Source organism: Nonomuraea dietziae (assembly GCF_014195505.1).
Lineage (GTDB): Bacteria > Actinomycetota > Actinomycetes > Streptosporangiales > Streptosporangiaceae > Nonomuraea > Nonomuraea roseola.
Genome location: NZ_JACIBV010000002.1, coordinates 504367 through 916789 on the forward strand (window position 1 = coordinate 504367; position 412423 = coordinate 916789).

Sequence of the window (412423 nt, forward strand, 5' to 3'; positions counted from 1 at the left end):
CCGGCGGGAGCGGCCGTCTGTCGCCCTCGAAGGCGAGCCGCACCGGCAGCGCGGAGGATGCGACGAGCTCGCCGACCCTGTCGAGCCCCGGCATCGGCGACCTGCCAGCTTGCTCGCCGTCGGCGTGACGCAACACCCCGAGCAGCCCCTTCATCTCGGACACCGCCTCACGGCTGGCCGTGCGGATGACGCCCAGGGCCGCGCGCGCCTCGGGCGGCCCGCCTGCGCGCTCGACGGCCTCGGCCGCGACGGCGGCCTGCAGCGCGATGAGCGAGATCGTGTGCGAGGTGACGTCGTGCAGCTCCCTCGCGATCTTGAGTCGTTCGTCGCGGGCGCGCCTGCGCGCCTCCTCCTCGCGGGTGCGCTCCAGCTCGGCGATGTAGCCGCGCCTGGCCCTCGACGCCTCGGCCAGCTGCCCGGTCAGCGCCACGACCAGCGCCCAGACCAGCAGCGCGCCCAGGTTGCCCGCGTCGTAGGCGAGCATGGCCCCCGCCGCGGGGAAGGCGACGAGGAAGGCGGCGCCCGCCCAGCCCTCGCGCCTGCGGCCCTCCGCGATGGCCGTGAACATCGCGATCAGAGCGGGGACGGCCCACAGCGCGTAGGCGTAGCCGAGGGCGAGCACCACGGCAGCGGCCAGGCAGCAGACCGCCACGCTCACCTCCGGCCTGCCACGCAGCCAGGCCAGGCCGAGCGCGGTGGCGCCCAGCAACGCGTAGCCGAGCGCGTCGAGCGGGCGGGCGCCGTGCTGGTTGCCCTGAGCCATGATCGTGGAGATGACGACGACGACGGCCGCGCAGGGGACGAGGACGTATCTGGTCACATCGCCAACGTAGGCCGCCTCCTCCGTCGGGGGCATCCACCCCATGCGGTATTCACGCCTTCATGACGCCTACGTCGAGCACGCCTGAACGGCCGTCCAGCATGGCGCGCCGAGCCTGCCGTACCGCCTCGAGGACGTTGCCCGCGGCGCTCGGGGAGTCCTCGACGCTCATGCGGAGCTCGATCTCCATCGTGGTGCCGCCGAACGCCTCGCCCTCCAGCCTGATGTAGGCGATCTTCCTGTCGGCCAGGAAGGGGATGTACTCGGCGCCGACGTGGACGTTGCCCTCGGCCGACATGCCCTTGGCCTTGGTCGCCTTCTTGCCCGCCATCCTGGCGGGGTCGCGCATGGCCCTGAAGTCCATGTTGCCGCCGGCATTGAGCTGGTAGGTGTCGCGTAGCCGTACCCCTGCTCTGGTCAGGGTGTCAACGAGCGCGCGGTGCACGAGCGTCGAGCCGAACTGGCTCTTGAGGTCGTCGCCCACCAGCGGCAGTCCCGCCGCCTCGAACCTGCCCGCCCATTCGGCCGAGCGGGCCAGGACCGCGGGCATGCAGTTGACGAACGCGCAGCCGGCCAGCAGCGCGGCCTCGGCGTACAGCTCGGTGGTCCGCTGGTGCCCGACCGGCAGGAAGCTGACCAGGACGTGCGTGCCGGTGGCGCGCAGCCGCTCGGCGACCGCCTGGGGGGTGGCCGAGCCTCTGGCGTCCTCCAGGTCGCCGAAGTCCTCGCCGAGAACGCCCTCCTCCACGGGCACTCCCAGGTGCGGCACCTCGGCGAAGACGGCGGCGTTGTTGGGCGCGGCCCAGATCGCCTCGGACAGGTCCTTGCCGATCTTCGCGGGCGTGACGTCGAAGGCGGCGGTGAAGACCACGTCGCCCACGGCGAAGCCCGCGCTGTCGGGGTAGTCGCTGCCCCTGTAGAACTTCACACCCTGCACCAGCGAGGAGGCGCAGTTGCCCACGCCGACGAGACCCACATGTACTTTGCTCATGATTGGTACATCTTGCACAGGTCCGCGACCGACTGCCGCATCAGGTCGCGCAGCTCGGCCGGGGCCAGCACCTCGACGCTCGCGCCCATCCGCAGCAGCAGCCAGCTGGCGTGCCTGACCGACTCGATGGGCACGGTCACCGTCCGCCACCCGTCGGGGTCGGGCTCCGACATCGGCACGGGCATGCTGAGGGTGTACTCCAGCAGGCTCTCCGCGCCTGGCTCGAATCTGATGACGGCCTCGGCGGTGTACATCTTCTGCCTGAAGTCCTTGGCGTAGGCCTGCCAGAACTCCGCCAGCTCGAAGCCGGGCGGCCGCTCGAAGCGGCCCTGCAGGGTCTCCATCGCCAGGATGCGCGAGACGCGGTAGGTGCGCGGGTCGCCGCCGGGCGGGGCGGCGACCATGTACCACGAGCCGCCCTTGAGGACCAGCCCGTACGGATGGATCACCCTGTCCACCTCCTGGCGCCCCCACCGCCGGTACCTCATGCGCAGCGGACGCTGGTCCCACACCGCCTCGGCCACCTCGGCCAGGTGCGGCACGTCGTCGGCGCCCCGGTACCAGCCAGGCACGTCGAGGTGGAAGCGCTCGCGCATCATGGTCGCCTGGGAGCGCGGCTCGGGCGGCAGGGCGGCCAGCAGCTTCAGCTCGGCGTTGGCGGCCACCTCCCCGAGGCCCAGCTCGGCCGCGGGTCCTGGCATCCCGGCCAGGAACAGCGAGGAGGCCTCGGCGGCGGTGAGCCCGTTGAGCCTGGTGCGGTAGCCGTCGAGCAGCTGGTAGCCGCCCGCCGGGCCGCGGTCGGCGTAGACCGGCACACCGGAGGAGGACAGTGCCTCGACGTCGCGGTAGACGGTCCTGACCGACACCTCGAGCTCCTCGGCCAGCTCGGTGGCGGTCATACGGCCGCGCGTCTGGAGCAGCAGCAGGAGGGAGAGCAGACGGCTGGCGCGCATGTCCCCATTGTGTCCTCAGGAAAAAGAGGTTGAGCCTCACCTAACGGGAGCCTCTAGCGTCCTCGGCATGAAGTTCACCGTTCACGACACCTTCTCCGCGATGGCCGACCTGCTGGAGCGTCCTCTCGAGGAGCGCCCCGCCCTGCTGACGGCGATGCTGGCGCCCATGCGGGCCTCCATCCCCATGCCGGGCGACAGCGTCGACCTGCATCACATGGGCTCGGGCTTCCGCGTCGACCGCGAGGACGGGCGCTACCTGCCCGCCGTGCGAGACCTCGTCGACAGGGACGTCAAGGGCCGCATCGAGCGGGCGCTGGCCGACGCCGCCGACCGCCTCAGCGGCTTCGACGGCCCCGACCACCTGAACGTGATGTTCGTTCTCGGCGACCCCGACGACGACTACCTCATGGACGCCGCGGGCGGCTACTACGGCATGGGCTCCTACGGCGACTGGCTCTACGTCATCGCCTGGCCCCGCGAGGACGTCATCGACAGGATCGCGCACTGCGCCGTGCACGAGTTCCACCACAACGTCCGCTTCCGCAACGTCGAGTGGAACCCCGAGACCGTCACCGTCGGCGAACACGTCGTCGCCGAGGGCCTGGCCGAGGCGTTCGTCCGCGAGATGGCGGGCCCGGAGGCGATGGGCCCGTGGACGACCCGCCCGCTCGCCGACGAGGTCTTCGCCAGGATCGAAGCCGATCTCGACCTGGCCGGCATGCAGAACACGCCCGCGTACGTGCTCGGCGACTCGGCGATGAGCAGGTTCGGCCAGGAGCCGCGCGGCATCTCCGACATGGCGGGCTACCCCGCGGGCCTGCGCCTGGTCGAGGCGCACCTGGAGGCCACCGGCATGTCGGCGACGGAGTGCACCGCGCTGCCCGCCGAGGAGATCCTCAAGGCCTGGCGGGCGCGGTCCCGGTAGGCAGGCTCATCCCGGGAGCTGGGGTGCGGGTTCATCCGGGCGCGGGTTCATCGGTTTCATCCGGGGGCGACGAAGCCCGACTCGTAGGCGGCGATGACGGCCTGGGTGCGGTCGCGGGCGTCGAGCTTGGCCAGCACGTTGCCGACGTGGGTCTTGACCGTCTCCTGGCTGACCACCAGCTCGGCGGCGATCTCCCCGTTGGAAAGACCCCTGGCCATCAGACGCAGCACGTCGCCCTCGCGCCCCGTGAGCCTGCCGATGCCGGGCACCTGCGCCGTGTGACTGCGCGTGGCCGCCAGCGCGCGGATCGCGGCGGGGAACAGCAGCGCCTCGCCCGCGGCCACCACCCGCACGGCTCGCACCAGGTCGTCGGGCTTGGTGCGCTTCAGCAGGAAGCCGCTCGCCCCCGCTCTCAGCGCGTCGTAGACGTAGTCGTCGTTCTCGAACGTCGTCACGACGAGCACCTTGGGCGGGTCGTCGAGCGCGACCAGCTGCCTGGTGGCCTGGATGCCGTCGACGCGCGGCATCCTGACGTCCATCAGCACCACGTCGGGACGCTGCGCGCGCACCACGGGGACGACCTCGGCGCCGTCGGCCGCCTCGCCGACGACGCTCAGGTCCGGTTCGGAGTCGACGATGATCCGCAGGCCGGTGCGGATGAGGGCCTCGTCGTCGGCGATCACGACCTTGAGCATCACACCCCCGACCGTAGCGGCAGCCGCACCGACACCTGCCACTCGCCCGCCTCCACGGGGCCGGCGTGCAGCGTGCCGCGCAGCAGCCCGACCCGCTCCCTCATGCCGGCGACGCCTCTGCCGCCGCCGTGCCCTCCGGCGCCCGCGGCGTTGGTGACCTCGATGCTCAGCTGGTCCTCCCGCACGGCGGCGGCCAGCCGTACGGTGCCGTGGCCGTGCTTGATGGCGTTGGTCAGCGCCTCCTGGACGATCCTGTATGCCTCCCTCGAGATCACCGCGGGCACCGCCGAAAGGTCACCCACCTCGCGCGTGACGTCGGCGCCCGAGGTGCGGATCAGCTCGTCGAGGTCGGCGAGGGTCGCCTGCGGCGCCCTGGCCTGCGGATCCTCCCTCAGGACGCCCAGCACGTGGTCGAGGTCCTCCAGCGCGGCCCTGGCCGACTGCTCGATGGCCTCCAGCGCGATCCTGGCGGTCGCGGGGTCGCGGTCGAGCACCCTGCCGGCCGCCGCGGCCTGCAGGGTGACCACGCTCAGCGCGTGACCGACGGAGTCGTGCAGTTCGCGGGCCAGCCTGTTGCGCTCGGCGAGCGTGCGGGCCTGCTCCTCGGCGAGGGCGAGCCGGTCGGAGGGCGAGGGGCCGAGCAGCACGGGCGCCAGCCTGGCCAGCAGCGCGCCCGCCCCCTGGACCAGCGCCACCAGCAGGACCAGGAAGGCGAGCCCGCCCAGCGGCCACCAGCCGAGCGGGGTGCCCTGGCCGAGGATGCCGAACCTGTCACCGGTGAAGGGCACGGCCATCGACCACACCACGAACGGCACGATCGCCAGCGTGACGCCGCTGACGACCCCGCCCACACCCAGGTGCAGCGTGAACCACGCCGCCATGCGCCTCCGCTCGGCCCAGGTGCGGGCGCGGCGGGGCAGCGGGTCGATCCGCACGCCGAGCAGCCCCTCGGCCGCCGACACCTCGAAGGCGCGCAGCGGCAGGAACAGACCCGTCAGCGCCACCACGGGCAGCACCGCGACGAAGACCAGCACGTCGATGGGGAGGAGCAGGTCGGCGCCCACTCTGCCGACCGTGCCGCTGACCAGTACCCCGAGCATCATGTACGGCATCAGCAGCGCCCCACCGAGGACGAGGCAGGCCCATCTGCGGGCGACAAGGGTCCATCTCACAGAAGCCATTCTATGTCGACGTTTATTCACTCCGAGCGAAATGCGCTTGTGGTGAAATCTGCTCACGGAGAAAGTCACGACCAATTCGAGGCGCATCTGGATAACGTCGCATTAGTACCGAGAGAAAGGCGCACACATGACGGAGGCCACTCGCACCGCCTGGCCGGAACAGCTGGGCCAGCGCTTGTTGAAGGAGCGCATTGTCGTTCTCGGCCAGGAGGTCGACGACGAGATATGCAATCGGCTGTGCGGTGAGCTGCTTTTGCTGGCGGCCGAGGACCCACACCGCGACATCACTCTTTACATCAATTCCCCCGGCGGATCGGTGTCCGCGGGGATGGCGCTCTACGACATGATGCAGTTCGTTCCCTGCGACGTTTCGACCGTCGCGATGGGCTTCGCCGCGTCCATGGGTCAGTTCCTGCTCAGCGGCGGCACGCGGGGCAAGCGCTACGCCCTCCCGCACGCCAGGATCGTCATGCACCAGCCGCTCGGCGGCATCGGCGGCACCGCCACCGACATCCAGATCCAGGCCGAGAACATGATCTACACCAAGCGGCTGATGGCCGAACTCATCGCGCAGCACACCGGGCAGCCGCTCGAGCGCATCCAGGCCGACTCCGACAGGGACCGCTGGTTCACCGCGCAGGAGGCCAAGGAGTACGGGTTCGTCGACCATGTCGTCGCCCACGCCGACGGGGTGGTCCAGCGATGAACGCCAGGTACGTGCTGCCCTCCTTCGTCGAGCGCACCAGCTACGGCGTGAAGGAGATGAACCCCTACAACAAGCTGTTCGAGGACCGCATCGTCTTCATCGGCACACCGATCGACGACACCTCGGCCAACGACGTGATGGCGCAGCTGCTCACCCTGGAGAGCCTCGACCCCGACCGCGACATCCAGCTCTACATCAACTCTCCTGGCGGCTCGTTCACCGCGATGACGGCCATCTACGACACGATGCAGTTCGTCAGGCCCGAGATCCAGACGGTGTGCATCGGTGAGGCCAGTTCGGCCGCCGCGGTGCTGCTTGCCGCGGGCACGCCGGGCAAGCGGGCCGCGCTCCCGCACGCGCGCATCCTGCTCCACCAGCCCGCCACCGAGGGGAGCAGGGGCCAGTCGAGCGACCTGGAGATCCACGCGCGCGAGATCCTTCGTATGCGCGACCAGCAGGAGGAGATCCTGGCCAAGCACACGGGGCGGCCGGCCGCGGAGGTCAGGAAGGACATCGAGCGCGACCGGTTCATGACGGCCGAGCAGGCCCGCACGTACCGGTTGATCGACGACGTGTTCGCCAGCAGGAAGCGACCGCTGGCCGCCGCCCACTGAGCGACCCCCTTCCCCGCACCTCCCATGACGGGGGCGCCCGCAGGTCACGGTGGGCGCCCTCTCCGGTCCCCGCGCGACGATGGGCCGCGCGGGGACCGGCTCCCCGCCGGCCCACACCGCGCCCACCCGCCACCCCACCCACCCCGCGCACCCCAGGCCCGCGCACATCCCCGAAGGCACCCACCCCAGGGGCGTATCACGAAATATCGGCCTATACCCTGCTGAGGGATTGGACGGGTCGCTGCGGGGAGTGCCGGGGTGTCGCTGGAACAGGTCGTCGTACTGCTGGCGGCGGCCGCGGGAGCGGGCTGGATCGACGCCGTCGTGGGCGGCGGCGGTCTGCTGCAGCTGCCCGCCCTCATGGTCGCGGGCGTGCCGACCATCCAGGCCATCGCCACCAACAAGCTGTCGTCCGTCTTCGGCACCGCCTCGGCGGCCGTCACCTACGCCCGCACCACCAAGCTCGACCCGCAGGTGGCCGTCCCCGCGGGGGTGCTCGCCGTCCTGTGCTCGGGGCTCGGCGCCTCCGCCGCCGCGGCGATCTCCTCCGAGGTTCTGCGCCCGCTGGTGATGGTCATCCTGCTGGGCGTGGCCGCCTTCGTGACCCTGCGCCCCTCCTTCGGCGCTCTCCCCCGGGCGCACCTGCGCACTCGGGCGCGAGTGGGGGCGGCGATCCTGGTCTCGGGGGTGCTGATCGCCTTCTACGACGGCATCATGGGCCCCGGCACCGGCACCTTCCTGATCATCGCGTTCACCACGATCCTCGGCCTCGACTTCGTCCACGCCTCGGCCACCTCGAAGATCATCAACACCGGCACCAACCTCGGCGCGCTGCTGGTCTTCGGCTACCAGGGGCACATCCTGTGGGCGCTCGGCCTCGGCATGGCGGTCTGCAACATCGCGGGCGCCCAGCTCGGCGCGAGGATGGCGCTCAGGCGCGGCACCGGCTTCGTCCGCGTCGTACTGCTGTGCGTCGTGGTGGCGATGGTGGCCAGGCTCGGCTGGCAGCAGTTCGGCTGACACCCGGCCGCCCGGCGTCACGGCCTAGATGTACTGCCCAGGGACGTTGGTCAACCTGGTGATGGGTGGTTTGCCGCCGGTAGCGGTGTGGGGCCGGTGGTGATTGTAGTGATGGAGCCAAGCCGGTAGGGCTTTGCGGCGTGCTCGTTCTGAGGTGTAGAAGCGCCCCAGGGCCCAGCCGTCTGCCAGGGTGCGGTGGAAGCGTTCGACTTTGCCGTTGGTCTGAGGGCGGTAGGGGCGGGTCTTCTTGGGCCGGATGCCGAGTTCGGCGCACGCATCACGCCAGGCGTGGGATTTGTAGGCCGATCCGTTGTCGCTGAGCACCCGCTGGATGGTGACACCGCGTTCGGCGAACCAGGCAACGGCGTTGCGCAGGACGTCGATCGCGGTGGCGGCTCTCTCATCGTCACGGATTTCGGCGTAGGCAACGCGTGAGTGGTCATCGACGACGGTGTGCACGAAGGCGGTGCCGATGCGGGGCTCATAGCGGGTGTTGCGGGCGCCGGTGCGGCGAGCGGTGGCCTCTCGGTTGCGCTCGCCTTGGACTCTGCCGAGGTAGCGCCAGCCGCCGCCATCGGGGATGTTGCCGAGTTTCTTGACGTCGACGTGCAGCATCGCGCCGGGCCGGTCGTGCTCGTAGCGTCTGATCGCCTCGCCGGTGGCGCGGTCGATGTGTGAGAGCCGGTTGATCCGGCACCTGCTCAGGACGGCGTGCACGGTCGAGGCCGGCATGCCGAGCCGCCCGGCGATCTGGACCGGGCCCAGACGCTGCTTCCATCGCAGGTGCACGATCTTGCGCACTACCGGCTGCGGCGTCCTGGACGGGCTGCGGTGTGGCCTGGAGGACCGATCGGCCATCGCGGCCGCACCGTGCTGGGCGTAACGACCGGCCCACCGCTTGGCGGTCGGCCAGGACACGTCATAACGCTCCGCGGCTCTGGCGATCGGCCAGCCGTCATCGACGATCAAGCGCGCCAGCCGAAGACGTGCGCGAGGAGTCAAAGCGGCATTAGCGTGGGACACGAAGGCCTCCTGTTGGCGGAGCGGTTCCTAGACAGCTCCACTCCACAACCGGAGGCCTTCGTCATCGCAGATTCAGACCATGTCGTCACACAATCTCAACCAACCTGCCTGGGCAGTACACCTAGATCGGGTTGCCCTCGTCGGTGTCCTCGCCGGGCGACTGTCCTGGCGTGCTCCTGCCCGTCTCCCCCGGCGACGGGGAGGGCTGGGGCTCCTGCGGCTCGGGTGAGGCGGGCACCGGCGGCGGGCTCGGCACGTACTGCGTGGGCGGCATCGGCCGCGGCATCGGGGCGCTGTCGTCCTCGCCGCCGAACAGCAGAAGGGCGATCACCGCGCCGAGCAGCACGAGCAGCGCCAGCACCGCGCCGGCGACGAGCACTCTGGTCCTCGTCTCGGTCAGCGGGGGCCTGGGCCGCGGCGGCGCCGGCAGCGCGGGTGCCCTGTCGGCCAGCCAGTACGGCACGAAGTCGGGCCCGTGCGCCTCGCCGATCAGCGTGCCGCCCACCATGACGGGCTCGAGGAAGCGCTCGGCGCCCGGCCGTCCAGGCGTGTAGGGCACCGCCACCCACGGCGCGTCGCCCAGCTCCGCGGCCACGACGGGAGGCCCGTCGAGCGTGGTGGTCCTGCCTCTGGCCCGCGCCATCCAGCCCCTGACCCCCGAGGAGGAGCGGATGGCCGTGACGAACCGTTCGCGGGCCGAGGGGTCGAGCGCCGCGCCCCTGGTGAGCAGCGCGATGGACACCGCCCTGCCGTCGGGCCCCTGTCCGAGGTAGACAAGCCCCGCCGGCACCGTGGACAGGCGAGCCTGCACGGCGAACCCCCCGAGCCTTGGCGGGTCACCGTACTGGAGCGGAGCGGCCATGCGAGTCATCCAAGCAGGTATACCCGGCGCGGCGGGTCGTGCACCCATAAGCCTTGTTTGGTGGAATAGCACACATGAGCGCTGCCGAAGAGCTGTCGACAGGTACGGACGCGGCCGTGCTGCGTCAGACCCTTGAGGAGGTCCGGCGCGTCATCGTCGGACAGGAGCACATGGTGGAGCGGCTGGTGGTCGCGCTCCTGGCGCGCGGCCACTGCCTGCTGGAGGGTGTGCCCGGCGTGGCGAAGACGCTGGCCGCCTCGACGCTCGCCACGGTGGTGGGCGGCACGTTCGCCCGCATCCAATTCACCCCCGACCTGGTGCCGAGCGACATCGTCGGCACCCGCGTCTACCATCCCTCCAGCGAGCAGTTCGACGTCGAGCTCGGCCCGGTCTTCGTCAACTTCCTGCTCGCCGACGAGATCAACCGCGCCCCCGCCAAGGTGCAGTCCGCCCTGCTGGAGGTCATGGCCGAGCGCCAGGTCACGCTGGCGGGCGTCACCCACCCGCTGCCCAAGCCCTTCATCGTGCTGGCCACCCAGAACCCGATCGAGTCCGAGGGCGTCTACCCGCTGCCCGAGGTGCAGCGCGACCGCTTCCTGTTCAGGGTCAGGGTGCCGCACCCGACCGCGCAGGAGGAGCTGGAGATCCTGCACAGGATGAGCGTCACGCCTCCGGTGCCCGAGCCGATCCTCGACCCCGAGCGGCTGATGGCCCTGCAGCGGCAGGCCGAGCAGGTCTCGGTGCACCAGCTGGTCGCCGACTACGTGGTGCGCCTGGTGATGTCCACCCGCTCCCCCGCCGAGTACGGCATGCCCGACCTGGCCGACACGATCGAGATCGGCGTGAGCCCCCGCGCCACGCTCGGCCTGGTCGCGGCGGGAAGGGCGCTCGCGGTGCTGCGCGGGCGCGACTACCTGCTGCCCGACGACGTGCGCGACGTGGCCGTCGACGTGATGGGGCACCGGCTGATGCTCACCTTCGACGCGCTGGCCGACGGCGTCGATCCCGAGAACGTGGTCAGGCAGGTCCTGCACTCCGTACCGCCGCCGCTCGTCGTCTGGAACCAGGGCCGATGACCAACCAGGCCGAGCAGGCGCTGCGCAGGCTCGAGCTGACGATCAGCCGCAGGCTCGACGGCCTGATGCACGGCCAGCACCAGGGCCTGCTGCCCGGCCCCGGCAGCGAGGCGGGCGACAGCAGGGTGTACGTGCCCGGCGAGGACGACGTGCGGCGGATGGACTGGGCGGTGACCGCGCGCACGACGGTCCCGCACGTGCGCGACCTGGTCTCCGACAGGGAGCTGGAGACCTGGGCGCTGGCCGATCTCTCGCCGAGCATGGACTTCGGCACCACCGACACCGACAAGCGCGACCTGGTGGTCTCGGCGATCGGCGCGATCGGCTTCCTGACCAGCAGGATGGGCGACCGCTTCGGCGCGCTGGTGCTGCACGACGACGCGCTGCACAGGATGCCAGCGAGGACGGGCAGGCCCGCGCTGTACGGCCTGCTGCACTCGCTGCTCGACGCCCCGAGGGGGCGGCCCGTGCAGGACGCCCCCGACCTGGCCGAGGGAATCGACGTGCTGGCCGCCATGCGCAGACGGCACGGGCTGCGGGTGGTGGTCTCCGACTTCCTCGAGGCGCGGCCGAGCCTCGACCCCGGCGCGGAGCGGGCGTGGGAGCGGCCGATCAGGCGCCTGGCGGCGCGCCACCAGGTGCTGGCCGTCGAGGTGATGGACCCCCGCGAACTGGAGCTTCCCGACGTCGGCACGGTGGCGTTCACCGACCCTGAGACTGGGCACGTAAGCGAGGTACACCTTTCGCCGCGGGTACGCGCCGCCTACGCAGAGGCGGCGGCCCTGCAGCGGGAGGGCACCCGGGCCGCACTGCGCAGGGCCGGGGTGGCCCACCTGGTGCTGCGCACCGACAGGGACTGGGTGTTCGACATCGCGCAGTTCGCGCTACGCCAGCGGCGCATGGCGCACCTGGCACACCGGAGGGCTGGAACGTGAGCGAGGAAGCCGACCAGGGACAGGAGAGTCCGTGACGTTCTTGGCGCCGGGATATCTGTGGCTGTTCGCGCTCGTGGCGCTGGTGGTCGCGGCCTACGTGGTGGCGCAGTTCAGGCGGCGCCGCTACACCGTGCGCTTCACCAACCTGGCCCTGCTGAACATGGTCGCCCCCCACGGCCCCGGCTGGCGGCGCCACCTCGCGCCCCTGCTGTTCCTGGTGATGATGAGCCTGCTGGTCATCGGCGCGGCCAGGCCCGCCGACCAGGTGCGCGTCCCGCGCGACCGGGCCACCATCATGGTCGCGCTCGACGTGTCGCTGTCGATGGACGCCGACGACGTGCCGCCCAGCAGGATCGCCGCGGCCAGGATCGCGGCGCAGACGTTCGTGCGCGGCCTGCCCGAACGCTTCAACGTCGGCCTCGTCTCCTTCGCCCGCTCCGCCAACGTGGTCATCTCCCCCACCACCGACAGGCAGGCGGTCGTCACCGCGCTCGGCAACCTCAACACCCGTCCCGGCACCGCCATAGGCGAGGCGGTCTTCAACTCCCTCGACTCCATCCGCTCCTTCGACCAGCGCGCGGTCACCGACCCGCCGCCCGCCGCCATCGTGCTGCTGTCCGACGGGGACAACACCTCAGGGCGCTCGGTGAGCGAGGCCGTCGACGCCGCCAAGCAGGCGAGGGTGCCCGTCTCGACCATCGCGTACGGCACGCAGGAGGGCACCGTCATGATCGACGGGCGCCCGGTGACCGTGCCGGTGAACAAGGCGACCCTGCAGACGCTGTCGGAGGGCACCTCCGGCCGCGCCTACGCCGCCGAGTCGGGCAACGAGCTGCGCCAGGTCTATGAGCAGATCGGCACGTCGCTGGGGTTCAAGACCGTGAGCCAGGAGATCAGCCAGTACTTCATCATCGCGGCGATCGTCGCAGGGCTGCTCGTCGCGGCGGCGGCCATCCTGCTCGGCCACCGCATCCCCTAAGCTTTTCGCACGTGGCCCACTATTTCGAGGAGCAGCCCCAGGCTGCGAGCAGACCGTCGAGCGTCGACCTGGTCCTGCCCGACCTGCACCTGAGGCTCGAGACCGACAGGGGCGTCTTCTCCCCCGAAAGGATCGACCTCGGCACCCGTGTCCTGCTGGAGAGCGTGCCCACGCCTCCCCAGGAGGGCCACCTGCTCGACCTGGGCTGTGGCTACGGCCCCATCGCGCTGACCATGGCCTCGCGCGCCCCCTCGGCCACCGTGTGGGCCGTCGACGTCAACAGGCGCTCGCTCGAGCTGACCGAGCGCAACGCCAGGGCCGCCGCCCTCGACAGGGTCAGACCCGCGCACGTCGACGAGGTTCCCGAGGACGTGCGGTTCGCCGCGATCTGGTCCAACCCGGCGATCCGCATCGGCAAGCAGGCCATGCACGAGATGCTGACCCGCTGGCTGACCAGGCTGACCCCCGAAGGGGTGGCCTACCTCGTGGTGCAGAAGCACCTCGGCTCCGACTCCCTGCAGCGCTGGCTGTCCGACCAGGGCTGGCAGGCCACCCGCGAGGCCTCCCGCGCCGCGTACCGAATCCTGAAGGTGACCCGATGAGAAAGCAACTGCGCCCGACCGACGTCAAGCGGCTCAACCGCACCTGGCGCAGGAGCACGGGCAACCGGCTCTCGATGATCGTGGAGTCGGTGACGGGTCCCTTCAACGTGGGCTCCATCTTCCGCAGCGCGGCCGCCTTCGGCGTCGACCAGATCTGGCTGGCGGGCAACGCCACGCCGCCGACCAACCCCAAGGCGGCCAAGGTGGCGCTCGGCACCGACAGGCTCGTGGCGTGGAAGGAGGCCGTCCCCGTGCTCGACGCGGTGCGCGAGGCCAGGGACGACGGCTACACGGTGATCGCGATCGAGCTCACCGGCGAGGCCCAGCCCCTCCACCGCACCAACCTCGATCGCGACGTGTGCCTGGTGGTCGGCAGCGAGGACCACGGCTGCTCCCCCGCTCTGCTGGAGGCCGCCGACCTGGCCGCCTACATCCCGCAGGTCGGGCGGGTCGGCTCGTTCAACGTCGGTGTGGCGGCGGCCATCGCGCTGTCGGAGACGCGACGTCAGGAATGGAGTAAATTGCCCGAGTCGTAACCACGCCGACATGACGCGCCGAGCTCACAAGCGGCATACTCGCCGTGTGCTCAGCCGTCGTTTCGCCTTCCTCGACCATCCTGGCCCGCTGGCCTTCGCTCACCGCGGTGGAGCCCTGGAGGGGCACGAGAACACCGCCGCGGCCTTCGAGCGGGCGGTGCGGTTGGGCTACGAGTACCTCGAGACCGACGCGCACGCGACCTCCGACGGCGTGCTGCTGGCCTTCCACGACCACACGCTCGACAGGGTCACCGACCGCAGGGGCAGGATCGCCGAGCTGCCCTACAGCGCCGTCAGGCAGGCCCGCATCGGCGGCGCCGACGAGATCCCGCTGATGGAGGACCTCCTCGGCTCCTTCCCCTCGGCGAAGTTCAACATCGACGTCAAGGAGGCGGGCGCGATCAGGCCGCTGGCCGAGATGGTCAGGCGCACCAACGCCTACGACCGGATCTGCCTGACCTCCTTCTCCGACGAGCGCCTGACCAGGGCGCGCGCGGCCATGGGCCGGGAGGTCTGCTCGGCGCTCGGCCCTCGCGGCGTCGCCTCCCTGCGCGCGGCCGCCGCCACCTCGGGCTACGGCCGCGTGCTGACCAGGCTGGTGCGCTCGGGCGTGCCCTGCGCGCAGGTGCCGGTCGGCTTTCGCGGGCTGCGGGTCACCACCCGCGCCCTGGTGCGTACGGCGCACGCCCTCGGCATGCAGGTCCACGTGTGGACCATCAACGACACCCTGCGCATGGACTACCTGCTCGACCTCGGGGTCGACGGCATCATGACCGACAACATCTCCGGCCTGCGCGACGTCCTCGACCGGCGCGGCCTCTGGCATCCCGGCCAGCTCGCAGCCTAGGAGCCCTCCCTTGGCAGTTCCCACCCCCCCTGCCGTCTTCGACGACTCCCCCACCGAGCGCCGCCGTGAGCAGCGCGGCTGGTACTGGTACGACTGGGCCAACTCGGCCTTCCCGACCACGGTGCTCACGGTCTTCCTGGGGCCCTACCTCACCGACGTCGCCGAGGCGGCGGCGGCCGGCGCTCCCTACGTGGACGTGCTCGGCTTCGACGTGCGGCCGAGCGCCTACTACTCCTTCGTGGTCGGCGTGGCGGCGGTGCTGCAGATCGTGCTGATGCCGATCGCGGGAGCGCTGGCCGACCACACGGGGCGCAAGAAGGAGCTCATGGGCTTCTTCGCCATGCTCGGCGCGGCGGCGACGGTGTGCTTCTGGTTCGCGGGCGACGGGCGCTACCTGCTGGGCGGCGCGCTGTTCCTGGTCGCCAACATCGGGTTCGCGTGCGCGTTCGTCATCTACAACTCCTTCCTGCCCGAGATCGCCTCCCCCTCCGAGCGCGACAGGGTCTCCGGCATGGGGTGGGGGTTCGGCTACCTCGGCGGCGGGTTGCTGCTGGCCGTCCACCTGGTGCTGTTCCTGCGGGCCGAGTCGTTCGGCATCGACTCGGGCACCGCCGCGCGCATCGCGCTCAGCTCGGCGGGGCTGTGGTGGGGCGGGTTCACGATCATCCCGCTGCTGCGGCTGCGCAACAGGCGCGGCCTGGCCGCCCGCGGCGAGAGCGCGGGCCAGGCGGTGGCGGGCAGCTTCAGGCAGCTCGGCAGGACCGCCATGGAGCTGCGCCGCTACCCGCTCACGCTGGCCTTCCTGGTGGCCTACCTGCTCTACAACGACGGCGTGCAGACCGTGATCTCCTTCTCGGCCACCTTCGCCGACAAGGAGCTTGAGCTCTCCCAGACCGTGCAGATCGGCGCGATCCTCATGGTGCAGTTCGTCGCCTTCGGCGGCGCGCTGCTGCTGAGCAGGATGGCCAGGACCTTCGGCGCCAAGCGGGTGGTGCTGGCGGCGCTGGTGGCGTGGACGGGCGTCGTGTGCGTGGCCTACTTCCTGCCCAAGGGGTCGGCGACGGCCTTCTTCGCCCTGGGGTTCGCGATCGCGATCGTCATGGGCGGCACCCAGGCGCTGTCGCGTTCGCTGTTCTCGCACGTGATCCCGCGCGGCAAGGAGGCCGAGTACTACAGCCTCTACGAGATCAGCGACAAGGGCTCGACGTTCCTGGGCTCCTTCACGCTCGGCATGGCGCTGCAGCTGACCGACAGCTACCGGCTGGGCATCATCTCGCTGATCGTCTTCTTCGTGCTCGGAGGGGCGCTGCTGGCGGCCGTCAATCTGCCCAAGGCGATCCGCGCGGCAGGCAACGAGGTGCCCGAACGCCTGTGATGGCATGCTGAGAGGATGGAAGGGCCGGAGCTGAGCATCCGCTTCGACGCCGACCTGTGGCTGTTCCTGGCGCCACGGCACCGGCGCGAGCGCGTGCCCGTGGCCTACGACGGCACCTCCTCGCTCGGCCACGTGGTCGAGTCACTCGGTGTCCCGCTGCCCGAGGTCGGCATGCTCGTCGTCGACGGCAGGCCGGTGCCGCCCTCCCATCGGCCGCGCGACGGCGACGTCGTCGGGGTGTTGCCGGCGGCGCGGCCGCAGGCGCTGCCGATCGCACCGCCGCGCTTCCTCCTCGACGTGCATCTCGGCACGCTGGCCAGGCGGCTGCGCCTGCTCGGCGTGGACACGGCCTATCACAACGACCGTGACGACGACGCCCTGGTCAGGTGGGCCAACGCCGAGCGGAGGCTGCTGCTGACCAGAGACCGCGGCCTGCTGCGCCGCAGGGCGCTGTGGCTCGGCGCCTACGTGCGAGGGGAGCGCGCCGACGAGCAGCTCGCCGACGTGCTCGACCGGTTCGCCCCGCCGCTGGCGCCATGGACCAGATGCACGGCGTGCAACGGCAAGCTGTCGCCCGTCGACAAGGCGGACGTCGAAGCCCTGCTCGAGCCCGGCACCCGCCACAGCTACGACGTCTTCGCGCGCTGCGCGGCGTGCGGCCGTGTCTACTGGCGCGGCGCCCATGCCCACCGCCTCGAGCACATCGTGGCCGCGGCCGTACGGCCCGCGCGTCGCGGGTGAGCGGGGTCAGCTTTCCCGGGGCGCCGCCAGCACCATGGTGCCGGGGCCCTGGGCTGCGCCGGGTCCCCCGACGACGGTGATGGTGTCGGCGTCGGCCTCCCCGCCGCAGTGCGGGCAGGTCACGACGGGCGTGAACAGCTGCCCGCAGGAGTGCACCAGCAGCGCGGGAGGGCCGCCGGGCGGGGTCGACCACTTGTCGCCCCACGCCATCAGCGTGATCAGCGCGGGCACGATCTCGCGCCCCGCCTCTGCCAGGTGGTACTCGTAGCGGACCGGCCGCTCCTGGTAGGGCCTGCGCTCGACCACCCCGGCCTCGACCAGCCGTTCAAGCCTTGCGGTCAGCAGGTTGCGGGAGATCCCGAGATCCTGCGCCAGTTCGTCGAACCTGCGCACGCCCAGGAACAGGTCGCGAAGGATCAGCGGTGTCCACGGCTCGCCGATCACCCCCACCGCCTGAGCGATCGAGCAGTGCATCTCCCCGAACCTGTTCATGACCCCAGCATAGTCAGTTGTTAAAGTGAACTCGAAGCGTTCCACGCCTCTCCGCACGCAGGCCACAATGAGAGCATGCCGCTGAAGGTCCTTCTCGCCGAGGACATGCAGATCCTGCGCGAGGCCCTGGCCGAACTGCTCTCCCAGGAGGACGACCTCGAGGTGGTGGCGAGCGTCTCGGCCGGCGACGAGATCGTGCCCGCGGCACTGGCGTGGCTGCCCGACGTCGCGGTCATCGACATCGACCTGCCGTCACTCGACGGCATCAGCGCCGCCGCGCTGCTGCGTGAGCGGCTGCCCTCGTGCCGCTCGCTGATCCTCACCGCGCTCAACCGTCCGGGCCAGGTACGGCGGGCGCTGGCCGCAGGGGTGCAGGGCTTCCTGCCCAAGGACGTGAAGCCAGGCGAGCTGGCGGCGGCCATCAGGACGGTCGCGGCGGGAGGGCGGGTGATCGACGCCGCGCTGGCGCTGTCGGCGCTGGAGGCCGGAGAGAGCCCGCTCACGCCGCGCGAGAGCGAGGTGCTACGGATGTCGGCCACGGGGGCACAGCCGGCCGAGATCGCCGAGCGGCTGTTCCTGAGCTACGGCACGGTTCGCAACTACCTCACCACGGCCGTCGTGAAACTGGGCGCCCGCAACAGGGTCGACGCCATCCGCATCGCCACGGAGTCCGGCTGGCTGTGACGGCGCCGTCGGGAACTCCGCGACCAGCTCGAACCAGCCCCTCTCGTCCACACCCGCCCTGAGGCCGCCGCGGGCCCGTTCGGCCAGCCCCGCCAGGCCGCTCCCGCTTCGCGCGCTGCCCTCCGCCCGTCCGCCGCCCGCCGCCACGCCGTCGTTGGCGACGCGCAGCCGTACCCGCCCGGGGGTGGAGGTGATCTCGATCTCGCAGTGCCGCGCGCGGCTGTGCCTGAGCACGTTGGTCACGCCCTCCCTCAGCGCCGTCGCCACCACGCTGTCCACCTCGGGAGCGAGGAGTGCGGGCGCGACGGTCACCTCCGCCCGCACTCCCACCACGGCCAGCGTGGCCAGGACGGCCGGCAGTTCCTCCTCCAGCGACAGCCGTACCTGATCGCCCGTCACGGAGGCGAGCTCCAGGCGCGCCCGCTCGACCAGCGGCGTCAGCGCCGCGGCCTGCGCGGCGGCCCGCTCGGGGTCGGAGTCCTTGAGCCGCGCCGCCAGCTCCCCCCTCAGCACCACGGCCGACAGGCTGAAGCCCAGCACGTCGTGCAGGTCGCGGGCGAGCCTGTCGCGCTCCCTGGAGACCGCGTTCCTCGCCAGCTCGCGCCTGGCCGCCTCCAGCGCCGTCACGAGGCCGCTCAACCGGCTCAGGCCGTACACGAACAGGGCCACGGCGAGGGTGGCGAAGATCGCGTAGAGGACGGTGGGCAGGTCCCGGTAGGTCAGCCCGATCGGGGGCACCTGGGCGGCCAGGAAGACGGCGGCGAGGGCCCACGAGCGCGGCGGGCGGACGGTGAGCAGGATGCGGCCCGCGAGGAAGCCCGCCATGCCGACCCACCACTCGGGCGAGAACGGCGCCAGCGCCGCCATCAGGACGACGAGGACGGCCAGTGTCCCCAAGGTGGGCGGGCGCAGGTGCAGCACGACGATCACCACCAGGGCTGCGCCTGTGAGGACGAGCAGGGGCGGGCTCAGCCCCGCGTACGCGAGCAGGTTCAGCTCGGTGATGAACGCGTAGACGGACAGGACGACCACCAGGACGAGCCGCGCCACTCCCGGCGACTCCACGGGGACCGGCGCGTCCGCCCCCTCGCGCACGGGCGCGCGGACCACCGACAGCGTCCTTCTGGCCAGCTCGACCGCGCCGTCGAGGTCGGCGTTCCTGACCAGGAAGCCGATGGCCGTCAGATCGTCGTGCAGGCGACGTCCCAGGTCCCTGTGGACGCGGTCACGCTCGGCCGCCAGCGCCTGCACGGCCAGGTCGTTCCTGGCGGCGTGGAGCCGCTCGACCGTCGCGGCGAGCGAGGCCAGGCCGAAGACCACCAGGCCGTTGTCGACGGTCACCGACACGTACCACAGCGCGATCAGCGGCCCGGCGCCCGCCACGAGCCCGATCAGCCCGCCCGAGGCGGCCATCAGCGCGGCCAGCGGCCGGCCGAACCTGGGCGGCAGGGCGAGCAGGACGGTCGCCGCCCCGATCCACAGCGAGGGCGCGAAGGCGTGGCCGAAGACGAGGAAGGCCAGGTAGCAGAGCGCCACCTGCGCTGCCACCAGCCAGTACGGCACGCCGCGCCAGGCCGCGACGAGGACCGCGAGCATGAGGGCCTGGACGCCGGCCATCCGCGCGATGTCCGGCCAGGCGACGCCCTCCGTCCACGCGCCGGTGACCCTGACGCACCACAGAAGGGCGAGCACCGTCCAGAGGAGGGCGCGCGCCAGGCGCGGCTGGAGATCGTCCATCCACCCCCCTATGAAAAATGCATATCAACGGGGTGATTCTGGCACTTCTCCGACGCGGACTCGCTCCGCGATCCTGTGAGCACCCACCTCCTCTCGAGAGCACCGCTCTTGACATCAACGCTCTCGCCAGAGAGCATTGCTCACACACAAGAGCAACGATCCCCCTTGGAGTGCTCCCCCGTGAAGCTCACCCCCGCGACCTACGCCGTGACCGGCCTGCTCTTCCTCGTCTATCCCGCCGTCCGTCCTTCCGGTGACGACGCCGCGGCGATCTCCTCCACCGCCTGGGTCCTCGGTCACCTGGCCGCGATGATCGGTTTCGTCCTGCTCGGTCTGGCCGCTCTCGGCGTCCACCAGCTGCTGAAGGACCCGCTGTCCCTGAGCGCCGCCGTGGTGACCTGGATCGGCGCGGGCCTGACACTCCCTTACTACGGAGCGGAGGACTTCGGCCTGAACGTCATCGCCGAGCGGGCCCTGCGCGACGGCACGCCCGAGCTGATGGAGCTGGCGGGCGAGTTCCGCTACGACGCGCTGGCGGCCGCGATGTTCGCGATCGGCCTCGGACTGCTGGGCATCGGCGCGATCATGACCGCGGTCGCCGTCTGGCGCTCAGGCACCGTCTCCAGGTGGAGCGCCGTGCCGCTGGCGGTGGGGTTCGCCCTGTTCATCCCGCAGTTCTTCGCGCCCCTCTACGGCCTGCGCGTCGCCCATGGCGCGCTGATCGCGATCGGCGGGCTGTGGCTGGCCTTCGCCCTGGCCCGGACCCACCTCGCCACCCGCGCCGAGGCCGGGGGCAAGGTCACCGTCACCGCCTGAGACACCCCCAGGGTCCACCGAGGCGTCATGACGGTCCGGGACTGAACCCCGAAAACAGGGGCAGGCGAGGCATCCCACCGTTACGACCCAGAAAGGGTGAATCCCCCATGGCAGGTCAGGCCAACTCCAGAGACGTCGTCCAGCGCCCCGACGGCAGCTGGGCGGTCACCAGGCCGGACGGCGAACGGGCGCTGTTCACAGCGGAGACCCAGGCGGAGGCGGTCAAGCGGGCCAGCGAGCTCCTGCAGCGCGACGGCGGCGGCGAGCTGCGCGTCCACGGCACCGACGGCAAGGTCCGCGACCAGCGGACGATCGCCCCCGGCAACGACCCTGTGCCGCCCAAGGGCTGACAGGTGTAAGGAAGCGGCTCCGCCGGCGCTCGGACGAGCGCCGGCGGAGCCGCTTCGCGTGGGTCAGTCGTCGTCGCCGTCGTTGTCGCCCGTGTTCACCACGTCAGGACGGTCGTCCCCGTCGTCGTCGCCGTCGCCTCCGCAGCCCGTGACCAACCCGGTCAGCGCCGCCAGCGCCGCCACGCCGAGCGCCACTCTCCGCCTGCCTCGCGTGAACATCGCCACCCCTCCCGTACGTCTTCCGTCAGAACGCCTCTCTCCTGTCCCGTCCTGGACGGATCTAACGGGCTGGGCGAGCCGCGCGAGGGCGCACGAGTTCTCAGGAGGGCGGGAAAACAGGGGCGCGAGACCCGAATCGGCCCTGCTCGACAGGGGTGTGCGCGGGGGCTCGTGGGCCAGGAACACCACCGGCGTGAGCTCTCATCGCAAAAAGCGCGATTGGATCACGCCTTGGGTGGGAATCCACTCACGGTATCAAGCGTTAGACACCGTGGGAGACAGACCCCCCACGATGGGGGCCCTGTAGGAGGCTATTAAACATGGGCGAGCGCGCACTTCGTGGCACCAGGCTCGGGGCAACCAGCTACGAGAACGACCGTAACACGGATCTGGCCCCGCGCCAGGAGGTGTCTTACACCTGTTCGAAGGGGCATCGCTTCGAGGTTCCGCTTGCAGCCGAGGCAGAGATCCCCGCTACGTGGGAGTGCCGCATGTGCGGCGCGACCGCGGTTCGCGTGGACGGTGAGCTGCCGGAGGCCAAGAAGGCGAAGCCCCCGCGGACGCACTGGGACATGCTGCTCGAGCGGCGGTCCATCGAGGACCTGGAAGAGGTGCTCAACGAGAGGCTGGCGATCCTTCGCGCACAGCGACGCAAGAGCGCCTGACCTCCACACGGTGACGCTGGAGCGCCCCGGACCTGCCCGGTCCGGGGCGTTTTGCGTTGCCTCGGGGCGAGACGTCACGCGCGCCTCGGGGCGCAACCGTGAGGAGGCCGCGAGGAGGCTCAGTCCTCGCGCAGGACCTCGCCGTGCACCACCTTGCTGGTGCCCGGCGCGGGCGCCGCACCGGCGTCGTCGGCGCGCTGGAAGGGCACCCCGAGATGCGCGTACGGCGAAGCCGCCGCCATCGCCTTGACCCGCTTGGCGAAGAACCACGATCCCAGCCGGCGCATGAACGGCCGCGTGAACGGCAGCACGCACGCGAAGCCGAGGATGTCGGTGACGAAGCCAGGGGTCAGCAGCAGCGCGCCGCCCACCAGGATGAGCCCGCCGTCGGCCAGCTCCCTGTCGGGCATCCTGCCGGTCTGCAGGGCACTCTGCAGGCTGCGCCAAGCCCTGCGGCCCTCGCGGCGGACGATCCAGGCGCCGAGCAGGCTGTCGGCGAGCAGCAGCCCGACCGTGGCCCAGCCTCCGATCACCGAGCCGACCTGGATGAGCAGCCAGATCTCCAGGACGGGGACGACCAGGAAGGCCAGAAAGAGCAGGAGCCGGACCATCGTTTTCCTCATTCGCGCAGGCGGACCGCATTGCCAAAGATAACAACGCCCGGCGGGGCTCGGACGTTCCTAGCCCCTGCGGCGGCGCAGCCTGGAGGGCAGCCCCGTGACGCCCCACACGCTCACCCGCCAGAGCGCCTCGGAGATGACCTTCCTGCTCATCTTGCTGGCCCCGTGGGCCCGCTCGACGAAGGTGATCGGCACCTCGGTCACGCGCAGCCCGTGCCTGGTGGTGCGCAGCGTGAGGTCGACCTGGAAGCAGTAGCCCTGTGACTCGACGTTGGCCAGCCCGATCTTCTCCAGGGCGGCCGCGCGGTAGACGCGGAATCCCGCGGTGGCGTCGCGGACGGGCAGCCCGAGCATCAGCCGGGTGTAGACGTTGGCGCCGCGCGAGAGGAACTGGCGGTGGGCGGGCCAGTTGACGATCTTGCCGCCCGGCACCCAGCGCGAGCCGATGACCAGGTCGGCTCCCTCGGACAGCGCGTCGAGCAGCTTGGGCAGTTCCTCGGGCTGGTGCGAGCCGTCGGCGTCCATCTCCACCAGGACGTCGAAGCCCTCGGCCATGCCCCAGCGGAAGGCGGCGATGTAGGCGGCGCCCAGCCCCTCCTTGCCCGGCCTGTGCAGCACGTGGACGTGGTCGTCGGCGGCGGCCAGCGAGTCGGCGAGCTCGCCCGTGCCGTCGGGGCTGTTGTCGTCGGCGATCAGCAGGTGCGCGCCCGGCAGGGCCTTGCGGACCCGCTCGGTGATCAGCGGCAGGTTCTGCCGCTCGTTGTAGGTGGGGACGACGACGAGGACCCGGCCGAGCGTGTGCTCCATCATCGGTTCGCTCCCCTGCGACGCCACACGGCCGCGCCGATCGCGGCCACTCCCAACACCATCAAAGCCCACTCCGGCGCCGCGCCCAGTCGCGTGGCGATCGTCGTCCGGGTGCGCACCGGGACCTGAACCACGTTCATGTCGGCGACGCGCTCCTTTGTCTGCCAGGCGACCCTACCTTCTGGCGTGACATAGGCGGAGATCCCCGTTGTCGCGGCGGTGACGACCGCCCTGTTGTGCTCGACGGCCCGCAGCTGCGACATGGCCAGCTGCTGCGGGGGCAGGTTCGACAGCGCGTAGGTGGCGTTGTTGGTCTGCACGACCAGCGGCGTGCCGCCCGCGCGGACGGCCTGCCGGACGACCCAGTCGAAGGCCACCTCGTAGCAGTTGACCGCGCCGATGGTGACCGGCCCCATGCGGAGGGCGCCCGGCTTGTCGCCCGCCACCGACTGCCTGCCGACCAGGTTGGCCCGCTCGAACAGGGCCAGGAAGATCTCCTTGAACGGGGTGTACTCGCCGAAGGGCACCAGCTGCTGCTTGTCGTAGTAGGCGCCGGGGCCGGTGACCGGGTCCCACACCAGGCTGCGGGTGGCGCGGTTGGCCTCGCCGATCGCCACCACCGCGCCGACCAGCGTGGGCACCCCGACGTCCTTGACGGAGTCGTCGATGATCTGCCTGGCGGTCGCGTCGCGGTAGGGGTCGATGTCGGTGGAGTTCTCGGGGAGCACCACCAGGTCGGGCTTGGGCAGCGTGCCCTCGCGGGCGGCCTTGGCCAGCGCGTGGGTGCCGTTGGCGTGGTTGCGCAGCACGATCGCGGGCTCGTCGCCCAGCGCGTACATCCCCTCCCCCGGCACGTCGCCCTGCACGATGCCGACGTTGACCGTCCTGCCCTCGTCGCCGGGTCGCGGGATGGCGAAGGTCAGCAGCGGCAGCGCCAGCGCGAGCGCCAGCGGCACGAGCCTGCGCGGCCGCAGCACGGCGCAGGCGACCAGCGCCCCGCACAGGGTGACGGCGAAGGAGACCAGCGGCACGCCGCCGAGCGCGGCGTAGCCGGTGAACAGGCTCTCGCCCTGGCTGAAGGCCACCCTGGCCCAGGGGAAGCCGCCGACGGGGAACAGGCCGCGCGCCCACTCCATGGCCACCCACAGCGCGCCGAACCACAGCGGCCAGGCGGGCAACGTGAACACCAGAGCGGCCAGAGCGGCCATGGCGGCGTAGAAGAGGCTTTCGACGGCGACCAGGGCCAGCCAGGCGTCCACGCCGATCGGGCGGACCCAGGCCAGCGCGGGCAGCAGGAAGACGAGGGCGGCGAGGTAGCCGAGCCAGGCGGCGCGGCGGGGGCGCGTGCCGTACAGGCTGAGGACGATCAGGGTGATGCCGGCAGGCGCGCACAGCCACCAGCCGAGCGGCGGGAAGGCGAGAAACAGCAGCAGCCCGCCGGCGACGGCCGCGGCGGACCTGGCCCACAGCCGCCCGCCTGACGCGCCGACCGGCGCGGGGGGCGGCGTCACGGCGCCCTGCTTCTCCTGCACCACGGCCGGGGTTCTCCTCGCGATCAGCTGCTGCTTGCGGAAACGCTACCGCCCGAGGTGGCCGACCCCCAAAGGGCACACGCTGGCGGGGTGATCCCTTGGCAGACGGAGGCCAGGGGATCACCCGCTAGCGGTGTGATCCGAGCGCACGGGAGCGGGAAGAGGGCCCGGAAACCCTTCGGACCGGATCCGTCTCGTCGGCGGCGAGCGCGGAGTTCCGTTGTCTACTGGGCGACCGGGCCCGTCCCGGGTCCAACCCCCCGCCCGGTTGGGGTGCCCCGACTCGACGGACCGACGGCCCTGCACCTGGCTGTATGGACGAAGTCACGCTCCGTCACGGACGCAGGATCCGACGATGTCAGAGACGGCCAACCGGCCAAGTCCCGTGCTGGACTGGGCAGCAAACTACCGACTCCAACTCAGATGTCAACCGTGTCCCGATCAGCGGAAACCTCAAGTTTTCGCAGGTAGGACATGCTCGGCGAGGCCAGTCTAATGCCCTAACTCCCCGCGAGTCCGCCCAGTGACTCGGGCAGCTCCATATCATGGACGACGCCCAGTCGCTGGGTGGCCCGGGTGAGCGCCACGTAGAGATCGCTCGCGCCGCGCGGCGACTGCTCGAGGATCATGGCTGGCTCGGCGACGATCACCGAGTCGAACTCCAGCCCCTTCGCCTCGGCGACGCCGAGCACCGCGACGGAGGCCTCGAGCACGCCTCGTCCCGTGACGCCGCCGATCTGGTCGGCGAGCTTGTCGAGCAGCACGTCGGGCCCGAGGACGGCGACCCGCCCGCCGTGCTCGGTCTCCCTCAGCACCAGCTCGGGCAGCCGGTCCAGCGGCGCGGCCCACGGCACCGCGCCGCTCTCGCGCACCGAGGTGGGGGCCTGGAGCGCGGGGTCGATGGAGGCCAGCACCCGCTGCGCCAGCTCCATCAGCTCGACCGGGGTGCGGTAGTTGATGGTGAGGGTCTCCTCGCGCCAGCGCCCCGCCACGTAGGGGTCGAGCGCCTGCCCCCATGAGCGGGCGCCGGCGCTGGAGCCGGTCTGGGCGATGTCGCCGACGATCGTCATGGACCTGGTCGGGCAGCGCCTCATCACCGCCCGCCACGCCATGGGCGACAGCTCCTGCGCCTCGTCGACGATCACGTGGCCGAAGGCCCACGTGCGGTCGGCCGCGGCCCTCTCCGCCGTCGTCAGGTACGGCTGGTCGCCGCGCTGCCGCTCGGCGAGGCGTTCGGCGTCCATGATGTCCGACAGGCCCGTCAGCTCCAGCACCTCGCGGGCGTAGGCGAGCTCCGACTCCTTCTCCCGCTCCTCCGCGGCGCGGGCGGCGGCCAGCTCCTCCTCCGCCTGCATCGCGGTGGCCCTCAGCACCTGCTCGTCGATGTCGCCGAGCAGCTCGGCGGCCTCGTCCAGCAGCGGCACGTCGGCCTCCGTCCACTCGGTGGACGTGCGCAGCAGCAGGGCGCGCTCCTCGCGGCTGAGGTTGCCCGCCGCGTAGTCGAGACGCTCGGGCGAGCCGTACAGGCCGATCAGCAGCCGCTGCGGCGTCAGGTAGGGCCACAGCCTGTTGAGCGCGCTCTTGACGACCGGCTCGGTGCGCAACTCCTCGCGCAGGTCGGCGAGCTCGTCGTCGTCGATGAGGCCTTTGCCGAGCTTCTTGGCCAGCTGCCTGGCCAGGGCGTTGAGCAGGGAGCGCACGAAGACCGAGCGCGCCTGGTTGTGGCTGCGCCTCGAGCGGGCGGCCTTGTTCTTGGCGTTCTCCATCATCGAGCGGTCGATGGTGAGCCGCTGGCGGCCGAGCGGGAGCTCGATCGGCTGGCGCGGCACCCGCTGCCTGTCCCTCACCGCTCGCGCGATCACCTCCACCATGCGCACGTCGCCCTTGATCGCGGCGACCTCGGGGCGGTCCCTGCGGGTGGCGCTGACGCCCGGGTAGAGCTCGCCCACCGTGGACAGCATGACGTCGGTCTCGCCGAGCGAGGGCAGGACCTGCTCGATGTAGCGCAGGAAGGTGAGCCCGGGGCCGAGGATGAGCACGCCGCGGCGCTCGAGCCGCTCCCTGTGGGTGTAGAGGAGATAGGCGGCGCGGTGCAGGGCGACGACGGTCTTGCCGGTGCCGGGACCGCCCTGGACCACCAGCACGCCGTTGAGGTCGGCGCGGATGACGCGGTCCTGTTCCGACTGGATGGTCGCCACGATGTCGCGCATCCTGCCGGTGCGCTTCTCGTCGAGGGCGGCCAGCAGCGCGGCCTCGCCGTTCAGCGTGGCCCTGTCGTCGTCGCTGAGCCCGTCGAGGTCGAGCAGGTCGTCGTCGACGCCGATCACCTCGCGGCCGCGCGTCTGCAGGTGGCGGCGGCGGGTGACCCCCATGGGGGCGGTCGGCGTGGCGCGGTAGAAGGGCTGGGCGACGGGCGCGCGCCAGTCGATCAGCAGCCTGTCCTGCTCGTCGTCGCTCAGGCCAAGCTTGCCGATGTAGAGTCGGCCCTCCTCGGTGTGGTCGAGGCGGCCGAAGACCAGGCCGCGCTCGACGGCCCACAACCTGGCCAGCCTGGCGGCGTACATGCCGGCGAAGGAGTCGCGCTCGGACCTGTTCTGCTGTGTGCCGACCGCGCCGGCGGCCAGCACCTCCTTGAGCTGCTTCTGCGTGCGCTCGCGCAGCACGTCGAGCCGCTCGTAGAGCCGGGAGACGTAGCGTTGCTCTCTGGCCAGCTCGGTTTGACGAGCCTCCGTCGAACCGTTAGTGTTGGTAGTAATGGGACGCTCCGGGCCTTTCTGACTGTTGTGGCAACAAATCGCAACCTTATCAGGTCCGTCGAGCCGCTGACATCACGTCTTCATTTCACCGCTTGACTCTATGGCGCTTTGCCGTCCATTGTGAGTTAGGAAAGTTTCCTAACTCAGTGGGAGTCACGAGTGAACGGTCCGGTTCCTGGAACACCCAGCCTGCTGCGCGCGATCAACGACCGCGCCGCTCTGCAGGTGCTGCTGGACCGGGGGCCGCTGACCCGGCCCGAGATCGGCACTCTCACCGGGCTGTCCAAGCCCACGGCCTCGCAGCTGCTGTCCAGGCTGCAGGAGGCGGGTCTCGTGGTGCTCGACGGCATCAGGGAGGGTCTGCCCGGCCGTACGGCCGAGCTCTACCGGATCAACCCCGACGCCGCCTACGTCGCCGCGCTCGACGTCACCCCCGGCCGTATCGAGGCGTGCGTCGCCGACATCACCGGTCAGGTCGTCGGCACGTACACCCTGCCCACCTCCCGCCGCCCCAGCGACGGGCTGATCGACAGGCTGCGCGGCGCCCTGGACGGCGCGGGCTCGCCAGGCCCGCTGCGCAGGGTGGTGATCGGCGTGCAGGCCGCGATCGACCCCACGACGGGCCGCCTCGGCTACGCCACGGCCAAGGACATGCCCGGCTGGCAGATCCCCAACCTCGTGCCCACGCTGAGCGAGGGGCTCGGCGTGGCCGTCGACGTCGAGAACAACGTCAACCTCGTGGCGGTGGCCGAGCAGGCCCACGGCGCCGCCCGCGACCACCAGGACTTCGTCCTGCTGTGGGCCGACGAGGGCATCGGCTCGGCCGTCGTCCTCGGCGGGCGCATGCACCGCGGCGCGACGGGCGGCGCGGGCGAGGTCGGCTACATGCCCACCCCTGGCGCGCCGACCGCGCGCGAGGCGGGTCTCTACGCCAACCACGGCTACCAGGCGCTCACCGGCGGCCCCGCCGTGCTCAAGCTGCTGCGCTCGTACGGCGTGCGCGGCACCGACTTCCGCCAGGCCGTCGCCGCCGCCGTGCGAACCGCGGCGGGCAGCGGCAAGAAGGCCGACGACGCCCGCGCGGGCCTGCGCGACATCGCCGCCAGGATCGCCGTGGGCCTCGCCGCCATCACCTCCGTGCTCGACCCCGGCCTCGTCGTGCTCACCGGCGGCATCGTGCTGTCCGGCGGCGAGAGCCTGCGCGAGCTCATCGAGCACGAACTCCACGCGCTCACCATCCCCAGGCCGCACGTGCGGCTGTCGACCGTCGAGGGCAACCCGGTGCTGGCCGGCGCCCTCGACCTCGCCCTCGACGCCGTCCGTGAAGAGGTCTTCAGCTCCACCGTCCCCACCGCTTAGATTGCAGGAGGCACCCCCGTGCGTTTCGTCCCCCTTGCGGTCGCAGGACTCACCGTTCTTGCGCTGACCGCGTGTACGGCGGGCAAGGAGGCGCCGCCCTCGCTCGGCGCCCAGCCCAAGCCCTCGGGCTCGGCCTCGCAGGCCCTGCCCGCCGCCACCATCGAGCTCTGGCACGGCTTCCAGACCGACGCCGAGGTCAAGGCCTTCGAGGAGGCGATCGCGGGCTTCAACAAGAAGTTCCCGCAGATCACCGTCAAGACCACCAAGGCCGTCCAGGACGACCAGATCACCCAGGCCATCCGCAGCGGCAAGGCGCCCGACGTGGCGGCCTCCTTCACCACCGACAACGTCGCGCTGTGGTGCAAGACGGGAGCGTTCCAAGACCTCACGGCGGTCGTCAAGCAGGACGGCATCGACCTGTCGGTGCTGCCTGCGGCCTCGCGCTCCTACACCGAGTTCGAGGGCAAGCGCTGCATGATGCCGCTGCTGGCCGACGCCTACGGCATGTTCTACAACAAGGCCCTGATGAAGGGGAACGAGCCGCCCAAGACGCTCTCGGAGCTGACCAGGCTGACCAAGGAGCTGACGGTCAGGGACCCCGACGGCACGATCAAGGTGGCCGGCTTCATCTCCAGCTTCCAGTACTACGAGAACTCCCCCTCCCACCTGGCCCCCATGGTCGGCGCCAAGTGGTACAACGACGACGGCACCTCCGCCATCGGCTCCGACCCCGCCTGGAAGCAGCTGCTGACCTGGCAGAAGGAGCTCGTCGACTGGTACGGCTACGCCAACCTAGAGAAGTTCCGCCGCAGCCTCGGCGACGAGTGGGGCTCGGCGCACCCGTTCTTCAAGGGCAAGGTCGCGATGATCGTCGACGGCGAGTGGCGCAACGCCATGATCGCCAACGACTCCAAGGCCAAGTCGCTCGACTACGGCACCGCCCCGCTGCCCGTCGCCGACGACAAGCCCGACCTGTACGGCAGCGGCTTCACCGCGGGCACCGTCATCGGCGTGCCGAAGGGCGCCAAGAACCCGCAGCACGCGTGGGAGCTGATCAAGCACCTGACCACCGACACCGACAGCCTGGTGACGCTGTCCAACGCACTGCGCAACGTGCCCACCACCAAGGCGGCGATGGAGTCTCCCCGGCTGGCCGCCGACGCCAACTTCAAGACCTTCCTCGACATCTTCGCCCACCCGAAGACGAGCACGCTGCCCGCGTCGGTCAACAGCGTCTTCAACCAGGACTCCCTCTCGACCTTCCTGGTCACCTGGGAGAAGGGCGCGGTCAAGGACCTCGACGCGGGGCTGAAGGGCGTCGACAAGCGCATCAACGACAAGCTGAAGCTGTCGGGCGGATGAGAGCCAGGCCGAAGCGGCGGGAGGGCCTGCGGGCCCTCCTGTGGCTCTCCCCGTGGATAGCGGGTTTCTCGATCTTCTTCGCCTACCCGCTGGCGTCGACCGTCTACTTCTCCTTCACCAACTACAACATGTTCACGCTGGAGTTCGTCGGCCTGGACAACTGGCGCTACCTGCTGCAGGACGACCGGGTCTGGGTCTCGGCCAAGAACACCCTGTGGCTGGTGGTCTTCATGGTGCCCGCGCAGGTGGTCTTCTCCATCGGCGTCGCGCAGCTGCTCACCAAGCTGAAGACGGGGGTGGGATTCTTCCGCACCCTGTTCTACCTGCCGACGCTGGTGCCGATGGTGGCGGGGACCGTCGCCTTCGTCTTCCTGCTCAACCCGGTGGGCCCGGTCAACCAGATCCTGTCGTGGGTCGGGATCGCGGGTCCCGACTGGTTCGGCGACCCCTCGTGGTCCAAGCCGAGCCTGACCGCGCTGGCGGTGTGGGGCTGCGGCAACACCATGGTGATCTTCCTGGCGGCCCTGCTCGACGTGCCCAAGCACATGTACGAGGCCGCGGCCATCGACGGCGCGGGAGCGTGGCGGCAGTTCAGGAGCATCACGCTGCCGACCATCGCGCCGGTGCTGATGTTCTCCCTTGTCACGGCCGTCATCTACGCGCTGCAGTACTTCACGCAGGCGATGATCGCCTCCAGGGTCGCCTCTGGCGCCACCGACTCGGCGGGCAGCTCCTTCACCCCCGGCTATCCGGAGGGGTCGCTGCTCACGCTGCCGCAGTGGTTCTTCCACGCCGCCTTCCGCGACTCCAACATGGGCTACGGCTCGGTACTGGCGCTGCTGCTGTTCGCCACCTCGATGATCTTCACGCTGATCCTGCTCCGCCAGTTCCGCAAGGCCGAGGAGGTCCACTCTTGAGCACCACGCTGACCGCGCCCCGCCGCTCCAGGGCGCTGCCCGCGCCCGCCACGGGGGCGAGACGGCGCAGGGTCCTGCACTGGATCGCCACCCACGCCATCGCGGTGGCGCTGGCGATCATGTTCGCCGGGCCCGTGGTCCTGGTCGGGCTGACCGCGCTGATGACCGACGAGCAGGCGCTGACCACCAACTTGTGGCCCGAGTCGTGGAACTGGTCGAACTTCGCCGACGTCTTCGCGAAGTCGCACCTGCTGACCTGGACGCTGAACACGCTGATGTACGCGGGGCTCGGCACGCTGTTCATGCTCGTCTCGTCGATCCCCGTCGCGTACGCGCTGGCGAGGTTCCGCTTCAGGGGGCGCAAGCTGGCCTTCCTGCTGGTCATCACGACGATGATGCTGCCGCCCCAGGTCGTCGCGGTGCCGATCTATCTGATCTGGGCCAGGTTCGGGCTCACCGAGACGCTGTGGCCGCTCATCCTGCCCATGCTGCTGGGCGACGCGTTCTCGATCTTCCTGCTCCGCCAGTTCCTGCTGACCATCCCGCGTGAGTACACCGACGCGGCCAGGGTCGACGGGTGCTCCGACTTCAGGACCCTGGTCAGGGTGATCCTGCCCATGGCCAGGCCGGCGATCGCCGCGGTGGCGCTGTTCCAGTTCTTCTACTGCTGGAACGACTACTACGGCCCGCTGCTCTACACCTGGATCAACCAGGACAACTGGACGCTCTCGCTGGGCCTGTCGACGTTCAAGGCCTTCCACAGCGTCCAGTGGAACCTCACCATGGCGGCCACCCTGCTGGTGACCGCACCGGTGATCATCGTGTTCTTCTTCGCCCAGAGAGTCTTCATCGAGGGCGTCACGTTGACAGGAGTAAAAGGTTGAAACTCGCCGTTGTCGGGGGCGGCTCGACGTACACGCCCGAGCTGATCGACGGGTTCGCGCGCCTGAGGGACGAGCTGCCGCTCACCGAGATCGCGCTGGTGGATCCGGACCGTTCCCGCCTGGAGCTGGTGGCGGGCCTCTCGCGCAGGATGCTGGCCCGCGCGGGGCACGGCGCGAAGGTCGTCGCCACCACCTCCGTGCAGGAGGGCGTGGAGGGCGCGCAGGCGGTGCTGTTCCAGCTCAGAGTGGGCGGGCAGGCCGCGCGCAACGTGGACGAGACGCTACCGACGCAGTGCGGGTGCGTCGGGCAGGAGACCACGGGCGCGGGCGGCCTGGCCAAGGCGCTGCGGACCGTCCCCGTGGTGCTGGGGCTGGCAGAGAAGGTGCGCAGGCACGCGCCTGAGGCGTGGATCGTGGACTTCACCAACCCGGTCGGCATCGTGACCCGCGCCCTGCTCGACGCGGGGCACAGGGCGATCGGGCTGTGCAACGTGGCCATCGGCTTCCAGCGCCGCTTCGCCGGGCACCTGGGGGTCGAACCCTCGCGCGTCTCGCTCGGCCACGTCGGGCTCAACCACCTGACGTGGGAGCGCTCCGTCGCCGTCGACGGAGTGGACGTGCTGCCCCAGCTGCTCGCCGAGCACGGCCGGGCGATCGCCGACGACATCGGGTTGCCTCTCGAGCTGGTGACCAGGCTCGGCGTGGTGCCGTCGTACTACCTGCGCTACTTCTACGCCCACGACCTGGTGGTCGAGGAGCAGCGGGCCAAGCCGTCGCGCGCGGCGGAGGTGGCGGCGATGGAGGCCGAGCTGCTGAAGCTGTACGCCGACCCTGCCGTCGACACCAAGCCCGCGCTGCTGGAGAAGCGGGGCGGCGCGTTCTACTCCGAGGCCGCGGTCGCGCTCATCGCCTCTCTGCTCGGCGACAGGGGCGACACCCAGGTGGTGAACGTGCGCAACGCGGGCACGCTGCCGTTCCTGCCCGACGAGGCGGTCATCGAGGTGCCCGCCGTCGTGGGGTCGGCGGGAGCCGCGCCGCTGCCGGTGCCCGCCGTGGAGCCGCTGTACGCGGGCCTGATCGCGAACGTGTCGGCCTACGAGAGCCTGGCCCTCGAGGCGGCCGTGCAGGGCGGGGCCGACAGGGTACGCAACGCGCTGCTGGCGCACCCGCTGATCGGCCAGGAGGCCGTCGCGGGCGAGCTGACGCGCCTGCTGCTCGAGGCCAACAGGGCGCACCTGCCGTGGGTGGTGTCGGCGTGAGGACCGTGCTCGCGGTCGACGGCGGCAACAGCAAGACCGACGTGGCGCTGGTGGCCGAGGACGGCACCGTCCTCGCCACCGGCCGCGGAGGAGGTTTCCTGCCGCAGAGCGCGGGCGTGTCGGCGGCCGCCGACGTCGTGGAGGAGGCGGTACGGCAGGCGCTCGGCCCCCTGGCGCGGGCCATCGGCACCACGCCCGCCGCGCCGTACGGTGACCTGCTGTCGGCCTACCTGGCCGGCGCGGACCTGCCGAGGGAGGAGGAGGCGCTGCGCGAGGAGTTCACCGCACGCGGCTTCGCCTCCGACGTCGTGGTGGGCAACGACACCTTCGCGCTGCTGCGCGCGGGCGCGTCGGGCCCCTGGGGCGTGGCGGTGGTGTGCGGGGCGGGGGTCAACGCCGTCGGGGTCTCCCCCAGCGGCCGGGTGGCCAGGTTCCCCGCGCTCGGCAAGGTCAGCGGCGACTGGGGCGGCGGGCTCGGCCTGGCCGAGGAGGCGCTCTGGCACGCCGTCAGGGCCGAGGACGGCAGAGGCGGCCCCACCGCCCTCGCCGCGCTGGTCACCGAGCACTTCGGCACCGCCACCGTCGAGGAGGTCTCGCTCGCCCTGCACTTCGGCGAGCTGGACCAGTCGAGCCTGCACGGCCTCACCCCCAGGCTGTTCGAGGTGGCCGCGGCGGGGGATCCGATCGCCAGGTCGCTGGTGGAGCGGATGGCCGAGGAGATCGTGCTGCTGGCGGAGGTCTGCCTGCGCCGTCTGGAGCTGCTGGAGACGCCGACGGAGGTGGTGCTCGGCGGCGGCGTGCTGCGCGCCCGCGACCCGCTGCTGAGCGAGCTGCTCGACCAGCGGTTCACGGCGCGGGCGCCGCAGGCCAAGGTGGTCGTGGCCGACCTTCCGCCGATCGCGGGGGCCGCGCTCAACGGCCTGGACAGGATCGGCGCCGACGAGGAGGCCAAGGCCCGCCTGCGCGGGCACTTCGGCGACCTGCTCTGACCTCTTCTCCAGCAAGCCATCTCCAGCAGACCAGGAGTCGGAGTGAAGCCGCCAGGGCCACCGGGCGCGCCGCGCGGGCGGGACGGCGGGGCACCACCGCCGCCCCGCCCTCGCGGTCTCAGCCGTCGCCCAGCTCGGGAGGGCGGTGTTCGTACGGCGTGCTCAGCACCACGGTCGTGCGGGTGGAGACGTTCGCCGAGGCGCGGATGTGCTGCAGCAGCTCCTCCAGCGCGAGGGGCGAGGCGACGCGCACCTTCAGGATGTAGCTCTCGTCACCCGCCACGCTGTGGCAGGCCTCGATCGCGCTCAGGTGGGCCAGCCGTTCCGGCGCGTCGTCGGGGGCGGCGGGGTCGATCGGCTTGATGGAGACGAAGGCGGTCAGCGGCAGCCCGACGGCGTCGTGGTCGACGAGCGCGGCATAGCCGCGCACGACCCCGCGCTTCTCCAGGCGGCGCACCCGCTGGTGCACAGCGGAGACCGAAAGGCCCGTCTCCCTGGCCAGGTCGGTGAAGCTCATCCGGCCGTCCTTGGCCAGCAGCGTGACGATCCTGCGGTCGATCTCCTCCATCCGGTCAACGGTAGCGGCAGATGGTCACGAGGTGGTCCCGACCGGCTGTGCCCTCAGCTTCATCGCGTGCTCGACGAGCTGGATGAGCACCTCGCGGCTGGAGTCGCGCTTACGGGCGTCGCAGAGCACGAGCGGGATCGACGGGTCGAGGCCCAGCGCGAGCCGCACCTCGTCCAGCTCGTAGACGGGCGAGCCCTCGAAGCAGTTGACGGCGACCACGAACGGCGTGCCGCGCCGTTCGAAGTAGTCGACGGAGGGGAAGCAGTCGGCCAGGCGGCGGGTGTCGGCCAGGATCACCGCGCCGAGCGCGCCGAGCGCCAGCTCGTCCCACACGAACCAGAAGCGCTCCTGCCCGGGCGTGCCGAACAGGTAGAGCATGTAGTCGTCGCCCATGGTGATGCGGCCGAAGTCCATGGCGACGGTCGTCGTGCGCTTGGCCTCCACGCCGGAGATGTCGTCGACCCCGGTGGACCGGTCGGTCAGCGTCTCCTCGGTGCGCAGCGGCCGCGTCTCGGAGACCGAGCCGACCATGGTCGTCTTGCCCGCGCCGAACCCGCCGGCGATGAGGATCTTGATGGCGGTCGGCAGCCGCCGCCGATCAGAGCGACCGAAGACCATCGAGCACCGCCCTGTACATCTTCTCGTCTTGCATGTCCACCTCGGGTTGGGGATCCTGCACGGTGACGAACCCCTGGTCGAACAGGTCGCCCAGCAGGACACGAATCGTGCCTGCGGGAAGGTCGAGTCGGGCGGCGATCTCCGCCACGGAGATCGGCTCGCGGCAGAGCCTGGCGATCGACAGGTGCTCGGGGTCCAGGCCCGCCTCAGGGCCCGGCGGACCGCCCACGGCGACGGCCAGCGAGATCAGGTCGAAGGAGCCCCTGACGGGTTCGGTACGGCCGCGCGTCACCACGTACGGCCTGACGATCTCCGGATCGACCCATTCCTCGTGCGTCATCGCTTGGCCTCGTTGCGCGCGGGAGAGGTGAGGTACTGGCCGACCCTGGCCACCAGCATGGCCATCTCGTAGGCGACCAGGCCGATGTCGGCGTCCTGCAGGCACAGGACCGCCAGGCAGGCTCCCTCGCCCGCGACCGTCACGATGAGGTAGCGGGACTTCCACTCCACGACCGTCTGGCGTACCGCTCCGCCGCCGACGTGCTCGCTGACGCCTCTGGCCAGGCTCTGCAGGCCGGAGGCGACCGCGGACAGGTGCTCGCCGTCGGTTCTGTCGAGCTCCTTGGACGAGGCCATGAGCAGGCCGTCGGAGGAGAGCACGATCGCGTGCTCCACCTCCCTGATGCGGCCTGCCAGGTCGTCAAGGAGCCAGGTCAGGTCGGTTGAAGAGCCAGATCTCACGCCTCCCCCTCGGTCAGCTTGGCCGCCTGCGCCCTGCCCAGGCGGGTACCCGACTGGAACGAATCCATGATCGCGCGGATCTCCTCAGGTGAGCGCTCGTCTTCGTCCTGTTCCCGCGCCGGCGCGGCGTCGTCCGTCTTCAGCCCTGGCGCCAGACTGGCCTGCGGCACGCGGACCGGCAGGCCCGAGGGGGTGAAGGCGGGGATGGCCGGCTCGTCCTGCCCGCTCTCCGGCGCTCCCGTCGCAGCGGACTGGCCGCCGTGGGCGGCCACCTCGTCCTGGACGCGCGCGCTCGCCGGCGCCGCCGCCGGCACGCGCGTCTCGGGAGCTTCCGCCCCGGCTGCGTGTCCGACGGGCAGCGGTGCCTTGGCCACCCCCGCGGCCGGCCCGTTCAGAGGCGCCGTCCCGCCGCTCCCCCACCCGTCGTTCGCGGGCCCGTCGTTCACAGCCGCGTCGAGCGCCGGCCTGTCGCGCACCGGGCCGTCGCTCAGCGGGCCGTCGCTCAGCGGGCCGTCGCTCAGCGGGCCCGCGCTCAGCGGGCCCGCGCCGACCGCCAGGTCCCGTGGCCCCTCGGCCACCGGACGCGCGGGCCGCCCGGTCGCGGGCGGCGGACGCAGCGCGGTGGCCGGCGGCGGCCGGAGCGCCGTGGCCGTGGCGCCCCATGCAGTGCCAGGAGCGGTGCCAGGAGCGGCGCCGAACGCGGTCCTGGGCGCCGGGATGGCGGGAACGCCGTCCCGGTCCTGCTCGGCCTCGGGCTCGGGCGCGGTGCCGATCAGTTCGCGCGGTACGAGGACGACCACCGTGGTCCCGCCGTACTGCGAGGCCTTCAACTGGACCTGGATCTGGTGCCGTTCGGCCAGCCTGGCGACCACGTAGAGGCCGAGCCGGGCGGTGCCCGTGCGCCTGAACCCGGGCGGCTCGGCGATGCGCGCGTTGGCGGCCTGGAGCTCCTCGGGCGTCATGCCGAGGCCCCGGTCCTCGATCTCGAAGACGTACCCGTTGGCCACGACCTGCCCGCCGACCTGCACCATCGTGTAGGGCGGGGAGAAGGAGACGGCGTTCTCGATCAGCTCGGCCAGCAGGTGGACGACGTCGCCGACGGCCTTGCCCGCCAGCGTCGCCTCGCCCGTGAGCAGCAGCTGGACGCGGGTGTAGTCCTCCACCTCGGCCAGCGCGCCGCGCACCACGTCGATCATGGGCACCGACCTGCGCCACGTACGGCCCGGCGAGGAGCCCGACAGCACGATGAGGTTCTCGGCGTTGCGCCGCATGCGGGTGGCCAGGTGGTCGAGCCTGAACAGGTCGCGCAGTTCCTCGGGCTCGCTCGCGCGGCGCTCCATCACGTCGAGGACGGTGAGCTGCCTGTGCACCAGGCCCTGGGTCCTGCGGGCGAGGCTGAGCAGGATGTCGCTGACGCTGCGGCGCAGCTCGGCCTGCTCGACCGCGACCCTGACGGCGCTCTCCTGGACGGAGTTGAAGGCCCGGCTCACCGCGCCGATCTCGTCGTCGCCGAACGTGAGCGGCGGCGCCTCGACGGCCACGTCGACCTCCTCTCCCCTGCCGATGCGCTCCACCACGCGCGGCAGCCGCTCGTCCGACAGCTCGCGCGCGGCGTCGCGCACCTTCTTGAGCTGGGCGAGGACGGCCCTGGTCGTGGTCACGGACAGCACGATCGAGGCGATGACAGCGAGGAGGCCGAGGCCGCCCACCAGCAGGAGCCTGATGATCACGCCGGCCGCGACGGGCGTGGCCCGCTCGACGAGGCCGTCACGGCCCTTGTGCACGGTGCTGTCGAGCCCGGCCATGACCGGGTCGACGGCGCCCCTCCACTGCTCGGGTCCCGGCGGGGCGCCGCCCTGGACGAGCCGGTCCTCCAGCTGGCGCAAACGCGTGAAGGCGGCGCCGCCGACGAGTTCGTCGTAGCGCTGCCTGTCGGCCTGGGGCAGCTCGTTCGCCGCCTCGGCCCTGGCGAAGCGCTGGGCACCGACGATCAGCGCGAACTGGCCGCGCTCGGCCCCGGTCAGCGCGCCGGCCGCCAGCGCGCCCGCGATCAGCGCGTCCTCCTGCGAGAGGATCTCGGTCGCCCTGCTCATCTCGGCGAAGGTCCTGGCGTCCTTGGCGATTGGCTCGTCGCCGACTCCGGCGAGCGCGTCGCGGGCCCGGTAGATCGAGTCGATGACCTCGGTGTAGGTGGTGGCGGCGCGGACCCGATCGACCTTCCCCGCGTCGATCGAGACACGCGCCGCCTTCAGCCCCTCGATGCGCCTGAACACCTGCCGCAGGCGCAGGTCGAGGGTGTCGGAGGCGGCCAGGCCCACGCTGGTGGACCCGGCCTGGTCGGTGAAGGCGTGCGCCGCGGCGTCGGTCCTGGCCCGCTGGACGCGCAGCGCCTCCTTCGCGCCGGCGCCCCGCTGTCCCAGGTGGACCAGCGACAGGCGGCGCTCCTGCTGGAGCTGGACCGTCAGCGCGTCACCCGGGTCGGCGACACCGCGGTTGAGCGTGGCGGCCCGGAGCAGGTCGGCGCCCTCACCAAGGGTCACCCACGCCGCGAACGCCCAGAGCGCGGTCAGGCAGAGGAGCAGAGCCGTGACCTTGGTCCGTAACCGCGAGTTACGCAAGCGCATGTGCACACCTGAGGAAGTCTTTCATCACAGGACAATCACGGACCCTTGCGCCCCATCATTCCGGACACCCTAGCAACGCCACATTCTTCACTCAATACACAACAAACAGTAAATGTCGCTTTTGCCGGATTTAATGACATTTAGCGGAGGCGCTGATTCATGATCGTATCAGGATGGACACTCTCTGGTCGCATTCCGCGAGATGCAGCGAGGCGAGGACGGCCGCGCGCACCACCGCGCGAGGGCTGTAGAGATCCTTGTCGTGCCAGAGCGCGGGCTGGCTGTCGAGGTCGGCCCCGCGCAGGAACCGGTAGCCCTCGGCCGCCGCCCGTGCCAGGCGGGGATCGTCGCCCGCCCTGGTCAGCAACAGGGTCTGCAGCGCGTAGGCGCTCTCCTCCGGCGTGCCCTCCCATCTGCCCCACGAGCCGTCCGGCCGCTGCGTGTCCAGCACCCAGGCGACCGCCCTGCGCACCGACCCCGCGTTTTCCGGGCTGCCGTAATCGTCGAGGGCCAGCGCGCAGCTCGCGGTCGCGTAGTACGGCGAGGCGTGCCAGCGGTCGTCCCACGCCCCGTCGGCCCGCTGCCTGCTCGCCAGCCAGCCACCCAGGCGCGCCATCACGGGGCGGTAACGATCGCCCGCGGCGGGACGGCGCTCCACGTATTTGCCGAGGGCGTCGAGCACGTGCGCGTTGACGGTCGGCGAGTGGCCGTCCTCGCCCTGCCAGGTGCAGAAGTGGGTGCCGAGGTCGAAGGCGAGCAGGCTGCCCGGCTCGTGCGGGGCCCCCAGCATGGCCAGCGCGTAGAGGGCGACCGAGGTGGTGTCGGCGTCGGCCGGCAGTCCGGCGCCCGCGGGCGTTCCCGCGGGGCCGATCGCCGCGCGCAGGTCGGCGATCATCTCGGGCGGGACGTCCAGCTCGATGCCCGCTCTGGCCAGCCAGCTCAGCACCCAGCCCCGCTCGAACACCGTGATCGGCAGGCCCACGGGCACCGGGCCGCCGTGCCTCCTGGCCACCGCCTCCAGATGGAGCCTCGCCGCCGCGGCCCCGAGCGTCGTCTCGCCCGCGCCGCTTGCCTCGGCCGTGAGGTCGGCGTGCACGGGTCCGTCCTGGATCGCGGCGAGCCAGGCGGCGGTCGCGGCGGGTGAGGCGCCGACGGTGCCGATCGGGGTGGGACGGACGGCGTGCGCGCCCCTGGCGGCCGGGCCGGCGATCTCCAGGGCGTGAAGCAGCTTCTCGGGCAGTTTCGCGCCGGAGGCGATCCAGCCCCGCACCGCCTCCAGCCTGGAGTGGTCCATCCCCTGGGGCAGCGGGAGCGGCGCGCCCAGCCCTGTCAGGTGCTCGTTGATCAGCGAGACGAGGAAGGGGACGATGAGCTCGACGGCGGGCATGTCGGGCAGCGGGTGGCCGGCGCCGAGCCGTACGGGGAGGATCTCCAGGCCGCGCAGGACCGCGGCGGACAGGTCCGCGCGCGGGCCGGTCGGGGTGTCGAACGCGCCGGAGGTGCGGCGGCACTCGGACATCAGCGCCTCGACCGCGCTGAGCGTGGGCACGAGGTCGTAGCCGTCGGGCGGGCCCCAGGCGCCGTCGGGCCGCTGGGTGCGCAGCAGGTAGTCGACCCTTTCGGCGTGGCCGGTGAGCCACGGCACCAGCGTGACGAGGCGGCCCGTCTCGTAGACCGAGGCGGTCACCTGGCCCCACGGCCTGGCCATCAGCCCGTCGACCAGCTCTCGTGCCGCCGAGGCGATGTCGTTCACAGCTCTCTCCAGGTGTCGGCGATGCCGTGGAAGCCGATGGTGAAGCCGATCTGCCGCTCCGGGCGGAGCGCGGTGCGCGGAGAGGTGCTCCTGAGGCGCTTGGCGGTGAACTGCGGCCGCGGCGCCTTGCCGCTGTCGCGCCGGGCCGGGCCGCCGGCGTGGATGCCGTCGCCGGACAGCGGAATCATCGGATCCCAGAACGTACCCTCACGTAGGTGGTTCGCCTGGCTGGCGCCCAGGACGTGCCGCCCATGGGTGGCGAGGAAGGGGCGCAAGGGGCCGAGACTAAGCTTGACGTGTGCGCCTCCGGCCTCGGATCCGGCCTGTTCGAGCGCCTTGACGGGGTGGCGGGCGGGTCCGGCGAGAGCGAGGCAGAAGGGCAGCGTACGGACCCGACCGGTCGACATTTACTCCTACTTCACAAACTTCATGATGGTTCGCGTGGAGTATCACATGATCGGCTGTTACTGATCAAGGTTGGGGATTGGTGGTTGTTTATGGTGACTTGCCGGTTCAACGGAGGATCGTCAGCTGACTTCGCGTCGATTCATCGGAGGATCGATGCCTGACATCGGCTTTCCCGCCGGCGCGCTCGCCAGGTGCAGGCGGCTGCTCGAGCCGGCGATGCGCGCGACCGTGGCCGATCTGCATCCCTGGACCGAGCGGATGGCCGCCTTCACGCTCGGCTGGTCCGACATCGACGGCACACCCGTCGAGGCCGACACCGGCAAGGGGCTGCGGCCCGCCCTCGCGATGCTGTGCGCCGAGGCCGCGGGTGGCTCGTTCGAGTCGGCGCTCCCCGGCGCGGTCGCGGTGGAGCTGGTGCACGTCTTCTCGCTCGTGCACGACGACATCATCGACAGCGACGAGCGGCGCAGGCACCGGCCCGCGGTGTGGAAGGCCTACGGGGTCGGGCCCGCCGTCCTGGCCGGTGACGCGCTGCTGGCCCTGGCCGTCAGGTCCGCGGCCAGTGGCCCGCACGCCGCCGCGGCCGCGAGTCTGCTGTCGTCGGCGCTGGTCGAGCTGGTGCACGGCCAGACGCTGGACATGGCCTTCGAGGAGCGGCCGTGGACGGGCCCCGAGGCGGTGACGGTGGCCGAGTACACCTCGATGGCAGCCGACAAGACCGGCTCCCTGATCGGCTGCGCCGCCGCCCTCGGCGTGACGTTCGCCGGCGCGCCTGCCGGCCTCGCCACCCGGATGTACGGCATGGGCCGCGACCTCGGCCTGGCCTTCCAGATGGTGGACGACGTGCTCGGCATCTGGGGGGATCCTGCGCGCACGGGCAAGCCGGTCTTCGGCGACCTGCGCCGGCGCAAGAAGACCCTCCCCGTGCTGGCCGCCCTGGCCCCCTCCGGGCCGCGATCCTCCGGCTCCGCCGGGACCTCCGCGAGCCGCGAACTGGCGCTCCTGCTCTCCTCGGGGGCCGAGGACGAGGACGCCGTACGGCTGGCCGCCGACCTCATCGAGAAGGAGGGCGGCCGCGACCGGGCCCTGTCCATGGCCGCCGACCACGCCTCGCGCGCCCTCGACACGCTCGACGCCGCCTTCCCCGAGGCCCGCGACCTGCGCGCGCTGATCACCTCACTTCTGGATCGCACCCACTGACCCGGACACCGAGACCTCCGCGCGTTGATCGCCTCACGCCTGGATCGCACCCACTGACCCAGAGCCCAGGCCCTCGCCCCGGCAAGGCTCCGCGGCGGCTCCTGAACCTTCCCGTCGGGAGGCGACCGAGCACCGCGGATCCCCCGCCCCGGACGATCGACCCGGTCGGGCCCCTGGCTTGGCCTGCTTGACTCACCCCGAGGGAGCGAACCGTGGCGATCCGGTGGACTCTGACGATCGACTGCGCCCACCCGGCGAAGCCGGCGGAGTTCTGGGCGCCGGCGTGGGGATGCAAGGACGGTCTGAGCAGGCTCGCCGCTCCTACGCGGGAGCCTCGGCGAGGGCGGCCAGCACCTGCTCGCCGTACTTGGCCAGCTTGCTCTCCCCCACCCCCGACACCCCCGCCAGCTCCCCCAGCGTTCTCGGGCGTCTGGCCGCGATCTCCCGCAGCGTCGCGTCGTGGAAGATGACGTAGGCGGGCACCCCCTGCTCCTTGGCCGTCGCCCCCCGCCACGAGCGCAGCAGCTCGAACACCGGCTGCGCCTCCGCGGGCAGCTCGGCCACCGCCGCCTGCCTGGCGGACTTCGCCGGCCTGTCGGCCTTCTTGGCCACCGGGTCGTGCCTCAGCATCACCGGGCGCTCTCCCCTCAGCACCCCTGCGCTCGCCTCGGTGAGCACCAGCGTGCCGTAGTCGCCCTCCACCGCCAGCAGCCCCATGGCGAGCAGTTGCCGCACCACCCCGCGCCACTGCGTGTCGCGCAGTTCCGTGCCGACGCCGAACACCGTCAGCGAGGCGTGGTCGAACTGCAGCACCTTCTCGGTCTGCCTGCCGAGCAGGATGTCGATCAGCTGTCCCGCGCCGAAGCGCTGCCCCCGCTCACGTTGCAGGCGCAGCACGGTCGACAACAGCTTCTGCGCGGCGACCGTGCCGTCCCAGGTCTCCGGTGGGTTGAGGCAGGTGTCGCAGTTTCCGCAGGGCGCGCCCTCCTGCCCGAAGTAGGCCAGCAGCCGCACCCTGCGGCACGAGGCCGTCTCGCACAGCGCGAGCATCGCCTCCAGGTGCGCGGCCTGGCGCCGCCGGTGGGCGTCGTCGCCCTCGGAGGTGTCGATCATGCGGCGCTGCTGCACGACGTCCTGCAGGCCGTAAGCGAGCCACGCGGTGGCCGGCTGCCCGTCGCGCCCCGCCCTGCCGGTCTCCTGGTAGTAGCCCTCCACGGACTTGGGCAGGTCGAGGTGAGCGACGAAGCGCACGTCGGGCTTGTCGATGCCCATGCCGAAGGCGATCGTGGCCACCATGACCATGCCGTCCTCGCGCAGGAAGCGGGCCTGGTGCGCGGCGCGCGTGCGGGCGTCGAGACCCGCGTGGTACGGCAGCGCCCCCACGCCGTTCTCCTGCAGGAACGCGGCGACCTTCTCCACCGAGGCGCGCGAGAGGCAGTAGACGATGCCCGCCTCCCCCTCGTGCTCGGTGCGGATCAGTCGCAGCAGCTGCCGCTTCGGCTCGTTCTTCGGCTCGATGCGGTACTGGATGTTGGGCCTGTCGAAGCTGGCCACGAAGTGCCGCGCCCGCTCGAGGCCCAGCCTGGCGGTGATCTCCTTGTGCGTCTCGGGGGTGGCGGTGGCGGTCAGCGCGATGCGCGGAACCTCGGGCCAGCGCTCGTGCAGCGTGGACAGGGTGAGGTAGTCGGGCCTGAAGTCGTGGCCCCACTGCGCCACGCAGTGCGCCTCGTCGATGGCGAACAGCGAGATCGCCCCTCTGGCCAGCAGGCGCAGCGTCTGCTCCGACCGCAGCCGCTCGGGGGCGAGGTAGAGCAGGTCGAGCTCGCCCGAGACGAACGCCTCCTCGACCGCGGCCCGCTCGCCCTGCTCCTGCGTGGAGTTGAGGAAGCCGGCCCTGACGCCCGCGGTGGTCAGGGCGTCGACCTGGTCCTGCATGAGCGCGATCAGCGGTGAGATCACCACGCCCGTGCCCTGCCGTACCAGAGCGGGGATCTGGTAGCACAGGGACTTGCCGCCGCCTGTCGGCATGAGCACCAGCGCGTCGCCGCCCGCGACGACGTGGTCGATGATCTCCTGCTGCCCCTCCCTGAAGGAGTCGTAGCCGAAGACGCGCCGCAGCACGTCGCTTGCCTGGGGACCGCGCTCGGGGGAAGTCACCGGGCCATGCTAGGAGAGGCCGCCGACGAAATCCGCCGCCGCGCGAGACTCGGGCCGCCCGTCGAGGCGCGCGGCCGGGCTAGAGCGCGGCGTCGTAGCGCTCGCGCGCCCTTTCCACCTCGCCGAGATGGGTGTCGGACCAGTCGACGAGCGTGTGGAAGACGGGCAGCAGGGTGCGGGCCAGCGGGGTCATCTCGTACTCCACCCTGGGCGGCATCTCGGCGTGGTAGGTGCGCCCGACCAGTCCGTCGCGCTCCATCTGGCGCAGCCGCTGGGCCAGCACTTTGGGGGTGATCGCGGGGACCAGCCGCTGCAGCTCGGTGAAGCGGGTGCGGCCGTGGTGGGCGAGGGTCCAGAGCACCTGCGTCGTCCACTTGCCGAACACCAGCTCGGCCACCGGCGTCACAGGGCAGGGATCGAAGGTCATTACTATCTCCTTGGTAACTACTATCCTCAGGATAGTAACGTGGCAGACATGATCACACTCACCCGCCGTCGGGGGCCCCGCCCCGCCACCCGCCCTGCCACGCCCCACCAGCAGCTCGACCAGACCGCGCCCGCGCCGCTGCAGGAGGAGCTGTGGCTGAGGATGGCCGGCCTGCCGGGCGTGCGCACCGGCCGCAGCGGCATCTCGCTGCCCGACACCCGTGCCCTGCACCTGCCTGAGGCGTCGGGGCCCGCGAACGCGTACCTCATCGGCGCCGAGTTCGCTCACCTGCACGGCGCGCGCGACGGCAGCCTGCACCTCACGCTGCCGGGGGCCGAAGCGGGCCACGCGATCGAGCACGGCTGGGCCGAGCCGCACCCTCTCGCGGGCACGGGCCTGATCCCGCCCACGATCGTCATGGTGTACGGCCCGCGCGACCGCGAGGAGCTGGAGGTCGTCTGGAGCCTCGTCGAGACCTCCTACGCCTACGCCACGGCCTGGCTCAGAAGCGGTAGCGAAGAATCCGCCCCACGTCCCTGAGCCTGGGGATGCGCGCGAGCACCCACATCTGCGCCCTGCCCACCGCGGGCAGCAGTTCCAGGCCCGGCATGTCGACGCTGCGCAGCGCGTCGAGGCAGACCAGCCCCTCGTGCCACCCCTCGATCACCCGGGGGTCGTCGACGCCCCAGTGGAGCGTCGACCCCGAGTTGCGGACGGCGGGCACCAGCTTCTGCATCCTGATGCCCATCGAGCCGTAGACGTCGAACAGCAGCTGCCCGCCGGGGAAGCGGCCGGTGATGCGCTGGACGAGCCGCCTGCCCTCCTCCTCCCGCAGGTACATCGACAGCCCCTCGAAGACCGCCACGACCGGACGGTCCGCGGGCACCTGCGCGAGCCACTCCTCGCCGGTCACCGAGGCGCCGATCTGCCGGTAGTCGCCCTCGGGGACCGGCAGGAGGCGCTCGCGCAGCGCGACCACCTCTGGATAGTCGACGTCGACCCACCGGACGGTGGCTGGCCTGGCGAGCCGGTGCGGCCGGGTGTCGAGGCCGCAGGCCAGATGCAGCACGGTCGACTCTGGCTGGGCGGTCATGAACTCCACGATCCAGTCGTCGAGCTGCCTGGCGCGCAGCGCCACCCCCGCCGCCGTCGTCGCGGTCATTCCCGTTCTGCGGAAGTCGTAGTCGATCCGCCGCATCACCCTGACGGCCTCCCGGTCACCCAGGATGGGCCTGCGGGCGCGGGTGTCGAGCGCCTTGCCGTACAGGGTGGCGAGCAGGGTCTCCTGCGCGCCGGTGAGGGTGATCTTCTGGCGGTCCGTCATCCTCGTGACGCTACTCCTCGCGACGCCGCCGCACGAGAAGGAGTGATCAGCCGCCGGAGCCGCCCGAGGCGACCACCTGAGCCAGGCTCCTGGCCTGCTCGACCACCCGGCTGCCGCCCTTGCGCGCCGCCAGTTCGGCGAGGCCCTCCAGGTCGGCGCTCGCCCCCGACAGCGTGGCCGCTCTCACCGCGACCGCCAGCAGGTCGCCCAGCCCCGGCGCGGGCCTGTGCCCCTGGCGCGGCAGGATCGGCGGAAGGGCCGCGGCGAGGACCGACCACACCTCGGCGTGCGCTCCGGCCATCACCACCTCCTCCAGCACGGCGGTGACCCGGTTGAGCTTGAGCAGGCCGGCCTGGAGCAGGCTCGCGACGGCCGCCCCGAGGTCGGCGGCCGGCAGCTGCCCGCGCGCGGCCAGCGTGATCAGCGCGTCGCCGGCGGCCGCCCGCTGCCGGCGGCGTTCGTGCCCCATCCCGACGGCGATCACGCCCGCGGTGGCGGCTCCGAGCGGGCCTTCACCGTGCACGAGGGCCGCGAGCACCTCGGTATCGCCGGAGGTGGGCAGGTACTCGAGCAGGTGCGCGGCGAGGACCTCCCGGTGCGAGGGCATGATCGACGGCCACCACTCCAGGTCGTGCGCGTACCCCGGATAGCCGGTCGTCCGCTCCAGGGCCCAGAGCTCGCTCAGCGGCTCGGTCAGCGGCGCGGGCAGGGTCGTCGCCGGCTCGAGCCTGGCGTGCGCCTCCACCACCTCCTCCATGAGGGAGGAGTAGGGGCTCCGCCTGCGCACCGGCTCCACCGCCCAGCCCACCACCGGGTCGGGCAGCCCGCCGTCGCGCAGCCAGGGCCGCCAGCACCGCGCCCGCCCGCGAGGTCAGCCGCCCCGCCCGTACGGCGAGCGCGGGCTCGCTCCGCCTGGGCAGCCGCAGCAGCGCCTGGAGGAAGTCGGCCTCGAGCGGCTCGGCTCCGTCGAGCAGCTCCATGCGCGTCACGAGGGTCTCGGCGTCGACGTGCCCGGTCGGCGCGGTCGGCGCGGCCAGCAGCACGGGCACCGTCGCTCCGGCCTCGAGCCGTTCGATGATCTCGTGGAAGCGTCGCCGGACGAAGAGCGTGAGCGGGGGCTCGGCGAAGTGGCGCTCGCCGGTCAACCGCGTGGTGATGGCCCTGCTGTGGTCGGGCGAGACGACCGCCAGCGCGCATCGCGCCAGGAGCACGCCATGGTTCTCGGCCAGTCCGTAGAAGTGGCCGTCGGCGTCGAGCGGTCGCCACCAGCGGCTCTCCAGCCACGGCCGCAGCGCCCGCGCGACGGCCACGCGGTCGCGATGGCTGAGCTCGACCAGCGCGGCGAGGGCCCGCTCGAACTGCGCGGGCGCGGCCGGTTCGGCCTCCAGCCACACCGCAAGCTCCGCCGCCGAGGCGATGGGCGGCGGCAGGCCGGGCAGGTCGCGCGCCATGAGGACGGCCACGGCCAGAGGCTCGGCGGGCGCGGCTGCCACCTCGCCGAACGCCGCCGCGATGCGCCCGCGCGGCCCGTCGGGCAGCAGCCCGGCTTCCTGCCGGACCGCCTCACGCGCCGGCTCGCCCGCGTGCGGAGCCAGGGCGACCGCCAGCCGTACCGCCCTGTCGCGAAGGGCGGGCGTGTCCTGGCCGAAGACGGTCGCCAGCGCGGGCAGCGCGCCTTCGGCCCTGGACGGCGCGGCCTCGGCGATCCACCGCAGCCCGGCCGTGACGTGCTTCTTCTCCGCCCTGAACGTCAGCGCCTGGACCGCCTCGGCCCACAGCTCGTCGTCGACAGCGCCCGCCGCGTCGGCCCGCCGCAGCTCCTCCGCCATGAGCTCCACCAGGAGCGCGGGGGCGGAGGGCAGCAGCCTGACGAAGTCGAGCACCGGGATCTCGGCCACCTCGGCGCCCAGCCGGCGCCACAGCGTCACGAAGGGCGCGAGCTCGCCGCCCTCGCCTCCCGCCATGAACCTGCTCGCGCAGCCCTCGAGGAGCGTCCGCCTGCTGACCCTGCCCGCCGCGGCGAGCTCGGCGAGCTCGTCGATCACGGTTGTGGAGCGGCCGTTCTCCCAGGCGAGCGCCTCGGCCACCCCTTGCGCGTGGAAGAGCCTGGGAACCATCTGGTCGAGCAGCGGATCCTGGGCCAGGTCGTGAGCCTCGCCCGTCTGTCGTCGTTCGGTCAGCCGCCATGCCCAGCCGGCGACGAACGCGTCGCTGTCGGGGACGTCGACGCCCGTCTCCAGCACCAGCGCCGCGGCCAGCTCCCAGCCCTCGCCGCTCCTCGGCCACGCTCGGCGGGTGAGCGGGCGTAACCGCCGCACCAGCCGGACCGCCAGCTCCTCACGCCATTTCACCGGCCGGTCCTCGATCAGCGAGAGGATCCTGGCGGCGTCGGTCTCCGGCGCGGACACGTCGCGCAGCTCCCGCCGGTTCAGCCAGGCCGCGACCTGCGCCACCCCACCCAGGCAGGCCGCGCCCGCCAACCGGAACCCGGCCGCCCTGTCGCGCACCTCCCAGCGGGCCTCCCAGCCCTGGCCCACACGACCGGCCAGATAGGCGGGCAGTTGCACGGCCACCGCCCGCCTGCCCACCTCGCCGAAGCCTCGGAGCAGCTCCACCAGGTCCTTGTTGTCGCCGGCCTCGATGCGCTCGACGACCTCCTGCCACGGATTCATGTCGAGGACCCTACGGAGGGCCCCCGACAATCTTGGGCGCGTGTGCGTCCCACCGCGGCCAGGCCCGCGGCCATGCAGGTCAACGGGATGGCAGGGACGACGTAGCGGACGTCGAACCCGGTCAGGAACGGCGGTGCCAGAACCAGCGCCGCGGCCGCCAGGCCCGGCAGCAGGGCGTCGGGTCGCCGCCGCACCGACGCCAGGACGACGGCGCCCCCGAGCAGCGCGACCAGCAGCGGGAAGGGCAGGTATCCGAAGCGCTGGTAGACGCGCAGCCACCCCGCGTAGGGCTCGGTGATCCTCGTGGCCGCCGGGCCGCCCTCGTAGGCCTCCGCCACCGCCCTGGTGGACTGCTTCAGCGGTCGCTCCTCGACAGGGAACCAGTAGGGATTCGCCTTCGTCATCGACGCCGACCTGGCCCTGGTGCGTTCCCAGCGCAGCAGCCGGCCCAGGTCACCTCCCCCTGCGGCCAGGTAGTCGAAGGGCTGGGCCATGATGGCGGCGCGGGCGAACCGCCCCGCCAGCGCGTTCCTGTCGCGTGGCGTACCGGCCGGCGGGGAGGCCGCTCCCCACATCCAGAAGGCGGGCGCGGGCCGGGCGGCCACCGGCGTCGTGGGACAGAGCCGCGCCAGCCCCGGTTCCGGCCGTATCACCGAGCAGTCGGCGAAGGTCATGGTGCGCGCCCAGAGGAAGAGCCCATCGGCCCGGGTCAGCCCGAACGTGCCGCTCGTGCCGTACATCCAGGTGGCGTACGCCACCAGCGGCAGCGCCCCCGCGAGCACCAGCCCGGCCAGGGGCCGCCATCCGGTACGGCGCAGCAGCGCGAACACCACGGCCAGCACCAGCACGGCCACGCCGACGGTCCTGGTGATCGCCCCCAGCCCGAGCAGCGCCCCACCGACGCCCGCCGACAGCGGCGTGACGGCCCGGCGCGACAGCGCCATCACCCCCGCCGTGACCAGGACGGTGAAAAGCGCGTCGGCCATGATCATGTGTTCGAGGAGGATCAGGAACTCGTCGTACAGCAGGGGCATGGTCACGACCGTCGCGCCCCACCCCGGCAGGCCGCGCCGGCACAGCAGGACGTACACCGCGACCGCCAGGCCCACACCGAGGACGTGCTGGACCACGGTGACGAGGGCGAGGCTGTGCCCCGGCGCCAGCGCGGCGAGGAGCAGGGAGTACCCGAGGGGCCGGAACGTTCCAGGGACAGGGTCGGCCGCCGCTCTGAGGTAGGAGAAGGAGTCCGCCCAGAACCACAGCGCGGGCTGGTAGCCGGCCATCGCGAGGGCTCGCAGGACGACGGCTGGGATCAGCGCCAGCAGGAACGCGCGATGGCGGTTCGCGGGCAGCACAGAACCAGGCGATGGCACGTGCACGAGGAGACTCCTAGGAGATGGCCAGCCGGGGGTTCCCCGTGCCGACGTGGTCGTCTCCTTGCTTTCACCACATGTCCGCGAAAAGGTTCACAGCGGCCGGTGAGGGAGAGCCTCTCCCTCTGGTCCCGGTGTGCGTCCGTAATCCCGTTGCCGGGGGTCGGGCGGGTTCGGCACGCTGAGCGCCATGAGCATCCCCTACCGGCAGATCCGAGCCGCTTACACCGAGGAGTCCATCACCGTCTACCAGGCCTACGATCCGGCCGTCGCCGCTCCCGCGGTGGCCGCGCAGCGGTTCGTCCCGCCGTTCAAGCGCGGGCGCATGACCTGGATCAAACCGTCGTTCCTGTGGATGATGTACCGCTGCGGCTACGCCACCAAGGAGGGCCAGGGCCGCGTGCTGGCGATCGAGCTGACCCGCGAGGGGTTCGAGTGGGCGCTGGCGCACTCCTGCCTGTCGGACAGGCGGGACATGCCGGTCCGCGTCCAGTGGGATCCCGAACGCGACCCCCGCCACAACGCGCTGCCGTACCGGTCGATCCAGATCGGCCTGTCGGGAGAGGCCGTCGACCGCTACGTCGGCGAGTGGACGCTGTCGATCACCGACCTGACCGAGCAGGACCGCGGCCTGCACGCGGCGCTGCGCGCAGGCCGCGACCTGACCGCCCTGCTGCCGGCCGAGCGTCCCTACCCGCTGCCGAGGGAGCTGGCGGAGGTCATCGGCGCGACTCGGGAGTGAGGGCGCGGCTGATGACCAGGCGCTGGATCTGGTTGGTGCCCTCCACGATCTGCAGCACCTTCGCCTCGCGCATGTAGCGCTCGACGGGGAAGTCCTCGACGTAGCCGTAGCCGCCGAGCACCTGCACCGCGTCCGTGGTGACCTTCATGCACATGTCGGTGGCGAACAGCTTCGCCATGGCGGCCTTCGTGCCGTACGGCCTGCCCGCGTCGCGCAGCCGCGCGGCCTCCAGGTACAGGGCGCGGGCGGCGGCGATCTGCGTGGCCATGTCGGCCAGCATGAAGCCGATGCCCTGGAAGTCGATGATCCGCGAGCCGAACTGGCGCCGCTCCCCCGCGTAGGCGACGGCGGCGTCGAAGGCGGCCTGGGCCACGCCGACCGCGCACGCCGCGATGCCGAGCCGTCCGCCGTCGAGCGCGGCCATGGCGATGCGGAAGCCCTCACCCTCGGCGCCGACCAGCGCGGACTGCGGGAGCCGTACCGAGTCGAAGCGGACCTGCGTCGTCGGAGACGAGCGCATGCCCATCTTGTGCTCGGGCACGCCGTAGGTGAGCCCTTCCAGCCCTGACGGCACGCGCAGGCAGGAGATCCCGCGGGCGCCCTTGTCCCCGGTGCGGGCCATGAGCATGTAGAAGTCGGCCACCCCGCCATGGGTGATCCACGCCTTGACGCCGTCGACGGTGTAACCGTCGGGGCCCGCGACGGCGCGGGTGGTGAGCGCGGCGGCGTCGGAGCCCGAGGCGGGCTCCGACAGGCAGTAGGCGCCGAGCAGCTCGCCGCCGACCATGTCGGGCAGCAGCTCGGCGCGCTGCTCGTCGGAGCCGAAGGCGGCCACGGGGAAGCACGACAGCGTGTGCACCGACAGGCCGAGGCCGACGGCCAGCCAACCGGCCGCCAGCTCCTCCACGACCTGCAGGTAGACCTCGTACGGCTGGTCGGCGCCGCCGTACTCGGAGGGGTACGGCAGGCCGAGCAGCCCCGTGGCGCCGAGGGTGGTGAAGACCTCGCGCGGGAAGCGCCCCGCGGACTCGTCGCCCGCGGCGCGCGGCGCGACCTCCTTGGCGATCAGGTCTCGGGTCAGGTCGATCAGGTCGTGCGCCTCGGGGGTGGGCAGGGCACGCTCAACGGTCATCGCGACACGCTCCAGGAATGTGGCTCGGGGTCTCCGATGTCCCGATTGTGCCAGGCCCCCCACCGGCCGGTTCCACCTCGGCCCGCGCTGTCACCCGGCCCTAGACGATCACCAGCTCGCGCGTGGTGTTGTTCAGGCGCTCGCCGCCGTCCTGCGTGCACACCAGGATGTCCTCGATCCTGGCCCCGTGCCGCCCCTGCAGGTAGATGCCAGGCTCGACCGAGAACGCGAAGCCCGGCTCCATCACCTCGGTGTTGCCCGCCACGATGTACGGCTCCTCGTGCGTCTCGATGCCGATGCCGTGGCCCGTCCTGTGGATGAAGTGCTCGCCGTACCCCGCCTCGGCGATCACCGTGCGGGCCGCCGCGTCGATCGACTCGCACGTCACGCCGGGCCGTACGGCCTCGCACGCGGCGTCCTGGGCGCGCCTGAGCACCTCGTAGTAGGCGGCGAAGTCGGCAGGCGGCTCGCCCACGCAGTAGGTGCGGGTGGAGTCGGAGCAGTAGCCGTTGTGCAGCTGCCCGCCGATGTCGACGACGACGGGCTCGCCCGCCTGGATGACCCTGTCGGAGACCTCGTGGTGCGGGCTGGCGCCGTTCGGGCCGGAGGCGACGATGACGAAGTCGACGGTGGAGTGCCCCGCGGCGAGGATGGCGTCGTGGATGTCCTTGCCGACCTCGCGCTCGGTGCGCCCGGCCTTGAGGAACCGGGGCACCTGCCGGTGCACCGAGTCGATCGCCTCCCCTGCCTCGCGCAGCGCGGCGACCTCGTCAGGCGACTTGCGCATGCGCAGCTCGCGCAGCACGGAGCCGGCCAGCACCTGCTCGGCGCCCGGCATGGCGGCCCTGAAGCGGAGTGAGGCCATCGCCCACATGCGGTCGGCCAGGCCCACCTTGGCGACGGAGCCCAGCCGGCTCGCGACCACGCCGTAGGGGTCGTCGGTCTCGTCCCAGGCGACGAAGTCGAGGCCGAGGCGCGCGGCCGGTGAGGCCTGCGCCGCAGGCAGCTCCAGACGTGGCACCATCATGAAGGACTCGCCATGGGCGGGCACCACCAGGCAGGTCAGCCGCTCGAGCGGCAGCGCCTCGTACCCGCTCACGTAGCGCAGGTCGGGGCCTGGCGTGAGCAGCAGGGCGTCGAGCCCCGCCTTGGCGGTGGCCTCCTGGGCGGCGGCGAGGCGGGAAACGGGATACAGATCTTCGGACGTCACAAGGGCCAATCTACCCTCGTCAAATTCCCCGAAAAGTCTCACAACACGCAAGCCGCCGCTACACTCTGTAGAAGGACGATCACATAACGTGGGGCAATTGTCCCGTTCCAGTGCATACGAGAAGTGAGCCCCTTATGGTCGGCGTCGTGGGCGGCCCTCAGGCACCCCTTCCCTCCAGTGACGACCGGCGGCCCGGCGGGCCGATGACGGCCGCCGAGCTCCTGCAGCAGCTCACCGACCAGCTACGGCGGCGCGAGTCCGCCGAGACGCTGTCCGTCCAGCTGGGCCATGCCCAGCGGCTGGGCAACATGGGCTGGGCCCAGTGGAACCTGCGCACGGGCGAGGCCGTCTGGTCCGACCACGTGTACGTGATCTTCGGCAGAGACCCCTCGGCGGGGCCTGTCGGCCTGTCCGAGCTGGCCGACCACGTCGAGCCCGCCGACCTCTCCACGCTCGACCAGCTGCTCTGGGCGGTCGGCGAGGGCGTCGAGCCCGTGCACGCGGAGTTCAGGATCAGGAGGGGCGGCGAGGTGCGCAACCTGCGCGTCGTGCTCGAACCCCTCGTCGGGGCCGGTGAGACCACCGGCGTGCACGGGGTCGTCCAGGACATCACCGGACGGCGCAGGGCCGAGCGCATCATGTCCGAGTCGCGCCGCCAGCTCATCGAGGCGCGCGAGAGGGCGGCCGAGGAGCGCAACGTGATGATCGCGCTGCGCGAGGCCATCCTGCCCGAGCCCGTCGGCTGCCTCGACCTGCCGCGCACCCGCGTGGCGGTGCGCTACGTGCCCGCGGAGAAGGCGGCCAACCTGGGCGGCGACTGGTTCGAGGCGGCGGGGCTGCCCGACGGCAGGGTGCTGCTGGCCATCGGCGACGTCTCCGGGCACGGCCTGCCCGCGATCGCGCACATGGCCCAGCTGCGCCACGCCCTCATCGGGCTGACCATGACGGGACAGGCCGCCGACCAGCTGCTGTCGTGGCTGAACGAGCTGGTGATGCACCGCCTGCACGACACCACGGCCACCGCTCTGATCGGCCATCTCGACACCACGACCAACGTCTTCACCTGGGGGCAGGCCGGCCACCTCGCGCCGATCCTGGTCAGGGACGGCACGGCCAAGCAGCTCGACTCGCCGCGAGGGGTGCTGCTCGGGGCGGTGGGCGAGCAGCCGTACGAACTGGCCAGCATCGAGCTGCGCCCCGACGACCTGCTGCTGCTGTTCACCGACGGGCTGGTGGAGCGGCGCACCCGCGACCTCGACGAAGGGCTCGCCCTCGCCCTGTCGGCCGCCCGCGAGCTGCCGGTCTACGACCTCGACTCGGGCCTCGACCGGCTGGTGGCCAGCATCGGAGGGCCCAACCCGGAGGACGACGCCTGCCTGCTGGCCGTCGGCATCCTCGACCTCTAGCGACCCGTTCCCCGCGCCGAGGCCCGAAACTGTCGCCGGGTGGTGCGACGATGGGGGCGTGCTGATGCTTCTCGACACCCCGTCGCTCTACTTCCGCGCCTTCTACGGCATCCCGGAGTCGATGACGGCGCCCGACGGCATGCCCGTCAACGCGGTGCGCGGCCTCATCGACATGATCGCCACGCTGGTGCGCCAGCACTCCCCCACGGAGCTCGTGGCCACCATGGACGCCGACTGGCGGCCCGCCTTCCGCGTGGCGGCGATCCCCACCTACAAGGCGCACAGGGTCGCCTTCGGGCACACCGAGGAGGTGCCCGACACCCTGGTGCCGCAGATCCCGGTCATCGAGCAGGTGCTCGACGCGGTCGGCATCGCCCGCCTGCAGTCCGACGGCTACGAGGCCGACGACGTCATCGGCACCCTCACCCACCAGGCCCGCGGCGCGGTCGACATCGTGACAGGCGACCGCGACCTGTTCCAGCTCGTCGACGACTCCCGCCCGGTGCGGGTCCTCTACACCGCTCGCGGGGTGCGCAACCTGCAGCTGGTCGACGAGGCCTTCGTCACCGAGAAGTACGGCATCCCCGGGCGCGGCTACGCCGACTTCGCCACCCTTCGCGGCGACCCGAGCGACGGCCTGCCGGGCGTCGCGGGCGTCGGCGAGAAGACCGCCGCCTCCCTGATCACCAGGTTCGGCTCCCTCGAGGCGATCCTCGCCGCGCTCGACGCGGGCCAGAACGACGGCTTCCCCGCCGGGTCGCGCACCAAGCTGGCCGCCGCCCGCGACTACCTGCGGGTCGCGCCCGCCGTCGTCAAGGTCGCCGACTCCGCGCCGCTGCCCTCCGCCGACCTCACCCTGCCCGCCAAGCCACGCGACCCCGAGGCCCTGGTGCGGCTGGCCGACCGCTACGGCCTCGACTCCCCGCTCAACCGCCTGCTGGACGTCCTGACCGGCCGCTAAAGCTCTTTATCCGCTGCCGACGTGCTCTCCCTGACGGTCAGCACCGGCGTCGGCGTCCTGACGTTCACCGGCGTGGCGGGGTCGGCGATCGCGCCGAGCAGCGTTTCGGCCACCCGCCTGCCCAGCGCGAACGTGTCGCGCGACAGCGCGGTCAGCGACGGGTGCACGATCTGGGTCAGCACCGAGTCGTCGAAGGCCACGATCGACAGCTCGTCCGGCACGCTCACCCGCATCTCGGCCGCCACGCCCAGACCCGCCACCGCCATCAGGTCGCTGTCGTAGACGATCGCCGTCGGCCGCTGCTTGCGCGACAGCAGCGCCCTGGTGGCGGCGGCGCCCTGCGCGTCGCTGAAGTCGGTCGGCACCGACACCACCTCCCGCAGGGAGAGCCTGCGGGCCGAGTCGCGAAGCGCCCTGACCCGCCGCTGGGTGTGGCGGAAGGCGGGCAGCCCCGACACGTGGGCGATCCTGGTGTGGCCGAGCGCGGCCAGGTAGTCGGCGATCGACAGCATCGCCTGCCTGTCGTCGGCCCAGACACTGGACAGCGAGCCGTGCGGTCCCGGCCCTCCGAGCACGACGGCCGGCACGCCGAGCTCCTCGATCACCTCGATACGCGGGTCGCGCACCTGCAGGTCGACCAGGATGAAGCCGTCGACGCGCCCCTCCGAGGCCCAGCGTCTGTAGACCTCGATCTCGGCGGCGGTGTCCTCCACGACCAGCAGGTGCAGCGCGACCGCGCCGGCCGACAGCCCCGCCTGCAGGCCCGACAGCAGGTGGGCGAAGAAGGGCTCCACGCCGATCGTCCTGGCGGGCCTCGCGATCACCAGCCCCGCCGCCTCGGCCCGCGCCCCGCCCAGCGCCCTGGCGGCGCTGTGCGGGCGCCACTTCATCTCCTCGGCGACCTTCAGGACGCGCGCCCTGGTCTCCTCGCTCACGCCGGGGCGGCCGTTGAGCGCGAAGGACACCGCGCCCTTGGAAACGCCGACCCTGGCGGCGATGTCGGCAATCGTCGGTCGCCCCACGGCTCCCCCTCCTCTTGGGCGGGAGTCTACCGATGGAGCGGTTTAGCCGCCCGGTCTTCGGCGGCGTCGAAGGGGGCACCGCAGGGTGTCAGGGGATAAGTTGACCGGGTGACCACGAACATCCGAGTGTCCGGAGATGTCCACCCGCGGCTGGCCGACGGATTCGAGCGGATCAGGCGCGAGATCAAGCTGCCCGAGGTGTTCCCGCAGGCCGTCCTGCGGGAGGCCGAGCAGGTGGCGCAGAGCCCCGCGAGGACGGCCAGGCAGGACCACACGGCGCTGCCGTTCGTCACCATCGACCCGCCCGGCTCCATGGACCTGGACCAGGCCCTGTTCATCGAGGCACTGGGCGCGGGCTACCGCGTGTGGTACGCCATCGCCGACGTCGGCGCCTTCGTCAGACCGGGCGGCGCGCTCGACGCGGAGGCCCGCACCAGGGGTGAGACGGTCTACCTGCCCGACGGCAAGGTGCCGCTGCACCCGCAGGTGCTGTCGGAGGGCGCCGCCAGCCTGCTGCCCGGCGTGACCAGGCCCGTCGCGCTGTGGCGGATCGACCTCGACGCCGAGGGCCGCACGGTCGGCGTGGACGTGCAGCGCTCGCTGGTACGCAGCCGCGAGCGGCTCGACTACGACTACGTGCAGGCCGCCGTCGACACCGGCACCGCCGACGGCACGCTCAAGCTGCTGGCCGAGGTCGGCCGGTTGCGGCTGGAGCTGGAGAGGGAGCGCGGCGGCGTCACGCTGCCCACGCCCGAGCAGGAGGTCGTCCGCGACGACGACGGCTACCGGCTGGAGTACCGGGTGCCGCTGCCCTCCGAGGCGTGGAACGCGCAGATCTCCCTGCTGACCGGCATGGCGGCCGCCTCGATGATGCTCGACGCGGAGATCGGCGTGCTGAGGGTGCTGCCGAGCCCGCAGCCCGGCGACCTGGCCAAGGTGCGCAGGGTCGCCGCCGCTCTGGAGGTGCCGTGGCCCGAAGGCGCCTCCTACGGCGACGTCGTGCACGGGCTGGATCCCAAGAACCCCGCCCAGGCGGCGTTCCTGAACGAGTCGAAGATCCTGCTGCGCGGCTCCGGCTATCTGTCCTTCAACGGCGAGCCGCCCGCGATGGCCGAGCACTCGGCGGTGGCCGCGCCGTACGCGCACGTCACCGCGCCGCTGCGGCGCCTGGTCGACCGCTACGCCACCGAGACGTGCCTGGCGATCGCCGCGGGCGAGCCGGTGCCCGGCGACATCCAGGCGGGGCTGATGGACCTTCCCGAGATCATGTCTTCCACCGGACGCCGCGCGGGGGCCGTCGAGCGGGCCTCGGTCGACCTCGTGGAGGCGTTCGTGCTGCGCGACAGGATCGGCCATGACTTCGACGCGGTCGTGATCGACACCGACGAGCGCCGCCAGGGCGGTCAGGTGCAGCTCACCGACCCCGCCGTCATCGCCAGGTGCGACGGCTCGCCGCTGCCGCTGGGCCAGCGCGTCCGCGTCAGGCTCACCCAGGCCGATCCCGGCACCCGGGAGGTCCGCTTCGCCCTCGCCCTCGCCTGACCCGCCGCCCGAGGCGTGGTCTGCGCCGCCGTCTGAGGCGCCGTCTGAGGCGCCGTCTGAGGCGCCGTCTGAGGCGCCGTCTGAGGCGCCGTCTGAGGCGCCGTCGCCCCTTCCTGGAGCCGGGGCGACGGCGTGAGAACCGGGGTTAGGCTGGCCGTCATGATTCTCCGCCATGTGACCATCGACTGTGCCAACCCCTACGAGCTCGGGACGTTCTGGAGCACCGTGACCGGCTGGCCGCTGTCCGGCGAGGACGCGCCCGGCGACCCCGAGGTGCTCGTCGAGGCCCCCTCGCCCCTGCCCGGCATGCTGTTCATCAGGGTGCCCGAGGGCAAGACGGTGAAGAACCGCATCCACTTCGACTGGATGCCGACCGAGCGCACGCGCGACGAGGAGGTCGAGCGCGTCATCGGCTTGGGCGCGAAGCTGTATGAGGACCACCGCACCGCCGAGGGCCTCGGCTGGGTGACGCTGCTCGACCCCGAGGGCAACGAGTTCTGCGTCGAGCGGAGCAAGGGCGAGCGCGGTCTCTAGCTAGCGCGGTCTCTAGCGAGCCGGTCCGGGCGGTGGACGGCCGGAAGCCGCGCGCGAAGCCGGGGGAACCTCACGCGCGGCCCGTCCGATGTCCGATGGCCTAGGTCACTTCTTGAGCGGGCTCCAGCCCGCGCCGACGCCCATGAGGTGGAGAGCGACGCAGAGCAGACCGGCGGTGCCGAGGGTGGTGACGGTGAGCAGGCCGCCGACCGCCACACCGGCGATCTCGAAGACGAGGGCGAGCACGAACAGCAGGGCAGCGATCAGAGCGAACATCCCAACCTCCAGGCGGGGGATACCTTCCGACATGGGGATTTCCGCTGTGATCACCCAGGAAACTGGCCTGAAGGTGACGTTGAGTGAACCTCCTACCACAACACCTTGACCGCCCGGTCAGCCACCGTTGTGTTCATCCTGTACGGCCAGGCCGGGTCGAGGCCACCGGGGTCACCGGTGGCCGCCCCTCCATCACGCCACCCCAGCAGGACTCCGGCCCCCGCCGTCACGTCAGGGTCGTCAAGCGAGTCCCCCGGCACCCGGCAGAGTCTCCTCCGCTACGGCGAAGCCTGGCCGAGGCCACCGGGGTCACCGGTGACCGTCCCTCCATCACGCCACCCCAGCAGGCCTTCCGGCCCCGCCGTCACGTCAGGCTCGTCAGGCGAGTGCCTCGGCTCCCGGCAGAGTCTCCTCCGCCGGACTCCAGATGCCCCGCCGTCACTCGCGATCGTCAGGTGAATCGCCTGGTCTCCTCTGGCGGGCTCACGACAGGGAGGAGTAGGCGACGACGCCTCGGCGCATGGCGTCCATGGCCTTGGTGGCGGTCTGCTTGACCTTGCTGCCGGGAGGCGCGGCGTTGCCGACCTGCCCCAGCAGGTCCATCAGCTGCTTGACCCAGCGCACGAAGTCGCCCGCCGCCAGCTCGTTGCCGTTGATGCCGTCCGAGAGCACCGCGTCGAGGGTGTGGCCCTTCGTCCAGCGGAAGGCCGCCCAGGCGAACCCGAGATCGGGCTCGCGGATGATGGACAGCCCGTTGTCCTTCTCGATGCCCTCCAGCTCGCCCCACAGCCTGACCATCGCCGTGAGCGCGTCCTGGGCGCGCCCCGCAGGGATCTTGGGCCGCCTGGCGTCGTCGGCCTGGCGCGACTCGAACACCAGCGCCGAGACGCACGCGGCCAGCTCGGCGGCGTCGAGCTCCTCCCACAGCCCCGTCCTGAGGCACTCGGCCGTCAGCAGGTCGAGCTCGGTGTAGAGGCGGCCGAGGCGGCGGCCCTCCGTGGTGACGTTCTCGTCCTCGAGGTAGCCGAGCTGCTCGAGGACCGCGCAGATGCGGTCGAAGGTGCGGGAGATGACGTGCGAGCGGCCCTCGACGCGACGGCGCAGCCCCTCGGTCTCGCGCAGCAGCTTGTAGTAGCGCTCGGCCCAGCGCGCGTGGTCCTCGCGGTCGGCGCAGCCGTGGCAGGGATGCTGGCGGATGAGCCGCCGCAACTCGATGATCTCCTCGTCCTCGACCGCGTGGTCACGGGCGCGCGGCGGCTTGCCGAGGTCGCGATCGCCGATCTTGGCCAGCAGCGTGGAGACGAGGTTGGCGCGCTCCTTCGGCGCGCGGGCGTTGAAGTTGCGCGGGATGCGGATCTTGTCGAGCGGCTCGACCGGCACGGGGAAGTCGGCGGGGTCGAGCTTCTTGACCTGCTTGCCGATGGTCAGCACGAGCGGGTTGGGCCCGTGACCTCGCGGGTTGAGACCGGGGTCGAGCACGATCGCCAGGCCCGCCCGCCGTCCGCCGGGCACGCGGATGACGTCGCCCGGCTTCAGCGCCTCGAGCGAGCGCACCGCCGCGGCCCTGCGCGCGCTCCCGCGCTGCTTGGCCAGCTCGGTCTCGCGGTCGGACAGGCGGCGGCGCAGCGCCGCGTACTCGGGGAAGTCGCCGAGATGGCAGTGCATCGCCTCGTGGTAGCCCTCGAGCGCCTCCTCGTGCTTGCGCAGCTGCTTGGCGATGCCGACCACCGCCCTGTCGGCCTGGAACTGCGCGAAGGAGGCCTCGAGGAGGGTTTTGGCGCGCTCGCGGCCGAACTGGCCGACCAGGTTGACGGCCATGTTGTAGGAGGGCTGGAAGCTGGAGCGCAGCGGGTAGGTGCGGGTGCCCGCCAGACCCGCCACCGAGATGGGGTCCATGCCGGGCTGCCAGACGACGACCGCGTGGCCCTCGACGTCGATGCCGCGCCGCCCTGCCCGCCCTGTGAGCTGGGTGTACTCGCCCGGGGTGAGGTCGGCGTGGGTCTCGCCGTTCCACTTGTCGAGCTTTTCGATGACCACGCTGCGCGCGGGCATGTTGATGCCCAGCGCGAGGGTCTCGGTGGCGAAGACGGCCTTGACCAGGCTGCGGGTGAACAGCTCCTCCACGACCTCCTTGAAGGCCGGCAGCATGCCCGCGTGGTGGGCGGCCAGGCCGCGTTCCAGGCAGTCGCGCCACTCCAGGAAGCCGAGCACGGTGAGGTCCTCGTCCGGCAGGTGGGCGGTGCGCTCGTCGACGATCTGGCGGATCTCGTGGCTCTCGCGCTCGGTGGTGAGCCTGATGCCCGCGAACAGGCACTGCATGACGGCCGCGTCGCAGCCCGCGCGGGAGAAGATGAAGGTGATCGCGGGCAGCAGGCCCTCGGAGTCGAGCTTGTCGATGATCACGGCCCTGTCGGGCGTGCGGAAGCGCTGCGGCCTGCCGTACCCTCTCCTGCCCCTGCCGCCTGCCAGCCGCTCCTCGTCGCGCGTCAGGCGCAGCAGGGTGGGGTTGATCCTGGAGAGGTTGTCGCCCTCCTCGGTGGAGAACAGGTCGTAGACGCGGTTGCCGACCATCATGTGCTGCCACAGCGGCACCGGCCGGTGCTCGTCGACGATCACGGTGGTGTCGCCGCGCACCTCGCCGAGCCACTGGCCGAACTCCTCGGCGTTGCTCACCGTGGCCGACAGCGCCGCCAGGCGCACCGACTCGGGCAGGTGGATGATGACCTCTTCCCACACCGCGCCGCGGAAGCGGTCGGCCAGGTAGTGGACCTCGTCCATCACCACGAAGCCCAGCCCCGCCAGGGTCGCCGAGCCGGCGTAGAGCATGTTGCGCAGCACCTCGGTGGTCATGACCACCACGGGAGCGTCACCGTTGACGCTGTTGTCGCCGGTGAGCAGGCCGACCTTGGCGGTGCCGTACCGCTTGACCAGGTCGTTGTACTTCTGGTTGGACAGCGCCTTGATGGGGGTGGTGTAGAAACACTTCTGCCCCTGCTCAAGGGCCAGATGGACGGCGAACTCGCCTACCACCGTCTTGCCCGAGCCCGTGGGCGCCGCCACCAGAACGCCGTCGCCCGCCTCCAGCGCCCTGCACGCGTCGAGCTGGAAGTCGTCCAGCTCGAACTCGTAGTGCCCCCGAAACGATCGAAGTGCGGCGCCGTCGTCCCCGTGCTTGTCACGGAAGGCCGCGTAGCGTTCCGCTGGCGTTGTCATACCCGCCAGCCTACCGAAACCGCCATTCCGGTCAGGCCAGGTAGCCGCCAGGCCCGCGTTCGAGCACGCCGGAACCCCGCTCGGCGCTCTTCGCCGGCCGCCCCTGCGCTGGGCCCGGGACGCCCGTCGCGGCGGCGGGCGTCCCGGGCAAGCGCCTTTACATTGTAGATCAGAGGCCGATCATCCGCAGGATCGGCGTCCCCAGAGACCCCAGCCAGGTGCACAGCGCGGCGAGCGGCTCGCGCAGCGCCGTCCCCGCCCCCGCGACCGCTCCGACGGCCTGCGCGATGCTCGTCAGTCGCCCCGCGATGGCCTGCCTGTCCGGAGCGGGGCTCTCCAGCTCGGCCCTGACGGCCTCGGCCTGCGCCGCCTGGACCGCCATCCCCGCCCCCCGCAACGCCTCGGCCAGCCGGGCCGCCCAGTCGGCGGGCTGCCCGCCCACGAAGGCCTGCTGGCCGCCGTGGATCGTCTGGTCGCCCGCGACGTTGTTGATGTTGCCCTGCTGCGAACCGATGTTGAAGACCACTGCTACCTCCGTAGGGCGGGCGCGTTCCATGAGTGCCTCGGATCCACGTCGACCTTGCGCGCCCGCGCCGCCGCGACGATCTGCATGATCAGCCCGATCCAGAACAGAATGTTGCCGACGAAGCCCACGCCGAAGGCGACGAGCCCGATCGGCGCCCCGAGACCCACGTCGGGCCCGAACGGGAAATCCCTCGGCATCTGCCCGCTGCCGAACGAGCTCTGGAAGTCCCCCATCCCTCTGAGCAGGAAGTAGGCGTAGACGGCGGCCCCGCCGAACATCATCAGCACGCCCAGCCAGAACACCGCCCTGGCCTTGCTGCGGTAGGCGGCCACCTGACGCAGGAAGCTGTCGCGCCGTTCGATGTAGTGGTTGTACTGGTCGCCCGCCACGTTGTTGAGCTGGTGGGCCGCCTGGCTGCCGACGTGGTAGGCGACGGCTCTCGGCATGGCGGCCGTATGACCGCGCTCACCCGCGCCCGTGTCGTCCTCGTAGCGGGCGTGCACGGTGCCGAGCCGTACGACCTCTCCGTCACGCAGCCGTCTCGGCCTGGAGACCCGCTCCCGCTCGACCATCGTGCCGTTGCGGGAGCCGAGGTCCTCGATGGTGACGCCGCCGCCCCCGACGGGCACGACGGCGGCGTGCGCGGCGCTGAGGTGCGGGTCCTCCAGGCGCAGATCCGCCGCGGAACCGCGGCCGATCACCTGCCGCCGCTCCCCGACGGGCAGGACGGTCCCCTCCAGTCCGGGGGGATGGATGACGATCAGGCGAGGCATGCGTCCATGGTGAGCCGACCGGCAGGACAGCGCCTGAGTAGCCCACTACTCAAATCAGGACGCGCAGCGCTCCCGGCGAGACGGCGCAGGTCAGGGGTAGGGGGCCGATCCGCTCACCGTCGGCGTAGGCGACCACGTCGGGCGCCTCCAGCGTGACGGTCCTCGCCCTCACCATGGTGACCGCCGGGTGGGCGCCGTGCCCGCCCCTGTAGACGCGCGGGAATGAGCGGACGAACGCGCCCTTGCCGACCGCGCCGAGGATCGTCACGTCCAGCAGACCGTCGTCGGGCTCGGCGGTGGGGCAGATCCGCATGCCGGCGCCGTACGAGCGGGTGTTGCCGACCGCCACCAGCATCGCCTCCTGCTCGACCACCCGGCCGTCCAGGGTGATCCTGAAGGGGATGGGCCTGAAGTCGCGCAGCTCGCCGGCCGCGGCCAGCAGGTACCTGGCCATGCCGGGCGGCCAGGTGAGCGCGTTGGCGCGCTCGTTGACCCTGGAGTCGAAGCCGCAGCACACCACGCTCGCGAACCACTCGTCGGGGCCGACACGGGCGGCGTCGATGGCGCGCGCCTTACCACGCAGGATCGTCTTGACGGGGTCGCGGCCCGTCAGGCCGAGCGCGGCGGCGAAGTCGTTGCCGGTGCCCGCGGGGATGATGCCCAGCGGCACCTCGCCTCCGGCCACCGCCTGGAGGGCCAGATGGACCAGGCCGTCGCCGCCGAAGGCCACCAGGGCGTCGGGGCGCTCGGCCACCGCGGTGCAGGCTCTGTCCAGGGCGTCGGCAGGGCCGTCGCCGACGATCACGCTGACCTCGGCCCCGCCCTGGCGCAACCGGCGCACCAGCGGCGCGAGCAGGCGCAGCGTCCTGCCGCCCCTGGCGGCGGGGTTGACTAAGAGGGCCAGGTCCACCCGTCAGTCGTCCAGCTTGAGCGGGGCCGCCTCGTCGTCGGACAGCAGCGCGTCGGGATCCTGTGGCCTGCGCTTCTCGCGCAGGTAGATGACGGTCTCGGCCAGGAAGTAGAGGATCACCATCGGCGCGGCAAGCGCCATCATCGTGACCGGGTCTCCGCCGGGCGTGATGACGGCCCCGAAGACGAACATCAGGAACACGACGGTGCGGCGGTGTTTCTTCACCGTGGCGTGCGACAGCACCCCGATGACGTTGAGGAAGACCAGCATCAGCGGCAGCTCGAACGAGACCCCGAAGATCACCAGCATGATCAGCACGTAGTCGAGGTACTCGTTGATCTGGATGGCGGCGACGGTGTCGGCCGGCATGAAGCCCAGCAGGATCGCCAGGCTGGTGTCCATGATGATGTAGGCGAGCGCGGCGCCACCGAGGAACAGCGGGATCGCGATGGCCAGGAAGGCGACGCTGTACCGCTTCTCGTTGCGGTAGAGCGCGGGAGTGACGAACGCCCAGATCTGGTAGAGCCAGACGGGCGAGGACACCAGGATGCCCACCATCGCCGAGACCTTCAGCGTGGTGAAGAACGACTGGAAGATACCGCCCGCGACCAGCGTGCACTGGTTGGGACGCCACTGCTGGGCCGCGCCGGTTTCGCAGAAGGGCTCCTTGAGGAAGGCCCAGACGGGATCGAAGACGAAGAACCCGACGACGGTGCCGACGACCAGCGCGAGGAGCGCGATGACAAGCCTGTTGCGCAGCTCGCGCAGATGCTCCATGAGGGGCATGCGCCCCTCATCGTCGACGGTGGCCTTGGTCGGCCGTTTGAGCAGCGCCATTCAGCGGTCCCTGGAGAGGTGGGGTGTGAGTCAGGCGTTCTTGTTGGCCGAGGCCTGCGCGCGCAGCTTCGCGGCCTGCTCCTCGAGCTGGCGGGCCTGCTCCTCGGGCGAGGGGGCGGCGGCGGCCAGCGGCTGGGCGGGCTGAGGCTGCGACTGGGCGGGCGCGGGCTGGGCGGCCTGCGTCGCGCTGTACTCGTCGTCCTCCTCGCGCAGCTTGGTGGTCTCGGCCTTGAAGATGCGCAGTGACTTGCCCACGCCCCTCGCCATCTCCGGCAGCTTCTTGGCCCCGAACAGCAGGACCAGCACGCAGGCGATGATCAGCAGCTCAGGCACTCCGAGGTTTGGCATGAAACATCCTTATTGAGCGAGGTGCAATCTCACCGACGATCGTACGCTGCCGGAAGCCCAGACTCATCCCCTCGGCTCCCTTTCGCCCCATTTCGGAGGCGCAATGTTTGCTCACTGGACGCAATCCGGGCGCTGGCCCGCCGTACTTCGTCGCTCAGCCGCCTGGCCTCGGTCAACACCCTGGCCGTCGCGAACCCCAGAACGGCAAGGCCGGCCACGCCCAGCGCGACCGCGACGTAGATCCAGCTCATGACGCCTGAGCGTACAGCGCCAGCGCCCGCTCGGCCTCCTGCTGCACTTTGGCCGCCATGGCCTGCGGCGAGACGATCCTGCCGGTGTCGCCCAGGCGCAGCAGCAGCTTGAGCGTCCAGTCGTCGTCACGGGCGCGCAGCGTGATGCGCATGCGCCCCTCCCCCAGCTCCTCGACCTGCTCGTAGGGGTAGTACTCGGCCACCCACCGCCCCGCGGCCGTCACCTCCAGCACGACCAGCTCGTCGGTGGGCGAGGGCCTGAAGACGCCCTGGGTGACGTCGATCGGCTCGGCGCCGGCGGGCGGGTCGGCGGGCACGTCGAGCACCTCGACCGTCAGCATCCTGTCGAGCCTGAACAGCCGCATCGCCTCGGCCCTGTAGCACCAGCCCTCCAGGTAGGTGCGGCCGTCGGCCATGACCAGGCGGGTCGGGTCGACCTCGCGGGGCGTCACCTCGTCGCGACCGGGCACGTAGTAGCGCAGCGAGAGCCTGCGCCTGCCGGTCAGCGCCTCGCGCACCCTGGCGGCCGCGTCGGGGGCCGACTCCACGTCGACGGCGAACTGGCTGCTGACGGCCGCCGCGCCCTCGCCCGCCGCCTGCTCCAGCTTGGCCACCACGCGGGGCAGCGCGTCGCCGTGGGCGAACTCGGCCAGCTCGGGGGTGGCCGCCAGCATCCGCAGCGCCACCAGCAGCGCGCTGGCCTCGTCGATGCCGAGGCGCAGCGGGCGGGCGATGGTGTCGGCGTTGTCGATGATGATCTCGCCGCCGTCCCACGAGACGTCGATCAGGTCGCCGGGGGTGTGCCCCGGCAGCCCGCACATCCACACCAGCTGCAGGTCGTCGATGAGCTGCTTCTCGCTCAGCCCGAACACCGCGGCCACCTCGTCGACCTGCGCCCCGGGGTGGGACATCAGGTACGGCACCAGCGCCAGCAGCCTCGGCAGCCGATCCGCCGTCGAACTCATGCCAGCGCCCCCTTCAGTCGTGCGATCACGGCCTCCCTCGCGTCGGGCGGCCCCACCACCCTCACGTCGGCGCCCAGGCTGGCGATCCATCCCGCCAGCCGCTCGGGGTCGGCGAAGACCAGCTCCACCGTGTCCCATCCCTCGCGCCCCTCGCGTACGGCCCGCGCGACCTGCCGCAGCCCCTCGCACGCGCCCTGCCGTACCTCGAGGACGGCGGTGCGCTCCTGCATCGCCTCCTCGGGGAAGCCGACCATCTCCCGCAGGTCGACCCCTTCGGGCACCTCGACCACCCCTGGCCTGCCGACCGGGGCGACCTGCCCCGTGATGCGGCTGAGCCTGAAGACGCGGGGGGGCCCTGCCTGTCGCGGTCGAAGCCGGCCACGTACCACTTGCCCCTGCGGCTGATGACGCCCCACGGCTCGACCGTGCGCGTGCGCACCGACTCGCCCGCGGCGGGGCGGTAGTCGAACCTGACGACGCGCCTGTCGCGCACCGCCTCCCACAGCGCGGGGAAGGAGGGGTCGCGCGTGTCGACGCGCAGCTCCAGCGCCTCGCCGGGCCCCGCGTCGGTGGCGACGCCGCCCGCGCGCAGCTTCAGCAGCGCCCCGCTGGCCGCCTCGGCCAGGCTGGCGCGCTGCCACACCTGCGCGGCCAGGCCGAGCACGGCCGCCTCGTCGGGCTCCAGCGTGATCTCCGGCAGCTCGTAGGCCTCGCGCTGGATGCGGTAGCCGGGCTCGTCCTCCCACGGGTCGCGGTGGACCTCGATGGGGATGCCGATCTCGCGCAGCTCGTTCTTGTCGCGCTCGAACATCCGCTGGAAGGCCTCGTCGCCGTCGCGGTCGTAGCCGGGCACGGCCTGGCGGATCTGCTCGGCCGACAGCGGCCGGCGCGTCGCGAGCAGGCAGATCACAAGATTGAGCAACCGCTCTGTCTTACGGCGCGACATCTGCCCTTCTCCTCACTCGTTCGACGCTACCCTGCCTCCGTGATCAGATGGCGCAAGGGCGAGGTTGTCCGGATCCGGCGCGAGTGGCCGGGAGCTGTGGAGCTCGAGGTCACCGTCCCCGAGGGGACCTGCAGGGCGCTGGCCTATCCCCCACTGGTGGGGCGTCCTGAACCGGGTGACGAGGTGCTGCTCAACACGACCGCACTCGCGATGGGTCTCGGTACGGGAGGTTACGCCATGGTGGTGGCCGTCCCGAACAGATTGCCGGAAGATCCTGAAGGTCCGGGCCACCTGGTGAAGGCACGCTACACCCCGATGCAGGCCACCGTGCTCGGCGCGGACGAGCAGGACTCCCCCTTCCACGAGCTGTTGCGCGAGGCCGACTCCCTCGACGGGATGCCCGTCGTGGTGGCCGACCTGCACTCGGCGCTGCCGCCGATCCTGTGCGGGATGCGGCCGAGACCCAGGGTCGCCTACGTGATGCTCGACGGCGGCGCGCTTCCCGCCTGGTTCTCCATGGCCTGCGCGAAACTGCGCGAGATCGGCTGGCTGGCCGGCGTGGTCACCGTGGGCCAGTCCTTCGGCGGAGACGTGGAGGCCGTCACCACCCACACCGGCCTGCTGGCCACCAGGCACGTGCTGGAGGCCGACGTGGCGATCGTCACGCAGGGCCCCGGCAACCTCGGCACCGGCACCAGGTGGGGCTTTTCGGGGGTGTCGGCGGGCGAGGCGGTCAACGCCGCGGCCGTGCTGGGCGGCCGCCCGGTCGCGGCGCTGCGGATCAGCGAGGGGGACAGACGCGAGCGGCACATCGGCGTCTCGCACCACTCGCTGACCGCCTACGGCAGGGTGGCGCTCACGCCCGCCCAGGTGGTCGTGCCGGAGCTGCCGGGCGAGTTCGGCGAGCGGGTGCGCGACCAGGCCGAGCTGCTGGCCGTACGGCACGAGCTGGTCTCCGTGCCCGTGGACGGGCTGTACGAGGCGCTGCTCGACTCGCCTGTCAAGCTGTCGACGATGGGTCGGGGGCTCGAGGAGGACCTGGCCTACTTCCTGGCCTCGGCGGCGGCAGGACGGCACGCGATCACACTTCTGGACTAGAGCCGGGATCCTCCCGAGGAGTGACGACACGGCGCCTCCGTGCGGGGATCGTGGGGTGATGAAGCGAACTCGTGTCGCACTGCTCACGATCCTGGCGCTGGCCCTGACCGCCTGCGGGGCGGGCGGCGCCGTCTCCGGCGGCGACCGGCCGACCGCCCGGCCCGGTGATCAGCACAGCGGCGCTCACAGTGGCCTGCACGGGACCCCGGAGACGGCACCCGCCACCGCGCCGCTGCGCGGCGGCGAGCGGTTCGTCACGCTGACGATGCCCAAGCCCTACACGCCCGACCCGCCCAACGGCGGCACGGACGAATACCGCTGCTTCCTCATCGACCCCGGCCTGAAGGACGGCGACACCTTCCTGACCGGCACCCAGTTCGCCGCGCAGAACGGCGACGTGGTGCACCACGCCATCCTGTTCAGGGTGGACGCCGACAAGGTGGCGGACGTGCGCGCCCACGACGCCGAGGAGCCTGGCGAGGGCTGGGGCTGCTTCGGCGACGCGGGGGTGGGCGAGGCCGACTGGATCGGCCACTGGGCGCCCGGCACCAGCGAGATCCTGCTCGATCCGAAGCTCGGCTACCCGATGGCCGCCGGCAGCGCGCTGATCATGCAGGTGCACTACAGCACGCTGGCCATCGGCGACCGTCCAGCGGGCGACGACCAGTCGAGTGTCAGGCTGCGCCTCACCACCGGCAAGCTGACGCCGCTGCGCACCGAGCTGTTCATGGCCCCCATCGAGCTGCCGTGCACGGCGGAGGAGAAGGGCGCGCTGTGCGAGCGCGAGGCCGCCATCGCCGACGTGAGCAGGCGCTTCAGCCTGGACGCCAAGGAGCAGACCACCGCACTGGTGAAGTGGTGTTCGGGAGGCGAACCCGCACCGGGACCCACCCAGCACTGCGACATGCCGGTCCAGGAGCCCGCCACGCTGCACGCCCTGGCGGGCCACATGCACCTGCTGGGCCGCTCCATCAAGGTGGAGCTGAACCCCGGCAAACCAGGCGCGCGGACCCTGCTCGACGTGCCGCGCTACGACTTCGACAACCAGGCGCTGCAGCCGCTGGCCGAGCCTGTCACCGTCAGACCCGGCGACACGATCCGCACCACCTGCACCCACGACGCCTCGCTGCGCGCCCAGCTGCCGCTGCTGCGCGACCTGCCGCCGCGCTACGTGGTCTGGGGCGAGGGCACCCAGGACGAGATGTGCCTGGGCATCGTGGTGGCCTCATGAGAAACGTGCGACACCGGCCGCCATCGCGGTGACCGGCCATCACAACGGTTGCATGGCGGCTGGTGAGCACGTTTCTCGTGAGCAGTAGAAGTCCTTGAAGGTGAACGCCTCGGGGCCGGGCCCCTCGGCCCTGAGGCGCTCAAGGCGCGCCATGCCTTCGGCCAGCGAGGGGATCGTCCCCTCGGGGACCCACCACATCACGCTGTAGGGGTCGGCGATGCGCAGGAACCACTCCCTGCGCCGCCTGAGCACGGCCATGTGCGGGCTCTTGTAGACGAAGTTCCAGAGCGTCTCGCGCGACTCCCACACCGAGAAGTTGATCACCAGGTGGTCGCCGTACTCGTGCTGGACGGTGGCGGTCGGGTCGCTCTCGCTCTCCTTCAACCGCCACACGAAACCGGGCGCGGCGTCGGACAGCAGGTTGACGGGTTCGAGGTTGGCGACGAAGTCGGCCAGTTCGGGGGTGTCGAGGGGGGCGCGCAGGTGCGCGATGTTCAGCTGGGCGAGATGCATGACCCCTACTATGTCAATTCTCATTGGTTTTAGAAAGGGCGACGCAGCATTCTCCTGGCCGCGGATCGAGTCTGGCGCGCCCCGGATCCTGGCCGAGGCCCTCGAGCAGGCCCTGGCACAGCGCCAGATTCATCGAGCACACCAGCAGCGGCTGCCGCTCGGCCAGCGCATGGAAGGGGCAGTTACGCTGCCTGACCTCACCCTCCTCCGCGTAGGGCTCGTAACCGCGCTCACGCAGCACCTCCACCGCGTCGGCCTCGCGCCCCGCCGCCAGCCTGCGTCCCATCCCGCGCGCGGCCTCCTCCGCCTGCTCCTCGCCCCCCAGCAGGTCGACGACCTCGGCCAGCACCGAGGCCAGCGAGCCGTAGTCGCGAGGAGGCAGGCTCACCGACAGCTCCGCGCGCGCCCTGCGATAGACCTTCGCAGGACGGCCGCTGCCCGGCCCCTTGCGCTCCTGCGCCCTGAACCCGGCCTCCAGCAGCCCCGCCTCGACCAGCTTGTCGAGGTGGTGGGCGGCCAGAGTCCTGGACACCCCGGCGGCCGCCGCCGCCTCGCCGCGCCCCACCTCGCCGCCGCTGGCCGACACGAACGCGTACAGGCTGCGTCGGACAGGGTCGTTCAGCTGGGCCAGGGCCTCGAGGTCGCTCACAGCGGGGAGTCTACGAGCCCCTAGTAGGCGGCCAGCACGTCCACGACGAACACCAGGGTGTCGGTCGCCGTGATGCCGAACTGCGGATGGCCCGTCGCGCCGTAGCCGTGGGAGGGCGGCACGATCATCAGCACCCTGCTGCCCGTCGGGACGCCCACGAGCGCGCGGTCCCAGCCCTTGATGACGCTGCCCTCGCCGATCTTGAACGCCTTGGGCTGGCCCGACTTCCAGGTGGAGTCGAAGACCCTCCTGGAGCCCCACACCGCGCCCTCGTGCTGGGTGACGAGCAGCTGCCCCGCCCTGGTCTTCGGCCCCTCGCCGCGCGCGAGCACCTTCGCCGCGAACGCGCGGGGCGCGGCGCCGGCGGGGATGACCAGCTTCGGACGGCCCGCGCCGCTCACCCTGACCCCGCCCAGCGCGCCGATGCCCGAGGCGTGGGCGTCCTTGGCGTGGGCGCCGAGGATGTCGATCACGTAGAACAGGTCGTCGTCCGGGCCGATGCCCTGCGGCGGGTTGGCGCCGAAGCCGTCCTTGGGCGGGATCGCGGCGATCACCCTGCTGCCCACGGCCCGGCCCTGCAGGGCTTTGTCCAGCCCGGGCAGCAGCCGGCCGACGGGGAAGGCGGCGGGTGTGCCGCGGTTGAAGCTGGAGTCGACCAGGCGGTTCTCCCTGCCGTCCCAGATGTGCGCGGTGTACTGCACGATCGCCACGTCGTCCTTGCCCAGCTTCGCGCCCTTGCCCGCGGTGAGCTGGTCGATCTGCAGCTCGGCAGAGGGCTTGCCGTCGGGGAAGACGATGGTCGGCTTCGCCCCGAACTGCCCGCCCACTTTGAGGTCGAGGTCGTCGCCCGCGGAGGCGCCCGTACACGCGGTCAGCAGCGCCAGCGGCACCAGCAGCAGAAGCAGGCGCATGGACGTCCTCCCTGAGACACACCCCGTCGGACACGAATGGCCCGGCGGCAGAGACTCTGCCACCGGGCCACCGGTCTATCAGATTTCGTGTCAGTAGGCGCCCAGAACGTCCACCACGAAGACGAGCGTGCTGCTGGCGGGGATGGTGCCGGAGTCCTTGTCGCCGTAGCCGAGGTTCGGCGGGATCACCAGCAGCAGGCGGCTGCCGACCTTGGCGCCCTCGAGCGCCTGGTCCCAGCCCTTGATGACCTGGCCGGTGCCGACGCCCTGCAGGGTGAACGGATCCTTGCCCCAGCTGGAGTCGAACTGCTTGTCGCTGCCCCAGAGCTTGCCGGTGTAGTGGACGACGACCGACTGGTTCTTCTTGATGGCCGGGCCCGTGCCCTCGATGACCGTCTTGTTGATCAGCTTGGCCGGCGGCTTGTCGGAGGTCTTGGTCGTCAGCACCGGCGCGGCGTCGCCGCCGGGGTTGGTCAGCTTCACGCTCTTGACCTTGACGTCCTTGGCCTCACCCTGGGCGGCCTTGGGCAGCGTGGAGACCAGGTCGAAGACGAAGACCCTCGGCTTGGAGGTGTCGACGCCGTTCTGCTTGGCCTGGGCCAGCTCCTGCTCGGTGTAGCTGTCGTTGGCCACCACGGTCATGAACCGGCCGCCGAGCTTGGTCTTGCCGAAGCCGTCGATCATCACCTTCGGCATGTTGTCGTTGACGGTGATCGGCTCGGTCTTCTTGGTGTCGTAGGTGGAGCCCTCGAGCGTGTTCTGCTTGCCGTCCCAGCTCCACACGGACAGGTTCACGAACACGGTGTCACCCTTGGCGACGCCGGCGCCCGTGCCGGGGCTCAGCACCTCCATCGACGACTTCTTGGCGGGATCGCCGGCGGGGAAGGTCACCGTGGGCTTGGCACCCACGTTCCCTGTGACCTTCAGCCCCGACGCCGCGGCGGACGTGTCACTGGCGGGCTGCGTGCCGCACGCTGCGGCGAAGATCAAAGGCACTGCTGCAAGTACGGCCAGGCGGCGGCGCATGGAGTTCCCTCAAGGAAGTCGGACAGGTTCGCGTCACCCTACCCGACCCCCGTGTACGACCTTGATAAGTAACTGGTAAACGCTCCCTACATTCCGGCGATGAGCTTGTCCACCCTCTCGTCGACGCTGCGGAACGGGTCCTTGCACAGCACGGTGCGCTGCGCCTGGTCGTTGAGCTTGAGGTGCACCCAGTCGACGGTGAAGTCGCGCCGCTTCTCCTGCGCCTTGCGGATGAACTCCCCTCGCAGCCGCGCCCTGGTGGTCTGCGGCGGCACCGACTTGGCCTCGAAGATCTTCAGGTCGGAGGCCACCCGCTCGACCGCGCCGCGCTTCTGCAGCAGGTAGTACAGGCCCCGCCGCCTGTGCACGTCGTGGTAGGCCAGGTCGAGCTGGGCCACGCGAGGGCTCGACAGCGGCAGGTCGTACTTCTTGCGGTAGCGCTCGATGAGCTGGTACTTCGTCACCCAGTCGATCTCGCGGGAGACGAGGTCGAGGTTGCCGGTCTCGACCGCGCGCAGGGTGCGCTCCCACAGCTCCAGCACCCTGCGGGCGATGGCGTCGCCACCGCGCCTGTCGACGAAGTCCTTGGCCTTGGTGAGGTACTCCTGCTGGATCTCCAGCGAGGAGGCCTCGCGCCCGTTGGCCAGGCGCACCCTGCGGCGTCCCGTCATGTCGTGGGAGACCTCGCGGATGGCCCTGATCGGGTTCTCCAGCGACAGGTCGCGCATCACCGTGCCCGCCTCGATCATGCGCAGCACCAGGTCGGTGGCGCCGACCTTGAGCAGCATGGTCGCCTCGCTCATGTTGGAGTCGCCGACGATGACGTGCAGCCTGCGGAAGCGCTCGGCGTCGGCGTGCGGCTCATCGCGCGTGTTGATGATGGGCCTGGACCTGGTCGTGGCGCTGGAGACGCCCTCCCAGATGTGCTCGGCCCGCTGGGAGACGCAGTAGACGGCGCCGCGCGGCGTCTGCAGCACCTTGCCCGCGCCGCAGATGATCTGCCTGGTGACCAGGAACGGGATCAGCACGTCGGCCAGGCGGCCGAACTCACCGTGTCTGCCGACCAGATAGTTCTCGTGACAGCCGTAGGAGTTGCCGGCCGAGTCGGTGTTGTTCTTGAACAGGTAGATGTCACCCGCGATGCCCTCTTCGCGCAGCCGCTTCTCGGCGTCGACGAGCAGGCCCTCAAGGATGCGCTCGCCCGCCTTGTCGTGGGTGACGAGCTCGATGACGTTGTCACACTCTGGTGTTGCGTACTCGGGGTGGCTGCCCACGTCGAGGTAGAGACGCGCGCCGTTGCGGAGGAAGACATTGCTCGATCGGCCCCAGGAGACGACCCGGCGGAACAGGTAACGAGCGACCTCGTCAGGCGACAGCCTGCGCTGCCCCCTGAACGTGCAGGTCACGCCGTACTCGTTCTCCAGCCCGAAGATGCGACGATCCATCACCTCACACTAGTTCCCCGAAATGGCCAGCGGGAGAGATCTTCGCGTGTTTCGGTTTTCTTTCGATTACTGAGCGCGTTGCCTGACACGAGACTCGAACCTGTCGAGCTCGGCGGCGAAGGCCCGCCTGAGCAGCGGCGCGGCAAGCATCCGCAGCCCACGCCGCCGGGTCGCGCCCGCGCGGCCGAGCAGCGTGCCGCCCTCGACGGGGACGGCCGCGAGCCCGAACACGCTGGTGCGGCTCTGCATCCAGCACCAGCCGGGACGCAGCACGGCCGCGAAACTCGCGCACAGGCCCGCCCTGCCCAGAGCGACCACCTCCAGCCTGTCGCCCTGGCCCGGGGTGACCCTGAGCGTCTTGACGCTGGGCTGGTAGCGCGGCAGCTCGCCCTCCAGGTCGGCGGCGACGGCCCACACCTCCTCGAACGGCGCGGCGATCACGCGCTCCACCACCACGCAGCCGGGGGTCGCGGCCGCCATGACACGCAGGCGCCGCACCGGATCCAGATCGTCGTTCACAGCCATGTTCACTGCCATGCCTTTCTGAATCCGAGCCGCGCCCTGTGCAGGCGGGACTTCACCGTGCCCCTGGGCAGGCCGAGCACCGCGGCCGCCTGCTCCTCGTCGAGCCCTTCCAGGTCGCGCAGGACCAGCACCGCCCGGTGCTCGGGGGACAGCCGCGCCAGCACGTCGCGCACCTCGACCGACAGCTCGCCGCCGTCCCTGGCGGCCCGCTCCCCCGCCGCCTCGCGCCCTGGCGGGTTCCTCTTGGCCATCCGCACGGCCTCGCGCACCGCGATCGCCCGCACCCAGCCGCGCAGCGCCGCGGGCTCCCGCACCCCCGCCAGATGGCGGAAGACCGCGATCAGCGTCTCCTGCGCCGCGTCGGGTCCGTGCTGCGGCGCGATCGCGCCACAGATCTTGAAGACGTACGGCGACAGCTCGTCCAGCACGTCGTTCATCGCCATCGTGTCGCCGCCCTGGGCGGCCCTCAGCAGCTCGGGATCTACCACTGGCGCTCCCGGCCCCTGCGGCGCCCCACGCGGGGCCGTAACGGCCGTGCGGCGCGCGTCACTGTCCTCATACCTGCCAAGAGTGGCAGGCGGGCAGATCGGTTCCCTCCTGTGAGGAGCGTCACAAGCGGGAACGCCCTGGCTCCGCGCGGCCTCCTTGGTGGACATGAAGCGACAGACAAGAGCGCGCGCCGCCTACGCGGCGGCCACCGTCCTGGCCGTGGACGCCGCCGCCCACCTCTACTGGACGACGGGCGCCATCTGGCCCGCCCCCGACGTCAGGACCCTGTCCCTGGCGGTGCTCAACATGGAGGTGCCTTTCACGCCCCGCGTGCTGCTCCCCCTGGCCGCCGCCCTCCTGACCGCCTCCGCGGCCCTGATCACCACCACCAGACTCGGCGCCCTCGGGGCGGGGGTGGGCGGCGTCGCCAGCGTCGGAGACCGCAGCGTCGCCGCGAAGGGAGACGACGCGAACGGACACAGCGCGAACGGACACAGCAGGGTCGGGAACGGCGGCGTCGGCGGCCTTGGTGGCGCCGGAGGTACCGAAGTCGGCGCTGGTGACGCCGGAGCCGACGGCGCTGGCGGTGACGGGGTCGGCGCCCTTAGAGTCCCCGACGTCGACGGCGGCGACGGTCGCGGCCACGGTGGTGCCGATCGCGGCCCCGGTGGTGCCGATCGCCAAGCCGGTGGTGCCGATCGCGAAGCCGGTGGTGTCAGAGCCGGCGACCTCGCCGGCACCGCACTCAGCGGCGCCAGAGGCAGCGGCACCGCAGTCCGCCCTGTCGGCAGCCGTCACGGTTGGGGGGCGCGGCGCATGCCGGGCCTCATGGTGGCGCGTGTGGTGCGGCTGGTGACCGGGGTGCTGGCGCTCGGCGTGCTGGCGCGTGCCGTGCTCGGTCTGGTGTGGACGCTTGGATTCGGCGTGCAGACCTCAACGCCGTTCTACTGGCTCAATGCCCTGCTGTACACGCCGCTGTGCCTGGCGCTGTTCGTGGCCGTCGTCGTGGCTCGCGGGACCGCCGCCCCCGCGGACGGTCCCGCGCGCGATCACGGAGTGAAGATCTCCTGAACCTTCACGATCTCGCCCTTGTGGACCGTGATGAGCGAGGCCCGCTGGCCCACCTTCGCTCGCTTGATCAGCGTGCTCCTCGAGCAACTCTTGTTGCCCAGGCCGGTCCTGCGGTCGACCGTCATGCCCACGCCCGACCCGCTGCAGCCCGAGGCGCTGAGGAAGACCACCTTCTTGGCGATCGGCGAGGCGTAGGCGGTCACGTCGCCCTCGGGAGGACCGACGAAGTAGCCCTCGGTGTGCTTGTCCCGCTTCCACTTGATCGGCTCGTACTCGGCGCTGCCGTCGCCCCGCACAGCCGTGATCCAGCCGCGCAGGATGCCGTTGCGGCGCGAGTGGAGACCCTTGGTGAAGTCATGGCCGGGGTCGGCCTGAAAGGTCGTCCCGAAGATCTGGGGCGCCTTGTACTTCGGGATCGCCCCGGCCTCCGCGTGGGCGGCCAGGCCGCCGGTGAGGGCCAGGGAGCAGGCGAGCGCGGCTACGCCGGTCGCGAGGGTTCTCGTCTTCACACGCTCTTTGATCCACAACCTGGAGCTCCGGTTCGCGCGCGATCACGTGATCCCGGTCACATCCATCGAGAGTGCGGGGCACGTGACGGTGAGCGATGAAGTCGACCCGATCCCCTGCCGTCGGCCGGCGATGTGCGGGGACGACCTCGCGGCGGTAACCGAGGCCGACAGGTGCGCGAAGACGATGCGCCAGCCGGAGCTAGTGCGGGGGCGATGTCACCGTAGGACCGCGAACGGTGCTCGGCAGTCTCACCGGAGAGCCGCGAGCCAGGGCCGGGCCGGAACCGGCGGGGAGCCGGGCATGCGGGCGACCTCACCGCAGAGCCGCAAGGGGGTGCCCGGGGAGCCCTACCGAGGGCCGGGGCTGGAGGCGGGGGAAATGCGAGCGACCTCACCGCAGAACCGCGAGCCGTGGTCCGGAAATCCCACCGTAGGGCCGCAGCCGGATCCGGCGGCATGCGAGCAACCAGACCGCAGAACCGCGAGCCGGTGTCCGGGTGCCTTACCGCAGAACCGCGAGACGATACCCGGCAGTCCCACCGTAGGGCCGGGTGCTCCGACCACTCTGGGGCGGCGCGCGGGCGGCCTGGCCGCAGGCGGGCCAGTGGGGGGCGGTGCGATGTGACGGCGAGGGCCGGAGTCGCGCTGGAGGAGCGTGAAAGACGGACGGCCACCGGGTGACCCCGGTGGCCGTAGCATCGCCTGCCGTACAGACTGATGCCCTCTGCGGGCCGGTACATGCGCCCGCCGGGCTGGTGGGTTATTCGGTGCCGTCGCCGGCGCCGGGCGCCGGGGCGGTGGGCGGGCTGTCCTCGTCCTCGGAGGCCGCCGGCGCCTGAGCGGCCGGGAGGAGGCGCTCCAGCCGGGGACCCGCCAGGCGCTGGAACTTGCGGTGCTCGCGGTTGCGGTCGAGGACCGCCACCTCCAACTGGTTGGCGGGCGGGCGCTCGCCGCCCGGCTCGGTCAGCGCCGCCAGCGCCACCTCCAGCGCCTCGGCCAGCGTCATCCCCTCGCGGTAGCGCTCCTTCAACCGGGTCGCCACCGCCTCGGCCTGGCCGCCCATCGCCGCGAAGCCGTGCTCGTCGAAGACCGAGCCGTCGAAGGTGAGCCGGTAGATGGCGTCGCCGTCGGCGGTGTCGCCCACCTCGGCCACCACGACCTCGACCTCGAGGGACTTGATCGACTCGGTGAAGATGCGGCCGAGGTTGGAGGCGTAGAGGTTGGCCAGCCCCCTGCCCGTCACGTCGGTGCGGTCGTAGGTGTAGCCGTTGATGTCGGCGTAGCGGATGCCGCCGAGCCGCAGCTCCTCGAACTCGTTGTAGCGGCCCACCGCGGCGAAGCCGATCCTGTCGTAGATCTCGCTCACCTTGTGCAGCGCCCTCGAGGGGTTCGGGGCGACGAACAGGATGCCGTCGACGTACTGCAGCACCACCACGCTGCGGCCGCGCGCGATGCCCTTGCGCGCGTAGTCGGCCTTGTCGCGCATGATCTGCTCGGGCGATGCATATCCAAAAGGCATGGACACTTCGGCAGGTCCTTTCTAGCGCAGCGGGGCGATGGGGCCGTCGGGGGAGATCATGCGGTCCTCGAGCATCCGCTGGACCACGCCAGCGACCTGCTCGTCGCTCAGGCGGCGGAAGCCTTCGGCGTCGATGACGGAGACGATCGGCCAGATCTTCCTCGTCACGTCGGGGCCGCCGGTGGCCGAGTCGTCGTCCGCGGCGTCGTACAGCGCCTGGATCACCGTCGTCACGATGTCGTCGGCGGAGGCGTTCTCCCTGTAGAGCTTCTTCAGCGAGCCCCTGGCGAAGATCGAGCCCGAGCCGATCGCGTCGAACTTGTCGCGCTCGTACGGCCCGCCCGCGACGTCGTAGCTGAAGATCCGCCCGCTGTCGCGCTCGGGGTCGTAGGCGGCGAACAGCGGCACGACCACCAGGCCCTGCATCGCCATCGCGAGGTTGCCGCGGATCATCGTCGCCAGCCGGTTGGCCTTGCCGGCCACCGACAGCGTGCGGCCCTCCATCTTCTCGTAGTGCTCCAGCTCCACCCGGTAGAGCCTGGCCATCTCGATGCCCGTGCTGGCCGTGCCCGCGATGCCCATGCAGGAGTAGTCGTCGGTCCTGAAGACCTTCTCTATGTCCCGCTGCGAGATCACGTTCCCCGACGTCGCCCTGCGGTCGCCCGCCATCACCACACCGCCGGCGCAGGTGGCGGCCACGATCGTGGTCGCGTGCGGCACCTGGTCCCCGACCGGCGTCGCCAGCGCCTCGCCGCGCGCCGGCAGTAGGTCAGGAGCGTGCCTGCCGACGAACTCGGAGAACGAGGAATTTCCGTTGTTCACGAAGAGCTGGCTCATCAAGCCGGCGGGCAGATCCCTGTGCTGTGCCACGCGACTCCCTCCAAAACCTCAGTGTCCTTAGGGCGACCCTACTCATGTTGTGCTGGTGCATGCACTTCCCACGATCAGCTGAGCGCGAACCATTTCCGCGCCAAGTGAGCGACCGAATTGCCGATATGTCGTGACACGCTCCTCGGGGCGATTCCGCCCGCTCCCCCGCCGAGCTGCGATGATCGTCCGCGCCCGTCCATACTGGACACCATGCGGGACTGGGTGCTCCACCTCGACCTCGACGCCTTCATGGCGGCGGTGGAGATCCTGCGCAACCCCGAGCTGCGTGGCCGTCCCGTCGTCGTCGGCGGCAACGGCGACCCCACCACCCCTCGCACCGTCGTCGCCACCGCCTCCTACGAGGCCCGCGAGTACGGCGTGCACTCCGGCCTGCCCATGCGCACAGCCCTCAGACGCTGCCCTGACGCCGTCTACCTCCCCATCGACCTGCCCGCCTACGAGGCCGCCAGCGCCGCCGTCATGACCCTCCTGCACACCTTCCCCGTCACCGTCGAGGTGTGGGGCCTCGACGAGGCCTTCCTCGGCGCCCGCACCGACGACCCCGAGGCTCTCGCCCACGACATCCAGCGCGCCGTCACCCACAAGACCGGGCTCACCTGCTCGATCGGCATCGGCGACAACAAGCACCAGGCCAAGCTCGCCGCCCAGTTCGAGAAGCCCTCGGGCGTCTCCCGCCTCACCACCGACACCTGGCCCCACGTCATGGGAGAACGTCCGACCACGGCCCTGTGGGGCATCGGCGCCAAGACCGGCAAGAAGCTCGCCGACCTCGGCCTGCACACCGTCGCCCAGCTCGCCGCCGCCGACCCCGCCGAGCTCGCGGCCCGCTTCGGCCCGACCAACGGCCCCTGGCTGCGCTACCTGGCGCTCGGCAAGGGCGAGAGCACCGTCACCACCACCCCGTGGGTGCCCCGCGGCCACAGCCACGAGACCACCTTCACCCAGGACCTCACCGACCCAGCCGCGATGCGCGCCCACGTCGCCGCCATGGCCGTACGGCTCGCGGCCGAAACCGAAGGACGGCCTGTCGTCCGCGTCACGGTGAAGGTCCGCTCGGCCCCGTTCACGACCCACACCCGTCAGGCCAAGCTGCCCGAACCCACCCACGACGCCACCACCATCGAACAGGCCGCCCTCGCCGTCTTCGACCGCTTCGACCACGGCCGGCCCGTCCGCCTGCTCGGCGTCTCGGTGGAGTACGGCTAGAGCGCCCCCCTGGAGTCCGCGTGGCGCGCCAGCAGGTCTCCACAGAACGACCGGATGGCGCGGTTGACCACCGTCGGCTTCTCCCACGGCATGAAGTGCCCCGCCCCCCGCACCCAGAACGGCCCCACGACCTGCGGATAGGCGATCGCGCACCGCTCCTCGACGTGCTCGCCGAGCGTCACCTGGTCCGGCCCCACGAGCACCAGCGTGGGCTGCTGGACCGGCCTGTCGGTCATCTCGGGAGCCGACATGGGACGCGCGCCCATCACCACCTCGTAGTCGGCGAAGGAGGCCCGCAACCGGTCCGCGTCGCCGTACGGCTCGGTCAGCACCTCGAGATCGGCCTCACTGAACGCGCCGGGCGGGCACCACATCCGATGGCCGAAGAACTCACCGATGTAACGGCGCCGCCGCTCGGGGGTGTCCAACTCGGCGACCAGCTCGTCGGCGTGCAGGCCCTGGCGGCGCTGATAGTCGTAGACGGCCGGCTTGGGCGTGCCCGGCGGGATCCCGGCCGCGGCGAACGCCTCGGGAAGATCGGGCATCGAGTCGTCGAGCACCACCAGCCTGTCGACCCTGCCCGGGTGACGCGTCGCCAGATCGATGGCGATCATCGCACCGAGATCGTGCCCCGCGACCACCGCCCGCTCCCAGCCGAAGGCGTCCATGAGGCCGGTCAGATCGGCGTTGAAGGCCGCGAAGTCGTAGAAGCCGTCAGGAGCGAAATCGGAGTCGCCGTAACCGCGCAGGTCAGGGGCGGCGACATCGAAGCCCGCCGCCGCGAGCTCCTCGATGTTGTGCGACCAGATGAGGCTCGTACAGGGAAAGCCGTGCACCAGCAACAGCGGCACGCCACCGTGGCCGCCACGACGAACCGCCAACCGGTGACCTTCACTGACGGTGACGAACTCGGGAGGAATGACCATGGCACATGGTCGCACGGGCCACCGGCGTCACCGTCCACCGGGACAGCCCGGCGCGGGCAACGGCGGAACCCGGCCAGTGAACCACCCGGCCGACGACCCCGATCACCTACACGAGCGACGCCCGCGACAGGAACTCAGACCACCGCGCATCCTCCTGGCGCGCCAGCTCGGCCAGCTCGTCCTCCCCCAACTCCCACTCGACGAAGGTCGCCTCCAGATACGAGATCGCCCTCCGCACGACCCCCGCGTCATCCCTGAACTGCCCGATCCCCGTATTGCACGGCAGACACAACGCATACCGCACATCACCCGAACGATGACAGTGATCCACGTGCTCGGGCGGACGATCCCAGCAGACGGCGCACAGGCCATGCTGAGCGCCGATCATCCTCTCCACGTCCTCGTGCCGCATCCGGTACCGCTGCGACAGGTGATACGTCCTGGTCGGCGCCACGGGTCCACTCCGCTGCTCCGGCAGGATCACATAGTCCGGCCACAGCACGACGCCGTCGAGATAGTGGGCGGCCACCTCCATGAGCACGACATCGTCCATGAAGTGACCCAGCGCGTTGTTGCAGTTGAAGCAGAGAACGCCCCGCACGAGACCGCTCGTGTGGCAGTGGTCGACGTGCGTGCCGGGCACCACCCTGCAGATGGCGCAGAGCCCGCCCTGCTGGGCGAGCATCCGCTCGAAGTCGTCCTCAGTTATGCCATAGCGGTACTTGAGCAGATAGTTCCGCTCACTACCGTGATTCTTGATCTTGATCTCACGCATGGCCTGCGTGTGACACGGCTTGCAGTACGCGGCCAGCCCGGACTTCTCCGATCGGTTCCGCCCGAACTCCGCCACGTCTTTGATCTGGTCACACCGCGGGCACCGCTTATGCCCCTCAGGCACCTCGACACGCTTGCGCACGGTCTTGCCTTGCTCCGCCCTGCGCTTGCGGTAGCTCTGGGTGGACTTCACCCGGAAGCAGGCCTTGCAGTACCGCGCACGCCCGTCGGCCATGCGCTTGTTGAGCCCGAACTCGGAGAGCGCCTTGGTCTCTCCACAATCCGGACACCACTTAGCCCCACCCGGCGTTTCCACCCGATCCGACACCTTTCATCTGTCCGTTTTGCCCTACTCTCCGCCCTTTTGGACGTAGCTGCGCACGAACTCCTCTGCGTTCTCTTCGAGAACTTCGTCGATTTCGTCCAGGATCGCGTCGACGTCGTCGGTCAGCTTCTCCTGCCGCTCCTGCACATCGCCGCCTGCCGAGGCCTCGGTCTCCTCGACCTCGTTCTCGCGACGACCGGTCTGCTTCTGACCGCCGGTGTCCCTGTTCGCCATGATCAACCTCCGCTTGGGGGACTGCCTCTACTGGATATCTTCCCCGAACCGACCGACATTGCGCGCCTGATGCCCCGCGATCTTCAGCGGCTTGACTGGATAGCGCTCCTATCCAATACTGGAGCCCCATCCCACAGGAGGTCCCGAATGTCCCCTTCGACCCTGAGCACCGCGGGTGTGTTGCTCATCACAGTCCCGGGCGTCGCCTACGGCGGCGTCACGCTGCTGACCTACCTCATGCGCAACGTCCCCGGGTACAACGACAACCCGGTCCGCCGAGGCCTCTGGAGGGCGGGGCACGCCCACGCGGGCGTGCTGGTGCTGTTCAGCCTGGTCGCCCTGCTGTACATCGACGCGTCGCCGCTGACGGACGGGGTGAAGACGCTGGTGCGCACGCTGATCGTCGCGGCGCCGATCCTGATGCCGCTGGGCTTCTTCCTGTCGGTGGTCCGTCCGAGTGACACGAAGCCGAGCCGGCTGATCTGGCTCACCTTCGCGGGCGGCCTCTCTCTGGCTGCGGGGACGCTGACGCTGGGCGTCTCGCTGCTCTAGCGGGCACGCCGCCTCGCGGGGACGCGCAGGACGCGCGCGCCCGCGAGGAGAGGGCTTCGGCTAGTCGCCGCCGGTCAGGGCCGCCACGAGCTCGCCGGCGGTGCGGCAGCGGTCGAACAGTTCGCCGACGTGGGCCTTGGTGCCGCGTAGCGGTTCGAGGGTCGGCACCCGCTGCAGGGACTCGCGTCCGGGGATGTCGAAGATGACGGAGTCCCAGGAGGCGGCCGCGACCGACTCGCTGTACTGGCGCAGGCAGCGGCCGCGGAAGTAGGCGCGGGTGTCGGTGGGCGGGTTCTCGACGGCGCGCTGCACCTGTTCCTCGGTGACCAGGCGCTGCATGCGTCCGCGGGCGACCAGGCGGTTGTAGAGGCCGCGGTCGGGCCTGATGTCGGAGTACTGCAGGTCGACCAGTTGCAGGCGCGGGTGGGACCATGCGAGGCCGTCGCGGGTGCGGTAGCCCTCGAGGAGTTCGAGCTTGGCGACCCAGTCGAGTTCGCGGGAGAGCTGCATGGGGTCTTCGGCCAGGCGGGTGAGGACGGACTCCCAGCGGTCGAGGATGTCCTTGTTCATCTCCTCGGTGGCGGTGCCGCGCTCCTCGACGTACTTGCGGGCCTGCTCGAGGTATTCCATCTGCAGCTGGATGGCGGTGAGCTTGCGTCCGTCGCGCATCGGGATCTCGTAGCGGCAGGTGGGGTCGTGGGAGACCGCGCGCAGCGCCTGGACGGGGTTGTCGACGGCCAGGTCGCGGGTGAGGAAGTTGTCCTCGATCATGGCAAGGACGAGGGCGGTGGTCCCGAGCTTCAGGTAGGTCGAGATCTCCGACATGTTGGCGTCGCCGATGATCACGTGCAGGCGGCGGTATTTCTCGGGGTCGGCGTGCGGCTCGTCGCGGGTGTTGATGATGGGCCGCTTGAGCGTGGTCTCCAGACCCACCTCGACCTCGAAGAAGTCGGCTCGCTGGCTGATCTGGAAGCCTTCGCCGCGGGAGTCCTGGCCGATGCCGACCTTGCCGGCGCCTACCACGACCTGGCGCGAGACGAAGAAGGGGGTCAGGTGTCTGACGATGTCGGCGAAGGGCGTGGCTCGGCGCATGAGGTAGTTCTCGTGGCAGCCGTAGGAGGCGCCCTTGGCGTCGGTGTTGTTCTTGTAGAGCTGGATGGGCGCGTTGGTGGGGATGGCCGAGGCGCGCACTGCGGCGTCGTACATCACCCGCTCGCCTGCTTTGTCCCAGATGACGGCCGCGCGAGGGTTGGTGCACTCGGGCGTGGAGTATTCGGGATGGGCGTGGTCGACGTAGAGGCGCGCTCCGTTGGTGAGGATGACGTTGGCCAGGCCGAGGTCCTCGTCGGTCAGCTGGCTGGGGTCGGCGACCTCGCGGGCCAGATCGAAGCCCCTGGCATCACGAAGGGGGTTCTCCTCCTCGAAGTCCCACCGCGCTCTGCGCGCCCTGGCGGCCGAGGCGGCCAGGTAGGCGTTCACGACCTGTGAGGAGGTCACCATCGCGTTGGCGCCTGGCTGGCCGGGTACGGAGATGCCGTACTCGGTCTCGATGCCCATCACCCGACGCACCGTCATGCGCACCCTCTGTTCGTCCGGGTCTGTCTGTCCGCCGTTTATATGCCCGAGCCTATGCCCTTCACCGTCCCTGAGGGTCACAGAGTTATGGCACCGACGCCTTTTCAGCCTGTACGGCGGGCATTGGCGTGCTTTGCGGTGAGCGGCGAGGCCGAAGGAGTCGCTGAAGAGGTCGTTCGGCACAGGAATAGACAAGATACGACAAGACCAGGGTCACAAGCGTGGCGATCAGGCCGATGATCCAGGCGGGCATCGTGCCGACCAGCGGCGGGATCAGGGCCACGGCGACGACGCTGTGGAAGAGGTAGAGCGGGTAGGTGGTCCCGCCGAGTGCGGTCAGCGTGGGCGAGGACGGCATTCTGAGGTAGCTCAGGGCGACCATGGCCATGACGGCGAAGATCAGCGTGATGGTGAAGACCACGCCGAAGTTCGTGACGGGCATGGCCTTGGCGCCGGCCGCTGTGACGCGTTTGGCCACACGGACGAGGGCGGAGTCCACCGACAGCACCCATGAGGCGGCGAACAGCAGCCAGGGCAGCCAGGCCGAGCCGAACCGGTGGATGAGGTACAGCGCCATGCCGGCGATGAAGTATCCGGCGTAGCCGGGCATGACGATCTGCGCGACGGCCTCGTGGCGGAAGAGGGCGACGTGGTCGCCGAGGAAGTGCACGGGGAGGGCGGCGGCCAGCCAGAGGCCCATGAAGGCCAGGACCCGCCCGTAGGTGACGCCTGCGATGACCAGGATGGAGATCAGCAGGTAGAAGCGCAGTTCGGCCCAGAGCGACCAGTAGACGCCGCTGGCGTCCTGCACGCCGAACAGCCGCTGGAACATGGTGGCGTTGATCGCGTACTCGCCCGCCGACAGCTTCGGGTCCAGGGGTTTGGCGGCCAGCACGCCGTACACGACGGCCACGGCGGCGAGGCTCATCCAGTAGGCGGGGTAGAGCCGTACGAACCTGGACCAGGCGAACGCCCCGAGTCCCCTTCCCCAGATCGTCATGAGGATGACGAAGCCGCTGATCACGAAGAACAGTTCGACGCCGAGGATGCCGAGCCCGGCCACGGGCGCCAGCCAGGGGAACAGTGTGGCGGGTCGTTGGCCCCATACGGAGGCGAAGGCGACGAAGAAGTGGAAGGCGAGGACGGCCATGGCCGCGATGAAGCGGAGCAGGTCGAGCTCCGCGAGCCGCCCGGTTCCCTGTGGCCGTCCGGTGCTCTTCCGTCGTTTGTGCACGCCCTTTTGACGGGTTCTGTTGCGGTTGGGTTCCGTGAGGCTGGTGAGACTTTGCCGTTTCGAGGTTTCACTTTGCGTCAGCTGTGGATAACTGAGCGTGTCGAAGTCCTCCGGAACGGATGGGTGAGGGAATGACGGACGACCAGCTCAGCCTTGGCACAGCGGCGGCACGGAACCTGGCGACGACGACCAAGTCGGTGCCGCAGATGCAGGAGATCACCTCGCGGCACCTGCTGCGGGTCCTGCCGTGGGTCCAGGCGATCGGCGGGGTCTATCGGGTCAACCGCCGGCTCACGTACGCGCTGGGCGACGGGCGGGTGACCTTCACCTCGACGGGCGCGGATGTGCGGGTCATCCCCGGCGAGCTGGCCGAGCTGCCCGCGCTGCGCGGGTTCGAGGACCAGGACGCGCTGGCCGCGCTGTCGAGCCGTTTCTCCCAGCGGGAGGTGGCCCAGGGTGAGGTGATCGTCGAGGCGGGGCGGCCGCGCGACGAGGTGGTGCTCATCGCGCACGGCAAGGTGGCCAAGGTGGCGCAGGGCGCCTATGACAACGAGAGCGTGCTGGGGGTGCTCGCCGACGGCGACTACCTGGGCGAGCAGGTTCTGCTGGGGCAGGACGGCGAGTGGGAGTACTCGGCCAGGGCGGTGACGGCCTGCACGGTGCTGACGATGCCCGCGCACGCCTTCCGGGAGGTGGTCAACTCCTCCGCGTCGTTGCGGGCGCACCTCGACAGCGCCTCGAGCCCCGCCGACCGGGCGCAGAACGATCACGGCGAGGCCGCGATCGCGCTGGCCGCCGGCCATGTGGGTGAGGCCAGGCTGCCAGGCACGTTCGTCGACTACGAGCTGAGGCCGCGGCAGTACGAGCTGAGCGTGGCCCAGACGATCCTGCGTGTCCACTCCAGGGTCGCCGATCTCTACAACGAGCCGATGAACCAGACCGAGCAGCAGCTGCGTCTGACGATCGAGGCGCTGAGGGAGCGGCAGGAGGACGAGCTGGTCAACAACAGGGAGTTCGGCCTGCTGCACAACGCCGACCTGAAGCAGCGCATCCATACCCGCTCGGGCCCTCCGACCCCCGACGACCTCGACGAGCTGCTGGCCAAGGTGTGGAAGGATCCCGCGGTCATCCTGGCGCACCCGAAGGCGATCGCGGCCTTCGCCCGCGAGTGCAACGCCAGGGGTCTCTACCCGTCCAACACCGAGTACGGCGGGCAGAGCGTGCCTGCCTGGCGGGGCATCCCCGTGCTGCCCTGCAACAAGATCCCGGTCAGCGACAAGGGCGTCACCTCGATGATGGCGATGCGTCTGGGCGAGGCCAACCAGGGTGTGATCGGCCTGAACCGCGTCGGCCTGCCCGACGAGTACCAGCCGGGTCTGTCGGTGCGCTTCATGGGCATCAACGACCAGGCGGTCATCTCCTACCTGGTGACCACCTACTACTCGGCCGCGGTGCTCGTGCCGGACGCGCTGGGCATCCTGGAAAGCGTCGAAGTCGGTTGATGGGCCCCTTCGAGCTCCCCGACTTCTACCTCCCGTATCCGGCCAGGCTCAACCCGCACGTCGAGAGCGCCCGTGTCCACACCAAGGAGTGGGCGCGGGAGATGGGCATGCTGGACGACCCGGAGATCTGGGAGGAGCGCAGGTTCGACGGCATGGACTACGGGCTGCTGTGCGCCTACACCCATCCCGAGTGCGACGCCGCCGAACTCGACCTGGTCACCGACTGGTACGTCTGGGTCTTCTACTTCGACGACCACTTCCTCGAGACGTTCAAGCGGACCCGCGACGTGGTGGGCGGCCAGGCCTATCTCGACAGGCTCGACCTGTTCATGACCGACGATCCGCCCGAGCCGGTCAATGCGGTGGAGCGCGGGCTGAAGGATCTGTGGGCCCGTACGGTTCCCGGCATGTCGCGGCTGTGGCGCGAGCGGTTCACCAGGACCACCCACGAGCTGATGCAGGAGTCGATGTGGGAGCTGTTCCACATCGAGGACGGCCAGGTGTCCAATCCGATCGAGTACATCGAGGAGCGGCGCAAGGTCGGCGGCGCTCCGTGGTCGGCCTGCCTGGTGGAGCACGCCGTGGGGGTGGAGGTGCCGGAGAGGGTGGTCGGCAGCCGCCCGATCAGGGTGCTGACGGAGACCTTCGCCGACGCGGTGCACCTGCGCAACGACCTGTTCTCCTACCAGCGGGAGGTGGAGGAGGAGGGCGAGCTGTCCAACTGCGTGCTGGTCGTGGAGCGCTTCCTCGGCTGCGACACCCAGAAGGCGGCCGAGATCACCAACGATCTGCTGACCTCGCGCCTGCACGTCTTCGAGCACACGACCTTCACCGAGCTGCCCGTGCTGTTCGTGGAGTACGCGCTGCCGCCGCACGAGCAGGAGGCGGTGCTGCGCTACGCGCGGGGCCTGCAGGACTGGCAGTCGGGTGGGCACGAGTGGCACATGCGCTCCAACCGCTACATGAACGGCGGCGGGCGCACGGGCTTCCACGTCTCGCCCCGGCATGTCATGGGTCCCGGCGGGCTGCGTAACCACGCCCACGTCCCGCACCGGAAGGTGGGCCACCTGCCGCTGCCGGAGATCTTCATGCCGTTCCAGGTGCGGGAGAACCCGCACCTGGCCGAGGCGCGCAGGGCGACTCTCGACTACGCGGAGGCGATGGGCTTCTACACGATGGTGTGGGACAGGGACAGCCATGACGGCTACGACCTGGCGCTGTGCGCGGCCGGCATCGACCCCGACGCGAGCCTGGAGGAGCTCGTCCTGGCCACCGACTGGCTGAGCTGGGGCACCTACGGCGACGACTACCTGCCGGTGGTCTTCGGCCGCTCCCGCGACTTCCTGGGGGCCAAGGCGTTCAACCGCCGCCTGTCGGAGTTCATGCCGCTCGATCTGGTCGTGACCGCCGTCGCGGCCAACCCCGTGGAACGCGGCCTGGCCGACCTGTGGCTCCGTACGGCGGGGCCGATGTCGGCCGAGGGCAGGGCCGAGTTCAGGGCGGGGGTGGAGGCGATGACCGCCAGCTGGGTCTGGGAGCTGGCCAACCACATCCAGAACAGGGTCCCCGATCCCGTCGACTACGTGGAGATGCGGCGCAAGACGTTCGGTTCGGACATGACGATGGCTCTGGCACGGCTGGCGCCCGGGCGGACGATCCCCTCCGAGGTGTGGGGGTCGCGGCCGATGACGGCGATGGTCGCCGCGGCCAACGACTACTGCTGCATGCTCAACGACCTGTTCTCCTACCAGAAGGAGATCGAGTACGAGGGCGAGCTGCACAACATGGTGCTGGTCGTGCAGACGTTCTTCGACTGTGACCTGCCGAGGGCGGCCGAGCTGGTCGGCTCGCTGATGACGGCCAGGATGCGGCAGTTCCAGAAGGTGGCGGAGCTCGACCTGCCCGCCCTGCTCGACGACATGGACGCCGACGCGCGGCTGCGCGCGTCGGTGGCCGACTACGTCGCCGAGCTGGGCGACTGGATGGCCGCCATCCTGCGCTGGCACAGGGAGTGCAGGCGTTATGACGAGGCGACGCTGAAGGGCGCCCGCTGGGTGCCCGGCCCGACGGGGCTCGGCACCGCCGGCACGAGGATCGGCACGCTGCTCGGGAGGACCGCCTCGTGACCGCGCTGAGCCTGAGCACGGCGGCCGCCAGGAATCTGGCGACCACCACCAAGTCCGTGCCGTTCATGCAGGAGATCACCCCTCGGCATCTGCTGCGGGTGCTGCCGTGGGTGGAGGTGACAGGTGGCGCCTACCGCGTCAACCGGCGCCTCACCTACCAGGTCGGCGACGGCAGGGTGAGCTTCACCTCGACGGGCGCCGACGTCAGGGTGATCCCGGGTGAGTTGTGCGAGCTGCCCGCGCTGCGGGGCTTCGACGACGCCGAGGCGCTGGCGGAGCTCGCCGGGCTGTTCGAGCAGCGCGAGTACGAGCCGGACCAGGTCGTCGCCGAGCAGGGCCGTCCCGTCGAGGAGGTGCTGCTGGTCGCGCACGGCAAGCTGGAGAAGTCGGCGCGCGGCGCCTACGACGGCTCGGCCGGGCTCGGGCGGCTGGCCGACGGCGACCACGTGGGTGACGCGCTGCTGACCGGCGCCTCCCCCTCGTGGGCGTTCACCGTCCGGGCCCTCACCGCCTGCACCGTCCTGGCGTTGCCTGCGCCTGCCCTGCGGGCGCTGCTGGACCGCTCCCCCGCCCTGCGTGCCCATCTGACGCCTTCGGCAGCGCCGAAGCCGCAGAACAGGTACGGCGAGGCGGAGGTGGCGCTGGCGGCGGGTCACGTGGGCGAGGCCAGGCTGCCCGGCACGTTCGTCGACTACGACCTGTCGCCGCGCGTGTACGAGCTGAGCGTGGCTCAGACGATCCTGCGGGTGCACACCAGGGTCGCCGACCTCTACAGCGACCCGATGGACCAGGTGGAGCAGCAGCTGCGGCTGACCGTCCACGCCCTGCGCGAGAGGCAGGAGCACGAGCTGGTCAACAACAGGGAGTTCGGCCTGCTGCACAACGCCGATCTCAGGCAGCGCGTCCACACCCGTTCGGGGCCTCCCACCCCTGACGACCTGGACGAGCTGCTGTCCAGACGCAGGAAGACGCACTGCTTGCTGGCCCATCCCCTGGCGATCGCCGCGTTCGGCCGCGAGTGCAACGCACGAGGGCTCTATCCGGCGGTGACCGAGGTGCAGGGGGGCAGGGTGATCGCCTGGCGGGGCGTGCCGCTGCTACCGTGCGACAAGATCCCGGTCTCCGGAAGGGGGCTGACCTCGATCATGGCCATGCGCCTGGGTCAGGACGACCAAGGGGTGATCGGGTTGCGTCGCACGGGGCTGTCCGACGAGCGCGAGCCGGGCCTGTCGGTGCGCTTCACCGGGATCTCCGACCAGGCGATCATCTCCTACCTGGTCACCGCCTACCATTCGGCGGCCGTCCTGGTCCCCGACGCGCTCGGGCTGCTGGAGAGCGTCGAGGTGGGCTAGCCGCAGGACCAGCGGCCCCTGAGCTCCTCCGCCGGGGGCCGCGAGAGACGGTGGGCGACAGAGCCCGCAGGGAGGGCGCGAGCGCACGCCGCGCCCTCCCCCGTGGCGTGAGAGGCGTCGCCGACCAGGATCTGTTCCATCGGCGAGGGCCATGCCCACGCAGCCGACAGCGCGGGAGATGGTGACCGACAGCCCGCTCGGCCCGATGGACCCAACCCCATAACCGACAGCACGAGAGGCGGCGACCGACAGCCCGCTCGGCTCCCGTCCACGTAGCCGACAGCGCGGGAGTGGTCTCCTCCCTCGGAGGCGGTCACGGTGGAGGGGCCTCGCCCACGGCCTCGTGCTGCCGTGCGCTCAGGCGAGCGGCTTGTCGAGCTGGTGGTGGTCTCGCCGATCTCGCTGCACCTCAGTCGCAGGGGCCGGCCCCGGCAGCGGGTAGGCCACGGCGACGGGCGTGCCGCTGTCCCAAGATCTTCAGCACCAACGCCCTGGCGGCGGCAGGAGAGGTGGGCCGTGGCGACGCCGAGCCTTTGACCGGCACGTGGGGCGGTCTGGAGCGCCGTCTGGCCGAGCGCCCTTGAGCCGTCCCGTCAGGAGGTTCGGTGGTGGCCGACGTCGTGTTCCGCGTGGGCGCGTTGACGGCTTCCGGCTTGCGGCTGATGCCGGCCGGGGGCGCGTGTGGTGTCGGCGCGACGGGCTGCCCGGGCGCCGCGCGCCGAAGGTACGCCGCTCCCGGAGCTCGGGGTGTGGCCTGGCCGGCCCTGACGTCGAAAGGGCCGCTCCCCTCTCGGGAGGCGGCCCTTTCGACCAGAAGGACTACAGGTACTGGCCGGTGTTCGCGACGGTGTCGATCGAACGCCCTGCCTCGGTGCCCGTCTTGCCGGAGACCAGCGTGCGGATGTAGACGATCCGCTCGCCCTTCTTGCCGGAGATGCGGGCCCAGTCATCGGGGTTGGTGGTGTTGGGCAGGTCCTCGTTCTCGGAGAACTCGTCCACGCAGGCAGCCAGCAGGTGCTGCACCCGCAGGCCCTTCTGCCCGGTCTCGAGGAACTGCTTGATGGCCATCTTCTTGCCCCGGTCGACGATGTTCTGGATCATCGCGCCGGAGTTGAAGTCCTTGAAGTAGAGGACTTCCTTGTCGCCGTTGGCGTAGGTCACCTCGAGGAAGCGGTTCTCTTCGCTCTCGGAGTACATGCGCTCGACGACGCTCTGGATCATGCCGTGGATGGTCGACTCGCGGGAGTCGGAGTGCTCCGAGAGGTCATCGGGGTGCAGCGGGAGCTCGGAGATGAGGTACTTGGAGAAGATGTCCTTCGCCGCCTCGGCGTCGGGCCGCTCGATCTTGATCTTGACGTCCAGGCGGCCGGGCCGCAGGATCGCCGGGTCGATCATGTCCTCGCGGTTGGAGGCGCCGATGACGATGACGTTCTCCAGGCCCTCAACGCCGTCGATCTCCGACAGCAGCTGCGGGACGATGGTGTTCTCGACGTCGGAGGAGACGCCGGAGCCTCGGGTACGGAAGATCGAGTCCATCTCGTCGAAGAACACGATCACCGGGGTGCCCTCTGAGGCCTTCTCACGCGCTCGCTGGAAAACCAGGCGGATGTGCCGCTCGGTCTCGCCGACGTACTTGTTGAGAAGCTCGGGGCCCTTGATGTTGAGGAAGAAGCTCTTGCCCGACTGCCCTGTCTTCTCCGCGACCTGCTTGGCCAGGGAGTTGGCGACGGCCTTGGCGATGAGCGTCTTGCCGCAACCGGGCGGGCCGTACAGCAGCACACCCTTGGGCGGACGGAGCTTGTGCTCGCGGAACAGGTCGGCGTGCAGGTAGGGCAGCTCGATGGCGTCCCTGATCTGCTCGATCTGCCGCATGAGGCCACCGATCTCCTCGTAGGAGATGTCGGGGACCTCTTCGAGCACGAGCTCTTCGACTTCGGACTTGGGGATGCGCTCGTAGACGTAGCCGGAGCGGGACTCCAGCAGGAGTGAGTCGCCCGCGCGGATCGGCTGTCCGACCAGCGACTCCGCCAGGCGCACGACGCGCTCCTCGTCGGCGTGGGAGATGACCAGGGCGCGCTGCCCGTCTTCGAGCAGCTCCTTGAGCATCACGATCTCGCCGACCTCTTCGTAGCCGAGCGCCTCGACCACGTTGAGCGCCTCGTTGAGCATGACCTCCTGGCCACGCCTGAGTGCTTCGACGTCGACCGCGGGACTGACGTTGACCCGCAGTTTGCGGCCTCCGGTGAAGACCTCCACCGTGCCGTCTTCCCTGGCCTCGAGGAAGACGCCGAAGCCGGATGGCGGCTGGGCCAGCCGGTCGACTTCCTCCTTGAGGGCGACGATCTGGTCTCTGGCCTCCTTGAGTGTGGCGACCAGCCGTTCGTTCTGGCTGGTGACCGCCGCAAGGTTGGCCTGCGCCTCATGGAGACGCTCTTCGAGGACTCTGGCCTGACGGGGTGACTCGGCCAGCTTCCGCCTCAGCGCGGTGATCTCCTCCTGCAGGAAGGAGACCTGTGTTGAAAGATCAGCGACCTCCCGTTCGCGCTGCGCGGCTCGAGCCTCAGCATCATCGCGAGCTGCCACGCCCCGTCACCTCCTTCCCAGTCGAGGGCGACTACTAAGGACCTTACCTATCTCGGGCCCCTCCGTAACCTGGCCGGGCAGTGTTCGTCGAGTGACATTCAGTATTCGGCTATTTATCCCTATTGCAGCGTTTAGTACATGCAGCATATGAACACGGCGATCTGTTCCCGTGTCACGCACCAAGGCACCGCCGTGGCCAAATTGTCATAGTTCTTCGGTGGTTCCCTTCGGTCGTCTGCGCCTTGGCGGGGGCGTGACGCCGTCCGCCATGCGGCGGGCGCTGACGAGGAACCCGGTGTGCCCGATCATCCGGTGGTCAGGCCGTACGGCGAGTCCCTCGACATGCCAGTCGCGAACCAGGGTCTCCCACGCGTGGGGCTCGGTGAAACTCCCATGCTCGCGAAGGGCCTCGACAGTCTTGGACATCTGCGTGGTCGTGGCCACGTAGACGCAGATCACGCCGCCAGGCGTGAGAGCCTTGGCGGCCGACTCGACACACTCCCACGGGGCCAGCATGTCGAGGATGATCCGGTCGACGTCGCCCTCGTCGATGGAGTCGTTCAGGTCGCCGACGACCAGGCGCCAGCTGTCCATCTCCCCGCCGAAGAACTTCTCGACGTTCTTCTTGGCGACGTCGGCGAACTCCTGGCGCCGCTCGTAGGAGATGACCTTGCCCTCGGCGCCCACCGCGCGCAGCAGGAAGCAGGTCAGCGCGCCCGAGCCGACCCCCGCCTCGATGACGCGGGCGCCGGGGAAGATGTCGGCCATGCCGACGATCTGGGCGGCGTCCTTGGGGTAGATCACGGCCGCGCCGCGCGGCATCGACAGCGTGTAGTCCTGCAGCAGGTGCCTGAAGGCGAGGTACTGCGTGCCGTTGGCCGAGCGGACCACCGAGCCCTCGGGCTGGCCGATCAGGTCGCTGTGCGGGATCGCGCCCTTGTGCGTGTGGAAGACCCCGTCCTCCTTCAGCGTGATCGTGTGACGCTTGTTCTTGGGGTCGGTGAGCTGCACCTGATCCCCCACCTGGAACGGCCCGTGCCTGCGAAAACCCATGGAGATGAGGATAGGGCGAATCGCACACTCGAACGGCCCGTCACAACCCCCTGTATTCGGGTCCCTCTGGACCGTAACATCGCCACGTGCCGACACGCTGGCCCTTCGCCGGTCGCATCGAGGAGACCGACCGGCTGCTGACGCTGATGAACGATCCCGCCGTCCGCGGGGTCGCGATCGTGGGCGCGGCGGGCGTGGGAAAGAGCAGGCTGGCGGTGGAGGTGGTGAGCTCCCTGCGCTCGCGCGGCCGCACGGCCGTCCACGCCATCGCCTCCATGGCCGCCCGCGAGCTGCCCTTCGGGACCCTGGCCCACCTGCTGCCCGCCGCGCTGCCCCAGGGCGCCAACCCGCTGAAGTGGATCTCCGAGACGCTCGTCGGGACCGAGCGGCGCCCGCTGATGCTGATCGACGACGCCCATCTGCTCGATCCGGGGTCGGCGGCGGTGCTGCAGCACATGGCGCAGGACGACGCCGCCCAGCTGCTCCTCACCCTGCGCAGCGGCGAGCCGGTGCCCGACGCGGTGGTCTCTCTGTGGAAGGACCTCGGGCTGGCCAGGATGGAGCTGACCCCGCTGAGCCTGCGCGACGTGGGGCGCATCCTGGCCGCCGTGCTCGGCGATCCGGTGGAGTCGGCCAGCGTGGCCAGGCTGCACAGGCTCGCCCAGGGCAACGCGCTCTTCCTTCGCGAGCTGGTGGCCGGCGCGCTCGACGCGGGTGCGCTGGTGCGGGTGCAGGGGCTGTGGCGCCTGGAGTCCGCGCCGCCCGTCGCTCCCGCGCTGGCCGACCTGGTCGCCGCCCGCATCGGCCGCCTTGAGCTCCTGGAGGAGGAGGCGCTGGAGTACATCGCGCTGGGCGAGCCGCTCGGCGCGCAGCTGCTGGCCGGCCTGGTTCCCGCCGCCACCGTCGAGTCGCTGGAGGCCAAGGACCTCATCAGGGTCCTGGTGGACGGCAGGCGCACGCTGGTGCGCCTGGCACACCCCCTGTACGGCGAGGCGATCAGGGCCGGCAGTCCCCTGCTGCGCACCAGGCGCCGCTACCGCCAGCTGGCCGAGGCGCTCGAAGCGGCAGGGGCACGGCGGCGCGACGACGTGGTGAGGCTGGCGGTGTGGCGTCTGGAGAGCGGCGCCGTCAAGGACCCCGCCCCGCTGCTGTCGGGCTGCGCGATCGCGTGGGCGGCGCACGACGCCACCCTGGCCACGCGCCTGGGCTGGGCGGCGCTGAAGGCGGGCGGCGGGGCGAGGGCGGCCATCCTGCTGTCGGACGTGCTGTCGTTCTCGGAGGCGTTCACCGACTCCGAGGCCGCGCTGACCTCGGTGTGGAACGAGCCATGCGGGCCCGACCTGCGGGCGCAGCTGGCCATGCAACGCGCGTGGAACCTCAACTTCGGGCTGCGCCGTCCTGCCGAGGCCGACGCCGTGCTCGACGCCGCCGAGGCGATGCTCGACGATCCGTCGCTGCGCCAGCTCGTGGAGGCCATGCGGCTGAACCTGCGCGTCCTGCGCGGCGAGGTGCACGAGTGCGCGCGCATCGCCTACGAGATGCTGGAGGGCGAGCACCTGTCGGTGGTCGGCGAGGCGATGGCCCTGGGCATCACCGCCTACGGGCTTCCGTACACGGGCAGGTGCGACGAGGCCAGGCGGATGTTCCTCAGGGCCAGGGCGGTCGAGGCCTCCTGGCACGACGCGGCGCCCTCGGAGGTGCTCAAGCTTATCGCCGGCAACTACCTGTCCGAGCTGCTGTCGGGCGACCTCGACGCGGCCGGGCGGGCGGTCCTGCAAGGGCAGGAGGTGCTGGGCGACGACAGCGCGCTGCGGCTGTTCAGGCGCATCTTCCTGCAGTGGCACGGCGAGATCGCCAGGATGCGGGGCAGGCTGGCTGAGGCGGCGCGCGTCACCAAGGAGGCCACCACGCTGGCCGGCGCCGGGCACTTCACCGCGCTCGCGGTGGCCGAGCTGGCCCACTGCACGGCGCTGCTCGGTGACCAGGCCGGCGCCCGCGCGCTGCTGGCGGAGGCGGAGCGGGACCGCACCGAGGTGCTCTACCTGCTGCAGACCTCCATCGACTCGGCGCAGCGCTGGGTGACGGCGATGGGCGGACGGCTGCCGCGCGCCGTGCAGCTGGCGCTGGAGCACGCCGCCCGCGCCCGCTCTCATGACCTGCTGGGCATCGAGCTGGTCGCCCTGCACGACGCGGTGCGCTTCGGCGCGGCCCGGAGGGTGGTGTCCAGGCTGGTGGAGGTCGCCAGCCGCCACGACGGCGTGCTCGCCACCGTCTACGCCGCGCACGCCATGGCCGCCGCCTCGGGCGACGGCGAGGAACTCGACCGGGTGGCGGGCTCCTACCGGCAGCTGGGGATGATCCTGCACGCCGCCGAGGCCTACGCGCAGGCCTCGGCCGCCCACCGCGCCAGGGGCCGCCCCCAGCAGGGCAGGACCTCCGCCGCCAGGGCGTCGGCGTGCGCCGCCGCCTGTGGCGACCCGCGCACCCCCGCCTTGGCGCGCCTGCAGGGGCCCGCGCTGACCCCGCGTGAGAGGGAGATCGCCAGGCTCGCGGCGGCCGGCCTGGCCAGCAAGGAGATCGCGGCCCGGCTGGTGCTGTCGATCAGGACCGTCGACAACCACCTGCAGTCGGTCTACGGCAAGCTCGGCGTCAACGGCAGAACGGAGCTGACCGAGCTGCTCGACACCGATTCGCCGCCAGAGGAGGAGGATTGATAGCAATGGACCATGTTGCCGCGTGAAGTGATCTCCGTCGGTTCGCTGATCCTGCGCCCCCCGTCGCGTGACGACCTCGGCGCGATCGTGCGGGCCTCCTCCGACGCCGAGACCGCCAGGTTCCTCTACCTGCTGCCCGTGCCGTACACGAGCAAGGACGCCGAAAGCTATCTGGAGTTGGCCGAGCGGCGCTGGGCCGAGGGTGGCGCGGAGTTCAGCGTCGTCGACGCGGCCACCGGCCGCTACCTCGGCGCTGTGGGCCTGCGCGCCACCGGCGGGCACGGCGCGCACGAGATCGGCTACCGGGTGGCCGAGTGGGCCAGGGGCAGGGGCGTGGCCACCGCGGCCGCCAGGGCGGTGAGCGAGTGGGCCTTCGACAAGGGCGTTCGCCGCATCGAGCTGCGCGCCGAGGTGGAGAACCTGGCCAGCCTGCGCGTCGCCTACGCCGCCGGGTACCTCCAGGAGGGCATCGAAAGGGAGCGGCGGCGCACCAGGGACGGCAGGCCCGCCGACTTCGTGGCCTTCGCGAGGCTGGCCGCCGACCCTGGTGAGGCGGTGCCGCGCTACCTGCCCCTCCTCGACGCCGAAGGGCTGTCGGACGGCGTGGTGCGGCTGGCGCCTGTGACGCTCGCCGACGCCCCCGACTTCCACCGCCTGCTGAGTGCGCCGAGCATCACGCGGTGGATGATGGCCCCGCCCTCCACGATCGAGAGCACAGAGCGCCGCTGCCGCTACACCGGCTACTGGTGGCTGTCGGGCCAGCGGGTGGAGCTCGCCGTACGCGACGCGGCCACCGACGCCTTCGCCGGCCACATCCAGCTCGCGCAGATCGCGCCGCTGATCGACCAGGCCATGCTCGGTTACTCGCTGCTGCCCGCCTTCCGCGGCAAGGGGTACATGTCGCGGGCGGTGCGGCTGCTGGTCGACTGGGCGTTCGCGAACACCGCGCTGCACAGGATCGTGGCCGGCACCGACGTGACCAACGAGGCCTCCCAGATGGTGCTGGAGCGGGCGGGTTTCAGCAGGGAGGCAGTGCACCGGGAGCTGTTCCCGCGCCCTGACGGCACGCGGGGGGACGATGTCGAGTGGCTGCTCCTTCGTCCCCATGAAGGCTGAGAAATCCGGATTTCCGGTTGAGGGGTGGTCAAGGGCGGGATTGAGAGTGATACTCCGAGTCGCCGCCCGTTGACACTCCGCCGATCGCCGGCGAACCTTCCAGCAGGGGATGATGAATGACCAGCGACTGCGTCAAGGAGCTCATCGAGTCGTTCTCCCACATGGCGCCCGACGAGTTGCTGGATTTGGTCGTCAGGTGCGCGGCCGCGGTGGGCGGCACGCCGTACGCGGGGTTCGTGGAGGTCGACCCCCTGCAGGTACGCGCCCGCCTCTCGCACGTGCTGATCCCGCAGGACGACCGGCTGGACGTGCGGGCGTGGCTGAAGGAGTCGGACGTGCTCAAGGAGCTGGCGGTCAGCTCAGGCCCCGTCCTGGTGGCGCGGGACCCGTCCATGGGCGCGCCCGGCTTCCTTTCGGTCCCCGTGCCGCTGGCCACGCGGGACCTGGCCCACCTGTGGGTGGCGGGAGGGCGCTTCACCGACAGGGAGGAGCACCTGCTCGGCAGGCTCGCCCTCGCCTGCGGGCGGGCGCTCGAGGCCTCCAGGGGGCTCGAGGCGGCCGCCCGCATGCTGCGCTCCGTCCACGCGTTCACCGTCTGAGCGCGCCGCGGCCCGCGGCGGCGCGACCTCACGGCCCAGGGGCCGGGCCGGGCCGGATCGGGTCGGGTCGGGTCGTCAGTCGGCCGCGGCGTTCAGCGCGTCGCGCAGGATGGCGGAGACCTGGGCGACGAGGGCGTCGACGTCCAGCCTGGCGCGCAGGTCGAGGTCGGCGGTGACCTCCGAACCGATCCGCAGCTTGAGCGCCACGTCGCTGCCCCTGGACCGCAGCCAGAACTCCACGGTTCTGGTCAGGGCTGCGGCCTGGGCCGCCGTCTCGACCTCGATCCGCAGCGCGGGCGGCTCGCCTCCCATCCGCCCCTGCCCGGGAGCGCGATGCTCCAGCCGCATCCTGCCCCGCAGCGCGTCGGCGTCGCGCAGCCACTCCTCCAGCGAGGCGACCTCGTCGAAGGACCCCTCGAAGACGACCTCGGTCATGTCCTCACCTCACGATCGGGGCGGTCCTGGCCCTGGTCAGGCGGATCAGGTCGGCAGGGTCGAGTTCGAGTTCGAGCCCGTGGCGGCCGCTGGAGACGAAGACGCTCGACGCGGCGGCCGAGCTCTCCTCCAGCACCGACGGCAGGTACGGCAGCGCCAGCGGGCTGACGACGTCGGCGGCGAACGTCTCGCCGATGCGCACGACGTCGGCCAGGGCAGCGACCCTGGCGCGGGTGGCGCCGAAGGCGCGGGCCAGGGCGCGCTCGTCGATCACGCCCTCGACGGGCGCGATGGCCACGACGGCGTGTTCGCCGAGATAGAGGATGACGGCCTTGAGCAGGCGCATGGGTGAGATCCCGAGTTCGTCGGCGACCGCCGCCCTTGATTTCGTCCTGGCCGGATCGTGGGGATAAGGATGGACCCTGAACGCCACCTGAGATTTACGGAGAATCCGGATAGCCGGGGTCTCTTGCACGACATTACGGATATTTGATGATTTGTCGGTGCCGCGCCGTACGCGAAAGCGGTGGTATTTCCCGGAGATAACGTAAACGTAGTCGACGAACGCCTCCGCCAGCTCCACCGCGTCCTCCGCCTCGGACTTGCCCAGGGGACGCGGGCCGAGGTGGGCCGCCTCGTTGCCGAGCTCGCGCAGCTCCTCGGCCCAGCTCAGCAGCCAGCCCTCGATCAGCCCGCCGCGCCGTAGCTCGCGCAGGGCGTGGAAGAGCGTGCGCCCCGTGACCCCGTGGTCGGCGCAGACCGCCTCCAGCAGCCGCCGGACGTGCAGGACGGCAGAGGCGGGCGAGCCCGAGCGCACCCCCGCGCGGGCCGCCGTGAGCTCCCTGCGCACCACGGGCGGCACCTCGGCGGCGATGGGCCTGCCGTCCTGCGGCCACAGCACGGTGGCGGGTCTGGCCGGCAGGTCGTCGGGGTCGCGATCGTCGAATTCCTGCGCCGATTCCAGCAGCAGCGCCTGCCCGCAGCTCTGGCACAGCGCCAGCCAATAGGGACGCAATCGCTCGGGCAGAAAAACCCTGTGTAATCCGTCAGGTTCGCGTGCGACAGTAGGGCGGACACAACTCGGACAATCAACATCGAATTTCGCACCCCATCGCGCCACAAAAGGACGATAAGGGATGATGAAATTGGCCACAAGGGCGTAATGGGAGGGGCCCATGAAACGCTGGCCGTTCGCGGGCCGCAGGCAGGAGCTCGAGGACCTGGTGCGTCTGGCCAGGGATCCGACGGCCCAGGGCGTCGTCATCGCGGGCCCCGCAGGGGTGGGCAAGTCGCGCCTGGCAGGCGAGGTGCTCACGCACTTCCACGCCGCCAAGGTGACGCTCGTGCCGGTCAGGGCGACCAAGGCCGCCAGCTCCATCCCCAACGGCGCGCTCGCCGACCTCATCCCCCGACAGCACCCTCCACACCTGGTCAACACCTTACGGTGGGCCGCCGACGAGCTGCTCGCCCACGCGAGGGGACGCGTGCTCGTGCTGGCCGTGGACGACGCGCATCTGCTCGACAGCCACTCCGCCGAGGTGATCGCCTCACTGGTCAGGGCCGGGCAGGCGCGGCTGGTCGCCACCCTGCGCACCGGCGAGCCGACTCCCGACGCGGTGACGCTTCTGTGGCGCGAAGGCCATGTGCGCAGGTACGACACCGACCCGCTCAGCGACCTCGACGTCGCCGCCGTGCTCACCGCCGCCCTGGGCGCCCAGCCCGACGACGCCACGGTGCGCAGGCTCGGCGAGGTGACGGAGGGGAACGCGCTGTTCCTGTACGAGGTGGTGCAGGCGGCCATGGCCTCGGGCGCGCTGTCGCCCATTCACGGCATGTGGAAGCTGACGGGCGACCCGCCGCTGGCGCCGCGCCTGGTCGACCTGATCCACGAGCGGATCGGCGCGCTGTCGCCCGAGCTGAAGGAGGTGCTGGAGTACACCGCGCTGGCCGAGCCGATCGGCGCCCGCACGCTCAGCTCCCTCACCTCCGAACGGGCCCTGCTGGAGGCGGAGGAGCGCGGCCTGGTCAGGGTCCGCGTCGACAGGCGGCGTGAGATCGCCCGCCTCGGCCACCCCCTCTACGGCGAGGTGGCCCGTGAGCGCCTGCCCGAGCTGCGCCGCCGCCGCAGGCACGCCGACCTGGTCGCCGCGCTGGAGTCCACGGGCCTGCACCGCAGGGAGGACCCGCTCAGGGTGACGGTGTGGCGCCTGGCGGGAGGACTCGGCGCCGCGCCCCGCCCGCTGCTGGAGGCCTCCCGTCTGGCCTGGTCGGCCCACGACTACCCGCTGGCCATCCGCCTCGGCGAGGCCGCCCTCGAGGGCGGCGGCGTGTCGGCCTCGCTGCAGCTGGCCACGCTGCTCGACTACGCCCAGCAGCCCGACAGGGCGAGGGCCGTGCTGGAGGCCACCCCCGAGCCCGAGGACGAGCCGACGAGGGCGCGGCTGGTCCTCGCCCAGGCCAGCAACCTGGCCTGGGGCATGGACCGTCTCGGCGACGCGCTCGACCTGCTGTCGAGCGCCGAGAAGGAGCTCAAGGCCGCGCCGCCGCGCCGCCAGGTCACCGTCCAGCGGCTGGGGCTGACCGCCTCGGCCGCCAGGCCCTCCGAGGCGCTCCGCCTCAGCGCCGACCTGCTCGCCCACGACCTCGGCCCTGCCCAGCGCGCCCAGGTGCTCAGCTCCCGCGCGCTGTCGCTCTGCTACGCCGGACGCACCGGCGAGGCGGTCACGCTGGTCCACGAGGCGCTGCGGGACGCCGCGGCCTGGCGCGACGAGCTGCCCGCCCTGATCTCGCCGCTGCACTCCACGTGGGCGATGTGCGGGTACTTCTCCGGCGACCTGGCCGTCATGGACCAGGCCATCGCCTCCATGCGCGCCGCGCTGGCGGGCCAGCGCGGCTGGTCGCGCGGCGAGGGCAGCCTCGCCCTCGCCCGCGGCAACGCCGCCACCCTGCGCGGGCAGCTGGGCGCGGCGCTGCTGGTCCTGCACGCTCCCGCCAACCACGAGACGGCGCTGACCGTGGGCGGCTGCATGGCCGCCTACGCCGCCACCCAGGCGCTGCGCGGCGAGGCGTCCGCCGCCCGCGACACCCTCCGGGCGGCGCTGGCCCGCAACCGCGCCACCTGGACCGCCTTCATGCGCTGGGTCGCCCTCACCCGCGTGTGGGTCGCCGCCGCGGAGGGCGAGACCGACAGGGCCGTCGAGCTGGCGCTCGCGGCCGCCGCCGACTGCCGTGAGAGCGGACTGGCCGCCTTCGAGGCCGTCGCCCTCCACGACGTGGTACGGCTCGGCGCCCCCGCCGCCGCGCTCGCCAGGCTGACGGAGCTGGCCTCCTCGCACGAGGGTCCGCGCGTACGGCTGGCGGCACGGCACGCGGCGGCTCTGGCGGGCGGCGACCCCGAGGGGTTGTTGGGCGTGGCGGAGGGCTTCGACGCCCTGGGGATGCGCCTGCACGCCGCCGAGGCCGCCGCCCATGCCGCCGCGGTACTGCGTCGCACCAGGGGCGAGAAGGCGGCCAGGGCGGCGACGACGGAGGCGTGGTCGCTGGCTGGAGCGTGCCAAGGGCCGGACACTCCGGCGCTGCGCGGCCTGGCGGCGCCCGACCTGACCGACAGGGAGTTGCAGGTGGCGCAGCTGACGGCGGCGGGGCACTCGCACAGGGAGATCGCCCAGCGCCTGGGCATCGCGATGCGGACGGCGATGAACCATCGCAACCAGGCCTACTGGAAGCTGGGGGTGAACAGCCCCGCCGAGCTGGCCAAGGCCCTGAACCGCTTCCACTGACCGCCCCGTCACCGCCCGCCGGACCAGGCCCGCGGAAACCATGCGCGGCCACACGAAGGACCCGGAGCGTCAAGGATGCGGACGCGCCGACGAAGGCGGGCGAACCGACGAGGAAGGCGCGGAGCGGCGGGGAAGCCGGGCGCGCGCCTGCGGGCGGCGCGCGCCGGGGTCAGCGGGCGGCTGTCAGTTCCAAGCCGTCAGTCCCAAGCCGTCAGTCGCATGCCGTCAGTCGCAGGCCGTCAGTCGCGGGCCGTCAGTTGCGGTGGGATTCGTAGCGCATCGTGCGGGAGACGCCGATGCGGACCGTCGTTCCTGGCGCGATCGTGACGGGCTCGTTCGGCGGGATGTCGTAGAAGTTGGGGTCACCCGGCGGCTGGATCTGGGTGCCGTTGACCGAGCCGAGGTCGACCAGGTTGACGTCCCAGCCCTCCAGGGCGACCCGCAGGTGGCGGCGGGAGACCGAGCCGTCGGGGCTGGTGACCTTGGCGGGCCTGGCGTTGCCGCCCGCGACCTCGGGGGCGCGCTCGGGGTCACGGCCCAGCAGGTAGTCGCTGTCGAGGGGCAGCGAGGTGCCGTCGTCGAGCAGCAGCGCGCCGAGCGAGGGGCGCGGCCCCTTGTACGGCACCAGCGTGCGCTGCACGAGCTCGATCCCGCAGATCACGCAGTACGGCGAGCGGGGGTCGTTGAAGTGGTCGTTCTTGCAGTCGACGCCGAAGACCATCGGCCTGCCGTCGGCGTCGGTCTGCTGCTCGCCCTGCTGCTCCTGCGGCGGGGGCCCGAAGTCGGGGTGCTCGTCGTAGGAGGGCGCTCCCGCGGGCGGCATCGGGCCTGGGGGCGGGCCGAGCGGCGGCATCGGACCGGAGTGGGGGCCGGGCGGGCCCTGCATGGGCGGCGGGCCCTGGTGCATCGGCGGGGCGGGCTCGGGATGCGGTTCGGGCATCGGTGGCTGGCCGAACGGCGCCTGCGGACCTGAGGGCGCGCCCATCGGGTAGGGGGCCATGGGCGGCGGGGTCGAATGCGCGGGCGGGGGCGGCGGGGGCTGCTCGTGGACCGGCTGGTGAGCATCCTGCCTGGACGGCTCGGGCCCCGAGGGCTCATGCCTGGACGGCTCGTGCCTGGACGGGTCCTGCCTCGGCGGCCCGGGGAGCAGATCGGGCTCGAAGTGGAGGCCCGTGGCGGGCAGCTCGCTGGTCTCCAGCGGCCTGACCTGGGGCCTGGCGGGCGGCTGCGCGTTCTCGTCGACCTCGCCGTGGACGCCGCCGCCGAGGACCACGCCGGCGTCGAGGCGGACGACGGGGTGGGCCTCTCCCGCGTCGGGCAGGCGCAGCTCGACCCGCTGCACGGGGCCGGGGATGAGGCGGTCGGTCCAGGTCAGGGAGTCGCGGCCGGACAGCCGGGTCTCGCCGTCGTCGGTGACGACCACGGCCGAGGCGGAGCCGCTGACGAGCACGGCCATGCCTCCAGCGGCGGGCCCTGCGACGGCGCAGGCCACGGGCTCGCCCGACATCGAGCGGAACAGCACCTGGGCGGCGCGGCGGGCCAGCGCGAGGCCGTCCGCCCCTGACTCGGCGCTCTCGCGCAGCGTCTCGAGCAGCTCTCCGCCCGTGCCTTCGGCCGTGTCGCAGACCAGCAGCAGCCCGCCCATGTGGGCGACCAGCCCGTTGCCCGGCAGCGGACGCACCACCCCGAAGCCCTGCTCAGCCACAGAACTCTCCCCTCCATGGAAAACGCCGGTCAACCGCCAGCCATACGCATACCCAGACCTGGAGGAACAGTATCGGCCTGAGCCGCTCGCCTCGAAACCTTGGTACCTGATCAGTGGTCAGAACATTAGCCCGAGGAGGCCGTTTAGACGAGTCGTCAGACGCCGCTGAAGACCCTGTTGACGTCGGCGGTGGCCAGCACGCCGTAGACCTCGCCGCCCTTTTCGACCAGCAGGTACTCGCCCGACGGCGCGTCGCGCATGGCGTCGATCAGCGACTCGCCCACCAGGTCGGCGGGCAGCACCATGGAGGGCTCGAGCGCGCGCGACAGCGAGCCGGCGTTGACCCACGGCCTGCGGTGCTCGGGGGTGGCCTGGACGGCGGCCTCGTTGACGATGGCGAGCGGGCGTCCGTCGTGGTCGACGACCACCATGGCGCCCGCGTGGGCCTCGGCCGCCTTGCGCAGCGCCTCCGACAGCGGGGTCTCGGCGGTGACGGGGATGGCGCGGCGGGCCAGGGCGCGGGCGTTGGCCTGCGGGAGCCTGGCGCGCACGCGGGCCACGCGCAGCGACTGGGTGGCGCCGAACCAGATGAAGGCGCCGAGGACCGCTCCCCACAGCAGGCTCAGCTCCTGCTGGGGCTGGCCGCCGAACCAGTAGAGCAGCAGGGGGCCGACGATGAGCACGGCGCCGAGCACCCTGCCTGCCCAGGCCGCGGCGATGGTGCCGGTGCCGGGGCTGCGGGTCGCCTTCCACACGCCCGCCCTCAGCATGCGGCCGCCGTCGAGCGGAAGGCCCGGCAGCAGGTTGAAGAGACCGACGATGAGGTTGGCCACCCACAGCCACCAGACCATCATCTCGGGGATGCCGCCGCCGTCGACCAGGAAGAGGTCGGCCACCAGGCCGATGCCGGCCAGAAGGAGCGAGACCAGCGGGCCCACCGCGGCCACCATGAACTCGCGGCCGGGCGTCTGCGGCTCCTTCTCGATCTCCGAGACGCCGCCGAGGAGGTAGAGGGTGATGCGCCGCACCGGCAGGCCGTACATCTTGGCCAGGACGCTGTGGGCCAGCTCGTGCAGCAGCACGGACACGTAGAGCAGCACGGCGTAGGCGAAGGCGACGCCGTAGACGGCAGGCTCCGACAGCTCGGGCAGCTGACCGCGAACCTGGTCGCTGAACATGAAGGTGATGATGGCCGCCACGATGAACCAGGTCCACGACACGTAGACAGGGATCCCGAAGGGCCTGCCCATCCGGATACCGGAGAACTCCTGACGCGGACTCTCGGTGCTCACCCATCACTCCTTCGTCCAGGGGACTGCCTTGATGCTACTCGGCGTGCCCATTCTGTCGGCGCCTTGACCTACAGTGCGGTGCATGACGTTGACCGAACCCGTGATCATCGGGGCCCTCTCCCCTTCGCGGGCGGGTGACTTCATGACGTGCCCGCTGCTCTACCGCTTCCGCGTGATCGACAGGATTCCCGAGAAGCCGTCGGCGGCGGCGGTGCGCGGCACGGTGGTCCACGCGGTGCTGGAGCGGCTCTACGACCTGCCCGCGCCCCGGCGTTCGGTCGAGGCGGCGCTCGAGCTGCTCGAGCCGCAGTGGGACAGGCTGCTCGGCGAGGAGCCCGCCTACGCGCAGATGTTCGCCGACGAGGCCGAGCAGCGCGAATGGCTGGGGCAGGCCCGTTCGATGCTCGAACGTTACTTCACGCTGGAGGATCCGACCCGGCTGGAGCCCGCAGAGCGCGAGCTCTATGTGGAGGCGGTCCTCGACAGCGGCCTGATGCTGCGCGGCTACATCGACAGGCTCGACGTGGCGCCCAGCGGCGAGGTCAGGGTGGTCGACTACAAGACCGGCAGCGCGCCCGGGCCCGACTTCGAGGCCAAGGCGCTGTTCCAGATGAAGTTCTACGCCCTGGTGCTGTGGCGGCTGCGCGGGGCGATCCCCAGGCTGCTGCAGCTGGTCTACCTGGGCGGCGGCGGCGAGGTGCTGCGCTACGCGCCCGACGAGGCCGACCTTCGGGCCACCGAGCGCAAGGTGCAGGCGCTGTGGGCGGCGATCGAGCGGGCGCTGGAGACGGGCGAGTGGCGGGCCAGGCCGTCCAGGCTGTGCGACTGGTGCGATCACCAGGCGCTGTGCCCCGAGTACGGCGGCACTCCCCCGCCGGTGCCCGCCAGGCAGCCGGGCGACACGGTCAGAAGCAGCAGGCGGACGGCCACGGACGAGCTCTGAAGTCCTCCCAAAGGAGGAGGATTCCCGCTCTCACCTGGTCATACATTGAAGCGGTGCGCACCGACCGAGCCTTGCTCCGCGACTCGCTCTTCGCCGCGGCCCTGGCCGCTGCCTCGGTGGCGCTGTCGGCCGCCGGCGGTCACGGCGGCCCGGGTGAGGCCGCGCTGCTCGTGCTGGCGTGCGCGCCGGTGGCCGCGCGCAGGCGCCGGCCGCTGGCGGCGCTCTGTCTCGCGCAGCTGCCCATCGTGCTGCTCGGCGCGCTCGACAGCGATCCAGGCCTGGCCGGCCTCGCTGGGCTGATCCTGCTCTACACGGTGGCCGCGCACAGGGGGCTGGCGATCGCGCTGGCGGGGCTGTCGGTGGCGACCATCGGGTACTTCACCTCCGCCTCGCTGTCGGCCTCGTCGATGATGTGGACCTCCCACGCGCTGACGACGCTGGTGGGCGTGGCGGTGTGGGGAACCGGCAGGAGCGTACGGCTGCGCCGGGCCTACCTCGAGGAGCTGAAGGACCGCGCCGCGAGGCTGGAGCGGGCGAGGGACGCCGACACGCGCGCGGCCAGGGCCGAGGAGCGCTCCCGCATCGCCAGGGAGCTGCACGACGTGGTGGCTCATCACGTGAGCGTGATGACCGTGCAGGCCGCGGCGGCCAGGAAGGTGCTCACGGCAAATCCCGACCTGGCCGGCGAGGCGCTGACGGCGATCGAGGAGACCGGCAGGATGGCGATGAACGAGATGCGCAACATCGTCGGCGTGCTGCGCACCGACTCCCCCTCGGGTCCTCCCGAGCGCGGCCCGCAGCCCGGCCTGCGCGACCTGCCCGCGCTGGTCGATCAGATGCGCGAGGCGGGCCTGCCGATCGAGCTGGAGGTCGAGGGCGCGAGCGCGGTGCCGGCGGGCCTCGACCTGGCCGCCTACCGCCTGGTCCAGGAGGGGTTGACCAACAGCCTGCGCCACGCGGGCCCCGGCGCCCGCGCCAGGGTCTCGGTACGGCAGGCGCCCCGCGAGCTCACCCTTCTCGTGGAGGACGACGGCAAGGGGTCGAGCGCCGAGCAGGCCGACAGGACGGGGCACGGATTGGTCGGGATTCGCGAGAGAGTGGCCCTCTATGGTGGAATCCTGAGGGTCGGTCCGCGCAGTGGGGGCGGTTTCGAGGTGCGGGCGACTTTCCCGCTGAAGGACGGATGATGACGATCAGGGTGCTGCTGGTGGACGACCAGCCACTGCTGCGCACGGGGTTCCGCCTGATCCTCGAGGCCGAGCCCGACATCGCGGTGGTGGGCCAGGCGGGTGACGGGAAGGGCGCGCTCGAACAGGCGCGGGCGCTGCTGCCGGACGTGATCCTGATGGACATCAGAATGCCGGGCGTCGACGGGATCGAGGCGACGCGCAGGATCGTGCGCGAGGCCGCGGCGGGCGCGCACGTGCCGAAGGTGCTGGTGCTGACCACGTTCGACCTCGACGAGTACATCGTCGAGGCGCTGCGCTCGGGGGCCTCGGGCTTCCTGCTGAAGGACGTGCCGCCTGACGAGCTGGTGCAGGCGATCAGGGTGGTGGCGGCGGGCGACGCGATCGTGGCGCCCAGCGTCACCAGGCGGCTGCTCGACAGGTTCGCGGCCAAGCTGCCATCGGCCTACCAGCAGACGACCCCTGCGCGGCTCGACAGGCTGACCGAGCGCGAGCTCGAGGTGCTCAAGCTGATCGCCAAGGGGATGTCCAACGCGGAGATCGCGGCCAAGCTGGTGGTGAGCGAGACGACGGTCAAGACGCACGTCGGCAACGTGCTGACCAAGCTGGGCCTGCGCGACCGCGTCCAGGCGGTCGTCCTGGCCTACGAGAGCGGGCTCAGCACCCCCGGCGCCCTCTCCTGAGCCGTCCCGGCGAGCACGCAGATCGACGCACTAGGGGCGGGCGCGCACGATCCTCGCCGGCTCTTGCGAGGGCACACGATCTTCGCCGGCCTTCCCGGCGAGCACGCACGATCGACGCCGGCACTACCGGCGGGCGCGCACGATCCTCGCCGGCTCTTCGGCGGGCACCACGATCGACGCCGGCTCATCCTGCGAGGGCGCACGATCTCACCCATGAGGTCTTCACTCACGAGATCTTTACCCACGAGGTGGGGGCCGCTCCGTGGCCGGGGTGGGCTCGAGCCGGCTGTGCGGTACGGATCGAGGCCACCCCGGCCACGGGGCGCCGACGGTCAGGCGGTGATGGTCTCGGGCGCGGGGGTGACGGTGGGCGCGTTCTCGGGGAAGTGACAGGCGACGCGGTGCCCGCTGGCCAGCTGCTCGAGGGGCGGTTCGACCGTCTTGCAGATCTCCTGCGCCTTCCAGCACCTGGTGTGGAAGCGGCAGGCCGGCGGCGGGTTGATCGGGCTCGGGACGTCGCCGTGCAGCCGGATGCGCTCGCGTTCGGCGCGGGCCCTTCGGGTCGGGCACCGGCACCGCCGACAGCAGCGCGTTGGTGTAGGGGTGCATCGGCGAGGTGTAGAGCGACTTGCGGTCGGCGATCTCGACGATCTTGCCGAGGTACATGACCGCGACCCTGTCGCTGATGTGCCGCACCACCGACAGGTCGTGCGCGATCACCACATAGGTGAGGTCGAGCTCGTTCTGCAGGTCCTCCAGCAGGTTGACCACCTGCGCCTGGATGGAGACGTCGAGCGCCGAGACGGGCTCGTCGGCGATGATGAGCTTCGGCTTCAGCGCCAGGGTGCGGGCGATGCCGATGCGCTGGCGCTGCCCGCCGGAGAACTCGTGCGGGTAGCGGTTGTAGTGCTCGGGGTTGAGCCCGACCAGCTCCAGGATGTCCTGGACCGCCTTCTTGGTGCCCTGCTCGGTCTTGATCCCCTGGATGCGGAACGGCGCGCCGACGATGGCGCCGACCGTGTGACGGGGGTTGAGCGAGGAGTAGGGGTCCTGGAAGATCATCTGCATGTCGCGGCGGAGCGGGCGCAGCCGTCCCTGCGGCATGTGGGTGATGTCCTGACCCTCGAAGACGATCTTGCCGCCGGTGGGCTCGAGGAGCCTGGTCACCAGCCGTCCGGTGGTGGACTTGCCGCAGCCGGACTCGCCGACCAGGCCGAGGGTCTCGCCCTTGAGCACCTCGAAGTCGATCCCGTCGACCGCCTTGACCGCGCCGACCTGCCGCCTCAGCAGCCCCTTGTGGATGGGGAAGTGCATGCGCAGGTCCTGCACGGACAGCAGCGTCTCGCTCATGTGGTCTCCAGCATCGGCTTGATCTCGCTCTCCCACAGCCGCCTGCGCTCCTCAGGGGCCATGTGGCACCTGACGAGGTGGCCTGGGCTCGTCTTGAGCAGCTCGGGAACCTCGGTTTCGGCCCGTCCCTCGGTGCGCTCGGCGTAGGGGCAGCGGGGGTGGAAGGCGCAGCCCGGCGGGACGTTGATGAGGGAGGGGGGTGATCCCTTGATGGGCAGCAGCCGCTCGGTGCGCTCCCTGTCAAGACGCGGCATCGAGCCGAGCAGGCCCCAGGTGTAGGGGTGTTCGGGGTCGTAGAACACCGTCTCCGCGGCGCCGTACTCGACGCACTTGCCGCCGTACATCACCAGGATGTCGTCCGACAGCTCGGCCACCACGCCGAGGTCGTGGGTGATGACGATCAGCGCGGAGTTGAACTCGCGCTGCAGGTCGCGCATCAGGTCGAGGATCTGCGCCTGGACCGTGACGTCGAGCGCGGTGGTGGGCTCGTCGGCGATGAGCAGTTCGGGGTCGCACGACAGGGCCATGGCGATCATGGCGCGCTGGCGCATGCCGCCGGAGAACTGGTGCGGGTAGTCGTCGACACGGCTGGTGGGCTCGGGGATGCCGACCCTGCCCAGCATGTCGATCGCGTGCTTGCGCGCCACCTTCTTGGTGACGTCGTGGTGGATGCGGTAGGCCTCGATGATCTGGTCGCCGACCGTGTAGTAGGGGTGCATGGCCGACAGCGGATCCTGGAAGATCATCGCCATCTTCTTGCCGCGCAGGCGCCGCACGTGGTCGGCCGAGGCGCCGATGAGCTCCTCGCCGTCGAGCCAGATCTCGCCTGACATCCGTGCCCTGCCGCCCTTGTGCAGGCCGAGGATGCCGAGGCTGGTGACGCTCTTGCCGGAGCCCGACTCGCCGACGATGCCGAGTGTCTTGCCGCGTTCGAGCGAGAACGTCAGGCCGTCGACGGACCTGACCAGTCCGTCGTCGGTCGGGAAGTGGATGCGCAGGTCCTTGACGTCGAGGAAAGCGGTCATGCGAGCCTCACTCTCGGGTCGACCACAGCGTAGAGGAGGTCCACGACCAGGTTGGCCACCACCACGAACAGCGCGGCGAGCAGCGTGACGCCCATGACGGCGGGCAGGTCGTTGTTCTTGATGGCGTCGACCGCGTACTTGCCGAGGCCGTTCAGTGAGAACGTCGACTCGGTGAGGACGGCGCCGCCCATCAGCAGGCCGAAGTCGAGGCCGAAGACGGTGACGATGGGGGTCAGGGCGGCGCGCAGCCCGTGCTTGACCACGACGCCGCGCTCGACCAGTCCCTTGGCCCGGGCGGTGCGGATGTAGTCCTCGCCCATCGTCTCCAGCATGCCTGCTCGGGTGAGCCTGGCGTAGGTGGCGGCGAACAGCAGGGCCAGGGTGATCCATGGCAGGAGCAGGTTGTAGGCCCACTGCAGCGGATCGATGGTGACGTCCACCCACGCGCCGCCGGGGGCGGTCCAGCCGAGGCCGTAGCTGAAGATGGACAGGGAGATCATGCCGGTGAAGAAGATCGGCAGCGACACTCCGGCCAGGGCGATGCCCATGGCGGACCTGTCGAAGAAGCTGCCGCGCCGCAGCGCCGACAGCACGCCGGTCGCCACGCCGCCGACCAGCCACAGCACGGCCGCGCCGATGCCGAGCGACAGCGTCACGCGCGAGCGGTCCATCAGGTTGGGCCACACGGGCTGCTGGGTGATGAAGGAGTAGCCGAAGCAGGGCGCCGGGCAGTGATCCACGCCCGCGCCGGTATCGTACTCCGTTCCCGCCACGATTCCCTTCAGGAAGCGCCCGTACTGCACCGCCACGGGATCGTAGAACCCGAGCCGCTCGGCTACCAGCCTGATGGTGTCCATGCTGGCACCGCGGCCGACGTATCGGGCGGCGAACGCCTCAGGGGTGGCGCCGGCCAGACGCGGCACCAAGAAGAAGATCGCGAAGGTGACGATGCTCACGATGAGCAGCATCGCCAAAGCGCCGATCACGCGCCTGATGATGTATGTGACCACAGTGCCCGGCTCCGGTCCCCGGCCGGACTCGCCGACCGGGGACCTCTGCCTTCACCCGCCTATCTAGGTGTGGATCGACTTACTGCTGGACGCCCACGCCGACGTAGTCGTACATCTGCTGGGAGTCGCTGATGAACAGGTTGGTCAGGCCCTTGCCGCGCATGTACAGCGCCTTGCTGGCCACGCTGGGCATGACGACGGCCTGGTCGATGACCATGTGGTCGATCTGCGACCACATGTCGGCGCGCTTGGCGGCGTCGGGCTCCGCCTTGATCTGGTCGATCATCTTGTCGACCTCGGGAATCTTCACGCTGAGGTTGTAGTTACCGGCGTCACGGATGTCCCGGCTGTCGGTGATGGCCTGCATGAAGCCGTAGGTGTCGGGGTAGTCCGAGCCCCAGCCGTTGATCGCCAGGCCGATCTTGTTCTCCTTGACGTAGGAGGGCTTGCCGGCGTACAGGGCGAAGTAGTCGTCCTGCGGGTACGGCTTGAGCGTCAGCTTGATGCCGACGCGGGCCAGCGACTGCTGCAGCGACTCGGCAGCGGCCTTCTCCTTGGTCCGCTCGGTGCGGTAGGCGATGTTGGTCTCGAAGCCGTTGGGCTGGCCGCACTTGGCGAGGGCCGCCTTGGCCTTCTCCACGTCGCCCTTGTCGCCCTCGGACTTGTACAGGTCGATCGGCTTGTAACCGGCCATCGACGGGGGGATCAGCGAGGTGGTGATGACGCCGCCGGTCTCGCCGCCGTAGGCGCGGTAGAGGCTGTTGCGGTCGGCGGCGAAGGCGATGGCCCTGCGGCACTCCACGTTGTCCAACGGGGCGACGTCGGGGATGATCGAGGTGTACCAGGTGCGCTGCTGGACCGGGTTGTCGGTGCGGGCCTTCAGCGCCGGGTCCGGCAGGACCTTCGGCAGGGCGGCGTTGCCGATGCCGAGGCCGTCGACGGCGATGTGGACGTCACCGGAGATCAGCCGGTTGTCGACGTCGTCGGCGTTGACGCCGGTCTGCACCTCGATGCGGTCGGGCAGGGCGGGGCGGTTGGGGTCGGTGGCCGGGTCCCACTGGTCGTTGCGGACCAGGGTGAAGCCCTTGCCGATCTCGTTCTTCTCGAACTTGTAGGGGCCCGTCGAGATGACGTGCTCCTGGTACTTGGTGCCGGTGTCCTTGTCCTTGGGGACAGGCATCGTCATCGGCATCTGCATGATGTAGTCGAACAGACCGAACGGTTCCTTCAGGTGGAAGATGATCGTCTGGTCGTCCGGGGTCTCGACGGCGGAGGAGAAGTCGGCGTCCTTCGACTTGTAGGCGCCCTTGTAACCCTTCGGCCAGTCGAGCAGCGCGTTGAGGTAGGTCGGCCCGTTCGGGTGGATCTCCTTGTCGAACTGGCGCGCCACCGCGTAGGCGACGTCCTTGGAGGTCACCTCGGTGCCGTCCTCGAACTTCACGCCCTTGCGCAGCTTGTAGGTCCACGTCTTGGCGTCGTCGCTGGCCTTGCCGACGCTCTCGGCGAGGTCGGGGACCAGGGTGTTGCCGTCGGTGCCGGGGGCGGCCTTGAACATCAGCAGCGCGCGCCCGTACAGGCGGGCGAAGTTGAGCGAGTAGCCGTAGTAGGTGTTGCCGGGGTCGAGGCTGTCCCAGTCGGCCGTGTTGGCCATCTTGAGAGTGCCGCCCTTCTTGTCAGAAGGGTTGTAGATCTTGCCGACCGCGGCGTCGGCGACTTCCGTGCCGCCCGCCGTCGCGCCCGTGGCCGCCGGAGCGCTCTGGCCCTGACCGGGGGTCTGGGTCGGCGAGCCCGCGCAGGCCGCCAGCGCCATGGCCAGGGTCAGCCCGGCCGCGGCTGTCGTAAGAGCGGATTTTCTTCTCAAGGTGTCGCACCCCTTCGGGTTGGAAGCAGGGTTAAGGAAGTCCGAGAGGTCAGCGGTTGCCACGCGGGTCGAGTGCGTCTCGCAGGCCGTCGCCGAACAGGTTGAAGGCAAGCACGGTGATGAAGATCGCCAGGCCCGGGAAGATCATGAAGTGCGGGATCGTGTAGAACCTGGCCGCGTCCGACAGCATGCCGCCCCACGTGGGGGTCGGCGGGCGCACGCCCACGCCGAGGAACGACAGCGCCGCCTCGAACAGGATGTTCGAGGGGATCAGCAGGGTGGCGTAGATCAGGATCGGCGCGATCAGGTTGGGCAGGAGCTCGCGGAAGATGATGTACGGCCCGCGGGCCCCCAGGCTCTTGGCCGCGTCGACGAACTCGCGCTCACGCAGTGACAGTGTCTGGCCCCGGATGATGCGGCCCAGGTAGGGCCAGTTGAAGAATCCGATGATGAAGATCAGCAGTGTCACGCGGAGCGTGTCGCCCGACAGCCCGAACGCCTGGTCGGGGACGACTCCGGCGAGCGCGAGGGCGAAGACCAGGAGCGGGAAGGCGAGGAAGACGTCCATCGCCCTGCCGATCAGGGTGTCGACCCAGCCGCCGAAGTAGCCGGCGATGACGCCGAGGGTCGTGCCGATGACCACCGACAGCAGAGTGGCGAGGAAGGCGATCAGCAGCGAGATGCGCGCCCCGTAGACCACCCGGCTGAAGATGTCGCGGCCGTTGACCGGCTCGACGCCGAACAGGAACTCCGAGGTGATGCCGCCCCACGGACCGATGGGGGCCTGGGTGCCGATGTCGGTCAGTTCCTCGTGGTACTCCAGCGGATCGTGTCCGAACCAGCTCACCAGCAGCGGCGCGAAGATCGCCACCAGCATGAGAAAGATGATCACGATGGCGCCTGCCATGGCGACGCGGTCTCTCCTGAGCCGCCGCCACGCGATCTGGCCCAGCGAGCGGCCCTCGATCGCCTTGGCGTCGCTCCCGGCCACCACCGCTTCGGGAGCGGCCTGGCTGGCCGACTCCGGCACGTCGAGCGGTGCGGTCATGCGCCCTCCTCTGTCCTGACCTTCCAGGAGGCGGGCACGACCATAGTTGTGCGCATCTTGTTCCTGCCCCCTGGGTTAGACGGCGTCGTCCAATCAGGCACCGGCCCGGTCTGGACTCACGCCCGTACTTGCCGGGACCGTCCGTCACGGTCCCAGGAGGCAGGATCTATGGCCTGAGCTGCGCTGACTAGTCCCCACGCGCGCTATGTGGCTCAACTGTGATTGTCGCGAAACGCATTCGTATCGATCTTGGTCCGAATGTCTACAGCCCGTTCCGGTTGGGTCTCGGAACTGTGACATTGCACAGCGTATCTCGCTAGCTGATGCCGCGCCGCTTGAGGATGTCCTCGATGTCGGAGAAATCATCGTCGTTCGTCTTGGGCTTCTGCTGAGCGATGGCAGGTTTTGCGGCGGGCGCCGTCCGCCCCGGCTTCTTCTCGGCCGCGGGACGGGCGGGGGCGGCCGAGGCCTCCTGCGCGGCGGGCGCGGCCGCCGACAGCCTCCTGGCCCTGATGACGCCCGAGACCATGAACAGCACCACCGACACTCCAGCCAGCGCCACGCCGGCCCAGGTGAGCGGGTTGAAGACCAGGCTGGTCACGAAGGACACGGCGGTGGAGCCGATCGTCCACAGCGCGTTGAGCGCGCCGGTGAGGTAGGCGGCCATCGGCAGCAGTGACCAGGCCACCAGCCGCATGGCCGCCACCGCTCCCCTGCGGCGCAGCAACAGGAAGCTGAACACCAGGCCCACGCCCGTCGCGCCTGCGCACAACGGCAACCACGCGATGCTATTGAATCCGCTCATTACGGCCGCCCCTCGTCTCGCTGACCTCTCCATCCTGGCACGCGAAAGGCCCGCCGCCGCTCCTCCCTGAGGAGGGATCTCCCCCTAGGGGATGGTTTCTCCGGTGGAGGCGTGGCGCGCGGGCCGGGCGGTGACGCTACGGCTCACGCCGAGGCGGGAGGCACCAGGGCGCGCAGCCGGGCCACGTCGACCTCGGTGAGCGAGGACACCACCAGGCGGCCGGCGGCCGGCTCGATGGGCAGCAGGCTCGGCACGGCGACCACGGCGCACCCCGCGGCGGTGCCGGCGGCCACGCCGTTGGGAGAGTCCTCCAGCACCACGCAGCGCACGGGCTCGACGCCCAGGAGGGCGGCGGCGGTCAGGTAGGGCTCGGGGTCGGGCTTGGTGCGGCTCACGTCGTCGGCCGTGACGATCACGTCGAAGTGCTCGCGGCCGACCGCCGCCAGCACCGACTCGGCGATCTCCTTGAGCGAGGAGGTCACCAGGGCGATCGGGACGCCCTCCGCGCGCAGGTCGCCGAGCAGCTCGAGCGCGCCCGGCATGGTCTGGACCCCGCCGGCCAGCTCGGCCACCATGCCGTCGATCATCCAGCCGCGCAGGACCTCCGGCGCGACCGAGGAGCCCGACACGGCCAGCATGTAGTCGACGGTGCGTTCCATGGAACCGCCGACGAGGTGGGTCTGGTGCTCGGGGGTCCAGACGCCCCCGAGCACCTTCATCACCTCGGTCTCGATCTTCAGCCACACCTTCTCGGTGTCGACCAGCAAGCCGTCCATGTCGAAGAAGGCCGCGTCCACTTTCCCCCCGGAGCTATCGGATTTCGGACTACTACCGTAGGACGTGGGGGGCTGATCATGGCCATCGACCCGGCGGGACGGCGCGCCGGGGCCGGTCAGACGTTGAAGTACTTCGCCTCCGGGTGGTGGGCCACCAGCGCGGAGGTGGCCTGCTCGGGGTGGAGCTGGAACTCCTCCGACAGCGTGACGTCGATGCGCTCGGGGTCGAGCAGCTGGAACAGCTGCACCTGGTCCTCGAGGTTGGGGCAGGCGGGGTAGCCGAAGGAGTAGCGGCAGCCCTGGATGTTGACCTTGAGCATGTCGTCGAGGGACTCCTGGCCGCCGATGCGCCACTCCGAACGGACCCTGGCGTGCCAGTACTCTGCCAGGGCCTCGGTCAGCTGCACCGACAGGCCGTGCAGCTCCAGGTAGTCGCGGTAGGCGTCCTTGGCGAACAGCTCCGCCGTGGCCTCGGAGATCTTGCCGCCCATGGTGGCGATCTGGAAGCCGACGACGTCGACCTCGCCGGAGTCTTTGGGGCGGAAGAAGTCCGACAGGCACAGGTGCCTGTCGCGGCGCTGGCGAGGGAAGGTGAAGCGGGTGCGCTCGTCGCCCTTGTCGTCGAGGATGATCAGCGAGTCGCCGTCGCTGACGCAGGGGAAGTAGCCGTAGACGACGGCCGCCTCCAGCAGTCCCTCCGTCTGCATCCGCTCGAGCCACATGCGCAGCCTGGGCCTGCCCTCGGTCTCGACGAGCTCCTCGTAGCCCGGGCCCTCGCCGCCCCTGGTGGGCTTGAGGCCCCACTGGCCGAGGAACAGCGCCCGCTCGTCGAGGAAGGAGGCGTAGTCGTTGAGCGAGATGCCCTTGACGATGCGGTCGCCGGTGAAGGGCGCGACCGGGATCGGGTTGTCGACGGCCACGTCGGAGCGGGCGGGCAGGTCCTCGACCGCCGTGCGGGTGAGGGTGGCGCCCGCCTTGACGCGGCGCTCGCGCAGGGCGGGCAGCGGGGAGCCCTCCCGCTTGTGCGCCATGAAGGCGTCCATCAGGCGCAGGCCCTCGAAGGCGTCGCGGGCGTAGCGGACCTCGCCGTCGAACAGCTCGGCGAGGTCCTGCTCGACGTAGGCGCGGGTCAGGGCGGCGCCGCCGAGCAGCACGGGGTAGCGCTGGGCGATGCCCCTGGAGTTCATCTCCTCCAGGTTCTCCTTCATGACCACCGTCGACTTCACCAGCAGGCCCGACATGCCGATGACGTCGGCGTTCTTCTGCTCGGCGGTCTCGAGGATGGCGGTGACCGGCTGCTTGATGCCGAGGTTGACGACCTCGTAGCCGTTGTTGGACAGGATGATGTCGACGAGGTTCTTGCCGATGTCGTGGACGTCGCCCTTGACGGTGGCCAGCACGATGCGGCCCTTGGTCTCGCCCTCGAGCCTGTCCATGTGCGGCTCGAGGTAGGCGACGGCCGTCTTCATGACCTCGGCCGACTGCAGCACGAACGGCAGCTGCATCTGGCCGGAGCCGAACAGCTCGCCGACCGTCTTCATGCCGTCGAGCAGCACGTCGTTGATGATCTCCAGCGCGGGGCGCTGGGCGAGGGCGTCGTCGAGGTCGGCCTCGAGGCCCTTGCGCTCGCCGTCGATGATGCGCCGCTTGAGCCGCTCCCACAGCGGCAGCGCGGCCAGCTCCTCGGCCTTGCCCGCCCGCATCTTGGCGACGTCGACGCCCTCGAACAGGTCGATGAAGCGCTGCAGCGGGTCGTAGCCCTCGCGGCGGCGGTCGTAGACCATGTCGAGCGCGACCTGGCGCTGCTCGTCGGGGATGCGCGACATCGGCAGGATCTTGGAGGCGTGCACGATCGCGGAGTCGAGCCCCGCGTTGACGCACTCGTTGAGGAAGACCGAGTTGAGCACCATGCGCGCGGCGGGGTTGATGCCGAAGGAGATGTTGGACAGGCCCAGCGTGGTCTGCACCTCGGGGTAGCGGCGCTTGAGCTCGCGGATGCCCTCGATGGTCTCCAGGCCGTCCTTGCGCGACTCCTCCATGCCGGTGGCGATGGTGAAGGTCAGGCAGTCGACGATGATGTCGGAGACCTGCATGCCCCAGTTGGCGACCAGGTCGTCGATGGTCTCGGAGGCGATGCGGACCTTCTCCGCGGCGGTGCGGGCCTGGCCGTTCTCGTCGATGCACATCACGACCACGGCCGCGCCGTGCTCGCGCACGGCGGTCATGGTCTTGTGGAAGCGCGAGTCGGGGCCCCTGCCGTCCTCGTAGTTGACCGAGTTGACGACCGCGCGGCCGCCCAGCATCTCCAGGCCCGCCTTGAGCACCTCGGACTCGGTGGAGTCGAGCATGATCGGCAGGGTGGAGGCGGTGGCCAGGCGGAAGGCCAGCTCCTTCATGTCGGCCACGCCGTCGCGGCCGACGTAGTCGACGCACAGGTCGAGCATGTGGGCGCCGTCGCGGGCCTGGTCGCGGGCGGTCTCGATGCAGTCGTCCCATCGGCCCTCGAGCATCGCCTCACGGAAGGCCTTGGAGCCGTTGGTGTTGCAGCGCTCGCCGATGGCCAGGTAGGAGGTGTCCTGCCGGAACGGGACGGTCTGGTAGAGGGAGGAGGCGCCGGGCTCGGGGTGCGCCCTGCGCGCGGCGGGCTGCTTGCCCCGCACGCGCTCGACCACCTGGCGCAGGTGCTCGGGGGTGGTGCCGCAGCAGCCGCCGACCAGGGACAGGCCGTAGTCGCGGGCGAAGCTCTCGTGCGCGTCGGCCAGCTCGCCCGGCGAGAGCGGGTAGTAGGCGCCGTCGGAGGTGAGGACGGGCAGGCCCGCGTTCGGCATGCACGACAGGCGAAGGCGCGAGTGGCGCGCCAGGTAGCGCAGGTGCTCGCTCATCTCGGTGGGCCCGGTGGCGCAGTTGAGGCCGACCAGGTCGACGCCGAGGGGCTCGATCGCGGTGAGCGCGGCGCCGATCTCGGAGCCGAGCAGCATGGCGCCGTTGGTCTCGATGGTGACCTGGGCGATGATCGGCACGTCGCGCCCCCCGGCCTCGATGGCCCGCTTGGCGCCGACGATGGCGGCCTTGACCTGGAGCAGGTCCTGGCAGGTCTCGATGATCAGCGCGTCGGCGCCGCCGGCGATCAGGCCCGCCGCGTTGTCGCGGTAGGCGTCGCGCAGCGTGGCGAAGGGCAGGTGGCCGAGCGTGGGCAGCTTGGTGCCAGGGCCCATCGAGCCGAGCACGAAGCGCGGGTGCTCGGGCGTGGACCAGTGGTCGGCGCGCTCGCGGGCCAGGCGCGCGCCCGCCTCGGAGTACTCGTAGACCTTCTCGGAGATGTCGTACTCGCCCAGCGCCGAGAGGTTGGCGCCGAAGGTGTTGGTCTCCACGCAGTCGACGCCGACCGCGAAGTACGCGTCGTGGACGCCGCTGACAATGTCGGGCCTGGTGACGTTGAGCACCTCGTTACAGCCCTCGTAGCCCTCGAAGTCGTCGAGGGTGGGGTCGTAGGACTGCAGCATCGTCCCCATCGCCCCGTCGGCGACCATCACGCGCTGGGAGAGGACTTCGCGGAAAGACGGGGAGGCGTTCATGCGGTCAAGCTTAACGGGCGCTACCCTGTCGGCAATTGACGCCGCGTCCAATTGGGATCCCCTCATGGCCTACCGCACCGTGCTCGTCGGCACCGACGGCTCCGCCTCCTCCTTCCGCGCCGTGTCCGCCGCCGCCTCTCTGGCCGCCGCCACCGGCGCCACCCTCGTCCTGGCCTGCGCCTATCTGCCCATGCGCGAGAGCAGCAGGGCCGCCGCCGCCGACGCGCTCGGCGACCTGGCCTACAAGGTCAGTGGATCGACCCCAGCCGACGACGCGCTGCGCGCGGCCAGGGAGCACGCGGTGGCGGCGGGCGCCTCGCAGATCGTGCTGGCCGCCGAGGAGGGCGACGCGGTGGACGCGCTGGTCAAGCTGGCCGGCACGCACCGCGCCGACCTGCTCGTGGTCGGCAACAGAGGGCTCAACAGCCTGGCGGGACGGCTGCTCGGGTCGGTGCCCTCCAGCGTCACCCACCGGGCCACCTGCGACGTCCTGGTCGTGCACACCACCTCGGGAAAGTGAGCCGCCCCTGAGTCACGCACGCCCCTCCGCCTCCAGGTCAGCGCGTGGCGGGCGGCGACACCCGCCGGACGGCCCCGCGAATTACGCCCGTGGAGATCAGTGACGTAGAGCCCTCCCCACCGCATAGGCTTAGGCGTTGAGAACAGCGAGAGGAGGCGGCGCGTGATCGAGCTCGAAGGGCTCCCCGAGCTCGTCGATCCGGTGCTCATCGCCGCGTTCGAAGGGTGGAACGACGCCGGTGAGGCGTCCAGTGGCGTGATCGCCCACCTGGAGAACGAATGGAAGGCCGAGCCGCTGATCGCGCTGGACCCGGAGGACTACTACGACTTCCAGGTCACGCGCCCCATCGTGGAGATGGGTGACGGGCTGACCCGCTCGATCGTCTGGCCGACGACCAGGCTCTCGCTGGCCCGCCCGCCCGGTCTCGAGCGCGACGTGGTGCTGCTGCGCGGCATCGAGCCGAACATGCGCTGGCGCGGCTTCTGCGACGAGCTCGTGGGCATCGCCCACGAGCTGGGCATCGAGCTGACGGTGATGCTGGGCGCGCTGCTCAACGACTCTCCGCACACCCGTCCCGTGCCGATCGTCGGATCGGCGACCGACGACGGGCTGGCCCGCTCCATCAACCTCGAGCTGACCCGCTACGAGGGGCCGACCGGCATCGTCGGGGTGCTGCAGCACGCCTTCGGCGCCGCGGGGCTGCGCGCGATCTCGCTGTGGGCCTCGGTGCCGCACTACGTGGCCCAGCCGCCCAACCCGAAGGCGACGCTGGCGTTGCTGCGCAGGGTCGAGGACGTGCTGGAGATCCCCGTGCCGCTGGGCGACCTCGTGGAGGAGTCGCGCGCCTGGGAGAACGGCGTGGACGAGCTCGCCTCGCAGGACAGCGAGGTGGCCGAGTACGTCAAGGAGCTCGAGGAGCGCAAGGACGCCGCCGAGCTGCCCGAGGCCTCGGGCGACGCGATCGCCGCCGAGTTCGAGCGCTACCTGAGGCGCAGGGACACCGACACCGGAGACCAGTGAGACCCGCCCGCCTTCCGCGCCCTTGACCACTCGTCGCGGCCGGAACGGGCGTGGCGACTGACAGGGAAGTCTCAGGAGTTGTTCTCTCCCATTTCCGTGATTTCGGGTAATAATCGGTGCCTCGCATGTTCCGGCGGTATTTCGTCCGTAGCTGGAACGCCAACCCGCATGAATGACATGACCAGGAGAAACACAGCTCTGTCACTTCACTGAATATCGGCACGGCCACGTTGAACCTATCCAGGTGACTGCGCACGTTAGGGCAACCATGGCTACTTCCCATGTGGACCCGCACCAGAGAAGTCAGGAGACCAGGCGGCGCGTGCTCGAGATGGCGCTGTCGCTGAGGGAGGAGCGCGGCGGAGGCCCTGTCGACCTCTTCCTCGCGCTGCTCCAGGACCGCCTTCCGCTCTGGCTGCGTATCTTGCACAACCTGTCCCACCTCGTGGGAAAGGGACAGGTGAGCGACAACCTGCTCCCCATCGCACGGGCGGGCATCGATTACTACCTGGAGGTCCAGTCGGCGGCGCTGCCCGCCTTCACCTCCCCCGCGGTCACGGTCCGCTTCCGCGAGGCCGTCCGCGACACCGGTCTCGGCCCGATGGCCGAGATCCTTCCGCTGGCGGGCTATCTCGAGGCCGAGCAGCGGCTCGGCAGGGTGGCGCCGTCAGTCGATCCCGTGGGCAGCGCGCGGCTGCTGCTCGCCGGATGTTTCCAGCACGCCTACTACGAGATGTTCGTCGGCGCGGACGCGGGCCCCTCCAGGGACGCCGGCGCCGAGGAGATCATCAAGGGGCTGCGGCTGGAGCCCGCCGCCTGATCGTGCCTGGCCCACACCAGGGCGGCGAGGTCTGGGTCGGCGCCGATCGGTTCGGTGACCAGGTCGGCGCCGGCGTTCGACAGCCTGTCGTGGAAGAAGCCTGGCGCCAGCAGGTAGGAGGCGAGCGCGACACGAGGGGCTGGGCCGTGCCGCATGCGGTCCAGCGCCTCCCCCACCGTCGGCTCCCCTCCCGTGGCGAAGGCGGCGGTGACGGGACGCGACAGCCGTACGGCCAGCAGTCTGGCGGCGGCGCGCACGTCGGCGAGGGCGGCGGGGTCGGAGGAGCCCGCGGCGCCGAGGATGACCGCGTCGGCCGGGCGCAGACCCGCTCGGGCGAGCCTGCGGGCCAGGGCGTGGGTGAGCAGCGGGTCAGGACCGAGCGGCCTGGCGACGGCGGCGTCCGGCCTGGCGCGCGCCACGACGTCCGGCAGGTCGATGTGGACGTGGTAGCCGCCGGCCAGCAGCAGCGGCACGACGGTGACCGGGCCCGGCAGCCAGGCCAGGACGTCGGCCAGCAGCGGCTTGCTGATCTCGAGGTAGGCCAGCTCGACCCGCCGTCCCGGCCGCAGGCCGCGCACCATCGCGGCCAGCCTGGCCAGCGTCTCCTCCCCCGCCGCGCTCCTGGTCCCGTGCGCGGCGATGACCAGCGTGCCCCGCGCGGAGGCCGTCACAGGCCTTCTCCGCGGTGGGTGGCCAGCCGGTAGCCGCGCTTGACCACGGTCTCGACGATGCCTGCGGGTCCGAGCGCCCTGCGCAGCCTGGTGACGGCCATCTCGACCGCGTGCTCGGCCGATTCACGCGAGGAGCCGCCCGGCAGCACGGTCCGCAGCTCCGAACGGGGCACCACGTGCCCCGGCTTGTCGGCAAGGCGCTTCAGCACGGCCATCGGCGCGGGCGGCAGCGGCTTGAGCTCGCCGTCCACGGCGACGGCGTGGCCGCGGATCTCCAGCTCGTGACCTCCCGCCACGAGCCTGGTCACGCTGTGCGCCGGCAGGTGCCTGGCGAGGGTCCTGGCCAGGGCGCCGAGCCTGGAGCGCTCCGGCTGGAGCACCGGCACGCCCTTGGCCACCAGCGGCTGCGCGGTCACCGGGCCCACGCACGCGGCGACGACCCTTCCGCCGAAGGCGGCGAGCAGCGCGTCCTCGAGCCCGTCGGCGCGGGCGGCGCCGAGCATCGCCAGGACGGCGGGCGCGCTGGTGAAGGCCACCGCGTCGACGCCGCCCGCGATGGACTGGGTGACCAGGCGGCGCAGCGGCGAGGTGTCGCGGTAGGGCAGCCAGCGGTAGACGGGCACCTCGATGACGTCGGCGCCCGCCTCGCGCAGCTCGGCGACGAAGCCGGTCAGCGGCTCGCCGTGCAGCTGCACGGCGATGCGGCGGCCGCGCAGGTCCTGGGCGAGCAGGTGCTGCTTGACCTCCTCGCAGGATTCCGTGGCGGGGGTCCAGTGGTCGTTGAGACCGGCCGCGCGCACCGCCCCCCTGGCCTTGGGGCCCCTGGTGAGGAGCCTGGCGCGGGTCAGGTGGTCCGACAGCTCCGCCGACAGCCCCCAGCCCTCGGCCGCGGCCATCCAGCCGCGGAAGCCGACGCCGGTCGTGACGACGACGTCGTCGACGGGCGCCTCCAGGCTGCGGCGGGTGGCGGCGAGCAGGTCGGTGTCCTCGGCCAGCGGCACGAGCCTGATCGCCGGAGCGCTGACCACGCGGGCGCCGCGCCTTTCCAGCAGCGCGCAGAACTCCTCGCGCCGCCTGGTCGCGGTCACCCCGATGGTGAACCCGGCCAGCGCGTCGGGCGCGGTCTCAGGGGATCCCGCCTCCTCCGCCGCCGGGGCGATCAAAGCCCCACCTCCACTCTGCCGTCGGTCACCCTGGTCGGGTAGGTGGCCACGCTCACCGAGGGGTCGTCCAGGCACTCCCCCGTGACCAGCGAGAAGACCTGCTTGTGCATGGGCGAGGCGACCGTGGGCTCCTCACCCCTGCTGCCGACGATGCCGCGGGAGAGCACGTTGGCGCCGGTGAAGGGGTCGAGGTTGGCGATGGCGTGGACGTCGCCGTCGAAGGTGCGGAACAGGGCCACCTGGTGGCCTTCCACCAGCGCGCACGCCCCCCGCTCCGGCAGCAGGGCGGTGTAGGCGCAGACGGCGACCCAGACGCGGGCGGGCAGTTCGGCGACTGTCATCTGTGGTGCTCCTTTGCGATCAGGCGGGCGAGCCGAGGCGGTCGAGGGGGATCAGCACGGGTTTGATCTGGTCGCGCTCGGTCTCGAAGACGATCGAGGGGTCGGGGACACCCGGCGCGTTGACGAAGCTGACGAACCTGCTGAGCTTGTCGGGGTCCTCGATGGTGGCGCGCCACTCGTCGACGTAGGTGGCCACGTGCCGCTCCATCTGCTCCTCCAGCGAGGCGCAGATGCCGAGGGAGTCGTCCACGATCACCGACCTGAGGTAGTCGAGGCCGCCGTCCAGCGACTCCACCCACGCGGCGGTGCGCTGCAGCCGGTCGGCGGTGCGGATGTAGAACATCAGGAACCTGTCGATGATCCTGATGAGCTCGTCGGTGGGGACGTCGGAGACCAGCAGGTCGGCGTGGCGGGGCTTGAAGCCGCCGTTGCCTCCCACGTAGAGGTTCCAGCCCTGCTCGGTGGCGATGATGCCGAAGTCCTTGGAGCGGGCCTCCGCGCACTCGCGGGCGCAGCCCGACACCGCCGACTTGAGCTTGTGCGGGGAGCGCAGTCCTCGGTAGCGCAGTTCCAGGGCGATGGCCAGGCCGACGGAGTCCTGCACGCCGTAGCGGCACCAGGTGGAGCCGACGCAGGACTTCACCGTGCGCAGCGCCTTGCCGTACGCGTGGCCCGACTCGAAGCCCGCGTCGACCAGGCGCTTCCAGATCTGCGGCAGCTGCTCGACGCGGGCGCCGAACAGGTCGATCCGCTGACCTCCGGTGATCTTGGTGTAGAGGCCGAAGTCGCGGGCCACCTCGCCGACGACGATGAGCTTCTCCGGGGTGATCTCGCCGCCTGGGACGCGCGGGACGACGGAGTAGGTGCCGTTCTTCTGGATGTTGGCCAGGAAGTGGTCGTTGGTGTCCTGCAGCGCGGCCCGCTCGCCGTCCAGCACGTGGCCGTTGTGCAGGGAGGCGAGGATGGAGGCGACGGCCGGCTTGCAGATGTCGCAGCCCCTGCCCCTGCCGCACATGGCGATCAGCTCGGAGAAGGTCGTGACGCCGCGCACGCGGACGATGTCGAACAGCTCGGCCCTGCTGTGGTCGAAGTGCTCGCACAGGGCCTTGGACAGCTCGACGCCCGACTTCTCCAGCAGCTGCTTCAGCATCGGCACGCACGAGCCGCAGGTGGTGCCCGCGCGGGTGCAGGCCTTGAGCCCGGGAACGTCGCAGACGCCGTCGCAGATCGCCTCGCGCACCGCGCCGGCCGTGACGTTGTTGCAGGAGCAGACCTGGGCGTCGTCCGGCAGGTCGAGAGCGGCCGCCGAGCCGGTGAACAGCAGGTCGGAGGGGGAGGCGGGCAGCGGCTTGCCGACGAAGGGCTTCAGCGTGGTGTACGGCGCCGCGTCGCCCACGCAGATCCCGCCAAGCAGCGTCCGCGCGTCGTCGGAGATGAACAGCTTCTTGTAGACGCCGCCCACGGGGTCCATGTAGGTGACGTCGAGCGCGCCCTCCATCGCGCCGAACTGAGCCACCTCGACACCGAGCAGCTTGAGCTTGGCCGACATGTCCGCGCCGTGGAAGGCGGCCGAGCCGCCGAGCATCCGGTCGACGGCCACCTCGGCCTGGGTGAAGCAGGGGCCGACCAGGCCGTAGACCATGCCGCCGACCAGCGCGCACTCGCCCACCGCGTAGATCGAGGGGTCGGCGGTGCGCATGCCCTCGTCGACGACGATCCCGCCGCGCGCGCCGACCTCGAGGCCGCAGTCCCTGGCCAGCTCGTCGCGGGGCTTGATGCCGGCCGAGAAGACGACCACGGAGGCGTCGATCACGCCGCCGTCGCTGAGCACCACCCTGTCCGGCTCGATCGAGGCCAGTGAGACGCCCGCGTGCACGCTCAGCCCGAGGTTGGAGATGTGCCCCTTGAGCACCGAGCCGCCGCCCTCGTCCACCTGACGCGGCATCAGCCACGGGCTGAGCTCCACGATGTGGGTGTCGAGGCCGAGCCCGCGCAGCGCGTCGGCGGCCTCGAGGCCGAGCAGCCCGCCGCCGACGACCACGCCCCGCGCGGCTCCCGAGGCGGCCTGCCTGATGCGCTCCAGATCGTCGATCGTGCGGTAGACGAAGGCGCCGGAGGCGCCGGGCACGGGCGGCACGAACGGCGCGGAGCCCGTCGCCAGCACCAGGGTGTCGTACGGCTCGGCGTGCCCGTCCTCGGTCGTGACGACCTTCGCCGCCCTGTCGATCCCGGTGACCCTGGACGACAGCCGCGTCACCACACCCGGCAGCTCGGGATACTCCAGCTCCTCCAGGGTGACGCCCTGCAGGTAGGAGGTGAGCGCCACCCTGTCGTAGGCGGGCAGCGGCTCCTCGCCGAACACGGTGACGTGCCCGTCGAACCCCCTGCTGAGCAGGGTCTCGACCAGCCGGTGCGCCGTCGGGCCGTAGCCCACCACGACAAGCCTGTTCACGCGGAAACCCCCTCTTGCTCGCACAGCCAGCCGACGATGCCCTCGACGGCGTCGCGGCAGGTGCCGCAGCCCGTCGTGGCCCTGGTCGCGGCGGCCACCGCTGTCACGTCTCGCGCGCCGGACTCCCAGCACGCCCTGATCTGGCCCTTGGTCACGTTGTTGCACTGGCAGACCTTGGCCGAGTCCGGCATCCTGACCGGGCTGTCGGCCACCGCCGCTCCCCCGGCGCCGGGGAAGAGCAGCCCCGCCCTGTCACCGGGCAGCGGCCCTCCCCTGTCGAAGAGCTGGGTGAGGGTTCCCACGGCGGCGCTCTCGCCCAGCAGGATCGCGCCCACCAGGCGGCCCTCGCGGATGACGAGCTTGCGGTAGGTGCCGCGCGCCCTGTGGCTGAAGCGCACCACCTCCGCGTGCTCCTCGGTCAGGTGGGTCTCGCCCATCGCGGCCAGCTCCACGCTCTTGGCCTTGAGCCTGGTGACCATGCGCGAGCCGCGGTAGCGGGCGTCCTTGGCCGTGCCCGTGATCACGTCGGCCACCACGGCGGCCTGCTCCCACGCGGGCGCGACCAGGCCGTAGACGACGCCGTCGTGCTCGGCGCACTCGCCGATCGCGAAGACCGCGGGGTCGTCGGTGCGCAGCTCGTCGTCCACGACGACACCGCGGCGCACCTCCAGGCCCGCCTGGGCGGCCAGCTCGGTCTCCGGCCGCACGCCACAGGCCAGCACCACGAGGTCGCCTTCGACCAGCGTGCCGTCGGCCAGCCTGACGCCCTCGGGCAGCACCTCGGCCGCGCTCACGCCGGTGCGGATCTCCACGCCGAGGCCGGCGAGGGTCTCGCCGAGCACCAGCCCCGCCTCGGCGTCGAGCTGGCGCTCCATGAGGTGGCCCGCCAGGTGCAGCAGCGTGACCGGCAGGCCGCGGCCCGCCAGGCCGCGCGCGGCCTCGATGCCGAGCAGCCCGCCGCCGACCACGACCGCCCTGGAGCTGGTACGGCTGGCGGCCAGGATCTCCTGGCAGTCGTCGAGGGTGCGGAAGGGGATGGCCCGCTCGACGCCGGGGATCGGCGGGACGACCGCGCTGCTGCCCGTGGCCAGCACCAGCACGTCGTACGGCACGCGCCGGCCGTCCTCGGCGATCACCGTTCTGGTCTCCCTGTCGATCTGGACGACGGGGGTGCCGAGGACCGCCTCGACGCCGTGCTCGCCGTACCAGGAGGGATCCAGCAGGCGTACCTGGTCGGGCCCCGAGCTCCCGGCCAGGACGTTCGACAGCAGCACCCTGTTGTAGGGCTGCCAGGTCTCCGCGCCGAACACGGTGACCCTGATCTCCTTGTCGCGGGCGCGCACCTCGCTGACCAGGCGCGCTCCCGCCATGCCGTTGCCGATCACGATGAGCCTCATGCGACCTTCTCCAGTCTGACCGCGCACACCTTGAACTCCGGCATCCGTGAGGTCGGGTCGAGTGCGGGATTGGTGAGGCGGTTGGCGCCCTCCCAGTGGAAGGGCATGAAAACGGTGTCGGATCTGATGGCTTCGCTGATCCTGGCCACTCCCTCGGTGGCGCCCCTGCGGCTGCTGACGCGCACGAGATCGCCCGCGCCGATGCTCAGGTGCTCGGCGAGGTCGGGGTGGAGCTCGACGAACGGCTCGGGCGAGGCCTCGACCAGCGGGGCGATCCTGCGGGTCTGCGCCCCCGACTGGTAGTGGGCCAGGACCCTGCCGGTGGTGAGGTAGACGGGGAAGTCGGCGTCGGCCTCCTCCGCGGCCGCCCTGTGCGTGACGGGCACGAACCTGGCCAGGCCGTCGGGGGTGTGGAAGCGGTCGAGGAACATGCGCGGCGTGCCGGGGTGCTCCGGGGTGGGGCAGGGCCAGAACAGGCCGTCGCGCTCGTAGGTGATGCCCGAGTAGTCGGCCGTGCCGCCCTGCGAGGCGCGGCGCAGCTCGTCGAAGACCTCGCGCGGCTCGGCGGGCCAGGTGTGGCCCATCCGCAGCGCGAGCTCCTGGATGATCTCCAGGTCGGAGCGCACGCCCTCGGGCGGCTCGACGGCCTTGCGCCGCAGCTGGACCCTGCCCTCCAGGTTGGTCATGGTGCCGTTCTCCTCGGCCCACTGCGTGCTCGGCAGCACCACGTCGGCCAGGCGCGCGGTCTCGCTCAGCACGAAGTCGACGACGACCAGCAGGTCGAGGCTCTTCAGCCGCTCGGTGACGTGCGCGGACCTGGGCGCGGAGACCACCGGGTTCGAGCCGAAGACCAGCAGCGCCTTGGGCCCCTCGGCGGTGCCGAGCGCGTCGAGCAGTTCGTAGGCCGAGCGGCCGGGGCCTGGCAGCGTGCCGGGCTCGACGCCCCAGACGGCCGCGACGTGCGCGCGGGCCGCAGGGTCGTCGATCTTGCGGTAGCCGGGCAGCTGGTCGGCCTTCTGGCCGTGCTCCCTGCCGCCCTGCCCGTTGCCCTGGCCCGTCACGCACCCGTAGCCGGAGCCCGGCGTGCCGGGCAGGCCGAGGGCGAGGGCGAGATTGATGAACGCGGTGACGGTGTCGGTGCCTTTGGCGTGCTGCTCGGCCCCCCTGCCCGTCAACAACACCGCTTTATTAGCATTTTTCAGCATTTGTACGGCTTGGCGGATGGCGGCCACCGGAACTCCCGTGACCCGCTCGACCCTTTCTGGCCACCATTCCGACACCGAAATTCGAACCGCTTCAAAACCGGACGTGCGACGCGCGATGTATTCGCTGTCGAGAGCCCCCTCGGAGATCGCCACGTGCAGCAGGCCGAGCGCGAGCGCGAGGTCCGTCCCCGGCGTCGGCTGCAGGTGCAGCGCGGCCAGCTTGGCGGTCGCGGTGCGCCTGGGGTCGATGACGATCAGGTCGGGCCGCGTGAGGTGCCTGACGATCGGCGGCATGGTCTCGGCCACGTTCCCGCCCGCCAGGAGCACCACGTCGGCCGCCGCCAGGTCGGTCAGCGGAAAGGGCATCCCCCTGTCGGCGCCGAAGGCCCTGACCGAGGCGGCCGCCGCCGACGACATGCAGAAGCGGCCGTTGTAGTCGATCTGGCTGGTGCCGAGCGCGACCCTGGCGAACTTGCCCAGCTGGTAGGCCTTCTCGTTGGTCAGCCCTCCGCCGCCGAACACGGCCACGCCGTCGGGACCGTGTTCGGAGCGCACCGCGCCCAGGCGGGAGGCCACGTGGTCGAGCGCCTGCTCCCAGGTGGCAGGACGGCCGTGCAGCAGCGGCGTGGTCAGCCGGTCCGGGCTCGACAGGAGCTCGGCGGCGGTCCAGCCCTTCTGGCACAGCGCGTCGGTGGCCTCGACCGTGACCCGCTCCCCCACGGTCAGCGACATGCCGCACTGCAGCGCGCAGTACGGGCAATGGGTGAGCGTAGGAGAAGTCACGCGATCGATGGTGCTTTTGGGCCGTTTCACACCGGGGTCCCTTCTGTTACTAACGTGCTAACAGCGGCTCACCGCGCCAGTGAGAAGTTTCAGACGCGGGCGTGGGCGAGGCTGGGGAGCCTGGCGACGCCGACCGTGCGCGTGTAGCACCACCAGGTGACGGCGAAGCAGGCGGCGTAGAACAGGCCGAAGGCGACGAAGGCGGCGGCGGGGCTGCCGGTCGCCGCGAAGGACATGCCGAAGCCACGGTTGATGAGGAAGCCGCCGAACGCGCCGATGGCCGAGATGATGCCGATCGCGGCGGAGGCCTGGCGCTTGCCGTACAGGAGGGCCTGTTCGCCGGTGCCGAACTGCTCGGCGGCCTTGGCCTGGAAGATGGCCGGGATCATGCGGTAGGTCGAGCCGTTGCCGATGCCGGCGGTGACGAACAGGGTCTGGAAGGCCAGGAAGAACAGCCAGAAGCTGCCAGAGGCGCTGGCCAGCCAGACCAGGACGACGCCCGCGCCCATCGCGGCGAAGTTCCAGAGCGTGACGGGCGCGCCGCCAAGGCGGTCGGACAGCCAGCCGCCGACCGGCCTGATGAGCGAGCCGAGCAGCGGGCCGACGAAGGCGACCGCCGCCCACGCCGAGCCGGGGAACAGGCTCTTGGCCAGCAGGGGGAAGGCGGTGGAGTAGCCGATGAACGAGCCGAAGGTGCCGATGTAGAGGAAGGACATCACCCACGTCTGCGCCTTGCCCGCCACCGCCCACTGCTCCCGGGGGCTGGCCTTGGCGCTGGCCAGGTTGTCCATGAAGAACCAGGCGCAGGCGGCGGCCACCACGACGAACGGCACCCAGAACCAGCCGGCGGCGGCCAGGCCGAACGCGCCGATCACCAGCGGCATGACCAGCTGCACGGAGCTGACGCCGATGTTGCCGCCCGCCGCGTTCAGGCCGAGCGCCGAGCCCTGCTTGTGCTGGGGGTAGAAGTAGGTGATGTTGGCCATGCTGGAGGCGAAGTTGCCGCCGCCGAAGCCCGCCGTCGCCGCGATCACCAGGAACACCCAGTACGGCGTGCCCGGATCGCTGACCGCGACGCCGAGCAGCACCGCGGGGATGAGCAGCAGCAGCGCGCTCACCACGGTGAAGGTGCGCCCGCCGAACCTCGCGGGGCCGAAGGTGTAGGGGATCCGCAGCGCGGAGCCGATCAGGTTGGGCAGCGCCACCAGCCAGAACAGCTGGTCGGTGGTGAAGTCGAAGGCGCCCATCTTGGCCGCGACGATGCTCCACAGCGTCCAGACGGTGAAGCCCACGTGCTCGGCCAGGATGGAGAAGGCCAGGTTGCGCCTGGCCACCCGCTTGCCGTCCCGCTCCCAGAATGCGGGGTCGTCAGGGTGCCAGTCGGCGATCCAGCGCGCCATCGTTCCTCCTACGGTTCGGGGATCTCGACCGTAGGAAGGGCGGGTTACGCACCTTGACGATGTGTGACGGTGCGCCGGTTACATGTCACTCACCGCCGTAACAATCAATGCATGTGTTTCACCTGCGCAACACGGCGTTAACACCGCGCCAGGGTGCGCCCCCGGCATCGGCGGGCGGACGCTCCCCTCCTCGGTCGAGCCGCCCTTCGGTCAGGACCGGGACGGCGCCGTCGTCGCCGAGGTCATGGCGCAGGCGCCACATGTGGCTGTTGCCGCGGTGCGCCCGCGCTCGGCCGCCGCCCTCGCCCACTCCTCACCCTCGGCCCTGTGAGCAGCGCGAAAGAGCGGCGGAACAGATCGTGTACTCCGATCGCGCCTTTTCCCTCGACCGGGCCCGCCGGGCGATCCACCGGTTCGTGTTCGTTCGCGGGGCGAGCGACGGTTCGTCCCGCGCCGCAATGGGAATCGTTTCCTGGACGACGACAACGTTCTCGGGGAGTTGCCGTGGCCGTGCAGCGCATCCGCGCTTTCGACGATCCTGTGCTGCGCGCCGTCGCGCGGCCGGTGACCGCGTTCGACAAGGAGCTTCGCGGCCTGGTCAAGTCGCTGACGCTCACGATGCGCCAGGGCGCGGGACGCGCCGGGCTCGCCGCCCCGCAGCTCGGGGTGCAGGCCAGGGTGGTCGTCTTCGACTACGACGGCAGGGCGGGACACCTGGTCAACCCGCGGCTGGAGCTGTCGGAGCGCACGATCGTGGCCGACGAGGCGTGCCTGTCGGCGCCTGGCCTGTGGTGGCCGCTGGAGCGTTCCTTCGGGGTCACCGCGCGCGGTCGCGACATGTACGGCAAGCCAGTGACGGTCAGGGCCATCGGGACACTGGCCAGGGTGCTGCAGCACGAGGTGGACCATCTCGACGGCGTGCTGTTCGTCGACCGTCTGGCCGACGACGAGCGCGACCGCTTCATGGAGATGGCTCGCTGATCCTGCCCTGGTGCTCGGCCCTGGTCAGGCCCGCTCGACGATGAGGCGGGCCAGGTCGACGACCGTGGCCCTGCGGCGGGCCAGCGACCTGGCCGCGTCGGGCTCGTCGAGGACGAGCCTGCGCAGCTGCGGCACCGAGAAGTTCCACTGCACCAGCCCCAGCACCGTGAACAGCAGGTCCTGGGCGGCGGTCCTCGACTCCACGCCACCTGCCACCAGCGCGGTCGTGTGACCCTCGTAGGTCTCGCGCCGCTCCTCCTCGCCGAGGGGCGCCTTCGGCGCGGGCCACGACAGCGCGGGCGACCAGGCCGTCGCCGAGCACGGCGCCACGCTGCCGCTCGGCAGGTTCGGCACGCCTGAGGAGGCGGCCTCGGCGGCGCTGTTCGTGATGGCCAACGCCTACGTGACGGGCACCGTGCTCACCGTGGACGGCGGCGCGAGCCTGGCCTGACCGAAAACCGGATGCGCGCAGGCCAAAGGTGCCTCTAGCCTGGCAGACATGTCTACGCCCCGGATCTCTTAGCTCGGACACCCGCCTTCGTACCACCCGTGTGTCCAAGAGCTTATCCGGAGCGTTACCTCATGATTACCTTTCGTGATGTCGACGTGCGCGTCGGCGCGCGTCTGCTGCTGTCCGGCATCACCGCCCACATCGCCCCCGGCGACCGTGTCGGCCTGGTCGGCCGCAACGGCGCGGGCAAGACCACGCTGATGCGGATCCTGGCGGGGCAGGGCAGGCCCGCCGCGGGAACCGTCGTCCGCACGGGCCCCGTCGGCTACCTCCCCCAGGATCCTTCGGCCGCCGACCCCTCGCTCACCGTCACCGACCGCATCCTGTCGGCCCGCGGCATGGACGAGGCCGTCCGCGCCCTGCGCGCCGCCGAACTCGCCCTCGCCGAGCTCCCCGCGGACTCGGCCATGGCCCGTTACGTCAGGGCCGAGGCGGAGTTCCAGGCCCGAGGCGGATACGCCGCCGAGGCCGAGGCGGCGAGGGTCGCGGCGGGCCTCGGCCTGCCCGACCGGCTGCTGGCCCAGCCGCTCGGCACCCTCTCGGGCGGCCAGCGGCGGCGCGTCGAGCTGGCCAGGGTTCTGTTCGCGGAGCGGGGCACGCTGCTGCTGGACGAGCCCACCAACCACCTCGACGGCGACTCCATCGCGTGGCTGCGCTCCTTCCTCGCCTCCTACCAGGGCGGCCTGGTGGTCATCAGCCACGACACCGACCTGCTGGCCGACGTGGTCAACAGGGTATGGCGGCTGGACGCCGAGCTGGCGGCGATGGAGGTGCACAACACCGACTGGAAGACCTACCTCGCCGACAGCGGGGCCGCCGAGCGTCGCAGGGTACGGCAGCGGGCCGCCGCCGAGCGCAAGGCCGCCGCGCTGCGCGCCCAGGCCGACAGGATGCGGTCCAACGTGGCCACGGCCGTACGCGCTCGCGACATGGCACGCCGCGCCGACCGGATGCTGGCGGGGGTCGAGCCCGCCCGCCGTACCGAGAAGGTCGCCAGGATCCGGCTGCCCGAGCCTGCGCCGAGCGGACGCGTCCCGCTGGGCGCGGTCAGCCTCGGCAAGTCCTACGGGAGCCTGGAGGTCCTGACCGGCGTGGACCTGGCCGTCGACAGGGGCGCGCGGCTCGTGGTGCTCGGCCTGAACGGCGCGGGCAAGACCACGCTGCTGAAGATCCTCGCGGGACGGCTCGCGCCCGACTCCGGCAGGGTGGTGCACGGTCACGGCCTGCGGCTCGGCTACTTCGCCCAGGAGCACGACACGCTCGACCCTGCCCGAACCGTCGGGCAGAACCTGGCCTTGGCCGCGCCGGGGCTGAGCGACGGCGAAGCCCGCAACATCCTCGGCTCGTTCCTGTTCGGCGGCGACGACGTCGACAAGCCCGCCGGGGTGCTGTCGGGCGGCGAGAAGACGCGGCTGGCGCTGGCGGGTCTGGTCAGCTCGGGGGCGAACGTGCTGCTGCTCGACGAGCCGACCAACAACCTCGACCCGGCTTCGCGGGCGGAGGTGCTGAGGGCGGTGGGCGCGTACAAGGGGGCGGTGGTGATGGTCACGCACGACGAGGAGGCGGTCGAGGCGCTGCGGCCCGAGCGGGTGCTGGTGCTGCCCGACGGCGTCGAGGACCTCTGGAACGAGGGCTACGCGGACCTGATCAGCCTGGCGTGACGGGCTCGGCCCACCGGCGCCGGGCCCGCAACGCCGGACCCGGCGCTCGGCGATCGCCGAGCCGCCGCGGCGGGACGGCGTGCGTCCCTGACCCGGCCGGTCTGGTCGGGTCAGGCGCGGAATGCCGATCAATTGCGTGGATGACCAGACATTAACCTAACGCAACTGGTCAATCACCCTCAGTTGCGGGATGGTGTTCGCGTTCTGATCAACCTGCCCAGGAGGCACCATGCTGCTTGCTCGCCACCTACTGGCCGGCGTCGCCGTCGCCGTCGTGAGCGCGTCCACCGTCCTGCCCGCCGCGGCCGCCACGGCCGCCGCCCACCTGCCCGCCCCCGACACCCTCACCCACGACGCCCCCGTCTGCCTGGACGCCACCAAGTCCCGCACCAACGGCACCAAGGTCCAGCTGTGGCAATGCGTCGGCAACGCCAACCAGAGATTCGTGATCGACAACGGCCTGATCAAGGTCGAGGACACCGCCGGCACCGCCACCCCCATGTGCCTGGACGCCACCAAGTCCCGCACCAACGGCGCCCAGGTCCAGCTGTGGCAATGCGTCAGCAACACCAACCAGCTCTGGGTCATCAGGAGAGGAGAGATCGTCATCAAGGACACCATCGACACCGCCAGCCCGATGTGCCTGGACGTCGGCAACTCCCGCGCCAACGGCACCAAGGTCCGCCTGTGGAAGTGCATGAACAACGCCAACCAGAAGTTCGTCATCTACGACGGCAAGATCAAGCTCCAGGACACCCTGGCCTGACCGCCGGCCACGCCGGACACACCAAGGGCCGCGACCCGGGCTCACCCGCCCGGTCCCGGCCCTCCCCCCTCCACTGAACGCGGCCTGCTCGTGCGGGACGTGGCCACGAGCCTTGCAGGCCGGCCGCAGCGCTTCGGCGATGTAGCCGGCCGGCGGAAGATCTCGTTCACGGGGCACAGGCGACGACGAGCGGGATTTTTGGCACGAAACCCACGATGAGGGGTGTTCCGGCCACTGTTCCGGGCGGGCGGCGTCGCCCAGACTGCTTTCCATGACCGACGCACCCACCGGCCGTACGGCCGCCTTCCATATCCTCGCCACCGGCTACACCACCTCCACCGGACCCGGCGTGGCCGCGACCGTCTCCTACGTCACCGAGGGCGACCTCAGGATCGTGGTGGATCCCGGCATGGTCGCGAGCCAGTCGGTGATCACCGACGCGCTCGCCGACCTCGGCCTCAAGACGGACGACATCACCGACGTGGTCCTCAGCCACCACCACCCCGACAACATCCTCAACGTCGGCCTGTTCGGCCAGGCACGCATCCACGACCACAAGGCGATCTACCAGGGCCACCACTGGACCAGCAGGGACGCCGAAGGGTACGAGTTCTCCCCGTCGCTCAGGCTGATCGCCACCCCCGGCCACAGCGCCGAGGACATCACCCTGCTGGCCGGCACCGCCGAGGGCGTCGTGGCCTTCGCCGGCGACCTGTGGTGGCGGGCCGACGGCCCCGCCGACGACCCGGTCACCATCGACCGCGACGTCCTGCGGGCCGGCAGGGAGCGCGTGCTGGCCGTCGCCGACGTCATCGTCCCCGGCCACGGCGCGCCCTTCACCCCGACGGCGGCCACTCCCCGCTGACGCTCCGCCACGCCAGGGTCAGGGGCTGGACCGAGATCTTCGGCCATCGCCGTACTGCGTCAACCGTTCACGGTGCGTCTGGCGGCGTAGGCCTGTCGCCACTCCTCGGCCGCCTGGATCATGGCCTGGCCGACGTGCTCGAAGAAGTGGCCGATGTCCTGCATGCGGACACCGGCGGGGGTGGTCGCGCCGAGGACCTGCGCGCCTTGGCGGGCGATGTCGGCCAGCATGGCGTTCTGGCGGGCGCTGGCCATCCAGCCGCGCAACCAGGCGTCGGCGTCGATGACGTACCGGTCGCGCCGCCGGCGGGGGTCGCGTTCGCGCCTGATGAGCTCCTGCTGTTCGAGCTCGCCGACGGCCTTGGAGATGGAGGCGGGGCTGACCTGGAGGCGCTGGACGAGCTCGGCGGCGGTCAGGCTGCCGCCGTCGGTGACGTACAGGCAGGTGAGCACCCGGGCCGTCATCCGCGGCAGACCCGTGCCGACCATCATCGCGGTGAACTGCTCCTCCAGTTCGTGGACGGCCTCGGGGTCGCGCCCGTGTGAGTCGGTGACGGCCGGAGGGGCCGGGGCCGGCTTGCGGCGGCGAGTACGCCCCTGGGTCGCCCGCTGCGCCTGGTCGGCGCGGTAGCCGCCGGCGCCGCCGTTGCGGGCCACCTCCCGGGTGATGGTGGAGATGGGCCTGTCCAGACGGCCGGCGATCTCGGTGTAGGTGAGTCCTTCCGCCAGCCCCTCGGCGATCTGCTGCCGGTCCTGGTGGGTCAGTCTGCCTCCGGGCATCGGTCCTGCCTCCGTCTCACGTCCTCTGGTGTGGCCAGTATTGCGTTCGCCAACACTCCATTGCAAACGGCTCGGATCTTGATTTGCATTCGCCTTCATCGCCATTGCAAAACGCTGTGCAGTTGACCTGGCATATTGCCCGTTTATCTACTTTCTAGATTGACGAATCACTGAAAGCAAGTTAGCTTTTAGTGATTCGCAAACAAGCGATGCGATCGGGGCCGCCCCCTTCCCGTCGCCGTGATCGGAGCCCCCTCATGACTTCCTTCCTCACCCCCGTGCGCACCTGGCACCGTCCGCTGGTGGTCTGCGCGCTGCTCATGCTGGGCCTCGTGCCGGCCGCCGGCGTCGGGCTCGCGGTGGACGACCGGACCCTGCTCGGCGAGTCGGTGTGGGTCAAGCCGTTGAAGTTCGGCTTCGCCTTCGCCCTCTACAGCGGCACGCTGGCGTGGCTGCTGACCAAGCTGCGCAAGGGAGGACGCCTGGGGTGGTGGGTCGGCACCGTCTTCGCGCTGGCCGCGATCGTTGAGGTCGCCACCATCACCGTCCAGGCGGCGCGCGGCACCATCAGTCACTTCAACGCCAACCAGAACGATCCGGTCACCCTGGCCCTGGTCCCCGTCCTCACCTACGGCGTGATGATCATCCTCATCGCCCAGCTGATCATCGCGGTGGTCGTACTGATCCAGCGCACCGGCGGAGCGGCCCTGAACAGGGCGATCCGCGCCGGGCTCGGGCTGGCCACCTTCGGCATGCTCGTGCCGATCTACTGGATGGTCGCCGAGATCAACCCGCGTACGGTGACCGACGCCAACGGCGAGCCCGTGCAGATGTACCAAGGGCACGGCATCGGCGACCCCGACGGCAACGGCATGCCCCTCACCGGCTGGAGCGTGAGCGGCGGCGACTTCCGGGTCCCGCACTTCTTCGCCCTGCACGGCATCCAGGTGCTCCTCCTGCTCGCCGCCGCCCTGGCCGTCCTCGCCGGCAGGCACGCCTGGCTGCGCGAGGAGAAGGTCCGCGCCCGCCTGGTCGGCGCCGCGGCCCTCGGCTACACCGGGCTGGTCGCGACCGTGACCTGGCAGGCAGGGCGTGGGCAGTCCCTCATCCACCCGGACATGGCGACCCTGACCACCGCCGCCGCGGTGCTGCTGGTCACGGCGGCGGCCACCGCATGGGTGATCGTCACCGCCCGACGCGTCGCCGTCGCACCGCTCCCGGCCGTGCAGTCCCACCGCTAGATCACCTGAAACCGCCCGACCTTCTCACATCCACTCAATGGAGGCATCAACATGACCAAGCCCCTCTCCCTGCTCCTCGCCGCGGTGACGGCGGCGGGGACCGCCATGACGGCCCCCGCGGCCTCCGCTGCCCCCGCCCCCGGCCATCTCGAGGTGCGACGCGTTCTTGACAGCGCCGTGGCCAAGAGCGGCGCTCCCGGCATCGTCGCCGACATCCGCGACGGCCGCGGCAGGTGGTTCGGTGCGGCAGGCGTGTCCGACACCAGGACCGGCCGCAAGCGCCAGCCGCACGAGCGCTTCCGCGTCGGCAGCGCCACCAAGGCCTTCACCGCGGTCGTGGTCCTGCAACTGGCCGCCGAAGGCAGGCTGAGCCTGGACGACACCGTGGACAGGTGGCTGCCCGGCCTGGTCCGAGGCGGCGGCTACGACGGCACCAAGATCACCATCCGGCAGTTGCTCAACCACACCAGCGGCATCTACAACTACGGCAACGACGAGGAGTTCTTCGCCAGGGGCAAGGGCGAGGCCTGGTTCGAGCACCGCTACGACACCTACACCCCCGAGCAGCTGGTGAAGATCGGTCTGGCACATCCGCCCTACTTCCAGCCGGGCAAGGGCTTCGGCTACTCCAACACCAACTACTTCCTGGCCGCCATGATCGTCGAGAAGGCGACCGGCAACACGTACGGCGAGGAGCTCACGCGGCGGATCATCCGCCCGCTGGGGTTGACCGGAACCTACCTGCCCGGCGACGAGGCGAAGATCCGCGGCTCGCACCCCCGGCACTACTCCACGCTGTTCTCCCAGGACGCCAACCCCAAGATCCACGATGCGACCGAGATGAACCAGTCCTTCGCCTGGGCCGCAGGCGGCGTCGTCTCCACCACCGGCGATCTCCACCGCTTCGTCGGAGCGCTCCTGACCGGAGGCCTGCTGCCGCCCGCCCAGCAGAAGGAGATGTTCACCACCGTCGCCACCGAGGGCGGCCCGCCGTGGATCCCCTTCACCCGCTACGGTCTCGGCCTGTTCTCCCAGAAGCTGTCGTGCGACGTGACGGTCTGGGGCATCGGCGGGGCGACCTACGGCTCGTGGGTGTACGCCATGGGCTCCCGCGACGGCAAGCACCTGCTGGTCAGCCACGTCAACGGCGACTGGAACGGCCTGAGCGTCTTCGGCGACATGCTGTCGGCCGAGTTCTGCCCGGCCACGCCCCGATGACCGCGACCACGCCGTAGCACCCGGGGGCGGCCCAGCGCCTCCACGCACGACGCGGGCGGCTACGACGGCAGCGGGCCCTCGGGCGGTGACGGGGCGGCGGCGGTTCATGACGGGACGAGGCCGTGCCCGCCCGGTTGGCCTCGGGCGATGATGTCTGCCGAGGCGGAGGTCGCCTCCAGCGTGCACGGATACGGCCTTCGGCCGGGCCGCCCCGCCCGCCCGGGCGAGGGGGCACGCGAGCCGAGCCCCGGGGCGAAGGCCCCGGGGCTGCGGTGATTGCCTGTCAGGAGGCCAGCGGCAGGAGGGTGCGGCGTTCGGTGGGGGTGGTGCCACCCCATACGCCGTCCGTCTGCCTGGTGGCCAGTGCGTAGTCGAGGCAGGGCTGCCTGACGGGGCAGCCGACGCAGATGGACTTGGCGCGTTCGACCTGCGCGTGTCCCGCGCCCTCGAGCGAGATGGGAAAGAAGATTTCTGGGTCCTCGTCCAGGCAGGCGGCCCGGCGCGAGCGGTCGAGGATGAACATAGGGTTCCAGACCTGGTCAGATGGCGTCGTGCGCACCCTCGGTACCCGGAGATTCACCAAGCAAACTGTCCCAATCGGCAATAAATCTGGCTATTCCGTACCGAGCGAGGGCCGCCTGACGAGCCGCTTTGCCGTACTGGCTCGCGAGGGAGGGGTCGGAGACGAACGCGGACAGCGCCTCGACCAGCACAGGGAGCTTGGTCGACAGGACGCCGGCGTCGGCGGGAACGGCCTCGACGGCCTCGGTGGCGGCCAGCGCCACGACGGGCATGCCGAGCATCATCGCCTCGATGAGCGAGAGGCCGAGCGAGGTCCAGCGGTAGGGGTGCAGGTAGGCGCGGCGCCGGGCCAGCTCGGCGTGCAGCTCGGCCTGGGAGAGGTCGTAGGCGGGGTACGGCAGGCCGTCCGCCTTCATCCCGAACAGGTCGATCGGCACCTCGAAGGCGGGCAGCAGGTCGGTGCCCGCCACGCGCGTCCTGCGGATCGGCTCGTTGATGACGACGCCCGCGCGCGGCAGCTCGCCGGTGTAGAGATGCCCCGGATCGACGACGCCGTGCTCGATCACGCGGACGGGAGCCGTCCCGTTGTCCCAGAACAGGGCATTGAAGTGGGTGACGTGGACCACCGGGATCGCCGACTGGCCCGCCAGCGGATGCCGGGTGGCCGGCGGGTCGCCCCTCGGCGTGTTGTGCTCGACGTAGATGCCCGGCACTGATCTGCCGAGCCAGGAGCGGGCCAGCTCGATCTCGTGCGGGCGCTGGTAGACGACCACGTCGACGTGCTCGTCGCGCAGCCGGTCGAAGGGCACCTCCCTGACCGAGGAGGGCCAGTCGAAGGTGGTGGCCCTGCCGCGCCCGTCGGGCCCCCTGCCGGGGACGAGCGGGACGAGGTAGGTGTGCCGCCCCTGGACGAACGAGGTGGTCCATGAGCCGTGAACGTGCCAGAGCAGGATGTTCATGCGCACACCCACTCGACGGCCTCGCGCAGGTCGTGGGCGACCTCGGGGGCGGCCGCGATCTCGCTGGGCAGCGTGCGCGGGGTGGGCACGAGGATGGCCCTGGCCCCTGCGGCCCTCGCGGCCTGCACGTCCCTGCCGATGTCTCCGATGACCACGCAGTCGGCGGGCTCGACGCCGAGCGTGCCCGCCGCGCGCAGCACCAGCCCGGGCTCCGGCTTGCGGCACACGCATCCGTCGTCCTCGCCGTGGACGCAGATGGCCCACGCGTCGAAGGGACCGAGCAGCTCCTCGACGCGCTCGTTGACCTGGTGCAGCTCGTCGGGCGTGATCAGCCCCCTGGCCACGCCTGACTGGTTGGTCACCACGGCCACCGGGATCCGGCGGTCGCGCAGCGTCCTCAGCGCCTCCAGAGCACCCGGCATGGGCTCCACGAGCTTCGGGTCGTTGTTGTACGGCACGTCTCTGATCAGCGTGTCGTCGCGGTCGAAGAGCACCGCCGCGGTCGGTCGACGAGAGAGCATGTTCCGCCGCTGCCCCGTCTACGTTGTGTTTAACAAGCGCTTCTCTCGGTAGCGGTTCTCCCGGGGGAGGAAGTTCATGAGATTTCTGGGGATAAACGCGGTGTTCCACGACCCCGCTGCGGCCCTTGTGGTCGACGGCGAGATTGTCGCGGCCGCCGAAGAGGAGCGGTTCAGCCGCCGAAAGCACGGCAAGAGGCCGGTGCCGTTCTCCGCGTGGGAGCTGCCCGAGCTGGCCGCCGCCTGGTGCCTTGCCGAGGCCGGCCTGCGGCCGGAGGACCTGGACGCGGTCGCCTACTCCTACGATCCGGCGCTGGTGCGGGAGGAGCACGCGGCGCCGTGGGAGGACCTGCGCACCACCTACGCGACCAGGGCGCCCAGCTTCCTGGCCACCGCCCTGCCGGGGCTCGACCCGGCTCAGGTGCGGTTCGTGCCGCACCACGTGGCGCACGCGGCCTCGGCGGGGCTGGCCGCGCCGTACGAGGAGTGCGCGGTGCTGGTGTGCGACGGCAGGGGCGAGGCCGTCTCGCACCTGGCGGGCCACTACAGAGACGGCGAGCTGACCACGCTGGCGGCCCAGGAGCTTCCGCACTCGCTCGGCCTGATGTACGAGGACGTGACCGAGCACCTGGGCTTCCTGCGCTCCAGCGACGAGTACAAGGTGATGGCGCTGGCCTCCTACGGCACGCCTCGCCACCTGGACGTGCTCAGGGAGCTGGTCACCACGACGGGCGACGGCGGGTTCAGGATCGAGCCGATCGACTGGGGCGGCTTCGCCAAGCGCCTGGACAGGGGCGAGACCTGGACGGCCGACCACGCCGACCTTGCCGCGAGCGTGCAGGCGCGGCTGGAGGAGGTGCTGCTGGAGCTGGCGTTCTGGCTGCACGAGCGCACCGGCGCGCGGCGCCTGGCGATGGCCGGGGGTGTCGCGCTGAACTGCGTCGCCAACACCCGGCTGGTGGCCGAGGGTCCCTTCGAGGACGTCTGGGTGCAGCCCGCCGCGGGGGACTCGGGCACCGCGCTGGGGGGCGCGCTGCACCTGTCCCAGGCCCACGGCGAGCCCGTGGCGCCCATGCGCGGCGCCGACCTGGGCAGGAGGTGGAGCGAAGGGGAGCTGGCCGCGTGGCTGGACGTGGCGCGCGTGCCGTACTCGCGGCCCGAGGATCTGGCCGGCGAGGTGGCGCGGGCGCTGAACGACGACCTGATCGTGGCCTGGTTCCAGGGCCGCAGCGAGTACGGCCCGCGAGCGCTGGGCCACCGCTCGCTGCTCGCGCACCCCGGTTTCGCCCGCAACACCGAGCGGCTCAACGACGTCAAGGGGCGTGAGCAGTTCCGCCCGATCGCGCCGATGGTGCTGGAGTCGCGGGCGGCGGAGATCTTCGGCAGGGGGCCCATGCCCTCGCCGTACATGCTGTTCGTCCACGACGTGCGGCCCGAGTGGCGCGATCGCATCCCGGCCGTGGTGCACGTGGACGGCACGGCCAGGATCCAGACGGTCTCGCAGGAGAAGGACCCGCTGCTGGCCGCCACGCTGGCCAGGTTCGAGGAGCTGTCGGGGCTGCCGGTGGTCGTGAACACCAGCCTCAACACGGCGGGCAGGCCGATGGTCGACTCACCGCGCGACGCGCTGGAGTGCTTCGGCTCCTCGCCGGTGGACGTGCTCGTGATCGGGCCGTTCGTGGTGAGGAGGGCGGCGACATGATCACCGTGGTGATCCCGACGATCGGGCGGTCCTCGCTGCGGAAGGCCATCCCCGAGGGGGTGCCCGTCATCGTGGTCGAGGACACCGGGCGCAAGGGGCCCGCGGCGGCGAGGAACGCGGGGTGGCGCGCGGCCGAGACGCCGTGGGTGGTCTTCCTCGACGACGACGTGGTGCCCGGCGAGGGCTGGCTGGAGGCGCTCACCAAGGACCTGGAGAGCCTGCCGGAGGACGTGGCGGGCAGCCAGGGCCGCATCGAGGTGCCGCTGCCGCGCGACCGTCGTCCGACCGACGCGGAGAGGAACACCGCGGGGCTCGCCGACGCGGAGTGGATCACCGCGGACATGGCCTACAGGCGGGCCGCGCTGGAGAAGGTCGGGGGCTTCGACGAGCGTTTCCCCCGCGCCTACAGGGAGGACGCCGACCTCGCGTTGAGGATGCGCAAGGCGGGGTTCAGGCTGGTCAGGGGCGAGCGGGTGACCCGGCATCCGGTGCGTGACGACGGGTTCTGGGCCAGCGTGCGCTTCCAGAGGGGCAACGCCGACGACGCGCTGATGCGCCGCGTCCACGGGCCCGAGTGGAGGTCGCTCATCGGGGCGGGCGGACTGCTGCCCCGGCACGCGGCGACGACCGCGCTGGGCCTCACGGCGCTCGCCCTCGCGGCCGCCCGCGCGCTGTCCTGCGCGGACGACCGCGGGGGCCGGGGGCTTCGAGGCGGGCGCGGCCTCCGGGGAGCCGGGGCGGGCGGCGTGTGGGTGATGGGGATCGCCGCGGCCGGATGGGCGTGGCTCACCGCGACGTTCGCGTGGGAGCGCATCGCGCCAGGCCCTCGCACGCCGGGCGAGGTGGCCAGGATGGTGGTCACCAGCGTCGCCATCCCGCCTGCCGCCTGCCTGCACCGGCTGCGCGGCGAGCTGCGGGTGCGCCGGTGAGCGGCACCGTCCTGGTGGCCAGGCCGGACAGCGCGGGAGACGTCCTGCTCGCGGGTCCCGCCATCCGTGCCGTCCGGGCGCAGGCCGAGGAGGTCGTGCTGCTGGCCGGGCCGCTGGGCCGCGCGGCCGCGGAGCTCCTGCCCTGCGTGGACCGCGTGATCGAATGGCGGACACCGTGGATCGACGCCGATCCGCCTCCCGTCACGGGTGAGCACGTCGCCAGGCTCATGGCGCAGCTCCCCGAGGCGGAGGAGGCGCTGATCCTGACCTCCTTCCACCAGTCGGCGCTGCCGCTCGCGCTGCTGCTGCGGCTCAGGGGCGTCGGGCGGATCACGGCCATCAGCAACGACTATCCCGGCTCCCTGCTCGACGTCAGGGTGCGGGTGGACGAGAGCAGGCATCTGCCCGAGGCCGAGCGGATGCTGGCCGTCGCGCGCGCCGCCGGCTACGAGCCGAGCGACGACGGCAGGCTGGCCGTCAGGACGCCGCCCGCCAGTCTGGTGGGGCCGCCGGGCTACGTCGTCGTCCATCCGGGAACCACCGCTCCCGCCCGCGCCTGGCCGCCCGAGCGGCACAGGGAGGCGGTCGAGGCGCTGACGGCCGAGGGCTTCCAGGTCGTCGTCACGGGGACGGGCGGCGAGAAGGCGCTGACGGCCGCGGTCGCCGGGCGCCACGGCGTCGACCTGGGCGGCATGACCAACCTGGCCGAGCTGTCCGGGGTCCTGAACGAGGCCTGCGCGCTCGTCTCGGGCAACACCGGGCCCGCGCACCTGGCCGCGGCGGTCGGCACGCCGGTGGTCAGCCTCTTCTCCCCCGTCGTGCCCGCCGGGCGCTGGGCGCCCTACGGCGTGCCGTACGTGCTGCTGGGCGACCAGCAGGCCGCGTGCAAGGACTCAAGAGCGCGTCTGTGTCCTGTCAGAGGCCATCCGTGCCTGTCGACGGTGACGGCCGAGCAGGTCGTCAAAGCAGTGAGGGAGCTGGTCCCGTGAGAATCGACCTCATATCGGAGCACGCAGATCCGCTGGCCGCGATCGGGGGCGCCGACTCCGGCGGGCAGAACGTCCACGTCGCCGCCCTGGCCACCGCGCTGGCCCAACGGGGTCACGACGTGGTCGTGCACACCAGGAGGAGCGCGCCCGGCCAGCCGCGCAGCGTGCCGCTCGCCGACGGGGCGCGGGTGGAGTACATCACCGCGGGGCCGGCCGCGCCGGTGCCGAAGGACGAGCTGCCGCCGTACATGCCCGCCTTCGCCGACGAGCTGGCGCGCCGCTGGGCGGTGCGCCCACCCGACGTGGCGCACGCGCACTTCTGGATGAGCGGCAGGGCGGCGCTGCTGGCCGCGCGCGGCCTTCCGGTGGTGCAGACCTTCCACGCGCTCGGCACGGTCAAGCGGCGCTGGCAGGGCAGGGCCGACACCAGCCCGCCGGGGCGGATCGCGGTGGAGACGCAGATCGGCAGGCGGGCCGCGGCGGTCGTGGCCACCTGTGCCGACGAGGTGACCGAGCTGCGCGCGATGGGCGTGCCCGACCATCGGGTCTCCATCGTGCCGTGCGGCGTCGATCTCGGCCACTTCACCCCCCAAGGCCCGAAGGCGCGGAAGGGCGCGGCCATGCGGGTGCTGAGCATCGGCAGGCTGGTCCCGCGCAAGGGCGTGGACACCGTCCTGCGCGCGCTGCGCGAACTGCCGGAGGCCGAGCTGGTCATCGCGGGAGGGGAGGCCGGGGATCCCGAGGCGGTCAGGCTGGCCGAGCTGGCCGCCGCCTACGGCCTGGCCGACAGGGTCAAGGTGATCGGCAGCGTGCCCCGCGAGCGGGTGCCCGCGCTGATGCGGTCGGCGGACGTGCTGGTGAGCGTCCCATGGTACGAGCCGTTCGGCATGGTGCCGCTCGAGGCGATGGCGTGCGGCGTGCCGGTGATCGCCTCCGCCGTCGGCGGCCACCTGGACACGGTGGCGGGCTGCGGCGTCCTGGTGCCGCCGCGCCGTCCGCAGGCGCTCGCCCGCGCCCTGCGCGACCTGCTGGACAACCCCGCGCGACGGGCCCAGCTCGGCGAGGCGGGGGCCAGAAAGGCCAGACAGATGTACGGCTGGCCGCACGTGGCCGAGCAGACCGAGGCCGTCTACCAGAGCGTGCTGGAGGGCCGGATGGGGAGGGCGACATGCACAGGCACCTGAGCAGGCTGAGTGTCGCGATCGCGCTGACCGCGGACCAGACGCCCGTCGTCGAGGCGTGGGGGCGCAAGCTCGCGGGCGTCCTGCAGGGCGGCGGCAGGCTGCTGGCCTGCGGCAACGGCGGCTCGGCCGCCGAGGCCCAGCACCTGACGGCCGAGCTGGTCGGCAGGTTCAGAGCCGAGCGGCGGCCGTTCGCCGCGATCCCGCTGCACGCCGACACCTCCTCGATGACGGCGATCGCCAACGACTTCGGCGCCGAGGAGGTCTACGCCCGGCAGGTGTGGGCGCACGGCCGCGAGGGCGACGTCCTGATCTGCCTGTCCACCAGCGGTTCCAGCGCCAACGTGCTGGCCGCGGCGCGGGCGGCGGGCGAGCGGGGGCTGACCACGTGGGCGATGACGGGGCGCGCCCCGAACCCGCTGGCCGCGATCAGCGACGAGGTCGTGGCGGTGCCGGAGGACGACACCTGCACCGTCCAGGAGGTGCACCTGGCGATGATCCACATGCTCTGCGACTCGATCGAGGAGGCATGCGCGTGAACGGGGGACCACTGGTCGTCATCGGCGACTCGCTGCTGGACGTGGACATCGAGGGCGTGGCCGACCGGCTCGCGCCCGACGCGCCCGTCCCCGTCGTCGACGTGGAGGAGGAACGCCTGCGCCCCGGCGGCGCGGGCCTCGCGGCGCTGCTGGCCGCCCGTGACGGCGCCGACGTGGTGCTGGTCACCGCGCTCGGCGACGATCCGCAGGGGCGGGTGCTGCGGGCGCTGCTGAACGGCCATCTCGAGGTCGTGCCGCTGCCGCTGCGCGGCTCGACCGTCCGCAAGACCAGGATCAGGGCGAGGGGCCAGACGCTGGTGCGGATGGACACCGGCGACGGGCGCGCCGTGACCAGGGCGACCGAGGCCGCCCTGCGGGCGGTGCGCGGGGCGGGCACCGTGCTCGTCTCCGACTACGGCAGGGGCGTCACGGGGGGCGCTCGCGAGCTGCTCAGCGGGATCGGCGTGCCGATCGTGTGGGATCCGCACCCGAGAGGCGTCACGCCGGTGCCCGGCTGCGCGCTGGTGACGCCGAGCGAGTCGGAGGCCATGCAGATGTGCGGGCAGCCGTACGTCGGGCCCGACCAGGCCGCCAGGCAGCTGACCAGGACGCTGCGCGCCGAGGCCGTCGCGGTGACGCTGGGCGCCCAGGGCGCCACCCTGGCGCACGCGGGTGGCCACTACAGGAGGATCCCGCCGCCCACGCTCACCTCCGGCCACGACGTGTGCGGCGCCGGAGACAGGTTCGCGGGGGCATCGGCGCTCGCCCTGCGCGACGGCCTGCCGGTGGAGGACGCGGTCGCCGTCGGCGTCGGCGAGGCCTCCAGGTTCGTGGAGAGCGGCGGCGCGGCGGCGATCAGGCTGCGCGGCCACGAACTGGCCAAGGAGATGGGCGACAGGCCGCGCACCCCGATGGAGGTCGCCGAGCTGGTCAGATCGAGCGGGGGACGGCTCATCGCCACCGGCGGGTGTTTCGACCTGCTGCACGCAGGGCACGTGAGCCTCCTGCGCAGGGCCAGGGCCCTGGGCGACGCGCTGATCGTGTGCGTCAACTCCGACGCCTCGGCCAAGCGGCTCAAGGGCCCCGGCAGGCCGGTGGTCGGCCAGCGCGACAGGGTGGAGGTGCTGCGCGCCCTGGGCTGCGTCGACGCCGTCATGGTGTTCGAGGAGGACACCCCCGACGCCGTCATCGAAAGGCTGCGCCCCCACGTGTGGGTGAAGGGCGGCGACTACTCGGGGCGCGAACTGCCCGAGGCCGGATCTCTGGAGCGGATAGGCGCGGAGACCGTCGTGCTGGCCAGCGTGCCTGGACGGTCCACGACCGGGCTGATCGCCGCCGTACAGGAAGCCTGAGAGGGAGAGGACGATGCTGGGGAACATTCTGATCACAGGAGGCTCGTCGGGTCTCGGTCTGGCCACCGCCGAGGCGGTCGCCAAGGCCGGAGGGCGCCCGCTGGTGGTGGACGTGCGCCCGTCGCACTCCTTCGACGAGGTCATCGCCGACCTGGCCGAACGGGAGCAGGCCGAGCAGGCGGTACGGGAGCTGGCCGAGCGGGCGGGAGGGCTCGACGGGGTCGTCACGGCGGCGGGCATCGACGCGTGCGGAAGGCTGAGCGAGGTGCCCGCCGACGACTGGGAGCGCGTCATCAGGGTCAACCTCATGGGCACGGCCTCGGTCGTCAGGGCGGCGCTGCCGTACCTGACGGAGTCGAGGGGGCGGGTGGTGACCTGCGCCTCGACGCTCGGGCTTCGCGCCGTCAGCGACGCCACCGCCTACTGCGCCGCCAAGTTCGGTGTGGTCGGCTTCACCAGGGCGCTGGCCGCCGAGCTCGCCGGGCAGGTGGGCGTCACGATGCTGGTGCCCGGCGGGATGTCGACGCACTTCTTCGACGACAGGCCCGAGCAGTACAAGCCGGGCCCCGACGCCAAGCTCAACAGGCCCGAGGACGTGGCGCAGACCATCGTGTTCGCGCTCTCGCAGCCGCCCGGCTGCGAGGTGCGCGAGCTCGTGGTCTGCCCTTCGACGGAGACCTCGTGGCCCTAGAGGTCCTGGCCCTGCGCGGGCTCGGGCTCGGCGACCTGCTCACCGCGGTGCCCGCGCTGCGGGCGCTGCGGCGGGCCTACCCCCGGCACCGGCTCGTGCTGGCGGGACCCTCGGCGCTGGCTCCGCTGCTGCCCGTCGACGAGGTGATCGAGGTGCGGGGCCCCGGCCCCGTCCCGCGCACGAGGCCGCAGGTCGCGGTCAACCTGCACGGCAGGGGCCCGCAGAGCACCGAGGCGCTGCTGGCCACCGAGCCCGGCACGCTGCTGACCCACGGGATCGGCGGCCCGCCGTGGCGCGACGACGTGCACGAGGTGCGCCGCTGGTGCGACCTGCTGGAGTGGCACGGCCTGCCGGCCGACCCCGACGACCTCTACCTCGGGGAGGGCGACCGCGGCGGGCCCGTGGTCGTCCACCCCGGCGCCGCATACCCGTCGAGGAGGTGGCCGCCCGAGCGCTACGCCATGGTGGTCGCCTACCTCAGGGGCAGGGGGCACGAGGTGGTCGTCACCGGCAGCGCCGCCGAGTGGGAACTCGCCGTACGGGTGGCAGGGCTCAGCGGCGCGAGGGTGCTGGCGGGCAGGACCGACCTGAAGGCGCTGGCCGCGCTGGTCCGAGACGCGCGCCTGGTGATCTGCGGCGACACCGGCCTCGCGCACCTGGCCAGCGCCTACCGCACGCCGTCCGTCCTGCTGTTCGGCCCCGTCTCCCCCGCGCTGTGGGGGCCGCCGAAGCAGGGACCGCACACCGTGATCTGGAAGGGCGCCACAGGGGATCCGCACGGGCAGAGCCCGGATCCCGGACTGCTGAGCATCAACGTCGACGAAGTGATCGAGGCGATTTCGCTATGAGAGCTGTGGTGACGGGAGGGGCCGGGTTCCTCGGTTCCTACCTCTGCGAGAAGCTGCTGGAGAGGGGGGCGGAGGTCATCTGCATGGACAGCTTCCTCACCGGCTCCCCCCGCAACCTGGAACATCTGCTGGGCAGGCCGGGCCTCGAGATCATCGAGTGCGACCTGACCGGCTTCGTGCACGTGCCCGGCGAGGTGGACCTCGTGCTGCACTTCGCCTCGGCCGCCTCCCCCGCCGACTACCTCAGACATCCCATCGAGACACTCAAGGTCGGCAGCCTCGGCACGCTGCACGCGCTCGGGCTGGCCAAGGAGAAGCGCTCCAGGTTCGTCCTGGCCTCCACCAGCGAGGTCTACGGCGACCCACTCGAACACCCGCAGCGCGAGACCTACTGGGGCAACGTCAATCCCGTCGGCCCGCGCAGCGTCTACGACGAGGCCAAGCGCTTCGCCGAGTCGCTGACCACCGCCTACCGCAACGCGCACGGCACCGACACCGGCATCGTGCGCATCTTCAACACCTACGGCCCGCGCATGCGCCCCTTCGACGGCAGGGCCATCCCGACCTTCATCAGGCAGGCCCTGTCGAACGAGCCGCTGACGGTCACGGGCGACGGACGCCAGACCCGCTCCATCTGCTACGTCGAGGACACCGTGGAAGGCGTGCTGCGCATGGCCGACAGCCACTTCCCAGGGCCGGTCAACATCGGCAACCCCGACGAGCTGACCATGATCGAGCTCGCCGAGCTGATCCGGGAGCTGGCGGGCTCCTCCTCGCCCATCGAGTTCATCGGCAGGCCCGTCGACGACCCCAAGGTCCGCAGACCGGACACCACGCTGGCCGCCGCCGAGCTGGGCTGGGCGGCCAAGGTCGGGGCCGAGGACGGGCTGCGCCGTACCGTCGAGTGGTTCTCACAGCTCGATGCGCTTGAGGGGTTCGGTGGCGGGGCCCTGGAGGATCGAACCGTCCAGCGCGAAGCGTGAGCCGTGGCAGGGACACTCCCAGGTCCGCTCGGCGTCGTTGAAGGCGACCACGCAGCCCATGTGGCTGCACAGCGCCGACACCGCGTGGACCTGGCCCTCGACGTCGCGGTAGGCCGCGCAGCGCTCCCCCGCCACCTTCACCACGGCCGCCTGGCCCGGCAGGAGCCCTTCGAGGTCGTCGCGCCCGCCTGTGCCGAAACGGTCGCCGACGAAGTGCGCGGCGACCGAGGCCTGGGCCTTCAGCAGCGGGCCCGCCTCGCGCACCGGATGCACCCTGCGCGGGTCGTACAGCCCCGCCCACGGCCGGTCCTTGCCTGAGATCAGCGCTGCGAGCAGCAGTCCCGCCATGACGCCGTTGCTCATACCCCACCCGCCGAAGCCGGTGGCGACGTAGGCGTGGCGGGCCCCCACGTGCAGCGGTCCCACGAAGGGCAGGCCGTCTGTGGTGTCGTTGTCCTGCGCGGCCCACCGGTAGCGGGGCTCGACGCCGAACCGCTCGCTCATCCACTCACCCAGCCGCTCCAGGCGGGCTCCCACCGAGCCCTCGCCCGGCCGGTACTTCTCGCCCGTCACCAGCAGCAGGCGCCGCCCGTCCTCGAGGGGAGCGGTCCTGACCGAGCGGGTGCCCTGCTCGGTGGTGATGAACGTGCCGCGCGGGTCGGCCGCCGCCTCGATCGGCGCGGCGACGACCAGCTCGCGGCGCGGCGTCATGCGGGCGAACAGCAGCGCCCTGTCGAAGACCGGGTAGTGGGTGGCGACCACCACGTCGTCCGCGGTCACGACGAGCCCGTCGGCGGTGGTCACCTTGCCGGAGTCGAGCCGTACGGCGCGGGTGTGCTCGTAGATCTGCGCGCCGCTCGCGGTCATCGCCTCGGCCAGCCCGAGCAGGTACTTGCGGGGGTGGAACTGGGCCTGGCCGCGCACCCGCACGGCGCCCACGATCGGGTACGGCAGCGCCGTCTCGGTGACGAACTCGGCCGGCAGCCCCGCCCGCCTGGCGGCCTCCACCTCGGCTCTGATCTGCTCGAGTCCCTCGGTGGTCTCGGTGTAGGTGTGGGCGGCGGCGCGCTCGAACTCGCACTCCAGGTCGAGCTCGGCGGCGGTGCGGGCCACGTGCTCGACGGCCTCGAGCTGGGAGCGCGCGTACAGCTCGCCGTCGCCCGCGCTCAGGCTGGAGTAGATGAGCGTGTGCAGCGCCGACAGCTTGGCCGTGGTGTGCCCGGTGACCCCTGCGGCGATGCGCCCTGCCTCCAGCACGGCGACCGAGCGGCCCGCCTTGGTCAGCTCCCACGCCGTGCTGAGACCGGCGATCCCGCCGCCGAGCACGGCGACGTCCACGCGGACGTCGCTGCTCAGCGGCGGGCGCGACGGCTGGGCCGTCCCGTCCATCCAGTACGACCCTGTGGTGTGCGCCATCGTGGTCAGTCGGTGGTGAGGGCGTCGAGCAGGTCGCCGACCGTGGCGTCCGGCAACGCCCTGGCCACCTCGGCCAGCGCGACGATGCCGACGAGCCTGTGCCCGTCGATGACAGGCAGGCGACGGACCTTGTGCGTGGCCATGGTGCGCAGGATCTCCCTGGCGTCATGGTCGGCGCCTATCGTGACGGCCTCGCCCTGGGCGAGCTCGCCGGCCAGGCAGGACTTGGGGTCCTTGCCCTTGGCGAGCACCTTCACCACGATGTCCCTGTCGGTGAGCATGCCCTTGAGCTTGTCGTCGGAGCCGCAGATGGGCAGGGAGCCGACGTCGAGCCTGGCCATCTTCTCCGCGGCCTCGCTGACCGACTCGTCGACGTTCACGCACTCGACGTTGGGGGTCATGATCTCTCTTGCGGTGGTCATCGTCTGTCTCCTTTCGTCGTGCGCCCGCTGCCCACGGCGGGCCGCCCGAAACGAGACGATGACGCGATGATGACGCCGCGCCGGTGAGATCGCGCTAGAGCGCCACTCCGAGCAGCGCGTCGGCCACATCACGGACCAGGCCGGGAGCCGACGTGTCGGAACCTCCCTGCGCCAGCGCCTCGGCAGCCCAGGCGTCGATCACGGCCAGGGCGCCGGGGGCGTCGAGGTCGTCCGACATCCGCGCCCGCACCCGCGCCAGCACGTCGTCCGCGGCCGGGCCTGACGGCAGCGCGACCGCCGCGCGCCAGCGCTCGAGCCGGGCCTCGGCCTCCTGGAGCTGGTCGCCGGTGTACTCCCAGTCGGTGCGGTAGTGGTGGGCCAGCAGCACGAGCCTGACGGCCATCGGGTCGTGCTCGGCGCGCAGCCTGGAGACGAAGACCAGGTTGCCGCGCGACTTGGACATCTTCTCGCCGTCGAGCGCCACCATGCCTGCGTGGGAGTAGAACTTGGCGAACGGCCACTCGCCGCCGGCGGCGTAGCCTTCGGAGGCGCCGCACTCGTGGTGAGGGAAGATCAGGTCGGAGCCGCCGCCCGCGACGTCGAACCCGGCGCCGAGGTTGGCCAGCGCGATGGCGGTGCACTCGATGTGCCAGCCGGGCCTGCCCTGCCCGAGCGGGGAGGGCCAGGACGGCTCGCCAGGACGCTCGGCCCGCCACAGCAGCCAGTCGAGCGGGTCGCGCTTGCCCTCGCGGTCGGGGTCGCCGCCGCGCTCGCCGAACAGCGCCAGCATCTCCTCGCGCCCGTAGCCGGACACCTCGCCGAACTTGGGCGCGTCGGCGACGCTGAAGTAGACGTCGCCGTCGACGGAGTAGGTCAGCCCCTTGGCCGACAGGCTCTCGATCAGCTCCGACACCTGGTCGATGACCTCGGTCACGCCGACGTACTCGCGCGGGGGCAGCACGCGCAGCGCGCTCATGTCGGTGCGGAACAGCTCGATCTCGCGCTCGGCCAGGGCCCGCCAGTCAAGGCCCGTCTGCGCGGCCCGCTCGAGCAGCGGGTCGTCGACGTCGGTGGCGTTCTGGGTGAAATGCACCTCGTGGCCGTTGTCACGCCACACCCTGCCCACGAGGTCGAAGGCGAGATAGGTGTTGGCGTGGCCCAGATGCGTGGCGTCGTAGGGGGTGATCCCGCACACGTACATGGTGGCGGTCGGCCCCGGCTCGGTGCGCCTGACCTGGCGCGCGGCTGTGTCGTACAGGTTCAGGGGTACGGCGGCGCCGGGCAGGTTGGGAACACTGGGGGCAGACCACGATCGCATGCTTTGACCTTATCCGTCTCGGGAAACACCACGATCAACGCGGGGCACGGCCACCGCATTCCAGCTGGTGAGGTCGGAGAAGTCATAGCCCACGCGTTCGCCGCCGAGGGTCAGCAGGGTGGCCGACAGCGAGGCGTGGCGTCGGCCGTCGGGCAGGTCGTGGCGGACCGTCGCCCTGCCGACCAGCTCGTGCCAGTCAGTGGCCGCGTCGAACAGCGGAGCGAGGTTCCTGGAGTCGGCGCCGAGGCCGCCGTTGACGATGACGCTGGTGCCCTCGGGAACCGGCGAGGCGGTCAGGTGCAGGCCGTCCCACGACCACAGGCGCGCGCCCGCCCCTTCGGCGAGCACGAGGTGGAAGGGGTCGTAGCGGGTGAGGTCCACCTCGGGCAGCGCGCCCGCCACCACCGCGCGCAGCGGCAGCTCGCCCCGTGAGACCTTGGTGCGCTCGTCGGCCGCCCTGCCCCTGCCGTTGAGCAGGGCCGCCGCGCGCCCGGCCGAGGGCAGGACGGCCAGCCACGTGCCGCCCGCCTTGAGGTCGCGCCCGCCGACGACGCCCGGGTAGTCGGGCCAGTGCTCGCCGGGGCCCTCCCACGGCCTGTCGGCGAACTCGTCGCGGACGCCCAGCAGGGTCAGCGGCTCGCCGGTCCTGACGATCACGGTGCACATGTCTAGATCGGGGGCCAGGGGACCGCGGGCCAGTCCTCCGACGGGTAGGGGTGGACACCGGTGTCGAGCAGCCGCCTGACGCGGGTCCAGGTCGCCTCGACCTCGGCGAGGCTGAGCAGCTCGCGCAGGCGGCGGCCCAGCGCGCCCGACTCCAGCTCGCGCTCCAGCTTGGCCAGCACGCCGACGGCCTCGCGCGGCAGCGGCTTGCCCCTCCACTGCCACAGCACCGTGCGCAGCTTGTCGTCGGCGGAGAAGCAGACGCCGTGGTCGACGCCGTAGATGGTGGCGCCGTCGGGCAGGGGCAGCAGATGACCGCCCTTGCGGTCGGCGTTGTTGACGATCGCGTCGAAGACGGCCATCTTCCGCAGCGCGGGGTGCCGGCTGCGGATCAGCGACATCAGGTCGATCTCCTGGTCGGTGTCGATCCACAGCTGGCACATGCCGGGGCCGAAGGGCCCCTCGCGATAGACCGTGGGCGGCACGATCTGCCAGCCGGTCGCCCTGGAGACCTCGTAGGCGGCCACCTCGCGGGCGGCCAGCGTGCCGTCGGGGAAGTCCCACAACGGCCGCTCGCCGCGCACCGGCTTGTAGACGCACGCCGCCGAGCGGCCGGCGAGCGTGACGCCGCAGTAGAGGGTCATGTTCGTCGCCTCGACCAGGCGGCCCGCCACCTCCAGTCGTCCGTCCCTGAGCAACCTGAGGGCGGCTTCCTCGTCATAACGGAGGTCTTCCAGCTCACTCTCCGGCACACTCACGAAGCGACCTCACCTCCGCGGTAGCCGTTCAGGCGCACGCAGATGTGCCCGTCGGCGTCGAGTGGCTGACCACACAGCGGGCAGGGTGGACGGCCCGCCGCCACGATCTCCAGGGCGCGCTGGGAGAAGGCCCGTGCGGCGCCCGGGCTGATGTGCACCCGCAACATGGACGGCTCGGGCGCCTCGAGGTCCTCCTCGTCGGTGATCTCCTGGGCCTCGATCACCACCTGCGACCTGTCGGGGTCCCACGCCAGGGCCATGGTGCCGACCCTGAAGTCCTCGGTGAGCGGCTGCTCGAGCGGGCCGTTGTCGGCCAGGTCGGCGGGCGCGACGGCAGGAACGTGAGCGGTGCCCCCGCTGCGTCTCAGCACCTCGTCGAGCAGCTCCTCGAGCTTGCCCGCCAGGGCGGCGACCTGCAGCTTCTCCAGTGCGACCGTGGTCAGCCTGCCTGCGGCCCGCGCCTGCAGGAAGAAGATCCGTGCCCCCGGCTGCCCCAAGGCACCGGCCACGAACCTTTCTGGTGGGTCGTAGTCGAAGACCGGCATAGCCCGACCTTACGTGGTCCCGGGTCCGCCGCCGACGGCGGCATCGCTCCCGGTGATGTTTTCTCCCCCGTCTTTCTCCTCCGAACCCTCGGGAAGCCGCAATTCCCCCACATCGTTAAGCCTGAGGACAAAGGGGCGTAGGGGGGTGTATCGAATGATCGTCACAGAGGCTGGATCAGCTGTTATGCGCTGAAACTGATCGAGGTGGAGCCCCAGAGCGTCGGCCACGACGGCCTTGATCACGTCTCCGTGCGTGCACACCAGGTAGACGCTTTTCTCCCCCAGGCGCAGGTTCCAGTCCCTGAGGGCGGCCACCGCGCGGTGCTGCATGTCGGCCATCGCCTCGCCGCCGGGGAAGACCGCCGCGCTCGGGTGCGCCTGGACGACGGGCCACAGCGGCTCCTTGGTCAGCTCGCTCAGCGGGCGCCCCGTCCACTCGCCGTAGCCGCACTCGCCGAACCGCTCGTCGGTCCCGATCTCGAGCCCCCTGTCCAGCGCGACCGCCTGGGCGGTCTCCTGGCAGCGTTCGAGCGGGCTGGAGACGATCGCGTCCAGCCTCACCTGCGCCAGCCGTACGGCCAGCGCCTTGGCCTGCGCCTGCCCCGCCTCGTTGAGGTGGACGCCGGGGGTCCAGCCGGCCAGCACCGGACCCGTCATAGCGGTGAGGCCGTGTCTGGCCAGGAGGACGGTCGTCATGACGACAAGTCTTGCAGGCGTCGATCACATTTCTTTGCCTGGGCGGACGGTAGCCTGGCCAGATCCTTGGCCGTGATCGACAGACGGGAGCGCCTGAGCTTCATGGAACAACGCTATGTCGGTCGGAGCGGCCTTTCGGTGTCCCGGCTCGGTCTCGGCACGATGACATGGGGCAGGGACACCGACGCCGAGGACGCGGCCGCCCAGCTGCGCACCTTCGTCGAGGCCGGGGGCAACCTGATCGACACGGCCGACGTCTACACGGGCGGCGACGCCGAGCGGCTGCTCGGAAGGCTGCTCAGAGACTCCGTGCCGCGCTCGGAGGTGGTCGTCTCCACCAAGGCCGTGCTGACTCCCGCGGCGCGGCGGCCGCGCGACGCCTCCAGGCGTCACCTCATCGCCGCCATCGACGCCTCGCTGACCAGGCTCGGCGTCGACTACGTCGACCTGTGGCAGCTGCACACCTACGACGCCGAGGTGCCGCTGGAGGAGACGCTCGCCGCGCTCGACGCCATCGTCGCCTCCGGGCGGGCGGTCTACGCGGGCGTGTGCGACTACACCGGGTGGCAGCTGGCCGCCGCCGCGGTCGCCCAGCGGGCGGTGCCAGGCCGCATCCCGATCACCGCCGCGCAGGTGGAGTACTCCCTGCTGGCGCGCGACGCCGAGCGCGACGTGCTGCCGGCCGCCGAGCACGTCGGGGCGGGCGTGCTGGCCTATTCGCCGCTCGGGCGGGGGGTGCTGACGGGCAAGTACCGCACCGGCATCCCCGCCGACTCCCGCGCGGCCACGCCGCACTTCGCCGACTTCGTCCGTCCCTACCTCGACGAGCGCAGCCGCAGGGTGGTCGAGTCGGTCACCACCGCCGCCGAGGGGCTCGGGGTCTCGCCGCTGTCGGTGGCCCTGTCATGGGTGCGCGACCAGCACGGCGTCGCCTCCGCGATCGTCGGCGCCCGCACCCACGCGCAGCTCGGCGGCATCCTCACCGCCGAGGACGTGGTGCTGCCCCGCGAGATCCGCGAGGCGCTGGACGACGTCTCCTCTGTCGACTGACGGCCGCCTGGCGTGCGCCGTGACGATCAGTCTGAGTAGGCTTGCTTCCCTCCGCCGCCCCGGCCGACAGGGACAGAACGAGAGTCACCCTCGCGTATCACTAGTCGATATCGAATCGTAACTTTGCGTGGAAATCGGCTACGACTCCACCAAGCTGGCCACGGGCGGATCGACACAGGAGGGGATAGATGGGCGTTGGGCGCCGCAGGACGGCGGTCTCAGTCGGCCTCCTCGCGTTCGCGCTGGCGGCGCTCCCGCTGGGCGCGGGGGCGGCGACGGCCGAGCTGCGCGACTGCGAGCGAGGCGGCGGGCTGCTGTCCGGCGTGACCAACGGGGTGTGCGAGCTGGTCGACGGGGTGACCGACACGGTCGACGGCGTCACCGGCGACTCCCTGGGCCCCGTGACCGATGGCGTCGACAAGGCCACGGGAACGGTCCTCGGCACCGTGGGCGAGGTCGCCCCTACGGGCAGGCCCGCCCCCTCCCCCACCTCGAAGGCCGCCGACGAGCCGCCTCCCCCGTCGAGCGACGACGGTGGCGGCGATCGCGACGGCGGCGGGCTGGTCTCCAGCACGCTCGAGGACGTCTGCCTGCCGGTCCTCGCGTGCGAGGGGCAGGGGGTGCTCGGCTCCGTGACGGAGCCGGGACGGCCCGGGCCGAGCCCGTCGGGTTCGCCCAGCGCCACGGGCACGCCCACGCCGTCCCCCACGGCCACGCCGTCCAGGCGGCCCAGGCACCAGGGGATCCTGCCCACCGAGGCGCCGACCCCGCCCGTCACCAGGCCCCACATGGAGAGCACCGACCCGGTCGTCGCCGACGAGCCCGCGCCCGTCGATCCCGACGATCCCCGGGTGGAGCTGCTCTGGCCGGGCCCGTTCTCCGAGAAGCTGTCCGACCAGATCGGCGGCCAGGTCGTACGGCCCAGCGAGCCCGACTCCGACGTGCTGGGCACCGCGCTGACGGCCGTGCTGCTGGCCTCGGCGGTCCTGGCCGCGCGGGTGTCGCAGCAGCGGCGCAGGCGCGAGGAGCACGGCGAGTCGATGCCGTTCGAGCCCATCCGCGTCGGAGGCAGGCACCGCCTGGCCTGAACTCGGCCGAGGCGGCGCCCGCGGGAGGGCAGGTCAGTGATCGGCCGCCGCGCGCTCCCTGGCCAGCCGCTCCTCGCCCGACAGCGTGTTGAGCGGCTTCTCCTTGATGAACAGCACCGCCACCAGCGCGAGCGCGGTCAGCGGCACGCCGATGAGGAACAGGTCGGCGGTGGCCGTGGCGTACACGTCCTGGATGACCCGCACCACTGGGGCCGGCAGCGTGGAGATGTCGGGAACCGTCTGGCCCTCGCCGCCCGAGCCGCCCGCCATGGGGCCGAGCTTCTCCGTCATGAGCGTGGTGATCTTGTTGGCAAGCACCGCGCCGAGGGCGCTGACACCGACCGCGCCGCCCATGCTGCGGAAGAAGGACAGCATCGAGGTGGTGACGCCGAGGTCGTGGGCGGGCACGTCGTTCTGCGCGGCCAGCACCAGGTTCTGCATGAGCATGCCGACGCCGATGCCCAGCACGGCCATGTACACCGACAGCAGCAGCGTGCTGGTCTGGCCGTCGATGGTGCTGAGCAGCCCCATGCCCGCCAGCATCACGACGCCGCCGGCCACCAGGAAGCCCTTCCACCTGCCCCACTTGGTGATGAGCTGACCGGCGACCGTGGAGGAGACCAGCAGGCCGAAGACCATGGGCAGGCTCATCAGGCCGGCGACCGTCGGCGACTTGCCGAGCGCGATCTGGAAGTACTGCGACAGGAACACCGTGCCGCCGAACATCGCCACGCCGACCAGCACGCTGGCGATGGTGGCGAGGGCGACCGTGCGGTTCCTGAACAGCGTCAGCGGGATGATGGGCTCGGCCGCCTTCGACTCCACCCACACCGCCAGCGCGAGGACGACGACACCGCCGCCCGCCAGGCCCACGCTCCACCATGAGACCCACTCGAACTGGCTGCCCGCCAGCGACGACCACACCAGCAGCGTGCAGACGCCCAGCGTGATGAGGAAGGCGCCGAGATAGTCGACCTTGACCTGCTTGCGCACCACCGGCAGGTGCAGCGTGCGCTGCAGCAGGACGATGGCCACGAGCGTGAAGGGCACGCCGATCAGGAAGCACCAGCGCCAGCCGAGCCACGAGGTGTCGACGAGCAGCCCGCCGATGAGCGGCCCCGCCACGGTTCCGACGCCGAAGACGGCGCCGAAGATGCCGGCGTAGCGGCCCAGCTCGCGCGGCGGGATCATGGCCGCCATCACGACCATGGACAGCGCGGTCATGCCGCCCGCGCCGATGCCCTGGACGACGCGGCTGACGATGAGGATCTCCACGTTGGGCGTGAGGCCCGCGATCAGGGAGCCCACCACGAACAGCCCGAGTGACAGCTGGATGAGCAGCTTCTTGCTGTAGAGGTCGGCCATCTTGCCCCACAGCGGCACGGTGGCCGTCATCGCCAGGAGCTCGGAGGTGACGATCCAGGTGTAGACGGTCTGCGAGCCCTGCAGGTCGGTGATGATGCGCGGCAGGGCGTTGGCCACGACCGTCGAGGCCAGGATGGACACGAACATGCCCACCATCAGCCCGGACAGCGCCTGGAGTACCTTTCTCCTCGAGGTGGGCCCTGCGGGCGCGGCCGGGGATTCTGGCTGCGCGCTGGTGGTTGTCATGCTTCCTCAATTTTCTCTGGCGGTGGCCGGTTCACGGCGCGGTTCGGCCGCGCGACCGCCGCCGGGCGGTTCGGGTGGAGATCGGGCCCGCTTCGGGCGAGCCGGTTTTCAAGGGGGCCGGCTCGGACGGTCCGGTTCTCGGAGAGCCGGACGCGGAACGGGCCGGGGGTTTCAGATGGGCTGGTTTCAGGTGGGCCGGCTCTCAGGCGGGCGGGTTAGGGTCGGGCAGCCCCTCGGCCACCTGCGAGAAGACCTCGTCGACCAGGCCCGCCAGCGGGATGTCGACCGTGCTCCAGCGCAGCACCGCCACTCTGAAGGCGGTGAGCGCCACGGCGGTGACGAGCTCGGCGTGCGCCGTGCCCGAGGGACCTTCGGGAAGCCGCCCCGCCACGGCCGCGACCAGCCGCCGCTCGGCCTCGGCCCCTCCGGAGAACAGCTTGAGCAGCAGCGAGGGGTTCTGCTCGAACACCTTCAGCCTGAGCAGCCACTCCTCGCGCCGCTCCTGGACGCGCTCGGCCTCGTCGAGCAGCACCAGGCGCAGCGCGGCCAGCGCGGACATCTCGGCGGGCACCCGGGCCAGCCGTTCGATCAGCTCCGCCTCCGCCCTCGGGCTCCTGCCGAGCAGCGCGTCCTCTTTGGAGGGGAAGTAGTTGAAGAACGTGCGGGAGGAGACATCGACCGCTTCGGCGATGTCCTCGACCGTGACACCGGCCAGGCCCCGCTCGGCGACCAGCGTGAGAGCGGCGCGCTCGAGAGCGGCCCGGGTCTCGAGCTTCTTCCTGTCTCTGCGCCCGAGCTCTTCTGTGCTGTCCACGATGGTCACAACATCAAGATTACGGATGAAATTTCAGACTCTGCAACATTTCATCCTCTGAAGTGCCGCACTTCACACCGCAGCGGGCATGACGAAGCCCCCCGCGCAGGCAGCGCAGGGGGCTCGAGAGCGTGTGTGACCTAGACGCCCATCGCGTGGACGCCGCCGTCGACGTGGACGATCTCGCCCGTGGTGGCGGGGAACCAGTCGGACATCAGCGCGACGCACGCCTTGGCCGCCACCTCGGTGTCGGAGAGGTCCCAGCCCAGGGGCGCCTTCTCCGGCCAGGCCTCCTCGAACTCCTTGAAGCCGGGGATGGACTTGGCCGCCATCGTGCGCAGCGGCCCCGCCGCGACCAGGTTGACCCTGATGCCCTGCTTGCCCAGGTCGCGGGCGAGGTAGCGGTTGGCTGACTCGAGGCCCGCCTTGGCCACGCCCATCCAGTCGTAGACGGGCCAGGCCTTGGTGGCGTCGAAATCGAGGCCGACGACCGAGCCGCCCTCCTTCATCAGCGGCAGGCAGGCCACCGCCAGCGACTTGTAGGAGAAGGTGGAGATGTGCAGGGCGGTGGCGACGTCCTCCCACGTGGTGTTGAGGAAGTTGCCGCCGAGCGCGGTCTGCGGAGCGAAGCCGATGGAGTGGACGACGCCGTCGAGGCCGTCGACGTGCTCGCCGACGCGGGCGGCCAGGGTGTCGAGGTGCTCGGTGTTCTGCACGTCGAGCTCGATCACCGGCGGCGTCTGCGGCAGCCGCTTGGCGATGCGCTCGACCAGCGACAGGCGGCCGAAGCCGGTCAGCACGACCGTGGCGCCCTGCTCCTGGGCCAGCTTGGCCACGGAGAAGGCGATGGAGGCGTCGGTGAGGACTCCGGTGACCAGGATGCGCTTGCCTTCGAGGATTCCCATGCTTCAGTGCCCCATTCCCAGACCGCCGTCGACGGGGATCACGGCCCCTGTGATGTAGGAGGCGTCGTCGCTGGCGAGGAAGCGCACGACGCGCGCGATCTCCGCGGGGACGGCCTGCCGGCCCAGCGGGATGTTCTTGACGATCGCCTCGGAGTCGAGCTCGGCGGTCATGTCGGTCTTGACGAAGCCGGGGGCGACGACGTTGACGGTGATGCCGCGCGAGCCGTACTCGCGGGCGAGGGAGCGGCCGAAGCCGACCAGGCCGGCCTTGGAGGCGGCGTAGTTGGACTGCCCGGCCTGGCCGCTGAGGCCGACGACGGAGGAGATGAGGATGATGCGGCCGCGCTTGAGCTTCATCATGGGCCTGATCGCGCGCTTGGCGACCCGGTAGGCGCCGGTGAGGTTGGCGTCGATGACGTCGGTGAAGGTCTCCTCCTTCATCATCGCCAGCAGGGTGTCCTTGGTGATGCCCGCGTTGGAGACGAGCACCTCGACGGGGCCCTGCTCGGCCTCCACCTTGGCGAAGGCGGCCTCGACGTCGTCGGAGCTGGTCACGTCGCAGCGGACGCCGAACAATCCCTCGGGCGGCTCCCCCGATCGGTAGGTGACGGCGACGTTGTCGCCTGCCGCGGCCAGTTCGCGGGCGATCGCGAGGCCGATGCCGCGATTGCCTCCGGTGACGAGTACAGAGCGTGCCATGAGACCTGACGCTATCTCCTACCCGCCGGTATCCCCTTGTCCGGGACGTACAAGATCACAGGGCTAGGATCGTTGACATGCGCCAGATCGATCCCGATTTCCTCGCCCTGCCGCTCAGGCAGCTCGCGGACGCAGCCCTTCAGCGCGCCCGCGACCTCGGCGCCTCGCATGCCGACTTCCGGCTGGAGCGGGTGCGAGCCGAGTCTCTCGCTCTCTACGACGCCAGGCTCGAAGGAGCCATGGACGCCGACGACCTCGGCTATGCCGTACGGGTGGTCAAGAACGGCACCTGGGGCTTCGCCGCGGGCCTCGTGCTCACCCCCGAGGCCGCCGCGGAGGTGGCCGCGCAGGCCGTCAAGGTCGCGGAGGTGAGCGCCCCGATCAACAGGGAGCCCATCGAGCTGGCGCCCGAGCCCGTGCACGGCGAGGTCAGCTGGGTCTCCGCCTACGAGATCGACCCCTTCTCCGTGCCGCAGAAGGAGAAGGTGGCGCTGCTGGCCGACTGGTCGGCGGGGCTGCTGAAGGGCGCCGACCACGTCAGCGCGCGGCTCCTGCAGGTGAAGGAGCAGAAGTTCTACGCCGACACCGCCGGCACCGTCACCACCCAGCAGCGTGTCAGGGTGCACCCCGAGCTGAACGCGATGAAGGCCGGCCCCAGCGGGTTCGACGACATGTCCACGATCGCGCCGCCGGTCGGCAGGGGCTACGAGTACCTGACGAACGGCCACTACGACTGGCAGGGCGAGCTGGCCCAGCTGCCCGAGCTGCTGGCCGAGAAGCTGGCCGCGCCCTCGGTCGAGGCGGGCGACTACGACCTGGTGATCCACCCCTCCAACCTGTGGCTGACGATCCACGAGTCGATCGGCCACGCCACCGAGCTCGACAGGGCGCTCGGCTATGAGGCGGCCTACGCGGGCACCAGCTTCGCCACCTTCGACCAGCTCGGCACGCTCGTCTACGGCTCGCCCGTCATGAACGTCGTCGGTGACCGCACCGTCGAGCACGGCCTGTCCACGATCGGCTACGACGACGAGGGCGTGGCCACCCGCGAGTTCGACATCGTCAAGGACGGCATCCTGGTCGGCTACCAGCTCGACCGCAGGATGGCGCTGATGAAGGGCCTCGGCGCCAGCAACGGCTGCGCCTTCGCCGACTCGCCAGGCCACATGCCGATCCAGCGGATGGCCAACGTCTCGCTGAAGCCCGCCCCCGGCGGCCCCTCCACCGAGGAGCTGATCGGCGGCGTGGAGCGCGGCCTCTACATCGTCGGCGACAAGAGCTGGTCGATCGACATGCAGCGCTACAACTTCCAGTTCACCGGGCAGCGGGCGTTCAGGATCGAGAACGGCGCGCTCGCCGGCCAGGTGCGCGACTTCGCCTACCAGGCGACCACGACCGACTTCTGGGGCTCGATGGAGGCCGTGGGCGGCCCCGAGACCTACGTGCTCGGTGGCGCCTTCAACTGCGGCAAGGGCCAGCCCGGCCAGGTCGCCCCTGTCAGCCACGGCTGCCCCTCGGCGCTGTTCCGCGGCGTCAGGATCCTCAACACCGTGCAGGAGGGTGGAAAGTGACATCTCCTCAGGAAATGGTCGAGAGGGCGCTCGAGCTCTCCCAGGCCGACGACTGCGTCGTCATCGTGGACGAGGGCTCGACGGCCAACCTGCGCTTCGCGGGCAACACGCTCACCACCAACGGCGTCGCCAGGTCGGCGCAGCTGACCGTGATCTCGATCGTGGGCGCGGGCGTCGGCGTGGTGTCCCGCGCGGCCGTCAGGCCCGAGCAGCTGCCCGAGGTGGTCGCCGCGGCCGACGCGGCGGCGCGCGAGGCGCAGCCGGCCGAGGACGTCAGGCCCCTGGTGGAGGGGGCGGGCTCGAGCGCCAACTGGGTCGAGCCCGTGCTGCCCACCTCGATCGGGGTCTTCGGCGACTTCGCCCCCGCTCTCGGTGAGACGTTCGCCGCCGCGGAGGCGGGCGGCAGGAAGCTGTACGGCTTCGCCGAGCACACGCTGACCTCCACCTTCGTCGGCTCGTCGAGGGGCCTGCGGCTGCGCCACGACCAGCCGACGGGGCGTCTCGAGCTCAACGCCAAGTCCGCCGACCTCAAGCGCTCGGCCTGGGCGGGTGTGGCCACCCGCGACTTCTCCGACGTCGACGTGGCCGCGCTCGACTCCTCGCTGGCCCAGCGCCTCGAGTGGGCCAAGAACCGGGTCGACCTGCCGGCCGGCCGCTACGAGACGCTGCTGCCGCCGAGCGCGGTCGCCGACCTGATGATCTACATGCTGTGGTCGAGCGGCGCGCGTGACGCGCTCGACGGCCGCACGGTCTTCTCCAAGCCGGGCGGCGGCACCCGCGTCGGCGAGCGCCTCGCCCAGCTGCCCGTCACGCTGAGCAGCGACCCCGCCGCCCCCGGCATCGAGTGCGCGCCGTTCGTGACCGCCCACGCGCCCAGCCGCCGCAGCTCGGTCTTCGACAACGGCCTGCCGCTGGCGGCGACCGACTGGGTGAAGGACGGCACGCTGACCGCCCTCATGCAGACCCGCCACTCGGCCGAGCTGAGCGGTCTGCCCGTGACGCCGTCGATCGACAACCTGATCATGCGGGGCGGCGAGGGCGGCAGGTCGCTGGAGGAGATGATCGCCTCCACCGAGCGCGGACTGCTGGTGACCTGCCTGTGGTACATCCGCGAGGTCGACCCGCAGACGCTCCTGCTGACCGGCCTGACCCGCGACGGGGTCTACCTGGTCGAGCACGGCGAGGTGGTCGGCGAGGTCAACAACTTCAGGTTCAACGAGAGCCCGGTCGACCTGCTGGGCCGCCTGAGCGAGGTCGGGGCCGCCCAGCAGACGCTGCCGCGCGAGTGGAACGACTACTTCACCCGCACGATCATGCCGCCGGTCAGGGTGCCCGACTTCAACATGTCGACGGTCAGCCAGGCCAACTGATCCGCCTCTCGCGGTGCGCCGCCTGCCCTGGCGCGATCACAGGGTCAGGCGGTGCACCCGGTTCCACCGCTTGGCCGTCACCAGCCTGGCGGTGCCCTTGTTGAGGTCGTAGACGATCGACCAGCGGGTGTGGCCCTGGGCCACGCTCTTCAGCAGGTCGAGCCCGTCGGCCTTCGAGTCGACCGTCGCGGTGAGTCGCCTGTGGCGGTCGTCGGGGGTGCCGCTGACGACGCTCCAGTTGGTCAGGACGCGGTCGTCGCGGACATGCATTCTGCCCTCGCCGTACTCCACGACGGCCGACGCGCCGCTCTTGTCGGCGAGCAGGTAGTGCACCTGGGGTCCGCCGGCGAAGTCGACGTTGTAGGTGCGCATCAGCGCCAGCGCCTCCTTGACCGTGGCCGCCCTGTCCAGCAGGACCCGGATGATCCGCACGCTGCTCACCGTGGGCCTGCCCTTCATCGGGGCGGGCAGCTCGGCGGTCGGGGTGGCGGCCAGGCCGACGGCCAGGCCCTTCTCGTTCATGCCGTCGAAGGGAGCCAGCACCGCGTGCCCGAGCCTTCGCCGCTCGACCGGGTCGCCGAGGTCGGCGGGGCCGGTCTTGCCGAGCACGTAGTAGGCGTCGGCCACCGACAGGGAGGCGTAGCCGTCCGGCGGGTCGGCGCGCACGACGATGGCGGGATTGTCGTCCCAGTCGAAGTTGCGGCCGAACTCGGCGCCCCTGTGGAACAGCGAGCAGGCCCACCCCTCGGCCTTCCTGCCGAGTTCGTCCTCGGTCAGCGGCGCCTCGACGTCGTAGCCGCCGTGGAAGGTCATCTCGTACATCGGCAGGTCGTCAAGCCGCCTCATGCTCGCGCTGGTGCGAGCGACCTCGTCGGCGCTCTGCCGCAGCACCGGCGCGGAGGTGGCCTTCACGGGAGCCGCCTTCCCTGTCACGGCCTGGCCCGCCCTCTCCTGTCCCGCCGTGCCGGCGGCCGAACAGGCGGTCGCCAGCGGTACGGCCAGCGCCAGCGCCGCGAGCAGCGAGGCGGTGGAGCGTAGCGCCCGTAAGGCCGGTGTCATCAAGTGGTCCCTTCGCCGAGCTGGCAGCCCCCTTCATATCAGAGTGTGCCGCGCGGGCCCGGCGAAGTCACGTCCGGCGCGAAACGGTGAAGAAGATCAGGCGTCCTCGAGCCTGAAGCCCACCTTCATCCCCACCTGGTAGTGGGCCACCTCGCCCTGTTCGATGTGGCCCCTGATCTCCGTGACCTCGAACCAGTCGAGGTGCCGCAGCGTCTGCGCGGCCCTGCGGATGCCGTTGCGGACGGCGTCGTCGAGGCTCTCCGCCGACGTGCCGACTATCTCGGTCACCCGGTACGTACGATCCGACATAGCTCTTCCTCCCTTACCCGAAAGCCATGATCGCATGACCTGCCGCGCCGTCCAGGGGCGCCGTCGCACCCGTGCCGTCCGAGGTCTACGGTGGAAGACGTGAAGGGTTTGCGGCGCGAGCGGGACGTCCACCGGGTGACCGACGCCCGGCCGTCTCTCAGCGCGGACATCAACCGCAGGGAAAAGATCTACCTCATCCAGATGGGCATCCGCACGATCTGCCTGATCCTGGCCGTCGTGGTGCCGGTGCCCTGGCCGTTCAGGCTGCTGTTCATCGCGGGAGCCATCTTTTTGCCATACATAGCCGTAATCGGTGCCAATGAGCGAGGCAAGGATGCCCCGCCTCCGACCTTTTCCAGCCCCGCGCCTGACCAACAGGAGATTCCACTCCACCGACGCGAGATCGGGTCGTGACTAAGTCTTGACGCATCCCATGGGTTGTAGGTGTACGCTTTAGCCAAGCGCTCCGGTCCCCCGTCGGAGTGCTGGTGCCGGCGTTCCGGGCCCCCGTCGGAACGCCGATGAAGCGAAGCCGGGTGGTTTGCCCCCGTAACCACCCGGCTTCGCCCTTTTCTCAGTCATTTTGTTTCCGACTGTTCGGTCGGATAGGCGTGCTTTCCCGAAATCGTTTGCTCGGGTTCACAGCAAACCTTCAGGTTTGACCGCGATCATCAGCCGTCGGTCAAGGTCTCTGTCGTGGCCCGTTCCCAGTTGCGGGCCAGCGTCGTGATGCGCTCGACGGCGTCCTCGGGCGCGGTGCCCGACCCCTGGGCCAGCCCGAGCAGGTAGGCGGTCAGCGGCGCGGCGGGCCTGGCGACGCCGTGGGCGACCTCCTTGGTCAGTTCGAGGATGAGGTCCCTGTCGACGGAGGCGGGATCGACGCCCAGCTCCTTGCAGGCCAGCGCGGTCCATTCGCTCAGCACGTTCATGTGTGGTGTGGCGAGCGCTCGCCCGCCTCGGGCCCTGAGCTCACGCCACCCCTCCTTTCGGGCGGTCGGTGCGGGTCGTCGCCGGTCTGCGTGAGGCTCCGCAGATCGTCCATTGTGTCGCAGTCGAGCCAGGGCGTGCCGGGCAGGCGCAGCCGTACGGGGTCGAGGGGGGCGAGCAGGCCGTGCAGGGAGCGGCCCTCGTAGTCCTCCAGCGCCGCGCGCAGCGCGGCGGTCCGCCACACCCCCGCCAGCCACTGCTCACGCCCGCCGTCATCGAGCAGGACGGCCCCGGCGGCCCGCTCCGGCGTGTCGGCGGCGTCGAGGAGCGCGATGACGTGCTCGGGCAGCAGCAGCGGCAGGTCGCCGGCCAGCAGCGCCATCCAGGGCGCCGCCGCCATGGCCAGCCCCGCGCGCAGCGCGGGAACGGGGCCGCCGCCGGGCGGGTCCTCGCGGGTGAAGAGCGCCCCCGGCAGGTCGCGCGGCGGGCCGACGACGACCAGGCGTTCCGCGTGGGGAACGGCGGCCGCCACCCGCTCCACCAGGCTCCTGCCGCCGACCAGCAGGCCGGGCTTGTCCCTGCCGCCCATCCGGGTGGCCGCCCCGCCGGCGAGGATGATCGCGTCATGCCGCATGTGTCACACGCTACGACGTTCACGGGCGGATCACCCACCCCCTCCGACGTTGGACGGCGCCCTCGTCCAGCGCGGCCCGACCGGCGGGAGGCTGCGTCAGGTGAAGGCGGCGTGGCCGGTCAGCGCCTTGCCCAGGACGAGCGCGTGGATCTCCGAGGTGCCCTCGTAGGTGAGCACCGACTCCAGGTTCACCGCATGCCTGATCACCGGGTACTCCAGAGTGATGCCGCTGGCGCCCAGGATGGTCCTGCAGGTCCTGGCGATCTCCAGGGCCTCGCGCACGTTGTTGAGCTTGCCCGCGCTGACCTGCTCGGGTGTGATCGTGCCCGCCTCCTTCAACCTGCCCAGGTGGACGGCCAGCAGCAGCCCCTTGCCCAGCTCGAGGGCCATGTCGGCGAGCTTGTCCTGGGTGAGCTGGAAGGAGGCGAGGGGCCTGCCGAACACCTCGCGCTCGCCCGCGTAGGCGATCGCGGTCTCCAGGCAGTCGAGCGCCGCGCCCATCGCGCCGAACACGATGCCGAACCTGGCCTCGTTCAGGCAGCGCAGCGGTCCCGACAGACCGAGGGCGCCCGGCAGGACGGCCTCCTGCGACAGCCGTACGGAGTCGAGGACCAGCTCGCTGGTCACGGAGGCGCGCAGGGAGACCTTGTGCTTGAGGTCCGTGGCGGTGAAGCCGGGCGTGCCCGCCGGAACGAGGAAGCCGCGGATGCCCTCCTCGGTCTGCGCCCACACCACGGCCACGTCGGAGACCGAGCCGTTGGTGATCCACATCTTGGTGCCGTTCAGCACCCAGTCGCCTCCCTCGCGCTTGGCGCTGGTGCGCATGCCGGCCGGATCGGAGCCGAAGTCGGGCTCGGTGAGGCCGAAGCAGCCGATCCGCTCGCCGGCGGCCATGGCGGGCAGCCACTCGTTCTTCTGCTCCTCGCTGCCGTAGCGCCAGATGGCGTACATGGCCAGCGAGCCCTGCACCGAGACCAGGCTGCGCAGGCCCGAGTCGGCGGCCTCCAGCTCCAGGCAGGCCAGGCCGTAGGAGACCGCGCCCAGGCCCGCGCAGCCGTAGCCCTCCAGGTGCATCCCGAGCACGCCCAGCTCGCCGAACCTGCGAGCCAGCTCCCTGGCGGGGATCTGGCCCTCCTCGAACCAGGTGGTGAGGTTGGGGCGCAGCTCGCGGTCGCACACGCGGCGGACGGCGCTCCTGATCTCGCGCTCCTCCTCGGTCAGGAGCCCGTCGACGGCGAACAGGGTGGTGGGGTGCATGGGTCGAACCCTCCGGCTAGATTGGATCCAATATTGAATATCCAACATGACACAGCCTAGGGTGCGTTGACTATGGAGAGTCTTGGCGGCCTGCTGGTGGCCGACTTCAGCAGGGTGCTGGCGGGGCCCTACGCGACGATGCTGCTGGCCGACCTGGGCGCGGACGTGGTGAAGATCGAGCGGCCCGACGGCGGCGACGACACGCGGGCCTGGGGCCCGCCGTACGCCGACGGGCAGGCGACCTACTTCCTCGGCGTCAACCGCAACAAGCGCTCGATAGCCCTCGACCTGCGTGACGCCGGCGACCTGGAGGTGGCCAGGGCGCTGGTCGCCCGCGCCGACGTGCTGGTGGAGAACTTCAGGCCGGGCACGATGGAGCGGCTGGGGCTCGGCTACGAGCAGGTGAGCGCGGCCAACCCCGGGCTCGTCTACTGCTCGGTGACCGGGTTCGGCGCGGGCAAGGGCGCCGAACTGCCCGGCTACGACCTGGTGGTGCAGGCGGTGGGCGGGCTCATGAGCGTGACGGGCGAGCCCTCGGGGCCGGGGACCAAGACGGGCGTGGCCCTGGTCGACGTGATCACCGGGCTGCACGCCGCGCTCGGCGTGCTCGCCGCCCTCCGCCACCGCGACGCGACGGGGCGAGGACAGCGCGTGGAGGTGTCCCTGCTGACCTCGCTGCTGTCGGCGCTGGCCAACCACGCCTCCGCCTTCGCCGCGGCGGGGGTGGTGCCGCGGGCGATGGGCAACAGGCACCCCAGCATCGTGCCGTACGAGGTCTTCGAGGCCGCCGACCGGCAGATCGTGATCGCGGCGGGCAACGACAGGCAGTTCCGCGCCCTGTGCGAGGTGCTGGACAGGCAGGACCTGGCCGCCGATCCCCGCTACACGACGAACGCGGGCAGGGTCGCCGACCGGCTGACGCTGGTGCCCGAGCTGTCGCGGACGCTGGCCACCGCGTCGGCCGACACGTGGTTCGCCGCACTCACCTCGGCGGGGGTCCCCTGCGGGCCGATCAACGACGTGGCGGGGGCCTTCGCGCTGGCCTCGTCGCTGGGCTTCGAGCCCGTGGTGGACGGCCAGGTGGCCAACCCCATCGCGATGGGTCGCACGCCCGCCTCCTACCGGCTGCCGCCTCCTGGCCTCGGACAGGACGCCGCATGGGTCCGTGAGATATTGGGGCGATGAGCTCGGTCGAAGAACGGCGCAGGCCGCCCACGGCGCAGCAGTTCGTGCTCGCCGAGCTCCGCAGGGCGATCACCACGGGCAGGCTGCGTCCAGGCAGCCCGATCAGGCAGGACGCCCTGGCGGAGGAGTTCGACGTCAGCAGGGTGCCGCTGCGCGAGGCGCTGAAGACGCTCCACGGCGAGGGCCTGGTCACCTACCAGGCGCACCGCGGCTACTTCGTGGAGACGCTGTCTCTCGACGACCTGCTCGAGGTCTACCGCATCCGCGAACTGCTGGAGGAGGAGGCGGTACGCAAGGCCGTCCAGCGGCTCGGCGAGGACGATCTGCTGCGGCTCGAGCGGGCGCAGGCGGAGGTCGAGCGCTTCGCCGCGACGGGCCAGGTGCAGGAGATGGCCGGCGCGAACAGGGTCTTCCACATGACGCTGTTCGAGTGCTCAGGGATGCCGCGTCTGGTCCGGCTGATCAGGACCCTGTGGGACTCCACCGACGCCTACCGCTCGCTCTACTACGGCGAGGGCGGCAACAGGGAGCGCGTCGTGGCCGAGCATCGGGGCGTGCTCGACGCGCTGCGGCGGGGCGCCGCCGACGAGGTGGTCAGCAGGCTGGACGAGCACCGCGCCCACGCGGTCGCGGCCCTGTCCACCGTCCTCACCCCCTGACCCGCCTCTGCCCTTCGCGGCCCTGGCGTGGTCGCTCCTCGACTCCTCGATCATGAGCGCGTCGGCGAGGGCCCGCCCCAGCCTTGCGCCCTCCGCGGACCGCGCGGGAGCCCCGAATCGGGAATCCCTCCGCGCCCGGCGTGTTGCACGAGAGGTGACAAAGCTGTCGATCCTCGACCGATCCCTCGTCAGACAGGGACACGACCCCGCGCGGGCACTGCGCGACACCGTCACGTTCGCCAGGCAGGCCGAGGCGCTCGGCTACCACCGGTTCTGGGTGTCGGAGCATCACGCGGTGCCCGGCGTGGCCGGCTCGGCGCCCACCGTGCTGGCCTCGGCCGTGGCGGCGGCGACCTCGCGGATCAGGGTGGGCACGGGCGGCGTCATGCTGCCCAACCACCGGCCGCTGGTGGTGGCCGAGCAGTTCGGCGTCCTCGACGCGCTCTACCCCGGGCGGATCGACATGGGCCTGGGCAGGTCCGTCGGCTTCACCGGCGGCATCAGGCGCGCGCTGGGCCACGACAAGCAGGACGCGGAGAACTTCGCCGAGCAGATCGAGGAGCTGCTCGACTACTTCACCAGGGGCAGGGACGGCGTGCACGCCATGCCCGCCGAAGGCAGGAAGGTGCCCGCCTTCGTCCTGGCGATCGGATCGGGCGCGGACGTCGCCGCCGAACTCGGACTCCCCCTCGTGATCGGCGGAGGCAGGGCCGAGGAGGGCGCCAGGCGCTACAGGGAGCGGGTGAAGGGCACGCCGTACGTGATCGTGGCGGCCAACATCGCCGTCGGCGAGGACGCGCACCTGCTGCAACTGCCGGAGGCCTGGGCCACCGCCCACTCACGCACGCGCGGCGTCTTCCCGCCGCTGCGCTCCCCGGAGGAGATCCTGTCGATGGAGCTGACCGAGCGCGAGCGCACCTACCTCGACGAGGCGCTGCGGGGACAGATTCACGGCACCGAGGAGCAGGTGGCGCGGCGACTGCACGAGCTGGTGGAGCGGACCGGCGCCGACGAGGTGCTGGTGACGATGAACACCTACGACCTCGACCGGCGCCTGGACTCCTACCGGCGGCTGATCAGCCTCCGATAGCCGACATCGGCCTGGAGGGCTGCAGGAAGGACGGGTCGTCGATGCCGTGCCCTGCCCGCTTGCCGCGCACCGCGGCGATCCAGCGCTCGGCCAGCTCCTCGTCGCCCGCCCCTGCGCGCAGCGCGGCCTTGAGGTCGGACTCCTCCCTGGCGAACAGGCAGTTGCGGATCTGGCCGTCGGCGGTCAGCCGTACCCGGTCGCAGGCTCCGCAGAACGGACGGGTCACCGAGCCGATGACGCCCACCCGCGCGGGGCCGCCGTCGACGAGGAAGCGCTCGGCGGGCGCGCTGCCGCGCTCCTCCAGATCGTCGGCGCACAGGTCGACCTCGGTCTGCAGCAGCGTGAGGATCTCGTCGGCGGTCACCATGTCGGCGCGGTTCCAGCCGTGCTGGGCGTCGAGCGGCATCTGCTCGATGAAGCGCAGCTCGTAGCCTCGCTCGAGGCAGAAGCGCAACAGCGGCACCGCCTCGTGGTCGTTGATGCCGCGCATCAGCACCGCGTTGACCTTGACGGGACGCAGCCCCGCCCGGTCGGCGGCCTCCAGCCCCGCGACGACGTCCTCGAACCTGTCGCGGTGGGCCAGGCGCTTGAACGTCTCGCGGTCAAGGGTGTCGAGGGAGACGTTGACCCGGTCGAGACCGGCCTCGGCCAGCGCGCCCGCCAGCTTGGCCAGGCCGATGCCGTTGGTGGTGAGCGACACCTGCGGCTTGGGGCGCAGCGCGGCCGTACGGGCCACGATGTCGACCAGCTCCCTGCGCAGCAGCGGCTCGCCGCCGGTGTAACGCACCTCGGTGATGCCCAGACGCTCGACGCCGATCGTGACCAGCCTGACGATCTCGTCGGCGGTCAGCAGCTGGGCGTTGGGCAGCCAGTCGAGCCCTTCGGGCGGCATGCAGTAGGTGCAGCGCAGGTTGCACTTGTCGGTGAGTGACACCCGAAGGTCGGTCGCCACCCTGCCGAAGGAGTCCTTCAGCACAGGCAGGTCACCTCCTAGCTTTCCGAGGGGAACATCAGTTCAGCCTATTCCATCCCCCCGACAACGGACCGAGCCCCCGCCGCTCGACTCCCGCGGGCCACCAGGAGGCGAAATCCCCTGGCGATAAAATGGATGGGATTTCCTTCCTGGTCCCGCCAGACTGATCAACAACCAGTAAGGAGATTCCTCACATGCCGCCGAACCAGCCCGCACCGAACCTGCTGTCGTGGGCCAGCGAGATCGACGAAGGCGCGATCACGCAGGCCGCCCGTGCCGCGCGCCTGCCATTCGTTTCCGGCCACGTCGCTCTCATGCCCGACGCGCATGTCGGCATCGGCGCAACAGTCGGCTCGGTCATTCCGACCGAGGGCGCGATCATTCCCGCGGCCGTGGGCGTCGACATCGGCTGCGGCATGGTCGCCACGGAGACCACCCTCACCGCCGCCGACCTTCCCGACAGCCTGGCCGCGTTGATGCCCATGGTGGAGCACCGCATCCCGGCCGGCGTCGGCAAGGGCCACGCCGACCCCTCGATGGATCGCGCCCTGGGCGAGCTCGGGCTCCCCCACACCGACCTGAACCCCAAGCTGACGAAGAAGGTGTCCGACCAGTTCGGCACCCTCGGCTCCGGCAACCACTTCGTGGAGGTCTGCCTCGACGAGCGCGACAGGGTCTGGACGGTGCTGCACTCAGGTTCGCGCGGCATCGGCAACCAGCTGGCCACGATGCACATCGTGGGCGCCAAGAAGCTGATGAAGAAGCAGGCGATCGGGCTCGAGGACCCCGACCTGGCCTACCTGGTCCAGAGCACGCCCGAGTTCACCGCCTACATCGAGGACATGCTGTGGGCCCAGCGCTACGCCATGGCCTCGCGCGCCCGGATGGACAAGGTCCTGATCAACGCGCTGTTCCGGGTCGTCGGCAAGGGCCAGCGGGTCCGCACCATCAACTGCCATCACAACTTTACCCAGCAGGAGACCCACTACGGCAAGTCTCTCTGGATCACCCGCAAGGGAGCCATCAAGGCCGACACGGGCGACGAGGGAGTGATCCCCGGTTCGATGGGCACGCGCTCGTACATCGTGCGCGGCCGGGGGAACCCCGAGTCGTACAACTCCTGCTCTCACGGTGCGGGCCGCCGGATGTCGCGCACCAAGGCGAAGCGGGAGCTGTCCGCGGCCTCCCTGACCCAGGCGATGAGCGGCCGTGTCTGGAACCAGGACCGCGCGGCCGCCCTGGTGGACGAGCACCCCGAGGCGTACAAGTCCATCGACCAGGTCATGGCCGACCAGAAGGATCTGGTGGAGGTCCAGCACACCTTGCGCCAGATCTTCAACTACAAGGGCTGATGTCATGGAGGCTCGCGCCCGAGCGGCGGGGGCCTCCACCACGCGCGATCCCCGGCTCTGTGGAGGGTGTCGGCCATGCTGCCCCTGCAGCTGGCCACGACCTTCTGACCGCCGGGTGCCAAGCCCCTTCGGGAACCATCCGGGACTCCCGTGCCTCTAAACGTTCATGTACTTAAAGAAGATCATCGCCATCGTCGCCGCCTGCGCCGCCGTCTCCGTCGCGGCGCCTGTCCACGCTGGCACGCCGCTGCCCAAGGGGTTTCTGCTGGGAGAGCAGGCGGTGGCCGACGACGAGGCCGAGGACGAGGGCCCCCACGACTACGAGGACTACTGGGGCGTCGACAACAGGCTGAAGCAGCCGTTCGCCGTCCCGCCGTGCTCCACCAGCGTCCTGCCAGGCCTCGCGGCCTGGCCGAAGATCGGCCTGAAGGGGCGCCTGGCCGCCAGGAACGTCCAGCACAGCACCCAGGAGTTCGTTCACAGCGTCGAGCAGGTGATCCTGTACTCCTCCGCCAAGAACGCCGAACGGGCGATGCGGGAGTTCAAGGCCGGCTGGGAGCGCTGCCGCAAGGGCCGCAAGAACGCGCAGGGCGACGTCTTCCGCCGCAGCCTGACCGGCACCGCCCTCGGCGACCAGGCGTGGAAGAGCAGGGGGACCTCCACAGGGGTCGACCAGGACGACGCCGCGGTGATCGTCCGCCGCGCCAACGCGGTGATCGTGTACCTGCACCCGCGGGACGGCAAGCCGTCGCCCAAGGACTTCCCCCCGCTGGTCGCCTCCGCCAGGACGATGCTGGCGAAGATCTGCCAGGTCGCGGCCTGCGGCTGACGCCGCAACCCGCGAGGTCGTCATCCGCGCGCACCTTCTGGGAGCTAGCCCAGGCGAGCGAGCTCCTCGCCGGTCAGGGTGAGGTCGGCGGCGGCCACCGAGTCCAGGATGCTCTCGGGGCGGCTGGCGCCCGGGATCGGGATCACCACGCGGCTGCGGGCCAGCTCCCACGCCAGGCACACCCGCTGCGGCGACACCCCCCGCTCGGCGGCCACCTCGTTGAACACCGCGTGCGCGTCGCCGAGCCGGGCGGCCGACGTGATGCCGCCCAGCGGCGACCACGGCAGGAACGCGACGCCGAGCTCCTCGCAGACGTCGATCTCCTGCTCGCTGCTGCGGAAACGGGGAGAGTACTCGTTCTGCACGCTGGCCAGCCGTCCGCCGAGGATGTCGTGGGCCTGCCTGATCTGGGCGGGGTCGGCGTTGGAGATGCCCGCCAGCCTGATCTTCCCCTCGTCGAGCAGCTCGCGCAGCGCCCCGATGCTCTCCTCGTACGGCACCGCCGGGTCCGGCCTGTGGTGCTGGTAGAGCCCGATGGCCTCGACGCCCAGTGCCTTCAACGACCTCTCGCAGGCCCTTCGCAGGTAGTCGCGGCTGCCGTCCAGGCCCCAGCCGTCGCCGCCGGTCCTGGTGTGGCCGCCCTTGGTCGCCACGAGGACCGTGTCGCGGTCGCCGCTCCACAGCTCCAGCGCCCGCGCCACGAGCCGCTCGTTGTGGCCCGTCTCGGCGGTGGTGGGCGCGTAGGCGTCGGCGGTGTCGATCAGGGTGACCCCCGCGTCGAGCGCGGCGTGGATCGTCCTGATCGAGCGCCCCTCGTCGGGCATGTGGCCGGCCACGGACATCGGCATGGCGCCCAGGCCGATGGCGCTGACGGACAGGTCGGCGATCAGTCGAGTCTTCATGCGGCACATCCTGGCCGATGGAGTTCACTCCAGGTCAAGCGCGCCACAGGGGAAAGGCCCCGATCCAGGTGGATCGGGGCCTTTCGTGGTGGTGCTAGTGACGGATGACCTTCACCCAGTCGGTGGCCTCGGTCGGCCTGAGGTACCAGGCGCCCTCGAACACCGCCCGCCACGTGCCGGAGGTCCAGGCCCGCTCCCTGGTGGAGAAGTACCCGTCGCGGTGGGTGCGGACGGTCTCGACGTGCTCCCAGCCGCGCGAGCCGTCGGCCTTGAACAGGATCACGATGCTCTTGCCGGCCAGTCGCTTCCAGCCGCCCGCCCGCTTGCAGTGGTCGGCGTGGGTGACCACGACGAAGCCGTCGATGTAGTCCTGCTCGCACTCGACGGAGAGCTTGCCTCTGATCGAGATGCCGCGTCCCTCCCATGCGGGCTCGGGGCCGACGTCGAGCGACAGCCTGGTGTGGCCGCCGTCCCAGTCGGGGTCGTGCCCCGGGTCCGCGGAGGCGGGCGCCGCCGTGGCGAGCACCGAGACGCCCAGCGCGGCGGCCGCTGCGCCGGCGGCCAGTCGTCGCATCATGTGGAACTTCCTCTCCCCGTGGGTGACGCGCTCGGGACAGAGTGCGTCAATACCAATGACGCGTAAAGGTAAAGGAAAGTTGGCGCAAAACCGGTAACGATCAGATAAAGGACGGTTTAGCTACGGGTTCCGGCCTGCTCCGCGGCGTAGCTGTCGTTTCCTGCGTAGTGCACCTTCCACTGGCCGTGCATCCTGCCGTCCACGCGCCGCTCGAAGCGTCCGGTGGCGGCGGTGTCCACGGTGGCCACCTGCTGCCACTCCTCGGTCTCGGTGCGCCGATAGGAGATCTCCAGCCGCTGCTTGCCGAAGGGCGCGAAGTCGGCGTACCCGTTGGGGTCCACCCGCCTCAAGGTGCCGCTCAGCCGGACGGCCTTGGCTCCGCGCACCCTGTCGATCTCCAGATCGCCGAGTTTGGTCTCGTGACGGAGGTTGAAGGTGTGGTGCTCGGTGACCGTGCTGCCGTCCTCGGCCTTGGCGGTCGCGGTGATCGTCCAGACGCCCGAGGGGTAGAAGCGGGTCAGTCCCTGTGACGGCATGAAGCGCCAGGTCTCCCAGCCGTCGCCGACCCGCTGCGGCTGCACGCCCGGCGTGGCGAGCTCCTCGGGCGCGACCGGCAGCTGCACGGCGGGCTGACCCATGGGCGCGGGCGGCGCCTGGGGCTTGAGGGCCGACACCGCGGCCGGCGTACCGGCGGGACGGCCAGGAGCGAGCGGCGCAGGAGCGACGGCGGGACGGCCAGACGTACCCGGCGCAGGAGCCGGCGCAGGAGCGACCGCAGGACGGCCAGACGTACCCGGCGCAGGAGCCACCGCAGGACGGCCAGACGTAGCCGGCGCAGGAGCCACCGCAGGACGGCCAGACGTAGCCGGCGCAGGAGCCACCGCAGGACGACCGGGAGTAGCCGGTGCCGCAGGACGGCCGGATGCCGATGCCGCAGGACGGCCGGATGCCTGCGCCGCAGGACGGCCGGATGCCTGCGCCGCAGGACGGCCGGATGCCGGTGCCTTCACGGCAGGGGTGAGCGCCACCGACGGCGACGGCCGCAGGGCGGGCGTGAGCGCTGGGGCCGGGGTGGTCCCAGGCGAGGGCAGGGCCTCGGGAACGGGCCCGAAGGTCGGGCCGCCGTCGATCGGCTTCTTTCCGGGTACGGGCTTCGGCGGGGCGCCGGGTTCGACCTTGACCGACACCCCGTTCTTTGCCGCGCCCTTCGCCACGACGTCGATCACGAGCTTCACCGAGCCACGTGCCCCCACCACGGGTTCGGCGGGCCTCACCGTGATCTCTTTGATTGCGAGGGTGGCGGGAGCGTCGACCAGCACGGGACCGGTCAGTGCTCCCGCCACCAGCGACGCGAGTAGAACTGTCTTGGTCATGTGCAGGACGGTAGGAACCGTCCGGCAATGGCAGGGGGCGAGACACACGCCCCTGTTGGTAAAGGTGTCAACCGGTGTAGAGCTCCTCGATCACTTCCGCGTACTTCGCGTGGATGACCCTGCGCTTGAGCTTCAGGCTGGGCGTGAGCTCGGAGGTCTCGGCCGTCCACTCCGCGGGCAGCAGCGCCCATCGCTTGACCTGCTGCACCCTGGCCAGTTTCGCGTTGGCCGTCTCGACGGCCGCCTCGACGGCCTTGAGCACGTCGGGGTGTCCGACCAGCTCGGCCATCGAGGTGTAGGCGATGCCCTGCGCCTGGGCCCAGCCCGGCGCGATCTCCCCGTCGAGGGTGAGGATCGCCACGGGGAAGGGCCTGTTGTCGCCGTAGGCGAGCGCCTGGCCGATGAGCGGGTGCTCCTTCAGGTAGTTCTCGATCGCCGCAGGCGAGATGTTCTCGCCGCCCGCGGTGATGATGAGCTCCTTCTTGCGGTCGACGACCCGGTAGAAGCCGTCGTCGTCGACGGTGCCGATGTCGCCGGTGTGCAGCCAGCCGTCGGCGTCGATCAGCTCCTCGGCCGCCCTGCCGAGGTAGCCGCTGGTGTTGAGCGGGCTTCGGGTGAGGATCTCGCCGTCCTCGCCCAGGCGCACCTCGACGCCGGGCTCGGGCCTGCCGACCGAGCCGAGCTTGTAGACGGCGGGGCTGTTGGCGGTGAACGCGCCGGTCGTCTCGGTCATGCCGTAGACGTCGATGACCCTGAGGCCGAGCCCTGCGAAGAAGCCGCGCACCTCGTCGGGCAGCGGGGGCCGCGCCCGTGGCCGTCCACTCGGCACGGTCGAAGCCGATCATGCCGCGGACGATGGACAGCAGCGCGGCGTCGGCGGCCTCGTAGGCGGCCTGGATCTCGGGGGTGACGGTGTGGCCGTACTGGCCCGCCTCGATGTAGGCGCGCCCCGCCGCCATGGCCTGCCTGACCTGCTCCTGCTGCTCCTCGGGCTGGGTGGACAGCAGCGCCTGGAGCTTGGCCATCATCTTCTCCCAGACCCGCGGCACGCCGAAGAACATCATCGGCCGCACCTGCCCGAGCGCGGCGCCGAGGTTGGCCAGGTCGGTGCAGAAGTGCACGTGGGAGACCTTGGTCAGCGGCAGGTAGAGGCTGAGGACGCGCTCGGCGATGTGGGCGTAGGTCAGGTAGGAGATCTGCGTGCCCTGCGTGGGCAGCGCGGTCATGCGGTCGGTGGCCGCGCACTCGTAGAAGGCGTTGGCGTGGGTCAGCGGCACGCCCTTCGGCATGCCGGTGGTTCCCGAGGTGTAGAGCACGGTGAGCACGTCGCCCGGCGTGACCGCCCGCCAGCGCTCCTCGACGGCGGAGTGGCCCTCGGCCAGCCTGGCCCTGCCGAGTTCGAGGAAGTCGGCCCAGCTCATGAAGAGCTCGCCGGTCGGCGTGCCGTCGAGCACGATGATCTTGCGCAGGCCGGGCACCTCGCCCAGCACCGGGTCCCACCTGGCCAGGTCCGCCGCGCCACCGAGCACCGCGTACCTGGCGCCCACGTCGTTGGCGACGTAGGAGATCTGGTCGGGGGCGAAGGTGGAGTAGACCGAGCACGGCATGCCGCCCGCGTGCACCGCGCCGAGGTCGGCGAGCACGTGCTCGCTGCGGTTGACCATCATCAGCGCCACGGCGTCGCCCGGCTCCATGCCCAGCGCCATGAAGCCGGCGGCGATCTCGAGCACCCGCTGCCTGGCCTGGCCGTAGGTCAGCGTGCTCCATCCGCCCTCGGCCGGATCGGAGTAGGCGGGCGAGTCGGGATAGCGCTCGACGATCTGCCTGAGCTGCTCACATACCGTCCGGCCGGCGATCTCCCGCAGGATCTCGGCCTGTACCTCAAGGACATCGGCCATAGCGCGCCCTCCACGTCAGTGCTCACTTGCACGAGTGGGATGCATCGCACCACACGCGTCGAGCCCCGACAAGCCCTGGGCAGGGGACAAGAACACCTCATGACGTAGAGTAGTTGATCACATACGTAACATGTCGTCGGGGGGCGGGATGAAGGCGGAGGAAAAGACGTTTTTCGGGCATCCGTGGGGGCTGGCCACGCTGTTCGGCACGGAGATGTGGGAGCGGTTCAGCTTCTACGGCATGCGGGCCGTCCTGGCCGCCTTCCTCATGGCTCCCGCCGTCCGCAACGGTCTCGGCCTTCCGGAGGCCACGGCCTTCGCGATCGTGGGCGTCTACCAGGGCATGGTCTACCTGACGGCGCTGCCGGGCGGCTGGCTGGCCGACCGGGTGCTCGGCGCCCGCAGGGCGGTTCTGCTGGGCGGAGTCATCATCATGTCCGGCCACATCAGCATGGCGATCCCGGTGCGCAGCCCGGTCTTCGTCTACCTGGGCCTGCTGCTCATCGTCTCCGGCACGGGACTGCTCAAGCCCAACGTCTCCGGCATGGTCGGCTACCTCTACAGGGAAGACCAGGACGCCAGGCGCGACTCGGGCTTCTCGCTGTTCTACATGGGCATCAACATCGGCGCGCTGGCCGGCATCAGCCTGACGCCCGTGCTGGCCGGCGACAGGAACTGGCACCTGGCCTTCGGCTCGGCCGCGGTCGGCATGGCGCTGGGCCTGATCTGGTACACGCTGGGCAAGCGCAGCCTGCACGGCGCGGGCGAGCGGGTGCCGCAGCCGCTGTCGGCCGAGGAGCGGCGCGGGGCCGTCAAGTGGGTGCTCGTCGGGCTGGTCACGCTCGCGGTGCTGGCCGCGCTGCTGGCCGTGACCGGCCTGTTCACCGAGGACGGCGTCACCTGGACGGTGACCGCGATCATCGCGCTCATCACGATCTTCTACCTGTCGTACATCATGCACGGCGGGCACGGCATCACCCCGCTGGAGCGGCGCAGGTTCGGCGCCTACATCTACCTGTTCTTCGCCGCCGTCATCTTCTGGATGATCTTCGACCTGGCTCCAGGACCCGTGACGGACTTCGCGATGAAGAGCGTGGACCTGACCTTCTTCGGCTTCACCATCCCCGCGGGCTGGACGCAGAATTTCAACTCGTTGTTCGTCATCGTCTTCTCCCCCGTCTTCGCCGCGATCTGGCTGACCAGATGGGGCAGCAGGGTGAGCGCCCCGTTGAAGTTCACCTTCGCGCTGTTCATGGCGGGCCTGAGCTTCGTCGTGCTGGCCACCGCCGCCAACGTCGCCTCAGGCGGGGTCAGGGTGTCCATCCTGTGGTTGATGGTGATGTACCTCATGCAGACCGTCGGCGAGCTGACGCTCAGCCCCGTGGGCCTGTCGGTCTCCACCAAGCTCGCCCCCCACCACTTCAAGGGCCAGATCCTGGGCGTGTGGTTCCTGGCCGCGGCGCTGGGCGACGCGATCGGCGGCCAGACCTACCGGCTGACCGGCTTCCTGTCGCTCACGCAGTACTACCTGGTGCTCGGCGGCGTGGCGCTGGCGGCGGGCCTGATCCTGCTGATGTTCGTGCGCAGGCTGAAGGCGCTCATGGGGGACGAGGACGTGGCCCCCGGCCAGGCACTGACACACTGATCGTCGTGTCGGAACTGCTCGATCTCGCCGGAATCCTCGTCTTCGCCCTGTCAGGCGCCCTCATGGGCGTGCGCAAACGCCTCGACGTGGTGGGCATGGCGGTGCTGGCCTCGATGACCGCGCTCGGCGGCGGCATCATGCGCGACCTGATACTCAACGTGCCGCCGGCCGCCTTCCAGAGCCTGGGTTACGTGCTGGTGCCCATCGGGGCCACGGCGATCGTCTTCTTCTGGCACCCGCAGGTCGCCCGCATCATGCCGCTCCTGCTCGTCCTCGACGCCGCGGGCCCTCGGCCTGTTCTGCGCGGTCGGCACGGAGAAGGCGCTGCTGTACGACCTGTCGCCGCTGCACGCGGCCCTGCTCGGTGTGACCACCGCCGTCGGAGGGGGCGTGCTGCGCGACATGCTGGCGGGCGAGATCCCGACACTGCTCTACGACCGCCAGCTCTACGCCGTGCCCGCGATGCTCGGCTCGGCGGCGATGGCCGCCTTCTTCGAGCTCGGCCTGCACGGCTGGCCCGCCGTGCTGGCCTCCGCCGTCCTGGCCTTCGGGCTGCGCATCCTGGCCATGAAGTACGGCTGGCGCGCCCCGCTGGCCAGCGGGGTCACACCATCCGAATGAGCGGGTCGGCCGGGCGCGAGCCGACGGGGCCGGTGGCGCGGGCCTCGGCGAGACGGGCCACCGCCTCGGTGATGACCTGGGGCGACTGGGTGAAGGGCAGGCGGAGGTAGCCCTCGAGAGTGCCGCTCACGCCGAACCATGGACCAGGCGCGAGCCGTACGCCGTGGTAGGCGGCGGCCTCGGCGAGGGGGGTGGCGCCTTCGCCCGCCAGCCGTACCCACAGGGTGCCGCCGCCGCGCGGCACGGTGAAGGACCACTCGGGCAGGTGCTCGCGCAGCGCCGCCACCAGCGCCGACCTGGAGGCGGTGAGGGAGCGGCGGCGCTCGGCACGGGTCTCCTCGATGCGGTCGAAGAGCCTGGCGACGACGAGCTGGTCGAGCACGGGGCTGGCGATGTCGACGGCCGAGCGGTGCACGGCCAGGCCGCGCGCCAGCGCCGCGGTCGTGCGGATCCAGCCGATGCGCAGCCCGCCCCACCACAGCTTGGAGGCCGAGCCGATGGTGATCACTCTGCTGTCGGTGTCGAAGGCGGCCATCGGCGCCGCCTCGTTCGGCGCGTCGATCCCGAGCTCGGTCCAGGTCTCGTCGACCAGCAGCGTGGTGCCTGCGCGCCTGGCCATGCCGACGACGGCGGCGCGGGTGGCGTTGTCCATCAACGCGCCCGTGGGGTTCTGGAAGTCGGGCATGAGGTAGGCCAGCCGGGGGGCCGACTGGCGCATGGCGCCCGCCATCAGGTCCGGCTGCCAGCCTTCCGCCGTGATGCCGACCGGCACGATGCGCGCGCCGCGGTGGCGGGCGGCGTCGATGGCGTGCGGGTAGGTGGGCGACTCGACGACGACGGGGTCGCCAGGCGTGAGCAGCAGGCTCATGACGAGCTGCAGGGCGTGCTGGGAGCCCGTCGTGACCAGGATCTGCTCGGGGCGCGTGGCCAGGCCCCTCGCGGTGTAGTGGGCCGCGACGCGCTCGCGCAGCGCGGGCAGGCCCATCGGGTCGTAGCCGGTGCCCATGCCGTATCTCGGCAGGTCCTCCATGGCGCCCGCCACCGCCTCGGTCAGCATCGTGGTGGCGGGAGGGGCGGCGCAGTGCATCTGGAGCAGGCCGTCGTCGTCGACCGACAGCCACGGGTTGTCGGCGCACACCGAGGGGTCGGGCAGCGCGGTCCAGCTGCCCGACCCCTGGCGGCTGTCGAGGTAGCCCTGCTCGCGCAGCAGGTCGTAGGCGGCCGTGACCGTCGTGCGGCTGACGCCGAGCTCCTGCGCCAGGTGCCGCTCGGCGGGCATGCGCATCCGCACGGGCACGCTGCCGTCGCGCACCAGCCCCCGCACGCCCTGGGCCAGCGCCCGGTAGAACGGGCGGGCCGAGCGGTCGGTGTCGAGGAGCCGGCCGAGCTGCTGCGCCGACAGGTGACGTTCAGACATAAGGCCACTTTCGCTGATTGGCCCTTTTGATGCAAACCACTGGCCTGGATGATGGGAGGCATTATGAGTGAGATTTCCCTTCCGTCCCTTGGTTCGCTGCCCTCCCGCCTCCTCCGCCTGTACGGCGGCCTGGCCCTGTACGGCACCGGCATCGGCCTTCAGGTGGAGTCGGCCCTGGGCAACGACCCGTGGGACGTCTTCCACCAGGGCCTGGCCGTCAGGACCGGCCTGTCGATCGGCACCTGGATCATCCTGGTGGGCGCGCTGGTCATGCTGCTGTGGATCCCGCTGCGGCAGAAGCCGGGCATCGGCACCATCAGCAACATCATCTTCCTTGGCCTGTTCGCCGACGCCGCCATCTACCTGCTGCCCAGCCCTGGCCACTGGACGGTGGCGTGGGCATACCTGCTGTCGGCCATCGTCGCGGTCGCGCTGGCCACCGTCCTCTACATCGGCGCGGGCATGGGTCCAGGCCCACGCGACGGCGTCATGACTGGCCTGATCAGGCTGGGCCTGTCCGTGCGGCTGGCCCGCTTCCTCATCGAGATCTCTGTCGTGGCGATCGGCTGGCTGCTCGGCGGCACGGTCGGCGTCGGCACGCTGCTCTTCGCCGTGGCGATCGGCCCGATCACGCAGGTGTTCACCCGCTGGTTCCCTCTGCCGGCCCAGCACTGACGGCTCTTCGGGCGTTCGCGGGGGCGGTTGGACCTAGTACCGTCTGGTGCATGCGGATCGAGGACTACGCCCTCATCGGGGACATGCAGTCGGCGGCGCTGGTGGGCCGCGACGGTTCGATCGACTGGCTCTGCCTGCCGAGGTTCGACTCGCCGTCGTGCTTCGCCGCGCTGCTCGGCAGCGAGCGCAACGGCCACTGGTGGCTCGGCCCCACCGGCCGGCCGATGGCCGACAGACGCCGCTACAGGGACGAGACGCTCATCCTGGAGAGCGAGTACGACACCCCCACGGGCACCGTCCGCGTGATCGACTTCATGCCGCCGCGCGACCGCAACCCCGACGTGGTCCGCATCGTCGAGGGGGTGTCGGGCACGGTGGAGATGTCCACCGTGATCAGGATCCGCTTCGACTACGGCAGGATCGTGCCGTGGGTGCGCCGCACCAACGGCCACCTGCAGGCCGTCGGCGGCCCCGACTCCATCTGGCTGCACTCCCCCGTGCCGCTCAAGGGCGGCGACTACGCCCACCGCGCCACCTTCCACGTCAAGGAGGGCGAGCGGGTCGCCTTCGTCTTCACCTGGCATCCCTCGCACGAGCCGATGCCCAGGCTGATCTCCGCCGAGGACCACCTCGTCCAGACCGAGGAGCTGTGGGCCGAGTGGGTGGAGCAGTGCACCTACAAGGGGCCGTGGCGCGAGGCCGTGGTCCGCTCGCTCATCACGCTGAAGGCCCTCACCTACGCCCCGACCGGCGGCATCGTGGCCGCTCCGACGACGTCACTGCCCGAGGACCTGGGCGGGGTGCGCAACTGGGACTACCGCTTCTGCTGGCTGCGTGATGCCACCATGACGCTCGACGCCCTCATCGGCGCGGGCTACCTCGACGAGGCCGCCGCCTGGCGCACCTGGCTGCTGCGGGCCATCGCGGGCAGGCCACAGGACCTGCAGATCATGTACGGCGTGGCCGGCGAGCGCCGCCTGCCCGAGATGGAGCTCGGCTGGCTGGCGGGCTACGAGGACTCCCGTCCCGTGCGCATCGGCAACGGCGCGGTCGAGCAGCTGCAGCTCGACGTCTACGGCGAGGTCATGAACTGCCTCTACCTCGCGCGCACCTCCGGCCTGGCCCCCGACGACAGGGCGTGGTCCATCGGGCGCGAGCTGCTCGACTACGTGGAGGACCACTGGGACGAGCCCGACGAGGGCCTGTGGGAGGTGCGCGGTCCCCGCAGGCACTTCACGCACTCCAAGGTGATGTGCTGGGTGGCGATCGACAGGGCGATCAGGCAGGTCGAGAACTTCGGCCGCACGGGGCCCGTCGAGCGGTGGAAGGCGCTGCGCGCGCAGATCCACGCCGAGATCTGCGACAAGGGCTACGACCCGGTCCGCAACACCTTCACCCAGTCCTACGGCTCGGCCGAGCTCGACGCCTCCTTGCTGCTGATCCCGATCGTGGGCTTCCTGCCGGTGGACGATCCGAGGGTGCGCGGCACGGTGAGCGCGATCGAGAACGAGCTGCTGTCCGACGGCTTCGTGCTGCGTTATCCCGTCGCCGCCGACAACGACGTCGACGGCCTGCCTGGAGGTGAGGGCGCCTTCCTGGCCTGCAGCTTCTGGCTGGTGGAGGTGATGGCCATGCAGGGCAGGAAGGACGAGGCGTGCGAGCTGTTCGACAGGCTCCTGACGCTGCGCAACGACGTGGGACTGCTGGCGGAGGAGTACGACCCCCGCTACGGCCGCCTGGTCGGCAACTTCCCCCAGGCCTTCTCCCACGTGCCCCTCGTCCACGCCGCCCGCGCACTGTCGTAGCCGCCGGGCCTCCCGAGGGAGCTAGGCGGCCAGGCGGGCCAGCACCCTCGCGAACTCGGGAGGCGGGGCGACGACCAGGCGGGCCTGGCCGTCCTGAATCACGATGTCGGCCCTGATCAGGGTCAGCCTGCCCTCGTGCCACCAGTAGACCTGCTGGCTGAGGCCCGCCGCGCGCTCGGCGTGCACGCGCATGCGCTCGATGGCGCGCACCACCCCGATGCCGTCGACGGGGTAGACCACCAGCGTCGCGGGGTCGGGCAGGATGACCAGCATGCCGTCCTCCGGCACGGAGACGTACTGCGAGAGCCAGCGCAGGTGCGCGGCGGCCGCCACGGTACGGCCCGACAGCCGCCAGGCCTGCAGCCCCGACAGGTCGAGGGAGGAGATGGCGAGCCGCTCGTCCTCGCGCACGTTGGCCAGCGCCAGGTCGAGGGCCTGGCCGGAGGGGATGGGCCAGCAACCGGCCTCCTCGGGGCGCACGAAACGGGCCCCGACCGTCAGCAGCTCGACCAGGTCGCCGTTGAGCGAGCGCCCCACCACCCTGGTGAGGTCCTCGACCGCGTCGACCGACTCCACCCTGGTGCGCAGCAGCGGCTTCACCTGGTCGAGATCGCACACGTCGAGCAGGTCGTCTGCTGCCGCGACGGCGTTGGCCAGGTGCTCGGAGACCAGCACGGGCCAGTCCTCGCGGGAACGGCGGCCCGCCTCCCTGCGCAGACCCGCCAGGCGGACCAGGATCTCTCTGCCGCCGCCGAGTGTCAGCGAGCCGCCGTCGCGGGCGAAGACGCAGGTGTAGCCGAGCGAGTCGGCCACCAGCGACAGGAGTGAGTCCAGGTCGACGTCCTCGACGGATCTCCGGGAGGGCTCCCGGTCACGCCTGAAGAACTTCACGCGTCACGCCCTCCGCAAATCGTCGGTTATCTCCCTCTCCGTCTCTCTACATTGCCTGCTCCGAGCCGCCAAGCCGACCAGACAGGGAGCACGATTCGGTATCGATAACACCAAGCGCCCCAAGCCACACCGACCACTGTGGCGTGCCGTGTCCCACCGGCAACCCCGCGATGACAGGTACGTCGAGCGGCAGGAGCCGCTCGGCGAGCACGGGCAGCGGGTCGCCGCAATCCACCCAGGAGCCGAGTGCGATGCCGCGCACACCGTCGAAGACGCCCGACTGCAGCAACTGGGTCAGCATCCGGTCGATCCGGTAGGGATGCTCGGCGATGTCCTCCAGGAGAACGAGCCTGCCGGCGAAGGAGGGCTGGTGCCTGGTGCCGCACAGCGAGGCGAGCAGCGACAGGTTGCCTCCTGCCAGGACCCCTTCGGCCCTGCCCTCCCTCAGCACCGTGTCGCCGGTGACGGGCGGCGCCTGGCCGAACAGCGCGGCCTGGAGGTTGTCCCAGGTGACAGGGTCGGTGACGGCGTCGCATGCGGGCATCGGGCCGTGCAAGGTGGGCAGGCCGAGCTCCGTGGCGACGACGTGGTGCAGGGCGGTGATGTCGCTGGAGCCGAGCAGGACCTTGGGCCCCGCCTCGCGCATCGCCGCCCAGTCGAGCAGGTCGAGCAGCCTGGCCGCGCCGTACCCGCCTCTGGAGCAGAAGACCGCCGAGACCGCCGGGTCGCACCAGGCGGCCTGCAGGTCGGCGGCGCGATCGGCGTCGGAGCCCGCCAGGAAGCCCTCCCGGTCGAGGACGTGCTCGCCGAGCACGACCTTCAGCCCCAGGCCCTCCAGCAGCCGCACGCCCCTGGCGAGCAGGGTCGCGTTGGCCGGGCCCGAGGGCGAGACGATCGCGACCGTGTCACCCGCGCGCATCGATCAGCTCCCTCACCAGGGCGGGCAGCGCCTCGCCGATCGGCCTGTCGATCACCAGGTCGGCGAACGCGTCGTAGGGAGTGGACTGGGCGTTGATGACGACGAGCGCGGCGCCCGCGTCCAGCGCCTCGCCGCACAGCCCGGCGGCCGGCTGGACGGTGAGCGAGGTGCCCACGGCCAGGAACAGGTCGCACTCGCGGGCGGCGGTGACCGCCTCGCGCAGCACCTCCTCCTTCAGCGACTGTCCGAAGGAGATCGTGTTGGCCTTCTGGATGCCGCCGCAGCGCAGGCAGGGCGGGTCGGGCTCCTGCCTGTCGAGCACCTCCCGCATGGGCGTGAGGAGCCCGCACGACAGGCACACCACCTCGAAGATCGTGCCGTGCAGCTCGATCACGCGGGTGGAGCCGGCCTTCTGGTGCAGGCCGTCGATGTTCTGGGTGACGAGCGAGCGCAGCAGCCCCGAGCGCTCCAGCAGCACGAGCGCGCGGTGGCCCGCGTTGGGCTCGGCGCTCCAGGCGGGATGGTCTCTGCGGGCCTGCCACGCCCTGCGCCGGACCTGCGGATCGGCCAGGTAGCTGTCGATGCTGACCATGGCCTGGGCGGCGGGATCCTTGGTCCACACGCCCTGGGGCCCTCTGAAGTCGGGGATTCCCGAATCGGTGCTGATGCCCGCTCCTGTGAGCACGGTGACCGATGTGGGCGGGGCCGGTTCGTTCACCTCGCAAACGGTGTCACACTTGCATCTCGTATGCGACCTCCGCCCCACATTCTCGTGGTCAACGGCATCAAGGTCCGCAGGCCGGTGTTCCTGCTCGGTGCTCCGCACTCCGGCGCGGACCTGCTCGCGCGTGCCCTCAAACGCTCCCCCGGCTTCCACCTGACCATGGGCCGCCAGTCGGTCGCGCACGTGGTGCACGCCTTCGCCCGCCGTCCCTCCATCGCGCGCAGTTCGGGCGCGGTGCGGGTGATGCGCGACTCTCTGGCCGAGTCGTGGCAGGTGCTGCCCGGATCGTGCGGTCACTGCCCGCTGCCCTGCAGGCAGGCCGGCGGCGTGACAGGCAGCGGTCCCTGCGTCTCCACCGCCGCGGTCACGCGCTTCGGCGACGCCAGCCCCGACCTGCTCTACAGCGCCGAGGTGCTGCTGCAGGCCTTCCCCGACGCGCGCTTCGTGCAGCTGATCCGCGACGGCCGCGACGTCACCGCCGACATGGTCAACGACCCCGACTGCCTGTCGTGGTTCAAGCCGTCGATGCTGAGCGACGACACCGAGTTCCCCAACGCCTTCCTGGGGGTCAACCGCGACGAGCACCGCGACAGGTGGAAGAGCATGCCGACGGCGGGCAAGTGCGCGCTGCGCTGGCGCAGCGCGGTGCGGCTGAGCGCGACCCTGCGCAGGGACCTGCCCGCCGACCAGCTGCTCACGCTGCGCTACGAGGACCTGGCGCTCTCCCCCGTCGAGGCCCTCGCCTCGCTGTCGAGCTTCCTGGAGACCCGCGTCTCCAGGGTCTTCATGTACGGCACGCGCGTCCCCGAGGTCGGCTCGTGGCGCACACGCCTGCGCTCGGCCGACAGGGAGCTGGTGGAGAAGGTGGCCCGCGAGGAGCTCACCCGGCTGGGCTACCAGTGAGGCGCCGCGTTCGTCACTGCTGGCTGAACTGGGTGCGGTAGAGCTCGGCGTAGGGACCGCCGCGCGCCAGAAGGTCCTCGTGGCGGCCGCGCTCGGCGACCCTGCCGTCCTGGACGACGAGGATCTCGTCGGCCTCTCTGATCGTCGAGAGCCGGTGCGCGATGACCAGCGAGGTGCGCCCGGCCAGCGCCGTCTTCAGCGCCTGCTGGACGGCGGCCTCCGACTCGGAGTCGAGGTGGGCCGTGGCCTCGTCGAGCACGACCACGCTCGGCGCCTTCAACAGCAGCCTGGCCAGGGCGAGCCGCTGCTTCTCCCCGCCCGACAGGCGGTAGCCGCGGTCGCCGACGACGGTCTCGAGCTGCTCGGGCAGCCCCTCGACCAGGTCGGCGATCTGCGCGGCGCGCAGGGCGTCCCAGATCTCCTCGTCGGTGGCCTCCGGCCTGGCGTAGCGGAGGTTGGCGCCGATGGTGTCGTGGAAGAGGTGGGCGTCCTGCATGACCACGCCCACGGTGTCGCGGAGGGAGGCCAGCGTGGCGTCGCGCACGTCGAGCCCGTTGAGGCGCACCGCGCCCTCGTCCACGTCGTAGAGGCGGGAGACCAGCGAGGTGATCGTGGTCTTGCCCGCGCCCGAGGGGCCGACCAGCGCGATGAGTCTGCCAGGAGCGGCGGTGAAGGCGACACCCTTGAGCACGGGGTGTGAGGGGCCGGTGTCCTGCCTGGCCACCGACTCGAGCGAGGCCAGCGAGACCTCCTCGGCCGCGGGGTAGCGGAAGTGGACGTCGTCGAACTCGATCGTCACGGGGCCCGGCGGCACGGCCCTGGCGCCCGGCTTGTCCGCGACCATCGGCTCGAGGTCGAGCACCTCGAAGACGCGGTCGAAGCTGACCAGGGCGGTCATCACGTCGACGTGCACGTTCGACAGCGAGGTGAGCGGGCCGTAGAGCCGCATCAGCAGCGCGGCCAGCGCCACCAGCGTGCCGAGCTCGAAGAAGCCGTCGACGGCCAGGACGCCGCCGATGCCGTAGACCAGGGCGGTGGCCAGCGCGGCGACCAGGCCGAGCGCGACCCTGAACACGGTGCCGTACATGCCCACGATGACGCCGACGTCGCGGACCCTCGCGGCCCTGCCGCCGAAGTTCGTCGCCTCCTCCTCCGGCCTGCCGTACAGCTTGGCGACCATCGCGCCCGCCACGTTGAATCGCTCGGTCATCACCGAGCTCATCTCGGCGTCGAGCTGCATCTGCTCGCGGGTCAGGACGGACATCCGCCTGCCCACCCACTTGGCGGGCAGCACGAAGACCGGCAGCAGGACCAGGGCGGCCAGGGTGACCTGCCACGACAGCACCAGCATGGCGCCGAGCACCAGCACCAGGCTGATGACGTTGGAGACGACCGACGACAGCGTGCTGGTCAGCGCCCGCTGCGCGCCGATGACGTCGGTGTTGAGCCTGGAGACCAGCGCGCCGGTCTGGGCGCGCATGAAGAAGGCCACCGGCATGCGCTGCACGTGGTCGAAGACCTCGGTGCGCAGGTTGTAGATGAGGCCCTCGCCGATGCGCGAGGAGAACCACCGCTGCGCCAGCGTCAGGCCCGCGTCGACGGCGGCGAGGACGGCGATGGCCACCGCCAGCCCGATGACCACCCCTGGCCGCTTGGGCAGGATGCCGTTGTCGATGATGGCCTTCATCAGCAGCGGGTTGGCGACCACGATGACCGCGCCCGCGACCACCAGCACGAGGAAGGCGGTGATCTGCCTGCCGAAGGGCTTGGCGTAGCTCGCGATCCGCCTGACCGTGCCGGGACGCAGCCGCTGCTGCATGACCGAGTCGTCACGTCGCAGCGACCGCATCGTCTGGGGCCCGAAGCCCCCGCCCATCATCGCCATCTGCCATCACAGCGTCGTGCGAGCCGCCGCGATTCCCGCGTCAGCTCAGCGCGAACAGAGCCTTGATCCTGGCGGCCTGCTCGACCCTCTCGGCCGCCGTCTGCTCCTCCAGGGTGCGCCCCCTCGCGCCCTGGAGCAGTCGCTTGGTCGCCGTCGCCGCGTCGCGGTTGGTCGAAAGCAGCTCGGCCGCCTTGTCGCGCACGGCCTGGGTCAGCTCTGCGCCGCTGACGACGCGTTCGGCCAGTCCGATCCTGAACGCCTCCTGCGCGTCCACGAACCTGGCCGTCAGGCAGATGTCGATCGCCTTGGCCGTTCCGACCAGATCGACAAGGGGTTTGGTCCCTGTCAGGTCCGGCACGAGCCCCAGTGCGGGCTCCTTCATGCAGAACTTGACGTCGTCGGCCACGATCCTCAGGTCACAGGCCAGCGCCAGCTGGAACCCGGCGCCGATGGCGTGACCATGAACCGCGGCGATGGAGACGATCTCCGGACGGCGCAACCACAGAAATCCCTGCTGGGCCTGCTCGATCCGCTGCTCGAACGAGACGTTGTCGAGTTGTGCCACCGAGCTGAACGAGCCCTGTCCTGGCACCCCCTCGGGTGTGAACATCCGCAGGTCGATCCCTGCCGAGAAGGACGGTCCCTCACCTTGCACCACGACGATACGAACCTGCTCAGGCAGGTCGTCACCGATTCGAGCCAGAGCCGACCAGGTAGCGAACGTCTGGGCGTTCCGCTTCTCCGGCCGATCCAGCGTGATCGTCGCGATCTCACCGTCCACCTCGTAGCGCAGTCCTGCCTCCTTGATGGAGACGTCCTCCGCACTCCCCCCAAGCACCGCTTCCGCCATCGCTCACTCCCGCCGTCGCTGGTCCGTCGCGCCCGAGCCTACCGAATTCCCTAGAACGAGGTTCTAGTAGGGCTCGGGCGCGACGGCACGCTGACTGGAGACGAGCGGCTGCGGTCGCGCGTTTCCGAGGCGGCCCTCAGCGCTTGGACTTGCCTCGGGTGGCCCCGCCGCGCCCGCGCAGAGTCACGCCGGACTCGCTCAGGATGCGGTGGATGAACCCGTACGACCGGCCGGTAGAAGCGGCCAGGGCGCGGATGCTCTCACCCGCGGCGTAGCGCTTCTTGAGATCGCCGGCCAGTTTCTCACGGTCGGCCCCGGTCACCCGGGTACCTTTCTTCAGAGTCTCGGCCACGAGTACCTCCTGTAGTGCCAGACTTCCGCAGCGTTACTCCGCCATGATCAGTCATTTCAGCGGGATCGGCTACCTACTCCAGGGGAAAAGATCCCTACCCGCTCAAATTAAGATCAGGCAAGTGCCACAAGATCGGAAAATTCAGCGCTCCAAGCGTCTTCAGTTCCGTCAGGTAGCAAGATCACCCTATCGGGTTGCAGAGCCTCAACTGCACCCTCGTCGTGCGTAACCAGCACGATCGCCCCAGAATAGGACCTTAGCGCCGAAAGAACCTGCTCTCTACTGACCGGGTCGAGGTTGTTCGTGGGCTCGTCGAGCAGCAGGACGTTGGCGCTCGACAGCACCAGGATCGCCAGCGCCAGCCGGGTTTTCTCGCCGCCGGACAGCACGCCCGCGGGCTTGTCGACGTCGTCGCCGGTGAACAGGAACGAGCCGAGCACCTTGCGCAGCTCGGTGTCGGTGAACGTTCCTCCCGCCGACCGCATGTTCTCCAGCAGCGTGCGGTCGGCGTCGAGGAGCTCGTGCTCCTGCGCGTAGTAGCCGACCTTGAGTCCGTGGCCTGGCCTGATCTGGCCGGTGTCGGGCTGCTCCACCCCTGCCAGCAGACGCAGCAGCGTGGTCTTGCCCGCGCCGTTCAGGCCGAGGATGACGACCCTGCTGCCCCTGTCGACGGCCATGCTGACGTCGGTGAAGATCTCCAGCGAGCCGTAGGACTTCGACAGCTCGTCGGCCATCAGGGGCGTCTTGCCGCAGGGCAGCGGCTCGGGGAAGCGCAGCTTGGCGACCTTGTCGCCCTTGCGCACCTCCTCGGTGCCGGTCAGCAGCCTGTTGGCGCGGCGCATCATGTCCTGGGCGGCCTTGGCCTTGGTGGCCTTGGCCCGCATCTTGTCGGCCTGCGCCAACAGGGCGCCCGCCTGCTTCTCCGCGTTGGCCCGCTCGCGCTTGCGGCGCTTCTCGTCGGTCTCGCGCTGGGCCAGATAGGCCTTCCAGCCGACGTTGTAGATATCGATCACACTGCGGTTGGCGTCGAGGTGAAGGACCTTGTTGACCGTCGCTTCAAGAAGACCAACATCGTGGCTGATGATCACCAAGCCACCCTGATGTGATCGCAAAAAATCACGAAGCCACCCAATTGAGTCGGCATCGAGGTGGTTTGTCGGCTCGTCCAGAAGGAGAGTTTCTGCCCCACTGAAGAGAATTCGCGCCAATTCCACCCTTCTGCGCTGACCGCCGGAGAGCGTTTCCAGCGGCTGCTTGAGCACGCGGTCGGGCAGGCCGAGGCTGGAGGCGATCGAGGCCGCCTCGGACTCGGCCGCGTAGCCGCCGAGGACGTGCATCTGGTCCTCGAGCCTGCCGTAGCGCTTGACCGCCTTGTCGCGCACCTTCGGGTCGTCGCTCGTCATGCCGAGCTCGGCCTCGTGGAGCTTGCGCAGCACCTCGTCGAGGCCGCGGGCCGACAGGATGCGGTCGCGCGCGAGCACCTGCAGGTCGCCCTGGCGGGGGTCCTGGGGGAGGTAGCCGACGCTGCCCGAGGTGGTGACCGATCCGGCGGCGGGCATCCCCTCACCGGCCAGGACCTTGGTGAGGGTCGTCTTGCCCGCGCCGTTGCGGCCGACCAGGCCGATCTTGTCTCCTGGGTTGACCCTGAACGACGCGTTCTCGATGAGCAGGCGCGAGCCCGCGCGCAGCTCGATGTCACTGGCGATGATCATGTTGGAAAGGACACTCCCGGGATAGGGATGACGGTCATGGCGGCGTGGGGGCCGGTCAGTCGGGAGTGTGCATGGGGATCAGTGTACGGGCAGGGGCACGCCTCCTCCTCTGCATAACGGACGGGCCGGGCCTGTGCTTCCCCCGGTCACAGGTGCCCGCCGATCAGCGCCAGGTTCTGGATGGCCGCCAGGCCGTACTGCGCGGCGTCGTTGGTGGAGACGAAGGGCGCCTCCAGCACGGGGGCGGGCACGCCGGGGCCGTCGACGAGCGTGGCGCTCCAGTCGTCCTGGCGTTGCAGGGCGTTGGTGTTGAGCTGGTCGCCCTCGTCGAGGCGGAACCTGCGCCAGGCCCACGCGGCCAGCTCGGCGTCGCCGGTGCGGGCCGCCGCGTAGGCGGTCAGCCGGCTGTGCGCCTGCACCAGCGACACACCGCTCAGCGCCTGGCCGAGCTCGGCCTCCTGCACGTCGGCGGGGGCGAGATAGAGCCTGCAGTAGTCGAGCCAGGCCCGCTCGAAGCCGGGGACGCCCAGGTCGAGGGCGATGAGCTCCGCGCACATCTCGGGCAGCCCGAAGACCGCCGACAGGTGCGAGAGGGTGACAGGGGCCTGCCTGGAGGTGTCGAACCGTCCGGTGGCGAGGTCGAGCATGGCCTGTCCGTGCAGGAAGCCGTGCGGCAGCGCGCCGATGTCGGCCATCGTGCCCAGGAGGCGGTCCCTGGCCCGCTCGTCGCCGTGCCGCTCCCACCTGGTCAGCCACGCGGCGGCCAGGGCGCCCCAGTCGGCGCCGAGCCCGACCGACAGCGCCGAGGGATCGGGGGTGTAGACGTCGTCGCGCACCTTGCGCAGCGGGTCGATCGCGACGAAGGTCTCCTCGGGCGCGGCCAGCTCGTCCAGCAGGTCGCCGGTGCGCTCGTCGGCGGTCAGGTAGAAGTAGAAGCGGCGGTAGGCGGCGTTGGAGATGCGCAGCTGCTTGCACGAGCAGCCCCAGTGCTGCACGTTGTGCCTGGTGCCCAGGCCCTTCCACCTGCCGAGGTGGTAGACGTCCACCTCTCCCGTGTGACGGGTCATGGACTCGGCGAAGCGGAAGACGTCGGCCCTGCCGGTGCGCAGGTACTGGTACCACAGCCACAGGTCGGGCGAGAGCTCGGAGTTGTCCCACGCGTAGCCGCCGACGTCGTAACGCCAGGTGTGCCTGTCGGCGTCGTAGGTGTGCATGACGTCGCCGTAGTCCCAGAACCCGTACCACCTGCGCTGCTCGCGCTCGCGCGCGTAGTGCTCGAACAGCAGGTCCAGGCGTTGCTCGATCTCGGCGCGGGCGGCGTTCGACCGGTCGGGCAGGCTCCAGTCGCCGAAGACGCCCGCCCGCAGGATCCGCTCGGGGGAGGCGGCCAGCAGCCCTGGAGAGTTGAGCGCGGTGGCGTGCTCGGCCAGCTCCTCGGCGCGGGGGGTGGCCTCGTAGGCCGTGAGCGTGAGCTCGTGGGTGCGGGCGACGCCGCGGGCGTCGCCGAAGCCCGGCTCGTAGTCCTCGTAGGTGATCTCCAGGCCCTCCAGCTGCTCGGCGAAGGTGTCCTGGCCCATGCCGTCGTGGTAGAAGCGCAGGTCCATGGGGGGCGCGGACGGTGACCACAGCCACACCGTCGCCGTGGCCAGCTCGGTGGCCGCGTCCCTCACGTCGATGCGGGTGGGGTGCAGCCGCCAGAAGTCGCGCAGACCGAAGCCCAGGCCGCCGCTCACGCCGCCGACGTAGCCGTAGCCCTGCGCGCGGGTGCCCGAGGGGATCGTCACCCACGCGTGGCCGGGGGCGGTGCGTTTGCGCAGGGTGAAGCCGTCGGCGCTGGACTGGTCCAGGGTGTAGTCGTTCCACGCGGGGATCAGGTGCAGCCGATCGGCCACCTCGGGGTTGCCGATCGGCCCGCAGGCGCGGCCCTCGACCTGCGCCTGCCGTACGGCGGGGCCGGGGTCGCGGCGCAGGCCCGTGAGCCCGCGCACGGCCTCGGTGAGGAAGCCGCTCTCCCCCGCCAGCCGCACGTGACGGTCGTGGAGCTCGTCGCGCATGACCACGTCGGCGCGCAGCCCGAGCCCGGCCAGGAAGTCGCGCTCCGGGTCGCCGTCCCAGACGAAGGTGTGGACGACGCGCACGTCGCAGGCGCCGGCGTAGAAGTACAGGCGGACGGTGAACGGCAGCCAGTCGCCGTGGCGGCCCTCCAGCCGCAGCACCGCCCTGACCGGCCCCTCCTGCTCCACCACGACCCGCTGGACGAGGCCCTTCGCCTGCCGGCGGACGCGCGAGCCGTCCTCGTCGGGGCTGTCCTGGCGCAGGCTCACCAGGCGCACGTCGCGCGCCAGCTCGCGGCCGCCGAGGCGGATCGAGCTGATCAGCGTGCCGCCCGTCTCGGCCACCGTCCACTCGCGCTCGCCGGTGGCGACCCGCACCAGGCCGCTCTGCCTGGTCACGGTCACGGGCCGCTCCGGCGCGGCGGGCTCGCCGCCCGCCAGCAGATCGTAGGAGCCCGCCGGTACGGCCTGCGGCCCGATCGCGTGGGCCGACCACTTGACCGAGCCGTCGGGCCAGGTGGCGGTCACCCAGCTCTGCACCGGGGTGCCGTCGGCCATGGCGAAGGTCTCGTGGGAGCCGACGGCGCCGCGCGGCCAGGGCACCCCCCAGGTCACGCCCTGTCTCCTCGGCTCCTCCAGCCAGTGCAGCGGCGTCGGCGTCGTCATGGAAGCTCCCTCGCCACGATCGCGGCCACAGCGTCGGCGCCGCGGAAGTTGAAGTGGGTGTCGTCGCTGATCCCGCCGGGGTAGAGCGGATGCTCGCCCGGTCCGAACCAGGTGAACAGCGACCTGGACCCCTCGGGGCCGAGCCGCTCGTAGAGCTCGGTGGTGGCCCGCGTGAGGTCGACGAGCCGCACGTCCTCCCACCCGGCCAGCTCGCGCACCTGGCGGGGCAGGTCGCCGTGGGTGGGCACGAGGCGCTCCCCCTCGAACCTGCGCCGCTGCACGGGAGTGCACAGGATCGGGTTCGCGCCCGTGGCGCGGGCCTCCTCGACGAACACCCGCAGGTTCTCCTGGTAGGTGATCGCCGGATCCTTCTGGTCGTTGTGGCCGAACTGGATCACGACGAGGTCGCCTGGTCCCGCCTCACGCAGCAGCGCCGCCCACAGCCCCTCGGCCCGATGGCTCACCGTGGTCGCGCCGCCCTTGGCGAAGTTGCGCACGGGGCTCGAGACGAACGCGCCGAGCTGCGCGCCCCAGCCCGACATCGGCGCCTCCCACGCGGGGCAGGAGGCCACCGTCGAGTCGCCGGCCAGCAGGATCGCCACTACTCCTTCACCGACCCGATCAGCACACCCTTGGCGAAGTGCTTCTGCAGGAACGGGTAGAAGAACAGGATCGGCAGGGTGGCGATGACGACGACCGCGAACTTCAGGCCCTCCACGGGGAAGAAGACCGAGTCGAGCGATGCCAGGGCGTTCTCGGCGTTGGCGCTGGTGAGCTGCCTGACGATCACCTGGAGCGTCCACTTGCTGTTGTCGTCGATGTAGAGCAGCGGCGACATGTAGTCGTTCCAGATGCCCACCGCGTAGAACAGCGAGAACGTCGCGATGATGGGCTTCGACAGCGGCAGCACGATCTTGAAGAAGACGCCCATCTCGTTGCAGCCGTCGATGCGCGCCGCCTCCTCCAGCGCCTGCGGAAGCTCCTGGAAGAAGCTCTTGACGATGATCAGGTAGAACGGGTTGATCGCCAGCGGCAGGATCAGCGCCCAGTAGCTGTTGAGCAGTCCGAGGTCGCGCACCACCAGGTAGGTGGGGATCATGCCGCCGCTGAAGACGAGAGTGAAGATGACCAGGTTGAGCACCAGAGTGCGGCCCGGCAGATAGCGCTTGGCCAGCGGGTAGGCCATGGTGAGCGTGAGGATCACCTGCACGACCGCGCCCACGGCCGTCACGACGATCGTGGTGATCAGCGCGCGGACGAAGGTGTCGGTGGCGAAGATGTACTCGTAGGTGCTGGTGACGAACTTCTCCGGCCACAGGAAGAACGGCCGCGAGGCGATCTCCGACTCGGTGGCGAACGAGCCGGCCAGGACGTAGAGCAGCGGCAGGACCGTGACCAGGGCCAGGCCCACGAGCAGCATGATGTTGAGTGCGTCGAAGACGCGGCTGCCGACGGAGGTGTGGTGACCCACCGACTTCTTGGCTGACATACGAACTCCTTTAGAACAGTCCACGCTGACCGAGGCGCTTGGCGAGCCAGTTGCAGCCGAAGATCAGCACGACGCCGGCGACGCCCTTGAACAGGCCCACGGCGGTCGCGTAGCTGTAGCCGCCCTGCGTGATTCCGACGTAGTAGACGAAGGTGTCGAACACGTCGGCGGTCGAGCGATTGAGCGAGTTGGTCATCAGCCAGAGCTGCTCGAAGCTGGCGTCCAGCAGGTTGCCCGAGGTGAGGATGGCCATGACGACGATCGTCGGGCGGATCGCGGGCAGCGTCACATGCCAGAACTGCCGCCAGCGCCCTGCGCCGTCCATGCGGGCGGCCTCGTACTGGTCGGCGTTCACACCGGCCAGCGCGGCCAGATAGATGATCGTGCCCCAGCCGGTCGACTTCCACAGCGTCTGCATGACGATGATGGGCCTGAACCACTCGGCCTGGGCGACGTAGTCGACCTTGGCGCCGCCGACGAAGCCGTGGATCCAGTTGGCGATCACGCCGAAGTCCACCGAGAACAGCAGGTAGGTCAACGACGCGACGATGGTCCACGACAGGAAGTGGGGAATGTAGACCAAGGACTGGATCGAGCGCTTGAGGACGTTGAACCGCAGCTCGTTCAGCATCAGGGCGACGATGATCGGCGCGGGGAAGGCGAAGACGATCATCAGGAGCGCGAGGATCAGCGTGTTGCCGAGCAGGCGGCCGAAGTCGGGGCCGGTGAACAGGTCCTGGAAGTGGGCCAGGCCCACCCACTCGCTGCCGGAGTAGCCGAGGAAGGGGACGAAGTCCTGGAAGGCGATGGTCAGGCCGTACATCGGCAGATACTTGAAGATCGCGAAGTAGACGAGACCGGGCAGGAGCATGAGGTAGAGCCAGCGGTAGCGCAGCAGCGCGGCGCCGACCGACAGCCTGTCTCGGCGCCTCGGCTTTCGTGGGACCGCCTTCACGGGAGGCGGCGCCAGGTCGGTGGCCAAAGCGGCCTCCTTTCGTGACGCGGGGGCTCGGGACTGTTCCCGAGCCCCCTGGCGAATCAGTTACCGGCCTTGGCGACCAGGGCGCCCAGTTCGGTGACGACCTGCGTGCCGCCGCTGTCGTACCAGCGCTTGATCTCGGCCTTGAGCTGCTCCTCGGTGATCTCTCCCGCCAGGTACTTGACCCTGGCGTCGGTGACGATCGGGTGAAGGGTCGCGCCCTTGGCCGTCAGCGTCGGCGAGATGTAGGGAAGCGCCGGGTCGTGCACCGCCGTCTGCAGGTCGAGCTCCTCCAGCTCCTTGCGCAGCTTGAGGTTCTCCCGCTCCGCCTCGCTCGCCGGCCTGAGCTCGTAGGCGTCGCCCGCCACGCCGACGCTCGACGTGGTGCCCAGCTGGATGAAGGCGTAGTCGACGTCGTTGTTGATGGTCTTGACCGCGGGGTCGTTCTCGTTGATCCGCACGGCGTAGCCGTCCTCGACCTTGTAGTTACGCCCCTCGATGCCGTTGTTGACGAGCCTCGCGCCCTCCTTGGAGGCCAGCTTGTCCAGAGCCTTGAGCACGTCGTCGAGCTGGGCCTCGGTCCTGATGTTCTGCTTGGAGATCGTGACGATGCCGTTGAAGCCGGTGAAGGGGAGCGAGAACTTCTTGCCGTCGGGGCGCGAGAGGTTGCCGGTCATCGCCAGCTTCTTGGCGTAGCCGTCCGGGTCCTGCTCCTTGAGCAGGCTGTACAGCTGGGTGGCCCGCACGTTGACGTCGATGATGATGCCGCCCTTGCCCTGGACGAACGGGTCGTTCCACTTGGCGGTGTCGAGAGTGGCGAAGTCGCGGTTGACCAGGCCCTCGTCGACCATCTTCTTCATGTAGCGGTTGGCCTCCATGAATTCAGGCGTGTCGAACTCGGGGACGAGCTTGCCGTCGCGCATGCCGTAGCCGTTGGGGGCGCCGAACCAGACGTCGATGGCGTTGAACGGGTTGGAGGAGTTGAAGATCGGGGTCGGCCACTTCGGGATGATGAGGCCGTAGGTGTCCTTCTTGCCGTTGCCGTCGGGGTCCTTCTCGGTGAACGCCTTGGCCACGTTGTAGAGGTCGTCGGTGGTCTTGGGCAGCTCCAGGCCGAGCTTGTCCAGCCAGTCCTTGCGCAGCAGCACCGCCGAGCGCAGCAGCGGCCTGATGCGGTAGATGCCGTAGTTCTTGCCGTTGGTCGAGGAGTTGAGCCTGACCTGCTCGTTCCTGGGCTTGAGGTTCGGGTACTTGTCCAGCTTGTCGGTCAGGTCCCAGAACGCGCCTGCCTCGGCGGCCTTGACGAAGGACGGGCCCTTGTTGTCCTGGATGACCATGACGTCAGGGATCTTGTCCGAGGCCAGCGTGACGTTGGTCTTGTCGGGGTAGTCGGCGTTGGGCACCCAGGTGATCTGAAGCTTCTTGCCGGTCAGCTTCTCGACGGCCTGCTGGATCTCACCCGAGGGGTTGGGAGCCGTGCCGAACAGCGGGACCATCATGGTCAGCGCGCCGTTGCCGCCCTGGCCCTCGCCTGCTCCTCCGCCCGAACAGGCGGCGGCGAGGAGAGCGGCTGTTAGCGTTAACACACCGGCCAGGAGGCGGCGGGGGGATGTGCTCATCAGTTTCCTTTCGGATGCAGACGCGCTTCGTTCTCCGCGAAGAAGCGCAGGCAGAGCCAGGTGTTCAGCTGGATCCACGCTCCCGCGCCGACGGCGAGGGCGAGGACCGGCAGCGTCGCGCCCGCGTAGACCACCGCCACGAAGACGAACAGCAGCACAATCGTGGAGGCGGGACGGACCAGCGCGAACAGTGAAGCCTTGACCAGGTAGGCGGGCAGCCTGAGGTCGTAGCGGACGTACAGGGGCAGCAGGTGGGCGGTGATGACGACCAGCACGAGCAGCGCCACGAGGGTCGCCGCCCTCGGGGCCTCGCCCGCCGGGCCCAGAGCAGAGAAGTACAGGTAGTTGCCCGCGAGGACGGTGCCCAGCGCCGCTGGTGGCAGCACGAGCAACGAGCCCCTGACGAACTCCCGCCGGTAGACGTCGAGGAATTCGCGCCAGTTATGAATCGTTTCATTTTCAGCGTGCCGCCGCGCCAGCGTGTACGCCGCGACGGTGGCGGGACCGAGGCCTAGGACCACGCCGCCCGCGAGGGTGAACACGATCCAGAGCAGGTTGAGCCTGACCGCCCACAGCACCTCGTCACAGGCGGAGTAGAGCCTGGTCAACCAGGTGGAGCCGGTCATGTCGCACCACCGGTGAAGGTGGAGCGGCCGAAGGGGATGAAGAGTTGCACCGGGGTTCCTGCCCTGTAAAAAGCGGGTGAACGGCGGTTGGTGCTGCGAACGTAGTGTTGAATCGACTCAAAGTCAATGAGTCGAAACCCGCAGATTCGCGTACTCGCCGATCATCGGGGCCATCTGCCGCAACCCGATCTTGCCGCCGGTCAGCGGGCTGTCGTCCTTCCAGGTGAAGGAGGTCAGGCCGTTGACCTGGAAGGAGATCTCCCCCCGGCTGATCGTCAGCTTCATGGCATAGGGCCCCTGGGCGTCCATGACCGCGGGCAGGGGGTCGGCGCCCTGCGCGACGAGGTGGAAACCGTAGCTCTTGCGCAGGTTGCAGGTGTGCAACGAGCGCTCCGACGGCCACATGCGGCGGAAGTACGAGACATGGTAGGCGTCGAGGTCACCGTGGTGGTACTGCTCGTAGGGCCCCGTGCGCGGAGCCAGGTCGAACAGGTCCTCGCCCCGCCTGCCTCTGGCGTGGAAGAACATGATGCACAGGCCAGGCTCGCGCACCGGCCAGAAGTCCCACTCGACGGTGACGTCGGCGGGGAAGTCGTCCGGGCACCACAGCACGATGTTGGCCGCCTGCCCGTCCTCGGGCGGGCGCAGGCTCTCCAGGCGCAGCCTGCCCTGGGGGAAGGACAGCGCCCCGTCGCCCTCGAGGCGGAAGCCCTCCAGGTCGGAGGGGCCCGCCAGTGCGTTGCGATACAGCTCTGTCACGTGCTGGCTCCCGGTCGGAGGCTGGACTCCCGCACCACCAGATCGGGCTGGAAGATCACCTGTCTGTGGCTGTGCCTGTCGGGCTCCTCGACCTCTTCGAGCAGCAGGTCGATCGCCGTACGGCCGAGCAGGTCGCGCGGCTGCCTGACGGAGGAGAGCGGCACCGCCGAGGCGGCGGCGAAGTCGATGTCGTCGTAGCCGACGATGGCCACGTCGTGCGGCACCCGCACCCCCTGCGCGGTCATCGCCTGGAAGAAGCCCAGCGCGAGCAGGTCGTTGGCGCAGAACACGGCCGTCGGCCTGGACGGCGGCGGCAGCGCGGCGACGCGCTCCCCTGCTGCCCTGCCCTCGGCGATGCTCAGCGCGGGCATCGACAGCGTCTCGAGCACGACGCCCTCGGCCGCCTCGACGGCGCTGGTGATGCCCGCGTGACGGTCGGCGACCTGCTGGAAGGAGAGCGGCCCTCCGACGAAGGCGACGCGCCTGTGCCCCTGCTCGATGAGGTGGTTGCCGGCGAGCCTGCCGCCCAGCCTGTCGTCCACCGACACCGAGCACTGGCTCCCGTGAGCGGCCCTGTCGACCAGGACCACAGGGGTTCCCCTCGCGGCGAGCTGGAGCAGCCTGGGATTGTCGGCCTCCACGGGCGTGATCAGGATGCCGAGCACGCGCTGCTGTTCGAGCTGGTCGAGATGGCGGCGCTCCCTGTGCGGGCTGGCCGCGCTGTTGCACAGCACGACCATGGTGTCGTGCTCGTCGGCCAGCGCCTCCGCGCCCTGCGCGACGTCGGCGAAGAAGGGGTTGGCCACGTCGAGCACGACCAGCCCGACGGTACGGCTGCGCCCGACCCGCAGGTGGCGGGCGACCTCGTTGCGGACGAAACCCAGCTGGCGGATCGCCGCGAAGACCCGCTCTCTCGTGGCGGGAGAGACGATCTCGGGGCGGTTGAGCACGTTGCTCACCGTGCCCACGGAGACGCGCGCCAGCTGCGCGACCTCCTTGATGTTCGTGGTGGCCATTGATCCTCACGAAGCCTTCCCCGCTGTGAACGGGGCTCATCATAGCGGGAGGCATGATCTTTTTGAATCGTCTTAAGGCCTCATGATGAGAGGGTACGGCACGCGCGAGGTCGCGTGCCGTACCCTCGGATGGTTCAGAGGCGGGTGATCCGGACGGCGTCGGCGACGACGTAGCCCACGCCCGACGTCCAGCGGCTCACGCCGACGACGTCGCGGTCACCGGCGTTGAGCGTGAAGGTGCCGATGCTGCGCCAGCCCCCACCGCCCGAGCGCTGGTCCACGAAGACCGTCTGGTTGCCGCTCGACGTGGCGACGATGTACGGCGCCGAGCTGTTGTAGCCCGGATCGGAGGGGTACCAGACCTCGACCCGGTAGCTGCCGGTGCTGGGCAGGTTGGCCCTGAACCAGGCGGGGTCGCTGGCCGCGACCGGGCTCGCGAAGCGGTAGTCGGCGCCGTGGCGCTGGGCGGAGTAGGACGAGGTGCCCCAGTTGGCGCTGGCGGTGAAGGCGCCCGCGTTGTCGACCGTGGCCGACCAGGTGCCGCCGCCACCACCGGTCACGTACGACATGTAGGTGGTCCAGTTCCAGTGCGGGCCAGGGTCGGTGTGCGTGGCGCCGGGAACCTGGTTGTGCCCGATGATGTGGGTCCGGTCCTTGGGGATGCCGTACTTGTCGCAGATGTGGCGGGTCAGCGCGGCCGAGGCGCGGTACATCGCGTCGGTGAACCAGGAGGCGTCGCTGACCCAGCCCTCGTGCTCGATGCCGATGGAGCGGGTGTTGTAGCTCCAGTTGCCCGCGTGCCAGGCGACGTCCTTGTCGCGGACCATCTGCGTGGTGGCGCCGTCGGAGGAGCGGATCACGTAGTGGGCCGAGACATTGGCGCTCGGGTTCTGGAACCAGGAGATGGTGCCGGCGTAGGAGCCCTGGGTCACGTGAACGATCACCCGGTCGATGGCGTAGCTCGACGGGCGGCTCGAGGCGGTGTAGTTGCCGGAGTTGGCCGGAACCCAGCTGGCGTTCGGGTAGTCGGGGCTGGCCGCGACCGCCCTGGCGTTCAGGTCCTGCGCCGCGGCGTACTCTCCCCTGTCGGCGGTGACCTCGCGGGGCGCCACGCGCAGGCCCTTGGCCTTGAAGCCCAGCCCGAGCAGTTCATAGACGGCGTCGGCGTACAGGCGGGAGAGCTCGGGGGTGGAGGCGTTGCCGTACCTGGCGACGGCGCCGTACCAGCGGCCCTCGTCCTTCCTGGCCGCCTCGTCGAGGCCGAGTTCGTCGGCGATGGAGCGAAGGACGGCGGCGCCGCCGAGGATGTTGGCGTCCGTGTCGGCGCGCAGCTTCTCCACCGGCAGGCCCGTGAGCTCGGCGGCCTTCTCCAGCGTGTGCGTGGTGGGGTTGCTGACCAGGTGCATCACGCCGTAGCCGCCGCTGGCGCTGGGGCTGCCGTCGTGGCCGTCGAGGTGCGTCTCGGCGTAGGCGATGGCGGCCAGCAGGTCTCGCGGGACGTCATGGGCGGCGGCGGCCTTGGCGAAGGCCGTGCGGAGCGGGTCACGGTCGGCGAGGGCGGTGTGAGCGGGGTGCGCGGCGAGGAGGAGGGCGGAGAGGGCGGTAGCGACAAGGGCGACTAATCGGCGCATGAGCGCTCCTCGTGCAAGGGGGGTGTCCCCTTGCACCATAAGAGGGTTCATGACTGATGTCGATAATTGACATTACATAGCCAGTAGATGAAAATTTTCGCCTTCCGGGTCTTGTCGAGCCGCCCGCCGATCGTCACCATGCGAGCTGTGACCCGATTAGCGGCTCTCCTCGCCCTCGCGCTCACCGCCCTCGTCTCCCCCGCCGCTCCCTCCGCCGCCGCCTTCTCCGCCGCCTCCGCCGCGTGCGTCCCCGACCCGGCCACGCCGAAGCGTCAGTTCAGGGCGATGTGGATCTCCTCGGTCGCCAACATCGACTGGCCCAGCAGGACGGGGCTGTCGGTCTCCGCCCAGCAGGCCGAGTTCCGCTCCTGGCTCGACCTGGCCGTCCAGAAGCGGATGAACGCCGTCATCGTGCAGGTCAGACCCACGGCCGACGCGCTGTGGCCCTCGCCGTACGAGCCGTGGTCGCAGTGGCTGACCGGCACCCAGGGCGGCGACCCCGGCTACGATCCGCTGGCGTTCATGGTCGCCGAGGCGCACGCCCGTAACCTGGAGTTCCACGCGTGGTTCAACCCCTACCGCGTGGCCAACCACGACGATCCGAGCCGCCTCGTCGCCAGTCACCCCGCCAGGAAGAACCCGGGGTGGCGCTTCGCCTACGGCGGCAAGCTCTACTACAACCCCGGCATCCCCACGGTCCGTGACTTCATCGAGGACGCCATCATGGACGCCGTCACCCGCTACGACGTGGACGGCGTGCACCTCGACGACTACTTCTACCCGTATCCGGTCAGCGGGCAGACCATCCCGGACTCGGCCACGTTCGCGCAGTACGGCGGCGGCTTCTCCAACGTCGCCGACTGGCGGCGCGACAACGTCAACCTGCTGGTGCGCGAGCTGGACGAGCGCATCCACGCCGCCAAGGCGCACGTCGCCTTCGGCGTCAGCCCGTTCGGCATCTGGCGCAACGCCTCCACCGACCCGCTCGGCTCGCGCACCTCGGGCCTGCAGTCCTACGACTCCATCTACGCCGACAGCCGCCGCTGGGTGAAGCAGGGCTGGGTCGACTACCTGACACCGCAGCTCTACTGGCACATCGGCCACGCCGCGGCCGACTACGCGGTGCTGACGGCCTGGTGGTCGGAGGTGGTGAGGGGCACGGGCGTGCAGCTGTACGCCGGACAGGCCGCCTACAGGACGGGCGCCTCAGGCCAGGACCCCGCCTGGCAGGACCCCGCCGAGCTCAGCGACCACCTGCGGGTCAACCGCGCCCACCCCGAGATGCTCGGCGACGTCTACTTCAGCGCGAAGGACGTGCGCGCCGACCGGTTGGGCGGCTTCTCCAGGGTGGTGGCCGACCACTACTCGAGGCCGGCCCTGATCCCGCCCAGAGGGACGGCGGGCGCCCCGCCCGCTCCCACGATCACCTCGCTCACGCAGGGGCCAGGGGGGACGACGGTGTCGTGGCAGGGCACCGGCGCGGCCTCCTACGCGGTCTACCGGGGGGAGGCGGCCGACCCCTGCCTGGTCACCGACGCTCGCAACCTGCTCGGGACCACGAGAGGGACCTCCTTCACCGACCCCTCCTCGGGGCAGGGGACCTACCACGTGAGCGCCCTCAGCAGGACGCACCAGGAGAGCGGGGCGTTCAGCGTCGTGGTCGACGGCCCCTCCGCGAGCTCGGCGTGGGGCACCTCCGCCTACTCCGCGCAGCGCCACGGCGCCGACTACCGGTTCGCCGCTCCTGTCGCGGCCAGCGACCCGGCCTGGTTTCCCGCGGCCGTACCCGCCACGGGCAGCTACCGGGTGGAGGTGTGGCATCCGGCCGACCCCGGCTACAACAGCGCCACGCCGTACATCGTGTCGGCGGCGGGAGGCACCAGGACGGTCCTCCTCGACCAGCGCACGGGCGGCGGGCAGTGGCGCTCGCTCGGCACCTTCACGCTGAACGCGGGCACCTACAACGTGGTGGGGGTAAGCAGATGGACCTCCGCGACGGGCTACGTCGTGGCCGACGCGGTCCGTGTCAGCGCGAGCCCGTGACCCGCCCCTCCTGACGGGCGACCGCCGGTCAGGGCCTCGTCACGGCGGGTCGGTGACGTGGATCCTGACGGCGCGGAACTGCGCCGGCGTCTCCTGGAGCACCACCAGCCTGGGGTCGGGCACCGTGAGGAACGGCTCGGCCTCCAGGGCGAACAGCGGGGCGAGCCTCCGCTCGGCCCGCATCAGGTCGACGGCCTTGCGGTCGCCGCCGAACACCACCGCGGCCATGCCGTCCAGGTGCGGCGACAGCACCCGCAGGGCGGTGTCGGCGGCGGCCTGGTAGGTCTGCCCGGCCTGGTTCTGCCTGCGCCTGGCGAACCGCTGTTGCGACCAGCCGCCCGCGGCCGTGCGCCCCTGGACGTAGCGGGAGTCGACCTTGGAGGCGATCAGCCTGCTGCCGTGGAAGACGCCCGCCGCGAAACCGCCGAGACGGACGAGCACCACGCCGACCAGGCGCTCGGCGCGGGCGTGGGTGACCAGGGTGGCCACGCGCGGCGCTCCCAGCGGCAGCGGGGGGAAGGGCGCGTGGCACTCGGCGAGCGCGCCGTCGGCGGCGGCCAGCCGTACGACGTGGTCGTCGCCCGTGGACTCGAAGGGGCCGTGCCTGTCGGCGAACCCGTCGATCCAGCGCTGGAGGCGTTCGGGCGGCACCGCGACCCAGCGACCCCCGCCCTTCGCGGGCCTTGCCTTCACCGTCGCAGCGTACCGGGTAGCACCGATACGCCGCCGCCCCCGGCAGAGGAGGAGCGTGTGGCAGCGGGCACGGCCCGATCCTCTACCCCGCCTTGAGGCCGGCGAAGCGGCGGCCCTCGGCCTACTCCAGAGGGCCGCCGAGGTCGGGCAGGACGCCGAGCTGCTGGAGGAAGCCGAGAACGTCCTTGTCGGACCACTTCTCCGCGAGCCTGCCGTTCTCGACGCGGTGCACGACCGTCGCCGTGACGGTCAGCCGGCGCCCCGTGGCCGGGATGCCTGGAAGGTCGCCCTTGTGGACACCGTGGGCCGTGAGCCTCGTCACGACCTTGTCATCTTCCGCGATCTGGTCCTCGATGTCGTGGGTGCCGGGTGTGGCCTCCCAGAACAGGCGGAAGATCTCTTTGAGTCCCTCACGGCCGGGGGCGAACCCGGGAAACGGCGGCGGGGAGTGGTCGAGGTAGTCCTCGGCGACGAGTTCGTCCAGGGCGTCGATGTCGCCCCTGTCGATCTCGGCGTAGTAGCGGCGCACCAGCGCCTTGTTCTCATCAGTGGACATGGCTGACTTCTTCCGCTCCCTTCCATGATGCGCGCCCGCCCCGAGGAGGGATCGTCAGGAAATGGCAAACGTCAGCCCGGCTCGCTGACCCTCCCTTCCCGCCACCTGCTGTAGCGCGTCTCGAAGGGGGAGGTCAGTCTCGTGCCGTCGTCGAGCAGGAAGTGCCAGGAGAGCTCGAAGGACTCCGGCCTGTTCTCTTCGTCCAGCGTGAGCACCCAGGACAGGGTGGTCCTGGCGAGCTGCCGCTCGGTGAACTCGTCGTTGTTGATCTCGCTGATCTGCCGCCAGAGCGAGGCCGGCGCCTTCGTGGTGGCCAGCACGCCGGAGTAACGGCGCTTGGACGCCGTCACGTTCTCCGTCAGCCTGGCCAGGTCGGCGACGATGCCCACCGCGCCCATCGCGTGCGCGCACCGGGCGTAGAGCATGATCGGCTCTTCCGCGGGGTTGTCCACGGCCTTGCCTTCGACGTGGTCGCTGTCGGCGAGCACCACGTGCTTGGTCAGCTCGAGGTGCTCGGCGGTGACCTTCATGTCCATGCGGGTGTCGAACGGCGAGGATCCCGCGCCGTGATCGTAGGACAGCCTCCCCGTCGCCTTGGTCGACCACGTGCCCTGCGAGATCCGGCCCTCGAAGGTGAAGTCGGCCATGGGCTTCGCGCCGACCGCCGCCTCCAGAGCCGCGGGAAGCTGCGCGGGCGTCGGCGCCCCGGCCATCGCGGTGACGGTGTCCGCCGTGGTGCCGGTGGCCGTCGGTGTGGCGGTGGGCGTCGGCGTGCCGGTGCCCACGGGTGTGCCTGACCGGTCACCGCCCCGCCACAGCACCACGCCCGCGGTCACCACCGCCGCGGCGCAGACCGCTCCCCCCGCCGCCAGCAGCGCCCGCCGCGAGAGGACGGAGGAGCTCCGCTCCGCCGTCGGCCGCTCATGCACGGACCCGCCCCGTACGGCGCCGCCGTGGGCCGCCTCGGCGCCCTCGCGCAGCGCGGCGACCTCGTGGGCGGGCGCCCGCTCGCCCAGCAGCGCCAGCAGCAGGTCGCGGGCCGACGGCCGCCCTGCGGGATCCTTGGACAGGCAGCGCGCGACGATCCCACGCAGCGGTTCGGGCAGCTCACCCAGGTCGGGCTCGCTGTGCAGGATGCGGTAGGCGGTCGCGGCGAAGGTGTCGCTGCCGAATGGCGGCCGCCCGTTGGCGGCGTAGACCATCGTCGAGCCCCACGCGAACACGTCGGACGCGGGCCCCACCGGCAGGCCGCTGAACTGCTCGGGCGCCATGTAAGGCGGCGTGCCCGACGCGCCGTCCTTGGTGGCGGTGACGCCGACCAGCCTGGCGATGCCGAAGTCGATCACCCGCGGCCCGTCGGAGCCGATGAGCACGTTGGCCGGTTTGAAGTCGCGGTGCACGACGCCGGCCCGGTGGATGGCGGCCAGCGCCGTGGCCGTGCCGATGGCCAGGCGGGTCAGCGCCGCCCCTCGAACCGGGGCGACCGCCGCCAGCGCGGGGCCGTCGATGTACTCGCTGGCCACGTAGGGCGGCTGGTGGTCGAGATCGGCCCGCAGGAGGCGGGCCGTGCAGAACTCGTCGACCTGGCGGGCGGCGGCGACCTCGCGGGCGAAGGAGCGGTCGATCCCGCCGTTCATGACCTTGACTGCGGCCAGCCCGCCGTGCTGGTCCTGCCCGAGGTAGACCGTGCCCTGCCCGCCCTGCCCGAGCTGACGGATGATCCGGTAAGGGCCGATGTCCACGTATGCCTCACATGATCGAAATATGCGGCACGAGACTAGCCCACGACCACGGGTCGGCGGCAGAGCGCCCACGGCCCGAACCTGGCCACCGAAGACCCTGGGCGCGCATCCTCGGTGCGTTGCGAGCCTGGCTTCCATCGGTGGAGTGAGAGCCGGGTTGAGCTCGGAACTCATGGCGAAATATCGGTGAACTTCGCGCCGTGCGCCTTATGGAGCTGGTGAGATGCGCCCACAATGTGGAGGTGTCTCTTCAGACTCCCCTGCTTCCCCCGCACGACCCGGAAGCTTCCGCCTCGGTCTCCCCAGTGGTCGATCTCGAGACCGGCGGTGTCATCGCGTTGCACGTGCCGCCAGGCGCCTCCGAGCTGGCCCCCGGCACTCTGCCCCTCCTCCTCGACCTGCCCACCCACATGGTCATCCGCGGTTCGGGAGCTCTCGCCCCGCTGCACGAGGCCCTCAGGAGGTCGGGCAGACGGCCGAGGGAGGTGATACTCAAGGTCCACGGCCCCTGTCAGGACGCCGACAGGCGGGCGCTGCTCGTCGGCCTCGACGGGCTGAGGGCGATCGGCCACCTCGTCGCCTTCGGCGGCATGGGGGTCGGCAGCCTGCCGATGGAGCTGGTCACCGAGGCCGCGCCGTACCTGATCGTGCTCGCCCCCGAGCTGGTGGCCAGGGTGCCGGACGACCACAGGCGAACGGCAGTGGGCGAGGCGCTGGCGACGCTCGCGCGCGGGATCGGCGCGCACGTGCTGACCCCCGGCATCACCGGCGAGGCGCAGCTGGCCACGGTCAGGAGCTGGGGCGTACGGCTGGCCGAGGGCCCGCTCCTTCGTCCGGGCCCCGACGGGCGGGTGCGGGTGCCGCTGCCCGTGCGCAAGCCGTCGCGGACGGACCTCATGCTCGGCCCCAGGGTGCAGGAGCTGCTGCTGCCGGCGGTGACGCTGCCGGAGAGGGCGACGTCCGAGGAGGTGGTGGAGGCGTTCGGCACCGAGCCTTCGATCACCAGCGTGATCCTGGTGGACGAGTACCAGCGCCCCGAGGGCAGCCTGGACCGCAGCCGCTTCCTGCTGTCGATCGCCGGCCGCTACGGGCACGCCCTGCACGGCAAGAAGCCCGCGCTGCGCCTGGCCGATCCACCGAGAACGGTGCCCAGGACGACGCCCGCCATCGCCGCTATGCAGGTCGCGGGGCAGGACAGCGCCCGCGTCTACGACGACCTGGTGGTGACGGACGAGGTGGGCAGGTGCCTCGGCGTCGTCAGGGTGAGCGACCTCATGCGCGCGGCCACCGGGCCGTATCGGTGATCTGGGTGAAGCCGGCGATCAGCCCGTCCCTGAGCTTCAGGTCGTGGGCGAAGGCGGCCTCGAAGGGCTGACCCGTGGCCCGCGAGACGCCGCGGTAGTGCCCGAACACCACGACCCTGTCGTCACCGGCCCACACCTGCTCCTCGGGGACGGGCCTGGTGTCGTACGCGGCGAAGATGACGCCCCAGCAGCCGCCCAGGGCGCCGCGCGGTCCGTGGTGCTCGCCGCCGACACCCATCGGCATGCCGTCGCTCACCCTCAGGACCAGGTCGGGGTGGAGGGTGGCGGACAGCGCCGCGGCGTCGCCTGCCGCGAAGGCCTCGTAGAGGCGGTCCACAGTTTTAGAGATCACTCTCTAAAACTACCGCGAGGGCGGCGGTCTCCGCCAGCCGTACGGCGGAGCCTGGCACCGGCCGCCCGGCGAGCACGTGCCGTCGCACAGCCGCGACAGGCACGTCGACCAGCGCGAACGTGACTCTCTCCAGCGCCTGGCCGGGCAGCCGCGCGGCCAGGTCGCGCAGCGCGGAGGCGACCGCCGTGTTGAGCCCTTCGAGCTCCTCCCCCAGCTCGGACGGCCAGCGCTCGCGCAGCTCCGCCACGTTGTGCGCGAGCAGCAGCCGCGCCTCGTCAGGGTGCTCGGCGGCCCACCCGGCCACGTGCGAGGCCGCGGCGCGCACCGCCAGGGCGAGGTCGGGCTCGCGGGCGGCGAGCAGGAAGCCCTCCTGGAAGCGGCGCACCGCCCTGATCCACAGATGCGCGAGCAGCAGGTCGCGCGAGCCGTACCGGTGATAGACCGACCCGCTGGGCGCGCCGAGACGTGCGGCGATGGCCGTAACGGTGACGGCCTCGTGACCGCCCTCGGCGGCGAGGGCGGCGGCGGCGTCGAGGATCTGGTCGGCCGCGAACTTGGCTGGTCGTCCCACATCGGCACGTTAGCGTGCTAGAAGGGAATCGTGCTGAACAGGCGGACGCTGCTGCTGGGCGGGGCGAGCGCGACCCTCGCGGGCTGCACCACCACGACCCCGACGACTACTCGCACCACGCCACCGAAGGAGGGCTGGGAGGCCGTGCGCGCCCAGTTCGCCCTCGACCCCGAGATCGCCAATTTCGCGGCCTTCGTCCTGGCCGCCCATCCCGCCCCCGTACGGCAGGCCATCCAGCGCCACCGCGACGCCCTCGACGCCGACACCGCCGGATATCTCGAGGCGGAGGACCGCGAGGCCGCCACCAGGGCCGCCGCCGAACGCTTCGTCGGCGCCGAGGAGGGCGAGGTGGCGCTGACCGACAGCACCACGATGGCGCTGAGCCTGCTCTACTCCGGCCTGCGCCTGCGTCCAGGGCAGGAGGTGCTCACCACCGAGCACGACTTCATGGCCACCCACGACAACCTGCGCATGCTCGCCGAGCGCACCGGTGCGAAGGTCCACAGGGTGCGCCTGTACGACGATGCGGCCAAGGCGAGCGCCGACCAGATCGTGAGCGCGATCAGGGCCGGCCTCACGCCGCGCACCAGGATCGTCGCCGTCACCTGGGTGCACTCGAGCACCGGGGTGCGGCTGCCGATCCGCGCCATCGCCGACGCGCTCGCCGAGGCCAACCGCGGCCGCGACGAGCGCGACAGGGCGCTGCTGTGCGTCGACGGCGTGCACGGCTTCGGCGCTCTGGCCGACTCCGTCGCCGACCTGGGCTGCGACTTCCTGGCCACCGGCACCCACAAGTGGCTGTTCGGCCCGCGCGGCACCGGCATCCTGTACGGCAGGCAGTGGGAGAGCGTCGCCCCGATCGTCCCGAGCTTCAGCAACCAGACCTTCCGCGCCTGGTTCGGCCGCACCGCCCCCACGGGCCCAGGAGGGATCATCAACACCCCCGGCGGCTACAAGGCCTACGAGCACCGCTGGGCGATGGCCGAGGCCTTCGCCTTCCAGACCTCGATCGGCAAGGACAAGATCGAGGCGCGGACGCTGGAGCTGGCCACCCGCCTCAAGGAGGGCCTGGCCGCCGACCCGCGGGTGCGGCTGATCACCCCGATGAGCGCGCAGCTGTCGGCGGGTCTGGTCTGCTGCGAGATCGACGGCGTCACGCCCTTCCAGGCGGTCGAGCGCCTGCGCGCCCAGCGCATCCTCACCAGTACCACGCCCTACCTACAGGTCTACCTCCGCTTCGGCACCTCGATCCTGACCAGCCCCGAGCAGGTCGACAGGGCCGTGAAGGCCGTGGCCGCGCTCCGATGAGAGCTGCGCGGCCATCTGTCAGACGAGCCTGGTCACCCCGCCGGAGTCGAGGTCGTAGCGGGCGCCCACCACGTGCGGGAGCAGCGGGCGCAGCCTGGCGACCGTGTCGCGGGTGTGGGCGGTGATCATCCGCTCGATGTCGGGGGTGTAGACCCCGCGCAGCGCCTCGACGATGCGCTGCAGGTCTCCGGGCAGCGTGACGCGGTCGCGGATGGCGTGGGCGGCGGCGGTGACCGCGCCGCAGCGCTGGTGGCCGAGCACCACGACGAGGGGGACGCCCAGCTCCTCGGGGCCGTACTCGACGGCGCCCAGCACCAGGGGGTCGAGGGTGTGCGCCGCCGTCCGCACCACCAGCAGGTCGCCGACGCCCACGTCGAAGACGACCTCGGGCGGCACTCTGGAGTCGATGCAGGACAGCACGACGGCGTAGGGATGCTGGCTCGTGGCGACGTAGCGCCTGCGGGAGGGGTCCTGGTGGGGATGGCGGGCCCTGCCCACCATCCAGCGCCTGTTGCCCGCCGACAGCGCCGCCCAGGCCCGCTCCGCGCTCACGGGCTCCCGCAGCTCGCGGGGCGCGCGGCGCTCGGGCACGGCGGGCACCGCGCGGCCGAAGGCGACCCCGCCCACGAAGCCGGCGCCTGACAGGGCGGCGCCCCCGACGAGGGTGCCGCCGACCAGCACCCGCCGGCGGGAGATCAGTTCGTCACGCACGGTGACGAGAATGGTACTCCCCGCGCCCGGGCGCTATAGCCTGCAGGCGTAGATGTCCGTGACCAGGATGGCGCGGGCGCCGATCTCCCAGAGCTGGTCCATCACCTGCTGGTGCCCCCTGCGCGGCACCATCGTGCGGACGGCCACCCATCCCTCGCGGTGCAGCGGCGAGATGGTCGGCCCCTCCATGCCGGGCGTGAGCTTGCTGGCCTGCTCGATCTGCTCGGCGCGGATGTCGTAGTCCATCAGCACGTAGTCGCGGGCGTGGATGACGCCCTGCAGGCGGCGCACGAGCTGCTGGGTGCCCGGCGTGTCGGTGGCGCCGTGCCGCCTGATCAGCACCGCCTCGGAGCGCATGATCGGCTCGCCGAACACCTCGAGGCCGACGTTGCGCAGCGTGGTGCCGGTCTCGACCACGTCGGCGACGGCGTCGGCGACGCCGAGGTGGATGGCGGTCTCGACCGCGCCGTCGAGCTTGATGACGCGGGCGTCGACACCGCTCTCCGACAGGTACTTCTCCAGCAGCCCCGCGTAGGAGGTCGCGATGCGCAGGCCGTCGAGGTCCTGCACGGAGGACATGGCGCCCGCCTTGGCGGCCAGGCGGAAGGTGGAGCCGCCGAAGCCCAGCGGCAACATCTCCTCCACCGGCGCGCCCGAGTCGAAGAGCATGTCGCGCCCGGTGATGCCGGCGTCGAGCGTGCCCTCGCCGACGTAGACGGCGATGTCACGCGGGCGCAGGAAGAACAGCTCGCAGTCGTTGTCGGGGTCGACGACGACCAGCTCCTTGCTGTCCTTCCTGGTGCGGTAGCCGGCTTCCTTGAGCATGGTGGCGGCGGCCTCGTTGAGGGCGCCCTTGTTGGGTACGGCCAGCCGTAGCATCGTGGCGAACCTTTCAGAGGTACTTGTAGACCTGGTCGAGCCCGATGCCACGGGCGATCATGAGGCACTGCACGTGGTAGAGCAGCTGGGAGATCTCCTCGGCGGCGCGGTCGTCGGACTCGTGCTCGGCGGCCATCCAGCTCTCGGCGGCCTCCTCGACGACCTTCTTGCCGATGGCATGGACGCCGGCGTCGAGCGCGGCCACGGTGCCAGAGCCCTCGGGCCTGGTGTGTGCCTTGTCGGACAGCTCGGCGAACAGCTCATCGAAGGTCTTCATGATCTCTCTCGGTGCTCGGCAGATGTGCTCTGTTCAGACTATCCGCCCTCAGGCCCCACGACCCTGCGCGTCCGCCACCCGAGACGGCTGCGCCCAGAAGATCGTGCCGGGGCCGCGCAGCTCGACGCCGCCGGCCGAGCCGCGCGAGAACGCCGACTCGCCCGCGCGCAGCAGCCTGCCGTCGACGGCCACCTCGCCCGCCGTGCAGACGAGGACGCGGGGAAGCCCGCCCTCCAGGCGCGTGTCAGGAGCCTCGAGGCGGCCGAGCGCGAACTCGGGGACCGGCACGCTGTAGAGCCCGTCGACGGCCTCGACCCGCAGCGGCTGGGCGGCGGCGTCGGTGACGCGCAGCAGTTCGTCGACGTCGATCGGCTTGCTGGTCAGCCCGGCGCGCAGCACGTTGTCCGAGCCGCCCATGATCTCCACGCCGAACCCGCTCACGTAGGCGTGCAGCACCCCCGCGCCGAGGAACAGCGCCTCGCCGGGCCGCAGGTCGTGCCGGTTCATCAGCAGAGGGGCCAGCACGGCGGGGTCGTCGGGGTACTGCTCGGCCAGGCGCGTCACGAGGTCGTGGCCGAGCCGCTCCGCCGCGGCCACGACGGCCTCGACCAGCCTCTTGCGCTCGGGCCACTCCAGCAGCAGCCGCAGCGCGCCCGCCGTGTCGCCCGCGCGCAGCCGCGCCACGACCGGCTCCAGCTCGGCCACCTCGAGCTCGGCCAGCAGCCGCGCCGCCTCCTGCGGGGCGCGGAAGCCGGCCAGGCCGCTGAACGGCGTCAGCGCGCAGATCAGCTCGGGCTTGGGATAGGCGTCGACGTAGGCGCCGCGCGCGTGGCCCGCCTCGGCCTGCTCGGCCGAGGGGTGCACCTGCAGCGACAGCACGCTGTCGACCGCGATCAGCTTCAGCAGGTACGGCAGGCGCGCCCCGAACCGGGCGAGCGTCTCGGCGCCGAGCTCGCCCTCGGGGTCGTCGGCGATCGCCTCGTCGAGCGTGCGGCCTCGCTCCACCAGCAGGGAGGGCCCGGAGGGGTGGGCGCCGAGCCACATCTCCGCCTCGGGCTCGGGCGAGGGGCTCGGACGCCCCGTCAGCGTCGCGATGGCGGTGTGCGAACCCCAGGCGTAGTGCTTGACGGGGTTGGAAAGCAGCTCTGTCACAACGTCTCCGAATGCGCGGGGGCGGCCGAGGTCGAGACTATCGCGCCGCCCCAACCTGGTGAACCGGGTAAGTACCTCCTGGCTCCCTCCGGCCCCTCACCTGGTGGACGCCTCGCCGCGCCTCTCGTTCACGCACCTCACCGGCGGCTCGGCCACCGGCCTGCTGAGCGTGAAGCGGTGGCTCTCGCCCGGCAGCAGCGTGATCAGCTGGTCGTCCACCTCGGCCGCGGGATCGACCCTGTCGGGGTAGATCGTCAGGTCGCGTACCAGGGTGTGCGCCTCGACGAGCACCTCGCGCCCCTCCACGGTGAGCGTGAAGTCGGCGGCGGGCAGGTCGAGGTCCTTGTCGGGCAGGAAGAACCACCACGCCCTGTGCTCCCCCGCCGTCACCGTGATCAGCTCGCGGGCGGGGTCGCCGGGGGTGGCGATCGTCAGGTGCGCCGTGGCCGCGCCGCGCGGCTGCACCTCCAGCGTGAAGCTCTGCGCACGCAGCTCGGAGCCGTCCATCGCGTGCCGTACCGCCCGCACCTCGGCCGTCCACGCCTCGGGGCCGTCGTTGACGGCCACCACCGCCAGCCCCTCCCCCCGCGGCTGCACGGTCAGCAGCCGGTCGGCGTAGGCCCTGCGCAGCGCGTGGTAGAGCGGCTTCTTCCGGCCGTCGCCGTCGATCGCCGACCAGGAGGTGACCGGCCAGCAGTCGTTGAGCTGCCACACCACCGCGCCCGCGCAGTGCGGCCACAGCGACCTGAAGTGCTCGACGCCCAGTTGGATGGCCCTGGCCTGGTTGACCTGCGTCAGGTAGTGCCAGTCGTCGAAGGTGACGGGCGCGGGGAAGTGCGCCTCGAGCCCCGCGGCCAGCTTGCGGTTGCCGTCGATGGCCTTCTGGTGGTGGAGCAGGCCCGGAGAGTCGGGCGCCGGCGGCTCGTCGGAGATGGCCCTCCTGATGGTGGCGTAGGCGGCTGGCGCCTGGAAGCCGAACTCCGCCACGAACCTGGGGGTGTACTCCCTGTAGGCGGTGTAGTCGCGCTCGTTCCATACATCCCAGATGTGGATGTTGTGGTGGCCGGGGTCGTTGGGGTGCACGTCCATGGAGCCCGAGTACGGGCTGCCCGGCCAGTACGGCCTGCCGGGGTCGAGCTCCCCGACGATGCCGGGCAGCAGGTCGAGGTAGTAGCCCTCGCCCCAGGTGCGGCCTTCGAGGGGTTCGCGCCAGTTCCAGTCGGCGTAGCCCCAGATGTTCTCGTTGTTGCCGCACCACAGCGCAAGGCTGGGGTGCGGCATGAGCCTGGCGACGTTCTGCCTGGCCTCCGCCTCCACCTCCTCGCGCAGCGGCGTCTCCTCGGGGTAGGCGGCGCAGGCGAAGAGGAAGTCCTGCCAGACCAGCAGGCCGAGCTCGTCGCACAGGTCGTAGAAGTCGTCGCTCTCGTACAGCCCTCCGCCCCAGACCCGCATGAGGTTCACGCCCGCCTCGCACGCCTGGACGAGCCGGGCGGCGTAGCGGTCACGGCCGATCCTGGAGGGGAAGCAGTCGTCGGGGATCCAGTTGACGCCCTTGGCGAAGACCGCCACGCCGTTGACCTTCAGGGTGAAGGCCCCCGCCTCGGTGTCGAGCTCGACGGTCCTGAAGCCGATCCGCACCTGCCGGCGGTCGAGGACGTCGCCCGCGCCAGGCGCGGCGGCGAGGATGACCTCCAGCTCGTGGAGGGGCTGCTCGCCGTACCCGCGGGGCCACCACAGCGCGGGATCTGGCACCTCCAGCTCCACCACGGCGGAGTCCGCGCCGGGCGGGAGCGCTCCCACGACCGACACGCCCGCGACGGCCGCCGTGACCCACAGCTGCCCTTCCGACCGCGCCGACCGCTCGACCTCGACGTGGACGGCGACCCTGCCGACGCCGCCTTCCACGGTCACGACGGGACGGACCTCGGCCAGGCGCGCGCCGCTCCACGAGTGCAGCCCGATCGGCTTCCAGATGCCCGCCGTCACCAGGGCCGGACCCCAGTCCCAGCCGAAGTTGCAGGCCATCTTCCTGATGAAGTTGTAGGGGGCGGCGTAGGCGCCGGGACGAAAGCCCAGCTCCTCGCGCAGCCGCTCGGCGTGCTCGACGGCCGAGGAGAAGACGACGCTCAGGCGGTTGGCGCCCGGCCGCAGCGCGTGAGCCGCCTCGAACCGGTAGGAGCGGTGCATGTTGGCGCTCCGGCCGATCACGACACCGTTCAGCTCGATCCTCGCCACGGTGTCGAGCCCTTCGCAGACCAGGTCGGTGCGCTCGTGCCCGGTGCCGTCCCACTGGAAGGCGCTCTCGTAGTGCCACTCCTCGCCCCCGATCCACGTCAGGGCGTCCTCGTTGGCGTCCAGGTAGGGATCGGGGATCAGTCCCGCGGCGAGCAGGTCGGTGTGCACGCAGCCCGGCACGGTCGCGGGCGCCACCACCTCACCTGAGGCCGATCGGACGGTCCAGGAGTCGTGCAGGGGGCGAAGGGGTGTCATCGACTCTCCGAGGGAAGGCGTGGCCGGGCGGGACAGGCCCACACTAGACGCTGACGGCGCCTTCCCCACGGGATTTGCTGAACCGATTAATCTGCCCACGCAAAAGGCGCTGCCCGCCGTGCCTCTCGAGGAGGCAGGGCGGGCAGCGCCGTCAGGCGGTGGGGTCAGCGGCCGAAGCGGCGACCCGTGTTGCCACGGTCGGAGCGGAAGCCGCCGGTGCCGCGCTCCTCCGAGCGGAACCCGCCGGTGCGGGGCGCGCGGTCGTCACGGTTGGCCGACAACGGCCGGGCCGGCCTGTCGTCGGAGCGGTAGCCGCCGGTGCGGGCGCCGCCGCCGCTGGAGAACGGACGCGCCGGCCTGTCGTCGGAACGGTAGCCGCCGCGCTCGTCGGAGCGGTAGCCGCCGGTGCGGGGCGCGCGGTCGTCGCGGAAGCCGCCCGAGCGGGGAGCCCGGTCGTCGCGGTAACCGCCGGTGCGGGGAGCCTCACTGGTGCGGGGAGCCCTGTCGTCACGGTAGCCGCCGGTGCGGGGAGCCTCGCCGGTGCGGGGAGCCCTGTCGTCGGAGCGGTAGCCGCCCTGGCGACGGTCGCCGTCGAAGGCGCGGTGCGGACGGCGCTCGCCACCGAAGTCACCGCGCGGCGCGCGGTCACCACCGGCGGGACGGTCGCCACCGAAGTCGCCACGCGGAGCGCGCTCGCCGTCGAAGTCGCGGCGAGGACGACGGTCGTCGCCTGCGCCGAAGCCGCCCTCAGAGGTACGGCGCGGGCCACGGTCGCCGCCGAAGTCGCGACGACGGCCGCCACCGCGACGCTCGCCGCCGTGGCCGCCGCTCTCACGGCGGGGACGCAGCGGCTTGCGCACGTCGGGCTCCCACACGGGGATGGACTCGCCACTGGGCCTGCGGGCCCCGGTGACCTCGGCGATGCGGTCGCTGCCCGGCTCGGCCTTGAGCCTGAACGGGTGGATGCCCGCCCTGCGGGTGAGCTGGTCGGTCGAGCGGCGCTCGTTGGGCAGGACGAGGGTCACGACGGTGCCCTTCTCGCCCGCCCGAGCGGTACGGCCGCCGCGGTGCAGGTAGCTCTTGTGGTCCTGCGGCGGGTCGACGTGCAGCACGAGGCTGATGTTGTCGACGTGGATGCCTCGGGCCGCGACGTCGGTGCAGACCAGGACGTTGACCTGGCCCTCCTTGAACTCGGCCAGGATGCGGGTGCGCTGGTTCTGGCGCTTGCCGCCGTGCAGGCCGCCCGCCTTGACGCCGACACGGGCCAGCTGCTTGCACAGCCTGTCGACACCGTGCTGGGTCTTGACGAAGATGATCGTCCTGCCCTCACGGTTGGCGATCTCGGCGGTGACGTCGAACTTGTCGTCGCGCGTCACCTGGATCACGTGGTGCTCCATGGTGTCGACCGGGGAGGTCGCGGGGGCGATGGAGTGCGTGATCGGGTTCTTGAGGAAGCGCCGCACCAGCTTGTCGACGTCGCCGTCGAGCGTGGCCGAGAACAGCAGCCTCTGGCCGTCGGCGGGGGTCTGCGAGAGCAGCTCCGACACGACGGGGAAGAAGCCGAGGTCACACATGTGGTCGGCCTCGTCGAGGACGCTGACCTCGATGGAGTCGAGCGAGCACTCGCCCTGGCGCATCAGGTCGCCCAGACGGCCCGGCGTGGCGATGATGACGTCCACGCCGCGGCGCAGCGCCTCGATCTGCTTGCCCATGGACATGCCGCCGACGACGACCTTCATGCGCAGGCCCAGGCCGCGGCCGAGGGGCTCGAGCGCGTCGTGCACCTGCAGCGCGAGCTCACGCGTCGGCACGAGGACCATCGCGCGGGGGCGGCCGGCCTGCGGCTTCACCCCGGCGATGCGCGCCATGGTGGGCAGACCGAAGGCGAGCGTCTTGCCCGAGCCGGTCTGTCCGCGACCGAGGACGTCGTGCCCTGCGAGCACGTCGGGGATCGTCGCGGTCTGGATGGGGAACGGGCTGTCGATGCCCTGACGGGACAGTCCGGTCACGAGCGGCTTGGGCAGGCCCAGCAGCTCGAATTCCGAAACGCCCTTCTCCTCGACGGAGATTTCGGGCATGGCAGCGTCAAGCATGGTCACGAAGGTCGTGCCTTTCAGTCGAAGTGGCGCGTCACTTCTGCGAAAAGGACGAGCCGGGACCGTACGGCGGTGCCGTACTCAGTGCGAGGGGCGGACGTATCGGACGCCTGCCGGGGTGGGGACCGGGCCACTTCTGGACCCGTCAACGCGCACCCAAGACCGGCCGCAGGCGGCATTACGCACGATGGTGCGTCAGGTGCACATGTTGCCAACGCGCGGGAAGGTCATGCTATTCCCGGCGGGACTTCGGACCTTCCGGAGCCCTGGCATGCTGAAACGGCTGGTGCTGGGAACACCAGCCGTGCAGCAAAAGATCAGACATTGAATCCTAGCATACGCAACTGGTCGCGCCCGTCGTCGCTGATCTTGTCGGGGCCCCACGGCGGCAGCCACACCCAGTTGATCTTGACGTCGGAGACCATGCCGTCGAGGGCGGAGTGCGCCTGGTCCTCGATGACGTCGGTCAGCGGGCAGGCCGCGCTGGTCAGCGTCATGTCGATGGTGGCCACCGGGTGGCCGCCCTCGCCGGGGTCGAGGTTGAGGCCGTAGATGAGGCCCAGGTCGACGACGTTGATCCCGAGCTCGGGGTCGACGACGTCCTTGAGCGCCTCCATGACCTCCTCGACGGTGGTGTCACCGTCGTACGCCGTTGTCGGGGTTTCCACCGGCTTGCTCATCTCTTAGGCACTCCTCACAACAGCGTCCTTGTAGGCCATCCACGACAGCAGCGCGCACTTGACGCGCGCGGGGAACTTGGCCACGCCGGCGAAGGCCACCGCGTCGCCGAGCACGTCCTCGTCGGCCTCCACCTGGCCCCTGCCCTGCATGAGCCTGGTGAACTCGTCGACCACCGACAGCGACTCCTCGACCGTCGAGCCGGTGGCCAGCTCGTGCAGCACCGAGGCCGCGGCCTGGCTGATGGAGCAGCCCTGCCCGTCGTAGGAGACGTCCTCGATCTTGCCGCCGTCGCCGAGCTTCACCCTGAGCGTGATCTCGTCGCCGCACGTCGGGTTCACGTGGTGGACCTCGGCGTCGTACGGCTCGCGAAGCCCCCGCCCCTGCGGGTGCTTGTAGTGCTCCAGGATCAGCTCCTGGTACATCGACTCGGCGATCATGTCAGGCGAACACCTTCTGCACGTGGTGAAGACCCTTCACCAGGGCGTCGATCTCGCCCGTGGTGTTGTACAGGTAGAACGACGCCCGCGTCGTCGCGGGTATTCCGAACCTCAGGTGGAGCGGCCGCGCGCAGTGGTGCCCGACCCTCACCGCGACGCCGAACTGGTCGTCGAGGATCTGCCCCACGTCGTGCGGGTGGATGCCCTCCATCGTGAAGGAGAGCGTGCCGCCTCTGCCGTCCAGGCCCTTCGGCCCGATGATCCGCAGGGTGGGCACCTCGCCCAGCGCCTCGAGCGCGTACGCCGTCAGCGCGCGCTCGTGCTCCTCGATGGCCTGCATGCCGACCCCGTTGAGGTAGTCGACCGCCGCGCCGAGCCCGATGGCCTCGACGATCGGCGGCGTGCCCGCCTCGAACTTGTGCGGCACCGGCGCGTAGGTCGAGCGGTCCATCCAGACCGCCTCGATCATCTCGCCGCCGCCCAGGAACGGGGGCATGGCCTCCAGCAGCTCGGTGCGCCCCCAGAGCACGCCGATGCCGGAGGGGCCGAGCATCTTGTGCCCGGTGAAGGCGACGAGGTCGGCGCCGAGGGCCGCCAGGTCGACGGGGTGGTGCGGAACCGACTGCGAGGCGTCGAGCAGCACCAGCGCGCCGACCTCGTGGGCGCGGCGCGCGACCTCGGCGACCGGGTTGACGGTGCCGAGCACGTTCGACTGATGGGCCACCGAGACGATCTTCGTGCGCTCGGTGATGACGCCGTCGGCCAGGTCGAGCCTGCCCTCGTCGGTCACGCCGAACCACTTGAGCGTCGCCCCCGTGCGCTGCACGAGCATCTGCCAGGGGACGATGTTGGAGTGGTGCTCCATCTCGGAGATGACGATCTCGTCACCGGGGCCGAGCGTGAAGCGCGGGTCGTCGTTGGTCCTGTTGCCGAAGGAGTAGGCGACCAGGTTGAGCGCCTCGGAGGCGTTCTTGGTGAAGATGATCTCGTCGCGGCTCGGTGCCCCGACGAAGGCCGCCACCTTGTCCCTGGCGGCCTCGTAGGCGTCGGTCGACTCGGTGCCGAGCGCGTGGTGGGCCCGCCCCACGTTGCTGTAGTGCATCGCGAAGTGGTCGCGCATGGTCTCGATGACCTGCGTCGGCTTCTGCGAGGAGTTGCCCGAGTCGAGGTAGACCAGCGGGCGTCCGCCGGACAGCTCGCGGGAGAGGACAGGAAAATCCTTCCTGACCCTCTCCACGTCGAACACAGCACTCATCGGTCGCTCACCACTCCTCATTGGCTTCGCGGGCCCGCTCGTAGCCGGCGGGTCCACTCCGCTCACTGTGTCGGGCTCGCTCCTGGTTCATCAGGCCGATGCCTTCGTGTACGCCTCGTAACCCTCGGCTTCGAGCTTGTCCGCCAGCTCGGGGCCGCCCTCTTCGACGATCTTGCCGGCCGAGAAGACGTGCACGAAGTCGGGCTTCACGTAGCGCAGGATGCGGGTGTAGTGCGTGATCAGCAGCACGCCGGTCTCGCCCGAGGCGCGGAAGCGGTTGACGCCCTCGGAGACCACGCGAAGCGCGTCGACGTCGAGGCCCGAGTCGGTCTCGTCGAGGACGGCGATCTTCGGCTTGAGCAGCTCGAGCTGCAGGATCTCGTGGCGCTTCTTCTCACCGCCGGAGAAGCCCTCGTTGACGTTGCGGGTGGCGAAGGCGGGGTCGATCGCCAGCGCGTCCATGCCGTTCTTCAGGTCCTTGCTGAACTCACGCAGCTTCGGCGCCTCACCGCGCACCGCGGTGACGGCCGAGCGCAGGAAGTTGGAGACGCTGACGCCGGGGACCTCGACCGGGTACTGCATGGCGAGGAACAGACCGGCGCGGGCGCGCTCGTCGACCGAGAGCTCGAGCAGGTCGACGCCGTCGAGCAGCACCTGGCCACCGGTGATCGTGTACTTGGGGTGACCGGCGATCGCGTAGGCGAGCGTCGACTTGCCCGAACCGTTGGGGCCCATGATGGCGTGGGTCTCGCCGGCCCTCACGGTCAGGTTGACGCCCTTCAGGATCTCCTTGTCGGCGACGGAGACCTGCAGCTCACGAATCTCAAGGGTGGACACTTTTATGACTCCTTCGAGAGCGAGACGAGGACGTCGTCGCCGTCGATCTTCACTCGGTAAACGTTCACGGGCTTGGTGGCGGGCGGACCCGTCGGCTTGCCTGAGCGCACGTCGAAACACGATCCGTGCAGCCAGCACTCGAGGGTCCCGTCGTAGACCTCGCCCTCGCTCAGCTTCACCTCGGCATGGGAGCAGACGTCGTGCAGGGCGAAGACCTCTTCGCCCTTGCGGACCAGCGCCACCGGGGTCTCCCCCACCTCGACGCCGATGACGCCCTCGTCGGGGATGTCGCTGACCTTGCAGACCTTCTCGTAGCTCACTTCTCGAGCTCCGCCTCGATCTTGGCGAGCACCCGCTCACGCAGCTCGGGTACGGAGATCTTGTCCACCAGCTGGCCGAGGAAGCCCCTGATGACCAGGCGGCGGGCCTGGTCGGCGGGGATGCCGCGGGCCTGGAGGTAGAACAGGTGCTCGTCGTCGAGCCTGCCCGACGTCGAGGCGTGACCCGCTCCGGCGACCTCGCCGGTGAGGATCTCGAGGTTGGGCACCGAGTCGGCGCGGGCGCCGTCGGTCAGGATCAGGTTGCGGTTGAGCTCATAGGTGTCAGTGCCCTCGGCCTCGACCCTGATGATCACATCGCCGATCCACACCGCGTGGGCGTCCTCGCCCTGCAGCGCGCCGCGGTAGTCGACGTGGCTCTTGCAGTTGGGCGTGGAGTGGTCGACCAGCAGGCGGTGCTCGAGGTGCTGGCCCGCGTCGACGAAGTAGACGCCGGACAGGTCGGCGTCGCCGCCCTGGCCGGTGTAGGAGACGCTGGGCGAGAGCCGTACGAGGTCGCCGCCGAGGGTCACCACGAAGCTGCGGAAGGTCGCGTCCTTGGCCAGCTGGGCGTGGTGCTGGGAGACGTGCACGGCGTCGTCGGCCCAGTCCTGCAAGCTGACGACCTTCAGGGTGGCGCCGTCGCCCACGACGAACTCGACGTTGTCGGCGTAGACGGCGCTGCCCTGGTGGTCGAGGACGACCACGGCCTCGGCCATCGGCTCGACCTTGACCACGATGTGGCCGTAGGCGACGCCGGCGGTGCCGCCGCCGCGCAGCTCGATCTGGATCGGCTCGGCGGGAACGGCCTCCTTGGGCACGGTCACGACCAGCGCCTTCTCGAAGGCGTTGTAGGCCTGCGCGCTTACCCTGTCGGTCGGCGCGTAGGCCTGGCCGACCCTGGCGTCGTCGCGGCCCACCCACTCGGCGCTGACGCCGGCGGGGGTGTAGGCCTGCGTGACGACCTGGCCGGTCACCTCGGCGGTGCCGTCGTGCAGGCCCTTCAGCCGTGAGAGCGGCGTGAAGCGCCACTTCTCCTCGCGCCCGGTCGGCACGGAGAAGTCGTCGAGGTTGTAGGACGACTTCTCGTGCAGGGTCGACAGGGGCTTCTCGTTCAGGCCCATCAGCCGACGGCTCCTTCCATCTGCAGCTCGATCAGGCGGTTCAGCTCGAGGGCGTACTCCATGGGCAGCTCGCGCGCGATCGGCTCGACGAAGCCGCGCACGATCATCGCCATCGCCTCGTCCTCCTCGAGCCCGCGGCTCATGAGGTAGAACAGCTGGTCCTCGCTGACCTTGGAGACCGTGGCCTCGTGCCCCATCGAGACGTCGTCCTCGCGGACGTCGACGTAGGGGTAGGTGTCGGAGCGGCTGATCTGGTCGACCAGCAGCGCGTCGCACTTGACCGTGGAGGCGGAGCCGTGGGCGCCCTCCTCGATCTGGACCAGGCCGCGGTAGGAGGTACGGCCGCCGCCGCGCGCCACCGACTTGGAGATCACGCTGGAGGAGGTGTTGGGCGCCAGGTGGACCATCTTGGACCCGGCGTCCTGGTGCTGGCCCTCGCCGGCGAAGGCGACGCTCAGCGTCTCGCCCTTGGCGTGCTCGCCCATCAGGTAGACGGCCGGGTACTTCATCGTCACCTTGGAGCCGATGTTGCCGTCGATCCACTCCATGGTCGCGCCCTCGTAGGCGACGGCGCGCTTGGTGACCAGGTTGTAGACGTTGTTCGACCAGTTCTGGATGGTCGTGTAACGGCAGCGGGCACCCTTCTTCACGACGATCTCGACGACCGCGGAGTGCAGCGAGTCGCTGGAGTAGATCGGCGCGGTGCAACCCTCGACGTAGTGGACGTAGGAGTTCTCGTCCACGATGATCAGGGTCCGCTCGAACTGGCCCATGTTCTCGGTGTTGATCCGGAAGTAGGCCTGCAGCGGGATGTCGATGTGGGTGTTCGGCGGCACGTAGATGAACGAGCCACCGGACCAGGTCGCGGTGTTGAGCGCGGCGAACTTGTTGTCGCCCACCGGGATGACCGAGCCGAAGTACTCCTTGAAGAGCTCCTCGTGCTCGCGCAGGCCCGTGTCCGTGTCGACGAAGATGACGCCCTTCTCCTCCAGGTCCTCACGGATCTGGTGGTAGACGACCTCGGACTCGTACTGGGCCGCGACACCGGCGATGAGGCGCTGCTTCTCGGCCTCGGGGATGCCGAGCTTGTCGTAGGTGTTCTTGATGTCGGCGGGCAGCTCGTCCCAGGAAGCGGCCTGCTTCTCGGTGGAGCGCACGAAGTACTTGATGTTGTCGAAGTCGATGCCGGTGAGGTCGGAGCCCCACGTGGGAAGCGGCTTCTTGCCGAACAGCCGGAGGCCCTTCAGGCGAAGGTCGAGCATCCACTCCGGCTCGTTCTTGAGCGCGGAGATGTTGCGGACGACCTCCTCGGACAGGCCACGCTTGGCCGCGGCGCCCGCGGCGTCCGAGTCGGCCCAGCCGAACTTGTAATTCCCGAGGCCTTCCAGCTCCGGGCGGTCGGTGACAGTCACCTTCCGGTCTCCTTGCTCTCTTTAATCCGAACGGGGCTCACGTGAGTGGTGCAGACCCCGTCGCCGTGTGCGATGGTGGCCAAGCGCTGCACCGGGGTGCCGAGCAACTGCGCGAACGCCTCAGTCTCGGCCTCACACAGCTGCGGGAACTCCGCCGCCGCGTGCGCCACCGGGCAGTGGTGCTGGCAGAGCTGGTCGCCGCCGGACTTGGCCTTGGTGGCCGAGGCGGCGTAACCGTCCGCCGACAGCGCCTGGGCCAGCACCTGTACGCGCTGGTCTTCCGGCACTGTCCGCATGACCGGCTCAAGCCGCTGCAGCAGGCCTTCGACCTGCGAGCGGGCGAACTCGGTCACCGCTTCCTCGCCCATGCGCTCGGCCAGGAAGCGCAGCGCGCTGCCGGCGAGGTCGTCATAGGCGTGCTCGAAAGCACTGCGCCCCGCGTCGGTGATGGCGAACAGCTTGGCCGGTCGCCCTCTTCCGCGCTGTCCGCGCGGGTGCACGGTGCGGGGCTCGATCATCCCGTCGGCCAGCAGCGCGTCGAGATGACGGCGGACGGCGGCGGGCGTGAGCCCGAGCCGCTCGCCGAGCGCGACGGCCGCGACGGGACCGTGTTCCAGGATGAGCCGAGCGACGCGCGCACGAGTGCTGCGCTCGCTTCCCGGCTCGATCGAGGAGGTCACGTTTTTCACAACATCAGTGTGCCGTAATTCCTTCCCCCATCTCAAATGAATGGGGAATGCAATTTCTCACGCAGGTAAGCCTTACCTAACCTGCGAAAACGCGCCCGCGGCCGAGGAGGACGAAAACCAGGAGCGAGCCGATGATGAGCGCCAGCATGACCACGGCCATCGGCACCGCCGTCCCCGAGCCCGCCAGACCCACGAGAGGGGCGGCCACCGCGCCGAACGCGAACTGCAGCACGCCGAGCAGCGCGGAGGCGCTGCCGGCGATCTGCTGGGGCTGACCGGCCAGCGCCAGCGCGCCGGTTCCCGGCAGCACGAGGCCCGCGCCGCACATGATGACGAACAGCGCGGCCACCACGCCGGCCAGGCCGAGGTCCATGGAGGCGGCCAGCACCAGCAGCGCGCCGCCCGCCAGGCTGACCACCAGGCCGACCAGCACCAGGCGGGCGGGGTGCACCCGGCCCGCGAGCCTGCCGCCGACCTGCGCCATGACGGTCAGTCCGAAGGCGTTGAGGCCGAAGACGAGCGAGAACTGCTGCGGCGTGGCGCCGTACACCTCCTGCAGCACGAAGGGTGAGCCCGAGATGTAGGCGAACATGCCGGCGAAGGCCAGTCCGGCGGCGAGGGAGCAGGCCATGAACGAACGGTCGCGCAGCAGCCGCCAGAACGTGGCGGCGGTCTGCCTGAGCCCGCCGCCCTGCCTGTCCTCGGCCGGCAGCGTCTCCCTCACGCCCGGCAGTACGGCCAGCAGCAGCACCACCCCGGCCAGGCTGAGCGCCACGAAGATGCCGCGCCAGGAGGTGAAGGAGAGCAGCTGGGCGCCCGCGATCGGGGCGAGGATCGGGGCGAGTCCGCTGACCAGCATGAGCGTGGCGAAGATGCGGGCGATGGCGGCGCCGTCGTAGAGGTCGCGCACGACGGCGCGGACGATCACCAGCGCGGCGCCGCCCATGACGCCCTGCGCCAGCCGCAGCACGATCAGCGCGGTCACCGAGGGGGCGAAGGCGCACAGCAGGGAGGCCAACGTGTATCCGGCGACGCCGACGATCAACGGGATCCTGCGCCCGTGGACGTCGCTCAGCGGTCCCGCCAGGACCTGTCCGACGCTGACCCCGATGAGACAGGCCGTGAGCGTGAGCTGGACCTGCGCGGGCGCCGACAGCATCTCGGCGGTGATGGCGGGCAGCGCGGGAAGGTACATGTCGATCGAGAGCGGGCCGATGGCCGACAGCGCTCCCAGGATCAGCAACAGCAGTCCGCGGCGGTTCCCCCTGGCAACAGGTGTGGCTTCTGCCACGGACATGCGTGAACCCCTCTCCCTCGTAGGCCGTGGCCCACGAGGGCCGAGGGATCAAACCTCCATCTGGTCCGCCGAATTCCCAAATTTCGGGTGATTTATCACGCCGTTTCGGTGAGCTGGATCAGGGACAGCGCCGCGCCCTGCGGATCGAGGATCATGCCGAACCTGCCGGGCGGGGAGTCCATCGAGTCGATCAGGACCGTCGCGCCCAGCGACTGCGCCCTGGCCATGGTCGCGTCGAGGTCGGCGACCGCGAAGTAGGTCGCCCAGTGCGAGGGGGTGCCCTCGGGGTAGTTGGGCGACATCTCGATCATCCCGGCGATGCTCTTGTCGTCGGCCAGCCACTCGGTGTAGGTCATGCCGTCCATCTCGGTCGGCTTGGGGGTCCAGCCGAAGACGGTGGTGTAGAAGCGCGCGGCCGCCTGCGGGTCGCGGGTGACCAGCTCGTTCCAGCAGAACGAGCCCGGCTCGTTGACCAGTTCGGCGCCCCGGTGGTTGCCCGCCTGCCAGACGGAGAAGAAGGAGCCGTCGCCGCCCTGGAAGACGGCCATCGTGCCCTCGTCGAAGATCCGCATCGGCTCCACGACCACGCTTCCTCCCGCGTTCTTCACGCGGTCGGCGGTGGCGGCGGCGTCGTCGGTGGCGACGTAGACGTTCCAGACGGGAGGCATCCCCTCCCCCATGATCGGACCGACGCCCGCGACCTTCTTGCCGTTGTGGACGAACTGCCCGTAGCCGCCGGCGGCCGGATCGTCGGCCATCTCGGCTCTCCAGCCGAAGATCTCCCCATAGAAGGTGACCGACGCCTGGACGTCGGGGCTCGACAGGTCGACCCAGCACGGGACGCCCGCCTCGTAACTACTACGTACCGACATGGCACTACCTCCTGTCGCCTCACACACAATCACGCGACGAAGGTCACATCAGTTGACTTGGTGAGCTCTTTGGTGATTTCTCGGCAACGAAAGCGCTCATGGCCGCCTGCCGCGCTGACCGCGTCGGAGGGTCCCTAAACTCGTGGCCATGAGCTCCCCTGCCGTCGAGGTCATCGAACTGGTCAAACGTTACGGCGGCACCACCGCCGTCGACGGGTTGACCCTTGCCGCCGAGCGCGGCGCGGTCACCGCCATCCTCGGCCCCAACGGCGCGGGCAAGACCTCCACCATCGAGATCTGCGAGGGCTTCCGCAGGGCTGACGGGGGCACGGTGCGGGTGCTGGGCGCCGATCCCGGTGACTCCTCGCTGCGGGCGAGGGTGGGCGTGATGCCGCAGGCGGGCGGGGTTCCCCCGGCGATGAGGTGCGCGGAGTGGCTGCGCCTGATGTCGCGCTTCCACGCCCGTCCCCTCGATCCTGCGGCCCTGCTGGCGCGGCTGGGGCTGACCGAGCACGCCCGCACGCCGTACCGGCGGATGTCGGGCGGCCAGCAGCAGCGGCTCTCGCTGGCGGGGGCCGTCATCGGCCGTCCCGAGCTGGTCTTCCTCGACGAGCCGACGGCGGGCCTCGACCCCCAGGCCAGGCGGGCCTGCTGGGAGCTGGTCACCGACCTGCGCGCGGCGGGCGTGGCCGTGGTGCTGACCACCCACTACATGGACGAGGCCGAGCGGCTGGCCGACCACGTCGTCATCATCGACAGGGGCAGGGTCGTGGCCGAGGGCAGCCCCGCCACCCTCACCGGCGCCGAGCGGCAGCTGCGCTTCCGCGCCAGACCCGGCCTCGCCCTGGAGGAGCTGCTCAGCGCGCTGCCCGCGGGCTCGGCCGCCAAGGAGTCGCCGGCGGGCCACTACATCATCGAGGGCCACGTGGGGCCCGAGCTGCTGGCCACCGTGACCGCCTGGTGCGCCTCCGAGGGCGTCACCGCCGACGACCTGTCCATCGAGCGCCGCACGCTGGAGGACGTCTTCCTCGAACTGACCGGCAGGGAGCTGCGATGACCACCCTCGACCTGACCCCGGCCCCGAAGGCCGCGCCGTTCCCCCGCATGGTGCTGGCGCAGGCGGGGGCCGAGGCGCGGGCGATCCTGCGCAACGGCGAGCAGCTGATGCTCACGCTGATCATCCCGGTGCTGCTGCTGGTCGGCTTCTCGCTGGCGCCGCTGGTCGACGTCGGCGAGGGCCCGAGGGTGGACTTCCTCGCTCCCGGCGTGCTGGCGCTGGCGGTCATGTCGACCGCCTTCACCGGGCAGGCGATCGCCACGGGCTTCGAGCGGCGCTACGGCGTGCTGAAGCGCCTGGGCGCCACCCCTCTGTCCAGGACGGGGCTGCTGCTGGCCAAGACCCTCGCCGTCATCGGGGTGGAGCTGCTGCAGGCCGTGGTGATCGTGGCGGTGGCGCTGGCGCTGGACTGGCAGCCGCGCGGCTCCATGGCCGCCGCCGTCCTGCTGGTGCTGCTCGGCACCGCCGCCTTCAGCGGGCTCGGGCTGCTGATGGCGGGCGTGCTGCGCGCGGAGGCGACTCTGGCCGCGGCCAACCTGGTCTACCTGGTGCTGCTGGGGTGCGGAGGGGTGATCTTCCCCCTGACGGTCTTCCCCGACGGCGTGGAGCCGGCGCTCGCCCTGCTGCCGATCTCGGCGCTGACCGGTGGGCTGAGAGCGGTGCTGGCCGACGGCGCGGCGCTGCCGCTGGGCGCGGTGGCGGTGCTGGTGGCGTGGGCGGCGCTCACGCTGGGCCTCGCCTCGCGCACCTTCCGCTGGGAGTAGCTCCTCCCTCGGATGGGAGTGCTGGGACGGGGCCACCTCGCGGGAGCGCTGTCGGAGCGTCCGAGTAAGCTCGGCACCTTCCGTACCACTTCCTCCCGAGGAGTCCCGTGACCGCCTTCGCCCTCGACGGGCCAGCAGATCGTCTCAAGGCGGCGCTGCCCCGTACGGGCGGCCTGCTGCGCAGCGCCGCCGACTCCGTGCCTCCTTCGGGCCTGGTGCTGCTCGCGATCTTCTCGGTGCAGCTGGGCGCGGGGTTCGCCAAGGAGCTGTTCACGGTGTTGCCGCCGTCGGCCGTGGTGTTCCTGCGGATCGCGGCGAGCGCGCTGATCCTCGGCGCGGTGTCGCGGCCCAAGCTCAGGGGGCTGGCCTGGCGTGACTGGGCCGTCGGGCTCGGCTTCGGCCTCATCCTCGCCGTCATGAACCTGTCCTTCTACGAGGCGCTGGCCAGGTTGCCCATCGGCATCGCGGTGGCGATCGAGTTCCTCGGGCCACTCGGGGTGGCGATCGCGGCCTCCCGCCGCAGGGTCGACCTGCTGTGGGTGGCCCTCGCGGGCGCGGGCATCGCGCTCATCGCGCCGTGGAGCGAGTCGGCGGCGGTGAGCTGGCTCGGCATCGGGTTCGCGCTGGTGGCCGGGGCCTGCTGGGCGGGCTACATCCTGCTGTCGGCCGCCGCGGGGCAGCGCTTCCCCGGCACGACGGGGCTGTCGTTCGCGATGATGGTGTCGGTGGTGGTCGTCGCGCCCGTGGGCATCACCACAGGCGGCACCGACCTGCTGCAACCCTGGGTGATCCTGATCGGGCTCGGTGTGGGGCTGCTGTCGTCGGTGATCCCCTACTCGCTGGAGCTGCAGGCGCTGCGCCGGATGCCCAAGCACGTGTTCGGCATCCTGATGAGCCTGGAGCCCGCGGTGGCCGCGCTGATCGGACTGGTGCTGCTCGGCGAGTTCCTGCACGTCCAGCAGTGGGCGGCCATCATCTGCATCGTCGCGGCCAGCCTGGGCGCGACGCGCTCCTCCTAGCCGCTACTCGGCCCAGATGTCGCGCACGTGGTGGATGTGCTCGCCCATGATGCGCTCGGCCGCGCTCCTGTCGCCCGCCTTGAGCGCGTCGAGCAGTTCGAGATGCTCGCGCGCCGAGTCGGTCAGGGTGCCGCGCTCCGACAGCTGCGACAGGCCGTACAGCCTCGCTCTGTTGCGCAGGTCGCGCACCACGTCCACCAGGTGGGCGTTGCCCGACAACGCCAGCAGCTCGACGTGGAAGCGCAGGTCGGCGTCGACGTAGGCGAGCAGGTCGGCGCGCTCCGCGGCGTCGACGATCTCCTGGGCGACGGGCCTCAGGAGCTCGAACTCCTGCGCGCGTGAGGAGTCGGCGAGCCTGGCGATGGTCGGCACCTCGATCAGCTGGCGGATCTCGGTCAGCTCGTCGAGGTCGCGGTCGGACAGCTCGGTGACTCTGAACCCCTTGTTGCGCACCGCCTCGACCAGGCCCTCCTTGGCCAGGTCGAGCATGGCCTCGCGGACAGGGGTGGCCGAGACGCCGAACTGGGCGGCCAGCACGGGGGCCGAGTAGACCACGCCGGGCCGCATCTCGCCCGTGACGAGCGCGGCGCGCAGTGCGTGTGCGACCTGCTCGCGCAGGCTCTGCCGTTCGCCCACGACCGGAAGGTCGAGCCGATCGTCCGCAGCCATCCCGGCTTCCCTACTTTCGTCCGTCTACGGTGCCGGGCCCGCTCACGGGGCCCTCCTGTCGGGTCCACGCCTCGTAGGCGGCCGCCGCCACCACGAGGTCCTCCCACGCCATGCCGACACTCTTGAAGACCCGCGGCCCCTCACCGAGGGTGACGCGGCCGGTGACCAGGTCGGCCAGGTTGCCGGCGAGATGACCACTGGTGATCGTACCGCCGCGCAGGGGAATGACCACATCCCCCGCCTCGGACAATGCCGTCCCGCGGGCCTCCACGACGACGGTGGCGCGGGTGACGAGATCGTCATCGATCTCCCTGGCGTCGGGCTCGTGCGATCCGACGGCGACGACGGTGGCGCTGTCGCGGGTGAGCCTACCGGGGAAGAGGGGGGTTCTGGAGGTGGTACAGCAGGCGATCAGGTCCGCTTTCCCGACGGCCGAGGCGACCAGGTCGCCGAGGCCACGGGAGGCGGCACCGGTGGACGCCGGCTCAGGGTGCAGCGCCTCGGCCGCCAGGCCCAGCGCGCGGCAGCGGTCCGCGAAGGCGGCGGTCCTGCCGGGGTCGCGCCCCACCACGGTGACCCGCTCCAGCGGGCGGACCTCGCGCAGGGCCAGCACGTGCCCCCATGCCTGCGGTCCCGTGCCGAACACCAGCAGCCGCGAGGCGGCCGGGAGCGCGAGGTGCCTGACGGCCAGGGCGGACAGCGCGGGAGTGCGCAGCGAGGTGAGGGCCAGGCCGTCCATGACGGCGAGCGGGGCCAGGCTGTCGCCGTCGAACAGCAGGTAGGCGCCCTGGATGCGGGGCAGCCCCCGAGCCGGGTTGCCAGGGGCGACGCTGACCACCTTGACGCCCGCGTAACGTCCGGCGGCCGCGGGCATGAGCAGGAACTCGCCCCGCCCCGCGGGCGCGGCCGTGCGCGCCTGGGCCTGCTCGGGGTCGAAGCCCGAGGCCAGCGTCTCCTCCAGGACCGCGACGGCGCGTGACACGGGCACCAGCCCTTCCAGGCCCCCGATGTACGGCAGGCCGCTCACGACGCGGTCCGCTCGACGGCCGGCAGGAGGGGGCCGGTCGGGACCAGAGGCGCGGATCCGGCCCCGACCGACATGCTCGCGAGGCGGCTCATCGCAGCGTGAACCCCGTCCCGATCGGATCGTGTGGATCGAGTTCGAAGCTGTGGCGCCCCGTACGGTAGGCCATGCCCTCGATCTCGGGAATCACGCCTTCCGCCGTGGTCTCGGCGACCCAGGCCTTGAACGAGGAGCCCACGATGCTGTCGTGGGTGAGCGTGAACCCCTCGGGCAACTCGTCGGCCAGCAGCGCCAGCCGCGCGGCCGTCCCCGAGCCGCACGGCGACCTGTCCACCTCGCCGTCGGCGAAGACGGTCACGTTGCGCTGGTGGGCGGGCCCGAGCACGTCGTAGAAGATCACTCCGTAGATCCCCGACAGGCGCTCGTCGGTGGGATGCCGCGCGGCCGGATGTCCCGCCAGCTCCGCCTTGATCCGCCGTCCGTGCTCGATCAGCGCGGTGAGGTGCTCGGGCCGTACCGACAGTCCGAGGGAGGCGGCGGGCAGCGAGGCGTAGATGGCCCCGCCGTACGACACGTCGACCTGGCTCCCGCCCGCGGGCACCGAGCGGGCGAGCACGTAGGAGGGGACGTTCCTGAAGGTGACCGAGGTGATCCGGCCGCCCTTCATGAGCACCCTCGCGGTCACCCTGCCGGAGGGGACGTCGATCACCACGTCCGTGACGCCGTCGGGGTCGGCCTCGACCAGCCCCTCGCGCACGGCGTGGACGCCGAGCGCGATCGTGCCGTGCCCGCAGGCGGTGGAGTAGCCGTCCTTGTGCCAGAACAGCACGCCCAGGTCGGCACTCTCGTCGTCGGGAGGGACGAGGAAGCAGCCGTACATGTCGGCGTGCCCGCGCGGCTCGTGGCACAGCAGCCGCCGCACGCGGTCGACCTCCTCGCTGCCCGCGGCCGTGCTCCTGCGCTCCAGGACGGAGGCGCCCCCGATCTCGGGCGCCCCGCCGACCACGACCCTGAACGGCTCTCCGCCGGTGTGGTAGTCGATCGTCTGGATCATGACCCTCCCAGGTAGGCCTCGACGACCCGGGGGTCGGAGCGGAGTTCCTCGCCCGTCCCCGACAGGGTGCCGACCCCGTTCTCCAGGACGTATCCCCTGTGGGCGATCTTCAGCGCCGCCGAGGCGTTCTGCTCGACAAGCAGCACCGCGGTGCCCGAGGCGTTGATGTCCGCGATGAGCTCCATGACCTGGGCGACGACGAGCGGCGCCAGGCCCATGGAGGGCTCGTCGAGCAGCAGCAGGCGGGGGCCCGTGACCATCGCGCGGCCGATGGCGAGCATCTGCTGCTCGCCGCCCGACAGCGTGCCGCCCTGCTGGGCGCGGCGCTCGGCCAGGCGGGGCAGCAGGCCGTAGACGTGGTCGATGCGGCGCTTGATCTCCGCCTGGTCGCGCACGAGGTAGCCGCCGAGCAGCAGGTTGTCGTGCACGCTCAGGGTGCTGAAGATCCGGCGGCCCTCGGGGCAGTGGACGAGCCCGCGGCTGGTGATCTTGTGCGCGGCCAGGCCGGTGATGTCCTCGCCCTCGAAGAGGACCTTGCCGCCGCTGGGCCGCACCAGGCCCGAGGTCGCCGACATGGTGGTGGTCTTGCCCGCGCCGTTGTTGCCGAGCAGGGCGACGATCTCGCCCTGGCCGACGGTCAGCGACAGGCCGCGCAGCGCGTGCACGCCGTCGTAGTGGACGTCGAGGCCGCTGATCTCAAGCATGGGCGTCGCTCCCCAGGTAGGCCTCGATGACGGCGGGGTCGCGGCGCACCTCTTCTGGGCGGCCGTCGGCGATCTCCTTGCCGAAGTTGAGCACCACGATGCGTTCGGAGACCTGCATGACCAGGCCCATGTCGTGCTCGATCAGCACGATCGCGATGCCGAGGTCGCGGATGCGCCTGATCAGGTCGAGCATCTCGGCCTTCTCGGTGTGGTTGAGTCCCGCGGCGGGCTCGTCGAGCAGCAGCAGGCGCGGCTTGCGGGCCAGCGCGCGGGCGATCTCGACGCGGCGCTGCTCGCCGTAGGGCAGGTTGCGTGCCGCCGAGTAGCGGTCGCCCCGCAGGCCGACGAAGTCGAGCCAGTGGTTGGCCTCGTCGGTGCACTCGCGCTCGGACCTGCGGTAGCGCGGGGTGTGCAGCAACGCGTCGAAGACGCTCTGCTTCAGCCACAGGTGGCTGCCCGCGCGGACGTTGTCGAGCACCGACAGCTCGCCGAACAGCCGCAGGTTCTGGAAGGTACGGCTGATGCCGACCCCCGCCACGGCCGAGGGCCGCATGCCCAGCAGTGAGGTGCCTTCGAAGGTGATCGTGCCACCCGTGGGCTTGTAGAAGCCGGTGACGCAGTTGAAGGCGGAGGTCTTGCCCGCGCCGTTCGGGCCGATGACCGAGACGATCTCGGCCTCGTTCACCGAGAAGCTGAGCCCGTCGATGGCCACCAGGCCGCCGAAGGTCAGGCGCAGCTCGCTCACCTGGAGGAGTGTCACTTGAGGGCCTCCTTCGAACGGGCGGGCCACAGACCCTGCGGCCGGACGATCATCACGATGATCAGGAGTACACCGAAGATGAAGAACCGGTAGTCGGCGGCGTCACGCAGCAGTTCGGGCAGCAGGCTGATGATGATGGCGCCGAGCACGACGCCGGGCACCGAGCCCATTCCGCCGAGCACCACGGCCATCAGGACCGTCGCCGAGTACAGGAAGGTGAAGCTGTTGGGCGAGATGGCCGATACCTGGCCGGCGAAGAGGACGCCCGCCAGCCCGCCCCACACCGCGCCCGCGATGTAGGCGGCCAGCTTGACCCGGTAGGTGTGCACGCCGGTCGCCTCGGCGGCGTCCTCGTCCTCGCGCACGAACCGCATGGCCCGGCCGAGCCGTGACCTGCCCAGGCGGGAGGCGCCGATCACGGCGATCGCGACGATCACCACCGTGACGAAGTACAGGCTCACCGGGCTGTCGGTCAGACCGGGGATGCCGTAGATACCAGAGGGGCCGCCCGTGACGGGCAGGTTGTTGGCGGTGATGCGGATGATCTCGCCGAAGCCCAGCGTGACGATGGCCAGGTAGTCGCTGCGCAGCCGCAGTGTCGGCGCGCCGATGATGACGCCCGCGATGACCGTGACCACGATGACGGCGGGTACGGTGGCGACCAGCGGCAGGTCGAATCGGGTCGCCAGGATGCCGCTGGTGTAGGCGCCCACTGCGAAGAAGGCGGCGTACCCCAGGTCGAGCAGGCCGGTGAAGCCGACCACGATGTTCAGGCCCGAGGCCAGCATCACGAAGACGGCCGCCGTGGTCATGATGGACATCGTGTAGTTGCTGGCGTTGACGAAAGGCACGAGCAGCGCGATCAGCAGGCCCACCAGGCCGACCCAGCGGTTGTCGAACAGCTTGGACAGCCTGGTCTGCGGGCGCTGGGCGCCGATCTTGCGAGGGGCCTCGGGGGCTTTGGTCGTCTCGTTCACACCCGCTCCGTCACACGCTCGCCGAGCAGACCCGTCGGTCTCACGGTCAGGAACAGGATCAGCACGCCGAAGGCGAACACGTCCCGCCACTCGCCGCCCAGCCAGTAGGTGCCGAACGACTCCAGCAGGCCCAGCACGAGGCCGCCCAGCATGGTGCCGGGGATGTTGCCGATGCCGCCGATGACGGCCGCGGTGAAGGCCTTCAGCCCGATGAGGAAGCCCATCAGGAAGTCGATCTTCCCGTAGTAGGCGCCGGCCATCACGCCGGCCGCGCCCGCGAGCGCCGAGCCGAGGAAGAAGGTCCTGGAGATCACCGCGTTGACGTCGATGCCCATGAGCGCGCTGGTGCGCGGGTCGAGCGCGATCGCCCGCATGGCCCTGCCCTCACGGGTCCTGGTGACCAGGAGGTTGAGGCCGACCATGAGGACGAGGGCCACCCCGATCAGCGCGAGCTGCTGGAGGGTGAGCCTGGCGCCGAACACCTCGATGGAGGTGCCGCTGAGCCGTACGGGATAGACCCTGGGGTCGGGGCCCGTGGCGGCGCGCATGCCGTACTCGATGGCGAAGGAGGCGCCGACGGCGGTGATCAGCAGTGACAGGCGGGGCGCGCCGCGCAGCGGGCGGTAGGCCACCCGCTCGAGCACCACGCCCGCCAGCCCCGTGCTGACCATGGTCAGCAGCAGGACCGCCATCAGCACGGGCAGCGTCATCGCCGCGGAGACCCCGCCCAGCGCGGACAGGACGGCGAAGCCGCTGAACGCGCCGAGCATGTAGAGGTCGCCGTGGGCGAAGTTGAGCAGCTTGATGATGCCGTAGACCATGCTGTAGCCGAGCGCCACGAGGGCGTAGAACGACCCGACGAACAGGCCGTTCCAGACGAGCTGTGTCATGACAGGGCATCCTGCAGGGCGAACTTGTCGCCCTTCCACACCAGGATCTGGAAGCCGCCCGCCGACAGCGTGTGCTCGGGGGTGAACTTCAGCGGACCGGAGAACATCGCGAACCCGTCGATCCCCTCGAGCGCGGAGATGACCTTGGCGCCGTCGGTGGAGCCCGCCTTGGTGATCGCCTCCGCGGCCAGCCGCACGGCGTCGTAGGCCTGGTTGGAGTAGGGCCCGGGGGCGGAGCCGAACTTCTTGGTGTAGGAGTCGATCCAGCCCTTGGCGTCGGGCAGGGTGTCGGGGATCGGGGTCATGGTGGCGAAGACCCCCTCGGCCTCGTCGCCGGCGATCTCACCGAGCTTGGGAGAGACCGAGCCGTCGGCGACCATGATCGCGCCCTTGTACCCGGCCTGGCGCAGCTGCCTGATGATCAGGCCGCCCTCCTGGAAGTAGCCCGTCCAGTAGACGAAGTCGGCCTTCTTGTCCAGGACGTTGGCGATGTTGGCGCTGTAGTCGCTCTCCTTGGGCGTGACGGCCTCGGTGATGACCACCTTGTCGCCCAGCAGCGGCTGGGTGCGGACCGCGATGTCCTTGGAGTAGCTGGTGTTGTCGTGCATGAGCGCGACCTTGGTGGCGCCCTGCTTGGTGATCCACTTGGTGGCCGACTCCGCCTGCTGGGTGCCGGTGCCGTTGATCAGGAAGACGTGCTTCAGCTTCTGGTCGACCAGCTCCTGCGAGTTGGCCGCCGGGATGATCATGGGTATGTTCGCCTTGCCGAACACCGGCAGCGTGGGCAGCGTGGCACCCGAGCAGTAGCCGCCGATGGAGACGTGGACACCCTCGGTGACCACCTTGTTGGCCGCGGCCACGGCCGTCTGCGCGTCACAGGCGTCGTCGGCGGCCTTGAGCTCGAGCTGGCGGCCGAGGACGCCGCCCTTGGCGTTGATCTCCTCCACCGCGAGCTGCGCGGCGTTGGTCATGTACGGGCCGATGGCGGCCTCGCTGCCGGACTGGGGGACCAGCATGCCGAGACGGATGGGGGCCTTGTCGTCCTGCTGGGCGGCTCCACCGTCGCCGAGCAGACCCTGACCGCATCCCGCCAGCAGCATGGCGGCCGCCACCAGGGAGGCGACTTGCGTTGAGCGCATGTGACTCTCCTCACGTGAGTGATGTGTGACATCACACCGATGTGCCGGTGGCCGGTCAAGCTCCGATATCAGACCGTTAGGGTCCTAACACGTACCTGAAGCGTCAAGGGAGGTCCCGGTTGCAACCGTGACCTCCCCGATATTTCGGACAGCCCGAAACGACCACCGTGCGGTGGTGATCCGTCAGAGGACGAAGCCCTCGGGGAACGGGTCCTGTGGGTCGAGGAAGTACTGCGCGGTCCCGGTGATCCACGCCCTTCCCGTGATCGTGGGCACGACCGCCGTACGGCCGCCCACGCTGGTCTCCTCCACCAGGCGGCCCACGAACCTGGTCCCGATGAAGGACTCGTTGACGAAGTCCGCGCCCAGCGCCAGCTCTCCCCTGGCGTGCAGCTGGGCCATGCGGGCGCTGGTCCCCGTCCCGCACGGGGAGCGGTCGAACCAGCCGGGGTAGATCGCCATCGCGTGCCTGGAGTGCCCGGCGGTCGAGCCGGGCGCGGTGAAGTACACGTGGTGGCAGCCGCGGATCCGCTCGTCCTCGGGATGGACGGGCTCGTCGGTGGCGTTGACGGCGGCCATGGTGGCCAGCCCCGCGGCGAGGATCTCGTTCTTGGCCGCCCTGTCGAAGGGCAGCTTGTAGTCGTCGAGGTCGACGATGGCGTAGAAGTTGCCGCCGTAGGCCAGGTCGTAGCGGATCCGGCCGAACCCCGGCACCTCCACCACCGCGTCCAGCCTGTCGCTGTAGGCGGGCACGTTGCGCAGCGTCACCGACTGCGCCACGCCGTCCTTGACCGCCACGTCCACCACGACCAGCCCCGCCGGCACCTCGAGACGGACGGTGGTCACCGGCTCGACGACCTCGACCATCCCGGTCTCCACCAGGACGGTGGCCACCCCGATCGTGCCGTGACCGCACATCGGCAGGTAACCGGAGACCTCGATGAACAGCACGCCCCAGTCGGCGTCGGGGCGGGTGGGCGGCTGCAGGATGACCCCGCTCATGGCCGCGTGCCCGCGCGGCTCGTTCATCAGCAGCTGCTTGATGTGGTCGAAGTGCTCGCGGAAGTAGATCCGCCGCTCGGCCATGCTGTTGCCGGGGATGACGCCGACGCCGCCGGTGATGACCCTGGTGGGCATGCCCTCGGTATGGGAGTCGACGGCGTGGAAGACGCGGCTGGTCCTCATCTGAGACCCTCCGCCAGCACCTTCTCCGTCGCGGCCCGCACCGCCGTCGCGTGCTCGTCGGTCAGGGGGAGCCTCGGCGGCCTGCACGGCCCGCCGTACCTGCCCGCCAGGTCCATGGACAGCTTGATGGCCTGGACGAACTCGGTCCTGGCGTCCCAGCGCAGCAGCGGGTGCAGCGCGCGGTACAGCGGCAGCGCGCTCTCCAGGTCGTGCGCCATGGCGGCGTGGTAGAGGGCCACGGTCGAGGCGGGCAGGGAGTTGGGGAACCCCGCGACCCACCCCTTGGCCCCCGCCAGCGCCAGTTCGAGGACCACGTCGTCGGTGCCGATGAGCACGTCGAGCCCGGGGGCGAGCTCGGCGATCTCGTAGGCCCTTCGCACGTCGCCGGTGAACTCCTTCACCGCGACGATCAAACCCTCGTCGAACAGCCTGGCCAGCAGCGAGGGGGTCAGGTCGACCTTGGTGTCATAGGGGTTGTTGTAGGCCACGATCGGCAGGCCGGCCTTGGCCACCTCCCTGTAGTGGTCGATCACGGTCCTCTCGTCGGCCCTGTAGGAGTTGGGCGGCAGCAGCATGACGGACGCGCAGCCGGCGTCGCGGGCCTGCTCGGCCCAGCGGCGCGACTCGGCGGAGCCGTACGCGCCGACGCCCGCCATCACGTTGCGCCCGCCCACGGCCGCCACCGCCGTCTCGACGACCTTGGCCCGCTCCTCCTGGCTGAGCGTCTGGTACTCACCGAGCGAGCCGTTCACGGCCACGCCGTCACAGCCCTGTTCGACCAGCCATCGGCAGTGCTCGGCGAAGGCCTCGAAATCGGCCGACAGGTCCTCGCGCAGGGGAAGGGCCGTAGCGACCATGATTCCCTGCCACGGCTCAATGCGGTTGCTCATCTTCGATCCTCTCAAGACAGCCGAGGGTGATCGGCTGGGCTATGGGGCGCCGGGGGGCTTGGGGGCGCTCGCCGGCCAGGCAGGACACCGCGTAACCGCAGATCCTGCCCTGGCACCAGCCCATTCCTGGGCGGGCGAGCAGTTTGATCGAGCGCGCGTCGGTGGCGCCCAGGTCCATGGCTTCACGGATCCTGCTCACCGGCACCTCCTCGCAGCGGCAGACAAGGGTGTCGTCGTGCAGCCAGTCCTGCCAGCCCGGCTGGACGGGGTAGGCCTCCTGCAGCGCTCGGGCGAAGGCGCGCAGGCGCTCTCCCCTCCTGCGCAGGACACCGGGAACGGGGTCGCCGCCCTCGCCCGAGGCGAGGTCGTGGGCGATAGTCAGGCCCGCGGTCCTGCCCTCGAGCTCGGCCAGCTCCGCGCCGCCGACGCCGGTGGGCTCGCCCGCGGCGTAGACCGAGGCCACGCTGGTGCGCTGCCCCTCGTCCACGTCCACGACGGGGCTGCCGTCGGCCGAGTGCGTGGTGGCGCAGCCCAGCTGGACGGCCAGGTCGATCTGCGGGACGAATCCGTAGCCGACCGCGACGGCGTCGCACTCCACCGTGCGCGACGACAGCACCCTCCACTCGGCGTCGAGGCGGGCGACGGTCACATGGGTGACGCGCGAGGAGCCGTGGGCCGCCACGACCGCGTGGCGCGTCCTGTACGGCACGCGGTGCCCGGCCAGCGCGGCGCCGTAGCCCAGCGCCTCACCGGCCTTGCCCGCGGCCAGCAGGGGGTGGCGGGCCAGGCCGAGCGGGCCGTTGGCCTCGAAGACCCCCGCCACCGAGACCCCGGCCTTCGCCAGCCCCGCGGCGACGGGCAGCAGGAAGGGGCCCGTGCCCGAGACGACGACCCGCCGCCCGGCCGGCACGCCCTCGCCCTTGAGCAGGGCCTGCGCGCCGCCCGCCGTGAGCACGCCGGGCAGGTCCCATCCAGGGAAGGGCAGCGGCCTGTCGTGCGCGCCGGTGGCGATCAGCAGCGATCGGCAGGCGAGGGTGAAGGGGCGCTCCTCCTGTCCGGCCATGACGTGGACGGTGACGGAGTCCTCGCCCTGCTCCACGGCCCAGACCTTGTGGTCGAGCAGGAGCTCGGCCCTGGTCCTGAGGGCGCGGCACTGCCGGACGAAGCGGTCGGCGCCGCGCCCCGACGGCAGGCTGCCCGCGCGGTGCCTGAAGTACTGTCCGCCCAGGCGAGGGCCCGCGTCGACGAGGGCCACGCGCAGCCCCGCCTGGGCGGCGCTCAGCGCGCCCGCCACCCCCGCGGGGCCGCCGCCGACGACGACGAGGTCGTAGCCGGTCACGAGGTGGTCACCTCGTCTCCGGGGCTGGCCGGCACCAGGCACGCGCGCTGGGACTCACGGCCGTTGACGGTGACCAGGCAGTCGAAGCAGACGCCGATGCCGCAGAACAGGCCGCGTGGCCTTCCCTCGCGCCTGGTCGAGCGCCACGAGGTGATGCCCGCCGCGTGCAGGGCCGCGCCCACGCTCTGCCCCTGCACGACGGGCACCGGCCTGCCGTCCACGGTGATCTCGAAACTCACGCGAACCTCCCTGGGCTGAAGGGGGCCAGGTCGAGGGCGGTGCGCTCCCCCGACAGCAGCTGGGCCAGCAGGTGGCCGGTGGCGGGCGCCAGGCCGATGCCCGCGCCCTCGTGCCCGCAGGCGTGCAGCAGTCCGGGGGCGCGCGGGTCGGGACCGATCACCGGCAGATGGTCGGGGCAGTACGGCCTGAAGCCGCAGTAGGACCTGATCACGCGCCTGTTCCTCAGCACGGGGAACAGCGCGGTGGCCTGCGCGGCCAGCCTGCGCAGCACCGGGATCGAGGTCGTCCTGTCGAAGCCGACCCGCTCCCTGCTGGCGCCGATGAGCACGCTGCCCGCCGGGGTGCCCTCGACGACCGCCGAGGTCTCCAGGTCGGCCGAGTCGCTCGCCACGTTCGTCACGTAGGCGGCGGTGTAGACCTTGTGCCTGATCAGCGGCTCCCTGAGCGGCTCGGTGACCAGGATGAAGCCGCGTCTCGGCAGGATCGGCAGCTCGACGCCCGCCAGGGCGGCGACCTGCCCGCCCCAGGTGCCCGCCGCGTTGACCACGGCGTCGGCGAGGATGTCGCCATGGTCGGTGCGCACCCCCGTCACCCGCTCGCCGCTGCGGACGAAGCCGGTGACCGTGACGCCGGTCCGCAGGCGCAGCGCGCCGTGGCCGAAGCTGTCGGCGCCGTGCCTGAGGAGCCTCGCGGCCGCGAGCATGGGCTGCACCTGGGCGTCCTGCGGGTAGAAGACGCCGCCCGCGAGGCCGTCGGCCAAGTGGGGCTCGTAGCCGTGCAGCTCGGTGTCGGGGACGACCGTGTGCTCCACGCCCTGCTTGCCCGCCAGCTCCACCAGCTGCCGCTGGACCTCTCCTGTCTCGGCGACGACCAGGCCGCCCTTGGGCTCGTACTCGAACCCGCCGTGCTCGGCCAGCTCGCGCCAGAGGCGGTTGGACAGCAGCGCCAGGTCGAGCTCGGGCCCCGGTTCCTTGTCGGACACCAGGACGTTGCCCTCGCCCGCGCCCGTGGTCCCGCCCGCCACGGGGCCGCGGTCGAGCACCGTCACGTCCAGGCCCGCGGCCGCCGCGTAGTAGGCGCATGCCGCGCCTACGACGCCTGCGCCGATGACGATCACGTCGGACATCGCGTCTCCTCCACCTCCTCGCAGTAATATGTCACATACCGTCGCTCGTGTGAAACCCCCTGCCGGGAACTACCCCCGCCGCGGGGCCGGCGACCGGTGGAAGGACCACGCACCCCGCCCCCTACCATCGAAGACGTGAAATCCTTCTGGCCGCCTACCCCGCGTTCGATGAGCCTGTGGGCCCTGTTGTCCGTGATCGCCAACGCGGGCATCACCGTCACCGGCGCGGCGGTGCGAGTCACAGGATCGGGGCTGGGCTGCCCGACCTGGCCCAGGTGCACGCCCGACAGCTTCGTCCCAGTCGCGCATCCCGAGCACAGCTGGGTCAACATGGGCATCGAGTTCGGCAACCGGCTGCTCACCTTCCTGGTGCTGGCCGTGGCCATGATCTGCGTGCTCACCGCGATCCGGATGGCGCCGCGCCGCCGCGACCTGGTCCGCCTGGCCTGGGTGCAGCCCGCGGGCGTCGTCGCCCAGGCGCTGTGGGGCGGCCTGGTGGTGCGCAGCGCGCTCAACCCCGTCACGGTCAGCATGCACTTCCTCATCTCCATCGGCCTGACGGCGGCCTGCTGGCTGCTCTACGCACGCTCGCGCGAGGGCGACGGCCCCGCCAGAGCCGTCGTGCACCGCGACATCCGCCGCCTGGGCCACGTGCTCCTGGCCGCGGTGGCCGTCCTGCTGGTCGCGGGCGTGGTGGTGACCGGCACGGGGCCGCACTCCGGCGACGCGCTGGCCTCCCGCTTCGACTTCGACATCGAGACCGTGGCGCGGCTGCACGCCGACATCGTCTACGTGGTGGTCGGCCTCACCTTCGCGCTGCTGTTCGCGCTGCACGTGACCGGCGCACCCAAGCCGGCCCGCGCGGCGGCGGTGGGGCTGCTGGTGATCGAGCTGGCCCAGGGCGTGATCGGCTACACCCAGTACTTCCTGGCCGTGCCGGCGTTCCTGGTCGGCCTGCACGTCCTGGGCGCCACGGTGGTGTGGATCGGCGCCCTGCGGGTGGTCACCAGCCTGCGGGTCCGCGACGAGGTGCCCGCCGAGGCCCAAGGGGCGTCCGCGGCCGCCGTCCCCCTCCCCCACTGATCACCCGCCTCCCGAAGCGGGGAGTATGGCACGATATGTCGGCCACTCCCCCACCAGCGCGAGGTGCACGTTTCATGCGATTCGTCCCCCTTACCCGCATCACCCGTACGGCGATGCGCCGCGCCTACCAGGGCGCCGTGGCGGTGAGCGTGCTGGCCATCGCCCCGCTGACCTGGGCGTGGATCGGGAGCGAGAACCACCGCGTCGTGGCGGACACGCCTGGGTGGCTGTCCAGGGTGCCCGCCTCGGGCACCGCGCTGGTCCTCGGCGCCGGCCTGTTCGCCGGGCAGCCGAGCCCGATGCTGGCCAGGCGCCTCGACATCGCCGCGGGCCTCTACCGGGCCGGCAAGGTCAAGGCCCTGCTCCTGTCGGGCGACAACAGCAGGAAGGACTACGACGAGCCCTCGGCCATGCGCGACTACCTGCTGGCCAAGGGGGTGCCCGACGCGGTGATCGTCCGCGACTACGCGGGCTTCGACACCTGGGACTCCTGCGTGCGGGCCCGCGACGTCTTCGGCGCCGACGACGTCACCGTGGTCACGCAGGCCTTCCACCTGCCGAGGGCGGTGACGCTGTGCCGTACGGCGGGGCTGCGGACCTTCGGCGTCGGCGACGACTCCGCCAGGCAGTGGGCGGCCGCCACCTACGTCTTCGCCGCGCGGGAGTTCGTGGCCTCGGCCAAGGCGCTGGGCGACGTGGTGCTCGGCGCCGATCCGGTCTTCCCGGGGCCGAGGGAGACCTCCCTCCTGCGGGCCCAGGCAGGCCGATGAAGCGGCGGACGGCCGACAGCCTCTCCGGGCCTCAGACCGGCCAGTGGCCCTCGGTGGTGGGCGACGGCGCTCCCGGCGCGTAGCCGGGCGGCGGGGTGCCGTGGGCGGCGGCACGGGCGTGCTGACGCGGCACGGGGAAGCGGGCCCTGGCCGCGCTCATGCACTCGAGCAGCGCCCTCTGCTCCTCATGGAAGGTCTGGTCGTCGACGATGTGACGGGCGGCCCGCTCGTGCAGGAGGCCGAGCTCGGTGGCGGCGAGCTGGTAGTCGCTCATCGCCCGCACCCCCTCCTTGCCGCCGTGCGCCTTGGCCCACTGCCTGGCCTGCCTGCGTCGCGACAGCGCCGACAGCATGAAGATGTCGGCCGCGTCGACCAGCCTCGTCGGCTCGTAGGGCGGCAGGTAGCGCTGGAGCAGGGCGACGATGCGCCGCCTGTCGCGCAGGACCACGCCGATGAGCACGAACAGCACCATGAGCAGGACCAGATAGGCGATCACCAGGCCGGCGAAGCCGCCGTAGGAGGCCAGGCCGTTCCACATGCCGTGCAGCAGCATCGCGGCGATCCAGCCCGCCAGGATGATGAGGGCCCTGTCGGAGCCCGAGCGTCTGGCGGCGTAGGCGACGGCCACGCCCATCATCGAGGTGAACAGCGGATGGGCGAAGGGCGACAGGATGCCGCGCAGCACGACGGTCACCGCCAGGCCCTGCACGCCGAACTGGTCCTGGGCGGCGATGTAGTAGCTGACGTTCTCGGTCATGGCGAAGCCGAGGCCGACCATGCTGGCGTAGATGATGCCGTCGGTCGGCCCGTCGAGCTCGGCGCGGCGGAACCTGAGCAGCCCGAGCAGCACCAGGCCCTTCATCGTCTCCTCGACCACGGGAGCGCCGAAGGTGGCGGCGATGTTGCGCGCGGTGGCGGCCGACAGGCCCACGGTGTCGGTGATGTACTGCAGGTTGAGCGAGTTGACGATGCCCGCCACCAGCACGGCGATGCCCGCGCCCCACGCGAAGGCGAAGACCAGGTTGCTGCGCGGCTCCGGCTCCATGCGGTCGAGCGCCAGCACGGCGGCCAGCAGCAGCGGCACGGGGGCCAGCGCCAGGGTGAGGGCGATGAAGAACTGCACAGGCGCGCCGTTGAGCACGTCGAAGGAGAACGAAACCAGAGCGCAGATGCCCGCCAGCACCAGGCCCGCGATCAACGCGAAGGACGGCCGGTCCTTGAACACCCAGCGTGGATCACGGGTCTTCATACCGTGACTGTAACGGATCGCCATGAAGCTGTCCTTCCCACTTCGAGAGCAGGTCAGGCCAGCAGCGGATCAATCGCGACCGCGAGGAACAGCAGCGCCAGATAGGCGTTCGACCAGTGGAAGAAGCGCATGGGACGAAGATCGACACCGCTCTTGCCCGCGTTGAGCCTGCCGAGCAGCCGGTAGACCTCGATCAGGCAGAACGCGCCGAGCACCGCGGCGACGATCGGGTAGAGCAGCGTCGTGTCCGCGACCGGCCACAGCAGCAGCGAGCAGGCGACCGTGGCCCAGGTGTAGGCGATGGACTCCAGCACCACCCTGCGCTCGGTGGCCACCACCGGCAGCATCGGGATCGAGGCGGCCGCGTAGTCCTCCTTGTAGCGCATCGCCAGGGTCCAGGTGTGCGGAGGCGTCCAGAAGAACACCACGCCGAACAGCACCAGAGGCGTCCAGTCCAGGCCGCCGGTGATGCCCGACCAGCCGATCACGACCGGCATGCAGCCCGCCAGGCCGCCCCAGACGATGTTCTGGGAGGTGCGGCGCTTCAGCACCATCGAGTAGACGAAGACGTAGAACAGGATCGCCGACAGGTTGAGCGCCGCCGCGAGCAGGTTCGTCGTCACCCACATGCCGACAACGGACAAGATCCCCAGAACCACGCCGAAGACGAGGGCGGCGCGCGGGGTGACCTGGTGCCTGGCCAGCGGCCGCTTGCGGGTGCGCCGCATCTTCACGTCGATGTCGCGGTCGATGTAGCAGTTGAGCGCGTTGGCGCTGCCCGCCGACAGCGTGCCGAACACCATGACCGACAGCGCCCTCCACAGCGGGGGCAGGCCGTCGGCGGCGAGGAACATCACCGGCAACGTCGTGATCAGGAGCAGCTCGATGACCCGCGGCTTGGTCAGCGCGACGTACGCCTTGATGACCGCGCCGAAGGAGCGCGGTTCGGCGGGCGCCATGGCCGACGGGGGCCCAGCCGGCGATTGCCTGTTCGTGAGCACCGTCAAGGCGCTTCCAGCGTGTGCGGAGTCAACGCGTAACCTCTGAAGAGAGCGGAACCGTGGACGCCGAGCACCAGACGTCCTTGCGAACAAACAAACTGTAGTCGCAGGGTGGGCCGGTCCGGCCAATGGGGGCACCGAGGGTGGGTTGGTCAGCCCCACCAAGGTCTACTCAGTTAGGGTCGGTGTGGGCGGGAAATGCCACCAGCACCACCATGACAACTAGATTCCGGAGATCGAGCAGTTGAGCACCTTTGAATGGACCGACCTCGACAAGCAGGCGGTCGACGTGGTCCGAGCCCTGGCGATGGACGCGGTCGAAAAGGCGGGCTCGGGCCACCCCGGCACCGCGATGAGCCTGGCGCCCGCCGCATACCTGCTCTTCCAGCGCACGATGCGTCACGACCCCACGGACCCGACGTGGGCGGGCCGTGACCGCTTCGTGCTGTCATGCGGGCATTCCAGCCTGACGCTGTACATCCAGCTCTACCTGTCCGGCTACGGCCTGTCCCTTGACGACATCAAGCGGCTGCGCACCTGGGACAGCCTCACGCCGGGTCACCCCGAGCACGGGCACACGGTGGGCGTCGAGACGACGACCGGCCCGCTCGGCCAGGGCATCGGCAACGCGGTCGGCATGGCGATGGCCGCCCGCCGCGAGCGCGGCCTGTTCGACCCCGACGCCGAGCCCGGCACCAGCCCCTTCGACCACCACATCTGGTGCTTCGTCTCCGAGGGCGACATCGAGGAGGGCGTCAGCCACGAGGTCAGCGCCATCGCGGGGCACCAGAAGCTGGGCAACCTGACGGTGGTGTTCGACTCCAACCACATCTCCATCGAGGACGACACGCAGATCGCCCTGTCCGAGGACGTGGTCAAGCGCTACGAGGCCTACGGCTGGCACGTCCAGACCGTCGACTGGACCCAGACGGGCGAGTACGTCGAGGACGTCAGGGCGCTGCACGACGCGCTCGAGGCGGCCCGCGCCGAGACCGACAAGCCGTCGTTCATCAGGCTGCGCACGATCATCGGCTGGCCCGCTCCCAACAAGCAGAACACCGGCAAGGCCCACGGCTCCGCGCTGGGCGCCGACGAGGTCGCGGCCACCAAGAAGGTCATGGGCCAGGACCCCGACAAGACCTTCGACGTGCCCGCCGAGGTGCTGGAGCACGCCCGCCAGGTGGCCGAGCGCGGCCGCGCCGCGCACGCCGAGTGGGAGAAGTCCTACGCCGACTGGCGTCTGGCCAACGAGGAGCGCGCGGCGGAGTTCGACCGCATCTCCAAGCGTCAGCTGCCCGCCGACTGGACCAGCGCGCTGCCGGAGTTCGAGGTGGGCGCCTCGGTGGCCACCCGCAAGGCCTCGGGTGAGGTGCTCAACGCCATCGCCCCCTTCCTGCCCGAGCTGTGGGGTGGCTCGGCCGACCTGGCCGAGTCGAACCTCACCACGATCAAGGGCGAGCCCTCCTTCATTCCCGAGGAGTTCCAGACCAAGGAGTTCCCCGGTAACCGCTACGGCCGCACGCTGCACTTCGGCATCCGCGAGCACGGCATGGGCGCGATCCTCAACGGCATCGCCCTGCACGGCGGCACGCGTCCCTACGGCGGCACCTTCCTGGTCTTCTCCGACTACATGCGGCCTGCCGTCCGGCTCGCCGCGCTGATGAAGCTGCCCGTCACCTACGTGTGGACGCACGACTCCATCGGCCTCGGCGAGGACGGCCCCACCCACCAGCCGGTCGAGCACCTGTGGGCGCTGCGCGCCATCCCCGGCCTCGACGTGGTGCGCCCCGGCGACGCCAACGAGACGGCGGCGGCGTGGAAGACCGTGCTCGAGCACAACGACAGGCCCGCGGCGCTGGCGCTGACCAGGCAGAACCTGCGCGTCCTCGAGGGCACCAGCGCCGAGGGCGTGGCCAGGGGCGGGTACGTGCTGCGCGAGGCCTCCAACGGCCAGCCGCTGGTGATCCTCATCGCCACCGGCAGCGAGGTCGAGATCGCGCTCGACGGCCGCGACGTGCTCGAGTCCCAGGGAATTCCGACGCGCGTCGTCTCCATGCCGTGTGTCGAGTGGTTCCACGGGCAGGACTCCGCTTACCGGGCGACGGTCCTGCCCTCGGACGTCAAGGCACGAGTGGCGGTCGAGGCGGGAATCGCGCTGGGCTGGCGGGAGTTCGTTGGAGATGCGGGCGAAGTGGTCAGCCTGGAGCACTTCGGCGCATCGGCTCCATACAAGACGCTATACGAGCAGTTCGGCCTCACCGCCGAGCGAGTCGCGGCCGCAGCCAAGGCCAGTCTCGCCAAGCTGGGGTTCGACAAGGGCGAGACGACGGGAAACTAGACATGTCGGAAAACCTGAACAAGCTCACCAGCCAGGGCGTGTCCATCTGGCTCGATGACATCAGCCGTGAGCGCCTGCGCACCGGCAACCTGGAGCAGCTGATCCGCGAGAAGAACGTCGTGGGCGTGACCTCCAACCCGACGATCTTCGCCAACGCGCTCAGCAAGGGCGACGCCTACGACGCCCAGCTGCACGACCTCGCCGTGCGCGGGGTCGACGTGGGCGAGGCCGTCAGGGCCATCACCACCTACGACATCAGGTGGGGCGCCGACGTGCTGCGCCCCGTCTACGACGCCACCGGCGGCGTGGACGGCAGGGTCTCCCTCGAGGTGGACCCGCGCCTGGCCCGCGAGACCGAGAAGACGATCGCCGAGGCCCGCTTCCTGTGGTGGGCGGTCGACAGGCCCAACCTGCTCATCAAGATCCCCGCGACGGTCGAGGGCCTGCCCGCGATCACGCAGGCGATCTCCGAGGGCATCAGCGTCAACGTCACGCTGATCTTCTCGCTGGAGCGCTACCGCGCGGTCATGGACGCCTGGCTGGCCGGCCTCGAGGCCGCGCAGGCCAAGGGTCTCAACCTGGCCTCCATCGAGTCGGTGGCCTCCTTCTTCGTCAGCCGCGTCGACACCGAGATCGACAAGCGTCTCGACAAGGTGGGCAAGCCCGAGCTGAAGGGCAAGGCGGGCGTGGCCAACGCGCGCCTGGCCTACGCGGCCTTCGAGGACGTCATGAACTCCGAGCGCTGGCAGCGCCTGCGCGCGGCAGGGGCCCGTCCGCAGCGTCCGCTGTGGGCCTCGACCGGCGTCAAGGACCCCAACTACGTCGACACGATGTACATCGACGACCTGGTGGCCCCCGGCACCGTCAACACCATGCCGGAGAAGACGCTCGACGCCGCCGCCGACCACGGCAGCATCACGGGCGACACCGTCCGTCCCTTCTACGAGCAGGCCTGGAACACCATGGCCGCGCTCAAGGAGGCGGGCATCGACTACGACGACGTCGTGCGCGTGCTCGAGGACGAGGGCGTGGAGAAGTTCGAGGCGTCGTGGAACGAGCTGCTCGAGAGCATCAGCAAGAAGCTGGTTCCCTGACGATGGAGGTCACCTACCGCGAGGAGGGGGTGGCCGAGGCCGCCGCCTCCGTCGCGGGCAGGCTGTCCGATGACGGGGTCCCCGCCCGCCTGGCGGCCGGCGACCCCGCTCTGTGGGGCGCCGGCGCCGAAGCCGAGGCGGCGATTCGCCTCGGCTGGCTCAATCTGCCGCGCACCTCGCGCGAGCTGCTGCCCGAGCTCGGCAAGCTGGTGGAGCGGGCCCGTGCCGAGGGCCTCGACCACGTGGTCCTGTCCGGCATGGGCGGCTCCTCGCTGGCGCCCGAGGTCATCTGCAACACCGCCGACGTCGCGCTGACCGTCCTCGACACCACCGACCCCGACCAGGTGCGGCGGGCGCTCGACGACCGTCTCGACCGCACGATCGTGGTCGTGTCGAGCAAGAGCGGCTCGACGGTCGAGACCGACAGCCACCGCAGGATCTACGAGCAGGCCTTCAGATCGGCCGGCATCGACCCCGCCGAGCGGATCGTCGTCGTCACCGACCCCGGCTCCCCTCTGGAGCAGGCGGCCGTCGAGGCCGGTTACACGATCTTCCTCGCCGACCCGAACGTCGGCGGGCGCTACTCGGCGCTGTCGGCGTTCGGCCTGGTGCCGAGCGCGCTGGCAGGCGCCGAGATCGAGCAGCTGCTCGACGACGCCGCCGAGGTGCTGCCCTCACTCGCGCTGAAGGAGGGCAACCCGGGGCTGGCGCTCGGCGCGGCGCTCGGCGGCGCCGCTCTCGCGGGGCGCGACAAGCTCATCCTCGAAGACCAGCTGACCGAGATCAACGGCCTGCCCGACTGGATCGAGCAGCTGGTCGCCGAGTCCACGGGCAAGCAGGGCAGGGGCATCCTGCCGGTCGTCGCCGCCGAGCCCACGGGCGCGCGCGACGAGCTGGTGGTGGCGATCGAGTCCGACGACGGCGACGTCCGCGTCGACGGCCCGCTCGGCGCGCAGTTCATGGTGTGGGAGTACGCCACGGCGCTGGCCGGTCTCGTGCTCGGCGTCAACCCCTTCGACCAGCCCGACGTGGCCGAGTCGAAGGACAACACCACGCGCGTGCTGGACGGCCCCCCGGCCGCCGAGGAGCCCGTGCTGGTCGACGGGCCCGTCGAGGTCTACGGCGAGAGCCGGGCCGGCGACCTGTCGGGCGTGCTCACCGAGCTGCTCAAGGCGGTGCCCTCCGACGGCTACCTGGCCGTCATGGCGTACCTCGACAGGCTGGCCGCCTTCGACGCTCCCATGCCGGAGGACCCCGACTTCGAGCAGATGACCGAGGCGTGGATGGCGGCCGACGCCCAGACGCTGCGGGCGCTGCTGGCCATGAGGACGCCGCGTCCCGTGACGTTCGGCTGGGGCCCTCGCTTCCTGCACTCCACCGGGCAGTACCACAAGGGCGGCCCGTCGAACGGAGTGTTCCTGCAGATCACCGGCGCCGTGACGGCCGACGTCGAGGTGCCTGGCAGGCCCTACACGCTGGGCGGCCTGCAACTGGCGCAGGCGCTCGGCGACCGGCGGGCGCTCATCGGGCGTGGGCGGCCCGCCGTACGACTGCATTTGACCGACCGCGCAGCGGGGATCGCGCACCTGCTCGCAGCCGCACAGGAGGTCTGAGATGACGGAACCGGCAGCGCCCGTGGAGGAGACCGCCGCCGTGGCGTCCGCCGCCGCGGTGACGGCCACGACACTTGAGGCGGCCGCCGCCAACCCGCTGCGTGATCCGCGGGACAAGCGGCTGCCCAGGGTGGCGGGACCATGTGTGCTGGTGCTTTTCGGAGTGACGGGAGACCTGGCCAAGCGCAAGCTGCTGCCGGCGATCTACGACCTGGGCAACAGGGGGCTGCTGCCGCCCGGTTTCTCGCTGGTCGGATTCGCCCGCCGCGACTGGGCCAACCAGGACTTCGCGCAGCTCACGCATGACGCGGTGAAGGAGCACGCGCGCACGCCCTTCCGCGAGGAGGTCTGGAAGCAGCTGGCCGAGGGCATCCACTTCGTGCCGGGTGAGTTCTCCGACGACGGCGCCTTCGACGCCCTCGCGATGGCTTTGAAGGAGATCGACCAGACCAGGGGCACCGGCGGCAACTATGCCTTCTACCTGTCGGTGCCGCCGAAGTTCTTCCCCACGGTGGTGCAGCAGCTCAAGCGCACCGGCCTGGCCGACGCGCCCGAGGGCTCGTGGCGGCGGGTGGTGATCGAGAAGCCGTTCGGCCACGACCTGCAGAGCGCGCACGAGCTGAACGAGATCACCAACGAGGCCTTCCCCGAGAGCTCGATCTTCAGGATCGACCACTACCTCGGCAAGGAGACGGTCCAGAACATCATGGCGCTGAGGTTCGCCAACAACCTCTACGAGCCGATCTGGAACCGCAGCTACGTCGACCACGTGCAGATCACCATGGCCGAGGACATCGGCCTGGCCGGGCGCGCGGGCTACTACGACGGCATCGGCGCGGCCCGCGACGTGATCCAGAACCACCTGCTCCAGCTGCTCGCGCTGGTCGCGATGGAGGACCCCACCTCCTTCGAGGCCAACGCGCTGCGCAGGGAGAAGGAGAAGGTGCTCAAGGCGGTGCGGCTGCCCGCCGACCTGTCGCTGAACACCGCGCGAGGCAAGTACGCGGCGGGCTGGCAGGGCGGCGAGAAGGTCGTCGGCTACCTGGACGAGGAGGGCATCCCCGCCGACTCCGTGACCGAGACCTACGCGGCCATCAAGCTGGAGATCGCCAACAGGCGCTGGGCGGGCGTGCCGTTCTACCTGCGCACGGGCAAGCGGCTCGGCCGCCGCGTCACCGAGGTGGCCGTCGTCTTCCAGAAGGCGCCGCACCTGCCCTTCAGCAAGGACGACACCGAGATCCTCGGCCACAACGCCCTGGTCATCAGGGTGCAGCCGGACGAGGGCATCACCGTGCGGTTCGGCTCGAAGGTGCCGGGCACGGCCATGGAGGTACGGGACGTGTCCATGGACTTCGCCTACGGCGAGTCGTTCATGGAGTCCTCGCCCGAGGCGTACGAGCGGCTGCTGCTGGACGTGATGATCGGCGACCCGCCGCTCTTCCCGCACCAGCGCGAGGTGGAGCTGTCGTGGAAGATCCTCGACCCGATCGAGGAGTTCTGGGCCACCCAGGGCCAGCCCGAGGACTATCCCGCCGGCACCTGGGGGCCGCCGTCGGCCGACGAGATGATGGCCCGCGACGGCAGGGTCTGGAGGCGACTGTGAGCGAGCGCGACGAGAGAACCATGGAACACGGCACATCGGATGTCATGAGGCCGGCGAAGGAGGACTCATGACGTCGTTCATGCTGACCGACACGACGGCCGGCAAGATCTCCGGGCAGCTCACCAGGCTGCGCCACCAGATGGGCGCCCCCGCCGTGGGCATGGTGCTGACGCTGGTGGTGGTCTGCGACGAGCGCGACCAGTACGACTCGGTCCGCTCGGCCACCGAGGCCGCCCGCGAGCACCCCTCGCGGATCCTCGTGGTGATCAACCGGGAGTCCGACGAGGCCAACAGGCTCGACGCGGAGCTGCGCGTCGGGGAGTCCACGCCCGGCGAGGTCGTGGTGCTGCGCCTGTACGGCGAGCTGACCTCCCACGCCGACTCGGTCGTCAGCCCGCTGCTGCTGCCGGACACGCCCGTGGTGGCGTGGTGGCCGGGCGACGCGCCTGCCGTGCCGTCGAAGGATCCGATCGGGATGCTCGCCCAGCGCAGGATCACCGACGCCAAGACGGTGCCCGACGGCATCAAGGTGCTGGCCGGCAGGGCCAAGGGCTACGCGCCAGGCGACACCGACCTGGCGTGGGCCAGGCTGACGCCGTGGCGCAGCCTGCTGGCCGCCGCCTTCGACCAGCCGGTGGACAAGGTCAAGAAGGGCTTCGTGGACGCCGCGGCAGGGAACGCGAGCGCGCCGCTGCTGGCGGCGTGGCTGAGCGAGCGGCTCGGCGCGCCGGTCAAGGTGGCCGACTCGGCGGGCCCGGGCCTGACGGCGGTCAGGCTGACGGTCGACGGCGGCGAGATCGCGGTGACCCGCACGGACGCGCGGCTGGCCACGCTCGCCCGTCCGGGGCAGCCCGACCGGCACGTCGCGCTGGCCAGGCGGCACACCTCGGAGCTGCTGGCCGAGGAGCTGCGCAGGCTCGACTCCGACGAGATCTACGAGGCCGCGCTGAAGCGGCTGTCGCGCACGTACAAGGGCTGACGAGCCTTTCGCAGGTCCCGGGTCCTGGGCGGGCCCGGGACCTGCGCGCCTCTCCTCCGGCGCCGCGGCCCTCCCGAAACAGAGAAGCGAAGTCCCGCAACCGATCACGCAGTCAGGGCTCGATAGGGTGGCATCCGTGAGCGTTCCCAACGTAGTCGTGCACCGCGACGCCGACGTGCTGGCCAAGGCCGTCGCCGCCCGCATCATCACCCGCCTGGTCGACGTGCAGTCCGCCAGAGGCTCGGCATCGCTGGTGCTGACCGGCGGCACGGTCGGCATCGCCACCCTGGCCGCCATCGCCGCGACCCCCGCCCGCGACGCCGTCGACTGGCCCAAGCTCGACATCTGGTGGGGCGACGAGCGCTTCCTGCCCTCCGGCGACCCCGAGCGCAACGAGACGGGCGCTCGCGAGGCCCTGCTCGACCGCGTCGACCTCGATCCGGCCAGGGTGCACGTCATGCGCGGCCCCGACTCCGGCATGAGCGCCGAGGAGTCGGCCGACGCCTACGCCGAGGAACTGCGCAAGGCCGCCCGTCCCGAGGACCACGGCCCCGTCCCCTCCTTCGACGTGATGCTGCTCGGCATGGGCCCCGACTCTCACGTGGCCTCGCTGTTCCCCGGCAACCCCGCCGTCTACGACACCCGTTCGGTGGTGGCCGTGCACGGCTCGCCCAAGCCGCCGCCCGTGCGCATCTCGCTGACCTTCCCCACGATCCACGCCGCTCGCGAGGTGTGGGTGGTGGCCGCCGGCGAGGAGAAGGCCGGGGCCGTACGGCTGGCGCTGTCCCAGGACTCCGGCCAGGTGCAGGTGCCCGCGGCCGGCGCGAGGGGCTCGCGGCGCACGCTGTTCCTGCTCGACAGGGCCGCGGCGGGCAAGATCCCGGCGGGCCTCGGCAGAATCGCCTCGCCCTGAACGAACCGTGAAATACATCCGGACATAAGGGCATTTGACACAAAACTTTAGGCCTTGTCAGCCCGGGTGGTGTTCTTTACTTTCATGGGCAACGACCCACGAAGGGACACCCCCCATGGTCTTGAGCAACGTGGCCTTACGTCGCTGGGCCGCGGTCATCGCCGCGGCCGCCGCCGTACTCGCGAGCTCCGCTCCCGCCCTCGCCGATCCCGAGCCCTCGGGCAAGCTGGTCATCCCCAGCGCCGATGCCCAGGCTCTGGTGCCAGGCACCTACATCGTGGTCCTGAAGGACAGGCCCGAGGTGTCGAGGGCCGCCACCGACCTGACCGCCAAGCACGGCGGCACGAAGTTCAGGGAGTACACGCACGCGCTGCGCGGCTTCGCCGTCCACGCCAGCGAGCGGCAGGCCAGGCGGCTGGCCGCCGACGCCTCGGTCGAGTACGTGCAGCAGGTGGTGGTGCACCGCGCCTCCGACACCCAGCCGAACCCGCCCTCGTGGGGGCTTGACCGCATCGACCAGCGCAACCTGCCGCTGAACAGCTCCTACACCTACGGGCCGACCGGCGCGGGGGTGCGCGCGTACATCATCGACACCGGCATCAGGCCCACCCACAGCGACTTCGGCGGGCGCGCCTCCATCGGGTTCGACGCGATCGGCGACGGCCAGAACGGCAACGACTGCCACGGCCACGGCACGCACGTGGCGGGGACCACGGGAGGCTCGGCCCACGGTGTGGCCAAGGGCGTGACGCTGGTCGGCGTCAGGGTGCTCAACTGCGAAGGGTCGGGCACCACCGACCAGGTCGTGGCGGGCATCGACTGGGTCACGGCGAACGCCGCCAAGCCGGCCGTCGCCAACATGAGCCTCGGCGGCAGCGCCGACACCGTGCTGGACACCGCGGTGAAGAACTCGATCGCCTCGGGCATCTCCTACGCCATCGCGGCGGGCAACGGCTTCTTCGGGCTGTTCGCGCTGGACGCCTGCACGCAGTCCCCCGCCAGGGTTCCCGAGGCGATCACCGTCTCGATCACCAACAACAGCGACACCAAGCCGTCGTGGGGCAACCGCGGCCCCTGTGTCGACCTGTTCGCGCCCGGCTACAACATCACCTCGGCGTGGAAGGACTCCGACACCTCGACCAGCACCATCAGCGGCACGTCGATGTCCACCCCGCACGTCGCCGGCGCCGCCGCCGTCTACCTGCAGGGTCATCCCGGCGCCACCCCGCAGCAGGTGCGCGACGCGATCGTGAACAACGCCACGACCGGCGTCGTCAAGAGCCCCGGCAGCGGCTCTCCCAACCGCCTGCTCCACACCCCCGGCCTGTAGGCACCGCCTGCGCCCCGCGGACGCCGCCCGTCCGCGGGGCGCCCGCGCCTGTCAGCGCAGTGCGTCGATCTCGGCGAGGAGCTCGCTCTTGCGCTCCTCGCTCATGTACGAGGCCCGTACGGCGTTGCCCGCCAGTGCGGCCAGCTCGCTCTCGCCCAGGCCGAACACGGTGGCCGCGACGCGGTACTCGCGCTCCAGCGTGGTCGCGAACATGGGCGGGTCGTCGCTGTTGAGGGTGACGAACAGGCCCTCCTCCAGCAGCCTGGGCAGCGGATGCTCCTCGATCCGCCCCACCTGCCCCGTGCACACGTTGGAGGTCGGGCAGACGTCCAGCGGCAGCTGGGTCTCGCGCAGGTAGGAGACCAGCCGGGGGTCGTCGAGGCAGTTGATGCCGTGTCCGATGCGCTCGGCGCCGTAGCCCTCGATGACCTCCCACACCGTCTCGGGCCCCGACATCTCCCCGCCGTGCGGGACGCTGTGCAGTCCCGCCGCGCGGGCGGCGGAGAAGGCCTCGCGGAAGGCGTCGCGGTAGGCAGGCCGCGCCTGCTCGATCCCGCCGATGCCGAAACCTACCAACGCGGCGGGAGGTTCCTTCAGCGCGTGGTCGAGAGTGATCGCGGCCGCCTCGGCGCCGAACTCGCCGGGGATGTCGAAGATGTAGGCCATCTCGACGCCGTACTCGTCCAGCGACCGGCGCGCGGCCAGGTCGAGCGCCTCGGTGACCGCGCGCATGGGCAGCCCCTGCATCCAGTGCGCGTACGGCGTGACCTGCAACTCCACGTAGCGGCAGTTCTGGGGCGACAGGTCGCGGGCCAGCCCCGTCACGAGGGAGGCGACGTCCTCGGGGTCGCGCACCAGGGAGTTGACGGCCCGGTAGACCTCGGCGAAGTGCGGGAAGTCGCGGAAGGTGTAGAACCGCCTCAGCTCCTCCTCCGTGGACGGCACGCCGCTGCCCGGATGGCGCTGGGACAGTTCGAGCACCGTGGGCACGGAGGCGGAGCCAACCAGGTGGACATGGAGCTCGACCTTGGGCAGCCGGTCGATGAAGGCGTCGATCGTCATGAGGACGACCCTAGGCACGCTCCGCCCCAGCCGGAAAGACTTGGAGGCCGAATCTGACATCAAGTCGTCAGGTTCAGCCCGTCGTCCAGGCGTGAGCCAGTGGAAGGAGCACGCGGTCGACCGATTCGGCCGCGAAGGCGTCGTCCAGCGGCGGCCCGACGAAGATCAGGCGGTGCCACACGAGCGCCTCCACGAGCTCGGACAGCCGTACGGTGTCGACGAGGGCGGCCAGCTCTCCCCTGGCCACGGCCCGCTCGACCAGCGCCCTGGTGCCGCCGAGGTCGCGCGCGGGCATGTGCGCGCGCAGCGTCCTGGCCAGCTCCTGGTGGGAGACGAGCGTGGACGACAGCCCCATGATGAGCCCGTGCTTGCGCTCGGCCGCCTCCGACAACCCTCTGACGACCTCGACCAGGTCGCCGCGCAGCGAGCCCGTGTCGGGCACGGGCGGGACGTCCATGTCGAAGCGGCGGCAGATGACGTCGACGACCAGCTCGGGCTTGCCCGCCCATCGCCGGTAGATGGTCGCCTTGCTGGCCTTGGCGCGCTTGGCGATCTGGTCGACCGACATCCGGTCGTAGCCCATCTCCGACAGCAGGTCGAAGGTGGCGTCGAGGATGGCCTTCTCCCTGCCGGGATCGAGTGGTGCCACGCACGCTTCCTTAGTTGTAGGCGAACTCCTGGAATCGTACGCCGGTCAGCTCCGTGGACACCTCCCACAGCCGCCGCGCGAGCGCCTCGTCCGTCGCCGTCCGGCTCGGCGTGAGCCGCTTGACCTTGGGCCCGAGGTACTCCCCTCCTCGGATGTCGGGCGAGGCGGCCGCGTAGAGCGAGGGCAGCGCGCCGTCCTCGGGACTGTTGAGGAAGAGCCGCAGCAGCGGCTGCAGCGGGCCGAGGGTGAAGAAGTTCGTGGCGGTGGCCCCTGGATGGGTCGCCACCGAGACGAGCGAGGAGCCGGCCCGCGCGGCCCTGCGCTGCAGTTCGAGGGTGAAGAGCAGGTTGGCCAGCTTGGAGCGGCCGTAGGAGCTCGTCCTGCCGTAGCCGCGCTCGAGGCCGAGGTCGTCGAAGTCGAGCTTGCCGACCTTGTGCGCGTCGCTGGAAACCGTGATCACGCGCGGCGAGGACGAGGCCAGCAGGCGCGGGAGCAGCAGTCCCGTGAGCGCGAAGTGCCCGAGATGGTTGGTGCCGAACTGCAGCTCGAAGCCGTCCCTGGTCTGGCCGCGCGGGATCATGCCGATCCCCGCGTTGTTGATCAGCAGCTCGACGCGGTCCACTGTGGCGGCGAAGGCGCGCACCGACGACAGGTCGGCCAGGTCGAGCTCGGCGTAGTGGACGTCGGCTCCCCGCACGGCCCGCTGGATGTCGCCGACGGCCGACCGGCCGCGTGAGGGATCGCGGGAGGCCACGGTGACACGCGCGCCGTGCCTGGCCAGTTCGAGGGCGGTCGCCAGGCCGATGCCGCTGTTGGCTCCCGTGACGATCGCGGTGGTGCCGGTGAGGTCGGGCAGATCCGAGGGGGTCCAGGCGCTCATGGGCTTCTCCAAGTGTACGAAACCGTTTCGTACACTACCTTAGCGCTTCAACCGGGCCCGCGCGTGCGCCTCCTCCCTGCGCGCCACCTCGGCCCGCTGATCGGCCTCCGCGAGCTTCTTGCGGGCTTTGGCGAGCTTCTTCTCCAGGGTCGCCACCTTCACCGCCCTCTCGTCCCTCTCCTGTACGGCCTCCGCCAGCGCCTCGCGCCACTCCTCGTAGGCGGCGGTGGCCTCGGCCTGCTCCTTGGCCTCACGGTCCGCCCTGGCCCGCGCCTCCTCCTCCGACGGCTTGCGCGCGGGGCGGGAGCGGGGGACGGGGGCGGGGGCGAAACCGCTGTAGCTGAGCGGCCTGGCCAGGCGGCCCTGCCGTACCTGGTCGGCGGCGTCGGCGTCCACGGTGGCCGCGTCGAGCGTCTGCTCCACCTCGGCGCCAGAGGAGGGCGCCAGCCGTACCAGCCGCTGGGAGAGCCTGGCGCGGCGGGCGGTCAGCTCGCCCAGCGCGTCGGCGTCCTGGGCCGCCCACGCCGCGCGCAGCTCCTCGCCCAGGTCGAGCAGTTCGGCGAGTTCGTCGGGATGGCGGCGTGACAGCTGGTTGACCGCCCAGGCCGCGACCGTGGGCTTGCGCAGCGCGGCCACCTGCCTGGCCAGGTCGCCCCGCCCCGCCTGCTTGGCCGCGCGGGCCTCCGCCTCGCGCGCGGCGATGAAGTCGGACACGTCGAGCCCGTAGAGCCGGTCGGCGATCTCGTCAAGATCCACACGTGAGAGATACCCCACATGACTGGTTTGTAGCGCATAGTGGAGAGAGCCCACTCGAGCGGAGGCCCCCGTGTTCGAGCGCTTCACCGACCGCGCCCGCAGGGTGGTCGTCCTGGCCCAGGAAGAGGCCAGGACGCTCAGCCACGACTACATCGGCACCGAGCACCTGCTGCTGGGCCTGATCAGGGAGAGCGAAGGCGTGGCGGCCGCGATCCTGCGCGACGGCGGCGCCGACGCCGGCGAGATCCGCGAGGCGATCATGGTGATCATCGGCCGGGGCTCCGCGCCGCCGGACGAGCACACGCACATCCCGTTCACTCCGCGCGCCAAGAAGGTGCTGGAGCTGTCGCTGCGCGAGGCGCTGCAACTCGGCCACCACCACATCGGCACCGAGCACATCCTGCTCGGCCTCCTCCACGAAGGCAAGGGCGTCGCCGCGCAGGTGCTCCTCGCCAGGGGCCTCGACCTCTCCTCGCTCAGGCAGCGCGTGGCCCACCACCTGGGCTCCACGGGCCCGAAGGAGCGCGTGCTGCTCGACCAGCGGCTCCAGCGCATCCAGGACAGCCTCGACAGGATCGAGCGCCGCCTGGACGCGATGGGAGCGCCGAAGGACGGCGAGGAGGCCTCCTAGACGAGCGCGCCGACCGCGAGCCTGGCCTCCACGACGCCGGGGTCCTCGGTGTAGGCCAGCGTCGCACCCAGCGAGATCATCAGCCTGCGCATGCGGGCGTTGTCCGACAGCAGGGTGGCGCGGACCTCGGCGTAGCCGAGGTCGCGGGCCTCCTGCACCAGCGTCCTGGCCAGCGCCGCGCCCAGACCGCGCCCCTGCCAGCGGTCCTCGACCAGCACGGCCATCTCCGCGATGCCGGGATCCGGGGTGAACATGAGGTTGGCCATCGCGACGACCTGGCCGTCGTGGCAGGCCACGAGCGACAGCCCCCTGCTGCGATCGACGAGCCTGTCGAAGACCCTCGGCGGCAGCGAGGGCATCGAGGTGAAGTAGCGGAAGCGCCGCGACTCGGGCGAGCAGCGCTCGTGCAGGTCGCGGATGGCCTCGCGGTAGATGTTCGTCAGCGGCCTGACCTCGGCCTCGACGCCGTCGGCCAGGCGCAGCACGCGAGCGCTCGAGGACGGCTCGGCCGGCGGCTGGGCCAGCCGTACGAAGGAGGCGGCGCGGGCGGCCTCGGTCAGCGTGAACGGCAGGTCGGACCTGCGCACCTTGATCGCGCGCTTGGCCGCCACGGGGACGACCAGCAGGGTGGGGTCGGGGAGATCACGCACCGCCTCACCATAGACCCAGCGGGCGTCGTCCGCGCGCAGCAGTTCGGCCAGCAGTTCGGGAAGGCGCCATGGCGCGCCGCGCAGGCGCGAGGCCAGCAGGAGCGCCCTGGTGGGCTCGTCGGTCAGCTCGTGCGCCGTGGCGGGCACGACCTGCACGCGACGGCCGCCCGCCGACTCCAGCGCCGCCTTGACCACCTCGGGGCTGGCGGGAATGTCCGCGACGAACTCGTCGACGGTGCCGTCGGTGTCGGGCTGGACGCTCAGCCCGAGGATGTTGCCGCCCCTTTCGGCGAGGGCCGCGGCCAGCGAGGCCAGTCTTCCGGGGCGTTCGTCGACCGTGGTTCGGATGCGCAGAAATCCCATACACATGAGGATGCGCGACGTTTGTTACAGCTAGCGGGCGAAAGTGTTTCATCACGAATTCCGTGGCGAGATGCGCCAAGATATGCGGATATAGCAGTATGTGGGGTCATGAGCTCGCGTGTTCCTACGTTCACCGACGACTTCGTCAACGGAGACGTCTCCTTCTGGCATCGCTCCCTCGGCCCCGCACCGGCGGGGCCCGTCCTGGGCGGTGATCGCCGGGCGGACGTGGTGATCGTGGGCGCGGGCTACACCGGACTCTGGACGGCCTACTACCTCAAGCAGGCCAGGCCCTCACTCGACGTCGTGGTGCTGGAGAAGGAGTTCGCCGGCTTCGGCGCCTCAGGCCGTAACGGCGGCTGGCTGACCGGCGACCTGGCCGGCTCGCACGCGCGCTACGCCAAGACGCACGGCGTGGCGGCGACCAGGGCCCTGCAGCGCGAGATGTACGCCTCCATCGACGAGGTGATCGCCGTCTGCGAGAAGGAGGGCATCGACGCCGACATCGTCAAGGGCGGTGTGCTCAACGTCGCCAGGGGCAGCGCGCAGGCGGCCAGGCTGCGGGCCTCGGTGGCCGAGGCGGCCAGGTGGGACGTCGAGGTCAGGCTGCTGAGCCCGCAGGAGCGTGACGCGCGGCTGCGGGTCGCCGGCGCCGTCCAGGCCTCCTGGAGCCCGCACTGTGCCAGGATTCACCCGGCGAAGCTGGTGCGCGGCCTCACGCGGGCCGTACGCGAGCTGGGGGTGGAGATCTTCGAACACACGCCGGTCGACGAGATCGCGCCGCACCGGGCGGTCACGCCGTACGGCACGGTCAGCGCCGACTACGTGATCAGGGCCACCGAGGGCTTCACCTCGACGATCAAGGGCCTGCGCCGGCAGTGGCTGCCGATGAACAGCTCCATGATCGTCACCGAGCCGCTGCCGGACAGCTTCTGGGAGCAGGTCGGCTGGCAGGGCGCCGAACTGCTCGGCGACCTGGCCCACTACTACATGTACGCCCAGCGCACCGCCGACGGCCGGATCGCCTTCGGCGGCAGGGGCAGGCCCTACCTGTACGGCTCGCGCGTCGACGCCCGCGGCCACACCCACGACTGGACCGTCGAGGCGCTGTGGGCGCTGCTGGTCGACTTCTTCCCCGCCGCGGCCTCCTCCAGGATCGCCCACGCCTGGTCGGGCGTCCTCGGCGTCCCGCGCGACTGGTGCTCCACCGCGCACGTGGACCGGGCGACGGGGCTCGGCTGGGCCGGCGGCTACACCGGGCACGGCGTCACCACGACCAACCTGGCCGGTCGCACCCTCCGCGACCTGATCCTGGGCGAGCGCACCCCCCTCACCGAGCTGCCGTGGGTGGGTCGCGAGGTGCGCCCCTGGGAGCCCGAGCCGCTGCGCTGGCTGGGCGTCCACTCCATGTACCGCCTCTACCGCGTCGCCGACGCCCGTGAACGCTCGATGTCCCGCACCTCGGCGCTCGCGCGCCTCGCCGACCTCATCACCGGTCACTGAAGGAGATCCTGTTGCACACCCTCTTCCGCGGCGGCCGCGTCTTCACCGCCACCGGGTCCTTCGCCGAAGCCGTCCTGGTCCGCGACGGCGTGATCGTCGCCGTCGGCTCCGAGTCCGACCTCGTACGGCAGGCGCCCGCCCACGAGACGGTCGACCTCGAGGACGGCCTGCTCATGCCCGGCGTGACCGACGCGCACATCCACCCCGTCCAGGCCGGCCTCGAGCACGCCAAGTGCGACCTGTCCGAGATCTACGGGCTCGACGAGTACCTGACGGCGATCAGGACCTACGCCGACGGCTGCGACAAGGAGTGGATCGACGGCGGCGGCTGGGACATGTCGGCCTTCCCCGGCGGCCTTCCCCACCGCAGCCAGCTGGACTTCCTCGACAGGCCCGCCTACCTGATCCAGCGCGACCACCACGCCGCCTGGGTCAACACCAGGGCGCTGGAGCGGGCGGGGATCACCCGCGACACCCCCGACCCCGCCGACGGCAGGATCGAGCGCGACGCCGACGGCAGCCCGAGCGGCGTGCTCCACGAGGGCGCCATGGATCTGGTCGGCCTGCTCACCCCCCGCCCGACCACGGACGACATGGACACGGCGCTCGTCACGGCGCAGCGGCACCTGTTCTCGCTGGGCATCACCGGCTGGCAGGACGCCATCGTCGGCTCCTACGCGGGCTCCGACGACCAGCTGCCCACCTACATCTCCGCGGCCGGCGCAGGGCGGCTGAAGGCCCGCGTGGTCGGCGCGCTGTGGTGGGACCGCACGCGGGGCGCCGACCAGATCGCCTCACTCATCGAGCGCAGGGCGATGGCCGAGGGGCTCGACCGGTTCAGCGCCGGCTCCGTCAAGATCATGCAGGACGGGATCACCGAGAACTTCACCGCCGCGGTGCTGGAGCCGTACTGCCTGTGCGGCGGCACAGGGCTGTCCTACATCGACCCGGGCAAGCTGCGCGAGTACGTGGCCGAGCTCGACGCGAACGGCTTCCAGGTGCACTTCCACGCCATCGGCGAGCGGGCCGTGCGTGAGGCGCTGGACAGCTTCGAGGGCACCTCACCCGACAACCGCCACCATATCGCGCACCTGCAGATCATCGAGCCTTCCGACGTGCCCCGCTTCGCCGCCCTCGGCGTGACGGCCAACCTGCAGCCGCTGTGGGCCACCCACCACGCCCAGATGGACGAGCTCACGCTGCCCTACCTGGGCGAGGAGCGCTCGGCCTGGCAGTACCCCTTCGCCGACCTCGAAAGGAGCGGGGCGAGGTTCTGCGCGGGCAGCGACTGGCCTGTCTCCAACGCCGACCCGATCCAGGGGATGCACGTGGCGGTCAACAGGACCGAGCCCGGCGGCTCGGTCCACGCGGGCTACCCGACCGCGGGGATCCCGTTCCTGCCGGGGCAGCGGCTCAGTCTGACCACCGCGATGACCGCCTACACCGCGGGCTCGGCCTGGATCAACCGCTCCCCCGCCGGTGTGATCGAGCAGGGCCGCCCCGCCGACCTGGTCGTCCTCGACAGGGACCCTTTCGGGCTTCCCGAGGCCGAGATCTGGACCGCGAAGGTGCGGCTGACCTTCGTGGACGGCGAGGCGGTCTATCAGCGTTAGCCGCAGTTGCCCCAGCTGGAGCGACCGCCGCTGGCCCTGGTGCCCGAGGAGTTCTCGATCCAGGCGCTGTACTTCACGCAGGCTCCGCGCGCGTCGCCGTAGACGGGGCCCGCGTAGTACTTGATCCTCTCGTAGATGCCGTAGCCGCTGCGGCCCTGCACGGTGAACCCGACGTAGGCATCGGTGTAGGTGCCGACGTATGCGCTCTTGATCACAGTGACGCAGTTCTTGCCGGTGCTGCCGTTGTACGTCAGGTAGACGGTGCCCCAGTTGCTGCCGCTGGAGGTCTTGACCGCGGCCTGGGCGACGACGTTGTACCCGCTGCCGCAGTTGGCGTCCGCGTGGGCGGCGGCGGGGACGGCGAGCACGGCCGCGGCCGAGACAGTGGCGGCGGCGATGGACAGCGTTCTCTTCAGCACGGAGTTCCCTCGTGTAGACGACCGTTGATCGCGATCATCATGCCGTGCAATTGCGGACATGCCAATATCAACTTCCGAGAAGGCCCCTAACTCACCGCGACCGCGGCCTCCAGGAAAACGCGAAGACCCCGGCCATCCATCGGCCGGGGTCTTCGCGGTGAAAGCCCTACCAGGGGGACTTGTTGGCGCGCAGGCGCTCGAGAGCCTCCTCGAGGATGGCCTTGCCGTCCTTGTCGCTCCTGCGCTCCTTCACGTACGCCAGGTGCGTCTTGTACGGCTCGTTCCTCGGGGGAGCCGGAGGCGCAGCCTCATCCTGGCCGGCAGGAAGGCCGCAGCGGGGGCAGTCCCACGTCTCGGGAACCGCCGCGTCGCTGGCGAAGCTGGGGCGCGTCTCATGCATGTTGGCGCACCAGAACGAGACCCGCACTCTCGGAGCTGCCTCGCCGCGCTCGGCCTCCCCCATCGGGCCGGCGCCGACTCGGCTGCCACGGATCGCGTTGCCACTACCCACGGATGAACTCCTCGCTCGATCGCCCCGCGTGCGGCGGGGGGAGAATCACTGTCACGCGTTGACGTGCTGTCAGGGCTTGAGCAGCAGGCCAAGGGCGATGATGCAGACAAACCATACGATGCCGGTGATGATGGTCAGGCGGTCGAGGTTGCGCTCGACCACCGAGGAACCGCCGAAGTTCGACGAGAAGCCACCGCCGAACATGTCGGACAGGCCTCCGCCCTTACCCTTGTGGAGCAGGACGAGCAGGATCATCAGCAAGCTCGCCAGGATGAGGGCGATGGAGATTCCGATAGTCACCGTAGACCTGTTCTTTCAATGCTCTGTTCGCGTGACGATTCAAACTTGCTTCTCGAGGGTACGACCTGCTGTCAAGTCGCACCCTCCGAACGCTGCAGTTAGGCTGACATTTCGCCGAAACGGCAGATCTTCACATACTCCCCCGCATCGATGCTGGCGCCCCCTACGAGAGCACCGTCGATGTCGGGCTGAGCCATGATCCCGGCGATGTTGTCAGACTTGACCGAGCCTCCGTAAAGGATACGGATGCCCGCGGCCACTTCGGACGTGTAGAGCTCGGCGAGTCGTGCTCGCAACGCGCTGCACACCTCCTGTGCGTCCTGCGGGGTGGCCACCTCACCGGTGCCGATCGCCCAGACCGGTTCGTAGGCCACCACTATTGATTTTGCCTGCTCCTCGGAGATTTCGCGCAGTCCGCCATCGAGTTGTGACACGCAGTGGGCCACCTGGCCGCCTGCCTGCCGTACCGGCAGGTCCTCGCCCACGCACAGGATGGGCGTGAGTGAGTGGCGGTAGGCCGCCCGCACCTTGGCGTTGACGACCTCGTCGTCCTCGTGGTGGTACTGCCGCCGCTCCGAGTGGCCGATCGTCACGAAAGTGCAACCCAGCTTGGCCAGCATCGCACCCGAGATCTCGCCGGTGTAGGCGCCCGCGTCCTGCTTGGACAGGTCCTGCCCGCCGTAGACGATGCGCAGCTTGTCGCCGTCGACCAGGGTCTGCACGCTGCGCAGGTCGGTGAACGGCGGCAGCACCGCGACCTCGACCTTGTCGAAGTCCTTGTCGTTCAGCGCGAAAGCCAGCTTCTGGACCAGCGCGATGGCCTCGAGGTGGTTGAGGTTCATCTTCCAGTTGCCGGCGATGAGCGGCTTGCGCACGTCAGTCCTCCAGAGCGGCCAGGCCGGGCAGGGTCTTGCCTTCGAGGTACTCGAGGCTGGCCCCACCACCGGTGGAAATATGGGAGAAGCCGTCCTCGGGCAGACCGAGCTTGCGTACGGCTGCCGCCGAGTCGCCGCCGCCCACCACGGTGAAGGCCTCAGAAGCGATCAACGCCTCGGCCACCGCGCGAGTTCCGCCGGCGAACGCGTCGAACTCGAACACGCCCATCGGGCCGTTCCAGAAGATCGTGCGGGCGTCGGCGAGCTTGCTCGCGAACAGCTCGCGCGTCTTCGGGCCGATGTCGAGCCCCTGCCGGTCGGCGGGGATCGCGGTGGCCTCGACCACCTCGTGCCCGGCGTCCTCGGCGAAGTGGGTGGCCGCCAGCACGTCGACGGGCAGGACGAGGTCGACGCCGCGCTTGGCCGCCTCGTCGAGGAAGCCGCGCACCTGGTCGAGCTGGTCCTCCTGGAGCAGCGACTGGCCGACCTCGTGGCCCTGGGCCTTGAGGAAGGTGTAGGCCATGCCGCCGCCGATGAGCAGCCTGTCGACCCTGGACAGCAGGTTGGCGATGACACCGAGCTTGTCGGAGACCTTCGCGCCGCCCAGCACGACCACGTAGGGCCGCTCGAGCTCGTCGGTGAGCTTCTTCAGCACGCCGACCTCGGCCACGACCAGCCCGCCCGCCGCGTGCGGCAGGATCTGCGGCACGTCGTAGACGCTGGCGTGCTTGCGGTGGACCGCGCCGAAGCCGTCGCCGACGTAGAGGTCGGCCAGGCCCGCCAGCTTCTCGGCGAAGGCCCTGCGGGTGGCGTCGTCCTTGGACTCCTCGCCGGGCTCGTAGCGCAGGTTCTCCAGCAGCACGACCTGGCCGTCGTGCAGGGCGTTGGTCGCGCCCAGCGCGGACTCGCCCACCACGTCGGCGGCGAAGGCGACGTCCTGACCGAGCAGCTCGCCCAGACGCTCGGCGACCGGCCTGAGCGTGTACTTGGGGTTGGGCTCGCCCTTGGGCCTGCCCAGGTGGGCGCAGACGATGACCTTCGCGCCCCTGGCGACCAGGGTCTGGATGGTGGGCACCGACGCGCGGATGCGGCCGTCGTCGGTGATCACCCCGTCTTCGATGGGCACGTTGAGGTCGGCGCGCACCAGCACGCGCCGGCCCGTCACCTCGAGATCGTCAAGACCACGCACTGTTCTCCTTCGCCGAGCCGTGCTCGGAACGGTCCGCCGGAATGGATGCCCCGCCTCGCTGCGGATCCGTCACAGGTCGCGACCCACCAGCTTGATGAGGTCGACGAGACGGTTGGAGTAGCCCCACTCGTTGTCGTACCAGCCGATGACCTTGACCTGGTTGCCGATGACCTTGGTCAGCCCCGCGTCGAAGATGCAGGAGGCCGGGTCGGTGACGATGTCGCTGGAGACGATCTCGTCCTCGGTGTAGGTGAGGTAGCCCTTGAGCGGGCCCTCGGCGGCGGCCTTGTAGGCGGCCTTGACCTCGTCGACGGTGACGTCGCGCTTGACCTCGACGGTGAGGTCGGTGGCCGAGCCGGTGGGGATCGGCACGCGCATCGCGAAGCCGTCGAGCTTGCCCTTCAGCTCCGGCAGCACCAGGCCGATCGCCTTGGCGGCGCCGGTGGAGGTCGGCACCACGTTGAGCGCGGCGGCACGTGCCCTGCGCAGGTCGCCGTGCGGGCCGTCCTGCAGGTTCTGGTCCTGCGTGTAGGCGTGGATCGTGGTCATCAGACCCTTCTCGATGCCGAAGGAGTCGTTGAGCACCTTCGCCAGCGGAGCCAGGCAGTTGGTCGTGCAGGAAGCGTTGGAGATGACCGTGTGGTTGGCGGGGTCGTAGGTGTCGTCGTTGACACCCATGACGATGGTGACGTCCTCGTTCTTCGCGGGAGCGGAGATGATGACCTTCTTGGCGCCGTTGTCGGCGTGCACCTTGGCCTTGGTGGCGTCGGTGAAGAACCCGGTCGACTCGACCACCACGTCGACGCCCAGGTCGCCCCAGGGCAGCTTGGCGGGGTCACGCTCGGCGAAGGCCTTGATGGTCTTGCCGTCGACCACGATCTCGTCTGCCGTGGCCTTCACCTCGTACGGCAGGCGTCCCAGGATGCTGTCGTACTTCAGCAGATGGGCGAGCGTCGCGTTGTCGGTCAGATCGTTGACCGCGACGATCTCGATGTCCTTGCCGCTGGCGGCGACCGCGCGCCAGAAGTTGCGGCCGATGCGACCGAAGCCGTTGACGCCTACGCGGATGCTCACGGAACCGTCTCCTCGTACGTGAATGGCGGGCTGAAACCTCAACCACGAACCCTATCGGACCCAAATTGGTTTAGACCACGCGAGGTCCCACCCTGTTTTTCCTGGATCAACACACACTGTTTGTCCTAGTCGAGTAAAGTGCCCGACTCGTCACTGTCAACACGCCTATTTTCCGAGGACCTCATATATGACCCAGCAGAAATCAGGACTGGTGCCGGGCATTCTCATGGGCCTGGCGGCCATGCTCGTCGGGGCGGCCGTCTACGGAGCCGTGATCGGCATCACCGAGTACGAGCTCGGTCTCGCCGCCATCCTGATCGGTGTGCTGGTCGGCCTGGGCATGATGGCCGTCAAGCCGTCCAGCCCCGTCCTGCCGCCGCTCGCCGCGCTGTTCGCACTGGTGGGCACGGCGCTCGGCACCGCCGTCGGCGGCACCGTTCTCGCGGTCAAGTACGCGCAGGCCGAGGGCTCCGAGGTGAGCTACCTCGACGCGTTCAGCACGGTCACCGCCATGATGCCGGACCTGCTCGGCGAGGACCCCAAGACGCTGCTGTTCTGGGCGATCAGCGCCTTCGCCGGCTACTCGTTCGTCAGCAAGCGCGTCAAGGCCGCCAGGCAGGCGCAGCCCGAGCCGATGGAGCCGGTCCCCGCTCCGCAGCACCAGCCGGAGGGCAGCCTGTTCACGCCGAAGAACCCGCAGGCCTGAGCGCGACTCGCGGGCGCCGTCGCACGCGCGTGGCGCCCGCGCCCGCTCACTGAGCCAGCATGTCCACCGTCAGGTTCGCCTCGGTGTTGGGGATGCCCAGGTCGGAGGCGCGCTTGTCGGCCATCGCCAGCAGCCGCCTGATGCGGCCCGCGATCGCGTCCTTGGTCAGCGGGGGGTCGGCGATCTGACCCAGCTCCTCCAGCGACGCCTGCTTGTGCTCCACCCGCAGCCGCCCCGCGATGACCAGGTGGTCGGGTGCGTCGTCGCCCAGGATCTCCAGCGCCCGCTGCACCCTGGCCCCGGCGGCGACCGCCGCCCTGGCCGAGCGGCGCAGGTTGGCGTCGTCGAAGTTGGCGAGCCTGTTGGCAGTGGCCCGCACCTCCCTGCGCATCCGCCGCTCCTCCCACGCCAGCACGCTGTCGTGGGCGCCCAGCCTGGTCAGCAGCGCGCTGATGGCGTCGCCGTCGCGCACCACCACCCTGTCGACGCCGCGCACCTCGCGCGCCTTGGCGTGGATCTTGAGCCGCCGCGCCGATCCGACCAGCGCCAGCGCCGCCTCGGGACCAGGGCAGGTCACCTCAAGCGACATCGAACGGCCGGGCTCGGTCAGCGAGCCGTGGGCCAGGAACGCCCCACGCCAGGCCGCCTCCGCGTCGCAGGAGGCCCCCGCCACCACCTGACGCGGCAACCCCCTGACCGGGCGGCCGTGGTTGTCGATCAGCCCGGTCTGGCGGGCGAGCGCCTCGCCGTCGCGGTAGACGCGCACGACGTAGCGCGAGCCCTTGCGCAGCCCCGCGGGAGCCAGCACCAGCACCTCGGCCTTGTGACCGAAGACCTCGCCAATGTCCTTGATCAGCCGGCGGGCGGTGGCGTTGGTGTCGAGCTCAGCCTCGATCACGATGCGCCCACCCACCAGGTGCAGGCCGCTGGCGAAGCGCAGCAGCGTCGACACCTCCGCCTTGCGGCAGCAGGGCTTGAGCACCGGCAGTCGGCTCAGCTCGTCCTTCACCACACCTGTCATTGCCATAAGCGTTAGTCCTCCCCCATACAGACCGGCTCCCAAGAAGTCTCTCGCACCTTCGAGCGGCGCCGACCAGGATCAACGCTTCTGGAGGAAAATCTCGTCCAGGACGGAGGCAAGACGTCGTGGGTCGTGCCTCGGCGAGCCGTCCTCGGCCGCCACACAGGCCGTGATCACCTGGCCGCCCAGCGCGGCCGCCGACTTCTCCAGCGCGTCGAGATCGTCCACCACTCCGGTGTCGGCGAGCACCACGTCGACGGTGAGGTCGGGCGCGTGCTGCCTGAGCACCTCGAGGTGCTGCTGCGGCGAGAAGTCGTCGGTCTCGCCGGGCTGCGGCGCGAGGTTGAGCGTCACCAGGCGCCTGGCCTTGGTCAGATGCAGCGCCTCGGCCAGTTCGGGCACCTTCAGGTGCGGCAGCACGCTGGTGAACCACGAGCCGGGCCCGAACACCACCCAGTCGGCGTCGAGCACCGCCCGTACCGCCTCCTGGCTGGCCGGAGGGTTCTCGGGAACCAGGGAGATCGCCTGGACCCTGCCGGGGGTCAGCGCGCACGCCACCTGGCCGCGCACCGTCGAGATCACCCCGTCGAGCTCCACCCTGGCGACGATGTCGAGCGGGACCGAGGCCATCGGCAGCACCCTGCCCCTGGCGCCGAGCAGCCGCCCCACCCAGTCGAGACCGGCCACGGGGTCGCCGAGCAGCTCCCACAACGCCACGATCAGCAGGTTGCCGACGGCGTGGCCGTGCAGGTCGCCCTCGCTCCTGAACCGGTGCTGGACCACCTCGCTCCAGGTGATGCCCCACTCGTCGTCGCCGCACAGCGCGGCCAGCGCCATGCGCAGGTCGCCCGGTGGAAGCACGCCGAGCTCACGCCTCAGCCTGCCGCTGGAGCCTCCGTCGTCGGCGACGGTCACCACGGCGGTCAGCTCGTCCGTCACGTTCCGCAGGGCCGACAGCGAGGCGTAGAGCCCATGCCCACCGCCGAGCGCCACCACCTTGGGCTTGCGGCCCATCGACGCCGCTGACTCCACCGGCAGGGAACCGTCATCCAGGCTTCCCACCGGCGACGCCGCCCGCCGCCCGCCCCCGGAACCACCCTGCACGCGACCCTCCGGCAGAGAACCCTCATCCAGATTTCCCACCGGTGCCGCCGCCCGCCGCCCGCCGCCGGAACCACCCTGGACGGGATCATCGGCGATCGTGGGGTCACCCGGGTCAGGAAAGGGCCCCATCGAGGGGCTGCCCTGACGGGTGCGGCCGCCCTGTCCGCCGGGAGCACCCTGTCCGCCGGGAGCACCCTGTCCGCTGAGAGCACCTTGTCCGGTGGGGGCACCGGTCTCGTCGGCTGAGCCGTCTACACCCTCGCGCCCATCCGTCACTCCCGACCCACATCCCGGTGACTCACCTGGACCTCCATCCCGCGGTCACGCAACCGCCCGCCGAGCTGCTCGGCCATCGCCACACTGCGGTGCTTGCCGCCCGTGCAGCCGACCGCCAGCGTCGCATAGCTCTTGCCCTCGCGCGCGTATCCAGTCGCGACGATCTTGAAAGCCTCCTCGTAGGCGTCGAGGAACTCCTTCGCGCCGGCCTGTCCGAGGACGTAGTCGCGCACGGGGCTGTCAAGGCCGTTCATCGGCCGCAGCTCGGGCACCCAGTGCGGGTTGGGCAGGAACCTGCAGTCGACCACCAGGTCGGCGTCGACGGGCAGGCCGTACTTGAAGCCGAAGGAGACCACGTTGACCCGCAGCCCCGGCCTGTTGTCGCCGCCGAAGTAGGCGACGATCTTGTTGCGCAGTTCGTGGACGTTGTGCGCGGAGGTGTCGATCACCAGGTCGGCGTTGGCGCGCACCTCGCGCAGGATGCCGCGCTCACGGGCGATGCCGTCGACCAGCCGCCCGTCGCCCTGCAGCGGATGGGGCCTGCGGACGTTCTCGAACCTGCGCACCAGCTCCTCGTCGCTGGCCTCGAGGAACACCACGCGGACGCGGACGCCGCGCCCCTCGAGCTCCTCGATCGCGGCGTTGAGATCGGTGGTGAAGGCCAGGCTGCGCACATCGACCACGGCGGCCACCTTGTCGGCGGCCAGCTTGACCCTGCCCGCCTCCTCGGCCATGGCGAACAACAGCCCGGGCGGAAGGTTGTCGATGACGAACCAGCCGAGGTCCTCCAGCGCCTTGGCCGCAGTGCTGCGCCCGGCTCCTGACATGCCGGTCACGATGACGAACGCGGTTCCGGCGCGTCCTTGATCCTCTGGGCTGCTCATAACCTCACTACTCCTGGGCAAGCCTCGACACGATCACCTCTGCGGTCGCGCGGCCGATGCCGGGAACCTCGCAGATCTCGGCCACACCGGCCTCGCGCAGCCGCTTCACGGAGCCGAAATGTTTCAGCAGCGCCTGCCTGCGCGCCGGACCGAGGCCAGGCACGCCGTCGAGCGCGCTCTCCTTCACCGTCTTGGACCGCTTGGAACGATGGTAGGCGATGGCGAAGCGATGTGCCTCGTCGCGGACGCGTTGCAGCAGGTAGAGGCCCTCGCTCGACCGCGGCATGATGACCGGCTGGTCGTCGCCAGGCAGCCAGACCTCCTCCAGGCGCTTGGCCAGGCCGCACACCGCGACGTCGTCGACGCCGAGCTCGTCGAGCGCGCGCTGGGCCGCCGCCGCCTGGGGGCCCGCGCCGTCGACCACGACCAGGTTGGGCGGATAGGCGAACTTGCGCGGCCTTCCGGTCTCCGGGTCGATCGGCCCGTGCACGTCGTCCTCAGCGGCGAGCTCGCCCGTCGCCGACTTCTCCTCCAGATAGCGCTTGAACCTCCGGGTGATCACCTCGTGGATCGAGGCGACGTCACCCTCCTTCGTCCGTACGGCGAAGCGCCGGTACTCGCTCTTGCGCGCCAGCCCGTCCTCGAACACCACCATCGAGGCCACCACGTTCTCGCCCTGAAGGTGGGAGACGTCGTAGCACTCGATGCGCAGCGGCACCTGGTCGAGGTCGAGCGCGTCGGCGATCTCCTGCAGCGCCTTGCTGCGCGTCGTCAGGTCGCTGGCCCTGCGGATCTTGTGCTGGGCGAGCGATTCCTTGGCGTTGCGCTCGACGGTCTCCATCAACGACTTCTTGTCGCCACGCTGCGGCACCCGCAGCTCCACCCGCGCGCCCCGCTGCTCGGAGAGCAGTTCGGTGACGGCCTCGGCGTCGGGCGGCATGGCCGCGACGAGCACCTCCTTGGGGATCTCGCCCTCGGAGTAGATCTGCAGCAGGAAGTGCTCGACCAGATCGCCGGGCGTGGTCTCCTCGACCTTGTCGACCACCCAGCCGCGCTGGCCCCTGATGCGCCCACCTCGCACGTAGAAGACCTGGATGGCGGCCTCGAGCGGGTCCTCCGCCAGGGCGACCACATCGGCGTCGGTGGCGTCGCCGAGCACGACCGCCTGCTTCTCCAGCGCCCGCTGCAGGGCCTGGACGTCGTCGCGGATCCTGGCGGCCCTTTCGTACTCCTGCTGACCGGCCGCCTCGCGCATGTCCTGCTCGAGGCGCTTGATGAAGCGCCCGGTGTTGCCCGCCATGAAGTCGCAGAAGTCTTCCGCCAGGTCGCGGTGCTCCTCGGGAGTGACCCTGCCCACGCACGGCGCCGAGCACTTGTCGATGTAGCCGAGCAGGCACGGCCTGCCGATCTGCCCCGCCCTCTTGAACACCCCTGCCGAGCAGGTGCGTACGGGGAAGACGCGCAGCAGCAGGTCGACGGTCTCGCGGATGGCCCAGGCGTGGGAGTAGGGCCCGAAGTAGCGCGTGCCCTTCTTCTTCGCCCCGCGCAGGACCTGCACGCGGGGGAACTCCTCGCCCATCGTGACCGCGAGGTAGGGATAGGACTTGTCGTCGCGGTACTTGACGTTGAAGCGCGGGTCGAACTCCTTGATCCAGGAGTATTCGAGCTGGAGCGCCTCGACCTCGGTGCCGACGACGGTCCAGTCGACGCCGGCCGCGGTGGTGAGCATGGTCTGCGTGCGCGGGTGCAGCCCCGCGAAGTCGGCGAAGTAGGAGTTGAGCCGCTGACGCAGGCTCTTCGCCTTGCCCACGTAGATCACCTGGGCGTTGGCGTCGCGGAATCGGTAGACCCCTGGAGAGTCGGGGATCGACCCGGGCTTGGGCCGGAAACTCAAGGTGCTCGCCACATCCAAAAGCCTATAGGTCGCCACCGACAACCAAGCTCGCCCCTCGGCACGGCAAAGAGCGGCACGGCAAAGAGTCGCGCGGGTCCACGACACGATCCGTCCGGCGGGCGAGTCGATCACGTTGACGGTGAAGGCGCCCCGGGGGAAGGCGGTGTCGTGGCTGCCGGGCCGGCAAGCCGCTCGATCGTCGCCGTGCCGGCAGCGGCCGTTGCTCTGCGCCGTTGCGTGTGGTTCTGGCGCTTCGATCAGCGCGTGCCGTCGGCGCGCTCGTGGGCGGATGTGAGCCGGCGTGCGGCGTCAATCAGCTCGGCGCGGTCGGCGAAGCGGCGAACTGCTACTGTCTGACGTGAGAATTGATAATAGCGCTTCCAGAATCTCCGCAGAATCGCTTCTGAAGGTCGCGGCCCTGCACGCGGACGCCCCGGAGCCGGCGACGTCGTGCACGTCGCGAACGCCGGTGGCGGTCTGCCGGCCGCGCCTCTGGTTCGGCGAGACCCTGTCGCTGCCCGGCACCCAGCTCCCCGACCTCGCGCTGCCGCCGACCACGATCCACGCCTTCCCCATCACCGGCGAGCGTCACCGGCGTCGCGTCCGTGGTGTTCGACGCGAGCTGGAGGTCCTTCGTGTCCACCCTCGTGAAGGCGCGACGACATCTGCGAGCGGTACGCCAGGCGCAACGCCATCGTGCCCGCTCTGATCGAGCGGGCACGCGCGCGGCCGGCTTCGGGCGGAGTTGGACGCCGAGGCGCTGTCGGACCAGCTGGCCGGCGCCCTCAAACACCGAGTGATGATCACAGAAGCGCCGGTCGACCGAGGCCTATGCGAACGGCTCGCGTCCTCCGCGCTCAAAGGGAGCACGACATGTCCATGATCGTTGAAACGGCCATCGTCCGCGAGATCGACGCCGAGACCATCGGCTCGCCCACCGCCACAGGACGGTTGCTGCTCGACTCCGACGACACCGGCGGAGCGCTGAGCACCGTCAGGATGACGCTCGCCGAGGGCGCGGACGGCGCCGCGCCGCACCACCACGCCACCTCGACCGAGCTGTTCTACATCTTGCAGGGCAAGGCCCGCATCCTGTTCGGAGGGGAGATCGTGACACTGCAGGAGGGCGACGTGGCGGCGGTGCCCCCGCTCACGCCCCACGCCTTCGCCGCCGCCCCCGGCCACACCGCCGACCTCCTCATCGTCGTCGCCCCCGGCATCCAGCGATTCGCCTACTTCCGGCTGCTCGACCGCCTCCGCAGAGGTGAGGCCACGCTCGAGGAGCTGCTGGCCTCCCAGGACCTGTACGACAACCACTTCCTCGACAGCCCCGCCTGGACACGCGACCGCCAGGCGTCCTGATCCCGGACCCCTCACCGAAGGAGATCATCTTGTCCACCACGTTGCCGTCCCGGAGCACCGTCGGCACCGTTCTCGCCGTCGTAGGCAGCTTCTTCATCATCTACGTCGGAGTGAACTATCTGCTGGCCCCACAGTCCACCGCGCCCGATTTCGGCCTGCCGAGCTGGCCGCGGGGGGAGGGCTCGGGATTCCTTGCCGTCAAAGGAGTCCGCGACATAGTGTCCGGCCTGGTGATCCTCGCGGTCCTCGCCGCAGGGAACCGTCGCGTCCTGGGCTGGGTGATGCTGGCCACGGCGCTCACCCCCCTCGGCGACATGCTCATCGTGCTGCTCTCCAGCGGAGTACCCGCGACCGCCTTCGGCGTGCACGGCGCCACCGCCGCGGCAGTCATCCTCGCCGGCGCTCTCCTGCTGAGCGATTCGCGAACCCACTCCCCGCAATCCATCTCCTGACAACCGGCCCAAGGGCCGGCGCGCCGCGGTGACCTGAACCCGCCATGGCTCAGCGGCCAGGACCCACCTCGGCGAGACGGCCGGCGAGGAAGGCGCGCTCGGCGTCGTTGCCCGCCAGTGAGAGCGCCCTTTCGTAGGCCACGGCGGCGTCGGCCTCGCGGCCCAGCCTGCGGAGCAGGTCCGCCTTGATCGCGGGCAGATAGCGATAGCCGGCCAGGCGCTCGTCCTGCTCGAGCGCCTCGATCTCGGCCAGCGCGCTGGCCGGTCCTGCGACCATCGCGACCGCCACGGCCCTGTTGAGCGCCACCACCGGGGACGGCCACACCTGCAACAGCCGGTCGTAGAGCAGCAGGATCTGCGGCCAGTCGGTGTCGTCGTACGTCGGCGCGCTCGCGTGCAGCGCCGCGATGGCGGCCTGCAGGGCGAACCGGCCGGGGTCGCCGCCGCCAAGTGCCCCCAGGACCAGCTCGTGCGCCTGCGCGATGGCCTCCTGGTCCCATGCCGAACGGTCCTGGCCGTCCAGCGGCAGCAGGCGGCCGTCCCCGGCCGTACGGGTGGCCCTGCGGGCGTGGTTGGCCAGGAGCAGGGCGAGCAGTCCTCTGACCTCGCGCTCGCCTGGCATCAGGCCGTGGAGCATCCGCGCCAGCTCCAGCGCGCGCCCCTCCAGGTCGGTCCTGGTCAGCGAGGGCCCCTCCGGCGCGGTGTGTCCCGTGGTGAAGAGCAGGTGGATCGTGGTGAGAACCGCGTCGAGCCGCTCCGGCAGCTCGTCGGCCGTGGGCATCCTGAAGGGGATGCGAGCAGCCGCGATCTTCTTCTTCGCCCGCGTGATCCTGGCCGCCATGGTCGGCTCGGAAACCAGGAACGCCCCGGCGACGTGCGCGGTCGGCACGCCGCAGACCAGCCGCAGGGTGAGGGCGACCTGCGCCTCGGTGGCCAGGGCGGGGTGGCAGCACAGGAAGACCAGTCGCAGCCGGTCGTCGTGGACCTGCGGGCCCGCCGCGGCGTCCTGGCCCGTCACCGCCTCGGGCTCCACCAGCAGGTGGAGCTTCGAGCGCAGGGTCCTGGCCCTGCGCAGGGCGTCCAGCGCGTTGTGCCTGGCCGCGACGGTCAGCCAGGCGCCCGGCCTGTCCGGCACGCCGTCGCGTGTCCAGGCGTCGAGCGCGGCTGCGTACGCGTCCTGCACGCACTCCTCGGCCAGGTCGAGGTCGCGGGTGACGCGCACCGTCGCGGCGAGCACCGCGGCCCACTCGCGACGGTGCACCTCGGCCAGCACCTGCTGAAGAGAGGTCACTGCTCGAGCAGCGGCCGCACCTCGACGGCGCCATCCATGATCGGCAGCAGCCTGCCGATGGCGATCGCCGCTTCGAGATCCGTGGTCTCGACCACGAAGAAGCCGGCGATCACCTCCTTGCTCTCGATGAAGGGGCCATCAGTGACCAGGCCGCCCTTGTGGATCGTCCTGGCGGCGGCGGCGGGCTGCAGCGCCTGTTCGTAGACGACCTTCGCCCCCATCTCGGTGATCTTCTCCCCCGCCCGCAGGTTGGCCTCCATGACCTCGGGCGGGATGTCGGCCACGCCTCCGGGGGTCTCCTTCTCGTAGATCAGAATCGCGTACTGCGGCATGGCCCCTCCTTGCCTGCTCGCTCGCCCCGATCACCAGTTACCGGTCTCGGGGCCCATCGCGCCGTACTCCACCTTGCCATCCCTGGCGTACGTGCTGATGAGAACCCCGGTGTTCGACGCCGCGGTGTCGACGAGCCTGAGCCCGGACGGCATGGTCCCGTCGGCGAAGAGCCGCTTGCCCGAACCGAGCAGCACGGGGAAGACCAGCACGTGGAAGCTGTCCACGAGGTCGTGTGCGAGCAGCGTCTGGATCAGCCGCCCGCTGCCGTGGACCTGGATCTCGCCGCCCTCGCCCTGCTTGAGCTCGCCGACCGCCTTCGCCACGTCACCGGTGAGCAGCGTCGAGTTCTGCCACGACACGCTCTCCAGCGTGCGCGACGCGACGTACGTGCGCAGGCTGTTCATCCTGGCCCCGATCGGGTCGTCGGCGTCTGCCAACGGCCAGGTGGCGGCGAAGGTGTCGTAGGTCCTGCGTCCGAGCAGGAGCGCGCCCGCCCTCCCGACCAGCGCGGCCATCCGCTGGATGAGCTGCTGGTCCATGTGCGGCACGGCCCAGCCACCGTGCTCGAATCCGCCGTCGCGGTCCTCGTCGCCGCCGCCAGGGGCCTGCATGACGCCGTCCAGGGACACGAACGTGGTCACCATCAGTGTGCGCATGTCGATTCCTCCGCTGTACCTGTCGGGGAGGACGTCGGTGGTGACGCCCTCATCACCTACGGCGAACGAGAGGGGCGAGAATCGACACCATGCGCGAGACCGACGGCGAACGCCGGACATGAAGACGCCCGCCGTACCGGAAGGTGCGGCGGGCGGCGACCTCAGCCCAGCGAGATCGACTCTCCGTCGATCTTGAAGGCGACCTCGGGCAGCGGCTTGGTGGCGGGTCCGTCCTTGACCGACCCGTCCTCGATGCTGAACTTGCTGCCGTGGCAGGGACAGTCGATCGTCCCGTTCCCGACCGACGCCACCGGGCACCCCTTGTGGGTGCAGAGGGCGCTGAAACACTTGAACTCGCCGGCGACCGGCTGGGTCACGACGACCTTCTGCTCCTTGAAGATCGTCCCGCCTCCGACCGGCACCTCGGCCTTCGTCGTGAGCGCCGCCGTACCGCCCGCGCCTCCACTGGCGGACGCGGAGGCGGAGGCGGACGCGGAGGGCGCCGCCGAACCGGCCGACGCCTGCGGGGCCGCGCTGGTCACCGCCTCGCCGTCGCCACCACACGCCGCCAGCATCACGGCCATGCCGCCCGCTCCCACACCCGCGATAACCGTCCTGCGGCTCTTAAGATCGTCTCGCATGCGAACAAACCAACCGCAGACAGCTGAGAAAATTGTGAAAGGACGCGCTCTATCCCAGTGAGATCTTCTCGCCGTCGACCGTGATCTTCTTCTCCGCCAGCGCCTTGGTCGCCGGCCCGTTGGCGACGGAGCCGTCGGCGATGTTGTACTTGCTGCCGTGGCAGGGGCAGTTGATGGTGCCGTCCTCGACGCTGTCGACCGGACATCCCTGGTGGGTGCAGATGGCCGAGAAGCACTTGAACTCACCCGCTGAGGGCTGGGTCACCACGACCTTCTGCTGGGCGAAGACCTTGCCGCCACCCTCGGGGATGTCGGCCGTACTGGCCAGTTCCTCCCCCGCGGGCTTCTTGGCCCTCTTCGACTTCGTGGGCTCGGGGGCCGACGAGTCCGACTGCGTGGGCTCCTGCTCGGCCACGGTGTCGGCCGGCTGGCCGTAACCGGCGCAGGCGGTGAGCAGCGCGCCCAGGCTCACACCCCCGGCTCCCAGCACCACCGCGCGACGTGTCGTCTCTGCCATGATGATCACCCTCCAGGTTCGCTGTCTCTTCTCAGGTACGGCAGCGCGTGCGCGCCGGTTCAGCCTCCCCTGAGCCGATCCCTCGCACCAGGCAGTTTTACGGGTTCACAGGATGACGATTCCGTCGCCCTCGACCTTGAGAGGGAACTCCGCCAGCGGCGCCTTGGCCGGGCCCTTGAGACACTTGCCGCTGTCGAGGGCGAACTCGCTGCCGTGGCAGGGGCAGGTCATCACGCCGTCCTCGGGGCGTCCCACCGAGCAGCCCTTGTGCGGGCAGTTGGCGGTGAAGGCCTTGAAAACGCCCGAGGTGGGCTGAGTGATCACGATCTTCCACTCGTTGATCACCTTGCCGCCGCCCACCGGGACGTCCGCCTTCTTGGCGATGACCTTGCCCTTGATGCCGGGCGGCACGATGGCCGCGGCGCTGCCGTCGGCGCCCGCGCACCCCGCCAGCGCCGCTCCGCACACGGCCACGCCCGTCGCTCCCAGCACCTCACGCCGACCCCATGCGGGCATGCCGCTACCCCGCTCCTCGCCTGCCATGTCGCCCCTCCGCGATCCCCCGACGCCCATGTCAGGCCGGGCCTTTACCTGCTGTTCAGCCTATTGAGACCCCCCGGCGGTCCCGAATCCGGGCCCCTGCGGAGGATCGCGAGGGCGTCAGACGGAAAGGATCTTGCGCAGGAAGCGGCCCGTGTGACTCTCGTCCACGAGTGCCACCTCTTCGGGCGTGCCCGAGGCCACCAGGGTGCCGCCGCGGGAACCGCCCTCGGGGCCCATGTCGATGACCCAGTCGGCGGTCTTGATCACGTCGAGGTTGTGCTCGATCACGATGACCGTGTTGCCGCCGTCGACCAGCCGCCCGAGAACGCCCAGCAGCCGCCTGATGTCCTCGAAGTGCAGACCGGTGGTCGGCTCGTCGAGCACGTAGATCGTCCGGCCCGTCTGGCGGCGCTGCAGCTCGGAGGCGAGCTTCACGCGCTGCGCTTCACCGCCCGACAGCGTGGTCGCGGGCTGGCCGAGCCGCACGTAGCCCAGACCGACGTCGTTGAGGGTCTGCAGGTGCCGCCTGATCGCCGGGATGGCCTCGAAGAACGACAGCGCCTCCTCGATCGGCATGTCGAGGACCTCGGAGATGGTCTTGCCCTTGTAGTGGACCTCCAGCGTCTCCCTGTTGTACCGGGCGCCGTGGCAGACCTCGCAGGGGACGTAGACGTCGGGCAGGAAGTTCATCTCGATCTTGATGGTGCCGTCGCCCGCGCACGCCTCGCAGCGCCCGCCCTTGACGTTGAAGCTGAAGCGCCCCGGCTGGTAGCCGCGCACCTTCGCCTCGGTGGTGGCCGCGAACAGCTTGCGGACGTGGTCGAACACCCCTGTGTAGGTCGCGGGGTTGGAGCGCGGGGTGCGCCCGATCGGCGACTGGTCGACGTGGACCACCTTGTCGACCTGGTCCATGCCGTTGACCCGCGAGTGACGGCCGGGCACCGTGCGGGCGCCGTTGAGCTCCTTGGCCAGTGCGTTGTAGAGGATGTCGTTGACCAGCGTGGACTTGCCGGAGCCAGACACACCGGTGACCGCGGTGAACACCCCGAGCGGGAAGTCGATGTCGACGCCCTTCAGGTTGTGCTCACGGGCGCCCTTCACCGTGATCTGCCGCTTCTTGTCGCGCTTGCGGCGCTTGGCGGGAACGGCGATGGACCTGCGGCCCGACAGGTAGGCGCCGGTCATCGACTCCTCACTGTCGAGGAGGTCCTGGACGGTGCCCGAGACCACGACCTGGCCGCCGTGCTCGCCCGCGCCAGGACCGATGTCGACCACCCAGTCGGCGGCGGCGATGGTGTCCTCGTCGTGCTCGACGACGATCAGCGTGTTGCCCATGTCGCGCAGCCTGATCAGGGTGTCGAGCAGGCGCATGTTGTCGCGCTGGTGCAGGCCGATGGACGGCTCGTCGAGGACGTAGAGCACGCCCACCAGGCCGGAGCCGATCTGCGTGGCCAGGCGGATGCGCTGCGCCTCACCACCTGCCAGGGTGCCGGCCGCGCGGTCCATCGTGAGGTAGTCGAGGCCGACGTCGAGCAGGAAGCCCATGCGGGCGTTGATCTCCTTGACCACCCGCTCGGCGATGTGCATGTCGCGGTCGGACAGCTTCAGCGAGGCGAGGAACTTGGCGCACTCGCCGATCGACATGCCCGAGACGTCGGCGATGGACATGTCGGCGACGGTCACGGCCAGCGAGACCGGCTTGAGCCGCCTGCCCTCGCAGGTCGGGCACGGGATCTCGCGCATGTAGCCCTCGAAGCGCTCACGCGTGGAGTCGCTCTCGGCCTCGGCGTGCCTGCGCTGCACCCACGGGATCACTCCCTCGTAGGTGGTGTAGTAGGAGCGCTGCCTGCCGTAGCGGTTGCTGTAGCGGACGTGGACCTGTTCGTCGTGGCCGAAGAGCAGCGACTTCTGCGCCTTCTTCGGCAGCTTCTCCCACGGGGTGTCGAGGTTGAAGCCCATGGTGAGGCCGAGCGCCTCGACCAGGCGCACGAAGTACTCGCTGGTGTGGCCACCGGCCCAGGGGTTGAGCGCGCCGTCGCCGAGCGTCTTCTCGGGGTCGGGCACGACGAGGTCGGGGTCGACCTCCATCTTGGTGCCCAGGCCGGTGCACTCGGGGCAGGCGCCGAAGGGGGAGTTGAAGGAGAACGAGCGCGGCTCGAGCTCCTCGAACGACAGGTCGTCGTAGGGGCAGTAGAGGTGCTCGGAGTAGAAGCGCTCACGGCCGGGGTCGTCTTCGGGCAGGTCGACGAATTCGAGCGTGATCGTGCCGCCGGACAGTGTCAGCGCGGTCTCGACCGAGTCGGTCAGCCGCCTGCGCGAGGACTCCTTCACCGACAGCCGGTCGACGATGACCTCGATGTCGTGCTTCTCGTACTTCTTCAGCGTCGGCGGCTCTTCGAGACGGATCACCGTGCCGTCGACCCTGGCCCTGGCGAAGCCCTTGGTCTGCAGCTCGCGGAACAGCTCGGCGTACTCGCCCTTGCGGCCCCTGACGACGGGGGCGAGCACCTGGAAGCGGGTGCCCTCCTCGAGCTCCATCACCCTGTCGACGATCTGCTGGGGGGTCTGCCTGGCGATCGGGCGGGCGCAGGCGGGACAGTGGGGCTTGCCGATGCGGGCCCACAGCAGCCTCAGGTAGTCGTAGACCTCGGTGATGGTGCCGACCGTGGAGCGGGGGTTGCGGCTGGTCGACTTCTGGTCGATGGAGACCGCGGGAGACAGGCCCTCGATGAAGTCGACGTCGGGCTTGTCCATCTGGCCGAGGAACTGCCTGGCGTAGGACGACAGGGACTCGACGTAGCGGCGCTGCCCCTCGGCGAAGATCGTGTCGAAGGCCAGGCTCGACTTGCCCGAGCCGGACAGCCCGGTGAAGACGATCAGGGAGTCTCGCGGAAGGTCCAGCGAGACGTCCTTGAGGTTGTGTTCACGTGCGCCACGCACGATCAAACGGTCTGCCACGGTGATCCCGACGTCGAAGGTGTTGATAGGTCCACGGGGGATGGTAGAGGGAGGGTCCGACAATTTCGGGGGTCCGCTGGCGCCCCGTCGGAAACTTCCCTCACCAGAGTACGGCTTTCTCCCGAGCCGGTACCGGTTCCTTGCAGGTTCAACCACGTGAACTGCGGCATTATGCCCGCATGAGCGTTCTCCCGTCCCTGCGTGCCGAGATCGCGGCCGCCACCGACAGGCTCATGGCGACCGCCGCCGACCTGGGCGACGCCGACGTCACCGCCCCCTCCGCGCTGCCGGGCTGGAGCAGAGGCCACGTGCTGACCCACCTCGCCCGCAACGCCGACGGTCTGGTGAACCTGCTGCGCTGGGCCAGGACGGGGATCGAGACGCCGCAGTACCCGGACCCCGCCGCGCGGGCGGCCGAGATAGAGGAGGGAGCGGCGAGGCGGGCCGCCGAGCACCGCGCCGACCTCGAGCTCAGCGCCGCGCGGCTGGCCACGGCGATCGACGAGCTGCCGCAGCCCGCCTGGTCGGCCATGGTCCGCGCGCTCAGACCGCCCCCGCACCCCGTCTGGTACGTGCTGGTCCGGCGGGTGCGCGAGCTGGAGCTCCACCATGTCGACCTCCGCGCCGGCTACACCCCCGACGACTGGCCGGAGGCGTTCGTGTTGAGGGAGTTGCACGACTGCCTGGCCTGCTGGCCGTACGGCAGGAGCACGGTCGGCGCCATCGTGCTGGAGGAGCCCGCGCGGGAGTGGCGGCAACTGGGTGAGGGGCCGGTGGTGCGGGGCACGGCCCGCGACGTGCTCGCCTGGCTGACCGGACGGTCGGCCGGGGAGAGGATTAGGGTGGTGTACGAGGGGCCGCGCGCCGAGGGCGACCGGCTGCCGTCGCCACCCCCTTGGCTGACCATGCCCGCCCCCGCGAACCTCCCGACGGCGCCTCCCGACACCTACCCAGAGGAGAGCCCATGACTTACACAGGCGATGTTCAGGTAGGCGGCCCCGCCGACGTGCGGGAGCTGTCCAAGCTCACCGTCACCAAGCTCGCCGTGGGCCCGTTCGACAACAACGCCTACCTGCTGCGCTGCACGGACACCGGCGAGGGGGTGCTCATCGACGCCGCCGCCGAGCCCGACAGGCTGCTCGCGCTGATCACCGACCAGCCCCTTGCCGCCGTGGTGACCACCCACCAGCACGGCGACCACTGGCAGGGGCTCGAGCAGGTGGTCAAGGTGACGGGCGCGGCGACCATCGCCCACCCGCTCGACGCGGGCGCTCTGCCGATCGCGCCCGACCGGCTGGTGGAGCACGGCGACAGGATCTCGGTGGGCGTCGTCACGCTCGAGGTCATCCACCTGCGCGGCCACACGCCAGGCTCGATCGCGCTGCTGTACGACGGCGGCGACGGCCAGCAGCACCTGTTCACCGGCGACTCGCTGTTTCCCGGCGGCGTGGGCAACACGGGCAAGGACCCCGAGCGCTTCACCCAGCTCTACGACGACGTGGTGGAGCGGCTGTTCGACCGGTTGCCCGACCAGACCAGGGTGTACCCGGGCCACGGCAAGGACACCACCCTGGGCGCGGAGCGGCCCTCACTGCCCGAGTGGCGGGCCCGCGGCTGGTAGCCGCGCTCTCCCGTGTACGGCAGGCGCGATGTCTCGCAGGCCCTCCGTCGTGGCGGCGCGGCGGCGGCTCCCGGGGAGCGTCCCCTGGACGGAGCGGCACCGGTGACCGCGCAGGCGCGTTGGGGGGCCTGCCGTACAGGGGTGACGGTCAGGAACCGTTGGGGGCCTGCCGTCCAGGATGTCGGTCAGAAACCGTTGGGGGCCTGCCGTCCAGGGTGACGGTCAGGAACCGGAGAGGATGCGGACGATGCGGTCGGCGGCGGCTCCGGGATCGGCGGTGCTGGCCAGCACCTCGCCCCACGACCACCGGTAGAACCAGCCCTCGTCCAGCGCGACGCAGTCGACGGTCTCGGTGAGGTGGCCGGGGCCCGGTTCGCCGACCCGCAGCGAAGGCGGGTCGGCGCGCAGACGGGTGGAGAGCCCGCGCAGTTCGAGCTCGCCGGCCAGCCGGCCGAGGAAGTAGGTGCGGGTGTGCTCGCGCATGCTCCCATTGAAGCCGAGCGAGCACGCCCTCAGCAGGCGGGGGCGCTCGTCAGTCGCCGACGCTCGTGGATTCCTTGCGCTCCTTGCGCTGCTCGCGCTTGAAGAACAGCACCCGCAGCGGGATCGCCGTGACAAGTGCGATCTGCATGGTGGCGCCGACCTGGATGAGCGTGTCGCCGCCCTGCGGCCAGGCCGCCCACGTCGTGAGGCAGGCCACGTTGATCATGATCCAGGCGAGCACGACGGCCGCCAGCTGCCCCTTGGGCTTGGGGTACTCGATGCGGCTCACCATCAGCCACGCGACCGCGAGCACCGCGGCCAGCGAGAACCAGTTGGGCTGGAACAGCAGCACGATCGAGACGACCGTCATCGCGCCCATCGGGATGGGCAGGCCCATGAAGTCGCCGCTCTTGGTCTTGACGCAGGCGAAGCGGGCCAGTCGCACGCAACCGGCGATGAGGACCGAGGCCGCTGCCACGATCACCGCCGTGAGCGGCAGTTTGCCGGTGAAGCCGCCCCAGATGACGACCATGAAGGCGGGCGCGAAGCCGAAGCTGATCACATCGGCCAGGTTGTCGAGCTCGGCGCCCATGGCCGAGGCGCGGAAACGCCGCGCCACCAGGCCGTCGAACAGGTCGCAGGTGGCTCCGATGAGCAGCAGGACCACCGCGGTGGCGAAGTAGCGAGGGTCGGGCAGGAAGCCGTCTCCCGCCTTCAGCGCCTGGATGGCCGAGGAGGCGAGCACGCACACGGCGAGGAAGCCGCACAGCGCGTTGCCGAGGGACAGCGAGTCGGCCGCGGAGAGCCGGAAGGCCTTGCCCACCGGTCCGCGCGGCTCCTCGTCGTCGGCCTGCCAGCTTCCAGCGTCAGCCGCGGTCAATGGGAGTCACCCCCGCCACCGTCTTGTCTCCCACGGTCACCGCGGGTGAGATTCCTTCGGGAAGGTAGATGTCGACGCGCGAGCCGAACCTGATGAGGCCGATCCGCTCCGTCTGCGAGAGCTTGTCCCCGACGTTCACGTACGGCACGATCCTGCGCGCCACCGCGCCCGCGATCTGCACCATCTCGATGTCGCCGAGCGCGGTCTCGAAATGCCACACCACGCGCTCGTTCTGGTCGCTGTCCTTGTTGAAAGCCGGCAGGAACCCACCCGCCACATGCTGCACGGAGGTGACGGTTCCCGCAAGGGGCGCCCTGTTGACGTGCACGTTCAGCGGGCTCATGAAGATCGCGACGCGCGTGCGCCCGTCCGGCCAGGAGTCGATGCTCTGCACGACGCCGTCGGCGGGAGAGAGGATCCTTCCCTCCCCCGGCACACGGTCGGGGTCGCGGAAGAACCAGAGCATGGCTCCGGTGAGCGCGGTCAGCGGCACGGCGGCCACACCCCAGCGCCGGTCACGGCGGCTGAGGAGCGTCGTGGCGGCCGCAGCGGCCACGGTCGGGAAGAGCCATGGAGACACACCGCGGGCAAGCCGCACGCGGCGGCTCTGCAGGCGGCTTGCGGAATCGTCTGACACTGACAACCTTTGATGGTGACTATGGACGGGCGCTTTGCCGAGATGTTACAGAACTCGAAACCCTTACACGAAGCAAAGCGCCTTTGACCACCGTCGCGCTAGCCCTCGTTGGCACTCGCGGAGGTGGGAATTTCCTTCCCCTTCCGCGCGTCGCTCCGCGACTTCAGCAGGCTCGCCACGGTGGTGACGACCATCGTCACGCCGATCACGGACAGGGACACCCAGATGGGCACCTCGGGAGCCCACGACACATGGCTGGCGTGCAGGGCCTCCAGAATCAGCTTAACCCCGATGAAGCCCAGGATGAACGCCAGACCGTAACTGATGTAGACGAGCCGCTGCAGCAGTCCGCCCAGCAGGAAGTAGAGCTGACGCAGTCCCATCAGCGCAAAGGCGTTGGCGGTGAAGACGATGAAGGGGTCCTGCGTGAGGCCGAAGATGGCCGGAATCGAGTCGAGCGCGAACAGCAGGTCGGTGGTGCCGATGGCGACCATGACGATCAGCATCGGGGTGACCATGCGCCTGCCGTCGATCTTGACGGTCACCTTGTGGCCGACGTAGTCGGGCGTCGTGGGGAAGGCCCTGCGCACCCAGCGCAGCAGCGCGTTCTCGCTGAACTCGTCCTCGTCGTGGCCGTGCTGGCGGATCAGGTTGATCGCGGTGTAGAGCAGGAAGGCGCCGAAGACGTAGAACAGCCAGCTGAACCTCTGCAGCGCCGCCGCGCCGAGCGCGATGAAGATGCCGCGCATGACCAGCGCCATCAGGATGCCGACGAGCAGCACCCTGTGCTGGTAGACCTTCGGAACGGCGAAGCGTCCCATGATGATGAAGAAGATGAAGAGGTTGTCGACGCTGAGGCTGTATTCGGTGATGTAGCCGGCGAAGAACTGTCCCGCATGGGTCGCGCCCTGAGTCGCCCAGAGGATGATGCCGAAGATGATGGCCAGGAGCACGTAGAAGCTGACCCAGAAACCGGCCTGCTTCATCGAGAACTCGCGGGCCTCACCGCGGTCGACGATCCACAGATCCACGGCGATGACGACAAGCAGACCGACGATGACGACGGCCCAAGCCCACAACGGTTCACCCACAGTGATACCAACCCTCCGGCGCGCATGACTGACAGCCGGAGGTCTCTCCCGCCCACACGATGAAGTGGACCGGCAGCCCCGGGAGCCCCGTGGAGCGGGGCGAACCGTGATGACGAGGCTGTCGCGAAGGGATACTCCCCTCCCTAACCCAAGCAGTATAGGAGAACGCCCCTGCCCCGCCTAATCATCCCCTGTCACCGGCCGACCCCCGAGAGTCTCCCGTTCCCTCCGGCCACCAGTCGGCGTCCAGCCGGCCGGAAAGGCCCACTTACTCGCTTCTCCTCCCCACCGGCAGACATCCACGTCATCGGAGGTGATCAGCTACCCCCGCCACCGGCCGACCTCCGAAGGCCACGAGCCCCCGCCCGCCACCTCCTCGCCGCGATCTGCCGACACCGAGAGCGACCACCCACGCCCTCCCGCCATCGGCCGACATCCCTCCCGTCGGCCACCGGTCGGCGTCCAGTCGGCTGGAAGGACCCACCTACTTCTTCCCACCGCCGGGCGGCGCCGGGTAGGCGGCGAGCACCGCCTCGACCGCGTCGGCTGCGTCGGGGAGCTCCGCTCCCCTTCGCGCCGCGGCCTGCGCCCGTCGCCGCCGTTCGGCCGGGTCGTCGATCAGCTCGCGTACGGCGGCGCGCATCGCCTCCACGTCCCCGTACGGCACCAGCACCCCCGCGTCACCCATGAGCTCGGGGATTCCCCCCACGGCGGTGGCGACGACGGGCTTGCCCGCCGTGAGCGCCTCGCTCAGGCTCAGCGGCTGGCCCTCCCAACGGCTCGGCCACACGACCATCGTGGCGGCGGCGAGCAGGTCGGGGATGTCGTCCCTGTTGCCGAGCAGGCGCACCGGCAGCCGCTCGGCGTCGATCCTCGCCTGCAACGCCGCACGCAGGGGCCCCTCCCCCGCCACGAGGAACAACGGCTGCCCCCTGGAGCCTCGCGATCCCCTGTGGCCGGCACCACCGAGGCCACCGGACCGACCCGAGCACCCCTCACTCTTCCGCTCGCCCCCAGCGCCGCCTTCACGGCCGGCGTCTGCCCTGGCGCCGCCGACACCTCGAGCATCATCACCCCTGCTGCCGGCCTCACCGCGAGCGTCTTCCCCGGTGCCGCGCTCACCCGGAGCGCCACCCTCGGTGTCAGCCTCACGGCCACTTCCATCCCGGGTGTCGCCCCCACCCCCACCTAGGGTGTCACCTTCGCCCCTGGCGCCACCCCCGGTGTCGGCATCGCCGCCACCTTCATCCCCGGTGTCGCTCTCGCCTCCCCCTCGGGCGTCGCCATCGCCCCTACCGTCATCCCCGGTGGCGCCCGCACCTCCAGTGCACCCAGCCGCGACGTCGAGCAGAGTGTCGAGGCCCTTCTGCTGGGCCAGCCGCGCGATCGTCAGCACCACAGGCCGCCCCGCCGCCCCCAGCTCCTCCAGCACCTCAGGCACAGGCCTGGTGGCCGCCCGCAGCGGCGGCGCAGGCACCACGGCGGCGCGCACGTCGCGCGCCCCCAGCGCGCGCATCCTGTCGCCCAGGTCGGGCGAGACGACCAGCACCCGATCGGCCCCGCGCGCCACGACGCGCTCCAGCACCGCGTGGACCGCCCCGACCAGCCCACCGGCGGTCAGCGCGTTGTGCAGGGTCACCACCAGCGGCGTGCGCCCTCCCGCCAGCGCCGCGAGGGCCCCCGCCCGCAGACCGTGGGCATGGGCGACGTCCACCTCCTTCAGGCAGCGCCTGATGCGCGCCACCGCCCTGACGTCGTTGACCGGATGCGGCCGGTCGGAGACCTGCACAGGCACGAAGGCCGCCCCTGCCGCGCGGAAGCCGAACTGCTCCTCCACGCTCCGGGGACCGACGACCAGCACCTGGTGTCCGCGCCGCAGCAGCCCTTCGGCCAGCATCATGACGTGCCTGCCCGTGCCGCCCGAGGTCGTGCCGAGCACGAAGGCCACCCGCATCGTCAACCACCCATCCGTGACTCGTCACGTCGTCGCCGCAGCACCGTCCCCGCCAGCGCCGCCGCGTCGGCCCTGTCGACCAGGGCGACGACCGCCGCGCCGACGGCCAGCGCCACGCAGCCCGCCAGCAGCGCGAGGCCCGTCAGGGCGAGCAGACCGGTCGCCGGGACCAGGGCCACCAGCGCCGAGCCCGCCGCGAATCCCGCGCCACCGCCCGCGAAGGCGGCCAGGCTCGCGCGGGCCACGCCCTGCACCGGCGCGGCCCCCCTCGCCCGCGCCACGGCGGCCAGCAGCCAGGCGCCGCCCACCGTCATGCCGGCGGTCATGCCGAGCGCCAGGCCGCCGACCTGCCAACCCGCGGGGAAGACCAGGACGAAGCCCACCTGGGCGAGCATCGCCACCACCCACCCGACCACGGTGCCCGTCGCCGCCGCCCTGCCCTTGCCCGCCGCGTAGAGGACTCTACTGAGGTGGGTGATCAGCCCGTAGCCGACCAGGCCAGGAGCGAACAGGGCGATCGCGCGGGCCAGCTCGGGCGGGGGCACGTCGGTCAGCGACCTGAGGAAGACGACCGCTCCCGGGCCCGCGGCGGCGGCCAGCGCGCCCGCGGCCAGGCCCGAGACCAGCACGACCGCCCTCGTCGTGCGGGCGGCCAGCGCGGCGAAGGGCTCCCACGCCTGCCCGGCCGCGTGCGCGGACAGCCCGGGGAAGGCGCTGGTGGCGATCGGTACGGCCAGCACCGCGTAGGGCACGAGGTAGATGGCCCACGCGTAGTTGTAGACGACGAGCGCTCCGCCGCCGATGGCGTTGTTCGAGAGCAGCAGCACCACGACCATCGTGGCCTGCTGGGCCAGCAGCCCCGCGATGCCCGCCATGGCCAGGGCGCGGACCTGGGCCGCCACCCCCTCGGGGAAGCGCAGCGTGGGCCGCAGCCTGAGGCGCAGGCCGAGCGCGGGCCCTGTGACGGTGAGGACGAGGGCGAGCACGCCGAGGCTGGTGCCGACCGACAGCGCGAGCTCGGCGGGGGTGGGCAGCGCGCCGGGGTCTCTGGTGTCGCCGCTCAGCGGCACGAACAGCAGGTAGGCCACGATGACGACGATGCTGGAGACCAGAGGCGCGACCGCCGGGCCCGCGAAGCGCTGGTGCGACTGCAGGACGCCGTAGAGCACGACGGCCAGGCCGTACAGCGGGATCTGGGGGGCGAAGACCACCAGCATGCGGGTGGCCAGCGCGCTCACCGCGGCGGCGTCGCAGCCCACGAAGGAGAACAGCCCCATGACGGGACCGGCCAGCACGGCGGTCAGCACGGCAAGCGGCACCAGCACGACCAGCACCCAGGTGAGCAGCGCCGAGGTGATGCGGCCGACCTGCGCCCTGCCGGTCGCGCCCGCGAGGACGGGGACCACCATTCCGGCAAGCGCCCCGCCGACCACGACCTCGAAGACGATGTTGGGGATCTGGTTGGCCGTCGCGTAGGCCGTTCCGAGACAGTTGGTGCCGACGGTTCCGGCGAAGACGGCCTGCTTGGCGAAGCCGGTGATCCTGGCGAGGACCGTGATGGCACCGATGAGCACGGCGGCGCCCGCCACCCCCCGCGTCACCACCCACCGCCTTCCTGAAGGGCCGCCGACATCAGTGGCCATCCTGGCAGACGCGACCGACAACTCACGCGGGGCGGCGGCCCAGCATGTCGATCCTGTGGAGCACCGGGTTGGCGGCGATGACCTTGGTGAAGCTGATCTTCTCCGACGCCGCGGTCAGGGCGGCCACCGTGCCCAGCAGCGCGTATCGGCCTCGGCGGCCGAGCGTGGTGACGGCGGCCAGGCCGAGCAGCGCGCCGAGCGCGTTGGCTCCCGCGTCGCCCAGCATGGCCTGCTCGCCGAGGTCTTCGGGCAGTAGCGCGGCTCCCGCGCCGAGCGGCACCGCGACCAGCGCGGCGCCGACCGCGTCGCGCCTGAGCAGGCAGGCGGCCAGCAGCGGGCCCCCCGCCATCAGCCCGACCTTGATGGCCCTGCCAGGACGCAGGTCGAACAGGTTGGCCAGGTTCGCGCTGCCCGCGATGGCCGCGCCGTTGACCAGGGTGTCGAGCGGGCCGCGCGAGACCAGGGCGGCCGCGCCGAGCCCGGTGGCACCGATGCCGAGGATCTTGACGGCGCCGCTGGTGACCTGTCCTCTGGCCAGAGCCGACAGGTGGCCCTTGAAGCCCTTGGAGGAGGAGCCGCCGTAGAGATCGTCGTAGGCGCCGAGCGCGCCGCTGCCGGCCCCCGCGAGCACGGCGGCCAGACGCGCCTTGGCGGGCAGGCCGGGCGCGATCGCCAGCGCGCCGGCGGCGCCGGCGACGAAGGCGGGGCCCTCCAGCAGGGTGAGCGTCTCGCCCCTGTGGTTGGTGCGCTCCCACTCCTTGGAGCGCGCCTTGGCGGTGAGCGCGGTGTAGGCGGCCCTGGCCGCGACGGCACCGAGGACGGCGCCTGCGAGCGCGCCGAGCAGAGCACGAGCCATGTCAGCTCCCTGACGTGGTGGGCGAAGGGGTCGCGGCGGACGAGGCCGGTTGGAACTCCGAGGCGTCGGGGCCGATGCCGTACTGGCCCGCGCGGCCGTCCAGCTGCTCCCGGAGAGAGTAGACGACCACGACACGGCCCGCGGGCATATCGAGGGTGTCGACGGTGGAGACCTTCGCGGCCACGTCGCCCGTGTCGCGCAGCGCGGCGATGAGGCCGCCGGGCTGGGTCGCGGCCAGGATGCCCGCGAGCGAGGAGCCCTGGGAACCGTCGTCGAGCCCTCCTGCCAGCGAGACGAGCGCACCGGCCTGTGCCTGCGCCTTCTCCCCCACGAACGGCGTGTCGGGAGCGAGGACCAGCGCGAGCGTGGCCCGCTTGGCGGGGGTGCCGTCGACGCTGAGCAGGCCCGCCTTCTCGAAGCCGTCGAGAACGCCCACCGTGGTGGTGTTCTCCGTGCCGGCCTGCGTGTCGTCGGCGGTGACGAGCGCGGCGGCCAGCACCGTGGCGGCGTTCTTGTACGGGTCGGTGCCGGGCAGGGTGAGGCCCGCGGGCTTGAGCTGGGTCGTCAGCTGGTCGATGAAGTTGGCCTGCGTCGGGTCGAGGTACTTTTCGGCGATCGTGACCTGTCCGCTGATCGTGGCGCCCGCCTCGGTCAGCACCTGCACGCTCTGCTCGCGTAGCGTGCCCGAACTGCCGGGCGCGGCGACGAGCAGGACGCTCTCGCCGGTCAGCTGCGCCCGTACCAGCGCGGGGATCTCGGCGGTGACGAAGTCGTCGTTGCCCGCCTCCCTGGCCTGCAGCGCCGCCAGCTGGTCGCGGTAATCGCTGTTGGACTTGCGCAGGTCGTCGGCGGTCTGCAGGGCAGACTCGATCGCCGGGTTGGACAGCAGCGTCGTGCCCATCACGATGCCGACGGCCAGCGCCAGGAAGATCGCGACGATGGAGACGAGGTGATAGCGGAAATCGATCACGAGAAGAGTCCGACCAACCAGAAGATGAAGGAGTTCCAGGCGTCTTGCAGGCTGATCAGCCAGGTCTTGCCGATGGGCGAGATGAAGATCGCCACGCTCATGGTGATCATCGCGGTGATCACCAGCAGGATCAGCTGCGGGGTGGAGATGCGGCTGCGGTAGAGGCGGCTGACGCCCTTGGCGTCGATGAGCTTGCTGCCGACGATCAGCCTGGTGAGGAACGTGCTCGCCATGCCGGAGCGTCCCTTGTCGAGGAACTCCACCAGTGTCGCGTGGGTGCCGACGGCGACGATGAGCTCGGCGCCCTTGTCGTCGGCCAGCAGCATCGCGATGTCCTCGCTCGTGCCGGTGGAGGGGAAGATCACCGCTTCGCGCCCGAGCTGGTGGACCCGCTCGAGGCCGGGCGCGCGGCCGTCGCGGTAGGCGTGCACGACCAGCTCGGCGCCGCAGGTCAGCGCCTTGGCCGAGACGGAGTCGAAGTCGCCGACGATCAGGTCGGGCTGGTAGCCGGCCTCCAGCAGCGCGTCCGCGCCGCCGTCGACCCCGACGAGCACGGGCCTGTACTCCCTGATGTACGGCCGCAGCGTGGCGATGTCCTCTTTGTAGTGGTAGCCGCGCACCACGATCAGGACGTGCCTGTCCTCCATGGAGGTACGGATGTCGGGCACGCCGACCCCGTCGATGAGAAGCTTGCCCTCACCCCTGACGTACTCCATGGTGTTGACGGCGAAGGCCTCGATCTGCACCGCGAGCCCCGCTCGCGCCTCGGCGAGCGCCGCCTCGATCGTCTCGGGCGTCTGCACCTCGCCTTTGCCGATCACTTCCTCGTCGTGGTAGACGACGCCGTCGTGCAGCCTGACGACATCGCCGTCGCGCAGCCTCTCGAACAGCTCCGGCGTGGCGCCGTCCACGAAGGGAAGGCCGGCCTCGACGATGATCTGCGGGCCGAGGTTGGGGTAGCGGCCGCTGATGCCCGCGGCCACGTTCACCACCGCCGCCGCACCGCACGCGACCAGTGCCTCCGCGCTCACCCGGTCAACGTCGACGTGATCGATAATCGCGATTTCACCGGACTTGAGGCGCTTGGTCAGCCTCTTCGTCCTTCGATCGATTCTCGCCACTGCCGTGACACCGGGAAGGTCGTTGACCTTCCTACCGCGGAGGCCCGGAATCTTGTTCGCCGGAACCTTCATCAAGACCATCCTGCCAGAGCGAGAGAGCAGGGTGGTCGCGGACAGCGCGGCGTGTCAGATTTGTCACGGAGGATCACCGATCGGCGGCGGCCATTCCCAGGAGCTCTTCGGCGTGGGCCCTGCCCAGCTCGGAATCCTCCAGCCCGGCGAGCATGCGCGACAGCTCGCGCACTCTGCCGTCGTGGTCGAGGGTGACCACGCCGCTGCGCACCACACTGCCGTCGCCCGCCTTCTCCACCACCAGGTGCTGGTCGGCGAAGGCGGCGACCTGCGGCAGGTGAGTGACGACAATCACCTGGGCGGTGCGGGCCAGTCTGGCCAGGCGCCGTCCGATCTCGACCGCGGCCTTGCCGCCCACCCCCGCGTCGACCTCGTCGAAGACGAACGTCGGCACGGGGTCGGCGCCCGCGAAGACGACCTCGATGGCCAGCATGACGCGGCTCAGCTCACCGCCTGAGGCGCCCTTGTTGAGCGGCAGCGGCGGCGCGGCGGGGTGCGCCGACATGCGCAGCTCGACCTCGTCGACGCCCTCGGGGCCGTACTCCGCGGCCTCGCTGAGCTGGACGACGACCCTCGCGTGGGGCATGGCCAGCGCGGTCAGCTCCTCGGTGACCGCGGCGCCGAAGCGCTCGGCGGCGGCGGACCTGACCTTGGTGAGCTCGGCGGCCAGCTCGCCCAGCCTGGCGCTCAGCTCCTCGTGCTCCCTGGTCAGCTCCCCGATGCGGTCGTCGTCGCCCTCGAGCTCGGTCAGCCTGGCGGCCGCGGCCTGCGCCCAGGCCAGCACTCCCTCGCTGTCCTCGGCGTACTTCCTGACCAGCCCGGAAAGGATGGAGCGGCGTTCCTGGACGGCCGCGAGCCTGGCCGGGTCGGCCTCGATGGACTCGGCGTAGGCGGCCAGGTCGGTGGCCACGTCGGAGATCAGGTAGCCGGCCTCGGCCAGCCGGTCGGCCACGCCGGCCAGCTGGGGGTCGAAGTCGCGCACCGCCTCGACGGCCGTGCGGGCCTCGCCGAGCAGCGAGATGACGTCGCGGGTGTCGCCTGAGGGGTCCATGGGGTCGCCCAGCAGCGCGGTGTGGGCGGTGGTCGCGGCGCCGCGCAGCGCGTCGGCGTGGGAGAGCCGCTCCTCCTCCGCGCGCAGCTCGACGTCCTCGCCGCGCTTGGGGTCGACCTTCTCGATCTCCTCCAGGCCGAAGCGGAGCATGTCGGCCTCCTGGGCGCGCTCCCTGGCCTTGGTGGTGAGCTCCTCCAGGAGGGCGGCGACCTGCTTGTGACGCTTGTAGGTCTGCGTGTAGGCGCGCAGCGGCTTGACCAGGTCTTCGCCCGCGTAGCGGTCGAGGGCCGCGCGCTGCCTGGCCGGCTGCAGCAGCCGCTGCTGGTCCATCTGGCCGTGCACGGCCACCAGGTCGTCGGCCAGGTAGGTCAGGGTGCCGACGGGAACCGTGCGCCCGCCCAGCCAGGCGCGCGAGCGGCCCTCGGCCGAGACGGTGCGAGAGATGATCAGCTCGCCGTCCTCGACCTCGCCGCCGACGTCCTCCACCTGCTGGGCGACCCGGCCCTTCGACTCGACGACAAGCGTGCCCTCCACCGTGGCCTTGTCGGCCCCAGGACGCACCCTGGCGGGGTCGGCACGGCCACCGAACAGCAGCCCGAGCCCGGTGACGACCATCGTCTTGCCCGCCCCCGTCTCGCCCGTGACCACGTTGAAGCCGGGCGAGAGCTCAAGGACGGCCTCGTCGATCACGCCGAGCCCCTGGATGCGAACCTCCTCTACCCTGGGTCGCACTGGCCACTCCTGTCCCGTCGACATAGCCGAACACCTGTGCGCATGCGATCCTACGCGCTCCCGTCACCATTGACTCAGGGACGCACCCTTCCGCGCCAGCCCTGTACAGGCAATTCGAACTTGGCGACCAGCCTGTCCGTGAAGGGGGCGCCGGTGTTCTCGATGCCGTGCAGACGGGCCAGCCGTACGGGGTGGGTGGATCTGCGGACCTCCACCCTCGTGCCGGCGGGCAGGTCGAAACGGCGGCGGCCGTCGCACCACAGCACGCCTCCTGGCGTGTTGGGCAGGATCTCGGCCGCCAGCGTGGAGCGCGGCGAGACCACGAGCGGCTTGGCGAACAGGGCGTGCGCGCTGATCGGGACCAGCAGCAGCGCCTCGACCTCGGGCCAGACGACGGGGCCTCCCGCCGAGAAGGCGTAGGCGGTCGAGCCCGTCGGGGTCGCGCAGATCACTCCGTCGCAGCCCCAGCGTGACAGCGGCCGCCCGTCGACCTCGACGACGACCTCGAGCATGCGCTCGCGCTTTTCCACCGTGGCCTCGTTGAGGGCCCAGGTGTCGGCGATGATCTGGCCGTTCTGCCTGGCGGTGACGTCGAGCGTCATGCGCTCCTCGACGTCGTAGCGGCCCTCGGCCACGGAGTCGACGGCGGCGGCCAGGTCGTCGACCTCGGCCTCGGCGAGAAAGCCCACGTGGCCGAGGTTGACGCCGAACAGCGGGGTGCCCGCGGGCCTTGCGATCTCGGCCGAGCGCAGCAGCGAGCCGTCGCCGCCGAGCACGATCATCATCTCGGCGTCCTTGGCCGCGCTGGGGTCGGAGGGCATCACCTCGACGCCCCTGCGGCCGATGTCCTCGGCCTCGGCCTCGAGCACCCTGACGGCCAGGCCCGCCTCGAGCAGCCTGTCGATCACCAGGTGCGCGCTGTCGATCGCGGCCTCACGCCCCGTGTGTGCGGTGACCAGCACCGTGCGCTTCATTGCGGCCCCTCCGCCACTGCCCGTTCGATCGCGGCGTCGAGATCCTCGACCCCGGGCTCACCTTCTCCCTTGCCCAGCCAGAGCAGGTACTCGACATTGCCCGACGGGCCAGGAAGGGGGCTGGCGGTGACACCGCGCACGGTCAGCCCCAGCTCGACGGCCTTGGCGGCGGCATCGCGCACCGCGCCGGCCCTGAGCTCCGGGTCGCGCACCACGCCGCCCGCGCCCACGCGCTCCTTGCCCACCTCGAACTGCGGCTTGACCAGCATCACGAAGTCTGACTCGGGGGCGGCCACCCCGACGAGGGCCGGCAGCACGAGCCGCAGCGAGATGAACGACAGGTCGCCCACGATCAGCGAGGGCGCCTCGCCGACCATCTCGGGGGTGAGGTCGCGGACGTTGACGCGCTCCATCACCGTGACGCGCTCGTCGGTGCGCAGCGACCAGGCCAGCTGCCCGTAGCCGACGTCGACGGCCAGCACGTGGCCGACGTCGTGGCGCAGCAGGACGTCGGTGAACCCGCCGGTGGAGGCGCCCGCGTCGAGCGCGCGACGGCCCGCCACGCGCAGCCGCGGGAAGGCCTCCAGGGCGCCGAGCAGCTTGTGGGCGCCGCGCGAGACGTAGTCGGGGCCCTCTGCCGACTCGGCCACGACGATCGCCGAGGCGGTGTCGACCTGGGTCGCGGGCTTGCCCGCCACCTGGCCGCCGACGCTCACCCTGCCGTCGGTGATGAGCTGGGCCGCCTGCTCGCGGGATCTGGCCAGGCCCCGCCGTACGAGCTCGCTGTCGAGCCTGACGCGACGGCTCACTGGTCGTCCACCGAGGCCAGCGTCTCCTCAAGGGCGGAGAACGCCTCCTCGAACACCTTCACGTGATCGCTCACGGGCAGCGACTCCGCCTGGACGAGGCCCGCCACCACCGCGTCGACGCGCTCGTCACCGATCTCCATCATGTCTTCGACCGTATCGGACCGCACCGACACTCTGGCGACCCCCTCGCGCGTTGGGCAGGGTGGGGGGCGGGTTTTCCGGCGCGCCGGATCTCAGATGCTCCCCATGTGGAACGCTACCGTCCGTAGGAACGGCGAGAACGGGAAGGACGACCAGCATGGCTACCCTCGAGGAGTGCAGGGCGGCGCTAGGCAAGCTCGTCGAGCAGTTCGACGACATCGACGCGGAGTCAAGGGCCAAGCACGTGGTCGAGCGGACCGTCAGCTGCCGCGTCTCCGACCTCGACGTCATGTTCTACGGCAGGCTGCACCACGACGGCCTCGACCCTTTCGACGAGAAACCGCCGGTCGACGGCAGGCCCGCCGACGTCAAGCTGACCATCACGAGCGACGACCTGATCGCGCTGGTCGACGGCGAGCTCGACCTGGCGCGCGCCCTCCTGGGCGGCAGGGTCAAGATCGACGCGAGCTTCGGCGACCTGCTGCGCCTGCGCAGGCTGCTGTGACGCCCTTCGCCGGTCTCAGACGCGCAGCGTCTCCAGCGCCGGCTTGAGCGCGTCCTCGTCCATCCGCCCCTCTCCCGCCGCCTTCCACGCCGCCTCGCAGGCCGTCCTCAGCCCCTCGATCCACTCGCCGTCGCCTTCGAGCTGCAGCCTGCCGTCCGACCAGCCGGCCCTCCAGCCCTGCCGCTCCATGGGATAGGCCCTGTGGAGCGCCGACAGGTCCTCGGCGACATACGTCGGCCTGTGCGCGGGGGCGGCGGTCAGCAGGTCGCGCGGCGTGGCGACGCCGGTGAGCACGAGCAGGCTGTCGACGCCCGCGTTCGTCGCGCCCTCGATGTCGGTGTCGAGCCTGTCGCCCACCACCAGGGGGCGCTCGGAACCGGTGCGGATCATCGACTCGCGGTGCAGCGGCGGGGCGGGCTTGCCGGCGTAGACCGGCTCGACGCCGGTGGCCGCGGCGATCACCCGCACCATCGCGCCGTTGCCCGGCAGCTCGCCGCGGGCCGTGGGCATCGTGGCGTCCCCGTTGGCCGCCACGAACCAGGCGCCCCGCCGTACGGCGAGCGCGCCCTCGGACAGCAGGCCGTACGACAGGTCGGGCGCAATGCCCTGGACCACGGCCACGGGCTCGTCGGCGGCCACGGTCACCGGACGCAGGCCCTGCGCCCTGACGGCCATCCGCAGCCCCGTGCCGCCGACGACCAGCACCGGCGCGCCGGGCGGCACCCGTTCGGCGATCAGCCGGGCGGCGGCCTGCGCCGAGGTGACCACGTCCTCCGCCGTCGCGGGCACCCCCAGGTGGGTCAGGTGCTCGGCGATCGCGGCGGGGCTCCTGGAGGCGTTGTTCGTCACGTAGGCCAGCCTGACCCGCCCTGCGGCCCGCTCCAGCGACTCGGCGGCGTGCGGCACGGCCTGCCTGCCCAGGTAGACGACACCGTCGAGGTCCAGCAGCAACGTGTCGTATCCGTCGATCAGCACCCGCGCCTCTTCTCCGTTTGACTCTCACGCCGCGTGAGACTTTAGCGTCCTGTCTGGAGCTACCCATCACACGACGAAAGGTGAGAAACGTCATGGACAATCCGTACGCCGAGGAGGCGGCAGAGCGCTGGGGCGGGACCGACGCGTGGGCCGAGTCCCAGCGCAGGACCTCCTCCTACAGAGAGGAGGACTGGCGGCGGTGCACGGCCGAGTCGGGCGAGATCTCCGCCGGGCTGGCGGCGCTGATGGCCTCGGGGGTGGCCGCTTCCAGCCCCGAGGCCATGGATCTGGCCGAGGAGCACCGCCTGCACATCACGCGCTGGTTCTACGAGTGCGGTTCGGAGATCCACAGGGGACTCGGTGAGATGTACGTGGCCGACCCCCGTTTCACCGCCACCATCGACAGGGCGGCGCCGGGGCTGGCCCTCTACCTGCGTGACGCCATTCTGGCCAACGCCGCGCGTTAGGCCTGCCGTCTGGCGCGCAGGGTCGCGCGCACGCTCCTCAACGCCGACACGTAGTGACGTTCGTCGGGACGCATGGCCGCCGCGATGGCGAGCGGCTCCTGTGCCGCCTCCATGTCACCCGTCCGCCACAGCGCCAGCCCGAGCCCGAAATAGGCGTAGTCCTCGGCCGGGTTGGCGTCGACGATCCAGCGGAAGGTGCGGGCAGCCAGCTCGTACTGTCTGGAGTTGAACTGCGCCCTGGCCAGCGCCTCCCTGATGCTGCGCGAGTCGGGCTCGGCCTCGGCCGCCCGCTCGAGCAGCGCCGCCGCCGCGGCAGGGCTGCCGTCTTTGAGCAGCCCTATCCCGCGCTGGTACCAGTCGTACACGTCCCCGGCGGGAGCCCCCTGACCAGGGGCGGGGGAATCTTCGGGGTCGTTTTTCCCTTGGGTCATGTGTGAGGCCTCCTCAATCGACAGACGACAGATCCGACCGATTCCCTGATGAACCGGGCACCGCTGCGTCCTTGAAGCAGTTCCTGGGTGATTCAGGCCTTTATGGGAGCATGCCCGGTATGGCGAGTCCTGAACTGCCGGTGCCGGACGGGCTGGTGCTACGCCCGTTCCGTGGCGTCCGTTTCACTGTCGACGATCCCGCCGAGGTGACCTCCCCTCCGTACGATCTGATCTCCGAGAGTGACGTCCAGGATCTCCTGGACGCCCACCCCAACAACGTCGTCCGTCTCATCCTGCCGCGCCCTGGCACCGGCATCCCGTCGGTTCCCGAGGTCGCGCCGGCCTCCGGGGTCACGCCGGCCGCGCCGTACGGCCAGGCGAGAGACACCCTGCGCGCCTGGCTGGAGTCGGGTGTGCTGATCCGCGACGCCGAGCCCGCGCTCTACGTCTACGAGCAGACCGGTCCAGGCGTGCTCCAGCGCGGCCTCATCGGCGACGTCGGCCTGGCCGCTCCCGAACAGCGCGTCATCCTGCCGCACGAGAACGTCATGCCGGGCCCGGTCGCCGACCGCCTCTCCCTGATGAGCACGACACAGGCGAACCTGGAGCCCATCTTCCTGCTGTACGACGGCGGCGACGGCCCCGCCACCCGCCTGGTCGGCACCGTCGCGGCCGCCCGCCCCCCGCTGGTGGAGGCCGTCACAGGCGACGGCGTACGGCACCGCCTGTGGGCCGTCACCGACCCTGACGAGATCGAGCTCATCAACGCCGACCTGCGCCACAGGCAGGCGCTGATCGCCGACGGCCACCACCGCTACGCCACCTACCGGATGCTGCAGCGCAAGGAGCACGCCGCCCGAGGGTCAGGCGGGCCCTGGGACTTCGGCCTCAGCCTCCTGGTCGACTCCACCGCCTATCCGCCCGACCTCAAGGCGATCCATCGGGTCCTGCCGTCGCTGCCCCTGTCCGAGGCCGCCACCAGGGCGAAGGGCTCGTGGCAGGTGCGCGACTTCGACTCGCTGGAGGCCGGTCTGGAGGCGCTGGAGACCACCGCCGAGCCCGCCTTCCTGCTGGCGGGAGAGGACGGCGGCACGAGCCACCTCCTCACCGACCCCGACCCGCTGCAGCTGGCCCACGCCATGCCCACGGACCGGTCGGCGCGATGGAACGCGCTCAACACCTCGGTGCTGGCCGAGTTCGTGCTGCCCAGGGTGTGGGGGATGCAGGACGACGAGCAGAATGTCCGCATCGTGCACCACGACCCCAGGGCGGCGGTACGGCTGGCGGCCCGCACGGGCGGGACGGCGGTGATCCTGAGGCCGTTGGCGGTGGAGGACGTGCTGGCGGTGGCGGCGGAGGGGGAACGCGTGCCCCGCAAGTCCACCTCCTTCGGCCCCAAACCCCGCACCGGCCTGGTCCTGCGCACCTTCGTCTAGCCTGCGTGCGCCCGTCGGGCACACGTCGAGCGGGCCGGGCATCGAGGGCAGCCCTTCACCCCGGCCACGTCGCGTGGCGCCACGGCGGAGGGCTGTCTTCGCTCGCCCAGACCGCCGGCGCCGCGCGACTGGGCGCTCGCCCCAGCCCTCGGCCTCTCGGCGATCTCGGCCCCTCGGTCAGCTCGGCGATCTGGGCCTCTCGGTCAGGTCGGTGATCTCGGCCTCTCGGTCAGCCGCCCGCCAGCTCTTCGGTGGCGACGCGGCCCGCGCGCGCCGTGCGGTGAAGGAAGTCGGCGACCACCTCGAGCTCGGCCGCCCCATACCCCGCGCAGATCTCCTCCAGCGACGCGTTCATCCCCGCGTAGAGCCCCAGCAGTTCGGCGTTCCGCTCGCGCAGCGCTCGGACCAGGACGGCCCGGCGGTCCGAAGGGTCGCGCTCACGAGCCACCCAGCCCCCTCGTTCGAGCCGGTCGAGGATGCCCGTCAACGTCGCCGGATGCAGCCCTGCCCGCTTGGCCAGAGCGCTGGGGCTGAGCGGGCCGTACCTGTTGACCAGATCGAGGCAGTCGACGTCGACGTCCTTCAGTTCGAGGCGTCCGCTCACCTGGTGGTCGAGCAGAGAGAGCTGAAGGCTCAGCTCCCGCATCGAGTCTCTGATCGCCGCGTTCAACCGCCGCCGTCGCCGTGCGGCTTCCTCATCATCAGATCGTACGGAATTCATATGATATGTTCCTCATATTGTACGGCTTGCGGATGACAGGCTATCGGCAGCGGACGAAGGGGTCAGCCATGATCTTGGTTACCGGAGCGACAGGAGTAGTGGGACGCGAGGCGGTCGGCCTGCTGTCGAGGGAGGGCGTGAAGGTCGCGGCCGTCACCCGCGACCCGTCCACGGCGAACCTGCCCGGCGAGGTCCAGGTAGTGAGCGGGGACCCGTCTCGACCGCAGAGTCTGGAGACGGCGTTCGACGGCGTCGACGCCGTCCTCCTCAGCCCGCGCGCCGTCGGGAGCGCCACCGCCGACCTGCTGACGCTCGCCGCCGGGCGTGGCGTGCGCAGGGTGGTGATCCTGTCGGCCGCCACCGTGGCGCACCCTGCCGGGTACCCCCGTTTCTCCGACCACTTCAGGGCGGTCGAGGAGGCCGCCGCGGCCTCCGGACTGCGGTGGACCTTCCTGCGCTGCACGGACTTCGCCTCCAATGCCCTCGCCTGGGCGCCGCAGATCCGCGCGGCCGGGGTCGTGCGCGGCGCCTACCCCGAGGCGGCCACGTCTCCCATTCACCCGCGCGACATCGCCGCGGTGGCCTTCCAGGCTCTGGTGAGCGATGACCACACCGGACGCGCGTACGTCATCAGCGGCCCCGAATCGCTCACCCAGCGGGACAAGGTCCACCTCATCGGGCAGGCCGTCGGAGGCGAACTGTCCTTCCAGGAACTCGCGCCGGAGCAGGTCAGGCAGGGCATGCTCGCCCAGGGACTTCCCGAGGACGTGCCCGACCGGCTGCTCGGCTCGCTGGCCGACTACGCGAAGCAGCCGGGCCCTTCCACGGACACCGTGCGGCAACTCCTCGGCCGCCCTGCCCTGACCTTCGCCGAATGGGCCGACGAGAACGCCGGCGCCTTCCTTCCCTAGCGCGGGACGCTCCCGCCTTCACGACCGCTCCTTCCGGCGCGCCGGCGGCCTGCCCATCGCGACCGTGCGCGGGTGGCGAGAGGAACGGCGACAGGGGCGCGGTGGTCGTGGTCGGCGCTCAGGCGATCGGCTCTTCTCCGGGACGCGGCCGTGGCGCAAGGTCGGCGAAGGGCAGCGGGCAGTCAGGGCAGGTGCAGTGGGTCAGGCTGTCGCAGCCGGCGCTGACCACCTGGGTCAGCGCTTGCCGGATGGTGGTCAGGTCGGCGATCCTCGCGTCCACCTCGGCGATCTTGTCCTGGGCGCGGGCGCGCAGATCCGGGGTGGGGTGGCCACGCCGGCCGGTCTCGATCAGCTCAGCCACCTCCTGCAGGGTGAAGCCGAGCCGCTGGGCGGCTTTGATCACCGTCAGCAGGGTGACGGTCTCGGGCGGGTAGGCGCGGTGCCCGCCGGGGCTGCGCGCAGGTTCGGCGATCAGTCCGCGGCGTTCGTAGTAGCGCAGCGTCTGGAGGTTGACCCCGGCCCGCTCGGCCACCTGCCCGCTACGCAGGTACGGCCCGTCGACGTCCTGCCTCACGCCGACCACCCTGCCACGCTGCCCGCCGCCCTCGAAGGCCGTAACCTGCTCGGCCGGCCTGTTCACACCGAGCCCGACGCTGCGCCGGCGCGGGCCTGCAGCGCGTCCAGCACCTCGACCTGCTCCTGCGGCACCGCCACCTCCAGCGTCAGGCCGCCGTCGGCGATGGTCAGGGTGAAGGAGAAGAACGAGCAGCAGCCGTTCTCCCGCGCCGCCAGTTCGGCAGCCCGCGCCGCGTGCTCCGGGCTGAACGTGAGCTCCAGCCGCAACCGCGTACGCTCCGGGCGCGCCAGGGCCTGCACCGCGTCGGCGAACAAGGCGTCGAACTCGGCCACCCGCAGCGGCTGCTCGGCGGTGGGCAGCGTGCACGCCGAGGGCACCCACTCCTGGTTGAAGGCGATGTTCTGCGTCATACCTCGACGGTAAACCTGTACCCCGGTACCGAATGCAAGCCTTCAAGCCGTAGCGCCACAATCCGGACCGATCCTCCCCGGAGGCCGGCTCGGCGTCTTCGGCGACTCAGACCGCCGCAAGATCGTGACTTCCCTGCGCGAGGGCGGTGACCACGACGCCGCCCGCTGGCCTTATGCGTCCTTCTTGAACTGGATGATCTGGAGGTAGTTCCCGTCAGGGTCCGCGAACGTCCCGAAGCGGCCGGAGGGGCGATCCGCGACGGGGACGAGCCACTCCACGCCGGCCGCCCGCAGCTGCGCCTCGACGGCGTCGAAGTCGTCGACGTGGGCGTTGAGGATCATCCGGCCCGGCTCGTCGTTCTTCGCGCCGACGTCGTCGCGCTGGTCGATGACCAGCAGGAAGCCGCCCAGATCGATCGGCCCTTCACCCTCATGTCCCGGTGCCAGCGCCCTGCGGTACCACTCACGCAGTTCCGCGGGCCGGGTGGTGCCGAGAAGGATGCTGCCGACTTTCGGTGTGATCATTGCAGATCTCCATTCGTTGTGTGCGCATGGCTGTTCGGCTGAAAGGTCACTTCATCGGGACCGACGCTCTCCCCCGGCCCGCGTACCGATGATTCACGCGTAGGACTTGCCGTGCTCGGCTGCCACGACGGCGGCGCACTCGCGCTCCAGCGCAGGTCGCCGCGCGGACGCGGATCGTCAGGGACGCGACGCCGGGATACGCGGCCGTCGAGGGCGAGTGGCGGGCAGGGCCGGACTCCTCTGCGGACATGGTCTGCGACATGGAGTCGGGGAAGATGTCTTCCTCCTGCTCCTCCACGCCGTCGACGATGGCTCGGGCGACCGACTCAGGCGAGGCCTTCGGCGCGTCGAGCCCGCGCGACATCTCGGTGCCGGTCGGGCCGGTGAAGACGGCGTGGACCCTGCCGCCCTGATCGGCGAGGAGCGCCCGCGGCGACCGCGTCAGAGGCTGTGCCGCGTAGGCCACGTCAAGGAGAAGGGGCGTGACCCGTTCATCGGGGTTGGCGGAGCTTTCGCGGTGCCGGCGTACACCTGCCGGGCGCCCCTGCGCAGGGCTTCCTCCAGCGGTACCCGCCCGATGCCCCGGTTGGCGCCGGCGATCAGGACGATCTTGCCCGTGGCCGCGAGCACTCACACGCCGGTCGACCCGGTGGCGGCCAGGTCAGTGGCCTGGGGTGAGCGCTTGGCGCGCTGCACCGTGGCGGCGTGCTGGTGTTCCGGGGCGTTCCCGTTCTCTTTGGGGTTCGGCTGGCCCGTTCCCGTGTTGATCAGGTTCCGCAAGCTGCCGCCGATGTAGCCGCCCCACGCGTTGGTGCACACGTCGTAACACTCGTACTGCGGGACCAGTCCGACGTGGGTGAAGTGGATCTCGGCGCCGCCCTCCTTCTCGGAGATCTCGAAGACGACCTCGGTGTCCTTCCATTCGGCCTGGTCGTCGATGAAGTCGAAGTAGTTCTCCAGCACCCGCCATGCGACCTTCCGGCCCGGCACGAGTTCGGTGACGCGGACCCTGCAGCGGTGGACGTCCTTGTAGTGGTAGTCGAACTCGCCGCCGACCTGGTCGGTGACGCCCTCGACCTCTTGCGACCACCAGCCGCGGACGTCGGTGATGGCCTGGAAGGCCTCCTGGGGAGTCCGGTCCACCGAGAAGGTGGTGGTGAAGTTCTGATCTGCTTGCATCATGCAAGTCACCGTAACCGAGACGCTTTCATGATGCAAGCGCCCTCTGTAGGATCAGGTGCATGCTGGGGAAGACCTACGAGTCGCAGGAGTGTTCGATCGCACGCTCGCTGGAGGTGATCGGCGAGCGCTGGAGCCTGCTGATCATCCGTGACGCCCTGTTCGCGGGGGCGACCCGCTTCAGCGACTTCCAGCGCAACCTGGGCATCGCGACCAACATCCTCAAGGCCCGCCTCGACGGCTTCGTCGAGGCCGGGATCATGCGACGCCACAGGTACTCCGAGCAGCCCGAACTGTACGAGTACGTGGTGACCGACAAGGGGCGTGCGCTCGCGCCCGCGCTGGTCGCGCTCTCCGAGTGGGGCGACCGGTGGGCGAGCGACGGGGAGCCGCCGATCCTCTACACGCACGCGGTGTGCGGCACCGTTGTCACCCAGCAGACGGTGTGCGCCCACTGCGGTCGCGTGGACGACCCGGCCGAGATCCAGTCCACGATCGGGCCCGGCATGCCCGCCGAACGCTTACCACGTCAGGCTTGACCGTGCGTCGATGCACCGGTTCTCTCCACCAGCAGTCCATGTCAGGCACGGGGACATCCACGGCCCCGCGGCCGGCCTCCGCTCGCCTTCACCAGCAGGCCAAGTCGGGCAAGCGACCATCCACGGCCCCCCGGCCAGCTTCCGCTCGCCTTCACCAACAGGCCATGCCAGGCGGGGGCGAACATCCAGAGCCCCGCGGCCGGCCTCCGCTCGCCTTCACCAACAGGCCAAGCCAGGCAAGCGACCATCCACGGCCCCCCGGCCAGCCCCCGCTCGCCTTCACCAACAGGCCAAGCCAGGCAAGCGACCATCCACGGCCCCCCGGCCAGCCCCCGCTCGCCTTCACCAACAGGCCAAGCCAGGCAAGCGACCATCCACGGCCCCCCGGCCAGCTTCCGCTCGTCTTCACCAGCAGGCCATGTCGGGCAGGTGCGAACATCCAGAGACCCGTGGCCGGCTTCTACCGTGTTCCGGCGGCACCCCACGAAAGGACGCGCAGCGATGGCTCTCGAGATCATCCAACCCGAAGATCTGGACCACCCGAAGACCTACAGCCACGTCATCGTCGCGACCGGCGGCCGGATGGCGTTCATCGCCGGCCAGATGTCCGACGACCGCAACGGCGACCTGGTGGCCCCCGGCGATCTGGCAGCCCAGGCCCGACAGGTGTTCGCCAATCTCGGGCGCGCCCTTGCCGCCGCGGGCGCCCGTCCCGACCAGGTCACCAAGATCACGATCTACGTGGTGGGACACCGCAGGGAGTACCTGCCGGTCATCGAGGAGGCGAGAGTCGAGCTGTTCGGCGATCACAAGCCCACCGACACGCTGCTCGGAGTGGAGACGCTGGCCGCCCCCGGCTACCTGATCGAGGTCGACGCGATCGCGGTGCTCGACTGAGCCCAGGTCAGCGTGGTCGATCCCGGGCGAGATCGTCGCCGTCTTCCAGGGCGCGGGGATGAACCGCCTTGGCACGGGAGGCGGCGCCGCAATGCTCGGCCGCGGAGGTGGCGCCGCAATGCTCAGCCTGGGAGGCGGCGCCGCAATGCTCGGCCGGGGAGGCGGCGCCGGAACGCATGTGACCCGCCTGACGAGACGAACGGCGACACCCGGCGGGCCGGGTCGTAGACGTAGGTCAGGCCGGTGGCGCAGGAGCCGACGACGCGGAGGGAGCCCCAGGCACCCCCAGCAGCGGCAGCCACACCTCGTCCACAATCTCGACGAGAGAACCGCGCGACGCCGGGCGCATCATCATGAACATGTCGTGGCGCAACAGGTCCAACGGCAGGTTCACCACGCGGGACGCGCGAGGCACGTCCGGCAGCTCGCCGCGCTCGACCGCGCGGGCGACGATCGTCTCGAAGGCGGTCGCCTGGCCCGGCGGCAGGAGGGTGTCGCGCAGCTCGCTGAGACTTGTACCGGTGCGGAAGGAGCGTGTCGCGCAGCTCGCTGAGACTCGTACCGGTGCGGAAGGAGCGTGTCGCGCAGCTCGCTGAGACTCGTACCAGTGCGGAAGGAGCGTGTCGCGCAGCTCGCTGAGACTCGTACCAGTGCGGAAGGAGGGTGTCGCGCAGCTCGCTGAGACTCGTACCAGTGCGGAAGGAGCGTGTCGCGCAGCTCGCTGAGACTCGTACCGGTGTCGCGAAAGTAGTCCACCAGCTGCACGCTCATCAACATGATCATGCCTGCGCGGTCAACGTCGGTGTTGCGCAGGAAGCCGATCGCGTCATCGCGGAGACTGCCGGTGTCGGGCACCCGCGATCGGCTGCCAGAACTTGGTGAGAGTGGCCAGCAGCAGGTCGTCGCGCTGCGGCCAGCGCCGGTTGAGCACAGGACGACTCGTGCCGGCGCGGACGGCGACCGCTTCGTAGGTGAAGGGGTGGTATCCGTGCTCGACCAGCACGTCCGATGCCCTGGAATGACCGAGTGCGCCGCGTGCCCGCGACCGCCGACCACGCCCCAGCACCCGCATTGCTCATCCGACCCGACGGCTACGTCGCCTGGGCAGGCGCCGACCCCGACAGCCTGAAGACGGCCCTCACCCGCTGGTTCAGCCCGAGTTGAGAGCCCACCCTCTCCGGACCCACACACCAGTGCGGATGAGGACGCGCCGCATCAATGAGCACGCCTTCGCAGCCCGCTCGACGAAGCGGTCGCCCTGTCGTCGGGTCATATCCCGACGGTTGGAGCAATACGCCTCGAAGGAGGGAGTGGCTGGCTCGGTCAAGGCGAGCGCTGAGCCCCTCGGCATTGCCCGCCCTCACGCGTAGCCTCCGGGATCTTGCTTCAGCTTGCGCCCCTCCGTACATGGTCCTGTAGGCGGGCGCTACGAAGCGGCTGGTTAGGATCCTTCGGTTATGGACGCGAGCGCAGTGGCAGACGAGAGACACCGACCGGAACGGCAGGCGTCCCGGCCAGAGTCCGGCGCTCCCCTGGATTGGGAGATGCGGCCCGCGGAGATGGCAGACGTCGAGACGATCGCGGAGCTACGGGCGACCGTCCTGCGGGACGATCTGGAGCGGCTGGGCCGGTTCGACGAGCATCGAGTCCGGCAGCGGCTACGGGACTCCTTCTCGTCGCGGCACACCTCGGTGATCACGGTCGGCGGCGCTTTCGCTGGCTGTGTCACCCTGCGACCGGCCGACGACGGACACTGGCTCGAACACTTCTACCTCGCTCCGGAGCTCCAGGGTCAGGGGGTCGGTTCCGCCGTGCTGCGCAGCCTCCTCGATCGGACCGATGCCGAGGATGCCCCCGTGCGACTGATCGTCCTGCGGGGCAGCGCCGCACAGCGGCTGTACGAGCGCCACGGATTCACGGTGGAGCACGCTGACCCCATCGACGTCTCCATGGTGCGACGGCCGGGCACTCCCGCCAGGTGACGTGATTCGCGTCCTTCACCCTGTGGACGCGAGGTATGCCACCGGGCGCGGCGGGGTGCCGGCCAGATCGGACGGCGCCTTAGCAGGGTTGTCCGGAGTGGCGGTGTCCTGAGGGTGAGCCCTGGGCGAGGCTCCAGCTGTCGGAGTCGCCCGGCGCGCTTCTGAACCGGCGGCTTGGGCCGTGGCGACCGGGATGGTCACGGGGGAAGCTCCATCTGTCGACACCTGACGATCGGCCGTGGCGGCGGACTGTGCGCTGCCGGCCTCGATCATGGGTCCCGCCATCGGGACTGCTCGGCTCAGAACGGAGGCGGCGGCCGACGTGGAGAGCGTGTGGTCGGCCTCCGGCTGGATCCCCTTCCCTGGTGCTTGCGGAGGGTAGGGCACGGGCAAAAGGGGCTTGGTGAGGTGGGCCTTGGCGAGGTGGTCAGCAGTGGGGTGCGTGGCGCTGGTCACCGTGGAATGGGGCTCGGGCGCACCTGTGGGAGCGGCTGCGAGAACGACGTCGCACAGACCAGCCTCGGCCGCCCGGCGATGCTCGGGCGCAACAGCGGCCGATGAACAGAGCTCTGGCGTCGCATCGGCCCCCAGGAGGGACTCGGATGTGACGTCTACCGAAGAGCGACACGCAGGCGCGACATCCACCCTGGGACGAAGCGCAGACGCGACATCCGCCGTTGGGCCAGGCGCAGGTGCCGCATCAGACGCTGAACAGAGCTCTGTCGCCGCATCGGTCCCCAGGAAGGGCTCGGAGGCGACGCCTACCGAAGGACGAAGGGCAGGCGCGACATCCACCCTGGGACGAAGCGCGAGCGCGACATCCGGCGTTAGGCCTGGCTCGGAATCCCCATCGGCCACTGCGCGAGGCTCCCGCGCCACATCGGCACCTGGCTGAGGCTCGAGTGTGACGTCTACCGAAGGACGAAGCGCAGGCGCGGCATCCACCCTCGGTCGATGCGCGAGCGCGACATCCAGCGTTGGGCCTGGCTCGGGTGCGGCATCGGCCGCTGCGCGAGGCTCGGACGCCACATCGACACCTGGGTGAGGCTCAGATGTGCCGTCTACCGAAGGACGAGGCGCAGGCGCGGCATCCACCCTCGGTCGATGCGCGAGCGCGACATCCAGCGTTAGGCCTGGCTCGGGTGCGGCATCGGCCGCTGCGCGAGGTTCTCGCGCCACATCGGCCGCTGGAAGGGGCTCCGATGTGATCTCAGCCGCGGTGCGGGGCTTGGGAGTGGAGGCCATCAGGAGGACCGGGGCGGCTGGGCGGTCGGCCTCGGCGGTGAGCTTTTCCGTGGTGGCCGGGGGATCCGCCGATGGTTGCATCGCCACGAGGGCCACCGCGTGCACCTCCACCTCGTATCGCCAGCTCTTCGCCGAAGGCGGGCCGTAGATCCTGCACCGAAGCGCCCCTCTGATCTCCATCGAATCTCGCGGTCGCATCGCCTTCACCATGGCCGCCACCTCGGCGTCGAACGTGACGCACTGGATGGTGTCGACGAAGCCGCCCCGCCGTACCAGAGGACGGCGACGGACGATGATGCGCCACTTGGTCAGAGTGTCGCCGCTGGGCATGGCGCGCTCGTCCGGGCTGGCGGACAGGCGCCCCACCAGCGTCACGTCGTTGCGGTCCACGTGATCCTCCTCCTGGAACGGCGCGGCCCGCCGGGGGCTGCGCTTGCCGGGGGACCACTCTTTACGATGTGGGGAAGGCCGGAGCGGACAGAATGCCGTTCTGGGGACAGCGGTTCGGCTCGGGAGAGTGGCTGTGGACAACATCACCGCGCTCGGCGGCGACGTCTATGAGATCGACACGCGGATGGCCGGGTATGCCGGAATCACGGCCGGCTACCTCATCCTCGGAGACCGGCCATGCCTGGTCGAGACCGGCACGTCGACGTCCGCGCCGGTGGTGCGCGACGCCCTGGCCTCGCTCGGCGTCGGCCCCGACGACCTGGCGACCGTCGTCGTCACCCACATCCACCTCGACCACGCGGGCGGTGTGGGAGACATCGCGGAGTTCTTCCCGCAGGCGCAGATCGTGGTGCACGAGAAGGGTGCGCGGCATCTGGCCGATCCGTCCAGGCTCATGGCGAGCGCACGAATGGTGTGGGGTGACCGGCTCGACACGTTGTTCGGGGAGTTGTCCCCCACGGAGTCGGAGCGCATCGTCGCCCTGGGCGACACCGGCGCCATCGACCTGGGCAACGGCCGGACGCTGTCCAGCCATTACTCCCCCGGCCATGCCAAGCACCATGTCGGCCTGGTCGACTCCGCCACCGGCGACCTGTACGTCGGCGACGCGGCAGGCGTCTACCTGCCGCAGACGGGCGACCTGCGTCCCGCGACCCCGCCGCCGGACTTCGACCTCCAGACCGCCCTCGACTCGATCGCCCTGTTCCAGGCCCTGGGCCCGCAACGCCTCCTTTTCAGCCATTACGGCCCCGTCGGTGCGGTTCAGGAGACTCTCGAGCGCTCCGCGGAGGAGCTACGCGTCTGGGTGGATCTCACCAAGCAGGCCCACCAGGAGGGCATGGACCTCGACCACGCCGTCGCGATGGTCCGCGATCGCACCCGCGAGCGGTACACCGCTCTCAAGTCCGACGACGAGACGGCCGAGCAGTTCGAACTGCTCAGCGGGGCGCCGTCCAACGTCGCGGGCATCCTTCACTGGCTGAACAAGGTCTCCCCGTAACCACAGGAGGTACGGCTCGACTCGCAGAATCCGCGTAGCCAATGCGGCGCGCCGTGCCCCGGGAAGTACAGCTCGAAACCCGGCGCGCCGCTGCACCAGGGAGGTACGGCTCGGCTCACGTAATCTGCGCAGCCAACACGGCGCGCCCTACCAAGCGGAGGTACGGCTCGACCCAGCGGATCCGCGCAGCGAACCCGGCGCGCCGCCGTACCAGGGGAGTACGGCTCGGCTCACGTAATCTGCGCAGCCAACACGGCGCGCCCTACCCCGCGGAGGTACGGCTCGACCCAGCGGATCCGCGCAGCGAACCCGGCGCGCCGCCGTACCAGGGGAGTACGGCTCGGCTCACGTAATCTGCGCAGCCAACACGGCGCGCCCTACCCCGCGGAGGTACGGCTCGACCCAGCGGATCCGCGCAGCGAACCCGGCGCGCCGCCGTACCAGGGGAGTACGGCTCGGCTCACGTAATCTGCGCAGCCAACACGGCGCGCCCTACCAAGCGGAGGTACGGCTCGACCCAGCGGATCCGCGCAGCGAACCCGGCGCGCCGCCGCACCAGGGGAGTACGACTCGGCTCACGTAATCTGCGCAGCCAACACGGCGCGCCCTACCCCCGCGGAGGTACGGCTCGACCCAGAGGATCCGCGCAGCGAACCCGACGCGCCACCGTACCCCCAGGGAGATACGGCTCGATCCAGCGGATCCGGGCAGCGAACGCGGCTGCGCCGTACCGAGGAGATATCGGTACGGCGCAGCCCACGATCACTTCTTGTCTTCTGAGTCCTCGGGGTCGTCGAGGATGTCACCGAAGTTGGGCTCGATGAACGCGGGACCGATGCCGGCCTTAGCGGGCTCGCTCTCGCCCGACGTCGCCGGCGCCTTGGCCGCCCTGGGCTCCGTCGATGTCGCCGATCCCTTCGTGGAGTCGGCGAGCTCTCCGTCGAGGTCCTCCTCCAGATCGTCGAAGTCGTCGTCGGAGTCGTCGTCCGTGCCCTCGACGTCGCCATCCGACTCATCAGCGTCATCGACGTCATCGACGTCATCGACGTCATCGACGTCATCGACGTCATCGACGTCATCGACGTCATCGACGTCATCGACGTCATCGACGTCATCGACGTCATCGACGTCATCGACGTCATCGACGTCATCGACGTCATCGACGTCGTCGACGTCGTCCGAAGCCTCGTCGACCGGCTCCTCGCCGGAGTCGACCTCCGTGAGCTCCTCCTCGTCGTCGAAGTCGACCAGGGAGGAAGCGGCTACCTCAGAGCCGGAGACGTCCACGGAAGGGGCGTCACCGGCCGAGGGCTCCTCGTCCTCGTCGTCGTCATCGTCGAGGACGTCGGAAGGCTGCCTGGCCTCCGCCGCCCCGTCCTGCGCATCGCCCTCGTCATCGAGAACGTCGCCGAACTCCTCGTCGTCGGCCTGCATGCCCCTGGCACCCTCATCGGCACCCTCGACATCCTCGACATCCTCGTCGGCGTCCTCGAAGTCCTCTTCGATGTCCTCGATCACCGCGCCGGTGAGCTCGGCGTACCGCTCGGCGGCGTCCGTCTCACCGTCCTCGTCGAAGGCCATCGCCTTGGCGAACCAGTCCGTCGCCGCGTCCTGGTGACCCGCCTCGGCGAGCGCGTCGGCGTAGGCGAACGCCAGCCTGGCTGACCACGGACGCGCGTTGGTGTCGCGCAGCTCGGGCAGCCGCTGGAGGGTGATGACGGCGGCGTCGTGCTGGCCGAGGTCGCGGCGGGCGCCGGACTCGACGATGGCCAGCTCGATGCGTCCCGCCCTGTCGAGGCGCTCGGCCTCGGGCGAGCGCACCAGGTCGAGGGCGCGCTCGGGACGGCCCATCCCGCGCTCGCAGTCGGCCATGATCGGCAGGTAGGCGTCGGAGCCCGTCATCCTGCGCGCGGCGCGCAGATCGCTCAGCGCCTCGGAGAAGTTCCCCGCGCGGTAGGCGACGATGCCCGCCGCCTCACGGACGACGCCGATGCGGGCGGCGAACCTGCGGGCGACCTTGGTGTGCTCGTGCGCCCTGTCGGTGTCGTCCTCGACCAGCGCGCGCTCGGCGGCGACAAGGTGACGCCCCACGATCTCGGCGAGGTCGAGCGGCAGCGAGCGCAGCTCGTCACGGACGTCCTTGTCGAGCTCGTCGAGCGTGATGTCCGGCGGAATGTCGGGCAGCTGCTCGCGACGGGGAGCCTCCTCCTCGCGCTCGTCCCTGCCGAACCTGGCCCTGGACGCCGCGGGAGGACGATCCGCCGACCCGCGAGAGTCACGGGAGAACGGCCGATCCTCGCGTCCGCGGAACCCACCCTGCGGACGGTCCTCACGGTCGCGGAACCCGCCACTCTGCGGCCTGTCGCGGTAGCCGCCACCCTGGGGACGGTCACCCTGCGGGCGGTCCTCACGGCCCCGGTAGCTGCCACCCTGCGGACGGTCCTCGCGCGAGGCGTACCCGCGGTCGTCCCTGTTCTGGAACGGACGAGAAGAACGCGGCCTGTCATCCCCACGAGGAGCACCACCACGATCGTCACGATCCCGGTAGCCGCCACCCTGCGGACGGTCGTCACGACCGCGGTACCCACCGCCACCCTGCGGGCGGTCACGGAAACCGCCACCCTGAGGACGGTCGCCGCCCTGGGGCCGGTCGTCACGACCACGGTAGCCGCCACCCTGCGGACGGTCATCGCGTCCCCGGTAGCCGCCCCCACCCTGGGGACGGTCACGGAAGCCACCGCCCTGAGGACGGTCGCGGAAGCCGCCCCTCTCGTCGCGGTCGCGGGGCGCCCGGTCGTCACGGTCACGGAACCCGCCGCCCTGCGGCCTGTCGCGGAAGCCACCGCCCTGAGGACGGTCACGGTACCCGCCACCCTGGGGACGGTCACCCTGCGGACGGTCGTCACGGCCCCTGTACCCGCCGCCCTGGGGACGGTCACCGTACCCAGCGCCCTGCGGTCTGTCACGGAACCCACCACCCTGCGGACGGTCATCGCGACCGCGGTAGCCGCCACCGCCCTGCGGGCGGTCGTCACGACCGCGGTAGCCACCGCCACCCTGGGGCCGGTCATCGCGATCACGGAAGCCGCCACCGCCCTGCGGACGGTCGCGGAACCCGCCGCCCTGCGGGCGGTCACGGTAGCCGCCACCCTGCGGGCGGTCATCACGACCGCGGTAGCCGCCACCCTGGGGACGGTCACCCTGCGGGCGGTCCTCACGGCCCCGGTAGCCGCCACCCTGCGGACGGTCCTCACGCGAGGCGTACCCGCGGTCGTCCCTGTTCTGGAACGGACGAGAAGAACGCGGCCTGTCATCCCCACGAGGAGCACCACCACGATCGTCACGATCCCGGTAGCCGCCACCCTGCGGACGGTCGTCACGACCGCGGTACCCACCGCCACCCTGCGGGCGGTCACGGAAACCGCCACCCTGAGGACGGTCGCCGCCCTGGGGCCGGTCATCACGACCACGGTAGCCGCCACCCTGCGGACGGTCATCGCGTCCCCGGTAGCCGCCCCTGTCGTCACGCCCCTGGTAACCACCACGAGGACGGTCGTCGCGCGACGAGCCGCCTCTGTCATCGCGCCGCGGATAGCCGCCGCGCTCGTCGCGACCCTGGGAGCCGCCCTGCGGCCGGTCGCCGGACCTGAACGGCCGGTCGCCGCGGGGCTGTCCCTGCCCGCGCTCGCCGTACGAACGCCTCTCCCCGTCGCGGGGCGTGTCCCCGCCCTGGCCGCTCTGCTCGCGGCGGCCCTCGCCGTCCGATCCGTTATCTCTGTTCACTTCTAGGTCCATTTCGTTGGCTCACTCAGCGGACACGTGCTCCAACGCGACGGTCCACCGTGGCTGATCGCTGCCCATTTCGGGCCTTACGCGACGAAGGCCACCCGTGGTTGAGGGTGGCCAGGCCCCTTCAGCCTAGCAAGTCCCCGCATGTCCCCGCGCCTCAAGGGCTCACCGCGAAAAGCGTTCGCCCCCGCGAGCCCCTCAAGACGACAATGGCGGCCATGTCACTGCGCTTCCACGAGATCGCCGAATCCCGGCACCGCATCCTCAATCCGATCACCGACGCCAAGCTCGACCTGCTCGGCGAGATCTGCCGCATCAGAGAGGGCGCCCGCCAACTCGACCTCGCCTGTGGCAAGGCGGAGATGCTCAGCCGCTGGTCGGCGCGCTACGGGCTGTCCGGCGTGGGCGTGGACATCAGCGAGGTCTTTCTCGCCGCCGCCCGTGAGCGCGCGACCGAGCTGGGCGTCTCCGACCGCCTGACCTTCGTCCATGGCGACGCGGGCGGCTACACGACCGAGGAGCGCTTCGACCTGGTCTCCTGCATCGGCGCCACCTGGATCGGTGGTGGACTGACTGGCACCCTCGACCTGATGCGTCCGATGCTGCGCCCCGACGGTCTGGCGCTGGTCGGCGAGCCTTACTGGATCGGCGACCCGCCCGCCTCCGCACTGAAGGAGCTGGAGGGCTTCACCACGCTGGCCGGCACCGACGACCGCTTCGAGGCGGCGGGGTTCGAACTGGTGGAGATGGTGCTGGCCGACCCCGACAGCTGGGACCGCTACATGGCCAGTCAGTGGCTGACGTTGAGCGACTGGCTGCTGGCCAACCCCGACGACGCAGACGCCCCAGCGCTGCGCGACTTCCTGCGCCAGAGCCGCCGCTCCCACCTCGAGTACGGCAGGCAGCACCTCGGCTGGGGCGTCTTCGTGTTGCGCCCGAAGGCCCAGGACAGGACATAGTGGACGCTGGCGGCGTGTAGGAAAACAAAAAAGGCCACCCCTGTGCAGGGGTGGCCCTTTTGAAGATTGCGCGGCGGCGACCTACTCTCCCACACCCTCCCGAGTGCAGTACCATCGGCGCTGCAGAGCTTAACTTCCGGGTTCGGAATGTAACCGGGTGTTTCCTCTGCGCTATAACCGCCGCAACCCTGTGAAACTGTCAAACACAGACGTGCTTGTTGTTTCAGAATTGCATAGTGGACGCGGGCAAGAAGACCTTTGGTTTCGCGCTGCTCCGGACCCGGCGAAGAGTGACAGAGCTGCTGCAGAAACCAAAGCTTATGCTTTGTGGTCAAGTCCTCGGCCTATTAGTACCGGTCAGCTCCACACGTTACCGTGCTTCCACCTCCGGCCTATCAACCCGGTCGTCTACCGGGAGCCTTACCCACTCACGTGGTGGGAGACCTCATCTCAAGGCGAGCTTCCCGCTTAGATGCTTTCAGCGGTTATCCCTTCCGAACGTAGCCAACCAGCCGTGCACCTGGCGGTACAACTGGCACACCAGAGGTTCGTCCGTCCCGGTCCTCTCGTACTAGGGACAGCCCCTTTCAAGTCTCCTGCGCGCGCAGCGGATAGGGACCGAACTGTCTCGCGACGTTCTAAACCCAGCTCGCGTACCGCTTTAATGGGCGAACAGCCCAACCCTTGGGACCTACTCCAGCCCCAGGATGCGACGAGCCGACATCGAGGTGCCAAACCATCCCGTCGATATGGACTCTTGGGGAAGATCAGCCTGTTATCCCCGGGGTACCTTTTAGCCGTTGAGCGACGGCGCTTCCACATGCCACCGCCGGATCACTAGTCCCAGCTTTCGCTCCTGCTCGACCCGTCAGTCTCACAGTCAAGCTCCCTTGTGCACTTACACTCGACACCTGATTGCCAACCAGGCTGAGGGAACCTTTGGGCGCCTCCGTTACTCTTTAGGAGGCAACCGCCCCAGTTAAACTACCCACCAGACACTGTCCCCGATCCGGATCACGGACCAGAGTTAGACGTTCAAAACGACCAGAGTGGTATTTCACCAATGACTCCACCCGAACTAGCGTCCGAGCTTCACAGTCTCCCACCTATCCTACACAAGACGTTCCAAACGCCAATGTCAAGCTGTAGTGAAGGTCCCGGGGTCTTTCCGTCCTGCTGCGCGTAACGAGCATCTTTACTCGTAGTGCAATTTCGCCGGGTCTGCGGTTGAGACAGCGGGGAAGTCGTTACGCCATTCGTGCAGGTCGGAACTTACCCGACAAGGAATTTCGCTACCTTAGGATGGTTATAGTTACCACCGCCGTTTACCGGCGCTTAAGTTCTCACCTTCGCGCATTGCTGCGCTAAGCGGTCCCCTTAACGTTCCGGCACCGGGCAGGCGTCAGTCCGTATACATCGTCTTACGACTTCGCACGGACCTGTGTTTTTAGTAAACAGTCGCTTCCCCCTGGCCACTGCGACCCCCACCAGCTCAGAAAGCTAGTTTCGTCACCAGCAGAGGTCCCCCTTCTCCCGAAGTTACGGGGGCAATTTGCCGAGTTCCTTAACCACAGTTCACCCGATCGCCTCGGTATTCTCTACCTGACCACCTGAGTCGGTTTAGGGTACGGGCCGCCACAACACTCGCTAGAGGCTTTTCTCGGCAGCATAGGATCATCCACTTCGCCACAATCGGCTCGGCATCACATCTCAGGATACATGCGTCGCGGATTTGCCTACGACACTCCCTACATGCTTACCCCAGGAACAACCATCGCCTGGGTTGGACTACCTTCCTGCGTCACCCCATCGCTTACCTACTACCCGATCGGATCGAGCGTTCAGCCTCACCACTTGTCCCGAAGGACGCTGCGGGGCTTAAGGACTCTTAGCATCACGAGGTTCGATATGGGCGTGTTAAAGCGGGTACGGGAATATCAACCCGTTGTCCATCGACTACGCCTGTCGGCCTCGCCTTAGGTCCCGACTTACCCTGGGCGGATTAGCCTGGCCCAGGAACCCTTGGTCATTCGGCGGCAGGGTTTCTCACCCTGCATTCGCTACTCATGCCTGCATTCTCACTCGCACAGCCTCCACAACTAGATCACTCTGCTGCTTCGCCGGCTGCACGACGCTCCCCTACCCATCAACCCCGCAAAGGGGTCAATGCCACGACTTCGGCGGTGTACTTGAGCCCCGCTACATTGTCGGCGCGGAATCACTTGACCAGTGAGCTATTACGCACTCTTTCAAGGGTGGCTGCTTCTAAGCCAACCTCCTGGTTGTCTCTGCGACTCCACATCCTTTCCCACTTAGCACACGCTTAGGGGCCTTAGTCGGTGATCTGGGCTGTTTCCCTCTCGACTACGGAGCTTATCCCCCGCAGTCTCACTGCCACGCTCTCACTTACCGGCATTCGGAGTTTGGCTGACGTCAGTAACCTTGTCGGGCCCATCGGCCATCCAGTGCTCTACCTCCGGCAAGAAACACGTGACGCTGCACCTAAATGCATTTCGGGGAGAACCAGCTATCACGGAGTTTGATTGGCCTTTCACCCCTACACACAGGTCATCCCCCAGGTTTTCAACCCTGGTGGGTTCGGTCCTCCACGAGGTCTTACCCTCGCTTCAACCTGCCCATGCGTAGATCACTCCGCTTCGGGTCTACAGCATGCGACTCAAACGCCCTATTCAGACTCGCTTTCGCTACGGCTCCCCCACACGGGTTAACCTCGCCACACACCATAACTCGCAGGCTCATTCTTCAAAAGGCACGCAGTCACATCACACACCAGCAAGCTGATGTAAGCTCCTACGGCTTGTAGGCACACGGTTTCAGGTACTATTTCACGACCCCTCACCGGGGCACTTTTCACCTTTCCCTCACGGTACTAGTGCACTATCGGTCATCAGGGAGTATTTAGGCTTACCAGGTGGTCCTGGCAGATTCACACAGGATTTCTCGGGCCCCGTGCTACTTGGGATCCCCTCAAACAGCCCATCCGATTTCGCCTACCCGGCTCTCACGGTCTACGGCGCCCCTTCCCAGAGGCTTCAACTATCAGACAGGTTTCTCACTGTTTGTGGTCTCGGCAGAAACCACCAGAGGGTCCCACGACCCCGCTTGCGCAACGCCTGCCGGCTATCACACGCAAACGGTTTAGCCTCATCCGCTTTCGCTCACCACTACTCACGGAATCACTGTTGTTTTCTCTTCCTACGGGTACTGAGATGTTTCACTTCCCCGCGTTACCACCAACCGCCCTATACATTCAGGCGGAGGCAACACCACATGACTGGTGCTAGGTTTCCCCATTCGGACATCCCCGGATCAACGTCTGGTTGGCGACTCCCCGAGGCTTAACGCAGCCTCCCACGTCCTTCATCGGCTCCTGATGCCAAGGCATCCACCGTGTGCCCTAAAAAACTTGGCCACAAAGATGCTCGCGTCCACTATGCAAATCTCAAACAACAAACAGCAACCAGCTCCAAACCACACCAAGATGGTTCTTCGCTAGCCCTGTATGAGGCGGAACAGAAGGATCAGACCACCATGCGAAACCCGCAGCGGGTGGCCCCATGATCCGGTCCGTTTCCTCAGGACCCAACAGTGTGTCCAACCAGTTCCAGCCCCCTCGCGGCCGTTCCCACTCCCTCCGAAGAAGGCGGTACTAACCCGCAGGCAACCAGACCTGGTTGAGTAGCCAGTGCTCCACTAATGAGCTGCCGAGCATCAGACGTTCGCTGATGACCTCGACGTAGACCGAAGACTCGCGCCTTCGACCAGCTGCTCCTTAGAAAGGAGGTGATCCAGCCGCACCTTCCGGTACGGCTACCTTGTTACGACTTCGTCCCAATCGCCAGCCCCACCTTCGACCGCTCCCCCCAGCAAGCTGGTTGGGCCACGGGCTTCGGGTGTTGCCGACTTTCGTGACGTGACGGGCGGTGTGTACAAGGCCCGGGAACGTATTCACCGCAGCGTTGCTGATCTGCGATTACTAGCGACTCCGACTTCATGGGGTCGAGTTGCAGACCCCAATCCGAACTGAGACCGGCTTTTAGGGATTCGCTCCACCTCACGGTATCGCAACCCTCTGTACCGGCCATTGTAGCATGTTTGCAGCCCAAGACATAAGGGGCATGATGACTTGACGTCATCCCCACCTTCCTCCGAGTTGACCCCGGCAGTCCCCCATGAGTCCCCAGCACGCCGAAGCGCCTGCTGGCAACATGGAGCAAGGGTTGCGCTCGTTGCGGGACTTAACCCAACATCTCACGACACGAGCTGACGACAGCCATGCACCACCTGTCACCCAGTCCGAAGAGGGCCACATCTCTGCAGCTTTCCGGGCGATGTCAAGCCTTGGTAAGGTTCTTCGCGTTGCGTCGAATTAAGCAACATGCTCCGCCGCTTGTGCGGGCCCCCGTCAATTCCTTTGAGTTTTAGCCTTGCGGCCGTACTCCCCAGGCGGGGCGCTTAATGCGTTAGCTCCGGCACGGAGATCGTGGAAGATCCCCACACCTAGCGCCCAACGTTTACAGCGTGGACTACCAGGGTATCTAATCCTGTTCGCTCCCCACGCTTTCGCTCCTCAGCGTCAGGTAAGGCCCAGAGAACCGCCTTCGCCACCGGTGTTCCTCCTGATATCTGCGCATTTCACCGCTACACCAGGAATTCCGTTCTCCCCTACCTACCTCTAGCCAGCCCGTATCCACCGCAGACCCGCAGTTAAGCTGCGAGCTTTCACGGCAGACGCGACAAGCCACCTACGAGCTCTTTACGCCCAATAATTCCGGACAACGCTTGCGCCCTACGTATTACCGCGGCTGCTGGCACGTAGTTAGCCGGCGCTTCTTCTGCAGGTACACGTCAACTTCGTCCCTGCTGAAAGAGGTTTACAACCCGAAGGCCGTCATCCCCCACGCGGCGTCGCTGCGTCAGGCTTTCGCCCATTGCGCAATATTCCCCACTGCTGCCTCCCGTAGGAGTCTGGGCCGTGTCTCAGTCCCAGTGTGGCCGGTCGCCCTCTCAGGCCGGCTACCCGTCGTCGCCTTGGTAGGCCACTACCCCACCAACAAGCTGATAGGCCGCGAGCCCATCCCCAACCGAAAAGACTTTCCACCACCACCCGATGCCGGGGGCGGTCGTATCCGGTATTAGACCCAGTTTCCCGGGCTTATCCCAGAGTCAGGGGCAGGTTGCTCACGTGTTACTCACCCGTTCGCCGCTCGAGTACCCCGAAGGGCCTTTCCGCTCGACTTGCATGTGTTAAGCACGCCGCCAGCGTTCGTCCTGAGCCAGGATCAAACTCTCCAAACAATGTTTGAGAATTTCTCCCGGCTGAAACATGAATGTTCCAACCAAAGGAATCCGTCCAATGGACGGGGTTGTGCATCATGCACTGGCTTTTAACACACTGTTGAGTTCTCAAGAAACGGACGCGTCTTCCGCATTCGTTCGTGGTGCCGAGCCTAGCAGTCTTCTCGACTGCTCGAGCCGCACCGCCCCGTCTCCGGGGCAACCCTCTCAACTTACCGTGCCACTCGCGCCTTGTCCAATCAACCGATTTTCCGGATGATGATCGAGGTGCGCCGTACCGTCGGCTTGTTCAAGAGGGGTCTCCCTCGGGGCCCGTCCGCCGTCTCGCGGCGTCCGGCTCGCTCCCGGGGCACAGATGAGACTAGGTCGGTATCGCCATCCCGTCAAATCCGCGTCCGGCATGTCGATCTCGCCCCGTATCCTCCTCTAGGTGACCGCCACGATCGCCAGGCCCGAAAGCCCCCCACTGCCTCCTGTTATGACACCGCGGTGGGCTCCTCCCACCGCCGCGATCGTGGCATTCGCGGTGGCGCTCTCGGGTTCGGGCTCCTCCACGCTCAACGGCGACGAGCTGGCCACGCTCAGCGCCGCCCGCCGTTCCATCGCAGGGATGTGGGAGCTGGCCCAGCACATCGACGGGCACTTCCTGCCGTACTACCTGTTCATGCACTTCTGGGTGAAGGCCGGCACGGCCGAGCTGTGGCTCAGGCTGCCCTCCGCGCTGGCGATCGGGGTGGCCGCCGCGTTCCTGGTGTGCCTGGGCCGCCGCGTGCACAGCCTTCCCGCGGGCCTGGCCGCCGCCGCGCTGTTGTGCGTGCTGCCGTCGGTCTCCTACTACGGCGCCTTCGCCAGGCCCTACGCCTTCGCCGCCGCGGCGGTGACCATCTCCTTCTGGGCGCTGCACCGTTCCCGATGGGTCTCCTACGCCGCCTCGGTCGCGCTCGTCGGCTGTACCCACCTGTTCGCGGTGCTCGTGCTCCCCGCGCAGCTCGCGCTCCTGCGCGGCCGTACCAAGACGATGGTCGTGGCGATGGCGGCCGGTTTCGTGCCGGCCGCGGTGCTGGGTCTCATCGGGTACGGCGAGCGGCACGCGATCAGCTGGATCCCCCAGCGCGGTCCCGACGTCCTGCTGAAGTTCCCGAAGATGGCGGCGGGCGCCGAGGGGGTCGGCCTTGCGCTGTTCGCGGTGGCTCTCGCCGGGGCCTTCGTGCTGATCAGGCGCGACACGCGCTGGGGCCTGGCGATGACGGGGTGGCTGCTGCTGCCGCCCGTCCTGCTCCTGGCGGTCTCCCATCTGGTGACACCCGTGTACGTCGACCGCTACCTTTTCGTCACCGCTCCTGCGCTCGCGCTGCTGGCGGCGATCGCCGTGGCCGAACTGCCGCGCCTGGCCGTGCCCGCCGCCGTCGCGCTCACCGTCGGAGCGGCCGCGCTGGCCTTCCCGCAGCACCTCGACGTCAGGGAGCGCAACGGCCGCTTCGAGGACGTCCCATGGGCGATCGGCCGCATGAAGCTCGAACCAGGCGATGCGCTCGTCTACGGCCAGAGCTCCCTGCGCACCGGCTTCGACTACTACGCGACGAACGCCATGCCCGACGACGTCCTGCGTCTGGGCGACGCGCCAGCCGCCGACAGCTTCGGCTACCCCGAGCGGGCGGACGTCTCCGTCGCGCTGCGCGGACGCGACCGGGTCTGGCTGGTGTGGCGCGGCGCGAAGAGCGCCGACCTCCCGCAGCACGGCAGGGTACGGCAGGCGGGCTTCGCCCTGGTCAGGGCCTGGCACTCGGCCGACATCCCCGGCCTGACCGTCGCCCTCTACACCAGGAAGGAGCGACGCTGACGAAGACGGCGAAGCGGGCCCCCTCCACGAGGGAGCCCGCCGTGAACGTCAGTGTCAGCCGACGACGACGCCGCCGATCGACTTCTTGCCACGACGCAGCACGAGGAAGCGTCCCTGCAGCAGATCGTCGGCGGAGGGCGTGAAGGCCTCGTCGGTGATCTTCACGTTGTTGAGGTACGCGCCGCCCTCCTTGACCGCGCGCCTGGCCGCCGACTTCGACTCCACCAGGCCGCTCTCGGCCATGAGGTCGACCAGCGTCGCTCCGAGCGAGTCGACCTTGGCGAGAGGCACCTCGGCCAGCGCCGCCTCCAGCGTCGGGGCGGACAGCTCCTCGAGCGAACCCTGCCCGAACAGCGCCTTGGAGGCGGCCACGACGGCCTCGAGCTCGGCCCTGCCGTGCAGCAGCTCGGTGAGCTCCTCGGCCAGCGCCCGCTGCGCCTCCCTGGCGAACGGCCGCTCGGCGACGGCCTTCTCCAGCTCCTCGATCTCCTCGCGGCTCCTGAACGTGAACACCTTCAGGTAGTGGATCACGTCCCGGTCGTCGGCGTTGAGGAAGTACTGGTAGAAGGCGTAGGGCGAGGTCATGGCGGGGTCGAGCCAGAGCGCGCCGCCCGCCGTCTTGCCGAACTTGGTGCCGTCGGCCTTGGTGATCAGCGGGAGCGTGAGGGCGTGGACGTGGCCGCCCTCGACGCGGCGGACCAGGTCGACGCCCGCGGTGATGTTGCCCCACTGGTCGCTGCCGCCGATCTGCAGCGAGCAGCCGTGCCTGCGGTACAGCTCGAGGTAGTCGTTGGCCTGCAGGATCTGGTAGCTGAACTCGGTGTAGCTGAGCCCCTCGCCCGCGAGCCTGGCCGCGACGGACTCGCGGGCCAGCATGCGGTTGACGGGGAAGTGCTTGCCGATGTCGCGCAGGAAGTCGATCGCGGACAGCTCGGCGGTCCAGTCGAGGTTGCTGACCATGAGCGCGGCGTTGGGCTGCGCCTCGAAGTCGAGGAAGCGCCCGACCTGGCCGCGCAGCCGCTCCACCCATCCGGCGACGACGTCACCCGCGTTGAGCGAACGCTCGGTGTTGCGCCCGCTGGGGTCGCCGATCAGCCCGGTGGCGCCCCCGACCAGCCCGATCGGCCGGTGACCCGCCAGCTGGATGCGGCGCAGCGTCAGCAGCGGCACGAAGTGTCCGACATGCAGTGACGGAGCGGTGGGGTCGAAGCCTGCATAGACCGAGATCGGTCCCTTGGCCATGGACGCGCGAAGGGCGTCGAGGTCGGTGGACTGCGCGATCAGACCTCGCCATGCGAGGTCGTCGATGATGTCGGTCACGATTCCGGCTTTCCGAACGAGTGGAGATGGACTGGCTACAGAGTGCCCGATCTCGGCACCTGCCGCCACTTGAAAACCTCCTCGTGATCATGGCAGACGTCAGGCTCCCCCGCCGACGGCACGGCCACCCCGCTCGGCGAGACGGGACGGACCGCGGGCGGGGGTGAACGCCGGCGAGGGCTCTACGCGCCCAAGAACGACGTCTCAATCGAGTTCGATCACGAGAGCGGCGCCAGGACCTCGACCCCGAGCCCGGCTGGCCGAAGGCGGTGTCGGGGAGCGCGATCGTCTGGGGGCGGTAGCCTCGCAGGCATGTGGAGGGTTCGCCGCGAGCTGGTCGCCGTCAAGATCCTGGCCGCCGTGACCTGTGCCGCCCTCGGCGGCTACTGGTACCTCTCCGGCGACGTGCGCGGCGTGATCCTGGCCGTCCCCGCCACCCTGCTGGTCGGCGCCATGGCGCTCAGAGACCTCCTGGTCCCCGTACGGCTGGCCACCGACGCCTCCGGCATCACCGTCGCGCACGGCTACGCGGGCTCCCGCCACGTCCCCTGGGACCAGATCGAGGACATCAAGGTGGACGTGCGCACCCGCTACGGCAGGCGCAGCGAGATGCTGGAGATCGACACCGGCGACAACCTGCACCTGTTCAGCCGTTCCGACCTCGGTGCCTCGCCCACCGAGGTCGCCGCGGAGCTGCGGCGGCTCAGGGCGGCGTAGCCGGGAGCCGGTCAGCCACGCCGCCTGGGCACGTGCGCCCGGTACGGCGAGACCGTCGGATCCCCCTCGATCCAGAACCGCCAAGGGGTGTCGGCCCCTGTGGAGATCCCGGTCCTCGGTCCCGCGAGCACCGAGGCGGGCGGAGATCCGTCGAGCACCTTGCCGATCATGTCCAAGCCGTTGTCCTCACGCCCCCAGCCGAGCGCCACGGCCAGCCTGGCGGGGCCTCTGGCCAGGTCGCGGTCGCGGGCCCCGTTGCGCCGCGCCCTGGCCACGTCGAGGCCCGACACGATCTCGCCGGCGCGCAGCAGCACGGCCGAGCCGTGGCCCTCGGGCAGGCAGACGATGTTGGCGCAGTAGTGCATGCCGTAGGTGAAGTAGACGTACAGATGCCCCGGCGGGCCGAACATCACCGAGTTGCGCGGGGTCTGTCCTCGGTAGGTGTGAGAGGCGGGGTCCTCCCCCGGCAGGCCGTACGCCTCGACTTCAGTCAGCCTGACGCTGACCTCGCCGTGCACGAGGACGCGCCCGAGCAGTTCGGGCGCGACCTCGTGAGCTGGCCTGTCGAAGAAGTCCCTGCTCAGGAGCCCGAGGCCCATGCCGCCTGGGCGTCGACCGCCTCGCGAAGCGCCGCGAGCTGGTCGCGGACCCTGTCGGGCGCGGTGCCGCCGTGCGCCTTGCGCGCGGCCAGCGCGCCCGGCACGTTGAGCACGTCGCGCACGTCGGGGGTCAGGTGCGGGGAGACCTTCGCCAGGTCCTCGTCGCTGACCTCGCCCAGGTCGACATCGTTGACCTGGCAGTAGACGACCAGGTGGCCGACGGCCTCGTGCGCGTCGCGGAAGGCCACGCCCTTGCGCACGAGCAGCTCGGCCAGGTCGGTGGCCAGCGCGAAGCCGTCGGAGGCGGTCGCCGACATGCGCGCGGTGTTGACGCGCATCGTGGAGACCAGCCCCGCGACCGCGGGCAGCACCAGCAACAGGGTGTCGACGGTGTCGAAGACCGGCTCCTTGTCCTCCTGCAGGTCGCGGTTGTAGGTGAGGGGCAGGCCCTTCAGCACGGTCAACATCGACATGAGGTTGCCGATGAGCCGGCCCGACTTGCCGCGCGCCAGCTCGGCGACGTCGGGGTTCTTCTTCTGCGGCATGATCGACGAGCCGGTGGAGTAGGCGTCGTCCATCTCGATCCAGCGGAACTCCTGCGAGGCCCACAGGACGATCTCCTCGCCCAGCCTCGACAGGTGGATGCCGATCATCGCCGCGTCGAAGAGGAACTCGGCGGCGAAGTCGCGGTCGGCGACGGCGTCCATCGAGTTGGGCGCGGCCGAGGTGAAGCCGAGCTCCTCGGCGACCACGACGGGGTCGAGCGGCAGCGACGAGCCGGCCAGCGCGCCGGAGCCGAGCGGCGAGACCGCGGCCCGCTTGTCCCAGTCGATCAGCCTGTCGATGTCGCGGGCGAAGGCGTGCACGTGCGCGAGCAGCTGGTGACCGAAGGAGACCGGCTGCGCGTGCTGCAGGTGCGTCATGCCGGGCGCGGCCGTGTCGGCGTGCGTGGCGGCCTGCGCCATCAGCGCCGTCTCGACCTCCACCAACCTGGAGATGATCGCTCGCACGTTGTCGCGCAGATACAGGCGCAGGTCGGTGGCGATCTGGTCGTTGCGGCTGCGCCCCGCGCGCAGTTTGCCGCCGAGCGAGCCGAGTCGCTCGAGCAGCCCGCGCTCCAGCGCGGTGTGCACGTCCTCGTCGGCGACCGTCGGCCTGAACTCGCCCGTCTTGCAGGCGGTCTCCAGGTCGTCGAGCGCGCCGATCATGCGCTCGAGCTCCTCGTCCGTCAGCAGCCCCGCCCTGTTGAGCACGCGGGCGTGCGCCCGCGAGGCCATCAGGTCGTACGGCACCAGCCGCCAGTCGAAGTGCACGCTCACCGACAGCCGAGCCAGCGCGTCGGCGGGGCCCGACTCGAAACGCCCGCCCCACAGCCTCATCGGCTTGCCACCATCACTCACCGTAGTCTCCTCCTCGTCACCCGCGATCCTAGCCATGCCTGGCGTCACGGGCTGCCGCGATCTTGGAGGGCAGGCTCCACAGCTGGACGAAGCCCTTGGCCAGGGACTGGTCGAAGGTGTCGCCCGTGTCGTAGGTGGCCAGCGAGAAGTCGTACAGCGACTCCTCCGAGCGCCTGCCGGTGACGACGGCGCGGCCGCCGTGCAGGGTCATCCTGATGTCGCCTGAGACGTACTTCTGGGCGTCGGCGATGAAGGTGTCGAGGGCGTCCTTCAGCGGCGAGAACCACAGGCCGTCGTAGACCAGCTCGCTCCAGCGCTGGTCGACGCCGCGCTTGAACCTGGCCAGGTCGCGCTCCACGGTGACGTTCTCGAGCTCCATGTGCGCGGTGATCAGCGCGATCGCGCCCGGCGCCTCGTAGACCTCACGCGACTTGATGCCGACGAGCCTGTCCTCGACCATGTCGATCCTGCCGACGCCCTGGGCGCCGGCGCGCCTGTTCAGCTCGTCGATGATCTGGAACGGGCTCAGCGCCCTGCCGTCGAGGGCGACGGGCACGCCCTCCTTGAAGGTGATGACGACCTCGTCGGCCTCGCGCGGCTGGGCGGGGTCGGAGGTGTAGGCGAAGATGTCCTCGGTCGGGCCGTTCCAGATGTCCTCGAGGAAGCCGGTCTCGATGGCCCTGCCCCAGAGGTTCTGGTCGATCGAGTACGGGTTCTTCTTGGTGGTCTCGATCGGCAGGCCCTTGTCCTCGGCGAACGCGATCGCCTTGTCGCGGGTCCAGGCGTAGTCGCGGGCGGGGGCGACGACCTTGAGCTCGGGCGCGAGCGCGGCGAGGCCCGCCTCGAAGCGCACCTGGTCGTTGCCCTTGCCGGTGCAGCCGTGCGAGACCGTGGTGCCGCCGAACTGCTTGGCCGCGGCGACCAGATGCTTGACGATCAGCGGGCGCGACAGCGACGACAGCAGCGGGTAGCGGTCCATGTAGAGCGCGTTGGCCTGCAGGGCGGGCACGCAGAAGTCGGCGGCGAACTCCTCCTTGGCGTCCACGACGACCGACTCGACCGCGCCGCAGTCGATGGCGCGCTTCTGGATGACGTCCATGTCCTCGCCACCCTGGCCGAGGTCGACGGCGACGGCGATGACCTCGGCGTCCATCTGCTCGGCGAGGAAGGGGATGGCGACAGAGGTGTCGAGGCCCCCGGAGAACGCTAGTACGACTCTCTCGGACATGATCATGATCCTTTACGATTCGCGATGTTCAGCAGGCTGTCCACGACCGAGGGGCCACCCAGGGGGTCGCGACTGATGACGAGAATGGTGTCGTCCCCCGCCACGGTGCCGAGGATGGACTCCCAGTCGGCGTGGTCGATGGCGGAGGCGAGGAACTGCGCGGCGCCCGGCGGCGTCCTGACGATCACCAGGTTGGCCGAGGCCTCGGCCGAGACCAGAAGCTCCTCGGCGATCCTGTGGAGCCTGGCCGCGGGCGACTCTCCCGTGCCCAGGCGGGCCAGCGGGATGCGTCCGCCGCCCTCGCCGGGCAGCGCGTAGACCAGTGAGCCGTCCTCGGCCCGCAGCTTGAGCGCCCCGAGCTCGTCCAGGTCGCGTGAGAGCGTGGCCTGGGTGACCTCGACGCCGCTCTCGGCCAGGAGCTTGGCCAGCTCGGGCTGGGAGCGCACGGCCTGCCGCTGGAGCAGGTCGGTGATCTTCGCCTGCCTGGCGACCTTGGTCATCGGGATGCTCATCGTGACCACAGCCACTGCAGCAGCGCCTTCTGGGCGTGACGGCGGTTCTCCGACTGGTCCCACACGAGGCTGTCCGGCCCGTCGAGCACCTCGGCGGTGATCTCGTAGCCGCGGTAGGCGGGCAGGCAGTGCAGCACGATCGCCTCGCGGTCGGCGCGGGCCATGAGCGCGGCGTTCACCTGGTACGGCATGAGCGCGGCCACGCGCTCCTCCTTGCCCTCCTGGCCCATCGACACCCACGTGTCGGTGGCGATCACGTGCGCGCCTTCGGCGGCGGCCGCCGCCTCATCCAGCACGCTCACGCTGCCGCCGGTGCCCTTGGCGACCTCCGCGGCCCTGGCGAGGATGCCGGGGTCGGGCTGGTAGCCGGCGGGCGCGGCGACGCGGACGTGCATGCCGGCGGTCGCGCCGCCGAGCAGGTAGGAGTGGGCCATGTTGTTGGCGCCGTCGCCCAGGTAGGTGAGCGTGAGCCCGGCGGTCCTGCCGAAGTTCTCCCTGACGGTCTGCAGGTCGGCGAGGATCTGGCAGGGGTGGTAGTCGTCGGTCAGCGCGTTGATGACGGGGACGCCCGCGACCGAGGCCATGGCCTCGATGCGCTCCTGTCCTCCGGTCCTCCACACGATGGCGTCGACGTGGCGTTCCAGCACCCTGGCGGTGTCCTCGATCGGCTCGCCCCTTCCCATCTGGGAGGTGCCGCCGTCGATGATCAGCGGGACGCCGCCCAGCTCGGCGATGCCGACGGCGAAGGAGACGCGGGTCCTGGTGGACGGCTTGTCGAAGAGCACCGCGATGGTCCTGTTCCCCTCGAAGGGGCGGTAGCCGTACGGGTCCTTCTTCATGGCGTCGGCCAGGTCGAGCACCTCGGCCTGCTCGGCGGGCGAGAGGTCGTCGTCCTTCAGGAAGTGCCTGGTAGGCGCCGAGTCCGCGCGATGCCTGGTCACTTGGCCGCCTCCGTCAGGATCGAGGGGAGGGCGTCGACGAGGGCCTGGATCTCCTCGGCGGTCACCACGAGTGGGGGTGCGAGCCGTACGGCGTCGGGTTGCAGGGCGTTGACCAGGAAGCCGGCGTCCTGCGCGGCCTGCTGCACCTTGCCGGAGACCGGCTCCTCGAGCACGAGGGCCAGCCACAGGCCGCGGCCGCGCACGCCCTTGAGCAGCGGGTGCTTCACCGCCTCCAGCCCCGCGCGCAGCAGGGCGCCCTTGGCGGCGGCCTCGGCGGGGTCCACGTTGGCCAGGACGGCGAGCGCGGCGGCGCACGAGACCGGGTTGCCGCCGAAGGTCGAGCCGTGGTCGCCCTTGTCGAAGAGCGTGGCCGCGGGGCCGAAGCCGACGCAGGCGCCGATCGGCAGGCCGCCGCCCAGGCCCTTGGCCAGGGTCAGGACGTCGGGGACGACGCCCTCGGCCTGGTGGGCGAACCAGTGGCCGGTCCTGCCGATGGCCGACTGGATCTCGTCGGCGACCAGCAGCGCGCCTGCGGCGGTGCAGATCTCGCGGGCGGCGCCGAAGTAGCCCTCGGGCGGCGGCACGACGCCCGCCTCGCCCTGCGTGGGCTCGAGGAAGACCGCGATGCAGTCCTCGGTGACGGCCTGCTTGAGCGCGTCGGCGTCGCCGTAGGGAACGAAGCGAACCTCGACGGGGAAGGGGCCGAACTGCTCGCGGATCGCCTTCTTGCCGGTGAGGGAGAGCGCGCCCATCGTGCGGCCGTGGAAGCCGTTCTCCGCGGCGACGAAGTAGGAGCGGCCCGTGGCCTTGCCGTACTTGAGCGCCAGCTTGTAGGCGCACTCGTTGGCCTCGGTGCCGGAGTTGGCGAAGAAGACCTTCGCCGGCTGCTTCAACAGCTCGAGCAGCTTCTCCGCCAGCAGCACCTCGGGCTCGTGCAGGTAGAGGTTGCTGGTGTGGGCGAGGGTGGCGACCTGCCTGGAGACGGCCTCGACCAGCGCGGGGTGGCCGTGTCCGAGAGAGTCGACGGCGATGCCGCCGACGAAGTCGAGGTACTGCCTGCCCTCCACGTCCCACACCGTGCTGCCCTTGCCGCGGGCCAGAGCCAGCGGCGGGACGCCGTAGTTCGGCATGAAGGCGTCTTCGAACCTCTCGTACAGGCTCATGCGTCCGACTCCGTCGGCCGCATGTACCTGAGGCTGCTGTGTTTCCTGATGAGCTCGCTGCGCTCACTCATTGGGCATCACCATGGTTCCGATTCCGTGGTCGGTGAAGATCTCGAGCAGCAGGGCGTGGGGGACGCGTCCGTCCAGGACGTGCGCCTGGGGCACGCCGCCCTGCACGGCGGTCAGGCAGGCCTCCATCTTGGGCACCATGCCGCTGGACAGCGTGGGCAGCATCTCGGCCAGCTCCGCCGCCTTGAGCTGGTCGATCACGTCGGTGTCGGCGGGCCAGCTGGCGTACAGGCCCTCGACGTCGGTGAGCACGATCAGCTTCTGCGCCCGCAGCGCGACGGCGAGCGCGGCCGCGGCGGTGTCGGCGTTGACGTTGTAGACCTGGCCGTCCACGCCGCGGGCGACGCTGGAGACGACCGGGATGCGACCGTCGTCGAGCAGGGCCTGCACGGCGCCGGGCTCGACCTTGACGATCTCGCCCACCTGGCCGATGTCGACGGGCTCGCCGTCCACCATCGCGGGCTTGCGCTCGGCGGTGAACAGGTGCGCGTCCTCACCCGACATGCCGACCGCGAACGGGCCGTGGTGGTTGATCAGGCCGACGACGTCGCGGTTGACCTGGCCCACCAGCACCATGCGCACGACCTGCATCGCCTCGGGGGTGGTGACCCGCAGGCCCGCGGTGAAGGTCGACTCGATGCCGAGCCTGTCGAGGTGCGCGCTGATCTGCGGCCCCCCGCCGTGCACCACGACCGGCCGCAGGCCCGCGTAACGCAGGAAGACGATGTCCTCGGCGAAGCCCTCCTTGAGCGACTCCTCCGTCATGGCGTTGCCGCCGTACTTGATGACGACGGTCGCGCCGCTGAACCTGGCCAGCCAGGGCAGGGCCTCGATCAGCGTGCTCGCCTTGGCGAGCGCTCCGTTGGCCCTCATGAGGAGTACGCCGAGTTCTCGTGCACGTAGGCCGCGGTCAGGTCCGTGGTGTGGATGGTCGCCGAGTGCGGCCCCGCCGACAGGTCGACGGTGATCGTCACGTCGCGCGGGCGCATGTCCACCTTGGCGCGGTCGTCGCCGACCGCGCCGCCCCTGCAGATCCAGATGCCGTTGATGGCGACGTTGATCCGGTCGGGCTCGAAGACCGCGTCGGTGGTGCCGACCGCCGCCAGGACGCGGCCCCAGTTGGGGTCCTCGCCGTGGATGGCGCACTTGAGCAGGTTGGACCTGGAGACCGTGCGGCCCACCTTGACGGCGTCGTCCTCGCTGGCCGCACCCACGACCTCGATGGCGATCGCCTTGGAGGCGCCTTCGGCGTCGACGAGCAGCTGCCTGGCCAGGTCGGCGCAGACCTCGGTGATCTTCTTCTCGAACTCGGCGAGGTCGGGCGTGACGCCTGAGGCGCCGCTGGCCAGCAGCAGCACGGTGTCGTTCGTCGACATGCAGCCGTCGGCGTCGAGCCTGTCGAAGGTCTTGGTCGTGGCCCTGCGCAGCACCGCGTCGAGCTGCTCGGAGGTGACCTCGGCGTCGGTGGTGATGACGCAGAGCATGGTGGCCAGCGCCGGGGCGAGCATGCCCGCGCCCTTGGCCATCCCCCCGACCATGTACCCGCCCTCGCCGCGCCTGAAGGAGATCTTCGAGACGGTGTCGGTGGTGCGGATGGCGTCGGCCGCGGCCAGGCCGCCGTCGCGGGAGAGCTGCGTGGCCGCGCTGTCGACGCCCGTCAGCAGCGCCTCCATCGGCAGCCGCTCGCCGATCAGGCCGGTGGAGCAGACGGCGATCTCGCCGGCGGAGTCGGCCAGGACCTCGGCGACCTTCTCGGCCGTGGCGTGGGTGTCCTGGAAGCCTTCGGGGCCCGTGCAGGCGTTGGCGCCGCCCGAGTTGAGGACGACCGCTCGGACTCGGCCTCCCGCCAGGACCTGCTGCGACCAGAGGACGGGGGCGGCCTTCACGCGGTTGGCGGTGAAGACGCCCGCGGCGGCGCGGAGCGGTCCTTCGTTGACGACGAGGGCGAGGTCGCGGTTTCCGCCGGCCTTGATGCCTGCGGCGATGCCCGCGGCCTTGAAGCCGAGGGGGGCGGTCACGCTCATGCGTCCTCCTTCGACGGCCGCATGCGTGCGCACAGGCCGTGTTCGCTGGTTCTCTGGCCGCGCTCGATCACGGGGCGACTCCGTTCAGGGGAAGGCCGAGCCCTTCGGGCAGGCCTAGTGCGAGGTTGACGCTCTGGATCGCGCCCCCCGCGGTGCCCTTGGTGAGGTTGTCGATGGCGATGACGGCGACCACGCGGCCGGCGCGCTCGTCGAGCGTCACCTGCAGGGCCGCGGTGTTGGCGCCGTAGGTCATCGCGGTGGCGGGCCACACGCCCTCGGGCAGCAGCGTGACGAACGGCTCGTCCTTCAGCGCGCTCTCGTAGGCGTCGCGGAGGGCTGCGGCGGTCAGGCCGGGGGTGGCGGGAGCCGTACAGGTGGCCAGGATGCCGCGGCTCATCGGCGCCAGCATCGGGGTGAAGGCGACGGTGACGGGCAGGCCCGCGACGGCGGAGAGGTTCTGCTCCATCTCAGGCGTGTGCCGGTGGACGCCGCCCACGCCGTAGGCGCTGACCGAGCCCATGACCTCGCTGCCGAGCAGGTTCGGCTTGAGGGCCTTGCCCGCGCCGCTGGTGCCCGTCGCCGCCACGACCACCACGTCGGGCTCCGCGAGCCCCTCCGCGAAGGCGGGGAAGAGCGCGAGGGTGACGGCCGTCGGGTAGCAGCCGGGTACGGCGATGCGCCGCGCGGCCTTGAGGATGTCACGCTGACCGGGCAGCTCGGGCAGGCCGTACGGCCAGGTGCCCGCGTGGGCTCCGCCGTAGAACTCGGCCCAGGCGGCAGGGTCGGCGAGCCGGTGGTCGGCGCCGCAGTCGACGATCACGGTGTCGCTCTCGTCCAGCTGGGCGGCGATCGCGGCGGACTGACCGTGCGGAAGGGCGAGGAAGACCACGTCGTGCCCTGCGAGCATCTCCGGGGTGGTCTCCTGAATGATGCGGGCTGCCAGCTGGGGCAGGTGCGGCTGGTGCGCGCCGAGCGGGCTGCCCGCGCTCGAAGCGGCGGTCAGCGCGCCTATCTCCAGTTCGGGGTGCATGAGCAGCAGACGGGCGAGCTCACCTCCGGCGTAGCCGCTGGCCCCGGCGATCGCCACACGCTGCATAGTCATTCATCCTTACTCATGAATTTGCTTAGAGAGATTATGCATCCGAGTCGATGAGCATGCAAGCCAGGCGGGCCGTGACGCCCGCATTCTGAGATCGGGCAAACCGCCCATTCGCCTGCATGAACACTCAGTCGCGAGGCCTAGCGCGACGTACCTACCGGTCGGTACTGTGAAATATCCGGTTAACAGAGCACGCGGGAGTTCTTGCCCATGAGCATCACGCACGCCCAGGTCCAGGCCCAGCTCACCGCAGAGGGCCAGCTGTTCGAAACCGAGGAGCTGGAGTCGGGGATCCGCACCTGGAAGCACGCGCCGGGGCACTTCCGCACCATGCTGGAGAACAGCCGGTGGCAGGGAGAGAAGGACTTCCTCATCTACGAGGACGAGCGGATCTCCTACGAGCAGCACTACCGCCTGGCGGCGACGCTGGCCAACCGGCTGGTCGAGGAGTACGGCGTGGTCAAGGGCGATCGCGTGGCCATCGCGATGCGCAACTACCCCGAATGGGTCGTCTCCTTCTCCGCCGTCCTGGCGGCCGGGGCGATCGCCGTACCGCTGAACGCCTGGTGGACCGCGCAGGAGCTGGCCTACGGGGTCTCCGACTCCGGCGCCAAGGTGCTGATCGCCGACGGCGAGCGGGCCGAGCGCCTGGCGGGCACGGGCGTGCCGCTGATCGTGACAAGGGGCACGCCCCAGGAGGGCACGCGCGCCTTCGACGAGGTGCTGGGCGAGGTCAGGGCGGACGTCACCCTCCCCTCCGTGGAACTGTCTCCTGAGGACCCCGCGACGATCTTCTACACCTCGGGCACCACGGGACTGCCGAAGGGCGCGCTCGGCAGCCATCGCAACCTCGGCCAGGCGCCGATGACCGTCGCCTACTCCCTCATCCGCGCGGTCGTCATGGCCGGCAAGGACCCTTCGGGCACGACGGGTGAGCGGCGGGTCACGCTGCTGACGGTGCCGCTCTTCCACGTCACGGGCTGCTTCGCGGTGATGACAGGCACCATGTTCACCGGCGGCGCGCTGGCGCTGATGTACAAGTGGGACCCGCTGCTCGCGCTCCAGCTCATCGAGCGCGAGAAGATCACCGGGATGACTGGGGTGCCCACCAACGCCTGGCAGCTGCTCTCCCACCCCGACGTGGACAAGTACGACCTGTCCTCCCTGACCGGCATCTCCTACGGCGGCGCCCCCGCTCCCCCCAAGCTGATGGAGCGCATCACCAACGAGCTGCCGGGCCGGGCGCCCAGCAACGGCTACGGCATGACCGAGACCACCGCCCTCGCCATCAACAACTCCGGAGCCGACTACGCCCGCAAGCCTGACAGCATCGGCCTGCCGTCCGCCGTCGTCGACGTGCGCATCTCCGACCCCTCGGGCGCGCCGCTGCCCGTCGGCGAGGTCGGCGAGCTCTGCCTGCGCGGGCCCAACGTCATCATGGGCTACTGGAACAAGCCGTCGGCCACGGCCGAGACGTTCGTCGACGGGTGGCTGCACACCGGCGACCTGGCCAGGGTGGACGAGGAGGGCTTCGTCTACATCGTCGACAGGGCGAAGGACATGGTGATCCGCGGCGGCGAGAACGTGTACTGCGCCGAGGTGGAGGCGGCGCTGTTCGAGCACCCGTCCGTGGACGACGCCGCGGTGATCGGGGTGCCGCACGACGAGCTGGGCGAGGAGGTCGGCGCGGTCATCCGCCTGTCGGCGCCCGCCACCCCCGAGGAGCTGACGGCCTTCCTCAAGGAGCGCATCGCCGGGTTCAAGGTGCCCGCGCACTTCTGGTTCAGGGACGCGGAGCTGCCCCGCAACCCCGGCGGCAAGATCCTCAAGACCCGGCTCCGCCAGGAGGTCCTGGCCCTTTGACCGCCTGCGCCCGGCGGTAGGCGGCGGTCCACCCCGCGCGGGGTGAAGACCGCCGCCAGGTGGTGCGGCGACAGGACCCCGACGGGTCCGCCCTGCCTCGGCCGGCCCTCTGGCGCGGCGTGACGAGTGTGCTCGCATCATTTTCCGCCGCCTTCGCCCAGGTCAGCGGTGTGCGGCCGCGCGCGCTTACCTCAGGCGTAATCGCGCGCTTGATGTCGCGGATGACACGGTTGCTCCATCGGAACGAAACACCCTCCGAAGGAGCCGAGATGACCTTCCTCACCGTTACCGCCGACCGGACCAAGTTCCTGCGCCTCGCCCTGGTCGCCGACGCCGTCGTCACCGGCGGCAACGGGCTGATCTACCTGCTCGCCGCGGGCCCCGTGGGCGACCTGCTCGGCCCCGACACCGGAATGCTGCGCGGCATCGGCGTCTTCCTCCTCGTGTACGGCGTGGCCGTCGGCTTCCTGGGCACCAGGGCCGACATCAGCAGAGGCGCCACCAAGGCCGTCATCGCCCTGAACATCATCTGGACCCTCGGCAGCGTCGCCGCCGTCGCGACCGGCCTGCTGGAGTTCACCACGATCGGCGCGGTGTGGGCGATCGCCCAGGCCCTGGTCGTGGCCGCCTTCGCCGAGCTGCAGATCATGGGCCTCCGCAAGACCCGCTGACCCTCTGGACCCGCAATAACCCTGGAAAGGACGAAATATCATGACGCTGATCGAGCGCTACGTGGCCGCCTGGAACGAGACCGACGCCGACGCCCGCGCCAAGGCCGTCGCCGAGCTGTGGACCGAGGACGCGACCTACACCGACCCGCTGGCCGACGTGACGGGACACGAGGGGATCGCCGCGGTGATCGCCGGAGCGCAGGGCATGTTCCCCGGCATGGTCTTCAGCGCCGGCGAGGTCTACGACGCCCACCAGGACCTCGCCCGCTTCACCTGGCACCTGGGTCCCGAGGGCGGCGAGCCGGTAGTGGTCGGGTTCGACGTGGTGAAGCTCGCCGAGGACGGCCGGATCCGCCAGGTGTTCGGCTTCCTGGACAAAGTTCCCAGCTGACACACAGTCCGCACCTGCCCCCGCCGATGCCCTTGGCGGGGGCATCGCCATGTCACGGCCCGAACGCGACGCCGGCGTGGCGGACGCCGGGCCTGAGCGAGGCCCCATCGTGCCGGTGCGCACGCTCTCACCCGAAAACCGTTTGCCCCCGCCGAGCCCGGCGCTCGACAATCTGAACCCGTGCCCGATTCCCTCCGCCGCCTGCTCGCCCACCTCAAGATGGACCTGGGCCCGCTGCGCGACTCACGCGACTACCGGCTCCTGATGGCCTCAGGCGTCATCACGATGTTCGGCACCTTCATCACGATGGTGGCCGTGCCGTACCAGATGAAGCAGCTGACCGGCTCCTACGTCGCGGTGGGTCTGGTGAGCCTGGCGGAGTTCGTGCCGATGGTGATCTGCGGGCTGTGGGGCGGCGCCATCGCCGACGCGCTCGACCGGCGCAAGGTCATCCTGCTCAGCGAGGTCGGGCTGCTGGTCACCTCGGCGATGCTCACGTTCAACGCCATGCTGCCAGAGCCGCAGATCTGGGTGCTCTACGTGGTCGGCGCGCTGTCCACCGGCCTGGCCAGCCTGCAGCGCCCGAGCATGGAGGCGCTGATCCCGCAGGTCGTCAGGCACGACCAGCTCGGCGCGGCGGCCGTGCTGGCCAGCCTGCGCTGGAACATCGGCGCCATCGCCGCCCCCGCGCTCGGCGGCCTGCTGGTGACCACCTTCAGCGTGGCCACCGCCTACGCGGTCGACACCGTCAGCTTCGTGCTCTCGCTGGTGCTGCTGTGGCGCATCAGGGCCGTGCCGCCGAAGGAGGACGCCGCCCCCGCCTCGATCAGGTCGATGGTCGAGGGCCTGCGCTACGCCGCGAGCAGGCGCGACCTGATGGGCACCTACCTGGTGGACATCGCCGCGATGGTCTTCGCCATGTCCACGGCGCTCTACCCCTTCCTCGCCGACCAGTTCGGCACGCCGCAGGCCGTGGGCCTGCTGTACTCGGCGGGCGCGGTCGGCTCGCTGATCGCCTCCCTCACAGGGGCGTGGACGGCGCGCGTGCAGCGGCAGGGCATCGGGGTGATCCTGGCCGCGGCACTGTGGGGCGTCTCGGTCGCCCTGGCCGCGGTGATGCCGAGCATCTGGGCGATCTTCCTCTGCCTGGCGCTGGCGGGCGCGGCCGACATGGTCAGCGGCATCTTCAGGATGACCATGTGGAACCAGACCATCCCCGAGGAGCTGCGCGGCCGGCTGGCCGGCATCGAACTGCTGTCGTACGCCAGCGGCCCGATGCTCGGCAACGCGCGGGCAGGGCTCATGGCCGACCTCGGCGGCACCCGGTTCTCTCTGGGCGTGGGCGGTCTGCTGTGCGTCGGATCGGTGGGTCTGCTGGCGTGGCTGCTGCCGTCCTTCCGCGCCTACGACGCCAGGACCAGCGAGCACGCCCTGGCCGAGAAGGCCCGCAGGCAGGCCGCGCACACCGAGGGCTGAGCTCAGCGCGCCCTTCCCTCGGCCCCGCCGAAGGCCCGCAGCGCCTCGACGTCGGAGTGGGTGCCCGTCACGTACTCCGACACCCACTCCTCCACCTCGGCGAACCCGCTCTCCTCGACGATGCGCCCGGCCGCGGCCTGGGCGTCGAAGGCGGTGCGGCGCAACGTCACCGCGCCGCTGCCCGCCTCCAGCAGCGCCCAGTGGGCGCCCGCCGTGCCGTACGGCATGCCGACCGAACCCGGGTTGACCACCAGCCTGCGCTCCACGAGCCTGACGAACGGCATGTGCGTGTTGCCCAGCACCACCGTGTCGGCCTCGATCCCCTCGAGCACCTCAGCCCACCGCTCGATCGCGCTGTCGACGAGGATCATCTCGTCGTCGCGCCTCGGCGTGGCGTGCGCGAACAGGGTGCGGCCCAGCGCCCCGAGGTCGAGGACGCACGACATCGGCAGCCCGGCCAGCAGCTCGACCTGGTCACCGCGCAGCTGCTGCCCCGCCCACTGCGAGATTGGGTAGGCGCTGCCGCTGCCGCGAGCCACCTCCACCAGCTCACGATCGGCGTTGCCGTTGACCCACAGCGCCCGCTCCCCCAGCGACACCAGCAGGTCGAGTGTCTCGACCGGCTGAGGACCGGCCGCCATGTCGCCGGTGAGGACGACGAGGTCGGCGCAGGCCACCTCGGGCTCGGCGAGCACGGCTTCCAGCGCGGGAAGCACCCCGTGGATGTCAGAGAGAACCGCGACGCGCATGCCCCCCACGCTGCCCGATCGGCAGGGCCGCGCTCAAGGTCGTTTCACCTGTGGCGCAATCTCACCCGCTCTCGCGCCAGCCCTCTCGCTCCTCCACCAGCGCGTCGACCTTGGCCAGATGCCCCTCCGCCAGCCCCTCGACCACGACGAGCCACTGCGCGTCCTCGGCGTCGTCCTCGCCCGCGAGCGTCTCCCTGACGACGACGGGCATGCCGAGCAGGGGGAACCATTCCGCCAGCGTCTCGGCCACCTCTTCGGCGTCGTCCCGCTCGGCGAACACCAGCAACTGCCTCATGGACGAAAAGCCTAGGGCGCGCGCCCGCATCCCCGTTCACCGGGCGGGAAGGACATAGATTGCTACCGTAGACGCATGACGGCCGAAGCGGTGATTCAGGAGATGACGACTCCCTCACTCCCCGACTGGGTCTTCCCGCCGCCGGAGGGATTCGTCGCGGAGGACCTCGATCACATTCCGGATCTGCCTGCGCACACTGAGCTCATTGACGGAAGCTTGGTGTTCGTGAGTCCTCAGGCTTCCTTCCACATGCGCATGCTCTCTCTTCTGGAGTTCGAGCTGCGACGGTTCGCGCCGAGCACCTTCAAGGTCCGTCGAGAGATGAGCGTCATCCTCGGTCCGAACCAGCGCCCTGAGCCTGATGTCAGCCTCGTCCGAGCAGAGGCCGCGCGTGGCGACGAGACCTTCTACCGGGCTGCGGACGTGGCGCTTGTGATCGAGGTGGTCTCACCCGAATCCCGCGTGCGCGACCGCGAGCGCAAGCCGCAACTCTACGCCCAGGCGGGCATCGCGCACTTCTGGCGGGTCGAGCAGCAGGAGGACAGGCCTGTCGTGTACGTCTACGAGCTCGACCCCGCCACCCGCGGCTACGCGCTGTCGGGCATCCACCACGACCGCCTGAAGCTCACCGTGCCGTTCGACGTCGACCTCGACCTCAGCGAGATCGACCAACTCTGACCCACGAGAAAGGGCCCGGGCGCACGATGCGCGCCCGGGCCCTTTCGCTCGGTCAGGCTCCGCGCAGCTGGGCGCCGACGCGGTCGGCGGCCATCGCCACGGCCGCGTCACGGGCGGCGGTCGTCTCCTCCACCGTCAGCGTGCGGTCGGCAGCGCGGAAGCGCAGCGTGTAGGCCAGGGACTTGTTGCCCTCGCCCACCTGCGCCCCCGTGTAGACGTCGAACAGCCGCACCGACTCCAGCAGCTCGCCCGCGCCGTCGCGCAGCGCCGCGGCCACGTCGGCCACAGGTGTCCAGTCGGGCACGATGAGCGCGACGTCCTGGGTGGCGATCGGGTAGGAGGAGACGGCAGGCGCCTCGACAGGGCCAGGCATGGCCTTCTCCAGGCGGGTCAGCTCCAGCTCCATCGCGCAGGTGCGCGGCGGCAGGCCATAGGCCTCGATCACCCTCGGGTGCAGCTCCCCGCCGTGGCCGACGAGCACGTCGCCCACGTAGAAGGCGGCGCACCTGCCGGGGTGCCACGGCTCGTGCTGGTCGGCGACGACCGTCAGCTCGACGTTGGCCTCGCCCGCCACCAGCCTGGCCGCCTGGACGGCGTCGGCCCACGTGGCCTGACGGCCCCTGCCCCACCAGCCGGAGCGCTCGAACTCACCGGCAAGCACGACGGCGACCCGCTGCGGCTGCCTGGGCAGCGCCGACTCGATCGAGCCGAGCTCGTCGTCGCTCGGCCTGCCGTCGACGCCGAGCACCGGCGCCTTGGCGGGCGCGCCCTCGACCGGCCGGTAGACCAGGCCCGTCTCGAACAGCGCCGTGTCGCCGAAGCCACGACCCACGTTGCGCACCAGGATCTTGAGCAGGCCCGGCAGCAGCGTGGTCCGCATGAGCGGCTCGTCTTCCGACAGCGGGTTGGCCAGCCGCACGGCCCTGCGGCGGTCGTCGCCCTCGGGCAGCTGCAGGTGGTCGAGGTCGCGCTCGCCGACGAACGGGTAGGCGAGCACCTCGACGTAGCCGGCGGCGGCCAGCGAGCGGCCGACCCGCCTGTGCAGCCGCTGCGCCTCGGTCAGGCCCGCGCCCGCGGGGGCCTTGGGCAGGATCGAAGGCAGGTTCTCGTAGCCCTCGAGCCTGATGACTTCTTCGGCCAGGTCGTTGGGGTCGGTGATGTCGGGACGCCACGAAGGCGGCGTCACCGTGATCATGTCGTCGCCCGTCACGGCCAGCAGCCCGTCGGTGTCGCCGCCCGACACGACGCCGGTGGCGTCGACGCCGCCGCGCTGCGGCGCGGGGCTCGAACCCGGCTCCACGACGCAGCCGACCTGCTCCAGTCGGGTGACGACCGTCTCATGGGAGTAGGGCACGCCGGCCACCGCGCCGGGGTGGGAGGTCGGGATCGCGATGCGGACGGGCGAGACCTCGGTCTCGGCGTGGGTGACGCCCGGCACCTCGCTGGCCCCGCCGAGCGAGGTCAGCAGCTGCACCGCCCGCCACGAGGCCACCAGCGGCAGCTCACGGTCGACGCCGCGCTCGAACCGCTTGGACGCCTCAGACACCAGGTTGTGCCTGCGCGACATGCGGGCCGTGCCGGTGGCGGAGAAGTGCGCCGCCTCGATCACGATGTCGGTGGAGTCGCCGGAGATCTCGGTGTGCAGGCCGCCCATCGTGCCCGCCATCGAGATCGCGCCCGAAGCGTCGGTGATGAGGATGTCGTCGGTGCTGAGCTTACGCACGACGTGGTCGAGCGTCTCCAGCGTCTCGCCCTCGCGCGCCCGTCGTACGACGATCTCGCCGCTCAGCTTGGCCTTGTCGAAGGTGTGCAGCGGCTGGCCGAGCTCCAGCATCACGTAGTTGGCGACGTCGACGGCCAGGGAGACCGGGCGCATGCCCGCCCTGGTCAGCCTGGTGCGCATCCACAGCGGGCTGGGCGCCGAGGGGTCGAAGCCGCGCACCTCGCGCAGCACGAACCTGTCGCACGCGGTCGGGTCGCCGATCGAGGCCGGGTAGGCGGGCTCGGTGGCGGCCGGCAGCTCGACGGCGGCGGGGTCGCGGAAGGCGACGCCGAAGGCGGTGGCCGCCTCGCGCGCCACACCCCTGATCGACAGGGCGTAGCCGATGTCGGGGGTGATCTCCAGCTCGATCACGTCGTCGCGCAGGCCGAGCAGCTCGACCACGTCGGCGCCGATCGGGGTGTCAGCGGGCAGGACCATGATGCCGTTGTGGTCGTCGCCGAGGCCGAGCTCGCGCTCGGAGCAGATCATGCCCTCGGACAGGCGGCCGTAGGTCTTGCGCGCGCCGACCTCGAAGCCGCCGGGCAGCACGCCGCCCGGCAGCACGACGGGCACGCGGTCGCCCGCGACGAAGTTGCTGGCGCCACAGACGATCTGGCGCGGCTCGGCCTCGCCGACCTCGACCATGCAGTGGCGGATCGGCTTCTTGAAACCGGTCAGCTCCTCGACCGAGAGCACCTCGCCGACGACGACGTTCTTCACGTCGTGGCCGTGGGAGGTGATGCTCTCGAGCTTGAGACCCGCGGCGGTGAGCTTGTCCGCCACCTCGTGCGCGGTGACGGCGGGGAGGTCGACGTGCTCCCGCAGCCAGGAAAGCGGGACCTTCATCAGATCTCCATTCCGAACGGGAGGGTGAAGCGGACGTCGCCCTCGACCATGTCACGCATGTCTTCGGCGTTGTGGCGGAACATCAGCGTCCGCTCGATGCCCATGCCGAAGGCGAAGCCGGAGTACTTGCGCGGGTCGACGCCGCAGGCGACGAGCACGCGCGGGTTGACCATGCCGCAGCCGCCCCACTCGATCCAGCCCTCGGACTTGCAGGTGCGGCACGGCGGGTTGCCGGGCACGGCCGACTGGCCCCTGCACACGAAGCACTTCAGGTCCATCTCGGCCGAAGGCTCGGTGAAGGGGAAGTAGTTGGGCCTGAACCTGGTCGTGATGCCCTCGCCGAACATGATCTCGGCGAACCTGTCGAGCGTGCCCTTGAGGTGGGCCATCGTCAGGCCCTCGTCGATCGCCAGACCCTCGACCTGGTGGAAGACCGGGGTGTGGGTGGCGTCGAGCTCGTCGGTGCGGAACACCTTGCCTGGCGAGACCACGTAGACGGGGACGCCCCTCTGCAGCAGCGCCCTGATCTGCACGGGCGAGGTCTGGGTGCGCAGCACCTTGCCCGAGTCGGTGGTCTCCACGAAGAAGGTGTCGTGGTCGGAGCGGGCGGGGTGGTCGGCGGCGATGTTGAGCGCGTCGAAGTTGAACCACTCGCCTTCGAGCTCGGGACCCTCCGCGACCTCGTAGCCCATCGCGACGAAGGTGTCGGCGATGCGCTCCTGCATGGTGGTCAGCGGGTGGCGGGCGCCCCTCGGGACGCGGTCCCACGGCAGCGTGACGTCGACGGTCTCCTCGACCAGGACGCGGGCGTCGCGCTCGGCCTCCAGCTCGGCCTGGCGCGTGGCGAGCGCCTCGTTGATCGCCTTGCGGGCGCCGCCGATGCGCTTGCCCGCCTCGGCGCGGGCCGCGGGCGGCAGGGCGCCGATCTCACGGTTGGCCAGCGCGATCGGCGAACGGTCTCCGGCGTGCGCGAGGCGGACCTGCTTGAGTGCGTCGAGATCGCCCGCCGCCTTGATCGCGGCGACGGCGTCGGCCTCCATGCGCGCCAGCTCGTCGGCGTGCAGTGGGGTGACCTCGACGGGGTCGTAGTCAGACAAGAGAGAGCTCCGTATCCAGGGCTTGAGCGGACCCGAGTCTAGTCGGATCGCCAGGACGGGTCGTGCGGCGACGGCCGGTCTGTGGAAAAGCGGCGGTCTGCCGTACCTGCTGGGAAAGCCCGCAGATCCCTACGCGAAGTCGGGGGTGCCTGCGGGCATGGTAAATCGGAACTCCGCCCCGCCCTCGGGCGCCCGCTGCACGGTGATCGTGCCGCCGTGGGCCTCGACCAGGCCCTTGACGATGAACAGGCCGAGACCCGTGCCGCCGCGCCTGCGGCTGTTGCCGCGCCAGAACTGCCTGAAGACGCGCGGGGCCAGCTCGGGCGCGATGCCCTCTCCCTGGTCTCGCACGGACACGGCAACTCCCCAGCCGACGGATTCGATCTCGATCGTGACGGTGCCCCTTCCGTGGCGCACCGCGTTCTCCACCAGGTTACCGAGAATCTGGTCGATCTTGTCCGAGTCGAGCCACATTTCCGGCAGCCCGTCGGCGACGTTCAGCCTGAAGCGGTCTTCGGGCTCGCCCGCAGCGACCCTGCCCGCGATGATCCTGCGCGCGCGGGCGGCCACGTCGACCACCTGGCGGTGGACCTCCAGCCGCCCCGACTCGATGCGCGAGACGTCGAGCAGCTCGGTGATCAGCCTGGTCACCCTGTCGGCGTCGTTGTTGACCGTCTCGAGCATCACGAGCTTCTGCTCTTCGGTGAAGCGGGTCCACTTGGCCAGCAGGGTGGCGGTGAAGCCCTTCACGCTGGTCAGCGGCGAGCGCAGCTCGTGGGCGACCGTGGAGACCAGGTCGGCTCTGCTGCGCTCCAGCCTGGCCCTCGCACCTCCGTCGCGCAGTGTGATCGTCACCCGCTCGACGTCGCCGCCCCGCTCGGGCGTGCGCACCAGCCTGGCGGTGACGTGCAGTTCCTGCCCGCCCGGCAGGTGCAGCGGCCGCTCGGACACTCTCGTCCTGGTGCGGAGACCGCCGTGGGGGTCGAGGCACTTCCACCACTCGCGCCCGTCGTGGTCACGAAAAGGGAAGACCTCGTTGACGTCACCGCCGACGGCCCGCTCGCGGGTGACGCCCGTGAGCCTCGTCGCGGCCCGGTTGACGGCCAGGATCGTGCCGAACCCATCGGTCACGATGAGCCCGTCGGGAAGCTCGTCGATCGGCACCGTGCACGAGGGATCGGCTCCTCGCCAATCGGTGTCTTCGCCGTGCACGAACCTCGCCTCCTTGACCTACAAGGCCGACAATAGCGGGTTTCCCGCACCCGAGGGGAGCCGCGACGCCCGCCCGTCGGCGGCTCGATCGGGCGTGCGTCTCGTACGGCTCGCCCGCCGGCGCCCACCCGATGAACGCGCGCCGCCGCTGGCCGGTCACGTGGACGGTCAGCTCGCCCTGGGCCCCGGCCGATGCCGTGGGACGGTCAGCCCGCGCGCTGCGCCCTGGCCCTTGCCGTGGGACGGTCAGCCCGCGCGCTGGGCCCTGGCCGAGGCGTACAGGCACACGGCCGCGGCGGTGGCCAGGTTGAGGCTCTCGGCCTGGCCGTAGATGGGCACCCGCACCACGTCGTCGGCCAGCGCCAGCACCTCCTCGGGAAGCCCCCACGCCTCGTTGCCGAACACCCAGGCCGTCGGCCCCGACAGCTCGACGTCGTCGAGCGTGTGCTTGCCCGACCCGTCGGCCGCCAACACGCGCAGCCCGCTGTCCTTCAGCCGCTGGACGGCCTGGCCCACCGGCGAGCCGATCACCACCGGCAGGTGGAACAGGCTGCCCGCGCTCGCTCTGACGCATTTGCCGTTGTAGGGGTCGACGGAGGCGTCGGTGAAGACCACGGAGTCAGCGCCCGCCGCGTCGGCGGTGCGCATGACGGTGCCGGCGTTGCCTGGGTCGCGCACGTGCGCGAGCACCGCCACCAGCCGGGCGCGCTCGGTCACGGCCTCCTCCAGCGGCGTGTGGACCAGGCCGCAGACGGCCACCAGCCCCTGCGGGGTGACCGTCTGGGACAGCTCGGCCATCACCTCGCCGCTGGCGCGGTGGACGGGCAGGCCCTTCAGCGTGGCCTCGGTGATGAGGTCGCCGTGGCGCAGCTCGGCCTCGGCGGTGGTGAACAGCTCCACCACGACGCCGTCGAGCTTCAACGCCTCACGGACGGCCTGCGGGCCCTCGGCGAGGAACTTGCGGTCCTGCTCCCTGAAGGCGCGCTTGGTGAGCCTGCGCGCCGCTTTCACCCGCGGCGCCTTCACATTGGTCAGCTCGGATCCGGCCATGCCCTCTGTCCCCCACTCCTCGAACGCTCATGCCCCGCACGAGCCATTGTCCAGCCCTCTCGCCCCGTCCCTGGCCGTCGGCGACCACACGCCGGCTGGGACGGGGTGAGGTACGGAGGGGCGACCGGGTCGCGCACAAAGCAAAGGGGCCCACCGACATGTCGGTGGGCCCTGAAAACCGTGTGGGAACGGTCAGCCCGCAGCCGGGGCGTTCACGTTCGCCGGCAGAGCCTTCTTGGCGGCCTCGACCAGCGTCGCGAAGGTCTGGCTGTCGTTGACCGCGAGGTCAGCGAGGATCTTGCGGTCGACCTCGATGTTGGCCAGTCGCAGACCCTGGATCAGGCGGTTGTAGGTCATGCCGTTCTGACGAGCCGCAGCGTTGATCCGCTGGATCCACAGGCGACGGAAAGCGCCCTTGCGGTCCTTGCGGTCACGATAGGCGTAGGTCATCGAGTGGAGCATCTGCTCCTTGGCCTTGCGGTACAGCCTCGACCGCTGGCCACGGTAACCCTTCGCCCGCTCGAGGACGACCCTGCGCTTCTTCTTGGCGTTGAGCGCCCGCTTCACGCGTGCCATGTTGTATCTCCCCGGGGACTTGCGCTACTTAGCGAGCAGCTTCTTGATCTTCTTGGAGTCAGCGTCGGAAACGACGACATCATTCTTGAGACGGCGCGTCAGCGTGGACGACTTCCACTCGTTGTAGTGCGCGCGGCTGGCGCGACGGCGCTTGAGCTTGCCGGTGCCGGTAAGCCGGAACCGCTTCTTCGCACCGCTGTGCGTCTTCATCTTCGGCATCTCGCCGTCTCTCCCTCAATTCGTCCGTGCCGACATCCCGGGCCGGTGTGGGCCGGCCCGGTTGCGGCGTGTTCCTCTGGCGCGCTGGCTGGGTTGCCTGTAAGGCTAACCCCAACTGCGGGTCACTCTTCCGGTTCGGAGAGCTCCTCGTCGCCACGCTGTGCCTTTGCCGCGGCCTTTTCGGCCTTGGCCTCGGCCTTCTTCTTGTGCGGACCGATCACCATGATCATGTTACGACCGTCCTGCTTCGGCTGGGACTCGACGAAGCCGAGCTCCGTCACGTCCTCTGCCAGCCGCTGGAGGAGCCGGAAACCCAGCTCGGGACGCGACTGCTCACGTCCGCGGAACATGATCGTGACTTTGACCTTGTCCCCGGCCTTGAGGAACCGCACCACGTGACCCTTCTTGGTCTCGTAGTCGTGCGGGTCGATCTTCGGGCGGAGCTTGATCTCCTTGATGATCGTGTGCGCCTGATTCTTGCGCGCCTCGCGCGCCTTCATCGCGGACTCGTACTTGAACTTGCCGTAGTCCATGAGCTTGCACACGGGCGGACGAGCCGTGGCCGCGACCTCGACCAGGTCGAGGTCGGCCTCCTGAGCGAGCTTCAGTGCATCGTGAATCGACACGATGCCGACCTGCTCACCGTTCGGGCCGACGAGGCGAACCTCGGGCACACGGATGCGCTCGTTGATGCGGGGCTCAGTGCTGATGGGGCCTCCTAGGTATGCGATCCCTACGCGCTCGATCGTGCCGGGCATCGGCGCGCGCCTAAACGCGAAAATGCCCCGCACGTCGCGCATGCGGGGCCACTGAGCTTGGCGGCTCGAATGGCCGTAAGCTCCCCGGAGTAAGTCCGGCGTGATCCTTGACCCGGCCACCTTGCGGTGACACAGGTGGGAGGGGGACCTCCGCTTGCGCGTCCAGCAGGCATGCCGGACCGATCAGAGAGCTACATTACCACAACCACGCGCGTGCGCCGAATCATCCCGTCTCCTCCTTCTCCCCCGCACCGACATCGGTGAGAGCTACTATCTAGACAGACTAGACAGGAGGCCATGATGGGTTCGTGGCAGTTGCAGGAAGCCAAGCAGCGCTTCAGCGAGGTGGTGCGTAAGGCGCACGACGAGGGGCCGCAGATCATCACCAGGCACGGGGACGAGGTGGCGGTCATCCTCGACATGGCAGAGTACCGCCGGATCAAGGGCGGCGAGCCGGACTTCAAGGAGTTCCTCATGTCGGGGCCCGACCTGAGCACACTCGACCTCACCCGCTCGCGCGATCTGCCACGAGAGATCGACTTCGGAGTGGACTGGTGAACTACCTGCTCGACACCAACGTCATCTCCGAGATGACCAAGCGCCGGCGTGCCCCGCAGGTCACTGCCTGGCTCGAGACCGTCAACGGCCCAACACTTCACACGAGCGTTCTCGTCCTCGGCGAGATCCGCAAAGGCGTCGAACAGACGCGGCGACGCGATCCCGCGCAGGCCGCGGCCTTCGAGTCCTGGCTCTCGCGGCTGCAGAACGAGTTCGGGTTGCGGATCACCCCCGTCACCGCCGAAGTGGCCGAGGAGTGGGGAAGGTTCAACGCCGTGCGGACCGTGCCGGTGATCGACGCTCTCATCGGTGCCACGGCGCGCGCCCACGGCTGGACGCTCGCCACTCGCAACACCAAGGACTTCGCCGGGCTGGACCTTGAGGTCGTCAACCCGTTCGAGTGGCCCGTCTGAGGATCTCGGCCTCGCCCGCCGCGCGCATCGCCTCGACCGGCACGTCCAGGCGGCCCGTCATCAACTCCACCTGCCTGACCGCCTGGTGCAGCAGCATCGCGAAGCCGCCGACCACCTTCCCGCCTCCCGCCTCCACCGAGGCCGCCAGGCGGGTCGGCCACGGGGCGTAGACGACGTCGAACAGCGCGGGCACGCGCGCGAGCTGACCGGCGAAGGAGTCGGCCGCGCCGCCCGGCAGCGTGGAGACCACCAGGTCGACCTCCAGCAGCGCCTCGAGCTTGTCGAACGACGCCACCGCGAGGGCCACTCCCAGCCGTTCGGCCACCTCGATCGTCTCCCCCGCCCTCGCGGGGTCGCGCGCCACCAGCGTCGCGGTCCGCAGGCCCAGGTTGCGCAGGGCCGCCAGCGCAGAGGCGGCGGTCGCGCCCGCGCCCAGCACCAGCGCCGAGCCGGGCGCGGGCACCCCGGCCTCGCCCAGGGCCCGCTCGATTCCGTAGACGTCGGTGTTGTCGCCGTGCCTCACCCCGTCGGTGAACACCACCGTGTTGGCCCCGCCCACCTCGACGGCCAGGTCGGAGACCGTGTCGAGCAGCGGGAGCACGGCTCGTTTGAGCGGCATCGTCAGCGAGAGCCCCGCCCAGTCGGCCGAGTCGAGCAGGGCAGGCAGCCGCGCCTCGTCGCACTCGTGCGCCTCGTAGGTCCAGCCGGTCAGGCCCATGGCCTGGTAGGCCGCCCTGTGCAAGTAGGGCGAGAGCGAGTGCGCGATCGGCGACCCCAGCACCGCCGCCCGTCCCGTCGTCCGCACGCCCCGCTCCTCCCCCACGCTGACCAATCCACAGGACTCTACCGCCCCCACCCGATCCCGCCCGAACAGCCGTGGCCGCCCGCGTCTGTGTCACAACCCCACCCCTGTACGGCAGGGCCCCCTGGCGCCACCGTGGTCACGGGGCCGGGCTCCCTCCAGGGATACGCCTCACCGAGCGCACGTGGCCGGCCGCCGTCACGGACACCCGAAGGCCACGCGGCCTCTGCGGGCGAGGTGAGGGCGAGCCAGGGGTGGAGGTCCTGGGCGAAGGGCGCGAGCGGCGCACGAGGCGTGGAGGTCTGCGGGCGAGGTCAGGGCGATCCAGGGAGAAGGTCCTGGGCGGAGGGCGCGAGCGGCGGACGAGGCGTGGAGGCCGAGGGGGGCAGTCGGCCGCCCTCACGAAGCGGGCGGCCGCTCCGCGTGGACCTCTTCGCGGACGACGTGACGGTGGGTCAGCGTCGCGCCCGAGGAGCGTCGGCCGGGCAGACGGTCAGCGGTGACCACCGGGGAGCATGACGGCTTGCCGTACAGCCGAGCAGGACGCCCGCGCCGCGCACCGGCGGCTTCGTGAGGGCACGCCCGCGCGCACCGGCGGCTCTGTGAGGAAACGCCCGCGCGCACCGGCGGCTCTGTGAAGAAACGCCCGCGCGCGAACCCGCGGGTTACGTGTGGAAACGTTCGCGCGCGGGCCCGCGGCTGTGAGGGAACGTTCTCGGGCGGGCCCGCGGCTGGGTGAGGGAGCGCGCGCGGGCGGGCCCGGGGCTGCCGCTGCGGAAGGCTCGCGGGCGAGACTCGGCTCGCCCGCGGGAGCGGCTACTTGTTGCGCTCGTACTCCGCCTTGAGCTTCCAGAACTCGTCTTCGCGCGCGGTGAACTTCGTGACCTTGTTCTTGGGGTCCGTCGTCACGAAGTACAGATAGCCGCTCTCGCTCGGGTTGAGCGCGGCCTCGATCGCGTGCTCGCCCGGGTTGCCGATCGGCCCGGGCGGCAAGCCCTGGTACATGTACGTGTTGTACTTCGAGGTGCTCTTCAGGTCGGCGTTGCTGGCCTCGATGGCGTACTTCTTGAGCGCGTACATGACGGTGCTGTCCATCTGCAGCTTCATCGCCGGCTTGAGCGCGAGCCTGTTGTAGATCACTTCCGCGATCTTGGGCATGTCCTCGCGGGTGCCCGCCTCGGCCTGCACGATGCTCGCGATCGTCATGATCTCCGCGGGCGTGTGGCCGAGCTGCTTGGCCGCCTCTTCCAGGTTGGTCTTGCCTGCCGCCTGGGTGTAGCGGTCGACCATCTGCGTGAGGATCTGGGTGGCCGAGGCGTTCGGTTCGAACTGGTAGGTCGCGGGGAAGGCGTAGCCCTCGAGCCCTCTGGCGTAGCGGGGAAGGCCGATGGCCTCCTTGTCCTTGGCCGCCTCGAAGAACTCCTCCGCCGGCTTCTTGGTCTGCTTGGCCAGGATGGCGATGACCGAGCTGAGCCGCTCGCCCTCCTTGATCAGGACGGTGTTCTGCAGCTTCTTGCCCGACACCAGCAGATCGACGGCCGTGGCGGCCGACATGCCCTTCTTGAGGGTGTACTGGCCAGGCTGCAGCGCCGAGCTCTTGCCCGCGCTGGCGATCGCGTTGGTGAACGCGCGCTCGCTGGCCACGACGCCCTGGGCCTGCAGCGTCTTGGCGACGTCGGAGGCGCTCTGGCCGTCCTTGACCTCGATCACCACTTGGCCGGTGCCGGGGCCCTTGAAGTCGTCGGGCACCAGGGCGTCGCTGAGCCACAGGTAGCCGTAGTAGCCGCCGCCGCCGATGATGCCGACCAGGACGATCATCGCGAGCAGGGGGGCGAGGAATCCACCTCGGTTGCGGCGCCTGCGCCGGCGTCGCCCGCGGGGCGACTTGGCGGAATCACGAGAGCGGCCCCGGGTCCGACCTTCGTCGTCCTCGGCGCCGAGCAGGAAGTCCATGTCGAGATCGTTCATAGGTGCGCTGGCCAATCTCCCGGTAGGAACGGCCTGGCGTCAAGGGGTTGTGCCAAACCGGTGGGGGTTACCGAGCCGAACGGGGGGATCCGCCAGCCTTGGGGCGATGACCAGCGGAGATCACGGTGCGTAGCCATGCTAGGGGATACGGGAAGCGCGAGCGCCCCGGGCCCGGGCCGGGGGCTCGGCGGGACGGGGGGTGTCCCTATGAGCATCAATGCGTCCCGAGGTAATCGTTCAACTCTTCCCGGTATCTCACGAACTCACTCTCTTTGTCGGTGAATTTCGTGATTCTATGCTCCGGGTCCGTCGTAACAAACCAGTACCAGTCACCTTCCGCGGGATGCAACGCCGCCAGCAGCGCCTTCTCTCCCGGATTGGCGATGGGCCCTGGAGGCAGGCCCTTGTGCCGATAGGTGTTGTACGGCGAGCGAACCTTGGTGTCCTTCAGCGACACCTTCAGCGTCCTCCTGCCCAGTGCGTACGTCACGGTGGCGTCGAGCTGGAGAGGGGTTCCGCCCTTGAGCCTGTTGTAGATCACCCTAGCGATCTTCGGGTAGTCGGTGTCCCTTCCGCCCTCCGCCTGCACGAGGCTCGCCACCGTGACGGCCTCCAGCGGCGTGAGGTGGACCTCGGCTGCGCGCGCCTCGAGCCCGATCGCCTGGGCCGCCTCCTTGAACCTGCTCACCATCCGCCTGAGCAGGTCGGCCGCCGTGGTGCCCGGGTCGACCTCGTACGTCGCCGGGTAGAGGAAGCCCTCGAGTCCTCGGGCGTAACCCGGCAGGCCGAGAGCGGACGGCTTGGCGGCCTGGAGGTCCTTGAGCGGGATCCCCGCCTGCCTGGCCAGGTGCGGGAGCGCCTCGGGCACCCGCATGCCCTCGGGGAGCGTGACCCGCCTGACCACCCGCGAGTGCGGGGACAGAAGCAGGTCGAGCGCCGCGCCCGCGGCCATCCCCTTGCGCAGCCGGTAGTGGCCCGGGTGCAGGCTGCCCGCCTTGGAACGTTCCTGCGCGACGTTCACGAACGACCTCGCGCTCGCGACGACGCCCGCGTCGGCCAGGACCGCGCCGACGTCTCCCGCGCTGGCACCCGGCATGATGCGCACCGTCACCGCGCCCGCTCCCGCGCCTTCGAAGTCGTCGGGGCTGAGGTACGGCTTGAGCCACACGAACCCGGCCACGCCCAGGGCGAGCATGCAGGCGGCCGCACCACCGGCCAGCATCCCGGCCTTGCGCAACGACCTGCCTCTACGCCCGCCTTCGTCCTCGGAGGCCGCCTGGCTCTGGCCGGCCACCGCCTCGCTCTCGCCTGGCGCCTCCTGCTCCTCCTCGACGGCCGGCCTGTCGAAGGGGATGACGTCGGCCGAGCCATCCGCCTCGTCATCGTCCTGGGACGCCGCCTCGTTCGCTGCCGAGGGGTCGTGCGAAGAGCCCGCGTGCTCGGGTGAGGAGACGGCCGGGGCTTCGGTGTTCTCCGGGCCGCCGTCAGGTGGGGTGGCGGCATCAGGTGCGAAGCCGCCGTCAGGTGGGGTGGCGGCGGCTTCGCGGGGATCGTTGTCGGGGGGCGGGCCGCTCACAGGGCGGACCCGTCGTCCGCCACGGGGGGCGGATCGACAGGTCTGCCTGGTGGCCTGCTCGTGGCGCGTTCGGAGTCGAGCGCGTCCTGCAGCAGCACGACGGCCGCCGCCTGGTCCACGACCGAGCGCTGCTTCTTGGCCTTCACCCCGCTGGCCCGCAGCCCCTGCTGCGCCGCCACCGTGGTCAGCCGCTCGTCGAACAACCGCACGGGAACCCCGCCCAGCCGTACGGCCAGCTGGGAAGCGAAGGAGCGGGCCAGAGCGGCCGCCTGCCCCTCACGTCCCGACAATGAGGTGGGCAGCCCGACGATCACCTCGATCGCCTCGTGCTCGGCCACCAGGACGGCGATGCGGTCGAGGTCGCCTGGCCCGCGTCTGACGGTCTCTACCGGCGTGGCCAGCATCCCCGAAGGGTCGCTGCGGGCCACGCCGATGCGGACCGACCCGACGTCGACGCCGAGTCTCGCGCCGAACCTCATGTCAGGCGAGCTGCCCCGCGATGGTCTCAGCGACCATGCGCAACGCCTCGTCGATCGCCTCAGGACGGGTGCCTCCGCCCTGCGCGACATCGTCCTTGCCGCCACCGCCACCCCCAAGAGCCTTGGCGGCGACGCCGACCAGTCGTCCGGCCTTGAGCCCTCGCTCGCGTCCCGCCTCGTTGACCGCGGCAACCACCACAGGGCGGTCGGAGGGGACGCCGGCGAGCACGACGACCGCCGGACGGTCGCCAGGGAACCTGCCGCGCACGTCAAGCGCGAGCTTACGCAGATCGTCCGGACCTGTTCCATCAGGCGCGCGGTGGGTGACGACGGAGACTCCGTGCAGGTCATGGGCCTGTGCGGCCAGCTCGCCGGCGATCTGGAGCACCTGGGCCGAGCGCAGCTTCTCGAGGTCCTTCTCCGCGGTGCGGAGCCTGGTGACGATGCCCTCGATGCGCTCGGGCAGCTCCTCGCGGCGCACCTTGAGCTGCTCGGTCACCTGGGCGACCAGCAGCGACTCGCGGGCCAGGAAGCGGAAGGCGTCGATGCCGACCAGCGCCTCGACGCGGCGCACGCCCGCGCCGACCGACTGCTCGCCGAGCACCTTGACCAGGCCGAGCTGGCCCGAGGAGTGGACGTGGGTGCCGCCGCACAGCTCGCGGGAGTAGTCGCCGATCTCCACGACGCGGACCTCGTCGCCGTACTTCTCACCGAACATGGCCAGCGCCCCCATCGCCCTGGCCTCGGCCTGGGAGGTGTAGAAGGCGTTGACCTTGAGGTCGTTGATGAGGACCGCGTTGACCTCGTCCTCGACGTCGCGCAGCACGCTGGGCGGCACGGCGCCGGCGGCGGTGAAGTCGAAGCGGAAGCGGCCGGGAGAGTTCTCCGAGCCCGCCTGGGCGGCCGTCTCGCCGAGCGCGTTCTTGAAGCCGCGGTGCACGAGGTGGGTGGCGCTGTGGCTGCGCGAGATCGCCTTGCGGCGCTCGACGTCGACCTCGGCCTGCACCTCGTCGCCGACGCGGATCTCGCCCACGCGGACCCTGCCCCTGTGGACGACCAGGCCCTTGATGGGCGACTGGACGTCGAGGACGTCGACCTCGGCGCCCGAGGTGCGCAGCAGGCCATGGTCGGCGAGCTGGCCGCCGCCCTCGGCATAGAAGGGCGTGCGGCCCAGCACGATCTCGACCGTGGCGCCCGCGCCGGCCACCGGCACCGAGGCGCCGTCGACGAGGATGCCGACCACGCTGGACTCGGCGCTGGTCTGGTCGTAGCCGAGGAACTCGACCTTGCCCGCGTTCTCGAGCAGCTGGCCGAAGACGGAGATGTCGGCGTTGCCGGTCTTCTTGGCCGCGGCGTCGGCCTTGGCCATCTCGCGCTGCTCCTTCATCAGGCGCCTGAAACCCTCTTCGTCGACCTTGAGCCCCTGCTCGGAGGCCATCTCCAGGGTGAGGTCGATCGGGAAGCCGTAGGTGTCGTGCAGCTTGAAGGCCTGGTCGCCGGAGAGCGTGGTGCCCGACTTGCGCTTGGTCTCCTCGACGGCGACGTCGAAGATCGCCGTGCCGGTGCGCAGCGTGCCGAGGAAGGAGGCCTCCTCGGCGTCGATGACGGCGTGGATCTGCGGCGCGTCGACCTTGAGCTCGGGGTAGGTCTCGCCCATCGCGTTGATGGTGACCTCGGTGAGCTCGTGCATGTAACGCTCGTCGCCCGAGCCCAGCAGGCGCAGGTTGCGGATGGAGCGGCGCAGGATGCGGCGCAGGACGTAGCCGCGGCCCTCGTTGCCGGGCATGACGCCGTCGGCGACCAGCATCGTGCCGGTGCGAACGTGGTCGGCGATGACGCGCAGGCTGACGTCGGCGCGCGGGTCGCGGCCGTAGCGGGTCTTGGTGAGCTCGGCGGCGCTGTCGAGGATCTTGTAGGTGGTGTCGATCTCGTAGAGGTTGTCGACGCCCTGCAGGATCGTCGCCATGCGCTCGAGGCCCATGCCGGTGTCGATGTTCTTGGCCGGCAGCTCGCCCGCGACGTCGAAGTCGACCTTGCTGCGTACCGCGCTGAGCTGGTACTGCATGAAGACGTTGTTCCAGACCTCGAGGTAGCGGTCCTCGTCGGCCACCGGGCCGCCGTCCCTGCCGTACTCGGGGCCGCGGTCGTAGTAGATCTCCGAGCAGGGGCCGCCGGGACCCGGCACACCCATGTGCCAGTAGTTGTCCTCGAGGCCGCGGCGCTGGATGCGCTCCATCGGCACGCCGACCTTGTTGTGCCAGATGTCGATCGCCTCGTCGTCGTCGAGGTAGACCGTCACCCACAGCTTCTCCTCGGGGAAGGCGAAGCCGCCGTCGGACTCCGACCTCGTCAGGAGCTCCCAGGCGAAGGGGATCGCCTGCTCCTTGAAGTAGTCGCCGAAGGAGAAGTTGCCGAGCATCTGGAAGAAGGTGGCGTGACGGGTGGTCTTGCCCACCTCCTCGATGTCGGGGGTGCGCACGCACTTCTGGACACTGGCCAGCCGGGCCGCCGGAGGCTTGCGCTGCCCCAGGAAGTACGGCTTGAAGGGCACCATGCCCGCAGGCACCAGGAGCAGCGTCGGATCCTCAGCGATCAGGCTGGCCGAGGGCACGACCTTGTGCCCACGCTCCTCGAAGAAGCGCAGGAAGCGGCGGGCGATCTCTGCCGACTCCATAACAGCGGCCATCCTTTGCTTTAGTGGGTGTTGTCAGGGTTGTCGAGCCCGAAGCGGGAGCGCAACTCCATTTCGCGGTCGGCGGCCTCGCCGAGCGCGTCCGAGGTAAAGTCTCTCACCTGCAGCAGCATGCCGTTCGCGCTGTCGGCCGCCCTGCGGGCGACATGATCGGGCTTGAGCGCCTGCAGCTTGCGCATCACCCAGACGGCGCCGAACGCGCCGAGCGCCATGTAGAACAGCCGCCTGATCATCGCCGCCGCCCGCCGCGCGGGTGCCTGCGGGCCTCGATGGCCCTGCGTACGCCGTGGCTCAGCGCGGAGACCCTGATCAGCGGCCCGGTGAAGATGGTCTGGGTGACCGCGCTCAGCTTGGCGGCGTGGCCACTGACCTGCTTGACGTCTCTGGTGATGGCCTCGACGGTGACGAGCTGCCTGTTGGCCTCGTTGACCGTCATGCTCATGTCCTCCAGCAGCGGCACGACCCTGTCGTTCAGGTCGGAGACCAGCTTGGTGGTCTCTCTGAGCAGCCGGGCGAGCTTGACGAGCACCATGGCGAGAAAGCAGACGAGGATCGCCCAGCCCATGGCGACGATCAGCCCGGCCAGTTCTCCTGCGGTCAGCATCAGCGGATCCGTCCCCGTTGGCGTTCTGGAATGGAGAAGACCCTATCGCGTCCTGGCGCGGCCTTCCCCGCACTACGCCCGGACGCCGCCCACCAGTTCGACCTCGAAGCCCTGCTCGTTCTCGAGGTAGGCGGCGTAGTGGGCGGGACCGCCCGCGTGGGGGTGGCGGTCGGCGAACATCAGCCGCCAGCCGTGCGCCCCCGCCTCCTCCACCATCGCGTCGACGTCGTCGGCGTGGAAGGCCAGGTGGTTGAGGCCGGGACGCATGCGGTCGTACGGCACGCGCAGCGCCGCGGGCGACTCCTCGATCACGATGTAGGTCTGCCCGCACCGCCACGAACGACCGTGCTCCCACTCCTGGAACGGCGTGTAGCCCAGCCTGCCGAACAGCCAGGTGAAGCCGGGCAGCGCCTTCTCCAGCGACTCCACCCACAGCTCGACGTGGTGCAGCGTCACGGCTGGCCGCGCAGGAAGTCGCGGATCCTGGACCACCGCTCGAACAGGCCCGCCTCGGCTCCGTGCCTGGTGGGCTCGTAGTAGCGGCGCTCGCGCGTCTCTTCAGGGGCGTAGTCCTGGCGGACCAGGCCGTGCTCGAAGTCGTGGGGGTACTTGTAGCCCTTGCCGTGACCGAGCTTGGCGGCGCCCGGATAGTGGGCGTCGCGCAGATGGCCTGGCACCTGGCCGATGAGGCCGCGCCGCACGTCGTCGGAGGCCGCGCCGATGGCCTTCACCACCGCGTTGGACTTGGGTGCCAGCGCGCAGTGGATGACGGCGTGGGCCAGGTTGATGCCCGCCTCCGGCAGCCCGATGAGCTGCACGGCCTGTGCGGCGGCCACCGCGGTCTGCAGGCAGGTGTTGTCGGCCATGCCGACGTCCTCGGAGGCGAAGATGACGAGCCTGCGGGCGATGAACCTCGGGTCCTCCCCCGCCTCGATCATGCGGGCGAGGTAGTGGAGCGCGGCGTCGGCGTCGGAACCCCTCATGGACTTGATGAAGGCGCTGATGACGTCGTAGTGCTGGTCGCCCTGCCTGTCGTAGCGCACGGCCGCCTTGTCGACGGCCTTCTCGACGACCTCGACGGTGATGTCGTCGGCCAGCAGGGCCGCGGCCTCGAGGTAGGTGAGGGAGCGGCGCGCGTCGCCGCCCGCCAGCCGTACGAGGTGTTCGAGAGCCTCGGGCGCGAGCGTGTTGCGGCCTGCCAGGCCGCGCTCGTCGGTGACGGCCCGCCGCAGGACCGCGCGGATGTCGTCGTCGGACAGCGACTCCAGCGTCAGCAGGAGCGAGCGTGAGAGCAGCGGCGAGATGACGGAGAAGAAGGGGTTCTCGGTGGTGGCGCCGATGAAGGTGACCCACCTGTTCTCGACGGCGGGCAGCAGGGCGTCCTGCTGGGCCTTGTTGAAGCGGTGCACCTCGTCGACGAACAGGACGGTCTGCCTGCCCGTCATGCCGAGCTCGCGGCGGGCGGTGTCGATGGCCGCCCGCACGTCCTTCACGCCCGCCGACACCGCGGAGATCTCGACGAAGCGGCGTTTGGTGACGCCGGCCACGACGTAGGCGAGCGTCGTCTTGCCGGTGCCGGGGGGACCCCACAGGAACAGCGACATCGGCGCCTCGCTCTCGACGAGCCTGCGCAGCGGCGTGCCCTGACCGAGGAGGTGACGCTGACCGAGCACCTCGTCGAGGGTGCGCGGGCGCATCCGCACCGCCAGGGGCTGTGGGGTGGCCTCCTCAGCGGCAGAATCGAACAGACTCTCCACAAACGGAGCTTACAGGCCCCACACCGCCCTGGCGCCCGAATCCCCTGCTCGGAAGACGTAGTAGCCCGCCACCACGGCCAGCGCCACGCTCACCGCCGACAGCACCCACGCGGGCACCCGCAGCTTGGCCCGCCACAGGTAGACCATCGACAGGGAGGCGACGCCGAGCCCGATCGTGCTGAGAAGCAGCGGCGTGGCGAAGCTCTCGTGACTGGCGATGCTCTGGCCGAGCTCCCCCTCCACCTCGGCGAAACGCGCCTGCTTCAGCGCCGCGCCGCTCTGCCGCGCGGCGAAGACCGCCGCGGGCGCGGCCAGCGAGAGCAGCACCACCGCCCACGCCAGGTACGGCTGGAAGCGCGGCACGAGGGCGTAGGCGATGGAGGCGGCGACAAGCAGCGGCGTGAGCACCACGGCGAAGTGGATGATCAGCGGATGCGCGGGCAGGCCCATGATTTCGTCGAACACGTCAGTAACTCCGTTCTCGTATCGACAACGGATCTCATCACGCCGGGGTTCGCCGAGACGCGTTTCTCATTTACTTCTCAGGACCTCCACCTCAGAGGCCCCTTGCGCCACTTACGTCCAGCACATTCCCAACCCCGGTAGCATGCGCGGAGCAGTTTGGTCATGTGTCGGCAAACGTGGAGGAAATACCGGTGAGCGGCGAAGACCGCCAGAGCCAGTTGGCTCGGGAGCACAAGGAGCGGCAGGCGCAGCGTGCGGCCGAGCAGGCCGCGAAGGCCAAGCGGAACACCTTCATCGGCGCGGGCGTGGCGGTGGCGCTCGTGGCGGGTGGCATCATCGCGGCCACCACGATGCTCGGCAAGAGCGACGCGACCCCCGTCGCGGCGGACACGCCCTCCGCCTCGCCCTCGGCGAGCACCTCAGTGCCCGCGGTTCCCTCGGCCGCGCCCTCGGTCTCGACGGGCCCGGTCTCCTGCACCTACAAGAAGGAGACCGACCCGACTGTTCCCTTCAAGTACGTCGGGCTGCCGGGCAAGAAGCCGAACAAGAAGCTCAAGCAGATGACCATCGTGACCAACCGCGGCAAGATCGTCATCGACCTGATGACCGAGCAGGCGCCGTGCTCGGTCAACGCCATGAACTTCCTGGCCAAGAAGAACTTCTTCGACAACACCAAGTGCCAGCGCCTGGTCACGCCCGACGTGTCCGGCGTGCACCTTCTGCAGTGCGGTGACCCGCTGGCCAAGGCCGACGGCCTCAACCCGACCGACGGCCAGGGGACGGCCGGCTTCACCTACGGCGACGAGAACGTCGGCATCCCGCTCAGCAAGGGCGTGGTGTTCATCTCCCAGCCGTCGGGCGCGGCCGGGCAGAACAGCAGCCAGTTCGCCATCTCGCTGTCCGACGACAACACCCAGGTGCCGGCCGAGTACAGCGTGCTCGGCGTCATCAGCGAGGGCATGGACATGATGCTGGGCCTCGCCGCGGGCGAGAAGGACCTGATCGTCAACCCCAACGACGTCACGGGCGACGGCGGCACGACCGTGCCGAAGCAGCCCGTCGTCATCAAGGACGTCCAGCTGTCGTAGTGATTCAGCTCACACCGCCGCCTGCGCCACTCGCCGCGGGGGCACGCTGGAGCTGTGAGCGACAAGCTGCCGTTTGAGTTCTTCCTCTCCCCGGAGTTCGGCGCCGACCCCTACGCGGTCTACGCCGGGCTCCGGGCCGAAGGACCCGTCCACGCCATCGACTTCCCTCCTGGAGCGTCCGCGTTCGTGGTCGTCGACTACGAGCACGCCAGGCCCGCGCTGAACGATCCGCGCCTGTCCAAGAACCTCGCCAGCGGACCCGAGTGGTTCCGCGAGGCCATCTCGCAGCAGAACCCCGTGCTCGGCGACAACATGCTGATGTCGGATCCTCCCGACCACACCCGGCTGCGGCGGGTGGTCTCGAAGGCGTTCACGCCGCGCAGGATCGAGCGGCTGCGCCCGCGCGTCCAGGCGATCACCGACGAGCTGATCGACGCCTTCGAGGGCGACACCGTCGAGCTGATCGACGCCTTCGCCTTCCCGCTGCCGATCATCGTGATCTGCGAGCTGCTGGGCGTGCCCGACCGTGACAGGGCCGATTTCCGCAGGTGGTCGGGGGCGCTGGTCACGCCGGCCGTCAACGAGGAGCTGGCCAGGAGCCGCGACGAGGCCAGCGACGCGCTGCGCGCCTACTTCACCCGCCTGATCGCCGAACGACGCGCCGCTCCCACCGACGACCTGGTGAGCGTGCTGGTGACCAGCGACGAGCTGAGCGAGCGGGAGGTGCTCTCCACCCTGGCGCTGCTGCTGATCGCCGGCCACGAGACCACCGTCAACCTCATCGGCAACGGCATGCTGGCCCTGCTGCGCAACCCCGACCAGCTCGACCTGCTGCGCGCCAAGCCCGAGCTGCTGCCGAACGCGATCGAGGAGTTCCTGCGTTACGACGCGCCCGTCGAGCGGGCGACCTTCCGCATCGCGCTCGAGGACATGGAGATCGCCGGCACCCCCATCCCCAAGGGCAGCTTCGTGCACATCTCCATCGGCGCGGCGGGCCGTGATCCGAAGGCCTTCGACCGGGCCGAGAGCCTCGACGTCGCCCGCGAGGACAACAGGCACGTCGGCTTCGGCCACGGCCTCCACTTCTGCCTCGGCGCGCCGCTCGCGCGCATGGAGGGACAGATCGCCTTCGGCTCACTGCTCGCCCGGCTCGGCGACATCAGGCTGGCCTGCCCCGAGGAGCAGCTCAGCTGGCGCTTCAGCGGCTCCATCCTGAGATCGCTGGCTGCCCTTCCGATAGCGATCTAGGGTGGCTGCCGTGCCGGAGAAACTACCGTTCGAGTTCCTTTTCACCCCCGAGTTCAGCAGGGACCCCTACGCCGTCTACGCCTCTCTTCGCGAGCAGGGGCCGATCTTCCCGATCGACTTCCCTCCCGGCTTCGACGCGTACCTGATCATCGATCACGAGCACGGCAGGGCGGCGCTGAACGACCCCCGCCTGTCGAAGGACATGCAACGCTTCGGCGACTACTTCAAGGCGATCGCCACCGAGGACGACATCCTCTTCGACTCCAACATGCTCTCGGTCGACCCGCCCGACCACACGCGGCTGCGGCGGATCGTCTCCAAGGCCTTCACCCCGCGCAGGGTCGAGGAGCTGCGCCCGCGTGTCCAGGCGATCACCGACGAGCTGATCGACGGCTTCGAGGGCGGCGCCGCCGAGCTGATCGACGAGTTCGCCTTCCCCCTGCCGATCATCGTGATCTGCGAGCTGCTCGGCATTCCCTCGCAGGACCGCGACCAGTTCCGTGAGTGGTCGTCGCTGCTGGTCAACCCCACCTTCGTGCCGGAGGAGGTCGAGCGGCGCAGGGCCGCGGCGCGCGCCACGACGGCCTACTTCCGCCGCATGTGCGAGGAGCGCAGGCAGGAGCCGCGCGACGACCTGATCAGCGCGCTGGTGGCGATGGAGGAGCTGACGGAGAAGGAGCTCATCTCCACGCTCAGCCTGCTGCTGATCGCCGGTCACGAGACGACCGTCAACCTGATCGGCAACGGGGTGCTGGCGCTGCTGCGCAACCCCGACCAGCTCGACCTGCTGCGCGCCAAGCCCGAGCTGCTGCCCAACGCGATCGAGGAGTTCCTGCGCTACGACGGCCCCGTCGAGCGCTCCACCCCGCGCTTCGCCTCGGAGGACCTGGAGATCGCCGGCACCCGCATCCCGCGTGGGGCCATGGTGCACGTCTCGATCGGCGCGGTGGGGCGCGACCCCGAGGTCTTCGCCGAGCCGGACCGGCTCGACATCACCCGCACCGACAACAGGCACGTCGCCTTCGGGCACGGCATCCACTTCTGCCTGGGCGCGCCGCTGGCCCGGCTGGAGGGGCAGATCGCCATCGGCACCCTGCTGGAGCGGCTGCCGCAGCTGGCTCTTGGATGCGCGGAGGAGGAGTTGAGCCGCCGGCTGACCGGCTCGGTCGTGCGCGGCCTGTCCCGGCTGCCGATCCGTTTCTGAACCTCACCCGCACCGGGGCCGCCGGTATGGCCGGGGCCCCCTTCGGGGCGTTCCCCAAGGGGCCCACCCCACGACTGCGGTGGGGCCCCTTGGGAACGTGGCCGCAGTCGTGGGTGGGCGTCTTTGGTGGTCTACGCCTCGGCCTTGGGCTTGGCGTCGACCCCCGCCTCCTTGCGCTGGTCGACCGTGATGGGCGTGGGAGCGCCCGTCAGCGGGTCGAAGCCGGAGGCGGTCTTCGGGAAGGCGATCACGTCACGGATGGACTCGCCGCCGGCCAGCAGCATGCAGATCCTGTCCCAGCCGTAGGCGATGCCTCCGTGCGGGGGCGGGCCGTACTTGAACGCCTCGAGCAGGAAGCCGAACTTCGACTCGGCCTCCTCCTTGGAGATGCCGAGCACGTCGAAGACGCGCTGCTGCATCTCGGCGCGGTGGATACGGATCGAGCCTCCGCCGATCTCCATGCCGTTGCAGACCATGTCGTAGGCGTAGGCCAGCGCCTCGCCAGGGTGGTCCTGGAAGTTGTCGGCCCACTCGGGCTTGGGCCCGGTGAAGGGGTGGTGGACGGCGGTCCAGCCGCCCTCGCCGTCCTCCTCGAACATGGGGGCGTCGACGACCCACAGGAACGACCACTGCGACTCGTCGATGAGGCCGCAGCGGCGGCCGATCTCCAGGCGGGCCGCCCCGAGCAGGTCGCGCGAGGCGTTGCGGGCGCCGGCGGCGAAGAAGATGGCGTCGCCGGGCTTGGCCTCGACGAAGCCGGCCAGGCCCTCGCTCTCCTGGGCGGAGAGGTTCTTGGCGACGGGGCCGCCGAGCGTGCCGTCCTGCTGGACCAGGACGTAGGCCAGGCCGCGGGCGCCGCGGGACTTGGCCCAGTCCTGCCAGCCGTCGAGCTCCTTGCGGGTCTGTGAGGCGCCGCCCGGCATGACGACCGCGCCGACGTAGTCGGCCTGGAAGACGCGGAAGGTGGTGTCCTTGAAGAACTCGGTGACGTCGACGAGCTCCTGGCCGAAGCGCAGGTCGGGCTTGTCGGAGCCGTAGCGGGCCATCGCGTCGGCGTAGGTCATGCGCGGCAGCGGCGTGGGGATCTCGTAGCCGAGGATCTCCTTCCAGATCCTGCCGATCAGCGCCTCGCCGATGGCGATCACGTCCTCCTGGTCGACGAAGGACATCTCGACGTCGATCTGGGTGAACTCGGGCTGGCGGTCGGCGCGCAGGTCCTCGTCGCGGTAGCACTTGGCCAGCTGGTAGTAGCGCTCGAGGCCGGCGACCTGGAGCAGCTGCTTGAACAGCTGGGGCGACTGCGGAAGGGCGTACCAGTTGCCCGGCTGCAGCCGTACGGGCACAAGGAAGTCGCGCGCGCCCTCGGGGGTGGAGCGGGTGAGCGTCGGCGTCTCGACGTAGACGAAGCCGTGCTCGTTCATCACCTCGTTGGCCAGGTAGGTGGCCTTGGAGCGGATGCGCATGGCGTTGGCCACCGACGCGCGGCGGATGTCGAGGTAGCGGTAGCGCAGCCGCGCCTCCTCCGACACCTCGGTGTTGCCCTCGATCGGGAACGGCAGCGGGGCCGCCTCGCTCAGCACCTCGACCGTGGTGGCGACGACCTCGATCTCGCCGGTGGGCAGCTCGGGGTTGGCGTTGCCCTCGGGGCGGATCCTGACCTCGCCGACCACCTTCACGCAGTACTCGCCGCGCAGGCCGTGCGCGTCGTCCTCCTCGCGGAAGACCACCTGCGCCGAGCCCGAGGCGTCGCGCAGGTCGATGAAGACGACCCCGCCGTGGTCACGGCGGCGGGCCACCCAGCCCGCGAGCGTCACCTGCTGCCCGGCGTGCTCCTTTCGGAGCTCACCGGCCTTGTGCGTGCGAATCACTGCAGCTTTCCCTTCAAAACGTCGGAGACCTGGGCCAGCGGCACCTCGGTCTGCTCTGCGGTGGTCAGGTCCTTCACTTGTACGGCCTGCGCGGCGAGGTCGCGCTCGCCCAGGATCAGCGCGAACCTGGCGCCTGAGCGGTCGGCGCCCTTCATCGCGCCCTTGAGCCCCTTGCCGCCGAAGGCCATGTCGACGCGGAGCCCCGCCGCGCGCAGCTCCTCGACGAGCAGGAACATCCGGCGGCGCGCCTCCTCGCCCAGCGGGACACCGTACACCTGGACGCGGGCGGCCGGAGCCTCGTCGAGCAGACCCTCGGCCTCCATGGCCAGGTAGGTGCGGTCGACGCCGAGGGCCCATCCGACGCTGGGCAGCGCGGGGCCGCCGAGCATCTCACTGAGCCCGTCGTAGCGGCCCCCGCCGCCGACGGCCGACTGCGAGCCGAGCCCGCCGTGGACGAACTCGAAGGTGGTGCGGGTGTAGTAGTCGAGCCCGCGCACCAGCTTCGGCTCGTCGGTGAACGGCACGCCCAGGGCGGTCAGCAGGGTGCGGACCTCCTCGTGGTAGGCCTTGCAGGCCGCGCAGAGGTGGTCGGCGACCAGGGGCGCGCCCTCGAGCTGCTCCTGCACCTCGGGACGCTTGTCGTCGAGCACGCGCAGCGGGTTGATCTCGATGCGCGCGCGGGTGGCCTCGTCGAGGTCGAGGCCGCGCAGGAAGTCCTGCAGCGCGGCCCGGTAGACGGGGCGGCACACCTGGTCGCCGAGGGAGTTGAGCAGCAGCGTGACGCCCTTCAGCCCGAGGCTCGCGAAGCCGCGCCATGCCAGCGCGACCAGCTCGGCGTCGAGCGCGGGGTCCTCGGCTCCGAGCGCCTCGGCGCCGACCTGCCAGAAGTGGCGGTAGCGGCCCTTCTGCGCGCGCTCGTAGCGGTACTGGCTGCCGGAGTACCAGAGCTTCACCGGCAGCTGGCCGTTGTGCAGGTTGTGCTGCAGGACGGCCCGCACCACCGAGGCGGTGCCCTCGGGGCGCAGGGTCAGCGAACGGCCGCCCTTGTCGTCGAAGGTGTACATCTCCTTCGACACGACGTCGGTCGACTCGCCGACTCCGCGCTTGAACAGCTCGGTGTCCTCGAAGGTGGGCGTCTCGACGTAGCCGTAGCCCGCCTGCCGTACGGGGGCGGCGAGGGCCTCGCGGACCGCGAGGACGCGCTCGGAGGCGGGTGGCAACAGGTCGTAGGTGCCCTTGGGCGATTGGAAAGTCATCAGATCCCTCGTGTGGGACCGGCGTGCGGCGCGGCTTCTTTGAGATAAGGGTTCGTGGCGCGCTCGCGGCCGATCGTGGTCTGCGGTCCGTGGCCCGGCAGGACGACCGTGGAGTCCGGCAGCGGCAGGCATGTGGCCGCCAGGCTGCGCAGGATCGTCGGGTAGTCGCCGCCCGGCAGGTCAGAGCGGCCGATGGAGCCGGCGAACAGCAGGTCGCCCGAGAACATGATCTCCTCCGGGGGCAGCCTGAAACTCACCGACCCCCTGGTATGGCCGGGGGTGTGGTCGACCACGAACTCCATGCCCGCCAGGTCGACGACCGCGCCGTCGGACAGCTCGCGCACGTCGTCGGGCTCGCTCAGCGTGATGCCGCCGAACAGCTGGCTCGAGGTGGGCGACCATCCGGCGGAGGGATCGCTCAGCAGGTGGCGGTCCTCGGGATGGATCCACGCGGGAACCTCGCGCGCGCCGCACACGGGAGCCACCGACCAGACGTGGTCGAGGTGGCCGTGGGTGAGAAGGACCGCCACTGGCTTCAGCCTGTGCTCGCGCAGCAGGTCGTCGATGCCCTCGACCGCGTCCTGGCCGGGGTCGACGATCACGCACTCCTCGCCGGCGGCGGGCGCCACGAGGTAGCAGTTGGTCTGGAACGCCCCTGCGGGGAAGCCTGCGATGAGCATTGCCTCGGCTGAGTCTCGTCAAGAAAGCGGATGAGAATGTAACCGAAGCGTACCGGTGCTGGCCGCTGGGCTGCGAACCATTACCGGTTGGCCGATACGATTCGCCCACCTCAGTTGATTCGATAGGGGAGGCAAAGCGGTGTCCACGGGCAAGGACCGCCAGCGGCAGCTGGCACGTGAGCACTTCGAGCGGCAGATGCAGCGTCGCGCCGAGCGTGAGGCGAAGGCGAAGCGCACCGCCGTCATCGGATCGACCGTGGGCGTTCTCGTGGTCGTGGGCGGTGTCATCGCCGCGACCACTCTGCTGGGCGGCAATGACGGCTCCTCGGCCTCCGAGTCGCCGTCGGCCGCTCCCTCCACCTCCGCCGCGGCGGGGCCCAAGCCGTTCGACCCCGCGACGGGCGAGTGCGGCTACCTGCCCGACACCAGCGGCGCGGTCAAGGACGTCGGGCTCCCGCCGGCCAAGGCCGAGGCCAAGGACGCGGTCATGACGTTCAAGACCAGCCAGGGCGACATCGTCGTCGAGCTCAACGGGGCCAAGGCCCCCTGCACGGTCAACTCGCTCAAGCACCTGGCGGCCAAGAAGTACTACAACGGCAGCAAGTGCCACCGCCTGGGCAGCGCGCAGTTCCCCATGCTGCAGTGCGGCGACCCGACCGCCAAGGCGAACGGCAAGTCCCAGTCCGACGGCCAGGGCGGCCCCGGCTACCGGCTCGCCGAGGAGAACCTCGAGGGCGCGACCTACAAGCGCGGCGTCATGGCGATGGCCAAGACGAGCGAGCCCGGAACCACCGGCAGCCAGTTCTTCCTGGTGTACGGCGACATCGGGCTGACCCCCGATTACACGCCTGTCGGTACCATCACGAAGGGTCTCGACATTCTCGACAAGGTCAACAAGGCGGGTGTCATCGCTCCTGGTCCTGACGGCACCGGCGCACCCAAGGAGACGGTCGAAATCAAAGACGTGACAATCTCTGCCAAGAGCTGACGTAATACAACTAGGGGCAGTAGTCCCCGAAGGGTCTGATGAGAGTGCGGGAGGACACGGTGAGCACCGACCCGTGGGGCCGGGTAGACGACGACGGCACCGTCTACGTGCGTACGGCCGAGGGAGAGCGGGCCGTCGGGTCCTGGCAGGCCGGTGAGCCCGAAGAGGCGCTGGCCTACTTCCACCGCAAGTTCGACGAGCTGGCGGGCCAGGTCCAGCTGCTCGAGCAGCGCGTCAAGGGCACCGACCTGGCACCCGCCCAGGCCGAGGCCACCATCGTCAAGCTGCGCGAGGCCGTGGCCGACGCGCACGCCGTCGGCGACCTGGGCGCGCTGGTTCAGCGGCTCGACGCGCTGACCGAGCTGGTCGCCAAGCGCCGTGAGGAGGTCAAGGCCGCCCGCGACGTGGCCAGGGCCGAGGCCAAGGGCATCAAGGAGCGCATCGTCGCCGAGGCCGAGCGCATCGCCGAGGAGACCACGCACTGGAAGTCCGGCGGCGAGCGCCTTCGCCAGCTGGTCGAGGAGTGGAAGACGGCCGAGCGCATCGACCGCGTCACCGAGGCCGCGCTGTGGAAGCGGCTGTCGGCCGCCCGCACCGCCTTCGCCAAGCGGCGCAAGGCCTACTTCGCCGGGCTCGACGAGCAGCGCGAGGGCATCCGCTCCCAGAAGGAGCGCATCGTCGTCGAGGCAGAGGCGCTGGCCGACTCCACCGACTGGGGGCAGACGGCCGCGATCTACCGCGAGCTCATGCAGCAGTGGAAGTCGGCGGGCAGGGCCTCACGCGAGGTCGAGGACGAGCTGTGGGGTCGCTTCAAGGCCGCCCAGGACCAGTTCTTCCAGGCCCGTTCGGCGGTCTTCGCCGAGCGTGACGCCTCACTGGCGGCCAACGCGGAGGCCAAGGAGGTGCTGCTGGCCGAGGCGGAGAAGATCCTTCCTGTCACCGACGCCAGGGCCGCGCGCGCCGCGCTGCGCTCCATGCTGGAGCGCTGGGAGGCCGTCGGCCCCGTGCCGCGCGAGCAGCGCGACCGCCTGGAGGGCGGGCTGCGCCGCATCGACGACGCGGTGCGCAAGGCCGAGGAGGCGGAGTGGAAGCGCTCCAACCCCGAGGCAAGGGCTCGCGCCCAGAGCACCGTCGACCAGCTGCGCTCCTCGATCGAGCAGCTGGAGAAGAAGCTCGGCAAGGCCCAGGCCGCGGGGCGGGCCAAGGACGTCCAGGACGCCGAGGAGGCGCTGGCGGCCCGTCGTTCGTGGCTGGAGGAGGCCGAGCGCACGCTCGCCGAGTTCAGCTGAGGGCGCGGGAGGCCCGATCACACACGGTCATTGGGCCTCCCCCCTCCTCCCCTTTCTCTTTACGATCACAAGGCTCGTGATGATCGACGAAAGGGGTCAAGATGACGATCGAGATCAAGCCGGTCGAAGAGGTAGAGACCACGGGTAACAGCAACAGCTGCTGAACCGTTTCGTGGGGTCTCGGCAGGGGCCCCACGCCATCTCTCCCGGAGCCAGGCCCATGCTTTCTCGGATTCAGGTGAATCCGGTCTTCCCCCTGTTCATCGACGACTCACGCGAGCGGGTGCGGCTCGGCGACTTTCCGCCGACCGGCCGGGTGCTCGAATCTGCGAAAAAGCCTTTACGCGCGCTTTTTCGGCTCTGCGCGCGAAAACCGCGATCGAAACCAGAGCTTTACCGCCTCCTTGACGGAGTAACTCCCGACGAGATAGACGCGGCCGTCGAACAATTGCTGGCCGCCAGAATCCTCGTCACGCAGGAGGAGCTGTCTGCGCTGACCGCCGACGAGCGGCACTCCAGGCAGACGCTGTTCCTGTCGATGTTCCACGCCGCCGACCGTGCCCTCGCCGCCCAGCGCGGCCTCGCGCTGCGCCGGGTCACGGTGCTCGGGGCCGGCGCCATCGGCGGCGCGGTCGCCCTCCAGCTCGCCACGGCGGGCGTGCGGCGGCTGACGCTCGTCGACGACGACAGGGTCGAGCTGTCCAACCTGCACCGCCAGCACCTCTACACCACCTCCGACCTGGGCAGCTCCAAGGTCGCCTCGGCCGCCGCCAGGCTGCGCGCCCATGTCCCCTCCGCCGAGGTCGTCGAGATCGAGCGCAGGATCGCCGGCCCCTGCGACGTGCCGCTGGCGGGGGCCGACTTCGTGGTCAACACCGTCGACACGCCGCAGCCGCACATCCGCCGGTGGGTCAACGCCGCCTGCGTGGCGGCGGACGTGCCGTTCGTGACCGGCGGATTCAACCAGCACGTCGGCCTGGTCGGCCCGCTGGTGGTGCCGGGCGTCACCGGCTGCCTGGCCTGCCAGGAGCGCACGCTCGCCCGGCGGTACGGCACGACGGAGCTGCCGAGCGCGGACAACGCGGGCCGAACGGTCCCCGCCTTCGGGCCGCTGTGCGCCGCCGTGTCCGGGCTCATGGCGGGCGAGATCATCCGCTATCTGACCGGCACGGGCGCGCCCGCCATCGAGGGCAGGACCGTCCACCTCGACCTGCTCGACCTGACGACCACGGGCCACGCCTTCGAGCGCCTGCCGGCCTGCGAGGTCTGCGGGTGAGGCCGGACCTCACCTTCCTCAGCGTCGTCGAGGACGGCCCTGACGACTACGTGGTCGGCAACGGGGTCGCGTTCGTCAACGTCCCCGGCATCGCGGCGACCGTCCTGGCGCTGCTCGACGGCTCCAGGACGGTGGAGGAGGTCAGGAAGGAGGTCCTGGAGCGCCACGGCGCCGACGTGGACGTGGCGGCCTTCGTCGCGGGCCTGGACGGCATGGGCCTGCTTCGCCGGCCCGACCTGGCGCCGAATCTCTGGGACAGGATCAGACCCGGGCAGGTGGGCTGGCTGTTCTCCCCCGCCGCCAACGCGGTCGTCGCCCTGCTGACGCTCTGCGCGGTGGCGGCCGTCATCGCGCGACCGAGGATCGTCACCGGCATGTCGGGGCTGGTCTGGGCGGACAGCCTGGCCTTCACGCTGTCGTTCGCGGTCGGCTCGTGGGCGCTGGTCCTCGTCCACGAGCTGAGCCACATCCTCGCCGCCCGCTCCCTGGGCGTGCGGGCCGAGCTGTCGCTGGGCACCCGCCTGCAGTTCCTGGTCGTGCAGACGAAGGTCACCGGCGTCTGGCGGCTGCCGCGCCGCCGCCGCTACCGCGCCCACCTGGCGGGGATGCGCACCGACCTGTTCCTGGTCGCCGTCAGCGCCTGCGCGCTGTACGTGGCCGAGCACGGCCTGGCCCGCCTGGTGCTGGCCATCTGCGCCTCCCAGATCGTCTGGCAGTTCCTGTTCTTCATGCGCACGGACGTCTACTACGCCCTGGCGAACGCGGGCGGCAACAAGAACCTCATGGCCGACGCCCAGGCCTACCTGCGCGAACGTAAGAGCGGGCGCGACAGGGACAGGCCTGTTGGCGTGCGGGTCTACGCGTGGTTCCTGATGGCGGGCAGGGTGCTCGGACTGGCGTTCCTCGTCGGCTACACCATCCCGATCACGGTGGCGATCTGCCGCCAGGCCGTGGCCGAGTCGCAGCCCGCCACGCTCGTGGTCGTCGCCTTCGGCTGGGCGCTCTATCTGTGGGTCTTCGCCCACGGTCGGCTCACGGCGCTTCGGTCCCCGCCAGGATCATGATCTTCCTGGTGGGAGACCCGAAGGTGCCGCGGTCAGCCGCCGGCGGCTCCGCTGACCCGGTAGACGTCGTAGACGCCCTGAATGCTGCGCACGGCCTTCAGCACGTGGCCCAGGTGCTTGGGGTCACCCATCTCGAAGGTGAACTTGCTGACCGCCACCCGGTCGCGCGAGGTGGTCACCGACGCCGACAGGATGTTGACGTGCTGGTCGGACAGGGTGCGCGTGACATCCGACAGCAGCCTCGGCCGGTCGAGCGCCTCCACCTGGATCGCCACGAGGAACACGGAGTCCTCGTTGGGCGCCCACGTCACCTCGACCAGGCGGTCGGGCTGCTCCTTCAGCTGCTGCACGTTCGAGCAGTCGGAGCGGTGCACGGAGACGCCGTGGCCGCGCGTGACGAAGCCGACGATGTCGTCGCCCGGCACGGGGGTGCAACATCGCGAGAGCCGTACCCACACGTCGGAGTCGCCCGCCACCACGACGCCCGCGCCGCCGCCGCTCTTGGGACGGCGGCTGAGCCTGGTGGGCATCGAGGTCTCAGCGATGTCCTCCTCGGCGCTGTCGACGCCGCCGATGGAGGCCACGAGCTTCTGCACGACCGACTGGGCGGCGATGTGCCCCTCGCCGACCGCCGCGTAGAGCGCCGAGACGTCGGGGTAGCGCAGGTCGCGGGCGAGGGCCAGCAGCGACTCACCGGACATCAGGCGCTGCAGCGGCAGGCCCTGCTTGCGCATGGCCCTGCCGATGGCCTCCTTGCCCGCCTCGATCGCGGTCTCGCGCCGCTCCTTGGAGAACCACTGCCTGATCTTGTTCCGGGCGCGGCCCGACTTGACGAACTTCAGCCAGTCGCGCGAGGGACCGGCGTCGGGCGACTTGGAGGTGAAGATCTCGACAGTGTCGCCGTTGCCCAGCCGCGACTCCAGCGGCACCAGCCGTCCGTTGACCCGCGCGCCGATGCAGCGGTGACCGACCTCGGTGTGGACGGCGTAGGCGAAGTCGACGGGCGTCGCGCCCTCGGGCAGCGCCACCACCTGGCCGCGCGGCGTGAAGACGTACACCTCCGACACCGACAGGTCGAAGCGCAGCGACTCGAGGAACTCGCCGGGATCGGAGGTCTCCTTCTGCCAGTCGAGCAGCTGGCGCAGCCACGCCATGTCTCCGCCCGGCTGCTTGACCTTGCCCGAGGGGCCGGGCGTGCCGGCCTCCTCCTTGTACTTCCAGTGCGCGGCGACGCCGTACTCGGCCCTGTGGTGCATCGCGTGCGTGCGGATCTGCAGCTCGACCGGCTTGCCCTCAGGACCGATCACCGTGGTGTGCAGCGACTGGTACATGTTGAACTTGGGCATCGCGATGTAGTCCTTGAACCGGCCGGGCACCGGGTTCCACCTGGCATGGATCGTTCCGAGCGCCGCATAGCAGTCGCGCACGGAGTCGACCAGGACCCTGATGCCCACCAGGTCGTAGATGTCGTCGAAGGCCACGTCGCGGGCGATCATCTTCTGGTAGACCGAGTAGTAGTGCTTCGGCCTGCCCTTGACCACCGCGCGGATCTTCGCGTCGCGCAGGTCGGCCGAGACCTTCTCGATGACCTCCTGGAGGAACAGGTCTCGACGAGGGGCCCGCTCGGAGACCATGCGGGCGATCTCGTCGTAGCGCTTGGGGTAGAGCATCGCGAACGCGAGGTCCTCGAGCTCCCACTTGATCGTGTTCATGCCCAGGCGGTGGGCCAGCGGCGCGAAGATCTCCAGCGTCTCGCGGGACTTCTGCTGCCGCTTGTGCTCGGGCAGGTAACGCATCGTGCGCATGTTGTGGAGGCGGTCGGCCAGCTTGATGACCAGCACCCTGATGTCGCGCGACATCGCCACGACCATCTTGCGCACGGTCTCGGCCTGCGCGGCGTCGCCGAACTTGACCTTGTCCAGCTTGGTGACACCGTCGACCAGCAGCGCGATCTTGTCACCGAAGTCGGCGCGCAGCTCGTCGAGGCTGTAGGCGGTGTCCTCGACCGTGTCGTGCAGCAGCGCGGCGCACAGCGTCTCGTCGTCGGTGCCCAGCTCGGCCAGGATCGTCGCGACGGCCAGCGGATGCGTGATGTAGGGATCGCCGCTCTTCCGCTTCTGGTCGCGGTGATGGTAGGCGGCCACATCGTAGGCACGCTCGATCACGCGCAAGTCAGCCTTGGGATGGGTGGCCCGGACCGTCCTGAAAAGCGGCTCCAGCACCGGATTCATGGCCCCACCCCCAAACCGTCGACGACGCACCGCTGGAACGCCGGAACCCCCATCGGAATTTCCGGCTTCGGTTACGTCGGGCACGACCACTTCACGGGGCACACAGACTCCTCGCGTCCGAGTCCAGATCCCCTCAGTGTATCCAGGTGGAAAACCCGCGCGTCGGCCGGTGCGCCAATCACACGATCACGAGCGAGTGGAGATCGACTCCCGTGAGCCGTTCCCTGCCCTTCAGGAAGGCCAGCTCCATGAGGACGGCCAGGCCGACGACCTCGGCGCCCGCCCTCTTCACCAGCTCCACAGCGGCCTCAGCGGTACCGCCCGTGGCCAGCACGTCGTCGACGATCAGCACGCGGTCGCCGGGGCTGAAGGCGTCCCGGTGGACCTCGATGTCGGCCGTGCCGTACTCCAGCTCGTAGGAGGTCTCGAGGGTCGCGGAGGGCAGCTTGCCCTTCTTGCGCACCGGCACGAACCCCGCCTGCGCCCGGTAGGCCGCGGGCGCGGCGAGGATGAAGCCACGCGCCTCGATGCCCACGATCTTGTCGACGCCCGGGTAGAGGCCGGCCAGCTCGTCGATCACGGCGGCGAAGGCCTTGGCGTCGGCAAGGAGCGGGGTGATGTCCTTGAACACGACGCCCGGCTTGGGGTAGTCGTTGACGTCCCTGATCCTGTCGAGGATCAGCTGGCTCAGCTCGCTCACGTCGTGTTGTCTCCCTTGTCCGCGGGTGGCCCGCTCTACCGACGACCCACCCTCCCACAATCCCGCGCCGGCGACGACATCGGCCTCGCGGTCGCCCCTGAGTCGCCCCTCCCCCACCCCAGAGCCCTCATCGGCTCTCTGGCGGCACTACCGCTCCTCGTCGTGCCCGCTGCTCTCTGCGGGCGCGCAGCCGTGCCGTGTGCGCATCGGCAGGGGGCGTGTGGGTGACCGGTCAGGGGAGCGGTGTTCGAGGGTGGGAACGGCGACGCCTCCGCACCCCTGGAGCGGGGTGCGGAGGCGTCGGCGAGGTGGAGCTAGTTCTTCGCGACCGCGGCCCGCTTGGAGCCGCTCTTGCCGCCGCCCGTCGAGGCGAGCCTGCGGGCGATCGCCTGGTACTTCGGCTCGCGCTCCTTCAGCGTCACCAGCAGCGGCGTGGCCACGCACAGCGAGGAGTACGTGCCGACCAGCATGCCGACGAACAGCGCCAGCGACAGGTCCTTCAGCGTGCCCGCGCCCAGGACCGTCGTGCCGATGAACAGGATCGCGGCCACCGGGAGGATGGCGACGAGCGAGGTGTTCAGCGACCTGATCAGCGTGTGGTTGAGCGCGTCGTTGGCGGCCATCGTGTACGTCTTCTTGGAGGTCGTGCCGAGCTTGGCGGTGACCTCCTTGATCATGTCGAAGACGACGACCGCGTCGTACAGCGAGTAGCCGAGGATCGTGAGGAAGCCCAGCAGCGTCGCGGGGGTGACCTCGAAGCCCGACCAGGCGTAGATGCCCGCCGTGATCACCAGGTCGTGGATCAGCGCGACGATCGCCGCCAGCGCCATCTTGGGCTCGAAGGCCATGCTCAGATACAGAATGATCGCGAGCATGAACACGCCGAGGCCGATCCAGGCCTTGTTGGCGACCTCACCGCCCCACGAGGCCCCGATCGAGGTGATCGAGATCTGCTTGGAGTCGACGCCGAGCTCGGTGGCGACCGACTGCTGTACCTTGGTGAGGTTGGCCTCGTCCAGAGTCTCGGTGGTGACGCGCCAGCCGCTGCCGGCCTGCTGGACGATCGGCTGGTGCACGCCCGCGTCGGTCATGGTCTCGCGGACCTGCTCGATGGTGGCCTTCGGCGCGGCGAAGGAGAACACCGAGCCGCCCTTGAACTCCACGCCCAGGTTCAGCGGGCTGCCGTTGGTGGCGGCGCTGAACACCAGACCGGCGATGGAGAACAGGAGCAGGAAGGCCGAAAGGCTGTACCACAGCTTCCGGCGGCCGACGAAGTCGACGTCGATCTCGCCACGGTAGAGGCGACGCCCGAGTCCCATGTCAGGCCTCCTGCGGGGTGGTCGTACGGACAGTGTCCGGCCCCATGCGCTCGGCGTCGAGACCGGAGAGCTTGTGACCCTTGGCGAAGAACTTCATCCTCGCCAGCAGCGCGATGAACGGCTTGGTGAACATGAACACCACCAGCACGTCGATCAGCGTGGTGAGGCCCATCGCGAAGGCGAAGCCCGCCACACCGCCGACCGCGAGGAAGTAGAGCACGATGGCGGCGATGAACATGACCGCGTCGGCGATCAGGATCGTCCGCCTGGCTCGCACCCAGGCCACCTCGACGGCGGCGCGCAGGGTGCGCCTGCCCTCCTTCATCTCGTCTCTGATGCGTTCGAAGTAGACGATGAAGGAGTCGGCCGTGATGCCGATCGACACCACCAGGCCGATGATGTGCGGCAGCGAGAGGCCGAAGCCCGCGTACGTGCCCAGCAGCACGACCGCCTCGTAGGTGATGATCGAGGCCACCACCAGGCTCAGCACCGCGACGAGACCGAGACCGCGGTAGTAGAGCAGGGAGTACAGGACCACCAGGCCGAGGCCGATGGCGCCGGAGATGAGGCCGCCCATGAGCTGGTCGTTGCCCAGCGTCGAGGAGATGGTGTCGATGGAGCTGCGCACGAACTTCAGCGGGAGCGCGCCGTACTTCAGCTGGTCGGCCAGCTTGGTAGCGCTCTCCTGGGTGAAGCTGCCGCTGATCTCGGCGCGACCGCCGGGGATCGGCTCGTTGATGTTCGGCGCGGTGATGACGACGCCGTCGAGGACGACGGCGACCATGTTGCGCGGCGCCTGCGCCTGGTAGGCCTTGGTGGTCAGGGCCGACCACGCCGAGGCGCCCGCGCTCTTGAAGTTCAGCTGGACGACCCACTGGCCCGTGGTCTGCTGGACACCCGCGCTGGCGGTGTCGATGTCGGCGCCGACGACCTCAGCCTTGTCGAGGATGTACTTGGCGGTGCCGTCCTGGTCGCAGGTGACGTACGGCTTGGACGGGTCGTCCTGGACGCCCTGGCCGCTGTTCTTGGCGCAGTCGAGCTCGTTGAACTGCTTGATCAGCGCCGGGTCGATGCCCGCGAGAGCCGGGTCGGCGGCGGGGTCGCCGCTCGGCTGGGCGCTGGGCGTCGCCGAGGGCGTGGCCTTGGAGTCGTTGCCCTTCGGGTCGTTCCCCTTGGCGTCGTTGTTCTTGCCGTCGTTGTTCTTGGCGTCGTTACCCTTGGCGTCGTTGGCCTTGGGGTCGTTCGCCTTCTGCTCCGACTGGCCCTGCGTGCTCGCCGAGGGGGCGGGGTTGGGCGAGGTCAGCGCGGACGACAGGGCCTTTCCCGTCGGGGAGGCGCTCGGCGCGGGGACCTTGGCCGACGGCTGAACGCTCGGCGCGGCGGAGGGTGAGCCCGACGGCTGTCCGCTCGGCCCGGTGGAGGGGGTGGGCGCCTGCGTGGGCATGGTGCTCGGCTGCGGCTGGGCCGCCTCGGCGGCCAGGACCTGACGGAAGCGGAGCTCCGCCGTGGTGCCGACCAGCTTGATGACCTCGTCCTTGCCGGCCCCCGGCACCGAGATGACGATGTTGTCGCCGGACTTGGCGACCTCCGCGTCGGAGATTCCGGTGCCGTTCACCCGCTCACGGATGATGTTGACGGCGAGGTTGAGGCTCTCCTCGGAGGGGGGAGTGCCATTCGGGGTGACCGGCGAGAGGGTCGCCGTCGTACCACCTGCGAGGTCGAGTCCGAGCTTCGGCGTGAACGCCGGCTGCAGGAACATCGCCCCGCCCATGGCGAGAATGAGCGCCAGGAGCACCAGGAGCGTGCGCCCCGGCTTGCTCTGGCCGCTGGTCGGTCGGGCCACTGGTCGTCGTTTCTTTCAGGTAGGGGTCGGCCGCAAGACTAGTCAGGACTTGTTGGTATTCGTGCCCTGATCGCCGTTGCGGTCCACCGTCTCGTCGGCTTCGTCGTTCGTCTCCGGGACCGCCGTCGCGGCGATCTTGTCGTCGACCGGGGTGACGACGCGGCCGATGGCGGCCTTCACCCAGCGGGTCTCGACCCCAGGAGAGACCTCCAGGATGACATCCTCGTTGTCAATGGCGACCACGGTGGCGAACAGGCCGGTGGTGGTCATGACGCGGGCGCCAGGCGCGAGCGAGTTCTGCATCTGGAGCGCCTCCTGCTGCCGCTTGCGCTGCGGCCTGATGAGCAGGAAGTAGAACACCACCACCAACAGGATGAGCGGCAGGATGTTCATGAGCGTTGAGTTCACGAGGGCGACCTTCCATCTTCTATACAAGATGATGACACCGGCTTCGAGCCGGAAATTCCATGCGTTGCGTCGAGGGCCGCGCCGCTCAGCCCGTCAGCTTACACAGCCAGCCAAGCCACGGAGTGTAGGCGGTTGTTGCGAAACCCGGCAACGAGGCAGCGTTTCGGCGCGCGGGGAAGTTCCCAATTTGCAACGCTTGCAACCGTTCTGTGACCGCCCTTTCGAGAACGTGTGCGGACGGGCCGTGACGGCGGGTCAGCGGTGATCCCGGTGAGCGTCTCCCTGGACGGGCGCCCGCCGGTGACGGGGGTGGGGCTCGGCGGGCTTGCCGTCGGGGATCAGAACGGGGCGTCGGGCGGCGGGGTCAGCCCCAGGTGAAGCCAGGCGGCCGAGGTCGCCACCCGCCCGCGCGGAGTGCGGGCGAGCAGACCCTGGCGCACCAGGAAGGGCTCGGCCACCACCTCCACTGTCTCCGGCTCCTCCCCCACGGCGACGGCCAGCGTCGACAGGCCGACGGGCCCGCCGCCGAACTTGCGCAGCAGCACCCCGAGCACCGCCCTGTCGAGCCGGTCGAGCCCCTCGGCGTCGACCTCGTAGAGGTTGAGCGCGGCCGAGGCGATGTCGCGGGTGATGACGCCGTCGGAGCGGACGTCGGAGAAGTCGCGCACCCTGCGCAGCAGCCTGTTGGCGATGCGGGGCGTTCCGCGCGAGCGTCTGGCGATCTCGTGGGCGCCCTCGTCGGGCAGCGAGACGCCGAGCAGCCTGGAGGAGCGCCGCAGGACCTGCTCGAGCTCGGCGACCTCGTAGAAGTCCATGTGGGCGGTGAAGCCGAACCTGTCGCGCAGCGGCGCGGGCAGCAGGCCCGCCCTGGTCGTGGCGCCCACCAGGGTGAAGGGCGCGATCTCCAGCGGGATCGCGGTCGCGCCAGGGCCCTTGCCGACGATGATGTCGACCCTGAAGTCCTCCATGGCGAGGTAGAGCATCTCCTCGGCGGGGCGCGCCATCCGGTGGATCTCGTCGATGAACAGCACCTCGCCCTCGGTGAGGGTCGACAGGATCGCCGCCAGGTCGCCCGCCCGCTCGAGCGCGGGCCCCGAGGTGATGCGCAGCGGGGCACCGAGCTCGGCTGCGACGATCATGGCGAGCGTGGTCTTCCCGAGCCCCGGCGAGCCGCTCATCAGTACGTGGTCGGGCGGCCTGTTGCGCCTGAGCGCGCTCTCCAGGACCAGCGAGAGCTGCTCGCGCACCCGGCCCTGCCCGATGAAGTCGGCCAGGCGCTTGGGCCGCAGGGCCGCCTCGATCTGCAGCTCGTCGCCCTCGGCGTCAGGCGACACCAGGTCTCGCTCGATGCTCACGCTCCTACCCTCTCTCGCCAGGCGCCGCGTGCAAGCCCGTTGCTCATCGGATGCTCAGCACCCGCAGCGCCGCCTTGAGCAGCACGGCGACCTGCGGCTCCCTGCCCGCCACCACCTCGGCGTCGGCCTGCGGCTCCACCAGCGCGATCGCCTCGTCGGCGTCTCTGGTGGAGTAGCCGAGCCCGACCAGGCCCGAGTGCACCTGCTCGCGCCACAGCGGCTTGGCCGCGTGACCGTTGAGCGCGGCGTTGACCGCCTCCTCCGGCGTGCCGAGCTTGTCCTTCAGCTCCAGCACGATGCGCTGGGCGCCTTTCTGGCCGATGCCGGGGATCCTGGTCAGCGCCTTGAGGTCGGCGGAGGCGACGGCGACCCTCAGCGAGTTGGGGGTGTGGACGGCCAGCATGGCGAGCGCCAGCTTCGGGCCCACCCCGCTGGCCGTCTGGACCAGCCCGAAGACCGTGCGCTCGTCGTCGGTCGCGAAGCCGTAGAGGGTCAGCGACTCCTCCCTGACGATCAGGGAGGTCGCGAGCCTTCCGTGCTCGCCCACTCTCAGGGTGGCCAGCGTGCCGGGCGTGCAGTGCACCAGCACGCCCACGCCGCCGACCTCGATCACGGCGGAGTCGGGCGCGATGGCCGCCACGACCCCGGAAACCGACGCGATCACGACGCACGTCCTCTCGATGCCTTGGCCAGCGCCTCGGCCAGCCGGTTCTGGCTGCCGCCCCGCCACACGTGACAGATGGCGAGCGCGAGAGCGTCGGCCGCGTCGGCCGGCTTGGGCATCTCGGCCAGCCGCAGCAGCCTGGTGACCATGGTGCCGATCTGCTTCTTGTCGGCGGTGCCGCTGCCGGTGATGGCCGCCTTGACCTCCGACGGCGTGTGCAGCGCGACGGGCAGCCCGCGGCGGGAGGCGCACAGCAGGGCGATGCCCGCCGCCTGGGCGGTGCCCATCACGGTGCGGACGTTGTGCTGGGCGAAGACCCTCTCGACGGCGACCGCGTCGGGCCGTACCTCGTCGAGCCACTGCTCGATGCCCCGCTCGATGCCGACCAGCCTGGCGCCGAGCTCGTCGTCGGCCGAGGTGCGGACCACGCCGACCGCGACGAGCTTGAGCGGAGCCCCCGGCCGGCCCTCGACGGCGCCGATGCCGCACCTGGTAAGCCCTGGGTCGACACCCAACACCCGCACGGCCGCCCTCCCGTTCGCCGAACATCTGTTCGGCAGGGAACTCTACCCTGGTTGGGCGGGGGCCGCACGGCGAACACGCCCCGGCGGCCGAGCGGGGCGGGGCGTCACGGTCAGAAGTAGTCGATCATGTGGGCGGGGCCCGCGAACGCCGCGGCCAGCGCCTCGTCGAACTCGTCGGTGCCGGAGAGCATGCCGGACAGGCGCAGCGTCGAGACCGGGACCCCCGCGTACAGCGCCGAAAGCCCGTTGACGGTGAAGCCCGCCCCCTCCCCCTCGGCCGCGCTCGCGGTACCCGAACCGCCGGAGACCTCCAGCCGCCACGTGCCGGTGTTGGCGGGCCGCTCGGGATCGTCCACCGTGATCAGCGCGTCGGCGGAGAGCGCCGAGGGAAAGCCGCGCCTGGCGACGGCGTCGGCCACGTCCACGACCCTGAACATCCATCTGATCTGCTTGAGCTCCTCCTTGGTGCGCTCGCGAAGCAGCCACAGCACGGGGTCGTCGGGGGCGACGACGGCCGAGACCTTCGTGGCGATCGAGGAGGAGGTGCCGACCAGCGACCACAGGGCGCGGGCGGTCGCCTCGGAGCCCGCGACCAGGTGGTCGACCGAGATGTCGCCGTCTTCCCAGCTGTAGGCGACGAAACCGTCGTCGGCCAGGTAGAGGAAGTCGTCCTTGGCGCCGAGGAAGCGCCGCCACGAGCTCTCGTCCCAGCAGATGGGGCCGCTGGCGCGGTTGGCGGCGTGGACGCGGCCCAGGATGGCGATCACCTCGGCGGCGTCGTCGGGGCCCATCCTGCGGATCTTGACGGGCTCGGTGGGCCTGATGGTGCGCAGCGCCTCGGGCGACAGCGTGACGGCGTTCTCGGCGCCCGCGTGCTCCCAGCCGAGCGAGCGGTAGATCTGGGTGGTGGCCGGATAGAGCGCCGAGACGGCCTCGCCCAGCTCGGCCGCCCTGGCCAGGACGGCCCGCATGAGCTGCCTGCCGACGCCGCGCCCCCTGTCCTCGGGGTTGACGACGACGCCCGCGACGCCCGCCATGGGCTGCGGCCTGCCGTGCCACCACTGGGTGAACCCGGGCAGCCTGGCGGCGGCGGCCAGCCTGGAGCCGTCGAAGACGCCGAGGAAGCGCCCCTGTTCGAGCGCCGCCCTCGCGAGGGCGAACCAGCTCTCGGGGTCGCCGTCGAGCGGGCCGAAGGAGCGGACGCGGGTGTCGAGGACGGCTTCGAGGTCGTCGGACGTCAGATCACGAATCTCCACAAAGCGACAACCTACAACGGCCGCGGGATCGCCCGCCTTCCGGTTTCCGTCCGCGGGCCGCGCCCGTGCGAACGAGAAGACCGGCCCGCGTGGCGGCGGACCGGTCTCAGCTGGGCGGGCGTCGATCAGGCGTCGAGCTTCTCCATGACCTCGTCGGAGACGTCGAAGTTGGCGAAGACGTTCTGCACGTCGTCGCTGTCCTCGAGCGCGTCGATGAGCCTGAAGACCTTGCGCGCGCCGTCCTCGTCGAGCGGGACGTTCATGGTCGGCAGGAAGCTCGACTCGGCCGAGTCGTAGTCGATGCCCGCCTCCTGCAGCGCCTTGCGCACCGGCACCAGGTCGCCGGCCTCGGAGACGACCTCGAACGACTCGCCCAGGTCGTTGACCTCCTCGGCGCCCGCCTCGAGCACCGCGACCAGCACGTCGTCCTCGGACAGCCCGTTCTTGGGCACGATCACGACGCCCTTGCGGTTGAACATGTACGACACCGAGCCGGGGTCGGCCAGCGAGCCGCCGTTGCGGGTCAGCGCGACGCGCACCTCGGAGGCGGCGCGGTTGCGGTTGTCGGTGAGGCATTCGATGAGCACAGCGACGCCGCCGGGGGCGTAGCCCTCGTACATGATGGTCTGCCAGTCGGCGCCGCCGGCCTCGAGGCCGCCGCCGCGCTTGCGGGCCCGCTCGATGTTGTCGTTGGGCACGGAGTTCTTCTTCGCCTTGAAGATGGCGTCGAAGAGGGTGGGGTTGGCATCCGGATCAGGGCCACCGGTCCTGGCCGCCACCTCGATGTTCTTGATGAGCTTCGCGAACAGCTTGCCGCGCTTGGCGTCGAGTGCGGCCTTCTTGTGCTTCGTCGTCGCCCATTTGGAGTGGCCGGACATTACCTAGAGCTCCCTCACCATGTTTACGAAGTATTCGTGCACGCGAGTGTCCCCGGTCAGCTCGGGGTGGAACGATGTCGCGAGCAGCGGCCCCTGGCGGACCGCGACGATCCTATCGCCCGGGGGCGCGGTGGCCAGAACTTCGACCTCGGATCCCACCGATTCCACCCAGGGGGCGCGGATGAAGACGGCATGCACATCGGCGCCGGCGAAGGACAGATCGGACTCGAAGGAGTCGACCTGCCGGCCGAAGGCGTTGCGCCTGACCACCATGTCGATGCCGCCGATCGTCTGCTGTCCCTCGATGCCGTCCTGGATGCGGTCGGCCAGCATGATCATGCCCGCGCAGGAGCCGTAGGCGGGCATGCCGTCCTTGATCCGCATGCGCAGCGGCTCGAGCAGGTCGAAGATCTCGGCGAGCTTCCAGATCGTGGTGGACTCCCCGCCGGGGATGACCAGTCCCTCCACGGCGTCGAGCTCGGCGGGCCTGCGCACGGCGATGGCCTGCGCGCCCGCCTCCTCCAGCATGTGGACGTGCTCGCGCACGTCTCCCTGGAGCGCGAGTACACCGATCTTGGGCACGGTCGTCCTTCCTTCGTGGTCCGGGTTTCGCCTAGATTCAACACCAGGGCGGCCCGTGCTCTTCCTACAGGGCCACCCTGACCGCCATCGGCAGATGGTCGGAGCCCCTTGCTTCCCTGTCGACCCAGCACCTCAGCACGCGGCCCTTCGGCGCGAAGAGGTAGTCGATCTTCCGCTTCTTCACGTAGGTCCACCGCATGCGCGGATCGCACTCGTCGTAGGAGCGGTAGGCGGCGACCCTGCCGGGCGTGAGGTTGAGGTCACCGCCGAAGACGCTGGTGTGGCCCGCCTTCGGCGCGGCCGCCATCAGCTGCCTGACCTGCTTGTGCCGGTACGGCGCGCCACGCTGGGCGTCGTCGTTGGCCATGCCGGACGACAGGTGGGTGCCGCAGGCCCGCACCTTGACGGCGGGGATCGTCGCGCACAGCGCGGCGCGCCTGGCGAACCAGGGCGGGGAGGTCAGCGGCACGGTCTCGAAGGCGGCCGCGTGGTCGGCGACCGCGACCGTGACGCTCTGCGCGCCGCGCGGGCGGCCGTTCCTGTCGGGATGACAGTCGTACGGCCTGCCCTGCGCCGTCGTCAGGCCCCATGACCTGACGGTCCAGCTCCGTCCGGTCTTCCACTCGAGCCACTGCTCGAGCGTGCCCGTGGCGCCGGTGCAGAACTCCTGCAGGAAGATCACGTCGGGGTCGCCGAGGAGATGGTCGCTGATGTGCCACGCCAGTTCCTGCGGGCTTCTGCGGTACAGCTCGCAGGCGGCGTTGGTGCCGGTGCACACGTTCCAGGTCATCACCGTGATGACGGCTTGATCCAGCATGAACCGTTATGCAACCACTTCCTGGAAGGTGCGGTCCATATCCACGCGCGCCGGGGAGCGTGGATGGTGGCGCCTGCCGTACACGCCGGCAGGCGGCGCCCTCCGAGAGGGCGCCGCCTGCGGTGAGTCGGGGTGGGCGTTACGGACGCTCGGTCTCCAGGCGGACGGTCTCCTCGGCGGTGATGTCGGGCAGGGACCTGAGCGACGGGTCGAGGGGCCTGAGATAGGTCTGCTGGACGCCGGGCACCCTGTCCTCCACGACGAAGGTGGCCTTGGTGTGCACCGCCGACCCCGGCGTCTGCACCTGGGGCACGACCCTGAAGTCGGCCGTCATCAGCTCCTTCTCGATCTTCGTCAGGACGTAGCCCCGCTGGTTGTTGTAGAACTTCAGGTGCGGGTTGATCTTCAGGAACGCGTGCTTGGCGGGGTCGGAGTCCGCGCCGTTCCCGCCGGTGCTGATCGAGGTGGCCACCAGCTCGGAGCCGACCGAGGGCCCCGTCGGGTCGTCGTAGTCCAGCTTCAGGTCGCTGGCCCAGTGGGCGTGCACGTCGCCGGTCAGCACGACGGGGTTGCGCACGCCCGCGTCGATCCAGCCCTGGGTGATGCGCTGACGGGAGGCGACGTAGCCGTCCCACGCGTCCTGGCTGGTGACCTTCACGGGGCCCGCGTTGTTGTCACGCTGGGCGAAGAAGACCTGCTGGCCGATGATGTCCCACTGCGCGCGCGAGTGACGGAAGCCGTCCAGCAGCCACGCCTCCTGCTCGGCGCCGGTGATGGAGCGCGCGGGGTCGACCGCCGCGGGGCAGTCCCTGTAACCGTCGCCGCAGCCCTGGTCGTCGCGGTACTGACGGGTGTCGAGCATGTGGAAGGTCGCCATCCGCCCCCACCGGATCCGCCGGTAGAGCTGCATGTCGATGCCCCGGGGAATGGAGGTACGGCGCAGCGGCATGTTCTCGTAGTAGGCGCGGAAGGCGGCCTCGCGGCGCTGCAGGAAGTTCGGCTGCGGGATCTCCGGCTTCTCCGGCACCTCGTCGGCCCAGTTGTTGTCGATCTCGTGGTCGTCCCAGACGACCAGCCAGGGGGCGGCTGCGTGCGCGGCCTGGAGGTCGGGGTCGGCCTTGTACTGCGCGTGGCGCTGGCGGTAGTTGGCCAGCGTCTCGGTCTCGGGGCCGTCGTGGTGGCGGACGTTGCCGCCGGGGATGGTGTAGGTGTTCTTGGTGTACTCGTACTGGTAGTCGCCCAGGTGCAGGACCAGGTCGGGGTTCTCCTCCGCCAGGCGGCGGTAGCTGGTGAAGAAGCCGTGCTCGTACTGCGCGCATGAGACGAACGCCATCGCCAGCGCCCCGCCGTACGCCAGCGGGTGCGGGGCGGTGCGGGCGCGGCCCACCGGCGAGACGTAGGGGCCGACGCGGAAGCGGTACCAGTACTCCCTGTCGGAGGAGAGGTTCTCGACCTCGACGTGCACGCTGTGCCCCCACTCGGGAGCGGCCATCGCCACGCCCGCGCGAACCACCCTGCGGCAGCGCTCGTCGGCGTAGACCTGCCACAAAACGGGGAACGGGCGCTGCGGCATGCCGCCCATGCCGTCCTCGGCCAGGGGCTGCTGGGCCAGGCGGGTCCAGATCACGAAGCCGCCGTGGTCGGGGTCGCCCGAGGCCACGCCGAGCGTGAACGGGTCGGAGCGCAGCCCGCGCGAGGCGAGCGTGGCCGCGCTCTCCGCGGAGGGGTCGGCGGCGGGGTCGGGCAGCGGGTCGGCGGAGGCGGCGGCCGGCAGCGCGGCGGTGGCGCCCGCCGCGAGTCCGGTGACGAGGAAGGAGCGGCGGTTGAGCTTGGACACGGGTGCTCCCGGGACGATCTAGGAGGGACGCCCGTAGCCTTGCGGAGGATCATGACTCCGCGGTTAACACCACCTGTCACACAAACGGCGAAATTTATCAGCAGTCACATCATCGACGGAGATTTCCTACCGACCGTCCTTCGTTCACCCCCTGATCCGGCCGACGGCGTGCGGGTGAGGGAGGACGCCTCCAGAGGCACGAAAAAGCGGCACCCCCTCAAGGGATGCCGCTTGTTCCGGGAACTTCCTACCAGCCGCGCTCAGCCAGGCGGTGGGGCTGGGGGATCTCGTCGACGTTGATGCCGACCATGGCCTCGCCCAGACCGCGGGAAACCTTGGCGACGACGTCGGGGTCGTCGTGGAAGGTGGTCGCCTTCACGATCGCGGCCGCGCGCTTGGCGGGGTCGCCCGACTTGAAGATGCCGGAGCCGACGAACACGCCCTCGGCGCCGAGCTGCATCATCATCGCGGCGTCGGCCGGGGTGGCGATGCCGCCCGCGGTGAACAGCACGACGGGCAGCTTGCCGGTCTTGGCGACCTCGACGACCAGCTCGTACGGCGCCTGCAGCTCCTTGGCCGCCACGTAGAGCTCGTCCTCGGGCAGCGAGGCGAGACGCTTGAGCTCGCCCCTGATCGTGCGCATGTGGGTGACGGCGTTGGAGACGTCGCCGGTGCCGGCCTCACCCTTGGAGCGGATCATCGCCGCGCCCTCGGTGATGCGGCGCAGCGCCTCGCCCAGGTTCGTCGCGCCGCACACGAACGGCACGGTGAACTGGAACTTGTCGATGTGGTTGGCGTAGTCGGCGGGGGTGAGGACCTCCGACTCGTCGATGTAGTCGACGCCGAGCGACTGCAGGACCTGCGCCTCGACGAAGTGGCCGATGCGGGCCTTGGCCATGACGGGGATGGAGACGGCGCCGATGATGCCGTCGATCATGTCAGGGTCGCTCATCCTGGAGACGCCACCCTGGGCCCTGATATCGGCGGGCACACGCTCAAGGGCCATGACGGCGACCGCCCCGGCGTCCTCGGCGATCTTCGCCTGCTCGGCGTTGACGACGTCCATGATGACGCCGCCCTTGAGCATCTCGGCCATGCCGCGCTTGACGCGCGCGGTTCCGGTGACGGGGCTGGTAGACACGGTCTTCCTCACAACGGCAGGTCGGTAAGTTCTCAAGCCCATCGTAGGTCCTTAACACCCCGTTTCCCGACACACCACCATGTCAGGGTCGAGCACGGGTTTTATACGTTAAGGAATGACAGGCTTGCGGCTGGCGAGCGCGACCCAGACCTGGCCTGGGGCGAAGTTCATCGGCTCGCCGCTCGCAGTGGTGAACGTCGTGCCGTCCTCTTCCGATTCCCTCGACCACCTGGCCTTGTAGGCCTTGCCTTCGCGCAGCACGATCGCCGAGCCCTTGCCCACCGTGTGGACCAGCGGCGTGTAGCTCTGGTTCTTGTCGTGGAACTCCGAGCGCTCGGTCTTGGTGTACTGGATGACGATCGTCGGCGCGCCGAGCTGCCCGCCCTCGGCGGCCATGTTCTTCTTGCCGTCCTGCCAGATCAGCCACTGCTTCTTCGTCTCGGACCAGCCGAAGGTGAAGGTCGCGGCGGGCCACTTGACCGTCCACGTCTTCTTCTCCACCCCGCCCTCGGCAGGGGCCTCGCCGAAGGTGAAGCCGATGTCCTTGGCCTTGGTCGCCTTGGGCGCCTTGGCCAGCAGCTGCCTGGTGTTGGCGAACAGGTTGTAGGGGGCGTAGCGGCCCGGCTGGCGGAAGAACGCGCCGGGGTTGCGGGTGTCGCCGACGTCGAACAGCGAGGCCTCGGCCACGAACGGCAGCATCTTGGTCTGGACGCCCGAGTAGGCGAAGGCGGGCTTGCCGAACTGCGGCGTGATGTGCAGGTCGGAGATCCGGGCGCTGCGCACGGGGCCGACCTTGGCGGGCAGCTTGGAGGAGAAGACCGCCATCAGGCGGGTCAGTCCCGCCTCGACCTGCTCGACGTAGACGATGTCGGCGCTCTTGAGCCCGAGCTGGGGCTTGCCCGCCGCGGTGTTCTCGATCTTCACCGCCAGGACGGGCTTGAGCTCCTCGTACGGCAGGCCCGTGAACGGGTGCCCCTTCTCCTCGGGCGCCGCGGAGGGGTCGGCCGGGGCCGCCTGCGGAGCCTTCGAGGGCGTCGCCGCGCCGCCACCGCTGGAGCAGGCCACGACCGGGCCGAGCACCGCCAGCGTCACCGCGATCATTCGGGGTATCCGCACCCTGCCAACTCCTCCGTTTGACCAAGAAAACGGAACGAAGCTTACCGGGCTCCCCAAATCGGGTCATTCGGTTGCCATGGTCTCCGGCGGATTGTCATCGATCTCGAAGAATTGCGGGAACTCGGTGCGGCCTGCCAGGCGGAGGGTGCGGGCCAGCCAGCGGCGCTGGGCGGTGCGGGTGACGCCGACGGCGTTGTTGAAGAAGCTGCGGGCGTAGACGACCTTGGCGACGGCGGCGTCGAGCTCCTCCAGCAGGGAGCGTCCGCCGGGCGACTCGGAGAGCTTCTCCCTGAAGCGCTCCTGGTCGACCGCCGCGCGCAGCGCCCTGGAAAGGTCGCTCTCGGCGTGTTCGCGTTCGTCGGGGCCCGCCGTACGGGCCTCGTGGGCGGCGGCGGCCAGCACCAGCGAGGTGGCGGGGTCGAGCAGGCGCGAGCCCGCGAGCTCGAGGACGACGGCCGAACGCCTGACCAGGGCGACGTCGAGGGCCTCGCGAGCCAGCTCCAGCCTGATGTGCAGGCGGTCGAGACGGCCGGCCCGCCAGGAGACGTAGACGGCGGCGAGCACCACGAGGATGCCGACGATGAGGACGATGACGGTGGTGCTCATGTGAGGGAGTCTTCCTCCACCCTGCCCGCGCTGGCGGTGACGGTCTCGTAGACGCGGACCACGTCGCGGGCGACGGTGGACCAGTCGTACTTGCGCACCGCCACGCGCGCCTCGTCGGACAGCTTGGCCCTGCGCTCGGGGTCGGCGAGAAGCTTGCGGGCCTCCTCAGCGAGCGCTTCGGCGTCGCCGTTGGCGAACAGCGCGCCCGCCTGCCCCTCCCCCAGCACCCTGCGGAAGGCGGGGATGTCGCTGGCCAGCACGGTGGACCCCGCCGACATGGCCTCGGCCAGCACGATGCCGAAGCTCTCGCCGCCGGTGTTGGGCGCGACGAAGACGTCGACGGAGTGGTAGGCGCGGATCTTGTCCTGCTCGCTCACCATGCCGAGCAGCGTGACCCTGTCGCGGATCGACTTGGGGATCTTGACCTCGCCCGGGCCCGCGATCAGCAGTCTGGCCTCGGGGATCAGCTCCATCGCCTCGAGCAGCACGGGCAGCCCCTTGCGCGGCTCGTCCATGCGGCCGAGGAAGCCGAGCGTCCTGCCATCGGGGCCGAAGCCCTCCAGCGGCTCGGCCTCGGTGTAGCGGCTGACGGTCACCCCGTTGGGGATCAGCACGGTGTCGCCGCCGAACTGCTCGACCAGGCTCTTGCGGGCGGCGTCGGAGACGGCGATGCGCCCGCTGAGCTTCTCCAGCGCGCTGCGCAGCATCGGCTCGGCGATCGCGATGGCCCGCGAACGGGTGAAGGAGGCGTGGAAGGTCGCCACGATCGGGCCCTTGGCGGCCCAGCAGGCCAGCACTCCGAGGCTGGGCACCAGCGGCTCGTGGATGTGCAGGACGTCGAAGTCGCCCTCCTGGATCCAGCGGCGCACCCGCGCGGCCGAGATGAAGCCGAACGACATCCTGGCCACCGACCCGTTGTAGGGCACCGGCACCGCCCTGCCCGCCCCCGTGACGTAGGGGGGAAGCTCGGCGTCGTCTCCGGCGGGCGCGATGACCGACACCTGGTGGCCCTGCGCGATGAGCGCCTGTGCCAGGTCGTCGATGTGCTGCTTGACCCCGCCCGGCACGTCCCACGAGTAGGGGCAGACGATGCCGACGTTCACTTGGGGTCCTCCAGCCACAGGCGCTGCAGCATGTGCCAGTCTTCGGGGTGCTCGGCGATGCCCTTCTCGAACACCGTCACCAGGCTCTGCGCCACAGCGGCCGTGCGCTCCTGGAGCGTGCCCTCGGCGGGGACCGGCACCTCCTCGTGGATGCGCAGCCCCCAGTCGTCGCCCTCGAACCACAGGATCGCGGGAAGCAGCGCCGCCCCCGTCTTGACCGCCAGCAGCGCGGGGCCGACGGGCACCTGGGTGGTGGCGCCGAAGAACTCCACCTTGACGCCGTTCTTGGTCAGGTCGCGCTCGGCGGGCAGGCAGACGATGCCGCCCTTGCGCACGCGCTGGGCCAGGGTGCCGAAGTTGTGCCCCGCGCCGCCGGTCAGCGGCAGCACCTCCATGCCCAGGCTCTCGCGGAAGGCGACGTAGCGGCGGTAGAGCGACTCGGGCTTGAGGCGCTCGGCCACAGTGGTGAAGCTGTGGCCGCTGCCCGTCAGCCACGCGCCCGACTGGTCCCAGTTGCCCATGTGCGGCAGCGCCAGCACGACGCCCCTGCCCGCGGCCACGGTGTCGAAGATGTTCTCGGCGCCCGTCACGTGCGTGCGCCGTACGACCTCGGCTCGGTCCATCTTCGGCAGCAGGAAGATCTCGTGGAAGTAGCGCAGGTAGGAGCGCATGCCCGCGCGGCTGAGCGCGCGCAGCTCGGCGCTGTCCTCGCCCAGGCCCGTGACCCTGGCCAGGTTGTGCTCCAGACGGCGCACGCTCAGGCCCCGCCTGCGCCACGCGCTGTCGGCCACGGCCCTGAAGGCGGCCGCGGTCGCCTTCTTCGGCAGGTACGGCAGCAGCGTCCAGCCTGCCGCGAACCCCGCGGCCACCACGCGGTCCTGAAGGGAGGTCATCGCGCTCCAATCTGGCGATGGACATGTACTACCCGCTGCACGACCGTGATCGCGCTGGCGGCGGCGAGCAGCCACATGCCGAGGGGCAGGATGTACGGCACGCCCAGCCCCGACAGCCCCGCCGCCACCAGGCCCACGACCAGCCGCTCGGGGCGCTCGGCCAGACCGACGTCGCAGGTCAGGCCGAGCCCCTCGGCCCTGGCCTTGACGTAGGACACCAGCGCCCCCGCCACCAGGCAGAACAGGGCGACGGCCGCCATGAGCAGGTCGCGCTGGACGAAGAAGTAGATGATGAGCCCGGAGAAGATGGCCGCGTCGGCCAGGCGGTCGAGCGTGGAGTCGAGGAAGGCGCCCCACGTGGTGCCCCCGCCGCCGCCCATGCGGGCCACGACGCCGTCGAGCAGGTCGAACAGGACGAAGATCGTGATCGCCAGTGAGCCCCACCACAGCTGGCCCACGGGATAGAACACCAGGGTGCAGATGACCGTGCCCAGTGTGCCGATCGCCGTGACGGCGTTGGGGCCGATCCCGCGCTGGACGAGTGCCCTGCCCAGCGGGGTGAGTATCCGGGTCATGGCCGGGCGCAGGAGTTTGAGCATCGCGCTCTGATCGTAGGCCATCTCGGCCCCTTGCACTTCTTTGCCTCAGCCCCCTTGTGATATTCGCCACACGGGTATTTGGTGAACTAACCGCGTCCTTTGCGGTGACTCCGCTGGATGCGACGCCGACAGACTCCAGATACCCATCCGAACGACGAACAGGACGGCGCGCGCCGTACCCCCGCGAGCCCGTCCCACGGAAGCGGAGGCGAAGTGGCTGAGAAGCACCACGGCGCGGCCATAGGAGCCGCGGGCAGGGCACCAGCGGCCGACAGGGCGGACGCGATACGCAACGTCGTACTGGTCGGCCATTCGGGAGCGGGCAAGACCACCCTCGTCGAGCAGTTGCTCGTGGCCACCGGCACCATCCAGCGCATGGGCCGCGTGGAGGACGGCACCACGGTCAGCGACTTCGACGAGATCGAGGTGCGCCAGCAGCGCTCGGTGAACCTGTCGGTCGCGCCCATGGTCCACAACGGAATCAAGATCAACCTTCTCGACACCCCTGGCTACGCCGACTTCGTGGGCGACCTGCGGGCCGGGCTGCGCGCCGCCGACGCCGCCCTGTTCGTGGTCTCCGCCACCGACGGCGTGGACGGGCTGACCCGGATGCTGTGGGAGGAGTGCAGCCAGGTCGGCATGCCGAGAGCGGTGGTCATCACCAAGATCGACCATCAGCGGGCCGACTTCGACCAGGCGCTCGCCGAGTGCCAGGACGTCTTCGGCGAGGGCGTCGCGCCCCTCTACCTTCCCGTCGTCACCAACGGGCACGTGGCGGGGCTGATCGGGCTGCTGTCGCAGAAGTTCTACAACTACGCCACGGGCACCCGCACGGAGAGGGAGCCCGGCGCCGAGTACGAGGACAGGATCGAGGAGTACAGGGGCGCCCTCATCGAGGGCATCATCCAGGAGAGCGAAGACGAGTCGCTCATGGACCGCTACCTGTCGGGCGAGGCGATCGACACCAAGGTGCTGATCGACGACCTGGAGAAGGCGGTCGCGCGGGGCAACTTCTACCCCGTGCTGGCCAGCGGCCTCGGCGTGGGCGCGCAGGAGATCCTGGAGGGCATCACCCAGGGCTTCCCCTCGCCGCTCGAGCACCCGCTGCCCGAGATCACCACGCTCGATGGCAAGCCGGTGACCGTCAAGGCCTGCGACCCCGACGGGCCGCTGGTGGCCGAGGTGGTCAAGACGACCAGCGATCCGTACGTGGGCAGGATCAGCCTGGTGCGCGTGTTCTCGGGAACGCTGCGTCCCGACATGACCGTCCACGTGTCGGGCCACGGCCTGGCCGACCGCGGCCACGAGGACCACGACGTCGACGAGCGCATCGGCACGCTGACCTGCCCGCTGGGCAAGCAGCAGCGCGCCATCGCCAAGGGCGCTCCTGGCGACATCGTGGCGGTGGCGAAGCTGGCCAGGGCCGAGACGGGCGACACGCTGTCGGAGCCCGAACGCCCGCTGCTCATGACGGCGTGGACCATGCCCGAGCCGCTGCTGCCCGTGGCGATCAGGGCCAGGTCGAAGGCCGACGAGGACAAGCTGTCACAGGGCCTGGCGCGGCTGGTCGCCGAGGACCCGACCCTGCGGCTGGAGAACAACGCCGAGACCAGGCAACTGGTGCTGTGGTGCATGGGCGAGGCCCACACCGACGTCCTGCTCGACCGGCTGGCCAAGCGCCACGGCGTGGAGGTGGAGCGGGTGCCCCTGAGGGTGCCGCTGCGCGAGACCTTCGGCGGCAGATGCCAGGCGATGGGCCGCAACGTCAAGCAGACGGGCGGTCACGGCCAGTACGCCATCTGCCATCTGGAGGTCGAGCCCCTGCCGTCCGGCGGGGGTTTCGAGTTCGTGGACAAGATCGTCGGTGGCGTGGTGCCCAGGCAGTTCATCCCGTCGGTGGAGAAGGGCGTGCGCGCCCAGATGGAGCGGGGCGTGCTGGCCGGATACCCGATGGTGGACGTGCGGGTCACGCTCTACGACGGCAAGGCCCACTCGGTCGACTCCTCCGACATGGCCTTCCAGATCGCGGGCTCGCTCGCGCTGAAGGAGGCCGCGGCCAAGGTGGCGACGCTGCTGCTCGAACCGGTCGACGAGATCGCGGTGCTGGTGGCCGACGACCACGTCGGCGCGGTGATGTCCGATCTGTCCAGCAGGAGAGGCAGGGTGCTCGGCACCGAGCCCGTCGGGACGGGCAGGACACTGGTGAAGGCCGAGGTGCCGCAGCTGGAGATCACCCGCTACGCGATAGACCTCAGGTCGATGTCGCACGGCACCGGAACCTTCCAGCGGACGTTCCTGCGCTACGAACCACTGCCTTCGCACCTGACCGACAAGGTGACAGCGGAGGACTGACGCCCCTCGACAGGGGGAGGGTAACGCCCTCCCCCTGAGTCACACTTGAATCACAAATCCATTTCGTTTTTTGGTCGAAGCACCCCAGAGGCGATGTCACACTGGGGGACTATGCGTAACGGACGACCTCTGCTTGCGGCCTCCGCCGTCGCGATCGCCGCCACCGCCGCCGCCTACGCCTTCGGCGGCCCCGGAGCCGAAGCCGCCGCTCCCAAGGGCAGGGTGGCCACACCCGTCAAGGCCACGGAGAACTGCGTGGCCGACGCCCGCTACCCCAAGCGCCAGCTGCGCGGGGTCTGGATCGCCACGGTGAAGAACATCGACTGGCCTTCGGCCACCGGGCTGAGCCCCGCCAAGCAGCGGGCCGAGTACGTCCGCATCCTCGACAACGCGGTCAAGCGCAACCTCAACGCGGTCTTCGTGCAGATCAGGCCGGCCTCCGACGCGCTGTACAAGTCGCCGTACGAGCCGTGGTCGCAGTACCTCACCGGCACGCCGGGCAAGGACCCCGGCTGGGACCCGCTGCCCTTCCTCACCGCCGAGGCGCACAAGAGGGGCCTGGAGTTCCACGCCTGGTTCAACCCCTACAGGGCCGCCTACGACACCAACACCGCGCGGCTGCCCGCCTCCCACCCCGCCCGTCAGCACCCCGACTGGCTGGTGAAGTACGGCAGCCTGCTCTACTACAACCCCGGCCTGCCGCAGGTGCGCGAGCACGTGGTGAAGGTCGTCACCGACGTCGTCAAGCGCTACGACATCGACGGCGTGCACTTCGACGACTACTTCTACCCCTACCCCGGCGGCGGCGGCGCCTTCAACGACACCGCGGCCTTCAGGCGCTACGGCGACGGCGCCAAGCTGGCCGACTGGCGCAGGGGAAACGTCAACAAGCTCGTCGCCCAGGTGCACAAGGCCGTCCATGCCACCAAGAAGGACGTCAAGTTCGGCATCAGCCCCTTCGGCATCTGGCGCAACAAGGCCCAGGACCCGTCCGGCTCGGCCACCGCGGGCATGTCGGCCTACGACTCGATCTACGCCGACGCGAGGGCCTGGATCAAGGCGGGCACCGTCGACTACGTGATGCCGCAGCTCTACTGGCCGCGCGGCTTCCAGGCCGCCGACTACAAGGCGCTGGTGCCGTGGTGGGCCAACGAGGTCAAGGGCACCGACGTGCGCCTGTACATCGGCCAGGCGCTCTACCGGGTCGGCGCCACGGACGTGCCCGCCTGGACCAAGGCCGGTGAGCTGCCCGCGCACCTGAAGCTCAACCGCTCCTACAAGCAGGTCGACGGCGACGTCTACTTCAGCGCCAAGCAGATCGGCGCCAACCCGCTGAAGGTGATGGACCGCCTGGTCAAGGAGCACTATGCGCGTCCCGCGCTGCTGCCCCTTCCCAAGGGCCAGAAGGGCGACCCCCCCGCCAAGCCGTCGGGCCTGAAGGCCCAGGGCTCGGTCCTGAAGTGGAACGCGGTCCCCGGCGCCCGCTCCTACGCCGTCTACAAGGTGCCCACCTCGGGCGAGACCTGCTCGGCGACCGACTCGCGCAACCTGGTGGCCGTCGTCTCCGGTCCGTCCTTCGCCACCAAGGCGCCAGGACAGTACCTGGTCACCTCGCTCGACCCGCTCACCCGCGAGAGCGCGCCCTCCGAGGCGACCGTCTCTCCCGTCTGATCCCTTTCGTACGGCAGGCGGCCCCACGCGCGTCCTTCTTCAAGGTCGGCGCGTGGGGCCCGTCTCGTGATAGGGCTGAACGTATGCCTGCCGTACCTCAGCGCCTGTCATGGGCCGTCGAGACCCTGGCCGTCGCGCCCGGCGACCGCCTGCTGGAGATCGGCTGCGGTCCCGGAGTGGCGGTGTCCCTGGTCTGCGACCTGCTGACCACCGGAACGATCACAGCCGTGGACCGCTCGGCCACCGCCGTCGAACGGGCCGGCGCCCGCAACGCCCGCCACCTCGAGTCGGGCAGGGCCAGGATCCTGCGCGCCTCCCTGGAGGAGCTGCGGCTGGACGGCGAGCGGTTCGACAAGATATTCGCGGTCAACGTGAACCTCTTCTGGACCCGCGACCCCGCCCGCGAGCTGGCCCTCATCTCCTCGCTGCTGGCCTACGGCGGAGAGCTCTCGCTGTTCTACGAGCCGCCCTCGGCCGAGCGCGCGAGCGCCCTCGCCGCCGACCTCACCCGGACGCTGTCCTCGCACGGCCTCACCCCCACCGTCGTGCGCGGGGGCGAGCGACTGGTGTGCGTCCGCGCCTCGTAGGCTGACCGGCGTGAACGTCGAGACCGTCGAGTGGGACGACCCCTCCGCCGAGGCCCTGCGCGCGGCGATGTCGCGGGAGATGGACGAGCGCTACGCCGACATGGCCGGCTTCGACTTTCCCGAGGACTTCTCCGTCGCGCGCGACAGCGTCGTCTACACCGGCCTCGCGCGCACCGAGGAGGGCCTGGCGGTCGGCCACATCGCCCTGCGCAGGCTCGGCGGCGAGATGGAGATCAAGCGCATGTACGTCGCCCCAAGGCACCGCGGCAACGGCGTCGCCGTGGCGCTGCTGGAGGCGGCCGAGAGCGCCGCGGCGAGCGCGGGCGCCGAGCGGGTGGTGCTGCAGACGGGCGACAGGCAGCCCGACGCGGTACGCCTGTACGAGCGTGAGGGTTACACGCGCATTCCCGTCTATCCGCCCTACCACCTGGTCCCCAACTCTCTCTGCTACCAAAAGCGCGTCACCTGACGACGACGGCGCGGTGTAGCGTGCCCTGCGACGATGTCGAGCTAGTGGAGGAGTCGCGGGTGAGGCGGACCCTGGTGGTGCTGGCCGTACTGGTCAGCCAGATGCTGCTGGGCTGGGCCCCTGCGCACGCCGACGACAAGGAGCGCATCGCTCTGATCGGCGTCTCGGGCCTGCACTGGAGCGACCTGACCCAGGCCGACACCCCGAACCTGTGGGAGCTGGCGGGCGCGAGCGCCATCGGCTCGATGTCGGTGCGCACGGTCGGCAACATCACCTGCCCCTACGACGGCTGGCTGACGGTCTCGGCGGGAACCCGCTCGGCGGCCGGATACCGCTGCGGGCCTCCTCCGCTGCCCGAGCCGCAGGGCAAGGGCGCGGTCATCCCCGACTACGACTACCTGCTCAAGGTGGCCGACCAGCGCAACGCCGGCCTGCTGGGCGAGACCCTGGCCAAGGCGGGCGAGTGCTCGATCGCCATCGGGCCGGGGGCGGCGCTGGGGCTGGCCGACCGCAGGGGCACGGTCGCCACCTACTACGCCTCCCCCATCCAGATGCGGGAGCAGGAACTCGAACGCTGCCGCGTCGTCGCCATGGACGTCGACGACCTGATCAGGCCGTACTTCACCGCCGAGGGCAAGCTGCCGACGGTGCCCGACAAGCTGTCGGCCCAGGACCGCAGGGCCGCGCTGCGACTGGCGGACGCCAAGGCCGGCGCGCTGCTGGCCGTCCTGCCGGAGAGCACCACCGTCGTGCTGGCCGGCATGTCCGACCACGGCTCGGTCCCGCACCTGCGCGTCGCCGCGCTGCGCGAGCCCGGGGCCCACGGGCGCGAGCTGGGCGCGGCCTCCACCCGCCGCGACGACATCTCGATCCTGCCCGACCTCACCACGACCGTGCTGACCAGACTCGGCGTGCCGGTGCCCGACGCCATGGTCGGCCAGCCGCTGCGGATCGGCGACCCCGGCGCGACGTTCGAGCGCATGACCGAGTCCGACGAGACCGCCCAGACGATGCGGTCGGTCAAGGGCCTGTTCTTCATCGTCCTGGCGGTGCTGCAGGTTGTGTTCTACGCGGTCGCCTTCCTGCTGCTGCGCCGCCGCAGGGGCCTGCGTGCCGTACGGCTGGCCGCCGTGGCGCTGGCGGCGCTGCCCATCACCTCGATCCTGGTGAACCTGCTGCCGTGGTCGAGCGCGGCGGAGCTGTTCGGCGGCATGCTGGCCTGGCTGGTCGTCCTCACCGCCCTCGCCTTCGCAGGACCGTGGCGGCGCAGCCCCCTCGGCCCCCTCGCGGTCGTGGCCGGCGCCAGCGCCGCCACGCTCGCCGCCGACCTGCTGACCGGCACCACGTTGCAGCTCAACAGCTTCATGGGCTTCAGCGCCGAACAGGGCGCCCGCTACTACGGGCTGGGCAACATCCCGTTCGCGCTGCTGGCCACCGGCACGCTGCTGACCTCCACGGTGATCGCCCACCGGCTGTCACGTCCGTGGGGCGCCGCCGTGGTGGCCGTGCTCGGCACGTTCGCGATGGTGCTGGGCGGCTCGGGCATGGGCAGCGACTTCGGCGGTGTGATCGCCTTCGTGCCCGGCATCGCGGTGACGGCGCTGCTGATCCTCGGCAAGCGGATCTCGCTGGTACGGCTGGCCCTGTTCTGCGTGGCGGGGGGCGTCGCCGTGACCGGCTTCGCGGTCGCCAACTACCTCAGGCCCGCCTCGGAGCAGTCGCACCTGGGCAGGTTCGTCGGGCAGGTGCTCAGCGGCGAGGCGATCGACGTGATCGTGCGCAAGCTCGTCGCGATGCTCAGCACGCTGCTCAGCCCGACCCTCATGCCCGTGGTGATCGCCGCGGTGGCCTTCCTCGTCTACGCGGTCATGCGTCCCGAGCAGGCGACCGCAGGGGTGCTTCCCGCCGCCTTCACCTACTCACCGGCGCTCAAGGCCGGGCTCATCGGCACCCTGGTCAGCGGCGTGGTCGGCACGCTGGTCAACGACTCGGGCGCCGCGGTGCTGTCCATGGCCCTGGCGCTGGCCATCCCGCTGGTGCTCTCCGCGGGCATCGCCGCGCTCCCCGGCGACGCCCCTGCCGAGGAGCGCCCGCTCGTCAAGGTGTGATCCACAAGGGGTGATCCACGCCTGACGAGCTTGTGCGGCAGGTTCGTCAGGACGTGGGCCAGGCGTCGGCCAGCATCGTCCTGGTGTCGCGCAGGAGCTGCGGCAGGACCTTGGTGTGCGCCACCACCGGCATGAAGTTGGTGTCGCCGCCCCATCGGGGCACCACGTGCTGGTGGAGGTGGGCGGCGATGCCCGCGCCGGCGACGTGGCCGAGGTTCATGCCGACGTTGAAGCCCTGGGCGCCGCTGGCCTTGCGCAGTGAGCGCAGCGCCCGCCTGGTGAAGTCGCCCAGCTCGGCCATCTCGGCATCGTCCAGCTCGTCGTAGTCGGAGACGTGGCGGTAGGGGCAGACCATCAGGTGCCCCGAGTTGTAGGGGTAGAGGTTCAGCACCGCGAACACGGCCGAGCCCCTGGCGACGATCAGACCCTCCTCGTCGCTCATCTTCGGGATCTCGCAGAACGGGCAGCCGTCGCCCGCTCCCTCGCCGCTCGGCTTGTTCTCCCCCTTGATGTAGGCCATGCGATGCGGTGTCCACAGGCGCTGGAAGTTGTCCGGCGCCCCCGCCCCAGCCTGCTCCATCGGCTCACTCTCCTGCATGTTCAGCAAGCATAGGACCCCGAGTCACCGGACAAACGGGGAGGACATCCGGCACAATCCCAAACAGCCACAAAGGAGACGACGATGAGTGAAGCCATAGCTGAGGAGACCTCGGTTCCCGAGACGCCCTCACCCCTGCCGCCGAACCCGGCGTGGCGCGCCACGCCGTCCCTCGGGTCGGCCTGGACCGCAGCTCGACCGGCGGAAGACCACCCCACCCTCGACCCACCCTCCCCCTCAGCCTCGGACTGGGACCCTGCCTCGAACTGGGACTCCTCCTCGAGTTGGGACTCCTCCTCGGCCTCGGTGCTCGACTCCGACTCGACGCCGGAATCGCGCCTCGAGTCCGGCCCAAGCGCGCAGCCCTCCCCTGACCTCGCCACCGGCGCGGACCTGGACACCGGCCCGGCCTTCACCCCCGACTCGGACCTCGACGCCGACTCGACCCCGGCCGTGACCACCGACTCCGACCTCGAATCGGACTCGGACTCGGACCTGACCTCGAACTCGGGCTCGGACTCAGGCTTGACCTCGGGCTCGGGCTCGGACTCAGGCTTGGGGTCGGGCTCGGGCTTTGGGTCGGGCTCGGGTGCAAGTTCGGCTTCGCACTCAGGTTTGGGCTCGGACTTGGACTCAGGTGCGGGATCGGGTTCGGCCTTCACCTCCGATTCGGACCTCAACTCGGGCTCGATCCTGGCCATGGACACCGACTCCGACTCTGAAACCGACTCGGGTTCAGGTATCAGTTCAGGTTCGGACTCGCGTTCAGGCTCGGGTTCGGACTCGCGTTCAGATTCGGACTCGGGATCAGGCTCGGGCTCGCGTTCAGATTCGGACTCGGGATCAGGTTCGAGCTGGGGTTCGGGCTCGGGCTCGGGCTCCGGTTCGGGTCTCAGCGTGGGGTCCCACGCGGAGGTGGACTCCGGCTCGGACCTCGGCTCCGGCTTCCGCTCGCGCTTCGGCTCCGGGTTGGACTTCGGTTCCGCCTCCCGCTCCCGTAGCCGCTCCAGTTCGGACCTCGAGTCCGGCTCTGCCTCGCACCGGGGCTCAGGATCAGACCTCGGTTCCAGGTCGCCCTCCGGCATCGGCGCGGAGGCGTCCGCTCGGTCGGCGCGCTCCGCTGGGGGGTCGAGCTCTCGCCCGGTCAAGGCGACCGACACCACCACCACCGCTGCCGTCGTGAAGGGACGCATCAAGGTCGCCGACGAGGTGGTCGAGAAGGTGGCCGCGCTCGCCGCCCTCTCCGTGCCCGGCGTGGCCGACATGGGAGGGGACCCGGCTCGGGCCCTCGAGCCCGTCCAGGGTGGGGCAGGGAGCGGCGCCCGCCACCGCAACCAGGGCGTCAATGTGCAGATCCACGAACGGCAGGTCGCGGTGAACGTCGCGGTCGTCGTGGAGTACGGACACGTGGTCATGGAGGTGGCCGCCGAGGTCAAGACCAACGTCGCCACGACCGTCAGCCGGATGCTGGGCATGCGGGTGACCGAGGTGAACGTCACCGTCGACGACGTCCGCCTCCCCGGCGAAACCCACCTGGAATCCGCCTCCGAAGAGGAGCCCGTGTAACCGCGCGCCTCTCGGAAGACGGCCCCGTCTGCGAGACCACACCCCTTGGCCTCCCTTGAGAGTTCCGAGGTTCCGAGCGCTGGGTCCCAAGGGCCGTCTCAGGGGCGGGAGGCGGATCCACCAGCGGGCCTCAGCCGCGGATCGCAGCGGCGGATCCCAGCCGCGGGCCCCAGCGGCAGATCCCAGCGGAGAGCCCTAGCGGCAGATCCCAGAGGCGAATCCAGCGGCGGGCCCCTCAGGCGGATCCACCAGCGGGTCCCAGCGGAGGGTCCCAGCGGAGGGTCCCAGCGGCGGGTCCCAGCGGCGGATCCAAAGGGCAGGTCCCAAGGGCGGGTTCCAAGGGCGGGTCCGAGGGGTTGAGTCCGGCCTGGGGTGGGTTCGGCAGGAGGGGTGAGTCCGGCAGGAGGGGTGGGTCCGGTCCCAGAGGTGAATCCCAGCGGCGGGCCCCATAGGCGGATCCACCAGCGGGTTCCAGCGGCGGGTCCCAAGGGCAGGTCTCAAGGGCGGGTCCGAGGGGTTGAGTCCGGCCTGGGGTGGGTCCGGCAGGAGGGGTGAGTCCGGCAGGAGGTTTGAGGGGTCCCGAGGGTGGTCCGGCAGGAGGTTTGAGGGGTCCCCGAGGGTGGGGCTGGCCTGACGGGGTGCGTCCGAGGGCAGCGTCCCAGGGGGTTCCAGGTGGTCCAAGCGGGCGGGTCAGCTGGGCGGCTGCAGCTTCTCAGGGCTGTCCGCTTCGGCGTGAGTGGGTGCGGATGACCATGGGAGGCGTTGTCCGGGAGTGGTTACGCTGGCCGTACCGAACCGAGATCATGGAGGACACGATGGCCGAGCAGCTGGAGCCCATGCCCACGGACTGGCGACGGGCGCTGGCGATCGTCGCGCATCCCGACGACCTGGAGTACGGCTGCGCCTCGGCCGTCGCCAGGTGGACCGCCGAGGGCCGTGAGGTGGCGTACCTGATCGTCACCCGCGGCGAGGCGGGCATCGACACGCTCGAACCCGCCAAGGCTGGGCCGCTGCGCGAGCAGGAGCAGCGCGCCTCCGCGAGCGTCGTCGGGGTGTCGGAGGTGGAGTTCCTCGACCACGCGGACGGGGTCATCGAGTACGGCACCGCCCTGCGCCGTGACCTGGCCGCGGCCATCCGCAGGCACCGTCCCGAGTTGCTGATCACGCTGAACTTCGCCGACACCTGGGGCGGCGTGCACTGGAACACGCCCGATCACCGCGCGGTGGGCAGGGCGGCGGTCGACGCGGCAGGGGACGCGGGCAACCGGTGGATCTTCCCCGAGGCGGGGGGCGAGCCATGGGACGGCGTGCGGTGGGTCGCGGTGGCGGGTGACCAGCACCCCACGCACGCCGTGGACGTCACCGACACGCTGGAGGACGGCGTGCGCTCCCTCCTGGAGCACCGCAGCTACATCGAGGCGTTGACCGACGAGGACCCCGAGACCTACTGCAGGAACTTCCTCGAGACCATCGCCCAAGGGTCCGCGGAGAGCTTCGGCGGCCGTCCAGCCGTCACCTTCCGCCTCTACCCCCGCTGACCCCCACCGCCCGCCTCGCCCGGTGAGGCGGGGCCCCACCCCCCACCCAAACCCACCCGGACGGCCGGGCGCGAAGGGGCCGCCGACGTCCACGGGGAGGAGCCGGCGAGACGAAGACAGTGGAGGTCGCGACCTGCGAGGTCCTCGCAGGCAGCCGGCGAGGCGCAGGCGGCGAGAGCAGGGGGCCGCCCAGAGGCCCGGCAAGGCGCAGGCCTCGAGAGGAAGACCGCGCAGAAGGTCTGGCAAGGAGACACCGAAAGGCGCTCCCCGCAAGTGGCCTGGCAGGGCGACCACCGCGAGAGGAAGACCGGGCAGAGGGCCTGGCAAGGGGGACACCGCGCACAGCACCCCGCGTGGCAGGCTTGGCAGAACGAACACCGCCCAAGGCACACCGCACAGAAGATCCGGCAGGGCGAACAGCGCTAGAGCAGGGCCGGGCAGAGGCGTCGAAGCTCCTCGGATACCGGACGCGGTCGGTCGGGTGGTGAGGGCCGACCGGGAGAAAGCGGCGGGCCCCGGACGCCCGAAGAGCGCCGGGGCCCGCCGTTTCACTCAGACCTGGACGCGGCGCTCCACCGCGTTGACGATCTCGGCGATCGCGTCCTCGACGGGAACGCCGTTCTTCTGCTCGCCGCTGCGGTAGCGGAAGGAGACCGCGCCGTTGGCGATGTCGTCGTCACCGGCGAGCAGCATGAAGGGCACCTTGGCCTTCTGCGCGTTGCGGATCTTCTTCTGCATGCGGTCGTCGGCGGTGTCGACCTCGACCCTGATGCCGCGCTCGCGCAGCTTCTTGGCCACGTCGTGCAGGTAGGGCGTGTGCGCCTCGGCGATCGGGATGCCGACGACCTGCACAGGCGAGAGCCACGGAGGGAACGCGCCGGCGTAGTGCTCGACCAGCACGCCGAGGAAGCGCTCGATCGAGCCGAAGAGCGCCCTGTGGATCATGACGGGCGTCTGCCTGCTGCCGTCGGCCGCCTGGTACTCGAGCCCGAAGCGCTTGGGCTGGTTGAAGTCGAGCTGGATGGTGGACAGCTGCCAGGTGCGCCCGATGGCATCCTTGGCCTGGACCGAGATCTTCGGCCCGTAGAAGGCCGCGCCTCCCGGGTCGTCGACCAGCTGGAGCCCGGACTCCTCGGCCGCCTGGCGCAGCGCCGCGGTGGCCTCGTCCCAGTCGGCCTGCTCGCCGATGAACTTGTCGGAGTCGTCGCGGGTGGACAGCTCCAGGTAGAACTCCGACAGGCCGAAGTCGCGCAGCACGCTGAGCACGAAGGCCAGCAGGCTCTTGATCTCCCCGCCCATCTGCTCCTTGGTGCAGTAGATGTGGGAGTCGTCCTGCGTCATGCCGCGCACCCTGGTCAGGCCGTGGACCACGCCCGACTTCTCGTAGCGGTACACCGAGCCGAACTCGCACAGCCGCAGGGGCAGCTCGCGGTAGGAACGCCCGCGCGCCCTGAAGATCAGGTTGTGCATGGGGCAGTTCATCGGCTTGACGCGGTACTCGGTGTTGTCGAGCTCGAAGGGCGGGAACATGTCCTCGCCGTACCACGGCAGGTGACCCGAGGTCTCGAACAGCTGCGACTTGGTGATGTGCGGGGTGTTGACGAACTCGTAGCCCGACTCGCCCTGCCGCCTGCGCATGTAGTCCTCCATCTCCTTGCGGATGATTCCGCCCTTGGGATGGAAGACCGGCAGCCCGCTGCCCAGCTCCGGCGGGAAGCTGAACAGGTCGAGCTCGGCGCCGAGCTTGCGGTGGTCGCGCTTCTCGGCCTCCTCCAGCAGGTGGAGGTATTCGTCCTGCTTGTCGCGGCTTTCCCACGCGGTGCCGTAGATGCGCTGCAGCTGCGGGTTCTTCTCGCTGCCGCGCCAGTAGGCGCCGCCCGAGCGCATGAGCTTGAAGGCGGGGATGGCCCTGGTGGAGGGCAGGTGCGGCCCTCGGCACAGGTCCTTCCAGCACAGCTCGCCGCTCTTGGGGTCGAGGTTGTCGTAGATGGTCAGCTGGCCCTCGCCGACCTCGACGCCGGCGCCGTCGTCGGAGGAGGCGGCGCCGCCCTTGAGGCCGATCAGCTCCAGCTTGTACGGCTCGGCGGACAGTTCGGCGCGCGCCTCGTCGTCGGAGACCTCGCGCCTGGAGAACTGCTGGCCCTGCTTGACGATCTCGCGCATGCGCTTCTCGACGCGCTTGAGGTCGTCGGGGTGGAAGGCCTGCTCGACGTCGAAGTCGTAGTAGAAGCCGTTGTCGACAGGCGGCCCGATGCCCAGCTTGGCCTCGGGGAACAGCTCCTGCACCGCCTGCGCCATGACGTGCGCGGTGGAGTGGCGAAGGATGGCGCGCCCGTCGGGCGAGGAGATCTCGACCGGCTCGACCACGTCGCCGTCGGCGGCGTGGGAGGCCAGGTCACGCAGTTCGCCGTTGACGCGGGCGGCCACGACGGTGCGGCCGTCGGCCTCCAGCGCCTCGCCGTACGTCGTGCCGGCCGCGACCACACGCTCGGCTCCGGCGAGGGTGATATGCAGCTCGGCTGACACGGTGACTCCTTGGATAGCGGCGTTGGTCGGTGGACAACGATGCTATCGCGGGTCGTAACCCAGCCTGGTCAGGTCCTCGCGGCTGCCGTGGAAGACGTTGCGGTCGATCGGGCTGTTGTCGTACTGGTGGATCTTCCAGTCGCGCCATGGCGAAGGCACCAGGGGGTCGCCCTTGGGCCTGCCGGGAGAGGCGATCCAGAGCGGGTATTCGCCCAGGCCCGCGCAGTTCCCCGCGCGGGCGAACCACGCGTGGGTGTAGATGAAGGGACGCATGCCCGTGCGCCTCTCGACGATCCTGCACCAGCGCCTGGCGAACGCGGCCACCTCGTCGGCGGGCAGTCCTTCGTGGGACTCGAGGTCCAGGGCGACCAGGTCCCCCCTGCGCAGCCCGCCCGCCTGCTGGATCGTGCGCAGGAAGTGTCTGGCCTGGTCGGCGGGGTTGCCCTTGGGTTTGGCGAAGTGGTAGGCCCCGCACACCAGCCAGTTCTCGCGCATGCGCTGCCAGTTGCGGTCGAACCACTTGTCGGTGTAGGTCACGCCCTCGGTCGCCTTGGCGAACGCGAAGGAGACGCCGTCGTCGGCATGGTCGCCCCAGTCGACGTTTCCCTGCCAGTTGGACACGTCTATGCCGTGCAACACCCGTTCCACCTTGCCGGAGTCTACGAAAGGGGCGTCCGGTCGGCCCCTCGCCGCGCCGTCTGCAGATCATTGAACAGCTCGAGCCACTTCGGGGCAACCGCCTGCGTGGAGTAGGCCTCGACGGTCCGCACCGCCTGCGCCCCCAGCCTCCTGCGTCTCGGCTCGTCCTCGATCAGTTCGGTGATCGCCCTGGTCAGGGCGTCCACGTCCTGCGGCGGGACCAGCACGCCGTCCACGTCGTGGGTGATGACCTCGCCGGGGCCCGTCGGGCAGTCGAAGGCCACGACGGGCAGCCCGTGCGCCATGGCCTCGATCATGACCATGGGCAGCCCCTCGAACCTGGAGCTGAGCACGTAGAGCGCGGAGGCGGCCAGCTCCTCGTGGAAGGCGTCGGAGCGGCCCATCAGCTCGACCCTGGGCGCGGCCGCCTCCGCCATCGCCGCCAGCTCGGCCCGCTTGACCCCGGTGCCGAAGATGCGCAGCCGCCAGTCCTGATGGGCCTGCGTGGCCCGCTGGAAGGCGGGGATGAGCAGGTCGAAGCCCTTCTGCGGGACGAGCCTGCCCGCCGCGACCGCGGTGGCGGAGGTGTGGTCGGCGAGCGCGCGCTCCATGGGGTGCACGGCGTTGGGGACGCGCACGATTTTCGAGCCCGGCAGGATCCGCTCGTAGTCGGCCCTGTCGGTCTCGGTGAGGACGGTGACCGCGTCGAACCTGCCGTAAGCGCGCCTGATCGCCCGCTGCACGGCCTGCCGGTGGCTGGCGAAGTTCATGTGCTCCTGGGCGACCATGGCCACCCGGCCCGAGGCGTGCCGGGCGGCCAGCAGGTTGAGCGCGGGCCTGGTGGTGACGAGCACGCCCTCCGACAGGCCGCGCAGCCAGCGGGCGACGGCGGCCTCGACCTCGGGGGTGAAGTAGGCGGCGGCGGGCTCTCCCCTGGGCACGACGTGGCCGCGCAGCTTGCGCAGCATCCTGGCGTGCAGGCGCGGCTCGGCGATGCCCGTGCGCTGGTCGACCAGGGCCCTGAGCTTCACGCCCTTCGGGATCGCGAAGCCCGTCCCGGTACGGCGCCTGACCACGCTGACGACCTCGACG

The 412423-nt window shown here is 70.5% G+C and carries 389 protein-coding genes, 3 rRNA genes and 7 pseudogenes (1 of these 399 cut by a window edge); 138 read left to right on the forward strand and 261 right to left on the reverse strand.

Annotation, left to right across the window (positions count from 1 at the left end; genetic code table 11):
* The 3 genes in view from FHR33_RS45050 to FHR33_RS45060 are tightly spaced (at most 52 nt apart) and all read right to left on the reverse strand, a layout consistent with a single transcriptional unit that may run on beyond the window.
* Nucleotides 1-820, reverse strand: the 5' portion of a protein-coding gene (locus tag FHR33_RS45050) for a sensor histidine kinase (protein ID WP_183661523.1). Its footprint begins 272 nt before the window's first position; 820 of the gene's 1092 nt are visible here — the first part of the coding sequence; its start codon is at nucleotides 818-820; the stop codon falls past the left edge of the window.
* Nucleotides 821-872: 52 nt separating this feature from the next.
* Complete coding sequence (locus tag FHR33_RS45055; protein WP_183661525.1) at nucleotides 873-1811, reverse strand: inositol-3-phosphate synthase; 939 nt, start codon at nucleotides 1809-1811, stop codon at nucleotides 873-875.
* Nucleotides 1808-2764 (reverse strand): helix-turn-helix transcriptional regulator, encoded by a 957-nt coding sequence (locus FHR33_RS45060; RefSeq protein WP_183661527.1) that lies wholly within the window; start codon nucleotides 2762-2764, stop codon nucleotides 1808-1810. The genes FHR33_RS45055 and FHR33_RS45060 overlap by 4 nt, the downstream gene beginning before the upstream one ends.
* Before the next feature lie 67 nt (nucleotides 2765-2831).
* On the opposite strand from FHR33_RS45060, the gene FHR33_RS45065 reads away from it, so the two are divergent.
* A complete protein-coding gene (locus FHR33_RS45065) occupies nucleotides 2832-3689 on the forward strand; it encodes a DUF2268 domain-containing putative Zn-dependent protease (protein WP_183661529.1) in 858 nt (285 codons plus the stop codon).
* A 56-nt stretch (nucleotides 3690-3745) separates the two neighbouring features.
* On the opposite strand, the gene FHR33_RS45070 is transcribed toward FHR33_RS45065, so the two are convergent.
* Nucleotides 3746-4384: a response regulator transcription factor gene (locus FHR33_RS45070; RefSeq protein ID WP_221242628.1), complete on the reverse strand. Its 639-nt coding sequence runs from the start codon at nucleotides 4382-4384 to the stop codon at nucleotides 3746-3748.
* Nucleotides 4384-5556, reverse strand: a complete 1173-nt coding sequence (locus tag FHR33_RS45075; RefSeq protein ID WP_312896067.1) for a sensor histidine kinase — start codon at nucleotides 5554-5556, stop codon at nucleotides 4384-4386. The genes FHR33_RS45070 and FHR33_RS45075 overlap by 1 nt, the downstream gene beginning before the upstream one ends.
* Nucleotides 5557-5692: 136 nt before the next feature.
* Between FHR33_RS45075 and FHR33_RS45080 the strand changes: the two genes are divergently transcribed.
* The 3 genes from FHR33_RS45080 to FHR33_RS45090 all read left to right on the forward strand — a co-directional run bounded on the left by FHR33_RS45080 (nucleotide 5693) and on the right by FHR33_RS45090 (nucleotide 7905).
* Complete coding sequence (locus FHR33_RS45080; RefSeq protein WP_183661535.1) at nucleotides 5693-6271, forward strand: ClpP family protease; 579 nt, start codon at nucleotides 5693-5695, stop codon at nucleotides 6269-6271.
* Nucleotides 6268-6885 carry an ATP-dependent Clp protease proteolytic subunit gene (locus FHR33_RS45085; protein WP_183661537.1) on the forward strand — a complete coding sequence of 206 codons (618 nt, stop codon included), beginning with the start codon at nucleotides 6268-6270 and terminating at the stop codon, nucleotides 6883-6885. Before FHR33_RS45080 ends, FHR33_RS45085 begins: the two co-directional genes overlap by 4 nt.
* A gap of 258 nt (nucleotides 6886-7143) precedes the next feature.
* Nucleotides 7144-7905 carry a TSUP family transporter gene (locus tag FHR33_RS45090; protein WP_183661539.1) on the forward strand — a complete coding sequence of 254 codons (762 nt, stop codon included), beginning with the start codon at nucleotides 7144-7146 and terminating at the stop codon, nucleotides 7903-7905.
* Between the two features lie 24 nt (nucleotides 7906-7929).
* On the opposite strand, the gene FHR33_RS45095 is transcribed toward FHR33_RS45090, so the two are convergent.
* Entirely contained in the window at nucleotides 7930-8928 is a 999-nt protein-coding gene (locus FHR33_RS45095) for an IS481 family transposase (RefSeq protein ID WP_183661090.1), read from the reverse strand.
* A gap of 121 nt (nucleotides 8929-9049) precedes the next feature.
* On the reverse strand, nucleotides 9050-9790 hold the full coding sequence (locus FHR33_RS45100) for a hypothetical protein (RefSeq protein WP_246453712.1): 741 nt from the start codon (nucleotides 9788-9790) through the stop codon (nucleotides 9050-9052).
* Between the two features lie 74 nt (nucleotides 9791-9864).
* Here FHR33_RS45100 and FHR33_RS45105 point away from each other — a divergent pair, with 74 nt between their 5' ends.
* The 8 genes from FHR33_RS45105 to FHR33_RS45140 are packed head-to-tail and all read left to right on the forward strand — an operon-like array spanning nucleotide 9865 to nucleotide 16881.
* On the forward strand, nucleotides 9865-10866 hold the full coding sequence (locus FHR33_RS45105) for an AAA family ATPase (RefSeq protein WP_183661543.1): 1002 nt from the start codon (nucleotides 9865-9867) through the stop codon (nucleotides 10864-10866).
* Nucleotides 10863-11801 (forward strand): DUF58 domain-containing protein, encoded by a 939-nt coding sequence (locus FHR33_RS45110; RefSeq protein WP_183661545.1) that lies wholly within the window; start codon nucleotides 10863-10865, stop codon nucleotides 11799-11801. Before FHR33_RS45105 ends, FHR33_RS45110 begins: the two co-directional genes overlap by 4 nt.
* A 31-nt stretch (nucleotides 11802-11832) precedes the next feature.
* Complete coding sequence (locus tag FHR33_RS45115; protein WP_183661546.1) at nucleotides 11833-12780, forward strand: VWA domain-containing protein; 948 nt, start codon at nucleotides 11833-11835, stop codon at nucleotides 12778-12780.
* An 11-nt stretch (nucleotides 12781-12791) separates the two neighbouring features.
* Nucleotides 12792-13382, forward strand: a complete 591-nt coding sequence (locus FHR33_RS45120; protein ID WP_183661547.1) for a class I SAM-dependent methyltransferase — start codon at nucleotides 12792-12794, stop codon at nucleotides 13380-13382.
* Nucleotides 13379-13918 carry a TrmH family RNA methyltransferase gene (locus FHR33_RS45125; protein WP_183661548.1) on the forward strand — a complete coding sequence of 180 codons (540 nt, stop codon included), beginning with the start codon at nucleotides 13379-13381 and terminating at the stop codon, nucleotides 13916-13918. Before FHR33_RS45120 ends, FHR33_RS45125 begins: the two co-directional genes overlap by 4 nt.
* A gap of 10 nt (nucleotides 13919-13928) precedes the next feature.
* Nucleotides 13929-14765, forward strand: coding sequence for a glycerophosphodiester phosphodiesterase family protein (locus FHR33_RS45130; RefSeq protein WP_183661549.1), 837 nt, complete (start codon nucleotides 13929-13931; stop codon nucleotides 14763-14765).
* Nucleotides 14766-14775: 10 nt separating this feature from the next.
* On the forward strand, nucleotides 14776-16140 hold the full coding sequence (locus FHR33_RS45135; protein WP_183661550.1) for an MFS transporter: 1365 nt from the start codon (nucleotides 14776-14778) through the stop codon (nucleotides 16138-16140).
* Between the two features lie 15 nt (nucleotides 16141-16155).
* The gene (locus tag FHR33_RS45140) at nucleotides 16156-16881 is read left to right on the forward strand and encodes a Mut7-C RNAse domain-containing protein (protein ID WP_183661552.1); all 726 of its coding nucleotides are present in this window, start codon (nucleotides 16156-16158) and stop codon (nucleotides 16879-16881) included.
* Between the two features lie 6 nt (nucleotides 16882-16887).
* On the opposite strand, the gene FHR33_RS45145 is transcribed toward FHR33_RS45140, so the two are convergent.
* Nucleotides 16888-17373, reverse strand: coding sequence for a winged helix-turn-helix transcriptional regulator (locus FHR33_RS45145; RefSeq protein WP_221242559.1), 486 nt, complete (start codon nucleotides 17371-17373; stop codon nucleotides 16888-16890).
* 75 nt (nucleotides 17374-17448) lie between these two features.
* Here FHR33_RS45145 and FHR33_RS45150 point away from each other — a divergent pair, with 75 nt between their 5' ends.
* Entirely contained in the window at nucleotides 17449-18057 is a 609-nt protein-coding gene (locus FHR33_RS45150) for a response regulator transcription factor (RefSeq protein ID WP_183661553.1), read from the forward strand.
* 429 nt (nucleotides 18058-18486) lie between these two features.
* Here the strand turns inward: FHR33_RS45150 and FHR33_RS53030 are convergent.
* A pseudogene (locus tag FHR33_RS53030) lies at nucleotides 18487-19794 on the reverse strand (histidine kinase); the annotation flags it as partial.
* A gap of 180 nt (nucleotides 19795-19974) precedes the next feature.
* Here FHR33_RS53030 and FHR33_RS45155 point away from each other — a divergent pair.
* Entirely contained in the window at nucleotides 19975-20610 is a 636-nt protein-coding gene (locus FHR33_RS45155; RefSeq protein WP_183661554.1) for a hypothetical protein, read from the forward strand.
* A 107-nt stretch (nucleotides 20611-20717) separates the two neighbouring features.
* Complete coding sequence (locus FHR33_RS45160) at nucleotides 20718-20960, forward strand: DUF2188 domain-containing protein (protein WP_183661555.1); 243 nt, start codon at nucleotides 20718-20720, stop codon at nucleotides 20958-20960.
* Between the two features lie 63 nt (nucleotides 20961-21023).
* Here FHR33_RS45160 and FHR33_RS45165 read toward each other — a convergent pair whose 3' ends face one another.
* Entirely contained in the window at nucleotides 21024-21179 is a 156-nt protein-coding gene (locus tag FHR33_RS45165; RefSeq protein WP_183661556.1) for a hypothetical protein, read from the reverse strand.
* Nucleotides 21180-21499: 320 nt separating this feature from the next.
* Between FHR33_RS45165 and FHR33_RS45170 the strand changes: the two genes are divergently transcribed.
* Nucleotides 21500-21844, forward strand: coding sequence for an RNA polymerase-binding protein RbpA (locus FHR33_RS45170; RefSeq protein WP_183661557.1), 345 nt, complete (start codon nucleotides 21500-21502; stop codon nucleotides 21842-21844).
* A gap of 119 nt (nucleotides 21845-21963) precedes the next feature.
* On the opposite strand, the gene FHR33_RS45175 is transcribed toward FHR33_RS45170, so the two are convergent.
* The 4 genes from FHR33_RS45175 to FHR33_RS45190 form a co-directional block, all read right to left on the reverse strand.
* Complete coding sequence (locus FHR33_RS45175; protein ID WP_183661559.1) at nucleotides 21964-22455, reverse strand: FxsA family protein; 492 nt, start codon at nucleotides 22453-22455, stop codon at nucleotides 21964-21966.
* 69 nt (nucleotides 22456-22524) lie between these two features.
* Nucleotides 22525-23271, reverse strand: a complete 747-nt coding sequence (locus FHR33_RS45180) for a polyprenol monophosphomannose synthase (protein ID WP_183662295.1) — start codon at nucleotides 23269-23271, stop codon at nucleotides 22525-22527.
* A complete protein-coding gene (gene lnt, locus FHR33_RS45185) occupies nucleotides 23271-24806 on the reverse strand; it encodes an apolipoprotein N-acyltransferase (RefSeq protein ID WP_312896068.1) in 1536 nt (511 codons plus the stop codon). Before lnt ends, FHR33_RS45180 begins: the two co-directional genes overlap by 1 nt.
* Before the next feature lie 497 nt (nucleotides 24807-25303).
* A complete protein-coding gene (locus FHR33_RS45190; protein ID WP_312896069.1) occupies nucleotides 25304-27466 on the reverse strand; it encodes a HelD family protein in 2163 nt (720 codons plus the stop codon).
* A gap of 252 nt (nucleotides 27467-27718) precedes the next feature.
* Here FHR33_RS45190 and FHR33_RS45195 point away from each other — a divergent pair, with 252 nt between their 5' ends.
* The 6 genes from FHR33_RS45195 to FHR33_RS45220 are packed head-to-tail and all read left to right on the forward strand — an operon-like array spanning nucleotide 27719 to nucleotide 34329.
* Nucleotides 27719-28918: an ROK family transcriptional regulator gene (locus FHR33_RS45195; RefSeq protein ID WP_183661561.1), complete on the forward strand. Its 1200-nt coding sequence runs from the start codon at nucleotides 27719-27721 to the stop codon at nucleotides 28916-28918.
* A gap of 18 nt (nucleotides 28919-28936) precedes the next feature.
* Entirely contained in the window at nucleotides 28937-30280 is a 1344-nt protein-coding gene (locus FHR33_RS45200; protein ID WP_183661563.1) for an extracellular solute-binding protein, read from the forward strand.
* Nucleotides 30277-31197, forward strand: a complete 921-nt coding sequence (locus FHR33_RS45205; protein WP_183661565.1) for a carbohydrate ABC transporter permease — start codon at nucleotides 30277-30279, stop codon at nucleotides 31195-31197. The genes FHR33_RS45200 and FHR33_RS45205 overlap by 4 nt, the downstream gene beginning before the upstream one ends.
* Entirely contained in the window at nucleotides 31194-32081 is an 888-nt protein-coding gene (locus tag FHR33_RS45210; RefSeq protein ID WP_183661568.1) for a carbohydrate ABC transporter permease, read from the forward strand. Before FHR33_RS45205 ends, FHR33_RS45210 begins: the two co-directional genes overlap by 4 nt.
* On the forward strand, nucleotides 32078-33340 hold the full coding sequence (locus FHR33_RS45215; RefSeq protein WP_183661570.1) for a 6-phospho-beta-glucosidase: 1263 nt from the start codon (nucleotides 32078-32080) through the stop codon (nucleotides 33338-33340). The genes FHR33_RS45210 and FHR33_RS45215 overlap by 4 nt, the downstream gene beginning before the upstream one ends.
* Nucleotides 33337-34329 carry an N-acetylglucosamine kinase gene (locus tag FHR33_RS45220; protein ID WP_183661572.1) on the forward strand — a complete coding sequence of 331 codons (993 nt, stop codon included), beginning with the start codon at nucleotides 33337-33339 and terminating at the stop codon, nucleotides 34327-34329. Before FHR33_RS45215 ends, FHR33_RS45220 begins: the two co-directional genes overlap by 4 nt.
* Before the next feature lie 118 nt (nucleotides 34330-34447).
* Here the strand turns inward: FHR33_RS45220 and FHR33_RS45225 are convergent, their stop codons facing one another.
* From FHR33_RS45225 to FHR33_RS45255, 7 genes are all read right to left on the reverse strand, one after another.
* Complete coding sequence (locus tag FHR33_RS45225; RefSeq protein ID WP_183661574.1) at nucleotides 34448-34897, reverse strand: Lrp/AsnC family transcriptional regulator; 450 nt, start codon at nucleotides 34895-34897, stop codon at nucleotides 34448-34450.
* 24 nt (nucleotides 34898-34921) lie between these two features.
* Nucleotides 34922-35515 carry a GTP-binding protein gene (locus FHR33_RS45230; protein WP_183661576.1) on the reverse strand — a complete coding sequence of 198 codons (594 nt, stop codon included), beginning with the start codon at nucleotides 35513-35515 and terminating at the stop codon, nucleotides 34922-34924.
* Complete coding sequence (locus FHR33_RS45235; RefSeq protein WP_183661577.1) at nucleotides 35496-35855, reverse strand: DUF742 domain-containing protein; 360 nt, start codon at nucleotides 35853-35855, stop codon at nucleotides 35496-35498. Before FHR33_RS45235 ends, FHR33_RS45230 begins: the two co-directional genes overlap by 20 nt.
* A complete protein-coding gene (locus FHR33_RS45240; RefSeq protein ID WP_183661579.1) occupies nucleotides 35852-36256 on the reverse strand; it encodes a roadblock/LC7 domain-containing protein in 405 nt (134 codons plus the stop codon). The genes FHR33_RS45235 and FHR33_RS45240 overlap by 4 nt, the downstream gene beginning before the upstream one ends.
* A complete protein-coding gene (locus FHR33_RS45245) occupies nucleotides 36253-38880 on the reverse strand; it encodes a sensor histidine kinase (protein ID WP_183661581.1) in 2628 nt (875 codons plus the stop codon). The genes FHR33_RS45240 and FHR33_RS45245 overlap by 4 nt, the downstream gene beginning before the upstream one ends.
* 157 nt (nucleotides 38881-39037) lie before the next feature.
* The gene (locus FHR33_RS45250; RefSeq protein ID WP_312896070.1) at nucleotides 39038-40633 is read right to left on the reverse strand and encodes a prenyltransferase/squalene oxidase repeat-containing protein; all 1596 of its coding nucleotides are present in this window, start codon (nucleotides 40631-40633) and stop codon (nucleotides 39038-39040) included.
* A complete protein-coding gene (locus FHR33_RS45255) occupies nucleotides 40630-41040 on the reverse strand; it encodes a hypothetical protein (RefSeq protein ID WP_183661583.1) in 411 nt (136 codons plus the stop codon). Before FHR33_RS45255 ends, FHR33_RS45250 begins: the two co-directional genes overlap by 4 nt.
* Nucleotides 41041-41194: 154 nt before the next feature.
* Here FHR33_RS45255 and FHR33_RS45260 point away from each other — a divergent pair, with 154 nt between their 5' ends.
* Nucleotides 41195-42241, forward strand: coding sequence for a polyprenyl synthetase family protein (locus FHR33_RS45260; RefSeq protein ID WP_183661585.1), 1047 nt, complete (start codon nucleotides 41195-41197; stop codon nucleotides 42239-42241).
* A gap of 321 nt (nucleotides 42242-42562) precedes the next feature.
* On the opposite strand, the gene recQ is transcribed toward FHR33_RS45260, so the two are convergent.
* Nucleotides 42563-44398, reverse strand: a complete 1836-nt coding sequence (gene recQ / locus FHR33_RS45265; protein WP_183661587.1) for a DNA helicase RecQ — start codon at nucleotides 44396-44398, stop codon at nucleotides 42563-42565.
* A gap of 79 nt (nucleotides 44399-44477) precedes the next feature.
* Complete coding sequence (locus FHR33_RS45270; RefSeq protein ID WP_183661588.1) at nucleotides 44478-44825, reverse strand: winged helix-turn-helix transcriptional regulator; 348 nt, start codon at nucleotides 44823-44825, stop codon at nucleotides 44478-44480.
* Nucleotides 44826-44873: 48 nt separating this feature from the next.
* On the opposite strand from FHR33_RS45270, the gene FHR33_RS45275 reads away from it, so the two are divergent.
* Nucleotides 44874-45365: a luciferase domain-containing protein gene (locus FHR33_RS45275; RefSeq protein WP_183661590.1), complete on the forward strand. Its 492-nt coding sequence runs from the start codon at nucleotides 44874-44876 to the stop codon at nucleotides 45363-45365.
* On the opposite strand, the gene FHR33_RS45280 is transcribed toward FHR33_RS45275, so the two are convergent.
* The 4 genes from FHR33_RS45280 to FHR33_RS45295 are packed head-to-tail and all read right to left on the reverse strand — an operon-like array spanning nucleotide 45328 to nucleotide 50176.
* Entirely contained in the window at nucleotides 45328-46149 is an 822-nt protein-coding gene (locus tag FHR33_RS45280; RefSeq protein WP_183661592.1) for a class I SAM-dependent methyltransferase, read from the reverse strand. The genes FHR33_RS45275 and FHR33_RS45280 overlap by 38 nt on opposite strands.
* 46 nt (nucleotides 46150-46195) lie before the next feature.
* On the reverse strand, nucleotides 46196-46756 hold the full coding sequence (locus FHR33_RS45285) for a DUF7825 domain-containing protein (protein WP_183661594.1): 561 nt from the start codon (nucleotides 46754-46756) through the stop codon (nucleotides 46196-46198).
* Nucleotides 46662-48821 carry a hypothetical protein gene (locus tag FHR33_RS45290; RefSeq protein ID WP_183661596.1) on the reverse strand — a complete coding sequence of 720 codons (2160 nt, stop codon included), beginning with the start codon at nucleotides 48819-48821 and terminating at the stop codon, nucleotides 46662-46664. The genes FHR33_RS45285 and FHR33_RS45290 overlap by 95 nt, the downstream gene beginning before the upstream one ends.
* Nucleotides 48818-50176, reverse strand: coding sequence for a hypothetical protein (locus tag FHR33_RS45295; protein WP_183661598.1), 1359 nt, complete (start codon nucleotides 50174-50176; stop codon nucleotides 48818-48820). Before FHR33_RS45295 ends, FHR33_RS45290 begins: the two co-directional genes overlap by 4 nt.
* 208 nt (nucleotides 50177-50384) lie before the next feature.
* Here FHR33_RS45295 and FHR33_RS45300 point away from each other — a divergent pair, with 208 nt between their 5' ends.
* Nucleotides 50385-50936: a DUF4291 domain-containing protein gene (locus FHR33_RS45300; RefSeq protein ID WP_183661600.1), complete on the forward strand. Its 552-nt coding sequence runs from the start codon at nucleotides 50385-50387 to the stop codon at nucleotides 50934-50936.
* On the opposite strand, the gene FHR33_RS45305 is transcribed toward FHR33_RS45300, so the two are convergent.
* Nucleotides 50914-52068: an acyl-CoA dehydrogenase family protein gene (locus FHR33_RS45305; protein WP_183661602.1), complete on the reverse strand. Its 1155-nt coding sequence runs from the start codon at nucleotides 52066-52068 to the stop codon at nucleotides 50914-50916. The two genes, FHR33_RS45300 and FHR33_RS45305, sit on opposite strands and share 23 nt — an antisense overlap.
* A 100-nt stretch (nucleotides 52069-52168) precedes the next feature.
* Entirely contained in the window at nucleotides 52169-53278 is a 1110-nt protein-coding gene (locus FHR33_RS45310) for a M24 family metallopeptidase (RefSeq protein WP_183661603.1), read from the reverse strand.
* A 146-nt stretch (nucleotides 53279-53424) separates the two neighbouring features.
* Here FHR33_RS45310 and FHR33_RS45315 point away from each other — a divergent pair, with 146 nt between their 5' ends.
* Entirely contained in the window at nucleotides 53425-54684 is a 1260-nt protein-coding gene (locus FHR33_RS45315; RefSeq protein ID WP_312896071.1) for a PP2C family protein-serine/threonine phosphatase, read from the forward strand.
* A 64-nt stretch (nucleotides 54685-54748) separates the two neighbouring features.
* A complete protein-coding gene (locus FHR33_RS45320) occupies nucleotides 54749-55645 on the forward strand; it encodes a 5'-3' exonuclease (protein WP_183662303.1) in 897 nt (298 codons plus the stop codon).
* Here FHR33_RS45320 and FHR33_RS45325 read toward each other — a convergent pair.
* Complete coding sequence (locus tag FHR33_RS45325; RefSeq protein WP_183661607.1) at nucleotides 55642-56667, reverse strand: LacI family DNA-binding transcriptional regulator; 1026 nt, start codon at nucleotides 56665-56667, stop codon at nucleotides 55642-55644. The genes FHR33_RS45320 and FHR33_RS45325 overlap by 4 nt on opposite strands.
* Nucleotides 56668-56775: 108 nt before the next feature.
* Here FHR33_RS45325 and FHR33_RS45330 point away from each other — a divergent pair, with 108 nt between their 5' ends.
* Together FHR33_RS45330 and FHR33_RS45335 are read left to right on the forward strand one after the other, a co-directional pair.
* Entirely contained in the window at nucleotides 56776-58209 is a 1434-nt protein-coding gene (locus FHR33_RS45330; protein ID WP_183661609.1) for an RNB domain-containing ribonuclease, read from the forward strand.
* A 159-nt stretch (nucleotides 58210-58368) separates the two neighbouring features.
* Nucleotides 58369-58743 (forward strand): VOC family protein, encoded by a 375-nt coding sequence (locus FHR33_RS45335; RefSeq protein WP_183661611.1) that lies wholly within the window; start codon nucleotides 58369-58371, stop codon nucleotides 58741-58743.
* A gap of 105 nt (nucleotides 58744-58848) precedes the next feature.
* On the opposite strand, the gene FHR33_RS45340 is transcribed toward FHR33_RS45335, so the two are convergent.
* The 10 genes and pseudogenes from FHR33_RS45340 to FHR33_RS51300 form a co-directional block, all read right to left on the reverse strand.
* The gene (locus FHR33_RS45340; protein ID WP_183661613.1) at nucleotides 58849-59019 is read right to left on the reverse strand and encodes a hypothetical protein; all 171 of its coding nucleotides are present in this window, start codon (nucleotides 59017-59019) and stop codon (nucleotides 58849-58851) included.
* A gap of 483 nt (nucleotides 59020-59502) precedes the next feature.
* Nucleotides 59503-62232: a DEAD/DEAH box helicase gene (locus FHR33_RS45345; RefSeq protein WP_183661616.1), complete on the reverse strand. Its 2730-nt coding sequence runs from the start codon at nucleotides 62230-62232 to the stop codon at nucleotides 59503-59505.
* 169 nt (nucleotides 62233-62401) lie between these two features.
* Nucleotides 62402-62758 carry a hypothetical protein gene (locus FHR33_RS45350; protein ID WP_183661618.1) on the reverse strand — a complete coding sequence of 119 codons (357 nt, stop codon included), beginning with the start codon at nucleotides 62756-62758 and terminating at the stop codon, nucleotides 62402-62404.
* Between the two features lie 2 nt (nucleotides 62759-62760).
* Entirely contained in the window at nucleotides 62761-63531 is a 771-nt protein-coding gene (locus FHR33_RS45355; RefSeq protein WP_183661620.1) for an FHA domain-containing protein, read from the reverse strand.
* A gap of 49 nt (nucleotides 63532-63580) precedes the next feature.
* Nucleotides 63581-64441: a diacylglycerol/lipid kinase family protein gene (locus tag FHR33_RS45360; protein ID WP_183661627.1), complete on the reverse strand. Its 861-nt coding sequence runs from the start codon at nucleotides 64439-64441 to the stop codon at nucleotides 63581-63583.
* 3 nt (nucleotides 64442-64444) lie between these two features.
* Complete coding sequence (gene tatC, locus FHR33_RS45365; protein WP_183661630.1) at nucleotides 64445-65278, reverse strand: twin-arginine translocase subunit TatC; 834 nt, start codon at nucleotides 65276-65278, stop codon at nucleotides 64445-64447.
* 30 nt (nucleotides 65279-65308) lie between these two features.
* Nucleotides 65309-65626, reverse strand: coding sequence for a Sec-independent protein translocase subunit TatA (tatA, locus tag FHR33_RS45370; protein WP_183661636.1), 318 nt, complete (start codon nucleotides 65624-65626; stop codon nucleotides 65309-65311).
* Nucleotides 65627-65873: 247 nt separating this feature from the next.
* On the reverse strand, nucleotides 65874-66842 hold the full coding sequence (locus FHR33_RS45375; protein ID WP_183661638.1) for a helix-turn-helix transcriptional regulator: 969 nt from the start codon (nucleotides 66840-66842) through the stop codon (nucleotides 65874-65876).
* A complete protein-coding gene (locus tag FHR33_RS53715) occupies nucleotides 66839-67096 on the reverse strand; it encodes a WCX domain-containing protein (RefSeq protein WP_446685817.1) in 258 nt (85 codons plus the stop codon). Before FHR33_RS53715 ends, FHR33_RS45375 begins: the two co-directional genes overlap by 4 nt.
* Before the next feature lie 158 nt (nucleotides 67097-67254).
* Nucleotides 67255-67788: pseudogene (locus tag FHR33_RS51300) on the reverse strand (helix-turn-helix transcriptional regulator); the annotation flags it as partial.
* Between the two features lie 39 nt (nucleotides 67789-67827).
* On the opposite strand from FHR33_RS51300, the gene FHR33_RS45385 reads away from it, so the two are divergent.
* On the forward strand, nucleotides 67828-68886 hold the full coding sequence (locus tag FHR33_RS45385; protein ID WP_183661640.1) for a DUF3866 family protein: 1059 nt from the start codon (nucleotides 67828-67830) through the stop codon (nucleotides 68884-68886).
* A gap of 58 nt (nucleotides 68887-68944) precedes the next feature.
* The gene (locus tag FHR33_RS45390) at nucleotides 68945-70117 is read left to right on the forward strand and encodes a monooxygenase (RefSeq protein ID WP_183661642.1); all 1173 of its coding nucleotides are present in this window, start codon (nucleotides 68945-68947) and stop codon (nucleotides 70115-70117) included.
* Nucleotides 70118-70156: 39 nt separating this feature from the next.
* On the opposite strand, the gene FHR33_RS45395 is transcribed toward FHR33_RS45390, so the two are convergent.
* The 7 genes from FHR33_RS45395 to FHR33_RS45425 form a co-directional block, all read right to left on the reverse strand.
* Entirely contained in the window at nucleotides 70157-70630 is a 474-nt protein-coding gene (locus FHR33_RS45395; protein WP_246453713.1) for a DUF3291 domain-containing protein, read from the reverse strand.
* Between the two features lie 13 nt (nucleotides 70631-70643).
* On the reverse strand, nucleotides 70644-71279 hold the full coding sequence (locus tag FHR33_RS45400; protein WP_183661646.1) for a helix-turn-helix transcriptional regulator: 636 nt from the start codon (nucleotides 71277-71279) through the stop codon (nucleotides 70644-70646).
* Between the two features lie 20 nt (nucleotides 71280-71299).
* The gene (locus FHR33_RS45405; protein ID WP_183661648.1) at nucleotides 71300-72190 is read right to left on the reverse strand and encodes an FKBP-type peptidyl-prolyl cis-trans isomerase; all 891 of its coding nucleotides are present in this window, start codon (nucleotides 72188-72190) and stop codon (nucleotides 71300-71302) included.
* A gap of 90 nt (nucleotides 72191-72280) precedes the next feature.
* On the reverse strand, nucleotides 72281-73180 hold the full coding sequence (locus FHR33_RS45410; RefSeq protein ID WP_246453714.1) for an FKBP-type peptidyl-prolyl cis-trans isomerase: 900 nt from the start codon (nucleotides 73178-73180) through the stop codon (nucleotides 72281-72283).
* 122 nt (nucleotides 73181-73302) lie between these two features.
* The gene (gene pafA / locus FHR33_RS45415; RefSeq protein ID WP_183661652.1) at nucleotides 73303-74661 is read right to left on the reverse strand and encodes a Pup--protein ligase; all 1359 of its coding nucleotides are present in this window, start codon (nucleotides 74659-74661) and stop codon (nucleotides 73303-73305) included.
* A gap of 66 nt (nucleotides 74662-74727) precedes the next feature.
* A complete protein-coding gene (locus FHR33_RS45420; RefSeq protein WP_183661655.1) occupies nucleotides 74728-75186 on the reverse strand; it encodes an SRPBCC family protein in 459 nt (152 codons plus the stop codon).
* Nucleotides 75187-75188: 2 nt separating this feature from the next.
* On the reverse strand, nucleotides 75189-75674 hold the full coding sequence (locus tag FHR33_RS45425) for an RNA polymerase sigma factor (protein ID WP_221242560.1): 486 nt from the start codon (nucleotides 75672-75674) through the stop codon (nucleotides 75189-75191).
* A 166-nt stretch (nucleotides 75675-75840) separates the two neighbouring features.
* On the opposite strand from FHR33_RS45425, the gene FHR33_RS45430 reads away from it, so the two are divergent.
* Nucleotides 75841-76746, forward strand: coding sequence for a DUF3995 domain-containing protein (locus FHR33_RS45430; protein WP_183661657.1), 906 nt, complete (start codon nucleotides 75841-75843; stop codon nucleotides 76744-76746).
* Here the strand turns inward: FHR33_RS45430 and FHR33_RS45435 are convergent.
* The 3 genes from FHR33_RS45435 to prcB all read right to left on the reverse strand — a co-directional run bounded on the left by FHR33_RS45435 (nucleotide 76725) and on the right by prcB (nucleotide 79644).
* The gene (locus FHR33_RS45435) at nucleotides 76725-77255 is read right to left on the reverse strand and encodes a hypothetical protein (protein ID WP_183661658.1); all 531 of its coding nucleotides are present in this window, start codon (nucleotides 77253-77255) and stop codon (nucleotides 76725-76727) included. The genes FHR33_RS45430 and FHR33_RS45435 overlap by 22 nt on opposite strands.
* Nucleotides 77256-78015: 760 nt before the next feature.
* Nucleotides 78016-78774 (reverse strand): proteasome subunit alpha, encoded by a 759-nt coding sequence (gene prcA, locus FHR33_RS45440; RefSeq protein WP_183661666.1) that lies wholly within the window; start codon nucleotides 78772-78774, stop codon nucleotides 78016-78018.
* 21 nt (nucleotides 78775-78795) lie between these two features.
* Nucleotides 78796-79644 carry a proteasome subunit beta gene (gene prcB / locus FHR33_RS45445; RefSeq protein WP_376773316.1) on the reverse strand — a complete coding sequence of 283 codons (849 nt, stop codon included), beginning with the start codon at nucleotides 79642-79644 and terminating at the stop codon, nucleotides 78796-78798.
* A gap of 210 nt (nucleotides 79645-79854) precedes the next feature.
* Here prcB and FHR33_RS45450 point away from each other — a divergent pair, with 210 nt between their 5' ends.
* On the forward strand, nucleotides 79855-80871 hold the full coding sequence (locus tag FHR33_RS45450) for a DNA polymerase IV (RefSeq protein ID WP_183661674.1): 1017 nt from the start codon (nucleotides 79855-79857) through the stop codon (nucleotides 80869-80871).
* Here FHR33_RS45450 and FHR33_RS45455 read toward each other — a convergent pair.
* From FHR33_RS45455 to FHR33_RS45465, 3 genes are all read right to left on the reverse strand, one after another.
* Nucleotides 80868-81797 (reverse strand): alpha/beta fold hydrolase, encoded by a 930-nt coding sequence (locus tag FHR33_RS45455; protein WP_183661675.1) that lies wholly within the window; start codon nucleotides 81795-81797, stop codon nucleotides 80868-80870. The genes FHR33_RS45450 and FHR33_RS45455 overlap by 4 nt on opposite strands.
* A 106-nt stretch (nucleotides 81798-81903) precedes the next feature.
* Nucleotides 81904-82887: an endonuclease VII domain-containing protein gene (locus FHR33_RS51305; RefSeq protein ID WP_183661678.1), complete on the reverse strand. Its 984-nt coding sequence runs from the start codon at nucleotides 82885-82887 to the stop codon at nucleotides 81904-81906.
* 33 nt (nucleotides 82888-82920) lie between these two features.
* A complete protein-coding gene (locus FHR33_RS45465; protein WP_183661680.1) occupies nucleotides 82921-83130 on the reverse strand; it encodes a ubiquitin-like protein Pup in 210 nt (69 codons plus the stop codon).
* 147 nt (nucleotides 83131-83277) lie between these two features.
* Between FHR33_RS45465 and FHR33_RS45470 the strand changes: the two genes are divergently transcribed.
* On the forward strand, nucleotides 83278-83682 hold the full coding sequence (locus FHR33_RS45470; protein ID WP_183661682.1) for a hypothetical protein: 405 nt from the start codon (nucleotides 83278-83280) through the stop codon (nucleotides 83680-83682).
* 60 nt (nucleotides 83683-83742) lie between these two features.
* Here the strand turns inward: FHR33_RS45470 and dop are convergent, their stop codons facing one another.
* Nucleotides 83743-85257, reverse strand: a complete 1515-nt coding sequence (gene dop / locus FHR33_RS45475) for a depupylase/deamidase Dop (protein ID WP_221242562.1) — start codon at nucleotides 85255-85257, stop codon at nucleotides 83743-83745.
* A gap of 85 nt (nucleotides 85258-85342) precedes the next feature.
* Complete coding sequence (locus FHR33_RS45480; RefSeq protein ID WP_312896072.1) at nucleotides 85343-86491, reverse strand: acyltransferase family protein; 1149 nt, start codon at nucleotides 86489-86491, stop codon at nucleotides 85343-85345.
* 131 nt (nucleotides 86492-86622) lie between these two features.
* Here FHR33_RS45480 and FHR33_RS45485 point away from each other — a divergent pair, with 131 nt between their 5' ends.
* The 3 genes from FHR33_RS45485 to FHR33_RS45495 are packed head-to-tail and all read left to right on the forward strand — an operon-like array spanning nucleotide 86623 to nucleotide 91471.
* A complete protein-coding gene (locus tag FHR33_RS45485) occupies nucleotides 86623-87993 on the forward strand; it encodes a family 2B encapsulin nanocompartment shell protein (RefSeq protein ID WP_221242563.1) in 1371 nt (456 codons plus the stop codon).
* Nucleotides 87993-90119, forward strand: a complete 2127-nt coding sequence (locus tag FHR33_RS45490; protein WP_221242564.1) for a terpene synthase family protein — start codon at nucleotides 87993-87995, stop codon at nucleotides 90117-90119. Before FHR33_RS45485 ends, FHR33_RS45490 begins: the two co-directional genes overlap by 1 nt.
* Complete coding sequence (locus tag FHR33_RS45495) at nucleotides 90116-91471, forward strand: family 2B encapsulin nanocompartment shell protein (protein WP_312896073.1); 1356 nt, start codon at nucleotides 90116-90118, stop codon at nucleotides 91469-91471. The genes FHR33_RS45490 and FHR33_RS45495 overlap by 4 nt, the downstream gene beginning before the upstream one ends.
* Nucleotides 91472-92290: 819 nt before the next feature.
* Here FHR33_RS45495 and arc read toward each other — a convergent pair.
* Both arc and FHR33_RS45505 read right to left on the reverse strand, forming a co-directional pair.
* Nucleotides 92291-94054, reverse strand: coding sequence for a proteasome ATPase (gene arc / locus FHR33_RS45500; protein WP_183661695.1), 1764 nt, complete (start codon nucleotides 94052-94054; stop codon nucleotides 92291-92293).
* Nucleotides 94055-94258: 204 nt separating this feature from the next.
* Entirely contained in the window at nucleotides 94259-95107 is an 849-nt protein-coding gene (locus FHR33_RS45505; protein WP_183661698.1) for a tRNA (adenine-N1)-methyltransferase, read from the reverse strand.
* 86 nt (nucleotides 95108-95193) lie between these two features.
* On the opposite strand from FHR33_RS45505, the gene FHR33_RS53040 reads away from it, so the two are divergent.
* The 3 genes from FHR33_RS53040 to FHR33_RS45520 all read left to right on the forward strand — a co-directional run bounded on the left by FHR33_RS53040 (nucleotide 95194) and on the right by FHR33_RS45520 (nucleotide 99536).
* Nucleotides 95194-97821, forward strand: a complete 2628-nt coding sequence (locus FHR33_RS53040; RefSeq protein WP_183661699.1) for a LuxR family transcriptional regulator — start codon at nucleotides 95194-95196, stop codon at nucleotides 97819-97821.
* 12 nt (nucleotides 97822-97833) lie between these two features.
* The gene (locus FHR33_RS45515; RefSeq protein WP_183661701.1) at nucleotides 97834-98937 is read left to right on the forward strand and encodes a GNAT family N-acetyltransferase; all 1104 of its coding nucleotides are present in this window, start codon (nucleotides 97834-97836) and stop codon (nucleotides 98935-98937) included.
* A gap of 116 nt (nucleotides 98938-99053) precedes the next feature.
* Complete coding sequence (locus FHR33_RS45520) at nucleotides 99054-99536, forward strand: hypothetical protein (RefSeq protein ID WP_183661703.1); 483 nt, start codon at nucleotides 99054-99056, stop codon at nucleotides 99534-99536.
* A 75-nt stretch (nucleotides 99537-99611) separates the two neighbouring features.
* Here FHR33_RS45520 and FHR33_RS45525 read toward each other — a convergent pair whose 3' ends face one another.
* Together FHR33_RS45525 and FHR33_RS45530 are read right to left on the reverse strand one after the other, a co-directional pair.
* Nucleotides 99612-99971, reverse strand: a complete 360-nt coding sequence (locus FHR33_RS45525; protein WP_183661705.1) for an effector-associated constant component EACC1 — start codon at nucleotides 99969-99971, stop codon at nucleotides 99612-99614.
* Between the two features lie 4 nt (nucleotides 99972-99975).
* The gene (locus FHR33_RS45530; protein WP_183661706.1) at nucleotides 99976-100986 is read right to left on the reverse strand and encodes a DUF4145 domain-containing protein; all 1011 of its coding nucleotides are present in this window, start codon (nucleotides 100984-100986) and stop codon (nucleotides 99976-99978) included.
* A gap of 160 nt (nucleotides 100987-101146) precedes the next feature.
* Here FHR33_RS45530 and FHR33_RS45535 point away from each other — a divergent pair, with 160 nt between their 5' ends.
* The gene (locus FHR33_RS45535) at nucleotides 101147-103750 is read left to right on the forward strand and encodes an AAA family ATPase (protein ID WP_183661708.1); all 2604 of its coding nucleotides are present in this window, start codon (nucleotides 101147-101149) and stop codon (nucleotides 103748-103750) included.
* A gap of 253 nt (nucleotides 103751-104003) precedes the next feature.
* Here the strand turns inward: FHR33_RS45535 and FHR33_RS45540 are convergent, their stop codons facing one another.
* Together FHR33_RS45540 and FHR33_RS45545 are read right to left on the reverse strand one after the other, a co-directional pair.
* The gene (locus tag FHR33_RS45540) at nucleotides 104004-105455 is read right to left on the reverse strand and encodes an FHA domain-containing protein (RefSeq protein WP_183661711.1); all 1452 of its coding nucleotides are present in this window, start codon (nucleotides 105453-105455) and stop codon (nucleotides 104004-104006) included.
* 155 nt (nucleotides 105456-105610) lie between these two features.
* Nucleotides 105611-106747: a site-2 protease family protein gene (locus tag FHR33_RS45545; protein ID WP_312896074.1), complete on the reverse strand. Its 1137-nt coding sequence runs from the start codon at nucleotides 106745-106747 to the stop codon at nucleotides 105611-105613.
* Nucleotides 106748-106829: 82 nt separating this feature from the next.
* On the opposite strand from FHR33_RS45545, the gene FHR33_RS45550 reads away from it, so the two are divergent.
* The 3 genes from FHR33_RS45550 to FHR33_RS45560 are packed head-to-tail and all read left to right on the forward strand — an operon-like array spanning nucleotide 106830 to nucleotide 109560.
* Nucleotides 106830-107690 (forward strand): RecB family exonuclease, encoded by an 861-nt coding sequence (locus FHR33_RS45550; protein ID WP_183661713.1) that lies wholly within the window; start codon nucleotides 106830-106832, stop codon nucleotides 107688-107690.
* Nucleotides 107691-107743: 53 nt separating this feature from the next.
* Complete coding sequence (locus FHR33_RS45555) at nucleotides 107744-108877, forward strand: sensor histidine kinase (RefSeq protein WP_183661715.1); 1134 nt, start codon at nucleotides 107744-107746, stop codon at nucleotides 108875-108877.
* Nucleotides 108877-109560, forward strand: coding sequence for a response regulator (locus FHR33_RS45560; RefSeq protein WP_183661717.1), 684 nt, complete (start codon nucleotides 108877-108879; stop codon nucleotides 109558-109560). The genes FHR33_RS45555 and FHR33_RS45560 overlap by 1 nt, the downstream gene beginning before the upstream one ends.
* A 332-nt stretch (nucleotides 109561-109892) precedes the next feature.
* Here FHR33_RS45560 and FHR33_RS45565 read toward each other — a convergent pair.
* The 8 genes and pseudogenes from FHR33_RS45565 to metH all read right to left on the reverse strand — a co-directional run bounded on the left by FHR33_RS45565 (nucleotide 109893) and on the right by metH (nucleotide 121010).
* Nucleotides 109893-110910: pseudogene (locus FHR33_RS45565) on the reverse strand (ABC transporter ATP-binding protein).
* The gene (locus FHR33_RS45570; protein ID WP_183661719.1) at nucleotides 110907-111935 is read right to left on the reverse strand and encodes an ABC transporter ATP-binding protein; all 1029 of its coding nucleotides are present in this window, start codon (nucleotides 111933-111935) and stop codon (nucleotides 110907-110909) included. The pseudogene FHR33_RS45565 and the gene FHR33_RS45570 overlap by 4 nt, the downstream one beginning before the upstream one ends.
* Nucleotides 111932-112945: an ABC transporter permease gene (locus FHR33_RS45575; protein ID WP_183661721.1), complete on the reverse strand. Its 1014-nt coding sequence runs from the start codon at nucleotides 112943-112945 to the stop codon at nucleotides 111932-111934. Before FHR33_RS45575 ends, FHR33_RS45570 begins: the two co-directional genes overlap by 4 nt.
* A gap of 79 nt (nucleotides 112946-113024) precedes the next feature.
* Nucleotides 113025-114806 (reverse strand): ABC transporter substrate-binding protein, encoded by a 1782-nt coding sequence (locus tag FHR33_RS45580; RefSeq protein WP_221242565.1) that lies wholly within the window; start codon nucleotides 114804-114806, stop codon nucleotides 113025-113027.
* 49 nt (nucleotides 114807-114855) lie between these two features.
* Nucleotides 114856-115854 carry an ABC transporter permease gene (locus FHR33_RS45585; RefSeq protein ID WP_183661723.1) on the reverse strand — a complete coding sequence of 333 codons (999 nt, stop codon included), beginning with the start codon at nucleotides 115852-115854 and terminating at the stop codon, nucleotides 114856-114858.
* Nucleotides 115855-116170: 316 nt separating this feature from the next.
* Nucleotides 116171-116659, reverse strand: coding sequence for a cellulose synthase (locus tag FHR33_RS45590; protein WP_183661725.1), 489 nt, complete (start codon nucleotides 116657-116659; stop codon nucleotides 116171-116173).
* 143 nt (nucleotides 116660-116802) lie between these two features.
* Nucleotides 116803-117456 (reverse strand): HAD family hydrolase, encoded by a 654-nt coding sequence (locus FHR33_RS45595; protein ID WP_183661727.1) that lies wholly within the window; start codon nucleotides 117454-117456, stop codon nucleotides 116803-116805.
* A 95-nt stretch (nucleotides 117457-117551) separates the two neighbouring features.
* Nucleotides 117552-121010, reverse strand: a complete 3459-nt coding sequence (metH, locus tag FHR33_RS45600) for a methionine synthase (protein ID WP_183661728.1) — start codon at nucleotides 121008-121010, stop codon at nucleotides 117552-117554.
* A gap of 64 nt (nucleotides 121011-121074) precedes the next feature.
* Here metH and FHR33_RS45605 point away from each other — a divergent pair, with 64 nt between their 5' ends.
* The 3 genes from FHR33_RS45605 to FHR33_RS45615 all read left to right on the forward strand — a co-directional run bounded on the left by FHR33_RS45605 (nucleotide 121075) and on the right by FHR33_RS45615 (nucleotide 123370).
* Complete coding sequence (locus FHR33_RS45605; protein WP_183661730.1) at nucleotides 121075-121530, forward strand: universal stress protein; 456 nt, start codon at nucleotides 121075-121077, stop codon at nucleotides 121528-121530.
* 162 nt (nucleotides 121531-121692) lie between these two features.
* Nucleotides 121693-122550, forward strand: a complete 858-nt coding sequence (locus FHR33_RS45610; protein ID WP_183661732.1) for a PAC2 family protein — start codon at nucleotides 121693-121695, stop codon at nucleotides 122548-122550.
* 322 nt (nucleotides 122551-122872) lie between these two features.
* Nucleotides 122873-123370 (forward strand): hypothetical protein, encoded by a 498-nt coding sequence (locus tag FHR33_RS45615; protein ID WP_183661734.1) that lies wholly within the window; start codon nucleotides 122873-122875, stop codon nucleotides 123368-123370.
* On the opposite strand, the gene FHR33_RS45620 is transcribed toward FHR33_RS45615, so the two are convergent.
* From FHR33_RS45620 to FHR33_RS45650, 7 genes are all read right to left on the reverse strand, one after another.
* A complete protein-coding gene (locus tag FHR33_RS45620; protein ID WP_312896075.1) occupies nucleotides 123277-124041 on the reverse strand; it encodes a sirohydrochlorin chelatase in 765 nt (254 codons plus the stop codon). The genes FHR33_RS45615 and FHR33_RS45620 overlap by 94 nt on opposite strands.
* The gene (locus tag FHR33_RS45625) at nucleotides 124038-125204 is read right to left on the reverse strand and encodes a uroporphyrinogen-III synthase (protein ID WP_183661736.1); all 1167 of its coding nucleotides are present in this window, start codon (nucleotides 125202-125204) and stop codon (nucleotides 124038-124040) included. Before FHR33_RS45625 ends, FHR33_RS45620 begins: the two co-directional genes overlap by 4 nt.
* The gene (nirD, locus tag FHR33_RS45630; protein ID WP_183661738.1) at nucleotides 125201-125545 is read right to left on the reverse strand and encodes a nitrite reductase small subunit NirD; all 345 of its coding nucleotides are present in this window, start codon (nucleotides 125543-125545) and stop codon (nucleotides 125201-125203) included. Before nirD ends, FHR33_RS45625 begins: the two co-directional genes overlap by 4 nt.
* Nucleotides 125546-125564: 19 nt before the next feature.
* On the reverse strand, nucleotides 125565-127997 hold the full coding sequence (gene nirB / locus FHR33_RS45635) for a nitrite reductase large subunit NirB (RefSeq protein WP_183661740.1): 2433 nt from the start codon (nucleotides 127995-127997) through the stop codon (nucleotides 125565-125567).
* On the reverse strand, nucleotides 127994-129394 hold the full coding sequence (locus tag FHR33_RS45640; protein WP_183661741.1) for an FAD-dependent oxidoreductase: 1401 nt from the start codon (nucleotides 129392-129394) through the stop codon (nucleotides 127994-127996). The genes nirB and FHR33_RS45640 overlap by 4 nt, the downstream gene beginning before the upstream one ends.
* Entirely contained in the window at nucleotides 129391-131331 is a 1941-nt protein-coding gene (locus FHR33_RS45645) for a molybdopterin oxidoreductase family protein (protein WP_183662318.1), read from the reverse strand. Before FHR33_RS45645 ends, FHR33_RS45640 begins: the two co-directional genes overlap by 4 nt.
* A gap of 140 nt (nucleotides 131332-131471) precedes the next feature.
* Nucleotides 131472-132782 carry an MFS transporter gene (locus FHR33_RS45650; RefSeq protein WP_183661743.1) on the reverse strand — a complete coding sequence of 437 codons (1311 nt, stop codon included), beginning with the start codon at nucleotides 132780-132782 and terminating at the stop codon, nucleotides 131472-131474.
* A gap of 504 nt (nucleotides 132783-133286) precedes the next feature.
* Between FHR33_RS45650 and FHR33_RS45655 the strand changes: the two genes are divergently transcribed.
* The 5 genes from FHR33_RS45655 to FHR33_RS45675 all read left to right on the forward strand — a co-directional run bounded on the left by FHR33_RS45655 (nucleotide 133287) and on the right by FHR33_RS45675 (nucleotide 137566).
* A complete protein-coding gene (locus tag FHR33_RS45655) occupies nucleotides 133287-133763 on the forward strand; it encodes a peptide deformylase (RefSeq protein ID WP_183661745.1) in 477 nt (158 codons plus the stop codon).
* A 331-nt stretch (nucleotides 133764-134094) separates the two neighbouring features.
* Nucleotides 134095-134214, forward strand: a complete 120-nt coding sequence (locus tag FHR33_RS45660; RefSeq protein WP_183662320.1) for an SDR family oxidoreductase — start codon at nucleotides 134095-134097, stop codon at nucleotides 134212-134214.
* 131 nt (nucleotides 134215-134345) lie between these two features.
* Complete coding sequence (locus FHR33_RS45665) at nucleotides 134346-135935, forward strand: ABC-F family ATP-binding cassette domain-containing protein (RefSeq protein WP_183661747.1); 1590 nt, start codon at nucleotides 134346-134348, stop codon at nucleotides 135933-135935.
* 229 nt (nucleotides 135936-136164) lie between these two features.
* Nucleotides 136165-136701, forward strand: coding sequence for an RICIN domain-containing protein (locus FHR33_RS45670; RefSeq protein ID WP_183643474.1), 537 nt, complete (start codon nucleotides 136165-136167; stop codon nucleotides 136699-136701).
* 271 nt (nucleotides 136702-136972) lie between these two features.
* Nucleotides 136973-137566 carry an MBL fold metallo-hydrolase gene (locus tag FHR33_RS45675; RefSeq protein WP_183661749.1) on the forward strand — a complete coding sequence of 198 codons (594 nt, stop codon included), beginning with the start codon at nucleotides 136973-136975 and terminating at the stop codon, nucleotides 137564-137566.
* Between the two features lie 59 nt (nucleotides 137567-137625).
* On the opposite strand, the gene FHR33_RS45680 is transcribed toward FHR33_RS45675, so the two are convergent.
* Entirely contained in the window at nucleotides 137626-138345 is a 720-nt protein-coding gene (locus FHR33_RS45680; protein WP_183661751.1) for a GbsR/MarR family transcriptional regulator, read from the reverse strand.
* 257 nt (nucleotides 138346-138602) lie between these two features.
* Here FHR33_RS45680 and FHR33_RS45685 point away from each other — a divergent pair, with 257 nt between their 5' ends.
* Both FHR33_RS45685 and FHR33_RS45690 read left to right on the forward strand, forming a co-directional pair.
* A complete protein-coding gene (locus FHR33_RS45685) occupies nucleotides 138603-139586 on the forward strand; it encodes a hypothetical protein (RefSeq protein ID WP_183661753.1) in 984 nt (327 codons plus the stop codon).
* A gap of 51 nt (nucleotides 139587-139637) precedes the next feature.
* On the forward strand, nucleotides 139638-140804 hold the full coding sequence (locus tag FHR33_RS45690) for a serine hydrolase domain-containing protein (protein ID WP_183661755.1): 1167 nt from the start codon (nucleotides 139638-139640) through the stop codon (nucleotides 140802-140804).
* A 283-nt stretch (nucleotides 140805-141087) separates the two neighbouring features.
* Here FHR33_RS45690 and FHR33_RS45695 read toward each other — a convergent pair whose 3' ends face one another.
* The 3 genes from FHR33_RS45695 to FHR33_RS45705 are packed head-to-tail and all read right to left on the reverse strand — an operon-like array spanning nucleotide 141088 to nucleotide 142806.
* Nucleotides 141088-141327: a WhiB family transcriptional regulator gene (locus tag FHR33_RS45695; protein ID WP_183661757.1), complete on the reverse strand. Its 240-nt coding sequence runs from the start codon at nucleotides 141325-141327 to the stop codon at nucleotides 141088-141090.
* A gap of 16 nt (nucleotides 141328-141343) precedes the next feature.
* A complete protein-coding gene (locus FHR33_RS45700; protein WP_183661759.1) occupies nucleotides 141344-142285 on the reverse strand; it encodes a glycosyltransferase in 942 nt (313 codons plus the stop codon).
* A complete protein-coding gene (locus tag FHR33_RS45705; protein WP_183661761.1) occupies nucleotides 142282-142806 on the reverse strand; it encodes a D-glycero-alpha-D-manno-heptose-1,7-bisphosphate 7-phosphatase in 525 nt (174 codons plus the stop codon). The genes FHR33_RS45700 and FHR33_RS45705 overlap by 4 nt, the downstream gene beginning before the upstream one ends.
* Nucleotides 142807-142882: 76 nt before the next feature.
* Here FHR33_RS45705 and FHR33_RS45710 point away from each other — a divergent pair, with 76 nt between their 5' ends.
* From FHR33_RS45710 to FHR33_RS45750, 9 genes are read left to right on the forward strand one after another with little or no spacing between them, the layout of a single operon-like run.
* Nucleotides 142883-144505 carry a carbamoyltransferase family protein gene (locus FHR33_RS45710; RefSeq protein ID WP_183661763.1) on the forward strand — a complete coding sequence of 541 codons (1623 nt, stop codon included), beginning with the start codon at nucleotides 142883-142885 and terminating at the stop codon, nucleotides 144503-144505.
* Nucleotides 144502-145434 (forward strand): glycosyltransferase family 2 protein, encoded by a 933-nt coding sequence (locus FHR33_RS45715; RefSeq protein WP_183661765.1) that lies wholly within the window; start codon nucleotides 144502-144504, stop codon nucleotides 145432-145434. The genes FHR33_RS45710 and FHR33_RS45715 overlap by 4 nt, the downstream gene beginning before the upstream one ends.
* Nucleotides 145431-146423: a glycosyltransferase family 9 protein gene (locus FHR33_RS45720; RefSeq protein ID WP_183661767.1), complete on the forward strand. Its 993-nt coding sequence runs from the start codon at nucleotides 145431-145433 to the stop codon at nucleotides 146421-146423. Before FHR33_RS45715 ends, FHR33_RS45720 begins: the two co-directional genes overlap by 4 nt.
* On the forward strand, nucleotides 146420-147607 hold the full coding sequence (locus FHR33_RS45725; protein WP_183661769.1) for a glycosyltransferase: 1188 nt from the start codon (nucleotides 146420-146422) through the stop codon (nucleotides 147605-147607). The genes FHR33_RS45720 and FHR33_RS45725 overlap by 4 nt, the downstream gene beginning before the upstream one ends.
* Nucleotides 147592-148143: a D-sedoheptulose-7-phosphate isomerase gene (locus FHR33_RS45730; RefSeq protein WP_183661771.1), complete on the forward strand. Its 552-nt coding sequence runs from the start codon at nucleotides 147592-147594 to the stop codon at nucleotides 148141-148143. The genes FHR33_RS45725 and FHR33_RS45730 overlap by 16 nt, the downstream gene beginning before the upstream one ends.
* Nucleotides 148134-149495 (forward strand): PfkB family carbohydrate kinase, encoded by a 1362-nt coding sequence (locus FHR33_RS45735; RefSeq protein WP_183661773.1) that lies wholly within the window; start codon nucleotides 148134-148136, stop codon nucleotides 149493-149495. Before FHR33_RS45730 ends, FHR33_RS45735 begins: the two co-directional genes overlap by 10 nt.
* A gap of 13 nt (nucleotides 149496-149508) precedes the next feature.
* Nucleotides 149509-150186 carry an SDR family oxidoreductase gene (locus tag FHR33_RS45740; RefSeq protein ID WP_183661775.1) on the forward strand — a complete coding sequence of 226 codons (678 nt, stop codon included), beginning with the start codon at nucleotides 149509-149511 and terminating at the stop codon, nucleotides 150184-150186.
* A complete protein-coding gene (locus tag FHR33_RS45745) occupies nucleotides 150177-151034 on the forward strand; it encodes a glycosyltransferase family 9 protein (RefSeq protein ID WP_183661777.1) in 858 nt (285 codons plus the stop codon). Before FHR33_RS45740 ends, FHR33_RS45745 begins: the two co-directional genes overlap by 10 nt.
* Complete coding sequence (locus FHR33_RS45750; protein ID WP_183661779.1) at nucleotides 151031-152017, forward strand: UDP-glucuronic acid decarboxylase family protein; 987 nt, start codon at nucleotides 151031-151033, stop codon at nucleotides 152015-152017. The genes FHR33_RS45745 and FHR33_RS45750 overlap by 4 nt, the downstream gene beginning before the upstream one ends.
* Here FHR33_RS45750 and FHR33_RS45755 read toward each other — a convergent pair.
* The 7 genes from FHR33_RS45755 to FHR33_RS45785 form a co-directional block, all read right to left on the reverse strand.
* Nucleotides 151946-153433, reverse strand: coding sequence for an FAD-dependent oxidoreductase (locus FHR33_RS45755; RefSeq protein WP_183661781.1), 1488 nt, complete (start codon nucleotides 153431-153433; stop codon nucleotides 151946-151948). The genes FHR33_RS45750 and FHR33_RS45755 overlap by 72 nt on opposite strands.
* A 5-nt stretch (nucleotides 153434-153438) precedes the next feature.
* The gene (locus FHR33_RS45760; RefSeq protein ID WP_183661782.1) at nucleotides 153439-153855 is read right to left on the reverse strand and encodes a CBS domain-containing protein; all 417 of its coding nucleotides are present in this window, start codon (nucleotides 153853-153855) and stop codon (nucleotides 153439-153441) included.
* 94 nt (nucleotides 153856-153949) lie between these two features.
* Nucleotides 153950-155173 (reverse strand): cysteine--1-D-myo-inosityl 2-amino-2-deoxy-alpha-D-glucopyranoside ligase, encoded by a 1224-nt coding sequence (gene mshC / locus FHR33_RS45765; RefSeq protein WP_183661783.1) that lies wholly within the window; start codon nucleotides 155171-155173, stop codon nucleotides 153950-153952.
* 9 nt (nucleotides 155174-155182) lie between these two features.
* Nucleotides 155183-155839 (reverse strand): NRDE family protein, encoded by a 657-nt coding sequence (locus tag FHR33_RS45770; protein WP_183661787.1) that lies wholly within the window; start codon nucleotides 155837-155839, stop codon nucleotides 155183-155185.
* A 2-nt stretch (nucleotides 155840-155841) separates the two neighbouring features.
* A complete protein-coding gene (locus FHR33_RS45775; protein ID WP_312896076.1) occupies nucleotides 155842-156594 on the reverse strand; it encodes an SCO1664 family protein in 753 nt (250 codons plus the stop codon).
* Entirely contained in the window at nucleotides 156591-157139 is a 549-nt protein-coding gene (locus FHR33_RS45780; RefSeq protein ID WP_183661789.1) for an Rv2134c family protein, read from the reverse strand. The genes FHR33_RS45775 and FHR33_RS45780 overlap by 4 nt, the downstream gene beginning before the upstream one ends.
* Nucleotides 157140-157148: 9 nt before the next feature.
* Nucleotides 157149-157835, reverse strand: coding sequence for a histidine phosphatase family protein (locus FHR33_RS45785; RefSeq protein ID WP_183661791.1), 687 nt, complete (start codon nucleotides 157833-157835; stop codon nucleotides 157149-157151).
* A gap of 102 nt (nucleotides 157836-157937) precedes the next feature.
* Between FHR33_RS45785 and FHR33_RS45790 the strand changes: the two genes are divergently transcribed.
* The gene (locus FHR33_RS45790) at nucleotides 157938-158885 is read left to right on the forward strand and encodes an aldo/keto reductase (protein ID WP_183661794.1); all 948 of its coding nucleotides are present in this window, start codon (nucleotides 157938-157940) and stop codon (nucleotides 158883-158885) included.
* 188 nt (nucleotides 158886-159073) lie between these two features.
* Nucleotides 159074-159973, forward strand: a complete 900-nt coding sequence (locus tag FHR33_RS45795) for a hypothetical protein (protein ID WP_183661796.1) — start codon at nucleotides 159074-159076, stop codon at nucleotides 159971-159973.
* A gap of 33 nt (nucleotides 159974-160006) precedes the next feature.
* Here FHR33_RS45795 and FHR33_RS45800 read toward each other — a convergent pair whose 3' ends face one another.
* The 4 genes from FHR33_RS45800 to FHR33_RS45815 all read right to left on the reverse strand — a co-directional run bounded on the left by FHR33_RS45800 (nucleotide 160007) and on the right by FHR33_RS45815 (nucleotide 164002).
* Complete coding sequence (locus FHR33_RS45800; RefSeq protein WP_183661798.1) at nucleotides 160007-161584, reverse strand: MDR family MFS transporter; 1578 nt, start codon at nucleotides 161582-161584, stop codon at nucleotides 160007-160009.
* Nucleotides 161585-161786: 202 nt separating this feature from the next.
* Nucleotides 161787-162407, reverse strand: a complete 621-nt coding sequence (locus FHR33_RS45805; protein WP_312896077.1) for a TetR family transcriptional regulator — start codon at nucleotides 162405-162407, stop codon at nucleotides 161787-161789.
* Between the two features lie 131 nt (nucleotides 162408-162538).
* Nucleotides 162539-163303, reverse strand: a complete 765-nt coding sequence (fabI, locus tag FHR33_RS45810) for an enoyl-ACP reductase FabI (RefSeq protein ID WP_183661800.1) — start codon at nucleotides 163301-163303, stop codon at nucleotides 162539-162541.
* 3 nt (nucleotides 163304-163306) lie between these two features.
* A complete protein-coding gene (locus FHR33_RS45815; protein WP_183661802.1) occupies nucleotides 163307-164002 on the reverse strand; it encodes a beta-ketoacyl-ACP reductase in 696 nt (231 codons plus the stop codon).
* A 77-nt stretch (nucleotides 164003-164079) separates the two neighbouring features.
* Here FHR33_RS45815 and FHR33_RS45820 point away from each other — a divergent pair, with 77 nt between their 5' ends.
* Both FHR33_RS45820 and FHR33_RS45825 read left to right on the forward strand, forming a co-directional pair.
* Nucleotides 164080-165573: a TldD/PmbA family protein gene (locus FHR33_RS45820; protein WP_183661804.1), complete on the forward strand. Its 1494-nt coding sequence runs from the start codon at nucleotides 164080-164082 to the stop codon at nucleotides 165571-165573.
* 14 nt (nucleotides 165574-165587) lie between these two features.
* Nucleotides 165588-166943, forward strand: coding sequence for a metallopeptidase TldD-related protein (locus FHR33_RS45825; RefSeq protein ID WP_183662326.1), 1356 nt, complete (start codon nucleotides 165588-165590; stop codon nucleotides 166941-166943).
* Nucleotides 166944-166979: 36 nt separating this feature from the next.
* Here the strand turns inward: FHR33_RS45825 and FHR33_RS45830 are convergent, their stop codons facing one another.
* Nucleotides 166980-168002, reverse strand: coding sequence for a linear amide C-N hydrolase (locus FHR33_RS45830; RefSeq protein ID WP_183661806.1), 1023 nt, complete (start codon nucleotides 168000-168002; stop codon nucleotides 166980-166982).
* A gap of 96 nt (nucleotides 168003-168098) precedes the next feature.
* The gene (locus tag FHR33_RS45835; protein WP_183661808.1) at nucleotides 168099-168311 is read right to left on the reverse strand and encodes a dodecin; all 213 of its coding nucleotides are present in this window, start codon (nucleotides 168309-168311) and stop codon (nucleotides 168099-168101) included.
* A 99-nt stretch (nucleotides 168312-168410) separates the two neighbouring features.
* Here FHR33_RS45835 and FHR33_RS45840 point away from each other — a divergent pair, with 99 nt between their 5' ends.
* The gene (locus FHR33_RS45840) at nucleotides 168411-168725 is read left to right on the forward strand and encodes a DUF3099 domain-containing protein (RefSeq protein ID WP_183661810.1); all 315 of its coding nucleotides are present in this window, start codon (nucleotides 168411-168413) and stop codon (nucleotides 168723-168725) included.
* Between the two features lie 257 nt (nucleotides 168726-168982).
* Here the strand turns inward: FHR33_RS45840 and FHR33_RS45845 are convergent, their stop codons facing one another.
* The 3 genes from FHR33_RS45845 to FHR33_RS45855 form a co-directional block, all read right to left on the reverse strand.
* Entirely contained in the window at nucleotides 168983-169240 is a 258-nt protein-coding gene (locus tag FHR33_RS45845) for a DUF6457 domain-containing protein (protein WP_183661812.1), read from the reverse strand.
* Nucleotides 169237-169872 (reverse strand): molybdenum cofactor guanylyltransferase, encoded by a 636-nt coding sequence (gene mobA / locus FHR33_RS45850; protein WP_183661814.1) that lies wholly within the window; start codon nucleotides 169870-169872, stop codon nucleotides 169237-169239. Before mobA ends, FHR33_RS45845 begins: the two co-directional genes overlap by 4 nt.
* 96 nt (nucleotides 169873-169968) lie before the next feature.
* Nucleotides 169969-171129 (reverse strand): acyl-CoA dehydrogenase family protein, encoded by a 1161-nt coding sequence (locus FHR33_RS45855; protein WP_183661815.1) that lies wholly within the window; start codon nucleotides 171127-171129, stop codon nucleotides 169969-169971.
* Between the two features lie 72 nt (nucleotides 171130-171201).
* Here FHR33_RS45855 and FHR33_RS45860 point away from each other — a divergent pair, with 72 nt between their 5' ends.
* From FHR33_RS45860 to FHR33_RS45870, 3 genes are all read left to right on the forward strand, one after another.
* On the forward strand, nucleotides 171202-172314 hold the full coding sequence (locus tag FHR33_RS45860) for a CaiB/BaiF CoA transferase family protein (protein WP_183661817.1): 1113 nt from the start codon (nucleotides 171202-171204) through the stop codon (nucleotides 172312-172314).
* Nucleotides 172311-172973, forward strand: coding sequence for a GntR family transcriptional regulator (locus FHR33_RS45865; RefSeq protein WP_183661819.1), 663 nt, complete (start codon nucleotides 172311-172313; stop codon nucleotides 172971-172973). Before FHR33_RS45860 ends, FHR33_RS45865 begins: the two co-directional genes overlap by 4 nt.
* Nucleotides 172974-173127: 154 nt before the next feature.
* Nucleotides 173128-174063: an LLM class flavin-dependent oxidoreductase gene (locus FHR33_RS45870; RefSeq protein WP_312896078.1), complete on the forward strand. Its 936-nt coding sequence runs from the start codon at nucleotides 173128-173130 to the stop codon at nucleotides 174061-174063.
* Here FHR33_RS45870 and moaA read toward each other — a convergent pair.
* Nucleotides 174050-175039, reverse strand: coding sequence for a GTP 3',8-cyclase MoaA (moaA, locus tag FHR33_RS45875; protein WP_183661823.1), 990 nt, complete (start codon nucleotides 175037-175039; stop codon nucleotides 174050-174052). The two genes, FHR33_RS45870 and moaA, sit on opposite strands and share 14 nt — an antisense overlap.
* Before the next feature lie 191 nt (nucleotides 175040-175230).
* On the opposite strand from moaA, the gene FHR33_RS45880 reads away from it, so the two are divergent.
* Together FHR33_RS45880 and FHR33_RS45885 are read left to right on the forward strand one after the other, a co-directional pair.
* A complete protein-coding gene (locus FHR33_RS45880) occupies nucleotides 175231-176388 on the forward strand; it encodes an RtcB family protein (protein WP_183661825.1) in 1158 nt (385 codons plus the stop codon).
* A 166-nt stretch (nucleotides 176389-176554) separates the two neighbouring features.
* Nucleotides 176555-177217 (forward strand): hypothetical protein, encoded by a 663-nt coding sequence (locus FHR33_RS45885; protein WP_183661827.1) that lies wholly within the window; start codon nucleotides 176555-176557, stop codon nucleotides 177215-177217.
* 44 nt (nucleotides 177218-177261) lie between these two features.
* Here the strand turns inward: FHR33_RS45885 and FHR33_RS45890 are convergent, their stop codons facing one another.
* The 5 genes and pseudogenes from FHR33_RS45890 to FHR33_RS53050 all read right to left on the reverse strand — a co-directional run.
* Nucleotides 177262-178119: an aldo/keto reductase gene (locus tag FHR33_RS45890; protein ID WP_183661829.1), complete on the reverse strand. Its 858-nt coding sequence runs from the start codon at nucleotides 178117-178119 to the stop codon at nucleotides 177262-177264.
* 94 nt (nucleotides 178120-178213) lie between these two features.
* Entirely contained in the window at nucleotides 178214-178696 is a 483-nt protein-coding gene (locus FHR33_RS45895; RefSeq protein WP_183661831.1) for a hypothetical protein, read from the reverse strand.
* A 116-nt stretch (nucleotides 178697-178812) separates the two neighbouring features.
* Nucleotides 178813-179370 carry a hypothetical protein gene (locus FHR33_RS45900; RefSeq protein WP_183661833.1) on the reverse strand — a complete coding sequence of 186 codons (558 nt, stop codon included), beginning with the start codon at nucleotides 179368-179370 and terminating at the stop codon, nucleotides 178813-178815.
* A 766-nt stretch (nucleotides 179371-180136) separates the two neighbouring features.
* Nucleotides 180137-180898, reverse strand: a complete 762-nt coding sequence (locus FHR33_RS53045) for an AMP-binding protein (RefSeq protein WP_312896079.1) — start codon at nucleotides 180896-180898, stop codon at nucleotides 180137-180139.
* A 175-nt stretch (nucleotides 180899-181073) separates the two neighbouring features.
* Nucleotides 181074-181967: pseudogene (locus FHR33_RS53050) on the reverse strand (AMP-binding protein); the annotation flags it as partial.
* 148 nt (nucleotides 181968-182115) lie between these two features.
* On the opposite strand from FHR33_RS53050, the gene FHR33_RS45910 reads away from it, so the two are divergent.
* The 3 genes and pseudogenes from FHR33_RS45910 to FHR33_RS51320 all read left to right on the forward strand — a co-directional run bounded on the left by FHR33_RS45910 (nucleotide 182116) and on the right by FHR33_RS51320 (nucleotide 184233).
* Nucleotides 182116-183612, forward strand: coding sequence for a peptide MFS transporter (locus FHR33_RS45910; RefSeq protein WP_183661835.1), 1497 nt, complete (start codon nucleotides 182116-182118; stop codon nucleotides 183610-183612).
* Between the two features lie 62 nt (nucleotides 183613-183674).
* A pseudogene (locus tag FHR33_RS51315) lies at nucleotides 183675-183788 on the forward strand (TRIC cation channel family protein); the annotation flags it as partial.
* Between the two features lie 169 nt (nucleotides 183789-183957).
* Nucleotides 183958-184233: a trimeric intracellular cation channel family protein gene (locus FHR33_RS51320; protein ID WP_246453842.1), complete on the forward strand. Its 276-nt coding sequence runs from the start codon at nucleotides 183958-183960 to the stop codon at nucleotides 184231-184233.
* Here the strand turns inward: FHR33_RS51320 and yczR are convergent.
* Nucleotides 184217-185650 (reverse strand): MocR-like transcription factor YczR, encoded by a 1434-nt coding sequence (yczR, locus tag FHR33_RS45920; RefSeq protein ID WP_183661837.1) that lies wholly within the window; start codon nucleotides 185648-185650, stop codon nucleotides 184217-184219. The two genes, FHR33_RS51320 and yczR, sit on opposite strands and share 17 nt — an antisense overlap.
* Nucleotides 185651-185713: 63 nt before the next feature.
* On the opposite strand from yczR, the gene yczE reads away from it, so the two are divergent.
* The gene (gene yczE / locus FHR33_RS45925) at nucleotides 185714-186325 is read left to right on the forward strand and encodes a membrane protein YczE (RefSeq protein ID WP_246453715.1); all 612 of its coding nucleotides are present in this window, start codon (nucleotides 185714-185716) and stop codon (nucleotides 186323-186325) included.
* A 50-nt stretch (nucleotides 186326-186375) separates the two neighbouring features.
* The gene (locus tag FHR33_RS45930; protein ID WP_183661841.1) at nucleotides 186376-188130 is read left to right on the forward strand and encodes a glycoside hydrolase family 15 protein; all 1755 of its coding nucleotides are present in this window, start codon (nucleotides 186376-186378) and stop codon (nucleotides 188128-188130) included.
* Nucleotides 188131-188151: 21 nt separating this feature from the next.
* Here the strand turns inward: FHR33_RS45930 and FHR33_RS45935 are convergent, their stop codons facing one another.
* Genes FHR33_RS45935 through FHR33_RS45945 form a run of 3 tightly spaced genes read right to left on the reverse strand, consistent with a single transcriptional unit; the run spans nucleotide 188152 to nucleotide 190658 of the window.
* A complete protein-coding gene (locus FHR33_RS45935; RefSeq protein WP_183661843.1) occupies nucleotides 188152-189021 on the reverse strand; it encodes a hypothetical protein in 870 nt (289 codons plus the stop codon).
* A 46-nt stretch (nucleotides 189022-189067) separates the two neighbouring features.
* A complete protein-coding gene (locus FHR33_RS45940; protein WP_183661845.1) occupies nucleotides 189068-189940 on the reverse strand; it encodes a S66 peptidase family protein in 873 nt (290 codons plus the stop codon).
* Nucleotides 189927-190658: an SIR2 family NAD-dependent protein deacylase gene (locus FHR33_RS45945; RefSeq protein WP_183661847.1), complete on the reverse strand. Its 732-nt coding sequence runs from the start codon at nucleotides 190656-190658 to the stop codon at nucleotides 189927-189929. Before FHR33_RS45945 ends, FHR33_RS45940 begins: the two co-directional genes overlap by 14 nt.
* 30 nt (nucleotides 190659-190688) lie before the next feature.
* On the opposite strand from FHR33_RS45945, the gene FHR33_RS45950 reads away from it, so the two are divergent.
* Nucleotides 190689-191567: a sulfotransferase family protein gene (locus tag FHR33_RS45950; protein WP_183661849.1), complete on the forward strand. Its 879-nt coding sequence runs from the start codon at nucleotides 190689-190691 to the stop codon at nucleotides 191565-191567.
* 13 nt (nucleotides 191568-191580) lie between these two features.
* Here FHR33_RS45950 and FHR33_RS45955 read toward each other — a convergent pair whose 3' ends face one another.
* From FHR33_RS45955 to FHR33_RS46015, 13 genes are all read right to left on the reverse strand, one after another.
* Nucleotides 191581-193452, reverse strand: coding sequence for an ABC transporter ATP-binding protein (locus tag FHR33_RS45955; RefSeq protein ID WP_183661851.1), 1872 nt, complete (start codon nucleotides 193450-193452; stop codon nucleotides 191581-191583).
* A 40-nt stretch (nucleotides 193453-193492) separates the two neighbouring features.
* Nucleotides 193493-194302 carry an enoyl-CoA hydratase/isomerase family protein gene (locus FHR33_RS45960; protein WP_183661853.1) on the reverse strand — a complete coding sequence of 270 codons (810 nt, stop codon included), beginning with the start codon at nucleotides 194300-194302 and terminating at the stop codon, nucleotides 193493-193495.
* Between the two features lie 136 nt (nucleotides 194303-194438).
* Nucleotides 194439-194654: a helix-turn-helix domain-containing protein gene (locus FHR33_RS45965; RefSeq protein ID WP_020547488.1), complete on the reverse strand. Its 216-nt coding sequence runs from the start codon at nucleotides 194652-194654 to the stop codon at nucleotides 194439-194441.
* Nucleotides 194655-194767: 113 nt separating this feature from the next.
* Nucleotides 194768-196366 carry an ABC-F family ATP-binding cassette domain-containing protein gene (locus FHR33_RS45970; RefSeq protein WP_183661855.1) on the reverse strand — a complete coding sequence of 533 codons (1599 nt, stop codon included), beginning with the start codon at nucleotides 196364-196366 and terminating at the stop codon, nucleotides 194768-194770.
* Between the two features lie 146 nt (nucleotides 196367-196512).
* Nucleotides 196513-199086 (reverse strand): exo-rhamnogalacturonan lyase family protein, encoded by a 2574-nt coding sequence (locus FHR33_RS45975; protein WP_183661857.1) that lies wholly within the window; start codon nucleotides 199084-199086, stop codon nucleotides 196513-196515.
* Nucleotides 199083-199688 carry a rhamnogalacturonan acetylesterase gene (locus FHR33_RS45980; protein WP_183661859.1) on the reverse strand — a complete coding sequence of 202 codons (606 nt, stop codon included), beginning with the start codon at nucleotides 199686-199688 and terminating at the stop codon, nucleotides 199083-199085. The genes FHR33_RS45975 and FHR33_RS45980 overlap by 4 nt, the downstream gene beginning before the upstream one ends.
* Nucleotides 199688-200575 (reverse strand): carbohydrate ABC transporter permease, encoded by an 888-nt coding sequence (locus FHR33_RS45985; RefSeq protein ID WP_183661862.1) that lies wholly within the window; start codon nucleotides 200573-200575, stop codon nucleotides 199688-199690. The genes FHR33_RS45980 and FHR33_RS45985 overlap by 1 nt, the downstream gene beginning before the upstream one ends.
* A gap of 10 nt (nucleotides 200576-200585) precedes the next feature.
* Nucleotides 200586-201557 carry an ABC transporter permease gene (locus FHR33_RS45990; RefSeq protein WP_246453717.1) on the reverse strand — a complete coding sequence of 324 codons (972 nt, stop codon included), beginning with the start codon at nucleotides 201555-201557 and terminating at the stop codon, nucleotides 200586-200588.
* A gap of 56 nt (nucleotides 201558-201613) precedes the next feature.
* Nucleotides 201614-203173 (reverse strand): extracellular solute-binding protein, encoded by a 1560-nt coding sequence (locus FHR33_RS45995; RefSeq protein ID WP_183661864.1) that lies wholly within the window; start codon nucleotides 203171-203173, stop codon nucleotides 201614-201616.
* Nucleotides 203173-203799, reverse strand: coding sequence for a YesL family protein (locus FHR33_RS46000; RefSeq protein WP_183661866.1), 627 nt, complete (start codon nucleotides 203797-203799; stop codon nucleotides 203173-203175). Before FHR33_RS46000 ends, FHR33_RS45995 begins: the two co-directional genes overlap by 1 nt.
* Before the next feature lie 123 nt (nucleotides 203800-203922).
* Nucleotides 203923-204558, reverse strand: coding sequence for a DUF1961 family protein (locus FHR33_RS46005; protein WP_183661868.1), 636 nt, complete (start codon nucleotides 204556-204558; stop codon nucleotides 203923-203925).
* The gene (locus tag FHR33_RS46010; RefSeq protein ID WP_183661870.1) at nucleotides 204555-205574 is read right to left on the reverse strand and encodes a LacI family DNA-binding transcriptional regulator; all 1020 of its coding nucleotides are present in this window, start codon (nucleotides 205572-205574) and stop codon (nucleotides 204555-204557) included. Before FHR33_RS46010 ends, FHR33_RS46005 begins: the two co-directional genes overlap by 4 nt.
* A gap of 134 nt (nucleotides 205575-205708) precedes the next feature.
* A complete protein-coding gene (locus FHR33_RS46015) occupies nucleotides 205709-207205 on the reverse strand; it encodes a golvesin C-terminal-like domain-containing protein (RefSeq protein WP_183661872.1) in 1497 nt (498 codons plus the stop codon).
* Nucleotides 207206-207343: 138 nt separating this feature from the next.
* On the opposite strand from FHR33_RS46015, the gene FHR33_RS46020 reads away from it, so the two are divergent.
* A complete protein-coding gene (locus FHR33_RS46020; protein ID WP_183661874.1) occupies nucleotides 207344-209248 on the forward strand; it encodes a family 10 glycosylhydrolase in 1905 nt (634 codons plus the stop codon).
* Nucleotides 209249-209287: 39 nt separating this feature from the next.
* On the opposite strand, the gene FHR33_RS51325 is transcribed toward FHR33_RS46020, so the two are convergent.
* The 3 genes from FHR33_RS51325 to FHR33_RS46035 all read right to left on the reverse strand — a co-directional run bounded on the left by FHR33_RS51325 (nucleotide 209288) and on the right by FHR33_RS46035 (nucleotide 212239).
* Complete coding sequence (locus FHR33_RS51325) at nucleotides 209288-209941, reverse strand: acVLRF1 family peptidyl-tRNA hydrolase (protein ID WP_183661876.1); 654 nt, start codon at nucleotides 209939-209941, stop codon at nucleotides 209288-209290.
* A 121-nt stretch (nucleotides 209942-210062) separates the two neighbouring features.
* On the reverse strand, nucleotides 210063-210497 hold the full coding sequence (locus FHR33_RS46030) for an ester cyclase (RefSeq protein ID WP_183661878.1): 435 nt from the start codon (nucleotides 210495-210497) through the stop codon (nucleotides 210063-210065).
* Nucleotides 210498-210568: 71 nt separating this feature from the next.
* Nucleotides 210569-212239 carry a serine/threonine-protein kinase gene (locus FHR33_RS46035; protein ID WP_183661880.1) on the reverse strand — a complete coding sequence of 557 codons (1671 nt, stop codon included), beginning with the start codon at nucleotides 212237-212239 and terminating at the stop codon, nucleotides 210569-210571.
* Between the two features lie 242 nt (nucleotides 212240-212481).
* Between FHR33_RS46035 and FHR33_RS46040 the strand changes: the two genes are divergently transcribed.
* Nucleotides 212482-213543 (forward strand): EAL domain-containing protein, encoded by a 1062-nt coding sequence (locus tag FHR33_RS46040; RefSeq protein ID WP_312896080.1) that lies wholly within the window; start codon nucleotides 212482-212484, stop codon nucleotides 213541-213543.
* Here the strand turns inward: FHR33_RS46040 and FHR33_RS46045 are convergent.
* Both FHR33_RS46045 and FHR33_RS46050 read right to left on the reverse strand, forming a co-directional pair.
* Nucleotides 213512-213895 carry a nuclear transport factor 2 family protein gene (locus FHR33_RS46045; protein WP_312896081.1) on the reverse strand — a complete coding sequence of 128 codons (384 nt, stop codon included), beginning with the start codon at nucleotides 213893-213895 and terminating at the stop codon, nucleotides 213512-213514. The genes FHR33_RS46040 and FHR33_RS46045 overlap by 32 nt on opposite strands.
* On the reverse strand, nucleotides 213885-214466 hold the full coding sequence (locus FHR33_RS46050) for a TetR/AcrR family transcriptional regulator (protein ID WP_183661884.1): 582 nt from the start codon (nucleotides 214464-214466) through the stop codon (nucleotides 213885-213887). The genes FHR33_RS46045 and FHR33_RS46050 overlap by 11 nt, the downstream gene beginning before the upstream one ends.
* Before the next feature lie 30 nt (nucleotides 214467-214496).
* On the opposite strand from FHR33_RS46050, the gene FHR33_RS46055 reads away from it, so the two are divergent.
* On the forward strand, nucleotides 214497-215774 hold the full coding sequence (locus tag FHR33_RS46055; protein ID WP_183661885.1) for an aminotransferase class V-fold PLP-dependent enzyme: 1278 nt from the start codon (nucleotides 214497-214499) through the stop codon (nucleotides 215772-215774).
* 18 nt (nucleotides 215775-215792) lie between these two features.
* On the opposite strand, the gene FHR33_RS46060 is transcribed toward FHR33_RS46055, so the two are convergent.
* From FHR33_RS46060 to FHR33_RS46135, 16 genes are all read right to left on the reverse strand, one after another.
* Nucleotides 215793-216485: a carbonic anhydrase gene (locus tag FHR33_RS46060; protein WP_221242566.1), complete on the reverse strand. Its 693-nt coding sequence runs from the start codon at nucleotides 216483-216485 to the stop codon at nucleotides 215793-215795.
* A gap of 33 nt (nucleotides 216486-216518) precedes the next feature.
* Entirely contained in the window at nucleotides 216519-217364 is an 846-nt protein-coding gene (hisG, locus tag FHR33_RS46065) for an ATP phosphoribosyltransferase (RefSeq protein WP_183661887.1), read from the reverse strand.
* Nucleotides 217365-217377: 13 nt separating this feature from the next.
* Nucleotides 217378-217641 (reverse strand): phosphoribosyl-ATP diphosphatase, encoded by a 264-nt coding sequence (locus tag FHR33_RS46070; RefSeq protein WP_183661889.1) that lies wholly within the window; start codon nucleotides 217639-217641, stop codon nucleotides 217378-217380.
* A 48-nt stretch (nucleotides 217642-217689) separates the two neighbouring features.
* Nucleotides 217690-218793: a mannose-6-phosphate isomerase, class I gene (manA, locus tag FHR33_RS46075; protein ID WP_183661891.1), complete on the reverse strand. Its 1104-nt coding sequence runs from the start codon at nucleotides 218791-218793 to the stop codon at nucleotides 217690-217692.
* Nucleotides 218794-218889: 96 nt separating this feature from the next.
* Complete coding sequence (locus FHR33_RS46080; protein ID WP_183661893.1) at nucleotides 218890-221283, reverse strand: glycoside hydrolase family 2 protein; 2394 nt, start codon at nucleotides 221281-221283, stop codon at nucleotides 218890-218892.
* Between the two features lie 164 nt (nucleotides 221284-221447).
* On the reverse strand, nucleotides 221448-223376 hold the full coding sequence (locus FHR33_RS46085) for a DEAD/DEAH box helicase (protein WP_183661895.1): 1929 nt from the start codon (nucleotides 223374-223376) through the stop codon (nucleotides 221448-221450).
* 320 nt (nucleotides 223377-223696) lie between these two features.
* Nucleotides 223697-224059: a metal-sulfur cluster assembly factor gene (locus tag FHR33_RS46090; protein WP_183661898.1), complete on the reverse strand. Its 363-nt coding sequence runs from the start codon at nucleotides 224057-224059 to the stop codon at nucleotides 223697-223699.
* A 3-nt stretch (nucleotides 224060-224062) separates the two neighbouring features.
* Nucleotides 224063-224497 (reverse strand): Fe-S cluster assembly sulfur transfer protein SufU, encoded by a 435-nt coding sequence (gene sufU / locus FHR33_RS46095; RefSeq protein WP_183661900.1) that lies wholly within the window; start codon nucleotides 224495-224497, stop codon nucleotides 224063-224065.
* A gap of 1 nt (nucleotide 224498) precedes the next feature.
* Nucleotides 224499-225752, reverse strand: coding sequence for a cysteine desulfurase (locus FHR33_RS46100; protein ID WP_183661902.1), 1254 nt, complete (start codon nucleotides 225750-225752; stop codon nucleotides 224499-224501).
* Between the two features lie 90 nt (nucleotides 225753-225842).
* A complete protein-coding gene (gene sufC / locus FHR33_RS46105) occupies nucleotides 225843-226589 on the reverse strand; it encodes a Fe-S cluster assembly ATPase SufC (protein WP_183661904.1) in 747 nt (248 codons plus the stop codon).
* A 2-nt stretch (nucleotides 226590-226591) separates the two neighbouring features.
* The gene (locus FHR33_RS46110; protein WP_183661906.1) at nucleotides 226592-226909 is read right to left on the reverse strand and encodes a non-heme iron oxygenase ferredoxin subunit; all 318 of its coding nucleotides are present in this window, start codon (nucleotides 226907-226909) and stop codon (nucleotides 226592-226594) included.
* Entirely contained in the window at nucleotides 226906-228030 is a 1125-nt protein-coding gene (gene sufD / locus FHR33_RS46115; RefSeq protein WP_183661907.1) for a Fe-S cluster assembly protein SufD, read from the reverse strand. The genes FHR33_RS46110 and sufD overlap by 4 nt, the downstream gene beginning before the upstream one ends.
* Complete coding sequence (sufB, locus tag FHR33_RS46120) at nucleotides 228030-229442, reverse strand: Fe-S cluster assembly protein SufB (RefSeq protein ID WP_183661909.1); 1413 nt, start codon at nucleotides 229440-229442, stop codon at nucleotides 228030-228032. Before sufB ends, sufD begins: the two co-directional genes overlap by 1 nt.
* On the reverse strand, nucleotides 229439-230131 hold the full coding sequence (locus FHR33_RS46125; RefSeq protein WP_312896082.1) for a helix-turn-helix transcriptional regulator: 693 nt from the start codon (nucleotides 230129-230131) through the stop codon (nucleotides 229439-229441). Before FHR33_RS46125 ends, sufB begins: the two co-directional genes overlap by 4 nt.
* Before the next feature lie 76 nt (nucleotides 230132-230207).
* Nucleotides 230208-231428, reverse strand: coding sequence for a multidrug effflux MFS transporter (locus FHR33_RS46130; protein ID WP_183661913.1), 1221 nt, complete (start codon nucleotides 231426-231428; stop codon nucleotides 230208-230210).
* 95 nt (nucleotides 231429-231523) lie between these two features.
* Nucleotides 231524-232300 (reverse strand): VOC family protein, encoded by a 777-nt coding sequence (locus FHR33_RS46135; protein WP_183661915.1) that lies wholly within the window; start codon nucleotides 232298-232300, stop codon nucleotides 231524-231526.
* Between the two features lie 148 nt (nucleotides 232301-232448).
* Here FHR33_RS46135 and FHR33_RS46140 point away from each other — a divergent pair, with 148 nt between their 5' ends.
* From FHR33_RS46140 to FHR33_RS46150, 3 genes are all read left to right on the forward strand, one after another.
* A complete protein-coding gene (locus FHR33_RS46140; protein WP_183661917.1) occupies nucleotides 232449-233357 on the forward strand; it encodes an ABC transporter ATP-binding protein in 909 nt (302 codons plus the stop codon).
* Nucleotides 233354-234121 carry an ABC transporter permease gene (locus tag FHR33_RS46145; protein WP_183661919.1) on the forward strand — a complete coding sequence of 256 codons (768 nt, stop codon included), beginning with the start codon at nucleotides 233354-233356 and terminating at the stop codon, nucleotides 234119-234121. The genes FHR33_RS46140 and FHR33_RS46145 overlap by 4 nt, the downstream gene beginning before the upstream one ends.
* A 107-nt stretch (nucleotides 234122-234228) precedes the next feature.
* Nucleotides 234229-235140 (forward strand): EamA family transporter, encoded by a 912-nt coding sequence (locus FHR33_RS46150; RefSeq protein WP_183661921.1) that lies wholly within the window; start codon nucleotides 234229-234231, stop codon nucleotides 235138-235140.
* A 3-nt stretch (nucleotides 235141-235143) separates the two neighbouring features.
* Here the strand turns inward: FHR33_RS46150 and FHR33_RS46155 are convergent, their stop codons facing one another.
* The 13 genes from FHR33_RS46155 to FHR33_RS46215 all read right to left on the reverse strand — a co-directional run bounded on the left by FHR33_RS46155 (nucleotide 235144) and on the right by FHR33_RS46215 (nucleotide 247137).
* Nucleotides 235144-235809: a GntR family transcriptional regulator gene (locus tag FHR33_RS46155; RefSeq protein ID WP_183661923.1), complete on the reverse strand. Its 666-nt coding sequence runs from the start codon at nucleotides 235807-235809 to the stop codon at nucleotides 235144-235146.
* Nucleotides 235810-235819: 10 nt separating this feature from the next.
* Complete coding sequence (locus tag FHR33_RS46160) at nucleotides 235820-236836, reverse strand: ornithine cyclodeaminase family protein (RefSeq protein ID WP_183661925.1); 1017 nt, start codon at nucleotides 236834-236836, stop codon at nucleotides 235820-235822.
* An 88-nt stretch (nucleotides 236837-236924) separates the two neighbouring features.
* On the reverse strand, nucleotides 236925-237887 hold the full coding sequence (locus tag FHR33_RS46165) for a proline racemase family protein (protein ID WP_183661927.1): 963 nt from the start codon (nucleotides 237885-237887) through the stop codon (nucleotides 236925-236927).
* Entirely contained in the window at nucleotides 237884-238591 is a 708-nt protein-coding gene (locus FHR33_RS46170) for an ABC transporter ATP-binding protein (protein WP_183661929.1), read from the reverse strand. The genes FHR33_RS46165 and FHR33_RS46170 overlap by 4 nt, the downstream gene beginning before the upstream one ends.
* Entirely contained in the window at nucleotides 238584-239351 is a 768-nt protein-coding gene (locus tag FHR33_RS46175) for an ABC transporter ATP-binding protein (protein ID WP_183661931.1), read from the reverse strand. The genes FHR33_RS46170 and FHR33_RS46175 overlap by 8 nt, the downstream gene beginning before the upstream one ends.
* A complete protein-coding gene (locus tag FHR33_RS46180; RefSeq protein ID WP_183661933.1) occupies nucleotides 239348-240328 on the reverse strand; it encodes a branched-chain amino acid ABC transporter permease in 981 nt (326 codons plus the stop codon). The genes FHR33_RS46175 and FHR33_RS46180 overlap by 4 nt, the downstream gene beginning before the upstream one ends.
* Complete coding sequence (locus FHR33_RS46185; protein ID WP_183661935.1) at nucleotides 240325-241218, reverse strand: branched-chain amino acid ABC transporter permease; 894 nt, start codon at nucleotides 241216-241218, stop codon at nucleotides 240325-240327. Before FHR33_RS46185 ends, FHR33_RS46180 begins: the two co-directional genes overlap by 4 nt.
* Complete coding sequence (locus FHR33_RS46190; RefSeq protein WP_183661937.1) at nucleotides 241215-242357, reverse strand: branched-chain amino acid ABC transporter substrate-binding protein; 1143 nt, start codon at nucleotides 242355-242357, stop codon at nucleotides 241215-241217. Before FHR33_RS46190 ends, FHR33_RS46185 begins: the two co-directional genes overlap by 4 nt.
* Nucleotides 242358-242540: 183 nt before the next feature.
* On the reverse strand, nucleotides 242541-243542 hold the full coding sequence (locus FHR33_RS46195) for a proline racemase family protein (RefSeq protein ID WP_183661939.1): 1002 nt from the start codon (nucleotides 243540-243542) through the stop codon (nucleotides 242541-242543).
* Nucleotides 243539-244432 carry a dihydrodipicolinate synthase family protein gene (locus tag FHR33_RS46200; RefSeq protein ID WP_183661940.1) on the reverse strand — a complete coding sequence of 298 codons (894 nt, stop codon included), beginning with the start codon at nucleotides 244430-244432 and terminating at the stop codon, nucleotides 243539-243541. Before FHR33_RS46200 ends, FHR33_RS46195 begins: the two co-directional genes overlap by 4 nt.
* Nucleotides 244416-245771, reverse strand: coding sequence for an FAD/NAD(P)-dependent oxidoreductase (locus FHR33_RS53055; RefSeq protein ID WP_183661942.1), 1356 nt, complete (start codon nucleotides 245769-245771; stop codon nucleotides 244416-244418). The genes FHR33_RS46200 and FHR33_RS53055 overlap by 17 nt, the downstream gene beginning before the upstream one ends.
* Nucleotides 245768-246010, reverse strand: coding sequence for a (2Fe-2S)-binding protein (locus FHR33_RS51340; protein ID WP_183661944.1), 243 nt, complete (start codon nucleotides 246008-246010; stop codon nucleotides 245768-245770). The genes FHR33_RS53055 and FHR33_RS51340 overlap by 4 nt, the downstream gene beginning before the upstream one ends.
* On the reverse strand, nucleotides 246007-247137 hold the full coding sequence (locus FHR33_RS46215; RefSeq protein ID WP_183661946.1) for an NAD(P)/FAD-dependent oxidoreductase: 1131 nt from the start codon (nucleotides 247135-247137) through the stop codon (nucleotides 246007-246009). The genes FHR33_RS51340 and FHR33_RS46215 overlap by 4 nt, the downstream gene beginning before the upstream one ends.
* Nucleotides 247138-247305: 168 nt before the next feature.
* On the opposite strand from FHR33_RS46215, the gene FHR33_RS46220 reads away from it, so the two are divergent.
* The gene (locus FHR33_RS46220) at nucleotides 247306-248220 is read left to right on the forward strand and encodes a COX15/CtaA family protein (RefSeq protein ID WP_183661948.1); all 915 of its coding nucleotides are present in this window, start codon (nucleotides 247306-247308) and stop codon (nucleotides 248218-248220) included.
* Between the two features lie 74 nt (nucleotides 248221-248294).
* Complete coding sequence (locus tag FHR33_RS46225; protein WP_246453720.1) at nucleotides 248295-248990, forward strand: SanA/YdcF family protein; 696 nt, start codon at nucleotides 248295-248297, stop codon at nucleotides 248988-248990.
* A gap of 31 nt (nucleotides 248991-249021) precedes the next feature.
* On the opposite strand, the gene FHR33_RS46230 is transcribed toward FHR33_RS46225, so the two are convergent.
* Together FHR33_RS46230 and FHR33_RS46235 are read right to left on the reverse strand one after the other, a co-directional pair.
* Nucleotides 249022-250239, reverse strand: a complete 1218-nt coding sequence (locus FHR33_RS46230; RefSeq protein ID WP_183661951.1) for a PrsW family intramembrane metalloprotease — start codon at nucleotides 250237-250239, stop codon at nucleotides 249022-249024.
* A 53-nt stretch (nucleotides 250240-250292) separates the two neighbouring features.
* Nucleotides 250293-251198 carry a heme o synthase gene (locus FHR33_RS46235; protein WP_183661953.1) on the reverse strand — a complete coding sequence of 302 codons (906 nt, stop codon included), beginning with the start codon at nucleotides 251196-251198 and terminating at the stop codon, nucleotides 250293-250295.
* Between the two features lie 286 nt (nucleotides 251199-251484).
* Between FHR33_RS46235 and tkt the strand changes: the two genes are divergently transcribed.
* The 7 genes from tkt to FHR33_RS46270 all read left to right on the forward strand — a co-directional run bounded on the left by tkt (nucleotide 251485) and on the right by FHR33_RS46270 (nucleotide 261110).
* Nucleotides 251485-253578, forward strand: a complete 2094-nt coding sequence (gene tkt, locus FHR33_RS46240) for a transketolase (RefSeq protein ID WP_221242568.1) — start codon at nucleotides 251485-251487, stop codon at nucleotides 253576-253578.
* A 2-nt stretch (nucleotides 253579-253580) separates the two neighbouring features.
* Nucleotides 253581-254672 (forward strand): transaldolase, encoded by a 1092-nt coding sequence (gene tal, locus FHR33_RS46245; RefSeq protein WP_183661961.1) that lies wholly within the window; start codon nucleotides 253581-253583, stop codon nucleotides 254670-254672.
* 2 nt (nucleotides 254673-254674) lie between these two features.
* A complete protein-coding gene (locus FHR33_RS46250) occupies nucleotides 254675-256285 on the forward strand; it encodes a phosphoglucose isomerase-related protein (protein ID WP_183661963.1) in 1611 nt (536 codons plus the stop codon).
* A 1-nt stretch (nucleotide 256286) separates the two neighbouring features.
* Nucleotides 256287-257888 (forward strand): glucose-6-phosphate dehydrogenase, encoded by a 1602-nt coding sequence (gene zwf / locus FHR33_RS46255; RefSeq protein ID WP_246453721.1) that lies wholly within the window; start codon nucleotides 256287-256289, stop codon nucleotides 257886-257888.
* Nucleotides 257889-257955: 67 nt separating this feature from the next.
* Nucleotides 257956-258867, forward strand: coding sequence for a glucose-6-phosphate dehydrogenase assembly protein OpcA (locus FHR33_RS46260; RefSeq protein ID WP_183661965.1), 912 nt, complete (start codon nucleotides 257956-257958; stop codon nucleotides 258865-258867).
* A 136-nt stretch (nucleotides 258868-259003) separates the two neighbouring features.
* Nucleotides 259004-259780 (forward strand): 6-phosphogluconolactonase, encoded by a 777-nt coding sequence (gene pgl / locus FHR33_RS46265; protein ID WP_183661967.1) that lies wholly within the window; start codon nucleotides 259004-259006, stop codon nucleotides 259778-259780.
* A gap of 115 nt (nucleotides 259781-259895) precedes the next feature.
* Nucleotides 259896-261110 (forward strand): S8 family peptidase, encoded by a 1215-nt coding sequence (locus tag FHR33_RS46270; protein WP_183661969.1) that lies wholly within the window; start codon nucleotides 259896-259898, stop codon nucleotides 261108-261110.
* A 51-nt stretch (nucleotides 261111-261161) separates the two neighbouring features.
* Here the strand turns inward: FHR33_RS46270 and add are convergent, their stop codons facing one another.
* The 4 genes from add to FHR33_RS46290 all read right to left on the reverse strand — a co-directional run bounded on the left by add (nucleotide 261162) and on the right by FHR33_RS46290 (nucleotide 264457).
* Nucleotides 261162-262172, reverse strand: a complete 1011-nt coding sequence (add, locus tag FHR33_RS46275) for an adenosine deaminase (RefSeq protein ID WP_183661971.1) — start codon at nucleotides 262170-262172, stop codon at nucleotides 261162-261164.
* Between the two features lie 73 nt (nucleotides 262173-262245).
* Nucleotides 262246-262821 (reverse strand): TetR/AcrR family transcriptional regulator, encoded by a 576-nt coding sequence (locus FHR33_RS46280; RefSeq protein ID WP_183661973.1) that lies wholly within the window; start codon nucleotides 262819-262821, stop codon nucleotides 262246-262248.
* Nucleotides 262822-262831: 10 nt separating this feature from the next.
* On the reverse strand, nucleotides 262832-263701 hold the full coding sequence (locus FHR33_RS46285; RefSeq protein WP_183661975.1) for an oxidoreductase: 870 nt from the start codon (nucleotides 263699-263701) through the stop codon (nucleotides 262832-262834).
* Between the two features lie 39 nt (nucleotides 263702-263740).
* Nucleotides 263741-264457, reverse strand: coding sequence for a hypothetical protein (locus FHR33_RS46290; protein WP_183661977.1), 717 nt, complete (start codon nucleotides 264455-264457; stop codon nucleotides 263741-263743).
* A 70-nt stretch (nucleotides 264458-264527) separates the two neighbouring features.
* Here FHR33_RS46290 and FHR33_RS46295 point away from each other — a divergent pair, with 70 nt between their 5' ends.
* Nucleotides 264528-265088, forward strand: coding sequence for a Clp protease N-terminal domain-containing protein (locus FHR33_RS46295; protein ID WP_183661979.1), 561 nt, complete (start codon nucleotides 264528-264530; stop codon nucleotides 265086-265088).
* Here FHR33_RS46295 and FHR33_RS46300 read toward each other — a convergent pair.
* The gene (locus FHR33_RS46300; protein ID WP_183661981.1) at nucleotides 265085-266101 is read right to left on the reverse strand and encodes a GNAT family N-acetyltransferase; all 1017 of its coding nucleotides are present in this window, start codon (nucleotides 266099-266101) and stop codon (nucleotides 265085-265087) included. The genes FHR33_RS46295 and FHR33_RS46300 overlap by 4 nt on opposite strands.
* Nucleotides 266102-266209: 108 nt before the next feature.
* Here FHR33_RS46300 and FHR33_RS46305 point away from each other — a divergent pair, with 108 nt between their 5' ends.
* Together FHR33_RS46305 and FHR33_RS46310 are read left to right on the forward strand one after the other, a co-directional pair.
* Nucleotides 266210-267604: an NAD(P)/FAD-dependent oxidoreductase gene (locus tag FHR33_RS46305; protein ID WP_183661983.1), complete on the forward strand. Its 1395-nt coding sequence runs from the start codon at nucleotides 266210-266212 to the stop codon at nucleotides 267602-267604.
* 11 nt (nucleotides 267605-267615) lie between these two features.
* Entirely contained in the window at nucleotides 267616-269217 is a 1602-nt protein-coding gene (locus tag FHR33_RS46310) for an amidohydrolase (protein WP_183661985.1), read from the forward strand.
* On the opposite strand, the gene FHR33_RS46315 is transcribed toward FHR33_RS46310, so the two are convergent.
* The 6 genes from FHR33_RS46315 to gap all read right to left on the reverse strand — a co-directional run bounded on the left by FHR33_RS46315 (nucleotide 269214) and on the right by gap (nucleotide 273585).
* Complete coding sequence (locus FHR33_RS46315; protein WP_183661987.1) at nucleotides 269214-269636, reverse strand: spore-associated protein; 423 nt, start codon at nucleotides 269634-269636, stop codon at nucleotides 269214-269216. The two genes, FHR33_RS46310 and FHR33_RS46315, sit on opposite strands and share 4 nt — an antisense overlap.
* 166 nt (nucleotides 269637-269802) lie before the next feature.
* The gene (locus FHR33_RS46320; protein ID WP_183661989.1) at nucleotides 269803-270147 is read right to left on the reverse strand and encodes an RNA polymerase-binding protein RbpA; all 345 of its coding nucleotides are present in this window, start codon (nucleotides 270145-270147) and stop codon (nucleotides 269803-269805) included.
* 69 nt (nucleotides 270148-270216) lie between these two features.
* Nucleotides 270217-270447, reverse strand: a complete 231-nt coding sequence (gene secG, locus FHR33_RS46325) for a preprotein translocase subunit SecG (protein WP_183661991.1) — start codon at nucleotides 270445-270447, stop codon at nucleotides 270217-270219.
* A 98-nt stretch (nucleotides 270448-270545) separates the two neighbouring features.
* Nucleotides 270546-271322 (reverse strand): triose-phosphate isomerase, encoded by a 777-nt coding sequence (gene tpiA, locus FHR33_RS46330; RefSeq protein WP_312896083.1) that lies wholly within the window; start codon nucleotides 271320-271322, stop codon nucleotides 270546-270548.
* Between the two features lies 1 nt (nucleotide 271323).
* Nucleotides 271324-272511 (reverse strand): phosphoglycerate kinase, encoded by a 1188-nt coding sequence (locus FHR33_RS46335; RefSeq protein WP_183661993.1) that lies wholly within the window; start codon nucleotides 272509-272511, stop codon nucleotides 271324-271326.
* A gap of 69 nt (nucleotides 272512-272580) precedes the next feature.
* Nucleotides 272581-273585 carry a type I glyceraldehyde-3-phosphate dehydrogenase gene (gene gap, locus FHR33_RS46340; protein WP_183661998.1) on the reverse strand — a complete coding sequence of 335 codons (1005 nt, stop codon included), beginning with the start codon at nucleotides 273583-273585 and terminating at the stop codon, nucleotides 272581-272583.
* Nucleotides 273586-273772: 187 nt separating this feature from the next.
* Between gap and FHR33_RS46345 the strand changes: the two genes are divergently transcribed.
* Nucleotides 273773-274291, forward strand: coding sequence for a hypothetical protein (locus tag FHR33_RS46345; protein ID WP_183662000.1), 519 nt, complete (start codon nucleotides 273773-273775; stop codon nucleotides 274289-274291).
* A 46-nt stretch (nucleotides 274292-274337) separates the two neighbouring features.
* On the opposite strand, the gene whiA is transcribed toward FHR33_RS46345, so the two are convergent.
* From whiA to uvrC, 4 genes are all read right to left on the reverse strand, one after another.
* Nucleotides 274338-275318: a DNA-binding protein WhiA gene (gene whiA / locus FHR33_RS46350; RefSeq protein ID WP_183662002.1), complete on the reverse strand. Its 981-nt coding sequence runs from the start codon at nucleotides 275316-275318 to the stop codon at nucleotides 274338-274340.
* A 72-nt stretch (nucleotides 275319-275390) separates the two neighbouring features.
* Nucleotides 275391-276326: a gluconeogenesis factor YvcK family protein gene (locus tag FHR33_RS46355; RefSeq protein ID WP_183662340.1), complete on the reverse strand. Its 936-nt coding sequence runs from the start codon at nucleotides 276324-276326 to the stop codon at nucleotides 275391-275393.
* 362 nt (nucleotides 276327-276688) lie between these two features.
* Complete coding sequence (rapZ, locus tag FHR33_RS46360; protein ID WP_183662004.1) at nucleotides 276689-277576, reverse strand: RNase adapter RapZ; 888 nt, start codon at nucleotides 277574-277576, stop codon at nucleotides 276689-276691.
* Nucleotides 277577-277583: 7 nt separating this feature from the next.
* Nucleotides 277584-279488 (reverse strand): excinuclease ABC subunit UvrC, encoded by a 1905-nt coding sequence (uvrC, locus tag FHR33_RS46365; RefSeq protein ID WP_221242677.1) that lies wholly within the window; start codon nucleotides 279486-279488, stop codon nucleotides 277584-277586.
* 709 nt (nucleotides 279489-280197) lie between these two features.
* Between uvrC and FHR33_RS53555 the strand changes: the two are divergent.
* The 3 genes and pseudogenes from FHR33_RS53555 to FHR33_RS46380 all read left to right on the forward strand — a co-directional run.
* A pseudogene (locus tag FHR33_RS53555) lies at nucleotides 280198-280353 on the forward strand (TetR family transcriptional regulator C-terminal domain-containing protein); the annotation flags it as partial.
* Nucleotides 280344-280832 carry a cupin domain-containing protein gene (locus tag FHR33_RS46375; protein WP_183662010.1) on the forward strand — a complete coding sequence of 163 codons (489 nt, stop codon included), beginning with the start codon at nucleotides 280344-280346 and terminating at the stop codon, nucleotides 280830-280832. The pseudogene FHR33_RS53555 and the gene FHR33_RS46375, both read left to right, overlap by 10 nt.
* Nucleotides 280833-280861: 29 nt before the next feature.
* The gene (locus tag FHR33_RS46380; protein ID WP_221242570.1) at nucleotides 280862-281284 is read left to right on the forward strand and encodes a DUF4267 domain-containing protein; all 423 of its coding nucleotides are present in this window, start codon (nucleotides 280862-280864) and stop codon (nucleotides 281282-281284) included.
* A gap of 49 nt (nucleotides 281285-281333) precedes the next feature.
* On the opposite strand, the gene FHR33_RS46385 is transcribed toward FHR33_RS46380, so the two are convergent.
* The 7 genes from FHR33_RS46385 to uvrA form a co-directional block, all read right to left on the reverse strand.
* Nucleotides 281334-282575, reverse strand: a complete 1242-nt coding sequence (locus tag FHR33_RS46385; protein ID WP_183662013.1) for an RNA polymerase sigma factor — start codon at nucleotides 282573-282575, stop codon at nucleotides 281334-281336.
* A complete protein-coding gene (locus FHR33_RS46390) occupies nucleotides 282572-282907 on the reverse strand; it encodes a YciI family protein (protein ID WP_183662015.1) in 336 nt (111 codons plus the stop codon). The genes FHR33_RS46385 and FHR33_RS46390 overlap by 4 nt, the downstream gene beginning before the upstream one ends.
* Before the next feature lie 30 nt (nucleotides 282908-282937).
* Entirely contained in the window at nucleotides 282938-283564 is a 627-nt protein-coding gene (locus tag FHR33_RS46395) for a dihydrofolate reductase family protein (RefSeq protein ID WP_183662017.1), read from the reverse strand.
* Between the two features lie 161 nt (nucleotides 283565-283725).
* Nucleotides 283726-284205 carry a Rieske (2Fe-2S) protein gene (locus FHR33_RS46400; protein ID WP_183662019.1) on the reverse strand — a complete coding sequence of 160 codons (480 nt, stop codon included), beginning with the start codon at nucleotides 284203-284205 and terminating at the stop codon, nucleotides 283726-283728.
* A 49-nt stretch (nucleotides 284206-284254) separates the two neighbouring features.
* Nucleotides 284255-284722, reverse strand: a complete 468-nt coding sequence (locus tag FHR33_RS46405) for a Rieske (2Fe-2S) protein (protein ID WP_183662021.1) — start codon at nucleotides 284720-284722, stop codon at nucleotides 284255-284257.
* A 105-nt stretch (nucleotides 284723-284827) separates the two neighbouring features.
* Nucleotides 284828-285238 (reverse strand): Rieske (2Fe-2S) protein, encoded by a 411-nt coding sequence (locus tag FHR33_RS46410; protein WP_246453722.1) that lies wholly within the window; start codon nucleotides 285236-285238, stop codon nucleotides 284828-284830.
* Nucleotides 285239-285382: 144 nt separating this feature from the next.
* Complete coding sequence (gene uvrA / locus FHR33_RS46415) at nucleotides 285383-288223, reverse strand: excinuclease ABC subunit UvrA (RefSeq protein WP_183662025.1); 2841 nt, start codon at nucleotides 288221-288223, stop codon at nucleotides 285383-285385.
* 179 nt (nucleotides 288224-288402) lie between these two features.
* Between uvrA and FHR33_RS46420 the strand changes: the two genes are divergently transcribed.
* Nucleotides 288403-289191, forward strand: coding sequence for a maleylpyruvate isomerase family mycothiol-dependent enzyme (locus tag FHR33_RS46420; protein WP_183662026.1), 789 nt, complete (start codon nucleotides 288403-288405; stop codon nucleotides 289189-289191).
* Nucleotides 289188-289844, forward strand: coding sequence for an MBL fold metallo-hydrolase (locus tag FHR33_RS46425; RefSeq protein WP_183662028.1), 657 nt, complete (start codon nucleotides 289188-289190; stop codon nucleotides 289842-289844). Before FHR33_RS46420 ends, FHR33_RS46425 begins: the two co-directional genes overlap by 4 nt.
* 222 nt (nucleotides 289845-290066) lie before the next feature.
* On the opposite strand, the gene FHR33_RS46430 is transcribed toward FHR33_RS46425, so the two are convergent.
* From FHR33_RS46430 to FHR33_RS46490, 13 genes are all read right to left on the reverse strand, one after another.
* A complete protein-coding gene (locus FHR33_RS46430; RefSeq protein WP_183662030.1) occupies nucleotides 290067-290327 on the reverse strand; it encodes a hypothetical protein in 261 nt (86 codons plus the stop codon).
* A 49-nt stretch (nucleotides 290328-290376) separates the two neighbouring features.
* Nucleotides 290377-291207: a CDP-diacylglycerol--serine O-phosphatidyltransferase gene (gene pssA / locus FHR33_RS46435; protein WP_183662032.1), complete on the reverse strand. Its 831-nt coding sequence runs from the start codon at nucleotides 291205-291207 to the stop codon at nucleotides 290377-290379.
* Nucleotides 291194-291787 carry a phosphatidylserine decarboxylase gene (locus FHR33_RS46440; RefSeq protein WP_376773320.1) on the reverse strand — a complete coding sequence of 198 codons (594 nt, stop codon included), beginning with the start codon at nucleotides 291785-291787 and terminating at the stop codon, nucleotides 291194-291196. The genes pssA and FHR33_RS46440 overlap by 14 nt, the downstream gene beginning before the upstream one ends.
* A 155-nt stretch (nucleotides 291788-291942) precedes the next feature.
* Nucleotides 291943-292935 (reverse strand): TerC family protein, encoded by a 993-nt coding sequence (locus tag FHR33_RS46445; protein ID WP_376773321.1) that lies wholly within the window; start codon nucleotides 292933-292935, stop codon nucleotides 291943-291945.
* 484 nt (nucleotides 292936-293419) lie between these two features.
* On the reverse strand, nucleotides 293420-294889 hold the full coding sequence (locus tag FHR33_RS52315) for a glycosyltransferase family 4 protein (RefSeq protein ID WP_183662346.1): 1470 nt from the start codon (nucleotides 294887-294889) through the stop codon (nucleotides 293420-293422).
* A gap of 2 nt (nucleotides 294890-294891) precedes the next feature.
* Nucleotides 294892-296490 (reverse strand): murein biosynthesis integral membrane protein MurJ, encoded by a 1599-nt coding sequence (gene murJ, locus FHR33_RS46455; RefSeq protein WP_312896084.1) that lies wholly within the window; start codon nucleotides 296488-296490, stop codon nucleotides 294892-294894.
* 64 nt (nucleotides 296491-296554) lie between these two features.
* Nucleotides 296555-297388, reverse strand: coding sequence for a hypothetical protein (locus FHR33_RS46460; protein WP_183662038.1), 834 nt, complete (start codon nucleotides 297386-297388; stop codon nucleotides 296555-296557).
* A gap of 1 nt (nucleotide 297389) precedes the next feature.
* The gene (locus FHR33_RS46465; RefSeq protein ID WP_183662040.1) at nucleotides 297390-298358 is read right to left on the reverse strand and encodes a copper transporter; all 969 of its coding nucleotides are present in this window, start codon (nucleotides 298356-298358) and stop codon (nucleotides 297390-297392) included.
* Nucleotides 298355-299551, reverse strand: coding sequence for a putative cytokinetic ring protein SteA (gene steA, locus FHR33_RS46470; protein WP_183662042.1), 1197 nt, complete (start codon nucleotides 299549-299551; stop codon nucleotides 298355-298357). The genes FHR33_RS46465 and steA overlap by 4 nt, the downstream gene beginning before the upstream one ends.
* A 73-nt stretch (nucleotides 299552-299624) precedes the next feature.
* The gene (gene recN, locus FHR33_RS46475; protein ID WP_183662044.1) at nucleotides 299625-301358 is read right to left on the reverse strand and encodes a DNA repair protein RecN; all 1734 of its coding nucleotides are present in this window, start codon (nucleotides 301356-301358) and stop codon (nucleotides 299625-299627) included.
* Between the two features lie 50 nt (nucleotides 301359-301408).
* A complete protein-coding gene (locus tag FHR33_RS46480) occupies nucleotides 301409-302308 on the reverse strand; it encodes an NAD kinase (protein WP_183662046.1) in 900 nt (299 codons plus the stop codon).
* A complete protein-coding gene (locus FHR33_RS46485) occupies nucleotides 302305-303117 on the reverse strand; it encodes a TlyA family RNA methyltransferase (protein ID WP_183662048.1) in 813 nt (270 codons plus the stop codon). Before FHR33_RS46485 ends, FHR33_RS46480 begins: the two co-directional genes overlap by 4 nt.
* Nucleotides 303114-303260 (reverse strand): hypothetical protein, encoded by a 147-nt coding sequence (locus FHR33_RS46490; protein WP_183662050.1) that lies wholly within the window; start codon nucleotides 303258-303260, stop codon nucleotides 303114-303116. The genes FHR33_RS46485 and FHR33_RS46490 overlap by 4 nt, the downstream gene beginning before the upstream one ends.
* Before the next feature lie 155 nt (nucleotides 303261-303415).
* On the opposite strand from FHR33_RS46490, the gene FHR33_RS46495 reads away from it, so the two are divergent.
* Nucleotides 303416-303763: an SCP2 sterol-binding domain-containing protein gene (locus FHR33_RS46495; protein ID WP_183662052.1), complete on the forward strand. Its 348-nt coding sequence runs from the start codon at nucleotides 303416-303418 to the stop codon at nucleotides 303761-303763.
* A gap of 15 nt (nucleotides 303764-303778) precedes the next feature.
* On the opposite strand, the gene FHR33_RS46500 is transcribed toward FHR33_RS46495, so the two are convergent.
* Nucleotides 303779-304738 (reverse strand): HAD-IIA family hydrolase, encoded by a 960-nt coding sequence (locus FHR33_RS46500; RefSeq protein ID WP_183662061.1) that lies wholly within the window; start codon nucleotides 304736-304738, stop codon nucleotides 303779-303781.
* A gap of 92 nt (nucleotides 304739-304830) precedes the next feature.
* Between FHR33_RS46500 and FHR33_RS46505 the strand changes: the two genes are divergently transcribed.
* Nucleotides 304831-305205: a TipAS antibiotic-recognition domain-containing protein gene (locus tag FHR33_RS46505; RefSeq protein WP_183662063.1), complete on the forward strand. Its 375-nt coding sequence runs from the start codon at nucleotides 304831-304833 to the stop codon at nucleotides 305203-305205.
* Here the strand turns inward: FHR33_RS46505 and FHR33_RS46510 are convergent.
* Nucleotides 305202-305636, reverse strand: a complete 435-nt coding sequence (locus FHR33_RS46510) for a tetratricopeptide repeat protein (protein ID WP_183662065.1) — start codon at nucleotides 305634-305636, stop codon at nucleotides 305202-305204. The two genes, FHR33_RS46505 and FHR33_RS46510, sit on opposite strands and share 4 nt — an antisense overlap.
* Nucleotides 305637-305755: 119 nt before the next feature.
* Here FHR33_RS46510 and FHR33_RS46515 point away from each other — a divergent pair, with 119 nt between their 5' ends.
* Nucleotides 305756-307072: a DUF1015 family protein gene (locus tag FHR33_RS46515; protein ID WP_246453723.1), complete on the forward strand. Its 1317-nt coding sequence runs from the start codon at nucleotides 305756-305758 to the stop codon at nucleotides 307070-307072.
* A gap of 229 nt (nucleotides 307073-307301) precedes the next feature.
* Here the strand turns inward: FHR33_RS46515 and FHR33_RS46520 are convergent, their stop codons facing one another.
* Entirely contained in the window at nucleotides 307302-307718 is a 417-nt protein-coding gene (locus FHR33_RS46520) for a MarR family transcriptional regulator (protein WP_221242572.1), read from the reverse strand.
* A gap of 143 nt (nucleotides 307719-307861) precedes the next feature.
* Between FHR33_RS46520 and FHR33_RS46525 the strand changes: the two genes are divergently transcribed.
* Nucleotides 307862-308704: an NAD(P)H-binding protein gene (locus FHR33_RS46525; RefSeq protein ID WP_183662071.1), complete on the forward strand. Its 843-nt coding sequence runs from the start codon at nucleotides 307862-307864 to the stop codon at nucleotides 308702-308704.
* Between the two features lie 118 nt (nucleotides 308705-308822).
* Here the strand turns inward: FHR33_RS46525 and FHR33_RS46530 are convergent, their stop codons facing one another.
* The 5 genes from FHR33_RS46530 to FHR33_RS46550 all read right to left on the reverse strand — a co-directional run bounded on the left by FHR33_RS46530 (nucleotide 308823) and on the right by FHR33_RS46550 (nucleotide 311398).
* Entirely contained in the window at nucleotides 308823-309344 is a 522-nt protein-coding gene (locus FHR33_RS46530; protein ID WP_312896085.1) for a MerR family transcriptional regulator, read from the reverse strand.
* A complete protein-coding gene (locus FHR33_RS46535; RefSeq protein WP_183662073.1) occupies nucleotides 309341-309691 on the reverse strand; it encodes a hypothetical protein in 351 nt (116 codons plus the stop codon). Before FHR33_RS46535 ends, FHR33_RS46530 begins: the two co-directional genes overlap by 4 nt.
* Nucleotides 309692-309862: 171 nt before the next feature.
* Nucleotides 309863-310216 (reverse strand): VOC family protein, encoded by a 354-nt coding sequence (locus tag FHR33_RS46540; protein WP_183662075.1) that lies wholly within the window; start codon nucleotides 310214-310216, stop codon nucleotides 309863-309865.
* Nucleotides 310217-310262: 46 nt separating this feature from the next.
* A complete protein-coding gene (locus FHR33_RS46545; protein WP_183662077.1) occupies nucleotides 310263-310682 on the reverse strand; it encodes a Rossmann-fold NAD(P)-binding domain-containing protein in 420 nt (139 codons plus the stop codon).
* Between the two features lie 164 nt (nucleotides 310683-310846).
* Nucleotides 310847-311398: an SRPBCC family protein gene (locus FHR33_RS46550; protein ID WP_183662079.1), complete on the reverse strand. Its 552-nt coding sequence runs from the start codon at nucleotides 311396-311398 to the stop codon at nucleotides 310847-310849.
* A 59-nt stretch (nucleotides 311399-311457) separates the two neighbouring features.
* Here FHR33_RS46550 and FHR33_RS46555 point away from each other — a divergent pair, with 59 nt between their 5' ends.
* Both FHR33_RS46555 and FHR33_RS46560 read left to right on the forward strand, forming a co-directional pair.
* The gene (locus FHR33_RS46555; protein ID WP_183662081.1) at nucleotides 311458-311934 is read left to right on the forward strand and encodes a winged helix-turn-helix transcriptional regulator; all 477 of its coding nucleotides are present in this window, start codon (nucleotides 311458-311460) and stop codon (nucleotides 311932-311934) included.
* Nucleotides 311935-312435: 501 nt separating this feature from the next.
* Entirely contained in the window at nucleotides 312436-312831 is a 396-nt protein-coding gene (locus FHR33_RS46560) for a RidA family protein (RefSeq protein ID WP_183662083.1), read from the forward strand.
* 235 nt (nucleotides 312832-313066) lie between these two features.
* On the opposite strand, the gene FHR33_RS53560 is transcribed toward FHR33_RS46560, so the two are convergent.
* Together FHR33_RS53560 and FHR33_RS49505 are read right to left on the reverse strand one after the other, a co-directional pair.
* A complete protein-coding gene (locus tag FHR33_RS53560; protein WP_183662350.1) occupies nucleotides 313067-313525 on the reverse strand; it encodes a TetR-like C-terminal domain-containing protein in 459 nt (152 codons plus the stop codon).
* A 132-nt stretch (nucleotides 313526-313657) separates the two neighbouring features.
* Nucleotides 313658-313834: a helix-turn-helix domain-containing protein gene (locus FHR33_RS49505; RefSeq protein ID WP_221242573.1), complete on the reverse strand. Its 177-nt coding sequence runs from the start codon at nucleotides 313832-313834 to the stop codon at nucleotides 313658-313660.
* Nucleotides 313835-313839: 5 nt separating this feature from the next.
* Here FHR33_RS49505 and FHR33_RS53565 point away from each other — a divergent pair, with 5 nt between their 5' ends.
* The 3 genes from FHR33_RS53565 (at nucleotide 313840) to FHR33_RS51355 (ending at nucleotide 315944) form a co-directional block, all read left to right on the forward strand.
* Nucleotides 313840-313995, forward strand: a complete 156-nt coding sequence (locus tag FHR33_RS53565; RefSeq protein ID WP_350656088.1) for an aromatic-ring hydroxylase C-terminal domain-containing protein — start codon at nucleotides 313840-313842, stop codon at nucleotides 313993-313995.
* A 395-nt stretch (nucleotides 313996-314390) separates the two neighbouring features.
* The gene (locus tag FHR33_RS46575) at nucleotides 314391-314813 is read left to right on the forward strand and encodes a GNAT family N-acetyltransferase (RefSeq protein WP_246453724.1); all 423 of its coding nucleotides are present in this window, start codon (nucleotides 314391-314393) and stop codon (nucleotides 314811-314813) included.
* Between the two features lie 954 nt (nucleotides 314814-315767).
* A complete protein-coding gene (locus FHR33_RS51355) occupies nucleotides 315768-315944 on the forward strand; it encodes a hypothetical protein (RefSeq protein WP_246453725.1) in 177 nt (58 codons plus the stop codon).
* A 219-nt stretch (nucleotides 315945-316163) separates the two neighbouring features.
* On the opposite strand, the pseudogene FHR33_RS53570 reads toward FHR33_RS51355, so the two are convergent.
* A pseudogene (locus FHR33_RS53570) lies at nucleotides 316164-316592 on the reverse strand (single-stranded DNA-binding protein); the annotation flags it as partial.
* Between FHR33_RS53570 and FHR33_RS46585 the strand changes: the two are divergent.
* Nucleotides 316582-317508: an MBL fold metallo-hydrolase gene (locus FHR33_RS46585; protein ID WP_183662089.1), complete on the forward strand. Its 927-nt coding sequence runs from the start codon at nucleotides 316582-316584 to the stop codon at nucleotides 317506-317508. The pseudogene FHR33_RS53570 and the gene FHR33_RS46585 sit on opposite strands and share 11 nt — an antisense overlap.
* Nucleotides 317509-318270: 762 nt before the next feature.
* On the opposite strand, the gene FHR33_RS46590 is transcribed toward FHR33_RS46585, so the two are convergent.
* Entirely contained in the window at nucleotides 318271-319599 is a 1329-nt protein-coding gene (locus tag FHR33_RS46590; protein ID WP_183662091.1) for a hypothetical protein, read from the reverse strand.
* On the opposite strand from FHR33_RS46590, the gene FHR33_RS53060 reads away from it, so the two are divergent.
* A complete protein-coding gene (locus tag FHR33_RS53060; protein ID WP_183662092.1) occupies nucleotides 319537-321297 on the forward strand; it encodes a ribonuclease E domain-containing protein in 1761 nt (586 codons plus the stop codon). The two genes, FHR33_RS46590 and FHR33_RS53060, sit on opposite strands and share 63 nt — an antisense overlap.
* Nucleotides 321298-321515: 218 nt before the next feature.
* Nucleotides 321516-322256: an SAM-dependent methyltransferase gene (locus FHR33_RS46600; RefSeq protein ID WP_246453726.1), complete on the forward strand. Its 741-nt coding sequence runs from the start codon at nucleotides 321516-321518 to the stop codon at nucleotides 322254-322256.
* Nucleotides 322257-322324: 68 nt separating this feature from the next.
* On the opposite strand, the gene rrf is transcribed toward FHR33_RS46600, so the two are convergent.
* The 3 genes from rrf to FHR33_RS46615 all read right to left on the reverse strand — a co-directional run bounded on the left by rrf (nucleotide 322325) and on the right by FHR33_RS46615 (nucleotide 327575).
* Nucleotides 322325-322441, reverse strand: a 5S ribosomal RNA gene (rrf, locus tag FHR33_RS46605).
* Between the two features lie 142 nt (nucleotides 322442-322583).
* A 23S ribosomal RNA gene (locus FHR33_RS46610) occupies nucleotides 322584-325689 on the reverse strand.
* Between the two features lie 364 nt (nucleotides 325690-326053).
* Nucleotides 326054-327575: ribosomal RNA gene (locus FHR33_RS46615) — 16S ribosomal RNA — on the reverse strand.
* Together the 16S, 23S and 5S rRNA genes form the textbook arrangement of a ribosomal RNA operon.
* A 514-nt stretch (nucleotides 327576-328089) precedes the next feature.
* On the opposite strand from FHR33_RS46615, the gene FHR33_RS46620 reads away from it, so the two are divergent.
* Nucleotides 328090-329415 (forward strand): glycosyltransferase family protein, encoded by a 1326-nt coding sequence (locus FHR33_RS46620; protein ID WP_312896086.1) that lies wholly within the window; start codon nucleotides 328090-328092, stop codon nucleotides 329413-329415.
* Between the two features lie 54 nt (nucleotides 329416-329469).
* On the opposite strand, the gene tyrS is transcribed toward FHR33_RS46620, so the two are convergent.
* Nucleotides 329470-330735: a tyrosine--tRNA ligase gene (gene tyrS, locus FHR33_RS46625; RefSeq protein ID WP_183662096.1), complete on the reverse strand. Its 1266-nt coding sequence runs from the start codon at nucleotides 330733-330735 to the stop codon at nucleotides 329470-329472.
* 312 nt (nucleotides 330736-331047) lie between these two features.
* On the opposite strand from tyrS, the gene FHR33_RS46630 reads away from it, so the two are divergent.
* Nucleotides 331048-331452: a PH domain-containing protein gene (locus FHR33_RS46630; protein WP_183662097.1), complete on the forward strand. Its 405-nt coding sequence runs from the start codon at nucleotides 331048-331050 to the stop codon at nucleotides 331450-331452.
* An 11-nt stretch (nucleotides 331453-331463) separates the two neighbouring features.
* On the opposite strand, the gene FHR33_RS46635 is transcribed toward FHR33_RS46630, so the two are convergent.
* The 9 genes from FHR33_RS46635 to argC all read right to left on the reverse strand — a co-directional run bounded on the left by FHR33_RS46635 (nucleotide 331464) and on the right by argC (nucleotide 340484).
* Nucleotides 331464-332051, reverse strand: coding sequence for a DNA-3-methyladenine glycosylase (locus tag FHR33_RS46635; protein WP_183662098.1), 588 nt, complete (start codon nucleotides 332049-332051; stop codon nucleotides 331464-331466).
* Nucleotides 332033-333487 (reverse strand): argininosuccinate lyase, encoded by a 1455-nt coding sequence (gene argH, locus FHR33_RS46640; RefSeq protein ID WP_183662100.1) that lies wholly within the window; start codon nucleotides 333485-333487, stop codon nucleotides 332033-332035. Before argH ends, FHR33_RS46635 begins: the two co-directional genes overlap by 19 nt.
* Nucleotides 333480-334679 carry an argininosuccinate synthase gene (locus FHR33_RS46645; protein ID WP_183662102.1) on the reverse strand — a complete coding sequence of 400 codons (1200 nt, stop codon included), beginning with the start codon at nucleotides 334677-334679 and terminating at the stop codon, nucleotides 333480-333482. Before FHR33_RS46645 ends, argH begins: the two co-directional genes overlap by 8 nt.
* Before the next feature lie 2 nt (nucleotides 334680-334681).
* Entirely contained in the window at nucleotides 334682-335191 is a 510-nt protein-coding gene (locus FHR33_RS46650) for an arginine repressor (RefSeq protein ID WP_183662351.1), read from the reverse strand.
* Nucleotides 335188-336132: an ornithine carbamoyltransferase gene (argF, locus tag FHR33_RS46655; protein ID WP_183662104.1), complete on the reverse strand. Its 945-nt coding sequence runs from the start codon at nucleotides 336130-336132 to the stop codon at nucleotides 335188-335190. Before argF ends, FHR33_RS46650 begins: the two co-directional genes overlap by 4 nt.
* Nucleotides 336129-337295, reverse strand: coding sequence for an acetylornithine transaminase (locus FHR33_RS46660; RefSeq protein ID WP_183662106.1), 1167 nt, complete (start codon nucleotides 337293-337295; stop codon nucleotides 336129-336131). Before FHR33_RS46660 ends, argF begins: the two co-directional genes overlap by 4 nt.
* 63 nt (nucleotides 337296-337358) lie before the next feature.
* Nucleotides 337359-338237, reverse strand: coding sequence for an acetylglutamate kinase (gene argB / locus FHR33_RS46665; protein ID WP_183662108.1), 879 nt, complete (start codon nucleotides 338235-338237; stop codon nucleotides 337359-337361).
* Nucleotides 338234-339388, reverse strand: coding sequence for a bifunctional glutamate N-acetyltransferase/amino-acid acetyltransferase ArgJ (argJ, locus tag FHR33_RS46670; RefSeq protein WP_183662110.1), 1155 nt, complete (start codon nucleotides 339386-339388; stop codon nucleotides 338234-338236). Before argJ ends, argB begins: the two co-directional genes overlap by 4 nt.
* 67 nt (nucleotides 339389-339455) lie before the next feature.
* Entirely contained in the window at nucleotides 339456-340484 is a 1029-nt protein-coding gene (gene argC, locus FHR33_RS46675; protein WP_221242688.1) for an N-acetyl-gamma-glutamyl-phosphate reductase, read from the reverse strand.
* Nucleotides 340485-340697: 213 nt separating this feature from the next.
* Here argC and FHR33_RS46680 point away from each other — a divergent pair, with 213 nt between their 5' ends.
* The 4 genes from FHR33_RS46680 to FHR33_RS46695 all read left to right on the forward strand — a co-directional run bounded on the left by FHR33_RS46680 (nucleotide 340698) and on the right by FHR33_RS46695 (nucleotide 344888).
* The gene (locus FHR33_RS46680; RefSeq protein ID WP_183662114.1) at nucleotides 340698-342350 is read left to right on the forward strand and encodes a class I adenylate-forming enzyme family protein; all 1653 of its coding nucleotides are present in this window, start codon (nucleotides 340698-340700) and stop codon (nucleotides 342348-342350) included.
* Nucleotides 342351-342619: 269 nt separating this feature from the next.
* Nucleotides 342620-343021: a hypothetical protein gene (locus tag FHR33_RS46685; protein WP_183662116.1), complete on the forward strand. Its 402-nt coding sequence runs from the start codon at nucleotides 342620-342622 to the stop codon at nucleotides 343019-343021.
* A gap of 40 nt (nucleotides 343022-343061) precedes the next feature.
* Nucleotides 343062-343412 carry a nuclear transport factor 2 family protein gene (locus FHR33_RS46690; protein WP_183662118.1) on the forward strand — a complete coding sequence of 117 codons (351 nt, stop codon included), beginning with the start codon at nucleotides 343062-343064 and terminating at the stop codon, nucleotides 343410-343412.
* A gap of 180 nt (nucleotides 343413-343592) precedes the next feature.
* The gene (locus tag FHR33_RS46695) at nucleotides 343593-344888 is read left to right on the forward strand and encodes an MFS transporter (protein WP_312896087.1); all 1296 of its coding nucleotides are present in this window, start codon (nucleotides 343593-343595) and stop codon (nucleotides 344886-344888) included.
* Between the two features lie 2 nt (nucleotides 344889-344890).
* On the opposite strand, the gene FHR33_RS46700 is transcribed toward FHR33_RS46695, so the two are convergent.
* Nucleotides 344891-345637, reverse strand: coding sequence for a metallophosphoesterase family protein (locus FHR33_RS46700; RefSeq protein WP_183662120.1), 747 nt, complete (start codon nucleotides 345635-345637; stop codon nucleotides 344891-344893).
* A 61-nt stretch (nucleotides 345638-345698) separates the two neighbouring features.
* The gene (locus FHR33_RS46705) at nucleotides 345699-345932 is read right to left on the reverse strand and encodes a hypothetical protein (protein WP_183662122.1); all 234 of its coding nucleotides are present in this window, start codon (nucleotides 345930-345932) and stop codon (nucleotides 345699-345701) included.
* A 102-nt stretch (nucleotides 345933-346034) separates the two neighbouring features.
* On the opposite strand from FHR33_RS46705, the gene FHR33_RS46710 reads away from it, so the two are divergent.
* On the forward strand, nucleotides 346035-346610 hold the full coding sequence (locus FHR33_RS46710; RefSeq protein ID WP_183662353.1) for a Uma2 family endonuclease: 576 nt from the start codon (nucleotides 346035-346037) through the stop codon (nucleotides 346608-346610).
* A 52-nt stretch (nucleotides 346611-346662) separates the two neighbouring features.
* On the opposite strand, the gene FHR33_RS46715 is transcribed toward FHR33_RS46710, so the two are convergent.
* The 7 genes from FHR33_RS46715 to infC form a co-directional block, all read right to left on the reverse strand.
* Nucleotides 346663-349218: a phenylalanine--tRNA ligase subunit beta gene (locus FHR33_RS46715; protein ID WP_183662124.1), complete on the reverse strand. Its 2556-nt coding sequence runs from the start codon at nucleotides 349216-349218 to the stop codon at nucleotides 346663-346665.
* Complete coding sequence (pheS, locus tag FHR33_RS46720) at nucleotides 349218-350258, reverse strand: phenylalanine--tRNA ligase subunit alpha (protein ID WP_246453864.1); 1041 nt, start codon at nucleotides 350256-350258, stop codon at nucleotides 349218-349220. Before pheS ends, FHR33_RS46715 begins: the two co-directional genes overlap by 1 nt.
* A 186-nt stretch (nucleotides 350259-350444) precedes the next feature.
* Complete coding sequence (locus tag FHR33_RS46725) at nucleotides 350445-351527, reverse strand: sensor histidine kinase (protein WP_183662134.1); 1083 nt, start codon at nucleotides 351525-351527, stop codon at nucleotides 350445-350447.
* Between the two features lie 246 nt (nucleotides 351528-351773).
* Nucleotides 351774-352577 carry a TrmH family RNA methyltransferase gene (locus FHR33_RS46730; RefSeq protein WP_183662136.1) on the reverse strand — a complete coding sequence of 268 codons (804 nt, stop codon included), beginning with the start codon at nucleotides 352575-352577 and terminating at the stop codon, nucleotides 351774-351776.
* 192 nt (nucleotides 352578-352769) lie between these two features.
* On the reverse strand, nucleotides 352770-353153 hold the full coding sequence (gene rplT / locus FHR33_RS46735) for a 50S ribosomal protein L20 (protein ID WP_183662138.1): 384 nt from the start codon (nucleotides 353151-353153) through the stop codon (nucleotides 352770-352772).
* Between the two features lie 24 nt (nucleotides 353154-353177).
* Nucleotides 353178-353372 (reverse strand): 50S ribosomal protein L35, encoded by a 195-nt coding sequence (gene rpmI / locus FHR33_RS46740; RefSeq protein WP_183662139.1) that lies wholly within the window; start codon nucleotides 353370-353372, stop codon nucleotides 353178-353180.
* 122 nt (nucleotides 353373-353494) lie between these two features.
* Nucleotides 353495-354172 carry a translation initiation factor IF-3 gene (infC, locus tag FHR33_RS46745; protein WP_246453727.1) on the reverse strand — a complete coding sequence of 226 codons (678 nt, stop codon included), beginning with the start codon at nucleotides 354170-354172 and terminating at the stop codon, nucleotides 353495-353497.
* 255 nt (nucleotides 354173-354427) lie between these two features.
* Between infC and FHR33_RS46750 the strand changes: the two genes are divergently transcribed.
* Nucleotides 354428-354688 (forward strand): type II toxin-antitoxin system Phd/YefM family antitoxin, encoded by a 261-nt coding sequence (locus FHR33_RS46750; protein WP_246453728.1) that lies wholly within the window; start codon nucleotides 354428-354430, stop codon nucleotides 354686-354688.
* Nucleotides 354685-355101, forward strand: a complete 417-nt coding sequence (locus tag FHR33_RS46755; protein ID WP_312896088.1) for a type II toxin-antitoxin system VapC family toxin — start codon at nucleotides 354685-354687, stop codon at nucleotides 355099-355101. Before FHR33_RS46750 ends, FHR33_RS46755 begins: the two co-directional genes overlap by 4 nt.
* On the opposite strand, the gene FHR33_RS46760 is transcribed toward FHR33_RS46755, so the two are convergent.
* The 10 genes from FHR33_RS46760 to FHR33_RS46805 form a co-directional block, all read right to left on the reverse strand.
* Nucleotides 355076-355906, reverse strand: a complete 831-nt coding sequence (locus FHR33_RS46760; RefSeq protein ID WP_183662140.1) for a shikimate dehydrogenase — start codon at nucleotides 355904-355906, stop codon at nucleotides 355076-355078. The two genes, FHR33_RS46755 and FHR33_RS46760, sit on opposite strands and share 26 nt — an antisense overlap.
* 813 nt (nucleotides 355907-356719) lie before the next feature.
* Nucleotides 356720-357871: an endolytic transglycosylase MltG gene (mltG, locus tag FHR33_RS46765; RefSeq protein WP_183662141.1), complete on the reverse strand. Its 1152-nt coding sequence runs from the start codon at nucleotides 357869-357871 to the stop codon at nucleotides 356720-356722.
* 214 nt (nucleotides 357872-358085) lie between these two features.
* The gene (mltG, locus tag FHR33_RS46770; RefSeq protein ID WP_312896089.1) at nucleotides 358086-359447 is read right to left on the reverse strand and encodes an endolytic transglycosylase MltG; all 1362 of its coding nucleotides are present in this window, start codon (nucleotides 359445-359447) and stop codon (nucleotides 358086-358088) included.
* Nucleotides 359444-359926 (reverse strand): Holliday junction resolvase RuvX, encoded by a 483-nt coding sequence (ruvX, locus tag FHR33_RS46775; RefSeq protein WP_183662142.1) that lies wholly within the window; start codon nucleotides 359924-359926, stop codon nucleotides 359444-359446. The genes mltG (FHR33_RS46770) and ruvX overlap by 4 nt, the downstream gene beginning before the upstream one ends.
* A 1-nt stretch (nucleotide 359927) precedes the next feature.
* Nucleotides 359928-362600 (reverse strand): alanine--tRNA ligase, encoded by a 2673-nt coding sequence (gene alaS / locus FHR33_RS46780; RefSeq protein WP_183662143.1) that lies wholly within the window; start codon nucleotides 362598-362600, stop codon nucleotides 359928-359930.
* A gap of 20 nt (nucleotides 362601-362620) precedes the next feature.
* Nucleotides 362621-362851 carry a hypothetical protein gene (locus tag FHR33_RS46785; RefSeq protein ID WP_183662145.1) on the reverse strand — a complete coding sequence of 77 codons (231 nt, stop codon included), beginning with the start codon at nucleotides 362849-362851 and terminating at the stop codon, nucleotides 362621-362623.
* Complete coding sequence (locus tag FHR33_RS46790; RefSeq protein ID WP_183662147.1) at nucleotides 362848-363222, reverse strand: DUF948 domain-containing protein; 375 nt, start codon at nucleotides 363220-363222, stop codon at nucleotides 362848-362850. Before FHR33_RS46790 ends, FHR33_RS46785 begins: the two co-directional genes overlap by 4 nt.
* Nucleotides 363223-363294: 72 nt before the next feature.
* Nucleotides 363295-363678 (reverse strand): VOC family protein, encoded by a 384-nt coding sequence (locus FHR33_RS46795; protein WP_312896090.1) that lies wholly within the window; start codon nucleotides 363676-363678, stop codon nucleotides 363295-363297.
* Nucleotides 363675-364919 (reverse strand): replication-associated recombination protein A, encoded by a 1245-nt coding sequence (locus FHR33_RS46800; protein WP_246453869.1) that lies wholly within the window; start codon nucleotides 364917-364919, stop codon nucleotides 363675-363677. The genes FHR33_RS46795 and FHR33_RS46800 overlap by 4 nt, the downstream gene beginning before the upstream one ends.
* Before the next feature lie 69 nt (nucleotides 364920-364988).
* The gene (locus FHR33_RS46805; protein ID WP_183662151.1) at nucleotides 364989-365444 is read right to left on the reverse strand and encodes a DUF2231 domain-containing protein; all 456 of its coding nucleotides are present in this window, start codon (nucleotides 365442-365444) and stop codon (nucleotides 364989-364991) included.
* Between the two features lie 191 nt (nucleotides 365445-365635).
* On the opposite strand from FHR33_RS46805, the gene FHR33_RS46810 reads away from it, so the two are divergent.
* Genes FHR33_RS46810 through FHR33_RS46820 form a run of 3 tightly spaced genes read left to right on the forward strand, consistent with a single transcriptional unit; the run spans nucleotide 365636 to nucleotide 368984 of the window.
* Nucleotides 365636-366532 (forward strand): peptidylprolyl isomerase, encoded by an 897-nt coding sequence (locus FHR33_RS46810; RefSeq protein WP_183662152.1) that lies wholly within the window; start codon nucleotides 365636-365638, stop codon nucleotides 366530-366532.
* A gap of 54 nt (nucleotides 366533-366586) precedes the next feature.
* Entirely contained in the window at nucleotides 366587-367780 is a 1194-nt protein-coding gene (locus FHR33_RS46815) for a cytochrome P450 family protein (protein WP_183662153.1), read from the forward strand.
* Between the two features lie 10 nt (nucleotides 367781-367790).
* On the forward strand, nucleotides 367791-368984 hold the full coding sequence (locus FHR33_RS46820; RefSeq protein ID WP_183662154.1) for a cytochrome P450 family protein: 1194 nt from the start codon (nucleotides 367791-367793) through the stop codon (nucleotides 368982-368984).
* Between the two features lie 131 nt (nucleotides 368985-369115).
* On the opposite strand, the gene aspS is transcribed toward FHR33_RS46820, so the two are convergent.
* Genes aspS through FHR33_RS46835 form a run of 3 tightly spaced genes read right to left on the reverse strand, consistent with a single transcriptional unit; the run spans nucleotide 369116 to nucleotide 372788 of the window.
* Complete coding sequence (aspS, locus tag FHR33_RS46825; protein WP_183662155.1) at nucleotides 369116-370852, reverse strand: aspartate--tRNA ligase; 1737 nt, start codon at nucleotides 370850-370852, stop codon at nucleotides 369116-369118.
* A complete protein-coding gene (hisS, locus tag FHR33_RS46830; RefSeq protein ID WP_221242577.1) occupies nucleotides 370849-372108 on the reverse strand; it encodes a histidine--tRNA ligase in 1260 nt (419 codons plus the stop codon). Before hisS ends, aspS begins: the two co-directional genes overlap by 4 nt.
* Entirely contained in the window at nucleotides 372108-372788 is a 681-nt protein-coding gene (locus FHR33_RS46835) for an MBL fold metallo-hydrolase (RefSeq protein WP_183662157.1), read from the reverse strand. The genes hisS and FHR33_RS46835 overlap by 1 nt, the downstream gene beginning before the upstream one ends.
* 139 nt (nucleotides 372789-372927) lie before the next feature.
* Here FHR33_RS46835 and FHR33_RS46840 point away from each other — a divergent pair, with 139 nt between their 5' ends.
* The 4 genes from FHR33_RS46840 (at nucleotide 372928) to FHR33_RS46855 (ending at nucleotide 377405) form a co-directional block, all read left to right on the forward strand.
* On the forward strand, nucleotides 372928-373776 hold the full coding sequence (locus FHR33_RS46840) for a peptidylprolyl isomerase (RefSeq protein WP_312896091.1): 849 nt from the start codon (nucleotides 372928-372930) through the stop codon (nucleotides 373774-373776).
* A gap of 38 nt (nucleotides 373777-373814) precedes the next feature.
* Nucleotides 373815-375065: a DUF349 domain-containing protein gene (locus FHR33_RS46845; protein ID WP_183662159.1), complete on the forward strand. Its 1251-nt coding sequence runs from the start codon at nucleotides 373815-373817 to the stop codon at nucleotides 375063-375065.
* 448 nt (nucleotides 375066-375513) lie between these two features.
* Nucleotides 375514-376341, forward strand: coding sequence for a TOMM precursor leader peptide-binding protein (locus FHR33_RS46850; RefSeq protein ID WP_183662161.1), 828 nt, complete (start codon nucleotides 375514-375516; stop codon nucleotides 376339-376341).
* The gene (locus FHR33_RS46855; protein ID WP_183662163.1) at nucleotides 376338-377405 is read left to right on the forward strand and encodes a PqqD family protein; all 1068 of its coding nucleotides are present in this window, start codon (nucleotides 376338-376340) and stop codon (nucleotides 377403-377405) included. Before FHR33_RS46850 ends, FHR33_RS46855 begins: the two co-directional genes overlap by 4 nt.
* A 32-nt stretch (nucleotides 377406-377437) precedes the next feature.
* Here FHR33_RS46855 and FHR33_RS46860 read toward each other — a convergent pair whose 3' ends face one another.
* From FHR33_RS46860 to pgsA, 19 genes are all read right to left on the reverse strand, one after another.
* Nucleotides 377438-379636 (reverse strand): RelA/SpoT family protein, encoded by a 2199-nt coding sequence (locus tag FHR33_RS46860; protein WP_183662165.1) that lies wholly within the window; start codon nucleotides 379634-379636, stop codon nucleotides 377438-377440.
* 178 nt (nucleotides 379637-379814) lie between these two features.
* Entirely contained in the window at nucleotides 379815-380336 is a 522-nt protein-coding gene (locus FHR33_RS46865; protein ID WP_183662167.1) for an adenine phosphoribosyltransferase, read from the reverse strand.
* A gap of 314 nt (nucleotides 380337-380650) precedes the next feature.
* The gene (secF, locus tag FHR33_RS46870; RefSeq protein ID WP_183662169.1) at nucleotides 380651-381655 is read right to left on the reverse strand and encodes a protein translocase subunit SecF; all 1005 of its coding nucleotides are present in this window, start codon (nucleotides 381653-381655) and stop codon (nucleotides 380651-380653) included.
* Nucleotide 381656: 1 nt separating this feature from the next.
* A complete protein-coding gene (secD, locus tag FHR33_RS46875; protein WP_312896092.1) occupies nucleotides 381657-383498 on the reverse strand; it encodes a protein translocase subunit SecD in 1842 nt (613 codons plus the stop codon).
* Between the two features lie 42 nt (nucleotides 383499-383540).
* The gene (gene yajC, locus FHR33_RS46880; protein ID WP_183662171.1) at nucleotides 383541-383891 is read right to left on the reverse strand and encodes a preprotein translocase subunit YajC; all 351 of its coding nucleotides are present in this window, start codon (nucleotides 383889-383891) and stop codon (nucleotides 383541-383543) included.
* Between the two features lie 353 nt (nucleotides 383892-384244).
* Nucleotides 384245-385261 carry a Holliday junction branch migration DNA helicase RuvB gene (ruvB, locus tag FHR33_RS46885; protein WP_183662173.1) on the reverse strand — a complete coding sequence of 339 codons (1017 nt, stop codon included), beginning with the start codon at nucleotides 385259-385261 and terminating at the stop codon, nucleotides 384245-384247.
* Nucleotides 385262-385304: 43 nt separating this feature from the next.
* Nucleotides 385305-385925, reverse strand: a complete 621-nt coding sequence (ruvA, locus tag FHR33_RS46890) for a Holliday junction branch migration protein RuvA (protein WP_183662174.1) — start codon at nucleotides 385923-385925, stop codon at nucleotides 385305-385307.
* On the reverse strand, nucleotides 385922-386449 hold the full coding sequence (gene ruvC / locus FHR33_RS46895) for a crossover junction endodeoxyribonuclease RuvC (RefSeq protein ID WP_183662176.1): 528 nt from the start codon (nucleotides 386447-386449) through the stop codon (nucleotides 385922-385924). Before ruvC ends, ruvA begins: the two co-directional genes overlap by 4 nt.
* Before the next feature lie 110 nt (nucleotides 386450-386559).
* Nucleotides 386560-387705 carry a GNAT family N-acetyltransferase gene (locus tag FHR33_RS46900; RefSeq protein ID WP_183662178.1) on the reverse strand — a complete coding sequence of 382 codons (1146 nt, stop codon included), beginning with the start codon at nucleotides 387703-387705 and terminating at the stop codon, nucleotides 386560-386562.
* A gap of 125 nt (nucleotides 387706-387830) precedes the next feature.
* Nucleotides 387831-388583 carry a YebC/PmpR family DNA-binding transcriptional regulator gene (locus FHR33_RS46905; protein WP_183662180.1) on the reverse strand — a complete coding sequence of 251 codons (753 nt, stop codon included), beginning with the start codon at nucleotides 388581-388583 and terminating at the stop codon, nucleotides 387831-387833.
* Between the two features lie 3 nt (nucleotides 388584-388586).
* Nucleotides 388587-389111, reverse strand: a complete 525-nt coding sequence (gene pdxT, locus FHR33_RS46910; RefSeq protein ID WP_246453878.1) for a pyridoxal 5'-phosphate synthase glutaminase subunit PdxT — start codon at nucleotides 389109-389111, stop codon at nucleotides 388587-388589.
* 118 nt (nucleotides 389112-389229) lie between these two features.
* Nucleotides 389230-389982 (reverse strand): endonuclease/exonuclease/phosphatase family protein, encoded by a 753-nt coding sequence (locus FHR33_RS46915; protein WP_183662184.1) that lies wholly within the window; start codon nucleotides 389980-389982, stop codon nucleotides 389230-389232.
* Between the two features lie 139 nt (nucleotides 389983-390121).
* Nucleotides 390122-391819, reverse strand: coding sequence for an alkaline phosphatase D family protein (locus FHR33_RS46920; RefSeq protein WP_183662186.1), 1698 nt, complete (start codon nucleotides 391817-391819; stop codon nucleotides 390122-390124).
* 247 nt (nucleotides 391820-392066) lie between these two features.
* Nucleotides 392067-393002, reverse strand: coding sequence for a pyridoxal 5'-phosphate synthase lyase subunit PdxS (gene pdxS, locus FHR33_RS46925; protein WP_183662188.1), 936 nt, complete (start codon nucleotides 393000-393002; stop codon nucleotides 392067-392069).
* 66 nt (nucleotides 393003-393068) lie between these two features.
* Nucleotides 393069-394076 carry a DUF3048 domain-containing protein gene (locus FHR33_RS46930; protein ID WP_312896094.1) on the reverse strand — a complete coding sequence of 336 codons (1008 nt, stop codon included), beginning with the start codon at nucleotides 394074-394076 and terminating at the stop codon, nucleotides 393069-393071.
* Nucleotides 394077-394139: 63 nt separating this feature from the next.
* Nucleotides 394140-394682: a hypothetical protein gene (locus tag FHR33_RS46935; protein ID WP_183662190.1), complete on the reverse strand. Its 543-nt coding sequence runs from the start codon at nucleotides 394680-394682 to the stop codon at nucleotides 394140-394142.
* A complete protein-coding gene (locus FHR33_RS46940; RefSeq protein ID WP_183662192.1) occupies nucleotides 394679-395785 on the reverse strand; it encodes a glycosyltransferase family 4 protein in 1107 nt (368 codons plus the stop codon). The genes FHR33_RS46935 and FHR33_RS46940 overlap by 4 nt, the downstream gene beginning before the upstream one ends.
* A complete protein-coding gene (locus tag FHR33_RS46945) occupies nucleotides 395782-396678 on the reverse strand; it encodes a phosphatidylinositol mannoside acyltransferase (protein ID WP_183662194.1) in 897 nt (298 codons plus the stop codon). The genes FHR33_RS46940 and FHR33_RS46945 overlap by 4 nt, the downstream gene beginning before the upstream one ends.
* On the reverse strand, nucleotides 396675-397298 hold the full coding sequence (pgsA, locus tag FHR33_RS46950; RefSeq protein WP_246453729.1) for a phosphatidylinositol phosphate synthase: 624 nt from the start codon (nucleotides 397296-397298) through the stop codon (nucleotides 396675-396677). Before pgsA ends, FHR33_RS46945 begins: the two co-directional genes overlap by 4 nt.
* 192 nt (nucleotides 397299-397490) lie before the next feature.
* Here pgsA and FHR33_RS46955 point away from each other — a divergent pair, with 192 nt between their 5' ends.
* The 5 genes from FHR33_RS46955 to FHR33_RS46975 all read left to right on the forward strand — a co-directional run bounded on the left by FHR33_RS46955 (nucleotide 397491) and on the right by FHR33_RS46975 (nucleotide 404464).
* Nucleotides 397491-399629, forward strand: a complete 2139-nt coding sequence (locus FHR33_RS46955) for an elongation factor G-like protein EF-G2 (protein WP_312896095.1) — start codon at nucleotides 397491-397493, stop codon at nucleotides 399627-399629.
* Between the two features lie 111 nt (nucleotides 399630-399740).
* Complete coding sequence (locus FHR33_RS46960; RefSeq protein WP_183662198.1) at nucleotides 399741-401300, forward strand: glycoside hydrolase family 10-like protein; 1560 nt, start codon at nucleotides 399741-399743, stop codon at nucleotides 401298-401300.
* Between the two features lie 83 nt (nucleotides 401301-401383).
* Complete coding sequence (locus tag FHR33_RS46965) at nucleotides 401384-401887, forward strand: class I SAM-dependent methyltransferase (RefSeq protein WP_183662200.1); 504 nt, start codon at nucleotides 401384-401386, stop codon at nucleotides 401885-401887.
* Nucleotides 401888-401897: 10 nt separating this feature from the next.
* The gene (locus tag FHR33_RS46970) at nucleotides 401898-402356 is read left to right on the forward strand and encodes a GNAT family N-acetyltransferase (protein ID WP_312896096.1); all 459 of its coding nucleotides are present in this window, start codon (nucleotides 401898-401900) and stop codon (nucleotides 402354-402356) included.
* Nucleotides 402357-402415: 59 nt separating this feature from the next.
* Nucleotides 402416-404464, forward strand: coding sequence for a hypothetical protein (locus FHR33_RS46975; RefSeq protein ID WP_312896097.1), 2049 nt, complete (start codon nucleotides 402416-402418; stop codon nucleotides 404462-404464).
* Nucleotides 404465-404510: 46 nt separating this feature from the next.
* Here the strand turns inward: FHR33_RS46975 and FHR33_RS46980 are convergent, their stop codons facing one another.
* Complete coding sequence (locus FHR33_RS46980) at nucleotides 404511-405062, reverse strand: HIT family protein (protein ID WP_183662204.1); 552 nt, start codon at nucleotides 405060-405062, stop codon at nucleotides 404511-404513.
* Between the two features lie 2 nt (nucleotides 405063-405064).
* The gene (locus FHR33_RS51360) at nucleotides 405065-406255 is read right to left on the reverse strand and encodes a hypothetical protein (protein WP_183662206.1); all 1191 of its coding nucleotides are present in this window, start codon (nucleotides 406253-406255) and stop codon (nucleotides 405065-405067) included.
* Here FHR33_RS51360 and FHR33_RS51365 point away from each other — a divergent pair.
* Complete coding sequence (locus FHR33_RS51365) at nucleotides 406242-406628, forward strand: Asp23/Gls24 family envelope stress response protein (RefSeq protein WP_183662208.1); 387 nt, start codon at nucleotides 406242-406244, stop codon at nucleotides 406626-406628. The two genes, FHR33_RS51360 and FHR33_RS51365, sit on opposite strands and share 14 nt — an antisense overlap.
* A gap of 815 nt (nucleotides 406629-407443) precedes the next feature.
* A complete protein-coding gene (locus tag FHR33_RS46995; RefSeq protein ID WP_183662210.1) occupies nucleotides 407444-408166 on the forward strand; it encodes a PIG-L deacetylase family protein in 723 nt (240 codons plus the stop codon).
* 552 nt (nucleotides 408167-408718) lie between these two features.
* Here FHR33_RS46995 and thrS read toward each other — a convergent pair.
* The 3 genes from thrS to FHR33_RS47010 all read right to left on the reverse strand — a co-directional run.
* Nucleotides 408719-410692 (reverse strand): threonine--tRNA ligase, encoded by a 1974-nt coding sequence (thrS, locus tag FHR33_RS47000; RefSeq protein ID WP_376773323.1) that lies wholly within the window; start codon nucleotides 410690-410692, stop codon nucleotides 408719-408721.
* A gap of 42 nt (nucleotides 410693-410734) precedes the next feature.
* Complete coding sequence (locus FHR33_RS47005; protein WP_183662212.1) at nucleotides 410735-411331, reverse strand: glycoside hydrolase family 25 protein; 597 nt, start codon at nucleotides 411329-411331, stop codon at nucleotides 410735-410737.
* Between the two features lie 20 nt (nucleotides 411332-411351).
* Nucleotides 411352-412423, reverse strand: a 1072-nt coding sequence (locus FHR33_RS47010) for a glycosyltransferase (protein ID WP_183662214.1), incomplete at its 5' end; no start/stop codon positions are given.

Excerpts from the sequence above, each read along its gene's own strand:
- FHR33_RS45055 (WP_183661525.1), bottom strand. The coding sequence starts at position 1,811 with ATGAGCAAAGTACATGTGGGTCTCGTCGGCGTGGGCAACTGCGCCTCC.
- FHR33_RS45060 (WP_183661527.1), bottom strand. The coding sequence starts at position 2,764 with ATGCGCGCCAGCCGTCTGCTCTCCCTCCTGCTGCTGCTCCAGACGCGC.
- FHR33_RS45065 (WP_183661529.1), top strand. The coding sequence starts at position 2,832 with ATGAAGTTCACCGTTCACGACACCTTCTCCGCGATGGCCGACCTGCTG.
- FHR33_RS45070 (WP_221242628.1), bottom strand. The coding sequence starts at position 4,384 with ATGCTCAAGGTCGTGATCGCCGACGACGAGGCCCTCATCCGCACCGGC.
- FHR33_RS45080 (WP_183661535.1), top strand. The coding sequence starts at position 5,693 with ATGACGGAGGCCACTCGCACCGCCTGGCCGGAACAGCTGGGCCAGCGC.
- FHR33_RS45085 (WP_183661537.1), top strand. The coding sequence starts at position 6,268 with ATGAACGCCAGGTACGTGCTGCCCTCCTTCGTCGAGCGCACCAGCTAC.
- FHR33_RS45100 (WP_246453712.1), bottom strand. The coding sequence starts at position 9,790 with ATGGCCGCTCCGCTCCAGTACGGTGACCCGCCAAGGCTCGGGGGGTTC.
- FHR33_RS45105 (WP_183661543.1), top strand. The coding sequence starts at position 9,865 with ATGAGCGCTGCCGAAGAGCTGTCGACAGGTACGGACGCGGCCGTGCTG.
- FHR33_RS45110 (WP_183661545.1), top strand. The coding sequence starts at position 10,863 with ATGACCAACCAGGCCGAGCAGGCGCTGCGCAGGCTCGAGCTGACGATC.
- FHR33_RS45125 (WP_183661548.1), top strand. The coding sequence starts at position 13,379 with ATGAGAAAGCAACTGCGCCCGACCGACGTCAAGCGGCTCAACCGCACC.
- FHR33_RS45130 (WP_183661549.1), top strand. The coding sequence starts at position 13,929 with ATGACGCGCCGAGCTCACAAGCGGCATACTCGCCGTGTGCTCAGCCGT.
- FHR33_RS45140 (WP_183661552.1), top strand. The coding sequence starts at position 16,156 with ATGGAAGGGCCGGAGCTGAGCATCCGCTTCGACGCCGACCTGTGGCTG.
- FHR33_RS45145 (WP_221242559.1), bottom strand. The coding sequence starts at position 17,373 with ATGAACAGGTTCGGGGAGATGCACTGCTCGATCGCTCAGGCGGTGGGG.
- FHR33_RS45150 (WP_183661553.1), top strand. The coding sequence starts at position 17,449 with ATGCCGCTGAAGGTCCTTCTCGCCGAGGACATGCAGATCCTGCGCGAG.
- FHR33_RS45160 (WP_183661555.1), top strand. The coding sequence starts at position 20,718 with ATGGCAGGTCAGGCCAACTCCAGAGACGTCGTCCAGCGCCCCGACGGC.
- FHR33_RS45165 (WP_183661556.1), bottom strand. The coding sequence starts at position 21,179 with ATGTTCACGCGAGGCAGGCGGAGAGTGGCGCTCGGCGTGGCGGCGCTG.
- FHR33_RS45170 (WP_183661557.1), top strand. The coding sequence starts at position 21,500 with ATGGGCGAGCGCGCACTTCGTGGCACCAGGCTCGGGGCAACCAGCTAC.
- FHR33_RS45175 (WP_183661559.1), bottom strand. The coding sequence starts at position 22,455 with ATGGTCCGGCTCCTGCTCTTTCTGGCCTTCCTGGTCGTCCCCGTCCTG.
- FHR33_RS45180 (WP_183662295.1), bottom strand. The coding sequence starts at position 23,271 with ATGGAGCACACGCTCGGCCGGGTCCTCGTCGTCGTCCCCACCTACAAC.
- FHR33_RS45205 (WP_183661565.1), top strand. The coding sequence starts at position 30,277 with ATGAGAGCCAGGCCGAAGCGGCGGGAGGGCCTGCGGGCCCTCCTGTGG.
- FHR33_RS45225 (WP_183661574.1), bottom strand. The coding sequence starts at position 34,897 with ATGGAGGAGATCGACCGCAGGATCGTCACGCTGCTGGCCAAGGACGGC.
- FHR33_RS45230 (WP_183661576.1), bottom strand. The coding sequence starts at position 35,515 with ATGGTCTTCGGTCGCTCTGATCGGCGGCGGCTGCCGACCGCCATCAAG.
- FHR33_RS45235 (WP_183661577.1), bottom strand. The coding sequence starts at position 35,855 with ATGACGCACGAGGAATGGGTCGATCCGGAGATCGTCAGGCCGTACGTG.
- FHR33_RS45245 (WP_183661581.1), bottom strand. The coding sequence starts at position 38,880 with ATGCGCTTGCGTAACTCGCGGTTACGGACCAAGGTCACGGCTCTGCTC.
- FHR33_RS45255 (WP_183661583.1), bottom strand. The coding sequence starts at position 41,040 with ATGTCGACCGGTCGGGTCCGTACGCTGCCCTTCTGCCTCGCTCTCGCC.
- FHR33_RS45260 (WP_183661585.1), top strand. The coding sequence starts at position 41,195 with ATGCCTGACATCGGCTTTCCCGCCGGCGCGCTCGCCAGGTGCAGGCGG.
- FHR33_RS45270 (WP_183661588.1), bottom strand. The coding sequence starts at position 44,825 with ATGACCTTCGATCCCTGCCCTGTGACGCCGGTGGCCGAGCTGGTGTTC.
- FHR33_RS45275 (WP_183661590.1), top strand. The coding sequence starts at position 44,874 with ATGATCACACTCACCCGCCGTCGGGGGCCCCGCCCCGCCACCCGCCCT.
- FHR33_RS45280 (WP_183661592.1), bottom strand. The coding sequence starts at position 46,149 with ATGACGGACCGCCAGAAGATCACCCTCACCGGCGCGCAGGAGACCCTG.
- FHR33_RS45285 (WP_183661594.1), bottom strand. The coding sequence starts at position 46,756 with ATGCCCTCGCACCGGGAGGTCCTCGCCGCGCACCTGCTCGAGTACCTG.
- FHR33_RS45290 (WP_183661596.1), bottom strand. The coding sequence starts at position 48,821 with ATGAATCCGTGGCAGGAGGTCGTCGAGCGCATCGAGGCCGGCGACAAC.
- FHR33_RS45300 (WP_183661600.1), top strand. The coding sequence starts at position 50,385 with ATGAGCATCCCCTACCGGCAGATCCGAGCCGCTTACACCGAGGAGTCC.
- FHR33_RS45305 (WP_183661602.1), bottom strand. The coding sequence starts at position 52,068 with ATGACCGTTGAGCGTGCCCTGCCCACCCCCGAGGCGCACGACCTGATC.
- FHR33_RS45320 (WP_183662303.1), top strand. The coding sequence starts at position 54,749 with ATGCTTCTCGACACCCCGTCGCTCTACTTCCGCGCCTTCTACGGCATC.
- FHR33_RS45335 (WP_183661611.1), top strand. The coding sequence starts at position 58,369 with ATGATTCTCCGCCATGTGACCATCGACTGTGCCAACCCCTACGAGCTC.
- FHR33_RS45340 (WP_183661613.1), bottom strand. The coding sequence starts at position 59,019 with ATGTTCGCTCTGATCGCTGCCCTGCTGTTCGTGCTCGCCCTCGTCTTC.
- FHR33_RS45345 (WP_183661616.1), bottom strand. The coding sequence starts at position 62,232 with ATGACAACGCCAGCGGAACGCTACGCGGCCTTCCGTGACAAGCACGGG.
- FHR33_RS45355 (WP_183661620.1), bottom strand. The coding sequence starts at position 63,531 with ATGCCTCGCCTGATCGTCATCCATCCCCCCGGACTGGAGGGGACCGTC.
- tatC (WP_183661630.1), bottom strand. The coding sequence starts at position 65,278 with ATGGCGCTGCTCAAACGGCCGACCAAGGCCACCGTCGACGATGAGGGG.
- tatA (WP_183661636.1), bottom strand. The coding sequence starts at position 65,626 with ATGCCAAACCTCGGAGTGCCTGAGCTGCTGATCATCGCCTGCGTGCTG.
- FHR33_RS45375 (WP_183661638.1), bottom strand. The coding sequence starts at position 66,842 with ATGAGTTCGACGGCGGATCGGCTGCCGAGGCTGCTGGCGCTGGTGCCG.
- FHR33_RS53715 (WP_446685817.1), bottom strand. The coding sequence starts at position 67,096 with ATGGTCGGCTTCCCCGAGGAGGCGATGCAGGAGCGCACCGCCGTCCTC.
- FHR33_RS45390 (WP_183661642.1), top strand. The coding sequence starts at position 68,945 with ATGAAGCGAACTCGTGTCGCACTGCTCACGATCCTGGCGCTGGCCCTG.
- FHR33_RS45395 (WP_246453713.1), bottom strand. The coding sequence starts at position 70,630 with ATGCATCTCGCCCAGCTGAACATCGCGCACCTGCGCGCCCCCCTCGAC.
- FHR33_RS45405 (WP_183661648.1), bottom strand. The coding sequence starts at position 72,190 with ATGCGCCTGCTTCTGCTGCTGGTGCCGCTGGCGCTGCTGACCGCGTGT.
- pafA (WP_183661652.1), bottom strand. The coding sequence starts at position 74,661 with ATGGATCGTCGCATCTTCGGGCTGGAGAACGAGTACGGCGTGACCTGC.
- FHR33_RS45420 (WP_183661655.1), bottom strand. The coding sequence starts at position 75,186 with ATGGCTGTGAACGACGATCTGGATCCGGTGCGGCGCCTGCGTGTCATG.
- FHR33_RS45430 (WP_183661657.1), top strand. The coding sequence starts at position 75,841 with ATGAAGCGACAGACAAGAGCGCGCGCCGCCTACGCGGCGGCCACCGTC.
- prcA (WP_183661666.1), bottom strand. The coding sequence starts at position 78,774 with ATGCCTTTTGGATATGCATCGCCCGAGCAGATCATGCGCGACAAGGCC.
- FHR33_RS45450 (WP_183661674.1), top strand. The coding sequence starts at position 79,855 with ATGCGGGACTGGGTGCTCCACCTCGACCTCGACGCCTTCATGGCGGCG.
- FHR33_RS45455 (WP_183661675.1), bottom strand. The coding sequence starts at position 81,797 with ATGGTCATTCCTCCCGAGTTCGTCACCGTCAGTGAAGGTCACCGGTTG.
- FHR33_RS45465 (WP_183661680.1), bottom strand. The coding sequence starts at position 83,130 with ATGGCGAACAGGGACACCGGCGGTCAGAAGCAGACCGGTCGTCGCGAG.
- FHR33_RS45470 (WP_183661682.1), top strand. The coding sequence starts at position 83,278 with ATGTCCCCTTCGACCCTGAGCACCGCGGGTGTGTTGCTCATCACAGTC.
- dop (WP_221242562.1), bottom strand. The coding sequence starts at position 85,257 with ATGACGGTGCGTCGGGTGATGGGCATCGAGACCGAGTACGGCATCTCC.
- FHR33_RS45485 (WP_221242563.1), top strand. The coding sequence starts at position 86,623 with ATGACGGACGACCAGCTCAGCCTTGGCACAGCGGCGGCACGGAACCTG.
- FHR33_RS45490 (WP_221242564.1), top strand. The coding sequence starts at position 87,993 with ATGGGCCCCTTCGAGCTCCCCGACTTCTACCTCCCGTATCCGGCCAGG.
- FHR33_RS45505 (WP_183661698.1), bottom strand. The coding sequence starts at position 95,107 with ATGGGTTTTCGCAGGCACGGGCCGTTCCAGGTGGGGGATCAGGTGCAG.
- FHR33_RS45515 (WP_183661701.1), top strand. The coding sequence starts at position 97,834 with ATGTTGCCGCGTGAAGTGATCTCCGTCGGTTCGCTGATCCTGCGCCCC.
- FHR33_RS45520 (WP_183661703.1), top strand. The coding sequence starts at position 99,054 with ATGACCAGCGACTGCGTCAAGGAGCTCATCGAGTCGTTCTCCCACATG.
- FHR33_RS45525 (WP_183661705.1), bottom strand. The coding sequence starts at position 99,971 with ATGACCGAGGTCGTCTTCGAGGGGTCCTTCGACGAGGTCGCCTCGCTG.
- FHR33_RS45535 (WP_183661708.1), top strand. The coding sequence starts at position 101,147 with ATGAAACGCTGGCCGTTCGCGGGCCGCAGGCAGGAGCTCGAGGACCTG.
- FHR33_RS45550 (WP_183661713.1), top strand. The coding sequence starts at position 106,830 with ATGACGTTGACCGAACCCGTGATCATCGGGGCCCTCTCCCCTTCGCGG.
- FHR33_RS45560 (WP_183661717.1), top strand. The coding sequence starts at position 108,877 with ATGACGATCAGGGTGCTGCTGGTGGACGACCAGCCACTGCTGCGCACG.
- FHR33_RS45570 (WP_183661719.1), bottom strand. The coding sequence starts at position 111,935 with ATGACCGCTTTCCTCGACGTCAAGGACCTGCGCATCCACTTCCCGACC.
- FHR33_RS45585 (WP_183661723.1), bottom strand. The coding sequence starts at position 115,854 with ATGACCGCACCGCTCGACGTGCCGGAGTCGGCCAGCCAGGCCGCTCCC.
- FHR33_RS45590 (WP_183661725.1), bottom strand. The coding sequence starts at position 116,659 with ATGAGCGGATTCAATAGCATCGCGTGGTTGCCGTTGTGCGCAGGCGCG.
- metH (WP_183661728.1), bottom strand. The coding sequence starts at position 121,010 with ATGAACGCCTCCCCGTCTTTCCGCGAAGTCCTCTCCCAGCGCGTGATG.
- FHR33_RS45605 (WP_183661730.1), top strand. The coding sequence starts at position 121,075 with ATGGCCTACCGCACCGTGCTCGTCGGCACCGACGGCTCCGCCTCCTCC.
- nirD (WP_183661738.1), bottom strand. The coding sequence starts at position 125,545 with ATGACAGTCGCCGAACTGCCCGCCCGCGTCTGGGTCGCCGTCTGCGCC.
- FHR33_RS45640 (WP_183661741.1), bottom strand. The coding sequence starts at position 129,394 with ATGAGGCTCATCGTGATCGGCAACGGCATGGCGGGAGCGCGCCTGGTC.
- FHR33_RS45645 (WP_183662318.1), bottom strand. The coding sequence starts at position 131,331 with ATGTCGCTGACCGTGGGGGAGCGGGTCACGGTCGAGGCCACCGACGCG.
- FHR33_RS45650 (WP_183661743.1), bottom strand. The coding sequence starts at position 132,782 with ATGGCGCGCTGGATCGCCGACTGGCACCCTGACGACCCCGCATTCTGG.
- FHR33_RS45665 (WP_183661747.1), top strand. The coding sequence starts at position 134,346 with ATGATTACCTTTCGTGATGTCGACGTGCGCGTCGGCGCGCGTCTGCTG.
- FHR33_RS45670 (WP_183643474.1), top strand. The coding sequence starts at position 136,165 with ATGCTGCTTGCTCGCCACCTACTGGCCGGCGTCGCCGTCGCCGTCGTG.
- FHR33_RS45675 (WP_183661749.1), top strand. The coding sequence starts at position 136,973 with ATGACCGACGCACCCACCGGCCGTACGGCCGCCTTCCATATCCTCGCC.
- FHR33_RS45680 (WP_183661751.1), bottom strand. The coding sequence starts at position 138,345 with ATGCCCGGAGGCAGACTGACCCACCAGGACCGGCAGCAGATCGCCGAG.
- FHR33_RS45685 (WP_183661753.1), top strand. The coding sequence starts at position 138,603 with ATGACTTCCTTCCTCACCCCCGTGCGCACCTGGCACCGTCCGCTGGTG.
- FHR33_RS45690 (WP_183661755.1), top strand. The coding sequence starts at position 139,638 with ATGACCAAGCCCCTCTCCCTGCTCCTCGCCGCGGTGACGGCGGCGGGG.
- FHR33_RS45695 (WP_183661757.1), bottom strand. The coding sequence starts at position 141,327 with ATGTTCATCCTCGACCGCTCGCGCCGGGCCGCCTGCCTGGACGAGGAC.
- FHR33_RS45700 (WP_183661759.1), bottom strand. The coding sequence starts at position 142,285 with ATGAACATCCTGCTCTGGCACGTTCACGGCTCATGGACCACCTCGTTC.
- FHR33_RS45705 (WP_183661761.1), bottom strand. The coding sequence starts at position 142,806 with ATGCTCTCTCGTCGACCGACCGCGGCGGTGCTCTTCGACCGCGACGAC.
- FHR33_RS45710 (WP_183661763.1), top strand. The coding sequence starts at position 142,883 with ATGAGATTTCTGGGGATAAACGCGGTGTTCCACGACCCCGCTGCGGCC.
- FHR33_RS45715 (WP_183661765.1), top strand. The coding sequence starts at position 144,502 with ATGATCACCGTGGTGATCCCGACGATCGGGCGGTCCTCGCTGCGGAAG.
- FHR33_RS45730 (WP_183661771.1), top strand. The coding sequence starts at position 147,592 with ATGCACAGGCACCTGAGCAGGCTGAGTGTCGCGATCGCGCTGACCGCG.
- FHR33_RS45735 (WP_183661773.1), top strand. The coding sequence starts at position 148,134 with ATGCGCGTGAACGGGGGACCACTGGTCGTCATCGGCGACTCGCTGCTG.
- FHR33_RS45740 (WP_183661775.1), top strand. The coding sequence starts at position 149,509 with ATGCTGGGGAACATTCTGATCACAGGAGGCTCGTCGGGTCTCGGTCTG.
- FHR33_RS45750 (WP_183661779.1), top strand. The coding sequence starts at position 151,031 with ATGAGAGCTGTGGTGACGGGAGGGGCCGGGTTCCTCGGTTCCTACCTC.
- FHR33_RS45755 (WP_183661781.1), bottom strand. The coding sequence starts at position 153,433 with ATGGCGCACACCACAGGGTCGTACTGGATGGACGGGACGGCCCAGCCG.
- FHR33_RS45760 (WP_183661782.1), bottom strand. The coding sequence starts at position 153,855 with ATGACCACCGCAAGAGAGATCATGACCCCCAACGTCGAGTGCGTGAAC.
- mshC (WP_183661783.1), bottom strand. The coding sequence starts at position 155,173 with ATGCGATCGTGGTCTGCCCCCAGTGTTCCCAACCTGCCCGGCGCCGCC.
- FHR33_RS45770 (WP_183661787.1), bottom strand. The coding sequence starts at position 155,839 with ATGTGCACCGTGATCGTCAGGACCGGCGAGCCGCTGACCCTGCTGGGC.
- FHR33_RS45780 (WP_183661789.1), bottom strand. The coding sequence starts at position 157,139 with ATGCCGGTCTTCGACTACGACCCACCAGAAAGGTTCGTGGCCGGTGCC.
- FHR33_RS45785 (WP_183661791.1), bottom strand. The coding sequence starts at position 157,835 with ATGACGACCGTCCTCCTGGCCAGACACGGCCTCACCGCTATGACGGGT.
- FHR33_RS45790 (WP_183661794.1), top strand. The coding sequence starts at position 157,938 with ATGGAACAACGCTATGTCGGTCGGAGCGGCCTTTCGGTGTCCCGGCTC.
- FHR33_RS45795 (WP_183661796.1), top strand. The coding sequence starts at position 159,074 with ATGGGCGTTGGGCGCCGCAGGACGGCGGTCTCAGTCGGCCTCCTCGCG.
- FHR33_RS45800 (WP_183661798.1), bottom strand. The coding sequence starts at position 161,584 with ATGACAACCACCAGCGCGCAGCCAGAATCCCCGGCCGCGCCCGCAGGG.
- fabI (WP_183661800.1), bottom strand. The coding sequence starts at position 163,303 with ATGGGAATCCTCGAAGGCAAGCGCATCCTGGTCACCGGAGTCCTCACC.
- FHR33_RS45815 (WP_183661802.1), bottom strand. The coding sequence starts at position 164,002 with ATGGCACGCTCTGTACTCGTCACCGGAGGCAATCGCGGCATCGGCCTC.
- FHR33_RS45820 (WP_183661804.1), top strand. The coding sequence starts at position 164,080 with ATGCGCCAGATCGATCCCGATTTCCTCGCCCTGCCGCTCAGGCAGCTC.
- FHR33_RS45825 (WP_183662326.1), top strand. The coding sequence starts at position 165,588 with ATGGTCGAGAGGGCGCTCGAGCTCTCCCAGGCCGACGACTGCGTCGTC.
- FHR33_RS45830 (WP_183661806.1), bottom strand. The coding sequence starts at position 168,002 with ATGACACCGGCCTTACGGGCGCTACGCTCCACCGCCTCGCTGCTCGCG.
- FHR33_RS45835 (WP_183661808.1), bottom strand. The coding sequence starts at position 168,311 with ATGTCGGATCGTACGTACCGGGTGACCGAGATAGTCGGCACGTCGGCG.
- FHR33_RS45845 (WP_183661812.1), bottom strand. The coding sequence starts at position 169,240 with ATGAACGTGCTGAGCGAATGGACCGCGCTGGCCTGCAAGGAGCTGGGC.
- mobA (WP_183661814.1), bottom strand. The coding sequence starts at position 169,872 with ATGCGGCATGACGCGATCATCCTCGCCGGCGGGGCGGCCACCCGGATG.
- FHR33_RS45855 (WP_183661815.1), bottom strand. The coding sequence starts at position 171,129 with ATGCACCCCACCACCCTGTTCGCCGTCGACGGGCTCCTGACCGAGGAG.
- FHR33_RS45860 (WP_183661817.1), top strand. The coding sequence starts at position 171,202 with ATGGAGAGTCTTGGCGGCCTGCTGGTGGCCGACTTCAGCAGGGTGCTG.
- FHR33_RS45865 (WP_183661819.1), top strand. The coding sequence starts at position 172,311 with ATGAGCTCGGTCGAAGAACGGCGCAGGCCGCCCACGGCGCAGCAGTTC.
- FHR33_RS45880 (WP_183661825.1), top strand. The coding sequence starts at position 175,231 with ATGCCGCCGAACCAGCCCGCACCGAACCTGCTGTCGTGGGCCAGCGAG.
- FHR33_RS45885 (WP_183661827.1), top strand. The coding sequence starts at position 176,555 with ATGTACTTAAAGAAGATCATCGCCATCGTCGCCGCCTGCGCCGCCGTC.
- FHR33_RS45890 (WP_183661829.1), bottom strand. The coding sequence starts at position 178,119 with ATGAAGACTCGACTGATCGCCGACCTGTCCGTCAGCGCCATCGGCCTG.
- FHR33_RS45895 (WP_183661831.1), bottom strand. The coding sequence starts at position 178,696 with ATGATGCGACGACTGGCCGCCGGCGCAGCGGCCGCCGCGCTGGGCGTC.
- FHR33_RS45910 (WP_183661835.1), top strand. The coding sequence starts at position 182,116 with ATGAAGGCGGAGGAAAAGACGTTTTTCGGGCATCCGTGGGGGCTGGCC.
- yczR (WP_183661837.1), bottom strand. The coding sequence starts at position 185,650 with ATGTCTGAACGTCACCTGTCGGCGCAGCAGCTCGGCCGGCTCCTCGAC.
- yczE (WP_246453715.1), top strand. The coding sequence starts at position 185,714 with ATGAGTGAGATTTCCCTTCCGTCCCTTGGTTCGCTGCCCTCCCGCCTC.
- FHR33_RS45930 (WP_183661841.1), top strand. The coding sequence starts at position 186,376 with ATGCGGATCGAGGACTACGCCCTCATCGGGGACATGCAGTCGGCGGCG.
- FHR33_RS45940 (WP_183661845.1), bottom strand. The coding sequence starts at position 189,940 with ATGCGCGCGGGTGACACGGTCGCGATCGTCTCGCCCTCGGGCCCGGCC.
- FHR33_RS45950 (WP_183661849.1), top strand. The coding sequence starts at position 190,689 with ATGCGACCTCCGCCCCACATTCTCGTGGTCAACGGCATCAAGGTCCGC.
- FHR33_RS45955 (WP_183661851.1), bottom strand. The coding sequence starts at position 193,452 with ATGGCGATGATGGGCGGGGGCTTCGGGCCCCAGACGATGCGGTCGCTG.
- FHR33_RS45960 (WP_183661853.1), bottom strand. The coding sequence starts at position 194,302 with ATGGCGGAAGCGGTGCTTGGGGGGAGTGCGGAGGACGTCTCCATCAAG.
- FHR33_RS45970 (WP_183661855.1), bottom strand. The coding sequence starts at position 196,366 with ATGATCATCGCCAGTGACATCGAGCTGCGCGCGGGCTCGCGCCTGCTC.
- FHR33_RS45975 (WP_183661857.1), bottom strand. The coding sequence starts at position 199,086 with ATGACGACGCCGACGCCGCTGCACTGGCTGGAGGAGCCGAGGAGACAG.
- FHR33_RS45985 (WP_183661862.1), bottom strand. The coding sequence starts at position 200,575 with ATGTCAGCCAAGAAGTCGGTGGGTCACCACACCTCCGTCGGCAGCCGC.
- FHR33_RS45995 (WP_183661864.1), bottom strand. The coding sequence starts at position 203,173 with ATGAGCACATCCCCCCGCCGCCTCCTGGCCGGTGTGTTAACGCTAACA.
- FHR33_RS46000 (WP_183661866.1), bottom strand. The coding sequence starts at position 203,799 with ATGACCGGCTCCACCTGGTTGACCAGGCTCTACTCCGCCTGTGACGAG.
- FHR33_RS46010 (WP_183661870.1), bottom strand. The coding sequence starts at position 205,574 with ATGGCCACCACGAACATCAAGGAGGTCGCGCAGCTGGCGCGCGTCTCC.
- FHR33_RS46015 (WP_183661872.1), bottom strand. The coding sequence starts at position 207,205 with ATGCGCCGATTAGTCGCCCTTGTCGCTACCGCCCTCTCCGCCCTCCTC.
- FHR33_RS46020 (WP_183661874.1), top strand. The coding sequence starts at position 207,344 with ATGCGAGCTGTGACCCGATTAGCGGCTCTCCTCGCCCTCGCGCTCACC.
- FHR33_RS46030 (WP_183661878.1), bottom strand. The coding sequence starts at position 210,497 with ATGTCCACTGATGAGAACAAGGCGCTGGTGCGCCGCTACTACGCCGAG.
- hisG (WP_183661887.1), bottom strand. The coding sequence starts at position 217,364 with ATGCTACGGCTGGCCGTACCCAACAAGGGCGCCCTCAACGAGGCCGCC.
- FHR33_RS46070 (WP_183661889.1), bottom strand. The coding sequence starts at position 217,641 with ATGAAGACCTTCGATGAGCTGTTCGCCGAGCTGTCCGACAAGGCACAC.
- FHR33_RS46080 (WP_183661893.1), bottom strand. The coding sequence starts at position 221,283 with ATGACACCCCTTCGCCCCCTGCACGACTCCTGGACCGTCCGATCGGCC.
- FHR33_RS46085 (WP_183661895.1), bottom strand. The coding sequence starts at position 223,376 with ATGCTTGACGCTGCCATGCCCGAAATCTCCGTCGAGGAGAAGGGCGTT.
- FHR33_RS46090 (WP_183661898.1), bottom strand. The coding sequence starts at position 224,059 with ATGAGCAAGCCGGTGGAAACCCCGACAACGGCGTACGACGGTGACACC.
- sufU (WP_183661900.1), bottom strand. The coding sequence starts at position 224,497 with ATGATCGCCGAGTCGATGTACCAGGAGCTGATCCTGGAGCACTACAAG.
- FHR33_RS46100 (WP_183661902.1), bottom strand. The coding sequence starts at position 225,752 with ATGAGTGCTGTGTTCGACGTGGAGAGGGTCAGGAAGGATTTTCCTGTC.
- sufD (WP_183661907.1), bottom strand. The coding sequence starts at position 228,030 with ATGGGCCTGAACGAGAAGCCCCTGTCGACCCTGCACGAGAAGTCGTCC.
- FHR33_RS46130 (WP_183661913.1), bottom strand. The coding sequence starts at position 231,428 with ATGTCCGTGGCAGAAGCCACACCTGTTGCCAGGGGGAACCGCCGCGGA.
- FHR33_RS46135 (WP_183661915.1), bottom strand. The coding sequence starts at position 232,300 with ATGTCGGTACGTAGTAGTTACGAGGCGGGCGTCCCGTGCTGGGTCGAC.
- FHR33_RS46140 (WP_183661917.1), top strand. The coding sequence starts at position 232,449 with ATGAGCTCCCCTGCCGTCGAGGTCATCGAACTGGTCAAACGTTACGGC.
- FHR33_RS46145 (WP_183661919.1), top strand. The coding sequence starts at position 233,354 with ATGACCACCCTCGACCTGACCCCGGCCCCGAAGGCCGCGCCGTTCCCC.
- FHR33_RS46155 (WP_183661923.1), bottom strand. The coding sequence starts at position 235,809 with ATGGCTGCGGACGATCGGCTCGACCTTCCGGTCGTGGGCGAACGGCAG.
- FHR33_RS46165 (WP_183661927.1), bottom strand. The coding sequence starts at position 237,887 with ATGATCCAGACGATCGACTACCACACCGGCGGAGAGCCGTTCAGGGTC.
- FHR33_RS46170 (WP_183661929.1), bottom strand. The coding sequence starts at position 238,591 with ATGCTTGAGATCAGCGGCCTCGACGTCCACTACGACGGCGTGCACGCG.
- FHR33_RS46185 (WP_183661935.1), bottom strand. The coding sequence starts at position 241,218 with ATGACACAGCTCGTCTGGAACGGCCTGTTCGTCGGGTCGTTCTACGCC.
- FHR33_RS46190 (WP_183661937.1), bottom strand. The coding sequence starts at position 242,357 with ATGCGCTCAACGCAAGTCGCCTCCCTGGTGGCGGCCGCCATGCTGCTG.
- FHR33_RS46195 (WP_183661939.1), bottom strand. The coding sequence starts at position 243,542 with ATGAGGACCAGCCGCGTCTTCCACGCCGTCGACTCCCATACCGAGGGC.
- FHR33_RS46200 (WP_183661940.1), bottom strand. The coding sequence starts at position 244,432 with ATGAGCAACCGCATTGAGCCGTGGCAGGGAATCATGGTCGCTACGGCC.
- FHR33_RS46215 (WP_183661946.1), bottom strand. The coding sequence starts at position 247,137 with ATGTCCGACGTGATCGTCATCGGCGCAGGCGTCGTAGGCGCGGCATGC.
- FHR33_RS46220 (WP_183661948.1), top strand. The coding sequence starts at position 247,306 with ATGAGCCTGTGGGCCCTGTTGTCCGTGATCGCCAACGCGGGCATCACC.
- FHR33_RS46225 (WP_246453720.1), top strand. The coding sequence starts at position 248,295 with ATGCGATTCGTCCCCCTTACCCGCATCACCCGTACGGCGATGCGCCGC.
- FHR33_RS46230 (WP_183661951.1), bottom strand. The coding sequence starts at position 250,239 with ATGAAGACCCGTGATCCACGCTGGGTGTTCAAGGACCGGCCGTCCTTC.
- FHR33_RS46235 (WP_183661953.1), bottom strand. The coding sequence starts at position 251,198 with ATGGCGCCCGCCGAACCGCGCTCCTTCGGCGCGGTCATCAAGGCGTAC.
- tal (WP_183661961.1), top strand. The coding sequence starts at position 253,581 with ATGTCGGAAAACCTGAACAAGCTCACCAGCCAGGGCGTGTCCATCTGG.
- FHR33_RS46250 (WP_183661963.1), top strand. The coding sequence starts at position 254,675 with ATGGAGGTCACCTACCGCGAGGAGGGGGTGGCCGAGGCCGCCGCCTCC.
- zwf (WP_246453721.1), top strand. The coding sequence starts at position 256,287 with ATGACGGAACCGGCAGCGCCCGTGGAGGAGACCGCCGCCGTGGCGTCC.
- FHR33_RS46260 (WP_183661965.1), top strand. The coding sequence starts at position 257,956 with ATGACGTCGTTCATGCTGACCGACACGACGGCCGGCAAGATCTCCGGG.
- FHR33_RS46270 (WP_183661969.1), top strand. The coding sequence starts at position 259,896 with ATGGTCTTGAGCAACGTGGCCTTACGTCGCTGGGCCGCGGTCATCGCC.
- add (WP_183661971.1), bottom strand. The coding sequence starts at position 262,172 with ATGACGATCGACGCCTTCATCGACCGGCTGCCCAAGGTCGAGCTCCAT.
- FHR33_RS46285 (WP_183661975.1), bottom strand. The coding sequence starts at position 263,701 with ATGAGCGCCTGGACCCCCTCGGATCTGCCCGACCTCACCGGCACCACC.
- FHR33_RS46300 (WP_183661981.1), bottom strand. The coding sequence starts at position 266,101 with ATGGGATTTCTGCGCATCCGAACCACGGTCGACGAACGCCCCGGAAGA.
- FHR33_RS46305 (WP_183661983.1), top strand. The coding sequence starts at position 266,210 with ATGAGCTCGCGTGTTCCTACGTTCACCGACGACTTCGTCAACGGAGAC.
- FHR33_RS46345 (WP_183662000.1), top strand. The coding sequence starts at position 273,773 with ATGACCCAGCAGAAATCAGGACTGGTGCCGGGCATTCTCATGGGCCTG.
- whiA (WP_183662002.1), bottom strand. The coding sequence starts at position 275,318 with ATGGCAATGACAGGTGTGGTGAAGGACGAGCTGAGCCGACTGCCGGTG.
- FHR33_RS46355 (WP_183662340.1), bottom strand. The coding sequence starts at position 276,326 with ATGGGCCGCAAGCCCAAGGTGGTGGCGCTCGGCGGTGGGCATGGGCTC.
- rapZ (WP_183662004.1), bottom strand. The coding sequence starts at position 277,576 with ATGAGCAGCCCAGAGGATCAAGGACGCGCCGGAACCGCGTTCGTCATC.
- FHR33_RS46375 (WP_183662010.1), top strand. The coding sequence starts at position 280,344 with ATGTCCATGATCGTTGAAACGGCCATCGTCCGCGAGATCGACGCCGAG.
- FHR33_RS46390 (WP_183662015.1), bottom strand. The coding sequence starts at position 282,907 with ATGCCGCAGTACGCGATTCTGATCTACGAGAAGGAGACCCCCGGAGGC.
- FHR33_RS46395 (WP_183662017.1), bottom strand. The coding sequence starts at position 283,564 with ATGCGCACACTGATGGTGACCACGTTCGTGTCCCTGGACGGCGTCATG.
- FHR33_RS46400 (WP_183662019.1), bottom strand. The coding sequence starts at position 284,205 with ATGCGAGACGATCTTAAGAGCCGCAGGACGGTTATCGCGGGTGTGGGA.
- FHR33_RS46405 (WP_183662021.1), bottom strand. The coding sequence starts at position 284,722 with ATGGCAGAGACGACACGTCGCGCGGTGGTGCTGGGAGCCGGGGGTGTG.
- FHR33_RS46410 (WP_246453722.1), bottom strand. The coding sequence starts at position 285,238 with ATGCCCGCATGGGGTCGGCGTGAGGTGCTGGGAGCGACGGGCGTGGCC.
- FHR33_RS46420 (WP_183662026.1), top strand. The coding sequence starts at position 288,403 with ATGAGCGTTCTCCCGTCCCTGCGTGCCGAGATCGCGGCCGCCACCGAC.
- FHR33_RS46425 (WP_183662028.1), top strand. The coding sequence starts at position 289,188 with ATGACTTACACAGGCGATGTTCAGGTAGGCGGCCCCGCCGACGTGCGG.
- FHR33_RS46430 (WP_183662030.1), bottom strand. The coding sequence starts at position 290,327 with ATGCGCGAGCACACCCGCACCTACTTCCTCGGCCGGCTGGCCGGCGAG.
- FHR33_RS52315 (WP_183662346.1), bottom strand. The coding sequence starts at position 294,889 with ATGCGGGTGGCCTTCGTGCTCGGCACGACCTCGGGCGGCACGGGCAGG.
- FHR33_RS46460 (WP_183662038.1), bottom strand. The coding sequence starts at position 297,388 with ATGGCTCGTGCTCTGCTCGGCGCGCTCGCAGGCGCCGTCCTCGGTGCC.
- steA (WP_183662042.1), bottom strand. The coding sequence starts at position 299,551 with ATGAAGGTTCCGGCGAACAAGATTCCGGGCCTCCGCGGTAGGAAGGTC.
- recN (WP_183662044.1), bottom strand. The coding sequence starts at position 301,358 with ATGTCGACGGGACAGGAGTGGCCAGTGCGACCCAGGGTAGAGGAGGTT.
- FHR33_RS46480 (WP_183662046.1), bottom strand. The coding sequence starts at position 302,308 with ATGAAGCGCACGGTGCTGGTCACCGCACACACGGGGCGTGAGGCCGCG.
- FHR33_RS46490 (WP_183662050.1), bottom strand. The coding sequence starts at position 303,260 with ATGATGGAGATCGGTGACGAGCGCGTCGACGCGGTGGTGGCGGGCCTC.
- FHR33_RS46495 (WP_183662052.1), top strand. The coding sequence starts at position 303,416 with ATGGCTACCCTCGAGGAGTGCAGGGCGGCGCTAGGCAAGCTCGTCGAG.
- FHR33_RS46505 (WP_183662063.1), top strand. The coding sequence starts at position 304,831 with ATGGACAATCCGTACGCCGAGGAGGCGGCAGAGCGCTGGGGCGGGACC.
- FHR33_RS46510 (WP_183662065.1), bottom strand. The coding sequence starts at position 305,636 with ATGACCCAAGGGAAAAACGACCCCGAAGATTCCCCCGCCCCTGGTCAG.
- FHR33_RS46515 (WP_246453723.1), top strand. The coding sequence starts at position 305,756 with ATGGCGAGTCCTGAACTGCCGGTGCCGGACGGGCTGGTGCTACGCCCG.
- FHR33_RS46520 (WP_221242572.1), bottom strand. The coding sequence starts at position 307,718 with ATGCGGGAGCTGAGCCTTCAGCTCTCTCTGCTCGACCACCAGGTGAGC.
- FHR33_RS46525 (WP_183662071.1), top strand. The coding sequence starts at position 307,862 with ATGATCTTGGTTACCGGAGCGACAGGAGTAGTGGGACGCGAGGCGGTC.
- FHR33_RS46535 (WP_183662073.1), bottom strand. The coding sequence starts at position 309,691 with ATGACGCAGAACATCGCCTTCAACCAGGAGTGGGTGCCCTCGGCGTGC.
- FHR33_RS46540 (WP_183662075.1), bottom strand. The coding sequence starts at position 310,216 with ATGATCACACCGAAAGTCGGCAGCATCCTTCTCGGCACCACCCGGCCC.
- FHR33_RS46550 (WP_183662079.1), bottom strand. The coding sequence starts at position 311,398 with ATGATGCAAGCAGATCAGAACTTCACCACCACCTTCTCGGTGGACCGG.
- FHR33_RS46555 (WP_183662081.1), top strand. The coding sequence starts at position 311,458 with ATGCTGGGGAAGACCTACGAGTCGCAGGAGTGTTCGATCGCACGCTCG.
- FHR33_RS46560 (WP_183662083.1), top strand. The coding sequence starts at position 312,436 with ATGGCTCTCGAGATCATCCAACCCGAAGATCTGGACCACCCGAAGACC.
- FHR33_RS53565 (WP_350656088.1), top strand. The coding sequence starts at position 313,840 with ATGCCCTGGAATGACCGAGTGCGCCGCGTGCCCGCGACCGCCGACCAC.
- FHR33_RS46575 (WP_246453724.1), top strand. The coding sequence starts at position 314,391 with ATGGCAGACGTCGAGACGATCGCGGAGCTACGGGCGACCGTCCTGCGG.
- FHR33_RS51355 (WP_246453725.1), top strand. The coding sequence starts at position 315,768 with ATGCGCGAGCGCGACATCCAGCGTTGGGCCTGGCTCGGGTGCGGCATC.
- FHR33_RS46600 (WP_246453726.1), top strand. The coding sequence starts at position 321,516 with ATGTCACTGCGCTTCCACGAGATCGCCGAATCCCGGCACCGCATCCTC.
- FHR33_RS46630 (WP_183662097.1), top strand. The coding sequence starts at position 331,048 with ATGTGGAGGGTTCGCCGCGAGCTGGTCGCCGTCAAGATCCTGGCCGCC.
- FHR33_RS46635 (WP_183662098.1), bottom strand. The coding sequence starts at position 332,051 with ATGGGCCTCGGGCTCCTGAGCAGGGACTTCTTCGACAGGCCAGCTCAC.
- argH (WP_183662100.1), bottom strand. The coding sequence starts at position 333,487 with ATGGCTAGGATCGCGGGTGACGAGGAGGAGACTACGGTGAGTGATGGT.
- FHR33_RS46645 (WP_183662102.1), bottom strand. The coding sequence starts at position 334,679 with ATGTCCGAGAGAGTCGTACTAGCGTTCTCCGGGGGCCTCGACACCTCT.
- FHR33_RS46650 (WP_183662351.1), bottom strand. The coding sequence starts at position 335,191 with ATGAGCATCCCGATGACCAAGGTCGCCAGGCAGGCGAAGATCACCGAC.
- FHR33_RS46660 (WP_183662106.1), bottom strand. The coding sequence starts at position 337,295 with ATGAGCCTGTACGAGAGGTTCGAAGACGCCTTCATGCCGAACTACGGC.
- argB (WP_183662108.1), bottom strand. The coding sequence starts at position 338,237 with ATGAGGGCCAACGGAGCGCTCGCCAAGGCGAGCACGCTGATCGAGGCC.
- argJ (WP_183662110.1), bottom strand. The coding sequence starts at position 339,388 with ATGAGCGTGACCGCCCCCCTCGGCTTCAAGGCCGCGGGCATCGCCGCA.
- argC (WP_221242688.1), bottom strand. The coding sequence starts at position 340,484 with ATGCAGCGTGTGGCGATCGCCGGGGCCAGCGGCTACGCCGGAGGTGAG.
- FHR33_RS46680 (WP_183662114.1), top strand. The coding sequence starts at position 340,698 with ATGAGCATCACGCACGCCCAGGTCCAGGCCCAGCTCACCGCAGAGGGC.
- FHR33_RS46685 (WP_183662116.1), top strand. The coding sequence starts at position 342,620 with ATGACCTTCCTCACCGTTACCGCCGACCGGACCAAGTTCCTGCGCCTC.
- FHR33_RS46690 (WP_183662118.1), top strand. The coding sequence starts at position 343,062 with ATGACGCTGATCGAGCGCTACGTGGCCGCCTGGAACGAGACCGACGCC.
- FHR33_RS46700 (WP_183662120.1), bottom strand. The coding sequence starts at position 345,637 with ATGCGCGTCGCGGTTCTCTCTGACATCCACGGGGTGCTTCCCGCGCTG.
- FHR33_RS46705 (WP_183662122.1), bottom strand. The coding sequence starts at position 345,932 with ATGAGGCAGTTGCTGGTGTTCGCCGAGCGGGACGACGCCGAAGAGGTG.
- FHR33_RS46710 (WP_183662353.1), top strand. The coding sequence starts at position 346,035 with ATGACGACTCCCTCACTCCCCGACTGGGTCTTCCCGCCGCCGGAGGGA.
- FHR33_RS46715 (WP_183662124.1), bottom strand. The coding sequence starts at position 349,218 with ATGAAGGTCCCGCTTTCCTGGCTGCGGGAGCACGTCGACCTCCCCGCC.
- pheS (WP_246453864.1), bottom strand. The coding sequence starts at position 350,258 with ATGGAGGCCGACGCCGTCGCCGCGATCAAGGCGGCGGGCGATCTCGAC.
- FHR33_RS46730 (WP_183662136.1), bottom strand. The coding sequence starts at position 352,577 with ATGGCCGGATCCGAGCTGACCAATGTGAAGGCGCCGCGGGTGAAAGCG.
- rplT (WP_183662138.1), bottom strand. The coding sequence starts at position 353,153 with ATGGCACGCGTGAAGCGGGCGCTCAACGCCAAGAAGAAGCGCAGGGTC.
- rpmI (WP_183662139.1), bottom strand. The coding sequence starts at position 353,372 with ATGCCGAAGATGAAGACGCACAGCGGTGCGAAGAAGCGGTTCCGGCTT.
- infC (WP_246453727.1), bottom strand. The coding sequence starts at position 354,172 with ATGCGCGACGTGCGGGGCATTTTCGCGTTTAGGCGCGCGCCGATGCCC.
- FHR33_RS46750 (WP_246453728.1), top strand. The coding sequence starts at position 354,428 with ATGATGGGTTCGTGGCAGTTGCAGGAAGCCAAGCAGCGCTTCAGCGAG.
- mltG (WP_183662141.1), bottom strand. The coding sequence starts at position 357,871 with ATGAACGATCTCGACATGGACTTCCTGCTCGGCGCCGAGGACGACGAA.
- ruvX (WP_183662142.1), bottom strand. The coding sequence starts at position 359,926 with ATGAGGTTCGGCGCGAGACTCGGCGTCGACGTCGGGTCGGTCCGCATC.
- alaS (WP_183662143.1), bottom strand. The coding sequence starts at position 362,600 with ATGGAGTCGGCAGAGATCGCCCGCCGCTTCCTGCGCTTCTTCGAGGAG.
- FHR33_RS46785 (WP_183662145.1), bottom strand. The coding sequence starts at position 362,851 with ATGATCAGGCGGCTGTTCTACATGGCGCTCGGCGCGTTCGGCGCCGTC.
- FHR33_RS46790 (WP_183662147.1), bottom strand. The coding sequence starts at position 363,222 with ATGCTGACCGCAGGAGAACTGGCCGGGCTGATCGTCGCCATGGGCTGG.
- FHR33_RS46800 (WP_246453869.1), bottom strand. The coding sequence starts at position 364,919 with ATGCGCCCGCGCACCCTCGACGAGGTGCTCGGTCAGCGTCACCTCCTC.
- hisS (WP_221242577.1), bottom strand. The coding sequence starts at position 372,108 with ATGACTTTCCAATCGCCCAAGGGCACCTACGACCTGTTGCCACCCGCC.
- FHR33_RS46835 (WP_183662157.1), bottom strand. The coding sequence starts at position 372,788 with ATGCTCATCGCAGGCTTCCCCGCAGGGGCGTTCCAGACCAACTGCTAC.
- FHR33_RS46845 (WP_183662159.1), top strand. The coding sequence starts at position 373,815 with ATGAGAGTGCGGGAGGACACGGTGAGCACCGACCCGTGGGGCCGGGTA.
- FHR33_RS46860 (WP_183662165.1), bottom strand. The coding sequence starts at position 379,636 with ATGAATCCGGTGCTGGAGCCGCTTTTCAGGACGGTCCGGGCCACCCAT.
- secF (WP_183662169.1), bottom strand. The coding sequence starts at position 381,655 with ATGGGACTCGGGCGTCGCCTCTACCGTGGCGAGATCGACGTCGACTTC.
- yajC (WP_183662171.1), bottom strand. The coding sequence starts at position 383,891 with ATGAACATCCTGCCGCTCATCCTGTTGGTGGTGGTGTTCTACTTCCTG.
- FHR33_RS46905 (WP_183662180.1), bottom strand. The coding sequence starts at position 388,583 with ATGTCCGGCCACTCCAAATGGGCGACGACGAAGCACAAGAAGGCCGCA.
- pdxT (WP_246453878.1), bottom strand. The coding sequence starts at position 389,111 with ATGCTGGAGGAGGCGGGCGCGCAGGCCATCGCCGTGCGCAGGCCCGCC.
- FHR33_RS46915 (WP_183662184.1), bottom strand. The coding sequence starts at position 389,982 with ATGCTGGATCAAGCCGTCATCACGGTGATGACCTGGAACGTGTGCACC.
- pdxS (WP_183662188.1), bottom strand. The coding sequence starts at position 393,002 with ATGGGCTTGAGAACTTACCGACCTGCCGTTGTGAGGAAGACCGTGTCT.
- FHR33_RS46935 (WP_183662190.1), bottom strand. The coding sequence starts at position 394,682 with ATGAGCACCACCGTCATCGTCCTCATCGTCGGCATCCTCGTGGTGCTC.
- FHR33_RS46945 (WP_183662194.1), bottom strand. The coding sequence starts at position 396,678 with ATGACCTCCCTTCAGGACCGCGTGGTGGCCGCGGGGTTCGCGGCAGGC.
- pgsA (WP_246453729.1), bottom strand. The coding sequence starts at position 397,298 with ATGGCCTACGATCAGAGCGCGATGCTCAAACTCCTGCGCCCGGCCATG.
- FHR33_RS46960 (WP_183662198.1), top strand. The coding sequence starts at position 399,741 with ATGCGTAACGGACGACCTCTGCTTGCGGCCTCCGCCGTCGCGATCGCC.
- FHR33_RS46965 (WP_183662200.1), top strand. The coding sequence starts at position 401,384 with ATGCCTGCCGTACCTCAGCGCCTGTCATGGGCCGTCGAGACCCTGGCC.
- FHR33_RS46980 (WP_183662204.1), bottom strand. The coding sequence starts at position 405,062 with ATGCAGGAGAGTGAGCCGATGGAGCAGGCTGGGGCGGGGGCGCCGGAC.
- FHR33_RS51360 (WP_183662206.1), bottom strand. The coding sequence starts at position 406,255 with ATGCGTCCCTTCACGACGGCAGCGGTGGTGGTGGTGTCGGTCGCCTTG.
- FHR33_RS46995 (WP_183662210.1), top strand. The coding sequence starts at position 407,444 with ATGGCCGAGCAGCTGGAGCCCATGCCCACGGACTGGCGACGGGCGCTG.